This is a genomic window from Wolbachia endosymbiont of Tetranychus urticae (assembly GCF_046529255.1).
Taxonomy (GTDB): domain Bacteria; phylum Pseudomonadota; class Alphaproteobacteria; order Rickettsiales; family Anaplasmataceae; genus Wolbachia.
Genome location: NZ_CP114181.1, coordinates 865,073 through 1,326,445 on the forward strand (window position 1 = coordinate 865,073; position 461,373 = coordinate 1,326,445).

The 461,373-nt window shown below is 33.9% G+C and carries 354 protein-coding genes, 13 tRNA genes, 2 other RNA genes and 95 pseudogenes (2 of these 464 only partly in view); 218 read left to right on the forward strand and 246 right to left on the reverse strand.

Annotation, left to right across the window (positions count from 1 at the left end; genetic code table 11):
• Positions 1-6,099, forward strand: partial view of a tetratricopeptide repeat protein gene (locus O1Q06_RS04590; RefSeq protein WP_410542226.1) — the 3' portion only. Its footprint begins 1,647 nt before the window's first position; the window shows 6,099 of its 7,746 coding nt (coding positions 1,648-7,746); its start codon lies beyond the left edge, outside the window; it ends in the stop codon at positions 6,097-6,099.
• Between the two features lie 110 nt (positions 6,100-6,209).
• On the opposite strand, the gene O1Q06_RS04595 is transcribed toward O1Q06_RS04590, so the two are convergent.
• A complete protein-coding gene (locus O1Q06_RS04595; protein WP_410542227.1) occupies positions 6,210-7,133 on the reverse strand; it encodes an Rpn family recombination-promoting nuclease/putative transposase in 924 nt (307 codons plus the stop codon).
• Positions 7,134-7,222: 89 nt separating this feature from the next.
• On the opposite strand from O1Q06_RS04595, the gene O1Q06_RS04600 reads away from it, so the two are divergent.
• The 3 genes and pseudogenes from O1Q06_RS04600 to O1Q06_RS04610 all read left to right on the forward strand — a co-directional run.
• Positions 7,223-8,143: a helix-turn-helix domain-containing protein gene (locus O1Q06_RS04600; protein WP_410542228.1), complete on the forward strand. Its 921-nt coding sequence runs from the start codon at positions 7,223-7,225 to the stop codon at positions 8,141-8,143.
• A gap of 187 nt (positions 8,144-8,330) precedes the next feature.
• Positions 8,331-8,927, forward strand: a complete 597-nt coding sequence (locus O1Q06_RS04605) for a JAB domain-containing protein (RefSeq protein ID WP_410542229.1) — start codon at positions 8,331-8,333, stop codon at positions 8,925-8,927.
• A gap of 19 nt (positions 8,928-8,946) precedes the next feature.
• A pseudogene (locus tag O1Q06_RS04610) lies at positions 8,947-9,084 on the forward strand (IS630 family transposase); the annotation flags it as partial.
• Positions 9,085-9,093: 9 nt separating this feature from the next.
• On the opposite strand, the gene O1Q06_RS04615 reads toward O1Q06_RS04610, so the two are convergent.
• Complete coding sequence (locus tag O1Q06_RS04615) at positions 9,094-9,963, reverse strand: IS982 family transposase (RefSeq protein ID WP_410542230.1); 870 nt, start codon at positions 9,961-9,963, stop codon at positions 9,094-9,096.
• Positions 9,964-10,044: 81 nt separating this feature from the next.
• Between O1Q06_RS04615 and O1Q06_RS04620 the strand changes: the two are divergent.
• Positions 10,045-10,923: pseudogene (locus O1Q06_RS04620) on the forward strand (IS630-like element ISWpi10 family transposase); the annotation flags it as partial.
• 211 nt (positions 10,924-11,134) lie between these two features.
• Positions 11,135-11,335 (forward strand): hypothetical protein, encoded by a 201-nt coding sequence (locus tag O1Q06_RS04625; protein ID WP_410542231.1) that lies wholly within the window; start codon positions 11,135-11,137, stop codon positions 11,333-11,335.
• Positions 11,336-11,521: 186 nt separating this feature from the next.
• On the opposite strand, the gene O1Q06_RS04630 is transcribed toward O1Q06_RS04625, so the two are convergent.
• The 3 genes from O1Q06_RS04630 to O1Q06_RS04640 form a co-directional block, all read right to left on the reverse strand.
• On the reverse strand, positions 11,522-12,958 hold the full coding sequence (locus O1Q06_RS04630; RefSeq protein WP_410542232.1) for an ankyrin repeat domain-containing protein: 1,437 nt from the start codon (positions 12,956-12,958) through the stop codon (positions 11,522-11,524).
• 42 nt (positions 12,959-13,000) lie between these two features.
• Positions 13,001-18,358, reverse strand: coding sequence for an FxSxx-COOH system tetratricopeptide repeat protein (gene fxsT, locus O1Q06_RS04635; protein ID WP_410542233.1), 5,358 nt, complete (start codon positions 18,356-18,358; stop codon positions 13,001-13,003).
• Between the two features lie 726 nt (positions 18,359-19,084).
• Positions 19,085-20,090 (reverse strand): IS630 family transposase gene (locus O1Q06_RS04640; protein ID WP_410542234.1). Its coding sequence is split into 2 segments (ribosomal slippage): positions 19,085-19,630 and positions 19,632-20,090, totalling 1,005 coding nucleotides; the frame shifts between segments, so codons are not numbered across the junction.
• Between the two features lie 115 nt (positions 20,091-20,205).
• On the opposite strand from O1Q06_RS04640, the gene O1Q06_RS04645 reads away from it, so the two are divergent.
• From O1Q06_RS04645 to O1Q06_RS04655, 3 genes are all read left to right on the forward strand, one after another.
• Positions 20,206-22,053, forward strand: coding sequence for an ankyrin repeat domain-containing protein (locus O1Q06_RS04645; protein WP_410542235.1), 1,848 nt, complete (start codon positions 20,206-20,208; stop codon positions 22,051-22,053).
• A gap of 43 nt (positions 22,054-22,096) precedes the next feature.
• Entirely contained in the window at positions 22,097-23,101 is a 1,005-nt protein-coding gene (locus O1Q06_RS04650) for an IS630 family transposase (RefSeq protein ID WP_410542236.1), read from the forward strand.
• Positions 23,102-23,326: 225 nt separating this feature from the next.
• A complete protein-coding gene (locus tag O1Q06_RS04655; RefSeq protein WP_410542237.1) occupies positions 23,327-24,274 on the forward strand; it encodes an Rpn family recombination-promoting nuclease/putative transposase in 948 nt (315 codons plus the stop codon).
• A gap of 5 nt (positions 24,275-24,279) precedes the next feature.
• Here the strand turns inward: O1Q06_RS04655 and O1Q06_RS04660 are convergent, their stop codons facing one another.
• The gene (locus O1Q06_RS04660; protein WP_410542238.1) at positions 24,280-24,921 is read right to left on the reverse strand and encodes a latrotoxin-related protein; all 642 of its coding nucleotides are present in this window, start codon (positions 24,919-24,921) and stop codon (positions 24,280-24,282) included.
• Between O1Q06_RS04660 and O1Q06_RS04665 the strand changes: the two are divergent.
• Positions 24,915-25,919, forward strand: a pseudogene (locus O1Q06_RS04665) (IS630 family transposase). The gene O1Q06_RS04660 and the pseudogene O1Q06_RS04665 overlap by 7 nt on opposite strands.
• Positions 25,920-25,921: 2 nt before the next feature.
• Positions 25,922-27,466, forward strand: a complete 1,545-nt coding sequence (locus O1Q06_RS04670; RefSeq protein ID WP_410542239.1) for an ankyrin repeat domain-containing protein — start codon at positions 25,922-25,924, stop codon at positions 27,464-27,466.
• Here O1Q06_RS04670 and O1Q06_RS04675 read toward each other — a convergent pair.
• Positions 27,463-28,464: pseudogene (locus O1Q06_RS04675) on the reverse strand (IS630-like element ISWpi10 family transposase). The gene O1Q06_RS04670 and the pseudogene O1Q06_RS04675 sit on opposite strands and share 4 nt — an antisense overlap.
• Between O1Q06_RS04675 and O1Q06_RS04680 the strand changes: the two are divergent.
• The 3 genes from O1Q06_RS04680 (at position 28,458) to O1Q06_RS04690 (ending at position 34,365) form a co-directional block, all read left to right on the forward strand.
• A complete protein-coding gene (locus O1Q06_RS04680; protein ID WP_410542240.1) occupies positions 28,458-28,916 on the forward strand; it encodes a hypothetical protein in 459 nt (152 codons plus the stop codon). The pseudogene O1Q06_RS04675 and the gene O1Q06_RS04680 overlap by 7 nt on opposite strands.
• A gap of 50 nt (positions 28,917-28,966) precedes the next feature.
• Positions 28,967-29,972, forward strand: a protein-coding gene (locus O1Q06_RS04685) for an IS630 family transposase (RefSeq protein WP_410542215.1) whose coding sequence is annotated in 2 segments (ribosomal slippage) — positions 28,967-29,425 and positions 29,427-29,972 — 1,005 coding nt in all. Because the reading frame shifts where the segments join, the coding sequence is not laid out codon by codon here.
• Between the two features lie 49 nt (positions 29,973-30,021).
• Positions 30,022-34,365 carry a latrotoxin-related protein gene (locus O1Q06_RS04690; RefSeq protein WP_410542241.1) on the forward strand — a complete coding sequence of 1,448 codons (4,344 nt, stop codon included), beginning with the start codon at positions 30,022-30,024 and terminating at the stop codon, positions 34,363-34,365.
• 5 nt (positions 34,366-34,370) lie between these two features.
• Here O1Q06_RS04690 and O1Q06_RS04695 read toward each other — a convergent pair whose 3' ends face one another.
• Positions 34,371-35,270: an Rpn family recombination-promoting nuclease/putative transposase gene (locus tag O1Q06_RS04695; RefSeq protein WP_410542242.1), complete on the reverse strand. Its 900-nt coding sequence runs from the start codon at positions 35,268-35,270 to the stop codon at positions 34,371-34,373.
• A 68-nt stretch (positions 35,271-35,338) separates the two neighbouring features.
• Here O1Q06_RS04695 and O1Q06_RS04700 point away from each other — a divergent pair, with 68 nt between their 5' ends.
• The 6 genes and pseudogenes from O1Q06_RS04700 (at position 35,339) to O1Q06_RS04725 (ending at position 39,676) form a co-directional block, all read left to right on the forward strand.
• Complete coding sequence (locus O1Q06_RS04700) at positions 35,339-35,695, forward strand: helix-turn-helix domain-containing protein (protein WP_410542243.1); 357 nt, start codon at positions 35,339-35,341, stop codon at positions 35,693-35,695.
• A 213-nt stretch (positions 35,696-35,908) separates the two neighbouring features.
• A pseudogene (locus tag O1Q06_RS04705) lies at positions 35,909-37,254 on the forward strand (IS110 family transposase).
• 220 nt (positions 37,255-37,474) lie between these two features.
• Positions 37,475-37,732, forward strand: a complete 258-nt coding sequence (locus O1Q06_RS04710) for a transposase (RefSeq protein ID WP_410542244.1) — start codon at positions 37,475-37,477, stop codon at positions 37,730-37,732.
• A 46-nt stretch (positions 37,733-37,778) separates the two neighbouring features.
• Positions 37,779-38,090, forward strand: a complete 312-nt coding sequence (locus O1Q06_RS04715; RefSeq protein WP_410542245.1) for a hypothetical protein — start codon at positions 37,779-37,781, stop codon at positions 38,088-38,090.
• Between the two features lie 498 nt (positions 38,091-38,588).
• Positions 38,589-38,726 (forward strand): annotated as a pseudogene (locus tag O1Q06_RS04720) (IS630 family transposase); the annotation flags it as partial.
• An 82-nt stretch (positions 38,727-38,808) separates the two neighbouring features.
• Positions 38,809-39,676, forward strand: a pseudogene (locus tag O1Q06_RS04725) (IS982 family transposase).
• Positions 39,677-39,736: 60 nt separating this feature from the next.
• On the opposite strand, the pseudogene O1Q06_RS04730 reads toward O1Q06_RS04725, so the two are convergent.
• The 3 genes and pseudogenes from O1Q06_RS04730 to O1Q06_RS04740 form a co-directional block, all read right to left on the reverse strand.
• Positions 39,737-40,738, reverse strand: a pseudogene (locus O1Q06_RS04730) (IS630-like element ISWpi10 family transposase).
• A 131-nt stretch (positions 40,739-40,869) separates the two neighbouring features.
• Entirely contained in the window at positions 40,870-41,049 is a 180-nt protein-coding gene (locus tag O1Q06_RS04735) for an IS630 transposase-related protein (protein WP_319606739.1), read from the reverse strand.
• Positions 41,037-41,216 (reverse strand): IS630 transposase-related protein, encoded by a 180-nt coding sequence (locus O1Q06_RS04740; RefSeq protein ID WP_410542246.1) that lies wholly within the window; start codon positions 41,214-41,216, stop codon positions 41,037-41,039. The genes O1Q06_RS04735 and O1Q06_RS04740 overlap by 13 nt, the downstream gene beginning before the upstream one ends.
• Before the next feature lie 400 nt (positions 41,217-41,616).
• On the opposite strand from O1Q06_RS04740, the gene lipB reads away from it, so the two are divergent.
• Both lipB and O1Q06_RS04750 read left to right on the forward strand, forming a co-directional pair.
• The gene (gene lipB, locus O1Q06_RS04745) at positions 41,617-42,234 is read left to right on the forward strand and encodes a lipoyl(octanoyl) transferase LipB (RefSeq protein WP_410542247.1); all 618 of its coding nucleotides are present in this window, start codon (positions 41,617-41,619) and stop codon (positions 42,232-42,234) included.
• Positions 42,234-43,193 (forward strand): LD-carboxypeptidase, encoded by a 960-nt coding sequence (locus tag O1Q06_RS04750; protein WP_410542248.1) that lies wholly within the window; start codon positions 42,234-42,236, stop codon positions 43,191-43,193. The genes lipB and O1Q06_RS04750 overlap by 1 nt, the downstream gene beginning before the upstream one ends.
• 110 nt (positions 43,194-43,303) lie before the next feature.
• Here O1Q06_RS04750 and O1Q06_RS04755 read toward each other — a convergent pair whose 3' ends face one another.
• The 3 genes from O1Q06_RS04755 to O1Q06_RS04765 form a co-directional block, all read right to left on the reverse strand.
• On the reverse strand, positions 43,304-43,570 hold the full coding sequence (locus tag O1Q06_RS04755) for a hypothetical protein (protein WP_410542249.1): 267 nt from the start codon (positions 43,568-43,570) through the stop codon (positions 43,304-43,306).
• Positions 43,571-43,683: 113 nt separating this feature from the next.
• Complete coding sequence (locus O1Q06_RS04760) at positions 43,684-44,226, reverse strand: ankyrin repeat domain-containing protein (protein WP_410542250.1); 543 nt, start codon at positions 44,224-44,226, stop codon at positions 43,684-43,686.
• 90 nt (positions 44,227-44,316) lie between these two features.
• Positions 44,317-45,322 (reverse strand): IS630 family transposase gene (locus tag O1Q06_RS04765; protein ID WP_410542251.1). Its coding sequence is split into 2 segments (ribosomal slippage): positions 44,317-44,862 and positions 44,864-45,322, totalling 1,005 coding nucleotides; the frame shifts between segments, so codons are not numbered across the junction.
• A 209-nt stretch (positions 45,323-45,531) separates the two neighbouring features.
• On the opposite strand from O1Q06_RS04765, the gene dnaE reads away from it, so the two are divergent.
• From dnaE to O1Q06_RS04795, 6 genes are all read left to right on the forward strand, one after another.
• Positions 45,532-48,861 carry a DNA polymerase III subunit alpha gene (gene dnaE, locus O1Q06_RS04770; protein ID WP_410542252.1) on the forward strand — a complete coding sequence of 1,110 codons (3,330 nt, stop codon included), beginning with the start codon at positions 45,532-45,534 and terminating at the stop codon, positions 48,859-48,861.
• A gap of 49 nt (positions 48,862-48,910) precedes the next feature.
• The gene (gene rpsF, locus O1Q06_RS04775) at positions 48,911-49,684 is read left to right on the forward strand and encodes a 30S ribosomal protein S6 (RefSeq protein WP_410543157.1); all 774 of its coding nucleotides are present in this window, start codon (positions 48,911-48,913) and stop codon (positions 49,682-49,684) included.
• Positions 49,684-49,962: a 30S ribosomal protein S18 gene (gene rpsR, locus O1Q06_RS04780; RefSeq protein ID WP_015587948.1), complete on the forward strand. Its 279-nt coding sequence runs from the start codon at positions 49,684-49,686 to the stop codon at positions 49,960-49,962. Before rpsF ends, rpsR begins: the two co-directional genes overlap by 1 nt.
• Positions 49,963-49,965: 3 nt before the next feature.
• Complete coding sequence (gene rplI / locus O1Q06_RS04785; RefSeq protein WP_410542253.1) at positions 49,966-50,520, forward strand: 50S ribosomal protein L9; 555 nt, start codon at positions 49,966-49,968, stop codon at positions 50,518-50,520.
• A gap of 130 nt (positions 50,521-50,650) precedes the next feature.
• On the forward strand, positions 50,651-51,952 hold the full coding sequence (gene purB / locus O1Q06_RS04790; RefSeq protein ID WP_410542254.1) for an adenylosuccinate lyase: 1,302 nt from the start codon (positions 50,651-50,653) through the stop codon (positions 51,950-51,952).
• Positions 51,943-52,014: transfer RNA gene (locus O1Q06_RS04795), tRNA-Met, on the forward strand. The genes purB and O1Q06_RS04795 overlap by 10 nt, the downstream gene beginning before the upstream one ends.
• A 184-nt stretch (positions 52,015-52,198) precedes the next feature.
• Here the strand turns inward: O1Q06_RS04795 and O1Q06_RS04800 are convergent.
• From O1Q06_RS04800 to O1Q06_RS04810, 3 genes and pseudogenes are all read right to left on the reverse strand, one after another.
• Positions 52,199-52,753, reverse strand: a pseudogene (locus O1Q06_RS04800) (IS982 family transposase); the annotation flags it as partial.
• Between the two features lie 15 nt (positions 52,754-52,768).
• Positions 52,769-53,774, reverse strand: a protein-coding gene (locus tag O1Q06_RS04805; protein WP_410542255.1) for an IS630 family transposase whose coding sequence is annotated in 2 segments (ribosomal slippage) — positions 52,769-53,311 and positions 53,313-53,774 — 1,005 coding nt in all. Because the reading frame shifts where the segments join, the coding sequence is not laid out codon by codon here.
• Between the two features lie 226 nt (positions 53,775-54,000).
• Positions 54,001-55,002: pseudogene (locus O1Q06_RS04810) on the reverse strand (IS630-like element ISWpi10 family transposase).
• Positions 55,003-55,156: 154 nt separating this feature from the next.
• Here O1Q06_RS04810 and O1Q06_RS04815 point away from each other — a divergent pair.
• Together O1Q06_RS04815 and O1Q06_RS04820 are read left to right on the forward strand one after the other, a co-directional pair.
• Positions 55,157-55,693, forward strand: a complete 537-nt coding sequence (locus O1Q06_RS04815; protein ID WP_410542256.1) for an ankyrin repeat domain-containing protein — start codon at positions 55,157-55,159, stop codon at positions 55,691-55,693.
• Between the two features lie 54 nt (positions 55,694-55,747).
• Positions 55,748-55,966 carry a hypothetical protein gene (locus O1Q06_RS04820; RefSeq protein WP_265016876.1) on the forward strand — a complete coding sequence of 73 codons (219 nt, stop codon included), beginning with the start codon at positions 55,748-55,750 and terminating at the stop codon, positions 55,964-55,966.
• Here O1Q06_RS04820 and O1Q06_RS04825 read toward each other — a convergent pair.
• A pseudogene (locus tag O1Q06_RS04825) lies at positions 55,957-56,463 on the reverse strand (phospholipase D family protein); the annotation flags it as partial. The gene O1Q06_RS04820 and the pseudogene O1Q06_RS04825 sit on opposite strands and share 10 nt — an antisense overlap.
• On the opposite strand from O1Q06_RS04825, the pseudogene O1Q06_RS04830 reads away from it, so the two are divergent.
• A pseudogene (locus O1Q06_RS04830) lies at positions 56,462-57,472 on the forward strand (patatin-like phospholipase family protein). The pseudogenes O1Q06_RS04825 and O1Q06_RS04830 overlap by 2 nt on opposite strands.
• 66 nt (positions 57,473-57,538) lie before the next feature.
• Here O1Q06_RS04830 and O1Q06_RS04835 read toward each other — a convergent pair.
• From O1Q06_RS04835 to O1Q06_RS04860, 6 genes are all read right to left on the reverse strand, one after another.
• A complete protein-coding gene (locus O1Q06_RS04835; RefSeq protein ID WP_410542257.1) occupies positions 57,539-58,471 on the reverse strand; it encodes a helix-turn-helix domain-containing protein in 933 nt (310 codons plus the stop codon).
• Between the two features lie 117 nt (positions 58,472-58,588).
• Positions 58,589-58,750: a hypothetical protein gene (locus tag O1Q06_RS04840; protein ID WP_410542258.1), complete on the reverse strand. Its 162-nt coding sequence runs from the start codon at positions 58,748-58,750 to the stop codon at positions 58,589-58,591.
• The gene (locus O1Q06_RS04845; RefSeq protein ID WP_410542259.1) at positions 58,729-59,232 is read right to left on the reverse strand and encodes a hypothetical protein; all 504 of its coding nucleotides are present in this window, start codon (positions 59,230-59,232) and stop codon (positions 58,729-58,731) included. Before O1Q06_RS04845 ends, O1Q06_RS04840 begins: the two co-directional genes overlap by 22 nt.
• Positions 59,233-59,325: 93 nt before the next feature.
• Positions 59,326-59,829, reverse strand: coding sequence for a hypothetical protein (locus O1Q06_RS04850; protein ID WP_410542260.1), 504 nt, complete (start codon positions 59,827-59,829; stop codon positions 59,326-59,328).
• Between the two features lie 279 nt (positions 59,830-60,108).
• On the reverse strand, positions 60,109-60,777 hold the full coding sequence (locus O1Q06_RS04855; RefSeq protein ID WP_410542261.1) for a JAB domain-containing protein: 669 nt from the start codon (positions 60,775-60,777) through the stop codon (positions 60,109-60,111).
• Between the two features lie 187 nt (positions 60,778-60,964).
• Complete coding sequence (locus tag O1Q06_RS04860) at positions 60,965-61,885, reverse strand: helix-turn-helix domain-containing protein (RefSeq protein WP_410542228.1); 921 nt, start codon at positions 61,883-61,885, stop codon at positions 60,965-60,967.
• An 89-nt stretch (positions 61,886-61,974) separates the two neighbouring features.
• Between O1Q06_RS04860 and O1Q06_RS04865 the strand changes: the two genes are divergently transcribed.
• A complete protein-coding gene (locus O1Q06_RS04865) occupies positions 61,975-62,898 on the forward strand; it encodes an Rpn family recombination-promoting nuclease/putative transposase (RefSeq protein ID WP_410542262.1) in 924 nt (307 codons plus the stop codon).
• 5 nt (positions 62,899-62,903) lie between these two features.
• On the opposite strand, the gene O1Q06_RS04870 is transcribed toward O1Q06_RS04865, so the two are convergent.
• Positions 62,904-75,935 (reverse strand): ankyrin repeat domain-containing protein, encoded by a 13,032-nt coding sequence (locus O1Q06_RS04870; RefSeq protein WP_410542263.1) that lies wholly within the window; start codon positions 75,933-75,935, stop codon positions 62,904-62,906.
• A gap of 705 nt (positions 75,936-76,640) precedes the next feature.
• Here O1Q06_RS04870 and O1Q06_RS04875 point away from each other — a divergent pair.
• Together O1Q06_RS04875 and O1Q06_RS04880 are read left to right on the forward strand one after the other, a co-directional pair.
• Complete coding sequence (locus tag O1Q06_RS04875) at positions 76,641-79,814, forward strand: tetratricopeptide repeat protein (protein WP_410542264.1); 3,174 nt, start codon at positions 76,641-76,643, stop codon at positions 79,812-79,814.
• Positions 79,805-80,716 (forward strand): annotated as a pseudogene (locus O1Q06_RS04880) (ankyrin repeat domain-containing protein); the annotation flags it as partial. The gene O1Q06_RS04875 and the pseudogene O1Q06_RS04880, both read left to right, overlap by 10 nt.
• Positions 80,717-81,010: 294 nt before the next feature.
• Here the strand turns inward: O1Q06_RS04880 and O1Q06_RS04885 are convergent.
• From O1Q06_RS04885 to O1Q06_RS04900, 4 genes and pseudogenes are all read right to left on the reverse strand, one after another.
• Positions 81,011-81,879, reverse strand: a pseudogene (locus O1Q06_RS04885) (IS982 family transposase).
• A gap of 437 nt (positions 81,880-82,316) precedes the next feature.
• Positions 82,317-82,796 (reverse strand): disulfide bond formation protein B, encoded by a 480-nt coding sequence (locus O1Q06_RS04890; protein WP_410542265.1) that lies wholly within the window; start codon positions 82,794-82,796, stop codon positions 82,317-82,319.
• A gap of 98 nt (positions 82,797-82,894) precedes the next feature.
• Positions 82,895-83,191: a hypothetical protein gene (locus O1Q06_RS04895; protein ID WP_410542266.1), complete on the reverse strand. Its 297-nt coding sequence runs from the start codon at positions 83,189-83,191 to the stop codon at positions 82,895-82,897.
• A 48-nt stretch (positions 83,192-83,239) separates the two neighbouring features.
• On the reverse strand, positions 83,240-83,485 hold the full coding sequence (locus tag O1Q06_RS04900; protein WP_410542267.1) for a hypothetical protein: 246 nt from the start codon (positions 83,483-83,485) through the stop codon (positions 83,240-83,242).
• A gap of 94 nt (positions 83,486-83,579) precedes the next feature.
• Between O1Q06_RS04900 and O1Q06_RS04905 the strand changes: the two genes are divergently transcribed.
• The 3 genes and pseudogenes from O1Q06_RS04905 (at position 83,580) to O1Q06_RS04915 (ending at position 87,335) form a co-directional block, all read left to right on the forward strand.
• Positions 83,580-84,585, forward strand: a protein-coding gene (locus O1Q06_RS04905) for an IS630 family transposase (RefSeq protein WP_410542255.1) whose coding sequence is annotated in 2 segments (ribosomal slippage) — positions 83,580-84,041 and positions 84,043-84,585 — 1,005 coding nt in all. Because the reading frame shifts where the segments join, the coding sequence is not laid out codon by codon here.
• Positions 84,586-84,910: 325 nt separating this feature from the next.
• A pseudogene (locus tag O1Q06_RS04910) lies at positions 84,911-85,778 on the forward strand (IS982 family transposase).
• A gap of 120 nt (positions 85,779-85,898) precedes the next feature.
• Positions 85,899-87,335 (forward strand): ankyrin repeat domain-containing protein, encoded by a 1,437-nt coding sequence (locus O1Q06_RS04915; RefSeq protein ID WP_410542232.1) that lies wholly within the window; start codon positions 85,899-85,901, stop codon positions 87,333-87,335.
• 186 nt (positions 87,336-87,521) lie between these two features.
• On the opposite strand, the gene O1Q06_RS04920 is transcribed toward O1Q06_RS04915, so the two are convergent.
• From O1Q06_RS04920 to O1Q06_RS04930, 3 genes and pseudogenes are all read right to left on the reverse strand, one after another.
• Complete coding sequence (locus tag O1Q06_RS04920; protein ID WP_410542231.1) at positions 87,522-87,722, reverse strand: hypothetical protein; 201 nt, start codon at positions 87,720-87,722, stop codon at positions 87,522-87,524.
• Between the two features lie 211 nt (positions 87,723-87,933).
• Positions 87,934-88,935, reverse strand: a pseudogene (locus O1Q06_RS04925) (IS630-like element ISWpi10 family transposase).
• Positions 88,936-89,483: 548 nt separating this feature from the next.
• The gene (locus O1Q06_RS04930) at positions 89,484-89,822 is read right to left on the reverse strand and encodes a TrbC/VirB2 family protein (protein ID WP_410542268.1); all 339 of its coding nucleotides are present in this window, start codon (positions 89,820-89,822) and stop codon (positions 89,484-89,486) included.
• Positions 89,823-89,950: 128 nt separating this feature from the next.
• Here O1Q06_RS04930 and O1Q06_RS04935 point away from each other — a divergent pair, with 128 nt between their 5' ends.
• The 5 genes and pseudogenes from O1Q06_RS04935 to O1Q06_RS04955 form a co-directional block, all read left to right on the forward strand.
• Positions 89,951-90,766: a YihY/virulence factor BrkB family protein gene (locus O1Q06_RS04935; protein ID WP_410542269.1), complete on the forward strand. Its 816-nt coding sequence runs from the start codon at positions 89,951-89,953 to the stop codon at positions 90,764-90,766.
• Positions 90,753-91,517 (forward strand): SDR family NAD(P)-dependent oxidoreductase, encoded by a 765-nt coding sequence (locus tag O1Q06_RS04940; RefSeq protein WP_410542270.1) that lies wholly within the window; start codon positions 90,753-90,755, stop codon positions 91,515-91,517. The genes O1Q06_RS04935 and O1Q06_RS04940 overlap by 14 nt, the downstream gene beginning before the upstream one ends.
• Before the next feature lie 158 nt (positions 91,518-91,675).
• Positions 91,676-92,544 (forward strand): annotated as a pseudogene (locus tag O1Q06_RS04945) (IS982 family transposase).
• A gap of 376 nt (positions 92,545-92,920) precedes the next feature.
• Positions 92,921-96,196 carry a carbamoyl-phosphate synthase large subunit gene (carB, locus tag O1Q06_RS04950; protein WP_410542271.1) on the forward strand — a complete coding sequence of 1,092 codons (3,276 nt, stop codon included), beginning with the start codon at positions 92,921-92,923 and terminating at the stop codon, positions 96,194-96,196.
• A gap of 165 nt (positions 96,197-96,361) precedes the next feature.
• Positions 96,362-96,959, forward strand: a pseudogene (locus O1Q06_RS04955) (IS630 transposase-related protein); the annotation flags it as partial.
• A 14-nt stretch (positions 96,960-96,973) separates the two neighbouring features.
• Here the strand turns inward: O1Q06_RS04955 and O1Q06_RS04960 are convergent.
• Positions 96,974-97,842 (reverse strand): annotated as a pseudogene (locus O1Q06_RS04960) (IS982 family transposase).
• 152 nt (positions 97,843-97,994) lie between these two features.
• On the opposite strand from O1Q06_RS04960, the pseudogene O1Q06_RS04965 reads away from it, so the two are divergent.
• From O1Q06_RS04965 to O1Q06_RS04985, 5 genes and pseudogenes are all read left to right on the forward strand, one after another.
• Positions 97,995-98,276 (forward strand): annotated as a pseudogene (locus O1Q06_RS04965) (IS630 family transposase); the annotation flags it as partial.
• A gap of 81 nt (positions 98,277-98,357) precedes the next feature.
• Positions 98,358-99,203 (forward strand): annotated as a pseudogene (locus O1Q06_RS04970) (IS630-like element ISWpi10 family transposase); the annotation flags it as partial.
• Between the two features lie 65 nt (positions 99,204-99,268).
• Complete coding sequence (locus tag O1Q06_RS04975; RefSeq protein WP_410542272.1) at positions 99,269-100,723, forward strand: IS4 family transposase; 1,455 nt, start codon at positions 99,269-99,271, stop codon at positions 100,721-100,723.
• A 6-nt stretch (positions 100,724-100,729) separates the two neighbouring features.
• A pseudogene (locus O1Q06_RS04980) lies at positions 100,730-100,897 on the forward strand (IS630 family transposase); the annotation flags it as partial.
• Between the two features lie 16 nt (positions 100,898-100,913).
• Positions 100,914-101,640, forward strand: a pseudogene (locus O1Q06_RS04985) (IS630 family transposase); the annotation flags it as partial.
• A 734-nt stretch (positions 101,641-102,374) separates the two neighbouring features.
• Here O1Q06_RS04985 and O1Q06_RS04990 read toward each other — a convergent pair.
• Together O1Q06_RS04990 and O1Q06_RS04995 are read right to left on the reverse strand one after the other, a co-directional pair.
• The gene (locus tag O1Q06_RS04990; RefSeq protein WP_264336389.1) at positions 102,375-102,674 is read right to left on the reverse strand and encodes an ETC complex I subunit; all 300 of its coding nucleotides are present in this window, start codon (positions 102,672-102,674) and stop codon (positions 102,375-102,377) included.
• A 23-nt stretch (positions 102,675-102,697) separates the two neighbouring features.
• Positions 102,698-103,699, reverse strand: a pseudogene (locus O1Q06_RS04995) (IS630-like element ISWpi10 family transposase).
• A 219-nt stretch (positions 103,700-103,918) separates the two neighbouring features.
• On the opposite strand from O1Q06_RS04995, the gene O1Q06_RS05000 reads away from it, so the two are divergent.
• From O1Q06_RS05000 to O1Q06_RS05010, 3 genes and pseudogenes are all read left to right on the forward strand, one after another.
• Complete coding sequence (locus tag O1Q06_RS05000; RefSeq protein WP_410542273.1) at positions 103,919-104,530, forward strand: 50S ribosomal protein L25/general stress protein Ctc; 612 nt, start codon at positions 103,919-103,921, stop codon at positions 104,528-104,530.
• Positions 104,530-105,084 (forward strand): aminoacyl-tRNA hydrolase, encoded by a 555-nt coding sequence (gene pth, locus O1Q06_RS05005; RefSeq protein ID WP_410542274.1) that lies wholly within the window; start codon positions 104,530-104,532, stop codon positions 105,082-105,084. The genes O1Q06_RS05000 and pth overlap by 1 nt, the downstream gene beginning before the upstream one ends.
• A gap of 288 nt (positions 105,085-105,372) precedes the next feature.
• Positions 105,373-106,230, forward strand: a pseudogene (locus O1Q06_RS05010) (IS630 family transposase).
• A 66-nt stretch (positions 106,231-106,296) separates the two neighbouring features.
• On the opposite strand, the gene O1Q06_RS05015 reads toward O1Q06_RS05010, so the two are convergent.
• A protein-coding gene (locus O1Q06_RS05015; protein WP_410542275.1) for an IS630-like element ISWpi10 family transposase occupies positions 106,297-107,299 on the reverse strand; the annotation gives its coding sequence in 2 pieces (ribosomal slippage) (positions 106,297-106,788 and positions 106,790-107,299; 1,002 coding nt in all).
• A 213-nt stretch (positions 107,300-107,512) separates the two neighbouring features.
• Positions 107,513-108,580 (reverse strand): recombinase RecA, encoded by a 1,068-nt coding sequence (gene recA, locus O1Q06_RS05020; protein WP_410542276.1) that lies wholly within the window; start codon positions 108,578-108,580, stop codon positions 107,513-107,515.
• A gap of 119 nt (positions 108,581-108,699) precedes the next feature.
• On the opposite strand from recA, the gene truA reads away from it, so the two are divergent.
• Positions 108,700-109,437, forward strand: a complete 738-nt coding sequence (gene truA / locus O1Q06_RS05025) for a tRNA pseudouridine(38-40) synthase TruA (protein ID WP_410542277.1) — start codon at positions 108,700-108,702, stop codon at positions 109,435-109,437.
• A gap of 1 nt (position 109,438) precedes the next feature.
• On the opposite strand, the gene dnaN is transcribed toward truA, so the two are convergent.
• From dnaN to ffs, 7 genes are all read right to left on the reverse strand, one after another.
• Entirely contained in the window at positions 109,439-110,590 is a 1,152-nt protein-coding gene (gene dnaN / locus O1Q06_RS05030; protein ID WP_410542278.1) for a DNA polymerase III subunit beta, read from the reverse strand.
• Between the two features lie 111 nt (positions 110,591-110,701).
• On the reverse strand, positions 110,702-111,199 hold the full coding sequence (locus O1Q06_RS05035) for an invasion associated locus B family protein (RefSeq protein WP_410542279.1): 498 nt from the start codon (positions 111,197-111,199) through the stop codon (positions 110,702-110,704).
• On the reverse strand, positions 111,192-112,085 hold the full coding sequence (locus O1Q06_RS05040; protein WP_410542280.1) for an RNA polymerase factor sigma-32: 894 nt from the start codon (positions 112,083-112,085) through the stop codon (positions 111,192-111,194). The genes O1Q06_RS05035 and O1Q06_RS05040 overlap by 8 nt, the downstream gene beginning before the upstream one ends.
• Before the next feature lie 283 nt (positions 112,086-112,368).
• A complete protein-coding gene (locus O1Q06_RS05045; protein ID WP_410542281.1) occupies positions 112,369-113,049 on the reverse strand; it encodes a P44/Msp2 family outer membrane protein in 681 nt (226 codons plus the stop codon).
• A 337-nt stretch (positions 113,050-113,386) separates the two neighbouring features.
• A complete protein-coding gene (locus tag O1Q06_RS05050) occupies positions 113,387-113,701 on the reverse strand; it encodes a YbaB/EbfC family nucleoid-associated protein (protein WP_410542282.1) in 315 nt (104 codons plus the stop codon).
• Positions 113,702-113,722: 21 nt separating this feature from the next.
• Positions 113,723-115,306 (reverse strand): DNA polymerase III subunit gamma/tau, encoded by a 1,584-nt coding sequence (gene dnaX / locus O1Q06_RS05055; RefSeq protein WP_410542283.1) that lies wholly within the window; start codon positions 115,304-115,306, stop codon positions 113,723-113,725.
• A gap of 16 nt (positions 115,307-115,322) precedes the next feature.
• Positions 115,323-115,421, reverse strand: an RNA gene (gene ffs, locus O1Q06_RS05060) — signal recognition particle sRNA small type.
• Between the two features lie 118 nt (positions 115,422-115,539).
• Here ffs and O1Q06_RS05065 point away from each other — a divergent pair.
• Positions 115,540-115,653: pseudogene (locus O1Q06_RS05065) on the forward strand (WPE palindromic element domain-containing protein); the annotation flags it as partial.
• Positions 115,654-115,856: 203 nt separating this feature from the next.
• Positions 115,857-116,510, forward strand: coding sequence for a glutathione S-transferase family protein (locus O1Q06_RS05070; RefSeq protein ID WP_019236837.1), 654 nt, complete (start codon positions 115,857-115,859; stop codon positions 116,508-116,510).
• On the opposite strand, the gene O1Q06_RS05075 is transcribed toward O1Q06_RS05070, so the two are convergent.
• Positions 116,482-117,159 carry an O-methyltransferase gene (locus O1Q06_RS05075; RefSeq protein ID WP_410542284.1) on the reverse strand — a complete coding sequence of 226 codons (678 nt, stop codon included), beginning with the start codon at positions 117,157-117,159 and terminating at the stop codon, positions 116,482-116,484. The genes O1Q06_RS05070 and O1Q06_RS05075 overlap by 29 nt on opposite strands.
• Positions 117,160-117,409: 250 nt before the next feature.
• Between O1Q06_RS05075 and O1Q06_RS05080 the strand changes: the two genes are divergently transcribed.
• A complete protein-coding gene (locus tag O1Q06_RS05080) occupies positions 117,410-117,688 on the forward strand; it encodes a DUF2671 domain-containing protein (RefSeq protein ID WP_007302334.1) in 279 nt (92 codons plus the stop codon).
• Positions 117,689-117,716: 28 nt separating this feature from the next.
• Here the strand turns inward: O1Q06_RS05080 and O1Q06_RS05085 are convergent, their stop codons facing one another.
• The 3 genes from O1Q06_RS05085 to ssrS all read right to left on the reverse strand — a co-directional run bounded on the left by O1Q06_RS05085 (position 117,717) and on the right by ssrS (position 119,103).
• On the reverse strand, positions 117,717-118,409 hold the full coding sequence (locus O1Q06_RS05085) for a thioredoxin domain-containing protein (protein ID WP_015588150.1): 693 nt from the start codon (positions 118,407-118,409) through the stop codon (positions 117,717-117,719).
• 53 nt (positions 118,410-118,462) lie between these two features.
• A complete protein-coding gene (locus O1Q06_RS05090; protein ID WP_410542285.1) occupies positions 118,463-118,924 on the reverse strand; it encodes a type II toxin-antitoxin system RatA family toxin in 462 nt (153 codons plus the stop codon).
• 17 nt (positions 118,925-118,941) lie between these two features.
• A non-coding RNA gene (ssrS, locus tag O1Q06_RS05095) (6S RNA) lies at positions 118,942-119,103 on the reverse strand.
• Positions 119,104-119,218: 115 nt separating this feature from the next.
• Here ssrS and O1Q06_RS05100 point away from each other — a divergent pair.
• The gene (locus O1Q06_RS05100) at positions 119,219-119,803 is read left to right on the forward strand and encodes a phospholipid-binding protein MlaC (RefSeq protein WP_410542286.1); all 585 of its coding nucleotides are present in this window, start codon (positions 119,219-119,221) and stop codon (positions 119,801-119,803) included.
• On the forward strand, positions 119,800-121,098 hold the full coding sequence (locus tag O1Q06_RS05105; protein WP_410542287.1) for a bifunctional folylpolyglutamate synthase/dihydrofolate synthase: 1,299 nt from the start codon (positions 119,800-119,802) through the stop codon (positions 121,096-121,098). The genes O1Q06_RS05100 and O1Q06_RS05105 overlap by 4 nt, the downstream gene beginning before the upstream one ends.
• 83 nt (positions 121,099-121,181) lie before the next feature.
• Here the strand turns inward: O1Q06_RS05105 and O1Q06_RS05110 are convergent, their stop codons facing one another.
• Positions 121,182-122,051, reverse strand: coding sequence for an IS982 family transposase (locus O1Q06_RS05110; protein WP_410542288.1), 870 nt, complete (start codon positions 122,049-122,051; stop codon positions 121,182-121,184).
• Between the two features lie 52 nt (positions 122,052-122,103).
• Between O1Q06_RS05110 and O1Q06_RS05115 the strand changes: the two are divergent.
• A pseudogene (locus O1Q06_RS05115) lies at positions 122,104-122,373 on the forward strand (transposase); the annotation flags it as partial.
• Here the strand turns inward: O1Q06_RS05115 and O1Q06_RS05120 are convergent.
• Genes O1Q06_RS05120 through O1Q06_RS05130 form a run of 3 tightly spaced genes read right to left on the reverse strand, consistent with a single transcriptional unit; the run spans position 122,370 to position 123,745 of the window.
• Complete coding sequence (locus O1Q06_RS05120) at positions 122,370-122,951, reverse strand: transposase DNA-binding-containing protein (RefSeq protein WP_410542289.1); 582 nt, start codon at positions 122,949-122,951, stop codon at positions 122,370-122,372. The pseudogene O1Q06_RS05115 and the gene O1Q06_RS05120 overlap by 4 nt on opposite strands.
• Before the next feature lie 44 nt (positions 122,952-122,995).
• A complete protein-coding gene (locus tag O1Q06_RS05125; RefSeq protein ID WP_410542290.1) occupies positions 122,996-123,340 on the reverse strand; it encodes a transposase in 345 nt (114 codons plus the stop codon).
• A 24-nt stretch (positions 123,341-123,364) separates the two neighbouring features.
• Positions 123,365-123,745, reverse strand: coding sequence for an IS630 transposase-related protein (locus O1Q06_RS05130; protein WP_410542291.1), 381 nt, complete (start codon positions 123,743-123,745; stop codon positions 123,365-123,367).
• A gap of 292 nt (positions 123,746-124,037) precedes the next feature.
• Between O1Q06_RS05130 and O1Q06_RS05135 the strand changes: the two are divergent.
• Both O1Q06_RS05135 and prmC read left to right on the forward strand, forming a co-directional pair.
• Positions 124,038-124,905: pseudogene (locus tag O1Q06_RS05135) on the forward strand (IS982 family transposase).
• Positions 124,906-125,097: 192 nt separating this feature from the next.
• Positions 125,098-125,949 (forward strand): peptide chain release factor N(5)-glutamine methyltransferase, encoded by an 852-nt coding sequence (gene prmC / locus O1Q06_RS05140; protein ID WP_410542292.1) that lies wholly within the window; start codon positions 125,098-125,100, stop codon positions 125,947-125,949.
• Positions 125,950-126,373: 424 nt separating this feature from the next.
• Here prmC and O1Q06_RS05145 read toward each other — a convergent pair whose 3' ends face one another.
• From O1Q06_RS05145 to O1Q06_RS05155, 3 genes and pseudogenes are all read right to left on the reverse strand, one after another.
• Positions 126,374-127,243, reverse strand: a complete 870-nt coding sequence (locus O1Q06_RS05145) for an IS982 family transposase (RefSeq protein WP_410542293.1) — start codon at positions 127,241-127,243, stop codon at positions 126,374-126,376.
• 789 nt (positions 127,244-128,032) lie between these two features.
• Positions 128,033-128,523 (reverse strand): annotated as a pseudogene (locus tag O1Q06_RS05150) (hypothetical protein).
• A 61-nt stretch (positions 128,524-128,584) separates the two neighbouring features.
• Positions 128,585-128,669: transfer RNA gene (locus O1Q06_RS05155), tRNA-Leu, on the reverse strand.
• Between the two features lie 62 nt (positions 128,670-128,731).
• On the opposite strand from O1Q06_RS05155, the pseudogene O1Q06_RS05160 reads away from it, so the two are divergent.
• Together O1Q06_RS05160 and O1Q06_RS05165 are read left to right on the forward strand one after the other, a co-directional pair.
• Positions 128,732-129,046: pseudogene (locus tag O1Q06_RS05160) on the forward strand (PmbA/TldA family metallopeptidase); the annotation flags it as partial.
• 69 nt (positions 129,047-129,115) lie between these two features.
• Positions 129,116-129,983, forward strand: a pseudogene (locus tag O1Q06_RS05165) (IS982 family transposase).
• 227 nt (positions 129,984-130,210) lie between these two features.
• On the opposite strand, the gene petA reads toward O1Q06_RS05165, so the two are convergent.
• From petA to O1Q06_RS05195, 6 genes are all read right to left on the reverse strand, one after another.
• Positions 130,211-130,810 (reverse strand): ubiquinol-cytochrome c reductase iron-sulfur subunit, encoded by a 600-nt coding sequence (gene petA / locus O1Q06_RS05170; RefSeq protein ID WP_006014178.1) that lies wholly within the window; start codon positions 130,808-130,810, stop codon positions 130,211-130,213.
• 94 nt (positions 130,811-130,904) lie between these two features.
• Positions 130,905-133,607 (reverse strand): DNA topoisomerase (ATP-hydrolyzing) subunit A, encoded by a 2,703-nt coding sequence (gyrA, locus tag O1Q06_RS05175; protein WP_410542294.1) that lies wholly within the window; start codon positions 133,605-133,607, stop codon positions 130,905-130,907.
• Positions 133,608-133,658: 51 nt separating this feature from the next.
• Positions 133,659-133,731: transfer RNA gene (locus O1Q06_RS05180), tRNA-Val, on the reverse strand.
• 64 nt (positions 133,732-133,795) lie between these two features.
• Complete coding sequence (locus O1Q06_RS05185) at positions 133,796-134,662, reverse strand: tetratricopeptide repeat protein (protein WP_410542295.1); 867 nt, start codon at positions 134,660-134,662, stop codon at positions 133,796-133,798.
• A 68-nt stretch (positions 134,663-134,730) separates the two neighbouring features.
• Positions 134,731-135,129 (reverse strand): DUF1284 domain-containing protein, encoded by a 399-nt coding sequence (locus tag O1Q06_RS05190; protein ID WP_410542296.1) that lies wholly within the window; start codon positions 135,127-135,129, stop codon positions 134,731-134,733.
• Entirely contained in the window at positions 135,126-135,653 is a 528-nt protein-coding gene (locus tag O1Q06_RS05195; RefSeq protein WP_410542297.1) for a biotin transporter BioY, read from the reverse strand. The genes O1Q06_RS05190 and O1Q06_RS05195 overlap by 4 nt, the downstream gene beginning before the upstream one ends.
• A gap of 96 nt (positions 135,654-135,749) precedes the next feature.
• Here O1Q06_RS05195 and O1Q06_RS05200 point away from each other — a divergent pair, with 96 nt between their 5' ends.
• On the forward strand, positions 135,750-136,322 hold the full coding sequence (locus O1Q06_RS05200; protein ID WP_052264977.1) for a nitroreductase family protein: 573 nt from the start codon (positions 135,750-135,752) through the stop codon (positions 136,320-136,322).
• Positions 136,323-136,358: 36 nt separating this feature from the next.
• Here O1Q06_RS05200 and O1Q06_RS05205 read toward each other — a convergent pair whose 3' ends face one another.
• On the reverse strand, positions 136,359-137,444 hold the full coding sequence (locus tag O1Q06_RS05205) for a glycoside hydrolase family 5 protein (RefSeq protein ID WP_410542298.1): 1,086 nt from the start codon (positions 137,442-137,444) through the stop codon (positions 136,359-136,361).
• A gap of 72 nt (positions 137,445-137,516) precedes the next feature.
• Here O1Q06_RS05205 and dapF point away from each other — a divergent pair, with 72 nt between their 5' ends.
• Positions 137,517-138,311 (forward strand): diaminopimelate epimerase, encoded by a 795-nt coding sequence (gene dapF, locus O1Q06_RS05210; protein WP_410542299.1) that lies wholly within the window; start codon positions 137,517-137,519, stop codon positions 138,309-138,311.
• 6 nt (positions 138,312-138,317) lie between these two features.
• On the opposite strand, the gene sucD is transcribed toward dapF, so the two are convergent.
• The 9 genes and pseudogenes from sucD to O1Q06_RS05255 all read right to left on the reverse strand — a co-directional run bounded on the left by sucD (position 138,318) and on the right by O1Q06_RS05255 (position 143,318).
• Positions 138,318-139,199, reverse strand: coding sequence for a succinate--CoA ligase subunit alpha (sucD, locus tag O1Q06_RS05215; RefSeq protein WP_410542300.1), 882 nt, complete (start codon positions 139,197-139,199; stop codon positions 138,318-138,320).
• Positions 139,200-139,202: 3 nt separating this feature from the next.
• On the reverse strand, positions 139,203-140,363 hold the full coding sequence (gene sucC / locus O1Q06_RS05220) for an ADP-forming succinate--CoA ligase subunit beta (RefSeq protein ID WP_410542301.1): 1,161 nt from the start codon (positions 140,361-140,363) through the stop codon (positions 139,203-139,205).
• A gap of 30 nt (positions 140,364-140,393) precedes the next feature.
• Entirely contained in the window at positions 140,394-140,594 is a 201-nt protein-coding gene (gene rpsU, locus O1Q06_RS05225) for a 30S ribosomal protein S21 (protein WP_007302350.1), read from the reverse strand.
• Positions 140,595-140,792: 198 nt separating this feature from the next.
• Positions 140,793-140,866 (reverse strand) — tRNA-Pro (locus O1Q06_RS05230).
• Between the two features lie 122 nt (positions 140,867-140,988).
• Complete coding sequence (locus tag O1Q06_RS05235) at positions 140,989-141,684, reverse strand: 16S rRNA (uracil(1498)-N(3))-methyltransferase (protein ID WP_007302351.1); 696 nt, start codon at positions 141,682-141,684, stop codon at positions 140,989-140,991.
• A 32-nt stretch (positions 141,685-141,716) separates the two neighbouring features.
• Positions 141,717-141,788, reverse strand: a tRNA-Glu gene (locus O1Q06_RS05240).
• 161 nt (positions 141,789-141,949) lie between these two features.
• Complete coding sequence (locus O1Q06_RS05245) at positions 141,950-142,111, reverse strand: hypothetical protein (protein ID WP_410542302.1); 162 nt, start codon at positions 142,109-142,111, stop codon at positions 141,950-141,952.
• A gap of 15 nt (positions 142,112-142,126) precedes the next feature.
• A pseudogene (locus O1Q06_RS05250) lies at positions 142,127-142,300 on the reverse strand (transposase); the annotation flags it as partial.
• A 16-nt stretch (positions 142,301-142,316) separates the two neighbouring features.
• Positions 142,317-143,318: pseudogene (locus O1Q06_RS05255) on the reverse strand (IS630-like element ISWpi10 family transposase).
• Positions 143,319-143,488: 170 nt separating this feature from the next.
• On the opposite strand from O1Q06_RS05255, the pseudogene O1Q06_RS05260 reads away from it, so the two are divergent.
• Positions 143,489-144,122, forward strand: a pseudogene (locus O1Q06_RS05260) (IS630 family transposase); the annotation flags it as partial.
• Positions 144,123-144,131: 9 nt separating this feature from the next.
• Here the strand turns inward: O1Q06_RS05260 and O1Q06_RS05265 are convergent.
• A pseudogene (locus tag O1Q06_RS05265) lies at positions 144,132-145,000 on the reverse strand (IS982 family transposase).
• An 84-nt stretch (positions 145,001-145,084) separates the two neighbouring features.
• Between O1Q06_RS05265 and O1Q06_RS05270 the strand changes: the two are divergent.
• Positions 145,085-145,468, forward strand: a pseudogene (locus O1Q06_RS05270) (IS630 family transposase); the annotation flags it as partial.
• On the opposite strand, the gene O1Q06_RS05275 reads toward O1Q06_RS05270, so the two are convergent.
• Positions 145,431-145,904 carry a hypothetical protein gene (locus tag O1Q06_RS05275; RefSeq protein WP_410542303.1) on the reverse strand — a complete coding sequence of 158 codons (474 nt, stop codon included), beginning with the start codon at positions 145,902-145,904 and terminating at the stop codon, positions 145,431-145,433. The pseudogene O1Q06_RS05270 and the gene O1Q06_RS05275 sit on opposite strands and share 38 nt — an antisense overlap.
• Positions 145,905-146,026: 122 nt before the next feature.
• Complete coding sequence (gene der, locus O1Q06_RS05280; protein WP_064085773.1) at positions 146,027-147,352, reverse strand: ribosome biogenesis GTPase Der; 1,326 nt, start codon at positions 147,350-147,352, stop codon at positions 146,027-146,029.
• Positions 147,353-147,487: 135 nt separating this feature from the next.
• Between der and O1Q06_RS05285 the strand changes: the two genes are divergently transcribed.
• From O1Q06_RS05285 to O1Q06_RS05300, 4 genes and pseudogenes are all read left to right on the forward strand, one after another.
• Complete coding sequence (locus O1Q06_RS05285; protein WP_410542304.1) at positions 147,488-147,871, forward strand: hypothetical protein; 384 nt, start codon at positions 147,488-147,490, stop codon at positions 147,869-147,871.
• A 79-nt stretch (positions 147,872-147,950) separates the two neighbouring features.
• Positions 147,951-148,819: pseudogene (locus tag O1Q06_RS05290) on the forward strand (IS982 family transposase).
• 77 nt (positions 148,820-148,896) lie between these two features.
• The gene (locus O1Q06_RS05295) at positions 148,897-149,145 is read left to right on the forward strand and encodes a hypothetical protein (RefSeq protein WP_410542305.1); all 249 of its coding nucleotides are present in this window, start codon (positions 148,897-148,899) and stop codon (positions 149,143-149,145) included.
• A gap of 264 nt (positions 149,146-149,409) precedes the next feature.
• On the forward strand, positions 149,410-150,936 hold the full coding sequence (locus O1Q06_RS05300) for an acyl-CoA carboxylase subunit beta (RefSeq protein ID WP_410542306.1): 1,527 nt from the start codon (positions 149,410-149,412) through the stop codon (positions 150,934-150,936).
• A gap of 156 nt (positions 150,937-151,092) precedes the next feature.
• On the opposite strand, the gene O1Q06_RS05305 is transcribed toward O1Q06_RS05300, so the two are convergent.
• A protein-coding gene (locus O1Q06_RS05305) for an IS630 family transposase (RefSeq protein WP_410542307.1) occupies positions 151,093-152,098 on the reverse strand; the annotation gives its coding sequence in 2 pieces (ribosomal slippage) (positions 151,093-151,635 and positions 151,637-152,098; 1,005 coding nt in all).
• A gap of 170 nt (positions 152,099-152,268) precedes the next feature.
• Here O1Q06_RS05305 and O1Q06_RS05310 point away from each other — a divergent pair.
• Together O1Q06_RS05310 and O1Q06_RS05315 are read left to right on the forward strand one after the other, a co-directional pair.
• Positions 152,269-153,270, forward strand: a pseudogene (locus O1Q06_RS05310) (IS630-like element ISWpi10 family transposase).
• Positions 153,271-153,272: 2 nt separating this feature from the next.
• Complete coding sequence (locus O1Q06_RS05315) at positions 153,273-153,539, forward strand: transposase (protein ID WP_410542308.1); 267 nt, start codon at positions 153,273-153,275, stop codon at positions 153,537-153,539.
• Here O1Q06_RS05315 and O1Q06_RS05320 read toward each other — a convergent pair.
• From O1Q06_RS05320 to rimM, 7 genes and pseudogenes are all read right to left on the reverse strand, one after another.
• Positions 153,524-154,978: an IS4 family transposase gene (locus O1Q06_RS05320; protein WP_410542309.1), complete on the reverse strand. Its 1,455-nt coding sequence runs from the start codon at positions 154,976-154,978 to the stop codon at positions 153,524-153,526. The two genes, O1Q06_RS05315 and O1Q06_RS05320, sit on opposite strands and share 16 nt — an antisense overlap.
• A 141-nt stretch (positions 154,979-155,119) precedes the next feature.
• Positions 155,120-155,988 (reverse strand): annotated as a pseudogene (locus O1Q06_RS05325) (IS982 family transposase).
• Positions 155,989-156,056: 68 nt separating this feature from the next.
• Positions 156,057-156,329 (reverse strand): hypothetical protein, encoded by a 273-nt coding sequence (locus O1Q06_RS05330; RefSeq protein ID WP_410542310.1) that lies wholly within the window; start codon positions 156,327-156,329, stop codon positions 156,057-156,059.
• 68 nt (positions 156,330-156,397) lie between these two features.
• A complete protein-coding gene (locus O1Q06_RS05335) occupies positions 156,398-156,745 on the reverse strand; it encodes an IS630 transposase-related protein (RefSeq protein WP_410542311.1) in 348 nt (115 codons plus the stop codon).
• Positions 156,746-156,914: 169 nt separating this feature from the next.
• Positions 156,915-157,607: an inositol monophosphatase family protein gene (locus O1Q06_RS05340; RefSeq protein WP_007302192.1), complete on the reverse strand. Its 693-nt coding sequence runs from the start codon at positions 157,605-157,607 to the stop codon at positions 156,915-156,917.
• Positions 157,608-158,174, reverse strand: coding sequence for an elongation factor P (gene efp, locus O1Q06_RS05345; protein ID WP_410542312.1), 567 nt, complete (start codon positions 158,172-158,174; stop codon positions 157,608-157,610). It lies immediately after the preceding gene.
• A gap of 59 nt (positions 158,175-158,233) precedes the next feature.
• Entirely contained in the window at positions 158,234-158,734 is a 501-nt protein-coding gene (rimM, locus tag O1Q06_RS05350; protein WP_410543158.1) for a ribosome maturation factor RimM, read from the reverse strand.
• A 97-nt stretch (positions 158,735-158,831) separates the two neighbouring features.
• Between rimM and O1Q06_RS05355 the strand changes: the two genes are divergently transcribed.
• Positions 158,832-162,500: a DEAD/DEAH box helicase gene (locus O1Q06_RS05355; protein ID WP_410542313.1), complete on the forward strand. Its 3,669-nt coding sequence runs from the start codon at positions 158,832-158,834 to the stop codon at positions 162,498-162,500.
• Here O1Q06_RS05355 and O1Q06_RS05360 read toward each other — a convergent pair.
• A complete protein-coding gene (locus O1Q06_RS05360) occupies positions 162,497-163,666 on the reverse strand; it encodes an aspartate aminotransferase family protein (RefSeq protein ID WP_410542314.1) in 1,170 nt (389 codons plus the stop codon). The two genes, O1Q06_RS05355 and O1Q06_RS05360, sit on opposite strands and share 4 nt — an antisense overlap.
• Positions 163,667-163,730: 64 nt before the next feature.
• Between O1Q06_RS05360 and O1Q06_RS05365 the strand changes: the two genes are divergently transcribed.
• From O1Q06_RS05365 to O1Q06_RS05395, 7 genes and pseudogenes are all read left to right on the forward strand, one after another.
• A complete protein-coding gene (locus O1Q06_RS05365) occupies positions 163,731-165,158 on the forward strand; it encodes a sensor histidine kinase (RefSeq protein WP_410542315.1) in 1,428 nt (475 codons plus the stop codon).
• 176 nt (positions 165,159-165,334) lie between these two features.
• Positions 165,335-166,072: a hypothetical protein gene (locus O1Q06_RS05370; protein ID WP_410542316.1), complete on the forward strand. Its 738-nt coding sequence runs from the start codon at positions 165,335-165,337 to the stop codon at positions 166,070-166,072.
• 72 nt (positions 166,073-166,144) lie between these two features.
• Positions 166,145-167,203: a tRNA (adenosine(37)-N6)-threonylcarbamoyltransferase complex transferase subunit TsaD gene (gene tsaD, locus O1Q06_RS05375; protein WP_410542317.1), complete on the forward strand. Its 1,059-nt coding sequence runs from the start codon at positions 166,145-166,147 to the stop codon at positions 167,201-167,203.
• 14 nt (positions 167,204-167,217) lie between these two features.
• The gene (locus tag O1Q06_RS05380; protein WP_410542318.1) at positions 167,218-168,276 is read left to right on the forward strand and encodes an ankyrin repeat domain-containing protein; all 1,059 of its coding nucleotides are present in this window, start codon (positions 167,218-167,220) and stop codon (positions 168,274-168,276) included.
• A gap of 68 nt (positions 168,277-168,344) precedes the next feature.
• Positions 168,345-169,212 (forward strand): annotated as a pseudogene (locus O1Q06_RS05385) (IS982 family transposase).
• A gap of 40 nt (positions 169,213-169,252) precedes the next feature.
• The gene (locus tag O1Q06_RS05390) at positions 169,253-171,070 is read left to right on the forward strand and encodes an ankyrin repeat domain-containing protein (protein ID WP_410542319.1); all 1,818 of its coding nucleotides are present in this window, start codon (positions 169,253-169,255) and stop codon (positions 171,068-171,070) included.
• A 284-nt stretch (positions 171,071-171,354) separates the two neighbouring features.
• A complete protein-coding gene (locus O1Q06_RS05395) occupies positions 171,355-173,100 on the forward strand; it encodes a type I secretion system permease/ATPase (RefSeq protein ID WP_410542320.1) in 1,746 nt (581 codons plus the stop codon).
• Between the two features lie 239 nt (positions 173,101-173,339).
• On the opposite strand, the gene O1Q06_RS05400 is transcribed toward O1Q06_RS05395, so the two are convergent.
• From O1Q06_RS05400 to O1Q06_RS05415, 4 genes and pseudogenes are all read right to left on the reverse strand, one after another.
• Positions 173,340-173,963 carry a hypothetical protein gene (locus tag O1Q06_RS05400; RefSeq protein ID WP_410542321.1) on the reverse strand — a complete coding sequence of 208 codons (624 nt, stop codon included), beginning with the start codon at positions 173,961-173,963 and terminating at the stop codon, positions 173,340-173,342.
• 57 nt (positions 173,964-174,020) lie between these two features.
• Positions 174,021-175,283 carry a pyruvate dehydrogenase complex dihydrolipoamide acetyltransferase gene (locus tag O1Q06_RS05405; RefSeq protein WP_410542322.1) on the reverse strand — a complete coding sequence of 421 codons (1,263 nt, stop codon included), beginning with the start codon at positions 175,281-175,283 and terminating at the stop codon, positions 174,021-174,023.
• Between the two features lie 284 nt (positions 175,284-175,567).
• Positions 175,568-176,062, reverse strand: coding sequence for a hypothetical protein (locus O1Q06_RS05410; RefSeq protein WP_410542323.1), 495 nt, complete (start codon positions 176,060-176,062; stop codon positions 175,568-175,570).
• A gap of 118 nt (positions 176,063-176,180) precedes the next feature.
• Positions 176,181-176,318, reverse strand: a pseudogene (locus tag O1Q06_RS05415) (IS630 family transposase); the annotation flags it as partial.
• A gap of 89 nt (positions 176,319-176,407) precedes the next feature.
• On the opposite strand from O1Q06_RS05415, the pseudogene O1Q06_RS05420 reads away from it, so the two are divergent.
• Positions 176,408-177,276 (forward strand): annotated as a pseudogene (locus tag O1Q06_RS05420) (IS982 family transposase).
• A 21-nt stretch (positions 177,277-177,297) separates the two neighbouring features.
• Here O1Q06_RS05420 and O1Q06_RS05425 read toward each other — a convergent pair.
• Positions 177,298-178,255: pseudogene (locus O1Q06_RS05425) on the reverse strand (IS630 family transposase); the annotation flags it as partial.
• Positions 178,256-178,352: 97 nt separating this feature from the next.
• On the opposite strand from O1Q06_RS05425, the gene O1Q06_RS05430 reads away from it, so the two are divergent.
• Complete coding sequence (locus O1Q06_RS05430) at positions 178,353-183,170, forward strand: ankyrin repeat domain-containing protein (RefSeq protein ID WP_410542324.1); 4,818 nt, start codon at positions 178,353-178,355, stop codon at positions 183,168-183,170.
• A 67-nt stretch (positions 183,171-183,237) separates the two neighbouring features.
• Here O1Q06_RS05430 and O1Q06_RS05435 read toward each other — a convergent pair whose 3' ends face one another.
• Positions 183,238-183,663, reverse strand: coding sequence for an XRE family transcriptional regulator (locus O1Q06_RS05435; RefSeq protein WP_410542325.1), 426 nt, complete (start codon positions 183,661-183,663; stop codon positions 183,238-183,240).
• Positions 183,664-183,878: 215 nt separating this feature from the next.
• Positions 183,879-184,757 carry an Rpn family recombination-promoting nuclease/putative transposase gene (locus tag O1Q06_RS05440; RefSeq protein ID WP_410542326.1) on the reverse strand — a complete coding sequence of 293 codons (879 nt, stop codon included), beginning with the start codon at positions 184,755-184,757 and terminating at the stop codon, positions 183,879-183,881.
• Between the two features lie 65 nt (positions 184,758-184,822).
• Here O1Q06_RS05440 and O1Q06_RS05445 point away from each other — a divergent pair, with 65 nt between their 5' ends.
• Positions 184,823-185,182 carry a helix-turn-helix domain-containing protein gene (locus tag O1Q06_RS05445; RefSeq protein ID WP_410542327.1) on the forward strand — a complete coding sequence of 120 codons (360 nt, stop codon included), beginning with the start codon at positions 184,823-184,825 and terminating at the stop codon, positions 185,180-185,182.
• A gap of 148 nt (positions 185,183-185,330) precedes the next feature.
• On the opposite strand, the gene O1Q06_RS05450 is transcribed toward O1Q06_RS05445, so the two are convergent.
• Positions 185,331-186,107, reverse strand: a complete 777-nt coding sequence (locus tag O1Q06_RS05450) for a hypothetical protein (RefSeq protein ID WP_410542328.1) — start codon at positions 186,105-186,107, stop codon at positions 185,331-185,333.
• A 259-nt stretch (positions 186,108-186,366) separates the two neighbouring features.
• Between O1Q06_RS05450 and O1Q06_RS05455 the strand changes: the two genes are divergently transcribed.
• The 5 genes from O1Q06_RS05455 to O1Q06_RS05475 all read left to right on the forward strand — a co-directional run bounded on the left by O1Q06_RS05455 (position 186,367) and on the right by O1Q06_RS05475 (position 190,007).
• The gene (locus O1Q06_RS05455; RefSeq protein ID WP_410542329.1) at positions 186,367-186,558 is read left to right on the forward strand and encodes a hypothetical protein; all 192 of its coding nucleotides are present in this window, start codon (positions 186,367-186,369) and stop codon (positions 186,556-186,558) included.
• Positions 186,559-186,563: 5 nt separating this feature from the next.
• The gene (locus tag O1Q06_RS05460; protein WP_410542330.1) at positions 186,564-187,016 is read left to right on the forward strand and encodes a JAB domain-containing protein; all 453 of its coding nucleotides are present in this window, start codon (positions 186,564-186,566) and stop codon (positions 187,014-187,016) included.
• A 59-nt stretch (positions 187,017-187,075) separates the two neighbouring features.
• A complete protein-coding gene (locus O1Q06_RS05465; protein WP_410542331.1) occupies positions 187,076-187,930 on the forward strand; it encodes a hypothetical protein in 855 nt (284 codons plus the stop codon).
• Positions 187,921-189,771, forward strand: a complete 1,851-nt coding sequence (gene mutL / locus O1Q06_RS05470) for a DNA mismatch repair endonuclease MutL (protein WP_410542332.1) — start codon at positions 187,921-187,923, stop codon at positions 189,769-189,771. Before O1Q06_RS05465 ends, mutL begins: the two co-directional genes overlap by 10 nt.
• A gap of 98 nt (positions 189,772-189,869) precedes the next feature.
• On the forward strand, positions 189,870-190,007 hold the full coding sequence (locus tag O1Q06_RS05475; protein WP_410542333.1) for a hypothetical protein: 138 nt from the start codon (positions 189,870-189,872) through the stop codon (positions 190,005-190,007).
• A 25-nt stretch (positions 190,008-190,032) separates the two neighbouring features.
• On the opposite strand, the gene O1Q06_RS05480 is transcribed toward O1Q06_RS05475, so the two are convergent.
• From O1Q06_RS05480 to O1Q06_RS05490, 3 genes are all read right to left on the reverse strand, one after another.
• Entirely contained in the window at positions 190,033-190,548 is a 516-nt protein-coding gene (locus O1Q06_RS05480) for a hypothetical protein (protein WP_410542334.1), read from the reverse strand.
• Between the two features lie 339 nt (positions 190,549-190,887).
• Positions 190,888-191,583 carry a hypothetical protein gene (locus tag O1Q06_RS05485; protein ID WP_410542335.1) on the reverse strand — a complete coding sequence of 232 codons (696 nt, stop codon included), beginning with the start codon at positions 191,581-191,583 and terminating at the stop codon, positions 190,888-190,890.
• A complete protein-coding gene (locus O1Q06_RS05490) occupies positions 191,573-192,520 on the reverse strand; it encodes a patatin-like phospholipase family protein (protein WP_410542336.1) in 948 nt (315 codons plus the stop codon). The genes O1Q06_RS05485 and O1Q06_RS05490 overlap by 11 nt, the downstream gene beginning before the upstream one ends.
• Here O1Q06_RS05490 and O1Q06_RS05495 point away from each other — a divergent pair.
• Positions 192,519-193,030, forward strand: a pseudogene (locus tag O1Q06_RS05495) (phospholipase D family protein). The gene O1Q06_RS05490 and the pseudogene O1Q06_RS05495 overlap by 2 nt on opposite strands.
• Before the next feature lie 59 nt (positions 193,031-193,089).
• On the opposite strand, the gene O1Q06_RS05500 reads toward O1Q06_RS05495, so the two are convergent.
• The 15 genes and pseudogenes from O1Q06_RS05500 to O1Q06_RS05570 all read right to left on the reverse strand — a co-directional run bounded on the left by O1Q06_RS05500 (position 193,090) and on the right by O1Q06_RS05570 (position 205,660).
• Positions 193,090-195,063: an ankyrin repeat domain-containing protein gene (locus O1Q06_RS05500; protein WP_410542337.1), complete on the reverse strand. Its 1,974-nt coding sequence runs from the start codon at positions 195,061-195,063 to the stop codon at positions 193,090-193,092.
• A gap of 218 nt (positions 195,064-195,281) precedes the next feature.
• Positions 195,282-195,629, reverse strand: a pseudogene (locus O1Q06_RS05505) (transposase); the annotation flags it as partial.
• A 16-nt stretch (positions 195,630-195,645) separates the two neighbouring features.
• Positions 195,646-196,514 (reverse strand): annotated as a pseudogene (locus tag O1Q06_RS05510) (IS982 family transposase).
• A 301-nt stretch (positions 196,515-196,815) separates the two neighbouring features.
• Positions 196,816-197,292 (reverse strand): ankyrin repeat domain-containing protein, encoded by a 477-nt coding sequence (locus O1Q06_RS05515; protein ID WP_410542338.1) that lies wholly within the window; start codon positions 197,290-197,292, stop codon positions 196,816-196,818.
• A 46-nt stretch (positions 197,293-197,338) separates the two neighbouring features.
• Complete coding sequence (locus O1Q06_RS05520; protein ID WP_410542339.1) at positions 197,339-198,289, reverse strand: phage late control D family protein; 951 nt, start codon at positions 198,287-198,289, stop codon at positions 197,339-197,341.
• A 1-nt stretch (position 198,290) separates the two neighbouring features.
• Positions 198,291-198,500, reverse strand: coding sequence for a tail protein X (locus tag O1Q06_RS05525; RefSeq protein WP_410542340.1), 210 nt, complete (start codon positions 198,498-198,500; stop codon positions 198,291-198,293).
• A complete protein-coding gene (locus O1Q06_RS05530) occupies positions 198,497-198,835 on the reverse strand; it encodes a phage tail protein (RefSeq protein ID WP_410542341.1) in 339 nt (112 codons plus the stop codon). Before O1Q06_RS05530 ends, O1Q06_RS05525 begins: the two co-directional genes overlap by 4 nt.
• A pseudogene (locus O1Q06_RS05535) lies at positions 198,835-200,106 on the reverse strand (phage tail tape measure protein); the annotation flags it as partial. The gene O1Q06_RS05530 and the pseudogene O1Q06_RS05535, both read right to left, overlap by 1 nt.
• Positions 200,107-200,120: 14 nt before the next feature.
• Positions 200,121-201,126, reverse strand: a protein-coding gene (locus O1Q06_RS05540) for an IS630 family transposase (protein ID WP_410542255.1) whose coding sequence is annotated in 2 segments (ribosomal slippage) — positions 200,121-200,663 and positions 200,665-201,126 — 1,005 coding nt in all. Because the reading frame shifts where the segments join, the coding sequence is not laid out codon by codon here.
• A gap of 61 nt (positions 201,127-201,187) precedes the next feature.
• Positions 201,188-202,279 (reverse strand): annotated as a pseudogene (locus O1Q06_RS05545) (phage tail tape measure protein); the annotation flags it as partial.
• Between the two features lie 109 nt (positions 202,280-202,388).
• Positions 202,389-202,646: a phage tail assembly protein gene (locus O1Q06_RS05550; protein ID WP_410542342.1), complete on the reverse strand. Its 258-nt coding sequence runs from the start codon at positions 202,644-202,646 to the stop codon at positions 202,389-202,391.
• A 46-nt stretch (positions 202,647-202,692) separates the two neighbouring features.
• Positions 202,693-203,199, reverse strand: a complete 507-nt coding sequence (locus O1Q06_RS05555; protein ID WP_410542343.1) for a phage major tail tube protein — start codon at positions 203,197-203,199, stop codon at positions 202,693-202,695.
• A 5-nt stretch (positions 203,200-203,204) separates the two neighbouring features.
• The gene (locus tag O1Q06_RS05560; protein WP_410542344.1) at positions 203,205-204,368 is read right to left on the reverse strand and encodes a phage tail sheath subtilisin-like domain-containing protein; all 1,164 of its coding nucleotides are present in this window, start codon (positions 204,366-204,368) and stop codon (positions 203,205-203,207) included.
• A gap of 8 nt (positions 204,369-204,376) precedes the next feature.
• Positions 204,377-204,928 carry a hypothetical protein gene (locus O1Q06_RS05565; protein WP_410542345.1) on the reverse strand — a complete coding sequence of 184 codons (552 nt, stop codon included), beginning with the start codon at positions 204,926-204,928 and terminating at the stop codon, positions 204,377-204,379.
• A gap of 3 nt (positions 204,929-204,931) precedes the next feature.
• Positions 204,932-205,660: a hypothetical protein gene (locus O1Q06_RS05570; protein ID WP_410542346.1), complete on the reverse strand. Its 729-nt coding sequence runs from the start codon at positions 205,658-205,660 to the stop codon at positions 204,932-204,934.
• 118 nt (positions 205,661-205,778) lie between these two features.
• Here O1Q06_RS05570 and O1Q06_RS05575 point away from each other — a divergent pair, with 118 nt between their 5' ends.
• Positions 205,779-206,648, forward strand: coding sequence for an IS982 family transposase (locus O1Q06_RS05575; RefSeq protein WP_410542347.1), 870 nt, complete (start codon positions 205,779-205,781; stop codon positions 206,646-206,648).
• Between the two features lie 132 nt (positions 206,649-206,780).
• Here O1Q06_RS05575 and O1Q06_RS05580 read toward each other — a convergent pair.
• Together O1Q06_RS05580 and O1Q06_RS05585 are read right to left on the reverse strand one after the other, a co-directional pair.
• Positions 206,781-206,975: pseudogene (locus O1Q06_RS05580) on the reverse strand (hypothetical protein); the annotation flags it as partial.
• Between the two features lie 89 nt (positions 206,976-207,064).
• A complete protein-coding gene (locus O1Q06_RS05585) occupies positions 207,065-207,343 on the reverse strand; it encodes a J domain-containing protein (RefSeq protein ID WP_231834391.1) in 279 nt (92 codons plus the stop codon).
• Positions 207,344-207,485: 142 nt separating this feature from the next.
• Here O1Q06_RS05585 and O1Q06_RS05590 point away from each other — a divergent pair, with 142 nt between their 5' ends.
• The gene (locus O1Q06_RS05590; protein ID WP_410543159.1) at positions 207,486-208,058 is read left to right on the forward strand and encodes a NifU family protein; all 573 of its coding nucleotides are present in this window, start codon (positions 207,486-207,488) and stop codon (positions 208,056-208,058) included.
• Positions 208,055-209,278, forward strand: a complete 1,224-nt coding sequence (gene hisS / locus O1Q06_RS05595) for a histidine--tRNA ligase (protein ID WP_410542348.1) — start codon at positions 208,055-208,057, stop codon at positions 209,276-209,278. The genes O1Q06_RS05590 and hisS overlap by 4 nt, the downstream gene beginning before the upstream one ends.
• On the opposite strand, the gene surE is transcribed toward hisS, so the two are convergent.
• From surE to O1Q06_RS05610, 3 genes are all read right to left on the reverse strand, one after another.
• Positions 209,275-210,045, reverse strand: coding sequence for a 5'/3'-nucleotidase SurE (gene surE, locus O1Q06_RS05600; protein ID WP_410542349.1), 771 nt, complete (start codon positions 210,043-210,045; stop codon positions 209,275-209,277). The two genes, hisS and surE, sit on opposite strands and share 4 nt — an antisense overlap.
• A gap of 292 nt (positions 210,046-210,337) precedes the next feature.
• Positions 210,338-210,949, reverse strand: a complete 612-nt coding sequence (locus tag O1Q06_RS05605; protein ID WP_410542350.1) for a hypothetical protein — start codon at positions 210,947-210,949, stop codon at positions 210,338-210,340.
• Positions 210,950-210,954: 5 nt separating this feature from the next.
• Entirely contained in the window at positions 210,955-211,677 is a 723-nt protein-coding gene (locus tag O1Q06_RS05610) for a hypothetical protein (protein ID WP_410542351.1), read from the reverse strand.
• 144 nt (positions 211,678-211,821) lie between these two features.
• Between O1Q06_RS05610 and O1Q06_RS05615 the strand changes: the two genes are divergently transcribed.
• On the forward strand, positions 211,822-213,096 hold the full coding sequence (locus O1Q06_RS05615) for an APC family permease (RefSeq protein WP_410542352.1): 1,275 nt from the start codon (positions 211,822-211,824) through the stop codon (positions 213,094-213,096).
• A gap of 70 nt (positions 213,097-213,166) precedes the next feature.
• Complete coding sequence (locus O1Q06_RS05620; RefSeq protein ID WP_410542353.1) at positions 213,167-214,453, forward strand: APC family permease; 1,287 nt, start codon at positions 213,167-213,169, stop codon at positions 214,451-214,453.
• A gap of 28 nt (positions 214,454-214,481) precedes the next feature.
• Here O1Q06_RS05620 and O1Q06_RS05625 read toward each other — a convergent pair whose 3' ends face one another.
• On the reverse strand, positions 214,482-214,907 hold the full coding sequence (locus O1Q06_RS05625; RefSeq protein WP_410542354.1) for a hypothetical protein: 426 nt from the start codon (positions 214,905-214,907) through the stop codon (positions 214,482-214,484).
• Positions 214,908-215,045: 138 nt separating this feature from the next.
• Here O1Q06_RS05625 and O1Q06_RS05630 point away from each other — a divergent pair, with 138 nt between their 5' ends.
• Positions 215,046-216,068 (forward strand): aspartate-semialdehyde dehydrogenase, encoded by a 1,023-nt coding sequence (locus tag O1Q06_RS05630; protein ID WP_410542355.1) that lies wholly within the window; start codon positions 215,046-215,048, stop codon positions 216,066-216,068.
• Position 216,069: 1 nt separating this feature from the next.
• Here the strand turns inward: O1Q06_RS05630 and O1Q06_RS05635 are convergent, their stop codons facing one another.
• Complete coding sequence (locus tag O1Q06_RS05635; RefSeq protein ID WP_017532205.1) at positions 216,070-217,146, reverse strand: 5-(carboxyamino)imidazole ribonucleotide synthase; 1,077 nt, start codon at positions 217,144-217,146, stop codon at positions 216,070-216,072.
• Positions 217,147-217,252: 106 nt separating this feature from the next.
• Here O1Q06_RS05635 and apaG point away from each other — a divergent pair, with 106 nt between their 5' ends.
• Both apaG and O1Q06_RS05645 read left to right on the forward strand, forming a co-directional pair.
• A complete protein-coding gene (apaG, locus tag O1Q06_RS05640; protein ID WP_012481895.1) occupies positions 217,253-217,657 on the forward strand; it encodes a Co2+/Mg2+ efflux protein ApaG in 405 nt (134 codons plus the stop codon).
• Positions 217,658-218,057: 400 nt separating this feature from the next.
• Positions 218,058-219,512: an IS4 family transposase gene (locus O1Q06_RS05645; RefSeq protein ID WP_410542309.1), complete on the forward strand. Its 1,455-nt coding sequence runs from the start codon at positions 218,058-218,060 to the stop codon at positions 219,510-219,512.
• Here the strand turns inward: O1Q06_RS05645 and O1Q06_RS05650 are convergent.
• From O1Q06_RS05650 to O1Q06_RS05665, 4 genes are all read right to left on the reverse strand, one after another.
• Positions 219,497-219,835 carry a transposase gene (locus O1Q06_RS05650; RefSeq protein WP_410542356.1) on the reverse strand — a complete coding sequence of 113 codons (339 nt, stop codon included), beginning with the start codon at positions 219,833-219,835 and terminating at the stop codon, positions 219,497-219,499. The two genes, O1Q06_RS05645 and O1Q06_RS05650, sit on opposite strands and share 16 nt — an antisense overlap.
• Positions 219,836-219,837: 2 nt before the next feature.
• Positions 219,838-220,843, reverse strand: a protein-coding gene (locus O1Q06_RS05655; protein ID WP_410542357.1) for an IS630 family transposase whose coding sequence is annotated in 2 segments (ribosomal slippage) — positions 219,838-220,380 and positions 220,382-220,843 — 1,005 coding nt in all. Because the reading frame shifts where the segments join, the coding sequence is not laid out codon by codon here.
• Positions 220,844-220,974: 131 nt separating this feature from the next.
• Positions 220,975-221,322, reverse strand: a complete 348-nt coding sequence (locus tag O1Q06_RS05660) for an IS630 transposase-related protein (protein ID WP_410542358.1) — start codon at positions 221,320-221,322, stop codon at positions 220,975-220,977.
• Positions 221,323-221,377: 55 nt separating this feature from the next.
• Positions 221,378-222,976 (reverse strand): ABC transporter permease, encoded by a 1,599-nt coding sequence (locus tag O1Q06_RS05665; protein WP_410542359.1) that lies wholly within the window; start codon positions 222,974-222,976, stop codon positions 221,378-221,380.
• A 130-nt stretch (positions 222,977-223,106) separates the two neighbouring features.
• Between O1Q06_RS05665 and O1Q06_RS05670 the strand changes: the two genes are divergently transcribed.
• Entirely contained in the window at positions 223,107-223,952 is an 846-nt protein-coding gene (locus tag O1Q06_RS05670; protein WP_010402888.1) for a rhodanese-related sulfurtransferase, read from the forward strand.
• On the opposite strand, the gene O1Q06_RS05675 is transcribed toward O1Q06_RS05670, so the two are convergent.
• The 7 genes and pseudogenes from O1Q06_RS05675 to O1Q06_RS05705 all read right to left on the reverse strand — a co-directional run bounded on the left by O1Q06_RS05675 (position 223,949) and on the right by O1Q06_RS05705 (position 228,427).
• Positions 223,949-224,329, reverse strand: coding sequence for a hypothetical protein (locus O1Q06_RS05675; protein ID WP_410542360.1), 381 nt, complete (start codon positions 224,327-224,329; stop codon positions 223,949-223,951). The genes O1Q06_RS05670 and O1Q06_RS05675 overlap by 4 nt on opposite strands.
• A 269-nt stretch (positions 224,330-224,598) precedes the next feature.
• Positions 224,599-225,466: pseudogene (locus O1Q06_RS05680) on the reverse strand (IS982 family transposase).
• 420 nt (positions 225,467-225,886) lie between these two features.
• Positions 225,887-226,171, reverse strand: coding sequence for a type II toxin-antitoxin system RelE family toxin (locus O1Q06_RS05685; RefSeq protein WP_410542361.1), 285 nt, complete (start codon positions 226,169-226,171; stop codon positions 225,887-225,889).
• Positions 226,152-226,361, reverse strand: a complete 210-nt coding sequence (locus O1Q06_RS05690) for a hypothetical protein (protein ID WP_410542362.1) — start codon at positions 226,359-226,361, stop codon at positions 226,152-226,154. The genes O1Q06_RS05685 and O1Q06_RS05690 overlap by 20 nt, the downstream gene beginning before the upstream one ends.
• 840 nt (positions 226,362-227,201) lie before the next feature.
• Positions 227,202-227,288 (reverse strand) — tRNA-Ser (locus O1Q06_RS05695).
• A 31-nt stretch (positions 227,289-227,319) separates the two neighbouring features.
• Positions 227,320-227,544, reverse strand: a pseudogene (locus O1Q06_RS05700) (phage BR0599 family protein); the annotation flags it as partial.
• A gap of 14 nt (positions 227,545-227,558) precedes the next feature.
• Positions 227,559-228,427 (reverse strand): annotated as a pseudogene (locus O1Q06_RS05705) (IS982 family transposase).
• 86 nt (positions 228,428-228,513) lie between these two features.
• Here O1Q06_RS05705 and O1Q06_RS05710 point away from each other — a divergent pair.
• Positions 228,514-228,642 (forward strand): annotated as a pseudogene (locus O1Q06_RS05710) (IS256 family transposase); the annotation flags it as partial.
• A 10-nt stretch (positions 228,643-228,652) separates the two neighbouring features.
• On the opposite strand, the pseudogene O1Q06_RS05715 reads toward O1Q06_RS05710, so the two are convergent.
• From O1Q06_RS05715 to priA, 6 genes and pseudogenes are all read right to left on the reverse strand, one after another.
• A pseudogene (locus O1Q06_RS05715) lies at positions 228,653-229,653 on the reverse strand (IS630-like element ISWpi10 family transposase).
• A 163-nt stretch (positions 229,654-229,816) separates the two neighbouring features.
• Positions 229,817-230,822, reverse strand: a protein-coding gene (locus tag O1Q06_RS05720; RefSeq protein ID WP_410542357.1) for an IS630 family transposase whose coding sequence is annotated in 2 segments (ribosomal slippage) — positions 229,817-230,359 and positions 230,361-230,822 — 1,005 coding nt in all. Because the reading frame shifts where the segments join, the coding sequence is not laid out codon by codon here.
• A gap of 131 nt (positions 230,823-230,953) precedes the next feature.
• Positions 230,954-231,301, reverse strand: a complete 348-nt coding sequence (locus tag O1Q06_RS05725; protein ID WP_410542358.1) for an IS630 transposase-related protein — start codon at positions 231,299-231,301, stop codon at positions 230,954-230,956.
• A gap of 239 nt (positions 231,302-231,540) precedes the next feature.
• On the reverse strand, positions 231,541-231,840 hold the full coding sequence (locus O1Q06_RS05730) for a hypothetical protein (protein ID WP_410542363.1): 300 nt from the start codon (positions 231,838-231,840) through the stop codon (positions 231,541-231,543).
• Positions 231,824-232,078 carry an ankyrin repeat domain-containing protein gene (locus O1Q06_RS05735; protein WP_410543160.1) on the reverse strand — a complete coding sequence of 85 codons (255 nt, stop codon included), beginning with the start codon at positions 232,076-232,078 and terminating at the stop codon, positions 231,824-231,826. The genes O1Q06_RS05730 and O1Q06_RS05735 overlap by 17 nt, the downstream gene beginning before the upstream one ends.
• A gap of 377 nt (positions 232,079-232,455) precedes the next feature.
• Positions 232,456-234,420: a primosomal protein N' gene (gene priA / locus O1Q06_RS05740; protein ID WP_410542364.1), complete on the reverse strand. Its 1,965-nt coding sequence runs from the start codon at positions 234,418-234,420 to the stop codon at positions 232,456-232,458.
• Between the two features lie 97 nt (positions 234,421-234,517).
• Here priA and O1Q06_RS05745 point away from each other — a divergent pair, with 97 nt between their 5' ends.
• Positions 234,518-235,486, forward strand: a complete 969-nt coding sequence (locus O1Q06_RS05745) for a hypothetical protein (RefSeq protein ID WP_410542365.1) — start codon at positions 234,518-234,520, stop codon at positions 235,484-235,486.
• Between the two features lie 9 nt (positions 235,487-235,495).
• Entirely contained in the window at positions 235,496-238,951 is a 3,456-nt protein-coding gene (locus O1Q06_RS05750) for an ankyrin repeat domain-containing protein (RefSeq protein WP_410542366.1), read from the forward strand.
• A 421-nt stretch (positions 238,952-239,372) separates the two neighbouring features.
• On the opposite strand, the gene thyX is transcribed toward O1Q06_RS05750, so the two are convergent.
• The 4 genes from thyX to acpP all read right to left on the reverse strand — a co-directional run bounded on the left by thyX (position 239,373) and on the right by acpP (position 243,252).
• The gene (gene thyX, locus O1Q06_RS05755; RefSeq protein WP_410542367.1) at positions 239,373-240,206 is read right to left on the reverse strand and encodes an FAD-dependent thymidylate synthase; all 834 of its coding nucleotides are present in this window, start codon (positions 240,204-240,206) and stop codon (positions 239,373-239,375) included.
• Positions 240,199-241,485, reverse strand: a complete 1,287-nt coding sequence (gene murA, locus O1Q06_RS05760) for a UDP-N-acetylglucosamine 1-carboxyvinyltransferase (protein ID WP_410542368.1) — start codon at positions 241,483-241,485, stop codon at positions 240,199-240,201. Before murA ends, thyX begins: the two co-directional genes overlap by 8 nt.
• Positions 241,486-241,713: 228 nt before the next feature.
• Positions 241,714-242,985, reverse strand: coding sequence for a beta-ketoacyl-ACP synthase II (gene fabF, locus O1Q06_RS05765; protein WP_410542369.1), 1,272 nt, complete (start codon positions 242,983-242,985; stop codon positions 241,714-241,716).
• A gap of 6 nt (positions 242,986-242,991) precedes the next feature.
• Positions 242,992-243,252, reverse strand: a complete 261-nt coding sequence (acpP, locus tag O1Q06_RS05770; protein ID WP_010406451.1) for an acyl carrier protein — start codon at positions 243,250-243,252, stop codon at positions 242,992-242,994.
• 127 nt (positions 243,253-243,379) lie between these two features.
• Here acpP and O1Q06_RS05775 point away from each other — a divergent pair, with 127 nt between their 5' ends.
• Both O1Q06_RS05775 and O1Q06_RS05780 read left to right on the forward strand, forming a co-directional pair.
• On the forward strand, positions 243,380-244,162 hold the full coding sequence (locus O1Q06_RS05775) for a polyprenyl synthetase family protein (RefSeq protein ID WP_410542370.1): 783 nt from the start codon (positions 243,380-243,382) through the stop codon (positions 244,160-244,162).
• A complete protein-coding gene (locus O1Q06_RS05780) occupies positions 244,155-245,036 on the forward strand; it encodes an FKBP-type peptidyl-prolyl cis-trans isomerase (RefSeq protein WP_410542371.1) in 882 nt (293 codons plus the stop codon). The genes O1Q06_RS05775 and O1Q06_RS05780 overlap by 8 nt, the downstream gene beginning before the upstream one ends.
• A gap of 70 nt (positions 245,037-245,106) precedes the next feature.
• Here the strand turns inward: O1Q06_RS05780 and hslU are convergent, their stop codons facing one another.
• The gene (gene hslU, locus O1Q06_RS05785; protein ID WP_410542372.1) at positions 245,107-246,558 is read right to left on the reverse strand and encodes an ATP-dependent protease ATPase subunit HslU; all 1,452 of its coding nucleotides are present in this window, start codon (positions 246,556-246,558) and stop codon (positions 245,107-245,109) included.
• 1 nt (position 246,559) lies between these two features.
• Positions 246,560-247,114, reverse strand: a complete 555-nt coding sequence (hslV, locus tag O1Q06_RS05790; RefSeq protein ID WP_410542373.1) for an ATP-dependent protease subunit HslV — start codon at positions 247,112-247,114, stop codon at positions 246,560-246,562.
• Between the two features lie 83 nt (positions 247,115-247,197).
• Between hslV and gshA the strand changes: the two genes are divergently transcribed.
• Positions 247,198-248,352, forward strand: coding sequence for a glutamate--cysteine ligase (gene gshA, locus O1Q06_RS05795; protein WP_410542374.1), 1,155 nt, complete (start codon positions 247,198-247,200; stop codon positions 248,350-248,352).
• Between the two features lie 3 nt (positions 248,353-248,355).
• On the opposite strand, the gene O1Q06_RS05800 is transcribed toward gshA, so the two are convergent.
• From O1Q06_RS05800 to O1Q06_RS05810, 3 genes are all read right to left on the reverse strand, one after another.
• Positions 248,356-249,207: a hypothetical protein gene (locus tag O1Q06_RS05800; protein WP_410542375.1), complete on the reverse strand. Its 852-nt coding sequence runs from the start codon at positions 249,205-249,207 to the stop codon at positions 248,356-248,358.
• A gap of 61 nt (positions 249,208-249,268) precedes the next feature.
• Entirely contained in the window at positions 249,269-250,222 is a 954-nt protein-coding gene (gene hemH / locus O1Q06_RS05805; RefSeq protein ID WP_410542376.1) for a ferrochelatase, read from the reverse strand.
• The gene (locus O1Q06_RS05810) at positions 250,219-250,980 is read right to left on the reverse strand and encodes a hypothetical protein (RefSeq protein WP_410542377.1); all 762 of its coding nucleotides are present in this window, start codon (positions 250,978-250,980) and stop codon (positions 250,219-250,221) included. The genes hemH and O1Q06_RS05810 overlap by 4 nt, the downstream gene beginning before the upstream one ends.
• A 105-nt stretch (positions 250,981-251,085) precedes the next feature.
• Between O1Q06_RS05810 and ndk the strand changes: the two genes are divergently transcribed.
• From ndk to folD, 6 genes are all read left to right on the forward strand, one after another.
• Positions 251,086-251,505, forward strand: coding sequence for a nucleoside-diphosphate kinase (gene ndk, locus O1Q06_RS05815; protein ID WP_410542378.1), 420 nt, complete (start codon positions 251,086-251,088; stop codon positions 251,503-251,505).
• 122 nt (positions 251,506-251,627) lie between these two features.
• A complete protein-coding gene (locus O1Q06_RS05820; RefSeq protein WP_410542379.1) occupies positions 251,628-252,806 on the forward strand; it encodes an aspartate aminotransferase family protein in 1,179 nt (392 codons plus the stop codon).
• Positions 252,807-252,874: 68 nt separating this feature from the next.
• On the forward strand, positions 252,875-254,152 hold the full coding sequence (locus O1Q06_RS05825; protein WP_410542380.1) for an HlyC/CorC family transporter: 1,278 nt from the start codon (positions 252,875-252,877) through the stop codon (positions 254,150-254,152).
• 9 nt (positions 254,153-254,161) lie between these two features.
• Positions 254,162-254,419 (forward strand): DUF2312 domain-containing protein, encoded by a 258-nt coding sequence (locus tag O1Q06_RS05830; RefSeq protein WP_007302162.1) that lies wholly within the window; start codon positions 254,162-254,164, stop codon positions 254,417-254,419.
• On the forward strand, positions 254,412-254,987 hold the full coding sequence (locus tag O1Q06_RS05835) for a UbiX family flavin prenyltransferase (RefSeq protein ID WP_410542381.1): 576 nt from the start codon (positions 254,412-254,414) through the stop codon (positions 254,985-254,987). Before O1Q06_RS05830 ends, O1Q06_RS05835 begins: the two co-directional genes overlap by 8 nt.
• On the forward strand, positions 254,971-255,858 hold the full coding sequence (gene folD / locus O1Q06_RS05840) for a bifunctional methylenetetrahydrofolate dehydrogenase/methenyltetrahydrofolate cyclohydrolase FolD (protein ID WP_410542382.1): 888 nt from the start codon (positions 254,971-254,973) through the stop codon (positions 255,856-255,858). The genes O1Q06_RS05835 and folD overlap by 17 nt, the downstream gene beginning before the upstream one ends.
• A gap of 99 nt (positions 255,859-255,957) precedes the next feature.
• On the opposite strand, the pseudogene O1Q06_RS05845 reads toward folD, so the two are convergent.
• The 13 genes and pseudogenes from O1Q06_RS05845 to elbB all read right to left on the reverse strand — a co-directional run.
• Positions 255,958-256,107 (reverse strand): annotated as a pseudogene (locus O1Q06_RS05845) (cell envelope biogenesis protein OmpA); the annotation flags it as partial.
• 14 nt (positions 256,108-256,121) lie between these two features.
• Positions 256,122-256,990: pseudogene (locus O1Q06_RS05850) on the reverse strand (IS982 family transposase).
• Positions 256,991-257,058: 68 nt separating this feature from the next.
• On the reverse strand, positions 257,059-257,343 hold the full coding sequence (locus tag O1Q06_RS05855) for a hypothetical protein (RefSeq protein WP_410542383.1): 285 nt from the start codon (positions 257,341-257,343) through the stop codon (positions 257,059-257,061).
• A 56-nt stretch (positions 257,344-257,399) separates the two neighbouring features.
• On the reverse strand, positions 257,400-257,747 hold the full coding sequence (locus tag O1Q06_RS05860; RefSeq protein WP_410542384.1) for an IS630 transposase-related protein: 348 nt from the start codon (positions 257,745-257,747) through the stop codon (positions 257,400-257,402).
• A gap of 48 nt (positions 257,748-257,795) precedes the next feature.
• Positions 257,796-258,671, reverse strand: a complete 876-nt coding sequence (dapA, locus tag O1Q06_RS05865; RefSeq protein ID WP_410542385.1) for a 4-hydroxy-tetrahydrodipicolinate synthase — start codon at positions 258,669-258,671, stop codon at positions 257,796-257,798.
• A gap of 9 nt (positions 258,672-258,680) precedes the next feature.
• Positions 258,681-259,163, reverse strand: a complete 483-nt coding sequence (ssb, locus tag O1Q06_RS05870; protein ID WP_410542386.1) for a single-stranded DNA-binding protein — start codon at positions 259,161-259,163, stop codon at positions 258,681-258,683.
• Positions 259,164-259,231: 68 nt separating this feature from the next.
• Positions 259,232-259,305: transfer RNA gene (locus tag O1Q06_RS05875), tRNA-Arg, on the reverse strand.
• A 12-nt stretch (positions 259,306-259,317) separates the two neighbouring features.
• Positions 259,318-260,106 carry a hypothetical protein gene (locus tag O1Q06_RS05880; protein ID WP_410542387.1) on the reverse strand — a complete coding sequence of 263 codons (789 nt, stop codon included), beginning with the start codon at positions 260,104-260,106 and terminating at the stop codon, positions 259,318-259,320.
• Complete coding sequence (locus O1Q06_RS05885; protein ID WP_410543161.1) at positions 260,103-260,711, reverse strand: hypothetical protein; 609 nt, start codon at positions 260,709-260,711, stop codon at positions 260,103-260,105. The genes O1Q06_RS05880 and O1Q06_RS05885 overlap by 4 nt, the downstream gene beginning before the upstream one ends.
• A gap of 4 nt (positions 260,712-260,715) precedes the next feature.
• A complete protein-coding gene (locus O1Q06_RS05890; RefSeq protein WP_410542388.1) occupies positions 260,716-262,155 on the reverse strand; it encodes a hypothetical protein in 1,440 nt (479 codons plus the stop codon).
• Between the two features lie 280 nt (positions 262,156-262,435).
• Entirely contained in the window at positions 262,436-263,362 is a 927-nt protein-coding gene (gene ispH, locus O1Q06_RS05895) for a 4-hydroxy-3-methylbut-2-enyl diphosphate reductase (protein ID WP_410542389.1), read from the reverse strand.
• Between the two features lie 46 nt (positions 263,363-263,408).
• Positions 263,409-263,729: a hypothetical protein gene (locus O1Q06_RS05900; protein ID WP_410542390.1), complete on the reverse strand. Its 321-nt coding sequence runs from the start codon at positions 263,727-263,729 to the stop codon at positions 263,409-263,411.
• A 138-nt stretch (positions 263,730-263,867) separates the two neighbouring features.
• Entirely contained in the window at positions 263,868-264,566 is a 699-nt protein-coding gene (elbB, locus tag O1Q06_RS05905) for an isoprenoid biosynthesis glyoxalase ElbB (protein WP_410542391.1), read from the reverse strand.
• Positions 264,567-264,707: 141 nt separating this feature from the next.
• Here elbB and O1Q06_RS05910 point away from each other — a divergent pair, with 141 nt between their 5' ends.
• The 4 genes and pseudogenes from O1Q06_RS05910 (at position 264,708) to O1Q06_RS05925 (ending at position 267,704) form a co-directional block, all read left to right on the forward strand.
• Positions 264,708-265,076: a hypothetical protein gene (locus O1Q06_RS05910; protein ID WP_410542392.1), complete on the forward strand. Its 369-nt coding sequence runs from the start codon at positions 264,708-264,710 to the stop codon at positions 265,074-265,076.
• A gap of 198 nt (positions 265,077-265,274) precedes the next feature.
• Positions 265,275-266,546, forward strand: a complete 1,272-nt coding sequence (locus tag O1Q06_RS05915; RefSeq protein WP_410542393.1) for an IS4 family transposase — start codon at positions 265,275-265,277, stop codon at positions 266,544-266,546.
• 69 nt (positions 266,547-266,615) lie between these two features.
• Positions 266,616-267,484: pseudogene (locus O1Q06_RS05920) on the forward strand (IS982 family transposase).
• A gap of 43 nt (positions 267,485-267,527) precedes the next feature.
• The gene (locus O1Q06_RS05925; RefSeq protein WP_410542394.1) at positions 267,528-267,704 is read left to right on the forward strand and encodes a hypothetical protein; all 177 of its coding nucleotides are present in this window, start codon (positions 267,528-267,530) and stop codon (positions 267,702-267,704) included.
• A 321-nt stretch (positions 267,705-268,025) separates the two neighbouring features.
• Here the strand turns inward: O1Q06_RS05925 and hemA are convergent, their stop codons facing one another.
• From hemA to O1Q06_RS05945, 4 genes are all read right to left on the reverse strand, one after another.
• Positions 268,026-269,222, reverse strand: coding sequence for a 5-aminolevulinate synthase (gene hemA / locus O1Q06_RS05930; RefSeq protein WP_410543162.1), 1,197 nt, complete (start codon positions 269,220-269,222; stop codon positions 268,026-268,028).
• Between the two features lie 64 nt (positions 269,223-269,286).
• Positions 269,287-269,469 carry a hypothetical protein gene (locus tag O1Q06_RS05935; protein WP_410542395.1) on the reverse strand — a complete coding sequence of 61 codons (183 nt, stop codon included), beginning with the start codon at positions 269,467-269,469 and terminating at the stop codon, positions 269,287-269,289.
• A gap of 17 nt (positions 269,470-269,486) precedes the next feature.
• Positions 269,487-269,864 carry a hypothetical protein gene (locus O1Q06_RS05940; protein WP_410542396.1) on the reverse strand — a complete coding sequence of 126 codons (378 nt, stop codon included), beginning with the start codon at positions 269,862-269,864 and terminating at the stop codon, positions 269,487-269,489.
• On the reverse strand, positions 269,855-270,430 hold the full coding sequence (locus O1Q06_RS05945) for an ankyrin repeat domain-containing protein (protein ID WP_410543163.1): 576 nt from the start codon (positions 270,428-270,430) through the stop codon (positions 269,855-269,857). The genes O1Q06_RS05940 and O1Q06_RS05945 overlap by 10 nt, the downstream gene beginning before the upstream one ends.
• Positions 270,431-270,447: 17 nt before the next feature.
• Here O1Q06_RS05945 and O1Q06_RS05950 point away from each other — a divergent pair, with 17 nt between their 5' ends.
• From O1Q06_RS05950 to O1Q06_RS05965, 4 genes and pseudogenes are all read left to right on the forward strand, one after another.
• The gene (locus tag O1Q06_RS05950; protein WP_410542384.1) at positions 270,448-270,795 is read left to right on the forward strand and encodes an IS630 transposase-related protein; all 348 of its coding nucleotides are present in this window, start codon (positions 270,448-270,450) and stop codon (positions 270,793-270,795) included.
• A gap of 56 nt (positions 270,796-270,851) precedes the next feature.
• The gene (locus O1Q06_RS05955; protein WP_410542383.1) at positions 270,852-271,136 is read left to right on the forward strand and encodes a hypothetical protein; all 285 of its coding nucleotides are present in this window, start codon (positions 270,852-270,854) and stop codon (positions 271,134-271,136) included.
• 68 nt (positions 271,137-271,204) lie between these two features.
• Complete coding sequence (locus O1Q06_RS05960; RefSeq protein WP_410542397.1) at positions 271,205-271,345, forward strand: hypothetical protein; 141 nt, start codon at positions 271,205-271,207, stop codon at positions 271,343-271,345.
• Positions 271,309-271,971: pseudogene (locus O1Q06_RS05965) on the forward strand (IS982 family transposase); the annotation flags it as partial. The gene O1Q06_RS05960 and the pseudogene O1Q06_RS05965, both read left to right, overlap by 37 nt.
• Here the strand turns inward: O1Q06_RS05965 and O1Q06_RS05970 are convergent.
• The 5 genes and pseudogenes from O1Q06_RS05970 to O1Q06_RS05990 form a co-directional block, all read right to left on the reverse strand.
• Positions 271,879-275,214, reverse strand: a complete 3,336-nt coding sequence (locus O1Q06_RS05970) for an ankyrin repeat domain-containing protein (protein ID WP_410542398.1) — start codon at positions 275,212-275,214, stop codon at positions 271,879-271,881. The pseudogene O1Q06_RS05965 and the gene O1Q06_RS05970 sit on opposite strands and share 93 nt — an antisense overlap.
• 38 nt (positions 275,215-275,252) lie before the next feature.
• Positions 275,253-277,157 (reverse strand): molecular chaperone HtpG, encoded by a 1,905-nt coding sequence (gene htpG, locus O1Q06_RS05975; protein WP_410542399.1) that lies wholly within the window; start codon positions 277,155-277,157, stop codon positions 275,253-275,255.
• A 158-nt stretch (positions 277,158-277,315) separates the two neighbouring features.
• Positions 277,316-278,536: a P-loop NTPase fold protein gene (locus tag O1Q06_RS05980; RefSeq protein WP_410542400.1), complete on the reverse strand. Its 1,221-nt coding sequence runs from the start codon at positions 278,534-278,536 to the stop codon at positions 277,316-277,318.
• 14 nt (positions 278,537-278,550) lie between these two features.
• Positions 278,551-279,138 (reverse strand): recombination mediator RecR, encoded by a 588-nt coding sequence (recR, locus tag O1Q06_RS05985; RefSeq protein ID WP_180708353.1) that lies wholly within the window; start codon positions 279,136-279,138, stop codon positions 278,551-278,553.
• A gap of 215 nt (positions 279,139-279,353) precedes the next feature.
• A pseudogene (locus O1Q06_RS05990) lies at positions 279,354-280,359 on the reverse strand (IS630 family transposase).
• Positions 280,360-280,576: 217 nt separating this feature from the next.
• On the opposite strand from O1Q06_RS05990, the gene O1Q06_RS05995 reads away from it, so the two are divergent.
• Positions 280,577-281,446 (forward strand): hypothetical protein, encoded by an 870-nt coding sequence (locus O1Q06_RS05995; protein ID WP_410542401.1) that lies wholly within the window; start codon positions 280,577-280,579, stop codon positions 281,444-281,446.
• Positions 281,447-281,571: 125 nt separating this feature from the next.
• Here O1Q06_RS05995 and ftsH read toward each other — a convergent pair whose 3' ends face one another.
• The 5 genes and pseudogenes from ftsH to O1Q06_RS06020 form a co-directional block, all read right to left on the reverse strand.
• The gene (gene ftsH / locus O1Q06_RS06000; protein WP_410542402.1) at positions 281,572-283,401 is read right to left on the reverse strand and encodes an ATP-dependent zinc metalloprotease FtsH; all 1,830 of its coding nucleotides are present in this window, start codon (positions 283,399-283,401) and stop codon (positions 281,572-281,574) included.
• Between the two features lie 12 nt (positions 283,402-283,413).
• A pseudogene (locus tag O1Q06_RS06005) lies at positions 283,414-283,563 on the reverse strand (tRNA(Ile)-lysidine synthetase); the annotation flags it as partial.
• A gap of 57 nt (positions 283,564-283,620) precedes the next feature.
• Positions 283,621-284,751 (reverse strand): ATP-binding protein, encoded by a 1,131-nt coding sequence (locus O1Q06_RS06010; RefSeq protein WP_410542403.1) that lies wholly within the window; start codon positions 284,749-284,751, stop codon positions 283,621-283,623.
• Between the two features lie 12 nt (positions 284,752-284,763).
• Positions 284,764-286,059: a tRNA lysidine(34) synthetase TilS gene (gene tilS, locus O1Q06_RS06015; protein ID WP_410542404.1), complete on the reverse strand. Its 1,296-nt coding sequence runs from the start codon at positions 286,057-286,059 to the stop codon at positions 284,764-284,766.
• Between the two features lie 139 nt (positions 286,060-286,198).
• Entirely contained in the window at positions 286,199-286,678 is a 480-nt protein-coding gene (locus O1Q06_RS06020) for an OmpA family protein (protein ID WP_264330627.1), read from the reverse strand.
• A 274-nt stretch (positions 286,679-286,952) separates the two neighbouring features.
• Here O1Q06_RS06020 and O1Q06_RS06025 point away from each other — a divergent pair, with 274 nt between their 5' ends.
• The 12 genes and pseudogenes from O1Q06_RS06025 to O1Q06_RS06080 all read left to right on the forward strand — a co-directional run bounded on the left by O1Q06_RS06025 (position 286,953) and on the right by O1Q06_RS06080 (position 297,930).
• Positions 286,953-288,371, forward strand: coding sequence for a carboxypeptidase (locus O1Q06_RS06025; protein ID WP_410542405.1), 1,419 nt, complete (start codon positions 286,953-286,955; stop codon positions 288,369-288,371).
• Positions 288,372-288,391: 20 nt separating this feature from the next.
• Positions 288,392-289,459, forward strand: coding sequence for a rod shape-determining protein (locus O1Q06_RS06030; protein ID WP_410542406.1), 1,068 nt, complete (start codon positions 288,392-288,394; stop codon positions 289,457-289,459).
• A gap of 226 nt (positions 289,460-289,685) precedes the next feature.
• On the forward strand, positions 289,686-290,792 hold the full coding sequence (mnmA, locus tag O1Q06_RS06035) for a tRNA 2-thiouridine(34) synthase MnmA (protein WP_410543164.1): 1,107 nt from the start codon (positions 289,686-289,688) through the stop codon (positions 290,790-290,792).
• A 112-nt stretch (positions 290,793-290,904) separates the two neighbouring features.
• On the forward strand, positions 290,905-291,870 hold the full coding sequence (locus O1Q06_RS06040; protein WP_410542407.1) for a hypothetical protein: 966 nt from the start codon (positions 290,905-290,907) through the stop codon (positions 291,868-291,870).
• A gap of 412 nt (positions 291,871-292,282) precedes the next feature.
• Complete coding sequence (gene ppa / locus O1Q06_RS06045; protein WP_410542408.1) at positions 292,283-292,789, forward strand: inorganic diphosphatase; 507 nt, start codon at positions 292,283-292,285, stop codon at positions 292,787-292,789.
• Between the two features lie 147 nt (positions 292,790-292,936).
• Positions 292,937-293,284: pseudogene (locus O1Q06_RS06050) on the forward strand (IS630 transposase-related protein).
• A 131-nt stretch (positions 293,285-293,415) separates the two neighbouring features.
• Complete coding sequence (locus O1Q06_RS06055) at positions 293,416-294,408, forward strand: IS630 family transposase (RefSeq protein ID WP_410542409.1); 993 nt, start codon at positions 293,416-293,418, stop codon at positions 294,406-294,408.
• A gap of 57 nt (positions 294,409-294,465) precedes the next feature.
• Positions 294,466-295,333: pseudogene (locus O1Q06_RS06060) on the forward strand (IS982 family transposase).
• Positions 295,334-295,396: 63 nt separating this feature from the next.
• A tRNA-Ser gene (locus O1Q06_RS06065) sits at positions 295,397-295,487 on the forward strand.
• A 118-nt stretch (positions 295,488-295,605) separates the two neighbouring features.
• Positions 295,606-296,733, forward strand: a complete 1,128-nt coding sequence (locus tag O1Q06_RS06070; protein ID WP_410542410.1) for a SurA N-terminal domain-containing protein — start codon at positions 295,606-295,608, stop codon at positions 296,731-296,733.
• A gap of 41 nt (positions 296,734-296,774) precedes the next feature.
• On the forward strand, positions 296,775-297,395 hold the full coding sequence (locus O1Q06_RS06075; protein WP_135353046.1) for an oxidoreductase: 621 nt from the start codon (positions 296,775-296,777) through the stop codon (positions 297,393-297,395).
• Positions 297,379-297,930, forward strand: coding sequence for a 5-formyltetrahydrofolate cyclo-ligase (locus O1Q06_RS06080; protein ID WP_410542411.1), 552 nt, complete (start codon positions 297,379-297,381; stop codon positions 297,928-297,930). Before O1Q06_RS06075 ends, O1Q06_RS06080 begins: the two co-directional genes overlap by 17 nt.
• 221 nt (positions 297,931-298,151) lie before the next feature.
• On the opposite strand, the gene O1Q06_RS06085 is transcribed toward O1Q06_RS06080, so the two are convergent.
• The 6 genes from O1Q06_RS06085 to O1Q06_RS06110 form a co-directional block, all read right to left on the reverse strand.
• A protein-coding gene (locus O1Q06_RS06085) for an IS630-like element ISWpi10 family transposase (protein ID WP_410542412.1) occupies positions 298,152-299,154 on the reverse strand; the annotation gives its coding sequence in 2 pieces (ribosomal slippage) (positions 298,152-298,643 and positions 298,645-299,154; 1,002 coding nt in all).
• A 131-nt stretch (positions 299,155-299,285) separates the two neighbouring features.
• On the reverse strand, positions 299,286-299,633 hold the full coding sequence (locus O1Q06_RS06090) for a transposase (protein WP_264336399.1): 348 nt from the start codon (positions 299,631-299,633) through the stop codon (positions 299,286-299,288).
• The gene (locus tag O1Q06_RS06095) at positions 299,623-299,856 is read right to left on the reverse strand and encodes a hypothetical protein (protein ID WP_410542413.1); all 234 of its coding nucleotides are present in this window, start codon (positions 299,854-299,856) and stop codon (positions 299,623-299,625) included. Before O1Q06_RS06095 ends, O1Q06_RS06090 begins: the two co-directional genes overlap by 11 nt.
• Positions 299,857-300,336: 480 nt before the next feature.
• Positions 300,337-300,413: transfer RNA gene (locus O1Q06_RS06100), tRNA-Ile, on the reverse strand.
• A 39-nt stretch (positions 300,414-300,452) separates the two neighbouring features.
• Positions 300,453-300,779 (reverse strand): thioredoxin, encoded by a 327-nt coding sequence (gene trxA, locus O1Q06_RS06105; protein WP_410542414.1) that lies wholly within the window; start codon positions 300,777-300,779, stop codon positions 300,453-300,455.
• Between the two features lie 79 nt (positions 300,780-300,858).
• Positions 300,859-301,479 carry a ribonuclease D gene (locus O1Q06_RS06110; protein ID WP_410542415.1) on the reverse strand — a complete coding sequence of 207 codons (621 nt, stop codon included), beginning with the start codon at positions 301,477-301,479 and terminating at the stop codon, positions 300,859-300,861.
• A gap of 159 nt (positions 301,480-301,638) precedes the next feature.
• Here O1Q06_RS06110 and O1Q06_RS06115 point away from each other — a divergent pair.
• The 4 genes from O1Q06_RS06115 to O1Q06_RS06130 all read left to right on the forward strand — a co-directional run bounded on the left by O1Q06_RS06115 (position 301,639) and on the right by O1Q06_RS06130 (position 304,043).
• Positions 301,639-301,711, forward strand: a tRNA-Gly gene (locus tag O1Q06_RS06115).
• A gap of 105 nt (positions 301,712-301,816) precedes the next feature.
• Positions 301,817-302,287 carry a hypothetical protein gene (locus O1Q06_RS06120; protein ID WP_410542416.1) on the forward strand — a complete coding sequence of 157 codons (471 nt, stop codon included), beginning with the start codon at positions 301,817-301,819 and terminating at the stop codon, positions 302,285-302,287.
• Positions 302,288-302,338: 51 nt separating this feature from the next.
• On the forward strand, positions 302,339-303,223 hold the full coding sequence (era, locus tag O1Q06_RS06125; RefSeq protein WP_410542417.1) for a GTPase Era: 885 nt from the start codon (positions 302,339-302,341) through the stop codon (positions 303,221-303,223).
• Positions 303,216-304,043 (forward strand): 3'-5' exonuclease, encoded by an 828-nt coding sequence (locus O1Q06_RS06130; RefSeq protein WP_410542418.1) that lies wholly within the window; start codon positions 303,216-303,218, stop codon positions 304,041-304,043. The genes era and O1Q06_RS06130 overlap by 8 nt, the downstream gene beginning before the upstream one ends.
• A 170-nt stretch (positions 304,044-304,213) precedes the next feature.
• Here O1Q06_RS06130 and O1Q06_RS06135 read toward each other — a convergent pair whose 3' ends face one another.
• On the reverse strand, positions 304,214-304,714 hold the full coding sequence (locus O1Q06_RS06135) for a lipase family protein (RefSeq protein ID WP_410543165.1): 501 nt from the start codon (positions 304,712-304,714) through the stop codon (positions 304,214-304,216).
• Positions 304,671-304,988 (reverse strand): hypothetical protein, encoded by a 318-nt coding sequence (locus O1Q06_RS06140; protein ID WP_410542419.1) that lies wholly within the window; start codon positions 304,986-304,988, stop codon positions 304,671-304,673. Before O1Q06_RS06140 ends, O1Q06_RS06135 begins: the two co-directional genes overlap by 44 nt.
• Between O1Q06_RS06140 and O1Q06_RS06145 the strand changes: the two are divergent.
• A pseudogene (locus O1Q06_RS06145) lies at positions 304,982-305,982 on the forward strand (IS630-like element ISWpi10 family transposase). The gene O1Q06_RS06140 and the pseudogene O1Q06_RS06145 overlap by 7 nt on opposite strands.
• Here the strand turns inward: O1Q06_RS06145 and O1Q06_RS06150 are convergent.
• Positions 305,979-306,329: a hypothetical protein gene (locus O1Q06_RS06150; protein ID WP_410542420.1), complete on the reverse strand. Its 351-nt coding sequence runs from the start codon at positions 306,327-306,329 to the stop codon at positions 305,979-305,981. The pseudogene O1Q06_RS06145 and the gene O1Q06_RS06150 overlap by 4 nt on opposite strands.
• Before the next feature lie 309 nt (positions 306,330-306,638).
• On the opposite strand from O1Q06_RS06150, the gene O1Q06_RS06155 reads away from it, so the two are divergent.
• Positions 306,639-308,705, forward strand: coding sequence for a porin (locus O1Q06_RS06155; protein ID WP_410542421.1), 2,067 nt, complete (start codon positions 306,639-306,641; stop codon positions 308,703-308,705).
• 277 nt (positions 308,706-308,982) lie between these two features.
• Here the strand turns inward: O1Q06_RS06155 and O1Q06_RS06160 are convergent.
• Positions 308,983-309,675 (reverse strand): annotated as a pseudogene (locus O1Q06_RS06160) (IS630 family transposase); the annotation flags it as partial.
• Positions 309,676-309,762: 87 nt separating this feature from the next.
• Here O1Q06_RS06160 and O1Q06_RS06165 point away from each other — a divergent pair.
• The 6 genes and pseudogenes from O1Q06_RS06165 to O1Q06_RS06190 form a co-directional block, all read left to right on the forward strand.
• Positions 309,763-310,631 (forward strand): annotated as a pseudogene (locus O1Q06_RS06165) (IS982 family transposase).
• A gap of 18 nt (positions 310,632-310,649) precedes the next feature.
• Positions 310,650-311,015, forward strand: a pseudogene (locus tag O1Q06_RS06170) (transposase); the annotation flags it as partial.
• A gap of 123 nt (positions 311,016-311,138) precedes the next feature.
• Positions 311,139-311,396, forward strand: coding sequence for a transposase (locus O1Q06_RS06175; protein ID WP_410542244.1), 258 nt, complete (start codon positions 311,139-311,141; stop codon positions 311,394-311,396).
• 46 nt (positions 311,397-311,442) lie between these two features.
• Entirely contained in the window at positions 311,443-311,754 is a 312-nt protein-coding gene (locus O1Q06_RS06180) for a hypothetical protein (protein WP_410542245.1), read from the forward strand.
• 467 nt (positions 311,755-312,221) lie between these two features.
• Positions 312,222-312,938, forward strand: a complete 717-nt coding sequence (locus O1Q06_RS06185) for an LssY C-terminal domain-containing protein (protein WP_410542422.1) — start codon at positions 312,222-312,224, stop codon at positions 312,936-312,938.
• Positions 312,939-313,028: 90 nt separating this feature from the next.
• Positions 313,029-313,234: pseudogene (locus tag O1Q06_RS06190) on the forward strand (hypothetical protein); the annotation flags it as partial.
• A 61-nt stretch (positions 313,235-313,295) separates the two neighbouring features.
• Here the strand turns inward: O1Q06_RS06190 and O1Q06_RS06195 are convergent.
• A pseudogene (locus O1Q06_RS06195) lies at positions 313,296-314,276 on the reverse strand (IS481 family transposase).
• A gap of 193 nt (positions 314,277-314,469) precedes the next feature.
• Positions 314,470-315,924, reverse strand: a complete 1,455-nt coding sequence (locus O1Q06_RS06200; protein ID WP_410542423.1) for an IS4 family transposase — start codon at positions 315,922-315,924, stop codon at positions 314,470-314,472.
• Between the two features lie 266 nt (positions 315,925-316,190).
• Here O1Q06_RS06200 and rpe point away from each other — a divergent pair, with 266 nt between their 5' ends.
• Positions 316,191-316,865 carry a ribulose-phosphate 3-epimerase gene (gene rpe / locus O1Q06_RS06205; protein WP_410542424.1) on the forward strand — a complete coding sequence of 225 codons (675 nt, stop codon included), beginning with the start codon at positions 316,191-316,193 and terminating at the stop codon, positions 316,863-316,865.
• Positions 316,866-316,965: 100 nt separating this feature from the next.
• Here rpe and pnp read toward each other — a convergent pair whose 3' ends face one another.
• The 5 genes and pseudogenes from pnp to O1Q06_RS06230 all read right to left on the reverse strand — a co-directional run bounded on the left by pnp (position 316,966) and on the right by O1Q06_RS06230 (position 322,969).
• On the reverse strand, positions 316,966-319,236 hold the full coding sequence (gene pnp, locus O1Q06_RS06210; protein WP_410542425.1) for a polyribonucleotide nucleotidyltransferase: 2,271 nt from the start codon (positions 319,234-319,236) through the stop codon (positions 316,966-316,968).
• A 14-nt stretch (positions 319,237-319,250) separates the two neighbouring features.
• Entirely contained in the window at positions 319,251-319,523 is a 273-nt protein-coding gene (rpsO, locus tag O1Q06_RS06215) for a 30S ribosomal protein S15 (protein ID WP_010403478.1), read from the reverse strand.
• Positions 319,524-319,530: 7 nt separating this feature from the next.
• Positions 319,531-320,685 (reverse strand): tRNA pseudouridine(55) synthase TruB, encoded by a 1,155-nt coding sequence (gene truB, locus O1Q06_RS06220; protein WP_410543166.1) that lies wholly within the window; start codon positions 320,683-320,685, stop codon positions 319,531-319,533.
• A gap of 136 nt (positions 320,686-320,821) precedes the next feature.
• Positions 320,822-321,690: pseudogene (locus tag O1Q06_RS06225) on the reverse strand (IS982 family transposase).
• 410 nt (positions 321,691-322,100) lie between these two features.
• Positions 322,101-322,969, reverse strand: a pseudogene (locus O1Q06_RS06230) (IS982 family transposase).
• A 153-nt stretch (positions 322,970-323,122) separates the two neighbouring features.
• On the opposite strand from O1Q06_RS06230, the gene O1Q06_RS06235 reads away from it, so the two are divergent.
• Positions 323,123-323,272 carry a hypothetical protein gene (locus O1Q06_RS06235; RefSeq protein WP_410542426.1) on the forward strand — a complete coding sequence of 50 codons (150 nt, stop codon included), beginning with the start codon at positions 323,123-323,125 and terminating at the stop codon, positions 323,270-323,272.
• 60 nt (positions 323,273-323,332) lie between these two features.
• Here O1Q06_RS06235 and ribD read toward each other — a convergent pair whose 3' ends face one another.
• Together ribD and O1Q06_RS06245 are read right to left on the reverse strand one after the other, a co-directional pair.
• A complete protein-coding gene (ribD, locus tag O1Q06_RS06240) occupies positions 323,333-324,571 on the reverse strand; it encodes a bifunctional diaminohydroxyphosphoribosylaminopyrimidine deaminase/5-amino-6-(5-phosphoribosylamino)uracil reductase RibD (protein ID WP_410542427.1) in 1,239 nt (412 codons plus the stop codon).
• Positions 324,571-325,752, reverse strand: coding sequence for a deoxyguanosinetriphosphate triphosphohydrolase (locus tag O1Q06_RS06245; RefSeq protein ID WP_410542428.1), 1,182 nt, complete (start codon positions 325,750-325,752; stop codon positions 324,571-324,573). Before O1Q06_RS06245 ends, ribD begins: the two co-directional genes overlap by 1 nt.
• A 47-nt stretch (positions 325,753-325,799) precedes the next feature.
• Between O1Q06_RS06245 and O1Q06_RS06250 the strand changes: the two genes are divergently transcribed.
• Positions 325,800-326,246: a HesB/IscA family protein gene (locus tag O1Q06_RS06250; protein WP_007302232.1), complete on the forward strand. Its 447-nt coding sequence runs from the start codon at positions 325,800-325,802 to the stop codon at positions 326,244-326,246.
• Positions 326,247-326,272: 26 nt separating this feature from the next.
• Positions 326,273-326,947, forward strand: coding sequence for an ABC transporter ATP-binding protein (locus tag O1Q06_RS06255; RefSeq protein ID WP_410542429.1), 675 nt, complete (start codon positions 326,273-326,275; stop codon positions 326,945-326,947).
• Between the two features lie 246 nt (positions 326,948-327,193).
• Here the strand turns inward: O1Q06_RS06255 and O1Q06_RS06260 are convergent, their stop codons facing one another.
• Entirely contained in the window at positions 327,194-327,892 is a 699-nt protein-coding gene (locus O1Q06_RS06260) for an alpha/beta hydrolase (RefSeq protein WP_410542430.1), read from the reverse strand.
• A gap of 134 nt (positions 327,893-328,026) precedes the next feature.
• On the opposite strand from O1Q06_RS06260, the gene O1Q06_RS06265 reads away from it, so the two are divergent.
• From O1Q06_RS06265 to O1Q06_RS06275, 3 genes are all read left to right on the forward strand, one after another.
• The gene (locus O1Q06_RS06265; RefSeq protein WP_410542431.1) at positions 328,027-329,214 is read left to right on the forward strand and encodes a cysteine desulfurase family protein; all 1,188 of its coding nucleotides are present in this window, start codon (positions 328,027-328,029) and stop codon (positions 329,212-329,214) included.
• A 201-nt stretch (positions 329,215-329,415) separates the two neighbouring features.
• Complete coding sequence (locus O1Q06_RS06270; RefSeq protein ID WP_410542432.1) at positions 329,416-330,138, forward strand: Bax inhibitor-1/YccA family protein; 723 nt, start codon at positions 329,416-329,418, stop codon at positions 330,136-330,138.
• The gene (locus tag O1Q06_RS06275; RefSeq protein WP_410542433.1) at positions 330,139-330,675 is read left to right on the forward strand and encodes a cytochrome c oxidase assembly protein; all 537 of its coding nucleotides are present in this window, start codon (positions 330,139-330,141) and stop codon (positions 330,673-330,675) included.
• 44 nt (positions 330,676-330,719) lie between these two features.
• On the opposite strand, the gene O1Q06_RS06280 is transcribed toward O1Q06_RS06275, so the two are convergent.
• Together O1Q06_RS06280 and O1Q06_RS06285 are read right to left on the reverse strand one after the other, a co-directional pair.
• Positions 330,720-331,301 carry a hypothetical protein gene (locus tag O1Q06_RS06280; protein ID WP_410542434.1) on the reverse strand — a complete coding sequence of 194 codons (582 nt, stop codon included), beginning with the start codon at positions 331,299-331,301 and terminating at the stop codon, positions 330,720-330,722.
• 1 nt (position 331,302) lies between these two features.
• Complete coding sequence (locus O1Q06_RS06285) at positions 331,303-331,476, reverse strand: hypothetical protein (RefSeq protein WP_410542435.1); 174 nt, start codon at positions 331,474-331,476, stop codon at positions 331,303-331,305.
• A gap of 56 nt (positions 331,477-331,532) precedes the next feature.
• Between O1Q06_RS06285 and O1Q06_RS06290 the strand changes: the two genes are divergently transcribed.
• A complete protein-coding gene (locus O1Q06_RS06290; RefSeq protein WP_410542436.1) occupies positions 331,533-332,510 on the forward strand; it encodes a quinone oxidoreductase family protein in 978 nt (325 codons plus the stop codon).
• Positions 332,511-332,775: 265 nt separating this feature from the next.
• Positions 332,776-333,534: pseudogene (locus tag O1Q06_RS06295) on the forward strand (IS630 family transposase); the annotation flags it as partial.
• Between the two features lie 8 nt (positions 333,535-333,542).
• Here the strand turns inward: O1Q06_RS06295 and O1Q06_RS06300 are convergent.
• Both O1Q06_RS06300 and O1Q06_RS06305 read right to left on the reverse strand, forming a co-directional pair.
• On the reverse strand, positions 333,543-334,997 hold the full coding sequence (locus O1Q06_RS06300; protein WP_410542423.1) for an IS4 family transposase: 1,455 nt from the start codon (positions 334,995-334,997) through the stop codon (positions 333,543-333,545).
• Positions 334,998-335,418: 421 nt separating this feature from the next.
• Positions 335,419-336,286, reverse strand: a pseudogene (locus O1Q06_RS06305) (IS982 family transposase).
• A gap of 172 nt (positions 336,287-336,458) precedes the next feature.
• On the opposite strand from O1Q06_RS06305, the gene O1Q06_RS06310 reads away from it, so the two are divergent.
• The 5 genes from O1Q06_RS06310 to O1Q06_RS06330 all read left to right on the forward strand — a co-directional run bounded on the left by O1Q06_RS06310 (position 336,459) and on the right by O1Q06_RS06330 (position 344,785).
• Positions 336,459-337,664, forward strand: coding sequence for a hypothetical protein (locus tag O1Q06_RS06310; protein WP_410542437.1), 1,206 nt, complete (start codon positions 336,459-336,461; stop codon positions 337,662-337,664).
• Positions 337,665-337,732: 68 nt separating this feature from the next.
• Positions 337,733-338,602 (forward strand): IS982 family transposase, encoded by an 870-nt coding sequence (locus O1Q06_RS06315; protein WP_410542438.1) that lies wholly within the window; start codon positions 337,733-337,735, stop codon positions 338,600-338,602.
• Between the two features lie 13 nt (positions 338,603-338,615).
• Complete coding sequence (locus O1Q06_RS06320) at positions 338,616-338,873, forward strand: hypothetical protein (protein WP_410542439.1); 258 nt, start codon at positions 338,616-338,618, stop codon at positions 338,871-338,873.
• A 4-nt stretch (positions 338,874-338,877) separates the two neighbouring features.
• A complete protein-coding gene (locus O1Q06_RS06325; RefSeq protein ID WP_410542440.1) occupies positions 338,878-339,612 on the forward strand; it encodes a hypothetical protein in 735 nt (244 codons plus the stop codon).
• 154 nt (positions 339,613-339,766) lie between these two features.
• Positions 339,767-344,785 carry an ankyrin repeat domain-containing protein gene (locus O1Q06_RS06330; protein ID WP_410542441.1) on the forward strand — a complete coding sequence of 1,673 codons (5,019 nt, stop codon included), beginning with the start codon at positions 339,767-339,769 and terminating at the stop codon, positions 344,783-344,785.
• Here the strand turns inward: O1Q06_RS06330 and O1Q06_RS06335 are convergent.
• Positions 344,782-345,786: pseudogene (locus O1Q06_RS06335) on the reverse strand (IS630 family transposase). The gene O1Q06_RS06330 and the pseudogene O1Q06_RS06335 overlap by 4 nt on opposite strands.
• Here O1Q06_RS06335 and O1Q06_RS06340 point away from each other — a divergent pair.
• Positions 345,780-346,421, forward strand: a complete 642-nt coding sequence (locus O1Q06_RS06340; RefSeq protein ID WP_410542238.1) for a latrotoxin-related protein — start codon at positions 345,780-345,782, stop codon at positions 346,419-346,421. The pseudogene O1Q06_RS06335 and the gene O1Q06_RS06340 sit on opposite strands and share 7 nt — an antisense overlap.
• A 5-nt stretch (positions 346,422-346,426) precedes the next feature.
• Here the strand turns inward: O1Q06_RS06340 and O1Q06_RS06345 are convergent, their stop codons facing one another.
• Positions 346,427-347,374, reverse strand: a complete 948-nt coding sequence (locus tag O1Q06_RS06345) for an Rpn family recombination-promoting nuclease/putative transposase (protein WP_410542237.1) — start codon at positions 347,372-347,374, stop codon at positions 346,427-346,429.
• A 225-nt stretch (positions 347,375-347,599) separates the two neighbouring features.
• Complete coding sequence (locus O1Q06_RS06350; protein WP_410542236.1) at positions 347,600-348,604, reverse strand: IS630 family transposase; 1,005 nt, start codon at positions 348,602-348,604, stop codon at positions 347,600-347,602.
• Here O1Q06_RS06350 and O1Q06_RS06355 point away from each other — a divergent pair.
• The gene (locus O1Q06_RS06355; RefSeq protein ID WP_410542442.1) at positions 348,598-349,488 is read left to right on the forward strand and encodes a helix-turn-helix domain-containing protein; all 891 of its coding nucleotides are present in this window, start codon (positions 348,598-348,600) and stop codon (positions 349,486-349,488) included. The two genes, O1Q06_RS06350 and O1Q06_RS06355, sit on opposite strands and share 7 nt — an antisense overlap.
• 301 nt (positions 349,489-349,789) lie before the next feature.
• Here the strand turns inward: O1Q06_RS06355 and O1Q06_RS06360 are convergent.
• The 4 genes and pseudogenes from O1Q06_RS06360 to O1Q06_RS06375 all read right to left on the reverse strand — a co-directional run bounded on the left by O1Q06_RS06360 (position 349,790) and on the right by O1Q06_RS06375 (position 352,089).
• Positions 349,790-350,658: pseudogene (locus O1Q06_RS06360) on the reverse strand (IS982 family transposase).
• 84 nt (positions 350,659-350,742) lie between these two features.
• A pseudogene (locus O1Q06_RS06365) lies at positions 350,743-351,087 on the reverse strand (transposase); the annotation flags it as partial.
• 238 nt (positions 351,088-351,325) lie between these two features.
• Positions 351,326-351,781 carry an outer membrane lipid asymmetry maintenance protein MlaD gene (locus O1Q06_RS06370; RefSeq protein WP_410542443.1) on the reverse strand — a complete coding sequence of 152 codons (456 nt, stop codon included), beginning with the start codon at positions 351,779-351,781 and terminating at the stop codon, positions 351,326-351,328.
• Between the two features lie 2 nt (positions 351,782-351,783).
• Positions 351,784-352,089 (reverse strand): NADH-ubiquinone oxidoreductase subunit NDUFA12 family protein, encoded by a 306-nt coding sequence (locus O1Q06_RS06375; RefSeq protein WP_410542444.1) that lies wholly within the window; start codon positions 352,087-352,089, stop codon positions 351,784-351,786.
• Positions 352,090-352,153: 64 nt separating this feature from the next.
• On the opposite strand from O1Q06_RS06375, the gene O1Q06_RS06380 reads away from it, so the two are divergent.
• Together O1Q06_RS06380 and rodA are read left to right on the forward strand one after the other, a co-directional pair.
• Positions 352,154-353,602, forward strand: a complete 1,449-nt coding sequence (locus O1Q06_RS06380; RefSeq protein ID WP_410542445.1) for a proton-conducting transporter membrane subunit — start codon at positions 352,154-352,156, stop codon at positions 353,600-353,602.
• Positions 353,603-353,647: 45 nt separating this feature from the next.
• The gene (rodA, locus tag O1Q06_RS06385) at positions 353,648-354,724 is read left to right on the forward strand and encodes a rod shape-determining protein RodA (RefSeq protein WP_410542446.1); all 1,077 of its coding nucleotides are present in this window, start codon (positions 353,648-353,650) and stop codon (positions 354,722-354,724) included.
• On the opposite strand, the pseudogene O1Q06_RS06390 reads toward rodA, so the two are convergent.
• Both O1Q06_RS06390 and O1Q06_RS06395 read right to left on the reverse strand, forming a co-directional pair.
• A pseudogene (locus tag O1Q06_RS06390) lies at positions 354,692-355,051 on the reverse strand (transposase); the annotation flags it as partial. The gene rodA and the pseudogene O1Q06_RS06390 sit on opposite strands and share 33 nt — an antisense overlap.
• Positions 355,052-355,067: 16 nt before the next feature.
• Positions 355,068-355,271, reverse strand: a pseudogene (locus tag O1Q06_RS06395) (transposase); the annotation flags it as partial.
• 90 nt (positions 355,272-355,361) lie between these two features.
• Here O1Q06_RS06395 and O1Q06_RS06400 point away from each other — a divergent pair.
• A pseudogene (locus O1Q06_RS06400) lies at positions 355,362-356,230 on the forward strand (IS982 family transposase).
• Between the two features lie 15 nt (positions 356,231-356,245).
• Here the strand turns inward: O1Q06_RS06400 and O1Q06_RS06405 are convergent.
• The 3 genes and pseudogenes from O1Q06_RS06405 to O1Q06_RS06415 form a co-directional block, all read right to left on the reverse strand.
• Positions 356,246-356,746, reverse strand: a pseudogene (locus O1Q06_RS06405) (IS630-like element ISWpi10 family transposase); the annotation flags it as partial.
• 131 nt (positions 356,747-356,877) lie between these two features.
• The gene (locus tag O1Q06_RS06410; protein ID WP_410543167.1) at positions 356,878-357,057 is read right to left on the reverse strand and encodes an IS630 transposase-related protein; all 180 of its coding nucleotides are present in this window, start codon (positions 357,055-357,057) and stop codon (positions 356,878-356,880) included.
• Entirely contained in the window at positions 357,045-357,224 is a 180-nt protein-coding gene (locus O1Q06_RS06415) for an IS630 transposase-related protein (protein WP_410542447.1), read from the reverse strand. The genes O1Q06_RS06410 and O1Q06_RS06415 overlap by 13 nt, the downstream gene beginning before the upstream one ends.
• Positions 357,225-357,270: 46 nt before the next feature.
• Here O1Q06_RS06415 and O1Q06_RS06420 point away from each other — a divergent pair.
• Positions 357,271-357,450 (forward strand): annotated as a pseudogene (locus O1Q06_RS06420) (hypothetical protein); the annotation flags it as partial.
• A gap of 197 nt (positions 357,451-357,647) precedes the next feature.
• Here O1Q06_RS06420 and O1Q06_RS06425 read toward each other — a convergent pair.
• Positions 357,648-358,466 carry a transporter associated domain-containing protein gene (locus O1Q06_RS06425; RefSeq protein WP_410542448.1) on the reverse strand — a complete coding sequence of 273 codons (819 nt, stop codon included), beginning with the start codon at positions 358,464-358,466 and terminating at the stop codon, positions 357,648-357,650.
• 404 nt (positions 358,467-358,870) lie between these two features.
• Here O1Q06_RS06425 and hemE point away from each other — a divergent pair, with 404 nt between their 5' ends.
• The 3 genes from hemE to O1Q06_RS06440 all read left to right on the forward strand — a co-directional run bounded on the left by hemE (position 358,871) and on the right by O1Q06_RS06440 (position 361,885).
• Positions 358,871-359,887, forward strand: a complete 1,017-nt coding sequence (hemE, locus tag O1Q06_RS06430) for a uroporphyrinogen decarboxylase (protein WP_410542449.1) — start codon at positions 358,871-358,873, stop codon at positions 359,885-359,887.
• Between the two features lie 438 nt (positions 359,888-360,325).
• A complete protein-coding gene (locus tag O1Q06_RS06435; RefSeq protein WP_017531947.1) occupies positions 360,326-361,519 on the forward strand; it encodes a pyridoxal phosphate-dependent aminotransferase in 1,194 nt (397 codons plus the stop codon).
• A gap of 48 nt (positions 361,520-361,567) precedes the next feature.
• On the forward strand, positions 361,568-361,885 hold the full coding sequence (locus O1Q06_RS06440; protein ID WP_010403511.1) for a DMT family transporter: 318 nt from the start codon (positions 361,568-361,570) through the stop codon (positions 361,883-361,885).
• Between the two features lie 16 nt (positions 361,886-361,901).
• Here the strand turns inward: O1Q06_RS06440 and O1Q06_RS06445 are convergent.
• Both O1Q06_RS06445 and O1Q06_RS06450 read right to left on the reverse strand, forming a co-directional pair.
• Positions 361,902-362,282 (reverse strand): annotated as a pseudogene (locus O1Q06_RS06445) (hypothetical protein); the annotation flags it as partial.
• An 8-nt stretch (positions 362,283-362,290) separates the two neighbouring features.
• Positions 362,291-363,342 (reverse strand): annotated as a pseudogene (locus O1Q06_RS06450) (IS630 family transposase).
• Between the two features lie 366 nt (positions 363,343-363,708).
• On the opposite strand from O1Q06_RS06450, the gene O1Q06_RS06455 reads away from it, so the two are divergent.
• The 5 genes and pseudogenes from O1Q06_RS06455 to O1Q06_RS06475 form a co-directional block, all read left to right on the forward strand.
• A complete protein-coding gene (locus tag O1Q06_RS06455) occupies positions 363,709-364,944 on the forward strand; it encodes an MFS transporter (RefSeq protein WP_410542450.1) in 1,236 nt (411 codons plus the stop codon).
• On the forward strand, positions 364,916-366,193 hold the full coding sequence (gene glyA / locus O1Q06_RS06460) for a serine hydroxymethyltransferase (RefSeq protein WP_410542451.1): 1,278 nt from the start codon (positions 364,916-364,918) through the stop codon (positions 366,191-366,193). Before O1Q06_RS06455 ends, glyA begins: the two co-directional genes overlap by 29 nt.
• Positions 366,194-366,269: 76 nt before the next feature.
• The gene (locus O1Q06_RS06465) at positions 366,270-367,460 is read left to right on the forward strand and encodes a phosphoglycerate kinase (RefSeq protein ID WP_410542452.1); all 1,191 of its coding nucleotides are present in this window, start codon (positions 366,270-366,272) and stop codon (positions 367,458-367,460) included.
• Between the two features lie 49 nt (positions 367,461-367,509).
• The gene (locus O1Q06_RS06470) at positions 367,510-368,337 is read left to right on the forward strand and encodes an EndoU domain-containing protein (RefSeq protein ID WP_410542453.1); all 828 of its coding nucleotides are present in this window, start codon (positions 367,510-367,512) and stop codon (positions 368,335-368,337) included.
• Positions 368,338-368,500: 163 nt separating this feature from the next.
• A pseudogene (locus O1Q06_RS06475) lies at positions 368,501-368,737 on the forward strand (IS630 transposase-related protein); the annotation flags it as partial.
• 45 nt (positions 368,738-368,782) lie between these two features.
• On the opposite strand, the pseudogene O1Q06_RS06480 reads toward O1Q06_RS06475, so the two are convergent.
• A pseudogene (locus O1Q06_RS06480) lies at positions 368,783-369,651 on the reverse strand (IS982 family transposase).
• A 57-nt stretch (positions 369,652-369,708) separates the two neighbouring features.
• A complete protein-coding gene (locus tag O1Q06_RS06485) occupies positions 369,709-370,044 on the reverse strand; it encodes an IS630 transposase-related protein (protein ID WP_410542454.1) in 336 nt (111 codons plus the stop codon).
• A 196-nt stretch (positions 370,045-370,240) separates the two neighbouring features.
• On the opposite strand from O1Q06_RS06485, the gene O1Q06_RS06490 reads away from it, so the two are divergent.
• From O1Q06_RS06490 to O1Q06_RS06500, 3 genes and pseudogenes are all read left to right on the forward strand, one after another.
• Entirely contained in the window at positions 370,241-371,131 is an 891-nt protein-coding gene (locus O1Q06_RS06490) for an ankyrin repeat domain-containing protein (RefSeq protein WP_410542455.1), read from the forward strand.
• Positions 371,132-371,302: 171 nt separating this feature from the next.
• Positions 371,303-372,544, forward strand: coding sequence for an IscS subfamily cysteine desulfurase (locus O1Q06_RS06495; RefSeq protein ID WP_410542456.1), 1,242 nt, complete (start codon positions 371,303-371,305; stop codon positions 372,542-372,544).
• 173 nt (positions 372,545-372,717) lie between these two features.
• Positions 372,718-373,226: pseudogene (locus tag O1Q06_RS06500) on the forward strand (transposase); the annotation flags it as partial.
• On the opposite strand, the pseudogene O1Q06_RS06505 reads toward O1Q06_RS06500, so the two are convergent.
• A pseudogene (locus tag O1Q06_RS06505) lies at positions 373,227-374,095 on the reverse strand (IS982 family transposase). It lies immediately after the preceding pseudogene.
• A gap of 78 nt (positions 374,096-374,173) precedes the next feature.
• Here O1Q06_RS06505 and O1Q06_RS06510 point away from each other — a divergent pair.
• The 7 genes and pseudogenes from O1Q06_RS06510 to O1Q06_RS06540 all read left to right on the forward strand — a co-directional run.
• Positions 374,174-374,560, forward strand: a pseudogene (locus tag O1Q06_RS06510) (transposase); the annotation flags it as partial.
• A gap of 484 nt (positions 374,561-375,044) precedes the next feature.
• Complete coding sequence (locus tag O1Q06_RS06515) at positions 375,045-375,692, forward strand: hypothetical protein (RefSeq protein ID WP_410542457.1); 648 nt, start codon at positions 375,045-375,047, stop codon at positions 375,690-375,692.
• Positions 375,693-375,817: 125 nt separating this feature from the next.
• Positions 375,818-376,072 carry a hypothetical protein gene (locus tag O1Q06_RS06520; RefSeq protein ID WP_410542458.1) on the forward strand — a complete coding sequence of 85 codons (255 nt, stop codon included), beginning with the start codon at positions 375,818-375,820 and terminating at the stop codon, positions 376,070-376,072.
• 14 nt (positions 376,073-376,086) lie between these two features.
• Positions 376,087-377,514 carry an ankyrin repeat domain-containing protein gene (locus O1Q06_RS06525; protein ID WP_410542459.1) on the forward strand — a complete coding sequence of 476 codons (1,428 nt, stop codon included), beginning with the start codon at positions 376,087-376,089 and terminating at the stop codon, positions 377,512-377,514.
• 43 nt (positions 377,515-377,557) lie between these two features.
• Positions 377,558-378,562, forward strand: a complete 1,005-nt coding sequence (locus O1Q06_RS06530; protein WP_410542460.1) for an IS630 family transposase — start codon at positions 377,558-377,560, stop codon at positions 378,560-378,562.
• Positions 378,563-378,564: 2 nt separating this feature from the next.
• Positions 378,565-379,347: a hypothetical protein gene (locus O1Q06_RS06535; protein ID WP_410542461.1), complete on the forward strand. Its 783-nt coding sequence runs from the start codon at positions 378,565-378,567 to the stop codon at positions 379,345-379,347.
• A gap of 75 nt (positions 379,348-379,422) precedes the next feature.
• The gene (locus O1Q06_RS06540; protein ID WP_410542462.1) at positions 379,423-379,566 is read left to right on the forward strand and encodes a hypothetical protein; all 144 of its coding nucleotides are present in this window, start codon (positions 379,423-379,425) and stop codon (positions 379,564-379,566) included.
• A gap of 130 nt (positions 379,567-379,696) precedes the next feature.
• Here O1Q06_RS06540 and O1Q06_RS06545 read toward each other — a convergent pair whose 3' ends face one another.
• Positions 379,697-380,638: an Rpn family recombination-promoting nuclease/putative transposase gene (locus O1Q06_RS06545; protein ID WP_410542463.1), complete on the reverse strand. Its 942-nt coding sequence runs from the start codon at positions 380,636-380,638 to the stop codon at positions 379,697-379,699.
• Between the two features lie 89 nt (positions 380,639-380,727).
• On the opposite strand from O1Q06_RS06545, the gene O1Q06_RS06550 reads away from it, so the two are divergent.
• From O1Q06_RS06550 to O1Q06_RS06595, 10 genes and pseudogenes are all read left to right on the forward strand, one after another.
• Entirely contained in the window at positions 380,728-381,648 is a 921-nt protein-coding gene (locus tag O1Q06_RS06550; RefSeq protein WP_410542228.1) for a helix-turn-helix domain-containing protein, read from the forward strand.
• 187 nt (positions 381,649-381,835) lie between these two features.
• On the forward strand, positions 381,836-382,504 hold the full coding sequence (locus O1Q06_RS06555) for a JAB domain-containing protein (protein WP_410542261.1): 669 nt from the start codon (positions 381,836-381,838) through the stop codon (positions 382,502-382,504).
• Between the two features lie 279 nt (positions 382,505-382,783).
• A complete protein-coding gene (locus tag O1Q06_RS06560; protein WP_410542464.1) occupies positions 382,784-384,034 on the forward strand; it encodes a hypothetical protein in 1,251 nt (416 codons plus the stop codon).
• Between the two features lie 84 nt (positions 384,035-384,118).
• Positions 384,119-384,394 (forward strand): helix-turn-helix domain-containing protein, encoded by a 276-nt coding sequence (locus tag O1Q06_RS06565; RefSeq protein ID WP_410542465.1) that lies wholly within the window; start codon positions 384,119-384,121, stop codon positions 384,392-384,394.
• Positions 384,384-384,563 carry an IS630 transposase-related protein gene (locus O1Q06_RS06570; protein ID WP_410542246.1) on the forward strand — a complete coding sequence of 60 codons (180 nt, stop codon included), beginning with the start codon at positions 384,384-384,386 and terminating at the stop codon, positions 384,561-384,563. The genes O1Q06_RS06565 and O1Q06_RS06570 overlap by 11 nt, the downstream gene beginning before the upstream one ends.
• A gap of 47 nt (positions 384,564-384,610) precedes the next feature.
• Positions 384,611-384,730 (forward strand): hypothetical protein, encoded by a 120-nt coding sequence (locus O1Q06_RS06575; RefSeq protein ID WP_264330464.1) that lies wholly within the window; start codon positions 384,611-384,613, stop codon positions 384,728-384,730.
• Between the two features lie 131 nt (positions 384,731-384,861).
• A protein-coding gene (locus O1Q06_RS06580) for an IS630 family transposase (RefSeq protein ID WP_410542466.1) occupies positions 384,862-385,855 on the forward strand; the annotation gives its coding sequence in 2 pieces (ribosomal slippage) (positions 384,862-385,323 and positions 385,325-385,855; 993 coding nt in all).
• Positions 385,856-385,912: 57 nt separating this feature from the next.
• Positions 385,913-386,780 (forward strand): annotated as a pseudogene (locus O1Q06_RS06585) (IS982 family transposase).
• A 368-nt stretch (positions 386,781-387,148) separates the two neighbouring features.
• A complete protein-coding gene (locus O1Q06_RS06590) occupies positions 387,149-387,331 on the forward strand; it encodes a hypothetical protein (protein WP_213863843.1) in 183 nt (60 codons plus the stop codon).
• A gap of 29 nt (positions 387,332-387,360) precedes the next feature.
• Positions 387,361-388,803 carry a hypothetical protein gene (locus O1Q06_RS06595; RefSeq protein WP_410542467.1) on the forward strand — a complete coding sequence of 481 codons (1,443 nt, stop codon included), beginning with the start codon at positions 387,361-387,363 and terminating at the stop codon, positions 388,801-388,803.
• A gap of 44 nt (positions 388,804-388,847) precedes the next feature.
• Here O1Q06_RS06595 and O1Q06_RS06600 read toward each other — a convergent pair whose 3' ends face one another.
• The 12 genes from O1Q06_RS06600 to ruvA all read right to left on the reverse strand — a co-directional run bounded on the left by O1Q06_RS06600 (position 388,848) and on the right by ruvA (position 399,944).
• Positions 388,848-390,089, reverse strand: a complete 1,242-nt coding sequence (locus O1Q06_RS06600; protein ID WP_410543168.1) for a citrate synthase — start codon at positions 390,087-390,089, stop codon at positions 388,848-388,850.
• 79 nt (positions 390,090-390,168) lie between these two features.
• Positions 390,169-390,438, reverse strand: a complete 270-nt coding sequence (gene rpsT, locus O1Q06_RS06605; RefSeq protein WP_410542468.1) for a 30S ribosomal protein S20 — start codon at positions 390,436-390,438, stop codon at positions 390,169-390,171.
• 50 nt (positions 390,439-390,488) lie between these two features.
• Entirely contained in the window at positions 390,489-391,214 is a 726-nt protein-coding gene (locus O1Q06_RS06610; protein WP_410542469.1) for a lysophospholipid acyltransferase family protein, read from the reverse strand.
• Positions 391,215-391,270: 56 nt separating this feature from the next.
• A complete protein-coding gene (locus O1Q06_RS06615; protein ID WP_410542470.1) occupies positions 391,271-392,257 on the reverse strand; it encodes a site-specific tyrosine recombinase in 987 nt (328 codons plus the stop codon).
• A gap of 371 nt (positions 392,258-392,628) precedes the next feature.
• Positions 392,629-393,264: a DnaA ATPase domain-containing protein gene (locus tag O1Q06_RS06620; RefSeq protein WP_410542471.1), complete on the reverse strand. Its 636-nt coding sequence runs from the start codon at positions 393,262-393,264 to the stop codon at positions 392,629-392,631.
• 101 nt (positions 393,265-393,365) lie between these two features.
• Positions 393,366-394,439, reverse strand: a complete 1,074-nt coding sequence (locus O1Q06_RS06625; protein ID WP_410542472.1) for an AI-2E family transporter — start codon at positions 394,437-394,439, stop codon at positions 393,366-393,368.
• Between the two features lie 49 nt (positions 394,440-394,488).
• Entirely contained in the window at positions 394,489-394,752 is a 264-nt protein-coding gene (locus tag O1Q06_RS06630; protein ID WP_410542473.1) for a hypothetical protein, read from the reverse strand.
• Positions 394,753-394,814: 62 nt separating this feature from the next.
• On the reverse strand, positions 394,815-395,684 hold the full coding sequence (locus O1Q06_RS06635) for an IS982 family transposase (RefSeq protein WP_410542474.1): 870 nt from the start codon (positions 395,682-395,684) through the stop codon (positions 394,815-394,817).
• 56 nt (positions 395,685-395,740) lie between these two features.
• Entirely contained in the window at positions 395,741-396,733 is a 993-nt protein-coding gene (locus tag O1Q06_RS06640; protein ID WP_410542475.1) for an IS630 family transposase, read from the reverse strand.
• 172 nt (positions 396,734-396,905) lie between these two features.
• Complete coding sequence (locus tag O1Q06_RS06645) at positions 396,906-398,117, reverse strand: hypothetical protein (RefSeq protein WP_410542476.1); 1,212 nt, start codon at positions 398,115-398,117, stop codon at positions 396,906-396,908.
• Between the two features lie 268 nt (positions 398,118-398,385).
• On the reverse strand, positions 398,386-399,375 hold the full coding sequence (gene ruvB / locus O1Q06_RS06650; protein WP_410542477.1) for a Holliday junction branch migration DNA helicase RuvB: 990 nt from the start codon (positions 399,373-399,375) through the stop codon (positions 398,386-398,388).
• Positions 399,372-399,944: a Holliday junction branch migration protein RuvA gene (ruvA, locus tag O1Q06_RS06655; RefSeq protein ID WP_007302375.1), complete on the reverse strand. Its 573-nt coding sequence runs from the start codon at positions 399,942-399,944 to the stop codon at positions 399,372-399,374. Before ruvA ends, ruvB begins: the two co-directional genes overlap by 4 nt.
• A 299-nt stretch (positions 399,945-400,243) precedes the next feature.
• On the opposite strand from ruvA, the gene O1Q06_RS06660 reads away from it, so the two are divergent.
• Complete coding sequence (locus tag O1Q06_RS06660) at positions 400,244-400,768, forward strand: c-type cytochrome (protein ID WP_007302376.1); 525 nt, start codon at positions 400,244-400,246, stop codon at positions 400,766-400,768.
• 1 nt (position 400,769) lies between these two features.
• A complete protein-coding gene (locus tag O1Q06_RS06665; protein ID WP_410543169.1) occupies positions 400,770-401,525 on the forward strand; it encodes an alpha/beta hydrolase in 756 nt (251 codons plus the stop codon).
• Between the two features lie 42 nt (positions 401,526-401,567).
• Here O1Q06_RS06665 and O1Q06_RS06670 read toward each other — a convergent pair whose 3' ends face one another.
• Together O1Q06_RS06670 and O1Q06_RS06675 are read right to left on the reverse strand one after the other, a co-directional pair.
• Positions 401,568-403,481, reverse strand: coding sequence for an ATP-dependent helicase (locus O1Q06_RS06670; RefSeq protein WP_410542478.1), 1,914 nt, complete (start codon positions 403,479-403,481; stop codon positions 401,568-401,570).
• 113 nt (positions 403,482-403,594) lie between these two features.
• Positions 403,595-404,020, reverse strand: coding sequence for a hypothetical protein (locus O1Q06_RS06675; RefSeq protein WP_052265004.1), 426 nt, complete (start codon positions 404,018-404,020; stop codon positions 403,595-403,597).
• 186 nt (positions 404,021-404,206) lie between these two features.
• On the opposite strand from O1Q06_RS06675, the gene O1Q06_RS06680 reads away from it, so the two are divergent.
• The 9 genes from O1Q06_RS06680 (at position 404,207) to ccmE (ending at position 412,440) form a co-directional block, all read left to right on the forward strand.
• Entirely contained in the window at positions 404,207-404,794 is a 588-nt protein-coding gene (locus O1Q06_RS06680; protein ID WP_006279581.1) for an NADH-quinone oxidoreductase subunit J, read from the forward strand.
• Positions 404,785-405,093 (forward strand): NADH-quinone oxidoreductase subunit NuoK, encoded by a 309-nt coding sequence (gene nuoK / locus O1Q06_RS06685; RefSeq protein ID WP_006012916.1) that lies wholly within the window; start codon positions 404,785-404,787, stop codon positions 405,091-405,093. The genes O1Q06_RS06680 and nuoK overlap by 10 nt, the downstream gene beginning before the upstream one ends.
• A gap of 4 nt (positions 405,094-405,097) precedes the next feature.
• Positions 405,098-406,945 carry an NADH-quinone oxidoreductase subunit L gene (gene nuoL / locus O1Q06_RS06690; protein ID WP_410542479.1) on the forward strand — a complete coding sequence of 616 codons (1,848 nt, stop codon included), beginning with the start codon at positions 405,098-405,100 and terminating at the stop codon, positions 406,943-406,945.
• Positions 406,946-406,948: 3 nt separating this feature from the next.
• Entirely contained in the window at positions 406,949-408,391 is a 1,443-nt protein-coding gene (locus O1Q06_RS06695) for a complex I subunit 4 family protein (protein ID WP_410542480.1), read from the forward strand.
• Positions 408,388-409,776 (forward strand): NADH-quinone oxidoreductase subunit N, encoded by a 1,389-nt coding sequence (locus O1Q06_RS06700; protein ID WP_410542481.1) that lies wholly within the window; start codon positions 408,388-408,390, stop codon positions 409,774-409,776. Before O1Q06_RS06695 ends, O1Q06_RS06700 begins: the two co-directional genes overlap by 4 nt.
• Positions 409,777-409,824: 48 nt before the next feature.
• A complete protein-coding gene (locus O1Q06_RS06705; RefSeq protein WP_410542482.1) occupies positions 409,825-410,724 on the forward strand; it encodes a hypothetical protein in 900 nt (299 codons plus the stop codon).
• 64 nt (positions 410,725-410,788) lie between these two features.
• Positions 410,789-411,058: a hypothetical protein gene (locus O1Q06_RS06710; protein ID WP_410542483.1), complete on the forward strand. Its 270-nt coding sequence runs from the start codon at positions 410,789-410,791 to the stop codon at positions 411,056-411,058.
• Between the two features lie 26 nt (positions 411,059-411,084).
• Positions 411,085-411,930: a biotin--[acetyl-CoA-carboxylase] ligase gene (locus tag O1Q06_RS06715; RefSeq protein WP_410542484.1), complete on the forward strand. Its 846-nt coding sequence runs from the start codon at positions 411,085-411,087 to the stop codon at positions 411,928-411,930.
• Between the two features lie 117 nt (positions 411,931-412,047).
• Positions 412,048-412,440, forward strand: a complete 393-nt coding sequence (gene ccmE, locus O1Q06_RS06720) for a cytochrome c maturation protein CcmE (RefSeq protein WP_012481969.1) — start codon at positions 412,048-412,050, stop codon at positions 412,438-412,440.
• A gap of 219 nt (positions 412,441-412,659) precedes the next feature.
• Here ccmE and O1Q06_RS06725 read toward each other — a convergent pair whose 3' ends face one another.
• A complete protein-coding gene (locus O1Q06_RS06725) occupies positions 412,660-414,114 on the reverse strand; it encodes an IS4 family transposase (protein ID WP_410542309.1) in 1,455 nt (484 codons plus the stop codon).
• Positions 414,115-414,537: 423 nt separating this feature from the next.
• The gene (gene rsmH / locus O1Q06_RS06730; RefSeq protein ID WP_410542485.1) at positions 414,538-415,422 is read right to left on the reverse strand and encodes a 16S rRNA (cytosine(1402)-N(4))-methyltransferase RsmH; all 885 of its coding nucleotides are present in this window, start codon (positions 415,420-415,422) and stop codon (positions 414,538-414,540) included.
• Positions 415,423-415,627: 205 nt separating this feature from the next.
• Between rsmH and O1Q06_RS06735 the strand changes: the two genes are divergently transcribed.
• The gene (locus O1Q06_RS06735; RefSeq protein WP_012481950.1) at positions 415,628-416,839 is read left to right on the forward strand and encodes an MFS transporter; all 1,212 of its coding nucleotides are present in this window, start codon (positions 415,628-415,630) and stop codon (positions 416,837-416,839) included.
• Between the two features lie 30 nt (positions 416,840-416,869).
• On the opposite strand, the gene map is transcribed toward O1Q06_RS06735, so the two are convergent.
• The gene (map, locus tag O1Q06_RS06740; RefSeq protein ID WP_410542486.1) at positions 416,870-417,652 is read right to left on the reverse strand and encodes a type I methionyl aminopeptidase; all 783 of its coding nucleotides are present in this window, start codon (positions 417,650-417,652) and stop codon (positions 416,870-416,872) included.
• A gap of 117 nt (positions 417,653-417,769) precedes the next feature.
• On the reverse strand, positions 417,770-419,008 hold the full coding sequence (gene ftsA / locus O1Q06_RS06745; RefSeq protein WP_410542487.1) for a cell division protein FtsA: 1,239 nt from the start codon (positions 419,006-419,008) through the stop codon (positions 417,770-417,772).
• 137 nt (positions 419,009-419,145) lie between these two features.
• On the opposite strand from ftsA, the gene def reads away from it, so the two are divergent.
• From def to purF, 6 genes and pseudogenes are all read left to right on the forward strand, one after another.
• Positions 419,146-419,685: a peptide deformylase gene (gene def, locus O1Q06_RS06750; RefSeq protein ID WP_264376708.1), complete on the forward strand. Its 540-nt coding sequence runs from the start codon at positions 419,146-419,148 to the stop codon at positions 419,683-419,685.
• Positions 419,675-420,448 carry a uracil-DNA glycosylase family protein gene (locus O1Q06_RS06755; RefSeq protein WP_010403847.1) on the forward strand — a complete coding sequence of 258 codons (774 nt, stop codon included), beginning with the start codon at positions 419,675-419,677 and terminating at the stop codon, positions 420,446-420,448. The genes def and O1Q06_RS06755 overlap by 11 nt, the downstream gene beginning before the upstream one ends.
• A 445-nt stretch (positions 420,449-420,893) precedes the next feature.
• Positions 420,894-421,421, forward strand: a complete 528-nt coding sequence (locus O1Q06_RS06760) for a demethoxyubiquinone hydroxylase family protein (protein WP_410542488.1) — start codon at positions 420,894-420,896, stop codon at positions 421,419-421,421.
• A gap of 236 nt (positions 421,422-421,657) precedes the next feature.
• Positions 421,658-422,526: pseudogene (locus O1Q06_RS06765) on the forward strand (IS982 family transposase).
• A 15-nt stretch (positions 422,527-422,541) separates the two neighbouring features.
• Positions 422,542-423,235, forward strand: a pseudogene (locus tag O1Q06_RS06770) (IS630 family transposase); the annotation flags it as partial.
• Between the two features lie 272 nt (positions 423,236-423,507).
• Positions 423,508-424,893: an amidophosphoribosyltransferase gene (gene purF / locus O1Q06_RS06775; protein WP_410542489.1), complete on the forward strand. Its 1,386-nt coding sequence runs from the start codon at positions 423,508-423,510 to the stop codon at positions 424,891-424,893.
• A 328-nt stretch (positions 424,894-425,221) separates the two neighbouring features.
• Here purF and O1Q06_RS06780 read toward each other — a convergent pair.
• A pseudogene (locus O1Q06_RS06780) lies at positions 425,222-426,079 on the reverse strand (IS630 family transposase).
• 302 nt (positions 426,080-426,381) lie between these two features.
• Here O1Q06_RS06780 and O1Q06_RS06785 point away from each other — a divergent pair.
• A pseudogene (locus tag O1Q06_RS06785) lies at positions 426,382-427,386 on the forward strand (IS630 family transposase).
• Positions 427,387-427,845: 459 nt separating this feature from the next.
• On the opposite strand, the gene O1Q06_RS06790 reads toward O1Q06_RS06785, so the two are convergent.
• From O1Q06_RS06790 to mnmE, 3 genes are all read right to left on the reverse strand, one after another.
• Positions 427,846-428,850: an NAD(P)/FAD-dependent oxidoreductase gene (locus tag O1Q06_RS06790; RefSeq protein ID WP_410542490.1), complete on the reverse strand. Its 1,005-nt coding sequence runs from the start codon at positions 428,848-428,850 to the stop codon at positions 427,846-427,848.
• Positions 428,851-429,018: 168 nt separating this feature from the next.
• Positions 429,019-429,106 (reverse strand) — tRNA-Ser (locus O1Q06_RS06795).
• 47 nt (positions 429,107-429,153) lie between these two features.
• Entirely contained in the window at positions 429,154-430,482 is a 1,329-nt protein-coding gene (gene mnmE, locus O1Q06_RS06800) for a tRNA uridine-5-carboxymethylaminomethyl(34) synthesis GTPase MnmE (RefSeq protein WP_410542491.1), read from the reverse strand.
• A 197-nt stretch (positions 430,483-430,679) separates the two neighbouring features.
• Between mnmE and nuoI the strand changes: the two genes are divergently transcribed.
• From nuoI to infC, 3 genes are all read left to right on the forward strand, one after another.
• A complete protein-coding gene (gene nuoI, locus O1Q06_RS06805) occupies positions 430,680-431,162 on the forward strand; it encodes an NADH-quinone oxidoreductase subunit NuoI (RefSeq protein ID WP_012481971.1) in 483 nt (160 codons plus the stop codon).
• A gap of 185 nt (positions 431,163-431,347) precedes the next feature.
• Entirely contained in the window at positions 431,348-433,249 is a 1,902-nt protein-coding gene (gene thrS, locus O1Q06_RS06810; RefSeq protein ID WP_410542492.1) for a threonine--tRNA ligase, read from the forward strand.
• Positions 433,250-433,261: 12 nt separating this feature from the next.
• Positions 433,262-433,780, forward strand: a complete 519-nt coding sequence (gene infC, locus O1Q06_RS06815) for a translation initiation factor IF-3 (RefSeq protein ID WP_410542493.1) — start codon at positions 433,262-433,264, stop codon at positions 433,778-433,780.
• Positions 433,781-433,802: 22 nt separating this feature from the next.
• Here infC and nuoF read toward each other — a convergent pair whose 3' ends face one another.
• Positions 433,803-435,056 carry an NADH-quinone oxidoreductase subunit NuoF gene (gene nuoF, locus O1Q06_RS06820; protein WP_410542494.1) on the reverse strand — a complete coding sequence of 418 codons (1,254 nt, stop codon included), beginning with the start codon at positions 435,054-435,056 and terminating at the stop codon, positions 433,803-433,805.
• Positions 435,057-435,073: 17 nt separating this feature from the next.
• Positions 435,074-435,146: transfer RNA gene (locus tag O1Q06_RS06825), tRNA-Lys, on the reverse strand.
• A 299-nt stretch (positions 435,147-435,445) separates the two neighbouring features.
• On the opposite strand from O1Q06_RS06825, the gene O1Q06_RS06830 reads away from it, so the two are divergent.
• Positions 435,446-435,521: transfer RNA gene (locus O1Q06_RS06830), tRNA-Ala, on the forward strand.
• Positions 435,522-435,947: 426 nt separating this feature from the next.
• Entirely contained in the window at positions 435,948-438,341 is a 2,394-nt protein-coding gene (locus O1Q06_RS06835; RefSeq protein ID WP_410542495.1) for an ankyrin repeat domain-containing protein, read from the forward strand.
• Here the strand turns inward: O1Q06_RS06835 and O1Q06_RS06840 are convergent.
• From O1Q06_RS06840 to O1Q06_RS06850, 3 genes are all read right to left on the reverse strand, one after another.
• Entirely contained in the window at positions 438,293-438,880 is a 588-nt protein-coding gene (locus O1Q06_RS06840; protein ID WP_410542496.1) for a JAB domain-containing protein, read from the reverse strand. The two genes, O1Q06_RS06835 and O1Q06_RS06840, sit on opposite strands and share 49 nt — an antisense overlap.
• 317 nt (positions 438,881-439,197) lie before the next feature.
• Positions 439,198-439,374, reverse strand: a complete 177-nt coding sequence (locus tag O1Q06_RS06845) for a hypothetical protein (RefSeq protein ID WP_410542497.1) — start codon at positions 439,372-439,374, stop codon at positions 439,198-439,200.
• Between the two features lie 132 nt (positions 439,375-439,506).
• Complete coding sequence (locus O1Q06_RS06850) at positions 439,507-439,719, reverse strand: hypothetical protein (protein ID WP_410542498.1); 213 nt, start codon at positions 439,717-439,719, stop codon at positions 439,507-439,509.
• Between the two features lie 301 nt (positions 439,720-440,020).
• Here O1Q06_RS06850 and O1Q06_RS06855 point away from each other — a divergent pair, with 301 nt between their 5' ends.
• On the forward strand, positions 440,021-440,914 hold the full coding sequence (locus O1Q06_RS06855) for an Rpn family recombination-promoting nuclease/putative transposase (protein ID WP_410542499.1): 894 nt from the start codon (positions 440,021-440,023) through the stop codon (positions 440,912-440,914).
• An 82-nt stretch (positions 440,915-440,996) separates the two neighbouring features.
• On the opposite strand, the gene O1Q06_RS06860 is transcribed toward O1Q06_RS06855, so the two are convergent.
• The gene (locus O1Q06_RS06860; protein WP_410542500.1) at positions 440,997-442,100 is read right to left on the reverse strand and encodes a hypothetical protein; all 1,104 of its coding nucleotides are present in this window, start codon (positions 442,098-442,100) and stop codon (positions 440,997-440,999) included.
• 116 nt (positions 442,101-442,216) lie between these two features.
• On the opposite strand from O1Q06_RS06860, the pseudogene O1Q06_RS06865 reads away from it, so the two are divergent.
• Positions 442,217-442,417, forward strand: a pseudogene (locus O1Q06_RS06865) (transposase); the annotation flags it as partial.
• Positions 442,418-442,749: 332 nt separating this feature from the next.
• On the opposite strand, the gene O1Q06_RS06870 reads toward O1Q06_RS06865, so the two are convergent.
• The 3 genes from O1Q06_RS06870 to O1Q06_RS06880 all read right to left on the reverse strand — a co-directional run bounded on the left by O1Q06_RS06870 (position 442,750) and on the right by O1Q06_RS06880 (position 455,087).
• A complete protein-coding gene (locus tag O1Q06_RS06870; RefSeq protein ID WP_410542501.1) occupies positions 442,750-450,261 on the reverse strand; it encodes a latrotoxin-related protein in 7,512 nt (2,503 codons plus the stop codon).
• 10 nt (positions 450,262-450,271) lie between these two features.
• Positions 450,272-451,792 (reverse strand): hypothetical protein, encoded by a 1,521-nt coding sequence (locus tag O1Q06_RS06875; protein WP_410542502.1) that lies wholly within the window; start codon positions 451,790-451,792, stop codon positions 450,272-450,274.
• A 460-nt stretch (positions 451,793-452,252) separates the two neighbouring features.
• A complete protein-coding gene (locus tag O1Q06_RS06880) occupies positions 452,253-455,087 on the reverse strand; it encodes an ankyrin repeat domain-containing protein (protein WP_410542503.1) in 2,835 nt (944 codons plus the stop codon).
• A gap of 1,048 nt (positions 455,088-456,135) precedes the next feature.
• On the opposite strand from O1Q06_RS06880, the gene O1Q06_RS06885 reads away from it, so the two are divergent.
• Positions 456,136-458,037 carry an ankyrin repeat domain-containing protein gene (locus O1Q06_RS06885; protein WP_410542504.1) on the forward strand — a complete coding sequence of 634 codons (1,902 nt, stop codon included), beginning with the start codon at positions 456,136-456,138 and terminating at the stop codon, positions 458,035-458,037.
• Between the two features lie 281 nt (positions 458,038-458,318).
• Here O1Q06_RS06885 and O1Q06_RS06890 read toward each other — a convergent pair whose 3' ends face one another.
• The 3 genes and pseudogenes from O1Q06_RS06890 to O1Q06_RS06900 form a co-directional block, all read right to left on the reverse strand.
• A complete protein-coding gene (locus O1Q06_RS06890; RefSeq protein ID WP_410542505.1) occupies positions 458,319-459,713 on the reverse strand; it encodes a recombinase family protein in 1,395 nt (464 codons plus the stop codon).
• Positions 459,697-460,128 (reverse strand): DUF2924 domain-containing protein, encoded by a 432-nt coding sequence (locus O1Q06_RS06895; RefSeq protein WP_410542506.1) that lies wholly within the window; start codon positions 460,126-460,128, stop codon positions 459,697-459,699. Before O1Q06_RS06895 ends, O1Q06_RS06890 begins: the two co-directional genes overlap by 17 nt.
• Positions 460,061-460,516: pseudogene (locus O1Q06_RS06900) on the reverse strand (ankyrin repeat domain-containing protein). The gene O1Q06_RS06895 and the pseudogene O1Q06_RS06900 overlap by 68 nt, the downstream one beginning before the upstream one ends.
• A gap of 178 nt (positions 460,517-460,694) precedes the next feature.
• Here O1Q06_RS06900 and O1Q06_RS06905 point away from each other — a divergent pair.
• Positions 460,695-461,373, forward strand: a pseudogene (locus O1Q06_RS06905) (IS982 family transposase); it runs 189 nt beyond the window's last position.

The following is a 461,373-nucleotide window of genomic DNA, read 5'->3' on the forward strand; positions in this document are numbered from 1 at the left end:
GTGATGGAGTATAGTGAAGAGAAGCCTCCTAGAGAAGAGTATAGGTATGTTTTAAAGTCAGATGCAGGAAAATGGCAAGGTGAATTATTGGACGAGCTTAATAAGCAAGATCCTAAGTTATTCGAAGAGAGGTTGCTAAGCAATTTCAAAGAAGAAATGAGACGGCAAATTGAGGAAAACTCAAATGAATTAGAGGATTATATAGATAAAAACTTTAATGAGCTATCAAGTTATATAGTGCGCTCTATTGCAGAAGAAGGAAGAAAAAGTAGAGAAAGTTTCGAGAAAGAATATAAAAAGCTTGATGGAATACATAGTTTCATTATAGCAACAGAGGAAAATAAACAAGTAAGAGAGCCAATATGGTTTGATGTAAAAAAGCCAGTAAGTTTGTTTACTGGGAGAAAAGAGGAATTAGCTGACCTACATCGAAAGATACACCGTGGTTCAAAAAAGGCAACGTTAATATCACAAATAACCTCAATTAGCGGTTTAGGGGGAATAGGGAAAACACAGCTAGCTAGAGAATATATTCAAGAATATAGTAAAGATTATTATAATATTATATGGATTAATGCTGAGAGCGAAATGTCTATTGTTGAATCATTTAATCGATTAGCTAAGGATGAGCTAAAAATTAATACAAAAGATGCAGATGGAAAAGAAAAGGACATGAAATCTATCGTGAAAGAGGTTTATAAATTTTTCAGTAATAGCGAAAGCTTATTTATTTTCGATGATGCCGAGAAAAGTAATGATTTGAATAAGTTTTTACCAATTCATTCATTACCGGGTGGTAATGGACCTTGTATTTTAATTACTTCTCGTAATCGAGAGTGGGAAAGGGGGATAGAAGTTATTGATCTAAACGAATTAAAGCCAGGAGAAGCGATAGAATTTGTAAAAAAGGGCTTTAATATAGAAGAAGATGAATCTCAAAATGAAAAGATAAAAGCTTTAGTAGAAAAGTTACAATACTTTCCTTTAGCTATACAACAAGCAGTAGCATATATTGAAGATCAAAGAATTACTAGGGAATTTGATATAGATGATTATCTGAATGAATATAAAAAGAAGACGAAAGATTTGCTTGATTCCAAGGTATTCGAGGGAATTGATAACGATTACGCTAAAACAACTTTTACAACCTGGAAGATTACAATAGATAAAATAGCAGGCGACAAAGTACACGGAGAGTTAGCTTTAAGGATTCTTAACATTATCTCTTATCTTTCATCTGAGAAGATTAGTAGAGAAGTGTTTTTAAGTTTAACAGGGGGTAGTGAGGAGAAATTAAGGTCAGCTGTTCGTTTGCTCATAAAGTATTCTATAGTGAATGGTGAACAAAATCAAAGTGTGTTGAGTACTCATAAATTAGTTCAAGAATTTACAAGAATAGTGTTAGAAGAAGAGGGTAAAAGCGAAGAAGTTATGAAAAAGACTCTCGAGCTATTCAGAGCAAGTTTTCCTTATCTTAGTAATAGATTAGAAGACCATTTAAAAAAGCGACAATTATTACCGCACTTAGAGGAATTTTTATCACATATAGATAATTGGTTGGAAAGGAACCCGGAAAATAAAGCAAAAATAGAGAATGGTTACCTTAAGAATTTGTTGATGTGGATGAGTTACGGCTATTATAGCTTGTTTAACTCTGAAAGACACAGAGAATTGTTAGAAAGGACATTAATTCTTTTAGAGGAACATTATAGAGAAGATAATTTCGAAATAGCTAAAATTCTACTAATCCTGGGTCTCAATAATGGAGATTTGGGTGATTATGAGGAAGCACAAGATTTGCTAGAAAGAGCATTGCCTATTTTCGAGAGTCATTATAGAGGAGATGATTTGAGATTAGGAATAATTCGAGAAGAATTAGCCAAGGTTTATTTAATTTTAGGTGATTATGAGGAAGCAAAAGATTTGCTAGAAAGAGCATTGCCTATTTTAGAGAGTCATTATGGAAAAAATACTCCTAAAGTAGCTAAAACACTAGACACCCTTGGTGTCGCTTATCGAACTCTAGGTGATTATCAAAGAGCAAGAGAGTTAGCAGAAAGGGCTTTGTCTATTTTAGAAAATCATTTCGAAAAAAATAACCTTGAAGTAGCTATAGTCTTAGAAAATTTAGCTACTGCGAATAGAGATTTATATAATACTCAGAGAGCAAGAGAGTTAATGTACAGGGCTCATGAAATATATCAAAGAGGTAGAGTTGAAGAATGTTTACGAAGTACAAGTTTAGGAAGGAACAAAAGAGAAGCGAAGATTGGGGAGTGTGAATTTTCTTGGGAAGACGTAGATGAATTTAATGAAGAAACAGATGAAAAAAGAGATTTAAGTAAAATTAGAATAGATAGTCAAAAGTTTATTGATTACATTAAAGATTTGCCAGAAAGAAAGCAGAGTCAGCTAGTACAGCTAGCAGGTCAAATTAAAGTTACAGGGAAATCTCAAGGTTTAGTTAATAAGCTTATCAGCAATCAAAAGTTCATAAATCATTTGAGTAAAGTTGGAATGATTTCTGGCATAACTATGAAAGGCATGATGGCTAAAAATGTTTTAGCTGATGTTGTTAATGGCAATTATCAAGGTCTAGCTATCAATCTAGGTTTTATTGCTCTACCATTTGGTGTTAAAGCTGGAGAAAATGCTGCTCTTGAAGTTTTACACGTAGCTTCTAAGGCCGCATATGCTAAAGGATTTAAACTAGCTCCACTTGTAGAGTCATCTCTTGCTCAGTCCTTCAAACTATCATCTTCTTTCCTTGCTCGTAGTACATCAGTTTTTATTGCCTATGATTTATATAATGAGGTACAAGAGTATAAAAAAGGTAACAAAGATGCTCTTGTTGGTGTTGTAGGAGATAGCGTTTATTTAGGAGTTGATGCTGCGGAACTTGGTATAGAAGTTGCTGAAGGGTTTGGAGTATTAGAGGGAGTTTCATCAGTTACAGGTCCTATAGGTGCTACAATTGGTGCTATTATATTTGTTGGTATTGATATTTATCAAGCTGTAAAAAGGGTAGAAAATATCGATAGATTGATACATCTAACAGAACAGGAAAGGTTTACTGAAGGAATACGTGCATTTATAGGTATGAGACCAGAAAGTTATATAGAAGAATTAATTGAAGAAACACAGTTATATAATCAACTTGTTACGCAAGCCCTTGAGTATTTAGAACGGCATAGTGATATTCAAAGATATGTTTTCCCAACAGGAAAAAAGGCGATAATAGGGTGTGAAGTACACTATATTAAATTGCCAAGGATACCTGCTGTATCTTATGGAGATTATAAAATAAGAGAGGAAATATGTAAAACAGTATTTCAAGAAGATTTAGACAATACAATAATACTGTCTGATCAAGATAAATATAATAACTTTTGTAGCTTAAATAACAGCGTTTTAAACTCAAATGGAATATTATGTTCACCAGCAAAGAGTTTACTTCCTGTAGAAGATGATATGTTTATTAGAAATTTTTATCCCAACAAAGAAACAAGATTTATTAAGTACATATCTCGGCATGATCAAAATTATACTAGTAAGATCGCATCAATCCAGAAATATAATCAAAGCGAGTGTGGTTCGTATCTAACATCCACTCCTAATGTAATGTCTATGGTGATTAATACGTTCACTCTGTTTGAGCTAAAAAAAGGTTACGAATACATGGATAAGAAGCCTTCTTATCTTTGTCATAATGCTATTGGTGTCGAATATAAACATAATAGAAAAGAAAATTGTACTCTTATTCAACTGGGAGACGGGAATGATATTGCTATAGGATTTAGAGAAAGTCGAAATATCTTTATAAGTAAGAACGGGAATAAAGCAATTACAGGTGGTGATAAAGATGATGTATTTATTTTTATGGGAAATTATAATACAGGGAGCATTAATGGAATGGATGGAGAAAATACGTTAGACCTTAGTCAATTTGCATTACAAGAAAATATTATTTGGTTAAATGTGAACAATATTCAGTCTGGTAATATTTCAATTGCAATACGAAATATCAATAACATTCTTGGAAGAAAGGGTAAAGCAGACTATATACATTGTACATGTGATATGAGTTATGTAAATGGACAGGGTGGACAAGATATTATGATTATAAAAGATAATGGCTGCTTTTACCGGCTAGATATAGTTGTAAAAGAAAGTAACATAGTTCTTAATGAAGGTAAAGGTAACTTTCATTATTTTATAGCATCCAGCACACGGCGGGGGAGATCAGTAATTAGTTTGCCATTACATTCTGAAAGCAATAATACAATTTCTTTGAATTATACACTTTCAGATATTGATCGCATAGATGTACAAAGTACAAACCATACAAAGTTTTCTATTTCATTGTTTGATGTAACTATTAGGAATACAAAAAATCCTACTAAATATCTACTTAGTGATAAAAGTATACTAGAAATATATAATGAAAATAGTATATATGTCTTTCATAAGGTTAGCAAAGCACTTGAAGAAGTGGTAGCTCACTATTCAGATATTGCAAGTAAGTTAGGAGGTCATATCTTTATTCAGTCTCAGCTAAATAATGAAACTGCTTTGATAGGACACGGAAATCATGATGTTCTTTACAGTGATCCTTATCACAAAAGCCATTTAGTTGGTAACGGTGGTGAGAACATATTTGTGGTTACATCTGATAAACTACCTATACCAGAAATAGTACTTTATGATCTTGATCAAGAAAATAAAATAGACACTCTAGATTTACGTCAAGTAAGAAAACAAGTAGAAAGTGATTTAAATGTAAAGCTTAAAGCAAGAATTATTACAAGTGACAAAGATTTAATAATATGGCTCTTTTATGAAAAAGATCACGAAGTATCAAAAGGTACCATAGTAGAAGGTACTGTAGTACAAGTAAGATTAAAGAATGGTCTATTAACAAATTGGTATGAAAGACTACATGTAATTATGAATCACGTACCAATGAAAATAGAGGAATTTAAGTTAAGACCACTACCTTTAGTATTCGATAATAACGAGGAAATAATTAGAATAGCAGCGGAAGATGTAGATAAAAATAATAAGATCATTATATCACAGAAAATTGAAGATTATACTTTCAGTAAATTAGAAAACGATCTAATAATGACCTTTAATAACAATGCAAGTTTGATACTCAGTGAATTTTATAAAAACAAAGAAATGGAAACACTAACTATTAGATTTGCAAATAAAGAAGTAACAATAAAGGATGAGTTAAATAATGTAAGAAGTTTTGATGATTTAAAAGAAGAGTATAGAAACAATACTGCTAATATTATCAATAGTTTCAACAATTCTACTGAGGCAACTGAGGCAAGTAATTCGACTGAGACAAGTGTGAAATCCTTCATAAGGAATAGAAGAAATATAGAAAGTAATGTAAAAAGTGCAGCTAATAGACCAACTTCATTTATAAATACTATAGCAAGTACTTTCACTAATGCTGTAATAGGTACTTTACAAGGTATTACTCAATTTATTTCAGCTAGAACTTCTGCATCAGGGTATTCAACTCAATGTCATATAGATGATAAGCCTAGTAATTATAAAAGCTCTTTTAATGGATATAAACCTGAGAGTTCAATATCACAAGTTAATGTACAAACGGATATAAATAGTACAATACTATTACTTGACTTACTGATTAGAAGGGTTACAGGTCAAAAATATAATTCTACAGCAGAGCAGTCTATATCTCCACCAGAAGCAAGAGATTATGCCTTAAGTATTACAGACAGCTTCGAAAAGGTATTAGCTAAAAGCTCTGGATGTGAAATATCAAAGTTGGACTTCGATTGGTTTAATAAGTTGTTTAGGTCTATAGAAGGTAGTATGATTAGCGGTCAGTACTCTAAAGTGCCAAGAATATTGCATGAATCTGCTAAGAATATTTGTAGTAATCCAAGTGAAAAGTTTTTTAGCGATGTAGAAAGAAATATTAAAAGAATGCTTAATGATATGGTGAAAGAGAATTCTTTAAATGTAGAGAAAAGATCGACTATAAACAATAATACACCTTTGTCTTCACTCAGCAAGATTGATATAGAACCTGTTAGGAGGAGAAGAGCTATAGGTTGAGCAGTGGTTTAGCATTACTTTGCTTTCTAAGGGTATGTATCCATTTGTAGAATATTCAAGTGCTTTATATTCTGGAAGAAGTATAATTAATAAGATGGCAACTAAAAATATTACTTTTGAAGTTTTTTTATTTCATCTATAGAAAGTCCGGTTGTTTCAGCTATAACATCTATAGACATACCAGCTTTAAGTGATTTTTTTGCCACTGCTACTTTAGCTTTCATTTCACCCTCTTCTCTACCTCTTTCCTCGCCGATTAGGATACCTTCTTGTCTACCTTCTTGTCTACCTTCATGTTTAGCATCATCAAGTTTTTGAGCAAGGACAGCCTGTTCATCACGAATACGCTTGATCTCTTGTTCATAGGCAATAAATTCTTTTTCTGACCAGTTGAACCTATTGAGTTCTTCATATGCTCTTTTAATTATTAGATCACTTCCTATTATTCTTTCTAACTCTTCTTCACTAGTTTCATCTGCATATCTAAAAAAGTAGACCCATTTTTCAACTATACTTGAAAGCTGATCTTCTTTGGTTTTTGGAAATTTAGGCAGCTCAATAAATACAAAATAAAAATCTTTTAGATCATGTTCATTAGTATCTTCATCCCGAATGGTGTGTTTTGATTTATACTCAGCCTTATCCGGAAATAGTATACAATCTGCTATAGCAATAAAGATAATTTCCTTAAGGTCATGGTATTGATCACCTTTATCCGCTTGTCTTGAGTAAGCTTTAGCTGCGTAGTATTGGGCACGTTTTTCAAAGCCTTTGGTTTTAGCGACCTGCATCTCAATTATCCATTGCACTCCTGTAGAATCTCTACATAGCACATCAACAATACTTTGCTTTTTAGATGCAATATCAGGATCTTGAATAGTACTTAAAAACTCTATATCCTGTATTGCATTTTTGCCAGTAAAGCTCAAAATATCATTTAGAAAGTGAATGAGGATATCTTTATTCTTTTCAGTACCAAAGATACGCCGAAACGCAACATCATTTTTTGGATCGAGAAACTTAGAAAGAGCCATGAGAAAGTAAGATAAAAAGCATTAATAATTATACGCAATTCTGAAGAAATATTCAACAATTAAACGTAATGTTAACCCGTATAATATTTATGACAAACATCTCGATAAGGTATCAGATAGAACACAAAGTAAGAAGCTGGAGGTTAAAGAGAAAATATACTCTGAAAGATTTAGCAGGCAAAGTAAACATAAACTATCATACGCTGCTAAGATATGAGCAAGGAGCATGTGGCATTCCAATTGGGAAGTTAAAAATATTAGCAGATGCATTATCAGTTCCTATTAGAAATCTATTTCCCAAACGAAAGGTGCTAAGAGAAAATAGCTGTTTTGATAAAGCTAAGGAACAAGCAATGTATAATCTAATGCAAAGATACATACAAATAGGAGAGCGAGAACTACGCAAGGTGGTTTATGCTTTGACCCAATCTATTCAAGCTGAAAAGGAAAGTAATATCAAAGCAGCAAGAATAAGAATTGCAAAGAATCTAGTTAAGGCAGAGTTTGATAATGACATTATCTATCGAGCAACGGGCTTATCAACTGAAGAATATGCTGATAAAGATAGTATCGGCTGTACAAGTCAAAATGGAGGACAAGAGATCAAGAAGTGGAGAATAATCAGAGGCTATACACAAGAAGAATTAGCAAAAAAGCTAGATGTAGGTCCCTCACAGATACATCATTATGAGCAAGGTAGTGTTACTCTTTTAAGTGAAAGGTTGTGGGAGATAGCAAGAGAATTATCAGTGAATGCTGAAGATCTGATAAAGGAAGAAGATAATTATGAAGATGGTGAAGCAGAAAATGATTTATTAAGTTGGGCGAGGGAATATAGAAAAATTGACAATCAAGAATCACGAGATGAGCTAAATATATGGGCAGAATTTTTCTTGCAAAGAAAGCAAATTTACAAAGAAAAGATTTACAAAATAGAGGAAATGAAAGTTGCAAATAATTTACTTCAGTTAGGTTTTTCTACTGATGTTATTTCTAAAATAATTGATTAACAACAACCTTTTTACATAACTTGAAAACAAATATATATTAATATCTTTACCTATCCATGAAAAAATAAGTAAAAAAGATTGAAAAATTGATTTGACTTCACTCAAAAGCTATGGCTCTATGCCAATGCTGATAAAAAACAGCAGTAAATAATTAAAAATAATTTGTTATTAACGAGGAGTATATTTTATGAATAATAGTGAAAAACTTACAGAAGAAATAGAAAGAGTACTACAAAGCGGAGGAGGAGGTGCTCTATTTGATCGTGAGATAGTGTCAGTGCTTCTAGGAGCAGTTCACGACAGAAAGCAAGCACAAGATGTTACTAAAACTCTAATGGATAATTGTCCAGGAATAGGAGAAATTTTGGGACGAGAAATCGATGATCTGAAAATGATAGAAGGAATGACCGAACATGCAGCTGCAGCAATTGAATGTGTTAAAGAAGCTTATAAAAGAGCACTCAGAGAAGGATTAAAGAGAGGCCCAGTAATGGATAGCCAAGAAAAGCTGATAGAGTATGTAAGGGTAAACATAGGCTTTTCAGCAAAAGAAGCTGTCCAGATAATATACTTGGATAAACAGAACCGTTTGATAAGAGATGAAGTGTATTTTGGTACAATAGATGAAGTACACCTATCTGAAAGGAAAGTGGTAAAAAAGGCGTTATCAATGGAAGCAGCGTCAATAATATTAGCTCATAACCATCCAGGAGGGAGTTTATACCAATTCCCACTATGTAAAGAACAGATAGACAATAATGGGAAAGAAGTGATACTAGAGTAGATAAAATAGCGAGGTTTAGATGGCATTAAGGTCAAAACTGTTAGACGAAAAAGTTGTAAATTTGGCGAAAGAAATGTTAAAAAAGGTCAGAAATAACGCATGTGTTTCAAAAAAGTTACAAGCGGTGATAGCAGGAAAAGAAAGTAGTATAAACGCTAATTCTGGATTAAGGAAGGAAGAAAGTATAGGAAATGGAAGGCTTTTTGGATTTCAAGGAATAGGAAATGAGAGTAGAAAAGATGTGAACCAAGAAATTAACGGGAGATCTATGGCGAGTATGTTCAATTTCAAGTCTATTTTTGAGGTAGCCAAAAATCGTCTCAATGATCGACCTTTTTCTCAGCAAAATCTTTTCATGTAGTGAAATTAATGCGTTTTTCATCCCCTTTTTCACCTTGGTAACAAGTTTCAAACCGCGGTTAAACAACTCTTGGAAAAGCTCTTTTTTAATATAGCCTTTATCACCAAACAAAAGACCGGTTAATTTCTTAGTTAGGTTTGCTACAGGCTCTCTATCGTCAACATTACCTCTTGTAAGCGTAAAAGCTTGAATTTCACCTTTCTCGTTAATTATCAAATGTAGTTTAAAGCCGAAAAACCAGCCATATGTACTCTTGCTTAATTTTGCAATTCCAGCAAAAACCTTATTTCTTGATATTCTTTTTGCATGGCAAACTGCAATAGGAGTTGTATCTATGTATGAGATTCCAGTAAGTTCTGACCATCCGCAAAGGCACTGTAATAGCATGGCTAAATGCCACAAAACCCTGGGCTTTAGAGCAACAAACCTAGTGTATGAAGGCAACTTCGAAAACTCTGATTTGTAGAGCAATGTTAGGTAATGCAGGTAGAAAGCCTTAAAATTTTCACAGGGAGATTGCTGATACAGGAGGATTATTGTGATAATTTCCGAATGTGTAATTTCTGGCACTCTTGTGGGTTTTTTACCGTTTGGCAGTAGTTTATCTGCAAAATTTTTCTCTATATCTCTGCAAAAATCATCGACCAGACAAAACAGTTTTGTTATATCTTCCATGGGTAACCTCATCTATTTTTTTCTATTTGTTGAGTTTACCCTACTCTCCTGACTTTTCTATTCTCTTTTTAATCCAGAATTAGCGTTATAAGCGCTGTGGCAAGAATATGTAAAATTTCAAGGACTGCTTTGACTGAATGGATAAAGCACATAAAATTTGGTAGAGTAGAAAAATTATTTTCCCCTTCTCAGCGGCGAAGAAAAAGCAAATTAAACAAAAATCAACGTGAGCAAATTGAAATATGGGTAGAAAGAAATCCAAATATTACTATTAAGGAAGTGCAAATAAAAATCTCAGAGGAATTTGGCCTAAACATTAGCAAATCAACAGTGCATCGTGAGATACAAAGGATGAAGTTTTCTTATATAACACCGAGGCCAATTCACCATAAACAAGATAAAAACAAGCAAGAAGAGTTTAAAAAATACTTCAATAAAATAGTCAATTCCCACCCTGAAAAGGAGGTATTTTTTTGATGAATCACGATTTGGAACTCATTCAAAAATCGGACACGGATGGTTTAAAAAAGGGGTCAGAACGCAGGTTAAATGAAAATTGGTAGACAAAATTTCTATATCTACAGTGCGGTAAATCCAAGAAGTGGTAAGAAAATTAGCCTACTTGCTCCATATGTAAACACTGATTGTATGAATATATTTCTGGAGCAGATGTCGAAAGATTTAGGCACGAAAAAAGCCTTTCTTGTAATGGATTGTGCAGGCTGGCATAGATCAAAAAGTTTGAAAATTCAGAAAAACATTACCATTATATACTTGCCTCCTTATTCACCAGAACTGAATCCTGTTGAGAGGTTGTGGCAATATATCAAACACAATACTTTACGCAACAGAGTCTACGATACCATAGGCTTACTTGAAGATGTTCTGTGTAATTTTATTGTCAGTATTTCCAGTGCTACTATTAAACGAGTTTGTAATGTTTCTTATTTGTTCGATTAGTAATGGAATTTGGTATTAGATAGGAAAGAGTGAAGAGCTCGATAAACAAATAGATAATATAGAAGAAAGTAGAAAAGCTGAAGAAGGAAATTTTAATTTTGAACCTGTCAGATTTCCTAATAAGTTAGGAAATATTAAAACACTTGATTCACAAAATAATTATAGTCCAAAAAGTAAGAAAGATAGTATTTCATCAAATCAAAAAGTATTTTTGTTTACTATTATAGTAGCTTCTGTGTTAACAACTATTATTATAGCAGTTTATTATTCAACATTAGCAGCAGCAATAGCTTTACTTGGTTGTATGTGGCTAGTATATAATGATGTGTTTAAAAAAACAAATGGCCCTAATTCTACATTAGAGGAACCAAGAGAAGAAAAGATACCCATTCAGGTAATGGAATCAATTTAAACTCCATTCAAATTAATATAAAAAATAGCAAAATACGGGGTAGCACAACAACACCATGAACGGCTAAAGCTACTGGATATACTTATTAATAACTAAAAATAAGAAGCTAATTTGATAACTATTATAATCTAGATATGACTCCGCGAATATAACTACCTGCCTTATAAAACTCTTTAAATAACTAACCTAAGCCCTATAATAATGAAAGCTTCTACTTGGACCTGCTACATTTACACTTTCCATACTACTAGATGGTGGTGCTCTCCGTAGTAACATTTCCTTAATATCTTCGTTTGCATACTGCAGAGGAGTTATGCCTCTTTTATCAGGAAGATTAAGGTTAGCACCATTTTCTACAAGAAACCTCACTATCTCCAAGTGACCATTTTTAGTAGCATAATGTAAAGGTGTTAAGCCAGTACCGTTTTTGGGATTAAGATTAGCACGGTTACTTACAAGTAATTTTACCATATCTAAATCTCCTCTCATAGTAGCCTTGTGTAAAGGGGTATTACCGTATTTATCACTAGCATTTATCACAGCTCCTTTTCTGATAAGAAATTCTGTTATCCCTAGATATCCTTTAGATGTAGCTTCATGTAAAGTAGTCCAACGATTATCAATCCTTCTAGTGTTTATATACTGTGTGATACCCTTTTCTTCTACAAGGTACTTTACCATATCTAAATTACCACTGCTAACAGCTAAATGAAGAGTAGTTCTACCTCCTATATCTTTATCATCAAGACTCATTGCTCTCTCTTCTATAAGGTATTTTGCTACATTTAGATGTCCTTTTTCCAAAGCTGGAAATAGGATAGTATGATAATTTTCATCTTTGGTATTAACATCAGCACCTTTTTCCTCTATAAGATATTTTACTACGTCTAATTTACCGCTACAGCTAGCACCTTGGAGTGGAGATCTACCTTTATCGGTAATAATATTAATATTTGCATCTTTATCTACAAAATATTCTACCATATCTAATTTACCTTGATTAAGTGTAGCAAGGTATAAGGGAGTCCATCCACTTTGATTAGGAGTAATAAAATCTACACTTTTCTCATCTACCAGATATTTTACTGTATCTAATTTGCCAGCTGCAGCAGCACAATATAAAGGAGTCCATCCATCATGATCAGGAGTAATAAAATCCATATTTTTCTCATCTATCAGATATTTTACTGTATCTAAATGACCACCTCCACAGGCATAGTGTAAGGCAGTACGACCTTCATTATCTACCACATTATTATCGGCTCCCTTATCTATAAGAGCTTTTATTATTTCTGTTTGACCATTTTGAGCTGCAACAAGTAAAGGAGTCCTCCTATATTGATTTGCTTTATTAACATCAACATCTTTATTTATTAGAGCTTTTACTATATCTGCATAACCACTCTTAGCAACTAAACCTAGCAATGTTTGGTAATCATTGATATGACCATAATTAACCTTAAATAAGTAATTTATATCAAAGGATGCTTCTCTCCACTCTGCATATATGCTTGAATCTGCTATTCTTAACTTATCTTTTATTTTTTCAATGACATTATTTGAATTTAACTCATTATCAGCATTCATTACATTTAATATTTCTAACCATTTTTCGTATTTCATAATTTTTACTCCAAATTTTTATAGTAATTCAATATAAGTATCTTATAAAGGAAGATTTCCATAGCTCCTACTTGGACTTGCTACATTTACACTTTCCATACTGCTAGAGGGCGCAAGGTTTTTCAGCATTTTTGACAACTCAGTTGCAATATCTCTGTGTTTATTAGCTATAGCAACTTGTAGCAATGTATGGCCTTGATCATTACGAGCATTGGTAACTGCTATGAAATCATCTGCTTTCAAACTACGTAGCTTGCTAATAATTTGAAGATTACCTTTTTTTACACCTTCAAAAAGCTCATTAGTGAAACTTAGTAACTTTCTAATGTCATCATTTTTAGCAAGATCAAGAGGTGTTTTACCTTCCTTATTTTTGATGTTATAAACTGCACCATATTGCAACAGAGATCTAGTAACTTCTATATTAGAGGCAATATGCAATGCTGAGGTTTCACCTGCAGTTGTTTGTGTATTAATAAATTGACCTAACTTATCGGAATATTTATTTTTTACGTGAGCTAATAAAATCTTAACGGCTTTTGTGTTTCCTTTATTTGAAGCGATATGTAAAGGTGTATTGCCGTTATTGCTAGTTTTAGTGATATCAGCTCCTTTTTCTAGTAAGAAATCCACAATATTTACATGACCGCTATAAGCAGCGTGACATAGTGGCATAGTACCATTAGCATCTTGGGCATTAATATCTGAACCATTTTGAACTAAAGACTTAACCTCTTCTAAGTTACCACTTTGCACTGCTTGCAATAATGGGACTAAACTCTTATCGTGGTTACTTAGCGTGTTTAATATTGCTTTTACTTGAGAAACAACAGGGTGATTATTTTTTTCAAGAATAGGTAGGGCACGCTCAAGCAACTCCTTTTTTTCATGATGATCACCTAAAGACCCATAAGCGTTACCTAAGTTTAATAATATTATAGCTACTATAACATGATCGGTGCCATAGTGTTTTTCAAGAATACCTAAAGCCCGCTCAAGCAACTCCTTTTTTTCATGATGATCACCTAAAGACCCATAAGCGTTACCTAAGTTTAATAATATTATAGCTACTATAACATGATCGGTGCCATAGTGTTTTTCAAGAATACCTAAAGCCCGCTCAAGCAACTCCTTTTTTTCATGATGATCACCTAAAGACCCATAAGCACTACCTAAATTTCCTAATGTTTTAGCTACTTCAAAATGATCTCTGCCATAGTGTTTTTCAAGAATACCTAAAGCCCTCTCAAGCAACTCCTTTTTTTTATGATGATCACCTAAATCCCCACAAGCGTTACCTAAGTTTACTAATGTTTTAGCTACTTCAACATGATCACTGCCATAGTGTTTTTCAAGAATACCTAAAGCCCGCTCAAGCAACTCCTTTTTTTCATGATGATCACCTGAATCCCCACAAGCGTTACCTAAGTTTACTAATGTTCTAGCGATTTCAATATGATCGTTGCCATAATCTCTTTCTTTAATATCTAAAGCCCTCTCAAGCAACTCTTTTGCTTTATTAGGATTACCTAAATCCCTATAAGTGGCACCTAAGTTTGTTAATGTTCCAGCTACTTCAACATGATCGTTGCCATAATCTCTCTCTTTAATATCTAAAGCCCTCTCAAGTAACTCTTTTGCTTTACTATAATCACCTAAATCCCCATAAGCGTTACCTAAGTTTACTAATGTTCTAGCTACTTCAACATGATCGCTGCCATAACATCTCTCTTGAATATCTAAAGTCCTCTCAAGCAACTCCTTTTGTTTGTTAGGATCACCTAAATCTCCATAAGTATTACTTAAGTTTCCTAATGTTTTAGCTACTTCAACATGATTGCTGCTATAACGTTTCTCAAAAATAGGTAAAGCCTTCTCAAGCAACTCTTTTTGCCTTTTATAGTTTCCTAAGTCATAATACCCATCACGCATCAATTCTATTAGTTGTTCGACGTAATCTTCTACTTTTTGTTTATCTTCAGTTTTTTTCATCAACCAATTATCAAGATATGATAAGAGAGCTTCGCAATGTGGTAGCAATTCACGCTTCTTTGCCGAGTCTTCTGATCTATCACTACAATAAGGAAAATTTCCCTTTAATAAATTAAAAGCTTGATCTATAGTCTCTTCTGCCTTACCTTGCTCGTCCAAGTACAATCTTGTTACCTGCTGTACTAACCTATGAACACTTAATACTACTTGCTCTTGTTCTACATTAACAATTGAATATTGCTTTAATAATCCAATTGCAGATCCCAACTCTTCTTTATTGCTTCGTAGACTTAAAAACATTTTTGTAGAAATATTTTCAGGTGCAAGATAAGCTATCACATTAATAATCTCTATGGCTTTATTTCCATTCTCCCTTTTTTCTACAGCATCTAACTGTACCTTCAAAGCTGTAAAAGTTGCTTTAGTATAGTTGTCATCACTATCTTCTGGAAATGGAAAATTAAGCAATTCTCTTGTTTTACCTTCATATCTCTGTAGGTAATCATTAATCGTAAATTCCAAACCTACATTTCTTAATTCCTTTTTCTTTTCTCTTATGTACGCTACTACTTGTTGTAATGCTAAAGGAAAATATTGAAGCGTTTCTGCTAATTTTATTATATCTTCATCTTGTTTACTATTTTCCATCCTTAAAGCTTTTTTAATAAACTCTATCGATTCTGCTTTAGTAAATGTATTCAATGAACATATCTTTACATGTTTTGGCCATTTTGTATTACGAGACGTTACCAAAATATGTGGTTTATTCATATTCTCTGGTAAAGAAGGTAAAAACTTATCTATTCCATCATCATCTTCTCTTTGACTTCTATATTTCTCAGCATTATCAAAAATAAAAAGACTCTTTCCCTTAGAAAAGAACCTATATACATCTTCAACTATAGACTTTATATCTTTTTCTTTTCCATCTCTATTTTTTAGACTAATTCCTAACTTATCACATGCCAATCTACGAAAAGACTCTGAAAGAGTGTTATGATTTTCAGCATTTATCCATATAACCTTGTTATCATAATCTCGGCTGTACTCTCTAATGTATTTCCTCGCTAACTCGCTTTTTCCTACTCCACCAAGACCACTTATTGAAACAGATTGTGATACTATAGCACGGCCACCATTCATCATTGCTTTATGTAAATTATCTAGCTGTTCAATTCTTCCGGTAAAAGAACTTACTGGATCTCTGACGTTAAATAAGATAGGCAGTCCTCTTTTTGCTTCTTCAAAAAATTCTTTTCCTTCTTCATATGATAAAAACCTTCCTCTTTCCTTTTCCTGTAGCCACCTTAACATTGTTATAAAGAATTTATTATATGTATTCTCTGTTGTAACTAAATCTAAGTCTTCACCTATTTCGCTTTTGATAATTTTGCCTAGCTCTTCTTCGTTAGGTTGATTTACTGCAAATACTAAGTGGCTTAAGAAGTCTTTTACTTCTACATCAGTAATAACGTTATTTGGCCAGTTTGAATTCCCTCCTTTACCAAAATTCTTTGATAAAATCAAACCAACTTTTTTATCCTCAAGTGCTTGATTTAGGCATTCAATGTTTACTTCCTCTTTAGATTTTTTTCTAAGTTCACTTATAAAAGTTCGTCTAAATTTTTCAGTTATTCCACTTATATTGTCACCCCTGATAAATTTATCATAAAACTTCTTAGTTTTAGCATCAATTACCTCGTTTGCTATAACTTCATGATAGAAGTAAAAAATGTCACTTTGTTGATGATGTTTTATAGGATTCTTTTTAAGAAGACATTCAACTAGCCTTCTTGCTAATCTAGTAAGATTGTAATCCTCAAGAATGGGTTTTAACTTTGGAATAAGTTCTTCACCAAACTCATATTTCGCACTTGATCTACCATCATTCATCTCAAGAATATTATCAAAACTCTCTATCTTTTTAACTCTTACTTCATTTTTTTTTAGGTCCTTATAATCTAAATCAATGTTAGTAGAAATTATTACGTCTTTTATTACACCATCTTTAAATAATTTTTCTTTTTTAGCATCCCTATAAGAGTAAAAGTACTTTACTAAACTGTAGTCATTGTCATCTTCTGTAAGTAAATTAGATGATTTAATCTTATCAGAGTCATCCAACCTGTGTTTTGCCTGCAGTAAGCGGTATTTTGTTTCACCACCTTCAGTATACTGAAATACTAGATCATCAAATTTTTTAGCTTCTTCTATTTCTGTACCTAACTGAAAGGAATATTGATTGGAAGTACCACGATAAAGAAATAGCATTAATAACTTTAACTGATAGATGTTACCATGAACTGGATCAGGTCTTTTCTTTCTATCTTTTTTGTCTGTGTTTTTGAACTTTTGTTTTTGGTTAGGTTGTTCTGATTGTTCTTTAGAAAAAGGTTTTTGCGCAAAATTTCCCAGTACACTTGATACGTGTTCTTTTTTTACTCTAGATTGTGTTAAGATATCAACAACATCTTGCTTGTCATTACGCATTGCAATATCTAATGGAGTTCTACCTCTACCATTTTTAACATTGATATCTGCTTTATTTTCGATAAGTAATCTAATAACTTTTAGTTCCTGTCTACGAACAGCGATGTGTAAAGGTGTATCATTACTACGGTTATAATCTTGAAAATTTATGTTAACACCCCTTTGAATTAAGACATTAATTTTCTCTAACTTTTTATCTTCTGTATCCAAATTGCTTCGCAAGAGATTCATCAACTCTTCTTCAAGTGTTATTTGATTATCATCAGATTCAGAAGAATGTCTGTAAAACTGTTTTTCCTGAATTCTGAGTACTGGATCAAAATGCCCTATAGCTCTGTTTATTATGTGTATTGTGTTTAATTCATTATAATTTGCATTATCTACAGATTTAGAACCTAACTCATCTACAATTTGATGTAACCACCCTGCAATAGGTTGTTTTTCAATGACATGCAACTTTACATGATATTTTTTACAAATCATCTTACCCTCAATATCAGGCCTGCCCCAGATAGGCGTTTTCAAAGTACTCCCGTACCTTAAATCAGTGAGTGATTGATGTAGGCTAGGATTATCAACACGCATTTTTTCTATTTCTTCATAGGCATACTCAATACTAGCTAAATAAGCATTCCAAAGTTCATCATCACTAATATCAGTAGTTGGAAGAGTTACAGTTGGATCATAAGCATTTCTAGCATCTCTTATAACTTTATCTCTTATTTCATCTTTCAAACGGTCAGTTAAAACAAACTCTTTACACACCTTACGTAGAGACTTTACATCGCAGTTCACATCGTGCTTTATTTGTTTTAAACCTTTTGCAATTGCATCAAAAAAACAATCTCCATCACCAATTGCTTCTCCTATTTTGAAATTTTCTGGTAGGTTTAGATTGTCATCTTCTGAGTAATTCAAAAACATATAGAAACATCATTACAAATATGGCAAGTATGAAGAATAAAAAATAATAGAGCAAGAACTGTATGTTTATAAACGCACAACTTTCTATTTACACCTAAATATCAAAAAAATCACCTTCTTTAGTGTCAAAGATAATTTAATTGTTTACTTCTGCTTTTCTTTAAATTATTGAAAAATACCCTATATTGTAGAGAAATAGAGAGCTTTATTAATAGATTATGTAAAAATATGTAGTTTCTATGGGTAAACATTTGAAGTTAAATACCGCATTTATTTGAGCAGTATTTAGTGTATTTTTGTATTTTAAATTTTGGCTAAAAACTCTCTATTAGTGGGCGATGACAGGCTCGAATTGCCGACCTCCTCGGTGTAAACGAGATGCTCTACCAACTGAGCTAACCTCCCTTTTTCTCTGTTTGGTTTGGTGGAGGCAAGTGTACTTTTCGAACTTGTTCTCCGTTCATTTATGTAAAATAGTGAAAAACACCTAAATCATACACCTTTTTGGTAACTTTACTCAACATAAAAATCCCTATGTGTTTGAGAATTTGAGAGAAATTCAAGATAAAAAGGATTACTAAAGTGAGTAAAGTAAATAAAAGATCCTCCACTTCTACTGTAGTAGATAAAAATTCTAGAAAATTTATAAAAATATCTTGTATTCCTAATTTCCCTGATTATACTACAGCAGTCTTATTATAGTAATACCAATTCTCATTATTAATGAACCAAATAAGAAGCATAGCAGAGTTGTTTAACCGTGGAAGGGGAAAGAGAGGTAATAAATTTACACAAAGCGCATTCAAGCAGAACAATTGTATTGTAGATTTTATTGCGTAAAATGTTCTGTTTTATATATAACCAAAACCTCTCAACAGGATTGAGTTCAGGTGAGTATGGTGGTAGGTATATAATTTCGATATTTTTAGGTGCCTTTAAATTTTTTGACTTATGCCAACTAGCGCAATCCATCAAGAGAAAAGCCTTTCGTATTCCTAAATATTGCGACATCTGTTCAAGGAATATATTTATACAATCAGTGTTGACGTTTGGTGCAAATAAGCTAAAATTCTCTCCATTTCTGGGATTAACTGTACTATAGAGATAAAAATTTTCCCTACCTAATTTTACCTTAACCTGTGTCCTACTGCCTTTTTTAAACCACCCATGTCCAACTTTTGAATGTGTACCAAACCGTGATTCATCGAAGAAAAATAGCTCTTTTTCAGAATGCATGACAATAGTTTCATTGAGGTTTTTTTTAAAACTCCTCTTGCTTGTTTTTATCTTGTCCACTATGAACTGGTCTTGGTGTGATATATGAGAATTTCATTCTTTGCATATTACGATGTATTGCGGATTTGCTGATATTCAAACCAAATCTTTCTTGGATTCTTATTCTCATTTCTCTAATAGTAATATTGGGGTTTTCCTCTATCCACAACTCAATTCGTTCAAGTTGACTTTGGTTCAATATAGTTTTTCTACGGCGTTGAGGTGGAGCAAATAATTTTTCTTCTCTTCCAAATTTTATGTGCTTTATCCATGTAGTAATTGCCTTTCTCGAAATGCAACATATTTTTGCTACAGCTGTTATACTGTGCTTTTTTGCTGCAATTACAGCATTTAGTTTTTTTGCAACATACGCATTATTTCTTACTCTCTTCAGCATCTCTTTTGCTGATTTCACCACTTTTTCATCCAATAATTTTGATCTTAATGCCATCTAAACCTCGCTATTTTACTTACTTCAGTATGGCTTTTTTCCATTATTTTCTATTCGTTGCTTGTATAGCGGGAATTGGTATAAGCTTAACACAAAATTAATAATACGCAATCTTATGACAATAATACTACATACCAAAGAAGAAATTTATCCACACGATAATAAGCCATCAGAACAAGAACAGTTAAACCAAGAATTTAGCTTGAAGCGCTTTAAACGTTTCAACGATATACCAGAATTACCACAGGGTTTTAGAATAGGTGAAGCAATTGGAGATGGTGATTGTTTTTTTGATGCAGTTGCGCAAGGTCTAAAACAATCAAGGCCTGAAATGGTCTTTACTGCTAAATCTTTAAGAAAAATTTGTCAGGAATTTGCGCAAACTGAGTTAGAAAAAGATCAATCTTGGCTTAGAGAAGCTTTAGAAAGAGAAGTTGAACCAATTGAGCAATATATCCCACGCATTGAATTGACTGCAGATGACATTAATCAAGGATCTGAATTAGCAAGAATATTAGGATTGAATTCTCCTATATGGGGTAGAAGCGAAATAGAAGGAAGGATAATTTGTCAAAAGTACAATGTAAAGTTACATATCATTGAAAAATATGATGTTGATGGAAAAGAAATATGGACTGATCAAATTGTAGATAAATCAAGCTCCAGGTCTGTAGGTGATAACGATGTTGATTATAATGATGCCAATACAATACATGTAATAAATAGTGGTAAGGGGCATTTTGAACCTATTATTCGAACTCAGGAAATTCAGCCTGTAAAATCGATGGAACAGCAGACAGATTTATCAAGAAGCAATTTAGAAAGAACTAATAATGAGCCTCAACCAGAGTCTTCAAATGCTAATCGAAGGAATCAGCAACATAATACTCAACCTAGAAGGTTCATTGATAAAAAGAAGCTTCCAAAGTTAGTAGATGCAATGAATAAAGGAGACTTCAATCTGTTTAAGAGTCTTTTGCGAGGTAAAGTAGATTTGAATGCTAGAGTTAATATTAATAATAACGTTAATGATAACACACTTCTCCACTATGCTGCCCGAAATGGTGTGGAATTAGTGATGCAAGAAATATTACAGCTGGAGCAGAAAATAGATGTTAATATTCGGAACAAACAAGGTGATACTCCCTTACACGCTGCTGTTCTATCTAGTAAAAGAAAGGTAGTGAGCCTGTTATTGAATTCTAAATTGGGAGTAGATGTTAATGCTCGGAATAATCAAGGTGATACTCCGCTACATGTTGCTGCTAAAAATGGCAAAGTAGGAATAGTGAGGGAGTTATTAGAGTCTCAACTAGAGATAAATGTTAATGCTCAGAACGAACAAGGTGACACTCCACTGCATGTTGCTGTTAGAGAAAATAAAGAACAAGTAGTTCAGAGACTACTAAAGACTAAGTTTAAAAAAGTAGATGTTAATGCTCAGAACAAACAAGGTGATTCTCCTTTGCACGTTGCTGTCAGAGAGAACAGAAAAGAAATATTCCAAGAACTGTTGAAGCCTGAGTCGAAAGTAGATGTTAATGCTCAGAACAAACAAGGTGATTCTCCTTTGCACGTTGCTGTCAGAGAGAACAGAAAAGAAATATTCCAAGAACTGTTGAAGCCTGAGTCGAAAGTAGATGTTAATGCTCAGAACAAACAAGGTGATTCTCCTTTGCACGTTGCTGTCAGAGAGAACAGAAAAGAAATATTCCAAGAACTGTTGAAGCCTGAGTCGAAAGTAGATGTTAATGCTCAGAACAAACAAGGTGATTCTCCTTTGCACGTTGCTGTCAGAGAGAACAGAAAAGAGATAGTCCAGGAAATGTTGAAGCTTGAGTCGAAAGTAGATGTTAATGCTCAGAACAAACAAGGTAGAACTATACTGCACGTTGCCGCTGAATATAGCAACGTACAAATAGTAATACCAATTCCCGCTATACAAGCAACGAATAGAAAATAATGGAAAAAAGCCATACTGAAGTAAGTAAAATAGCGAGGTTTAGATGGCATTAAGATCAAAATTATTGGATGAAAAAGTGGTGAAATCAGCAAAAGAGATGCTGAAGAGAGTAAGAAATAATGCGTATGTTGCAAAAAAACTAAATGCTGTAATTGCAGCAAAAAAGCACAGTATAACAGCTGTAGCAAAAATATGTTGCATTTCGAGAAAGGCAATTACTACATGGATAAAGCACATAAAATTTGGAAGAGAAGAAAAATTATTTGCTCCACCTCAACGCCGTAGAAAAACTATATTGAACCAAAGTCAACTTGAACGAATTGAGTTGTGGATAGAGGAAAACCCCAATATTACTATTAGAGAAATGAGAATAAGAATCCAAGAAAGATTTGGTTTGAATATCAGCAAATCCGCAATACATCGTAATATGCAAAGAATGAAATTCTCATATATCACACCAAGACCAGTTCATAGTGGACAAGATAAAAACAAGCAAGAGGAGTTTAAAAAAAAACTCAATGAAACTATTGTCATGCATTCTGAAAAAGAGCTATTTTTCTTCGATGAATCACGGTTTGGTACACATTCGAAAGTTGGACATGGGTGGTTTAAAAAAGGCAGTAGGACACAGGTTAAGGTAAAATTAGGTAGGGAAAATTTTTATCTCTATAGTGCAGTTAATCCCAGAAATGGAGAGAATTTTAGCTTATTTGCACCAAACGTCAACACTGATTGTATAAATATATTCCTTGAACAGATGTCGCAATATTTAGGAATACGAAAGGCTTTTCTCTTGATGGATTGCGCTAGTTGGCATAAGTCAAAAAATTTAAAGGCACCTAAAAATATCGAAATTATATACCTACCACCATACTCACCTGAACTCAATCCTGTTGAGAGGTTTTGGTTATATATAAAACAGAACATTTTACGCAATAAAATCTACGATACAATTGTTCTGCTTGAATGCGCTTTGTGTAAATTTATTACCTCTCTTTCCCCTTCCACGGTTAAACAACTCTGCTATGCTTCTTATTTGGTTCATTAATAATGAGAATTGGTATAAGCAGCGTATGATAGTTTATGTTTACTTTGCCTGCTAAATCTTTCAGAGTATATTTTCTCTTTAACCTCCAGCTTCTTACTTTGTGTTCTATCTGATACCTTATCGAGATGTTTGTCATAAATATTATACGGGTTAACATTACGTTTAATTGTTGAATATTTCTTCAGAATTGCGTATAATTATTAATGCTTTTTATCTTACTTTCTCATGGCTCTTTCTAAGTTTCTCGATCCAAAACTGGACCTGACCTTTAAGAAGATTTTTGGTACTGAAAAAAATAAGAATATCCTTATCCACTTTTTGAATGATATCTTAGGCTTTACTGGAGTCAATGCTATTCAAGATGTTGAGTTCCTCAGCACCATTATGGACCCTGAAATTGCCTCTGATAAGCAGAGTATTGTTGATGTTCTTTGCAGAGATTCCACTGGTGCCAGATACGTGATTGAAATGCAACTCGCTCGTGATAAAGGCTTCGAAAAACGGGCTCAATTATATGCTGCTAAGGCTTACTCAAGGCAGGCTGATAAAGGTGGTAAGTACATCGATTTAAAGAAGGTTTTCTTTATTGCTATTTCCAATTGTAATTTATTTCCTGATAAGCCTGATTATATATCTAGCCATACCATAAGAGATGAAAAAACTAACGAGCATGACTTAAAAGATTTTCAATTTATCTTCATTGAGCTGCCAAAGTTTCCTAAGAGCAGAGAAGAGCAGCTAGAAAATGTAGTAGATCGTTGGCTGTTTTTTTTTAAATACGCAGAAGAAACAACTGATGAAGATTTGAGAAAAATAGCAGAAAAATCACCAATAATAAAATTAGCATATGATGAGTTAGATAAGTTTCACTGGAATGAGAAGGATCTTGTAGCTTATGAAGAAAGGGTCATGGATTTACAAAAAGAAGCTGCTATCTTAGAACAGAAACTTGATGATGCTACTCAAAAAGGTAGACAAGAAGGTATTCAAATCGGCGAGGAAAGAGGTATTCAAATCGGCGAGGAAAGAGGTAAAATTGAAGGTAAAATTGAAGGTAAAATTGAAGTTGCAAAAAATTTACTTAAAGCTGGCATCTCTATTGACGTTGTATCGCAAACTACAGGTCTTTCTTTCGATAAGATCAAACAGTTACAGGCAGAAAAGACCTCATAGTTCCCTCAATTTATCCCTCTGCTTATTCCTTTAACTACTGATGTTCCATTTAAGAATGTATCAGGCTTTTTAGATAACTCTACTTTACTTGAAACTTCCTGACTCAAGTCTTTGTAAGGCTTTTCTACTTTCTGTTGTAGCACTTTTTCCCCTTCTAATTGACTTCTTAAGTGAACTAGAAACTTATCAGTTTGTTTGAATTCTGGACATGCTTCTTTTGCAAATGAATATAGGGTTTTTGCTATTTCAGAAAATCTTCCATTTATTATTTTTCTAACTATAGCTGATTGCACTGCCACAGGATCTAAGTTTAGGTTTGTCAGTGATATTCCTGACTTAATAGCAGTTTTATTTAGCACTTTCTCAAATCTATTTGTAATATTGAGTGCATAGCCCTGTGCTTCTAGTAGAGATATAGACTGACCTACTGTAGAAACATACTTTTGACCTGTAAATTTTCTAATGAGCATGTCAAGTAATAGTATTGTACCATTTATATCCGTTTGTGCATCAACTTGTGAGATTATACTTGAAGTGCTTGGCGTTTCCCTATATTTATACCAATTCCCGCTATACAAGCAACGAATAGAAAATAATGGAAAAAAAGCCATACTGAAGTAAGTAAAATAGCGAGGTTTAGATGGCATTAAGATCAAAATTATTGGATGAAAAAGTGGTGAAATCAGCAAAAGAGATGCTGAAGAGAGTAAGAAATAATGCGTATGTTGCAAAAAAACTAAATGCTGTAATTGCAGCAAAAAAGCACAGTATAACAGCTGTAGCAAAAATATGTTGCATTTCGAGAAAGGCAATTACTACATGGATAAAGCACATAAAATTTGGAAGAGAAGAAAAATTATTTGCTCCACCTCAACGCCGTAGAAAAACTATATTGAACCAAAGTCAACTTGAACGAATTGAGTTGTGGATAGAGGAAAACCCCAATATTACTATTAGAGAAATGAGAATAAGAATCCAAGAAAGATTTGGTTTGAATATCAGAAAATCCGCAATACATCGTAATATGCAAAGAATGAAATTCTCATATATCACACCAAGACCAGTTCATAGTGGACAAGATAAAAACAAGCAAGAGGAGTTTAAAAAAAAACCTCAATGAAACTATTGTCATGCATTCTGAAAAGAGCTATTTTTCTTCGATGAATCACGGTTTGGTACACATTCGAAAGTTGGACATGGGTGGTTTAAAAAAGGCAGTAGGACACAGGTTAAGGTAAAATTAGGTAGGGAAAATTTTTATCTCTATAGTGCAGTTAATCCCAGAAATGGAGAGAATTTTAGCTTATTTGCACCAAACGTCAACACTGATTGTATAAATATATTCCTTGAACAGATGTCGCAATATTTAGGAATACGAAAGGCTTTTCTCTTGATGGATTGCGCTAGTTGGCATAAGTCAAAAAATTTAAAGGCACCTAAAAATATCGAAATTATATACCTACCACCATACTCACCTGAACTCAATCCTGTTGAGAGGTTTTGGTTATATATAAAACAGAACATTTTACGCAATAAAATCTACGATACAATCGTTCTGCTTGAATGCGCTTTGTGTAAATTTATTACCTCTCTTTCCCCTTCCACGGTTAAACAACTCTGCTATGCTTCTTATTTGGTTCATTAATAATGAGAATTGGTATAAGAAAGTTATTGGAGACTAAGTGGGAAATAGATGTTAGTGCTAGGGACAAGGAAGGTGATACTCCACTGCACCTTGCTATTGTGAATGATAGAATAAGAATAGTTGAGGAGTTATTAGGGCCTAAGTGGGGAACAAATGTTAATGCTCAGAACAAACAAGGTGATACTCCTTTGCATTTTGCTATTAGAGAGAGTAAACAACGATCAAGAGGCAAAACAATAGTTAAAAAATTATTAAATTTGGATTCGATAATAAATATTAATATTCTGAACAAAGAAGATGGTACTCCTTTGCACCTTGCTGTCTCGTTGGGAGATTTAGCAATAGTACAAATGCTCTTAGATCCAAAATTAGAAGCAGATGTTAATTCCAAAAATTTTCAAGGTCAGACTCCGTTAGATATTGCTAATGAATTCAGTCGGACGTTGATAATAAATGCATTGTCAAATGCAAAACGCATAACTAATAAATCTGGTATTAATGACGCAGAGAATAACTTCGCTGACAGCGCTGACTCTACCTTTAAACATCAGTACTTTGATGCTTCTCCAACAGATGTGGGCGTCAAGGATGCAAATCATACAGATATTGATAAGTTAAATCGTGCCATACAAAAGGGTAATTTTAATCTATTCAAGAGTTGTTTGACAAGAGTAGTGAACATAAATACCAAAAACGCACAAGACCATAACAATACACCTCTGCATTACGCTGTTAATAGTGATAATAAGCGAATAATAGCTGAGTTGTTAGACCCGGAGAGGGAGGTGAATGTCAATGCTATAAATGACGAGGGCAATACTCCGTTGCACCTTGCTGTCAAATTGAAAAAATATCAGGCCCTAGAACTTTTATTAGGATTGGGATCAAGGTTAAATGTCAATGCTCAGAACAAAGAAGGTAATACGCCGTTACATATTGCAGTGATTCAAAAAGACGATCTAATAGTAAAAGATATTTTAGCTTTAAAAGGAAGAACATTAGATTTGTACGCTACAAATATGAAAGGCGAGACTGTTTTGGAAATTGCTCGTAGAGATCAAGATTCTTTAATATACAATATGTTCTCAGGTTCACAATCAGGGGCCCTTCAAAGTGATATTCCTTCAATACTGAGTTCATCTGATCATCAACATTTAATTCAGGATAGAATTAACGCTATCAGCAAATCAGATCATGGAAGCCTAGCATTGGAAATTTTGAATTCCGTGTCCTATTTTGCAAATACGCGTATACGCGGAACTATCTTTGTAGGTTTAGTAGATAATAACGATGAAAAATTGAGTTCGGTACTTAGTTTACTTATAGACGGGTCTTTAATAAGTGAAGTAAGTAGAAAACCAGAATATTTTCTAAGAATAAAGAAAGCAACTCAGGAAGCAATCAGAAAGCAGTTGGCACAGGAAAATAAAGAAGAAAAGGTTCTAGAAAAGGCTCTCGGGGTGTTCAAGAATGGTGTTGATCTACTTGATGTAAGACACGCTATTTCTGTTTGGGATTATGCAAGTAATACCAAATTCCATTACTAATCGAACAAATAAGAAACATTACAAACTCGTTTAATAGTAGCACTGGAAATACTGACAATAAAATTACACAGAACATCTTCAAGTAAGCCTATGGTATCGTAGACTCTGTTGCGTAAAGTATTGTGTTTGATATATTGCCACAACCTCTCAACAGGATTCAGTTCTGGTGAATAAGGAGGCAAGTATATAATGGTAATGTTTTTCTGAATTTTCAAACTTTTTGATCTATGCCAGCCTGCACAATCCATTACAAGAAAGGCTTTTTTCGTGCCTAAATCTTTCGACATCTGCTCCAGAAATATATTCATACAATCAGTGTTTACATATGGAGCAAGTAGGCTAATTTTCTTACCACTTCTTGGATTTACCGCACTGTAGATATAGAAATTTTGTCTACCAATTTTCATTTAACCTGCGTTCTGACCCCTTTTTTAAACCATCCGTGTCCGATTTTTGAATGAGTTCCAAATCGTGATTCATCAAAAAAATACCTCCTTTTCAGGGTGGGAATTGACTATTTTATTGAAGTATTTTTTAAACTCTTCTTGCTTGTTTTTATCTTGTTTATGGTGAATTGGCCTCGGTGTTATATAAGAAAACTTCATCCTTTGTATCTCACGATGCACTGTTGATTTGCTAATGTTTAGGCCAAATTCCTCTGAGATTTTTATTTGCACTTCCTTAATAGTAATATTTGGATTTCTTTCTACCCATATTTCAATTTGCTCACGTTGATTTTTGTTTAATTTGCTTTTTCTTCGCCGCTGAGAAGGGGAAAATAATTTTTCTACTCTACCAAATTTTAGATGCTTTATCCATTCAGTCAAAGCAGTCCTTGAAATTTTACATATTCTTGCCACAGCGCTTATACTACTTTCTTTTCCTGCTATCACCGCTTGTAACTTTTTTGAAACATATGCGTTATTTCTGACCTTTTTTAACATTTCTTTCGCCAAATTTACAACTTTTTCGTCTAACAGTTTTGACCTTAATGCCATTTATACCTCTCTATTTTATCTACTCTAGTATCACTTCTTTCCCATTATTGTCTATCTGTTCTTTACATAGTGGGAATTGGTATAAGTATGATAAATTGGTAAAAGAATTTAATGAGATACCAATGCACATTCTTGATCTATTCCCTCAATCTCTGATAGAAAACGGAGAATTATATAAGTTTGCGAAAAGAGCATGTACTGCACTACAAAATGCTCTTGGTTCTGATGATTCTTACACTTTACTTTTAAAGCTAAAGCTATTTTCTGTATTGCAAAAAACATTCGAGAGTGACCGATCTCGAGGCATTACTACTAATGATGATACTGCAATAATAAAAGAAGATTTTTGGGAATTCAATCTATTGCGCAAACAAGGAAGACTTATATTTCAAAACACTAAATACGAATACTTAAAGGCTAATACCAATTCCCGCTATACAAGCAACGAATAGAAAATAATGGAAAAAAGCCATACTAGAGTAGATAAAATAGCGAGGTTTAGATGGCATTAAGATCAAAATTATTGGATGAAAAAGTGGTGAAATCAGCAAAAGAGATGCTGAAGAGAGTAAGAAATAATGCGTATGTTGCAAAAAAACTAAATGCTGTAATTGCAGCAAAAAAGCACAGTATAACAGCTGTAGCAAAAATATGTTGCATTTCGAGAAAGGCAATTACTACATGGATAAAGCACATAAAATTTGGAAGAGAAGAAAAATTATTTGCTCCACCTCAACGCCGTAGAAAAACTATATTGAACCAAAGTCAACTTGAACGAATTGAGTTGTGGATAGAGGAAAACCCCAATATTACTATTAGAGAAATGAGAATAAGAATCCAAGAAAGATTTGGTTTGAATATCAGCAAATCCGCAATACATCGTAATATGCAAAGAATGAAATTCTCATATATCACACCAAGACCAGTTCATAGTGGACAAGATAAAAACAAGCAAGAGGAGTTTTAAAAAAAACCTCAATGAAACTATTGTCATGCATTCTGAAAAAGAGCTATTTTTCTTCGATGAATCACGGTTTGGTACACATTCAAAAGTTGGACATGGGTGGTTTAAAAAAGGCAGTAGGACACAGGTTAAGGTAAAATTAGGTAGGGAAAATTTTTATCTCTATAGTACAGTTAATCCCAGAAATGGAGAGAATTTTAGCTTATTTGCACCAAACGTCAACACTGATTGTATAAATATATTCCTTGAACAGATGTCGCAATATTTAGGAATACGAAAGGCTTTTCTCTTGATGGATTGCGCTAGTTGGCATAAGTCAAAAAATTTAAAGGCACCTAAAAATATCGAAATTATATACCTACCACCATACTCACCTGAACTCAATCCTGTTGAGAGGTTTTGGTTATATATAAAACAGAACATTTTACGCAATAAAATCTACGATACAATTGTTCTGCTTGAATGCGCTTTGTGTAAATTTATTACCTCTCTTTCCCCTTCCACGGTTAAACAACTCTGCTATGCTTCTTATTTGGTTCATTAATAATGAGAATTGGTATAAGTTTACGAATCAGTGTATTGAGGTGTCCACGATGTTCCTGAAACTATATAAAGAGGCGGCTGATAGACTTGGTATAACTGAACTACACACTCATGCTCTCAATCTGGATGAAGAAGGTATTAGGGGTGCATTGATGAGAGGAGAATATTATGATGCTCTTGGTTTCGGAGGAAAAACCGCAAAGGAAATAGTTGAACATGTAAGGTATAAAAATGAAAAGGCGAGCTCTAATATTATAAAGCTCATTGGATCAATTGAGAAGTTATTCAATAACGTTAGGAACAATAACGAAAAAGGAGTTCGTGATCTCTTAAACACAAAGGATGCTAAGACACGCAAGGTGCTGCTACATACTCGCAATAGTGGTGGCAAGACTGCATTAGACGTAGCTAGGTCACTTATTAGTGATCTAATAGATAAAATAAAGGATGCTGAGAAACGCAATAGTGATGGCCAGACTGCATTAGACGTAGCTGGGTTACTTGTTCTGGAGCAGAGGAGGGAAGGATACGAAAGAATTGCTGAACTCCTCGCAAAAAATTTGGAATTTATCCCTAACTTAGTAGGTCTTCAATCCTTACCAGGGTGTTCTTCGACTACAACTTTAGGTAGAAGAAGGAGAAGAGCTAACACATGTGAGTGGATATCGTCAAACGATATAAGTAAGATCCTTGAGGAAAATACCAATGTTATTGACCAGACTATGACTATCAATAGCGACTTATTTCTAAAATATATTCAGGATGAATCACTATCAGAAAATAAGCGTTTTCAACTCATTCAATTAGCAGGAAAAGAGCGGCTTACAGGTGAATCTTCTAGTTTAGCAAACAAACTAATCAGCAATCAAAGGGTAATGAGTCATCTTGATAGAATAGGAAAAGTATCGGGAGCTGCTATGCAAGGCATGATGGCTAAGAATATTTTAGCTGATGCTGTTAATGGTGATTATCAAGGTCTAGCTATCAATCTAGGGTTTACTGCTCTACCATCTGGAGTTAAAGCTGCAGAAAATGCTGCTCTTGAAGGTTTAAACGCAGCTTCGCAGGCCTCATATGCTCGAGGATTTAAACTAGCTCCACTTGTAGAGTCATCTCTTGCTCAGTCCTTCAAATTATCATCTTCTTTCCTTGCTCGTGGTACATCAGGTTTTATTGCATATGATTTATATAATGAGGTAAAAGAGTATAAAAAAGGTAACAAAGATGCTCTTGTTGGTGTTGTAGGAGATAGCGTCTATTTAGGAGTTGATGCTGCGGAACTTGGTATAGAAGTTGCTGAAGGGTTCGGAATATTAGAGGGAGTTTCATCAGTTACAGGTCCTATAGGTGCTACAATTGGTGCTGTTGTGTTTGTTGGTACTGATATTTATCAAGCTGTAAAAAAAGTAGAAAACATTGATAGACTAGTACATCTAACAGAAAAGGAAAGGTTTATTGAAGGAATACGTGCATTTTTGCATGTGAGCCCTGAGCCTTATATAGAAGAATTGCTTCGTGAACAATTATTTGCCAGCCAATATATCTATAAAGCTGTTGATTACTTAAAGCATCATACTGATGTTAGAAAGTATGTTTTCCCGACTATGAAATCAGAAAGAAATTGTCAGTTTGTAAAAACACTTGCGTACCCATGTACTGCAATTTCGGACTCATGCGGCTTAACGTACCTACCAAAATGCGTGACTAAATATATAACATCAGGAAGTCATACAGCTGCATTTTTACATAAGATGTCGGATATCAGATCAAGTAGGGCAATTCCTGAAAGGGTACATGGTGGAGAATTATTTTGTTTACCCACTGCTTTTCCTATGTTTAAAGGTGATTATCCTGCTTCAAGCGAGGATGCCTATATCTGTGAAAACGCAATTGGGTTAGAGTATCCTTATGATAGGACAGCAAACTATACATATATCTCCCTAGGTACTGGTTATGATAAGATAATCGGTTTTCCACATGATAATCATGTGGTTGTTCTTGAGGACGGAGAGAAAATTGTTCGTCTAAATACAGGAGATGATACTATTATTTTAAAAGGTGACAAAATTACAGGTAGTATTGCTGGAGGTTCTGGTATCAACACTTTAGATCTGAGAGATTTTTCTAAGCAAAAGCATATATTAATCGATCAAAATATATATATTACTGGTGAATATGGGACAAAATTAGAACTCTATAAAATACATAACTTTCTATTAAGAGAAGATATTATTGATTCCCTAGTGATCAATGATTGTGAAACTAGATATATAGATGGTAGAGGAGGAAGGAATGAGGAGAACATGGACGATATTATTGTATATAAGAGTAGCAATAGTTGTTCACATGATATCAAGTTTGTTATCAGGACTTATACGAAAATTACCAACTATTCTCAAGGTGATTTCACCTATATGGTGCCCTTTGCAACAAGTAAAGGCAAAGCTTTCATTAACCTAAAACAAGTTCCAGGTACACACACATTTGTATTTAACTACACTCTATATGATATAGATAGCATTTATGTTGAAGACACTACTGTAAAATTTAACTTTAAAACTGATGCTGGTGACAGAAAAGTTACTCCAGAATTAACAAGAATAAATCTAGGTAACCACAACTATAAATCAGAGGGCACTACTTTTAGTATAACAATACATGGTCATAATTCCCCAATATATCACTTAGGGGACAATTCTGAGATAAGAATAATAAAGGGAGAACTATTTTTGTTACAAAACAGCAACAAATCAGTTGATGAAATAATTAATAGTTACTCTAGAGTAGCGAATAATTTGAAAATGTCTATCTTTGTCCACTCATTACTAAACAACGAATCTATTGTAGTTGGGCATGGAAAACATGATGTTATAGAGAATAATCCTAAGTACAAGAGTCATCTAGTTGGTAACGGTGGTGAGAACATATTTGTGGTTACATCTGATAAACTACCTATACCAGAAATAGTACTTTATGATCTTGATCAAGAAAATAAAATAGACACTCTAGATTTACGTCAAGTAAGAAAACAAGTAGAAAGTGATTTAAATGTAAAGCTTAAAGCAAGAATTATTACAAGTGACAAAGATTTAATAATATGGCTCTTTTATGAAAAAGATCACGAAGTATCAAAAGGTACCATAGTAGAAGGTACTGTAGTACAAGTAAGATTAAAGAATGGTCTATTAACAAATTGGTATGAAAGACTACATGTAATTATGAATCACGTACCAATGAAAATAGAGGAATTTAAGTTAAGACCACTACCTTTAGTATTCGATAATAACGAGGAAATAATTAGAATAGCAGCGGAAGATGTAGATAAAAATAATAAGATCATTATATCACAGAAAATTGAAGATTATACTTTCAGTAAATTAGAAAACGATCTAATAATGACCTTTAATAACAATGCAAGTTTGATACTCAGTGAATTTTATAAAAACAAAGAAATGGAAACACTAACTATTAGATTTGCAAATAAAGAAGTAACAATAAAGGATGAGTTAAATAATGTAAGAAGTTTTGATGATTTAAAAGAAGAGTATAGAAACAATACTGCTAATATTATCAATAGTTTCAACAATTCTACTGAGGCAACTGAGGCAAGTAATTCGACTGAGACAAGTGTGAAATCCTTCATAAGGAATAGAAGAAATATAGAAAGTAATGTAAAAAGTGCAGCTAATAGACCAACTTCATTTATAAATACTATAGCAAGTACTTTCACTAATGCTGTAATAGGTACTTTACAAGGTATTACTCAATTTATTTCAGCTAGAACTTCTGCATCAGGGTATTCAACTCAATGTCATATAGATGATAAGCCTAGTAATTATAAAAGCTCTTTTAATGGATATAAACCTGAGAGTTCAATATCACAAGTTAATGTACAAACGGATATAAATAGTACAATACTATTACTTGACTTACTGATTAGAAGGGTTACAGGTCAAAAATATAATTCTACAGCAGAGCAGTCTATATCTCCACCAGAAGCACAGGGCTATGCACTCAATATTACAAATAGATTTGAGAAAGTGCTAAATAAAACTGCTATTAAGTCAGGAATATCACTGACAAACCTAAACTTAGATCCTGTGGCAGTGCAATCAGCTATAGTTAGAAGAATAATAAATGGAAGACTTTCTGAAATAGCAAAAACCCTATATTCATTTGCAAAAGAAGCATGTCCAGAATTCAAACAAACTGATAAGTTTCTAGTTCACTTAAGAAGTCAATTAGAAGGGGAAAAAGTGCTACAACAGAAAGTAGAAAAGCCTTACAAAGACTTGAGTCAGGAAGTTTCAAGTAAAGTAGAGTTATCTAAAAAGCCTGATACATTCTTAAATGGAACATCAGTAGTTAAAGGAATAAGCAGAGGGATAAATTGAGGGAGCTATGAGGTCTTTTCTGCCTGTAACTGTTTGATCTCATCGAAAGAAAGACCTGTAGTTTGCGATACAACGTCAATAGAGATGCCAGCTTTAAGTAAATTTTTTGCAACTTCAATTTTACCTTTTTCTTCGCCGATTAGGATACCTTCTTCTTTGCCTATGAGGATGCCTTCATGAAGTTTTTCTTCAAGGGTAGATAAATAATCATCGGTACGTTTCTTAGCTTGATCATAAGCAAGACGTTCTTCTTTACTCCAGTTATATTGGTTTAACTCATCATAAGCCCTACCAATAATTACATCACTACCTATTATTTTTTTTAGATCCTCTTCGCTCGTTTCATCTGCGTGCTTAAAAAAATAGATCCATTTTTCAACAATATTTTCTAATTGATCTTCTTTTGTTTTATTAAACTTTGGTAGCTCTATAAAAGTGAAACTAAAGTCTTTAAGATCATGTTCAAAGGTCATCTTATCAAAAGTCACGTGATCAGACTTATAAGCTAGCTTGTTAGGAAATAAGATGAAATCAGCAATAGCAATAAAGATAACCCCTTTAAGATCATGATACTGATCACCTACATCAGCTTGACTTGAATAAGCTTTGGCAGCGTAATATTGGGCACGTTTTTCAAAGCCCCTTGTTTTAGCGACTTGCATCTCAATGATGGTTTTGACCCCTGTAGAATCAACACAGAGAACATCAACAATACTTTGCTTTTGAGAGGCAATTACAGGGTCTTGAATGGGACTGAGAAAGGAGACATCTTTAATCTTATTGTCATCGGTAAGACCTAGTATATCATTGAGAAAGTGAATAAGAATATCTTTATTTTTTTCGGTACCAAAGATACGGCGAAAAGCTATATCATTGCGAGCATCAAGAAACTTAGAAAGAGCCATGAGAAAGTAAGATAAAAAGCATTAATAATTATACGCAATTCTGAAGAAATATTCAACAATTAAACGTAATGTTAACCTGTATAATATTTATGACAAACATCTCGATAAGGTATCAGATAGAACACAAAGTAAGAAGCTGGAGGTTAAAGAGAAAATATACTCTGAAAGATTTAGCAGGCAAAGCAAACATAAACTATCATACACTGCTAAGATATGAACAAGGAACATGTGGCATTCCAATTGAAAAGTTAAAAATATTAGCAGGGGAATTATCAATTCCTGTTGGAAATCTCTTTCCAGGACGAAAAGTGCTAAAAGAAAGTAGTTGTTTCGACAAAGCTAAGACCCAGGAAATGTATAATTTCATAGCACCGAACAGAAAAATCTGTCAAACCAGGAAGAAACTCTCCAATTTAAGTTTTTAGCAGTTTTTAAGTACAATTGTACAGGAGGCGCTTTTGCAGTTATAATCGAATTTTTCACTGGTGCCATAAGTGCCCGTTTCATAGCATGGTTTTGGGAGGAACGCTCGAACCATTGATGGAGCCATATTTTATGACTACCTCGTTTAGGAGATTGTATAATCTTAACCATTCCCAAGCTGAAGGACCTCGTTATTACAAATTATAGGAGCTACCATGAAAAAAGCAAAAAGTAAATTAGAGATAATGAATCCTAACGCAGCAGGAATAGATATCGGTTCATCTGTGCATTATGTATGTATACCTGAAGAAAGAGATGAACAACGTGTACAAAAGTTTAGCTGCTTCACAGAAGATCTTCACAATATAGCAAAGTAGTTAAAGAAGTGTAAAGTTACTACAGTAGCTATGGAGTCAACAGGAGTATATTGGATTCCTTTGTTCCAAGTACTTGAATCGTATGGATTCGAAGTAAAACTGGCAAATGCAAGGCATGTAAAAAATGTACCTGGGAGAAAATCAGACGTCCAGGATTGCCAATGGCTACAACAACTACACAGTTATGGGTTAATCCAAGGATCGTTTAGGCCAGATGATCAAATGTGCATATTGCTTAGTTATGTTCGGCAACGTAAAAATCTTACAGAAAGTGCGACTACACATATTAATAGGACGCAAAAGGCGTTAGTACAAATGAATATTCAGTTACATAAAGTAATAAGCCATATAACAGGTGTCACTGGAATGCAAATTATTAAGGCTATAATCGAAGGTGAAAGAAATCCTAATAAATTAGCTGAATTAAGGGATATGCGAATAAAGAGTGATAAATCGGCTATTGCCAAAGCACTAACAGGTGACTACAGAGAGGAACATTTATTTGCATTACAGCAGGAATTTGAACTATACAATGTTTATCAGGAAAAAATAGCAGAGTGTGACAAAAATATTGAAAACCACTATAAGACATTTGAAGCGAAATCTGACGAGAGTAAAGAGCTAAGCAAGGAAAGAAGTAAGTATCGAAAAGATAAGCCAAACTTTGCCTTGCGTGAAGAATTGTATCGAGTAACCGGTATAGATTTTACTAAAATTCCTGGATTTGATGTACTAACTGTACAAGCTATTATTTCGGAAATTGGTATTAACTACAGTAAATGGCGATCAGAAAAGCATTTTACTTCATGGTTAGGGCTAAGTCCTGCTAATAAGATTACAGGGGAAAAAGTATTTAGGACAAGAACTCGTGAGGTTATCAATCGTGCTGCAAATGCCTTTCGAATGGCTGCTTATGCCGTGGGAAAAAGTAAGAGTGCATTGGTGCATATTATAGAAGATTAAAAAAGCAACTAGGATCCCCAAAAGCAATTACTGCTACAGCAAGGAAATTAGCGTGTATCTTCTATCAAATGTTGAGATACGGACAAAAGTATGTAGAAAAAGGAATGAACTATTACGAAACACGTTACCAAGAGAGAGTCGTGAAAAATTTGATCAAAAAGGCACGGGATTTTGGTTATATCTTGGTGCAACAGGAAGAGCTAATTGAGGGAGTTTCTTAGGAGAAAAATACAAAAAAAAACAAGAGGACGTAAAGCAATTTATGCATTAACCAAATCTATCCTAGCTGAGGAAGAAAGTAATATAAAAGCAGCAAGAATAAGAATGGCTTTGTTGCATAGCTAGTGTTGGTTGAGGTTATTGTAAGAAGAAAAGCTTTTTAATATATGGCTACTGACGCATTTTGTTGTAAAATAGGCGTTTTTCAAACAAGTACAACTTATGCCACAAAAAATGAGAGTCAGTAACCAAAGAGAATATAACGAGTTTCTCAAAAAAAGAGGAAATGTTTTTCATTTTGTTAATCAAGCCATAGAAAATTGGTATGAAAACAGTCCAAAAGTTGCAGGTGGTAATAACATTTATAGTGATAAAGTTGTAATTTTAATACACATAATAGTTCATCTTTTTAGAATTGTCCTGAGACAAGCTGTAGGTTTTGTAAAAGGTTATATGATACAAATAGGCAAAAAAACTTAAGATTATCAGCTATACACAAGCTTCCAGAAGATTTAAAAAGCTTAATTTGAAGATTGATGACCATAGAAGCAATAAAGATGATTTGGAAAATATTGAAATTGCCGTAGATAGCACTAGAGTTAGTATCTACAATAATAACGGTGGGCATAGTAAGCTTAATATTCGAAAAAGAAAATACAGTGGCTATGGTCAAGTAAGAAAATTACATGTTGTTTTAAACATAAATGATAAGAAAGCAATAAGCATGAACTACACTAGTGGTGTTGCTGTAGACTATTTGCCGGTCTGCGATATGTTAGAAGAAGTCAGTGATAAATATAACATTTATTCTATTGAGCAGATGCAGCTTATGATATAAAAAGTGTGTATAAAGAATGCAGAAAATACAATATTGTGCCTATTATTCGCCCTAGCTAAAATTTGTTTAGCTGACTACTTATCAGAAAGAAACAAGTATATTAGTAGAATTAGGTCATATGAGAATTATGAAAATGAATGGAAGAAAAAAGTTAAGTATGGAGCACGGTCTTATATTGAAGTCTTTTTCTATAGGTTGAAGCAAATATTTGGGTTTGGCTTGAAAAATAAATCAGAGGTAAATCGTGAAAAAGAGCTGTTAATTAAGTGCTACTTATTGAACAAATTTACTGATATAGGTACGGCTAAATTTGAATGAGCTGCATAAATTTACTGTGATTTACATCCCTATCAGTGCTATGCAACAAAGCCAATAAGAATTGCAAAGAATCTAGTTAAGGCAGGGTTTGATACTGATACCAATTCCCACTATGTAAAGAACAGATAGACAATAATGGGAAAGAAGTGATACTAGAGTAGATAAAATAGAGAGGTATAAATGGCATTAAGGTCAAAACTGTTAGACGAAAAAGTTGTAAATTTGGCGAAAGAAATGTTAAAAAAGGTCAGAAATAACGCATATGTTTCAAAAAAGTTACAAGCGGTGATAGCAGGAAAAGAAAGTAGTATAAACGCTAATTCTGGATTAAAAAGAGAATAGAAAAGTCAGGACAGTAGGGTAAACTCAACAAATAGAAAAAAAATAGATGAGGTTACCCATGGAAGATATAACAAAACTGTTTTGTCTGGTCGATGATTTTTGCAGAGATATAGAGAAAAATTTTGCAGATAAACTACTGCCAAACGGTAAAAACCCACAAGAGTGCCAGAAATTACACATTCGGAAATTATCACAATAATCCTCCTGTATCAGCAATCTCCCTGTGAAAATTTTAAGGCTTTCTACCTGCATTACCTAACATTGCTCTACAAACAGAGTTTTCGAAGTTGCCTTCATACACTAGGTTTGTTGCTCTAAAGCCCAGGGTTTTGTGGCATTTAGCCATGCTATTACAGTGCCTTTGCGGATGGTCAGAACTTACTGGAATCTCATACATAGATACAACTCCTATTGCAGTTTGCCATGCAAAAAGAATATCAAGAAATAAGGTTTTTGCTGGAATTGCAAAATTAAGCAAGAGTACATATGGCTGGTTTTTCGGCTTTAAACTACATTTGATAATTAACGAGAAAGGTGAAATTCAAGCTTTTACGCTTACAAGAGGTAATGTTGACGATAGAGAGCCTGTAGCAAACCTAACTAAGAAATTAACCGGTCTTTTGTTTGGTGATAAAGGCTATATTAAAAAAGAGCTTTTCCAAGAGTTGTTTAACCGCGGTTTGAAACTTGTTACCAAGGTGAAAAAGGGGATGAAAAACGCATTAATTTCACTACATGAAAAGATTTTGCTGAGAAAAAGGTCGATCATTGAGACGATTTTTGGCTACCTCAAAAATAGACTTGAAATTGAACATACTCGCCATAGATCTCCCGTTAATTTCTTGGTTCACATCTTTTCTACTCTCATTTCCTATTCCTTGAAATCCAAAAAGCCTTCCATTTCCTATACTTTCTTCCTTCCTTAATCCAGAATTAGCGTTCCAAATGTACAAGGAGGATTCTTCGTGTTATACCAAATTCCATTACTAATCGAACAAATAAGAAACATTACAAACTCGTTTAATAGTAGCACTGGAAATACTGACAATAAAATTACACAGAACATCTTCAAGTAAGCCTATGGTATCGTAGACTCTGTTGCGTAAAGTATTGTGTTTGATATATTGCCACAACCTCTCAACAGGATTCAGTTCTGGTGAATAAGGAGGCGAGTATATAATGGTAATGTTTTTCTGAATTTTCAAACTTTTTGATCTATGCCAGCCTGCACAATCCATTACAAGAAAGGCTTTTTTCGTGCCTAAATCTTTCGACATCTGCTCCAGAAATATATTCATACAATCAGTGTTTACATATGGAGCAAGTAGGCTAATTTTCTTACCACTTCTTGGATTTACCGCACTGTAGATATAGAAATTTTGTCTACCAATTTTCATTTAACCTGCGTTCTGACCCCTTTTTTAAACCATCCGTGTCCGATTTTTGAATGAGTTCCAAATCGTGATTCATCAAAAAAATACCTCCTTTTCAGGGTGGGAATTGACTATTTTATTGAAGTATTTTTTAAACTCTTCTTGCTTGTTTTTATCTTGTTTATGGTGAATTGGCCTCGGTGTTATATAAGAAAACTTCATCCTTTGTATCTCACGATGCACTGTTGATTTGCTAATGTTTAGGCCAAATTCCTCTGAGATTTTTATTTGCACTTCCTTAATAGTAATATTTGGATTTCTTTCTACCCATATTTCAATTTGCTCACGTTGATTTTTGTTTAATTTGCTTTTTCTTCGCCGCTGAGAAGGGGAAAATAATTTTTCTTCTCTTCCAAATTTTAGATGCTTTATCCATTCAGTCAAAGCAGTCCTTGAAATTTTACATATTCTTGCCACAGCGCTTATACTACTTTCTTTTCCTGCTATCACCGCTTGTAACTTTTTTGAAACATATGCGTTATTTCTGACCTTTTTTAACATTTCTTTCGCCAAATTTACAACTTTTTCGTCTAACAGTTTTGACCTTAATGCCATTTATACCTCTCTATTTTATCTACTCTAGTATCACTTCTTTCCCATTATTGTCTATCTGTTCTTTACATAGTGGGAATTGGTATAAGATGCTGGAATGGTCTATTTTTGAGATTTTATCAATAAATTGCTGCCTATCTTCTTGATTGCGCTCTTGATATAGTGTGACTTTTTTTTAAAGTAATTTTTAGCTGTTTTAGTCTATACCAAATTGAATTTATTCCAAATCCAAGATTTTGTTTCATCTCTGCCAGAGTATGATCTGGATTCTTTGTAACATATTCTTCGAGTATTTTTGGGTCTATTTTTCGAATAAAGCTACCGTTTTAGATGGCTTTAGGCTTTCACCAGCAGCTTTCTTTTTTAACCAGCGGTACAGCGTTGCTATTCCTATCTCCATGAGCTCTGCTATCTCAACCTTTGCCTTCCCTTTTTCTATCATCAATACTGCCTTTTCCCTTAAATCCACACTATATGCCATTATAACTCAAATACTTTATTATACCTTTATCATTTACTTTAGGAAATACTATACTTCTAAATCTTCCTTTTCCTTTTTAATCAAGTCTTTTACGAATTGATCCCATTGTTCTTGATTAAACTGACTCAATTCATTTTGATTTTCTTGTGTTGTACCTAATATAAAATTCCCCTATAAAATTAACCAAAATATTTTAATTTAACATGAATATTAAGTATTTATTAAAAATATTAGCGTATCTAGCAACATATGTCAAATTCTTCATCATTAGGCGATAGCTTCCCTTTTTTGTTACAAAGCCTTATATAGCTTTATATGGAACGCTTTAAAAGCTTACCAAAAGCCTAAACTTGCTTAAAAAGCAAGTAAGTATTATAAAATTAAATAAAAGAAATTGAATATGACAGAATGGCTAATCTCTAACCAATTTACTGATTGTAACCATTCTGTGAAATTCATGGAAGCAAAAATTCAACAAATTCACAATAATTTATCTGATGAGTTAGTATGGCTACTCCAGCACCCTCCACTTTATACTGCAGGAATCGGTGCAACAGATGATGACATTATTGAAAAATTATTTCCCATATACAAAACAGGCAGGGGCGGTAAATATACATATCACGGTCCAGGGCAGCGCATTATATACTTAATGCTAAACCTCAAAAAAAGAAACAAATGTGACATCAAGCTGTATATCAGGGACCTAAGTAATTGGATCATAAATGTTTTAAAGCACTTTAATATACTCGGAGAATTCAAAGAAGATAGAATAGGTATCTGGGTGAATAATAATGGAGTAGAAGAAAAAATAGCAGCTTTTGGCATTCGCTTGAGAAAATGGGTAACTTATCATGGCATAGCACTTAATGTCTCTCCAAACCTTTCCCACTATAAGGGTATTATTCCTTGTGGACTAAAAGATTACGGCGTTACATCAATGGAAAAACTAGGAGTAAAAGTTTCTCTTTGCGAATTAGATGATATATTAAAGCAAGAGTTTCATAAGATATTTTAATGTATTCCTTTATTCTTTATTTTCTATGCCTTTTACTCACTAATCCTGCAAATCAAGTTGATATTATTGCTCCTTCTTCGAAAGGAAAAGAATCAGATCTGCCTACTATAAGGGAATACGTAAAAACTTTGGATTTTAATCCCCATATTTCGGAGAAAATATACAGTAATGACAACCCATTTTATTCTAACTCCGATGAGTTTAGAGCGAATGATTTGGTTAATGCGCTCACTGATGATAGCAAAATAATTTGGTGTATCAGAGGAGGAGAAGGGGCTTCTCGGCTAATTCCTTACCTAGAAAAGCTGCCCAATGATAAAAAAGAAAGAATTGCTCAAAACAAAAAAATTCTTATAGGCTATAGTGATATCACTGCTTTACATATTTATCTGCAAGTTAAATATGACTGGCAAACTCTTCACGGTACCATGTTGGAAATGATAGTAAATAACTCTGTTGCTGAAAGCTCTGTTAAAAAATTAAAAGAATTAATTCTTAACCAACGCAACTCTATCAGATTTGACAACTTAAAGATGATAAATAATGGAGTTAGACTAAAAAATGGCAGATTAGAGTCTAAAATCATCGGTGGTAATATGACTTTGGTTGAAAATAGCATAGGAACTACTTGGCAAATAAACGCAAAAAACAAAATTCTATTTTTAGAAGACATAAAAGTTTATCCATATTCAATTGAGCGCAGTCTAGATCACCTAAAACAAGCTCATATTTTTGATGGAGTAGATGCAGTAATATTCGGTGACTTTGTTAACTGTTATAATGATAATCTTGTTGAAATTGTAAAAGAAAGGTTTGCAAAAAGTGTCAACTTTCCAGTATTTACAATGAAAGGAGTAGGTCATGGACATATAAATGACCCTTTACCTTTCAACACTCACACTATCATCAGCATTCAAAACGAGAAGGAGTTTATGGATGTGCAACAGTTATACAAGTAGCTTTATCTAATACTCCTTTCATTCCAGTACCTTCGTTGTCATCCTAGTATCCCCCCTTGTCATCCCAGTGCCCAGACACTGGGATCCAGGAACCTGCGTCACGTGCTCTACTATGAAGGAATGCTAGTAACTCCCTGCTGTCCATTTATTAAGGCAGCAGATGGTTTCTCTGCTCCATCAACTTTAGTACTAGGCTTTAGTAATTCATATGTAGCACAACCAACTACCAGTGCTGCTGCTGTAACTGCAACCACTGCTATAACGATAGGTATCAACTGAGCTGTAATTGTTCCAGTTGTAAAAAGTGCCACTGCTATAGCAGTGCCTAATAATGTAGTTACTCTACCAGCAATCATTGCCTTATTACGTGCTTTCACAAAAGAACCTCCTCCTGCGTCTAATAGAGCTTTTACTACGTCTTGACTCTTAGCATAATCTAAAGGGGTCTCTCCATATTGATTTGCTGCGTTAACATCTGCTCCTTCTTGGATTAAACCTCTACTGTCTTTTTGTGAACAATAAAAGCAGCGAAATGCAAAGGAGTCATATCGTGGTAACCTTTCTCATTAACATTTGCTCCTTTTGCTAGTAAAAACTCTACTGTCTTTTCGTGACCATTCTCAGCAGCTAAATGCAAAGGAGTAATATCAACCAAATTTTTCCGATTAACATCTGCTCCTTTTTCGAGTAAAACCTTTACTACATCTACGTGACCATTCTCAGCAGCTAAATGCAAAGGAGTCATATCACACCAATTTTTCCGATTAACATCTGCTCTTTTTTCTAGTAAAACATTTACTATATTTGTGTAACCATTCTCAGCAGCTATCGTTAATAACGTACACTCAATACAGAAGGAGAGAGAAAATACATAATTTACATCAAATTTACCTTCCTCCCAATCTTTATATAGACCTTGATCCTGTTCCTCTAGTTCTGTTTTTATTTTCTCAATTATATTATCTTGATTTAAATCTTTCTTAACCTCAATCTTACCCAGTACTGTTTCCAGTGATTCATATTCTCCTGCCATGATTTTACCTTCAATATCAAACGATATGTTTAATTATTACATGATTATGATAAAAAGTCAATTAAAACAAGCTAATACCAATTCTCATTATTAATGAACCAAATAAGAAGCATAGCAGAGTTGTTTAACCGTGGAAGGGGAAAGAGAGGTAATAAATTTACACAAAGCGCATTCAAGCAGAACAATTGTATCGTAGATTTTATTGCGTAAAATGTTCTGTTTTATATATAACCAAAACCTCTCAACAGGATTGAGTTCAGGTGAGTATGGTGGTAGGTATATAATTTCGATATTTTTAGGTGCCTTTAAACTTTTTGACTTATGCCAACTAGCGCAATCCATCAAGAGAAAAGCCTTTCGTATTCCTAAATATTGCGACATCTGTTCAAGGAATATATTTATACAATCAGTGTTGACGTTTGGTGCAAATAAGCTAAAATTCTCTCCATTTCTAGGATTAACTGCACTATAGAGATAAAAATTTTCCCTACCTAATTTTACCTTAACCTGTGTCCTACTGCCTTTTTTAAACCACCCATGTCCAACTTTCGAATGTGTACCAAACCGTGATTCATCGAAGAAAAATAGCTCTTTTTCAGAATGCATGACAATAGTTTCATTGAGGTTTTTTTTAAAACTCCTCTTGCTTGTTTTTATCTTGTCCACTATGAACTGGTCTTGGTGTGATATATGAGAATTTCATTCTTTGCATATTACGATGTATTGCGGATTTGCTGATATTCAAACCAAATCTTTCTTGGATTCTTATTCTCATTTCTCTAATAGTAATATTGGGGTTTTCCTCTATCCACAACTCAATTCGTTCAAGTTGACTTTGGTTCAATATAGTTTTTCTACGGCGTTGAGGTGGAGCAAATAATTTTTCTTCTCTTCCAAATTTTATGTGCTTTATCCATGTAGTAATTGCCTTTCTCGAAATGCAACATATTTTTGCTACAGCTGTTATACTGTGCTTTTTTGCTGCAATTACAGCATTTAGTTTTTTTGCAACATACGCATTATTTCTTACTCTCTTCAGCATCTCTTTTGCTGATTTCACCACTTTTTCATCCAATAATTTTGATCTTAATGCCATCTAAACCTCGCTATTTTACTTACTTCAGTATGGCTTTTTTCCATTATTTTCTATTCGTTGCTTGTATAGCGGGAATTGGTATAATAACCGGGATTGTGAATAGTAAATTAGATTCAAATAGCCTCTTTGGTGTTATTTCAGTGTTAGACCTTTTCATATCCCTACGAGCAAATTAATGTTATCCTTTTATTGCTAATCTAAAGTTTTTTATGTTCATACACTTGCGTGTTCATAGCGTTTATTCTCTGCTTGAGAGTTCGGTTAAAATTGAGGAGCTGATTGGTCTTTGTTTGCAGAACAAAATGCCGGCAGTTGCAGTTACTGACTCAGGTAACTTATTTGGCTCACTTGAATTTGCAGAATATGCAGCAAGTAGGGGAATACAGCTAATAATAGGATGCAATATTATCGTTCGACACTTAGAACAAAATTTATCAATACTCCTACTTGCAAAAAATGAACAAGGGTACACTAATTTAGTCACCTTGGTGAGTGAGTCTTTTAAAAAGCGCAAGAATAACAGCGATATTCCTTACGTTGATTTTGATGAGCTATTAAATTTAAGTTCAGGCCTAATCGCCTTAACTGGTGGATATGACGGCATATTGGCTCAACTGTTATTGAAGCAAGATAAAGAAACGATAAAAAGACTGCTCTCAGCATTCGATGGTCATTTATATGTTGAATTGCAGCGTCATGGGCTGAATAAAGAGCTAGAGCTTGAAGAAGCTTTAATAGATTTTGCTTATCAGCGCAATATACCACTAGTTGCAACGAATGATGTGTTTTTTTCAAATAGATCTGATTATGAAGCTTATGATATATTAACGTGCATATCGGAGGGCAGTTATGCCCTGGAGAATAACAGAAAGAAGTTAACTACCGAGCATTACTTCAAATCTGTAGCAGAAATGGAGGAACTGTTCAGCGACATTCCCGAAGCAATTCATAACACTTCAGTGATAGCTAAGCGGTGCTCTTATATGCCAAGAAGCAGGCAGCCTATCTTGCCTAAATTTCCTTGTCGAGAAAATAAAACTGAGAATGAAGAACTGAGGGAGCAGGCAATTGCAGGATTAGAATTCCGCATTGCAAATGAAACGGACATAGACCTTAAACAATACTACGATCGGCTGAATTACGAACTAAGCGTAATAACTTCGATGAACTACGCTGGCTACTTTTTGATAGTTTCTGATTTCATTCGTTGGAGCAAAGCAAATGGCATTCCAGTTGGACCGGGAAGAGGTTCTGGTGCTGGATCGATTGTTGCTTGGAGCTTACAAATTACAGATCTTGATCCAATAAAGTTTGGTCTGATCTTTGAAAGATTTTTAAATCCTGATCGTGTATCGATGCCTGACTTTGATATCGATTTCTGCCAAGAGAAAAGGGACCTGGTTATTGATTATGTTCAGAAAAAGTACGGTTATGTTGCTCAAATAATCACTTTTGGAAAATTGCAAGCAAGGGCAGTATTGCGTGATGTTGGTAGAGTATTGCAAATGCCTTACTCTCAAGTGGATAAAATATCTAAAATGGTTCCATTTAATCCAGTAAATCCTGTAACTTTATCGCAAGCGATAGAGTTTGATCAAAATCTTCAGAAAGAAAGGGATAGTGATGAAGTAATTGCCAAACTTCTTGATATATCTCTAAAGCTCGAAGGAATATATCGTCACGTTTCAACTCATGCTGCTGGAATTGTAATATGCGATCAAAAATTAGAAAATTTTGTTCCCGTCTATTATGATCCAAATTCGGCTCTGCCAATCACTCAATACAGCATGAAATATGTAGAGAAAGCTGGGTTAATAAAATTTGATTTTCTTGGACTTGGTACGCTAACACTAATAGATCATGTATGTCGTTTAATTAATCGTGATGAAAAAAAATTTGATATTTCCTCGGTTTCTTTGATTGATCAAAGAACCTATGAAATGCTCTCAAGAGGTGATTCAATCGGAGTGTTTCAGCTTGAAAGTTCGGGAATGAGAGAAGCTTTAATCAAACTAAAGCCAGACTGCATTGAAGATATCATCGCTTTAATTTCTCTTTATCGCCCAGGGCCTATGGATAACATTCCAACTTATGTTGCAAGAAAGCATGGACTTGAAAAGCCGGATTACATTCATCCATTGCTTGAGGAGGTGTTAAAAGAAACATTCGGAGTAATAATCTACCAAGAACAGGTAATGGAAATAGCGCGTATTCTCTCTGGATATAGCTTAGCAGAGGCGGATTTACTCAGACGCGCCATGGGTAAGAAAATTAAGGCAGAGATGGATAAACAACGTGAACTTTTTGTTCAAGGAGCAACAAAAAACGGTGTTGATTACGACAGGGCAAGTTATATTTTTGATCTTGTTGCAAAATTTGCTGGTTATGGATTTAATAAATCCCACGCTGCAGCATATGCGATTATATCTTACCAAACAGCTTACCTTAAGGCTAACTACCCGCTAGAATTTTTTACGGCCTTGATGAATCTCAACATTGATGATAGAGACAAACTGAATTTGTTTTATCATGCTGCAAAATTCAGTGGAGTTGCTGTTCTTTCGCCTGATATCAGCAAATCTAAGGCTGAATTTTCAATAGAGGGTGAGCACATACACTACGGAATTGCTGCTTTGCGTAATGTTGGTTTTGCTATAGCAGAAGGAATAGTAAATGCACGCTCAAGTTCTTATAAGGACATATGGGAATTCATTCAAAATTTGGGGCATATAATAAATAAAAGGGCATTAGAAAGTTTAATTAAATCTGGAACATTCGATAGTGTGCACAAAAATAGAAAGCAGTTATACGAGTCAATAGACACATTGATTTACTTTGCAAATAAAAATAGGCAGTCAAATCAAGCTGCTTTATTTGGTAATCTTGATATTCTGAAGCCAAAACTTGAGAACGTGGAAGATTTTAATGAAGAGGAAAAATTAGAGCATGAGTTATTTTCATTGGGATTTTACTTAACTAATCATCCACTTGAAAAGTTTAGAACTCTCTTGAAAAAATTAAATATTGGGTTTATCGGAGAGAGTAAAACGATAAAAACTGCTGGTGTAATATTAAATGTGCGTATGAGAACCTCAGAACGTGGAAGATTTGTTATCCTAACACTTTCTGATCCCCACAATGTTTCTGAAATAGCATTCTACAATAATGAAATAATAGAAGAAAAAAGGAATCTATTTTCACCTGGAGCATTTGTGATAATTGATCTTGAAATTTCAGAAAACACAACGAGACTATCAGGAAAGGACATATCTGAATTTACAGAAAAGGTTACTTCTCTAATGAAAGGATTAGTTTTAACTGCTGTATGTTCAGACTCGCAAAAAGTTGCTGAGGAGTTGAATGCAGTGTTGAAAAATGGAGGCAAAACCAAAATAATGCTAAAGTTTCTTCTCGAAAAACATAAAGTCAGCATCTTGTTGCCAGGTACATATTCAATCACCCCCAAAGCTATTTATGAAATATCTCACTTAAGTTGGATTGAAGACGTAGAAATTAATACAAACAACTTGCTTATATAAAAAAGTTTTATATAATTAAAGTGTTTAATTGATATTAAAGGAAGATATAGTGAATCTCTATGAATTTACTTTTATAGCACAACCGAACTTATTGCAGCAAGAAGTAGAAGAAATGGTCCAAGAATTGGCTATTTTGTTGAAAAATATTAAAGCAGATGTTATTTCTCAGGAGGTTAAAGGTCTCATAGAAAGAGAACATAGCACAGTTACAAAACGAGAGCTAGAGGCAAGTACCGAAAGCGTTAAAAAAAGTCTGATTGTTTACTCTGATTTTTTGGAAACTCTGACAAAAATTTTGTGGGTTGAATTGGAAGAAGATTTTTCAAATTTAAAAGAAATAAAGTCAAGAATCGATAAAGAATTGAAAAATGAACTAAGTGATACGGGAATAAAACAAAATTTTATGGACCTTCCAGGAGCTAACACTAAAAGTGCATTTATCTATAATGTAGTAAATGCTTTCAAGGAAAATATTTCACAACATCTAATAAAGCCCCTTCAAGAGGTTTTAAAAAGTTTTAAAATAGTAGACTCAAATCAATTGAATAAAACGCTGGAAGTGCTTTTGAAAAATATTGAAGCTTCAGGATTGATAAAATATGAATATTGGGGTCTATTAGATTTTGCATACCCAATAAATAAGATGAAAAGTGGTCATTACTGTATGATGTGTATAAGTTTTACTTCAAGCATTATGGATGAATTTGAGCGTAGAGTAAAACTGAATGAGAATATTATTCGCCACTTGTCTGTACGGGTTAATGAGTTTTTTAAAGGTAAATCTTACATGATGGATAAACAAATTGAGGAGAAAAGTGCATAATGATGAAAAGACGAAATAGTTTTAATAATTCTTACGTGTCTGTAAATAACAGAACTGGCTTTAGGCGTCCTAAGGTCTGTCCTCTTGCTGCATCTAAAGATGAGGACATAGACTATAAGAATATAGATTTATTGTCCAAATTCACCTCTGACTATGGTAGAATATTACCTAGAAGGTTAACAGGTGTGTGCGCAAGAAAACAAAGAAAGTTGCGCTTAGCAATTATAAGAGCACGCTTTTTAGCTCTTGCTCCTTACTGTACTAAAAAAGTTAGGTAATTTATGTTAATAATTTTAAAGGAAAATATAACAACTTTAGGTAAGCTTGGTGAAGTTGTCAAAGTTAAGCCAGGTTATGCACGTAATTTTCTTTTTCCACAAAAAAAGGCGATGAAAGCCACTAAGGAAAATTTAATAAAGTTAGAGGAACAGCGTTTATTATTGGAAGAAGAAAATACCAAAAAATTAAATGCAGCAAAAGTGCTTGCATCATCACTGCATGATATATTTATTATATTAATAAAGCAAGCTTCAGAGGATGGAAAGATTTTTGGCTCTGTAACCACACGTGAAATTGCAAGAACTTTATTACAAGAAGGATATGATATAAGTCATCATAGTTTATCTTTGGGTGGAATAAGCATCAAAAATTTGGGCGAGTATCAAGTGAATATAGAATTACATAGTAAAGTGATAGTGCCAATTACTATATACGTTGTCAGATCTGAGAAAGATGCACATGAATCAAGGCAAGCAAAGTTGCAAAATCAGAAATCTGAGCAACAAGAGGCAGAGCAAGATGCGAGTAAAGAAGCTACTGATGGTGATGATAGCTGATCAAAGATGGTTCCTTGTTATAGTCGTAAAGAAATGTCTTCCATTGCTAAGCTGGTATCATCCCAGTGCTCCCCTCGTGTCATTCCAGTGCATGACACTGGAATGACACCATTATTGGAATAAATCAAAAATGATTCCACGCTATAGCCGCAAAGAAATCTCTTCTATTTGGGAAGAAAAAAATAAGTTCAACATGTGGCTCAAAATAGAAAAATTAGCATGTGAAGCTCAAGCAAAATTAAAAGTTATTCCAAATGATGTTGCTGAAAAGCTCTCTGGTGCTATTGAATTTGATATTGAGCGTATTAACGAAATTGAATCCATTGTAAAACATGATGTTATAGCCTTTTTGACATATATTGCTGAAAAAGCGGGAGTTGATGTTCGTTATCTCCATTACGGAATGACAAGTTCTGATGTTTTAGATACATGCTTTGCAGTGCAGTTGAAAGAGTCATGTGATATTTTACTCAAGAATCTAAAAAATTTACTTATAGTATTGAAAAAAAAAGCTGAGGACTATAAAGATATTGTTTGTGTTGGGCGCAGTCATGGAATGCATGCAGAACCAATAACTCTTGGATTAAAATTTGCTAGATTTTATGCTGAATTTAAACGCAATTATCAGAGATTAATTAGCGCGCAAAAAGAGATCTCAATTTGTAAAATATCAGGTGCAGTAGGTAATTTTACAAATATTAATCCATTTGTTGAAGAGTATATAGCGAAAGAAATGGGACTCATACCTGAAACCATATCGTCTCAAGTCATCCCTCGTGATAGACATGCCATGTTCTTTTCAATTTTGGGAGTAATTGCAAGCTCAATAGAAAATATTGCAATTGAGATTCGTCATTTGCAAAGAACTGAAGTCGGCGAAATCTCTGAATATTTTTCCACTGGACAGAAGGGAAGTTCTGCTATGCCGCATAAGTGTAATCCTATTTTAAGTGAGAATTTGACTGGGCTCTCACGCTTAGTACGCAGCTACGTTTTTCCTGCATTAGAAAATGTTGCATTATGGCACGAACGAGATATATCGCACTCGTCTGTGGAAAGGTGCATTGCTCCTGATGCTTGTATAGCAATGGATTTTGCTTTAGTACGATTAACAGATTTGATAGATAAATTGGTGATCAATAAGGAAAATATTGAAAAGAACTTAAATTCTTCAAAAGGCTTGGTTTTTTCACAACGAGTATTACTCGAGTTGGTAAATAGTGGTTTGGCGAGGGAAGAGGCGTATAAAATTGTTCAGAGCAATGCAATGAAAGTGAAACGAAACAATAGTGATTTTCTGGCCGAACTGAAACAAGATAAATCCTTACTTGAAGTTATTAACTCTAAAAAACTTGAATCTTTGTTTGATTTGAAGTATTATACGAAGCATGTAGATCATATATATAGCAAGGTTTTTAATGAGGCTGAGTAGCTCAGTGGTAGAGCAGGAGGATCATAATCTCTTGGTCGGGGGTTCAAATCCCTCCTCAGCCACTCAAGCTAGGCTATGGTCTGGCGATAGCAGCGCATTTGACAAAATAATGTGATTCATTGTCAATTAACTGAAGTCTTTTTTTTTAGTTGTTCATATAGTATATGGAATAATGTATGTGAAGTGATAAAGATACAACATTTGTTGTATCTATTCAGGGGAATGGCTAATGACGCTAATTCTGGATTAAGGAAGGAAGAAAGTATAGGAAATGGAAGGCTTTTTGGATTTCAAGGAATAGGAAATGAGAGTAGAAAAGATGTGAACCAAGAAATTAACGGGAGATCTATGGCGAGTATGTTCAATTTCAAGTCTATTTTTGAGGTAGCCAAAAATCGTCTCAATGATCGACCTTTTTCTCAGCAAAATCTTTTCATGTAGTGAAATTAATGCGTTTTTCATCCCCTTTTTCACCTTGGTAACAAGTTTCAAACCGCGGTTAAACAACTCTTGGAAAAGCTCTTTTTTAATATAGCCTTTATCACCAAACAAAAGACCGGTTAATTTCTTAGTTAGGTTTGCTACAGGCTCTCTATCGTCAACATTACCTCTTGTAAGCGTAAAAGCTTGAATTTCACCTTTCTCGTTAATTATCAAATGTAGTTTAAAGCCGAAAAACCAGCCATATGTACTCTTGCTTAATTTTGCAATTCCAGCAAAAACCTTATTTCTTGATATTCTTTTTGCATGGCAAACTGCAATAGGAGTTGTATCTATGTATGAGATTCCAGTAAGTTCTGATACCAATTCTCATTATTAATGAACCAAATAAGAAGCATAGCAGAGTTGTTTAACCGTGGAAGGGGAAAGAGAGGTAATAAATTTACACAAAGCGCATTCAAGCAGAACGATTGTATCGTAGATTTTATTGCGTAAAATGTTCTGTTTTATATATAACCAAAACCTCTCAACAGGATTGAGTTCAGGTGAGTATGGTGGTAGGTATATAATTTCGATATTTTTAGGTGCCTTTAAATTTTTTGACTTATGCCAACTAGCGCAATCCATCAAGAGAAAAGCCTTTCGTATTCCTAAATATTGCGACATCTGTTCAAGGAATATATTTATACAATCAGTGTTGACGTTTGGTGCAAATAAGCTAAAATTCTCTCCATTTCTAGGATTAACTGCACTATAGAGATAAAAATTTTCCCTACCTAATTTTACCTTAACCTGTGTCCTACTGCCTTTTTTAAACCACCCATGTCCAACTTTCGAATGTGTACCAAACCGTGATTCATCGAAGAAAAATAGCTCTTTTTCAGAATGCATGACAATAGTTTCATTGAGGTTTTTTTTTAAACTCCTCTTGCTTGTTTTTATCTTGTCCACTATGAACTGGTCTTGGTGTGATATATGAGAATTTCATTCTTTGCATATTACGATGTATTGCGGATTTGCTGATATTCAAACCAAATCTTTCTTGGATTCTTATTCTCATTTCTCTAATAGTAATATTGGGGTTTTCCTCTATCCACAACTCAATTCGTTCAAGTTGACTTTGGTTCAATATAGTTTTTCTACGGCGTTGAGGTGGAGCAAATAATTTTTCTTCTCTTCCAAATTTTATGTGCTTTATCCATGTAGTAATTGCCTTTCTCGAAATGCAACATATTTTTGCTACAGCTGTTATACTGTGCTTTTTTGCTGCAATTACAGCATTTAGTTTTTTTGCAACATACGCATTATTTCTTACTCTCTTCAGCATCTCTTTTGCTGATTTCACCACTTTTTCATCCAATAATTTTGATCTTAATGCCATCTAAACCTCGCTATTTTACTTACTTCAGTATGGCTTTTTTCCATTATTTTCTATTCGTTGCTTGTATAGCGGGAATTGGTATCAATATGCTTATTTGTAGTAAAGATTTCAGCATCAAGTGCTGGCCTGAAGCTTTAGCTATAAATATTAATAAATTTACTAAGTAAAAAAAGGCAAAAGAATCCCTATATAGCGAGTTTTAATAATGTAATACCAAATTCCATTACTAATCGAACAAATAAGAAACATTACAAACTCGTTTAATAGTAGCACTGGAAATACTGACAATAAAACTACACAGAACATCTTCAAGTAAGCCTATGGTATCGTAGACTCTGTTGCGTAAAGTATTGTGTTTGATATATTGCCACAACCTCTCAACAGGATTCAGTTCTGGTGAATAAGGAGGCAAGTATATAATGGTAATGTTTTTCTGAATTTTCAAACTTTTTGATCTATGCCAGCCTGCACAATCCATTACAAGAAAGGCTTTTTTCGTGCCTAAATCTTTCGACATCTGCTCCAGAAATATATTCATACAATCAGTGTTTACATATGGAGCAAGTAGGCTAATTTTCTTACCACTTCTTGGATTTACCGCACTGTAGATATAGAAATTTTGTCTACCAATTTTCATTTAACCTGCGTTCTGACCCCTTTTTTAAACCATCCGTGTCCGATTTTTGAATGAGTTCCAAATCGTGATTCATCAAAAAAATACCTCCTTTTCAGGGTGGGAATTGATTATTTTATTGAAGTATTTTTTAAACTCTTCTTGCTTGTTTTTATCTTGTTTATGGTGAATTGGCCTCGGTGTTATATAAGAAAACTTCATCCTTTGTATCTCACGATGCACTGTTGATTTGCTAATGTTTAGGCCAAATTCCTCTGAGATTTTTATTTGCACTTCCTTAATAGTAATATTTGGATTTCTTTCTACCCATATTTCAATTTGCTCACGTTGATTTTTGTTTAATTTGCTTTTTCTTCGCCGCTGAGAAGGGGAAAATAATTTTTCTTCTCTACCAAATTTTAGATGCTTTATCCATTCAGTCAAAGCAGTCCTTGAAATTTTACATATTCTTGCCACAGCGCTTATACTACTTTCTTTTCCTGCTATCACCGCTTGTAACTTTTTTGAAACATATGCGTTATTTCTGACCTTTTTTAACATTTCTTTCGCCAAATTTACAACTTTTTCGTCTAACAGTTTTGACCTTAATGCCATTTATACCTCTCTATTTTATCTACTCTAGTATCACTTCTTTCCCATTATTGTCTATCTGTTCTTTACATAGTGGGAATTGGTATAAGATGGTTCAGGTTATCGCACTGTATTATCAGCATCAACGTTAAGAGAAAATAAGTAAAACAAATATTTAATGTTGAAAAAAGTATTAAATATGAATAGAGACTCAAGAAATAAGATACATTTTTGGTGGTATATAACAATGATAATATGTGTTGTTATTACCTATTGCTACATGAAGGCAAAAGCTACAGACAATTATAAAACAATATTGCGGATTGCTTCTAAGAACTGTAGCCTAGAAGTAGTAAAATTTTCAGCAAATAATCTATTAGATATTAATACACAGATTCCCGAATTAACAGCATTACATTATGCATCAGGTGCAGGATGTTTGGAAGTTGTTAAATTTCTAATAGAGGAAGGAGCTGATATAAACACAGCAAAATATGAAAAATGGACAGCATTACATGCAGCTTCATACAAAGGTAACTTAGAGATAATTAAACTTTTGTTAGAAAAAGGCGCAAACCCTAACATTAGAGACACAGATGGGAAAAACCCAAGAGATGTAGCTGTACTAAGATCACGGCATAACAAAGATAAACCGTACGATGAAATTATACACTTGCTCTATAATGCTGAAAAGAAACACGATTCTGAGCGGTAATATTTCGTAACCGGAAACAAGAAGTAGTTGAAGGATTACACAGTTAGGAGAAACATGCAAAATCAAAAAATCCCAATTACAGTAATTATCACGTTATTAATACAAACAGTAGCATTTATATGGTGGTTATCCAAGTTAGACTCAAGGGTACAATTTCACGATAAACTTATTGAATATGGTTTAATGGAAAAAGTGTTAGTACTTGAGGAAAGGGTGAAAAATCTTTCTGAGGAATTAGATGAATTCAAAGATAACTTAAAGTCTGGTGTATAATGCTTAGACTGCGATTGGCGATTTTTCCAATTTTTGACGTATTGTTCAACTAGTGGAGAATCTCCTGTTATGATCAGTAGGTTTTCAGCATTTCTTTGCTGAGCGGCATCTGAAAAGTTAAATGATCCGGTTATGATTTTTTGCTCATCAATAATAATTACCTTACTATGAGCAATAGCGGGTTTAAAGTCAATCCATATCGGGATTTTGTGCTCAAATAATTCGTTAATTACACTATGTTTTGAACTAGTTTGTGATTCATCTAGAATAACCTTAATATCAACTCCACGCTTTTTAGCTTGAACTAAGGATTCAGCAATAGGCTTTGAGGTAAATTGGTATGCCTGAACCAACACGGATTTTTTAGCATGACCCACGGAATCAATTATTAGGTTGGTGCAATTTTCTCCAGGCGTGAAGCAGACTGTGGCTTTTGGGCAGGAAACACATCCCGATAAAAGCGAACAAGTTAATAAAATCAATAAATACCTAACCATGGCAAAATACATCCTTTCAGTTGACGGCGGAGGTATAAGAGGCATCATACCAGCTATTATACTAGCAGAAATAGAAAAAAGAACAAGAAAGAGGGTAGCTGAAATCTTTGATTTAGTGGCAGGAACCTCAACCGGTGGAATTGTTATAGCAGGGTTATGTAAAAAAGATAAACAAGGAAACCCTCAATATTCAGCTAGTGATTTAGTCGAGCTTTACCAAGAATACGGGTCATATATTTTTAAATCTTCATTTTTGAGAAGATCAATATTTTCTTGGCTTAATTGCGCACAATACCCACATAAAAATATTGAATTTGTACTGGATAAATATTTTGGAGAGGATATTCTAAAAAATACATTAAGTAAGGTACTGATAATAAGTTACGATTCAGAGTTCTTCCCTTCTCCACCTAATGCTTAAGCTTAAAACACTAGATGCTTTTTACAAGATATAAGTTATGATATTAACAACAACTATCCTTTCTTTTTTAAGAGCTGAAGAGAAGACAGAAATTTTATCAGGCTAAAAGATGCACTCAGAGCTGCAACGGCTGCATCTACTTATTTCATACCAAAACATCTAAAAATTGATCAGATAGACAGAGTATTAGTGGATGGCGGGGTATTTGCCAATAATCCAGCGGCTTGTGCATATGCAAGTGGTAAGAGGTTATTTCCAAATGATGATATTCTACTGTTATCGATAGGTACTGGAAGAACAGACAGAAGCATAGAGTATGCCAATTCAAAGAGATTTGGAAAAATAAGCTGGATAAAACCTTTGTTAAATGTGATGTTTGCCTCTGGATTGGACTGCGTAAATTATCAGATGAATCAAGTAATAGGCAATAGATACGTAAGAATACAATCGCAATTGAAGCTAGCATCGGCTGACATGGATAACATTACATCAAAAAATATCAAATTTCTGCAGGAGGAGGTAAATGCAATGATAGAGGATAATCAGAAAGTGATAGAGAAATTCTGTATAGAAATATTAAATATATAACTATTCTCTCTAATATTTTAATATATTATTTATGAGTCAGTAAACTACTGAGGTTTTTAATCCAGGTTAAATTTTGAAAGCATAATTTTCAAGCTCCTCAATAGATAAATCTGTTATTTTAGAAATAGCATCAATAGAAACGTCCAACATACGTAAATTATTCGCAACTTTTATTGCCTCTGCTTTGTAAATCTTTTCTTTATAAACTTGCTTTCTTTGCGATAAAAATTCTACCCATATGTCCAGTTCATCTCGTGATTCTTGATTGTCAATCTTTTTAGACTCTCTCACCCAACTTAATAGCTCGTTTTCTGCTTTATAATTATCTTCTTCATATTTCTTCATCAGATCTTCAGCATTCACTGATAACTTTTCTGCTATTTCCCATAATCTTTCACTTAAAATAGTAACATTCCCTTGCTCGTAGTGATGTATCTGTGAGGGTCCTATATCTAGCTCTCTTGCTAAATCCTCTTGAGTATACCCCCTTATTATTCTCCATTTTTTTATCTCTTGTCCTTCGTTTGAATGCTCAGAGCCTTTTTCCTCATCATATTCATCAGTTGATAAACCAGTTGCCCGATAGATAATATCAGTATCAAACCCTACTTTCGCTAAGTTCTTGGCCATGCTTACCCTTGCAGCTTTTACATTATTTTCCTCTTCAGCTTGAATAAACCCAGTTAAGTCGCGAATCAACTTGCATGACTCTTGTCCCTTTATTTTTTCTATGAAGTTGTACATCCATTCTTTGTTAAAAGAACAATTTTCTCTCAGTACTTTTTGTCTAGGAAATAAGCTGCCAACATGAACTGATAATGCTTCCGCTATTACTTTTAATTTTTTAGTTGGAATGCCACATGTCCCTTGCTCATATCTTAGCAATGTATGATATTTTATGCCGGTTTTATCTACTAAATCTTTTAGGTTATACTTTTGTTTTAGCCTCCAGCTTCTTACTTTTTGTGCTATTTTGTATCTTATAGAGATATTTACCATATCGTAACAATTTTACCGAAATAAACATCTGTTATTTTGCTACAACCTAAGTTTAGCTTATAAAGATTTTGTAATTTTATGATTTTGGTTAAAGAAGGGAAGAAAACCTCCCTTCGTTTAAAGTTTCCGAGAGGTCTCTTTACTACCTTCATATATCCTATTAACCCATGATAATGTTTCATTATTACTAATCGCCCTTATTTCTTCTTTTGCCTTTTCTTTACTCCACTTACCACTCCTAGGGAAACTTCCTTTTTCTACTGCTTCTGCAACTGCCATTCCCCAAAAAAACATCCTTTCCCTATAGTTTCCCCTCTTTTTTGCAGTTCAGACCACATTTCCTTGTTTTCTACTCTGATCTCTACTTGATGGTCATTTTCTGCATTATGATAGACTACAATTTTTAGGCTACCAATACTTGTAGAAAATGTTATTTCAAAAGCACTATTATCAGACACATCAATGTAATTCCTCTCACCTTCTTTTTCACTTCTAACCTCAACCTTACTATTTCCTATTTCTATAACATCACCTCCTAATTTTACCTCTCCTGTGGTTAACCCTAAATTTTTTGTACCTTCCAATACTCTTGCAACATCTACCTTGCTATTTTCAGAAAATTTCATAAAAAACGTCTGATTGTCTATTTCCACATCTTCTATGATTCCTTCATTTTCAATAGCACTTTCACCGATTTCTCTCAATTCTTTAAGCCACTCATCTATCTGTGGACGAATCTCTTGATAGAGTTTGTTATGCATTTTACTTATTCCCTTATCCTACAATAGATCGTAACTGAATATTGCTCCATTTAGCATCAATTCACATATTACGTCTTCCTTCTCGTTTTCTTTTCATTTGATCGAAGATACTTTCGATATTACTGTATCAGCAAAACTCTTCTGTCCTTCGCTATACGCATTTATCCTTATTCCAGTACTTAGTGCTTGATCTATAGTTTTGTTCAGTTCGTCTACGCTTTTTGCCTTTACTACTCTACTTTTAAACCACCTCAATTCTGCATTTTCACTTGCACTTGGCTCTATCTTACTTAAAGATGGAATAAACGGATTTTGACGATTTGAAGATTTTTTGTTATAAACCTCACGTCCTTCTCCAAGATTGATTGATTTTTCAGAAACATCGCTAGGGGAAGGCACACCTTCAGGCTTCTCAAACCTGCTTTTATCATCAAATATTTTCGGATCAGTCTTGTCTATAAATACAGACTCTTGAGTTTTCTTTCCAGTACGCCTAATAGCACTATATAGTCCTTTTGGTAACTTTTTAGAATCAATGATTAACTCATAAGTATTTCCATCTGTATCATCAAATGATACTGTTTTTTTAGTAGTCATATAGCCTCCTATTAAGCATGTTATTCAAGTCTAAAGAGCAATTTATTGCTTTATAATTAACTTAATACGCAAATTATAAAAAGATCTTGTATATTTTGCAACTATTTCTAATAAAATAATAGCTTTATCAGGACTTTTATTCTTTAACTACAACTTAATATACAAACTATACAAAGATCTTTTATATTTTGTAATTCTCCAATATCTCTCTCCAGATTCTTGACTTAGTTTTCTTGCTACTGTGTGGTAGCCAAACTTCTCAAGCAATTGAAATTTGATTTATAACAACTCTCTTTCCTTAAAGCTGCAATATCCTTTGTCTGTCATAATAATGTGATCCTCTAACTCAATTCCCACTCCTTGACATGCTGACACTAATTCTCTAGTCATTACTTTATCATCTTCTGATGGTTCTAAACTCCCTCCTGGATGGTTATGAGCTAATATTATTGACGCTGCTTCCATTGATAACGCCTTTTTTACCACTTTCCTTTCAGATAGGTGTACTTCATCTATTGTACCAAAATACACTTCATCTCTTATCAAACGGTTCTGTTTATCCAAGTATATTATCTGGACAGCTTCTTTTGCTGAAAAGCCTATGTTTACCCTTACATACTCTATCAGCTTTTCTTGGCTATCCATTACTGGGCCTCTCTTTAATCCTTCTCTGAGTGCTCTTTTATAAGCTTCTTTAACACATTCAATTGCTGCAGCTGCATGTTCGGTCATTCCTTCTATCATTTTCAGATCATCGATTTCTCGTCCCAAAATTTCTCCTATTCCTGGACAATTATCCATTAGAGTTTTAGTAACATCTTGTGCTTGCTTTCTGTCGTGAACTGCTCCTAGAAGCACTGACACTATCTCACGATCAAATAGAGCACCTCCTCCTCCGCTTTGTAGTACTCTTTCTATTTCTTCTGTAAGTTTTTCACTATTATTCATAAAATATACTCCTCGTTAATAACAAATTATTTTTAATTATTTACTGCTGTTTTTTATCAGCATTGGCATAGAGCCATAGCTTTTGAGTGAAGTCAAATCAATTTTTCAATCTTTTTTACTTATTTTTTCATGGATAGGTAAAGATATTAATATATATTTGTTTTCAAGTTATGTAAAAAGGTTGTTGTTAATCAATTATTTTAGAAATAACATCAGTAGAAAAACCTAACTGAAGTAAATTATTTGCAACTTTCATTTCCTCTATTTTGTAAATCTTTTCTTTGTAAATTTGCTTTCTTTGCAAGAAAAATTCTGCCCATATATTTAGCTCATCTCGTGATTCTTGATTGTCAATTTTTCTATATTCCCTCGCCCAACTTAATAAATCATTTTCTGCTTCACCATCTTCATAATTATCTTCTTCCTTTATCAGATCTTCAGCATTCACTGATAATTCTCTTGCTATCTCCCACAACCTTTCACTTAAAAGAGTAACACTACCTTGCTCATAATGATGTATCTGTGAGGGACCTACATCTAGCTTTTTTGCTAATTCTTCTTGTGTATAGCCTCTGATTATTCTCCACTTCTTGATCTCTTGTCCTCCATTTTGACTTGTACAGCCGATACTATCTTTATCAGCATATTCTTCAGTTGATAAGCCCGTTGCTCGATAGATAATGTCATTATCAAACTCTGCCTTAACTAGATTCTTTGCAATTCTTATTCTTGCTGCTTTGATATTACTTTCCTTTTCAGCTTGAATAGATTGGGTCAAAGCATAAACCACCTTGCGTAGTTCTCGCTCTCCTATTTGTATGTATCTTTGCATTAGATTATACATTGCTTGTTCCTTAGCTTTATCAAAACAGCTATTTTCTCTTAGCACCTTTCGTTTGGGAAATAGATTTCTAATAGGAACTGATAATGCATCTGCTAATATTTTTAACTTCCCAATTGGAATGCCACATGCTCCTTGCTCATATCTTAGCAGCGTATGATAGTTTATGTTTACTTTGCCTGCTAAATCTTTCAGAGTATATTTTCTCTTTAACCTCCAGCTTCTTACTTTGTGTTCTATCTGATACCTTATCGAGATGTTTGTCATAAATATTATACGGGTTAACATTACGTTTAATTGTTGAATATTTCTTCAGAATTGCGTATAATTATTAATGCTTTTTATCTTACTTTCTCATGGCTCTTTCTAAGTTTCTCGATCCAAAAAATGATGTTGCGTTTCGGCGTATCTTTGGTACTGAAAAGAATAAAGATATCCTCATTCACTTTCTAAATGATATTTTGAGCTTTACTGGCAAAAATGCAATACAGGATATAGAGTTTTTAAGTACTATTCAAGATCCTGATATTGCATCTAAAAAGCAAAGTATTGTTGATGTGCTATGTAGAGATTCTACAGGAGTGCAATGGATAATTGAGATGCAGGTCGCTAAAACCAAAGGCTTTGAAAAACGTGCCCAATACTACGCAGCTAAAGCTTACTCAAGACAAGCGGATAAAGGTGATCAATACCATGACCTTAAGGAAATTATCTTTATTGCTATAGCAGATTGTATACTATTTCCGGATAAGGCTGAGTATAAATCAAAACACACCATTCGGGATGAAGATACTAATGAACATGATCTAAAAGATTTTTATTTTGTATTTATTGAGCTGCCTAAATTTCCAAAAACCAAAGAAGATCAGCTTTCAAGTATAGTTGAAAAATGGGTCTACTTTTTTAGATATGCAGATGAAACTAGTGAAGAAGAGTTAGAAAGAATAATAGGAAGTGATCTAATAATTAAAAGAGCATATGAAGAACTCAATAGGTTCAACTGGTCAGAAAAAGAATTTATTGCCTATGAACAAGAGATCAAGCGTATTCGTGATGAACAGGCTGTCCTTGCTCAAAAACTTGATGATGCTAAACATGAAGGTAGACAAGAAGGTAGACAAGAAGGTATCCTAATCGGCGAAGAAAAAGGTAAAATTGAAGGTAAAATTGAAGTTGCAAAAAATTTACTTAAAGCTGGCATCTCTATTGACGTTGTATCGCAAACTACAGGTCTTTCTTTCGATGAGATCAAACAGTTACAGGCAGAAAAGACCTCATAGCTCCCTCAATTTATCCCTCTGCTTATTCCTTTAACTACTGATGTTCCATTTAAGAATGTATCAGGCTTTTTAGATAACTCTACTTTACTTGAAACTTCCTGACTCAAGTCTTTGTAAGGCTTTTCTACTTTCTGTTGTAGCACTTTTTCCCCTTCTAATTGACTTCTTAAGTGAACTAGAAACTTATCAGTTTGTTTGAATTCTGGACATGCTTCTTTTGCAAATGAATATAGGGTTTTTGCTATTTCAGAAAGTCTTCCATTTATTATTCTTCTAACTATAGCTGATTGCACTGCCACAGGATCTAAGTTTAGGTTTGTCAGTGATATTCCTGACTTAATAGCAGTTTTATTTAGCACTTTCTCAAATCTATTTGTAATATTGAGTGCATAGCCCTGTGCTTCTGGTGGAGATATAGACTGCTCTGCTGTAGAATTATATTTTTGACCTGTAACCCTTCTAATCAGTAAGTCAAGTAATAGTATTGTACTATTTATATCCGTTTGTACATTAACTTGTGATATTGAACTCTCAGGTTTATATCCATTAAAAGAGCTTTTATAATTACTAGGCTTATCATCTATATGACATTGAGTTGAATACCCTGATGCAGAAGTTCTAGCTGAAATAATACCTTGTACAGTACCTATTATAACGTTAGTAAAAGCATTCACTATGGTATTTACAAATGAAGTTGGGCTACTAGCTGAACTCTTTACATTACCTTGTACAGCTCTTCTATTCCTTTTTAATGGTTCTACTCTTGTCTCACTTGCCTCAGTGGAATTGAAACCTGCTATTGCTTCAGTAGTATTGAAACTATTAATAATATTAGCAGTGCTGTTTTTGTATTCTTCTTTTAAATCATCAAAACTTCTTACATTATTTAACTCATCCTTTATTGTTACTTCTTTATTTGCAAATCTAATAGTTAGTGTTTCCATTTCTTTGTTTTTATAAAATTCACTGAGTATCAAACTTGCATTGTGATTAAAGGTCATTATTAGATCGTTTCCTAATTTACTGAAAGTATAATCTTCAATTTTCTGTGATATAATAATCTTATTATTCTTACCTACATCTTCTACTGCTATTCTAATGATTTCCTCGTTGTTATCGAATACTAAAGGTAGTGGTCTTAACTCAAACTCCTCTATTTTCATTGGTACGTGATTCATAATTACATGTAATCTGTCATACCAATTTGTTAATAGACCATTCTTTAATCTTACTTGTACTATATTACTTTCTGAGACCTCGTTATCCTTTTCATAAAACAGCTGTATTATTAAATCTTTGTCACTTGTTATAATTCTTGTTTTAACTTTTACATTTAAATCACTTTCTACTTGTTTTCTTATTTTACGTAAATCTAGAGTGTCTATTTTGTTTTCTTGATCAACATCATAAAGTACTATTTCTGGTATAGGCAGCTTATCAGATGTAACTACAAATATATTCTCACCACCATTACCTATTAGATGACTCTTGTACTCAGGATTATTCTCTATAACATCATGTTTTCCATGCCCAACTACGATAGATTCGTTGTTTAGTAATGAGTGTACAAAGATAGACATTTTTAAATTATTCGCTACTCTAGAGTAACTATTGATTATTTCATCAACTGATTTGTTGCTATTTTGTAATGCATATAGGTTACCTTCTTTACTCACACTAATTACTATACCATCTTTTAATGTAAATGAGATATTCTGTACTCTATAAGAAATAAGCGTTTCAGTGTTATGTGGTGAAAAAACAAACTTTACAGTTCTTACATCATTACTATTGAAATTTATAGCTTTAATGTCTTCGAGAGTATTATTAAATATAAACTCATTTTTACTTGTGCTTAAGATATCTACAGATGCTTTTCCTTTCTTCTGATCAACAAAGTAACTAAAATTTCCCTTTGACGCACGATTATTTACTACAGTGTAATCCCTTAACATTATTTGCACTTTAGGAATAAATTTTCCACTTAAGTAATCTCCGCTATTAACAGTTATAATATCCTGTTCTTTCTCATTTTTTCCACCACGACCATCGATATATTTTAGACTAACGTCACACGAGATAATGTCCTCTTTATTTTCTCTTGTTATTACTTTGCTTATTTGATCGATCAGACCTTTTGAAAGAGGTAAATTTGAAAGAGGTAAATGAGAACCACGAAAGTTTAAGGATAAAGATTTACTTTGCGGTGAAAATTTACTTAGGTCTAAAGTATTTGCTCCATTTCTACCAAAGATTTGACCTTCAAAGCTATCACCTTGTAAAATAAAAGTATCATCTTTTTCTCCTCCATGAATAGTCTTGTATCCATTACCTATGAGAAATATATTACTATTGTTATTAAATCCTATTCCAAGGTCAGTACCATCTCCTAAGTCAATGAAAGTGTAATTATTTGTTCTATTGCTAGAATACTCAACACCAATTGCATTGTTACAGCTGTAAGCTAACCCTGGTGCTAAATCGCCATGACCTTGCGTTATACAGAAGAGATTTCCTTCAGGTGAATTATCAGGTCTTATCTCACTCCACTTAATACCAGGCTTCTGTTCATCTAGAATCACCATGTTATTTGAGTCTGGTTTAAATTTAGTTATGCATTCCTCTCTTTCTTTTAGAATGAAGAGATTACCATTTTTATCCTTGTGGCAAGCGTTTCTTATTCCAAGCCCAGTGGGTTCACCTGGCATAACCATTAGATCAGAGTGTATATCAAGAGAAGGACATTGTTCTTTGTATTGAACCATACTACAAGTATCTTGAACTAATTTACCAGTAGGAAAAACATATCTTTGAATATCATTGTGCTGTTTAAGATACTCAAGAGCTTGTCTAACAAGTTGATTATATAACTGTTTTTCTTCAATTAATTCTTCTATGTGCTTTTCTGTTCCTATGCCTATAAACGCACGTATGCCTTCAAGAAATCTTTCTTCTGCTGTTAGATGTACTAGTCTATCAATATTTTCTACTTTTTTTACAGCTTGATAAACATCAGTACCAACAAACACAACAGCACCAATTGTAGCACCTATAGGACCTGTAACTGATGAAACTCCCTCTAATACTCCAAATCCTTCAGCAACTTCTATACCAAGTTCTGCAGCATCACCTCCTAAATAGACGCTATCTCCTACAACACCAACTACTGTACCGTTTCTAAGTTCTTTTACTAAATCATAGGCAATAAAAGCTGATGTACTACGAGCAAGGAAAGAAGATGATACTTTGAAAGCCTGAGCAAGAGATGACTCTACAAGTGGAGCTAGTTTAAATCCTCGAGCATAAGCAATCTCTGAAGCAGAGTGTAACCCTTTAAGAGCAGCATTTTCTCCAGCTTTAACACCAAATGGAAGAGCAATAAACCCTAAATTGATAGCTAGACCTTGATAATTGTCATTAACAGCATCAGCTAAAACATTTTTAGCCATCATGCCTTGCATAGTAATACCAGAAATCATCCCAACTTTACCCAAATGGTTTATGAATTTTTGATTGTTGATCAGCTTGTTAACTAAACCTTCAGATTTTCCTGTAACTGGAACTTGACCTGCTAGCTGTATTAATTGAGTATGTTTATTTTCTGATATTGACTTGATATAATCGATAAACTTGTCGCTATTAATCTTAAGATTACTTAAACTCCTTATATTTTCTTTTCCCTCGCGAATCTTTTCTATGTCGGTGTTCCATGATAGTTCACACTTACCGATTTCTCTTCTACGTCTTCCATTTGGTAGACATTCTGAAGCTTCAATTATTTGCCTTTCTCTTATATACTCCTCCCAAGATTCTTGGAGTTTTTGTTCAAGCATCTGTTTAATTTTCTCATAAGCATATCTACCTGCTTGTTCTGTGCTACTATTTAATTTGGTGTTGGCTAAGTTGAGATAATCAGAATTAACTTGAATCTTTTTATTGTCCAACAAAGTCTTAACAACTCCTTCATTACACTTTTCGATTGCCAAGAGCAAAGGTGTTTGATTTTGACTGTTCTTAGCATTAGGGTCTGCTCCATAATCTAGAAGTAGTTTTACAATTTCAAAGTTTCCCTTTTTAACTACAATGTGAAGAGCAGTATTTTTTTCATTAGTGCCAGCATTAATAAAATCTGCTAATCTATCACTATGTTTTTCTTGTATATGCTTTAATAAAAGCTCAACAAGTTCTTTATGGCCTTTAGAAGAAGCAATGTGTAGCGACGTATTTTGTTTATTATCTCTGTCACTAGTAACCTGAAAAACATTGACTCCAGAATATAAAAGGATTGTTACAATATTTTTATAGTTTTTATGAATAGCCCAATGTAGAGGAGTCATACCAGCACTATCTTTAGCATTAACAGTTACCTTTTCCTCTTTGATTATTCTATCAACTTCTTGCTTGTTCTCTTGTTCCACAGCTTGAAAAAGATTTCCTACTAATTCAAGTAGAGATTTAATATTACTATCTTTGGTGAGCTGCAATGGTGTATGTTGAGACTGAGTTTTAGCATTATAAATTGCACCATTATTCAATAAAACCTCAACAACTTCCTTGTGACCAACGTATGATGCTACGTGTAATGGTGTAGTCTTCTCACTGTCAGCAGCATTAACATTAGCACCTTTATTTAATAAGGTATCAACAATTTCCTTGTGACCATTTTGAGCAGCCCAGTGCAGAGAAGTCCTGCCATAATTATCTTTAGTTTCAACATTAACACTCTTTTCATCTATCAGATATTTAACTACGTTCAAGTAACCATACGTAGCAGCCCATTTTAGAGGATCCAGGCTAACCTTTTTTAACAGTAACTCAACAATTTCCATATAACTTCTACTAGCAGCTAAGTGTAACGGTGTCATATTATGATTATTATGAAGATTAACTTCTGCTTCATTATCTAATAAAACTTCAACCACATTTTTATGGCCGATTGTAGCTGCGTAGTGTAGTGGTGTACTCCCCTCACTGTCAGCAGCATTAATATTAGCACCATTGTGCAATAGAATCTCAACAATCCTATCGTGACCACCTAGAGCTGCAGAGTGTAATGGTGTAACTCCTTTTTTAGTTCCAATATCAACATTAGCCTTATTATTCAACAAAACATTAACAACTTCTACATTACCCCTATCAGCAGCTAAGTTTAGTGATGTTCTGCCAAGTTTATCGGCAGCATTAACATTAGCAGCACGATTGTGCAATAGAATCTCAACAATCCTATTGTGACCACCTAGAGCTGCAAGGTGTAATGGTGTAACCCCTTTGCCAGTTTCAGCATTAACATTAGCACCATTGTGCAATAGAATCTCAACAATCCTATCGTGACCACCTCGAGCTGCAAGGTGTAATGGTGTTGCACCTTGTTCTTCTGTTTTAGCGTTAACTTCAATCTTAGAATTCCTTAATAATAAATCAACAACATCCTTGTGACCATTTTCGGCTGCTAGATGTAATGGTGTTGCACCTTGTTCTTCTGTTTTAGCGTTAACTTCAATCTTGGAATGCCTTAATAATAAATCAACAACGTCCTTGTGACCATTTTCGGCTGCTAGATGTAATGGTGTAACCCCTTTGCCAGTTTCAGCATTAACATTAGCACCATTTTGCAATAAAATCTCAACAGTATTCTTGTAACCGTTGTATGCAGCTTCATGTAATGGTGTAACTCCTTCGTAATCAGCATTAACACTAGCACCATTTTGCAATAAAATCTCAACAATCCTATCGTAACCACCTTTAGCTGCATAGTGTAATGGTCTAACTCTTTCATTAGTTTCAGCATTAACATTAGCACCTTTCCGCACAAAAAGCTTAGTAACACCTAAATTACCATTAGAAGCAGCAAAGTGTAGAGGGGTCATACCATATTTATCAGGAACACTTAAATCAGCGTTATTTTCTAATAAAACTTCAGCTATATTCTTGTAACCGTTGTATGCAGCTGCATGTAATGGTGTCCTATTATTCTTGTCAGGAACATTAACTACGATATTAATATCAGCATCGTTTTCTATAAGCAGTTTAACAATACCTAAGTTACCATAATAAGCTGCTAAATATATAGGAGTTTTTCCATATTTGTCAGGAGTATTAACACCAATGCTTTGAAAATTATCTGCTAATTTTTTTAGCAAAATACTTACAACCTTAGTATTACCTTCTTCAGCAGCCCAATGTAGAGGAGTTCTATCATCTTTATCAGGAACATTTAATAAACCTGTATCTTTTCCCAGAAGATACTCTACTATTTCTAGACCTGAAACCAATTTAGAATGCTGAGTATAAGTGGCGCAAATTAATGGCGTTCTACCAAGATTATTTTTACTATTAACCTTGGCATCATTTTCATCCACAAGATATTTTACCATATCTAAGTTTCCATTCAAAACAGCTATGTGTAGAGGGGTATTTCCATAACCACTTTCGATATTAGCATCGGCACCTTTACTTAATAAAGCTTCAGCAGTAGTTTTATACCCACCTTCTGCTGCAAAATGTAATGGTGTAACACCTTGATCATTTTTATTATCAACAAGTTCTACAAGTTTAGTAGGAAGTTTTCTGTCTATATAATTCAGTAAAGCTATAACAACATCTGCGTGACCATTTTGCGCTGCATAGTGTAACGGTATATTACCGCCCTTGTCAGGCATACTAACTACATCATTATCTACAAGAAGCTCGATAATACCTACGTTGCCATATTGAGCGGCGAAGTGTAAAGAAGTTTTACCATCATAATCAGGAATATTAATATTAGCCTTTCCTTCTTGAGTAAGAGTTGTAACAACATCTAAGGCACCAAATGACGCAACTACGTGTAAAGGTGTCCAACCATAGCCATTTTGAATATCAACTTCTGCATCTCCTTCTAGTAATATCTTAATAACTCTATTATGCCCACCTTGAGCTGCATAGTGTAATGGTGTACATCCTATTTTATCTTTATCATTAACAATATCTTTATTATTCTTTAAGAGAACTTCAACAATTTGCTCATGACCTCTACTAGCAGCACAGTGTAGAGGAGTCCACTCATCATTATCTTTAATATTAATTTTTGCACCATTGCTTAATAAAACTTCGACGTTAGCAATAACTCCTTTGTAACCAGCAGCAAGATGTAGAGGAGTTATGCTATTCTTAGCTTTAGCATCAATCTTTGCACCTTTTTCAAGTAAATATTTGATAGTTTCAACATTATATAATGATAAAGCTGCCCAATGTAATAGAGATAAACCACCCTTATCAAAAACATCAACATTAAAATCTTCTTCTGCAAAAAGTTTGATGATGTTCAAGCTACCACTAAACACAGCATTATATACCGGCGTCCGATCATTATTGTCCCTAGCATTAACATCTGCCCCGTGCTTTAATAAAATTTCAGTAGCTATCTTATGACTACGTAGCGCTGTATAATGCAATGGTGTATCTTTCTTACTATTAATAGAGTTAGCTTGAGCTCCATTCTTTAATAAAGTTTCAACAACAAGATGATGTCCATAATATGCAGCTAAGTGTAATGCTGTATGACCATCTTTATTAACAGCATCAATCTGAGCTCTATTGTTTAATAAAATCTTAACAATCTCATTATAGCCCTTATATGAAGCAACATGTAATAGTGTCCATGACTTACCACTCCTAATATTAATATCCCCTCCAGTTTTAAGGAAGTTTTCAATCGCTTGCTTGTCACTTTGTTTTACAGCATCAAACAATTCATCTTGATAAGCAAACAACTTTAAATTTTGATTATAACTATCAGCCACATCAGATTTAACGACAAGAATATTACCTTGCCTATTATTTAACATATTTGTTAGATAATCTATCCAATGATCTGATTGTTGTAGTGCAGTTATAGATCCTTTATGTTGTTGTAAGTTAGTAGGAAGTCCTTCTTTACTTAATTTATCTATTAGGTTATTACTAACTTTGTTGATAAGGTATTTCTTCATTTCACTATCTTTAACAAGCTTATTGAGCGCAATTATTGATTCACCTTCTTTAACAAATATTATGGCATTAGAAATAACTGCTATTATTGGATCACAGTATAATGAGTCAATTAAAGCATCTCCATGCGCTAAATAATGACGTAATGAAATACCTGTTAGAATTGGAAATTGTCCGTCCAAGAATAGAAAACTTTCTTCTACATTCTTTGATGAAAACTGAGCTATATTTGAAAATATTTTACCTAAATTAAGCAAAAGGATTTCCACTTCTGCTTGCAATTTTTTGTCCTGTTTATAGTGTGATATCAATTCATGCCTTGAACCATAACCCACATTCTCCAATCTCTCTTTCAGAGAGTTCAATCTATCACTAAAATAATCTTCAAGAATTTTAATTTTTTTTTCTGTAAAAATCTTCTTTAATAATTCTTGGCTGTCAGATTCTAATTGAAGTGTTTTAGAAAACTTGATAAAAGAACTTAAAATCTCATCTATATTTACTTCTTTTTTCGTAACAGCTTTGATAAAAGCTCCATAATTATCAGTTAATGTTTTCACTTCATGAATAGCTTTGCTCACAGGACTATAGAGCTCCTTTAGTTCTTTTTTGTTTATAGATGTTGTATCTAATCTATCAACTAATTGCCCATATTCTCCTTCTTCTAGCGCACTATTATTTTCAAAAAAATCAATTAATTTTTGTTGTGCCTTATGAGCATCTTTTTTCTTTTCTAGTTCTTTTATTAATTCCTCATACTCTTCATTTGTTAATAGAACTTTAATATCATCAAGAACATTGTGTAACAGTGATTCATTAGTACAACCTTGAAGTAAGCCTTTTTTTTCATCAAAAATACTTTTCAATAATTTTTCGTGATTAGGTAACTTAAGTGACTTAAGAAGTTTATTAAAGTCTTTTTTACCATCTAAGAAATCCCCGTAGTGATCATGTGCTTTTTTCATCAAATTTTTTCTTTTGTCATAACTTTTTTTTAATTCATAATAACCAGATAGTTTTTTCTTTTTGTCTACTGATTCATTTAATTTGGCAACTAACTTATTATATTCTTGTTGTGTTAGCTTGATTTTGTCTTCAAAGTGACCAATTAGTTCTAATTTTGTCCTATAAGTTTGCTTTTGATTTTCTAATTTTGATACTAGCTCTTGATACTTTTTGTCATTTTTTATTTCACTTCTAAATATATCAATAACATCATCTAGCTCAGCTTCTACCTTACTAGAAATATCAACTTCTGGAGGATCCAACTTTTCTTTAAATACATTAATTCCTCTAATCTTGGAATTTTCTAAATTAATAATATAATTGATTTCAGAAGCTAAGCTTACAATTTCCTTGTACTTGTTATGTCCTTTATTGTTTTTAGAAATTTTATCAATCAAGTCATTGATTTTTTTTAGCTCATCATCCATTGTTCCTCTTTCTCTTCCTGTCATTATTACTTCAAGAGTTTTTTGGGCTCTTTTTTTGAAATCACTGTTATCGTTTCTGATCAAGCTTTCCCTAACTTCACGGATCAAACTGTCAACAATCTCTACAACTTTATAATGGTTGATCTCTATTTCTTGTATCTTATTTTTTTTTGACTCGATAATATTACTAATCTCAGTAAAAAGTTTTTTATTCTCCTCCTCCATTGTCAAGATTTGAGTATAAAGAGGTTCAATAGTTTGATCTTCATTATCTGTTTTTAAGTCAGTAATTTGACGTATTTTTTCAATTAAATCCTCGATTTTTTTTAACCCACCTGTATTACGCATTGTAATTTCTTTTGATTCATATCCTTTACGATTGATATAATCACTAAACTCATCGGCTAGTTCTTTAGCTTTTTCAGGGTTATTGTTACTAATAATTTTTTTGCACCAATCTCTAATCCTCACAATTTTAATATTATAAAGAAGCTGGATAAATATTGCTTGAACTCTCCTTAAATCATTTTGGACATTAGTAAAAATGTCTACCTCTTTTTCAATACATTTCTTTGCAATCAATATATTGATCCACTCAGGATGAGACAACCTGTCCCGTAAAGATGGAGCTATTTCATTTATTATACTTTCACCCATTAAAACCAAAGTCCTTTCTGTATTTTCTGATAAATGAGGTGATGATGGAGTATTCTTGATATATTCACCAATTACCTGCAAAGCCCTTTGAATAATCAATTGACCTGATATTTCCTCTGTATTCACTGACAGCGCTAATTCTATGTACTGAAGCATTCGATTTAAAGAATATGCATCTTTTAATAATTCATAATTAGTGTATAGAGATTCAAGGCCAGAAATTTTTACACGATTTCTGTATTCTTCTTTGTTAATATAACTTTTTATATTATTCTTTATGTTATTAACGTCATTATCCTTGAGGCTATTACTATAACCAAAAGTGCTCTTAAGCTTATCAGCAAATTCAATCATATAACCTTGAAGATTTTCTCTTTGTATACTATCAAGAGAAGCAAAGCGAGATAAATAAAACTCAATTTCTTCCCATTGAATTTTTTCATAAGTTGATTTTAACTGTCGTTTTAATATACGAATATTTTGAGCAATGAATCGTGCAATAAATAAAACCTTTGATGAATTTATACCTATCTCATCCACATTTCTTATTGTCTTGTTAAAATCATCTATAGCAGTAAGAATAATGTTTATTTGTTGATAAGCGTTATCAACTTTTTCAGAAGGAACACCCTGAATATTTTTACTAACTATTAAATTCGCCGTATTAGCTGTAATACTAAAAAAACGCTCACGTATTAATAAATCTTCAACAAAAATTTGTATTACTTCGGATATTTCTACATTTCTTAATTTTAATTCTTTATAGCTTCTAGATAAAAAATCACCTAATTTTGTTGAGCGTAAACTATAGAAAAAATTATTTGGCCACTTAATCAGTACTTCAAGAAGCTCAACATTGCCTGAACGGATAGCATAATAAAACGCATTATGATTTTCCCCATCTGTATCAGTTGGGTTTATCGTGGGCTTATTAATATAATCAGATAAATTCTTTAGAAGATCACTTCCTTCTATACTAAGTAGATACTTAAGAATTTCAGGCTGATTGTGCTTACAAGCTAAGATGATCAAATTAGTATCCTTGATAGGATTATCTTCTTTATTAAAGATAGTTTCTAGAAGAGTCTTTTTTTCTATTTTGGTTATACTAGCAATGAGAATACTCAAGTTTTTAAGTCTATCTACATCTCCCCTTTCTATTAAGCCTTTTACTTCAGAGAGAACATTGAGGTAAAGACTTGTTACTTTTTTATAATTAACGTCTTTTCTTTCTATATAAACTTTTCCAGACTCATCAACAGGTTTACTTTGATTAGAATAAAGTTTTCTATATTTGTCCTTAAATTCCTCTTCAGGTAAAAGAAGCGAAAGCAACAAAAATTTATCTAAGTCTACACCATTCTGATAAACAAATTTGTTTACATATTGTATTAGTATTTCCTTCTTATCAAAGGATTGTTGATACTCCTTAATATCTGATATTCTATTCAACAAACATATAGCAACTTCCAGATTATCATTAACTTCATTTGGCACTATTTCCGGAAGAAGAGAAAGAGCAACCTGTAAAGGTGTTTTCTTGAGCTTACTTTCAATATTTATCTTTGCTTTGTTATCTAGAAGCAACTTAACAACTTCTAACTTACCACCCTCGACTGCATAATGTAGAGCCGTCTTTCTTTCTTGATCTTGAAAATTAATATCTGCTTGTTCTGTTATAAGTTGCTCTACTTTTTTATAATCACCACTTTCTGATGCAATTAATAACCCTTTGCTAATACTTATTTTTCTATTTCTTATTCTATCTTCTATACCGGTATCAGCGCGACTAACTTGACTAGAGGTTTCCGGCCGTTGAGTTGATCCAGACTGATGACTATCAGTTTGACTACTTCCTTGATTAGCATATTGACTATCAGATCTCTCAATTCTACTTCCTGACTGTTGTTGATCTGATTTAGGTGGATCCAAAGGTTTTTCTCTGTTTTTGTATTGTCTTAAGGTATTGCTTGATTGTTGTTTACTTGATGCAGATCTTGCTTCAACTTTCAGAAGATTTATGATTTCTTGATGATCTCGGAAAAATTGTTGATCATGCTTCTCTATATGCTTTTTTAAATTTTCCTTTTCATCATCGCTAAGATTTTGAATGACATCATTACTGACTCCAATCTTTACAGCAAATGAAGCAATTCTTATGTAATCTTTCTCAACAGCCCTACGGAACAATTGACCCAGTTCTTGACTATTTTTTAAGTTTGATTGACTTGGCTGATTAATATCACTATCACTTATTTCTCTAATATCTATATTATGACCTAATGCAAAATCTCTTATATTAGTTTTAAGTCTTTCAGAATCTTTCTTTAATTCCTCTGAAAAAGACCTACGCATACCCACCAAAAAATCACTAGAACTTTCCATTCCTCTTATAGCACTATCTACCTCGTAGAAAGGCTTATTATCTTTTAATAATTCATTAATCTTATTAGCATTTAACAATGAGAATATTCCACAATTATGACCATCCACCTGTTGCTCGATTTTTAAATCAAATATGTTAACGTTAGCACTAATTTTGTTCCTCAGGACTGATTCAACATTTTCCTGAATCTTATGTCCTAATGAGTCAGAATAATATGCGTAGTAATGACCTAGTTTATTTTGAACAATTAATGTAACCCAATGTCCTGCCCCCAAATTGATAATTAAAGTTAGAGGCCTCTGCTCGTCATTATCTACGTAACCCTTAAATTGTGCTAGTTGATTATTTAAGGTATTTAAATCACAGATTTCAAATATGGTTTCACTTTGAGTTTGTCTACCTTGCTTATCGTATCCCTGGTCATACTGATATGAAGTCCTTGCAATATCAGCAATATCACGCTGTTGTAACCAGTACTGATAATTTCCTTTTTCAGTTTCATCTTCTAGATTTTGCCAGGTATATCGGTTATCATAGTCGTTAGAACGTCTAAAACGCTTTATCCTGGTTTCTTGAAAGATTTGGTTGAACATAGAACCCCATTGTTAAGTTTTTGATAGATAGCGTAATGCCAATTTCGGTAAAGATAGCTTAAATGTTTTTTAATGCAACACAAATGTGAATGGAAGTATCAAAGAAAAATCATTTATTGACTCACTTTACCAACTTTTTCTCTCAAATTCTCAAACACATAGGGATTTTTATGTTGAGTAAAGTTACCAAGAATGTGTACAATTTAGGTGTTTTTAACTATTTTACATAAATGAATGGAGAGCAAGTTCGAAAAGTACGGTAAGGTCCACCAATCCACCACAACAAACCACTTACCATCTCCAACATAAAATTAAGAAAATCCCTCAAAAATAGAGAACTTTAAGTCAAAACAAATAGAGAATTCTACTTCAATTATTTTTCATAAAAACTCTCTACTTTTACATAATTTATTAATTAATCTCTCTATTTCTCTACAATATAGGGTATTTTTCAATAATTTAGAGATAATCATAGAGTAAACAAGTCAATAAAAGGATTTAATTTGACAGTAGAGATAGGTATATTTTGAAATATTTTAGTTTCAATATTATTGATAATCAAATTATATTCCTTAAAAGCTATAAATTTTGTTGCGCTGGAAAGTGTTCTGTGTAATATCACATTATCTTATGATTTAGTATGGTCAAGTAAACCTACTAATTTTCTGAACAATTAGAGTTATTATAAAACAAAGGATACAAAACATGCTTACTAAACAACAATTCCAAGAAACAAGTAAAAGACTTAATCCAGTACACGGTAACATTTATCAGTTAAAGTTGTTAATGCTCTTTCTTTACCGTGGTGTTTCTAATCAATATTCCTTTCGTTTAGCTACAGAAGTAAAAGAAGCTGAAAAGTTTGATGATCTGGTATTTCAATACGTTGAAGATGGTAAAATAAAGTATCGTCTATTGCAGGCGAAACATAAGTTAGATCAATCTAAGAAGATTACATTAGATGATTTACTTGGAAGAAATGATAATAACTACAATTTAGTCAAATATTTCTTTTCTTACAGAGATGCTAAGAAGAGTAAGTTATTTCAAGATGGTATAATAGAAGACGTAATAATATGTACTAACATTGGTTTGGATTTGCCAGACCTAAAAAGAAATGGAATAGAGGTTAAAAATATAGAAGGTCTTGATTGTATTCTTGATATTAAGAATAGCGCAAGTAAAAGATATGGCTTTAATCAAGGACTTATTTCAAAGTTAAAGCCAATACTGGACACAAACTTGAAACATGGTAATCTAATTAGTGACGAAGAAATACAAGACTTCCTCAACCACTTAGTATTTGCAGTAAATCAACCTAACGAAGAAGAGCTAGGCAAAATTATCAAAAGCGAAATAGGTGAAGACTTAGATTTAGTTACAACAGAGAATACATATAATAAATTCTTTATAACAATGTTAAGGTGGCTACAGGAAAAGGAAAGAGGAAGGTTTTTATCATATGAAGAAGGAAAAGAATTTTTTGAAGAAGCAAAAAGAGGACTGCCTATCTTATTTAACGTCAGAGATCCAGTAAGTTCTTTTACCGGAAGAATTGAACAGCTAGATAATTTACATAAAGCAATGATGAATGGTGGCCGTGCTATAGTATCACAATCTGTTTCAATAAGTGGTCTTGGTGGAGTAGGAAAAAGCGAGTTAGCGAGGAAATACATTAGAGAGTACAGCCGAGATTATGATAACAAGGTTATATGGATAAATGCTGAAAATCATAACACTCTTTCAGAGTCTTTTCGTAGATTGGCATGTGATAAGTTAGGAATTAGTCTAAAAAATAGAGATGGAAAAGAAAAAGATATAAAGTCTATAGTTGAAGATGTATATAGGTTCTTTTCTAAGGGAAAGAGTCTTTTTATTTTTGATAATGCTGAGAAATATAGAAGTCAAAGAGAAGATGATGATGGAATAGATAAGTTTTTACCTTCTTTACCAGAGAATATGAATAAACCACATATTTTGGTAACGTCTCGTAATACAAAATGGCCAAAACATGTAAAGATATGTTCATTGAATACATTTACTAAAGCAGAATCGATAGAGTTTATTAAAAAAGCTTTAAGGATGGAAAATAGTAAACAAGATGAAGATATAATAAAATTAGCAGAAACGCTTCAATATTTTCCTTTAGCATTACAACAAGTAGTAGCGTACATAAGAGAAAAGAAAAAGGAATTAAGAAATGTAGGTTTGGAATTTACGATTAATGATTACCTACAGAGATATGAAGGTAAAACAAGAGAATTGCTTAATTTTCCATTTCCAGAAGATAGTGATGACAACTATACTAAAGCAACTTTTACAGCTTTGAAGGTACAGTTAGATGCTGTAGAAAAAAGGGAGAATGGAAATAAAGCCATAGAGATTATTAATGTGATAGCTTATCTTGCACCTGAAAATATTTCTACAAAAATGTTTTTAAGTCTACGAAGCAATAAAGAAGAGTTGGGATCTGCAATTGGATTATTAAAGCAATATTCAATTGTTAATGTAGAACAAGAGCAAGTAGTATTAAGTGTTCATAGGTTAGTACAGCAGGTAACAAGATTGTACTTGGACGAGCAAGGTAAGGCAGAAGAGACTATAGATCAAGCTTTTAATTTATTAAAGGGAAATTTTCCTTATTGTAGTGATAGATCAGAAGACTCGGCAAAGAAGCGTGAATTGCTACCACATTGCGAAGCTCTCTTATCATATCTTGATAATTGGTTGATGAAAAAAACTGAAGATAAACAAAAAGTAGAAGATTACGTCGAACAACTAATAGAATTGATGCGTGATGGGTATTATGACTTAGGAAACTATAAAAGGCAAAAAGAGTTGCTTGAGAAGGCTTTACCTATTTTTGAGAAACGTTATAGCAGCAATCATGTTGAAGTAGCTAAAACATTAGGAAACTTAAGTAATACTTATGGAGATTTAGGTGATCCTAACAAACAAAAGGAGTTGCTTGAGAGGACTTTAGATATTCAAGAGAGATGTTATGGCAGCGATCATGTTGAAGTAGCTAGAACATTAGTAAACTTAGGTAACGCTTATGGGGATTTAGGTGATTATAGTAAAGCAAAAGAGTTACTTGAGAGGGCTTTAGATATTAAAGAGAGAGATTATGGCAACGATCATGTTGAAGTAGCTGGAACATTAACAAACTTAGGTGCCACTTATAGGGATTTAGGTAATCCTAATAAAGCAAAAGAGTTGCTTGAGAGGGCTTTAGATATTAAAGAAAGAGATTATGGCAACGATCATATTGAAATCGCTAGAACATTAGTAAACTTAGGTAACGCTTGTGGGGATTCAGGTGATCATCATGAAAAAAAGGAGTTGCTTGAGCGGGCTTTAGGTATTCTTGAAAAACACTATGGCAGTGATCATGTTGAAGTAGCTAAAACATTAGTAAACTTAGGTAACGCTTGTGGGGATTTAGGTGATCATCATAAAAAAAAGGAGTTGCTTGAGAGGGCTTTAGGTATTCTTGAAAAACACTATGGCAGAGATCATTTTGAAGTAGCTAAAACATTAGGAAATTTAGGTAGTGCTTATGGGTCTTTAGGTGATCATAACAAAGCTAAGGAGTTGCTTGAAAGGGCTCTTTCTATTTTAAACAATCATTCCACTAGTCATCCTAGTCTCGATGTAATACTAGAAAATCTATATCTAGTCTCAAAGGCAAATTGTGAACAAAATAAGGAAACAGAAGTGAGTCCTCTCTATAGGGATAGGGATGAACTTTTATACCGCGCCGTTGTAAGTGGTGAGGAAGAGTATGTTAGAGGTTTACTAGATAGTGGAGCAGATGTTAACTATCAAGTTAAAGAAAATGGTTTTACACTACTTCACATAGCAGCAATATTTTACTAAAAAATGGTGCCGATGTTAATGCCAAAGGCAATGAAGATAATTGGACACCATTACATTTTGCAGCATTTAAAGGTTATTCCAAAGTCATTACTTCTTTGTTGAGAAATGGAGCAACTATTGATGCTGTCACTCGAGATAATGCAACTCCACTACACCTAGCTGCAGAGGAAGGTCACTTAGAAAGCGTTAAGGTTTTATTAGCAAATCAAGCTAACATTGATTCCCTAACTAATGGTAAGAATACCCCATTGTACTTTGCAATTCGAAACAGTCACATTAGTGTAGCTAATATTTTGCTGAGTAGTGGAGCAGCTGTTAATATAGAAAATAAACAAGGTGAAACTCTACTGCACTTGGCTATTAAAATGGGGAAGCTGGAAATAATTAAAGCTTTATTGTATAGGGGTACGTTATTTAACGTTGTTCCGAAGTTACCTGACTACAAACAGCTTACACAACTAAAGCCTGTTCTAGATAATGAGATTAGAAACCTACTTAATTTAGTAGAAAAACTATTTGAAGCTGTAAAACAAGGAAAGAGTATAGAAGCTGAACAATGTCTTAAAAAGGAAAAAGCAATTGTCAATGCTAGGGATAATAACGGCGGAACTCCTCTATACTGGGCTATTTCTAAGGGTTACTTAGATACTGCGAATATCCTTTTAAATAATGATGCTGATCCTACTTTAGTTACTAACAAAGGTAACACACCTTTACATATGACCTCAAATAAAGGAAACACAAAAGCCGTTAAGATTTTATTAGCTCACGTAAAAAATAAATATTCCGATAAGTTAGGTCAATTTATTAATACACAAACAACTGCAGGTGAAACCTCAGCATTGCATATTGCCTCTAATATAGAAGTTACTAGATCTCTGTTGCAATATGGTGCAGTTTATAACATCAAAAATAAGGAAGGTAAAACACCTCTTGATCTTGCTAAAAATGATGACATTAGAAAGTTACTAAGTTTCACTAATGAGCTTTTTGAAGGTGTAAAAAAAGGTAATCTTCAAATTATTAGCAAGCTACGTAGTTTGAAAGCAGATGATTTCATAGCAGTTACCAATGCTCGTAATGATCAAGGCCATACATTGCTACAAGTTGCTATAGCTAATAAACACAGAGATATTGCAACTGAGTTGTCAAAAATGCTGAAAAACCTTGCGCCCTCTAGCAACGCTAATTCTGGATTAAGGAAGGAAGAAAGTATAGGAAATGGAAGGCTTTTTGGATTTCAAGGAATAGGAAATGAGAGTAGAAAAGATGTGAACCAAGAAATTAACGGGAGATCTATGGCGAGTATGTTCAATTTCAAGTCTATTTTTGAGGTAGCCAAAAATCGTCTCAATGATCGACCTTTTTCTCAGCAAAATCTTTTCATGTAGTGAAATTAATGCGTTTTTCATCCCCTTTTTCACCTTGGTAACAAGTTTCAAACCGCGGTTAAACAACTCTTGGAAAAGCTCTTTTTTAATATAGCCTTTATCACCAAACAAAAGACCGGTTAATTTCTTAGTTAGGTTTGCTACAGGCTCTCTATCGTCAACATTACCTCTTGTAAGCGTAAAAGCTTGAATTTCACCTTTCTCGTTAATTATCAAATGTAGTTTAAAGCCGAAAAACCAGCCATATGTACTCTTGCTTAATTTTGCAATTCCAGCAAAAACCTTATTTCTTGATATTCTTTTTGCATGGCAAACTGCAATAGGAGTTGTATCTATGTATGAGATTCCAGTAAGTTCTGACCATCCGCAAAGGCACTGTAATAGCATGGCTAAATGCCACAAAACCCTGGGCTTTAGAGCAACAAACCTAGTGTATGAAGGCAACTTCGAAAACTCTGATTTGTAGAGCAATGTTAGGTAATGCAGGTAGAAAGCCTTAAAATTTTCACAGGGAGATTGCTGATACAGGAGGATTATTGTGATAATTTCCGAATGTGTAATTTCTGGCACTCTTGTGGGTTTTTACCGTTTGGCAGTAGTTTATCTGCAAAATTTTTCTCTATATCTCTGCAAAAATCATCGACCAGACAAAACAGTTTTGTTATATCTTCCATGGGTAACCTCATCTATTTTTTTCTATTTGTTGAGTTTACCCTACTCTCCTGACTTTTCTATTCTCTTTTTAATCCAGAATTAGCGTTTCCACGGTTAAACAACTCTGCTATGCTTCTTATTTGGTTCATTAATAATGAGAATTGGTATGAGCACAAAATTATGCTAAAATACAACGTTTTTGGTGAGACTATGGACAAACTGAATCCCAGTATCTGGGCGCTGGGATGACAAGAAATAGGCTGCTTTCATAAGAATGAAAGGTTATTTGGATGATAGCTGCACTTCCAGTTTCAGCTACTCGGATGACAAGAAAGAGGGCACTGGCATGCTGAACCATAATGTTCGTACAGCTGTGCAAGAATCAGTGGGTGTGACTTGCCAAATTTTTAAATTACGGACAGCACCAAGTAACGCACAAGTACAGCGTCTATACCAGTTACTGTTGTACCTTATTTCTTTCTCCACAATACATTTTACCTGATAAGAATAGAGCTACTATAAGATAAATAAGATTCCATGTTGCTAACGAAACACCAAAAATATAATGAGGTCTGTCACAAGACGGAGAGTAGTTAGGGTTTAATAGATTATTTCTTAGCTCTTCTATGCTAACCTTACCACTTGCTTGCTCTGTACAGCCTAAAACATCATGAAATAAGTGGAGTTCAAGACCTACATGATAAAAAGATATTATTGCACCAATGAGATAGCTGCAAAACATCGCATAGATTAGGATTTTGTTGTCTTTGAACATGTACGCAACTGCAAGTAGCCCTGTAACATAGTAAACTACTCGCTCGTATATGCATAACTTGCATGGTAGCATATTGAAGAAATACTCTAGCACATATGCAAAAATCAGAGCAGCGGCACTTGACAGCAAAAAGATTGTAGAACTGTTATTTATATCTGACATAATTAACGGATTACCACAACAACCGAAAAAGTCAACTTTTGTTTAATAATGTTCTATATAATTATAAAGCGACACATATCACTCTATAACTTTTTTATCTAGCCTCTATGCATGTATTCACAGCTAGATACTGATTTAGTTTGCATACTAGTTACAACCCTAGTATCACTATCTATTCTTGCAATCTCTTCTTTAGTATACAATTCATCCTTGTTTTTCGTCCAGCTATTGTCATATTGAATATCAACTTCTCCTCCATTGGTTTTAAACCCAAATGTTTCTTTTATAAGCAATCTTTTCTCTTCTTGTAATCTATTAAGATGTTCGCTAAGACTTGTATAATCAGAAGTAGGAAGAACCTCATTAATAGGACTGTTATATTCAATATTTTCCATTAGTGCATAAATGTGATGCGGTGATGATCGGAGAGTAGGATAATGCTTTTAAAATCTATGCTTTATCTCATTATAAAATTCCGTAACCTTTACTTTACCAGCATCACTTACAGCAACTATAGCATTCTCAATATTTGTTGTACCGTCATAGTCGCGACCTGTCTTGTCATTTTCAGCAACCAAAAAGCCCTGGCTAGTCTGAATCTCACCAAGTTTTTTGTCTTCCTTAGGTAAAATATCAAAATCAAAATAGATCATAGGAGATTTCAATACCAACAACATAAATATACGCATACTGTCTATCTCATACCAATTCCCGCTATACAAGCAACGAATAGAAAATAATGGAAAAAAGCCATACTGAAGTAAGTAAAATAGCGAGGTTTAGATGGCATTAAGATCAAAATTATTGGATGAAAAAGTGGTGAAATCAGCAAAAGAGATGCTGAAGAGAGTAAGAAATAATGCGTATGTTGCAAAAAAACTAAATGCTGTAATTGCAGCAAAAAAGCACAGTATAACAGCTGTAGCAAAAATATGTTGCATTTCGAGAAAGGCAATTACTACATGGATAAAGCACATAAAATTTGGAAGAGAAGAAAAATTATTTGCTCCACCTCAACGCCGTAGAAAAACTATATTGAACCAAAGTCAACTTGAACGAATTGAGTTGTGGATAGAGGAAAACCCCAATATTACTATTAGAGAAATGAGAATAAGAATCCAAGAAAGATTTGGTTTGAATATCAGCAAATCCGCAATACATCGTAATATGCAAAGAATGAAATTCTCATATATCACACCAAGACCAGTTCATAGTGGACAAGATAAAAACAAGCAAGAGGAGTTTAAAAAAAAACCTCAATGAAACTATTGTCATGCATTCTGAAAAAGAGCTATTTTTCTTCGATGAATCACGGTTTGGTACACATTCGAAAGTTGGACATGGGTGGTTTAAAAAAGGCAGTAGGACACAGGTTAAGGTAAAATTAGGTAGGGAAAATTTTTATCTCTATAGTGCAGTTAATCCTAGAAATGGAGAGAATTTTAGCTTATTTGCACCAAACGTCAACACTGATTGTATAAATATATTCCTTGAACAGATGTCGCAATATTTAGGAATACGAAAGGCTTTTCTCTTGATGGATTGCGCTAGTTGGCATAAGTCAAAAAATTTAAAGGCACCTAAAAATATCGAAATTATATACCTACCACCATACTCACCTGAACTCAATCCTGTTGAGAGGTTTTGGTTATATATAAAACAGAACATTTTACGCAATAAAATCTACGATACAATCGTTCTGCTTGAATGCGCTTTGTGTAAATTTATTACCTCTCTTTCCCCTTCCACGGTTAAACAACTCTGCTATGCTTCTTATTTGGTTCATTAATAATGAGAATTGCTATAAGTTATATACATAACAATCTGTGCAATGAAAAATATAACTTGATATTGTGGTTCCCTGTTTTTCAGTGTGCAGGAATTTTAACCTATTTCTCATTAAATTTTGAACCAAGCTGTGCTTTCACTATATCTATTTTTCTCTTGCTTTCACCTATACTAATTCTGATTGCAATATTATACAGGAAATACGCAATATTATGCATTTCTTTAATTGCAGTGCTCATAACGCTAATTCTGGATTAAAAAGAGAATAGAAAAGTCAGGAGAGTAGGGTAAACTCAACAAATAGAAAAAAATAGATGAGGTTACCCATGGAAGATATAACAAAACTGTTTTGTCTGGTCGATGATTTTTGCAGAGATATAGAGAAAAATTTTGCAGATAAACTACTACCAAACGGTAAAAACCCACAAGAGTGCCAGAAATTACACATTCGGAAATTATCACAATAATCCTCCTGTATCAGCAATCTCCCTGTGAAAATTTTAAGGCTTTCTACCTGCATTACCCAACATTGCTCTACAAACAGAGTTTTCGAAGTTGCCTTCATACACTAGGTTTGTTGCTCTAAAGCCCAGGGTTTTGTGGCATTTAGCCATGCTATTACAGTGCCTTTGCGGATGGTCAGAACTTACTGGAATCTCATACATAGATACAACTCCTATTGCAGTTTGCCATGCAAAAAGAATATCAAGAAATAAGGTTTTTGCTGGAATTGCAAAATTAAGCAAGAGTACATATGGCTGGTTTTTCGGCTTTAAACTACATTTGATAATTAACGAGAAAGGTGAAATTCAAGCTTTTACGCTTACAAGAGGTAATGTTGACGATAGAGAGCCTGTAGCAAACCTAACTAAGAAATTAACCGGTCTTTTGTTTGGTGATAAAGGCTATATTAAAAAAGAGCTTTTCCAAGAGTTGTTTAACCGCGGTTTGAAACTTGTTACCAAGGTGAAAAAGGGGATGAAAAACGCATTAATTTCACTACATGAAAAGATTTTGCTGAGAAAAAGGTCGATCATTGAGACGATTTTTGGCTACCTCAAAAATAGACTTGAAATTGAACATACTCGCCATAGATCTCCCGTTAATTTCTTGGTTCACATCTTTTCTACTCTCATTTCCTATTCCTTGAAATCCAAAAAGCCTTCCATTTCCTATACTTTCTTCCTTCCTTAATCCAGAATTAGCGTTAGCAGTATGGAAAGTGTAAATGTAGCAAGTCCAAGTAGGAGCTATGGAAATCTTCCTTTATAAGATACTTATATTGAATTACTATAAAAATTTGGAGTAAAAATTATGAAATACGAAAAATGGTTAGAAATATTAAATGTAATGAATGCTGATAATGAGTTAAATTCAAATAATGTCATTGAAAAAATAAAAGATAAGTTAAGAATAGCAGATTCAAGCATATATGCAGAGTGGAGAGAAGCATCCTTTGATATAAATTACTTATTTAAGGTTAATTATGGTCATATCAATGATTACCAAACATTGCTAGGTTTAGTTGCTAAGAGTGGTTATGCAGATATAGTAAAAGCTCTAATAAATAAAGATGTTGATGTTAATAAAGCAAATCAATATAGGAGGACTCCTTTACTTGTTGCAGCTCAAAATGGTCAAACAGAAATAATAAAAGCTCTTATAGATAAGGGAGCCGATAATAATGTGGTAGATAATGAAGGTCGTACTGCCTTACACTATGCCTGTGGAGGTGGTCATTTAGATACAGTAAAATATCTGATAGATGAGAAAAATATGGATTTTATTACTCCTGATCATGATGGATGGACTCCTTTATATTGTGCTGCTGCAGCTGGCAAATTAGATACAGTAAAATATCTGGTAGATGAGAAAAGTGTAGATTTTATTACTCCTAATCAAAGTGGATGGACTCCCTTATACCTTGCTACACTTAATCAAGGTAAATTAGATATGGTAGAATATTTTGTAGATAAAGATGCAAATATTAATATTATTACCGATAAAGGTAGATCTCCACTCCAAGGTGCTAGCTGTAGCGGTAAATTAGACGTAGTAAAATATCTTATAGAGGAAAAAGGTGCTGATGTTAATACCAAAGATGAAAATTATCATACTATCCTATTTCCAGCTTTGGAAAAAGGACATCTAAATGTAGCAAAATACCTTATAGAAGAGAGAGCAATGAGTCTTGATGATAAAGATATAGGAGGTAGAACTACTCTTCATTTAGCTGTTAGCAGTGGTAATTTAGATATGGTAAAGTACCTTGTAGAAGAAAAGGGTATCACACAGTATATAAACACTAGAAGGATTGATAATCGTTGGACTACTTTACATGAAGCTACATCTAAAGGATATCTAGGGATAACAGAATTTCTTATCAGAAAAGGAGCTGTGATAAATGCTAGTGATAAATACGGTAATACCCCTTTACACAAGGCTACTATGAGAGGAGATTTAGATATGGTAAAATTACTTGTAAGTAACCGTGCTAATCTTAATCCCAAAAACGGTACTGGCTTAACACCTTTACATTATGCTACTAAAAATGGTCACTTGGAGATAGTGAGGTTTCTTGTAGAAAATGGTGCTAACCTTAATCTTCCTGATAAAAGAGGCATAACTCCTCTGCAGTATGCAAACGAAGATATTAAGGAAATGTTACTACGGAGAGCACCACCATCTAGTAGTATGGAAAGTGTAAATGTAGCAGGTCCAAGTAGAAGCTTTCATTATTATAGGGCTTAGGTTAGTTATTTAAAGAGTTTTATAAGGCAGGTAGTTATATTCGCGGAGTCATATCTAGATTATAATAGTTATCAAATTAGCTTCTTATTTTTAGTTATTAATAAGTATATCCAGTAGCTTTAGCCGTTCATGGTGTTGTTGTGCTACCCCGTATTTTGCTATTTTTTATATTAATTTGAATGGAGTTTAAATTGATTCCATTACCTGAATGGGTATCTTTTCTTCTCTTGGTTCCTCTAATGTAGAATTAGGGCCATTTGTTTTTTTAAACACATCATTATATACTAGCCACATACAACCAAGTAAAGCTATTGCTGCTGCTAATGTTGAATAATAAACTGCTATAATAATAGTTGTTAACACAGAAGCTACTATAATAGTAAACAAAAATACTTTTTGATTTGATGAAATACTATCTTTCTTACTTTTTGGACTATAATTATTTTGTGAATCAAGTGTTTTAATATTTCCTAACTTATTAGGAAATCTGACAGGTTCAAAATTAAAATTTCCTTCTTCAGCTTTTCTACTTTCTTCTATATTATCTATTTGTTTATCGAGCTCTTCACTCTTTCCTATCTAATACCAAATTCCATTACTAATCGAACAAATAAGAAACATTACAAACTCGTTTAATAGTAGCACTGGAAATACTGACAATAAAATTACACAGAACATCTTCAAGTAAGCCTATGGTATCGTAGACTCTGTTGCGTAAAGTATTGTGTTTGATATATTGCCACAACCTCTCAACAGGATTCAGTTCTGGTGAATAAGGAGGCAAGTATATAATGGTAATGTTTTTCTGAATTTTCAAACTTTTTGATCTATGCCAGCCTGCACAATCCATTACAAGAAAGGCTTTTTTCGTGCCTAAATCTTTCGACATCTGCTCCAGAAATATATTCATACAATCAGTGTTTACATATGGAGCAAGTAGGCTAATTTTCTTACCACTTCTTGGATTTACCGCACTGTAGATATAGAAATTTTGTCTACCAATTTTCATTTAACCTGCGTTCTGACCCCTTTTTTAAACCATCCGTGTCCGATTTTTGAATGAGTTCCAAATCGTGATTCATCAAAAAAATACCTCCTTTTCAGGGTGGGAATTGACTATTTTATTGAAGTATTTTTTAAACTCTTCTTGCTTGTTTTTATCTTGTTTATGGTGAATTGGCCTCGGTGTTATATAAGAAAACTTCATCCTTTGTATCTCACGATGCACTGTTGATTTGCTAATGTTTAGGCCAAATTCCTCTGAGATTTTTATTTGCACTTCCTTAATAGTAATATTTGGATTTCTTTCTACCCATATTTCAATTTGCTCACGTTGATTTTTGTTTAATTTGCTTTTTCTTCGCCGCTGAGAAGGGGAAAATAATTTTTCTACTCTACCAAATTTTATGTGCTTTATCCATTCAGTCAAAGCAGTCCTTGAAATTTTACATATTCTTGCCACAGCGCTTATACTACTTTCTTTTCCTGCTATCACCGCTTGTAACTTTTTTGAAACACATGCGTTATTTCTGACCTTTTTTAACATTTCTTTCGCCAAATTTACAACTTTTTCGTCTAACAGTTTTGACCTTAATGCCATCTAAACCTCGCTATTTTATCTACTCTAGTATCACTTCTTTCCCATTATTGTCTATCTGTTCTTTACATAGTGGGAATTGGTATTACTCTTTTTGGACTATTATGGGAAGGGCTATAAATTATTAAAACTCGTTACACGGGGACTTTTTTGCTTTTTTTGCTTGGTAAATTTTTTAATATTTGTAGCTAAAGTAATTTTCGAGAGGTGTTATGTAAGTAGCTGACACACAGCTGTACGAGCATTCATTTTTGAAAGTAAATTGCGTAGCAAATGGTGTCATCCGAGTAGCTGACACTGGGATCCATCTCTTAATACAGCCTCATCAAAAATGTTGTGTTTTAACATAAAATTAGCTACTTCTATGCTCATAAACTTAATATCCAATCAAATTTCCTGGATCACAGTGTCAAGCACTGGGATGACACCGTCACAAAGTAAACCAGTACTTGGATGAACTGGCAAAAATTGCTCTCAAATCACAAGTTCGTGCAATGATGGTGCTCCTTAAAGAAGCACCATTTGCTAATGTTTTTCTGAAATTTTAGTGCCTAGCGGCATCTATTTGATGCTGCATCCCATGTTTGACCACTAGGGCAAGTTGGGGTTGTACTACTAGTTGTACATGCATCTTTTCCTGTTATTGCTTTCACAACTGCAGGAGCACCAAAAAACACAGCAGTAAATGCACCAAGTGCAAAAAGTGCTGGCCACGGCATTCTGCCAAATATTGCAAGCAATGCTGCACCTATTATCACTATCGTGATCATTGGTCCACCCAAACTGTGAGTATAGCTCACTATTTTACATATCACTGCTGATGTTTCATCAGCATGTACATCAAACGCAAAGGAAAGAATTAAAGCTACAAGTAGAAGAAAGTTTTTCATTATGCCTCCGTATTCAACGCTGGATTATTCTTCACTTTGATTAAATTTAAGTAAACGGTGAGGATTTTTTGCTTAAAAGTATGCTTTATTTCATTTAGAATACTTTTCTTAGTTTATTTATATTACAAGTGCTACAGCAATTTTATAGTATCGTTTATTGCCTTTATCGTGCTTTAATTGACACAATTTATAATGATGGAGTGGAGCATGCAGGGTATCTATCATTTTTAATCCTGTTATCAATATTTCCTTTTCTTATTGTTTTAATAGCCATGGCATCAACGTTCGCAAATTTCTTAGATCAATACAATGTCGGCTGGGCATTTATTATTGATAACATGCCACAGGATATTTTATCATCTTTGATGCCACGTATTAGGGAGATAATATCAGGCCCTCCGCAAAGCTTATTAACCTTGGCAATTGTAGGCGCTGTTTGGACTGCCTCATCGACAATTGAAGGATTTAGAACGATATTGAATAAGGCCTATAAAGTTCCGGTTTCATCGCCTTATATATGGAGAAGGGTGCTCAGTATATTACAATTTTTAGTAATTACGCTTGTTACAACTCTGACTGTAGTATTTTTTACATTAGTGCCAATGTTAATTGATTTTTCTTACCAAGGGCTAAGTTATACTAGATATTTACTTATTGAGTTTGTGCTTTTTACTATAGTATCTTGGCTATATTTCACATTGCCAAACATAAAACAAAACTTATCGGACGTATTTCCCGGATCTTGTGTGGCTGTTATTCTTTGGACGATCTCTGCTTCAGCTTTCAAGCAATACTTAAAAGCTTCCTTTGACCAACTGAATTTGATATATGGAAGCTTAGGTGGTGTGGTAGTATCGTTACTATTTTTTTATGTGCTAAGTTTGATTTTTATATATGGAGCAAAATTTAATTTTCAGCTAAAATATTTCAATGGATCTTGCTAAGGAGAAAGAAATGGGTGACTTAGAAGGTAAAATAGCTTTAATTACCGGAGCTTCAGGTGGAATAGGCTCTTCTGTTGCAAAAAGATTTGTAAAAGAAGGTGCATGTGTAATTCTGATTTCCAGATCTCTTGATAATCTCAAGCCATTGTATAACGAAATTGAAGAGCTTAAAGAAGGCTCTGTGAAACTAATTCAGCTTGATCTTTTAGACTTTGAAAACGTAGAAAAACTGGCAAATATGATAGAAAGCCCAAAATTATCAGAATCTGGAACACTTGATATACTGATTACATGCACTGAAATTTTAGGTAAGTTGAGCTCTGTTCATGATTGTGAGCTTGAAGATCTACAGAACGTAATGAATACAAATTTTACTGCCAGTTGGTACTTGCTAAAAAATTTGGGTCCGATACTAAAAAAGTCTAATGCTGGAAGAGCGATATTCATGACCTCAGAGATAACACTTTCTCCTTCCTCTTATCCATATTGGGTACCATATGCTGCAAGTAAGGCTGCACTAGAAGTAATGGTGAAGATATATGCATCTGAGACAAAGCATACGAACTTATGCATAAATGCCGTGTATTCGGAAGGGCCTATCGATAGTGAAATGTATAAGCAAGCATTTTCGGGAAAAGATATATCTGAATTAGTATCGCCTGAGAAGTTAACAAATAAATTCGTAGAGTTGGCTTCTGATGACTGCAGTATATCAGGACAAATCTTGCCATTAAGTAAATCTCCCGAATAAATTACCATAGTATCTGCAAAGATACCGTTAAGCCCACAACTGTATGAACATTGTGATTTGAGTCCACTAGGAACGCTAATTCTGGATTAAAAAGAGAATAGAAAAGTCAGGAGAGTAGGGTAAACTCAACAAATAGAAAAAAATAGATGAGGTTACCCATGGAAGATATAACAAAACTGTTTTGTCTGGTCGATGATTTTTGCAGAGATATAGAGAAAAATTTTGCAGATAAACTACTGCCAAACGGTAAAAAACCCACAAGAGTGCCAAAAATTACACATTCGGAAATTATCACAATAATCCTCCTGTATCAGCAATCTCCCTGTGAAAATTTTAAGGCTTTCTACCTGCATTACCTAACATTGCTCTACAAACAGAGTTTTCGAAGTTGCCTTCATACACTAGGTTTGTTGCTCTAAAGTCCAGGGTTTTGTGGCATTTAGCCATGCTATTACAGTGCCTTTGCGGATGGTCAGAACTTACTGGAATCTCATACATAGATACAACTCCTATTGCAGTTTGCCATGCAAAAAGAATATCAAGAAATAAGGTTTTTGCTGGAATTGCAAAATTAAGCAAGAGTACATATGGCTGGTTTTTCGGCTTTAAACTACATTTGATAATTAACGAGAAAGGTGAAATTCAAGCTTTTACGCTTACAAGAGGTAATGTTGACGATAGAGAGCCTGTAGCAAACCTAACTAAGAAATTAACCGGTCTTTTGTTTGGTGATAAAGGCTATATTAAAAAAGAGCTTTTCCAAGAGTTGTTTAACCGCGGTTTGAAACTTGTTACCAAGGTGAAAAAGGGGATGAAAAACGCATTAATTTCACTACATGAAAAGATTTTGCTGAGAAAAAGGTCGATCATTGAGACGATTTTTGGCTACCTCAAAAATAGACTTGAAATTGAACATACTCGCCATAGATCTCCCGTTAATTTCTTGGTTCACATCTTTTCTACTCTCATTTCCTATTCCTTGAAATCCAAAAAGCCTTCCATTTCCTATACTTTCTTCCTTCCTTAATCCAGAATTAGCGTTAGGAAGGATGTCATCCCAGTGCCTCTATGGTGTCATTCCAGTCTGGAATCTAGTCTTTATTGTGCGGCCACTTATTTAAAGTTAAGTTTTCTGGATCCCAGACTGGGATGACACCTCTGGGCACTGCCGTCATAAAGGAACCAGTGTCAGCTACTTGAATGACATCATTTGCTGTGCAATTTACCTTCAAAAATGAATGTTTGTACAGCTGTGTGTCAAGCACTGGAATCTGCCACGCAAATTGCAATTTTCGTACAGTGATGCGTCAAGCCTAAAAGTAGTTAGCTAATAGGTTTAATAAAAATTCACATATACAGGAAAGATTGGTAACATTATTTGAGACGAAACTATTATTGTAATTATGCCAAAACGCACAGATATAGAATCTATATTAGTAATAGGAGCAGGTCCAATAGTTATAGGTCAGGCATGCGAGTTTGATTATTCCGGAACGCAAAGCTGTAAAGTATTAAAAAGTGAAGGTTATAAAGTCATTTTGGTTAACTCCAATCCTGCAACTATAATGACAGATCCTGAATTCTCTGATGCAACTTATATTGAGCCGGTACTGCCTGAAATCATAGAGAAAATTATAATCAAGGAGATGCCAGATGCAATATTGCCAACAATGGGCGGGCAAACAGCACTCAATTGCGCAATAAAACTTGCAGATGATGGAGTGTTAGACAAATACAACGTAGAATTAATAGGGGTAAATAGAGAAGCAATAAAAAAAGCAGAGGATAGAGAGTTATTCCGCCAATCCATGGATAGAATAGGACTGAAATACCCCAAAAGTATCATTATAAAAAATCAAGAACAAATAAAAGAGGCTTTGGACTACATTGGATTACCAGCAATCATCCGCTCATCATTCACCCTTGGTGGTGCAGGTAGCGGCATAGCATACAATAAAGAGGAGTTTTTCAATATTGCAGAAAGTGCTCTAAAAATTTCACCAATAAATGAAGTTCAGATAGATGAATCAATTATGGGCTGGAAGGAATATGAAATGGAAGTTATCCGTGATTGCAAGGATAACTGTATAATAGTGTGTTCAATAGAAAATATTGATCCAATGGGAGTGCACACCGGAGATAGTATCACAGTTGCTCCTGCTTTGACTCTGCGTGATGCTGAATATCAACAAATGAGAAATGCATCTATAGCAGTGCTAAGAGAAATTGATGTTAGCGCCGGTGGTGCAAATGTTCAGTTTGCAGTGAATCCTAAAGAAGATGGAAGCCTCGTTGTAATTGAAATGAATCCAAGGGTTTCTCGCTCCTCTGCACTTGCTTCGAAAGCAACAGGCTATCCTATTGCAAAAGTTGTAACTAAACTTGCTATTGGCTATTCGCTCGATGAAATATGTAATGACTGTGCTCCAGTTATACCTGCTGCATTCGAACCAGTGATTGATTATATCGTCACTAAAATTCCTCGATTTGAGTTTGAGAAATTTAAGGGGACGAATTGTGAACTATCAACCTCCATGAAATCAGTGGGAGAAGTAATGTCTATAGGCCGCACTTTTAATGAGTCACTACAGAAAGCTTTTCGCTCACTTGAAACAGGGCTCACGGGACTTGATGAAGTGTTTTCTGAAGACACGGATGTTAAATCTCAATTAGCAAAATTGCTGCCAAACAGATTACTGATTGCTGCTGACGCAATGCGTCACGGAATTAGCATAGAAGAAATAAATTCGATTACAGGATATGACTTATGGTTTTTGCAGAATATACAGCAAATTATATTAGCTGAACAAAAAATAAAGGAAAACGGCCTTCCTGAGACTGCATATGAAATGTTAGAGCTGAAAAAAATGGGGTTTTCAGATGCAAGATTGGCAAAATTAAGCAATAAGAAAGTAGAGCAAATTGAAGAAATAAGAAAAAAATTTGGCATTAAACAAGTTTATAAGCGTGTAGACACCTGTGCAGCTGAATTTGAATCGAGCACTGCTTATATGTATGGCTGTTATGAGAGTAACACAATCCAGCGTGTGACTAGAGATAAGGAAGAATGGATCCCAGTGTCAGCTACTCGGATGACAGAGGGAATGGAGTGCGAAGCAGATGTTTCTGACCGAGAAAAGGTTGTCATTTTAGGAAGTGGTCCAAATCGCATTGGTCAAGGTATTGAGTTTGATTATGCATGCGTACATGCAGCTTCTGCCGCCAAAGAAATGGGGTATGAAACAATAATGATTAACTGTAATCCAGAAACCGTTTCAACTGATTATGATACCGCTGATCGTTTATATTTCGCCCCACTGATTGCAGAGGATGTGCTTGAAATACTAAGCAAAGAGCAAGAAAATGGCACACTGGTTGGTGTAATAGTTCAAATAGGTGGTCAAACACCTTTAAAGTTAGCCAAAGTGCTTAACGAGAGAGGTTTCAAAATTCTGGGAACTTCGTTTGATTCTATTGACCTTGCAGAAGATCGCATGAGGTTTAAAAACCTTGCTTTGCAACTTAATTTAAAACAACCTGAAAGTTCTATCTGCCATTCAGTAGAAGAAGCGTTAACCAACGCAGAAAAGGTGGGGTTTCCACTAGTAGTTAGGCCATCATATGTCCTCGGCGGTCAGTCTATGTCGATTAGACATGATACTCAGAGCTTTAAAGAGTATGTCTTGAATCAAACCAAAATTTTTGAACACGGATCGCTTCTTCTTGATAAATTTTTAGTCAATGCAGTTGAGGTTGACGTTGATGCTGTGTGTGATGGGGAAAAAGTTTTCATTGCAGCGGTCATGGAGCATATTGAAGAAGCTGGTATCCACTCTGGCGATTCAACATGCTCAATACCGACAAACACATTGAGTGACGAAGTAATAAAAGAGATCGAGCTCCAAACTGAAAGAATAGCTCTTGCACTAGAAGCGAAAGGTCTGATAAACATTCAGTTTGCTGTTCAAGAGAGTGATGTATGCATACTTGAAGTAAATTTACGAGCTAGTCGAACCGTTCCTTTTATTTCCAAGGTAATCAATATTCCTATTGCAAAGCTTGCCACTCAGGTTATTTTGGATAAAATTTTGAATCAGGAAAACAAGCCTTTCAATCATTTTGCAGTTAAAGCTGCTGTTTTTCCATTTACCCGCTTTGCAGGAGTTGATACTTTACTTGGTCCTGAAATGAAATCAACAGGAGAAGTGATGGGAATTGACTCATCTTTCGAAGCTGCACTTGCAAAAGTGCACATGGCTGCAGGATACAAGTTACCAACAGAAGGAACAGCTCTGATTTCAGTAAAAGATGATGATAAAGAGTATATATTGACTGTTGCACGAATGTTGAAAGAACTGAGTTTTGAAATATATGCCACCAAAGGCACAGCTTCGTATCTGAACAATAACGGCATTGCTGCAAAAGCTGTAAATAAAGTGAGAGAAGGCAGACCCCACATAGTTGATATGCTCAAAGATGGAAAAATAAATCTAGTAATCAATACCTCAAAAGGTGTGAAATCAGTTTCAGATAGCAAAGATATCAGGAGAACTGCTATTTTGCAAAATATAGCTTATAGCACCACAGCTTCTGGGAGTAAAGCGTTAGCGCTTGCAATTCAATATGTAAAGAATAGCAAATTGGAAGTGAAATCATTACAGCAGATACAAAATGTTTAAATATCAAGACTATAATAAATTATTACTTATTTCAAAATGAGGATCGTGTAAGCTAAGGCGAGAGAAATTTAATTAAAGGATTTTTGTGTCAGTATCAATATATATAGCACTTCTCATAATAGTCCAAAAAAGGTAAGATATGGATTTATAGTAGTGATGGTAAGCATGCCAGCAGCATATAGTTATGACTTAAGGAAAAAGGTAATGGAAGCATTGGATGAAGGAGAGAGTGGAGAAACTGTTGCCAAGAGATTTAAGATTGGAAAAACAACTTTATATGAGTGGAAGAAAAGATGTGAGAAAACGGGAGATTTTCAATCAAAAAAGCCTGGAAGCGTGGGCTATAACCATAAAATTACCGACTGGAATGCATTTACTGAATTTGCAAATGAGCAAGGTGGTAAAACTCAGTCAGAGATGGCTAAGCTTTGGGGCAATATTAGTAGACAAACGATTCATCGAGCACTTAAAAATATAGGATTCACAAGAAAAAAAAGACCTACGGGTATAAAGAAAGAAATGAGGAAAAGCGAGCTCAATTTGCAAGGGTTATAGCGACAAAAGAACCTGAAAACTTAGTGTATATAGATGAGTCTGGCATTGATAACACTGAACCTATGGGTATTGCCAGAAAGGACAGCGGTTTTATGCCCTAAAATCTGGAAAGAAAACTCAACGAATCAGTATGGTTGCAGCCTTAAGTAGAAGAAAGATAGTTGCTCCATTAACCTTTGAAGGCCACTGTAATATGGATGTTTTTAATACGCTAATTCTGGATTAAGGAAGGAAGAAAGTATAAGAAATGGAAGGCTTTTTGGATTTCAAGGAATAGGAAATGAGAGTAGAAAAGATGTGAACCAAGAAATTAACGGGAGATCTATGGCGAGTATGTTCAATTTCAAGTCTATTTTTGAGGTAGCCAAAAATCGTCTCAATGATCGACCTTTTTCTCAGCAAAATCTTTTCATGTAGTGAAATTAATGTGTTTTTCATCCCCTTTTTCACCTTGGTAACAAGTTTCAAACCGCGGTTAAACAACTCTTGGAAAAGCTCTTTTTTAATATAGCCTTTATCACCAAACAAAAGACCGGTTAATTTCTTAGTTAGGTTTGCTACAGGCTCTCTATCGTCAACATTACCTCTTGTAAGCGTAAAAGCTTGAATTTCACCTTTCTCGTTAATTATCAAATGTAGTTTAAAGCCGAAAAACCAGCCATATGTACTCTTGCTTAATTTTGCAATTCCAGCAAAAACCTTATTTCTTGATATTCTTTTTGCATGGCAAACTGCAATAGGAGTTGTATCTATGTATGAGATTCCAGTAAGTTCTGACCATCCGCAAAGGCACTGTAATAGCATGGCTAAATGCCACAAAACCCTGGGCTTTAGAGCAACAAACCTAGTGTATGAAGGCAACTTCGAAAACTCTGATTTGTAGAGCAATGTTAGGTAATGCAGGTAGAAAGCCTTAAAATTTTCACAGGGAGATTGCTGATACAGGAGGATTATTGTGATAATTTCCGAATGTGTAATTTCTGGCACTCTTGTGGGTTTTTACCGTTTGGCAGTAGTTTATCTGCAAAATTTTTCTCTATATCTCTGCAAAAATCATCGACCAGACAAAACAGTTTTGTTATATCTTCCATGGGTAACCTCATCTATTTTTTTCTATTTGTTGAGTTTACCCTACTCTCCTGACTTTTCTATTCTCTTTTTAATCCAGAATTAGCGTTTCAAGCAACGAATAGAAAATAATGGAAAAAAGCCATACTGAAGTAAGTAAAATAGCGAGGTTTAGATGGCATTAAGATCAAAATTATTGGATGAAAAAGTGGTGAAATCAGCAAAAGAGATGCTGAAGAGAGTAAGAAATAATGCGTATGTTGCAAAAAAACTAAATGCTGTAATTGCAGCAAAAAAGCACAGTATAACAGCTGTAGCAAAAATATGTTGCATTTCGAGAAAGGCAATTACTACATGGATAAAGCACATAAAATTTGGAAGAGAAGAAAAATTATTTGCTCCACCTCAACGCTGTAGAAAAACTATATTGAACCAAAGTCAACTTGAACGAATTGATACCAATTCCCACTATGTAAAGAACAGATAGACAATAATGGGAAAGAAGTGATACTAGAGTAGATAAAATAGAGAGGTATAAATGGCATTAAGGTCAAAACTGTTAGACGAAAAAGTTGTAAATTTGGCGAAAGAAATGTTAAAAAAGGTCAGAAATAACGCATATGTTTCAAAAAAGTTACAAGCGGTGATAGCAGGAAAAGAAAGTAGTATAAGCGCTGTGGCAAGAATATGTAAAATTTCAAGGACTGCTTTGACTGAATGGATAAAGCATCTAAAATTTGGAAGAGAAGAAAAATTATTTTCCCCTTCTCAGCGGCGAAGAAAAAGCAAATTAAACAAAAATCAACGTGAGCAAATTGAAATATGGGTAGAAAGAAATCCAAATATTACTATTAAGGAAGTGCAAATAAAAATCTCAGAGGAATTTGGCCTAAACATTAGCAAATCAACAGTGCATCGTGAGATACAAAGGATGAAGTTTTCTTATATAACACCGAGGCCAATTCACCATAAACAAGATAAAAACAAGCAAGAAGAGTTTAAAAAATACTTCAATAAAATAGTCAATTCCCACCCTGAAAAGGAGGTATTTTTTTGATGAATCACGATTTGGAACTCATTCAAAAATCGGACACGGATGGTTTAAAAAAGGGGTCAGAACGCAGGTTAAATGAAAATTGGTAGACAAAATTTCTATATCTACAGTGCGGTAAATCCAAGAAGTGGTAAGAAAATTAGCCTACTTGCTCCATATGTAAACACTGATTGTATGAATATATTTCTGGAGCAGATGTCGAAAGATTTAGGCACGAAAAAAGCCTTTCTTGTAATGGATTGTGCAGGCTGGCATAGATCAAAAAGTTTGAAAATTCAGAAAAACATTACCATTATATACTTGCCTCCTTATTCACCAGAACTGAATCCTCACTTTTACCCACAAGTATAAAAAGCAAGTAAGATAGAGAAAAATATACTTAAGATGAGGTAAAAATGTGTGAAGTAAATAGAAATGTACAATGTGCTGATGGCTTAGGAGATAAATGGCTAGAAAAAGAGTTGAGACATGTTAATCTGGGAGATGTAAGGCTTAATACAAGACTTATTAAAACAAGCTATTTAATAGAGAATAAGGCGTCTGGGTCAATTAGTCAAAGCTGTGTAGGATGGAAAGAAGCTAAAGGTGCATACAGATTATTTAGCAATGAGAAGCTTGAAGCTAAGGAAATTTATTCTTCCCATTATAAAGAAACTATGGAAAGGATAAAAGGAAATGAGCTGGTATTTTCAGTTCAAGATACAAGTTATTTGGATTTTGACTCTCATATAAAGACTAAGGGTCTAGGTAGTATTTCTAAAGCCTATACAAAATATAAAAAGGGTTTGTTATTGCACAGTAACTTAATGGTTAACAAAGACGGATTACCTTTAGGGCTATCTTCTCAACAGTGTTGGGCACGTTCTATCAGGGAAGAAACAGCCCAAGAAAAAGCAAACAGGAAATACCGTACTGCTATAAAGGAGAAAGAAAGCTATAAGTGGATAGCGGCACTAAAAGAAACCCTAAATAACCTCGCAGAAGGTGTACAGCTTGTTACTATTGGTGATAGGGAAGCAGATATTTTTAAGTTTTTATGGACTGTTGAATCATTGGACAGTTTTTATGTAATCCGCAACCGAACTAATAGGAAATTCATCTGTATTGAAGGGGGAAAAACGGATTTGCAAACACGTATAACTCAACTGCCTGTAAAAAAGGAAATTGTCTTGAATGTTGCTGAAAATAAATACCAGATCTCAAGAAAAGCTAACATTGAAGTCAGGTATATGAAAGGCTATATACCTATCAGATCTCCTTACATTTATGGATCGAAAGATACAGAGCATAAAATAAGTGATAAAATCGCTATATATGTAGTAAGTGCCAAAGAAACAAATCCTCCTGAAAGAGTAGAAGCTATTGATTGGACTTTGCTGACTAATGTACCAGTTAATAGCACTTTAGATGCTATAGAAAGGATAAATTGGTATAAGCTAAGATGGAAAATCGAGGAGTATTTTAGGATTTTAAAATCAGGATGTAAGGTAGAAAGCTCTCGTTTAGCTACAAAAGAAAGATTAGAGAAATTAATCGCTATAAAGAGCATTATTGCATTTAATATTTTATATTTAACAAAAATCGCTTTATCGAATCCTATGGAGGTTTGTACTAAGGTTTTAAGTAATGAAGAGTGGAAAACCCTTTACATACGTGAGCATAAAGTAGCCAAATTGCCAGAAGAACCTCCAAACATAAAACAAGCTATTATTTGGTTAGGAAAATTAGGTGGATTTATGAATAGAAAAAGTGATAATTTACCAGGAACTATGACTCTATGGCGTGGTTATGAAAACCTCAGGGAAAGCATGGTTATGCCTCGCATAATGACCTCTCAAAGTTGTGGGTAAAAGTGAGAACTGAATCCTGTTGAGAGGTTGTGGCAATATATCAAACACAATACTTTACGCAACAGAGTCTACGATACCATAGGCTTACTTGAAGATGTTCTGTGTAATTTTATTGTCAGTATTTCCAGTGCTACTATTAAACGAGTTTGTAATGTTTCTTATTTGTTCGATTAGTAATGGAATTTGGTATGAGTTGTGGATAGAGGAAAACCCCAATATTACTATTAGAGAAATGAGAATAAGAATCCAAGAAAGATTTGGTTTGAATATCAGCAAATCCGCAATACATCGTAATATGCAAAGAATGAAATTCTCATATATCACACCAAGACCAGTTCATAGTGGACAAGATAAAAACAAGCAAGAGGAGTTTAAAAAAAAACCTCAATGAAACTATTGTCATGCATTCTGAAAAAGAGCTATTTTTCTTCGATGAATCACGGTTTGGTACACATTCGAAAGTTGGACATGGGTGGTTTAAAAAAGGCAGTAGGACACAGGTTAAGGTAAAATTAGGTAGGGAAAATTTTTATCTCTATAGTGCAGTTAATCCTAGAAATGGAGAGAATTTTAGCTTATTTGCACCAAACGTCAACACTGATTGTATAAATATATTCCTTGAACAGATGTCGCAATATTTAGGAATACGAAAGGCTTTTCTCTTGATGGATTGCGCTAGTTGGCATAAGTCAAAAAATTTAAAGGCACCTAAAAATATCGAAATTATATACCTACCACCATACTCACCTGAACTCAATCCTGTTGAGAGGTTTTGGTTATATATAAAACAGAACATTTTACGCAATAAAATCTACGATACAATTGTTCTGCTTGAATGCGCTTTGTGTAAATTTATTACCTCTCTTTCCCCTTCCACGGTTAAACAACTCTGCTATGCTTCTTATTTGGTTCATTAATAATGAGAATTGGTATTAAAACCCAGAATAACAATTAGAACCTATCTTGAAAGGGAAAAAATAAGATGAGGTAAGCAAAAAATAGTAGGGTAACGAGTGATGTCAGTGACAAGGCCAAATGTTGCACAAGGGAAGATAACAATTATTAATGCAATAAAATATATAATGAGGGAGTGGTAACCTTTAATATAGTTATGCAAGAGGCCTAATTTGAAATATTAACATGAAAAATTGCTTGCGCATATTTCAAATCTGATTCTAATTACAGTTAGAGATATTTTAAGAGCTCAAAATCTATCTTTGTCTGCAGACTTTTTCTATTAAACAATCAAACTCATTAATGTAGTGTGTCTTCTTCAGTGTATACACGTATACTTAATCTCTGTCGTATGTCCACTGCATTTTTTCTAATCTTTTTTACACAGGAGGATTTTATGTCCAGAATTCCAGATATTTGACTTTTACTTTAGCTAAAAACCAATAGGCGCCTATTGTTTAACGCTAATTAAAATAAAAATTTTTCTAATATATAGAAGAATCACTGTTTACTGAAAATGGGATACGATTGCCAAGAAAGCTGCGAATGTCAAAGAATTTTAGGTAAACATTATTTGCTTGACGTATGAGCGTGCTCTCCTTACTGCAAGAACTCTTTAATATATGCTTAACCACTTAAGTCCTTTCAAGATATGTTCTTAGATTTAAGCTTTTAGGTAAACATACTACAATAAAATTTACTTTAGTATAAAATTATTTGCATAAGATTTTGGCAGTCTTTTAACATCTTTTGGCATTTCAATTGTGTACTTTGTGTTGTGTTTCTTTGCGTAAGATATTGCTTTTTCAAGAGAATCAAACTTTAATACAATCTGTTTTTGGGGATCTTTTGAGCCAACCCATCCCATCAAAGGTTCAATATAGTAAGAACAAGGCTCAATTTTTAGGTACCAGAATTTTGTATTACCTAAGCCAGATTGTGTTGCAGTTTTTGTTGGCTTATAAATCTTAAAAACTACTTGATCGTCAATACTCATAGTTCTTATACCAAATTACATTACTAATCGAACAAATAAGAAACATTACAAACTCGTTTAATAGTAGCACTGGAAATACTGACAATAAAATTACACAGAACATCTTCAAGTAAGCCTATGGTATCGTAGACTCTGTTGCGTAAAGTATTGTGTTTGATATATTGCCACAACCTCTCAACAGGATTCAGTTCTGGTGAATAAGGAGGCAAGTATATAATGGTAATGTTTTTCTGAATTTTCAAACTTTTTGATCTATGCCAGCCTGCACAATCCATTACAAGAAAGGCTTTTTTCGTGCCTAAATCTTTCGACATCTGCTCCAGAAATATATTCATACAATCAGTGTTTACATATGGAGCAAGTAGGCTAATTTTCTTACCACTTCTTGGATTTACCGCACTGTAGATATAGAAATTTTGTCTACCAATTTTCATTTAACCTGCGTTCTGACCCCTTTTTTAAACCATCCGTGTCCGATTTTTGAATGAGTTCCAAATCGTGATTCATCAAAAAAATACCTCCTTTTCAGGGTGGGAATTGACTATTTTATTGAAGTATTTTTTAAACTCTTCTTGCTTGTTTTTATCTTGTTTATGGTGAATTGGCCTCGGTGTTATATAAGAAAACTTCATCCTTTGTATCTCACGATGCACTGTTGATTTGCTAATGTTTAGGCCAAATTCCTCTGAGATTTTTATTTGCACTTCCTTAATAGTAATATTTGGATTTCTTTCTACCCATATTTCAATTTGCTCACGTTGATTTTTGTTTAATTTGCTTTTTCTTCGCCGCTGAGAAGGGGAAAATAATTTTTCTACTCTACCAAATTTTAGATGCTTTATCCATTCAGTCAAAGCAGTCCTTGAAATTTTACATATTCTTGCCACAGCGCTTATACTACTTTCTTTTCCTGCTATCACCGCTTGTAACTTTTTTGAAACATATGCGTTATTTCTGACCTTTTTTAACATTTCTTTCGCCAAATTTACAACTTTTTCGTCTAACAGTTTTGACCTTAATGACATTTATACCTCTCTATTTTATCTACTCTAGTATCACTTCTTTCCCATTATTGTCTATCTGTTCTTTACATAGTGGGAATTGGTATTACTACGTAATCTTAAGTATATATCTAAATAAATTTTTCCACAAAGAATTAGTGTGAAAGAATGAAGTTTGAAATAAATATTTTTATGTTATATTATTAAATTATATAAAAAGGATTAGCTGAATAGGAGTAATCGATGGCACAGCAAGAAATGGTAACAATTAATGCAGAGTTACGTGATGTAAAAAAAAAGAAAGCGATGCAGGCTCTGAGGGAGAAGGGAAGTATACCTGCAGTTATATATGGTAAAGGGCATGATAACGTAAATTTGACATTGTCTGCAAAGGAATTTACTAAACGATATAAATCAGGTGCTCTTTCTGCACATTTAATAGAACTAGATATTTCAGGGAAAAAAGAATATGCTCTTGTTCGTGATGTTCAATGGCATGTAGTAAAGGATACTGTGCAACATGTTGATTTTCAGTTTGTTGATAAAGGTAGTGAAATTAAAATAGATATACCTTTATCATTCATCAATGAAAGTAAATCACCAGGAATCAAATTAGGTGGAGTGCTTAATGTTTTGTGTCGTTCTATTACTGTCAAATGCTCTCCTGAGAAAATACCTCAAGTCATAGAAATTGATTTGTCTGGCAAAATGATCGGTCAGTCTATACATATCAATGATATAAAATTACCAGAAGGTGTTAAGTTTGTAGCTCATGAGGAAGAAAATTTCACCATTGTGACAATTTCTGCTGCTGATAGTGATGTTGAAGAGTCTCAAACAAAAACAGAGGAGTAGTGCATTTAATAGCTGGGCTTGGTAATCCTGGTAGTAAATATGAATTAACTCATCATAATATTGGCTTCATAGTTATTGATGCAATTTGCAAGTATTGGAATTTTCAGTCATTTTCTAAGAAAGCTGATTACTTGATAACCTCAGGCATAATTAATAATAATAAAACCATACTGATAAAGCCTTATTCGTTTATGAATAATTCAGGCATTCCTGTTGCAAAAATAAAAAATTTTTACAAATTATCGTTAGATAACATTTTTGTTATACATGATGATGCTGACTTAAAATTTGGAAGAATAAAAGTAAAAAAAGGTGGTAGCTCTGCTGGACATAATGGACTGAAGTCTATAGATAGCTTTATTGGTAACGATTATTGGCGTTTAAGATTTGGAGTAGGCAGGCCCGAAGGTCAGAAAAGCTTAGCAGATTATGTATTATCAAAATTTGAAAATTTTGATAATGTTATCCTCTTAGTGGAAAAAATAGCAAAAAATATACACCTAATACTACAAGGAGATATCGCAGCTTTTATCAACTCAGTTGGGAGAGTGTGAAATATAGCAATTGAACAGGACATCCTATTCAATATAAAACTTGTATCCGTTCAGCAGGGTAGCAAAATAAGATAGACAAAAATATAGGAACAAATAGTCAGTGTGCAAACACACAGCTATACGAACATTGTGACAATTTACGTAACAAATGGTGTCATCCCAGTGCTTGACACTGGGATCCAATTTTTCATTTAAGCTCATTAATTTAGCATAAGCTTACCGAATTATAGCCCTTCCCATAATAGTCCAAAAAGAGTAAGATATAGATTTATAGTAGTGAAGGTAAGGATGCCAGTAGCATATAGTTATGACTTAAGGAAAAGGGTAATGGAAGCGTTGGATGAAGGAGAGAGTGGAGAAACTGTTGCCAAGAGATTTAAGATCGGAAAAACAACTTTATATGAGTGGAAGAAAAGACGTGAGAAAACGTGAGATTTTCAGTCAAAAAAGCCTGGAAGCATGGGCTATAACCATAAAATTACCGACTGGAATGCATTTGCCGAATTTGCAAATGAGCAAGGTGGCAAAACTCAGTCAGAGATGGCTAGGCTTTGGGGCAATATTAGTAGACAAACAATTCATCGAGCACTTAAAATATAGGATTCACAAGAAAAAAAGACCTATGGATACAAAGAAAGAAATGAGGAAAAGCGATCTCAATTTGCAAAGGTTATAGCGACAAAAGAACTTAAAGAATTAGTGTATATAGATGAGTCTGGCATTGATAGCAGTGAAGACTACCCTTATGGATATTGTCAGAAAGGACAGCGGTTTTATGCCCTAAAATCTGGCAAGAAAACTCAGCGAATCAGCATGGTTGCAGCCTTAAGTGGAAGAAAAATAATTGCTCCGTTAACCTTTGAAGGCCACTGCAATATGGATATCTTTAATAAATGGTTTGAGCAGTTTCTGACACCGATTTTGAAACCTGGACAAACTGTTATCCTTGATAATGCTACTTTTCATAAGTCTAATAAGATTACTGAACTTGCTAAAGGAGTTGGTGCAGAAATTTTATATCTACCTCCTTATTCTCCAGATTTTAACAAAATTGAGCATAATTGGTTTGCTATAAAAAACAGAATTAGGAAAAACATTCCTCTATTCACATCTTTTCGTCATGCTGTCGATTCTTCCTTCTTATGATTTTTTTGGACTATTATGGGAAGGGCTATAGTTTGCCTGTGAATTTTCTTATACCAAATTCCATTACTAATCGAACAAATAAGAAACATTACAAACTCGTTTAATAGTAGCACTGGAAATACTGACAATAAAATTACACAGAACATCTTCAAGTAAGCCTATGGTATCGTAGACTCTGTTGCGTAAAGTATTGTGTTTGATATATTGCCACAACCTCTCAACAGGATTCAGTTCTGGTGAATAAGGAGGCAAGTATATAATGGTAATGTTTTTCTGAATTTTCAAACTTTTTGATCTATGCCAGCCTGCACAATCCATTACAAGAAAGGCTTTTTTCGTGCCTAAATCTTTCGACATCTGCTCCAGAAATATATTCATACAATTAGTGTTTACATATGGAGCAAGTAGGCTAATTTTCTTACCACTTCTTGGATTTACCGCACTGTAGATATAGAAATTTTGTCTACCAATTTTCATTTTAACCTGCGTTCTGACCCCTTTTTTAAACCATCCGTGTCCGATTTTTGAATGAGTTCCAAATCGTGATTCATCAAAAAAATACCTCCTTTTCAGGGTGGGAATTGACTATTTTATTGAAGTATTTTTTAAACTCTTCTTGCTTGTTTTTATCTTGTTTATGGTGAATTGGCCTCGGTGTTATATAAGAAAACTTCATCCTTTGTATCTCACGATGCACTGTTGATTTGCTAATGTTTAGGCCAAATTCCTCTGAGATTTTTATTTGCACTTCCTTAATAGTAATATTTGGATTTCTTTCTACCCATATTTCAATTTGCTCACGTTGATTTTTGTTTAATTTGCTTTTTCTTCGCCGCTGAGAAGGGGAAAATAATTTTTCTACTCTACCAAATTTTAGATGCTTTATCCATTCAGTCAAAGCAGTCCTTGAAATTTTACATATTCTTGCCACAGCGCTTATACTACTTTCTTTTCCTGCTATCACCGCTTGTAACTTTTTTGAAACATGTGCGTTATTTCTGACCTTTTTTAACATTTCTTTCGCCAAATTTACAACTTTTTCGTCTAACAGTTTTGACCTTAATGCCATTATACCTCTCTATTTTATCTACTCTAGTATCACTTCTTTCCCATTATTGTCTATCTGTTCTTTACATAGTGGGAATTGGTATTAGATCCCAGTGTCAAGCACTGGGATGACACCAAAAGGGCTACTTAGGCGACAAGAAAAGAAGCACTGATTTCAACATTTGCACATTGGCCATGCATCTGAATGGATACTAAAACTTCACCCTAATCTAGATTAGAATACTGATTCTTCTAGAAGTTGTTCGCGTTCCTCTTCTATTGCAATAGAATCATCGTGATTTTTAAATAAATCTCTGATTTTTGTTTCTATTTCATTTGCAATTTCTTTATTTGCCTTGAGGTAGCTTTTTACATTTTCTCTTCCTTGTCCAAGACGTGTATTGTTATATGAATAATAAGCACCTGCCTTTTCAAGCACACCAAGTTTTGTTCCTATATCTATTATTTCTCCAAGCTTTGATATGCCTTCATTGTACATTATATCGAATTTTGCTTCTCTAAATGGAGGAGCAACTTTATTTTTTACAACTTTAACTCTCGTTTCATTACCCGTAATATTCTCCTTATCCTTTATCGCACCAACTTTTCTTATATCAAGTCTTATAGAAGTATAGAATTTTAACGCATTCCCACCAGTGGTAGTTTCAGGATTTCCATATACTACTCCTATTTTCATACGAATTTGGTTAATAAATATCAATATACAGTTTGCTTTTGAAACTGCAGAGGTGAGCTTTCGTAGCCCATGACTTAGAAGTCTTGCTTGTAGTCCCATGTGCTGGTCGCCCATATCTCCTTCAATTTCAGCTCTTGGAGTTAGTGCTGCAACAGAGTCAATAACTATTACATCAACTGCACCAGAACATACTAAATACTCAACGATATGTAACGCTTGTTCCCCAGTGTCTGGTTGTGAAATCACCAAATCATCGGTGTTTACTCCAAGTTTACGAGCATATATAACATCCAGTGCGTGCTCCGCATCGATAAATGCACATAATCCTCCTTTTTTCTGTGCTTCAGCAATTACATGCAAAGCAAGGGTAGTTTTACCAGAACTCTCAGGGCCAAATATCTCAATTATACGTCCCTTTGGCAATCCCCCAACACCCAGAGCTGAATCAAGTGCAATCGACCCTGTGGATATCGTGTCTATTTTTTCTACAGGATTTTGCTTTAGTTTCATTATTGCACCTTTACCGAATGCTTTTTCAATTTGGCTTATTGCATTATCTAGTGCTTTTTGCTTATCATTATTTCTTTCTTCTGAGTTGTTTGCCATGGATCGTTTATTAACTTATATAACTTCCATGGTAATTGAACGTAAACAATCTGCCAAGGGTTTTTTAATAACGAAGAACGTTAGTGACCTAAATTATATTAAGATAGATAGACTTTGTAGTGCGATACAAAATAACGATAGAATATAATGGTAGTAGTTTTTTTGGCTGGCAGAAACAACAACACTCTGCTAACTCAATTCAAGAGACTATAGAAAACGCTATATTTAACTTCAGTGGCGAGAGAGTCTCTTTGCATTGTGGTGGCAGAACTGACACAGGAGTTCATGCTTTAGGGCAAGTTGCTCATTTCAATATGGAAAGGCAATTTGAGCTTTACAGAATAAGAAATGGAATAAACTATCACTTAAAAGCGATTCCTATAGTTGTGCTTAGTGCAGAAGCCGTAGATGATGCATTTCATGCGCGATTTTCAGCAAAAAAAAGATATTATGAATATAGAATAATTAATCGCTACGCTCCTGCAGCTCTGGAAATCGGTTATGTATGGCAAGTATTTAACCCACTTGACGTAAACATCATGCGTGAAGCTGCTAGACACCTGCTTGGAAAACATAATCTTTCAAGCTTCCGCTCAAAAGATTGTCAAGCTACAAATCCGGTCAGAACAATCGATGATATTGATATAGTACAAAACGGAAGTCACATATACATCAAAATATCTGCGATTTCCTTTTTACATAACCAAGTGAGGATTATTGTTGGTACTTTAGTTGAATTTGGAAAAAACAAAACTAATCCACAAAAAATGCTAAATATATTAAGTCAATGTAAAAGAAACGCTGCTGGAATCACTGCACCGCCTCACGGCTTATACTTAGTAAAGATAGATTACTAGCTTAAGTCCTCATTGGCATTACTATATATAGTGCACTTGGATCATCTTCATCAGTGATAATTGTAGCACTATTACCATCTGATAAGCTGACCTTACATTTGTTTTTTATACAAGATAAAGCATCAAGCAAATAACGAGAATTAAATCCTACTTCCATAAGAGCTCCATCGTAATCCACCTCTATAGATTCAGTTGCATCACTGCACTCTTGGGAATTTGAATGTAGAGTTAATAAATTCTCTTGCAATGAAAATTTAATTGATTTTATTTTATCGGACACAACAACGGAAACTCGGTCTATAACACTAGCAAGTTTGCTACTCTCAACAATCATTTGTTTATCTTGAGACGTTGGAATAACGGCTTTGTAATCTGGAAAAGTTCCATCTATCAATTTTGATATTAGAATATACTCACCACATGTAAATTTGATTTTTCTATCTGAAAGTTTTATATTTATCTCATTACAATCATCCAATACTTTCAACAGTTCCATGATAGTTTTACGTGGAATGATCACCCCAAATTCTCCGTTGATATCTTCAGGTTTAGGCCTTTTTATACATGATAAACGGTGGCCATCAGTTGCAACGCAGTACAGAAATTGCTCATCTGTATGCAGATATATCCCATTCAAATTATACCTTGTATCATCTAGCGACACAGCAAACTTCGTTTTAGTCAACAAGTCTACCAAATCTGCACTTAGTAGAGTGAAATCGTATTGATGATCACCTTCTTCAAGAACAGGGAAGTTATTTGAAACTACGTTCGGTAAAGAAAAATTTGCATTTCCACAGGATATCAATAATTTTCCTTGATTATTCATTTCGAAACTGACATCCAAATTAGTTGGCAATTTTTTCACTATGTCATGTAAAGTATGTGCTGAGATTTTCACTTCTCCTTCTGCTGATACATTTGCAGTAAGTGAGGCAAATATTGAAATGTCAAGATCAGTAGCCTTCAATTTTATGCTACCATATTGTGCTTTGATATTTATACACGCTAAAACATCTATCGCGTTGCGCCTTTCAACCACTCCACTTACCCTGGATAGCGTATTTAAAAGGCTTGCACGACTTACACTAAAACGCATTTGTTCACACACAGAACTTTGTTCTTTGATTCCTATATCTACAATTTTTGACATATTAATTCTCAAAAATATATTTTAAATGATATTCATATTCTATGTAAAGTGATATCCATATTTTTGTCTGAGAGACAAAACAGCCTATCTTATACTTTAGTGATCAATAATTTACTTTGTATGGCATAAGTCATGCATTTTTTGGTACGCTTTTTGAAAGCCAAGCAAGGAATAAGTATCATCAACATTTGCTGTTTTTACTTTTCCATTAACTACCATTGATAATCCCTGCTTCATTTTTAGAATCAAATCTTGGTCTATTTTTGTATCATCTGTCCACGCAAGACTTCCCTGTATTATTGGCAATTGATATTTAATTTTTTTATCGATATTGAGAACTACAGGCTCATTATTATACTGAAAGCCAGAAGTGACGCTCACCTCATCTGCTTTTTTATCAACGTAACTGACCATTACATACGGCTTGCGGTCGGCTGTATAATGTTCACTTTTTTTCTTAGGATGAGATACAATGTAACACACTTTTTCACCATCTTCCAATGCAGTGTACACAAACCAATCTTTATATTTTTCGCTCAGTTGTACGTTATTAACCGATGCAAGAGCACCTGCTGAGAGAAATATTAGAAGTACGAAAAGACTACGCATGTAACCCAAGTTTCAAACTCTCTGATTTTATGTATTGTTTTACCTTACTCATCGCTTGCTCAGCCAGCTGTCTTATTCTTTCTCTTGAAACACAATATTTTTTGCTAAGCTCATCCAAAGTCTGAGCATTCTCAGACAAATATCTGCTAATGAAAATGTCTCTTGATCTTTCATTAAGACTTGCCAGCGCATTGCTTAAAATTGTTTCTTTTAATGCCTTTTCTTCATGATTCTGGTAAGCTAGTTCTTGATTGACTAAATTACACGGAATCATATCTTGTAACTCCTTTTTAGAGTCATCACCTATTTTTATACAATTATTTAACGACTGATCCTTACAAGCCAAACGATAGTTCATCTGTACAACATCTTCTTCAGATACAGAAAGCTCGTTTGATATTGCTTTTATTTCTTCGTTACTCAAAGTTTCTCTGTTTGTGTATTGCAAAATTCTTTTTTTTATTTTACGTAAACTAAAAAACAATCTCCTTTGTGCTTGCGTTGTACCTATTTTTACAAGCGACCAAGATTTTAATATAAAGTCTTTCATTGAAGCTTCAATCCACCATACTGCATAAGTTGAAAAACGAAACCCTAAATCGGGATTGAACTTTTTCACTGCATGCATTAAACCCATATTCCCTTCCATGACCAGGTCCATCAACAATAGCCCGTAATTCTTAAATTTCATTGCAATTTTTACTACCAAATTCAAATGGCTAGTAATCAACCTGTGAGCAGAAGAAATATCTTGGTATTCTTGCCAATTTTTTGCTAATCGCACTTCCTCTTCTTGGGAAAGCATAGGAAATTTTCGCACTTCAGCAATATATTGCATGAGATTAGTGCTACTGTTAACAGATAAATTCGCTACTGAGGTCAACATAATAACTTAAATTAAAACTCCATGTATATAATATATTGATTTTCAGCAAAAAATTCAAGCTTTAATTAAAAAAGCATAACTTTATATTTAGTTGAGATCTTAACAACAGCCACCTAAATGTAGCATTAAAACTGCTAGCGTGTAATGATAAAAACTACATTAAATAAATAATGTGTCATTCCAGTGCTCAAACACTGGAATCCACATTTCTTTTTTCTAGATCCCAGTGTCATGCTACTTGAATGACAAGAAAAACCCACTGGGATAATAAGACAAAGATAGACTAGAAATTAAATGCTACTCCAGCTTCTGCACCAACAGTGCTGTAAAGAACTTTGATTCCGCCATCATCTTTAGCTGTCTTACCAAAATTAGCACCATAAGAACCAAAACAACGAGCACCAGCATAAAGCTTGATTTCTGGAGTTACATCATAACTAACACCAGCTTTTGCTTGATAAGCAAAACCAAATCCAGATTTTTTATCACCAGTAACCTCTGTTACTAAAGGATTGCTTACATACGCTGCACCAACACCAACACCAACATATGGAGTGATAGGCATATCTTCAATTGCTATATCGTAATAAACATTAACTAGTCCTGAAAATGCTGTTAAACTTTCTACAACTGCTGGAGAAGTATCTACTACATCTGCATCTTTACTCAATTGTGAGTAAAGTCCTTCAACATCAACCCTGATATCATCCATTTTATAACCAAATGCACCACCTCCAGCTAGAAAAGATGCTTTTAAGGGACTATTGTTGTCCTTACCTGATTTATATGTAACACCATCAATCTTTGTTTTAAAAGGTAAAACTTCACCATTATATTGCAAACGAACATAGTAGCTAGTTTCTTCATCACTTATTGGACCAATAGGGTCTGATGAAAAAGCAGAGTTTGATAGGCTTAGCAACGTCACTAAAGCAGCTGCCGAAAAAAACTTTTTATAATGCATAATTGCCCTCGTTAAAAAAATTAAAATTCCACTTTAGCAGTCTAAATAATAACTAAAGTTAAGTCAAGTGCTAACTTAATAACATAAAACCTTCTGTATCTTAACTAACTTTTAGGAAAATACAAAGATTTTATTAATTAATAAATAGAGTTACTCTACTTTTTTTTACTCTTGATCTTCTGACACCTATTTCACTAATGTCTTTTTATCTTCTGATCTGCATTCATCATTGTGAATTGCTGCATATTCATGCAGTAATATGAATGTACTTCATGGAAGTACTAGTATAAAAGGAAAACACTTAGTTACTGCATTAAGGCAAACTTCAGTAGTAAATTTAAAAAGGAAGTTTAAATCCAGGTGGTAACCCCATCATACCTGCAAGATCAGAGGTTGCATTTGCCATATCTTCTTCTGCTTTTTTGATGGCATCATTAAACGCTGCTGTCACTAAATCTTCTACTATGTCTTTTTCTTCATTTCTCATAAGCTCTAAGTCTATGTTTACCTTTTTAGCTTTATAGCCACCTATTTTTATAACTTCCACTAATACAGAAACTTTGCCACCACCAGAAACACCTTGAAATTCTTTTCCAATGTATTTTTCTTGGGCTTCCGCAAGCTTTTTTTGCATTTCTTGCGCTTGCTTCATTATTTGACTGAAATCCACAACCTACTCCTTATTTTCTATATTAATTATCTTTGCACCTTTAAACGTATTTAATATATCCTTAACTACAGGTGCATAATTTAAATTACTCACTTCCCTATTCATATAACTCGTATCAACTACAATAACCCACTCCTGATTAGTAGCTTGATTTAAGTAACTTTTCAAGTCATTACAAAAATTACTGTTCAAGTTAGATACAGCTTTTAATTTTAAACACCCAAATTTACAATCTATTAATTTTAGATTACTACATAGTTGTTTGTAAAGATAAATTTGGTTACTCCGCCTTAATAGTTGCAAAATCTTATCAAAATCGTAATTTTGTTGTTTATTTTTCACATGGATCCCAGTGTCACGCACTGGGATGACAGAGTGGGGGTTTTCCACATATTTTTTTGGATCCGAGTAGTCAGCTACTTGGATGACAGAGGGGGAAGGTGCAACAGGTCTGCCCTGTCTATTTCCTTGCTCTACATTCTGTGAAAGAATTTTTTTGATCACCTGTTCCGGAGAAGGCAAATCAGAAAGATAACAAAGGCTAATTAATATCATTTCAGCGGCAATTTCATTGCATGTTGAAACCTTTATATCTTGAATACCCTTAAGCAGCACCTTCCACAATCTCGAAAAAAATATTAAAGACTTTTTTGTACTCAAATCTTTTACTCTGCTCTTCTCATATTCTGTATCAATCTCTTTTGTAATTAAAAAACGGCATATTAACTGGATTGTTTGCAGTAGATCTTCAAAAATATTGAGCGGATTTGCTGTTTTTACCACATTGTCGAATACTAACAAAGCCTTCTGTAAATCACTATCTAATACTGCTTCCAGTAGATCAAATATAACGTTTCTATCTACTAGACCAAGTATGTCTTTAACACTTTGAGTGGATATTGTACCATCTTTGCTATATAGCACTGCTTGATTCATCAAAAATAAAGCGTTACGCATTGAATTGCTACAGTGGTGCGCAATTAATTCCGATGCTTCTTTTTCAATAAAATAATTTTCTTTTTGTGCAATATCATTTAAATGCTCCATTATCTTAACTGAAGGAATGTTATGTAAGTCAAACCTTTGACAACGCGCAATAACAGTTATTGGTATCTTTTTTATTTCTGTAGTTGCTAGAATAAACTTTACGCTAGATGGTGGTTCTTCTAGAGTTTTAAGTAATGCATTAAATGCATTACTGGATAACATGTGTACTTCATCTATAATGTAAACTTTAAATTTAGAACTTATTGGTAAATAGCAAATATCTCCCAAGATCGCTCTAACATCCTCAACACTAGTGTGACTTGCCGCATCGATTTCAACCACATCTGGATGGCTTGAATTTTTTATTGCCAGACAACTTGTACATGATCCACAAGGTTCAAAAGTTGGCCCCAATGAGCAGTTCAAGCATAAAGCTATTATTCTTGCAGTGGTGGTTTTACCAATTCCACTGCTACCAGAAAGCAGTATAGATTGTGGAATTTTGTTGAGAGTAAAAGCATTTTCTAGTATACGCACCAATATATCTTGACCTACTAAATCTTTAAAGCTATTAGGACGATATTTTAATGCTATGTTCATAGCCTAGAATAAAACAAATAGTACAAATAGGTATGCAACCCAAAAAGATCCTGATATGGTTGCTTCATTTCTGACCTGACCAAGTTACAGAATTTTTGCCTGCATACCTTATAAAAGGTTATACTCTTTTTTTTTTTTAGCAAGGTATATTCTATATTAGCCTTATAATTTATATGTTAGACCTTTTGCAACATTACTTTGGAGTAAACAGCTGTTACCTAAAATACTCTTCTTCTGTCATCCCAGTGCCCAGACACTGGGATCCAGAAAACTTAATTTTAAATGAATACATTAGGCTGTTGTATAATAAGAACTGGATTCCAGTGTCAATCACTGAAATGACACCCTTCCGGTGGGGATTGCTCTCAAACTACAATGTTCGTACAGTTGCACTGGGATTTAAGTATAAAAATATTTGGAAATTATACAATGGACAATGGATTCTAGGAATATATGTTAAAAGTAATGTCCATGATGAAATAAGCTGGATTCCAATGTCACGTACTGGAATGACAACATATAGGTATTGGAATAACAAAAGAGGAATATTATGATTTTATATCATTTTCCTCTTTGTCCATTTTCACGAAAAGTTAGAGCTCTTCTCAAGGAAAAAAAGCTGAGTTGTGATTTGGTATATGAAAATCCATGGGAAAAGCGGAATGAATTCATGGAGATCAATCCAATCGGACAAGTACCAGTATTAATAGATAATAACTTTGTAATAGCGGATAGTAATGCCATTTGTGAATATATAGAAGAGATTTACAATAGTGACGTCAAATTACTTGGTTCATCAACTATTATTAAGTCTAAAATACGCGCTTTAATCAATTGGTTCGATAGCAAATTTTACAATGAAGTTACTAAGTATATTATGAATGAAAAAGTAATTACTAACCGCAGCCCTGACTCTAGATTTCTTCATGCAGCTCAGCATAACCTGCCTTACCATATGGAATACATCGAACACTTAATTAACAAGAACGTTTGGCTTGCAACCGATAAGTTCACTTTAGCCGATATTACTTTAGCATCACATATTTCTATAATAGACTACGTAAATAGTTTTCCCTGGGAAAAAAGTAAGATTTTAAAAGAATGGTACTCCATTGTTAAATCAAGGCCTTGTTTTCGCGAAATATTATTAGAGAGAGTTTTTGGCTTAACTCCCCCTAGACATTACGCTGACCTTGATTTTTAACTTGCGTTAGTTTTAAAGCTACAGTCATTCCTTCGTCAGTAGGAATCAATATGGAAAAATATTTTTTTTCATCTGACAATCTATCGTTAAACTCTCTCATAGCATGCCATGACTTTTCTGATACTTCTTTTGGAGGAGATTCTAAAAATACTGTATCAAATAATAGAGTGTTATCTGCAACGATTAGCCCATCTTGTTTAATGTATGACTCTGCCCAATCTAAATACTTAGGATAACTACTTTTGTCAGCATCGATGAATATCATGTCAAATGGTGCCTTTGCTGATAATTCATTAATTTTTTCCAGTGCATCACCTTCTATTAGAGTAATTTTATCACTTAGATTAAAAGCACTAAAATTTTTTTTTGCTATTCTTGAGTGTTGAGGATTATTTTCTATTGTATATATATGACCATCTTTCGGTAAAGCTTTTACCATACAAATTGACGAATAACCATATAAAGTGCCAATTTCAACTATGCTTTTAACTTTATGGATTTTGATAAATAAATTTAATAATTTTCCTTCTTCAGGAGTGATTTGAATACGTTGTTTCTTATCAAGAGTACAATGTACTTCTATTTTTTTATACTCTTTTGCAAATAAGCTTCTTATGTACAACGATTTTCTGCTAAAGTTATGACGCATTAAGTTTTATAATATAAACTAAGGAGGTTTAATCTATATAAGATTTATAGATATAACAATAAAGTTAAGAATAATAAAATTTTTTATTTTAAGTTGTTATTTTATAAAGTAAAATTTTAAGTGACAAAGGTTATTATATATTTTACTATGGCTAACTGGTATAATAACCAATTGTTATGCTAGAATTAAGGGATCGTTTATTTACATCTCTCTTAAAATGTAATTTTTATAATCAATTAGAGGTGGTTATATGTCTTATAACATTGCTAACGAAGTTGAAACGTTAAGCAAGAAATCTAATAATAATGAAGGAGTGAAATTACTGCACAATCCAGCTTATCGCGAGAAGTACAAAGAACGCTTTAACGAAGCTCAGAAAAAAGTTATGGATATGGTCCAATTTTATGATGGAACGATAGTATTAATAGAGAATAAAATTGCCATGTATTATTATGCTTGGCACAGTAAAAAAAGAGAGTTTGAGCGTAAAAAGCAACAAACAGTATCAAAAAATAATGATTCAGCATAGGGTTTTTATATGGTAAGCTACAGTGTTATTACTTCACTATAGCTTTTCCATATAACTCATCTATTACATTAGTGAAGTATTCCAGCTCTCTATATCCTTCATGTTTGATTTTACCATTCTCTACATATGATTTGTCATCGTTAAGCTTGATGATGAATACAGGAGTAGCTGTGATATCAAGTTTATTAATTGCAAGTGATTTATCATTTATAATTTTGTCCATCATCTTTTTATCATTAATGCATTTGTTAAATACATCTTGCTTCAAATTGCTTAGTGCAGCAATTTTTTGTAGTATAGTTAAATCACTAAAATTAGAGTAGTTCCATGAGTCTATTGCATTAAACACAGCTTTGTTAAAATTAAAATAGTCTTCTTCTTTTTCATAGCAATAACTTAGCATTGCAGCTTTTAATCCTCTGTAATCTAGAGGAAAATGACGGAATATGTATAACATCTTACCTGTATCTATGTACTTCTCTTTGATTTTAGGAAAAACTTTCTTATGAAAAAGAGAACAGTGATAACAAGTGAGCGAGGCGTATTCTATCACTAAAATTGGCGCTTTTCGATCTCCTAATAATTTATCATCAGGCAATAGGGACAGTAGTTCTTTTGGTGTTATTTCATCAGTTTTTTGAGTGTTGGGTAAGTTTTGTTCAATAGCTGCATAAGAACTAACACTTATAAAAATAAGTAAGAACAATAATCTAAAAATCATTACAATGAAAATACTTAACTTATTAAAGAATCTATGCATTTATATAAATGATGTCAAGATAACTTTTGCTTAGCAAGGCTTTCTAGTCTGTCTTCGAATGCAGTAATTATTTTATTTTGTGCATATTTATACACCGAGTTTAATAAAGTAGAAAACAAATTGGATTTAAACTCAAACTCTATATAGAACTCTACCATAGTTTTATTTTTGCTCATAGGAGTGAATTTCCATTCGTTGTATAAATGTTTAAATATTCCATTTGAGGAGACAGCTTTTATCCAACTTTCACTTATTCCACTTGGAGCAAGGGAGGTCACTTCTGATGTGTAACTTCCTTTAATGCCATAAAAAGCTGCAAGGAGATCTACAATCATTTGGCTATCAGTTTTTTCTTTTATATAAACAGCTTTGCACCAAGGAACAAAATCAGGATACTTCTCAACGTCAATTGCAACTTGAAATATCTCACGAGATGAACAAAAAAAAACACCTTGTTCTTTATATTGGTGTAACATAAATCTGAATAATAAAAATGGGATCCACATCTACCGTCAGTCTTAGTAGATTCCTGAGACCTAAAGTTAAGGTGGGTATCACATACTAATTTCAATGAAATTAACAGAGGCAATCCCCTTGATCAGAAATTATCGCTCGGAAAATTTAACTTAACTCATAACGTATAGCATAGACCCCTATTAATTATAGGTTATTTATATAGAGTATGTCTATAGGTATGTTAGAGCTAGCGACTATTATTTTGCCTTTGTTAAATTTTGCATTTTAAGTATCATAGCTAATAAATACATCTTATGAATGTTATTAAGCTCTTAACTATTTTTATTTTAATATCCTCAAGTGCTTACGCGAGTTGTGTAGGTCACAGAACTTTTGTGCTTGCCATGAAGCAGCAAGTAGATAATACGTCTATGAAAGGGAATAGAAAAAATTCAGAACATATACACGAAAAGCTTCGGAAGATCATTCAGAATAATGTTAACCTCAAAGAAATATCTCGATTTGTAGTAGGGAAATATTGGAATTTATCTACTCAGAAAGAAAAAGAAGAGTTTCTAAAAGAATATGAAGTATATCTCGCGCGTTTGTGCGCTAAAATTTTGTATAAATACATAAATAATAGTGAAATGATCATAATGAATACAAGAGCAGTTGACGATGAAACTTGTCTGATGAGAACAAGATTTTCTTATGGTGATGAGGAATTTACAAATATTGACTTTAAAGTTACTAAAAGTGACAGTTCTTTCTTAATAAACGATGTTGTGATGAGTGGAATAAGTATTGCTATTAATCAACGTTCTCAATTTAGTGAAAAGATCGACACGAATGGCATGGCAAGTGTAATAGATGAATTAAAACGTAACAATAATTTATGATATACATGCCTCATTGGCCTAAGCCGATTGGCAGTAGGCCAAAGGATTTTTCTCTTGATCGCATAAAAAGTTTTCTAAATAAATTGGGTAATCCCGAGAAAAGAATACCGCCAATAATTCACATAGCTGGCACTAATGGCAAAGGATCAACACTATCATTTATAAGATATATAATGCAAGCAGCAGGGTATAAAGTTCATACGTACACTTCTCCACATTTAGTGAATTTTAATGAGAGAATAGTTGTTGCAGGCAATGATGTCGATGATAGTGAATTACATAACTCACTGGAAGAATGCCGTATAGCAGTTGCGGAACAACCTATCACTCTATTTGAGGCCACAACAATTGCAGCTTTCTTAGCTTTTGCTCGTCATAAAGCGGATATTACTTTAGTTGAGGTAGGTATGGGTGGAAGGCTTGATGCAACAAATGTTATAGATAATCCGATCCTAACGATCATCACTTCCATTGCACTTGACCATACAGAATATCTTGGTCCTACCGTAGAAACCATAGCAGTTGAAAAGGCTGGAATAATGAAACCTAATGTTCCTTGCGTAATAGCACCACAAGAAAAATCTATAACGAACACATTAGAACATCATGCAATAAATAAGAAATCTCCTCTGTATAGAGGAGGACTTGAATGGAATTGCGAAAAACAGAATAACAGGATGGTCTTTCAATCGACTATTCAATCAATAGAATTTTCTTTGCCATCTTTAAAAGGAGATCATCAAATAATCAATTCAGGAAACGCAATTGCAGCATGTAGCATTTTGAGTGGGAAGTATGGATTTAATATTGGAGAAGAGGACATTGCTTCAGGTTTACAGAGCACTTATTGGCCTGCGCGGCTAGAGTCTATAAAAGAAGGTAATTTAATTTCTTTATTACCAAAAGATTGGCAATTATTTCTAGATGGCGCACACAACAATGATGGTGCCAAAGTGTTAGCTAAGTGGGTAAGAGACAATTTTGCTGAAGGTATCTATATGATCTTTGGTGTTACTCGTAACAGAAACGTCGCAGAGTTCTTAGAGCACTTAAAGCCATACATCAAACTACTATGCGCCGTTTGTGTTAAATCTGAACCTAAAGCAACAAGTACAGATTTAATCAGAGAAGGAGCTCATAATATAGGAATCAATGCTATCGAATGTGAATCAATCAGTGATGCAATATCAAATTACATATTGAAAGCCTCTATTCAAAACGTCAAAACCATACTAATTTGTGGCTCGTTATTTTTAGCCAGAGATTTGAGTATGGAGAATAATCAACCTACTTGATGAGCCGAGACGTTAAAAGCACCATCAGGATTTACAATGCTGCTTGGCTTTTCGGTTGATGCTCCTATAACGCTAATTCTGGATTAAGGAAGGAAGAAAGTATAGGAAATGGAAGGCTTTTTGGATTTCAAGGAATAGGAAATGAGAGTAGAAAAGATGTGAACCAAGAAATTAACGGGAGATCTATGGCGAGTATGTTCAATTTCAAGTCTACTTTTGAGGTAGCCAAAAATCGTCTCAATGATCGACCTTTTTCTCAGCAAAATCTTTTCATGTAGTGAAATTAATGCGTTTTTCATCCCCTTTTTCACCTTGGTAACAAGTTTCAAACCGCGGTTAAACAACTCTTGGAAAAGCTCTTTTTTAATATAGCCTTTATCACCAAACAAAAGACCGGTTAATTTCTTAGTTAGGTTTGCTACAGGCTCTCTATCGTCAACATTACCTCTTGTAAGCGTAAAAGCTTGAATTTCACCTTTCTCATTAATTATCAAATGTAGTTTAAAGCCGAAAAACCAGCCATATGTACTCTTGCTTAATTTTGCAATTCCAGCAAAAACCTTATTTCTTGATATTCTTTTTGCATGGCAAACTGCAATAGGAGTTGTATCTATGTATGAGATTCCAGTAAGTTCTGACCATCCGCAAAGGCACTGTAATAGCATGGCTAAATGCCACAAAACCCTGGGCTTTAGAGCAACAAACCTAGTGTATGAAGGCAACTTCGAAAACTCTGATTTGTAGAGCAATGTTAGGTAATGCAGGTAGAAAGCCTTAAAATTTTCACAGGGAGATTGCTGATACAGGAGGATTATTGTGATAATTTCCGAATGTGTAATTTCTGGTACTCTTGTGGGTTTTTTACCGTTTGGCAGTAGTTTATCTGCAAAATTTTTCTCTATATCTCTGCAAAAATCATCGACCAGACAAAACAGTTTTGTTATATCTTCCATGGGTAACCTCATCTATTTTTTTCTATTTGTTGAGTTTACCCTACTCTCCTGACTTTTCTATTCTCTTTTTAATCCAGAATTAGCGTTTACCAAGGTGAAAAAGGGGATGAAAAACGCATTAATTTCACTACATGAAAAGATTTTGCTGAGAAAAAGGTCGATCATTGAGACGATTTTTGGCTACCTCAAAAGTAGACTTGAAATTGAACATACTCGCCATAGATCTCCCGTTAATTTCTTGGTTCACATCTTTTCTACTCTCATTTCCTATTCCTTGAAATCCAAAAAGCCTTCCATTTCCTATACTTTCTTCCTTCCTTAATCCAGAATTAGCGTTTTTAGTGCCGCTATCCACTTATAGCTTTCTTTCTCCTTTATAGCAGTACGGTATTTCCTGTTTGCTTTTTCTTGGGCTGTTTCTTCCCTGATAGAACGTACCCAACACTGTTGAGAAGATAGCCCTAAAGGTAATCCGTCTTTGTTAACCATTAAGTTACTGTGCAATAACAAACCCTTTTTATATTTTGTATAGGCTTTAGAAATACTACCTAGACCCTTAGTCTTTATATGAGAGTCAAAATCCAAATAACTTGTATCTTGAACTGAAAATACCAGCTCATTTCCTTTTATCCTTTCCATAGTTTCTTTATAATGGGAAGAATAAATTTCCTTAGCTTCAAGCTTCTCATTGCTAAATAATCTGTATGCACCTTTAGCTTCTTTCCATCCTACACAGCTTTGACTAATTGACCCAGACGCCTTATTCTCTATTAAATAGCTTGTTTTAATAAGTCTTGTATTAAGCCTTACATCTCCCAGATTAACATGTCTCAACTCTTTTTCTAGCCATTTATCTCCTAAGCCATCAGCACATTGTACATTTCTATTTACTTCACACATTTTTACCTCATCTTAAGTATATTTTTCTCTATCTTACTTGCTTTTTATACTTGTGGGTAAAAGTGAGGATTCAAATCTGGTGAATATGTTGGAAGATACAGCACATGACAGCCAAAAGACTCTATTAATGATTTTGTTTTAGTGGTCTTATGAAATGTAGCATTATCCATAACTATGGTTGTGCCAAGTGGCAATTTAGGTTTCTCCAACCATATATTGAATACCTCTTTGTCACACCCACCTTTGAAAGTCATTGGTGCAATAAATCTCATTCCAATCCACCCGGCTACTATACCGATTCTCTCTCGCTGGAATATCTGCATAAATTTTCTTTCCTCTTGGAGCACGTCCATATTCTCGGTATAACTTATTATCAACTCCTGCTTCATCTATATATAAGATGCTGGAATGGTCTATTTTTGAGATTTTATCAATAAATTGCTGCCTATCTTCTTGATTGCGCTCTTGATATAGTGTGACTTTTTTTTAAAAGTAATTTTTAGCTGTTTTAGTCTATACCAAATTGAATTTATTCCAAATCCAAGATTTTGTTTCATCTCTGCCAGAGTATGATCTGGATTCTTTGTAACATATTCTTCGAGTATTTTTGGGTCTATTTTTCGAATAAAGCTACCGTTTTTAGATGGCTTTAGGCTTTCACCAGCAGCTTTCTTTTTTAACCAGCGGTACAGCGTTGCTATTCCTATCTCCATGAGCTCTGCTATCTCAACCTTTGCCTTCCCTTTTTCTATCATCAATACTTCCTTTTCCCTTAAATCCACACTATATGCCATTATAACTCAAATACTTTATTATACCTTTATCATTTACTTTAGGAAATACTATAGATTGATACTGTAACACCAAACCTGCTACTAATAAAATAGAAGGAAGATAATTTGAAATTTGGGAAGTAAGAATTAGATATTTAAATGCTTTACTTTTGGATATTTCATCTTTTAGCTCTTCTTGATCTAAATTTTCACCTTGTTCCCGTTGAACGCTAATTCTGGATTAAAAAGAGAATAGAAAAGTCAGGAGAGTAGGGTAAACTCAACAAATAGAAAAAAATAGATGAGGTTACCCATGGAAGATATAACAAAACTGTTTTGTCTGGTCGATGATTTTTGCAGAGATATAGAGAAAAATTTTGCAGATAAACTACTGCCAAACGGTAAAAACCCACAAGAGTGCCAGAAATTACACATTCGGAAATTATCACAATAATCCTCCTGTATCAGCAATCTCCCTGTGAAAATTTTAAGGCTTTCTACCTGCATTACCTAACATTGCTCTACAAACAGAGTTTTCGAAGTTGCCTTCATACACTAGGTTTGTTGCTCTAAAGCCCAGGGTTTTGTGGCATTTAGCCATGCTATTACAGTGCCTTTGCGGATGGTCAGAACTTACTGGAATCTCATACATAGATACAACTCCTATTGCAGTTTGCCATGCAAAAAGAATATCAAGAAATAAGGTTTTTGCTGGAATTGCAAAATTAAGCAAGAGTACATATGGCTGGTTTTTCGGCTTTAAACTACATTTGATAATTAACGAGAAAGGTGAAATTCAAGCTTTTACGCTTACAAGAGGTAATGTTGACGATAGAGAGCCTGTAGCAAACCTAACTAAGAAATTAACCGGTCTTTTGTTTGGTGATAAAGGCTATATTAAAAAAGAGCTTTTCCAAGAGTTGTTTAACCGCGGTTTGAAACTTGTTACCAAGGTGAAAAAGGGGATGAAAAACACATTAATTTCACTACATGAAAAGATTTTGCTGAGAAAAAGGTCGATCATTGAGACGATTTTTGGCTACCTCAAAAGTAGACTTGAAATTGAACATACTCGCCATAGATCTCCCGTTAATTTCTTGGTTCACATCTTTTCTACTCTCATTTCCTATTCCTTGAAATCCAAAAAGCCTTCCATTTCCTATACTTTCTTCCTTCCTTAATCCAGAATTAGCGTTTATAATAGAGCCAAGAGTTTCTAACATTAATCCAAAAATACTAACCGAATTACCAGTAAAGCCAGATGATTTTTACAATCCTACTCTTGACACTTAGATTTAATGCAGCTACCCTAAGTTCAAAATTCTATACTCAATTTTGCTGTTCTTGCATACAAGGAACACGTTTTTAGAATAATGAAAACAATCAGCGCTTTAATTAAAGAAGGGTCAAAGCTACTGTCATCACATAGAATTGAATCACCACATTTGGATTGTGAAATCATCATGCAGTACGTACTTGGAGTAGAAAGATCATTCACAATCATGAATCACACCAATCAGGTACCAAGAAACAAAGAGCTTCTATTCTGGAAATTAACAAAAAAAAGAGCAGAAAGATATCCAATATCGCAAATAATAGGTAATCGTGAATTCTGGAGTAAAAATTTTATAGTTAACCAACATGTTCTAGATCCAAGACCAGATAGTGAGACAGTAATTTCAATAGTGTTAAAATATTACCAAAATAAGAAGCAAAAAATAAAAATTGCAGATTTTGGCACAGGCACAGGCTGTTTGTTGATCTCCATACTTAGTGAGTATGAATATGCTATTGGAGTTGGTTTTGAAAAAAGCCTGGAAGCATACAAAATTACCTGCCAGAACACAAAGAAACATAATCTTCTCAACAGAGCTAAAATATTTCCAAATTCGTGGACAGAATGTAGAGATTTATTTGATCTTATAATAAGCAATCCTCCATATATTAAAAGAAGTAAGTTAAAAAATCTGCAAGCTGAAGTGCAAAAAGAGCCAAGAATTGCTCTTGATGGTGGTATCGATGGATTGAGCTGTTACCTGAGTATTTTTCCAATATTGAAAAAGTGCCTTAAAAAAGATGGGTTTGCGATACTGGAAATAGGCGAAGATCAAAGCAATATTGACAAAATAATACCCTTATATGGACTGGCTTTTCAGGAATACGTATACGACTTGGCTGGAATGAAAAGATGCATTGTTGTAAAGCAAGATAAAGAACATGACTAGTAGAACGCTAGCTTTCTCAGAACCTGTTCATAATATCAAGAAAGGCATAAAGTAAGAAATAGAGTGTATAAATTAGGATATATGAGGAGTGTATACCCAAGTGACATAAGTCGAGAGAAGTTTGAGATTATTTCACCAGATCTGGAGTCTTGTGAAAAAAACAAAACCAAGAAAACTTGATTTGTATGAATATATTTTGCGGAGTGTTGTACGCCCTAAAAACGCTAATTCTGGATTAAAAAGAGAATAGAAAAGTCAGGAGAGTAGGGTAAACTCAACAAATAGAAAAAAATAGATGAGGTTACCCATGGAAGATATAACAAAACTGTTTTGTCTGGTCGATGATTTTTGCAGAGATATAGAGAAAAATTTTGCAGATAAACTACTGCCAAACGGTAAAAAACCTACAAACGCTAATTCTGGATTAAGGAAGGAAGAAAGTATAGGAAATGGAAGGCTTTTTGGATTTCAAGGAATAGGAAATGAGAGTAGAAAAGATGTGAACCAAGAAATTAACGGGAGATCTATGGCGAGTATGTTCAATTTCAAGTCTATTTTTGAGGTAGCCAAAAATCGTCTCAATGATCGACCTTTTTCTCAGCAAAATCTTTTCATGTAGTGAAATTAATGCGTTTTTCATCCCCTTTTTCACCTTGGTAACAAGTTTCAAACCGCGGTTAAACAACTCTTGGAAAAGCTCTTTTTTAATATAGCCTTTATCACCAAACAAAAGACCGGTTAATTTCTTAGTTAGGTTTGCTACAGGCTCTCTATCGTCAACATTACCTCTTGTAAGCGTAAAAGCTTGAATTTCACCTTTCTCGTTAATTATCAAATGTAGTTTAAAGCCGAAAAACCAGCCATATGTACTCTTGCTTAATTTTGCAATTCCAGCAAAAACCTTATTTCTTGATATTCTTTTTGCATGGCAAACTGCAATAGGAGTTGTATCTATGTATGAGATTCCAGTAAGTTCTGACCATCCGCAAAGGCACTGTAATAGCATGGCTAAATGCCACAAAACCCTGGGCTTTAGAGCAACAAACCTAGTGTATGAAGGCAACTTCGAAAACTCTGATTTGTAGAGCAATGTTAGGTAATGCAGGTAGAAAGCCTTAAAATTTTCACAGGGAGATTGCTGATACAGGAGGATTATTGTGATAATTTCCGAATGTGTAATTTCTGGCACTCTTGTGGGTTTTTTACCGTTTGGCAGTAGTTTATCTGCAAAATTTTTCTCTATATCTCTGCAAAAATCATCGACCAGACAAAACAGTTTTGTTATATCTTGCATGGGTAACCTCATCTATTTTTTTCTATTTGTTGAGTTTACCCTACTCTCCTGACTTTTCTATTCTCTTTTTAATCCAGAATTAGCGTTTATATATAAAACAGAACATTTTACGCAATAAAATCTACAATACAATTGTTCTGCTTGAATGCGCTTTGTGTAAATTTATTACCTCTCTTTCCCCTTCCACGGTTAAACAACTCTGCTATGCTTCTTATTTGGTTCATTAATAATGAGAATTGGTATTATCACTTAAGTAGCCCTTTTTGTGTAATCCCAGTACCCTCTCTTTGATGTCATCCAAGTAGCTGACACTGGGATCCAGTTAAATTTACGAGTATAAAAGTAATCAATGTTTTGATGATTATGAAAAAGCTGGATTCCAGTGACCATCTACTATATAAATAGTACCTTCAAAAACAAACGTTAGTGCGGTTGTGTGTCCCACGCTGAATTACTTTAGCTACAAATATTAAGAAATTTACTAAGTAAAAAAAAGACAAAAGAACCCCCGTATAGCGAGTTTCGACCCTATAATAATTTAAATTGGCGTTGTAATAATGTGCTAACGCTTATTTTAAGCGCGATTTGGCTGAATGTAGAAAAAATTTTTAAAAGACATGCAGCCGCTATAATTTTTATGTAATTTGCCAATAAATACCTGAGTTTTTTACTGAATTTTGCTGTTAAATCCGTGGAGATTAAAAACAAGGATAAATACTCTTGCTATCACAGTAAGGGGGATGGCGTAATTTGTCAAGTTAAATAAGCTAACTTATTAACATGTAATAATCAGGGAGCTATTGCAGATTTAATGTTCACTAGCTTTGAGGTTTTAGTTTCATCTATTTGCGACTGACTAATCATAGTTCGAATGAAATTAGTTGCCATAAAGGTACAACCTAGAATAAAAAAAGCAACGGAAATAAGGGGATAATAGGAAATTCAAGAGGTAATATAGGTGTAATTCCTCCTATTAAAAATGAAACGTTAGATGCAATGTCGAGGCAGATCTTCATTAATTTCTCTTGCCGAGAGGTATCGAGTTGCTTATTAAGGCCACACTGCCTAAAATGATCAGTTAATGACCATATATTTAAAGCAAGCGAAAGTGCACTTAGTATAGTGCTGACAATAGCAAAATACAAGCTTAAGGAAGGAATATTTAGGGCTAATGCTGCTATGTACCCACTCAAAGAAGCAATAGATAGTGCAGTAACCAAGCGTTTTGAATAAGTTCGTATTTTTTTCCTGTAAATAAGCCTCTCTTTCTCATAACTCATAAACTTAGCAGTAAATGCATATTATATCATAACATTAATTGATTTAAAAATCAATACAGAGTGCCCGGGAGAAGACTTGAACTTCCACAACTTGAAAAGTTACTAGCACCTGAAGCTAGCGCGTCTACCAATTCCGCCACCCGGGCTTTTTGTGATTTACTATGTTAAAATAAAATAATATACTCAAGTAGTTTTTAGCTCAAAGGTAATGCCAAATCTAGATCAAATATTTTTTGCTCAGAACAATGTTAATATTAATAATGTATATAAAATAGTCAACAACGCTTTGAGCAATAGTGATGGTGGCGAGCTATTTTTAGAGTTTTGCCAATCAGAATCCCTGATTTTTGATGATAATATATTAAAACATATGGATTTAAATATCAGAAGAGGATTTGGTCTCAGGTCTTTTTGTGAAGATAGTACGTCTTTTGTTTGCTCTTCTGAGATTAGCGAAAAAGAAATTAGTAAAGCTGCTTCTATGGTAAAAAGTTCAGCATCTTTAAACGCTAATTCTGGATTAAAAAGAGAATAGAAAAGTCAGGAGAGTAGGGTAAACTCAACAAATAGAAAAAAATAGATGAGGTTACCCATGGAAGATATAACAAAACTGTTTTGTCTGGTCGATGATTTTTGCAGAGATATAGAGAAAAATTTTGCAGATAAACTACTGCCAAACGGTAAAAACCCACAAGAGTGCCAGAAATTACACATTCGGAAATTATCACAATAATCCTCCTGTATCAGCAATCTCCCTGTGAAAATTTTAAGGCTTTCTACCTGCATTACCTAACATTGCTCTACAAACAGAGTTTTCGAAGTTGCCTTCATACACTAGGTTTGTTGCTCTAAAGCCCAGGGTTTTGTGGCATTTAGCCATGCTATTACAGTGCCTTTGCGGATGGTCAGAACTTACTGGAATCTCATACATAGATACAACTCCTATTGCAGTTTGCCATGCAAAAAGAATATCAAGAAATAAGGTTTTTGCTGGAATTGCAAAATTAAGCAAGAGTACATATGGCTGGTTTTTCGGCTTTAAACTACATTTGATAATTAACGAGAAAGGTGAAATTCAAGCTTTTACGCTTACAAGAGGTAATGTTGACGATAGAGAGCCTGTAGCAAACCTAACTAAGAAATTAACCGGTCTTTTGTTTGGTGATAAAGGCTATATTAAAAAAGAGCTTTTCCAAGAGTTGTTTAACCGCGGTTTGAAACTTGTTACCAAGGTGAAAAAGGGGATGAAAAACGCATTAATTTCACTACATGAAAAGATTTTGCTGAGAAAAAGGTCGATCATTGAGACGATTTTTGGCTACCTCAAAAATAGACTTGAAATTGAACATACTCGCCATAGATCTCCCGTTAATTTCTTGGTTCACATCTTTTCTACTCTCATTTCCTATTCCTTGAAATCCAAAAAGCCTTCCATTTCCTATACTTTCTTCCTTCCTTAATCCAGAATTAGCGTTTTAAGCAAGTTAGTCAGAATTTTTCTGACGCAAAGGAACAAGTTTTAAATTTAGCTGTCAACTCTGAAAATTTGGCAGGCAAGTTTCTTAATTATCACCCGAATATGTGCATAGTATAAAATTAGCTTGATAGACTTCAAGAGCTTTGCCTATGAAGTCAGTGTGCTTCTTGAAATGCAATATACTTTTATTACTTTAATTATGAAAATCCGTTAAGCCTTCTTGCCAATTACTACAATATTTTCACTTGGAAAAAAGTAGTCAGGTATAGCCATGTTCTTTGGTGCAGGACCGCCAATTACTCGGCCTGATGTGTCATAATATGAACCGTGACAAGGGCAGAACCAACCGTTGCCGTCTTTTGTAGCGTGATCAACTGGTACACATCCAAGATGGGTGCATATTCCAATCATAATTAACCATTCATCTTTTCCTTTGTATACTCTTTTTTCATCTGATTCAGGATCTCTCAAATTTTCTGCATTTATGGCTCTTGCAGCCTCAATCTCTTGCTTTGTGCGCTTGCGGATAAATACTGGCTTACCTTGCCATTTTACCTTTTTTCCTTGTCCTTCTTGAATATCAGATAGATTAACTTCAACCGTAGACATCGCTAAAACCTCAGCAGAAGGATTCATAGACTTAACCAATGGCCAAAGACCGCTTGCAGCTCCTATACCTGCCATGGCACACGTAGTTAATGTGATAAAATCTCTTCTACTCTTATTTTTGGCAAAATCTTTAACAAGAGATGTTTTTTTATTCTTCTCATTCGTCAATGATTTTTTATTTTTAGTTAACTTCTTATCCATCAATCTCTACTTGAACATAGACATATATTTTAATTTAAATATTATAGATTAATCAATAGAAATTTGCACTATTTGTTTAACCTTTGCTATACAGTTAAGAAGAAACAGAGTTGTCAATTTCGGAAATACTATCTTCAGTGGAATCGGGATCCTCAATTTTCGCTACTGACACCACCTTTTCTCTACTCTCCGTTTTAAACAGAGTGACTCCTTGAGTGCTACGTCCTGCAATTCTGATATCATTTACTGAAATACGAATTAACTTTCCTTTATCTGTAATAAGCATGATATTATCACCCTGTTCAACTGGAAAGCTAGCAACAACATTACCGTTTCTGTCGGTAGTCAGGATATTTGTAATACCAACACCACCTCTATTTGTTACCCTATACTCGTAGGCAGAAGTTCTTTTACCAAAGCCATTTTCAGTAATAGTTAATATGAACTCCTCATTCATTGCAAGTTTTAAGAACAGTTTGTTATCTATTCCTAAATCATTCAAAGTCTTTTCCAATTTAGAATCAATGAGGTTATTAATTGCAGTCCCCAGTCTTTTTGCAAGTGGAACTTTTAAGTAAAGTTCTTTTGTTTCTGTTGCTACACCTATCCCATTTAATATGGTCATAGATATCACGCTGTCATTCTTTGCAAGTTTGATACCTCTTACACCATCTGAATTGCGACTTTTAAATTGACGCACATCACTTACAACAAATCTGATACTTTTGCCGAATCTTGTTGAAAGAAAAACATGATCAATTTCATTGCATACTTTAACTGATATTAACTTATCTCCTTCATCGAGCTTGATTGCTATTTTTCCATTGCTTGGAATATAGTGAAAATCTGCTAAAGAGTTGCGCCTTATGTTCCCATGAGCAGTAGCAAAAACTATGTTTTGATTTTCGTCATTTTCACTTGGTAATGGCATTATATTAGTTATAGTTTCACCATCGTTAAGCGGGAATATATTAACAAGTGCTCTTCCACGTGCAGTTGGCTCTGCAATAGGTAACTTATAAACTTTTAATCTATAAACTCGGCCAATATTAGAAAAGAATAAAAGGCTAGTGTGGGTATTCCCAACAAATAATTTTGTGGTTACATCCTCTTCTTTTAATCCTTGTCCTAGCTTTCCTTTTCCACCACGACGCTGAGTTCTATAATGAGAAAGCTTCACACGCTTGATATAACCATTCATAGTTACGGTTATCACCATATCCTCTTGTGGAATTAGATCTTCAGCTTCAATGTCCGTATCTGATTCCTCTATTGAAGTTTTTCGCGGCACAGTAAATCTGTTCTTTATTTCTTGTAGATTGTTTTTTATTTCTTGCATCAATTTCTCTTCTGAGCCAAGAAAAGAGATATATTCTTTTATCAGGCTAAGCATTGAATTTAACTCATTTTCTAATTTGCCTTTTTCAAGGCCTGTTAAACGTTGCAATTTCATGTCAAGAATAGCTTTTGTTTGCAGCTCAGTTAATCTATACACTCCATCTTTCAAAAAGCTCATACTGTCTGAGATTAATTCAATAATCGTGTTTATTTCAGCTGAGGTTTTCCATTCCTTGTTTAAAAGCTCTCTGCTTGCTTCTTCAGGATCTTTTGCGCCACGGATGATTTTTATCACTTCATCTATGCTGAGAACCGCAATGTAGAGTCCTATGTATATATGAGCTTTTTCCCTCGTTTTTCTTAGACGAAACTCTGTTCTCCTGATTAATACTTCTTTTCTAAAATCAATAAAAGCAGCTATAATTTCTTTCAACGACATCAAAGCAGGCCTGTTGTTGTTGAGGACTAAGGTATTAACACTAAAACTACTTCTTAGTGGAGTTAGTCCCAATATTTGATTAAGTATAAAACTTGCTTCAGCATTTCTTCTGAGGTCAATTACTACCCTAATACCAGACTTATCAGATTCATCCCTAATTTCTGTTATGCCATCAATTCTTTTTTCTTTTACAAGCTCACCTATCTTCTCAATTAATTTTACTTTATTTACCTGGTAAGGTATTTCATCAATCACTATTGCTTGCCTATCTTGTGGCAGGTCTTCCATGTGAGTCTTGCCTTGCACAACAATTGATCCACGACCCGTTGCAAATGCTGATCTTATTCCAGACCTTCCAAGAATTGTTCCCCCAGTTGGGAAATCCGGTCCTGGCATCACTTCAAGTAACTCATCCAAAGTAACTTCAGGATTATCTATATATAACATACAAGCATCTATTATTTCTCCAAGGTTGTGAGAAGGAATATTGGTTGCCATACCAACTGCAACACCGCTTGCACCATTTACCAATAGATTCGGAAATTCTGCAGGCAGTACAACAGGCTCTGTTTCATTTCCATCATAGTTTGGCCTAAAATCAACTGTATCTTCGCCAATATCATTTAGTAAAAAATGCGACGCTCTGTGGAGCCTTGCTTCTGTATATCGCATTGAAGCTGGCGGATCTCCATCTATCGAACCAAAGTTACCTTGCCCATCAATAAGTGGTAAAAGAAGAGAAAAATCTTGAGCCATCCTGACCAAAGAATCATAGATAGCCATGTCACCATGTGGGTGATATTTTCCCATTACATCCCCGACTATACGAGCTGCTTTTTTATACGGTTTACCAGCATCGAACCCAGCCCTCAACATTGCGTATAATATGCGCCTATGAACAGGTTTAAATCCATCTCGCACATCAGGTATAGCTCGACTTATGATCACACTCATTGCGTAGGAGAGATAAGAATCCTCTAGCTCTTTCACTATTGAAACTGGTACTATGTTGTCTTGCATTTTCTATACTTTGATTGAAATAATTGTAATATTAATATTCAACTAGGCTAATGGGCAATGACAGACTTGAACTGCCGACCTCCTCGGTGTAAACGAGATGCTCTACCAGCTGAGCTAATTGCCCCTCTAGATATAATTCTATAGTTCAATGTTGTTGTTGTAAACAAAAATAGCGATACAAGCAACTCTTATGGAATCGCTGGGTGCGCACTATGGAGTTGTATAAATTTTAGTCTTGCTGCTACCTTGTATAAAGGTATTCTTTCACTTGCATTTTTTGACATGTTCAACAACTTTGAATAACATGCTGTGGCATTTTTAAAATCTGAGAGCTTATCTAGAAGAACAGCTAAATTATAGGTATAAAAAATATTGTTTTGATCTAAAGAAATTGCTGCTTTCATATATTCTTTAGCTTTTACGTAATCCCCTTTTTTCATATAGATCAAACCTAAATTTGCTGATAAAGGGGCGCTATTTCTGAGTGTATCATACAATTTCAACATTTCACTCAATGCTAAATTAGGATCATATTGTGAGATTATCGTCAGAAAATTCTTTAATACATAAGGGTTGCTAGGATATTCTTTTAACAGTCTTGTGTAAATCTCTACAGCTTTTTTAAATTCTTTGTTAGCGTAATAGATATTCCCTAGTCCAATTAAAGCACTTTCATGATAAGGAAATCTTGCAATAATCTGATTGAGGAGAGAAGTAGCTGTTTCACTATCTCCTAACTCAAAGGAATCTTTTGCTTTTTTTAAAATAGAGTATATGTCAAAATTCTTGCCAGAATTCTGCGAAATTTTGATATTAAATTTGTCACTTTTTCTCTCGAGAACATCAAGATCTTTATATTTTTTATCAGCTTTTATATGCTTGACAACACTATCAAAGACCTCCTGTATCTCCAAATTTTCACTAGCATAGGTAACAGAAGACCTCCATAAAATCACAACGCAAATTAACATGCAGACAAACATAGATCCTAGTGTTGTGGCATTGGCTGCAGCGCGTAACCAGTAAATCTTATTTCTTTGAACTATACGCAACACATTACAAATTCATAAATGCTAAATTACTTATCTAATATAATAATAAAGATATTATTAATTGGCAGATACTATTTAGAATGAGTTAAAAGAGCACTTCTACACATTCCATATGGTTGCCAATTACACTCCTCACATGCGTAGTCAAATTTCTCTAAAGACATTTTCTTTCTAATTCTTTTTACTGCTTCACTCCAGGTCAAAATCTCGCCAATTTTTATTCCTAAAATTTCCATATGCCTTCTATCTAGCTCTAAAACTTTAGCTTGTGTAGTACATTCACCTTGTTTAGTCTGGTTTGGGCAAACACCACAAATAGTGTCAAGATTATCGACTACTTCGATTTTAGTATTAGGATCACTAATTACTTTACTTGCTATCTTTTCATAATTTTCTACAAAGCTCTGAGAATATCCATACCCTTGAAATGCAAGAGTGCACATAAAATGATGAGGACGAAACCTTATCACTTTTTCAAATACTGCAAAGCTGCTACAAGTAGAAAAATTTTTACCAAACCAGGAAGGATGAATGGTAAAACACCTACCATTATTGCTTGTTTCAGACTCACGTAAATAGTAAGCCAACTAATACCACAAATAAAGATTACGACTGTACCCGCCAGACAACTTAAAGAATTACACATAAATGATTTATATTTAGAGTTCAGTAATTCATTTACTCTGCTCATTACTACAACAGCAACTAAACAGCCAATCAAATATCCACCTGTTGGCCCGAGAAAAATATGATGACCACCAGAAAAATTCGCAAAAACAGGAAATCCTGCTGAACCAAGTGATAGATATGTAAGCACAGAATAGAATGCTGTTCTGCGGTTAAATTTAAGCCCAACAAGCATTAATCCTAAAGTTTGCAATGTGATAGGCACAGGCTGCAATGGTATGCTTATTTGAGCCATCAAGAATAAAAGTAAAACACAAGACAATATTTCAGCAAGTGTTGACCTACTGCTTGATTGTGTTATAAACATATCTTCCCAATAAAAATAACTTACTAAATGTAATATATGTGTATAAGAGGTTTTGCAATTTAAATTTTGCTTATATTGCGCTACAATGAATTATTTATGCACTATTTAAAAATGATGAGTAAACAAGATCTATTATCGTTGATGAAAGAAAGACACAGCGGACGTTCATACGATCCTACAAGAGCAATATTTCAGAAAGAAATGGATATTTTAATAGAAGCTGTAAGGCTAACACCCTCGTGTTTTGGTGATGAACCTTGGCGATATGTGATATGCAACAAACAGAACAATCAAAGCGCATGGAAAAAATTGCTCGGTTGCCTTGATGAATCTAATCAAAAGTGGGCAAAAGATGCACAAATACTAATTATATCTCTAAGCGCTAAGAACTTCCGTAAACAAGGTAAAGGAGAAAATCTTTGGGCTAAACATGATACTGGTGCAGCAAATTATGCACTTATGCTGCAGGCTGCAGCTATGAACTTAATGGCTCATCAAATGGGTGGATTTGATAGAGATAAAATAGTTAAGAGATTCAATATACCTGATGATTTTAATGTAATGTCAGTGATAGCAGTTGGTTACGAAAAAGAGGGTGCTGAAGTCAAAGAAAAACAAAGAAGATCAATAAAAGAAATATTCTTTTATGACGAATGGCCAGCAAGCTGACTTGACCATTCTTCTCTTAATATCTTAAAAACTGAATTATTTGGCAAATAATTTTTTTTTCATCCTACCCTCTTCAATTGCTTGCCAGTCTTTCCATGAAAGCTTCTCGTTTCCAAGTTCATAGTCCATACCATCCCATATATCTTCTCGAAAGCCATAAACAGCAAAATGCCAATTATATTCATTAAAAATAGAAGTAAGATCTCGAAAATAGTGCTCTAATCCTTTTGAGCAGCGGTGCCCGCCAAACTCTCCAGCAAGGATCTTATAATCTGGTATATTATACCTCTTTTGGAAAATTTTTACAGGTTCTATATATGATTTTAACTTATCTTTATTCCAATACTCTACTTTTTTTGCATCAAAAGATTGAACATGTCCAGGGTAGGCGAAGTTACCTTGGTTTAATTTTAAGTTTGTATAAGCAAAGGGCTCATATATATGAAATGAATAAAGAACATTTTTATCACTAACTGGTTCAAATTTGTTAAAAGTATTAGAGTCAGCATAACTGCTGCTATCAAGTATTATTGGGGTCTCTGAATCAACTTGGCGGATACTGTTTACCACGCTGCTATAAAAGCCAAATAGATTCTTCTGAACTTTGCTTTGTTCTACTTTATAAATAGCCGAGTCTGCAGTATTATAAAGCTTTTCTGGATGTGGTTCATTTAAGATATTATATCCAACAATGGCAGGATGGTCCTTAAGTTCTCTTGCAAGATCTTGCCAAAATTTTGCTGCTTGTTTTTGAAAAGCTTGATCTGACCATAAACGTAAATCATCTTTATCGTTATTATTTTGCTTCCATCTAGATCCAGGTAAGCTAAGCATCGTTAACACTACTGGTATTTTTTGTTGATGAAAAGCATCTAAAACATCTTTCAGAACTTTCAGGTCTTTGGAAATCAGGCCCGGATAATTGTCTGCATTGCCTAAGAGGAAGTCACGTTGCGTAGTTTCAAATTTGTCAGGAGCAAGACGAATAAAACCAATTTTGCATTCCTTTGCTGCTTTGATTAAGTCACTATCAACTTTTCTATTGAAAACATTTGCTCCCTTTCTAACTCCAGTTTGCCAAAAGAGCATTTTGCTGTTCTCCGGTATTGACTTAGCACTCACATTACAGAAAACTATAGAATACAAAACAGCTGTAATTAGAAGAAAAATTTTCACTTATATAATTTTGCTATAATGGTAAGTAACCTAACGGACAAGATCCCGTTTGTAAAGATGCATGGTACTGGCAATAGTTTTGTTATCATAGACTCACGTTCAGCAAATAATTTAGACTGGAATTATAGACAAATTGCTGATCAAGGCAGTTGTGATCAAGTGATAATTATAACAATGTCTAATGCTGCAAACTGCTTTATGCATATCTACAATGCTGACGGTAGTCGAGCTGAAATGTGTGGAAACGCAGCACGCTGTGTTGGATATTTGATAATGTTAGAAAAAGGTACTGAATATATCACTATTGAGCTGATAAATAATCGTATCTTAGAATGTTTTAAAGTAGGTGATAAATCAATAAAGGTCAATATGGGTAAACCACTGCTTAAATGGAATGAAATTCCTCTTTCTTGTGAATGTGATCCCCTTTATCTACCTATAGAGCTTGAAATGCTGAAAGAGCCAGTTGCAGTAAATATTGGTAACCCTCATATAGTTTTTTTTGTTGATAACATAAGCAAAATACCATTGCAGAATTTAGGACCAAAGCTAGAAAATCACGAATTATTTCCTCAGAAAACAAATGTTAGTATTGCACAAATAGAAAAATCTGGAGAAATAAACTTAAGAGTTTGGGAAAGAGGAACAGGTATTACTGCTTCATGTGGTAGTGCGGCTTGTGCAGCATTTGTTGCATCTATACTTCGTAAGTGTTTGGCTACTAAACAAACTTCAGTGCATTTACCAGGAGGTCAGTTACTGATTGAGTGGTCAAAAAATATACTGATGACTGGGGATATAGGGTTTTTATGACCTAGGCTAGGCACTGACACTCATTACTTCTAACACCTTTTTACCAATCACAGCAGGGGTTTCTGCAATCGCAATCCCAGCACTGCGCATAACCTCTAACTTTGCACCAGCACTTCCGCCACTAGAGGAGATAATAGCCCCAGCGTGCCCCATACGTCTTCCTGGAGGTGCTGTTTGACCTGCTACAAAACCAACGATTGGCTTTTTAGTTTTTTCTGTTTTCACAAAATGTGATACATCCTCTTCTTCGTTTCCACCTATTTCACCAATAACTATAATACCATGAGTATCGTCATCTTTTAAAAAGAGCTCCATACAGTCAACAAACGTCATACCATGAACAGGATCCCCTCCAATTCCTATACATGTTGACTGACCAAGACCAACAGCGGTTGTTTGTGCTACCGCTTCATAGGTTAAAGTTCCAGAACGAGACATAATTCCTATATGTCCACGTCTGTGAATATGTCCTGGCATAATTCCTATTTTGCATTCTTCGGGTGTAATAACCCCTGGACAGTTTGGGCCAATCAATCGACTGTTTGAACCAGCAAGAGCGTGCTTTACCTTTACCATGTCAAGTATAGGAATGCCCTCTGTGATGCAAACTATTAATTCTATCTCTGCATCTATTGCCTCAAGTATTGCATCAGCTGCGAATTTAGCAGGTACATATATCACAGTAGCATTCACATCAGTTTTTTCTTTAGCTTCTGCTACGGTATTAAAAACTGGTAAATTAAGGTGAGTGCTTCCACCCTTGCTAGGAGTTACACCGCCAACCATTTTGGTTCCATAGCTAATTGCTTGTTCTGAATGAAATGTACCTTGTGCACCAGTAAAGCCCTGGCATATTAATCTTGTATCTTTATTTACTAAAACAGACATACTCTACTTCACCTCTTGTACTATTTTCTGTGCAGCCTCGTCAAGTTCGTCTGCAGCAATAATATTTAGCCCTGACTCTTCTAAAATTCTTTTTCCTTCTTTAAAGTTAGTGCCTGATAATCTAACCACTAAAGGGACCTTAATATCTATTTCTTTTGCAGCTTCAACTATTCCATTTGCAATGATATCACAACGCATTATACCGCCAAATATATTAACCAAAATTCCTTGTACATTACTATCAGATAATATAATTTTAAATGCTTCAGTGACAGTTTCCTTACTTGCTCCACCACCAACATCTAGAAAGTTAGCAGGCTCTGCTCCATAGTACTTTATTATATCCATTGTTGCCATAGCAAGACCTGCACCGTTCACCATGCAACCAATATTGCCATCCATTTTGATGTAACTAAGTCCATGTTTTGAAGCTTCTATCTCTTCTTTAACTTCTTCATCATAATCACGAAGCTGCACGATTTCTGGATGACGATATAAAGCGTTGTCATCAAAATTAATTTTAGCATCAAGTGAAACAAAATCCCCGGAATTTGTTTCAACTAGTGGGTTAATTTCTATTTGGCTTGCATCAGTTGTAATAAACGCATTATATATATTTTTTGCAATATTTGTTATTCTTTCTATTTGTTCTGAATTCAAATTAAAATTATTGGCAAGTTTACTGTTATCAAGATTTGTAAAACCAGTAGCGGGGTCAATATCAAATTTCACAATTTTTGTAGGAGAATTTTTTGCTACCTCTTCAATATCCATACCACCTTCTGAGGAAAATATAAATACTAACCTACTGAGCTTTGGATCAACTACTAGACTCAAATAGTACTCTTTTTTAATGCTTGAACCTTCCTCAATGTATACTCTTCTTACCTGCTGTCCACTAGGCCCTGTTTGATGAGTAACTAAAGTTATGCCAAGCATGTTCTTTACAAACTGTTGAGCTTCTTCAACTGACTTTGCTAGCTTTACACCACCAGCCTTACCCCTACCACCTGCATGAATCTGAGCTTTAACCACAAACACGTCAGATTTTAGTTGATTTATTTGAGTTTCTACTCCTTCTGCAGATGTAGCAACAAAACCCTTTGGTGCCGGGACATTAAACTTGTGTAAAATTTCCTTTGCTTGATATTCATGAATATTCATAAGATAACTAATTATTAATCTTAGTAAAAACTACCAACCATAACGCTGTCTTCTGCATTCTTGCTGATACCTCTTTTTCCTTGCTTCAGCTTTTTTTTTAGCTGTTTTCTCTGATTTCTTTTCGTGATATTTTTTTTTCATTTTGAGCCCTCTTCCTTCCTTTTGAATTATTTTTCTCAACACTGGAAGAGCTCTATCTACATCACCATAATGGACTGATACTTCAATCAAACTCTATACCTCCTTCGGTAATCACTTCAAAATCCATTTATAAATTAGAAAATTAACATTGTCAATTATTTTATAAACTTGAGCGATAGAATATGATATTCAGTGATTTATATGAAAAAAGCTTCATTCTGCTGTCAATCATTTACTTGCTGATAAAAATTGCTCTTAGGTTACAGTGCTCTTTTAATTTTTCTAATCTCGGGGCGGAGAGATTTGAACTCCCGACCCTTTGGTCCCAAACCAAATGCGCTACCAGGCTGCGCTACGCCCCGACTTCTTTACTAAGAGTATCGATAGTTCGGAAAAATGCAAGTTTCATTTATTTCTTTTAGGAAAAATATAATGCAGATTTCTTTACATAGAGTGTCAAGTTGCACTAGCCATATTAAAAAATCTAGCTATACCAATTGGTGAAGGTTAATGCAGCAACTACAGCAGTATCAACTCTCAAAATTCTTTTTCCTAGACTCAGTTTCTGACAAAATTTATTGGCAGAATCAAGTTCGCAAGATGAAAAACCACCTTCGGGGCCAACAATAATAGCAACGTTTTTCTTGCCTTTTAGAACTTTATTAGGAGGTTGTCCTTCACCTGTTTCATCACACAAAACAAAATTTTTATTCTGGGAATCGGATAATTCACAAAAATTAATAGGAAGAAAAATCTGTGGTATACTTGTCCTACCGGATTGTTCCGCAGCTTCAATTGCCTGTAATTTCGCTCTACTTAGGTTAATGTTTTTTACTACTGTACGTTCTGTTGAAATAAATTGAATGCAGGTTACTCCCATTTCAGTTGCTTGTCTTACTATGTTGCTTAAGGCGCCGCTTTTTACCAGAGCACAATACAAATATAGATTTTTTTCATGTTGTTGTTGTTTAGTGCGTTCTTTTATTATAATTTTTGTCGATTTACTTGATATATTCACCACTTCTCCTAACCATTCTCCATCCTTTCCATTAAAAAGATAGATGTTATCATGCTTCTTAAGCCGCATTACATTGTAAATATAGTGACTTTGTCGTGGATGAAGCGCCAAACTTACATTTTGTGATAAAGCTTCTTCAACATAAAGCCTAATTTTTTTCATTCAAAACTTTAGTTATTTGCATTCTGTTTGAGTGACTCTTACGGGATTTGAACCCGTGTTACCACCGTGAAAGGGTGGTGTCCTAACCACTAGACGAAAGAGTCGACTTGAATCTAACTGAGTTATATCGATTATACATATAAAGTCAATTCAATTATTTTGAATCACACAGTTAGAGTAGTGATTTTATATCGACAGCCTCCTATTACCCCATGTTCAATGCTTACTGAACCTATCTCAGATTTAGGAGCTTTAGATCCTAATTCTAATTTTGTTCAACTTTTGTATCTGAATCATAGCCAGAATCGTATCCAGAATCTCTACGCTCAAAATTTTGCCTTATTTCTTTTACGTTAAAGCCAGCCTTGGTCTTGATTTGCTGACTCGCTGGCTTATTAGCACTTTGCTCATTTATAGCATTTCTCATAATAGTCCGAACAGGTCATGGGAAGGCAGAATCAACAGCACGACGAAAGGATTCGAATAGAGGAATGTTTTTCCTGGCTCTGTTTTTTATAGCAAACCAATAATGCTCAATTTTGTTGAAATCTGGAGAATATGGAGGCAGATACAAAATTTCTGCACCAACTCCTTTAGCAAGCTCGATAATCTTATCATACCAAATTCCATTACTAATCGAACAAATAAGAAACATTACAAACTCGTTTAATAGTAGCACTGGAAATACTGACAATAAAATTACACAGAACATCTTCAAGTAAGCCTATGGTATCGTAGACTCTGTTGCGTAAAGTATTGTGTTTGATATATTGCCACAACCTCTCAACAGGATTCAGTTCTGGTGAATAAGGAGGCAAGTATATAATGGTAATGTTTTTCTGAATTTTCAAACTTTTTGATCTATGCCAGCCTGCACAATCCATTACAAGAAAGGCTTTTTTCGTGCCTAAATCTTTCGACATCTGCTCCAGAAATATATTCATACAATCAGTGTTTACATATGGAGCAAGTAGGCTAATTTTCTTACCACTTCTTGGATTTACCGCACTGTAGATATAGAAATTTTGTCTACCAATTTTCATTTAACCTGCGTTCTGACCCCTTTTTTAAACCATCCGTGTCCGATTTTTGAATGAGTTCCAAATCGTGATTCATCAAAAAAATACCTCCTTTTCAGGGTGGGAATTGACTATTTTATTGAAGTATTTTTTAAACTCTTCTTGCTTGTTTTTATCTTGTTTATGGTGAATTGGCCTCGGTGTTATATAAGAAAACTTCATCCTTTGTATCTCACGATGCACTGTTGATTTGCTAATGTTTAGGCCAAATTCCTCTGAGATTTTTATTTGCACTTCCTTAATAGTAATATTTGGATTTCTTTCTACCCATATTTCAATTTGCTCACGTTGATTTTTGTTTAATTTGCTTTTTCTTCGCCGCTGAGAAGGGGAAAATAATTTTTCTACTCTACCAAATTTTAGATGCTTTATCCATTCAGTCAAAGCAGTCCTTGAAATTTTACATATTCTTGCCACAGCGCTTATACTACTTTCTTTTCCTGCTATCACCGCTTGTAACTTTTTTGAAACATATGCGTTATTTCTGACCTTTTTTAACATTTCTTTCGCCAAATTTACAACTTTTTCGTCTAACAGTTTTGATCTTAATGCCATCTAAACCTCGCTATTTTATCTACTCTAGTATCACTTCTTTCCCATTATTGTCTATCTGTTCTTTACATAGTGGGAATTGGTATAAGTAATACCAATTCCCACTATACAAGCAACGAATAGAAAATAATGGAAAAAAGCCATACTGAAGTAAGTAAAATAGCGAGGTTTAGATGGCATTAAGATCAAAATTATTGGATGAAAAAGTGGTGAAATCAGCAAAAGAGATGCTGAAGAGAGTAAGAAATAATGCGTATGTTGCAAAAAAACTAAATGCTGTAATTGCAGCAAAAAAGCACAGTATAACAGCTGTAGCAAAAATATGTTGCATTTCGAGAAAGGCAATTACTACATGGATAAAGCACATAAAATTTGGAAGAGAAGAAAAATTATTTGCTCCACCTCAACGCCGTAGAAAAACTATATTGAACCAAAGTCAACTTGAACGAATTGAGTTGTGGATAGAGGAAAACCCCAATATTACTATTAGAGAAATGAGAATAAGAATCCAAGAAAGATTTGGTTTGAATATCAGCAAATCCGCAATACATCGTAATATGCAAAGAATGAAATTCTCATATATCACACCAAGACCAGTTCATAGTGGACAAGATAAAAACAAGCAAGAGGAGTTTAAAAAAAAACCTCAATGAAACTATTGTCATGCATTCTGAAAAAGAGCTATTTTTCTTCGATGAATTACGGTTTGGTACACATTCAAAAGTTGGACATGGGTGGTTTAAAAAAGGCAGTAGGACACAGGTTAAGGTAAAATTAGGTAGGGAAAATTTTTATCTCTATAACGCTAATTCTGGATTAAGGAAGGAAGAAAGTATAGGAAATGGAAGGCTTTTTGGATTTCAAGGAATAGGAAATGAGAGTAGAAAAGATGTGAACCAAGAAATTAACGGGAGATCTATGGCGAGTATGTTCAATTTCAAGTCTATTTTTGAGGTAGCCAAAAATCGTCTCAATGATCGACCTTTTTCTCAGCAAAATCTTTTCATGTAGTGAAATTAATGCGTTTTTCATCCCCTTTTTCACCTTGGTAACAAGTTTCAAACCGCGGTTAAACAACTCTTGGAAAAGCTCTTTTTTAATATAGCCTTTATCACCAAACAAAAGACCGGTTAATTTCTTAGTTAGGTTTGCTACAGGCTCTCTATCGTCAACATTACCTCTTGTAAGCGTAAAAGCTTGAATTTCACCTTTCTCGTTAATTATCAAATGTAGTTTAAAGCCGAAAAACCAGCCATATGTACTCTTGCTTAATTTTGCAATTCCAGCAAAAACCTTATTTCTTGATATTCTTTTTGCATGGCAAACTGCAATAGGAGTTGTATCTATGTATGAGATTCCAGTAAGTTCTGACCATCCGCAAAGGCACTGTAATAGCATGGCTAAATGCCACAAAACCCTGGACTTTAGAGCAACAAACCTAGTGTATGAAGGCAACTTCGAAAACTCTGTTTGTAGAGCAATGTTAGGTAATGCAGGTAGAAAGCCTTAAAATTTTCACAGGGAGATTGCTGATACAGGAGGATTATTGTGATAATTTCCGAATGTGTAATTTCTGGCACTCTTGTGGGTTTTTTACCGTTTGGCAGTAGTTTATCTGCAAAATTTTTCTCTATATCTCTGCAAAAATCATCGACCAGACAAAACAGTTTTGTTATATCTTCCATGGGTAACCTCATCTATTTTTTTCTATTTGTTGAGTTTACCCTACTCTCCTGACTTTTCTATTCTCTTTTTAATCCAGAATTAGCGTCTATAGTACAGTTAATCCCAGAAATGGAGAGAATTTTAGCTTATTTGCACCAAACGTCAACACTGATTGTATAAATATATTCCTTGAACAGATGTCGTAATATTTAGGAATACGAAAGGCTTTTCTCTTGATGGATTGCGCTAGTTGGCATAAGTCAAAAAATTTAAAGGCACCTAAAAATATCGAAATTATATACCTACCACCATACTCACCTGAACTCAATCCTGTTGAGAGGTTTTGGTTATATATAAAACAGAACATTTTACGCAATAAAATCTACGATACAATTGTTCTGCTTGAATGCGCTTTGTGTAAATTTATTACCTCTCTTTCCCCTTCCACGGTTAAACAACTCTGCTATGCTTCTTATTTGGTTCATTAATAATGAGAATTGGTATCAACACCAAAATTTTACTTTCTGGAATAGAGTATAGATCTTTGAAATATTGAGATACAGTGTATAAAGGACATTTAGATAGTTCTGTTTTCTTATCTGTTTGTAAGTGAAAGCTAAATTCATACTCTCCTAAATCCAGCTCATTAAAGTCTATAAGCTCTATGTTTTTGTTTGGGTTAAACTCTCTGTTTGATATTTTATTCTCCAACTCTTTACGTTGCGTAGGAGTAAAACCAGATCCATTTATTACTAACTTCACTACACGCGTATCTTCTCTTTTTGCCCATTCGCTCAATCTCTCCAAATATTTTTCTGGGATCGGATATCCATATCGCCTTGGAAGCCACTGAAATACTAAAGGTGTATCAACCGTGAAAGTATGTGGAGATCCAGGCCTTAAATCTTGTCCTTTATAATTCATAGCAAAAGCACTAAATAAGTTAATATTTTACTATATAATATTAACTTATTTAAGTAATATTATTTATTTGTTAACAATATTAATAAGATAAAAAAACTATATTGTTAATAAAACAAGATTACCTACTTTACATAGGGATTCTTATTCTTTTTCAAAAGCAATCTGACTGGTACGCCTTCAACAAAGAAGTTTTTTCTAAGACCATTAGTCAAATAACGTTTATAACTCTCATCAACACTTTCCGGGACGTTGCATACCAAAGAAAAAGCTGGAGGTTTGGTGCCAATTTGAGCAATATACTTCATTTTAATTGCTCTACCTTTTATAAGTGGGTGAGAATGTTTTTCCACAGCATCTATTAGCCAATTATTCAGTTTTGCAGTGCTGATCTTCTTGTTTAAGGATTCACTCACTTCAAGACACTTATCTATCACATCACCACAGCGCATACCTTTCAATGCAGAAATTGTTACAGTTGGCACTTCCAAAAATAACCGAGTCACTTCCTGTTGTTTGACAAATTTTATTAACTTACTTCTGTCATCCTTACCTATTAAATCCCACTTATTTAAAACAATGATAATTCCCTTCCCCCCTTTAATTGCAGCTTCAGCAATTGATAAATCCTGCTGCTCAACGCCAAGCAAGGAATCTAGCATTAAAATCACTACATGAGAGCGCTTTATTGACTCTATACTTTTTTCAACAAATCTTGATTCTAAGTTATCAACAACATTTGCCTTTCTGCGGATTCCCGCAGTATCGATGAGAGTGATTAATTTCCCATTATGGTCGTATGAAATATCCACAGAGTCACGCGTGGTACCAGGTTTTGAGCTTACTATTAGTCTATTTTCTGCAAGTAAACTGTTTAAAAAAGTTGATTTTCCAACGTTTGGGCGACCGATGATTGCAATCCTCAGTCTAATGGACTCACTTTCAGGCAGCTCAGTTTTTTTGTTAAAATCTTCAATAACACCAGCTAATACATCATAAAGATCAATCATACCAAGATTATGTTCGGCTGAGATATACACCGGACCTATGAAGTTGAAGAACTGCAAATAATCAACATTTTCCGATTTATGACTTTCGCATTTGTTTGCTATTAGTATTACAGGTTTGTTCGTTTTTCTCTTCAGCCACTTTGCAAACTCTTTGTTCTGCTCGTTTTGCACTTTTGCATCAACAAGAAAAAAAATTACATCTGCGCTTAATAAAGAAAACTCTATTTGTTCAATAACTTGTAGTGAAAAACTGGTTTGGTCATTCCATCCTCCTGTATCTATAACTTTAAACTCTAAATCACTAATTCTTCCAATTCCTTCACGCCTATCTCTCGTTACTCCTGGAATGTCACTAACTACCGCTGCTTTTCTTCTTACTAGCCTATTAAATAGAGTTGACTTGCCTGCATTTGGAAGGCCTATTATGACTATTTTCAGCATAGTTTAAGAGCGTATTTTATACATAGTAAATTATAATCAAAATTTTTTAGTTTAACTATTGACTTGATAGATTATACACCTATCCTAAAATTAGGATATTTTATCTTAAGTTTATTATGTAGAATTGGAGGCGCTATGCACAATGCAAATGAAACTTTAATAATGAATTTCGATCAAGTTGCTCAATTAACTCCTCAAATTTATAAATTAGGGACACCTTATAACAACAGGACACGTATATATAACTATATAACTTTAGCTAAAGCATTGGAGAATCTCAATGATCCATCCCGGTCACATGCAAATAAGGAGCTTTTTTTGAGTGACAATGATGAAGAAACTAAGAAATTTCTGAGTGTAATTCGAAAAGGAATTGCTGAATATACAGGTAATGATTCTATAGATGTGAGGTTGAGAGGAAAAGAAGATAAATCATTTACTGCATGGGTATCGTTAAAAGAAGGCAGGGGTGAGTTAAAATTTGATAACTCATTTCCTGGTAAAGTCTTAAAACGCTAATTCTGGATTAAAAAGAGAATAGAAAAGTCAGGAGAGTAGGGTAAACTCAACAAATAGAAAAAAATAGATGAGGTTACCCATGGAAGATATAACAAAACTGTTTTGTCTGGTCGATGATTTTTGCAGAGATATAGAGAAAAATTTTGCAGATAAACTACTGCCAAACGGTAAAAACCCACAAGAGTGCCAGAAATTACACATTCGGAAATTATCACAATAATCCTCCTGTATCAGCAATCTCCCTGTGAAAATTTTAAGGCTTTCTACCTGCATTACCTAACATTGCTCTACAAATCAGAGTTTTCGAAGTTGCCTTCATACACTAGGTTTGTTGCTCTAAAGCCCAGGGTTTTGTGGCATTTAGCCATGCTATTACAGTGCCTTTGCGGATGGTCAGAACTTACTGGAATCTCATACATAGATACAACTCCTATTGCAGTTTGCCATGCAAAAAGAATATCAAGAAATAAGGTTTTTGCTGGAATTGCAAAATTAAGCAAGAGTACATATGGCTGGTTTTTCGGCTTTAAACTACATTTGATAATTAACGAGAAAGGTGAAATTCAAGCTTTTACGCTTACAAGAGGTAATGTTGACGATAGAGAGCCTGTAGCAAACCTAACTAAGAAATTAACCGGTCTTTTGTTTGGTGATAAAGGCTATATTAAAAAAGAGCTTTTCCAAGAGTTGTTTAACCGCGGTTTGAAACTTGTTACCAAGGTGAAAAAGGGGATGAAAAACGCATTAATTTCACTACATGAAAAGATTTTGCTGAGAAAAAGGTCGATCATTGAGACGATTTTTGGCTACCTCAAAAATAGACTTGAAATTGAACATACTCGCCATAGATCTCCCGTTAATTTCTTGGTTCACATCTTTTCTACTCTCATTTCCTATTCCTTGAAATCCAAAAAGCCTTCCATTTCCTATACTTTCTTCCTTCCTTAATCCAGAATTAGCGTTTAAAGGATAGTAATCCAAAAATTGGAGCTTTTACATTGGTATCTCCAGAAGATAAAAGGTTGGTGCGTGTTTCACAAAGTGATGATGGTGTAAGGCTTTATCAAATACTAAATGAGTCTTGTATAATTAAATTTAACTGGAAAGTGGGTGATAGAGATTGCAGTATTGCTTTAAATATTAGTGAAAATGGTAACGTATTTTGTACTGATTTAAGTGATAATATAAGTCCTGAGGACTTCGAGGAAAACAAAGCTGTAAAAATAAAATTGGCTATTATGAGAATAAGAAGATGGATAAATATAATGACATGACTCTAGCAAAATTGGTCTCATTGGCTTCAAACTTACAAGGAATTGAAAGAGAAGTTATAACAATTAATCCATCAACAGGTGTAACAAGTGCAAGTGCACAGAATGTTAGTGAGTCTCAGCATTCTCAAAATATTAAATAGAAATTGCTAGCGCATTAATTATCGTACACATATACCGTTGCATGCAGCAACGGTATATGTGTATAATCAATAGGATTTGTAAGCTCAATAAAGTTTACAACCAATTTGAAAGTTATTTTACTACATGCAAGACTATGAAATACTAGAAACTCTAAAGATCAAAACATTAGAAGCCGAAAAAGGAGGAGGTCCTGATAGAGTTAACAAGCAACATGAAAAAGGAAAGCTAACCGCTAGAGAAAGGCTGAGTATATTGCTCGATGAAAATTCATTTCAAGAGTATGATAAGTTTGTGAAGCATCACGCAACTGATTTTGGCATGCAAAATGCTGATTTTTTAGGTGATGGAGTTGTAATTGGCCATGGTACTATTTATGGCAGAAAAGTTTTTGTTTATTCTCAGGATTTCACTGTCTTTGGTGGATCACTTGGTGCATCACATGCAAAAAAAATATGCAAAATTATGGATATGGCAATTAATGCCAGGATTCCAATTATCGGACTAAACGACTCTGGTGGAGCTAGAATTCAAGAGGGAGTAAATTCCCTTGCTGGTTACGGAGAAATTTTTCAAAGGAATGTAAATGCATCAGGCGTTATACCACAAATCTCTCTAATCATGGGCCCATGTGCTGGCGGTGCAGTTTACTCTCCAGCGCTAACCGATTTTATTTTCATGGTAAAAAATAGCTCATACATGTTTATAACCGGACCAGATGTAGTGAAAAAAGTTACATACGAGAACGTAAGCCACGAAGATCTCGGTGGAGCAAAAATTCATACGAGCAAAACAGGAGTAGCAGATTTTGCATTCAATAATGAAGTTGAAATGCTACTAGAAATGCGAAAATTCTTCACCTTTTTGTCAGCAAATAATCAAGAGTTGCCAAAAACTGTACCAATTTGCGACTTAATTGATGATGTTGATGAATCTTTGAACACTCTAGTGCCTAGTAATCCTAATACTCCTTATGATATGTATGAACTCATTGAAAAGGTGTGTGATGAAAGGAAATTTTTTGAACTAAAACCCGATTTTGCTCGTAACATCATAATTGGCTTTGGCAGAATTGGAGGAAATACTATTGGTGTTGTTGCAAATCAACCTATGCACCTTGCAGGATGCTTGGATATTGACTCTTCAAGAAAAGCTGCAAGGTTTGTAAGATTTTGTGACGCATTTAACATTCCCATCATCACACTTATTGATGTTCCAGGGTTTTTACCTGGCACGAATCAAGAATACAATAATATAATACAACACGGAGCGAAACTGCTTTACGCTTACGCTGAAGCGACCGTACCGAAAATTAGCCTTATCACTAGAAAAGCGTATGGTGGTGCATATATTGTTATGAACTCAAAGCATTTAAAAGGTGATATAAATTATGCTTGGCCAACCGCTGAGATAGCTGTAATGGGCCCTGAAAGTGCAGTTGAAATTATATTTAGGCATGAAAAAGAACAGCAAACGTTAATCAAAGAATATAAAGAGAAATTTGCTAATCCATTTTTTGCTGCATCACATGGATACATTGATGACATTATAGTGCCAAGTAAAACAAGGCATCACTTTCACAAAGCATTAGAGCTACTTAAAAACAAGAAAGTAGAAAGAATATGGAAGAAGCATGATAATCTTCCTTTGTAACTTTCCTCTCAGTCTTTATTGTAAGGTCTACAGTGCCGTTACACCAAGACTAGCGCTTGGATTACCAATAACGCTAACTTTTGGGTTCCTTTTTTCTATAATATATTCTTATAGCTAAAAAATTACTTCCGCATATTCTAATACTAATTCTCATTATTAATGAACCAAATAAGAAGCATAGCAGAGTTGTTTAACCGTGGAAGGGGAAAGAGAGGTAATAAATTTACACAAAGCGCATTCAAGCAGAACAATTGTATTGTAGATTTTATTGCGTAAAATGTTCTGTTTTATATATAACCAAAACCTCTCAACAGGATTGAGTTCAGGTGAGTATGGTGGTAGGTATATAATTTCGATATTTTTAGGTGCCTTTAAATTTTTTGACTTATGCCAACTAGCGCAATCCATCAAGAGAAAAGCCTTTCGTATTCCTAAATATTGCGACATCTGTTCAAGGAATATATTTATACAATCAGTGTTGACGTTTGGTGCAAATAAGCTAAAATTCTCTCCATTTCTAGGATTAACTGCACTATAGAGATAAAAATTTTCCCTACCTAATTTTACCTTAACCTGTGTCCTACTGCCTTTTTTAAACCACCCATGTCCAACTTTCGAATGTGTACCAAACCGTGATTCATCGAAGAAAAATAGCTCTTTTTCAGAATGCATGACAATAGTTTCATTGAGGTTTTTTTTTAAACTCCTCTTGCTTGTTTTTATCTTGTCCACTATGAACTGGTCTTGGTGTGATATATGAGAATTTCATTCTTTGCATATTACGATGTATTGCGGATTTGCTGATATTCAAACCAAATCTTTCTTGGATTCTTATTCTCATTTCTCTAATAGTAATATTGGGGTTTTCCTCTATCCACAACTCAATTCGTTCAAGTTGACTTTGGTTCAATATAGTTTTTCTACGGCGTTGAGGTGGAGCAAATAATTTTTCTTCTCTTCCAAATTTTATGTGCTTTATCCATGTAGTAATTGCCTTTCTCGAAATGCAACATATTTTTGCTACAGCTGTTATACTGTGCTTTTTTGCTGCAATTACAGCATTTAGTTTTTTTGCAACATACGCATTATTTCTTACTCTCTTCAGCATCTCTTTTGCTGATTTCACCACTTTTTCATCCAATAATTTTGATCTTAATGCCATCTAAACCTCGCTATTTTACTTACTTCAGTATGGCTTTTTTCCATTATTTTCTATTCGTTGCTTGTATAGTGGGAATTGGTATTACTTATACCAATTCCCACTATGTAAAGAACAGATAGACAATAATGGGAAAGAAGTGATACTAGAGTAGATAAAATAGCGAGGTTTAGATGGCATTAAGATCAAAACTGTTAGACGAAAAAGTTGTAAATTTGGCGAAAGAAATGTTAAAAAAGGTCAGAAATAACGCATATGTTTCAAAAAAGTTACAAGCGGTGATAGCAGGAAAAGAAAGTAGTATAAGCGCTGTGGCAAGAATATGTAAAATTTCAAGGACTGCTTTGACTGAATGGATAAAGCATCTAAAATTTGGTAGAGTAGAAAAATTATTTTCCCCTTCTCAGCGGCGAAGAAAAAGCAAATTAAACAAAAATCAACGTGAGCAAATTGAAATATGGGTAGAAAGAAATCCAAATATTACTATTAAGGAAGTGCAAATAAAAATCTCAGAGGAATTTGGCCTAAACATTAGCAAATCAACAGTGCATCGTGAGATACAAAGGATGAAGTTTTCTTATATAACACCGAGGCCAATTCACCATAAACAAGATAAAAACAAGCAAGAAGAGTTTAAAAAATACTTCAATAAAATAGTCAATTCCCACCCTGAAAAGGAGGTATTTTTTTGATGAATCACGATTTGGAACTCATTCAAAAATCGGACACGGATGGTTTAAAAAAGGGGTCAGAACGCAGGTTAAATGAAAATTGGTAGACAAAATTTCTATATCTACAGTGCGGTAAATCCAAGAAGTGGTAAGAAAATTAGCCTACTTGCTCCATATGTAAACACTGATTGTATGAATATATTTCTGGAGCAGATGTCGAAAGATTTAGGCACGAAAAAAGCCTTTCTTGTAATGGATTGTGCAGGCTGGCATAGATCAAAAAGTTTGAAAATTCAGAAAAACATTACCATTATATACTTGCCTCCTTATTCACCAGAACTGAATCCTGTTGAGAGGTTGTGGCAATATATCAAACACAATACTTTACGCAACAGAGTCTACGATACCATAGGCTTACTTGAAGATGTTCTGTGTAATTTTATTGTCAGTATTTCCAGTGCTACTATTAAACGAGTTTGTAATGTTTCTTATTTGTTCGATTAGTAATGGAATTTGGTATCAGTATAGTAGCCGGGTGGATTGGAATGAGATTTATTGCACCAATGACTTTCAAAGGTGGGTGTGACAAAGAGGTATTCAATATATGGTTGGAGAAACCTAAATTGCCACTTGGCACAACCATAGTTATGGATAATGCTACATTTCATAAGACCACTAAAACAAAATCATTAATAGAGTCTTTTGGCTGTCATGTGCTGTATCTTCCAACATATTCACCAGATTTGAATCCTCACTTTTACCCACAACTTTGAGAGGTCATTATGCGAAGCATAACCATGCTTTCCCTGAGGTTTTCATAACCACGCCATAGAGTCATAGTTCCTGGTAAATTATCACTTTTTCTATTCATAAATCCACCTAATTTTCCTAACCAAATAATAGCTTGTTTTATGTTTGGAGGTTCTTCTGGCAATTTGGCTACTTTATGCTCACGTATGTAAAGGGTTTTCCACTCTTCATTACTTAAAACCTTAGTACAAACCTCCATAGGATTCGATAAAGCGATTTTTGTTAAATATAAAATATTAAATGCAATAATGCTCTTTATAGCGATTAATTTCTCTAATCTTTCTTTTGTAGCTAAACGAGAGCTTTCTACCTTACATCCTGATTTTAAAATCCTAAAATACTCCTCGATTTTCCATCTTAGCTTATACCAATTTATCCTTTCTATAGCATCTAAAGTGCTATTAACTGGTATATTAGTCAGCAAAGTCCAATCAATAGCTTCTACTCTTTCAGGAGGATTTGTTTCTTTGGCACTTACTACATATATAGCGATTTTATCACTTATTTTATGCTCTGTATCTTTCGATCCATAAATGTAAGGAGATCTGATAGGTATATAGCCTTTCATATACCTGACTTCAATGTTAGCTTTTCTTGAGATCTGGTATTTATTTTCAGCAACATTCAAGACAATTTCCTTTTTTACAGGCAGTTGAGTTATACGTGTTTGCAAATCCGTTTTTCCCCCTTCAATACAGATGAATTTCCTATTAGTTCGGTTGCGGATTACATAAAAACTGTCCAATGATTCAACAGTCCATAAAAACTTAAAAATATCTGCTTCCCTATCACCAATAGTAACAAGCTGTACACCTTCTGCGAGGTTATTTAGGGTTTCTTTTAGTGCCGCTATCCACTTATAGCTTTCTTTCTCCTTTATAGCAGTACGGTATTTCCTGTTTGCTTTTTCTTGGGCTGTTTCTTCCCTGATAGAACGTGCCCAACACTGTTGAGAAGATAGCCCTAAAGGTAATCCGTCTTTGTTAACCATTAAGTTACTGTGCAATAACAAACCCTTTTTATATTTTGTATAGGCTTTAGAAATACTACCTAGACCCTTAGTCTTTATATGAGAGTCAAAATCCAAATAACTTGTATCTTGAACTGAAAATACCAGCTCATTTCCTTTTATCCTTTCCATAGTTTCTTTATAATGGGAAGAATAAATTTCCTTAGCTTCAAGCTTCTCATTGCTAAATAATCTGTATGCACCTTTAGCTTCTTTCCATCCTACACAGCTTTGACTAATTGACCCAGACGCCTTATTCTCTATTAAATAGCTTGTTTTAATAAGTCTTGTATTAAGCCTTACATCTCCCAGATTAACATGTCTCAACTCTTTTTCTAGCCATTTATCTCCTAAGCCATCAGCACATTGTACATTTCTATTTACTTCACACATTTTTACCTCATCTTAAGTATATTTTTCTCTATCTTACTTGCTTTTTATACTTGTGGGTAAAAGTGAGGATTCAAATCTGGTGAATATGTTGGAAGATACAGTACATGACAGCCAAAAGGCTCTATTAATGCTAATTCTGGATTAAGGAAGGAAGAAAGTATAGGAAATGGAAGGCTTTTTGGATTTCAAGGAATAGGAAATGAGAGTAGAAAAGATGTGAACCAAGAAATTAACGGGAGATCTATGGCGAGTATGTTCAATTTCAAGTCTATTTTTGAGGTAGCCAAAAATCGTCTCAATGATCGACCTTTTTCTCAGCAAAATCTTTTCATGTAGTGAAATTAATGTGTTTTTCATCCCCTTTTTCACCTTGGTAACAAGTTTCAAACCGCGGTTAAACAACTCTTGGAAAAGCTCTTTTTTAATATAGCCTTTATCACCAAACAAAAGACCGGTTAATTTCTTAGTTAGGTTTGCTACAGGCTCTCTATCGTCAACATTACCTCTTGTAAGCGTAAAAGCTTGAATTTCACCTTTCTCGTTAATTATCAAATGTAGTTTAAAGCCGAAAAACCAGCCATATGTACTCTTGCTTAATTTTGCAATTCCAGCAAAAACCTTATTTCTTGATATTCTTTTTGCATGGCAAACTGCAATAGGAGTTGTATCTATGTATGAGATTCCAGTAAGTTCTGACCATCCGCAAAGGCACTGTAATAGCATGGCTAAATGCCACAAAACCCTGGGCTTTAGAGCAACAAACCTAGTGTATGAAGGCAACTTCGAAAACTCTGATTTGTAGAGCAATGTTAGGTAATGCAGGTAGAAAGCCTTAAAATTTTCACAGGGAGATTGCTGATACAGGAGGATTATTGTGATAATTTCCGAATGTGTAATTTCTGGCACTCTTGTGGGTTTTTACCGTTTGGCAGTAGTTTATCTGCAAAATTTTTCTCTATATCTCTGCAAAAATCATCGACCAGACAAAACAGTTTTGTTATATCTTCCATGGGTAACCTCATCTATTTTTTTCTATTTGTTGAGTTTACCCTACTCTCCTGACTTTTCTATTCTCTTTTTAATCCAGAATTAGCGTTATTAATGATTTTGTTTTAGTGGTCTTATGAAATGTAGCATTATCCATAACTATGGTTGTGCCAAGTGGCAATTTAGGTTTCTCCAACCATATATTGAATACCTCTTTGTCACACCCACCTTTGAAAGTCATTGGTGCAATAAATCTCATTCCAATCCACCCGGCTACTATACTGATTCTCTCTCGCTGGAATATCTGCATAAATTTTCTTTCCTCTTGGAGCACGTCCATATTCTCGGTATAACTTATTATCAACTCCTGCTTAATCTATATATAAGATGCTGGAATGGTCTATTTTTGAGATTTTATCAATAAATTGCTGCCTATCTTCTTGATTGCGCTCTTGATATAGTGTGACTTTTTTTTAAAGTAATTTTTAGCTGTTTTAGTCTATACCAAATTGAATTTATTCCAAATCCAAGATTTTGTTTCATCTCTGCCAGAGTATGATCTGGATTCTTTGTAACATATTCTTCGAGTATTTTTGGGTCTATTTTTCGAATAAAGCTACCGTTTTTAGATGGCTTTAGGCTTTCACCAGCAGCTTTCTTTTTTAACCAGCGGTACAGCGTTGCTATTCCTATCTCCATGAGCTCTGCTATCTCAACCTTTGCCTTCCCTTTTTCTATCATCAATACTTCCTTTTCCCTTAAATCCACACTATATGCCATTATAACTCAAATACTTTATTATACCTTTATCATTTACTTTAGGAAATACTATATTTGTTCCTATAGTTGTCTTTTCTCGTCTATCTTATTTTGCTACCCTGCTGCAATGAGGGGTAGGTAAGACCATTTATTATTTTCACTACGTGACTTTTGCTCTTTTGAATGAACTTTAGTTTATATCTCCAGCAATGACAAGCGCGTTATCTTCCCTTAATCTTCCACCGCTTTCTTGCAGAAAAAGCCTACCGAGTGAAGTTTTATATTTATTAATTCCAGAGTAAATTATTCCATTGTATCTTCCGGCAGCAAGATATGCAAAACCTAGTACCGTTGAGCCAAGGGAGCGTAGATTATTATTGTCAAGTGGTAATTTATTTAACAAATTACCACTTATGTCTATTATTCCCCCTTCACGAGCTTTCATCCGCATTTTTACATGGCGAGATTTGAAATCTTCAAGAAAAGCTCCTTTCTTTTCCTCTGCCCAGAAAGTTTCTCTAAGGGCTGGAGCATCAATCACAGCTGCTACAACTCTGTTTTTATGAATGAGACAAACTGATACTGCAAAATAAACCATACAACTAAAAAGGTTTTCCTTGCCTTCTATAGGCATAATAAACCAAGTATAACCGCCGTCTTTTAGATCTTGGCCCACATCGTCTTCAAAAATAAAGTCATAGTTCTGGTTGTAGTTTTTCAAGCAATCGTATATAAGTTGCTTGGATTTTGAATAAGTTTTATTGATAAAGTCTGCTGACTTAACGCTTGAAATTTGCAATTCATTAAAATCACGTATAAGCTGCTTGGAGGCACTGCGTACAGAATCAAGCATCACATTGATTCGTGGTGATGAAATGGCCATTTACTCTTTTACCCTTTCGTAATAGCTGTTATCAGGAGTATGTAATACAATTTTATCCCCTTCTTTTATAAATTGAGGCACGTTAACACGTATTCCGTTTTCCAAAATTGCAGGCTTATAAGAAGCAGTAACAGTCTGACCTTTGATAACAGACTCTGTCTCTTTTACAGTTAGTGTAACGTGATCAGGCACATGTGCAGAAATTATTTTATCTTGATAAGTTACTACTTTAATTTTCGTATTATCTTGCAAATAAGCCTTCTTTTCCCCTAATAAGTCTAAATTTATAACAATCTGCTCGTAACTACTTGGATGCATAAGATTTACGATATTCCCTTCAGTAAAGAGATAAACATATTCCTCTTCATCTAAAATTGCCCTTCTGATTGTTGCATCAGAGCGAAATCTCTCATAGTACTTTGCTCCTGTTTGGATATTTTTCATTTCAGCTTGTATATATGCACCACCCTTACCAGGTTGAGTATGCATAATACTTATAACCGAAAATAAACCACCGTTATGTTCTAGTACCTGACCTGGCCTGATATCGTTAGCCCTTTCTGCCATAATTACACTTTTAATTTGGTCTGATTATTATAAATAACTTTATACAAATATCAAAATTTTTATTGGCCAATGAATTCTGGCATGTTGATTACTATATACCTTTCCTTCATGTTGATGTATGGAAATACTTCTTTAGTAAAAGATAACATAATGTCTTTTTTTGTGCTGATAACCAAAATTTCTAATATATCCCCTGAGCCGAAATTATTCACAGACTTCACATAGCCATATAATTCATTACTCTCTAGTCTTACTTCCATATTCACAAGATCATCTTGGTAAAATTCATCCTCATCATTTAACTGTGGTAGCTTATCTCTTTCTATATATAACTTTTTATTTCTTAAAAGCTCTGCTTCATTACGGGAATTCACACCGCTAATTGTTGCTATTACTAAATTATTACTGACAACAGACACCAAGCTTATTTTATAATTTTCACTTCCGATTATTAGTTCACCATATAGGAAAATATTTTCGGGCTTTTCAGTAAAGGTTTTTATTTTGACAGCTCCTTTGATTCCATGGGGAGAAGTAATTATTCCGAGGCATATATTCATATTAATATGATAGTTGAAATCAGCTTTTTGTCCATAGAATTGACAATTTACTGAATTAACATACAATTAATATTGTAATAATTATAGCGGGTAATGTGTGAGTTCTATCAGTAATCAAGAAAGGCAAAGTATTATAAGTAGCTTAGAAAAAATCAACTGCAAGCTAAAAGGTGAATCTATAAAACTTGATGATACAAAGGAATCTATAATAGTAGCACGTCGTAAATCTGTTGTTAAAGGGATATTGGAACATCTCAAAAACCCTTCCATTGCTAACTGTAATGTTATGATCGATGCAGAAACTGGATTTGGTAAGACTTACGACATTGGAATACTGAGTCATGTACTAGCCCAAGCAGGATTTCATCATCTGGTTGCAGTACCAAGCAGTGATCTAGTAAACCAAGCTAAAAAAATGATGAGTAGTGCATTTACTGTAAACATTAGGACACCTAAAACTGCTGAGGAAATTAAAAATGCACTGAAGGCAACTAAACCTACAACAATTATAGTGACACATGACCTGTTATTACAGCAAGAAAATGATCGGAAATTAAAAGACCAAAATACCAGGTTGTGGACTAGTGTTGATGAAGCAGACAGTATTAATAAGCAGCAGGATTTTGAGAACATGTGCAAGCTTGATGAGAAATATCCTACGACTTACCTCACTGCAACACCAAAGAGAAGGATTTTAAATAGATGCGGAAAAGTTATCAGCCCGACAAGATTGAGTAGACGTTGTATTGCAAACGCCATCGACACAGCAAGTGTTATTGCAAAAACCAATAGGAGAACAAATTTCACTCTAGCATTTGTAGTGAATATTGCTGTTACTATAATACCTATGATTACATTATTTCCTGTTATAAACAGTAATGTTGCTGCTGTAATTGGTCTAACTTCAGATTATTGGCTGTATTCTGCTTTGATTGGAAACTTATATTATACAATTTCTATGTTTATATTTGGTATAGTAATGTTGCCAATTTGGTGGGTACTAACTAAAGCAACTGGTGTAGAGTCAAAAGAACTGCTTTCTAGATTTCTTGCTAACGTGCGTAGCTTATTTACTAGAGAAAAATCGAGCCCAGCTCATGAATATGTTGAAGAGAGCGAAGAAGTTTTTAATTACAATAAGCTTATTGATACCGATGATTTATTAACTTCTATAAGATGGAATGTGCAAAGCCCAATTGGAGAAAGTGCTCTGCTTTTAGCTGATGATGTAAATAGTATAGTTAATCTTAACTTTGCGTTGCAGGGTAGAGATAATTTAGTATATGAAGGTAGTACACGTTATGAAGTGTATAATAAATTTCAGCCTGAAGGGATGTCTTATCAAGACTATAGGCTCAAGTTACGCGAAGCGAACTTTATAAGCTGCGTTAAAAAGCAACATCCTAGTCTGACAGAAGAGCAGATATCTGAATTAAAAGAAAAGGTGGATTTCAGTAGTACTGCTGAATATCTAAAATATAGAGTAATGCATTCAATGATCGATCTTACTCTCTCATATTTAATGAAGTGTGATAATATTACTTTAGATAAAAAAAGAAGAGAAGGTTTGAGTGAATTGATAGAAGATGTTAAAAAGAATGTTAGCACCACTAATGATAACAATATTATAAGCTACCTAGAGAGAAAAGGCTTTAGTGAGCAATTTGCTAGAGATGAGCTCTTACTGCAAATAAAGACAGTAATTGAAGCACTGAGTAAAAGTGATAATGAGCAATGCAGCTTAATAGTTGATAATTGGCGCTTAAGCAAAGAGCTCCATGACCTCATGGAAAGAGAGGAAGGTATACTACATAGTCTCATTGATTTCTGCAAACAAAATAAATGTATCTTTGCAGGAATTGGGAAAAATGATCTTGATATTGGAGAAAACAGACTCTTTTCAGCGATAATACGTAATCAGATAGGTGGATATCGAACTCTTTATTGTGATTATGAAAAAAGAGATTTTGATTCATTGGCTAAATATGCGTTGACAACGGTTATAGATGGATCGAAAGGTCGTGGATTTGATAGTGAATATAATCATGTTGCATCAATATTTGCAGATTCGGTTAGTCAGTTCAATAATCCATCTGAAGCCCTACAGAATCTTGGAAGAAATAGAGAACGTAATGAGAGCAGACAATCATGGTTTTTCGCTGCTGCAGGTGAAGAAGTTGAGCTATTTGTGAATAAGATCTTAGCAAATTTTAAAAAGGAACCACAGAAATTTTGTCAGAAAGTTTTGTTTCCAGCTACTAATAAATACAATAAGTTGCTAAAAAATAGAATGGGAGAAGAACTTGGAAGAAAAATAGAAATCTATATTAGTAAAAATATTGATGCATTAGGAAATATTGATGATTCAGCTCTGAAGAAGTTTTCTAGTGATTTGATAAAAGAAACGTATGAAAAAGTTCATGATATAAATGATTTTGATGTCAAAAAGACAGAACAAGATTTACATAGGATTTTAAAAAGTACAGAGGCATACCTTCGTTCATATGAGAACAGAATTAAAAACAATGGTAAATTATCTTGCACACGCTCAGCTTTATTTTCTGTGGGGAGTGCTATAACAAAGGTAATGTATTATCTTTGGGCAGGGTTTGACTATTTAGTCTTTTTGGCTAAAGCGTACAATATAGATAAATCTGGAGATACCAGTGCAAGAGCATATGTACACATAATAAGAAACTGTCACTGTGAAAGTAGTGTGAAGGCGCAAAATGTATTGGTCCATGCATTAGAAATTGCCAAAGAACATGACAGCAGTTTCAAAAGAAATAGTTTGTACGAAGGCAATGAGGATAGATGTAAAGAAAAAATCATCTCATATTTTCAATCCAAGCAATATATACGTGCATTAGATAGAACAATTGCTCAAATTGAAAATGAACACTTAGCAGCAATTTTGAAAGCTGTAGGCTACAGAGGTGATACTGATAAAATGGCACAAGAAATTAAAGATTTTTTATCTGATTTAAAGAAATTAGACTGTGTGAAATTTAGAGAAAAGTATTATCAAGGAGATTTATATCAAGAAAGCAAATTATGCAAAATCAATGATCAAATTAGTATGATAATTGATGAAGTTGTAAGGTGCCATAAGTGGCGTCATGGAATAGAGAACTTGGAGCTCAAATTAAAAAATGGCCATAATATTTTTGACGTAAGAGTCAATAATGATTTTTCTAAGTTACGTGAGAAAAACTTTAACAAACGCTCTAAAGAAAGGACATATCTAGGTAGAGCTATGTTACTTATTGGGTTTATAATTTCAATGGAGCTTATAGGTAGAATATCATCAGGTCAGACCATTCCATTGCCTTTACTTTGTCCATTGCCTTTACTTTGCGGTTTTATAGTATTTGGACCACTGGCACTCTTGTGTGGTGCATTGTTATATGAAATAACGACCTATTTAGCGAGAGGAGCATTTTTTATTTTTGGAGTGCCAATTCTTTTAGGAGAACTGTCTAAATGTGTTTTGAGAAACGGCTCAATGAAAAGTTTGTTAGATATGACATTATCGCTTGGTAACTCGGCTTTTCTCAATATTCCGAAAGACATCGTGCAATCGTTTATATTTGAGGATATAACAAAATTTGACTCACTAAGTGATATAAATGAGCTTACACTGATAAGAGAACAGGAAAAGGCAAAGTGTACAAATGAAGTAGCTGATAAAGTTGTAGCTACTGCTTTATCTGCAATTTTGATACAGCCAACAACTAGTGAGCAGGAAGGTTTAGTTTTTAACTAGAACTTTTCAGATAAATACTGAGTGAGAATTTCAATGCCTTCATCAATCTCTTTTTCAGTGATAATGAGTGGAGGCAAGATCCTTAGAACATTATCTGATGTTACTCCAACAGTAAGTAAACCACGGTGACTTAGCTCTTCTGCAAATTTTTGGTTATTCATTTTTACTTTTATTCCTAGCATCAACCCTTTTCCTCTCACTTCTTCTATCATTGGAAACTTGCTTGCTAAGTCCTCTAGTTTGTTTTTTAAAGACTTACCTCTAACTTCAACATTTTCTAAGAAGCCAGGGCTGAGCAATTCATCCAATACAGCATTACCTACTGAAGTTGCAAGTGGATTACCACCAAAAGTAGAACCATGCATACCGACCGCCATGTACTTAGCAACCTTTTCAGTTGCAAGACAAGCCCCCAGAGGGAAACCTCCTCCTATTCCTTTTGCAAGAGCACATATGTCAGGCTTAATTCCTATGTGTTCATATGCAAATAACTTTCCTGTCCTGCCAGCACCGCACTGAACGCAATCAAAAAATAGCAGTATGTCGTTTTCGTTACATAGTTCTCTTAGCTCTTTCATGAAGACTTCACTCATTACTTTAATACCACCTTGTCCCTGTATTGGTTCTATTAATATAACACCTATTCCATTAGAAATTGCTTTCTTTACACTCTCAATATTGGGCTCTATGTTATCACACCAGTCAATATAAGGATTCAGTAATTCAGAAAATTTCTGTCTATCGCTTGTTGCACAAGTTAAAAATGTCCTTCCATGAAATGCACCATGAAATGTTAGAATTCTATAGCGATTTTTATTACCTTTTCCATTTTGATAGGCCCTAGCGATTTTAAGTCCACATTCCACTGCTTCTGATCCAGAATTTGCAAAAAATACAGTATTAGCAAAGCTGTTGTTTATTAAATTTTCTGCAAATTTGTTGGCAGTAGATATACTATAGGTATTTGATATATGCCATAGTTTTTCTCCTTGTAATTTTAGGACATCAGTTAATCGTGGGTTGGCATGACCTAAACTGCTAACAGCTATTCCAGAGTGAAAATCTATATAGCGCTTATTATCGATATCATACAAGTAAATACCTTTGCCATAAGAAAAATTTATGTTAACAGGAGAATAAACTGGCAAGATAGGAGAAATTGTCATAAAAGTATGATATGCTAATTTTTTATTAATACCATAAAAGACGTTATTTCACAATGAGAAGAATATGTATAAATTAAGTAAATTAATGTTTACTACACTAAAAACAAATAGATATACAAAAATTATCTCGCTATTCTTATTAATTTTTGTGGTTTTATTGGGCACAATATACCGCAATTACTCATTAAAGAATAATTTTCTTTCTTTTTACCGTAATTCAAATGCAAACTTAAAAGATCTATTGGAAAATAGTATAATAAAAAAATATCATTATTTACTAATAGAAAAACATCATATTGAATATAACAGTTTTGATTACATAAACCAGTTGGTAAAATTGCGTGCTGAATTGTTACAATCAGTAAGCAAAGTAAGAAATTTTAGCTTAATACTGTATGATCAAAATGCCAGAGTAATTTTCAGTAATTTTAATACTCAAGGTCATGACTATGAGCAGTTGCTTACAAATGATGAAATTGATAAATTGCTAAGCAATCAAGAAATATTTTACGCTACAGGAAATACATTAACTTCTACTTTCCCTATATTTCATGAAGATGACATTAAGCCTTCATTTTTTTTGAAGATCATTCAAAGCTATAATGACTCTTATATTATGGTATATAGTCTATTTTCAATATTAATGGGCTTATTACTGGTTATCTTAATACTAATAATGCTTTATTTGCACTTTTCCAATACCCAAATGCTAGCCAAGCAGCATAAAACTAATATTGAATTACAAAGGGTTAAAGAGGCATTAGAGCAAGAAAATGCAAATAAGATAAAATTTTTTGCAAGTGTTACACATGAGTTGCGTACACCTCTTAATGCTATTATTGGATTTGCAAAGTTGATCAAAAATGAAACTTTAGGTTCGGTAGATCACTCTAAATACAAGGAATACGTAGACGATATATATAATGCTGGTACACATTTACTTGCTTTGATTAATGATGTGCTCGATTTTTCTAAAGCTGAATCAAGTAGTTTAACAGTAGAGAAAGTGAAGTTTAATCTGAATAAGATAATAGATTCGTGCTTAAAAATGTTATCACCTAAACTAAAAGAAACAGGAATTAGTTTAAAGAAAGAGATATCTGATAAACAATTATTAGTTATCGCCGATCCCAAAAGAATGAAGCAAGTTATAATAAATTTGTTATCAAATGCAATCAAGTTCTCTCCTCAAGGTGGTTTAATAAGAATGGTTGTTAAAGAGAATATAGAAAAAAATTTATTAACTATTGAGTTTCATGATAATGGAATAGGGATAATGCAGCAGGACATATATAAAGTTATGTCCGTTTTTGGCCAAGCAGATTCGGGATATAGAAACGAAGGCACAGGTATCGGATTACCTCTAAGCAAGAAATTAGTAGAGTTAATGGGTGGGACTTTCAACATTCAAAGTGAAGCAAAACTTGGTACTACGATAACATTGAGCTTCTTTTATGAAGAGCAAACATGTGAAAAGTTGATTGATTTTTAGTAAAATATATTTGATATTGCACTTTTATATCTAGTACATTCCTAAGTCATACTGATGTGATACCTCTTGGCTAATAATAAGTAGCGGAATGTAAGTAAATTAAACTTTTTTAGCTATACTTCCTGAAAACACTTTATAATTCTTGAGCATAAAGAAAATTCCTTTAATAATGAAGCATGCTAATCAGGAACTTAATAAAACAAGCAACTCAAGTAGGAAGTAGTGAAAACGTAATACAATATGTCAAATATCTCTATCAATTTGAGAAGTTTAGAAATACATTAAACCTCACTTTGTCACTAATAAAGCAAACTAGACTCTCGTTTGAAATATATCAAGAAGGATTAGTGGATATGGAAGAGGGAGTGTGTAAGACAATTCGTTCTTCTGGTTTAAATAAGTATGTTATTGTGCTGAGAAGGTCAAATCCTTACATCATAGTACATGAACTTTCACATATGGTTGAAAATGAACTGAACTTAAGCTTAGAGCAAGAATTTCTCTATAAAGTTTATCAGGATATTGAGCAGAACTTAAAGCAGTCAAATATTCTGGTACAAAAAATTATTGGTCAAATTATATTTAAGGAGATACAAGTTTACCAAACTCCAAAATCACGTGCGTCTGAGTTACTCGCACGCTATTTTGAGCTGTTTGCTTGGGCTCAGGAAGTTTATCCTAAAGATAAAGAATATCTAATTCGCACTCAAGATTTAAACAGAGTATTTCTTGCTACTAACCAATGGAAAAAGAGCCACCTGGATCTACAAATAATGGAGAGAATAGATAAAGAAGTAAAGGAATATAGCGATAAAACTGCTTTTAAAGATATAAACAAAGTACAAAGCAGTTGGACTAATAAATTTTCTCCTGGAAGCAAAAAAATTGGTTCTATATTTGAAGATGATAATTAGCTCAGCAGAACAAAGTTCACTTCTTCAACATTTCAAGTTATAGTTCTCGCAATTTAAAGAGTTCAAATATATATGAAAACCATTTTAGCGATTGAAACAAGTTGCGATGAAACTGCAGTTGCGATTGTAAATAGTGATAAGCAAGTGCTTGCTAACGAAATTCTTTCTCAGGTAGAGCACAAAAAGTGCGGTGGAGTGATTCCTGAAATAGCATCACGTGCTCATATGAAGCATTTAAGTAGTTTAATAAAAAGTGCTATGGAAAAATCTAACCTTAACTTTTGTGATCTAGATGCAATTGCAGCAACATCAGGACCAGGACTCATAGGTGGATTAATAATTGGTACAATGATGGCTAAAGCAATTGCACACGTAACACAAAAACCGTTTATTGCAGTTAATCACTTAGAAGCACATGCGTTAGTTGTTAGGTTACTATATGAGGTTGAATTTCCGTTTTTAGTCCTGCTGATATCAGGTGGTCACTGCCAATTTTTAATTGCACAGGATGTAGGTAAATACATCAAACTTGGAGAAACGCTTGATGACTCATTAGGAGAAGCATTTGACAAAGTCGCTAAAACGCTGGGTCTAAGCTATCCGGGAGGTCCATTAATTGAAGAGTTAGCTAAAAAAGGTGATGGTATGAGATTTAAGCTGCCAAGAGCAATGATAAAACGTTCTGGATGTGACCTTTCATTTTCTGGAATTAAAACAGCGGTAAAAAACTTAGCACGAGAATTTGTAATGAGTGAACAGGATGTGTGTGATATGTGTGCTTCGTTTCAAGAGTGTATTAGCGACATATTACTCGATAGAGTCAGAAATGCTATTGGTATCGCTGTATCTTTAAATATTAAAATCAATGATTTTGTAATTACTGGTGGAGTTGCAGCAAATAATTTCCTGAAAGAGAGATTAAAAAAGCATATAGACTTGAACGTGCTTTCTCCTCCAAGCAATTTATGTACAGACAATGCAGTGATGGTTGGATGGATAGGAATTGAAAGGTTACAGAGAAGCTATGTAGACTCTCTTGACTTTGCACCAAGGCCAAAGTGGGAATTAGAAAATATTACTAGCACAAAAAATTATCTACTATATAATGCGGCCGCTGGTGAATTTTTGTAGGCTTAAAAATTACAGTGGTATCTACTAAAGCCTTACCGGCATTATTATTTATGAGGTACAGTATATTCAAAAATAAATTTGACACAGTTATTAGTGTTTTCAAAGCTAAATCTAGTACAAGCGCAAAGACACTCAGTTCAGGTTTATTTGTTGCGGGAAACGTTGTTATGGCCAGAGCAATTAGTGAGATAGACCTCTCTTCATTACAAGGCAATTCAGAAGATAAAGTCAATAAGCAAGACCTAATAATCATATATGGTTATATTAATAAAGTGACTCAAGAAGAAAACTATAATATATGTACTAATAATCTTGATTGTATAAAAAGCAGGATTTTAGCAGAAAATATAAGTGATTCATTAGCTGAAAAATTTCCTCAAGATGGATGGAATATAATAAGTAATGATGGTTCTTCGCTATTAACAGTGGCTATTGAAAGAATTAGGAAAGAACAAAAGAAAAATAGGAATTATGATATTCATGTTGAAATAGCTGTATCTCTAATTCTTAGTACGGGCAGAGAATTGATTATAAAATTGGAGAATTTTGCAGATAGTAATGATAAAACACTTCTGCATTATTTAGCTGAGTCGGGTAAAGAAGATATTTTATGTTTTGTGATAGAAAATTCTAATTTTGACATTAAAGAAGCAGTAAGGAATAAAGATAGAGATGGTAAAACACCACTACACTATGCGGCTAAATCTGGCAATAAAGAATGCTTGAAAATTCTCATAGAAAATGAAGCAGATTTTAGTTGCACTACCAATAATAAAACCGAGTTACACTATGCTGCCAGAAGCGGAAGTCCTAACCTCCTAGAATATTTAAAAGAAATATTGACAGCAAAAGGAATTTTTGATAGGGAGAAAATTAAAACAGATAAATATGGAAATAACGCATTACACTATGCTGTGCAATCTGGAAATGCTGAGTGCATAAAATTCTTCATTGATAATCAAGTACAATTTTTAAAAAATAAATATAATGAGAATCCTTTTCGTAAGATTGTAGGTAACTCAGAAACTCAAGAAAATGCCATAAATTTTCTTATAACGCTAATTCTGGATTAAAAAGAGAATAGAAAAGTCAGGAGAGTAGGGTAAACTCAACAAATAGAAAAAAATAGATGAGGTTACCCATGGAAGATATAACAAAACTGTTTTGTCTGGTCGATGATTTTTGCAGAGATATAGAGAAAAATTTTGCAGATAAACTACTGCCAAACGGTAAAAACCCACAAGAGTGCCAGAAATTACACATTCGGAAATTATCACAATAATCCTCCTGTATCAGCAATCTCCCTGTGAAAATTTTAAGGCTTTCTACCTGCATTACCTAACATTGCTCTACAAACAGAGTTTTCGAAGTTGCCTTCATACACTAGGTTTGTTGCTCTAAAGCCCAGGGTTTTGTGGCATTTAGCCATGCTATTACAGTGCCTTTGCGGATGGTCAGAACTTACTGGAATCTCATACATAGATACAACTCCTATTGCAGTTTGCCATGCAAAAAGAATATCAAGAAATAAGGTTTTTGCTGGAATTGCAAAATTAAGCAAGAGTACATATGGCTGGTTTTTCGGCTTTAAACTACATTTGATAATTAACGAGAAAGGTGAAATTCAAGCTTTTACGCTTACAAGAGGTAATGTTGACGATAGAGAGCCTGTAGCAAACCTAACTAAGAAATTAACCGGTCTTTTGTTTGGTGATAAAGGCTATATTAAAAAAGAGCTTTTCCAAGAGTTGTTTAACCGCGGTTTGAAACTTGTTACCAAGGTGAAAAAGGGGATGAAAAACGCATTAATTTCACTACATGAAAAGATTTTGCTGAGAAAAAGGTCGATCATTGAGACGATTTTTGGCTACCTCAAAAATAGACTTGAAATTGAACATACTCGCCATAGATCTCCCGTTAATTTCTTGGTTCACATCTTTTCTACTCTCATTTCCTATTCCTTGAAATCCAAAAAGCCTTCCATTTCCTATACTTTCTTCCTTCCTTAATCCAGAATTAGCGTTTTTAGAACAAAATACACAAAAAAAGTTGTTATTTGCAGCTATTTTGAGCGGCAATAAGGAATGTCTTGAATTTGTGTCAAAAGAACTTGTAGGTAAAAAGGTGGCTGCTAGCATCAAAGTGTTATATGATGAAAATGACAATACACCGTTACACATGGCTGCTCTTGCCAACGACATAGAATTCTCTCAGTATGTTATTGAAAGTATTGCTAAGTCAACTATTAGGAACACAGTACCACTTTTTAACACAAACAGTCAAGGGCTTATACCTCTACATTTAGCTGCCATGAGCCTTAATGCTGAGTTAATAAAATATTTTATGAAAGATAATCATTACCACTATAATAAGAAAATGTTAAATGTTGTATCTAAATCTGGAAGAACAGCATTACACTATCTTGTAATGAGTGATAATGATTTTGAAAAAACTATAAATGAGGATTTTAAGCAAGGTCAATTTTTGAAAAAGTTAGTTTTAGAAAAGCGTAAACAAAATGAGCACTTAAGGGAAAAAGCTATTAAAGCCTTATTCTACCTAACAATCAGCACCGGAGAGAAAACTTTAAATGAAAAGATAAACTTTGATGTAAAGGATAATGCAAAAAAAACAGCTTTAGATTATGCTTTTAAACATGGTGACACAAATATCTTGAGGTTATTTTTAGATTTCTTTTATGAAATAAGGGAAAACAAAAAAAGGAAATATGATAAACTTAATATGGAAGATCAAGAAAGAAGCAAAAAGCTTCTAGACTACTATAATCTGGCCATGTCAATATCAAGTGTGATTATTTCTGTTTGCATTAAGTATAATAATGCAGAATCTGAAAAGGAAGAAATTCCTACCTGGATTTCCATTGCATTTTCTTCGATATCATTTTTACTTATCTTATACAACTTAGTGATTGGCCTTCAAAAAGAACCTGTTAAACGTAAGATAGAAAACTATACTGAAAAAATGAACAGAATTGAAGAGGCTACAGGAAAGTTAGCTAAGACAAAAGTAGGGGATCATGATTTGGAGGAATACAACTCAATATTGGAACTATTAATAAAGAATGCAGAAGATATTTCACGATTGGAAAATGAACTTTACAAGTTTACGCATGAAACTAGATTAGAGAGTAAAGACAAACTCAATATTTCTCCTCAGAAAATGAGTAGGGGTGGTAGTGCACTACTATGTTCGAATAAGTCTTTAGAAGGTAGAAAAAGTTCACCTGTTTTGAATGATTTAACAGCAAAACTTAGTCTGTGTTCAAGACGCAACAGTAGAGTACAAAATACAATGGACAAGTTAGATAATCCATCATGTGTAATTACTATAAATGAGAATTCAGAAATTAAACCAAAAGCTCCGAAAAACAAATTCAAGAATGTTGCAACTAAGCTAAAAATAGGCAATATCTTTAGTAAGAAAAAAGAAGATCTTATCGCTTCATCAAGCTTATCAGAAGGTGCTAATCACGAGAATATTACAAAAATGAATGAAGAAAACTGTGGGTTGATAAAACGATTTGGTGATACCAATGGGTATTCAATATTTTCGACTCCTTTTAATCCAAGAAGTTCAACCTCAAGAGAAGAGTGTGGTAACAATCATAGTGCAGCGCGTTATGTGAGTTATGGTAGTGCAAATAATCCTGTGAGTGATAAGGAAGTTAGTAAATCTCCATCTCTAATACTTTCTAACTTTGAGGAGGGGATTACTGTTGACTGTTTTAAATTCGAAAGATATAGACCAAGGGTATATTCAAGTCCATCTTGTGTGAGAAAAAGAGCAATTACAGCTAGATCATTGGAATATGTAATACTTCCTGATCATATAGAAAGAGGAAAATAGATGCAGATTGTAGTCACTGACTCTGATAGCATCAACTTTCAGAGGAGTGATAGTAAGAACTGTCATTGAGTAGTAGATAAGAAAAACGTAGAACAATTGGCAAGGCTATCGTATAAGGTTATAGTAGAGAAGAAATTAGATAGCCTTGCTAAATTTCCATGAAAAAGTTTATATTCGCATATCATTAATATTTTATTACATTAATGATATGGTAAGGCAATAACTGTTAATACTTTTGAAATAAAAACTATATATGATACATATAGTTAAATAAAAGGAAGATTGTGGAAATCACTCCGTCAATAAAAAAGGAATTAAAGCAAAGTATACTATATACTTGTCTAGAGAAGTGCAAGAGTGCGTTTTGGTTCATTTTCTGGTTTAGCTCAGGGATTAATGCGTTAATGTTATTTTTGCCACTTTATACCTCTCAGGTACTTGATCGAGTGATATCGAGCGAGAGTGTGTCAACACTAGTTATGCTGACGATTATTACTTTATCTGCGTTTGCATGTTCTGCAATGCTTGAAACTTGTCGATATTTAGCTATGGCTAAAATTGGTGATTGGATTGATAAAACTGCAACACCAGATCTAATAGTAAGGTCAATCAGGTTAACATCAGTACAAAGCTCAACTTCAAGTGGTGAAGCAATACGAGATCTTGGAGTAATAAAAAATTTCATTACAGGAAATGGTATATTTTCACTGTTCGATACTCCATGGTCGCTAATTTACCTTGTTGTGATCTTTATGATACATACCTCTACAGGGTTTATAGCTATTGCCGGGATCATTATATTAGTTTCAATGGCAGTATGGAATGAACTTGCCACTAAGCGTATATTGCGAGAAACCAATGAAGAAACTATACGCAATATTAATGCTATAGATGTTGCAACAAGAAACGCAGAGGTGGTTGAAGCTATGGGCATGTCAGAATTTATAGTTTCTGATTGGTGTAAACGGAATGATCAAAATCGTGCAATGCAAGTTACAGCGCAGAATCGTTCTAATGTAATTACTGGTATTACTAAATTTTTACGTTCAACTCTCCAAATTTCAGTAATTGGAACAGGTGCATTACTTGCAATCACAGCTCACAAAACTGCCGGTAGCATTATTGCTGCCTCGATTTTGATGGGTAGAGTATTGGCTCCATTTGATGCAGCAGTTCATACTTGGAAATTTTTAAATCAAGCCAAGATGTCATATGGCAGGCTGCAAAGACTTATCCTAACATCCCCAAAAAGAGAGCAAACTATGGCTCTACCAGAGCCTGAAGGGAAGTTGGAATTTGATAGGGTATTTTTTACTCCTTATGGGAGCAATAAGCCAACAGTAAAAGGAATCTCATTTGTAATAGAACCAGGGGATGTTGTTGGTGTTATTGGTGCAAGTGCTTCTGGTAAGTCGACCATTGCAAAACTAACCGTTGGTGTTTGGAAACCCATATCAGGTGTAGTCAGACTAGATGGCGCTGATGTATATACTTGGAATCGAGAGAACTTTGGTAATTATGTTGGTTACTTACCTCAAGATATTGAGTTATTTAACACGAGCGTTAAAGCTAATATTGCCCGCATGAGACCAGATCCAAATCCTGAAGAAATAATCAAAGCAGCAAAAATTGCAGGAATACATGAATTAATACTGAGCTTACAAAATGGGTATGATACAACAATAGGAGGACCTGGAGGAGTAATACTCTCTGGTGGCCAAAAACAGCTTCTTGGACTTGCAAGGGCTTTCTATGGTAATACTAAGCTTTTAGTTCTTGATGAACCGAATGCTAACTTAGACAGTAATGGAGAGGCGCGCTTGATTAATGCAATCAATGTTGCAAGAGAGCAAAATACTACCACTGTTATCATCACTCATAAGCTACAGCTACTATCTGTAGTCAATACAGTGATCGTCATGTCAGATGGGGTGATTTATGCTATGGGACCAAAAGATGAGATTTTGAGTAGATTAGTTGCTCCATCACCAGATGCCACAGAAGATAAACGTTCTTCAGCAAGTGGTTAAGAAAGAGAGAAGTTGTCACACTTCTCTTTCTCTTATAGAGTACTATATGCACAGTTTATAAAATCTTAAGCAATTGTTATTCGAAAAATCCAATAATGATTAGCCACGGAACCTATTTGCTAATTCTCTCACATTAACCTTAGACATTTCTGATGTAGGCTCTTGTGTATATGAGACATCAGATTTAACGCCTTTTTTGTCATGACCTTTAGTAATAGAACATACTACAGTATCAGCCTTTACATGCTTAACACTTGGATCTGATTGAGAAACCCATGCTTTCTTTCCATTTGTGCTTCAAGCTTACTGCTATCATGTGTAACCCTACACCTTTCTAGATTACGGTCACGTTTGTCAGGAGCTACATATCCATCTATATCACTACATAAGAACGGACGCACTTTGAACCTGTCTGAACTAACAACATTTTCAACACTTGCAGAATTATGAGCTTTTCTATTATTGCGCATTTTATCTACAGCTTCCTTTATTTTTTCTTTTGATGGTTTTGGCAGCAGTGCTGGCTTATATGCACATGCTGGTAGTTCTGGAAATGAGTCTTCCTGAGACAGCAAATGACTTTGGTTTCTCTTACTATCTGATTCTTCAATATTCTTTATTGATGTCTTAAAAGAGTTTTCGTTTTTCTTTTTTAGATCTAACTCGTTTAATCCGCTTCCAACATTATTTTTTCTTGTTGTAGTGTGAATAACACCTAGAAGTTTCACTTCATACTTAAATTTTTTATCAATGGTATCCATTGACTCATTAGACGAGGAATCTATTTGAAACCTATCATTTGAAAATTTTGATTTTGCAGCATCAAAAAATATACTACGTTTTTCTATCTTTTTATTAGTCATATTTTACCTCTAAACCTATTAATTAATAAAAGTATAAATTAAGAGGTATTAATTTTATTATAATAATAAAGGCTCAAGAAGCATCACCGTAGGGTTTTCTATATAGTACTTAAAGGCATTTAAAAATTTTGCTCCGAGTGCTCCATCAACTGCTCTGTGGTCAACAGAGAGAGTAACTGTCATTATCTCTGCTATCTCTACTTTTTCACCTATGACAACCGGCTGTTTTTTAGATTCACCAACAGCCATAATGCAAGATTGCGGTGGATTGATTATAGCGCTGAAAGTTTTTATACCAAACATGCCTAAGTTGGAGATAGTAAATCCTCCTCCTTGAAATTCTTCAGGCTTTAGTTTTCCAGATCTTGCCCTACTTACTAAATCTTTCACTTCTTTTGATATAGATAAAACACTTTTTTCATCAGCATTTTTTACTATAGGAGTAATCAGTCCATCCTCAAGCGCTACAGCAATTGAGATATCTATATTTGAGTATCTTACTATTTTAGTATCTATCCACGATGAGTTTATATCAGGAAATTTTTTCATGCTGAAAGCCACAGCTTTTATAATTAAGTCATTAATTGTTACTTTATTGTTTTCATTTGCTGAATTAACCTCATTTTTGAGCGATATTAGCTTATCAACGTGGCAGTCTACAGTTAAATAAAAGTGTGGAATATTTTGCTTAGATTCAACTAGGCGCTGCGCTATCACTTGGCGCATATTGCTTACTTCAACTGTTGTATTTTCCTCAAATCTCTCATAGCTTTTAGTTTGATCTAAAAATTCTAATACATCAGCTTTGATGATACGACCATATGGACCTGTACCTTTTAATCGCTTTATATCAACACCTTCATTTTGAGCTATTTTTTTAGCTAAGGGGCTTACTTTTATTCTATTTTCTGTTGCTCTATCCTCTTTTTTAGATCCCAGTGTCACACACTGGGATGACATTGAAGAGCTAGATGAAATCGAAGGGTTGGATGATACTGAAAAATCGGCTTCAACCTCCTTCTCAACCTTGGTATTGATGGCAGAAGCTAAATCAAGTGCGCTTTTATCTTCCCCTTCCTCTAACATTAGAGCTATCAGTTGATTTACAGGCACACCACTTGTTCCTTCCGACACTAAAATTTTTGCTAAAACTCCTTCATCGACAGATTCAAACTCCATTATGGCTTTATCAGTCTCAATTTCAGCGATTACATCACCTATTTCAACTTTATCTTGTTCTTTTTTACACCACTTTACAATTTTCCCTCCAGTTTTACTCATTGTTGGGGAAAGAGCGGGCATCAATATTTCTATAGGCATTTATTCTGCATTAAAAGATCTATTTAATTTTTAATTTACTCTTTACCCTATGTCAATCTAATCGTAAATCATGATACTTATATCATCCTAGTACGTGATGCTGGAATCTTGGTTGACTACTGTTATCCTACTATTTCTATTGCTTAGTCCTAGACAGAGTACAAATAGTAAGATCATCATGAAAATAGACGAATCTGTTATAATGGAAATAGAAAAATGTAGTGCTTACTATCCTCTCACAAACATATAGCTTGGGTACAGAAAAAATTTATATGAGGAGCTGGTTAAATTGATAAAAGATCAGAATTAATAGTAGTTTCCGAATCTTCTGTAGCAGGCTCTTCATGTGAAGCAGAGGACAGACTAACTTCTTTATCCTCTGTTCTCTGTATAGAACTACCACAAAAACTCCTTAACATCTCTTCAGCAGATGAATTTAAAATCTGTATAATAGACTTTTCACTTTGTTCTCTCAGCGATTGATCCATCTTAGAAATCAACTCGGAAAATTCGCTACCTTCTTTTCTAGCTTCACTTTCTATCTTATTTTTTATGCTTTCTATATTACTTTGGTTAATTTCTTCTTTCGTTATGTTAAATGAATTAGCAATACCTTGATACTTAATCTCACAATCGCCACAGCCAACTATGCAAAGAGCAATAGAATCGGATATTTCACCTGCAGCCGAATTATGGATAGTGTAAGCTAAGCAATTGTCATGATATTTAATGCCAAGCTGTTGCTCTATCAATTCAGAAATTTCATTTTTTAAAGACATAAAGTACCTCCTTCTTACATTACTGTACCTTCTGATTAAAGTACAACAGCTGCTCCTAAATAGCAATCCATATATGGTTTACTTTAATAAATTATTAAAGTAATACCAATTCTCATTATTAATGAACCAAATAAGAAGCATAGCAGAGTTGTTTAACCGTGGAAGGGGAAAGAGAGGTAATAAATTTACACAAAGCGCATTCAAGCAGAACAATTGTATCGTAGATTTTATTGCGTAAAATGTTCTGTTTTATATATAAACGCTAATTCTGGATTAAAAAGAGAATAGAAAAGTCAGGAGAGTAGGGTAAACTCAACAAATAGAAAAAAATAGATGAGGTTACCCATGGAAGATATAACAAAACTGTTTTGTCTGGTCGATGATTTTTGCAGAGATATAGAGAAAAATTTTGCAGATAAACTACTGCCAAACGGTAAAAACCCACAAGAGTGCCAGAAATTACACATTCGGAAATTATCACAATAATCCTCCTGTATCAGCAATCTCCCTGTGAAAATTTTAAGGCTTTCTACCTGCATTACCTAACATTGCTCTACAAATCAGAGTTTTCGAAGTTGCCTTCATACACTAGGTTTGTTGCTCTAAAGCCCAGGGTTTTGTGGCATTTAGCCATGCTATTACAGTGCCTTTGCGGATGGTCAGAACTTACTGGAATCTCATACATAGATACAACTCCTATTGCAGTTTGCCATGCAAAAAGAATATCAAGAAATAAGGTTTTTGCTGGAATTGCAAAATTAAGCAAGAGTACATATGGCTGGTTTTTCGGCTTTAAACTACATTTGATAATTAACGAGAAAGGTGAAATTCAAGCTTTTACGCTTACAAGAGGTAATGTTGACGATAGAGAGCCTGTAGCAAACCTAACTAAGAAATTAACCGGTCTTTTGTTTGGTGATAAAGGCTATATTAAAAAAGAGCTTTTCCAAGAGTTGTTTAACCGCGGTTTGAAACTTGTTACCAAGGTGAAAAAGGGGATGAAAAACGCATTAATTTCACTACATGAAAAGATTTTGCTGAGAAAAAGGTCGATCATTGAGACGATTTTTGGCTACCTCAAAAATAGACTTGAAATTGAACATACTCGCCATAGATCTCCCGTTAATTTCTTGGTTCACATCTTTTCTACTCTCATTTTCTATTCCTTGAAATCCAAAAAGCCTTCCATTTCCTATACTTTCTTCCTTCCTTAATCCAGAATTAGCGTTGGAAGGGGAAAGAGAGGTAATAAATTTACACAAAGCGCATTCAAGCAGAACAATTGTATTGTAGATTTTATTGCGTAAAATGTTCTGTTTTATATATAACCAAAACCTCTCAACAGGATTGAGTTCAGGTGAGTATGGTGGTAGGTATATAATTTCGATATTTTTAGGTGCCTTTAAATTTTTTGACTTATGCCAACTAGCTCAATCCATCACGAGAAAAGCCTTTCGTATTCCTAAATATTACGACATCTGTTCAAGGAATATATTTATACAATCAGTGTTGACGTTTGGTGCAAATAAGCTAAAATTCTCTCCATTTCTGGGATTAACTGTACTATAGAGATAAAAATTTTCCCTACCTAATTTTACCTTAACCTGTGTCCTACTGCCTTTTTTAAACCACCCATGTCCAACTTTTGAATGTGTACCAAACCGTAATTCATCGAAGAAAAATAGCTCTTTTTCAGAATGCATGACAATAGTTTCATTGAGGTTTTTTTTTAAACTCCTCTTGCTTGTTTTTATCTTGTCCACTATGAACTGGTCTTGGTGTGATATATGAGAATTTCATTCTTTGCATATTACGATGTATTGCGGATTTGCTGATATTCAAACCAAATCTTTCTTGGATTCTTATTCTCATTTCTCTAATAGTAATATTGGGGTTTTCCTCTATCCACAACTCAATTCGTTCAAGTTGACTTTGGTTCAATATAGTTTTTCTACGGCGTTGAGGTGGAGCAAATAATTTTTCTTCTCTTCCAAATTTTATGTGCTTTATCCATGTAGTAATTGCCTTTCTCGAAATGCAACATATTTTTGCTACAGCTGTTATACTGTGCTTTTTTGCTGCAATTACAGCATTTAGTTTTTTTGCAACATACGCATTATTTCTTACTCTCTTCAGCATCTCTTTTGCTGATTTCACCACTTTTTCATCCAATAATTTTGATCTTAATGCCATCTAAACCTCGCTATTTTACTTACTTCAGTATGGCTTTTTTCCATTATTTTCTATTCGTTGCTTGTATAGCGGGAATTGGTATAAGATAGAATTTAAAATGATGACCATATACGAATTAGTAGCGATGAACCGTTTTAATCAAGATGAGAAAGTAAGAGAGAAGTATGAGTCACGTATTTCTGTACCTTCTGAGATTATTTTAAAATCAACTCAGGAATTGTTTTCCACTATAAAAAGTGAAGAATTAGATGAAGACCAAAAAATTAGGAAGCTTAAAGATTTAATAAAAAATGGTGGTATTGTTGGTGCCACCTATAATGGTAATACGCTATTACATTTTGCTGCTTTTAAAGGTTATGCAAGTATTATTAATGAATTAATATCGGAGTATACAAAACAAAATAATCCTGAGTTGAGTAACTTTATTAATGCTGAAGTAAATACTCTAAGTAATAAAGCAACAGCACTCCATCTAGCAGCATTCTTTGGTCATAAAGAGGTTGTTCAAATTTTATTGGAAAATGGTGCTAATGTTAATGCTAAGGACAGTCAAGGTCACACACCTATCGATCTCTGTTACAAATTACGACTCTTAGGAAGAGCTGATAGAAATGATCATTCTAAGATTATCAGCTTACTTTTAGAGGGTTACTATGATGATGAGAAGATTATGGCACTAAGTTTAGATCCCAGAGATACAGATGATTTTATCAGATTAATTTACAATAGACGCTCTGAAAGGGAGAGTAACTATAAAGAAGTTTTAAAGCTTTGTGAAGAAGATGTGAGAAAAATTCTGTTTTTAGTAGAAGATTTAGATATTGATTTAAACCTAGAAAAAATACTTAACTTCCTTACGCAACTGTTACAGAAGGCTAGTAGAAATGATTATTCTAATATTATCAGTTCACTTCTTAGTTATAATGCTGACATTGATCCAAACTTAGATGGAATATCTAGTCTATTTGAACAGAAGAGTAAATATCAAGAAGTTTTAGAGTTGTTTGAAACAACAAAGGTTTTAGTACAAGATTTAAATAGTGAATCTAACAACCTTTATAATCGTGCAGAAAAACTTTTTAATAAGGGTGAGTATGGAAGTTCATTATTGATGATGTTGGAGTTTTCTTTTCAAATTGACAAAAAGAGTAAACAGGTTGAACATTTTCGCAAGAATGTAGAAAATATTATTGACAACTTGCGTATTCTTAGTGACTTACCCGAGACCTGTCCTCGAAGTCCAATTAGTGGAACAAGTGGTAGCAGAAGAAAAAGAGAAATTATTGAATGTGAATTATCATGGGATGAGGATATAAAGAAGATTCGTGAAGATGAGGAAGATGTAAAAGATATCAGTAATCTTAAAATTAATAGTGATAAGTTTATCGATTATATCAAGTCAATATCAGAAAATAAACATACTCAATTAATACAGCTAGCAGGTCAAGTTCCAGTTACAGGAAAATCTGAAGGTTTAGTTAACAAGCTGATCAACAATCAAAAATTCATAAACCATTTGGGTAAAGTTGGGATGATTTCTGGTATTACTATGCAAGGCATGATGGCTAAAAATGTTTTAGCTGATGCTGTTAATGACAATTATCAAGGTCTAGCTATCAATTTAGGGTTTATTGCTCTTCCATTTGGTGTTAAAGCTGGAGAAAATGCTGCTCTTAAAGGGTTACACTCTGCTTCAGAGATTGCTTATGCTCGAGGATTTAAACTAGCTCCACTTGTAGAGTCATCTCTTGCTCAGGCTTTCAAAGTATCATCTTCTTTCCTTGCTCGTAGTACATCAGCTTTTATTGCCTATGATTTAGTAAAAGAACTTAGAAACGGTACAGTAGTTGGTGTTGTAGGAGATAGCGTCTATTTAGGAGGTGATGCTGCAGAACTTGGTATAGAAGTTGCTGAAGGATTTGGAGTATTAGAGGGAGTTTCATCAGTTACAGGTCCTATAGGTGCTACAATTGGTGCTGTTGTGTTTGTTGGTACTGATGTTTATCAAGCTGTAAAAAAAGTAGAAAATATTGATAGACTAGTACATCTAACAGCAGAAGAAAGATTTCTTGAAGGCATACGTGCGTTTATAGGCATAGGAACAGAAAAGCACATAGAAGAATTAATTGAAGAAAAACAGTTATATAATCAACTTGTTAGACAAGCTCTTGAGTATCTTAAACAGCACAATGATATTCAAAGATATGTTTTTCCTACTGGTAAATTAGTTCAAGATACTTGTAGTATGGTTCAATACAAAGAACAATGTCCTTCTCTTGATATACACTCTGATCTAATGGTTATGCCAGGTGAACCCACTGGGCTTGGAATAAGAAACGCTTGCCACAAGGATAAAAATGGTAATCTCTTCATTCTAAAAGAAAGAGAGGAATGCATAACTAAATTTAAACCAGACTCAAATAACATGGTGATTCTAGATGAACAGAAGCCTGGTATTAAGTGGAGTGAGATAAGACCTGATAATTCACCTGAAGGAAATCTCTTCTGTATAACGCAAGGTCATGGCGATTTAGCACCAGGGTTAGCTTACAGCTGTAACAATGCAATTGGTGTTGAGTATTCTAGCAATAGAACAAATAATTACACTTTCATTGACTTAGGAGATGGTACTGACCTTGGAATAGGATTTAATAACAATAGTAATATATTTCTCATAGGTAATGGATACAAGACTATTCATGGAGGAGAAAAAGATGATACTTTTATTTTACAAGGTGATAGCTTTGAAGGTCAAATCTTTGGTAGAAATGGAGCAAATACTTTAGACCTAAGTAAATTTTCACCGCAAAGTAAATCTTTATCCTTAAACTTTCGTGGTTCTCATTTACCTCTTTCAAATTTACCTCTTTCAAAAGGTCTGATCGATCAAATAAGCAAAGTAATAACAAGAGAAAATAAAGAGGACATTATCTCGTGTGACGTTAGTCTAAAATATATCGATGGTCGTGGTGGAAAAAATGAGAAAGAACAGGATATTATAACTGTTAATAGCGGAGATTACTTAAGTGGAAAATTTATTCCTAAAGTGCAAATAATGTTAAGGGATTACACTGTAGTAAATAATCGTGCGTCAAAGGGAAATTTTAGTTACTTTGTTGATCAGAAGAAAGGAAAAGCATCTGTAGATATCTTAAGCACAAGTAAAAATGAGTTTATATTTAATAATACTCTCGAAGACATTAAAGCTATAAATTTCAATAGTAATGATGTAAGAACTGTAAAGTTTGTTTTTTCACCACATAACACTGAAACGCTTATTTCTTATAGAGTACAGAATATCTCATTTACATTAAAAGATGGTATAGTAATTAGTGTGAGTAAAGAAGGTAACCTATATGCATTACAAAATAGCAACAAATCAGTTGATGAAATAATCAATAGTTACTCTAGAGTAGCGAATAATTTAAAAATGTCTATCTTTGTACACTCATTACTAAACAACGAATCTATCGTAGTTGGGCATGGAAAACATGATGTTATAGAGAATAATCCTGAGTACAAGAGTCATCTAATAGGTAATGGTGGTGAGAATATATTTGTAGTTACATCTGATAAGCTGCCTATACCAGAAATAGTACTTTATGATGTTGATCAAGAAAACAAAATAGACACTCTAGATTTACGTAAAATAAGAAAACAAGTAGAAAGTGATTTAAATGTAAAAGTTAAAACAAGAATTATAACAAGTGACAAAGATTTAATAATACAGCTGTTTTATGAAAAGGATAACGAGGTCTCAGAAAGTAATATAGTACAAGTAAGATTAAAGAATGGTCTATTAACAAATTGGTATGACAGATTACATGTAATTATGAATCACGTACCAATGAAAATAGAGGAGTTTGAGTTAAGACCACTACCTTTAGTATTCGATAACAACGAGGAAATCATTAGAATAGCAGTAGAAGATGTAGGTAAGAATAATAAGATTATTATATCACAGAAAATTGAAGATTATACTTTCAGTAAATTAGGAAACGATCTAATAATGACCTTTAATCACAATGCAAGTTTGATACTCAGTGAATTTTATAAAAACAAAGAAATGGAAACACTAACTATTAGATTTGCAAATAAAGAAGTAACAATAAAGGATGAGTTAAATAATGTAAGAAGTTTTGATGATTTAAAAGAAGAATACAAAAACAGCACTGCTAATATTATTAATAGTTTCAATACTACTGAAGCAATAGCAGGTTTCAATTCCACTGAGGCAAGTGAGACAAGAGTAGAACCATTAAAAAGGAATAGAAGAGCTGTACAAGGTAATGTAAAGAGTTCAGCTAGTAGCCCAACTTCATTTATCAACACTATAGCAAGTACTTTTACTAATACAGTGATGGGTGTTATACAAGGTGTTTCTCGGTTTATTTCAGCTGAAAAGCATTCAAGCGCTCACATGTCTTCTCAACCCGTTCAAATAAGTGATACAAATAGTACATTACTGTTGTTAGACGTATTTATAAGAAAAATTACCGGAGAGAAGTATGTTTCATTAGCAGAGCAGTCTATTTCTCCATCGCAAGCAAGAGCTTATGCCTTAAGTATTATAAGCAGCTTCGAAAAGGTATTAGCTAAAAGCTCCGAATGTGCAATATCAAAGATGGACTTTTATTGGTTTAATAAGTTATTTAGGTCTATAGAAGGTAGTATGATTAGTGGTCAGTACTCTAAAGTGCCAAGAATACTGTATGAATCTGCTGAAAGTGTTTGCACTAATCCAAGTAAAAAGTTTTTTAGTGATGTAGAAAGAAATATTGAAAGAATGCTTAATGACATAGTGAAAGAAAATTCTATGAGTTTAGAGAGATCTACTATAAACAGTAGTATACCTTTGGCTTCACTCAGCAACATTGCTATAGAACCTGCGAATAGAAGAAGAGCTATAGGTTGAGAAAAGCTTTATTACTGGATGAGGAAGGTTGTTTTTGTTTCTGTTGGTTAGTGTGGTTTTTTCGTAATTATGAGGCTGACTTTGTTACAACAAATTCAATCTTACAACCCATTCTAACTAACAGGGTTAAAAGAAGTTCTAAAGAAATGAGATCAGTTCTGAGTCTATTGATACGCGATACTTTAGGTTGATCAATTTGCATAAGTGTGGCAGCCTTGTTCTGAGATAAACTATGCTTAGCTATAATGTCTTTAATAAGATGTATAAGCTCTAATTTTGTGTTAGAATCTACCTTTATTGTCGTAAGGTTGTTAACTTCCAAATCTGTATCATATTCAAGTTTTAGTAAAAAGCTAAGAAGACGGGGCAAAGAAAAGCCAAAGGTATGTAAGTTTTTTATACACGATACTTTTGGTTGATCTACACCCAAGATTTTTGCTATTTCTGTTTGTGTACAAGATTTTTCTTTCAATATAATATTAATAATCTTCATTAATTCTGTTTTAATATTCTGTGAATCAAATTGAATTATATAACTATTTTCTAAAGAAACAGGATATTCAGTGACAGCAATGCTTATCTTATTTACCTCATTTATCTTACTCTACTTACAGTAAGGCATCTATTTTCAGACTATTCAAGTGCTTTATATTCTGGAGAAAGTAGGGTTAATAATATTTTAAGATAGTGACTATAACAATGAAAATATTATTTTTGTAGCTTTTTTATTTCATCTATAGATAAGCCAGTAGACTGTGAGACAATATCAACTGAAACTCCAGCTTTAAGTAGGTTTTTTGCTATTTCTAACTTATTTCTTTCCTCGCCGATTTGAATACCTTCTTGTCTACCTTTTTCAGTAGCATCATCAAGTTTTTGGATGAGAATGGCTTGCTCTTTCTGCACATTCATAATTCTCTCTTCGTATGCAGCTAAGTCTTTCTCATTCCAGTGAAATTTATCCAGTTCATCATAGGCTAACTTTATTACTGGTTCTTGCTGTGCAATCTTTTTTAGATCTTCATCTGTTGTCTCTTCTGCATATTTAAAAAAGTAACACCAACGCTCCGTATTATTTTCTAGCTCGTCTACTCTATTTTTAGGAAACTTAGGCAGTTCAATGAAAACAAACTGAAAGTCTTTTAAATAATGTCCATTAGTTTTTATATCACGTATATTATGGGTTGAAATATAGTGAACGTCTTTAGGAAATAGATTACAATTAGAAATGGCGATAAAGTAGACCTTTTGCAAATCAAAGTAATGACAAGATTGTCTAGAATAGGCCTTAGCAGCATAAAGTTGAGCACGCTTTTCAAACCCTTTATCTCTGGCAACCTGCATCTCGACCACAAATTTTCTGCCTACTGAATCTTTACAAAGAATATCGACAATGCTTTGTTTATCGGAAGCAATTTCAGGGTCCATGATTGTACTGAGAAATTCAACTTCTTGTATTGCATTTTCACCTGTAAACTCTAGAATATCATTTAGAAAGTGTATAAGGATGTTTTTATTTTTTTCACTGCCAAATATTCGCTTGAAGGTTAAGTCATTTTTAGGGTCTAAGAACTTGGAAAAAGGCATACCAGTAGAATATAAAATTGCTTAATCATACATTATTAACTACGAAACTTCAATGTAAAAAAAACATGAATTCGAATGATGTACCGGACCTTATTAATATAATTATAGGTAAGAAAATAAAACTATGGAGACAAGCACGCGGTCTAACTAAAACTGCATTAGGAGAAAAGCTAGGTATTTCCTATAGTCAAATAATGAAGTATGAGAACGCCTCACACCGAATTTCAGCTAGTAGACTATATGAATTAGCAAAAATTTTATCAGTTGATGTATCGGACTTTTTCACTGATTTATCTGAAGATCTACATGAAGATTATGAAATAGAAGGTAAAGATGTACTTGAGCTGATCTCGGACTATAGAAAGATAAAAAAAGAACTCCAAGGATCAGCTCGTTTAGTAATTAAGTCTTTTCCAAAGGATTAACGTTCTATAGATGGGGTTTTATCGCTTTTTATTTTATTAACCCAAGTTTCATTCTGTGTAACAGGTTTTACAGTTTCAGTAGACTTATTCAAACTAGCAAAGCTACCAGACCTAACAAAGTATCCCTTTTCTATTGCATCATTTACAGTCATTCGCCAAATAGACATTGATTTCCTATTTTTTCTCCTTTTTCTTGAAGCTTGTGCCATAATTCCTTATTTTCTGGTTCAATTTTTACTTGATTGTAGCTTTGATATACTTTGATATGAAACTCTCCCAGACTAGTACTGAATGTAACTGTAAAAGCACTATTGTTAGAGATATCAACATAATCTCGTTCACCATTTTTTCCTGTTTTGACTTCCACTTCCCCATCACCTATTTTAACTATATTGCCGCCAATGTTGAGATCTCCTCTATCAAAACCAAGACTCTTTGTACCTTCTATAACCTTTTTCATGTCTACTGTGCTATCTCTTGAAAACTCAATATAGAATCTGCAATTGTCAAATTCGACGTCTTTAACGGTTCCTGATATAGTTGCTCTTTCTGCTGCTTCTCTTAACTTTACGCGACGGTTGTGTAATTGTGGTTGAACTTGTTTCTTTACCTTATTATAAAATTCTTCATTATTGAAATCTGCACCATATAGAGCTAATTTTTTAATCAAATCGTCTCCTTTAAATTTACTGTGTTGCATCTTAAGTACAACTACTTGTGAAAAACTAAAACCATTTTTATTAGGTGCATTTATCCTTATGCCAAAGTCTAATGCTTCATTTACTGTTTTGTTCAGCTCATTTATATTTTTAGCAGAAACAATTCTTTTCAAAAATTCATTTAATTTCAAGATCTCATATTCACTCAACTTAATTTTACTCAATGCTGGTTGAAAAGGATCAAGTTCAGTTGGATAAATACTCATTTTAGCCTCCATGCTTTTCTGACAGTGTATAGAATCAGTTACAAATTAATTATTAACTTTACATGCTCTACAAGATTAGTCAAGTCTTTTTAAGACTAATATAAGGCAATATATTCACTAATATCACTAATAAATAAAACACTAAAAAATTTGCAGAAATGACTTGCTTTACTGAAAAATCGATGGCTTCATGACCACCACTGCAAAAATGCAGAGTAAATAATGTAAAAAGTTTAATCACTAATTAGAGAGGTATTTTATGAATAATAGAAAAACAGAATTAGAAACTAGAGTATTATCAAGTAAAGGCAGATCTCTGTTCGACCATGAATTAATTGAGTTGATTTTATACCGAAATGTTGAAGATAATAAAGTTTCAGAAAAATTAATGAAGCTGTTCAAAAGTGTTGGTAAGGTTATTAATGCTGATTTCATGAACTTAAAAGTGTGACTGGTATGAATGATTCAGCAATTGCAACAATATTTAGTGTCAGGGAACCATTACAAAGAATGCTGAAGGAGGATTTAAATGAGCTACCAGTGATAGAAAATCAAAAGAAATTAATAGAATACTTAAAAGTAACAATAGCACAATCAACCGTAGAAAGCTTTCTTGTAATTTATCTAAACAAAAGATCTCGCATTATTGATGAATACCTTCAAGAAGGAACAATAAATAAATCACCACTATATCCAAGGGAGATAATTAAAAGAGGATTACTAGTAGGAGCGACAGCAATGATTATAGCGCATAACCATCCTGGGGGAAATGTAAAACCGTCACAACACGATATAAGTGTAACCAAAACTTTGTCACTGGCATGCAGTAGTATGGATATAGAACTTATTGATCATTTAATTGTGACAGAAAAAAACTACTTCAGTTTTCTTGAAAATAGGATACTTTAATTAAACACTAAAATCATAATACTATGGCATTCTCAATATCTAAACAAAATTACAAGAATTTGAGTGATCAAGAAAGACAGGAGCTCTATAGAAACTTGATAAAAGAAGTACAGTGTGCAGCTGAAAGTAACGATATTGAGCAGCTAAAAAAGTTAAGTGAAATAGCAGTAGCCATAGAGGAAGCAAGCAGTACAAACCTGATCACACCTTTTGACGCTGAAAATCCACTGAGGGAAGCAAATATTATAGTAGAGAATAATGGTAAAACTAACTATTTGTTTAGCCTTGGTGGATCATCAAAACTTTATGATTTAATGGAGAATACAAACGAAGCAATACTTCAGGCAATCAAATCCAATGATGTTGAGTTGGTAAAACACTTATTGCTAACTCTATTGTCTGACGATCCTAATAAAATAATAAATGAAAAACTAACACAGCTAAAAGAAGTGATACAATTATTATCAGGTGTATATAAGGAAAAACTTTCAAAAGATATACAAAATTATCTTGAGAAGAAAATAAGGTTTTATAGCTTTTTATGTGATTTTAAGGTAAACGAAAATCCTGTAGAGTGGTTTGTAAATCGTTCTGAGCTTGATTGTGAGATAGATATATTCTTACTGTGTTTGATTAGAAGAGAAATAAAAGAAGAGGTCTTGCTTTCTGAAATAGATAACATGATTGAACTTCTGAAGAAACATGAAGAATTTTATGAATTAGAATACAAGATAAGAAGGCTTAAATCAGAACTTGAAAGTAGCAAAAGTAAATATACGGCTGCGGTAATACAAGCAAGTATTGAAGAACGTAAAAAGGAAATGTATAATATCGAAGAGAAGTACATAAGGTCAAGAGACTTAATTAATGAAAAGAAGAGATTAATTTCTTATCTCCAAACTCCATGGGAATAGTTCTTTTAAATGCAAAAACTATAAATAAGATAGCAGCAGGTGAAGTAATAGAAAGACCAGCAAGTGTAGTTAAAGAGCTAGTCGAAAATGCAATTGATGCAAAAAGTACAAAGATAGAGATAAAAATAGAAGCTGGTGGACGTAACTTTATTTCAATTACTGATAATGGAGTTGGTATAGAAAAGGATGAGATAGAGCTTGCATTTATGCGTCATGCAACATCAAAGTTAAGTGATACAAATTTGATAGAAATAAAACATTTAGGGTTTAGAGGAGAAGCTCTACCATCAATTGCAGCAGTTAGCAGAGTTAAGCTTTCAACAAAAGAAAAATGTTCAGAAGAAGCTTGGTCAATACAGTATGAAGGAGGAGAAAAAATAGAAGGTTTAACACCAAGTAATCTTTTTTCTGGAACAACAATTGAAGTTAGAGACTTATTTTTCGTGACGCCAAATAGGTTGAAGTTTTTAAAATCAGAACGTTCTGAGATTCAGTATATTATTGGTATAGTAAACAATCTAGCAATTATTAATCCTAATGTGGAATTTTCTGTTGAGACGGAAAACAAAAAGTGTATCAGGTACAACATGCAAACTTCATTACTTGGTAGACTGTGTGAGATAGAAAAAGAGTTTGAAAATAATTCACTTGAGATACATGAAGAAGAAGCTGATCTAAAACTTTCAGGTTATATATGCAAGCCCACAGTAAACAGAGGTAATGCTTCAATGATCTATACTTTTGTCAATAAGAGGCCAATAAAAGATAATTTGCTCATAGGTGCAATTAAATATTCGTATCATGACTTAATACCAAGTGGTAGATATCCATTTGTGGTATTACATCTTGAAGTACCGTATGATCAAGTAGATGTAAATGTGCATCCAAATAAATCTGAGGTTAGATTTCAGAATAAGAGACTGATATATGAATTGGTAAGCAGAAGTTTGATTAAAGCACTATCAGGAAGAATGAGTGTTGCCCTAGAAGCAGGTGAAACTTCAGAGGTAAGTAAAACAAACATAGAAAGTTTAAATGAGAGTTACAACATTACAAAAGCATCTCCTTCCGAGGAAAGAAAGAACAAATACGAATTTTATGAAAAAAGACCAACTCCTTTGGAAAATAAGCTTACAAGAGAGTTTCTATCACCTGAAACATCTGAATATCAAAAACCAGAGCCTCCAAGTAATAAAGATGAATATCGAATATCAGAGTTAAAGAATTCACAAGTTCAACTCACTGAGGAACATCCGTTGGGATTTGCATGTTGTCAGGTTTATAATACTTATATTATTGCGCAAGCTAAGGACAAATTAATTATAGTTGATCAGCATGCTGCACATGAAAGGCTCGTATATGAACATCTAAAACAGAAATCGAATATCAAAAAACAAACATTACTTATTACTGAAGTAGTGGAAATTAAAAGTGAAGCTGAAATGGAGATGCTAGAAAAATACAGGGATAAATTATTTGAGCTAGGTTTTAACATTGAAGTGCAACCAGATAATAAGATTACAGTCAAGGAAATACCTGCAATTTTAGGTGATATAAATGCAAGAGAGATGATAGAAGATATAGTCTGTAGATTGCTAGAAATTGAAGATACACTACCTATTGAAGAGAGAATAAACAAGATACTAGCTACTATAGCCTGTCACCACTCAATCAGAGCTGGAAGGAAAATGAAAATAGAAGAAATGAATGAGCTACTTAGAAAGATGGAAGAAACACCATTTTCTGGACAATGTAATCATGGAAGGCCAACTTATATAGAGATGAAACTAAGTGATATTGAAAAACTCTTCGAAAAAAATTTCAGGGTCAAGCATAATTAATATTCTCTTTATAGTTGTAATATTATACTTAATTTCTAATAATAAGAACGCTTAGTATAAATATTGACCTTTTTAAATGACCGTAGAAAGGTTTTTTTATGTTAGGAGGTAGTAAAACATATCATGATACAATTGCCTCTATAACTGCCATTAAAGCGCTATTACATGATTTCCGTTTAAACTTAAAAATTTTCAAGCTATATAACAAAAAAGCTAAGCAAGGAAATTTGGCCTAATATTTATGTTATTTTATTTTTCAAATTACTTATATTTGGTTGATTCAACTGAAATATTTTCTGATTTTACTGATTCAGCTAAAGTTTTGCTACGTTGTTTAATAACTTTCTTTAACGTCTTCACAGCTATAAAATTGATCATGAAAATACATACAGAAGTTACAGCTAATGCTGACAGGGGGGACAAATTGAACATCGGTAAAATTGCCATAATCGTGCAAGATGTCAGTAAAAGTGCCAACTTTTTGCTTTCTATTATCTTGTTTTTCTGTGGATTTAATTTTTCCTTTAGCTTTTTGAAGACTTTTTTGAACATGCGCCTCTTTTCAGCTCTTTTTCTATGGGCTTTATTTTCAAGCTTTTGTCCACTTTTTTTGATATTTTTTACCTGAGAGATTTTAACCTTCGTAGGTTTTATCATAATTTCAGAACTTAGCAGTTTTGGCTTATTAATAGCTTCTTGAACTTTTTTATGTTTTTTAGGCGAAATTATATTCTTTAAGCCCTTCTTTGCTTTTTTATATAATTTTTTGCTTGGCATTTTATCTATTAATTACTGATTGTCCTCTATCTTGCTTCCTGCTGAAGAGAAATGATATTTTATTTCAAGAAATGCATTCCATGCCTTAAACCGAATAAACTTAACGCATAAAAACAAACTACGTTTTAATACTAAATGCGAGTATAAAGAGATGAAATAGCATAAAACTAGTGAAAGACCTTATTTTACAGTTCAGCATGCAAAAAATTAAGAGGCTGCTAGAAAAGCAAGGAAGATCACTCTAATATATATCATCATTATAGTGAATTTCTTCGTTTTCAATGATAGAGCGTATATTGACTATTTCATCTTTGTCAGTCGTAGAAAACCAGCCTGATATTACAGAAACAATCGACTCCCATAGGCTTTTAATCCGTCTAAAAGAGAACTTATGGGAGACTTAGTTTCTTCAGTGTTATTATTAACTATTTCTGATTTTGAGTTATCTTTATGTAAAGTTACAGCAGCTTCTGATTGTAAATTATTGCCTTCATCTTGTTGAACGGAGGTTTTCTGTTCTAAGCTTGTATTTATGACTTGAGTAACAGACTGTTTCTTAACATTTGGTATTATAGGAATAAGGTACTCAAACTGCCTGATTACTTCAGCTTCGATTGGTTCATTACATTTTTCACATAACCATTTAGAATAGTCACTATATTCCCGATAATTATCAAAATTAGGTATCACGTAAAAGTTATTCTTGAGGTTTAAATCACTGCTTCTATTCATTACAAAAAATAGATCATTAAACTCATTATCATTAATAGTAACATAAACCTTTTCGGGTTCGTTGTATTGAGAATGGATAAAGTATAAGCACTCTGTTTCTAATACATAATCATTAGACGGGTACGTTAAAACATCTTTTGCAATGTAAAATTTCGTTGCATCTATAATAATGTCTGTATTTGTATTAATAGATCGCAAAATAACTGATGATCGTTCATTGTCAATCTTTTCGCCTTTTACTACTTTGAATAACAGAATTTCATTATTTTTGATCAGTTCTTTAAATTTTTCATTATCTTTCATTGATTACACCTCTTTCTATAGAATCACAAACAGCTAGATTACAGAATTTTTCTATTACATTTTGATTATATTCTATCATTGCTTGTGCCTCTTGTTTTAGATCTTTAATATTTTTTAACGTGGTATCGTCCATTTTTGATGATGCTATGGTAAGTTTAGATTGTAGCCTAAAATACTTGTCATTCATAACTTCCTCCATCTGGTAGTTCACATAATCAAGTCCTGAATCAAACATAACATTTATAAGTGGCTTAACCCAAGATACCTTGCCAAGTCTTTTGGATTCTTTATATTGAATTGAATTTGATACTCTTCCAGTGCCAATAGAAAGTATTACGAGATCATCATAGGGAAATAGTCTTCTACCACTTGCATAAGCACAAGCCGCTGGATTGTTAGCAAACACACCACCATCAACTAAAACCCTTTCTATATTATTGATTTTCATGCACTTTGGTAAAAAATATGTTGGTGCAGCTGTTGTTGCTCTTAGTGCATCTTGTAATTTGATAAAGTTTCTATCCTCTTTCCAGCTTTTAAAGAAGAAGGGAGCACTGTTCTTAATATCGTAGCTTATAATCATTAAATTATTTGTTGCATCTGCAAGAGTAGAATCACCAAAATATCTATTCAGAACGCATTCAATATTTTTGTATGAATACTGTGCACAGTTTAACCAAGAAAATATTGATCTTCTGAAAAATGAAGACTTAAAGATATGTGGCCCGTCTTTCTGATAGAGATCAACTAAGTCTAGAGCAGAGTATTGTTTGTTACACAACCCGGCAACGATAATACCACCTGTAGAAGTTCCTACCATTAAGTCAAATATTTGAGAGATTGGCTTTTTTGTTCTATACTCTATTTCAGCTAGAATAATAGCAGGTATAATACCTCTAATTCCTCCGCCATCAATTGAAAGGATGTATTTAGTCATGAGTAGATATTTATTAGTTTTATTAACTTGGTCACTTTTATCAGGATGTGTTTCTTGTCCAAAAACTACAGTTTGCTTCACACCTAGAGAAAATTGTGCCGAACAAATAACCAATGCTATAGATCAAGCTCAAAAGTCCATATTAGTTCAAGCATACACGTTTACTTCAAAGCCAATTGCACAATCTTTAATTAGAGCAAAAAAACGTGGTTTGATATTAAGGTTATTCTAGATGAATCACAGATCAGCTCAAAATACAGTGTCATCAATGAATTATTCTATCAAGAGATACCGATATATATAGACTATAAACCTGCAATTTCACATAGCAAAATTATGATCATTGATAATCAAAAAATCATTACGGGTTCGTTCAATTTCTCTGGCGCTGCCCAGAAAAAGAATGCTGAAAATCTACTGATCATAACTAAAAATTATCCGCTAGTTGAGCAATACATCGAAAATTGGGAAGATCGCAAATCGCATTCCAAGCCTTATATGCTAGAATAGTTACTTTGAGTTGGCTTTGAATTCATCCAATTCCTCAGAAAGTTTTCTATTAACAAGCATTACATTAGAATGTGATCATTTTGAATTTCTTCTATATTTAAAATAGTACTTTTATCTATTTTTGAGAACTCAGTATCTACATATTGATCAATTTGAGTTTCTGTTTCTTGATTGCCTGTAAACCAATTAGCTATGCTACCGAAAAAGCTATTTATAATATTTTTTACAGTCTTAAAAAGGCTCCAACTACTATCTTCTATTAATACATTTTCTACTTGATGTTTTTCTTGTAAATCCCTTTCTTCTCTCTTTAAAGCTATAGGTTCTTGATTCTCGTTAAGTTGTGTATTACCAACTGTTTCAAGACAGATTTCCAGATTATCTAAAATTTGTTCTTCAATCTCTGTTGCTATTATTTGTTCTTCAATCCACTCTTCAAACTCTGAATTATACTCTTTTAAATTCTGCATAAAATCTTTAACCAATCTATTTCCAGTAGATCTACTTATTCCTTGTTCAGAAAGAGCTTTTAATAAATCATCAATTAAATCAGGATGTTTATCTTCACAAAATTTTATTACTTGTTCTGCTTCTGAATAATAATGTTCTCCACGATAATTATTACTTAGTATTTCATCTGCTTTTAGGTTTTTTGTCTTGATAGAGTAAAGAGCTTCAATGTCTTTATCATCGTTTACATGAATGTTATTTTTTAACCCTGCAACATAATTAGCAATAGCTTCATGCATTGCCTTGGGTAAAATATTGCTTAATCCAAGGTTTGTAAAATGCATAGCATGTCCTATTTCATGCTCCAGTATGTGCTGGTTTAAATTTCCTCTACTATCAAGGTATACATATATATCAGCTCCATCACCTTTCTTTACATTTGTCAGTTGTGTAAGACCAACAACATCTTTATCTATATTTTTTTTAACTTTGGTTAGATAATTTTCATAGTCATCTCTGTTATTAAAAACATAAACATTGATTTTTCTCTCATGGTCAGAAGTAACATTAAAAGTATTTTTAAACTCCTCTATCGAGTTTTTAATGCTTGTTTCTATTGTATCTAGCTTGTCGGCTGCTAGGTTATACTTTATGGTGATATCAGTGTTGCCAATAGATGTAACTTTACTATGAGAAAGGTTTGAGATTATACTATCAATATACTCTACTATCTCTGTTTCTCCATGGATTTTAGCAAAGGCAAGGGGTGTTTCACCACAATTATTATAGATTTCAAGTTTAGCACCATTGCTTATTAGAAGTTTTATTATGTCTAAATTTTTGCTCAAAATAGCTTTATGTAGAGGTGAGTATCCATCTTTCATCTGAGTATTTAAATCTGCACCTGCTTCTATTAGATATTTGACTGTATCTACATCCCCTTTTTCTACTGCAGAAATTAATGGTGTACGATCTATAATATTTTTGCTATCAGGTTCAGCACCATGTTCTATCAATAGCTTTACCATACCGTGATCAGCAGCTTTGTGTAGAGGTGTATCTCCGATCTTATCCTTGCAATTTATATCTGCACCTTTTGTAATTAAGTATTTCATCAGTTCTATATTGTTAGAACCACTAGCAACATGTAGTACTCTATTAAAAATAGCGCCTTTATCTACCAAAAGCTTAGCGATTTCTATGTTTTTTATAAATCCAGCAAAGTCTAAAGGTAAATTACCATACTTATCACTGAAGTTAATATCTGCACCTGCTTGTATAAGACATTCAACCGCTCTCAAATTATTGTTTATAATAGCTGCTATCAATGGAGTACTACGTGTAATACTATCTATAGTATTAATTGCTATGCCATTATTTATAAATAGTTTTATCATATTGAGGTTTCCCACTTCAGACGCAACATATAAAGGTGAAATTCCGTTAAAAGTTCCATCTGGACCACACTGCTTAACAAGCTTTATTGCCTCATCGATATTTTCCCGATAAACAGCGTTATACAAGGAATTTAACCATTTAGCAGAATTTTGCTGCTCTATAACATTTGAAGTAAGTGCGTTCATAAGTAGCCTCATAGAAAGTGCTTGTTATCAATGTAATGACGTAATGTGAATAATATATTAAATTTATTATAGGTTAGATCAAGTAGCTTATGAATAAAGTTGGCACAACAAAAGCTGATTAGACAAAAACAATCTACTTTCTAATACTTTCTTTAAACTCATCTAACTCTTCAGAGAGATTTTTTACCCTTTCCTCAAGTACAAACGCTAATTCTGGATTAAGGAAGGAAGAAAGTATAGGAAATGGAAGGCTTTTTGGATTTCAAGGAATAGGAAATGAGAGTAGAAAAGATGTGAACCAAGAAATTAACGGGAGATCTATGGCGAGTATGTTCAATTTCAAGTCTACTTTTGAGGTAGCCAAAAATCGTCTCAATGATCGACCTTTTTCTCAGCAAAATCTTTTCATGTAGTGAAATTAATGTGTTTTTCATCCCCTTTTTCACCTTGGTAACAAGTTTCAAACCGCGGTTAAACAACTCTTGGAAAAGCTCTTTTTTAATATAGCCTTTATCACCAAACAAAAGACCGGTTAATTTCTTAGTTAGGTTTGCTACAGGCTCTCTATACGCTAATTCTGGATTAAGGAAGGAAGAAAGTATAGGAAATGGAAGGCTTTTTGGATTTCAAGGAATAGGAAATGAGAGTAGAAAAGATGTGAACCAAGAAATTAACGGGAGATCTATGGCGAGTATGTTCAATTTCAAGTCTATTTTTGAGGTAGCCAAAAATCGTCTCAATGATCGACCTTTTTCTCAGCAAAATCTTTTCATGTAGTGAAATTAATGCGTTTTTCATCCCCTTTTTCACCTTGGTAACAAGTTTCAAACCGCGGTTAAACAACTCTTGGAAAAGCTCTTTTTTAATATAGCCTTTATCACCAAACAAAAGACCGGTTAATTTCTTAGTTAGGTTTGCTACAGGCTCTCTATCGTCAACATTACCTCTTGTAAGCGTAAAAGCTTGAATTTCACCTTTCTCGTTAATTATCAAATGTAGTTTAAAGCCGAAAAACCAGCCATATGTACTCTTGCTTAATTTTGCAATTCCAGCAAAAACCTTATTTCTTGATATTCTTTTTGCATGGCAAACTGCAATAGGAGTTGTATCTATGTATGAGATTCCAGTAAGTTCTGACCATCCGCAAAGGCACTGTAATAGCATGGCTAAATGCCACAAAACCCTGGACTTTAGAGCAACAAACCTAGTGTATGAAGGCAACTTCGAAAACTCTGATTTGTAGAGCAATGTTAGGTAATGCAGGTAGAAAGCCTTAAAATTTTCACAGGGAGATTGCTGATACAGGAGGATTATTGTGATAATTTCCGAATGTGTAATTTCTGGCACTCTTGTGGGTTTTTACCGTTTGGCAGTAGTTTATCTGCAAAATTTTTCTCTATATCTCTGCAAAAATCATCGACCAGACAAAACAGTTTTGTTATATCTTCCATGGGTAACCTCATCTATTTTTTCTATTTGTTGAGTTTACCCTACTCTCCTGACTTTTCTATTCTCTTTTTAATCCAGAATTAGCGTTACAAGAACCTTTTCCATTAAACCATATTCTACTAGCTTATCGTGAAGTTGTACCCTTGAGTCTAACTTGGATAACCACCATATGATTGCTACGGTTTGGATTAATATGGTAACAATTACCGTAATTGGGATTTTTTGGTTCTGCATAACGATTTAATTTATTATGAAAGCTTTTGTTTCAAACTGTAGAAATGAATTAGTCGTTACTTTTCTGTTTTATAATTTTTTTTCTGCCTCAGAAAGTAGGTCTACGATTTCTCTATAAGACTTCTTATTTCCACTATAAGATGACCTCTTCATTGCTATAGTTTTTGCAGTTCTTCCTTTCCAGTCTACAACATGAGGGTTAGCTCCTCTCTCCAACAAAAGTTTTACAATCTCTAACTGACCACCTTCAGCAGCATCAAGTAATGCTAAACTAATAGTATTTATATCCATCCCCTCGTCTAACAAAAATGTAACAATTTCTAAGCATCCTTTCTCTGAAGCATAATATAATGCCTTTTTGCTAATACTTGAATCATCTCTACTTTTTTTTACTAATGATTTCACAGTTTCTAAGTCACAGTTCTTAGCTGACATTTCTAACATTTTCTGATACTCTTCAGCGACCTTGGATTTTTGATAGTAATATGTAATAACAACACATACTATTACCAGTATAGACCACAATGTAGCTTGTTTCTTGCTCATGTTCGGCATTTTTTTTGCATTAAATCAACAATGTACTTATTTTCTCTTAAACATAATTACTTAAAGACGCTGATAATGTAGTACGATATCCTGAGCTATTTAAAATATGTTCTGCTCTATCAATTACCCATTCACCATCTATATCCTGATTGAACCCTACAAGATTAAGTTTTGCCTCTGCACATAACTCTGGATTACCTGGTATTGTCATCTCTAGATTCTCATTGTTACGCTGTAGTTGTTTAAATTTGGCATTTGCTCCACTTAATGCTGATTCTGCATTTGAATAAATTGTTTGTATAGCGTAACTTGGTTCGCCGCTACCTACTCTTTCCGATATGGTCTCTCCCTTTTCATAGCTATGCCATTTCGCTATCACTGAGTTGTACTTATTACGCACAGTAAAATGCACTTTCCAATTGATTGTATCTTGAGGTCTAATAGTTGTCGTTCCTAAAGCTTTTCCCGTTGCTGACTTTGCTGCACCTTTTGGAATAAACAATATATACCCTCCTGCCAGTTTTGCCATGGCTTCTCGCTCTATCGCTATTCTAGTCAACAAACTTATATCGCTCTCTTCAGTTTGGTCAATATGCAGTATTAATATGTCTTTAAATTCCTCAGCAACTTTGTATCTATATCCATGTTTATTTGCTATTTCCTTGACTAAATTACTTAACGTAATCTGGTGCCATTCTCTTGATACTTTTTCCTTTAGCGATATCATCAAATTTTTTGCATGAGCTTTGATTATTAAGGTTTTTGGTGGACTTTGTACTGTAATTTCATTGACTCTATATATACCTATGGGTAGTACCTCTGTTTCTCTATATCCCAAAGCAATCTTTAGCTCTTTTGGAACTTTTATGTTATCATCCCTGTAATCGACACATATTTCAGCTATATCTTCTATAGTCCCTGATTCATCAGTAACATGCATTGACACCAAGCGATCTTTTGCTAATTCATACCCTTCAATGATAAACTCTGGTTGCATCTTACCCCCAAATCTTCAAGATTGATTTCTGTAGAGGTTTCTCAATTATAGGCAGCTTAATTTTCAGTCCTGCCGGTAAAAAACTTCCATATTCCGAAAGTCCAGGGTTTTCTTCTAATACTATTTCTACTGCTCCTGAAGTAAATCCATAGTGCTTCCAGCAAATATAGTCTAATATATCATTTTCTTTTGCTAAGTAGTATATAGTCATGAATAACGCTTCAAACTTAAATTAAATTCAATTTTTTTCGGCAATCCACAAGGGAAAAATGATGTTTGCTTTTCTTCAAAGCGAGTAATTACAAATTGCCCCAAAACATTTCCTATACTATCAACTAAAGTGTAAGGTTCTTCTACTTCTTTTATATTCTTTAACTGATCTAATCCATTATGAAGATAAATTACTCCTTCTAAATCTATATTTTCTGCTCCCTGGCCAATATTCTGTAGCAATTGCTTACCAATACACTCGATCACACTCCAGCGCTTCTCTTTGCTATACTTTAAACTTGTTGGAGAAAATTTATATGGACCAAAAGACAACATCAGTAAATGGGATCTACCGTATCGAACATAACATCTCGTGATTTTTCTCTTATCCTTTTTATTACTTCATCTGCAAGACTACGAACATCTTGATTAGGCTCTGCTTTAATGCTGATAGTGTAATTATTAGTGATGTTCTGAGTTTTGTTTTGTTCTTTATTTTTAAACTTACTCCTTGCAAAATCTGCAAATATCTTATCATTATCGCTCTCTGTAAACTTTTTCTTCTCAATAAGGCTTTTGATTCTGAAGCTATTCTGATTTCTATTGGAAAATTTTTTAATTATACTGTTATCTAGCAAAGGATTTCCACTGTTGAGAATATTACTCTTTAAGGGAGTATGGACTGCTTTTACTTCAGTAACAATACTTTTCCTTTTTTCAAACTCTTTCAGTGGACTATTCTCAGAGATTTTTCCAAACACACTGCTAATAGTATTTCCTGTCCATGAAAAAGCTTCTTCTATGGGTTTTATTATCGATTTCCAAAAGCTAGAAAAAAAGTCTTTCACCTTTTGCCAGTTAGTTATAACAAGAGCTGCACCAGTAACAAGACCTGCTATCAAAAATCCAATTGGGTTACTCATTACAGCAAGTGTTATTGCTCTTAGTCCTGTTATTACTGCTGGAATAGCATACGTTGATAATGATATTAATGCTGGCTTCAGTATTCCATGCAAAAAAACCGAGAAAGCAAGCATTCCACCTCTAATTAAATTCCATGCATAACCACCGCTTACTACTAGAACTTTAAGACCTATTAGTGCTGTTATGATACTCATTATTCCTGTAGTAATAACTGGAAATTTTTCTGCAAATCGAGCTATGGGGTTAGTTATCTCTCTTAAAAGACTACTTACCGATTTTAAAGGAGGTAGCATTACTGAGCCCAAATTCATTCCTACTTCTGCTATTGCATTTCTCAGTAATCGTAAATTATTTGCTGTAGTTGCTGCGCGATTGTTAAACTCTTCTTGCATAGACTTTTCGAATTTTTTCTCGTCAGCTAAATGATTTATGGCATCTTGATAATTCTTTAAGCTTCCAACTAGTAATGCAATATCATCCTGATATTCTTGACCGAAGAGGTTGAGAAGAATTTGCGAACGTTCCTGTTTATCTACTTTCTCCAGGGTTTCAAAAAAATAAAGTAGTGCGTCTTGACCATTTTCACCAATCCTTTGTACCATTTCTTCTGTAGCTATTCCCATGTCTTCTAATGCTGTTTTGAACTCTTTGCTCTGTCCCTCAGCAGTCTGGAGTTTACTAATACCAATTCTCATTATTAATGAACCAAATAAGAAGCATAGCAGAGTTGTTTAACCGTGGAAGGGGAAAGAGAGGTAATAAATTTACACAAAGCGCATTCAAGCAGAACGATTGTATCGTAGATTTTATTGCGTAAAATGTTCTGTTTTATATATAACCAAAACCTCTCAACAGGATTGAGTTCAGGTGAGTATGGTGGTAGGTATATAATTTCGATATTTTTAGGTGCCTTTAAATTTTTTGACTTATGCCAACTAGCGCAATCCATCAAGAGAAAAGCCTTTCGTATTCCTAAATATTGCGACATCTGTTCAAGGAATATATTTATACAATCAGTGTTGACGTTTGGTGCAAATAAGCTAAAATTCTCTCCATTTCTGGGATTAACTGCACTATAGAGATAAAAATTTTCCCTACCTAATTTTACCTTAACCTGTGTCCTACTGCCTTTTTTAAACCACCCATGTCCAACTTTCGAATGTGTACCAAACCGTGATTCATCGAAGAAAAATAGCTCTTTTTCAGAATGCATGACAATAGTTTCATTGAGGTTTTTTTTTAAACTCCTCTTGCTTGTTTTTATCTTGTCCACTATGAACTGGTCTTGGTGTGATATATGAGAATTTCATTCTTTGCATATTACGATGTATTGCGGATTTGCTGATATTCAAACCAAATCTTTCTTGGATTCTTATTCTCATTTCTCTAATAGTAATATTGGGGTTTTCCTCTATCCACAACTCAATTCGTTCAAGTTGACTTTGGTTCAATATAGTTTTTCTACGGCGTTGAGGTGGAGCAAATAATTTTTCTTCTCTTCCAAATTTTATGTGCTTTATCCATGTAGTAATTGCCTTTCTCGAAATGCAACATATTTTTGCTACAGCTGTTATACTGTGCTTTTTTGCTGCAATTACAGCATTTAGTTTTTTTGCAACATACGCATTATTTCTTACTCTCTTCAGCATCTCTTTTGCTGATTTCACCACTTTTTCATCCAATAATTTTGATCTTAATGCCATCTAAACCTCGCTATTTTACTTACTTCAGTATGGCTTTTTTCCATTATTTTCTATTCGTTGCTTGTATAGTGGGAATTGGTATAAGTAGAGCATTTATTGCAGTTGCTGCTTTTGCTGGTTGTTTACCTAAACTAATAAAGGCATTTACTAAACTACTTGTTTCCTTGATATCAAGACCAAACTGTTTTGCAGTACCACCAACTATAGCAAGCGCTTGTACCATATCCTTTGCTTTAGCAGCACTATTATCTGAAAGGTGGTTTATAATATTACCTACTCTTTCCATACCTGCTACTTTAATCCCATAAACATTGGCAAGCTTAGCTATGGAATCACCTGCTTCTTCTGCAGACATATCGAATGCTGTGGACATTTTTGCTACTGTTGTTGTGAATCCAATTAAATCATCTTTTGGAACACCAAGTTGTCCACCACTTGCAGCAATTTGAGCTAACTCAGCGGCTGACAGTGGTATTGTACGGGACAATTCCTTTAATGTCTGACCAAATTCTACGGCTCCTTGATTGTGAGCTGCCTCATCCTTAGCAAATCTTACAACTTTCTTAACATCAGCCATAGCACTTTCAAAGTCAATCGCAACTTTAACTGGAGCTGCAAGCGTTAGCCCTAGCCCAATAGTCTCTATAATTTGTGACTTAAAATGTGATTTGCTTGCTAAAAAACTTTGGTGACTACGTATTGCAGACCCAAGCTTACCATACTTACCTTTTAGCACTTCAATAGAAGAACCAAGTTTATATTGATCACTTACTAATGACTTAATATTTCTTCCACTTTTCCTTATTTCTTCATTGAATGAATGCAAAGCATCTCTCTTTTTCAAATATGCTTCTTTTGCTTTGATTGCGGAGGTTTTGGCCTTGTCAAATTCTGCTTTTAAAGTTTTGCTCGGTTTCTCTATTGCCTTCATTTGTTTAGCTAAAGATTTTACTTGATCTTCAAAGCCTCTCCAAGATTTCTTAGCAGTAAAAACATCATGACTCAATTGTTTAAATTTTGATACTGATTTTAAAGATGAGTCAAGCTTTCTTATATTCTCACCAAGATGAGTCAGTTGACTACTACTTCCTTTTATTACAGTATTAAAACTGCCATCTAAAACTGCTCCGATTTTTATAGATAATGTTGACATTCTACTTTCCTCGCTGCTTCATACCATAGGATAAATTCATTAATTTCCATTTCAAGTATTTGTTCAACCCCGCCTCCTACAACAGAGCTGAACATTAATACTTCTGACCTCAAGTCCTTTGTATAATTGGTGAAAAAAAATCCTTTAATACCTCTTGTACTTTTACATAGTCAGCAATATCCAACTCTTCAATTGCTTCTTTTGTGGTTGATGTTAAGTTTGCAGTTAAAGTTATTTCCTTACTTAGATCACTGCCATCAGTACGTTCCATTGCCAAGTAATCCCTTACTTTTGGACGTCTAACGTTCAGTTCCGAAACAGAAATGCCATCAACTGTTATTGGATTATCAAGTTTTACTGTTGTCATACTTTCTCCTAAAAAATAAAATTCTAAAATCTTTTTAAAATTAAACCTAAATACCTAAAACCGTTTGAAGCAAGGCCAACTGATCAACACCATTTATCTTTCTAATCATATTTTCAGCATCGATTTCTATTAATTCATTGCCACTAATGGTAAGTTTATAGTAATGGGCAGCTACGGTGCATTTTAGAGTAGCTTTTTCTGCGGGCTTCCAGCTACCAAAATCAAATTCTCTAAATATTCCCCTGAGGTTTATGATTACTGCTTCTATATTGTTACTGCCACTGCCTTGCATACCACCCCGAAGAGTTAAAGATACTGAATTTCCATTTATCAACCCAAATAGCCGAAATAGCTCTGTATCATATTCAGAAAAAGTAAACTCAGCTTCAAGTTTCTCCATGCCCATATCAATATTTATTGGAATATCCATACCACCAGCTCTATATTCCTCGGTTTTGATGGTAAGCTTAGGAAGAGTAATTTCCTCAATTTTTCCGGCATAACCACGACCATCAACAAATACGTTAAAGTTTCTGAGTATTTTAGGTAGCATAGTTTTTATAAAATTTCATTATTTATAAGATGAGAACGAAAAGTTATTTGTTCGGCAGGATACGGTGGTGTAAATTCAAAGTCAAAACATACTTTTCCACTTGCAATGTTTGCTGGTGTGTTTAATTCTGAAGTTACGTAACATTTTCCACTGATAATTGCTCCTTGAGCTTTTAAACTTGCTAGGTAGGAATTTACCCCCTCAATCACATCATCTATATAAGTTTTAGTAATATTACGATCAACTGCCCATAAGTGAGCACGAAGGAGACTGTCGTTAATTAAATCAGCAGTACGTCTAACAGACAAAAATGCCCACTTTGAATCACTTGAACATGTTCTATTTCCCCAGAGTCTATAGCCATTTTGATGAATTATTGTTGAAACTTCATTTTCATTTAAACGATTAGCACGGCAATTTGCATCACCTAGAGTAAAATCAACAGGACGACTAGTTCCAACAATACCATTTATCTCTTGATTTGAAGGTGAGTGCCAAAACCCATGCTCATTGTCAACTTTTGCAATTAATCCTGCAATAAACGGACTTGGAGGCAAAATTTCTTCTTTTCCTTCAATAAATACCTTAACCCATGGATCAACTACATAAACTCTGCTACTACCAACACTTTTTCTCCATTTGATTGCTTCTTCATCAACAGTATTTGGTCCATCTGCAACTATTATTGCTCTTAACTTTTCTGCTATAGGTATTAATGCTGCTACTACTGGATTTTTTGATTGTTCAGCTTGTGGTAATTGATGAGTAAAGCAAGGTGCGATTAAAATTCTTGGAGCAACGTGTACTATACTTTCACTGCTGAGGAATGCCTCTATTCCTTTATACTCTCCTGTTTCTTGGTCAATTCCGCCAATTATATTTTGCAGTGTTTCATCTTGAGTTTTACTTTCTTCAACACGAATAACTACTACTGTTGCACCAATTTGGGAAAATACTCCATTTACTGCTGAAAAAAGAGTCCCCTTTTTACCAAGTTTTGCTGCTAAACTTCCTGCAATTAATACCGGTTTGTTAAGGGGAAATATTCTCTCATCAGCATCAGGAGCGGTACCAACAATTCCAATTACCGATGATTTACTTGTTTTAATTTTCCTTGAGCCAGAGGTTATTTCAATAACATTAACGCCATGTAGAAACTGTTCTGTCATTATTTTAATTATAAATTGGTTTTTATTTGTTGTTCAAAATTGTTCAAAAAGGTTTGTAATTCTGTCTGAATTTTCGCTTCTTTTATGCTTTTTTTAGCTGAATCTTCTATTTCTTCACATTTTGCTATTGCTTTAACTGCTTTTTCTGCCTTTTCTTGAATGATCTTTGCCATTTCAATTACTGTAATACCACGCACTTTTGCTAAAGGTTCTATAATTTGTGTATCTTGTTCATTCAATTTACTTGGCTCTGCAGCTAAAATATTCTCCGCTGCTTTTGCTTGAATCTCATATGACTTGGCTTTTTGATGAGAATATCCTGCATACCGGCTAGTATGATTACTAAAATAAATATGCAGATTAGTAAGTGCATCACGCTTTGCATTGTCAAGTAACTCCTTTTCAATGTTCTCTTCAACAATTTTTCCTGCCTTTAAACAGTAACTTTTTTGCCAGCTGAAGTCTTTTGGGGCTTGATGCCAATTTTTACCTTCAGGTTTATTTTCTAAAGTAGTGGTTTCAACTTGTCTTTGATTTTCAAATCTAATATATATAGGCATTACTTACCTCCAAATTTCAAATGTATTTGCTAACCCTGGACACTGCCAAGCTTTGAGTGTTCTTTCTATATCAACTTCTAGCCCATCGGTTAAAAAGTTACTTCGGAAATTATATATTCCCCACTGCATATATTGGCTATAGTAGTTGTAATTGTTATAGTGTTGATAAGGTGTAGTATATAGTATAATTGATACCGTTTTATTTGCCGGTATTTGTATACTACCTGAAGCAGTAAAGTAGTTATTAGAGCTTGAATAGTTATATATATTACTCCATTTTATCTCTGAAATCTCTGATTTTTCATTATCAGTATGGCTTGGAATTCCTACAAATAGACCAACTCCTTCATATCCTGAACTCCAATGTGATGTAGCTGCAAAATTTAGTGTTCTTGTTATATTACTATTTGTTTTGTTTTTTACGAAGATTACTCCAAGCAGTGCATAAGGATACTGATATTGATTGCTGCTATATGCATATCTTAAATATAACTCATTATAAATGAAAGTACCGTTTTTCCCTTGTAAAAAGTATAGTTGTGGTGGTCTATAAAACGCTACATAGCTAGTATTATAGTTATGACTTCCTGTAAGAAGTTGCAGCATATTATCGGTTTTAGAAGTGTCACTATACCATTTTCCTAACTCACTTGTAAAATTGCCATAAGACAAATAGTTGTTGCATCTAGATAAGACTCCAAACAAAAATGGTAACGATTTCGAATCAACCATGATATGACGTTGTACTTTTGTTAATGCTTGAAACGCTAATTCTGGATTAAAAAGAGAATAGAAAAGTCAGGAGAGTAGGGTAAACTCAACAAATAGAAAAAAATAGATGAGGTTACCCATGGAAGATATAACAAAACTGTTTTGTCTGGTCGATGATTTTTGCAGAGATATAGAGAAAAATTTTGCAGATAAACTACTGCCAAACGGTAAAAAACCCACAAGAGTGCCAAAAATTACACATTCGGAAATTATCACAATAATCCTCCTGTATCAGCAATCTCCCTGTGAAAATTTTAAGGCTTTCTACCTGCATTACCTAACATTGCTCTACAAATCAGAGTTTTCGAAGTTGCCTTCATACACTAGGTTTGTTGCTCTAAAGCCCAGGGTTTTGTGGCATTTAGCCATGCTATTACAGTGCCTTTGCGGATGGTCAGAACTTACTGGAATCTCATACATAGATACAACTCCTATTGCAGTTTGCCATGCAAAAAGAATATCAAGAAATAAGGTTTTTGCTGGAATTGCAAAATTAAGCAAGAGTACATATGGCTGGTTTTTCGGCTTTAAACTACATTTGATAATTAACGAGAAAGGTGAAATTCAAGCTTTTACGCTTACAAGAGGTAATGTTGACGATAGAGAGCCTGTAGCAAACCTAACTAAGAAATTAACCGGTCTTTTGTTTGGTGATAAAGGCTATATTAAAAAAGAGCTTTTCCAAGAGTTGTTTAACCGCGGTTTGAAACTTGTTACCAAGGTGAAAAAGGGGATGAAAAACGCATTAATTTCACTACATGAAAAGATTTTGCTGAGAAAAAGGTCGATCATTGAGACGATTTTTGGCTACCTCAAAAATAGACTTGAAATTGAACATACTCGCCATAGATCTCCCGTTAATTTCTTGGTTCACATCTTTTCTACTCTCATTTCCTATTCCTTGAAATCCAAAAAGCCTTCCATTTCCTATACTTTCTTCCTTCCTTAATCCAGAATTAGCGTTACTAGTACAATGATATATCATTTCTTTTATTTCTGCTTTTCTATTCATGGCAGTAACGTACGAGTAAGGAACAAGACATCCATCACTAACAGCATTAATATTAGCATTATTTTTAAGCAAAAACCGCACTATCTCTAAGCTACCTCTATAAACAGCAAGATGTATAGGTGCCATACCATCTTTTTTACCATTAATAATCTCTTTTTCTTTATTTATATATCTTGCCTTTTTAACATATCTTTTAACTTTATTAATATTAAGCTCATCTATAGCCGCAAATAAATTCTTTCTCAATCTCTCAAGTTTTTTCATCAATACCTCCTAAAGAATAATGTTTCCGGTTTTATATCATGCAACTTAATATGTACAAGTAAAATTTACAGAGAAAACAATAGTTAAAATTAGGTCTTCATCAACCTATCACGTGCTGCGTTTAACTTTTGTGCAAAATATTCCGAGCCTCCCTTGTCTGGATGGACCAGTTTCATTAAATTTTGGTATGCCTTATTGATTTCATTTTGGCTTGCCTCGGAATTCAGCCCCAGTATTTTTAATGCTTCATCTTTGGACATATTATCACCAGTGTAATTTTTGGTGTAACTTTTACTGCTGTTAAATTCGTTCAAAAACTTACTTAATATAGAGTGCATCATAAAACTTATGTTATTTCTCTTTGCCAAAAAGAGAAAAAATACAACAACGCTAGGTAAAACAAACGTGATTATTGTGAATATCAAAAAAAGGAAGAAGATGAATGACATGTATATTTTTTTATCATTTTATGATTAAATAGTAACAATTATAATTGTCATGGTAAATAACATGTTTATCCAGATTGAAGAAACACCAAACCCAAACACGCTGAAATTTCTTCCTGGTTTTGAAATTCTGAGCGAAGGAGAAACAGCTGATTTTTCAAATGTAGATGAAATAAAGAACTCCAAACTAGCAGTAAATCTTTTTCAAATAGAACATGTTGTAAGAGTATTTTTTGGTCATGATTTTATTTCGGTAACAAAATCAGATAGAATGAATTGGGATATAGTAAAGGTGGAAATTTTAACTACAATTATGGATCACTTTACTTCTGGTGGAAAAGCATTTGATAAAGAAGGAGTAAGTGATAATAAAATGCTAGAGGAAGAATTCTTTAATGAAAATGATATAGAAATTGTAAATAGAATAAAAGAATTGATGGAAAGTTATATTAAACCTGCAGTTGCTCAAGATGGTGGTGATATCAAGTTCCGTGGCTATAAAGACGGAATAGTTTACGTTGAACTGCAAGGAGCTTGCTCTGGGTGCCCAAGTGCTGCAATTACCTTAAAACAAGGAGTGCAGAATATGCTAAGCTATCACATACCAGAAGTTTCAGGTATAGAGACTATGCTATGACTAATCAAACAGTTAGAGGAACAAAAGATCTCCTGTTTGATGAATGGTACAAGTTTAAACACATAGAGCAAACAGCAAGCAGAATCTCAAGTTTATACGGCTTTTTACCTGTTCAAACTCCGATATTTGAATACACAGAAGTCTTTACAAAGACTTTAGGTGATAGCTCAGATATTATCACTAAAGAGATGTATACTTTTATTGATAAAGGGGGAAAGAGCATAACTCTGCGTCCTGAGTTCACTGCAGCTATTGTTAGGTTACTCATTGAAAAAAAACTACAAGCGCCGATAAAATTATTTTCAATAGGGCCTGCATTTCGCTATGAAAGACCGCAAAAGGGAAGACAAAGGCAATTTCATCAGATAAATTTTGAGGTTTTTGGCATAGAAGATCCAAAAGCTGATATTGAATTGATATCACTCGCTCAGCACTTACTAACTGAATTTGGCATCAATAAAAATGTAAAGCTGGAAATCAACTCTCTGGGTGATAGTGAAACAATAACTCAGTATAGAGAAGCTTTGATATCGTATTTAAAAAAGTTTCAAAATGACCTATCAGAAGATAGTCAAAATAGATTGATTAAAAACCCACTCAGAATATTAGACTCTAAGGATAAGACAGATAAAGAAATAATCTCTGACGCACCAAAAATCAGTGATTATTATACAAAAGAATCTTCATATTTCTTTGACCAGGTGTTAAATGGACTGCAAGCTCTTGGCATACCTTGCACTGTAAATAGCAAATTAGTTCGAGGTCTAGACTATTATTGTCACACAGTATTTGAATTTGTCACACAAGATTTAGGTGCACAAGGAGCAGTTTTTGCCGGTGGAAGATACGATAATCTAGTATCTTCAGTAGGTGGAAAACACACTCCAGCAATAGGATTTGCAGGGGGGATTGAGCGTATAATGGAATTAATCAACTATGCTGAAAAAAAAGAGAGGCCTATTTATATAATTCCAATCGGTGGAGAAGCTGAAGAACATGCTCTAACACTTGCAAGTGAATTACGCAGAAATGGTTTATATGTGATTTACGAATATAGTGGAACTCTAAAAACCCGAATGAAAAAAGCAAATCAAGCAAATGCAAAGGTTGTATTAATCTTTGGTGATGAAGAGCTAAGCAGTAAAACTTTAAAAATTAAAAATATGGACACGGGCGAAGAAAAAATGATTGCTCGCGATAAAACCGTAGAAAATATCTAATCAGAAGCAATAGAAGTGTTAGCTATAGAAGAAAATTCCTCTGCACAAGAATTTTTCATAGCATTTAATATATCATAATCTGTAAAATCTAATTTTATCGGTGTAATAGTAATAAAACCTCCTTTTATTTTATCTACACTACCACTGCCTGAGTGTTCCCGAGACCAATTTAAGCTCAAAGAACCATTTAAGTTTTCAGTAAAAGTTAAATCACCATCAATGTTATATTCACCTTGTTCAGCAAATTCGACCCCTTTCACTTTTTCTGTAGCAGGAAAATTTATACTCATCACTATATCTTTAGGCCAACCAACTTTCATTAGCTTGGCAATAACCTTTGGTGCAAAAATCTTTGTATTGTTCCAGTCTATTTTATCATGATAAACTTGGCTCAGCGCAATAGAAGGTATAGATCTTGCAGCACCTTCCATTGCAGCACCGATTGTGCCTGAATAACAAATATCATCGCCGACATTTGATCCAATATTTACTCCAGACAATATTAAGTCTGGTTTTTTATTCATAACTTTATTTAACGCGATAATGACACAATCTGCGGGAGTACCAGACACACTAAACTCCCTTTCACTATGTTGACTTATTTTAATAAATTGCTTTACTGGATAGTCAAGAGACCTTGCAGATCCACTCCTATCAGTATCTGGTGCCACTATCCATACTTCCGATGCAAAATTGTGTGCAATTTCTTTAAGTAATCTTATTCCTTCACTCTCAAAACCATCATCATTTGTTATCAATATTATCATATATAATACTCACCTATCAAAGTATACTGATGAGGTTTCTTTTCATAACCATAGCAAAGAACCTGCTACGAATCAATAAGGAAAAATTAGAGGGTGACCAGGTTGCCATCGTTTAGTTTGCTGTGAGTTAATCGTAAATACCAATTTTTAGCTTCACACCTAACTCACAATCAAAGTTTAGTAAACTCTAGAGGCGTGCTAAGCAGCAGAAAACCTTGCTATATTTCCCAAAAATGCTTTCACTCTTTCAAGGCAAGTGGATGGTTCTGCAGGTATTGCTACTTCATCTATCTTATATTGCTGCATCTACGACTTCACCTGTTATTAATTCCCTTAGCTTTTGTTTTATCTGTCCTCTACGAATATGTTCTCCATAGTCATTATAAAACTTCACATATAACTCTTTAAATACAAATTCTTTTATAGCACTTCTCATATGAGAAATTCCATCCTTTACTTCATCATTTGCATTGCTCAAATCCACTTCAGAACCTAGCGAATATAAATCATCAAAATTTTCTTTTAAAATTTTTATTTTAAAGTAGTGCTTATCTACAGATCTCTCAAGAAATCTTTTAGTAGCATTACCGACCAATTCTCCTATTATCTGAGGCTCTAGTTGAGCTGCAAAATTATTTTCTGCTTCAAGGCCACTTAACGCATAAATGATACGATTAAGCATTCCAGGACCACATTGGCGATTACTTTCCTCAAAACGAACCAGCAATATGGATTTCAACAGCTCTACATCTGCATTTTGCTTTGTTGCTGCAATTAAAACTAGATTTATGGCCTGTGTTAATGTCAGTCCGGTTTTGGAATCTACCCACCTTACCCATTCTCCTTCTCTATAATTATCTACCTTCAAATAAGGCGCTATCAGTTCTTTCTGCTGATTTGTCAAACCGCCTATATAGTTTTAAACTCTTCATCCAGCTCATTTGACGGAGTCCCATATTCTTCCTTTAATTTTTTGGCACACTCAATAACACTTTGCTCAAAACTTCTAGTATGAACATTCTGATTACCAGTACCTACATCACTTACATTAAACAAAAAGCTCATTTGCTTTACACTTAAACCCAGAGGCGAGAAGAGCTTTATTAATGGATACTTTATTAACTCAAGAAGTGCTACTGGGATCAATAATATAGTATTAATAAGCACTAAATATATTCTAAGACCCAACGCTCTACTATTTGATAATGTTCTGCTAAGCTCTGATATCTTCGATGAACAATACAAAAATGGTAATTGGATACAATATATTGAGTATATAGAAAAAAACAAAATCTTATCTTTCAACCCTATTGTCGGGTCATTATATACTTCAGAAAAAATGTTATCATCACTATTTTCATTTTTGAAAGATTGATAGCTACTTGTAATCTTTTCTATAAAAATAGAACAGAGCTTATGCAGTCCGTAGCACAAAACACAAGTGGCAAGTAAAACTGCAAGTGTTCCAAAAACAGCTAACACCTCACTTGAAGTTTTGGCAAGAAGGAATGCATAAAGCGCATCAATAAAGATCTCAAGTAAGTAGTCAAATAAAAAAATTGCTCCAATAGCAGCACCAACTAATAGAACATACCCACAAACAACCAAAAATGTTTTTAACCTCGGATTCATAAACCACTTCTTAATAACCTATTAATATACTTCTCATTATATGCTTAAATTAAAAAATGCAAATTTTTATACAAAAAAGATCAATTGAAATTTTCGAGCTTCAGCTATATTGTTAATATATTCAGATAAAAATTAAACATTGTCGTGTCAAATAAAATAGGCTTTTTGGCTATTTTCGCCTTGGTGATCAGTAGCCAAATCGGCTCTGGAATTTTTATGCTCCCAATTAGCCTTGCACCATACGGCGCTTATAGCCTCATAAGCTGGGTTATATCAGGATTTGGTGCTATATCTCTTGCTTTAGTTTTTGCTTCACTCTGCGCAAAATTTCCAGAAACGGGCGGTCCTCATATTTATGTGAAACATGCTTTTGGTTCTACAGCAGCTTTTTTTGTTGGTTGGACATATTGGGTAAGTTCGTGGGTTAGCTCAACTGCTGTAACGATTGCAAGTATCGGTTATTTAGCCCCGCTTTTTCATAATGATATACAAGATATACGTTTGCTTTTAGAAATAACATTAATTTTAGCTATTATGCTAATAAACTTAAGGGGAGTAACTACTGCTGGGCATGTTGAGCTTCTGCTGACCATTGTTAAAATTATTGCACTTCTCGCAATACCTATCGCAGGGTTGTTTTTCTTTGATAAAAATAATTTTATTGTAAGCGAGGAAGTATCAAACTTTACAATATCACAAACTCTTGCTCGTTCTACACTCCTTACTCTATGGTGTTTTATTGGACTTGAATCAGCAACGGCACCTGCAGGATATGTCAATAATCCAGCTAAGACAATACCAAGAGCTATAGTGCTTGGAACAGTCTGTGTTGCTGTGATATATTTCATCAATAGTCTTTCAATTATGGGATTGATAAGTGGTAATGAACTAGCTAGTTCAAAAGCACCATATGTTGATGCGATAAAAATTATGTTTCCAGGTAATTGGCATTTAATTATTTCTGTTGTTGCCTTTATCGTTTCTGTAAGTAATTTAAATGCTTGGTTTTTAGCTGATGGACAGGTCACCTTAGGCCTTGCAAAAGACAAGTTAATGCCGCAATTTTTTGGCAAAAAAAATAAGCATGATGCTCCATTGTGGGGAATAATACTCAGTACTTTGGGGGTGTTAGGTTTACTTATCCTAACGTCAAACAAAAGTTTTGCTGAGCAAGTAACTTCAATAATTGATGTCTCTGTGGTGTCATTTTTGTTTATCTACTTAGCATGTAGCCTTGCTTTTCTCAAAGTTAATATACAAGACAAAAGCTACTGCAAATTTTTAATTGGAGGTGTGGCTGTATCTTTTTGCTGTTGGGTAATATACGAGACTTCTATAAAAACATTGTTAATATCAAGTCTATTCCCTTTAAGCGGAACACTTATTTATCTACTTTGGTATCATAAACTAAAAACTTAACTTAAATTTTTTATTTGCTAAAATTCTTAAGCTATACTACTGGCTTACATTAATAGAATTAAGAGGTATTGTGTCAAATAAAATAGGTTTTTGGGCTGTTTTTGCTTTAGTCATTAGTAGTCAGATCGGCTCTGGGGTTTTTATGCTTCCAATCAGCCTTGCTCCATATGGCGCTTATAGCCTTATAAGTTGGATGATATCAGGAGCTGGTGCTGTGTCTCTTGCGCTAGTTTTTGCTACGCTATGTGCAAAGTTTCCAGAAACAGGAGGTCCTCACGTTTATGTGAAACATACTTTTGGTCCTGCTGCAGCGTTCTTTGTTGGTTGGACATATTGGGTAATCTCATGGGTTAGTACAACAGCTTTAATAGTTGTGGGTGTTGGCTATCTTACACCATTTTTCCATGAAGATATCAAAAGTATGCGTTTATTTTTAGAGCTGTTGTTATTTACAATCATTACATTAATAAATTTAAGGGGAATAGCTACTGCAGGGCACGTTGAGTTTCTGCTCACGGTTGTGAAGGTTGCTGTATTGCTTGCAATACCTGTAGCAGCGTTGTTTTTTTTCGATAGAAATAATTTTATCATAAGTGAAGAAATATTAAGTCTTACAACATCGCAAATTCTTGCCCGCTCTACACTCCTTACTTTATGGTGTTTTATTGGACTTGAATTGGCAACAGCACCTGCAGGGTCAGTTGATAATCCAGCTAAAACTATACCAAAAGCTGTGGTGCTTGGCACAGTTTGTGTTGCTGTTATATATTTTATCAACAATTTTGCAATTATGGGATTGATCAATGGCAACAATTTAGCAAGTTCAAGAGCACCATATGTTGATGCGATAAAAATTATGTTTTCTGGTAATTGGCATTTAATTGTTTCTATAGTTGCATTCATTTTTTGTCTTGGCAGTCTAAACGCTTGGGTTTTATCTAGTGGACAAGTTGCTTTTGGTCTTGCAGAAGATAGACTAATGCCAAAATTCTTTGCTAAAAGGAACAAGCATGGCTCTCCTTTTTGGGGAATAACAGTTAGTTCAATTGGAACTGCAATTTTACTAATTCTCACTTCAAACAACAATTTTGCCCAGCAGATTACGTCGATTATTGACTTTTCTGTAATTTCATTTTTATTTGTCTATCTTGCATGCAGTCTTGCCTTTCTAAAGGTTATTATACAGGAGAGGAGTTGTTATAAGCTTTTAATTGGTAGCATAGCAACAACCTTTTGTTGTTGGGTGATATTAGAAACCCCTGTAGGTACTCTGCTGATTTCGAGCCTGTTCACTGTAAGTGGCATACCAATTTATTTATTTTGGTACTGCAAAACTTCTGTGCAACAAATTCAGTAGTGAGAGATACACTTTAAATGGTTAATATTTATGGGCCAAGATTTTTTTTCTCTTTATCTACTTGTTCAATATTACCATTCTCAAGTTTGCTACCTACTTCTTCTGTGCGTTTATTATCTATGTAGATCTCATTTTTTGCTTTATTAGAAAGACCTATTTGCGATTGCAGTTTTTTATACTCTTCTTTTTCAGGCGTGAAAATTTTCACTAAAAATCTTCCTATTATTGGTATTGAACTTAAAAAATCTCTTAATCCAAAAGATTCTTGCTTCTTGTTTGAAAGATGCTGGTCTATCTTAGAAACTTTCACACCATACTTTTTATCATCAAAATTTGTCGCTGGCTTGCTTTTTTTCGAAAGAACATTTTGAATCTCTAATCTATTGACTTTTTCAGGCTTTTGAAATTCAGATACTGTAGGTTTGACCTTAGTGTCATCATGTTTTTTACTCATTTCATTCTACCATGCAATATTACTAGTATCTTATAATTATAACTAAATTATGGTTAATTGCAAGGTAAAAATATTAAAGTAATTGTAAATTTTATCAGTAAAAATATAATATAGCTTTAAAGTCAGAGGTTTATCTATATGGGATATAAAATTGCTGTTATTGGAGCAACAGGAAGAGTAGGGCGTGAGGTATTAAGCGCGCTTGCCGAGTTTCAAGACGAAGGAAAAATTTCAATAGATTCTGTTGTTGCTTTTGCATCGAAAAAATCAAAGGGAAAAAAGGTAAGTTTCGGCGATGAAGAATTAACTGTCTTAGACCTTGAGAACTACGATTTTGTTGGAATTAATATAGCAATTTTCTGTGCTGGGTCTCATGTTTCCGAGAGATACGTACCGATTGCAACTGAAGCTGGATGTATTGTCGTAGATAATACCTCTCGTTTTAGGATGAAAGAAGGCGTGCCACTAGTTATTCCAGAGATCAACAAAGATAAAATTACGGAGTATAAAAACCATAACATAATATCTAATCCAAACTGTACTACAATACAAATGTTGCTGGCATTACATTTATTACACCAAAAAGCAAAAATAAAGAGAATCGTTGCTTCAACTTATCAATCAACTTCTGGTGTAGGTAAAGCAGCAATGGATGAGCTTTACAATCAGACAAAAAAAATCTTTATGAATGAAGCTAAAAAACCTGAAATATTTCCTAAGCAAATAGCATTTAATTGCATTCCTCATATAGGAGAGTTCATGGAAGATGGTTCTACAAAAGAGGAGTGGAAAATGCAAGAGGAGGCAAAAAAAATTTTAGAAGAGGATATAAAAGTAACTGCAACTTGTGTCCGAGTGCCTGTTCTTGTTGGTCATGCTATAGCAGTAAATGTAGAATTTGATCAGCATATAACTGAAGAAGAAGCTCGTGAAATGCTCAGTGAAGACGATGGAGTTTTAGTGCAAGATAAGCGCGAAGATGGTGGATATATGACTCAGATTGATGTTGTGCAAGAGAATGCCGTATACATATCGCGTATTAGACAAGACGATACCGTTAAACACGGATTAAATATGTGGATAGTAGCTGATAATCTACGCAAAGGTGCAGCACTAAATATAGTGCAGATCTTGGAGATCTTGATCAAAGAGCATTTATAGCTCAATAGCTTAAATCTATATTGACATGTCCCATTTTACGCTTGTCCCTAACCTCTTTTTTCCCATATATGGTTAAACTAGCTTTTTCGTTGCTCAAATATTTGTGAGAATTATATATATCATTACCTATTATATTTTTTGTCATGCAAGGAAAGCGTAATACTACTTCCTGCATAGATAGCCCGCATATTATCCTAACTAGCTGCTCGAATTGACTAACGTTGCATGCATCCAAGCTCCAGTGGCAAGAATTGTGGGGTCTTGGGGCCAGTTCATTAACTAGTAATTCATGATTTTGAGTGATGAAAAATTCAATAGCTAGAATTCCTACTACATCAAGTGCAGTTGCTATTTTCTCTGCAGTTTTTTGTACCTCTTGGGCTAATTTATTATCTATTTTAGCTGGTGCTATTGAAGTATTAAGTATTCCGTCAACGTGGTGATTCTCTGCTATAGGAAAAAAAGCTACTTTACCGTTTTTATCTCTTGCAACGACTATTGAAACCTCTTTCAGTAAATCAACACTTGCTTCAAGAATGTACTCTTTATTCCAATCGAAGGAAGCAAATTGCTTCAGTTCAGAATCATTTTCAATCACATATTGTCCTTTTCCATCATAACCCATTTCTGTTGTTTTTAGCCTCACTGGATAGCTAAAAGTTTCACTACTTTCTAGTAGCTGATTATAATTTTGTATACTTTTGTAATCAGCAGTTTTTATGCTTAAATCTCTAATAAAATCTTTCTCTCTCAGCCTATTTTGCGAAATGTGTAACGCCTTTTTACCTGGATAAAAATCTGTATGCTGCGACACAATATCAATTGCACTACATGGAATATTTTCAGACTCAATAGTGACTAAATCCACACTCTGTGCAAAAGATTCAAGTGCCCTCTTATCACAGAAGTCTGCTATTGTTAAATCATCAGCAACAGAACAAGCTGGGTCGTTTTTAGTACTGGCAAAAATATGCGTTTTGTGCCCAAGTTTTATTGCAGCGATAGCAGTCATTTTACCTAATTGCCCACTTCCTATTATTCCTATCACTTTTTTATCCAGTGGATCTGTTTTGTTCATCATGTAGATTAATATTTTCTAGTTAGAGTACGATAACATGCTTGGAAAATCTATGAAAAAAGTGTATAATTGAAGTGTGTTAAACTTTTATCATGAACACTTTACGATGACCATGAAATACACACTTATTACTAATTCTGTTGAAGTTACAGTTTTGCCAATTTACATTGAAGAGCAATCCATTCCTTATGAAAATTGTTACGTATGGATGTATAATGTTAAGATAAAAAACAAAAGCTCATCAACCATTCAATTATTAAGTCGCTATTGGCAAATAATAGATCATAAGGGGAAAATAAATGAAATTGCTGGAGTTGGTGTTATTGGAGAACAACCTGTAATAAAATCTGGAGAGGTATTCAAATATACAAGTGGAACATACTTAAATACACCATCAGGAATAATGCAGGGTAAATATGAATTTCTGAACGAAGAGAGCATAAAAACCTTTGATGTTATGGTACCACCCTTTTCCTTAGATAGTCCATACGTTAACACTAGACCTCATTGATCATCAAGATAGTGATTTGTTTAAGTGCATCTGAAACCAGCGCTTCTTGTTTTGTCATTTGAGCTTCCATAATGTCATCCGAGTAGCTGATACTGAGATCCAACTAAGTTGATAAACACGAAAGCGCTGACCATTTGCTTCTATAGTTGTCTTTTTTTGTCTATCTTATTTTGTTACTCTGCTGAACAGATGCAAAATATAGTATTTTCTAAAATGAATGATAAATTACCATTATGGTATTACCAACCAAAAGTTGTAAGTCTGTACATTTATACATCAGAGGTCTGAGGCGGCTTTTGATGGTATGCCAACAGTGTTCTATGGGATTCAAATCTCACTTTTACCCACAAGTATAAAAAGCAAGTAAGATAGAGAAAAATATACTTAAGATGAGGTAAAAATGTGTGAAGTAAATAGAAATGTACAATGTGCTGATGGCTTAGGAGATAAATGGCTAGAAAAAGAGTTGAGACATGTTAATCTGGGAGATGTAAGGCTTAATACAAGACTTATTAAAACAAGCTATTTAATAGAGAATAAGGCGTCTGGGTCAATTAGTCAAAGCTGTGTAGGATGGAAAGAAGCTAAAGGTGCATACAGATTATTTAGCAATGAGAAGCTTGAAGCTAAGGAAATTTATTCTTCCCATTATAAAGAAACTATGGAAAGGATAAAAGGAAATGAGCTGGTATTTTCAGTTCAAGATACAAGTTATTTGGATTTTGACTCTCATATAAAGACTAAGGGTCTAGGTAGTATTTCTAAAGCCTATACAAAATATAAAAAGGGTTTGTTATTGCACAGTAACTTAATGGTTAACAAAGACGGATTACCTTTAGGGCTATCTTCTCAACAGTGTTGGGCACGTTCTATCAGGGAAGAAACAGCCCAAGAAAAAGCAAACAGGAAATACCGTACTGCTATAAAGGAGAAAGAAAGCTATAAGTGGATAGCGGCACTAAAAGAAACCCTAAATAACCTCGCAGAAGGTGTACAGCTTGTTACTATTGGTGATAGGGAAGCAGATATTTTTAAGTTTTTATGGACTGTTGAATCATTGGACAGTTTTTATGTAATCCGCAACCGAACTAATAGGAAATTCATCTGTATTGAAGGGGGAAAAACGGATTTGCAAACACGTATAACTCAACTGCCTGTAAAAAAGGAAATTGTCTTGAATGTTGCTGAAAATAAATACCAGATCTCAAGAAAAGCTAACATTGAAGTCAGGTATATGAAAGGCTATATACCTATCAGATCTCCTTACATTTATGGATCGAAAGATACAGAGCATAAAATAAGTGATAAAATCGCTATATATGTAGTAAGTGCCAAAGAAACAAATCCTCCTGAAAGAGTAGAAGCTATTGATTGGACTTTGCTGACTAATATACCAGTTAATAGCACTTTAGATGCTATAGAAAGGATAAATTGGTATAAGCTAAGATGGAAAATCGAGGAGTATTTTAGGATTTTAAAATCAGGATGTAAGGTAGAAAGCTCTCGTTTAGCTACAAAAGAAAGATTAGAGAAATTAATCGCTATAAAGAGCATTATTGCATTTAATATTTTATATTTAACAAAAATCGCTTTATCGAATCCTATGGAGGTTTGTACTAAGGTTTTAAGTAATGAAGAGTGGAAAACCCTTTACATACGTGAGCATAAAGTAGCCAAATTGCCAGAAGAACCTCCAAACATAAAACAAGCTATTATTTGGTTAGGAAAATTAGGTGGATTTATGAATAGAAAAAGTGATAATTTACCAGGAACTATGACTCTATGGCGTGGTTACGAAAACCTCAGGGAAAGCATGGTTATGCTTCGCATAATGACCTCTCAAAGTTGTGGGTAAAAGTGAGGATTCAAATCTGGTGAATATGTTGGAAGATACAGCACATGACAGCCAAAAGACTCTATTAATGATTTTGTTTTAGTGGTCTTATGAAATGTAGCATTATCCATAACTATGGTTGTGCCAAGTGGCAATTTAGGTTTCTCCAACCATATATTGAATACCTCTTTGTCACACCCACCTTTGAAAGTCATTGGTGCAATAAATCTCATTCCAATCCACCCGGCTACTATACTGATTCTCTCTCGCTGGAATATCTGCATAAATTTTCTTTCCTCTTGGAGCACGTCCATATTCTCGGTATAACTTATACCAATTCTCATTATTAATGAACCAAATAAGAAGCATAGCAGAGTTGTTTAACCGTGGAAGGGGAAAGAGAGGTAATAAATTTACACAAAGCGCATTCAAGCAGAACGATTGTATCGTAGATTTTATTGCGTAAAATGTTCTGTTTTATATATAACCAAAACCTCTCAACAGGATTGAGTTCAGGTGAGTATGGTGGTAGGTATATAATTTCGATATTTTTAGGTGCCTTTAAATTTTTTGACTTATGCCAACTAGCGCAATCCATCAAGAGAAAAGCCTTTCGTATTCCTAAATATTGCGACATCTGTTCAAGGAATATATTTATACAATCAGTGTTGACGTTTGGTGCAAATAAGCTAAAATTCTCTCCATTTCTGGGATTAACTGCACTATAGAGATAAAAATTTTCCCTACCTAATTTTACCTTAACCTGTGTCCTACTGCCTTTTTTAAACCACCCATGTCCAACTTTCGAATGTGTACCAAACCGTGATTCATCGAAGAAAAATAGCTCTTTTTCAGAATGCATGACAATAGTTTCATTGAGGTTTTTTTTTAAACTCCTCTTGCTTGTTTTTATCTTGTCCACTATGAACTGGTCTTGGTGTGATATATGAGAATTTCATTCTTTGCATATTACGATGTATTGCGGATTTTCTGATATTCAAACCAAATCTTTCTTGGATTCTTATTCTCATTTCTCTAATAGTAATATTGGGGTTTTCCTCTATCCACAACTCAATTCGTTCAAGTTGACTTTGGTTCAATATAGTTTTTCTACGGCGTTGAGGTGGAGCAAATAATTTTTCTTCTCTTCCAAATTTTATGTGCTTTATCCATGTAGTAATTGCCTTTCTCGAAATGCAACATATTTTTGCTACAGCTGTTATACTGTGCTTTTTTGCTGCAATTACAGCATTTAGTTTTTTTGCAACATACGCATTATTTCTTACTCTCTTCAGCATCTCTTTTGCTGATTTCACCACTTTTTCATCCAATAATTTTGATCTTAATGCCATCTAAACCTCGCTATTTTACTTACTTCAGTATGGCTTTTTTTCCATTATTTTCTATTCGTTGCTTGTATAGCGGGAATTGGTATTAGATGCTGGAATGGTCTATTTTTGAGATTTTATCAATAAATTGCTGCCTATCTTCTTGATTGCGCTCTTGATATAGTGTGACTTTTTTTTAAAGTAATTTTTACCTGTTTTAGTCTATACCAAATTGAATTTATTCCAAATCCAAGATTTTGTTTCATCTCTGCCAGAGTATGATCTGGATTCTTTGTAACATATTCTTCGAGTATTTTTGGGTCTATTTTTCGAATAAAGCTACCGTTTTTAGATGGCTTTAGGCTTTCACCAGCAGCTTTCTTTTTTAACCAGCGGTACAGCGTTGCTATTCCTATCTCCATGAGCTCTGCTATCTCAACCTTTGTCTTCCCTTTTTCTATCATCAATACTGCCTTTTCCCTTAAATCCACACTATATGCCATTATAATTCAAATACTTTATTATACCTTTATCATTTACTTTAGGAAATACTATAGTTTATTTTTGATTCTTATCATCAAGTGTGAATAAGATTATTGTAGAGGTTAAACCTATAATAACTATCATTAACGAAAATGGGGCAGCTTCTCTGTAACGCTCATCGCTGACAAGTTCATATACTCTAGTTGATATAGTTTCAAAATTAAATGGTCTGATAATTAGTGTTGCCGTGAGTTCTTTTACCGTATCCATAAACACGAGCAGAAATCCCGATAGTATACTTTTCTTGATAAGGGGAATATGAATATTCAGGCACGTGGAAATAGGCCCATGACCCATAGTATATGCAGTCCATTCAATTTCATTTGGTGTTTTTTTGAGTCCCGACTCTATCGCCTTGAAAGATATAGCAAAAAAACGAAATAAATATGAGTAAACTAATGCGCCAATAGTTCCTACCAAGCTAATTTCTACAATATATTGAGTAATGAAAGAAGATATTCTGCTTAAAAACATTATTATGCTAATTGCAATAATTGCATTTGGAATTGCATATCCAAGAGAAATGAGACGTGCTATATTGCTTATTACCTTATTTTTACGTGCTGTATATCCAATAATTATTGCAATGCTGATCGAGATTAGCGCGGTAATAAATGATAAACTAATACTGTTTGTTATTATATTGTAAAATCTTGCTTCGTATATGAAAAAGCCTTTCTCTATGCACCAATATATAAGTGGAATCATTGGTAAAATAAAGCCTATTAATATCGGCAATAAACACATAAGATAAGAAAAGATCAACGATATAGAACCGTTTATACTACGTTTATTGTGATAATCTGCATTAGTATTGATTGAAGAGTAAGATATTTCTCTTTTTTGTAGTTTTTTCTCGATAACTATTAGTGTTGCAACGAAAATCAGTTCTGCAACTGCCAAAACAGTAGTTGAATATTTGTCATGCAATAAAAACCAAGTACGGTATATTCCTGTCGTGAAAGTATCGATAGCAAGAAACTGTGGTGTGCCGAAATCTGTAATTACTTCCATTAGTACCAAGGATAACCCAGCTATAATTGATGGACGTATGGAGGGTATGATGACAGAAAACAGACTCTGTAATGAGGAGAACCCAAGTGTTGATGCAATAGTGACTGAGTTACTAACGCTCTTTAGACTTGAGCGGACCAACATATAAACGTATGGATATAGACTAAATCCCATTACTAATATTCCACCACCTAGGGATTTGATCTCGGGAAACCAATAGTCACCTTTGCCCAATTGAAAAGTATCTCTTAACAAGCTCTGAATCGGACCTGAAAACTCTAGCGTATTTACATAAACAAACGATACTATATATCCAGGAATTGATATCGGAAAGAATAAGGCAATCTCAAAAATTCTACTTCCGGGAAACGAAAAAAATGTAGTAAGCCAAGCTGGAATTACTCCAAATATAAAGGATATTAACCCTACTCCTACCATCAAAATCAACGTATTGAGTATATATTCAGGAAAAAGTCTACTAATTACCCATCCAGAGTTTGCTGATTCTGTAAATAGAATCGATATTAACGATAGTATAGGGCAGACAAATAATACACTTACTAAAAACAAGAATATATTTTTAAATACTCTCAGAAACATTAATTTGAATCTATATTTGATATTAAAATGTTATATGCAAAAACTAAAGATATCCAGTAATTAACAGCCGTCCTATTGAATATCTTCATAATTTTATATATTATGTTTTAAATCGATAAACTAATTAATTATGAGTTTTGTCATTGCAACTTTCTATCATTTTGTAAAACTCTCTAATTATTATGACATGAAAGATGAAATAAAAGTTGCATGCGACAATGTCGAATTAAAGGGTACTATACTCCTTGCAGAAGAGGGTATTAATGCAACCGTATCTGGTGAAAGAAACGCGATTGATAAAATATTCGATTTTCTACGTTCTGATTATAGACTAAGGGACCTTACATGGAAAGAGAGTGCAGCAGAATATCAACCATTTAGTAAGATGAAAGTGAGATTAAAAAGAGAAATTGTGAATCTTGGTGTAAGTAATCTCGATACTTCCGTTAGAGGTCAGTACATTGATCCAGATTATTGGGATGATTTTATCTCTCAACCTGATGTTTTAGTGATAGACACACGAAATGATTACGAAGTAAAACTAGGCAAGTTTAAAAATGCAATCAATCCACATACTCAGCGTTTTCGAGATTTTCCTCAGTGGGCAGAGTCTTTCTCTGAGAGTAAAGATCTGAAAGTGGCTATGTACTGCACTGGTGGAATCAGATGCGAGAAATCTACAGCATATATGAAAAGCCTTGGATTTAACGATGTTTATCACCTTAAAGGCGGTATTCTTTCCTACCTTGAAAAAACTCACAACAAAAGTGGTAATTGGGAAGGCGAGTGTTTTGTTTTTGATGATAGAATTGCTGTTGATCATTCACTCGCCCCAAGTGATAAAATAAAATGCATATTCTGCTCAAGTAAAGTTTCAACCGATGAGCTGAAATCAGTTTCACGTGGCCAGGTAGTTTGCTCTGATTGTAAATCTTTAAGTATTGAAAGAAATTCAGAATACAACACGAACCTTTAACGACTTATTTCTCTTTGCATATTTGTAACCTTAATTTTATCAAGACATTTACCTACTACATAGCTCGCTCCAGCTCCAAGTAACGCACCAACTATAGCAAATGCAATCAACACTACACCAGAACCGCCAATAAGAGCTAAAGTTTCTTGCCATAAACAACATGCTGCAACTAGACCAGCAACTAAACCAATTCCTGCACCTCTGCACCTAAGTTTCATGTTATTAACACTAGTATAATGACCTCCAAAACCAAATTCTTTGATATCTTTTCTTTCTTGTATAAAATTGATAAGCTCATGTATTTCTTTGTTATTTGTGTTACCACGCAAATCATATAAATTTATAACACCATCCTTTACATATTTTTCAAAATTCATTTTATTTTTCCATACTATTAGAATATATTTTTATTACACTTAATGTCTTAATAGTTGGTAAATTCCCATATAAGAATAAGTAGATAATATTACCACTATAGGTGGGACTAAAGCGCGATAAGATTAAATTCCTGAAAAATGTTGGTAAGAAGAGCTTTTCCAAAAACAATAAAGTTAAGAGTTGAAGAGATAGTAAAAGAGCGACTTACAGTTAATCCAATTGATTTTGGTGAATCGTTTTGTTACAAACTCGAAACGCTAATTCTGGATTAAGGAAGGAAGAAAGTATAGGAAATGGAAGGCTTTTTGGATTTCAAGGAATAGGAAATGAGAGTAGAAAAGATGTGAACCAAGAAATTAACGGGAGATCTATGGCGAGTATGTTCAATTTCAAGTCTATTTTTGAGGTAGCCAAAAATCGTCTCAATGATCGACCTTTTTCTCAGCAAAATCTTTTCATGTAGTGAAATTAATGCGTTTTTCATCCCCTTTTTCACCTTGGTAACAAGTTTCAAACCGCGGTTAAACAACTCTTGGAAAAGCTCTTTTTTAATATAGCCTTTATCACCAAACAAAAGACCGGTTAATTTCTTAGTTAGGTTTGCTACAGGCTCTCTATCGTCAACATTACCTCTTGTAAGCGTAAAAGCTTGAATTTCACCTTTCTCGTTAATTATCAAATGTAGTTTAAAGCCGAAAAACCAGCCATATGTACTCTTGCTTAATTTTGCAATTCCAGCAAAAACCTTATTTCTTGATATTCTTTTTGCATGGCAAACTGCAATAGGAGTTGTATCTATGTATGAGATTCCAGTAAGTTCTGACCATCCGCAAAGGCACTGTAATAGCATGGCTAAATGCCACAAAACCCTGGGCTTTAGAGCAACAAACCTAGTGTATGAAGGCAACTTCGAAAACTCTGTTTGTAGAGCAATGTTAGGTAATGCAGGTAGAAAGCCTTAAAATTTTCACAGGGAGATTGCTGATACAGGAGGATTATTGTGATAATTTCCGAATGTGTAATTTCTGGCACTCTTGTGGGTTTTTACCGTTTGGCAGTAGTTTATCTGCAAAATTTTTCTCTATATCTCTGCAAAAATCATCGACCAGACAAAACAGTTTTGTTATATCTTCCATGGGTAACCTCATCTATTTTTTTCTATTTGTTGAGTTTACCCTACTCTCCTGACTTTTCTATTCTCTTTTTAATCCAGAATTAGCGTTCAAAGGATACAGAAGATTGAGAACTGGCGATTATCGTATCATGTAAATGCTGCAAAGTATGAAGTGTTTCAATAAAACACAGAAAAGACATTTATGAATCCTAGATTAATATCCTTCCAGTATTAACTTACTGTAACCTTTCCGGTTGATCCACTGCGATTCTTTGCAACGTTTATCTCTAATCCGTTATTAGCATCGATTTTATAGTCTGTAGAATAGTAAAATTATAGGGGTATAGTCAAAAAATGAGTTATTTTTGAGCTGAGCAAAGCCACCTAAGGTGAAGAGGAAAGAGGGCTGTATAATGAAATATACAATGCTTATAGGAAGGTTCTAACTTTTATAGATGTATTCTCTATGCTCTATTGCAGTAATTATTACTGTACGTTCTAATTTACTTATCCTATAAACCAAACGATAATCACCAGATCTTATTCTACGATGTCCTTTGAACTCACCGAGCAAGGGATCTCCTGCCTTCTCAGGAGAAAGTGTAAGACGCTCTTTTACGATTTCTTTTACCCTTGAACATATTGTCTTTGGAAGATTTGGAATGTCTTTGTGAACTACATTTTCCTCATAGCAGATTAAATACTTATCACCAGTTGATGTCTTCATGCCTGATGAATTTTGCATTTCGAGTGTCACGTTGAATAGCAAGTTTGGCTATTGCCATATCTTCTTCATTTTCAATTGCTTCTTGTATAAACTGCTCTGCTAGCTCTTGAGCTGATTGATTCCTTACTTTAGCTAAACGAGTAAGGTTTTTTAAAACTTTTTCACTAATGTTAATACTTGAATCAGCCATAAGTTTTATCAAAATCTACTGATAATTATACAACATTTTTCTAAAATTTTCAATAAAGAAAGCGAAGTAATTATACCAGTATTAATACTATGTTAATACTGGTATGTTAATATTATGTTAATTTTTTAATTAAGGAGAATGTTGTGAATCGAAGTCTTAGAGTTTTTAGAGATAAGTTCGATGTTTCAGAGGAGTCAGATGATCAACCAATACAACATGGAGTAAAACGGGTACATCTGGGAGAAGTACTGAACCATGATCCGTACGATGGACATTACTGGTGTCATAGAGAGTGTGAAAAGAACTACACTAAATGGTACGAAGAACTCGATAAATCTATGTGCAAGGACAGATGCAATAGACAATATCAAGCTCCAGAGAAATCTCAGAGTTCTGAATATTCTTCACAAGCTAATGACATAAAGAGTACATTAGAAAATATTGGAGATAGTTTCTATACTCTCGCAGATTCATTTTCTGTTCTGTAGAAGGTACAGGTGTGAGGCTTCTTTATTTTTTCCTAAAATTTTCAATAAAGAATTGTATTGACGTATTATGGTAGATTGAGTATATACTAGTATTAGCTTTTAGGGAGAAATGACACAGACGTATTGCAAGACATCATTAGGAATAAGGAAGGTATGCTGGCTACTGGATGTATTTCTATGATAACAACTACTCTTCATCATCAAAAATCAAGAAGGCTCTGCAACTTGATGAACATCAACTCTATTCTTTTATTGACGTAGATGACTCTGAAAAATTGCGGAGCTGAAGTGCTATGGTTATTACGGTTTAAGAACAAAACGGAAAATCCTATGTTACACTAGAAATAATGTGCGGAAAAGGGGGGATTCGAACCCCCGACATATTTTCATATGTGCACGCTTTCCAAGCGTGTGCTTTAGACCGCTCAGCCACCTTTCCATACTTATTCATAATATTAAAAATTATGCTGCTAAACAACTGGTATATATGGTTCGCCACGGAAATTTACAGTATTGTTAAACTTGTTTTTGCACGTTAAAAACGCTTTATCACAACCTACAAGTATCGAATATTTATCTCCGGTAGAAATTTGATATGGAGGAGAAGCAAATAATGTAACTACTTTATTTTTGTATTCTTTAACTACAACTTCAAATGTTGCTGAACTAAAGAATTTTACCACTCCGTGCTTATAACGCTAATTCTGGATTAAGGAAGGAAGAAAGTATAGGAAATGGAAGGCTTTTTGGATTTCAAGGAATAGGAAATGAGAGTAGAAAAGATGTGAACCAAGAAATTAACGGGAGATCTATGGCGAGTATGTTCAATTTCAAGTCTATTTTTGAGGTAGCCAAAAATCGTCTCAATGATCGACCTTTTTCTCAGCAAAATCTTTTCATGTAGTGAAATTAATGCGTTTTTCATCCCCTTTTTCACCTTGGTAACAAGTTTCAAACCGCGGTTAAACAACTCTTGGAAAAGCTCTTTTTTAATATAGCCTTTATCACCAAACAAAAGACCGGTTAATTTCTTAGTTAGGTTTGCTACAGGCTCTCTATCGTCAACATTACCTCTTGTAAGCGTAAAAGCTTGAATTTCACCTTTCTCGTTAATTATCAAATGTAGTTTAAAGCCGAAAAACCAGCCATATGTACTCTTGCTTAATTTTGCAATTCCAGCAAAAACCTTATTTCTTGATATTCTTTTTGCATGGCAAACTGCAATAGGAGTTGCATCTATGTATGAGATTCCAGTAAGTTCTGACCATCCGCAAAGGCACTGTAATAGCATGGCTAAATGCCACAAAACCCTGGACTTTAGAGCAACAAACCTAGTGTATGAAGGCAACTTCGAAAACTCTGATTTGTAGAGCGATGTTAGGTAATGCAGGTAGAAAGCCTTAAAATTTTCACAGGGAGATTGCTGATACAGGAGGATTATTGTGATAATTTCCGAATGTGTAATTTCTGGCACTCTTGTGGGTTTTTACCGTTTGGCAGTAGTTTATCTGCAAAATTTTTCTCTATATCTCTGCAAAAATCATCGACCAGACAAAACAGTTTTGTTATATCTTCCATGGGTAACCTCATCTATTTTTTTCTATTTGTTGAGTTTACCCTACTCTCCTGACTTTTCTATTCTCTTTTTAATCCAGAATTAGCGTTTAGAGGCAAGCTTGGAAGGTGAAATAGAAAATCACTTATCAAATGAAGATGAAGGAAATAATCGAAGAAATGGTAGGAGTGGAAAAACTTTGCGAACAAGTGCAGGCTCATTTGAGCTTCTAATACCAAATTCCATTACTAATCGAACAAATAAGAAACATTACAAACTCGTTTAATAGTAGCACTGGAAATACTGACAATAAAATACACAGAACATCTTCAAGTAAGCCTATGGTATCGTAGACTCTGTTGCGTAAAGTATTGTGTTTGATATATTGCCACAACCTCTCAACAGGATTCAGTTCTGGTGAATAAGGAGGCAAGTATATAATGGTAATGTTTTTCTGAATTTTCAAACTTTTTGATCTATGCCAGCCTGCACAATCCATTACAAGAAAGGCTTTTTTCGTGCCTAAATCTTTCGACATCTGCTCCAGAAATATATTCATACAATCAGTGTTTACATATGGAGCAAGTAGGCTAATTTTCTTACCACTTCTTGGATTTACCGCACTGTAGATATAGAAATTTTGTCTACCAATTTTCATTTAACCTGCGTTCTGACCCCTTTTTTAAACCATCCGTGTCCGATTTTTGAATGAGTTCCAAATCGTGATTCATCAAAAAAATACCTCCTTTTCAGGGTGGGAATTGATTATTTTATTGAAGTATTTTTTAAACTCTTCTTGCTTGTTTTTATCTTGTTTATGGTGAATTGGCCTCGGTGTTATATAAGAAAACTTCATCCTTTGTATCTCACGATGCACTGTTGATTTGCTAATGTTTAGGCCAAATTCCTCTGAGATTTTTATTTGCACTTCCTTAATAGTAATATTTGGATTTCTTTCTACCCATATTTCAATTTGCTCACGTTGATTTTTGTTTAATTTGCTTTTTCTTCGCCGCTGAGAAGGGGAAAATAATTTTTCTACTCTACCAAATTTTAGATGCTTTATCCATTCAGTCAAAGCAGTCCTTGAAATTTTACATATTCTTGCCACAGCGCTTATACTACTTTCTTTTCCTGCTATCACCGCTTGTAACTTTTTTGAAACATATGCGTTATTTCTGACCTTTTTTAACATTTCTTTCGCCAAATTTACAACTTTTTCGTCTAACAGTTTTGACCTTAATGCCATTTATACCTCTCTATTTTATCTACTCTAGTATCACTTCTTTCCCATTATTGTCTATCTGTTCTTTACATAGTGGGAATTGGTATTAGCTTGCTAATAACTTGACGATTACCATTTTTGATACCTTCAAAAAGCTCATTAGTGAAACTTATACCAATTCTCATTATTAATGAACCAAATAAGAAGCATAGCAGAGTTGTTTAACCGTGGAAGGGGAAAGAGAGGTAATAAATTTACACAAAGCGCATTCAAGCAGAACGATTGTATCGTAGATTTTATTGCGTAAAATGTTCTGTTTTATATATAACCAAAACCTCTCAACAGGATTGAGTTCAGGTGAGTATGGTGGTAGGTATATAATTTCGATATTTTTAGGTGCCTTTAAATTTTTTGACTTATGCCAACTAGCGCAATCCATCAAGAGAAAAGCCTTTCGTATTCCTAAATATTGCGACATCTGTTCAAGGAATATATTTATACAATCAGTGTTGACGTTTGGTGCAAATAAGCTAAAATTCTCTCCATTTCTGGGATTAACTGCACTATAGAGATAAAAATTTTCCCTACCTAATTTTACCTTAACCTGTGTCCTACTGCCTTTTTTAAACCACCCATGTCCAACTTTCGAATGTGTACCAAACCGTGATTCATCGAAGAAAAATAGCTCTTTTTCAGAATGCATGACAATAGTTTCATTGAGGTTTTTTTTTAAACTCCTCTTGCTTGTTTTTATCTTGTCCACTATGAACTGGTCTTGGTGTGATATATGAGAATTTCATTCTTTGCATATTACGATGTATTGCGGATTTTCTGATATTCAAACCAAATCTTTCTTGGATTCTTATTCTCATTTCTCTAATAGTAATATTGGGGTTTTCCTCTATCCACAACTCAATTCGTTCAAGTTGACTTTGGTTCAATATAGTTTTTCTACGGCGTTGAGGTGGAGCAAATAATTTTTCTTCTCTTCCAAATTTTATGTGCTTTATCCATGTAGTAATTGCCTTTCTCGAAATGCAACATATTTTTGCTACAGCTGTTATACTGTGCTTTTTTGCTGCAATTACAGCATTTAGTTTTTTTGCAACATACGCATTATTTCTTACTCTCTTCAGCATCTCTTTTGCTGATTTCACCACTTTTTCATCCAATAATTTTGATCTTAATGCCATCTAAACCTCGCTATTTTACTTACTTCAGTATGGCTTTTTTTCCATTATTTTCTATTCGTTGCTTGTATAGCGGGAATTGGTATTAGATGCTGGAATGGTCTATTTTTGAGATTTTATCAATAAATTGCTGCCTATCTTCTTGATTGCGCTCTTGATATAGTGTGACTTTTTTTTAAAGTAATTTTTACCTGTTTTAGTCTATACCAAATTGAATTTATTCCAAATCCAAGATTTTGTTTCATCTCTGCCAGAGTATGATCTGGATTCTTTGTAACATATTCTTCGAGTATTTTTGGGTCTATTTTTCGAATAAAGCTACCGTTTTTAGATGGCTTTAGGCTTTCACCAGCAGCTTTCTTTTTTAACCAGCGGTACAGCGTTGCTATTCCTATCTCCATGAGCTCTGCTATCTCAACCTTTGTCTTCCCTTTTTCTATCATCAATACTGCCTTTTCCCTTAAATCCACACTATATGCCATTATAATTCAAATACTTTATTATACCTTTATCATTTACTTTAGGAAATACTATAGCTAATAAAAACCAACTGGTACCTGCGGTTTTTATAGCTACGTTTTCTCAAATAAGTTTTAAATGAATAGATTTCTTGCATAATAAGATGTCATCCCAGTGCTTGACACTGGGATCCAATAAGAAAAATGCGCTGGAACTTTCGAATTCCAGTTATGCAAGAAATCTAATGTTAAAAAACTCACAGTTATCCTAGTACTGCTTTATTATCTGCAGTCTTTTCATGCTCGACAGAAGAGAGTTGAGGATTAACAGCTTCTTCTATTGATTTAGCCTGTTTATAGTCTTGACTTAGGAAATATATAGCCACTCCAACTGCTATTCCAGCAACAAGAGCAGATACTGCGAGTGTGCATAATATAATAGTCATTGAAGGGACTAAAGCACTACCAACACCGAGTCCAATGCCAAGAAAAACGCCAGGTATAATGTCAATCAAACTATTACATCTAGCACTTTCTTTTTTCGATTTAGCTTGGTCTTTCATACATTCGATGAGTACTTTTTTTTGTATCTCCTTGAGCTAAATCTAGTGGAATTTGCTCATTTTTATCCTTTATCAAAGGATCCGAACCATATTTCAAAAGGGCTTTTATTGCATCAGTGTTATTGATTATAACAGCTTGGTGTAATAATGTATTTCCACTTTGATCTTGAAAATTGATCAATTTGTAGAAATACTGGGGAGTAACAAATCTATTCACCGCTTCATCTAAAATCTTCATCACGTTTTGAAATGATAATCTCTCTCTTTTCTCAGACCTTGCACTATCGTGTTCAATACAGTGGTGCAAAATAAGGTACACTGGCTTTTTCGCTCATTGATAACAGTTTCATTTACAATATTTCTTGTAATAGCTAGTCCAAATAACTCCCAGTTAATCACAATTTCGCTGTTATCATTAAGATAATTTTGCAACTCTATAATTTTTTTGTCATAATCCTCGTCTAGATTATTAATGATTTTAAGTAAAGCAGTCATATTATCTACCTATTATTATACTAATAATGTAATAAATTCTAATAAAAGTCAAATTTTTAATTAAAAAATTAATATAACTTATTAGCAATTCCTACAAATGTCAAATAAATTCAAATAACATCAAAAAAAACTCACAGGGTCAACATCTATTGTTACTTCAATATTTGAACTCAAGTTACAGCAATGTTTCAGCTTTTTCTTTATGAATAGACTATGGTTATTGTATATTTTTAGTAACACTCTATAACGATATTTATTGTTTAAAAAATTTATTGCTGCTGGTGATGGGCCAAAAATTTCAAATTCTTTCAGTGTCAAGTGCTGAGAGGTAGTTGAAAATTGATTATGCAAAAAGTTTGTTATCTCATTTGCTGCTTTTCGTGTTGCAAATTGATCCTTACCGCAAACTATAAGCGCTATTAATCTACTAAATGGTGGCATTTTAGCTTTGCGTCTTGACTCAAGTTCAGTTTCATAAAATAAATCCCTTTTTTGCTGCTGCAATGCTTTTATTATCAAACTTTCAGGATTATTAGTTTGCACTATTACCGTTCCTTTTTCGTTGAATCTTCCCGATCTTCCTGCAACTTGATGCAATAATTGATACGTCTTTTCTGCTGCCCTGAGGTCAGAGTTTTCAAGGCCTAAATCTGCATTTATCACTCCAACTAAAGTTAATTTAGGGAAATTATGCCCTTTAGCAATCACTTGTGTACCGATTATAATATTCACTTCTTCTTTGAGCACTGAGTCAATTACGTTACCAAGCGACTTCTGATCGCTGCTGATAATTGCAGTTTTTGCATTTGGTATTAATTTCACTATTTCTTCAACTAACCTTTCAATTCCCACACCATAAAGGAGCAATGACTGCTCACTTTGACAATTGGAGCATTTTTCTGGAAGTTTTAATTGATAAGAACAGTGATGGCATAAAAGGACATTCTTTTTCTTGTGGTACGTAAGCCATACAGTGCAATTTGAGCAGGAAATTTTATATCCACATTTTTTACAAACTGCAAGTTGCGCATACCCCCTGCGGTTTAGAAAGAGCATAACTTGCTGTTTTTTCTCTATGGTTTGTTTTATCCCTTCGAAAAGCTCATTTGAAATCCATTGTTTATTATTCACTACTTTTATGTGCGGCAACTCTGCACCACCGAATCGTTCGGTTAGCTTTACATGGTTGTAATTCCCTTTTTTAACATGATAAATTGTTTCAAGCAGCGGAGTAGCAGATGATAAAATAATCGGAATATTTTCGAATTTGGCTAAGATAATTGCCATATCTCGAGCATTATATATAATCCCCTGTTCTTGTTTAAAGGATGAGTCATGCTCTTCATCGACGATGATTAATTTTAGGTTTTTATAAGGTAAAAAAAGTGCTGACCGTGCCCCAATAATTATCTGCGCACTTCCATTTGCGATACTGAGCCAATTATTTCGGCGAGCTTTGGGAGTGAGTCCTGAATGCCACTCAGCTATATTTCCAGATATCTGACTGTGAACACGATTTACTAATTGTGAAGTTAGGACAATTTCTGGCAGAAGGATCAGGACTTGTGCATCGTTTACGATTTCAATTAACCTTGCAATCACAGAGAGATAAACTTCCGTTTTTCCAGACCCGGTTTCACCGTCAAGCAAAGTCACTGAATACTCATTCAAATTACTTATTATCTTATCGCGAGCTGCTTGCTGCTCAGGGCTTAATTGGTAATCTATTTCACTTATTTCTTGCTTTTGCTTAGTGCAAACTAACTTATCTATTTGATTTACCTTTAACACTCCTCCCATTATCACTTTTGCAAGCATACCAATAGGTATTACATTATACTGCGCAACCCACTCTGCAAATTCGATCAGTTTTGGTCTGATGCTCGGTAAATCGACCTTTTGTTCAATACATTTTAATTCTCGATCGCTTTTGCTACTTTCTCTCCAAACTATTCCAATCAAACGCTTTCTGCCAAACGGCACCACTACGTAATCTCCAATTGAAGTTTCAGTATCTTTCTCAATTGCATATGAAAATAGCTGATCAATTGGAAGTGGTAGTAATACGTCAACTATTCTTGTCATAAGTTAGCGCTGTTTTTAGATACATAAAGAAGCCTTAATGCTTTTTTCATAGTACACATTTATAATCATAAATATTGGAAATGTGAGGAAATTCTGTATGTTTAGCGATAAAATAGTCCTAGACTTTGAAATAGAAAAAGGTGACCGAATAGATCGGTGTTACTTCTCTACACGCATCAAACTTACAGATAAGAGCAAGAGTTTTCTATGTGAAAAGCTTGGTAAACCTAACAATTTAGATGATTACTTTAATCTTAATCCTGAGAATTTTTATATTTATTACAACAAATATAGTGGTCACTATGGTATAAATGAGCTATATATCAGAGATGATAATGATAGATATTTAGCTACTAAACTTCCACTTGATCAGAGCGGATTTTCGATAGAGTTATCACCTGGTGAGACAAATTATGGCTTTTATCCTCTCTATGCAATCTATAACCCTAATCAATATGACAAAAAGCAGGAAAAGAGCTTTGAAGATAATGGTGAATTGCAGCCGTTTGTGTCAATTGTATTGGATTACTTTCTAAATGGCTTAACCATTCAAGATATGTTTTTGCAAATACAAAATGAGCTTGTTGAAAAAGAAATAAAATTAGAAGAAGACAGAAGAAAAGCAGAGGAAGAATTAAATCAAAAGAATGAAAAGTTAAGAGAACTCATAGAAAATGATGAGATTAAAGTACTTAAAGTAATAAAAGGCCATAGTATTGGGAATGGACGTTCAGCGGCAATTTTGCAGCTTGATGGTGATCTTGATGCAAGTAAGTACTACATAGCAGAGTATGAAGGCAATGAATACTTACATTGCACGAGCTCTGGTTATGACATACTGCTTGACCAGAGCGATTTATTTTTTGTTCTCAATAGCAGCTCTTATCTTGAACTTGAAAGCGGTTTCTACTCAATACCTGCTGGCAACTATGCTAAATATCTCGATACTAAGAATCTGCTTTTTCGCGATGATCAACTATCTAAGCAGTTGTGTAAAAACAAGGTAAAGGCTGAATCTACAGTTAACGCATTTTTCTCAAGACTTATTTATAGTGAAAATTTTTAAGAGGTGAATATGAAATTTAAAACAAATTCTGAATATGATAAATCACAAACTTTGATTAAAAAATTATTTCCAAATAAAGAAAGTATAGTAATAAACGATCAGCTTACAATAGAAGTAAAATATGGGGGATTAGCTAGTTATACCCCTGAGTATATAAAACAAACTGTAAAAGATGCTTACGGAGCCTGGTCTGATAATTTCTATTCACAAAAAAGCGTTCATTCTGGTCCAGTAAAATTGCAGCTTTATGTGCTGAAAAATTACGATGATTACAAAGCTCACATCAAGGAACTTTCAGGTGGTAAGGACCATAGAGAATTATGGGGTGGTGGAACGGTCAGAGCACACGAAGCTGACGGCACGATAGCAAAGACTTTTATTGTTGGAGATGTAAATGGTTTACTTTGCGCAAAATCTAAAATTTTAATGGAGAAAATGAGCGATGCATTTCTTGAGTACTCTACCGGTAATATGGATACAGTACCTGAAGTTTTACGTACCGGTATGAAGCTTTTCATGTGGAGCTATGATGCAGCTAAAAAAGAAAGCACTCGCGATATGCATTATACAAAAGAAGCATACAATAAAATGCATGAATCTGGGCATGATACACCATATAAAATAGCAAGTATGTCTAACGACTATAGAATATCAGATTGCTTAGTGACATTCCTACAAGAAAAACATCCTCAATTCATAAAGCAATTGCTTACTGAAATGTCCTTCGATAGAGTACAAGCGATATCAAAATTCAAACATCTTTTGAATAACTCAGAAGTTGAAAAAGAATTTAAGCAGTGGATGGATGTAAAAAGTGGCGATAAAATCGTGGCAGATCTTGTGCCAGATAGTGAAGTTATGACTTTTGGCGAACACAAGCTTAAAATAAATATAAAATATGATGATGAGGAATTAACTCAGAGCAAATTGAGTAGTGTAAAAAATGCCATCGAGAGTACTATAAAAGATTTTGATTCAGCATTTGGCATTAATAATTCTCAGCCTTGGCACAACATACCAAATAAAGTTAATGTTTTCGTATTTAATACAAAGAGTGACTACGAAAATTATCTTAAGGAGTTGAACGTTCACTATAAAGACGCTTCTGGCTTAACAGTTCAAGGGCGTGGCTCAGAAATTCATGTTTATTTTTATTTGCAGGACCAATTTGATGACTCGTGTAAAACTTTGAAACACGAATTGGGGCACGCCTTAACTATCATTAATTCCTATTATGGTACAGGTGATGTCTTATCTAAGGCCATGCATGAAGGGGTTGCTAACTATATGGCAAGTTTAGAAGATGGTCGGCATGTCAATGACCACGGAGATAAAGAGGCCTTGATTGCAATAAGAAATAAAGATCTCAAACCAGATGAAATATTGCGCAATAATATTTGGAGTAATAAAGGGGAACATTATCATTCGGATGCTGAACAAGTGATCAAATTTCTTGAAGATAAACACCCAGATATGATTGATAATTTGCTCAAGGGCCTTTCTACACATCGTGCAGATAGATCTCAAGGTAATAAATTATTTGAGGATTTTTTGACTGAGCTAAAAGGTTATACTCAGGAATTTAAACATTGGGTCAAAGCTGAGCTGAGTGGTGAACAACATATGGAATATAATGTTGTTGAATCTAACAGTGTTGAAAGTTCAACAAGCCAACAAAGTGCAGGCAAGGGTCTATATGGTTATAGCCCAGTACATAATGTAAGTGGTGATAAAACCAAGATAGAAAGTGTCAGTAGAGAAGATTCTATGCAACCTGCTAAAAAAGCGAGTGAAGACGAACAAGGAAAAGCTGTTACAACAAAAGTTATGAAGTATAATAAACAGCCTTTCTTAAAGGTGAATATTGATGACAATAATGTAGAAAACACTATAGGAAAAGTAAACGAGATAAATAAGGTAACAGGTGCGACGAGTTTACATTCTGCTGCTTCATTGGGAGATTTAAGCAAAGTAGCAACGCTACTGAAACACAATTCATATATTGATACAAGAGACCATAACGGACAAACGCCACTACATTACTCTATTCGGTCAGGAAATACGGAAGTAGCAAAATATCTCATTGATAATGGTGCAAATCTTAATATCCAGGACAATCCTTATCGTCAAACTGCTAAATATGCTTATTCCAAAACACCTTTACACTATGCTATTGAATCTGGCAATACAGAGATAGTTAAATATCTAATAGATCGTGGTGCAAATCCTAATATTCAAGATGCTTATTCCGAAACGCCATTATACAGTGCTATTTATTCAGGTAATACAGAAATAGTGAAGTATCTATTAGATCATAACGCAGATCCTAACAGTAAGGGTTTTTATACTTTTCCATTGCTTGCTGCTATTAAGCTAGGGCATGCGGAAATAGTTAAGAGTTTAGTTGAGCATGGCGCAGATCTTGGTATCAAGAACACGTCAGCTCAAACACTGCTGCACTATGCAATTGAGCTAAAACATACGGAAATTGCTAAATACTTAATAGATCGTGCTATAGATGTTGATACCCGTGATATTAGCTCTGGTAAATCTCCACTACATTTTGCCATGCACATGAAAAATATGGAAGTAGTTAAATATCTCATAGAGCATAATGCGGATATTGATATTCAGAATAGCTATGGCTTAACACCTTTGCATCTTGCTGTTGATCTTGGGAATAAGAAGATGATAGAGCAGTTAGTTGAAAAAGGTGCAAACATTAATGCTCAGGATAATGATGGCTGGACACCTTTAGTTCATGCAGTGAGGAGTGGGCAGTTAGATGCAGTGAAGCATCTGATAGAAAGCGGTGCTGATATTAATGTTGTAGGTAAAGAAGGAGATAGATTACTTGATCATATCACGTTTTGTATGAAAGATGCAAAACTACACAAAGATGTAGCAGAAAGTAAAAAATATGACGATAACGATTCTCATTATCAAAAGCTTTCAAAAAAAGCTGCAATTTTGGAGGAGACTGGAGAGTATATGCTTAGCTACCTTAAAAAAATTACTCTGCAAGAGAACAATATAGATCAAACGCCAGCAGATCAACCTGCAAGTGAAGAAAGGAATAAAAGGTCGCTAGTAGAAGATGAAGAGAAGCAAGAGGGAATAACTGTTATAGATAATGTGAAAGAAGAATCACAACATCCTTTAAAAATCAAAGTAGGTGAAGCTATTGGAGATGGTAAATATAAGGCGGTGCTGCAAGCTCAAAATCAAGACATAGATAATTTTTATCAGAACTTAAGCAGTCAGTATACTGCTGGGAAATACAATTATAATCAAATGATAGCTCTGTATAATAAAGTTTATGTGCAAGATTCCAATCTTGATGGAAAGCCGATCACTCTTTCTGAAGCTTATGTTACAAATGATCATCTATTTATTAAAAATCAAGATTTTGGAATTTTGAATGATTTTAATGAGATGTTCTATAAGAGTGATGAGTTTATGTAACATAAAAGGTGGATGAGAATTAATTGATATAAGGAATTAGATCTTCCACTGTCATCCCAGTGTTTCTTTCTCCTGCCATTCCGGCATTTCCTTCTCCTGTCATCCCAGTGCCCCGACACTGGGATCCAGTGTTCATATAATCTCATCACAAACGTTTATTTTAATTTAAGACCAATACCCAATTTAGAATCAAAATTCCTGGATTCCAGTGTCAAGCACTGGAATGACAGGAGAAAGAAACACTGGCATTCAGAAAACTTAACTGTAAATGAGTACGCCTGGTGGTTGCATAATAAGAACTGGAATGACATCATCTACTATGCAAATTACCAAAATGTCCGTACAGCTGTGACTGGTTTGGGTTTTGTGCAGCTATCCTGCAAACGCTATGTAAATAACAACTATACATTTATCTTCAAGATTATTTACCAAGTATAGACATCAGCTCATCCCATTCTCTTTTACCAATGCCACTTTCTTCTCTAGTAATATTTTCTCCTTTAATTAGCTTGCGAATTATTTCAAGACCAGTTTTTGAAATACAGGCTGATTTTAAGGAGTATTCAACAAAAGCATTATAGGCCAGCGGAACCCATTTTTTCACTATGTCCAACATAATTTCTGCATAGACTCTAATTTCATATTGGGCGTGCTTATCAGCTCTGAGCTTTAGAAAATGAAGAAGATTGTGTAGATCAATTTTCCAATAAAATTGGGTATAGTAATTAAGTGTTAGATTAGTTCGGGCAATTTCCCTTGCAAGGCCCTGTTCAATAAATTTCTCATAATGAGAATATACTAAATTAGAATCATTTATTAGAGAATCTATTATTTCTTTTGAAGTACTTGAGTCAAAAGCTTCACCGCTGCCTTGTTTATTATTATCAGATTGTTTTGCAACCTGTTCTGGTATATAAAATTCATTATCAAGTATCGAATACCTTCCAGAATATTCATTCACATTTGCAGTTCTGTGTCTTATCCACTGTCTTGCAACAAAAATTGGAAGTTTCACGTGAAACTTAATTTCACACATTTCAAATGGAGTTGTATGATGATGCCTCATCAAATACTTTATAAGCGCTTCATCTTGATTTATCTGTTTCGTTCCTTTTCCATAAGAAACGCGAGCAGCTTGAACTATGGCGCTATCAGAGCCCATATAATCAATTACTCGAACAAATCCATGATCTAACACCTTATGTTCTTCGTATAGAATTTCATCTATCTCTTTTACTGTAGTTCGCTTATTCATAACATGTCCTCAAGGAAATATCGGCTCCACACGAATTGAGTTTTTCGTCCATCGCTTCATAGCCTCTCCATAAATGATGTGAGTTATTTATTGTAGTTTCTCCTTTAGCTACCAAAGAAGCGAGAATTAAAGCTGCTGTTGACCTTAAGTCATTAGCATGCAGATTAGCTCCAGATAGGCTCTTTGTTCCACTTATAGTAGCTTTACTTTTTTCAATGCTAATGTTAGCACCTAATTTTCTTAACTCATTTGCATGTGCAAATCTACTTTCAAAAACGTTCTCTTCAATGATTGATATTCCATCTGCAATGCACATAGCGGACATTAGTTGTGGTTGCATATCACTGGGAAAGTTAGGATATGGATTTGTTGCAACATGAGCAGATGTAATAGGGCCATTTTTTCTAGAAATAATAATACCATCATCATGTAACTCAACTCTGGCTCCTATAGTCTTTAATTCATTTGCAATGCATTCTATATCAGACAAACTTACTCCTTCTAACTTTAGCTCGCCGTCGGTAATGACAGCAGCCAAAGCATAAGTACCGCCCTCTATGCGATCTGGTATTATTTTATGCTCACACCCATTTAATGCTTCAACACCTTCTATTGTGATTTTTGTATTATTAACTTCAATATTGGCACCCATACTCTTCAGAAATTCTATTAAATCAAGAACTTCCGGCTCGATTGCAGAATTGTTTATTATTGTTACTCCCTCTGCAAGTGTTGCTGCCATTATTATATTTTCTGTTGCACCAACACTCACTTTTTCAAATGTTATTTCTTTGCCTTGCAATTTCCCCTTTGTTGTTGCAGTTATATTACAGCTATCAATTTCAATTTTAGCTCCCATTGCTTCAAGTGCCTTGATATGAATGTCAACAGGACGTTTTCCAATATTACATCCACCAGGAAATACTGTTGAAACTCTACCAAATCTGCTGAGCATTGGACCTAGCATTAAAAAAGATGCTCGCAGTCTGCTTGCAATTTTATGTGATATTAAATGGTTATTGATATTGCTACAGTCAATTTCCAAAGTATGATTTGCTTTATAGTCTTTATTGCATATAAAATTTACTTCTGCACCAAGACTCTTAAGCAGCTCAGACATCAAATGCACGTCAATTAAATCAGGTACGTTATGCAAAGTTATTGAAGAATTACTAAACAAGCTTGCCGCCATTATTGGCAAGACGGCATTCTTTGAACCATTAATCTTGATTTTTCCAGTCAAGGGCTTATGGTTACTTCTTACTAATATTTTATGCATTTAATCAAGCGATAGAACTTATCAAGTAAGTATAATAGGTTAGCCGTAAAAGGCAAAATTTTGCTTTTTCTTCTTCTGTCATTCGAGTAGCTGACACTGGGATCCATTTCTTCATCATCATCAAAATGTTATCTTTCAACATTACTTTTATGCTGACCAATTTAACTGGATTCCAGTTTCAGCTACTTGAATAACATTTTTGTAGTCGATTCAAAATAGCATAATTAACTACACCTTTCCAAAGATGAGAGACGCGTTGGTACCACCAAAACCAAATGAATTAGAAAGCGCATATTGAATTTTATGCTCTTGAGCTTTAAGTGGTACAAAATTTAAATCACACCCTTCTGAAGGTTTGTGTAGGTTTAAAGTTGGTGGAACAATTCCATTGTTTAATGCAAGGATACTAAATATTGCTTCAACACTTCCTGCGGCACCAAGTAAATGTCCTATAGAAGATTTAGTCGAGGAAACAGGTATTTTATAGGCATAGTCACCGAATAACTGCTTCATTGCTATTACTTCAACTTTATCCCCAAGTGTTGTTGAAGTTCCATGTGCATTGATATACCCAATTTGACTTGGGCTTACTTGTGCACTCCTTAAAGCAAGTTCCATTGCCTTAAGTGCGCCTCTTCCTTCTGGATGTGGTGCTGTGATGTGGTGCGCATCTCCTGTTAACCCATATCCAGTGAGTTCTGCATATATTTTTGCTTCCCTTTTTTTTGCATGTTCATATTCTTCCAGAACTAATATACCTGCCCCTTCGCCCATGACAAATCCATCGCGTTCTTCGTCCCATGGCCTTGAGGCCTCTTCAGGCTTATCGTTGAATTTAGTTGATAGCGCCTTCATCGATGCAAAACCTGCAATTCCAACTCTGCATAACGCACTTTCTGCTCCGCCTGCAATCATAATGTCAGCTTCACCGAGTTTTATAGCTCTTGCTGAGTTTATAATCGCATGCGCACCTGTTGCACATGCAGTTACCGCTGAGTCATTTGGACCTCTAAATTCGTATTTAATAGAAATATGACCAGATATCAAATTTATTAGACTTGCAGGAACAAAAAATGGGCTAACACGTCTAGGTCCCTTCTCCTGCATGGTAATTACATTTTCCTGAATTGACGGAAGACCACCTATACCAGAACCAATAGCTACACCTATTCGCTCTTTATTAATATTTTTATTTTCCAAAATTAGTGAATCTTCTACTGCCTGAACAGCTGCTGCAATTCCGTAGTGAATAAAACGATCTGTTCTTTTTAGGTCTTTTTCAGAAATATAATCTGGTGGATTAAAATAATGCTCAATGTTATCGGATTGCATAGGCACCTGCCCTGCAACCTGACAAGCAAGATCAGAAGAGTCGAACCTATCTGTATTGATTGCTTTGATGCCAGATTTACCTTCTTTCAGCTTTGACCAGGTGTTATTAACATCTTCTGCTAGTGGAGTAATTAAGCCAACACCGGTAACTACTACTCTTCTGCTCATTCAACATCAATTGTTTGCTTTGTTTACTACATATTCAACTATCTGTTCCATAGTTTCCATTTTTTGCGCATCTTCATCAGGAATCTCTATACCAAATTCTTCTTCAGCTGCCATGATTATTTCAACTGCATCTAAACTATCTGTGCCATGGTCTGAAAGCTTTGAAGAACTACCAAATCCCTCTACATCCTTACTGATGTGCTCTAGTATAATCTTCTTTACTTTTTCTTCTATATCTTCCCTAGTGCTTTTTGCCAATTCGCTCATTTCTTACTAAAAAATAACCTATTCTCTGATGTTATAAGAAATTTTGATGTTTGCAATAGCTTTTATGATTATATAAACTATTAAAAACTTCCTATCTCTTAGCACTCGATAGTTAATAAATTTAAAAATGCTAGACGAAACAACAAAAAATTTGCTTGTTGTAGAAGTGAATAAGCTCTTACCTGAAAATAGCGAGAATAAACTTATATCAGCTATGCGTTATGTGCTTCTTGCTCCTGCAAAACATATACGTTCTTTTTTAGTTATAGCATCTTCGTCGATATTCAACATAAAGGTTGAAAAAGCAATAACAGCAGCAGCAGCAATTGAATTTATTCATGCTTACTCCCTCATTCACGATGATCTGCCATGTATGGATAACAGTGACACCCGCAGAGGCCAGCCAAGCTGCCACAAAAAATTTGGTGAAGCAACAGCAGTACTGGCCGGAGATGCATTACTTACCCTAGCTTTTGAGATATTATCTGTGTTAAATTGTGAGATCATAAAAGTGCTCTCTCAAGCAATAGGAATGAAGGGAATGGTGGGAGGGCAGATTTTAGATATAGGTGCAGATTTTGACAAAATAAAAGAAATTCATTTGATGAAAACTGCAAAACTATTTGCAGCTTCATGTGAAATAGGGGCTATAATAGGCGGCGCTACAGACAAGGAGCGGGAAGCATTATATAACTATGGAATAAATCTAGGGCTTATTTTTCAAGCCAAGGATGATATCGAAGATTATGAGCAAGATAAAACAAACAATTTAATGTCCGTGCTTGGAAAAAATGAAATGGAAAACTATATAGATAGTCTCTTTAAACAGGCCTCAGATAATTTAAGTACGCTTTCAGGGAATACTAGTGACTTATATGATTTATTGAATCAAGTAAAAAAAGATGGTTAGAAAAATTATATTACAAATGTTTATCTCTGTAGTAATGATTCTCACTTTAGCTTCTGCTTTTATAATTACGATTGTTTATATAAACAAAGATAAACCAGAGAAAAGGGAAAAGCTTTACGAAATAAATGCTACACATGGTGGTTTGACACAGATGATAGCAAGTTATTTGGTCAGGCCGATACTTGAATCAGCTCTTGATCGTTATATTGAAAAGCATGGGTTAGCAGAATATTTAGAAGAAATAACACAGCAAAAAGAAGAAGAGATGATAAACTTTTATGAAATTACTGAAGGCAGTGGCAGTAAAGTTTTCTGTGGCCAAGAAGTTCTGCTACAAATGTACAAAGTCTCCAACAACCTAGCAACGCTACTTCCGACTGATGTCAATTTGAAAATAGGTCGGGATTACTTAAAAGAAGTGAGTTTAGGGGTAATAGGTATGAAAGAAGGTGGAGAGCGTGTAGTTACTATTGCCGCTGATGACAACAAAATGAGTTTTAACTCTTATTACATCAAACTGATTGAAGTAAAAGATAAATATCCCGATTCAGCAAATAACCTGATGATTTTTAATGACTTAATTAACAAAACTGGAAAACGAGTAAAATGTGGCGATGAGATATCAGTTCAATATAGCATAAAGAAACATAATGGTGAGTATATAATCAAAGATCAAATAGTGCAGTTTAAGGTTGGTGACAAAAAAATACCACTTGCTATAGAACTTGGAGTTGTGGGAATGAGAGCTGGTAATAAAAGAACAGTTCTTTCTCCACCTGATCTTTTAACTGGTATATTAATAAAAGAAATAGATTTTGATGAAGAAAATATCTCAATAATTGATTTAAGCTTGAATTCTACTATTGAAAAATAGCTTAAAGAATTACGAAGTAAGAAAAAATAAAACCTCTTGAATGCTCTATATTACTTAAAGTAGGCTTCCTCTAAAGTATAAATTTAGATAAATCAAGCTGCTTTGAAATTGACTCTAGTTTATCTCTTACATATTTGCTATCTATAACAAATTTTTCACTATTTTTTTCAGAAGCGATAAAACTTATTTCATCCAAAAGCTTCTCCATGACAGTATGAAGTCTTCTTGCACCTATATTTTCCACTTCTCTATTAACTGTAAATGCTATTTCAGCTATAGTCTCTATACCATCATCAGTAAACTCAAGTGTTACATTTTCCGTTTTCATTAACGCTATATACTGTTTTAACAAACTAGATTCTGGTTCCTTTAATATTTTTATTAGATCCTCTTGAGTAAGCGCCTTAAGTTCCACTCTAATTGGCAATCTACCCTGTAATTCTGGTAAAAGATCAGATGGCTTAGATAAATGAAAAGCACCAGATGCAATAAATAATATATAGTCTGTTTTTACGGGGCCATACTTAGTTGAAACAGTTGTTCCCTCAAGTAATGGTAACAGATCGCGCTGCACTCCTTCTCTGTTGACTTCACCTTTTATTTCTGTACGTGCTGCAATTTTATCTATTTCATCTAAAAACACTATGCCTTCATTGCTAACAAGATCAATCGCTTTTTTGATTATCTTGTCTTCATCCATTAACCTTTCGCTTTCTTCATTAATCAATATTTCACGCGCTTCTTTCACTTTAACTGTAATAGTTTTTGTTTTTTTGTTCCCATTAAACATCTTACCCACTATTTCTGTTACGTTCATCACGCCAATTTGCCCACCTGGCATACCAGGTATATCAAAAGTGGGTAGCATACCCTTGCTCTCCCTGACGTTAATAGAAACTTCTCCATCTTCAAATTCCTTATTTCTCAGTCTTTCTCTGAAAACTTTTTTGCTTTCCTCGGTTGCATCTTCACCAACCATGGAGTTGACTATTATCTTTTCAGCCAAACCTAAAGCTTTTTTAGTTAAGGCTTTACGTGCTTTTTCCTTAACTAAAACTATTGCTGCATCAACTAAATCACGTATTATCGAGTCAACATCACGTCCAACATATCCTATTTCAGTAAATTTCGTTGCTTCAACTTTTATAAAAGGTGCACTAGCAAGCTTTGCTAAACGGCGAGCTATTTCAGTTTTACCAACTCCCGTATGGCCTATCATGAGTATATTCTTAGGTATAATCTCTTCACGTAGTGGAAGTGGTACTTTATTTCGACGCCAACGATTTCTGAGTGCAATAGCAACAGCACGCTTTGCGTCATTTTGCCCGATTATAAATCTATCCAACTCTTTAACTATCTTCTGTGGTGGTAGATCATCTAATAAAGCTTGTGAGCTTTGGATGCTGCTACTTTCTGTACCTTCATTTTCATAGAGGCCGTTTTTTTTATTGCAGTCATCATTATTATCAGATTGACCTACTACAGGTTGACCAGAAGAATTGGTACACAAAGTTCTTGACATATTACTCCTTTATTTTTTCAATAACTAGATTATGGTTTGTATAAACACATATATCGGCAGCTATCTTCATAGCCTTTTTTGCAATCTCCTCTATTGATATTCCTTCAACGTCAATCAAAGCTTTTGCTGCAGATAAAGCAAAATTTCCTCCAGAGCCAATGGCTGCAATGCCATCTTCAGGTTCAAGAACATCACCCGTTCCTGTAATGACCAGTGAAATGGACTTGTCTGCCACGATCATCATAGCTTCTAATTTTCTCAGATATTTATCCATTCTCCAGTCTTTTGCAAGTTCAACACATGCCCTCATTAACTGTCCTGGGTGCTTATCAAGTTTAGATTCTAGCCTTTCGAAGAGAGTAAATGCATCAGCTGTTGCTCCAGCAAAACCGGCAATTACGGAATCACCAGAAAGACGCCTAACTTTTTTTGCTCCAGATTTTATAACGGTATGGCCTAGCGAGACTTGCCCATCACCTATTACTACTACATTTTTGTCTCTTCTAATTGACAGTATAGTAGTACCATACATTTTACTGCTGTCATGATGAATCATTTTTTTTGTTATTTTAATTCGTTATATTATATTAAGATTATAACTTACAATATAGTACTTTTCTTATAACATTTAAAGTGTAGATGCAAAACATAATTCATCCAAATCTGGAAAAAGATATAAATAATTGGTTCAAAACAAAATTTAATGGTTTTACATTACCATTTTATAGCTCCATAGATCTTAGGAATTCAGGCTACAAAATTGCTCCAGTAGACGCCAATTTATTTCCTGCAGGGTTTAATAACCTAAGTGAAGTATCAAAAGTGATAGCAGCAAAATTGATAAAAAGCTACTTCGAAACAAAACAATATAAAAAGGCCCTTATAATACCGGAGAATTACACACGAAATAAAATGTATATAGAAAACGTATTTGTTATAGAGAAAGTACTGCAACTCGCAGGTTTTGAAACTAGAATTGGCCTCTTTCATAATGAAACGTACAATTTAATAGAACAGTATGAAACTGTTGTGAAAGAAAACTCTTTGCTGAAGACAACTTCAGGATTTGTGCCTGATGTTATTATACTGAACCGTGATATGACGAGCCACATTCCAGACACGCTAGAAAACGTAAAACAAGAGATAGTGCCAAGTCCATTATATGGCTGGCACAGTAGGCAGAAATTTCAATATTTTGAAATCTATCAAAAATTAGTGTCCGAATTTTGTGGCGAATTTAAAATGGACCCATGGCTTATTTCTGTGCTTACAGAAAGCTGTAATGGAGTTGACTTTAATGATGATTCATCACTAGGAGCAGTAGCGACTAAAATTGACCAAATATTATCTCTAGTGCAAAAAAAATATGAGGAATATGAAATAAAAACACAACCTTACGTTTTTATCAAAGCAAGCAATGGCACATATGGAATGGGCATTATAACAGCAACAAGTGGAAAGGAAATATTAAATCTCAATAAAAAAAAGCGTCATAAAATGAAAAAGATAAAAGAAGGAATAGCAATCAATAGTGTTATTATACAAGAAGGTGTACCAACTATTGACATATTTAAAAGTAGTTCTGCAGAACCGCTAATATACTATATAGGAGATGCTCCAACATGTTACTTATACCGATGTAATAGCAGGAAAGATGTATATTCTAGCTTGAATTCCACTTACTGTGAATTTTATGACATCAGCCAAGAAAATAAAACTCTGCCACTTTGGAACATTGTTAGCAAATTAGCAGTATTAGCATTGGCAGTAGAAATAAAATCTTTTCATCTCTAATTATTAAATTTCTACAATGCTGCCATTATGTTGAGTATGGTGAGCGTCATCAAGTCCAGTAGAAGGATCAGTACCATTATTAGGTTGATTGACAAACTTATCGATGTTTGATACTAGGTATGCTATGCTTGGTATCAAACTGACCGTAACAGTTAAGTTGAAATTATAGATTATGCCACCACCCAAGTCTATTGGTATGGTTGGAAGTTCCATTCTTTTTAATATGAAGCTTAACAAGCCCAATGACAAAGTGAATGTGCTAAAAATAACGTTCTTCTTGCATTTAGCAAGCTCAGCTTCACATTTCGTAAGTTCGTCATCACCCTTTTTGTATTTTTTACATGCTTCTTGATATTTTTTATGCACTTCCTTATATTCCTCGCACTTATAATAACAGCTTACGAATTCTGAAAATAGAAACAGGACTGCTGATGTTAAGCTAATATAACTTATTATATTTGTGTTGTTTCCAGCTAGGGAATGAATGATTTTTGCCTGCATCAATATTCCTATGATACAGCTTGCCAAGTACGCTGAGTTACCTACAACCTGTATTGTTTTTTCAGGTTTATTTTCCTCTTCACCATTCGCAGGTTTCTTAGATTTATATCCAGCTAGATTTAGCCCAAGATGAAGAGCAAATATTATTGATGTTGGTAATTTTATGAACTTGGCAATATCTAATATAGTACAAATATTGGATCTGTTGTTATCAATAAACTCGCAACAAAATTGCAATGAAATTTTACATAATATACCTGTTAAACCTGTTGCAATACAATACATCTTTCTAATATCATGATTGTGAACATCATGTATACTTTGTATAAATGTATTTGGTTTACCTTTTGGCATAAGTAGATAATAAAATAATAACTTTTTAATGTTATACTATAAAAATCTAAAAAGAAAAGTGCTATAAATCAGTACTTTGAGAGTGATCTAAACATAAATCGGCCAAGCACTTGATAAATAAGAGATCAGTACTGAGAGTTGGTACGCGAAAGTAATATCCGTCTTTGATAATTGCTTTATACTCTATATCAAGTTCAACCAGTGTTTCAGAATGCTCAGAAACAAAAGATATAGGTGATAAAACTACAGGTATATTATCTTCTTTCGCGCGTGATAGCTCACTTTCAGTGCTAGGCTCCAACCATTTTACAGGGCCAACCTTACTCTGATAACATATTCCCCAATCAAGATCTTCAATATTCAATTTTTTTACTATTAATTTTACTGTTTTTTCTATCTGTGAAGCGTAAGGGTCGCCTTTTTTAATAATACTAAGAGGTAAGCTATGAGCCGAGAATAGGACTCTTGGCTTACCGATTTTGCTAGCTAATTTATAATATTTAGACGTCAGATTAACATGAGCTTCAATAAAGTCTTCATTGTCATAATAATGGTGAATTGTTTTTGTGTTACATTCCAGTTTGGCATTTTTTTGCCAATTCTCGATGGATGATAGAGTTGTGGTGGTTGAATATTGCGGATATAGTGGTAGTAGAATGACTTCGTCAGGGTCGAATTGCTTTACGTTTTTAATAACTTCATCAGCAAATGGATGCCAATAACGCATGCAGATGAATATCTTATATACATGGTTTCCATTTTCATTTAATTTTAGTTCTAAAGCATCAGCTTGTGCTTTCGTATTCTCCAAGATTGGCGATTTACCTCCAATGTGCTCGTATATTTCTTGTGCAGTGCTTTCTCGCCTTTTGGAGATAAACTTTGCTAAAAGAAAGCGGAAAGGATTGGGTAGATTGACTATTCTTCTATCATAAAATAGATTAAACAAGAAAGGACGTACTGCACTTAGTGAATCAGGCCCACCAAGGTTAAATAAGATTACTGCCTTCTTCACTGACAGCACCTTTCTTCAGGTTTGCCTATAAAATCAGCTACACACTCATCAAGTTTAGTTACAGGCACTAAATTTCTCACACTAGCATACAATAGATGACCAGATCTCTTCACGTTACTCTGTGTAGATACAAAGTTTCTATCAAAAACCACATCAACACAAAAACTTGGCACTGCTTCAAAAAGTTCAACAGCAGCCAAAGATATCATTATGCAGCTTTGTAGAGCCTTCAGAAAAATCGTAAGGGGAAAAAGTAAAACCTTAACAAAGAGAGAGGGAGGACTTTCATTCATTAATTGTGCTGGATTAGGAGAATTATACTCAATATGCTGTCTATTTTTATTAAAAATAGGAAATTTTATAGTGTCTTTCTTAAATTCCTGCTCTATTTGTTTCTCGGTATAATTTTCATTATTAGTCATTTTTTTTAATAACTTTTCACGCAAGTGAAAGGTTATTACAACAAAACATGTTGCAACCATCAGTGCAGCACATATAAGTGCGCACTCGATAAGGCTTATGTTGCCTACCATAGCTGGTAATACAAAGCAAAAAAACAGCGGTATGGCAATCATTTCACCAAATGGAACAACGCTCCTTTTCATCGCAAAAGCGGCACCTTCTTTTAATTTTGTATTATTGTGTAAGCTATACTCTAAATAACTTAAAAATGCCAAATTAAAGGTTAAAAAACCTTTTGTTCCGCAAAAAATTGATGATTTAAGATTATTCACTAGTTTCTTACGACAGTAAACCATAAACTACCTCTTGATATTTTATTCTTGACTATAAATAAAAAATCTCTTTGATGGAACAAAAATTCACAATAAAATAAATATACGATCTTAATATAAGGGAATGATATGGCAATTGAGAGAACACTTTCGATATTAAAACCTGATGCAGTAAAAAATAATATTACAGGCAGTATAAATTCTTACATTGAAAAATCTGGACTAAAAATTATAGCACAAAGAATGATGATGCTGACAAAAAAACAAGCAGAGCTGTTTTATGAAATTCATAAGAATAGGCCTTTTTTTGGAGAGTTGGTGGAATTTATGACTTCTGGGTCTGTGATAGTTCAAGTTTTAATCGGTGAAAATGCAGTCAGTAAATACAGACAAATCATGGGTGCTACAGATCCAAAGCAGGCAGATAAGGGTACAATTAGGGGTGATTTTGCTGATGATATTAGTGAAAATAGAGTGCATGGTTCTGATAGTCTAGAGAATGCTCATAGAGAAATAGCTTTCTTTTTTGCTGAATGTGAATTGGTGTAGTTTTACTTTTTTACATATTAAATTTCTGAATTTTATGTTGAACTGTATAATATTAGCCCAATTTTTAGTTTAAGCAATATTAAGGGAAAGCTTTTTCATGCACAGTATAGATAATATTTAAAATGGATCATGTTGTTAACGCTTATAATAGATCTGAAGCTTCTATAGTTAGAGGAGAAGGAGTATATCTCTTCGATAAGGATGGTAAAAAATATTTAGACTTTGCTGCAGGAATTTCTACAACCTCTCTAGGGCATTGTCATCCATACATTACAGATAAACTGAAGGAGCAACTGGATTCATTATGGCACTGCTCTAATATTTTTACTATTCCTCAGCAGGAAAGGCTTGCTCAGCGTTTAACAGAACTTACCTTTGCCGATAAAGTTTTTTTCTGCTCAAGTGGACTTGAAGCAACAGAAGCTGCAATTAAATTTATTCGCCGCTATTTCTACTTAAATGGACAAGAAAAGCGCAGTCACATCATTACAATTGAAGGAGGTTTTCACGGCCGCAGTATTGCTGCAATTTCAGCTGGGGGAAATGAAAAATCACGCGAAGGTTTTGCTCCACTCCTTTCTGGTTTTGATAAAGTTCCAAGAAATAACATTGAAGCATTAGAAAAGAAAATCAATAGCGAAACAGCTGCCATATTTTTAGAGCCCATACAAAGTGAAGGCGGAGTACATCCATTGGACGTAGAGTATCTTAAAAAAGTAAGAGAGATAACAAAAGCTCAAGGAATAATTTTATGCTTTGATGAAGTGCAATGCGGATATGGACGGATTGGCTCTCTATTTTACTATCAAAATATAGGAGTTGAACCTGATATCCTCACTTGTGCGAAGGCTATGGGTAATGGATTTCCTCTGGCTGCATGTTTAGTAAAAGGTTATATAGCAGAAGCAATCACTCCAGGAACTCATGGGTCAACTTATGGAGGTAATCCACTTGCCATGACTGTTGGTAATGCAGTACTCGATGTAATGCTAAAGGAAGGCTTTTTTGACCATGTTAAGAAGGTCAGTAAATATCTAAAAGAAAAGTTGTTGCCTTTGACTGAAGAATTTCCGAAGATCGTTTCAGAAGTTCGTGGGGAGGGTTTATTGATAGGGATAGAGCTTAGAGTACCTTTGGCTGATAAAATTGTTAAACAATCTCTTGACAAAGGCTTAATAATGACTAAAATTTTAAATAATAGGGTAATAAGAATAACTCCTCCACTTGTTGTTGAGAATATGCATGTGAATGCAGTGTGTGATATATTTCATGACTTATTTTTTTATATTAAAGATATATAGACTTGCAAATGCTTCTTACAACATATAAAATCAACTCTGTTTCTATATCGCAATAACATCATACTTTAATGGATTGGTTATTGATTTCAGTATTGTCAGCAATTTTTTTCTTATTGATTTTATCGTTTTTGTTCTCAGGAGCAGAAATAGGGTTAACCTCAATTAGCCGATCCCGAGTGAATAAACTAAAGCTAGAAGGTAACAAAAAAGCCAAGATAATAGAGCTTTTGTTAGGTAAAAAAGAATTAACAATAGGAACAATATTACTGTGTAATACAATTATTAACATTACTTGCTCTGCTTTATTTACAGTAATATTTATAAATTCTTTTGGGAGTGAGGGCATATTTCTTTCAACATTCATGATGACGTTTTGTATTTTGCTATTTTGTGAAGTTTTACCAAAAACTTACGCCATGCAAAATCCTGAAAAATTTACATTACTTTCTGCTTATTTTATGCTGTTTTTTGTCAAGGTTCTTTCTCCATTGACATTAGGCATTCAGTTTATTGTCAATATCATTCTGAAGTTATGTGGGCTTCATAAGAATAGGGAGGTAATATCTGCAGCAGATGCAATGCGTAATATGATTACTCTTCACCGCAGTGAGGGCACTATGTTACAACAGGATTTAGATATGCTAAATAGTATACTTGATTTGGCTGAGACAGAAATATCACAAATTATGACCCACAGGAGAAACTTATTTTCTCTTGACATAGATCGAAACAAAGAAGAGTTAATAAGAGAGATTTTAACCAGTAGCCATAGCAGAGTACCTTTATGGCAAAAAGAACCAGATAATATTGTTGGAGTGGTTCACGTGAAAAATCTAATAAATGCCTTGCGTGAAAAGGATAATAAAATAGAGATTGCCAAAGTTATGTCAAAGCCTTGGTTTATACCAGAAAGTACGCCACTCAGTGTACAACTTCACAACTTCCGTAAAAACAGGAAACACCTTGCATTTGTTATTGATGAGTATGGAGCACTACAGGGAATCGTAACTCTTGAGGATATACTGGAAGAAATAGTTGGAGAAATTTCAGATGAACATGATTTGATCACAGAGAATTTTATAAAAAAGATATCCGATAATATGTATCACATAGAAGGAAAATCTACTATTAGGGATATTAATAGACAGTTACATTGGGATCTTCCTGATGAAGAAGCTACAACTCTAGCAGGTATGATTGTAAACGAGATAGAGCGCATTCCTGAAGAAAATGAAGAGTTTTCCATGTACGGTTTTTACTTTAAGATTTTAAAAAAAGATAAAAATATTATTACTATGATTGAAGTACAAGTAAAAACTGCTAATACTGTAGTAGCAATTAATTAGTTGGGTTCTATGGAAGATACATTAAAAATAACGGCTGAAGATTTGAAGAACTATATAGAGAGAATAGAAAAACTTGAACAAGAAAAGAGGGATGTGCAAGATCACATTCGTGATGTATATGCAAAAGCTGCAGATGAAGGTTGGGATATAAAAGTGATGAAACAGATTATTAGGCTAAGAAAGATGGATGATGATGACAGGGAGGAACAGGAAATATTACTTGATACCTACAAACGTGCATTGGGAATGAATTACGAAGGTGAATAGTAGGATTGTAATTGGAATAAGTGGAGCATCTGGTTCTATTTACGGTGTACGGATTCTAGAGGCACTAAAAAATACCAATCATGAAACTCATTTAGTGATCAGCAGTGCTGGAAAAATAACTATAGCTCATGAGATTAAAGAAAAACTTGAAGATATTATATCGCTTGCAGATTTTTACTATTCTGAGGAAAAAATAGGAGAAAAAATAGCAAGCGGCTCGTTTAAAACCTCAGGTATGGTTATTGCTCCATGTTCTATGAAAACAATGTCTGAAATAGCATCGGGGGTAACTTCCAATCTATTAACAAGGGCTGCAGATGTAACTCTAAAAGAAAGAAGAAAATTAGTTCTTATGGTGCGAGAATCTCCACTACATCTTGGACATCTACGAAATATCTTAAAACTAACGGAGATGGGAGCAATTATTGCTCCGCCGATGCCTGCTTTTTATATTAAACCAAAATCTTTGGATGATATTGTAAATCATTCTGTTGGTAAAGTATTGAATTTATTTGATATCGCATTACCTGACTTCGAGGAGTGGCAAGGAAATGTCAATTATTATTAACGGTAAAAAAACAGCAAATGATCTCTGTGAGGAGCTATCACAAAAAATTGATATTTTAAAGAAAGAGTATAATGTTTTTCCTTGTCTTAAAGTAATTCTCGTGGGTAGCAATCCAGCAAGTCAGGTCTACGTTCGTAATAAACAAAGAAAAGCAGAATCAATAGGCATAAGTTCTGAAACTATTGTTTTACCTGATAGTACCTCAGAAGATGAATTGATTGAAAAAGTTAATACATTAAATGAAGATCGATCTGTGCATGGAATTTTAGTTCAGTTGCCTTTGCCAAAGCACATCAGTGCAAGCAGAATAATTAATACAGTAAGTGTTGGAAAAGATGTAGATGGCTTTCATGATGAGAATGTTGGCAGGTTAGTTAAAGGTGAAAAAAATTGTCTGATACCTTGTACTCCCAAAGGTTCTTTGCATTTAATTAAGTCAGTTGAAAATAATCTGTCCGGTAAAAATGCGGTAATCGTTGGCAGATCAAATATTGTGGGTAAGCCAATGTTTCACCTATTATTGCAAGAAAATTGCACTGTTACCATCTTGCATTCACAAAGTAGGGATTTAGCTGATTATTGCTCTAAGGCGGATATAGTAGTTGCAGCAGTTGGAAAGCCAAATTTTGTTCAACCAGATTGGATAAAAAAAGGTGCAATAGTGATTGATGTTGGCATAAATAGCATTAACATAGGAAATCAAAGTAAGCTTGTGGGTGATGTTGACTTTGAGGGAGTAAAAGAAAAAGTCAAAGCTATTACTCCAGTGCCTGGTGGAGTTGGCCCGATGACAATAGCATTTCTTATGATAAACACTGTAGTTGCTGCTTGCTTACAGCGGGAAGTTGATCCTTCTGATTTTATTGCTTAAGGTTTAGATTAATGTTAGCATAAACAGAATACCTTTGCAAATAGCACATATATAGCACCGAGCATACAACTGTGTATAAGGATTCAAAGTGTTCATAGCTTAAAAATTATAACGTATACCTATTTCTATGATTGCATCTGGTTTTTTCATCGGTGGTTTAAAGCCACTTAATTGACCACTTGCAGCAATAGCAACTGTGCCAACTATCTGCGGAATAATTTCACAATCAACACCTAACTTTACTTTATAACGCTAATTCTGGATTAAGGAAGGAAGAAAGTATAGGAAATGGAAGGCTTTTTGGATTTCAAGGAATAGGAAATGAGAGTAGAAAAGATGTGAACCAAGAAATTAACGGGAGATCTATGGCGAGTATGTTCAATTTCAAGTCTATTTTTGAGGTAGCCAAAAATCGTCTCAATGATCGACCTTTTTCTCAGCAAAATCTTTTCATGTAGTGAAATTAATGCGTTTTTCATCCCCTTTTTCACCTTGGTAACAAGTTTCAAACCGCGGTTAAACAACTCTTGGAAAAGCTCTTTTTTAATATAGCCTTTATCACCAAACAAAAGACCGGTTAATTTCTTAGTTAGGTTTGCTACAGGCTCTCTATCGTCAACATTACCTCTTGTAAGCGTAAAAGCTTGAATTTCACCTTTCTCGTTAATTATCAAATGTAGTTTAAAGCCGAAAAACCAGCCATATGTACTCTTGCTTAATTTTGCAATTCCAGCAAAAACCTTATTTCTTGATATTCTTTTTGCATGGCAAACTGCAATAGGAGTTGTATCTATGTATGAGATTCCAGTAAGTTCTGACCATCCGCAAAGGCACTGTAATAGCATGGCTAAATGCCACAAAACCCTGGGCTTTAGAGCAACAAACCTAGTGTATGAAGGCAACTTCGAAAACTCTGATTTGTAGAGCAATGTTAGGTAATGCAGGTAGAAAGCCTTAAAATTTTCACAGGGAGATTGCTGATACAGGAGGATTATTGTGATAATTTCCGAATGTGTAATTTCTGGCACTCTTGTGGGTTTTTACCGTTTGGCAGTAGTTTATCTGCAAAATTTTTCTCTATATCTCTGCAAAAATCATCGACCAGACAAAACAGTTTTGTTATATCTTCCATGGGTAACCTCATCTATTTTTTTCTATTTGTTGAGTTTACCCTACTCTCCTGACTTTTCTATTCTCTTTTTAATCCAGAATTAGCGTTATTAATGATTTTGTTTTAGTGGTCTTATGAAATGTAGCATTATCCATAACTATGGTTGTGCCAAGTGGCAATTTAGGTTTCTCCAACCATATATTGAATACCTCTTTGTCACACCCACCTTTGAAAGTCATTGGTGCAATAAATCTCATTCCAATCCACCCGGCTACTATACTGATTCTCTCTCGCTGGAATATCTGCATAAATTTTCTTTCCTCTTGGAGCACGTCCATATTCTCGGTATAACTTATTATCAACTCCTGCTTCATCTATATATAAGATGCTGGAATGGTCTATTTTTGAGATTTTATCAATAAATTGCTGCCTATCTTCTTGATTGCGCTCTTGATATAGTGTGACTTTTTTTTAAAGTAATTTTTACCTGTTTTAGTCTATACCAAATTGAATTTATTCCAAATCCAAGATTTTGTTTCATCTCTGCCAGAGTATGATCTGGATTCTTTGTAACATATTCTTCGAGTATTTTTGGGTCTATTTTTCGAATAAAGCTACCGTTTTTAGATGGCTTTAGGCTTTCACCAGCAGCTTTCTTTTTTAACCAGCGGTACAGCGTTGCTATTCCTATCTCCATGAGCTCTGCTATCTCAACCTTTGCCTTCCCTTTTTCTATCATCAATACTTCCTTTTCCCTTAAATCCACACTATATGCCATTATAACTCAAATACTTTATTATACCTTTATCATTTACTTTAGGAAATACTATAGTTGATTTTTCCATCCAAGAATCATTTTATTAGCTTGCCTCAATGTTTCAATAGAAGGCAAGTCTTCTGTGCTTAGTGGTAGACGAACAGTTTTGTGTTCTATAAGCCCAATGTCATGCAAGAGTGCTTTAGTAGGTATTGGGTTACTGGCGGTAAATAGAGCTTTGCAAGCTTGTTGCCAACTGTCTGCTTGAGGGTTCTTGCCACTCATGCATTGCTTAACATATTTATGTACTACACTTGGCCAAACATTGGCAGCCACAGAAACCAGACCAGCCGCACCCTTAGCAGACATATCAAATATCATATTATCGTCCCCACAAAACACCTCAATATTTGGTGCAACTTTCTTATACTGAGTTAAAGTATCAACGGTGCCACTTGAATCTTTGATAGCCCAAAATTTTTCATGGCTGGATAAGTTGTGTACAATTTCAACGTGAAGACTCACTCCTGCTCTTGATGGAATATTGTAAAGCATTGCTGGCACATGTGCTTTTTCAAGCAGCTTTTCAAACCATAAAATCTGCCCCATGATTCCAGGCTTTGTGTAAATGGGAGTTGTCATTAAATAACCATAAATAGGCATATCCTTGCAAAAATCAAGCCATTCAAGAGTCTGATATAGATTCACTCCTGGTACACCAATTATAATTTTCGTATTGGATTTTAGCTCACATACAAATTCAACTAATGTGCGCTTTTCAGAATCAGTAAGTGATAAGCTTTCACCGGTGCTACCTAGCAACACTACACCATTTTCAGCTTCAGCTTGCATTGTTAGTAAACGCTGCAAGCTTTGATAATCTATACTACCCCCATTGTAATCAAAGGGAGTAACACAAGCAGTCCATAAAAATGTAGATTTCAATTTAAATTGTTAAAATGGTATTTCATCGTCGATTAGTTCGTCTTTTATATCGTTGTCAAAACTTCCGTGTTTATCTTTTTGTTCTGTTTCATTTTGTTTGTATTCACTTGGCTTGTAATCAGAGTTTGATATACTGTTTCGTGAATCTAAAAGGGTAAGGGCACTATTAAAGTTATATAGCACCACCTCTGTCGTATACCTTTCGCTACCATTTTGGTCAGTCCATTTTCTAGTTCTCAGAGAACCTTCAACGTAAACTTTACTACCTTTCCGTGCAAAGTCTTTAACAATTTTTACTAGTCCTTCACTAAAAATTACAATATTATGCCATTCTGTCTTTTCAGAGCGAGTACCAGAAAATTTGTCAGTCCAACTTTCAGACGTGGCTATTGAAAAACTTGCCATCTCTTTTCCATTTTGTGTAGTCCTAATTTCAGGATCTTTTCCTAAATTACCAACTAATATGACTTTATTTATAGTACCACTAGACATAATTATGCTTTAAAATAAATCTCTTTATTATCTTATGTGAGAGTATTATTGTCAAATTTAATTAAAAACGCGCTTGGAGGGGTTCGAACCCGCGACCTTTGCCTCCGGAGGGCAACGCTCTATCCAACTGAGCTACAAGCGCAGATGTATTAGATTATTTAATAGATAAACTATCTAAATCAAATTTTTGTTCTGCATAAAGCGTAAACATAATACCTCCATGTCCAAAATGTACATTTTTAGAATTGCTTATCCGTTCTTTTGTTATCTTTTGGTTTACAGCCCATGAAAAAGTTACATAATTCTCAGTTACTGAGTGCACTTTTAAATCCTTAGTATTTATAAACAACTTTCCATTTACCCATATTTTCCATGTATCGGGGGAAAAGTATAAAATTGAATCTAAACTGACTACTTTACAATTGAAATTTTCTTCCTCTGTAACTCCTGAAGACTGTAAGTTAAACTTTTCCATCTCACTAACTATTCTATTAACCTGCTCTTCATCAAAAAAAATGCTTTTTATGCTACCATATTGCGATAAAGTACTCTCTGCTGCCTCTTTTATTATATCATCTCGATCTATATAATAATTGTTGATAAAAAAACACTCTTTCGCACGCAAATTTGCTATATCAATGAAGTCATTTATTTCTTGATTTCCAACTTTTAAAATACTTTTTAAGTACTTCTTTTCTATAATCATTCCATCATTAGAATGATGACAGACCATTTCATCATTGCCCTGTCTTTCTATATATACACATAAATTTTCACTATTTAACCCTAATATTTTATGCTCAATAAAATCTTCATTACTAATATGCTGTTGGCAAGAATATTTTTTACAAATCCCTATATTTTCTACAAGATCTTCGCAATTGCAATATGCACTAACATTCAAAAATAGCAGCGTAAAAATAAAAAACAACTTTATATTCATCTACTTAATATGGTATACCAATCAAAAACTATACTAGCTCTCACTATCTCTATCATATTACCACTTAAAATCTGGTTTATAACTTTAGCATCTATATTTCTCTGCTTATTCAAGGTAAGAGATCTGATCATAACATAACCAGGAAGATTTGGAATAGACTGTAGAAATAAAAAAATATGCTTATCGCTAATTGAGCTTAAACTTAGAACCACTTCACTTCTTATTACTTTTGTATGTTCACTTTTATTGTGGAGTTCAGCTTCTTCAGGTATAGAAATTGATATTTCAGGTTCTAACATGTAGTGTTTTTTATATAGCTTGTTAAGCTCAAAATTTAAATTTGTAATGTATCTGCTACTATGTAAGTTTGAAGAAGCAATTCTTTTCCATAAATCTAGGTTTTTATTTAGAACGACTTCTTTCTTTTGAATTTCAATGATCTGTAAATTAATAGAGCGTATTTCCTCAGCTGCAGTTTGATTTTTATTATAAACCTTTTTGTTATAGATAATAAAACACGTTGATAACCCTATTAATACAATAGATAACAATAAGTAATATATGCACTGAATTGTAGCTTTTCTTTTTAGTTGAGAGATAGTCATCAATCTACATTGCCTCTCCTATTTCAACATCAATAGATAGATTTTTCTCTTTAGTATTAGGTAAGCTAGAAATACTAATATCATGAGTACGGAAATTATCGTTTAAATTTTTCTGTAGTTTCTCGTATTGATAAGAAATGTCTTTACCAGATTGAAAATTAAACCTTAAAGTTGTGGTAATATAACTTTTTGCCTCATTATAATTCCACTCAAATAATTGAAGCTCTACATCTGGTACTTTTAACTTTTCTGCATACTTAATTTGTGTAAGGGGAGAGTACTCTATTTTTGATAAAATATTATTTATATTAATAAAATCGTAAACTTCATCTATCTTTTTTACATTATAGCTTTGGCTAAGTTTTATTAGTTTGTTATTTAAAGCACTCCGCGTTGCAGATAAATTATCAGCAACATTAAAATTTGAATACAAATTTTGCAAACAAAAGGTGTTAATTACAATTAAAGTCAAAAGGAGGTATAGAAAAATCCGAGGAGAGTTTAAATAAAGGTAATTGAACAGATAAAATTCTTTAGTTTCTTTTGTATTAAAAACATCTGTTGGCTTATTCTTAAAGCTATGGAACAAAATTGTAGTATCACAAAAGCTATCTTTTTCGCATATAGCTAATTCTGCTACCAATAGTTTACCTAGCTCATATGGAGTCAATATGTTCACACTATTCTCTGAAAAATTTATAACTGATAAACTAGATTTAATAGCTTCTGATACTATGATGCAAAGGTCGATAGGGTCATTTTTTTCAAATCCAAACTTAGTTAAAGATTGAATTGTATTTTTCACTTCCTGATATATTTCACCAGCAATGATTCCTGGTAAATTATCATTAGTAAATGGTATTAAACGTGTAAATATCATTTTGTCCTCTTTAAGAACCACTTGTCTATAGCCACCTGTTTTAGTTGCAGCAACTATAATTTTCCAGTTACTAGGATCTTTGTGTAGAATCTTTTTTGCTATACTGACTAGTTCTATAGGAAACATTAATATTCCTTTAAAGTTAGAGCCTATTTCAACAAACACGTCCAACCAATATTCTATTAAATGATTTGCTTTTGATGAAACAAATAGATACCACCAGTTTTGATTAAATTTATTCGGCTTTTCGACCAAGAGAATAGAATTTATATCGTTATTATGAGCAAAATGCTCTACTTTTGTTTTTGCTGATAGATAAGCACTAATCCTATTTACTCTTGGGATAGACTGTAGCAAATAGTTCTGATCAGTGTGATTGAGAACCAGATATAAGGGTGCTTTTTTATCTGATGAGAGACATGAAATTAAGTCAGAAACAGCTTTATTATTTTTGTCCTTAGCAAGATATCTTTTATTTAAAGTATCATTTTTAAAATATAGTAACATTGTGCCTTCTTTTCCTATAGAAAGCATAAACTTACTTTTGGGTTTTGACCCAAACATATTAACAAAGTGTATACTCATCTAGAATTAAAAAGGTAATTTATTGAAATTCATTAAACATTAGATGACAATATTACTTATATTATAAGTTTTTGATAAAACTAGTAGTAATATTAACCCTTTTGTATGATGAAGGTTTTTTATATTTTAATGTTTCTGTGCTAGACACAACTTAACCTGAAAAACGAGGATTAATCATATCTCAGCTTGATATTTTATTCTCCAACAGACTGAAAATTGAATTGAGCTAAAGACTTGATTTGACGCACGTTGTTGCACATTACCATTTAGTATACTTGAACTGAACATTTTCAGTGAATCCATCTGGCATGACTGAAACTTTTGTATTCATATTTATTTTTAAGTAATTTACTAGCTCATCAACTAATATATCAGGAGCAGAAGCACCTGCAGTAATCCCTATTTTTTCTGCGCCCTGCAACCAATTTTTGTTCATACATTTATAATTATCAATCAAATAGGCTCTTTTTCCTCTGGAAATACACAGGTCTAATAAACGGTTTGAATTTGAACTGTTTTTGCTTCCTACAATTAACACTACGTCTGTAATTTTAGCCAATTTTTTAACAGCGTTCTGCCTATTTTGTGTTGCATAGCATATATCTTTTAAGTCGGGGCCTGTAATGCTTGGAAATCTGAGCTTCAGTGTAGCAATAATTTCTTTGGTATCGTCAATACTTAACGTGGTTTGTGTTACATAAGATAAATTATCTGGATCTTTGATTTGTAAATTGTATACGTCTTCCATAGTTTGCACTAGAGCTATAGGATTATTTACTCTTCCTATAATTCCTTTAACTTCTGGATGATTTTCATGTCCAATTAGAATTAATTCTTTACCACTATCCTCATACCTTTTTGCCTCTTTATGCACTTTGCTAACTAGGGGACATGTTGCATCAATAATTTGAATACCCTTTCTTTTTGCCTCATCCTCTATACTTTTTGACACTCCATGTGCACTGAAGATCAATATTCCTCCATTGTCTTTAATGTCTTCTATGCTGCTTACAAAAACCACTCCTTGTTTCTTGAAGTCCTCTACTATATACTTATTATGAACGATTTCGTGTAGTACATAAACTTGGCGTTCATTTTTGTATTTCTCTAAAGTAATTGCTAATATGTCTACAGCTCTTTTAACCCCTGCACAGAAACCGCGTGGTTCAGCTAAGATAATCTCCATCTTTTAAGTAAGTATGTAAACATTGCTAAAAAGCAAGCTCCGCTCACTATGTTTCATATAATGACTGCTTTACTATAATTTCAAATTTATCATTACCAAGATTCTTATTAATATACCAGGAACCCTCATCTTTAATTACAAATTCAGGACCCTTGAGGTCTCTTGTTATTGTCCTTCCATCTTGGTCATCCATGGCAATATGGATATCGAATGTAACGATGTCTAGATTTATTATAGCTTTTTTCCCACTGTATGAATTTAGACTAAACTTGCCCAACATGACATCATTAATACTCACTTCTCCTGCATAAGTATCACACTGACCATCTACACAACACTCACTTTCAATATAAAAAAGGTCTGACATATTTACATCTATAAAAAAAAAGAACTAAACTTACATACTAAATATAGCTTACCCTTAATAAGCAATTACAGATTACTTTGGCTACAACAATAATGCAACTGGAAGTATAACATAATTAATTGTATAAGAAACTACACTTTAGAGAAATGGTTGTTTGGTTTTTTTATTAATTTTTTTCACCATACTGTCAATCATGTGTTTTATTCCTTGATATACAGAGTGTGTACTTTCATCACTACGCATATAAGCAGAGCAGGAAAATATATTATGCTTTTCGTCTTCTATTGATAGCTTTGTATCGCATGTTATATGTTCGCCGCCGAGCTTCTCTATCAACTGGTCTTTGTCGTCTCCGATAGTTACCTTAATCTTACTTTCTTCTTTACCTATCTTGCTACTTAAAATTAAAACAATAATGGCTGGAGATATACATATAGTTCCTATTGGCTTTTTTGCAACAAAGAACTCTGAGACTAATCTTTCAAACTCAGGCATTACTGTTTTATTTTCAGCTAAGTCAGATAAATTTTTCGCAACTCCATATCCACCAGGTACGACTAGCATGTCAAAATTTTCAGCTTTAGCTTCTCTTAAATCATCTATCTCACCTCTTGCAATTCTTGCTGCTTCTACAAGTACATTCCTTTTTTCTTTTACTGCTTCTTTTGTTTTGTGATTCATAACTTGTGTGATATCAACATCAGGAGCAAAGCACTTGACTTCAACTTCCTGCTGATCAAGCACAAGCAAACTTAAAACCGCTTCTCTCACCTCTGTGCCGTCGAGGTGGCCGCATCCTGATAAAACCACAGCAGCTCTTAATTTTTTCTCACCCATAAAATACCTTGATTTCATATAATCTAGGTATTGTAATACAAATTCCATATTTGGAAAGGAGTAATTGTTTTATGTCAATAATAATATAATTAATAATTAGTATATATAATTAGGCATATTTATAATTGATAGGAATTGAATATGGTACAAGGTGGTGAAGTAGATACTGGCAACAGTGAGTATCTTACACAAGGTGTACTTGAAATTATTCAGGGAAGTAAAAAGTTACAAGAAGAAACAAAAAATTTTCTGGATAAAAATAAAGATTTAAAAGATCTAGATTTAACTGAAGAGGGAAACGTAATTCTTTTATTAAGTAGTAGGAAAAGCGAAGAATTTTTGGCAGCTATGTCAAAAGGATTATCAGAAGAAGAGAAATTCAAAAAACTAGCTGAGCAAGTTGGTAAAAATCGAGTAATGGAGGAAAAGCTTGAAGCTTTAGGTAACCAACTGTTAGCTCAGGGGGTAATAAGTGGAGCAGCAGTTACAACACTAACAGGTGCACTATAGTATTTTCTAAAATGAATGATAAATTACCATTATGGTATTACCAACCAAAAGTTGTAAGTCTGTACATTTATACATCAGAGGTCTGAGGCGGCTTTTGATGGTATGCCAACAGTGTTCTATGGGATTCAAATCTCACTTTTACCCACAAGTATAAAAAGCAAGTAAGATAGAGAAAAATATACTTAAGATGAGGTAAAAATGTGTGAAGTAAATAGAAATGTACAATGTGCTGATGGCTTAGGAGATAAATGGCTAGAAAAAGAGTTGAGACATGTTAATCTGGGAGATGTAAGGCTTAATACAAGACTTATTAAAACAAGCTATTTAATAGAGAATAAGGCGTCTGGGTCAATTAGTCAAAGCTGTGTAGGATGGAAAGAAGCTAAAGGTGCATACAGATTATTTAGCAATGAGAAGCTTGAAGCTAAGGAAATTTATTCTTCCCATTATAAAGAAACTATGGAAAGGATAAAAGGAAATGAGCTGGTATTTTCAGTTCAAGATACAAGTTATTTGGATTTTGACTCTCATATAAAGACTAAGGGTCTAGGTAGTATTTCTAAAGCCTATACAAAATATAAAAAGGGTTTGTTATTGCACAGTAACTTAATGGTTAACAAAGACGGATTACCTTTAGGGCTATCTTCTCAACAGTGTTGGGCACGTTCTATCAGGGAAGAAACAGCCCAAGAAAAAGCAAACAGGAAATACCGTACTGCTATAAAGGAGAAAGAAAGCTATAAGTGGATAGCGGCACTAAAAGAAACCCTAAATAACCTCGCAGAAGGTGTACAGCTTGTTACTATTGGTGATAGGGAAGCAGATATTTTTAAGTTTTTATGGACTGTTGAATCATTGGACAGTTTTTATGTAATCCGCAACCGAACTAATAGGAAATTCATCTGTATTGAAGGGGGAAAAACGGATTTGCAAACACGTATAACTCAACTGCCTGTAAAAAAGGAAATTGTCTTGAATGTTGCTGAAAATAAATACCAGATCTCAAGAAAAGCTAACATTGAAGTCAGGTATATGAAAGGCTATATACCTATCAGATCTCCTTACATTTATGGATCGAAAGATACAGAGCATAAAATAAGTGATAAAATCGCTATATATGTAGTAAGTGCCAAAGAAACAAATCCTCCTGAAAGAGTAGAAGCTATTGATTGGACTTTGCTGACTAATATACCAGTTAATAGCACTTTAGATGCTATAGAAAGGATAAATTGGTATAAGCTAAGATGGAAAATCGAGGAGTATTTTAGGATTTTAAAATCAGGATGTAAGGTAGAAAGCTCTCGTTTAGCTACAAAAGAAAGATTAGAGAAATTAATCGCTATAAAGAGCATTATTGCATTTAATATTTTATATTTAACAAAAATCGCTTTATCGAATCCTATGGAGGTTTGTACTAAGGTTTTAAGTAATGAAGAGTGGAAAACCCTTTACACGCTAATTCTGGATTAAAAAGAGAATAGAAAAGTCAGGAGAGTAGGGTAAACTCAACAAATAGAAAAAAAATAGATGAGGTTACCCATGGAAGATATAACAAAACTGTTTTGTCTGGTCGATGATTTTTGCAGAGATATAGAGAAAAATTTTGCAGATAAACTACTGCCAAACGGTAAAAACCCACAAGAGTGCCAGAAATTACACATTCGGAAATTATCACAATAATCCTCCTGTATCAGCAATCTCCCTGTGAAAATTTTAAGGCTTTCTACCTGCATTACCTAACATCGCTCTACAAATCAGAGTTTTCGAAGTTGCCTTCATACACTAGGTTTGTTGCTCTAAAGTCCAGGGTTTTGTGGCATTTAGCCATGCTATTACAGTGCCTTTGCGGATGGTCAGAACTTACTGGAATCTCATACATAGATGCAACTCCTATTGCAGTTTGCCATGCAAAAAGAATATCAAGAAATAAGGTTTTTGCTGGAATTGCAAAATTAAGCAAGAGTACATATGGCTGGTTTTTCGGCTTTAAACTACATTTGATAATTAACGAGAAAGGTGAAATTCAAGCTTTTACGCTTACAAGAGGTAATGTTGACGATAGAGAGCCTGTAGCAAACCTAACTAAGAAATTAACCGGTCTTTTGTTTGGTGATAAAGGCTATATTAAAAAAGAGCTTTTCCAAGAGTTGTTTAACCGCGGTTTGAAACTTGTTACCAAGGTGAAAAAGGGGATGAAAAACGCATTAATTTCACTACATGAAAAGATTTTGCTGAGAAAAAGGTCGATCATTGAGACGATTTTTGGCTACCTCAAAAATAGACTTGAAAGTGAACATACTCGCCATAGATCTCCCGTTAATTTCTTGGTTCACATCTTTTCTACTCTCATTTCCTATTCCTTGAAATCCAAAAAGCCTTCCATTTCCTATACTTTCTTCCTTCCTTAATCCAGAATTAGCGTTTTACATACGTGAGCATAAAGTAGCCAAATTGCCAGAAGAACCTCCAAACATAAAACAAGCTATTATTTGGTTAGGAAAATTAGGTGGATTTATGAATAGAAAAAGTGATAATTTACCAGGAACTATGACTCTATGGCGTGGTTATGAAAACCTCAGGGAAAGCATGGTTATGCTTCGCATAATGACCTCTCAAAGTTGTGGGTAAAAGTGAGATTTGAATCCCATAGAACACTGTTGGCATACCATCAAAAGCCGCCTCAGACCTCTAATGTATAAATGTACAGACTTACAACTTTTGGTTGGTAATACCATAATGGAAATTTATCATTCATTTTAGAAAATACTATAGAATCCAGATTGTTTAGACTGGATCCTATGGTCAAGCCATAGGATGACAAAAGAGTAAACTTTACCTGTGTGAGCTATAGATCCCAGTGTTAACTACTTTCATGACAAGAAATAAAGCACTGATTTTGTACATTAACCATGCTTTTAAATAGATACCTTATTCTTGGCAACTTTAAACTCAACAACAGACACAAACAGACAATTTCTCAAAAACTTTTACAAGAGATTTTGTTAAATGCTCTATCATTTCATTTGTATGGTAAGGCGTAGGAGTAATACGGAAGCGCTCAGTCCCCTTTGAAACTGTTGGGTAATTTATATGTTGTACATATATTCCATACTTATCAAATAACAATTTTGATGCTTTTTTGGACAACTCAGGATCGCCAATTATGATTGGAATTATATGAGTTTCTGTCTGCATAAAATTCACTCCTGCGTTTCTCAGTGAGTCTTTTACCTTTTCAACAGACTGCTTTTGCTTCCCTCTTTCAACATTGCTCGATTTTAAATGCTCAACGCTTGCCTTTGCTGCTGCTGCTAAAACGGGCGACATAGCAGTAGTAAAAATAAATCCTGGGGCTGAACTTCTTATTACATCCACCAAGCTCTTTGAAGACGCTATATATCCACCCATCACTCCAAAAGCCTTTGATAATGTACCCTGAATAACAGTTATTCTATCCATCAAACCTTCTCTTTCTGCAATTCCGCCACCGCGCGGTCCATACATGCCAACTGCGTGTACCTCATCCAAATAGGTAATTGCATTATACTGATCTGCTAGATCACATATCGCTTCAAGCGGTGCTACATCACCATCCATTGAGTATACAGATTCAAGCGCTATTATTTTCGGTGTTTTTATATCTATAGATCTTAGCAATTGCTCTAAGTGATCAGTGTCATTATGCCTAAATATGTGCTTCGGTCTTTTGCCTGACTTTATACCTTCTATCATTGAAGAGTGATTTTTCTCATCTGAAAAAATTACCACACCCGGAATAACAGACGATAAAGTACTAAGTGTAGTTTGGTTGGCAAGATAGCCACAAGCAAAAGTTAAAGCAGCTTCTTTTTGATGCAAGTCAGCCAAAGACTTCTCGAGCTCAACAACTTCCTTTGTTGTACCTGATATATTTCTTGTTCCTCCAGCACCAACAGATGAATTTTGAATAGCAGCAATGACACTATCGTTTTGTGACATTCCCAGATAATTATTACTGCACCAGACAATAACCTCTCTATTTCTTTCATAATCCATAATATAGGGAAGTTTGCCAGGTAATGACGCAAAATGCGTAAATTCACGATAGCGCCCTTCTTCTTTTATATCTTTGATTTTATTTAAGAATATTTCTTCGTAGTCTACCAAGTTTTTATCTATTAACAACCAATATAATTATAATAAATTATTAAATGATAGACTACTATATTTATTACTTAGACTGACATTCTTCTATCTGCATAACCTTTTTGACCTGATTATCCTCAACTAAGCTTTTAGGCCTATAGCAGTACGTAATTGTAGCTGCAATAAGACAACAAACTGCAACTGCTATTCCTATTGCTAACATTTCCAAGTAAACTGCAACTGCTGCTCCTAAGGCAATACCAGTCATTGCAAGCGCAGAAGCAGCTACGACATACTTTTTGTGTTTTGTGGATCATTCTTTGAATTGCTTGGTACGGTTGCTGAATGACCCCAAGATTCCATAAGTTCCAAAAATCCCTTATTTCCTCGTTTTTTTGCCATATCTAAAGAGCCTCCTTTCAAAAGAGTATCTAATGGTGTATTAATAATTGGATTATTTTCTAAATACGGGCTTGCACCATTGTCTAGTAGCAATTTTGCAGATTTTTTATGCCCTTCATTTATTTTTCGATTATAAGCTATAACATGCAACGCAGTACCAATATTATTGCTTTGCATATTAACATACCTTCCTTTATCTTCTGCTGCACTTATTAAGATGGCAATTACATCAGAATGACCATTATCAGCAGCTAAGTGCAATGCAGTTTCACCATTATGATGTTGTAAATAAAGATCTGCCTTTTTTTTAAAAGTAATTCCACCATTGCCGAATTACCTTCTGCAGAAGCATACATCAAAGGAGTAAGATTATATCGTTCTTTAGCATCAACTGTTGCACCACGCTCTATTAGCAATTCCGCAACATCTAAATGTCCACTATATGCTGCTTCATGTAAAGGAGTTACTCTGCTGCCTGTACTGCTCACTGAGTTAACATTTGCACCGCTATCAAGTAAAAGCTTCACAAAATCTTTATGACCATTTCTAGCAGCTAAATGAAGTGCAGTGTCACCACCTACTTTTGTTTTTGATTTAATCTCAATATTTGCACCACATTCTAGTAAACGCCTGCCAAGCTCAACATCACCTTTTCGTGCTGCAACGTGTAAACGAATAAATCCATCATTATCATAATCTGTGAAACGTTCATTAATATCGTCTAGTAAACTTTCCCTACCAGCTTTTAATTCCTCAGGAATGATAAGTGTTACTTTACCATTTTCATACTCTATAGTATTTCCTAAAGTAAATGATAAAGGTATAATAAAGTATTTGAGTTATAATGGCATATAGTGTGGATTTAAGGGAAAAGGAAGTATTGATGATAGAAAAAGGGAAGGCAAAGGTTGAGATAGCAGAGCTCATGGAGATAGGAATAGCAACGCTGTACCGCTGGTTAAAAAAGAAAGCTGCTGGTGAAAGCCTAAAGCCATCTAAAAACGGTAGCTTTATTCGAAAAATAGACCCAAAAATACTCGAAGAATATGTTACAAAGAATCCAGATCATACTCTGGCAGAGATGAAACAAAATCTTGGATTTGGAATAAATTCAATTTGGTATAGACTAAAACAGGTAAAAATTACTTTAAAAAAAAGTCACACTATATCAAGAGCGCAATCAAGAAGATAGGCAGCAATTTATTGATAAAATCTCAAAAATAGACCATTCCAGCATCTTATATATAGATGAAGCAGGAGTTGATAATAAGTTATACCGAGAATATGGACGTGCTCCAAGAGGAAAGAAAATTTATGCAGATATTCCAGCGAGAGAGAATCAGTATAGTAGCCGGGTGGATTGGAATGAGATTTATTGCACCAATGACTTTCAAAGGTGGGTGTGACAAAGAGGTATTCAATATATGGTTGGAGAAACCTAAATTGCCACTTGGCACAACCATAGTTATGGATAATGCTACATTTCATAAGACCACTAAAACAAAATCATTAATAACGCTAATTCTGGATTAAAAAGAGAATAGAAAAGTCAGGAGAGTAGGGTAAACTCAACAAATAGAAAAAAATAGATGAGGTTACCCATGGAAGATATAACAAAACTGTTTTGTCTGGTCGATGATTTTTGCAGAGATATAGAGAAAAATTTTGCAGATAAACTACTGCCAAACGGTAAAAACCCACAAGAGTGCCAGAAATTACACATTCGGAAATTATCACAATAATCCTCCTGTATCAGCAATCTCCCTGTGAAAATTTTAAGGCTTTCTACCTGCATTACCTAACATTGCTCTACAAATCAGAGTTTTCGAAGTTGCCTTCATACACTAGGTTTGTTGCTCTAAAGCCCAGGGTTTTGTGGCATTTAGCCATGCTATTACAGTGCCTTTGCGGATGGTCAGAACTTACTGGAATCTCATACATAGATACAACTCCTATTGCAGTTTGCCATGCAAAAAGAATATCAAGAAATAAGGTTTTTGCTGGAATTGCAAAATTAAGCAAGAGTACATATGGCTGGTTTTTCGGCTTTAAACTACATTTGATAATTAACGAGAAAGGTGAAATTCAAGCTTTTACGCTTACAAGAGGTAATGTTGACGATAGAGAGCCTGTAGCAAACCTAACTAAGAAATTAACCGGTCTTTTGTTTGGTGATAAAGGCTATATTAAAAAAGAGCTTTTCCAAGAGTTGTTTAACCGCGGTTTGAAACTTGTTACCAAGGTGAAAAAGGGGATGAAAAACGCATTAATTTCACTACATGAAAAGATTTTGCTGAGAAAAAGGTCGATCATTGAGACGATTTTTGGCTACCTCAAAAATAGACTTGAAATTGAACATACTCGCCATAGATCTCCCGTTAATTTCTTGGTTCACATCTTTTCTACTCTCATTTCCTATTCCTTGAAATCCAAAAAGCCTTCCATTTCCTATACTTTCTTCCTTCCTTAATCCAGAATTAGCGTTTTTAGGTCTACAGCAGTATGTAACTGTAGCTGCAATAAGACAACAAGCTGCAACTGCTATTCCTACCGCTAACATTTCCAAGTAAACTGCAACAGCCACCCCTGAAACAATACCGGCTATTGCAAGCGCAGAAGCAGCTACAACATACTTCTTTGTACTTTGTGGATTTTTTTTGAGGCCACTTTTGCTGCTTTGCTCATTAATTCTTGGCAATTCTGTTTTTGGCTGTCCATTTCCGTTAGCAACTTGTTCTACATGCTCAGTAGGTTGATTAACGTTAATATCATTATTAACATCTTCAATTTTAATCGAAAGAAGTTCATCTTCATCATCACTTGTTAATTCTACTCTTAAAGTACAAGGAACAGAATTACTAGAAACAGTACCATTAGCTGTTGCTTCAGCTTCCACTGTGTCAATTACAGATATTCTTGTTTCATGACCTTCTTTACTAATTTTTTCAAATGGAGAATTACTATTAGAGTCTGAGGAAGTTCCGGCAGAGCAATCACTTTTATTACCTTCAAGTTTAGAAAAATCATCATCTTCAGAACTCAGTGATGGTGAATCCGATTCACGTTCTTTAACCTTTTCCACAGGAATTTGTTGACCACTTGCAGTAGCTTCGACATCATTGCCTACTGATGATGCATCAATGTGCTCGAGCTCGTTTTTAAGCAATGCTATTATTTGTGCAAGATCCTCTTTCTGCTTACCCTCTCCCAAGCTTGTCATCTTGTCATTTGCTTGACTCAAGAGCTTCTGTAAAGTGGATTTACATACACTACCATCTAATTTCTTTGATAAATCTATCATAGTATCACGATTGATTCTATCGACAGGATCAGACAATTTTTCTCCTATAATGTTTTCATTTCCAGGCATTTTACCCTCCTCACAATTATTACCTATAGCTTCTTCTATTGAAGCCTCTTCATTATTCATAACATTCTCTACTTTATCAACAATGTTTCTTTGCGGCTGTTGATTATCAATATTTTTGGATTCTAGATCTTTTTTAATATTTAAATGCAAAGGTGTTTTATCATCTAAACCTTCAAGAAATTTTGTGATTTTTGATTCACTAGAAGATTTTTCCCTGTTTTCTTCCCTTACCAAATATAAACTTTTCGTTCCTACCAGATCTAAAGCTGTTTTGCCATCTCTATCTTGAATGTTCCAATCAGCTCCCTTGTTTACAAGTAATTTTACTATTTCAAATTTATCATGGTAAGCAGCCCAATGTAAAGCTGTTCTGCCATGCCTCTCATCTTGAATATCAATTTCAGCGCCATTTCCAATAAGCAAGCCCATTAATTCTAAATTATTACGTGCCACAGCCCAATGCAAAGGTGCATGCCCTGAATTGTCTATACTATTAATATCAGCAATTTTATGATTAATAATAGTCTTTGCTACATCTATAAAATCTTGTTGTATAGCATAGTGCAAAAATTTTTCTGACATATCAGAAACTCTAGACCTGGCTTCAGTATCTTTAAATTTATCTAATACCGCTTTCACGCATTCTTGATTACGAATAGACAACGCCCTTCGAAGTTTTTCACATATGCTATGCCAAGGTAGAATAGTACTTCGATTTTTTTCCAAATCTTCTAATAAAAGCTTAGTATAGCGCTGTCCACCAACACCAATAAGTAGCCTATCAAGACCTTCATCTTGCGTAAATAATATACTTTTATGCGTTTTTGCATATCTTTCCACAAGCATATCATTAGCTGCAATGGCTAGTAGTGAAAGCTCTTTTACTGAATAATTATAATAACCATTTGTTTCATCATAACTATTATTCAACAGCACATTGTGCATATGATCAGTCAAATTAAGCTGTTGAGAGCAAAAATCCTTCAAATTACCACAATTTAAATCAGTAATAAATCTATCACTTTCCTCTATATTATTTATAGTTTTATCTAAACCTGCGTAATCACCATAATTTTTTGCTTTATTTATAACGTCTATTAATCCATCAAAGGTTAAATTTTTAGGGATAATGGTAAATTCTTCTTCATTATGCCTTGGTTCTATATTAACCTGATCTTGAGGCCAAAATAACTCTGTTGCTACAACTGCTGTAACTTCTGCAACACCTACCAATACATTCGCAACATTACCTAAAATGCCTGGATCAGTAACTACTTTGTTTGCTACTTCACTCCTATCAGATGAACTCTCAGTAATAGACAAGTCTTCAGCAGCAAATGACTTAGGTCCTTCATTCATATTTTTCTCAAGAGTCTCTGTAATTCTATTGTCCTCATCTTCGAAATGCCTATTTATTTCATCTAACAAACTTTTGCCATCAGCTTTGTAATTCTCTAATTGTTCAGGAATGGCAAGTGTTACTTTGCCGTTTTCATACTCTACCTTACTATCTCGAAACTTAAGGGTGAACTCTAAAACAGCATCAACCCTGCATATTTCCTTATTCGTATCAAGTTCTCTAACAGGCATACTTGGACAATACTGAATATTGAGAGAACCTTGGCTATCATATACAATACTTATCTTTCTATCGTTGGCATGAGGCAAGCTTAGTTTATGCTTAGAGAATATATGAGAGAGCTGCATTAACAAAGAGCCATCATACCCAGCCTGATTGCAATTAGTAATTAACTCTTCTAATATATTGTCATTTGGAGTTTCTGCCTTAGCATATTTAAACATTTCTGTGAAAACTTGCTTAGCAAACAGGCGGTAATTTGCATTTTCACTCGAAATTAAGTGATTGTGCTGGCAATATGACTCGTGAACATACGCTTTGCTTATTGTTTGCCCATTAATTACAAAATCCATTCTTTCCAAATCAAGTTGTGCTTGCTTGCCAGAATTTGCATTCCTATTATTCTCACCTGCCTTTACTTGACTTAGCAAAGATTGTGTTAGCTGAAATTCCAATTCAATTGCTCTGTTAGTATTTTGTCCTTCCTCAACCTCTGAACAATTGCCTGAATCTCCAGAATGACGATGCTCCTTAATTTCTTCTTGTTCTAAAACTTCGAATTCTTCTTCAGCACCTGAATCTCTGGAATGGCGACGCTCCCTTTCTTCTGCAGTATCTACTGCTGGCGGCATGAGCCCACCAAGCAAATTCCAACCACCCATGATTTACCCCCTGACCATTAGCTAAGTTAATTATAGCATTAAACAGAAATTTTGCCAAGCAAATTATTGAGTCTTTTAGCAAACAGACTTACGTCTTCCATTTCTTCACCTTCCACTATACAAGCTTGATAGAACAATAAGTAAATTATATCTCCAAGTGTTGGATTTTCACCATTTTCAGCGTGAGATTCCATTATGTTTCTTATCAAAGGATGCTTAATGTTAATTTCAAGTACTTTTGGCGTGCGGTAATTTAGCTGCTTCTGTTCACGTAAAAAACGCTCCATACGGAGATCCATAGTTCCTTCATCAACTGCTAGACACACAGGACTATCGGTTAATTTCTTAGAGATCTTTACACTTTTTACTAAGCTTCCAAGAACCTTGGTGAAGTATTCGAGTATAGAATCCGCGTTTTCTTCGCTTTTGTTTTCATCTGATTTATTTTCTTCATCTTTCTTACCTTCTTCTGAAGAGAATTTTTCTAAATCAACATCAGCGCGAGTTACAGACTTAAATTTTTGATCTTTATATTCATGAATTACGCTAGTCCAGAAATCATCAACTGGATCAACAAATAGAAGCACTTCCAATCCTTTGCTGACGAATCCTTCAAGTTGTGGACTGTTTTTTACTGAATCGAGACTATTTCCTGTGAGATAGTAGATATGTTCCTGTTCAGGCTTCATTCTGCTTATATAATCATCAATGCTAACTAGCTTACCATCACTGGTGCTATGAAATCTGCAAATGGAAAGCAATGCTTCTCTTTCATCAGTTGGCATAGCTTCGCAAAGACCTTCTTTTAACACCGCACCAAAATTGCCCCAGAATTTTGTATATTCCTCTAAATTCTCTTTTGCTTTTTTGCCGAGCTCTGATATTATGCGCTTAGTTAAAGATTTCCTAATCTGCTCAACTACACGGTTATTTTGCAGTGTTTCTCTGCTGATATTGAGAGGCAAATCCGGTGAATCAACCACACCTTTCAAAAAACGCAAGTACTGCGGTATAATCTGCACATTATCTTCAGTGATAAACACTTTATTTACATACAATTTTACAGAGCAGCGTCTATCTGGATGAAATAAATCAAAAGGCTTGATAGAAGGAACATAAAGCAAGTTCGTATACTCTATTGCACCTTCATTTTTATTATGAAATATCATCCAAGGCTCACCGCCCACATGTGCAACACCACGGAAGAAGTCGTTGTGCTCTTCTGGAGTAACGTCATTTTTTGGCTTAGTCCAAATTGCAGCTTTGCTATTTAATTTTTCACTTTTTCCTTCTTCATTTACAAACTCAACGGGAAAATTTATGTGGTCAGAGTAAGTAGTAACGATGTTTTCAATACGGAATTTGTCTAAAAATTCGCTTTCTTCAGGACGCATGATGAGCGTAATTTTTGTGCCACGAGAGATTTGACCATCTAATTTGCTGATTGAATACTCTCCATCTCCTTTAGATTTCCACACCCAAGACTCTTCTTCTCCGGCTTTCCTTGATTCTACTATAACTTCTGAAGCAACCATGAAGCTTGAATAAAAACCAACACCAAACTTTCCAATCAGCTCTACAGCTTGGCTCGAATCTTTATTATTCTTAATTGCATCCAAGAATTTTTGCGTACCAGAACTTGCAATCGTGCCAAGATTATCTATTAAATCTTGCCTGTTCATGCCAATTCCATTGTCGGTTATATACAGCTCATTCTTATCTTTACTGGAGCTAATAGTAATCTTCAACTCATCACTTGAATCTAACAAATCAGCATTTAATTGTGATTCATAGCGCAATTTATCACATGCATCTGATGCATTTGATATTAACTCACGCAAGAAAATATCCTTATTAGTATAAAGTGAATGAATTACTATATTTAGTACTTTGCCTACTTCAGCGTCAAATTTTAAACTTTCAGTTTCTTGTATGTTGTGCATTTTGAGCTCCATTATTAGCCTACTACTCTAATGATTTAAGTATTGCACTGCGATCTTTCAAGGTCACACATGCTAAAATTTATGTGGGCCAACTTATGGTTCCAATGCTAAACTGGAATAAGTACAACCATTGTGTCATGCAAATTAAGAAGAAAGTGCTAGAATATAATATCTCTTATTTGCTTCAAAGCTTTGTTAGTCTTTGATTCTTTTTTTTTAAAAGTAGTCTCAAGAGAGATTTTAAGCTTTTTCCATTCTTCTTGACCATTTGGCATTAAATCACTCTCAATCTTCTCCAGTACTTTCTGAGGTGATGAATATAATTCCTCGTACAAATCAGTGTTTACTGACTGTAGTATTACTAAAAATGTAAATAAATTCGGATCAAGTAATTCTTCTTTTGCATGGTTCAAAAAACATAGCTTTATTCTCCTTATACAGTATTGTATTGCCTGCAGTGATAATGAGAAGCTTTCTGCATAAAATATAAAGCTATCTATAATTAAGCTCTTTGATTTTTTCGGTAATTCAGAACTTTCAAACAGTTTTCTTATAAACTGCTCTGTTGGCTGTTTTGGCAAATGCAAAGAGAGATCAGTAAAAGATTTTAGGCTAAAATTTGGTCCAAGTATTGTGCTAATTGCTCTTTGCACATTACTCTTATCTTGGCTAACAGAGATAATGAAAACCAGTCCCTCAACATCAAGCATGTACTTTATGGATTCTAAAAAATCGACAATGAATTTAGGGCGACATATATCAAGATCATCCACCATTATATAAATGTTTTTGTCTTTCCTGATTTTATTAACCACATCTGCTAGTTGTATTTTAAAATCTCTAATGTTCTCTTTTCTCCTTTGGAGAAGATTTAACTCACCCAAGACAAAACCAATGTCTTTCTTATCAGCCTCTTTTGCAGCATCGAGAAATACTGAAAGCATAGCAAGTGGAGATTTACTGATCAGCTTTCCTAATGTATTGAGAGAAAATAGTTCTTGGTTTATGTTTTTGAACTGCTGTATAACACTCCTTTTTACTTTGTATGATGCGAATAGATCCTCAAACAAGAAATGCAAAAAAGAAGGCAATGGTTGATCTAGCGCACTAATATCCCATGCGCTGTAATAAGCTGCAATTTCATTTTGCTGCTCTAGATCCTTTACCCATTCTTTCAAAAAAAATGTCTTACCCCACTTATCATATCCTTCTAAGGATACGATCGAAAAAAACTGATCAATTGTCTTAATTATATTACTAAATCTACTTGCAACTTGTTTATAGCCTAAGCAATCATTCTCCCAAGTTGTTACCTTAGGCAATTTCTCCTCTTCTTTTTTTTTAAATGTTATTAGCGATATAAGTTTTTTTAAGCACATACCTTCTTTTGTATTTACTCATACTCTTGTCTTGAAGTAAGCGCTATCTTCAGAGTCCCTTCATCTAGGTAGTCAATTTCTCCACCTATCGGTATACCACAAGCAAGGCGCGATATTTTTACATTCGAATTCTTTAGCAATTCAATTATATATTGCGCAGTAACTTGGCCTTCTAATGTCGGATTGATTGCAATAATGACCTCTTCAATTTTAAATTCTGTAACTCTTTTGGGAATGTTATCAAGATTCAGTTCTTTTGGACCTATGCCATTTATTGCTGATAGCCTTCCACCCAAAACATGATACATACCTGAATATATATTCCCTTTTTCAAATGCCCATAGATCACCCAATTCTTCTACTACACACATTAACTTGGTGTCACGCTTTGGGTTAGTACAAATAGAACACGGCGATTTAGTATCTAGGTTTCCACAAATTTTGCACTCTATTATAAGATCCGCTAGCTCTCTAATCAAAGATGCAAGCGGTAGCATGACTTTCTCTTTATTTTGGAGCAAATGTATAACTAACCTTCGTGATGATGATGGACCTAAACTTGGCAATTTAGAAAAAGCATGAACTAAATTCTTTATATTAATGTTCATTTAACAAATTCAGGATATAGTTTATAAAATGATAACATCAAACCTTTCGTAAAGAAAGCTTAGTTTGATTGGCTATGAAAAAGATTTCCCACTTTTTTTAGAACTGTCTTGAAAAAATTAATGTAATCACAATCTACTGTAACCTAACTCTGATTCAGGTATAACTGAAATTATCTCACACATTTGCGTAGTTATACCAATTCTCATTATTAATGAACCAAATAAGAAGCATAGCAGAGTTGTTTAACCGTGGAAGGGGAAAGAGAGGTAATAAATTTACACAAAGCGCATTCAAGCAGAACAATTGTATCGTAGATTTTATTGCGTAAAATGTTCTGTTTTATATATAACCAAAACCTCTCAACAGGATTGAGTTCAGGTGAGTATGGTGGTAGGTATATAATTTCGATATTTTTAGGTGCCTTTAAATTTTTTGACTTATGCCAACTAGCGCAATCCATCAAGAGAAAAGCCTTTCGTATTCCTAAATATTACGACATCTGTTCAAGGAATATATTTATACAATCAGTGTTGACGTTTGGTGCAAATAAGCTAAAATTCTCTCCATTTCTGGGATTAACTGTACTATAGAGATAAAAATTTTCCCTACCTAATTTTACCTTAACCTGTGTCCTACTGCCTTTTTTAAACCACCCATGTCCAACTTTCGAATGTGTACCAAACCGTGATTCATCGAAGAAAAATAGCTCTTTTTCAGAATGCATGACAATAGTTTCATTGAGGTTTTTTTTAAAACTCCTCTTGCTTGTTTTTATCTTGTCCACTATGAACTGGTCTTGGTGTGATATATGAGAATTTCATTCTTTGCATATTACGATGTATTGCGGATTTGCTGATATTCAAACCAAATCTTTCTTGGATTCTTATTCTCATTTCTCTAATAGTAATATTGGGGTTTTCCTCTATCCACAACTCAATTCGTTCAAGTTGACTTTGGTTCAATATAGTTTTTCTACGGCGTTGAGGTGGAGCAAATAATTTTTCTTCTCTTCCAAATTTTATGTGCTTTATCCATGTAGTAATTGCCTTTCTCGAAATGCAACATATTTTTGCTACAGCTGTTATACTGTGCTTTTTTGCTGCAATTACAGCATTTAGTTTTTTTGCAACATACGCATTATTTCTTACTCTCTTCAGCATCTCTTTTGCTGATTTCACCACTTTTTCATCCAATAATTTTGATCTTAATGCCATCTAAACCTCGCTATTTTACTTACTTCAGTATGGCTTTTTTCCATTATTTTCTATTCGTTGCTTGTATAGCGGGAATTGGTATAAGAAGCTTTTACATCCTAAAACATAACTGAGATAAGCCAATGTAAAAAAACTTTTAAACGAGAATTATTGTATATATATTACTTATTTGGTAAAATTATTTTGGCAAAATAGCATATAAAAGTTGAGGCTAATTATGAATATTAAAGAACGAAAGGATTTACAACAGGAGTTATTAGGAATTGTTTTCAATATACTCATAGAAAGTGAAGATAGCGCCATAGAAGCTATGGAAACAAGAGCCGTAGAGATAATTAAAAAACTAAAGGAACACATTAATTATTATATAGAGTATGGTGGTCAAAAAAAGCCAATTTTAGATTGGGTTATTGTTTGTGATTCTCTGAATAATGTCAGACTAAATAACAAGTCGCTATTAAAATTTGAGAAGGCAATTAAGGATATTGGAGGAAGAGCACCGCTAAATGAAATAAAAAGTACAATAAGGTTATTAGTAGAACAAGCACAGCTAAATCATGTTAGAATTAGAGGTGAGAGAGAAGTACCACTAAACCTCTTTGAGGAAAACATAATAATGAGAGAGCGAAGAAGGGCAAGAGAACAACAAATGCGGCCAAATTTTATTAGAGAAAGAGAAGCGTCATTGAATCTCTTTGGAAACAGGGATGAAAATGTAATAATGAGAGGACAAATGAGGTCGCGCTATATTAGGCGTATTAGACGTGAAAGAGAAGTACCACTTAGTTCAAAAATAGGACAATTAATTGGTGTAGTTTCATCCATAATTGTAGGTGCTTTCATTGGTATAATGGTTGGTATGGCCATTGCTGGTTTATGTATTGAGCTTTGTGTGATCACCACTGCAGAACCGATTCTTCTCATCATGGGTGCTACTGCTGTTATAGGAGCTATTGTAGCAGGAACTGCTCCTTTATTAAAGCTAATAGAGATGTTTAAAGGTCAAGAACCTAATCTTTCTCCTAGTAGCGGTCCGGAAAGCTCTAATACTGAACATACTTATTTAAATAGGCAAAGAGTTATTTAGAAAAAAAATTGGAAGAATGTTCAAAAAAGTCCATTTATAAAATACATCGGCTTAACTATGATCTTATAACTTAAGCTAATTAATTAAAAATTTTTGTTTTAGCGGTTAAATAAAGCCAGATCTTATTAGAGAGAGGATCTTCTTATCTCTTCTTTACCTTCATTTTCATTTCTAACAATTTTTTTTCCACTTAATATGTCTCTTATTTCATCTCCTGTTAAAGTTTCAAACTCCAGTAGATTTTCAGCAATGAGCTCCAAGTCTTTCCTACGCTTGGTTAAAATGTCTTTTGCTTTTTCATAGCAAGAAAATACGACTTTCTTTACTTCTTCATCTATAAGTCTTAACGTATCTTCAGAAATTGTCTCAGAATCATGTGTGATTTGTTCGCGATTATGATAGATCGGACCTATTTTGTCGCTCATTCCCCATTTTGTCACCATAGAACGTGATAAATCTGATGCTAGTTTTATATCTGAAGATGCACCGCTTGTGACTTTATCATAGCCAAAAATTAGCTCTTCTGCCACACGTCCACCCATTGCAACAGTTATATCTGCTAGCATCTTTTCTCTTGTGAGGGACACTCTATCTGTTTCTGGTAGTCTCATAACTAAACCGAGTGCTCTACCACGTGGAATAATTGTTGCTTTGTGTATAGGATCAGAAGCAGGCATATTAACTGAAACTACTGCATGACCAGCTTCATGGTAAGCAGTAAGCCTTTTTTCTTCTTCTGTAATGACTAAGGACCTTCTTTCCATGCCCATCATCACTTTATCACGTGCATACTCAAAATCATCCATGGTAACAATTTTCTTATTTCTTCTTGCAGCAATAAGCGCAGACTCATTCACTAAATTTGCTAGATCAGCCCCTGAAAAACCTGGCGTTCCCCTCGCAACTGTTTTTACGTTTACATCTGGTGCTATCGATATTTTCTTTATATGCGTATTTAATATTCTCTCACGCCCATTTATATCAGGTAAAGAAATAGTAATCTGTCGGTCAAAACGACCAGGTCTAAGTAGTGCTGGATCTAGGACGTCTGGACGGTTAGTTGCAGCAACTATTATCACACCTTCATTAGACTCGAAACCATCCATCTCAACCAGTAACTGGTTTAATGTTTGTTCCCTTTCGTCGTTACCGCCACCAAGACCAATGCCGCGATGCCTACCTACTGCATCTATTTCGTCTATGAAAATTATACAAGGAGCATTTTTCTTGCCTTGATCAAACATATCCCGGACACGGCTTGCACCAACACCGACAAACATTTCAACGAAATCAGATCCAGAAATACTAAAAAACGGTACATTAGCTTCACCTGCAATTGCACGAGCAAGTAGAGTTTTACCAGTTCCAGGGGAACCAATTAAAAGACATCCTTTTGGTATCTTCCCACCTAACACTTGAAATTTTTGCCTTTGTTTAAGAAAATCAACAATTTCAACCAACTCTTCTTTTGCTTCATCAATCCCAGCAACATCATCAAATGTCACTTTTTTTCCAGTAGTCATAAGCCTAGCTTTTGATTTGCCAAAGCTTATAGTTCTATTACCTCCTGCTTGCATTTGTTTAAAAAGGAAAAGTAATAAACCGATAAAGATAAGCGTCGGAACCCATTGAATAAGTAATCCACCAATTATACCTATTGCAGAGTCTCCAATTGAAAAGGAGAACTTCACTTTCCTATCATGCAAACTTTTTATTAAGTCACTATATATAACACCACTTGAGTTAAAGGCTGACCCGTCCCTAAACTTCCCTTCGATGCTTTGGTTTCTTATTGTAATATTTTCTATATCATTATCTTCTAGTCTAGTTAAAAATTCTGAAAAAGGTATGGTTGTTTTACTCTTACCTATACTTCCGCTAAATTGAATATAAGCAACTGAAATAAGAACAATAATCACTAACCAGATCAATAAGCCTTCTAAAAATTTTTTCATTTACATTTCTAATTAAATACTAATCGAGCTTACCAAATTTTGTTCTATCGTGCTATTAATAATGCATCGAATCTTATCATCACCGTATTTTTCCGTTGTAATTTACATCAGGATAAGCAACCACCTTTCCATTTTTTTCACTGTTGGAAAAGAGTAGTAAACTTTAGAAAAATAATTACAAATTTAAAAAATTGTTTTTCACTGCAATAAGTATATGTGTTATGTAGTGGTAAGATGCTGCTGCATATAATTTTCTACAGCAGGTTGTAGTAATGCACTTATTACATTATTACCTGTATTGCTCGCTTTTCTATTCTTGAATTTTTTATGTGTACTATTAAACTCTTCAAGTGCTTTTGTAAAATTACCCATGCTAACAACAGGTTCTTCCATTTTTCGCTCTTGAGTACGCCTTACAGTATTATGCTTGGCCTCATTTACTAAATTAGATAACTCAGCACCTGAATAGCCTTCAGTTTTTTCTGCAATTTCTTTAAGGTTTAGATCTGATCCAACTGGCACATTCTTCATATAAAGATCTAATATCTTTTCTCGTGAGCCCAATTCTGGTAGGGGAATATAGATATGCTTAGAAAAACGGCCAGGCCTAAGAAGCGCTTCATCTAAAACTTCACGACGATTAGTTGCAGCAACTACTATTACACCCTTGCTAACATTAAAACCATCCATTTCAATCAATAATTGGTTTAAAGTTTTGTTATGGTCCTCGTTTATAGCTCTATTAGATTGGCTCCTAGAGTCAATACGTTCTGAACCAATAGAATCTATCTCATCTATAAAAATTACACAAGGAGCCTTTTTTCTTGCTGTGTGAAAAAGTTCTTGTATATCGTGCGCACCTTGATTAACAAATTGACCAGCAATAATAGCTCCGGAAGTGAAAAAAAACGGAAGCTTAGCTTCACCTGCAACAGCGCGAGCAAGAAGTGTTTTACCATTTCCTGGTGGACCGTGTAAAAGGTAACCTTGTGGTGGCTTAAAGCCAACTTTTTCAAACATTATTTTTGTCTCTTGTGATATAATATCACAAATCATTCGTAACTCTTCTTTTACTTCATCTGATACTATAACATCGTTAAACGTTACTTCTTGCTTACTTTGCTCAACTTCTATTACTTTAGATGGTTTCATTAAATAGATAACAAAACCTAATACAGCTGCAGTGCATATTACTGAACATGTCACTACAGCAGATGTTATAATAATAGGCATGAAGGATATAGTGGCCGCAGCAGCTTTAATTTTAAAAAAAAGAACATACATAAGATAAATAAAAGCAGCGATTGTTAGACATAATAAAACAAATTTAAAAAACCTTGCCCCACTCATTGTAATCCTTAATTAAACATCAATTAACTTTAGCAAATTTTCCTTTATTACGCTAGTGATAAAATATTTAATCTCATCATCACCAATATGCTTGCTATCATGTTTTATACATGGATAAGCAAGCATCTTTCCATCTTTTTGTACTGTAGGCAAAGAATAGTAAACTTCAGAGCAATAATCATAATTTTTTAGAAATTCAGGGATTTTTTGTGTTTTCTTTAGCGGAGCAATAGTTACTGAACACTCCTGATCTCCAAATATTGTGCAGCTAAACCTGTTATCCCATTCAATAGAACAATTTAATGGTAAGTGTACAGTAATTTCCTGTATATTTGACGATTCTCTCATTATCAAAATACTTTCTCCATATTTTCTTATTTTGCATCCATAGAGTGTGCAATTAACATCACTATTTTGTTGCAATATTCTATTAAATATTGCGATAAGGCTACGGTACCTTGGTTTATAGTGCTTGTTGACAATTGCCATTATAGAATAAAGAAGAAGCCTTAAAGCTATTTCCTCTGGCAGTTTATAAAGTTCATCTAGTTTAATTTCAATATAACCAAGATCATGAATATTAACGCAGTCATTAAGTGCAAGGCGTGTGTAGTGCATCAACGCTTTTGCAGCTCTTTTCATATGAAGTGCTGTAAGGCATATTCGCTCTGTTAGAACATCTTGATTATCACTTGCTTTAAGTAAGTTACGGTATAAAGTTCGTCTGTATTTTAAGTCATAATTGCTTCTATCTTCGATCCATCTTAATTGGTGAAGTTTAGCATACTTTTCTATTTCACTACGACTAAAATTTAACAACGGCCTAAATACATAAATACCATTTAAGAAATACTTATAGTCCATTGATGATAATCCATCTACGCCACTACCCCGCTCTAATCTCAACAAGAACGTTTCTGCTTGATCATTTTTGTGGTGAGCAACAAATAAATATTTAACATTATTATTTTTACACCATTTTGTTAATAAGTTATACCGTGCTTTTCGTGCCTGCAACTGAATATTGCCTTTAATATTTTTCTTCTCCCAATTTAATATGAACGATTCCTTTGCCCCAAGTTCTTTTGCATAGCTTACAGCAAAATCAGCTTCTTTTTGAGATTCTAAACGTAACCCGTGATTTACTGTTAATGCTGTAGGAAGTGAAGGTTTATTTTTTTTTGCCCAATTAATCATTAAGTGCAATAAAACTACACTGTCTACACCACCTGATACTGCAATCGCAACTCGATTATCATGAAAAGCAAACTTATTAACTATATTTTGAAATGACAGCTCCAATCGCATTATGTTTCTTGACGGTCAGGTAGTTTATGTCTCTCTACATTATATCGCTACGGAACTTCAATACAAGCAAACTAACAATCTGTGCAAAGGATTTGTACACTGTATCATCCCAGTGCTCAGCACTGGGATGCGGAGAAGATTAACTTTTGATCCCAGAGAATGAAAATTCTACTCTACGATTTTTAGCATGCTCTCTCTCATACTTGGAATTTCTAGAATCATCTTTTACATTAACCAAAGGCTCAGTTTCACCTTTAGAAGCAGTTTTGATTCTATTTTCTAGGTAAGGCGTACAGCTGACCATAAATTTTTTAGCTGCATCTGCTCTTCTAGCTCCTAGTGCAAGATTATACTCGTGAGAACCACGATTGTCAGTATGACCAGTTAAAGTGACCTTTGCGTCAGGATTATTTTGTAACACCTCCATCACGTCAAGTAATGCATCTGCACTCACTTCACTGATACTAGATTCATCATAACCAAAGAAAACTCTTTTATCACCTATCTGCTTAACAACAGCATTCATTTTATTTGTCGTATTTACTCCTTTTTTAGGGCAAGAACTTACACCAGTAAGCAGTAAACAAAAACAACACATTATAATCAGTCTACTCCACATCACTAAACCTCCATAAATTTAAAATATAGTGCGTAATTTTAATTTTAGTACCAATAATCCCTCTATACTAGAATAGAGTCAAGGGAAATAAAATACTAAATGTTTTCTTTACAATCTTATTATTAATTTTCTGATAAGGCGCTCAATTCTCAGCAATGAAGTACAATAAAAGAATAAAAATACAATTTTTTATTGTACTTTAAGCAAATATACTTTTAACTTTATTATTAATCTATTACGATATTAAGCAAATGTTTCAAAGCAATGAATAAAAATGAGATCTTGTAAGTTTTTAGACGAAGTATTACATAAGGTAAGGAATATCGAAAACATACTAAAACTACTAAGCAAAAGCCAATTGAATGTAGAGGACAAAGTTGAACAAATGTGTCTTCTAGAGGAAATCAGACATGAAATTATCTCTCATGATGCAATAAAGGAATCATTAGCGAATGCTCTTAGGAATAAAAAGAGTGCTAATATTCAGCAGCTAAAGTTAATAGAGGGGATACACAAAAGCAGCAGTGCTATTCCTGTTGATTTAGTAAAATCTTTGTCCAAAGCTAAGATTGAATGCCAAAACTTATGGAGGCTAACTAATTCTGAAATTAGTAACTTAGAAAAGCTGAAAGAATGCTTTACTAACCTAATTAAGCTTACTCGTGAAGCAGCTTCTATAAAATCGCAGCAATTAAAGCGCTCAAACTATGAGTCATTGCTTGCTGACTATGACTCTAATATCACAGAAAAGAACATAAAGGAAATATTTCCTAAGCTAGGTAAATTTTTTAGTGAAAATGTAGAGAAAGTAACTCAAAAGCAGAAGAAGGATAAGGTTGCTAATATACAAAAAGTTACGGTTCAGAGACAGATTGAACTTGGTTCCTTATTCTTACAGCAAATGAGTGTTACACCAAATGAGATTTCCATTTCTTATTACGATCCTATCGATTATGATGAATCTGACCTTTGTTATGGTTTATTTTTACTTTTACGGCATACTGGTTATGCAATTCATCAAAAATGTTTAGCGCAAAATTCTATAAAGAGCTCAATTACAAAACATATTATGTATGAAACTCAAGGGTTATTCATGGAAAGGATCATTGGGACATCGAGAGAATTTATTGAGTTCATTCAACCACACGTAAAGGACAAACTTTCTACAAAAGGCAAAATTAATAGTAGTGTTGAAAATTTGTATTTGATTTTCAATAAAGTAAATCTTTCATCTTTTTTGAAGAATGCGGATGAATTTAGTTTATTGGCTCACATTATGCTAAGAACTAAATTAGAACAAGATCTAATAAATGGTACGTTAGAAGTTAAAGATCTACACGATAAATGGCTGGAAGGTATGAAGCATTACAAGATTTCAGTAAAAGCTAAAAATGAGCTAGACACTTATTTTCAAGATGAGTATTGGATAAGTGGTGTTATAGGCTACTTTCCTATTAAAGTCATAGCGTTAATCGCTGCTGTGCAGTTTTTTTCTTTCATTAAGAAAAATCATTACGAATTTTTAGATTCTATAGTAAAAGGAGATTTCAGTTTACTTATCGATTGGTTCTCTAAAAATGTATATAGTGCAAATTATGGCTTTTTGGAACAGCTAAAAAAGGTAACAGGTAGGGATTTAGATATTGAGTCCTACACTAGCTACTTATCTGAAAAGTATAATTTGTCTCAATAAATGGTTTTCTTGAGTTGTGTATGAGTTTTGTTCAGAATTTAATCAGAAATTTTTTTACTTTCAAAGGTTTATTTGCTAGCGATATTGCTATAGATCTTGGTACTGCAAATACTTTAGTTTATCAGAAAAGTCAGGGGATAGTGCTTGATGAACCCTCAGTTGTAGCAAGAGTAAAAGAAAAAGGAAGTTACGTTCCTTATGCTTTTGGCAAAAAAGCTAAGATGATGCTCGGAAAAACACCCGGAGAAATAGAAGCGATAAGACCCTTGAAAGACGGAGTTATTGCTGATTTTAAAAGCGCGGAAGAAATGTTAAAATATTTTATACGCAGCGCAAACACAAGATTCACTGTTAATAAGCCTAGTATTATCATATGTGTTCCATCTGGATCTACCCCAGTTGAAAGGCGTGCTATACAAGATGCAGCAGAAAGTGCTGGTGCAAATGAAGTATTCTTAATTGAAGAACCAATGGCTGCAGCAATTGGGGCTGGACTTCCAGTTACCGAACCTGAAGGTTCTATGATTGTTGACATAGGAGGTGGTACAACTGAAGTTGCAATTATTTCTTTAGGTGGAATTGTTTATTCACGTTCTGCCAGAGTAGGTGGTGATGTTATGGATGAGGCAATAAAGTCATACATTCGTGAAAATCATAAGTTATTGATTGGCGAAACAACTGCTGAAAAAATTAAGAAAAACGTCGGTTCAGCCAGTCTGCCAGTTGAAAACAACAAAGAGGGAATGATAATTAAAGGCAGGGATTTAGTGAGTGGTATGCCAAAAGAAATGCTTTTATCAGAATATCAAGTTGCAGAGAGCCTAATAGAGCCTGTACATCAGATAATTTCTGCTATTAGAACTGCACTGGAGAGTACTCCACCCGAACTTTCTTCTGATATAGTTGATAGAGGAATAATTTTATCTGGTGGAGGTGGGTTATTGCGCAACTTGAGTAAAGTTATTAGTGAAACAACAAAATTACCAGTTCGTGTTGCAGATGATCCACTTTGTTGTGTTGCCCTGGGTAGCGGAAAAGTACTTGAAAACATGGACTATTTTGGCCATGTTTTATTCAAGCAAGATTAAATTGTTTTTGAAGGCAGTTTATCGAATTGTTTTGATGGAATTATGTAATATAAATGAGATCCCAGTGTCACGCACCAAGTAATTTAAAGGCAACTTCCAGCAGGAAGGGGTGTCATCCCAGCGCTTGACACTGGAACTTGACTACAAATAAGTATGCTGTTTCGATGAAATTGTGTAATAGAAACTGGATTCCAGTGCTTGACACAGGTTTGTGTTTATAAATTATATGCTAAAAGAATTTGAAATTGAACCTTTATTAAAAGATAAAGCTCCGCATCAAACTAAGGCTATTGTTGCAATGTCCGGGGGAGTTGATAGCTCCGTTGCTGCAGCACTGCTGTATAACCTTGGGTACGAAGTGATAGGTGTGACTCTTCAGCTCTATGGCAGTGATGGTAATGCGAGAAAGGGTGCATGCTGCGCTGGACAGGATATTTATGATGCCAAATACGTGGCTGAAAGTGTTGGCTTTCCCCACTATATTTTAAACTACGAGGAAATATTCAAAAAGGAAGTAATAGAGGATTTTGCAAATACCTATATGCGTGGAGAAACTCCCATACCGTGCGTAAGGTGTAACCAAACAGTAAAATTTCGCGATCTATTGCAAGTTACAAAAAATCTTGGTGCGGATGTGCTCGTAACAGGACATTACGTAAGAAGATTAGAAGAAAATGGTGAGGTAAAATTGTGTAGAAGCATCGATAAAAGTAAAGATCAAAGTTATTTTTTGTTTGCAACTACTGAGGAGCAGTTAAAGCTTTTGCGATTTCCATTAGGTGGGTTCTATAAAAGTGATATAAGAAAATTAGCAAAGTATTTTGGCTTACAAATTTCTGAAAAGCCGGATAGTCAAGATATATGCTTTGTTTCCGAAAGCTATAGTAAAATAATAGCTAAATTAGCTCCACAATCTGTACAGAAAGGTAAAATAGTAGATATTCATGGAAAAGTGCTAGGTGAGCACAGCGGCATAGTAAATTTTACAGTGGGACAGAGAAGAGGCCTCTGCATCGCACACAATGAGCCTCTTTACGTGATAAAAATTAATACAGAAAATAATGAAGTTGTAGTAGGCCCGATCAATGCTCTAATGCAAAAAAAGATATTGGTCAAAGAGTTAAATTGGTTAGAACAACCAAAAGAAGGCATGGAAGTAACTGTGAAGCTTAGGTCATCACATGCAGGAAGCTTAGCGACAATATATTCAACTGACGAAAAGAACAAAGCCTGTGTAATTTTAAACGACGATTACTTTGGCATCAGTCCAGGTCAAGCCTGTGTAGCATATACGGGCGAACAAGTTATAGGTGGAGGTTGGATATGCTCCTAACTTGGTGGTTTAATTTTTTAATGCAGAATGTAAACATACAATAAAATTTATTGCTGTTTTATCCTATATTCTTTATACTATAAAGATAATTATTATATTGTGGACTAGAGGGATGGTTAAAGAAGTTGAAGAGTTAATAAAAATTGTTGGTAAGGGCAATTTACTAGAGGCCGCATTTATTCGTTTGGGCAGTTTTCAACATGCTGACTTACATCATTGCATGGATTGCAGAAATCATATAGGTCTATCCGAATTCATTAATAAAAAAGAACAAGAGCCATTAGATAAATATTTTAACTTAAAATTTAGTCTACAAGGATTGTTTTTAATTTATGTTCAAGCTTATAGAGTTCTTGCAGAAAATGCTCAGTTCAATACTCAAGAAGTAATTGATAAAATATATGCTGCAATTGAAAGTAAAAAAATACCTACTCTTTGTGACACTTCGAAGAAACTGCCAAGGAAAATTGTAGATCAAGTAGAATTGACAGAAGATCAAAAAAAACTAAAGCTTTTTAATATTCTAGCAAATCCGAAAGGTGAAGCTCTATTTAACAATAATGATGACTTTGAGAAACAAGTACTCAATAATGTTAAAAAGTTACTCAAAATAAGCTATGCAAATGAATTTGATAAAGAGTTTAGCTTATGTAAAGAGATAATAAATCATTATTACTCGATTCACAGTATAAAAATAGATAAAGACATAGCATTACTATTTTCTAGTTATGGTATATTTTCTACATGTACTGGAAATGGAGATATTTTATCACTCAATCAATATATTAATGAGAAAGCTAGAGTAATCAACACACCACTGTATTACAGTTACATCTTACAGTTAATAAACGTATTAAGAAAAATTGAGTTACCGTATAGAAATGGATTCACCAAGTATACACTTAATTATAGAGGTATAAGTGAATTGAACGGGACATTTACAGCTGCAAGAGAGCAAGACAGTCAAGATTCTCTATATCCTAAAAATATCAAACGTACTCTAGAGCAACTACTAAAAAACCAAAATAGTGATGCATTTGAACAATTAGTAACAAACCCTGAGAATACGTATTACTAAGTGCCAAAAAGTGAATGCAGACTAAACTCTACTATCAGTAACAAAAAAAACAAAATCATAAAAACACATTTTATAAATTAGCTTTAGGTATGTTTATATTGTCTATTGGATTATATACTGCTGATTATTTCTTTATGGAGCAAAAGTTATTCAACTCAATAACAAATATTTTGCCACAAAATAATCTCATCAATTTCATAGTTGCTACAGTACTTACTATCGTAATAGTATATGCTTTATTTCAACTACTAAAATCACCTCAAGAACCGCCACATTCAACGATCAATGATACAACTATTAACAGTTTTGCAAATGGTCCTATGCAATCATGAATCTCTACTTATGAATGATAAATGTAGCACTTTTAAAGTGTATGCTATATAATATCTTCTCTTGAATAATGAGGTAATCCATGGATTTAAGCAAAGTAACAACAAAACCAGATGAAATAAATGTAGTAATTGAAATAGGCGCAAATGCTGAACCCGTAAAGTATGAATTTAATAAAGAGCTCGAATTATTACAAGTTGACAGATTTTTGTCTACTTCAATGACTTATCCTTGCAATTATGGATTTGTACCAAATACATGTGCAGGTGATGGTGATCCTGTGGATGTTTTGGTGCTCACTCAATTTCCTTTAGCGTCTGGAGTTTTGATATCAGTGCGTCCAGTAGGTGCATTACTTACCAAAGACGAGAAAGGAGAGGATGAAAAAATATTAGCCGTACCTATCTCTAGTGTTGATAGCTATTATGACAATATAAACAACTATTCTGACCTACCTAAAAGCTTACTAGATAAAATAGCTCATTTCTTTTCTCATTATAAAGATTTAGAAAAGGGAAAAACGGTGACAGTTGGAGAATGGGCGGATGTAGAAGAAGCAAAAAAAATCATTGAAAAAAGTAGAAATTAGTTTGCGTTGATTTAGCCTTAAATTACAGTTATTCGGAAAAATATTGTTGTTTTTAATGGGTAAATATTGGTATCCGTTCAGGATAGCGGCAAGGTATAGTATTTCCCAAAGTAAATAATAAAGGTATAATAAAGTATTTGAGTTATAATGGCATATAGTGTGGATTTAAGGGAAAAGGCAGTATTGATGATAGAAAAAGGGAAGGCAAAGGTTGAGATAGCAGAGCTCATGGAGATAGGAATAGCAACGCTGTACCGCTGGTTAAAAAAGAAAGCTGCTGGTGAAAGCCTAAAGCCATCTAAAAACGGTAGCTTTATTTGAAAAATAGACCCAAAAATACTCGAAGAATATGTTACAAAGAATCCAGATCATACTCTGGCAGAGATGAAACAAAATCTTGGATTTGGAATAAATTCAATTTGGTATAGACTAAAACAGCTAAAAATTACTTTAAAAAAAAGTCACACTATATCAAGAGCGCAATCAAGAAGATAGGCAGCAATCTATTGATAAAATCTCAAAAATAGACCATTCCAGCATCTTATACCAATTCCCACTATGTAAAGAACAGATAGACAATAATGGGAAAGAAGTGATACTAGAGTAGATAAAATAGAGAGGTATAAATGGCATTAAGGTCAAAACTGTTAGACGAAAAAGTTGTAAATTTGGCGAAAGAAATGTTAAAAAAGGTCAGAAATAACGCATATGTTTCAAAAAAGTTACAAGCGGTGATAGCAGGAAAAGAAAGTAGTATAAGCGCTGTGGCAAGAATATGTAAAATTTCAAGGACTGCTTTGACTGAATGGATAAAGCATCTAAAATTTGGTAGAGTAGAAAAATTATTTGCTCCACCTCAACGCCGTAGAAAAACTATATTGAACCAAAGTCAACTTGAACGAATTGAGTTGTGGATAGAGGAAAACCCCAATATTACTATTAGAGAAATGAGAATAAGAATCCAAGAAAGATTTGGTTTGAATATCAGAAAATCCGCAATACATCGTAATATGCAAAGAATGAAATTCTCATATATCACACCAAGACCAGTTCATAGTGGACAAGATAAAAACAAGCAAGAGGAGTTTAAAAAAAAACTCAATGAAACTATTGTCATGCATTCTGAAAAAGAGCTATTTTTCTTCGATGAATCACGGTTTGGTACACATTCGAAAGTTGGACATGGGTGGTTTAAAAAAGGCAGTAGGACACAGGTTAAGGTAAAATTAGGTAGGGAAAATTTTTATCTCTATAGTGCAGTTAATCCCAGAAATGGAGAGAATTTTAGCTTATTTGCACCAAACGTCAACACTGATTGTATAAATATATTCCTTGAACAGATGTCGCAATATTTAGGAATACGAAAGGCTTTTCTCTTGATGGATTGCGCTAGTTGGCATAAGTCAAAAAATTTAAAGGCACCTAAAAATATCGAAATTATATACCTACCACCATACTCACCTGAACTCAATCCTGTTGAGAGGTTTTGGTTATATATAAAACAGAACATTTTACGCAATAAAATCTACGATACAATCGTTCTGCTTGAATGCGCTTTGTGTAAATTTATTACCTCTCTTTCCCCTTCCAACGCTAATTCTGGATTAAAAAGAGAATAGAAAAGTCAGGAGAGTAGGGTAAACTCAACAAATAGAAAAAAATAGATGAGGTTACCCATGGAAGATATAACAAAACTGTTTTGTCTGGTCGATGATTTTTGCAGAGATATAGAGAAAAATTTTGCAGATAAACTACTACCAAACGGTAAAAACCCACAAGAGTGCCAGAAATTACACATTCGGAAATTATCACAATAATCCTCCTGTATCAGCAATCTCCCTGTGAAAATTTTAAGGCTTTCTACCTGCATTACCCAACATTGCTCTACAAACAGAGTTTTCGAAGTTGCCTTCATACACTAGGTTTGTTGCTCTAAAGCCCAGGGTTTTGTGGCATTTAGCCATGCTATTACAGTGCCTTTGCGGATGGTCAGAACTTACTGGAATCTCATACATAGATGCAACTCCTATTGCAGTTTGCCATGCAAAAAGAATATCAAGAAATAAGGTTTTTGCTGGAATTGCAAAATTAAGCAAGAGTACATATGGCTGGTTTTTCGGCTTTAAACTACATTTGATAATTAACGAGAAAGGTGAAATTCAAGCTTTTACGCTTACAAGAGGTAATGTTGACGATAGAGAGCCTGTAGCAAACCTAACTAAGAAATTAACCGGTCTTTTGTTTGGTGATAAAGGCTATATTAAAAAAGAGCTTTTCCAAGAGTTGTTTAACCGCGGTTTGAAACTTGTTACCAAGGTGAAAAAGGGGATGAAAAACGCATTAATTTCACTACATGAAAAGATTTTGCTGAGAAAAAGGTCGATCATTGAGACGATTTTTGGCTACCTCAAAAATAGACTTGAAATTGAACATACTCGCCATAGATCTCCCGTTAATTTCTTGGTTCACATCTTTTCTACTCTCATTTCCTATTCCTTGAAATCCAAAAAGCCTTCCATTTCCTATACTTTCTTCCTTCCTTAATCCAGAATTAGCGTTAAAAGCATTAGACAGGCAGTAAAGGTCTTGATATTATAGTAATAATTTGGAAGGGTGGCCGAGCGGCTGAAGGCGGCGGTTTGCTAAACCGTTATACGATTGAAAAGTCGTATCGAGGGTTCGAATCCCTCTCCTTCCGTATATTATTGTTTAGGTATTCATTACAGTAATTTCACCCTCTTTTTTAATTATTAAAAAGTTAGCTAGCGTTTATTCAGTATTTATTATAGAATTAGTTATTAGCTAAATAATTTTATATGCATAAAATACTAATTTTGATATTAATAATGCTGCCGCTTAGGTTACTTGCAACTGAGATTGAAATTGTTGCAGATGTAAATGGTGAGCCAATTTCAAATTTAGATATCGAAAGACGTATAAACTTCATAAATTCATTGCTTGGCACTCAGAAGATTAATCAAAAAGAGGTAAAATCTCAAATTCTAAGACAGTTAATAGACGAAATTATCATTGTCAGCGAAGCACAGAAGATGAATATAGAATTGAGTAACGAGGAGTTAAATAATGCTGTCACGTTATTCTTAACTCAAAGTTTAAAACTTAAGGCTGATGAAGTTGATCAATACGTAAAAAAGCATAATATAGATCTCAATACCCTAAAAAAACAAATAAAGTGTCAGCTGCTGTGGAACAAGATTATTGAAGTAGGAATTGTACCGCTTATCAATATAAGCGATAAAGAAATGGATGACATAAGAAAACAAAAAGAGAAGCCTGATTACCTTACTACGTTTCAGGAATTTGTAATTCCTGATCAAAAAATGGCTGAAGATTTAGTAAAAAAATTACGTAGCAGTAATAATCCAGAATCTTCAATAAAGATGCGCAAAGCAACCGTTAATTTAAGTCAGCTAAAAGGTACTCTAAAGGACGTTTTGGAAAGATTAGAAATCAATGACGTAGCAGGTCCGATTAGTTTAAGCGAAGGTTACTCTATTATAAAAGTCATAGATAAGGTACAGCTCGATCATACACTGCTGGAAAGTATTTTAAAAGTAAAACAAGTTGTAGTTAAAGATTCAGAAAATTTACTCTCTAATTTTAAGGAGCAAAAGGTCAGTTGTCTAAATTTTGACAAATTAGCAGACGATTTCAAATTGCCAAGCGCAAAAGAATTTAAAATAAAAATGCGAGATTTAAATCCTGATTTACAGATTTTATTTAGTAAAACAAGTACGAATGAAATAGTAGAATTAAGAGAAAATAGCACTGCAAAGCTAATGATGTTATGTGATATCAAGAGTAATCCAATGAATATAGAAGCAATCAAACAGGAAATGTATCAACAAAAGATTATTATACAAAGCAACCTGTTATTGGATAATATGCGTAAAAATGCAGCTGTGAGTTATCGATTTAATTGAAGCTAGAGAATATTTTTCGTTTTTTACTCTATAAAAAGTTTATGAAGAATATAATGCTGATTGGTGGCGGAGTTGGAAATGCAGTATTATTTTCGATAGGAAAAGCTTGTCTTGAAAACAATCATAAGGTTTTATATTTCGCTGGCTATAAAAAATTAAGTGATGTATTTAAACGAGCGCTGATAGAACGTGCATCAAACGTGACAATTTGGGCATGTGAAGAAGGATTGATAGAAACAAGCAGAGAACAGGATAAATCCTTTCATGGTAATATAATTGATGCAATAGTTTCTTATCAACGAGAAAAGGTAGATATTAATTTGAACACTATAGATAAAATCATCACTATTGGTTCTGATAAAATGATGAAAGCTATAAATGAAGCTAGAAAAACAATTTTAAAGCCATATCTAAAACCAAAACACATAGCAATATCATCAGTTAACTCTCCTATGCAGTGCATGATGAAAGAAATCTGCGCTCAATGTATTCAGCAACACATAAATAAGGAAACAGGAGAAATAAGTTTTGTTTATAGTTGCAGTAATCAAGACCAGGATATGGAGCTTGTTGACTTTGATTTTTTAAGTGAGCGCTTGAAGCAAAATAGTTTACAAGAAAAGCTCACTGCAAAATGGATAGAACATGTTCAAAGACACTAAACAGCACAAAGAGGAACTAAGGAAGCAATATAGAACCATAAGAAAAGATGTTGATGAAAGTTATTCTAGTTATGCAGCAAATTCTCTTATTAATCTCTTTAACAAAAACTTAAGTTGCGTTAAAGGTAAAACAATAGCAGCTTACATTCCAACAGACGGGGAAATTAATGTTGTGCCTTTGATGCATCATTTACTCGATTTAGATTATAAAGTAGCAGTCCCTAATAAAAACAAGTTATTAAAATTCGAAGAATTGAATAAAGCAGATGAAGATATAATCCCCGATACAATCATTACTCCTGTTATTGCTTTTGATGATCATTTTAATAGGTTAGGTTTTGGCGGTGGTTGGTATGATGAAATGATAAAAAAATTACGGCCACTTGGAAAAATATTTATAGGTGTAGCCTATGAGAAGCAATATTGTAAAAATTTACCTGTGGAAAAACACGATCAAAAATTGGATATTATAATTACTGAGATGTGTGTTAGACTTGAAAGCAGGTTGCTCAAGAAAACGGATAGAAAGGAGTAGCATAGTCTACCTCTTTCTGATAGTATAGCTTTTTCACAATAATCCGAACGTATCGTAATACGCTACTAGCCTACTGTCGACATAAATACATATCTTATCACGTTCGAACTATTATAAGAAAGGCTATAATTGCTTATCTGTTTAGATGCATGCAAATATTGAAACCCGTCTTGTCATCAGAGTAGCTGACACTGGGATCCAACTAATACCAAATTCCATTACTAATCGAACAAATAAGAAACATTACAAACTCGTTTAATAGTAGCACTGGAAATACTGACAATAAAACTACACAGAACATCTTCAAGTAAGCCTATGGTATCGTAGACTCTGTTGCGTAAAGTATTGTGTTTGATATATTGCCACAACCTCTCAACAGGATTCAGTTCTGGTGAATAAGGAGGCGAGTATATAATGGTAATGTTTTTCTGAATTTTCAAACTTTTTGATCTATGCCAGCCTGCACAATCCATTACAAGAAAGGCTTTTTTCGTGCCTAAATCTTTCGACATCTGCTCCAGAAATATATTCATACAATCAGTGTTTACATATGGAGCAAGTAGGCTAATTTTCTTACCACTTCTTGGATTTACCGCACTGTAGATATAGAAATTTTGTCTACCAATTTTCATTTTAACCTGCGTTCTGACCCCTTTTTTAAACCATCCGTGTCCGATTTTTGAATGAGTTCCAAATCGTGATTCATCAAAAAAATACCTCCTTTTCAGGGTGGGAATTGACTATTTTATTGAAGTATTTTTTAAACTCTTCTTGCTTGTTTTTATCTTGTTTATGGTGAATTGGCCTCGGTGTTATATAAGAAAACTTCATCCTTTGTATCTCACGATGCACTGTTGATTTGCTAATGTTTAGGCCAAATTCCTCTGAGATTTTTATTTGCACTTCCTTAATAGTAATATTTGGATTTCTTTCTACCCATATTTCAATTTGCTCACGTTGATTTTTGTTTAATTTGCTTTTTCTTCGCCGCTGAGAAGGGGAAAATAATTTTTCTACTCTACCAAATTTTAGATGCTTTATCCATTCAGTCAAAGCAGTCCTTGAAATTTTACATATTCTTGCCACAGCGCTTATACTACTTTCTTTTCCTGCTATCACCGCTTGTAACTTTTTTGAAACATATGCGTTATTTCTGACCTTTTTTAACATTTCTTTCGCCAAATTTACAACTTTTTCGTCTAACAGTTTTGACCTTAATGCCATTTATACCTCTCTATTTTATCTACTCTAGTATCACTTCTTTCCCATTATTGTCTATCTGTTCTTTACATAGTGGGAATTGGTATAAGATGCTGGAATGGTCTATTTTTGAGATTTTATCAATAAATTGCTGCCTATCTTCTTGATTGCGCTCTTGATATAGTGTGACTTTTTTTTAAAGTAATTTTTAGCTGTTTTAGTCTATACCAAATTGAATTTATTCCAAATCCAAGATTTTGTTTCATCTCTGCCAGAGTATGATCTGGATTCTTTGTAACATATTCTTCGAGTATTTTTGGGTCTATTTTTCGAATAAAGCTACCGTTTTTAGATGGCTTTAGGCTTTCACCAGCAGCTTTCTTTTTTAACCAGCGGTACAGCGTTGCTATTCCTATCTCCATGAGCTCTGCTATCTCAACCTTTGTCTTCCCTTTTTCTATCATCAATACTGCCTTTTCCCTTAAATCCACACTATATGCCATTATAACTCAAATACTTTATTATACCTTTATCATTTACTTTAGGAAAAACTATAGCTAATAATTTCTCACTAATTTGTGGATAAAGTTTAGAAACGTACTTCTCATAGCATTTATCTAGGCATTCTTGGTCTGTCCGTTTTGTTTTGTAGTAATGGCATTTCTGCTTACATTGATTATATCTAAATTCAATCCCTTTCTCTTTGTTTGATGCTTGTTGTTCCATAATATTCTTCAATTTAAATAATATTAATATTAGCATATAAATATGAACATTATGTCAATATCATTACTTTTTAGGTATACATGGCAAATTTATGCCTGGAAACAGTTTTTCCTACACTTTCTTTATAAAAATCACAGGCGCCTGTGATTAGCTAAAGTAAAGGTCAAGTATCTGGAATTCTGGACATAAAATCCTCCTGTATAAAAAGATTTGGTAGCGCACATACGACAGAAATGAAGTATGTGTGTGCACCTACATACACTGAAAAAGATACGCTACGTTTTTTATTGAAAAGTTAATTGAAAATCTGCAGACAAAGATAAATTTTTGAGCTCTTAAAAATATCTCTAACTGTAATTATAATTAGATTGAAAGTATGCGGAAGTAATTTTAATGAAATTTTACAAACACTAACAACCAAGTACTTTAATAAGGCAAAAAGCTTATCTAAGAGAGTAGGCCTTGCAATTGTATCAATAGTGGTGGGATTGGTAGGACTCGAACCTACGACCAATTCGTTATGAGCGAACTGCTCTAACCGACTGAGCTACAATCCCTTTTACCAACACCTATAATACACACAAAAGGAAATTTGTCTACTCGCTTATTTCACTATCAACCCAACTGTGTAAATCATTTATTGCGCCAATTTTGCGTGCAATTTCCTTACCATCTTGAAATATGATTAAAGTAGGTATAGATTGAACTCCATACTTACTTGGCACCTCAGTTTCTCCATCTATGTCGAACTTGCAGATCTTGATCTTGCCTTTTCTATCCTCAGCCAATTGCTCGATACGTGGCATCAGACTTTTGCATGGTCCACACCATTCTGCCCAAAAATCTACCAGCACAAATCCTTTGTGGTCAGCAACTTCAGATTCGAAATTTTGATCATTTACCGCTTTAATATCATCACTCATAAAATACCTAAATTTTTATAAATATAGCGTATCAATTAACAGCTGATCAACTAAATTTTTCTGGATTCAAGTGAAGTGATTACACATGATGATTAAAGATATCTACACTCCCCCAACCCATTGAATCTAGCTCAATACGAGTAGAAAGAAATTCAAAGCACTTTTCGGCTAATTCTTTTCTATTTTCACGTTCTAGCATTAAATCTAGCTTTTCCTTTATTTTATGGAGATATAAAACATCAGATGCAGCATAACTTTTTTGCTTGTCTGTTAAATTTTCATTTCCCCAATCAGAAGATTGTTGTTGCTTATTTAATTTTATATCAAGTAGTTCTAAGCACAACTCTTTTAAGCTATGATTATCTGTATAGGTGCGAACTAAACGTGAGGCTATTTTCGTGCAATAGCAAGGCAGTGCCCAAGTTTGCAGGTAGTAATGTATTATACTCACATCAAATCGTGCAAAGTGAAATATTTTGGTTATATTTTTATCCTCTAATATTTTTCTCAAATTTGGAGCTGTATAATCGTTTTTGAATTGAACTAAGTGAGCGTTGCCATCATTGAAAGAGAGCTGAACAAGGCATAATCTATCTCTGCTATGCAGTAGCCCCATTGCCTCTGTATCAACAGCTATAGATTTTATATCATTCGGTATTGCACTGGCTGGCAGGTCGTCCTTATATATAAATATTCTCATAAATTTAATATATTTTATGACACATACAATAATCAAAAATGAGTTTTAAGTATACGAAAAGATCATAGAAAATTGGCTCTCATGATTTTCATGCATGTAGGGTTTACAAATTGTAATATGTACCTATAATTAGAAGTAGAATCTAAGCAGAATTTAACTGCGGGAGTAGCTCAGTTGGTAGAGCGCAACCTTGCCAAGGTTGAGGTCGAGGGTTCGAACCCCTTCTCCCGCTCTTTGAGTTTTAATCACACTTAATCATAAAAAAATTAATTGATTTATCTAAGAAATTTAGCTATACTAGAAAAGTTTTTTAGAAATTTATATTTAAGGAGATTATATGAATGATGATACTAAAAAAATATTACTTGCTTTAGGTGTAGCTACAACAATAGGAGCACTTACAGGCTTAGTGCTCAGTTTTACAGCTCTGTCACCTTTGGTGATGGGTGGAATTGTTGCTTCTGTTCTGCCAGCCTTATTTACATGCATAATGATTTATAATAAAAATTTTTCCAAAAAAAGTTTTTTTATTAGTGCTTGTTTTTGTGCTGCAAGCTTTGCAATTGGAGTTGGTCTTGCCGCAGCTACAATGGCTATTTTTCCTGGTGCAACGCTTGGAATGGGATCGGCAGCTTTAGCAGGTGCGGTGATAGCACCCATAGCAGTAATCGCAGGGTTATTTGTAACAGTTCGTGTTATTGAACCAATAGCTAAAAAAGTGAATGATTATATTATATCACCTATAGTTGAAAAAGTTGGAAAATGTTTTTCTTCAAAAGAGGAAGAAAACGGGCTAGTTAAAGAATAATTAAAAAAAGTTGTTTGACGTTAACGTTTAGTTTTCTTTATAACTTCCTTTGTGAAAGAAGAAAAATGCTTATTTGTAACGATAGCTGGTTTGCCAAATGCTGGAAAGTCAACGCTAATTAACAGCATCGTAGGCAAGAAAATTGCAATTGTCACCCCTAAAGTGCAGACAACAAGGACACAGGTAAGGGGTGTTGCTATATGCAACAATGCGCAAATTGTTTTTACTGACTCTCCGGGAGTGTTTTCAGCAGAAACAAATCTTGAAAAAGCTTTGGTCAAATCTGCATGGGAAGCAGTTAAGGATAGTGACATTACTTTATTGCTTGTTGATGTAAACAATTACCTAAAAAATATAGAAAGAATAAAAACGATATTTGCACGATTGGAGCGCACAAAAGGCAGATGCATTTTGGTTATCAATAAAACTGATTTAGTAAAGAAATCAGAGCTCAAGATGGCACATGAGCACCTAAATTTGCTTTATAAGTTTGAAAAAATTTTTACGATCTCGGCACTGAAGAATGATGGACTTTCTGATCTGACTAGTTACTTGTCTAAAATTGCACCGATAGGCCCTTGGTTTTATGAAAAAGATCAAATAACTGATTCCTCAGCTGATTTTTTATCAGCGGAAATTACGAGAGAAAAGTTATTCTTGAACCTACGTGAAGAATTGCCATACTCTACAGCTGTTATAACTGAACAACTTGAGGAAAAAAAAGATAAGAGTTTAGTCATAAAACAAATCATATTTGTATTGAAAGATAATCATAAGAAAATAGTGCTAGGAAAAGACGGCAGTAGCATAAAAAAAATTAATATTGAGGCACGTACAGAATTGGAAAAGTTATTTGAGTGTAAAGTTCATCTCTTTTTGTTCGTAAAAGTGCGACCTTGGACTGATCGCCCTGAGGAATATATAAGTAATGCTTAATTCTTTGTTAGTATTTGATATTGAAACTATACCAGATGTAAATTCCTGCAAGAATTTACTAAATATTAGTGATGATAGCAGTGCAGAAGAAAAGAGGAACGCATTAACAAAATATCATCTTGAAATAACAAACGGGCAAAACTCTTTTCTGCGTCAGCCCTTCCACCTTGTTGTAGTCATTAGTTTTTTACTTTGTAATATAACACGCCAGAGCGGTTATGAAATGTTCACACTACAAGAAATAAGATCTGGAGGCACAGTAAACTCCAATGAAAAAGAGCTAGTAAAGGGATTTTTTAACTACACATCAGAGAAAAAGCCAAGACTAGTTTCGTTCAATGGACGCACTTTTGATATACCGGTACTGAAGTACCGTGCTATGGTTCATGGCATTCAAGCAGAATATTTTCACAAAGCTGGCGATAAGTGGAATAGTTACAATCAGAGGTACAGTAGTGATTGGCATTGTGATTTGCTTGAATCTCTCTCTGATTTTGGAGCTTCTGCAAGAATGAAGATGAACGAAGTTTGCGCAGCATTTAATCTTCCCGGTAAGATTGGAGTTGATGGTTCACAAGTTATGGACTTATATGATAGTGGCAAAATACAAGAGATTCGCGATTATTGTGAAACAGATGTGATTAACACTTATTTGATTTATTTGAGGTTTATGCATCATCAAGGAAGAATTACTACAGAAAGCTATAATAAGAGCATAGAAGAACTGCTTTTAGAATGCGAAAAAAAAGAACACCTAAAGAAATTTAAAGAAGAATGGAAAATAACTTCTGGTGAAAATTTTTATATTGAATTTAAGTGAATAGATGCTACAGAGCAATCTAATGATTGCTCTGTATAGTAGTTATAAACTCCTTGAAACGCTAATTCTGGATTAAAAAGAGAATAGAAAAGTCAGGAGAGTAGAGTAACCTCATCTATTTTTTCTATTTGTTGAGTTTACTCTACTCTCCTGACTTTTCTATTCTCTTTTTAATCCAGAATTAGCGTTTCAGGTACTGATATTCTCAATTGTGCACCTACATGAGCATAACCACAAATACCAGGTGATACCGCTGGTACTGGGTCTTGTCTATGTTGAGTTACTCTAATGGTTTTTTCTTGAAGAACATCATTATAAAATTCACTAGCAGTAAGATCAAAAACTCGTGGATCACCAAAAGTTGCAACATGAACATCTTCAGCTCCTTCTGTTTTATTGAGGCATAAAGCAGCTATCTTAGAAATAGCTCCTCCCATACTGTGACCTGTGAGATTAATTTTAAAATCCTTGATTTCTGATCCCTGTTTTTCAGCATGAGATTTCAAAATGCCATACAGACTAGGCAATGAATCCATAAATGAATTATAGAAACCACAATGAATTCTTCCACCTTCAGGTAAAAATTCCGAAGTAGCAAAAAGTACATTTATATCAGTAATTCCATCATTAAAACTCTGGCTCAGACGAGTACCATGGTAGGCTATTGTTATTTTCTTTACCTTTTATAAAAACGTGACCAGCATCTTTTTCAAAGCTATTACCAAATGGAATAATTTCATAACCTTCGCTGATGAGTTCAGCTCTAGTTTTATACATTTTTTCAGTAGATGGAACAATTTCAAAATCTTCTACAATTTCAAATTCAGTTTTGTATACTCTTTGAGCTAGGTTGTTATACCAGTTCCCACTATGTAAAGAACAGATAGACAATAATGGGAAAGAAGTGATACTAGAGTAGATAAAATAGAGAGGTATAAATGGCATTAAGGTCAAAACTGTTAGACGAAAAAGTTGTAAATTTGGCGAAAGAAATGTTAAAAAAGGTCAGAAATAACGCATGTGTTTCAAAAAAGTTACAAGCGGTGATAGCAGGAAAAGAAAGTAGTATAAGCGCTGTGGCAAGAATATGTAAAATTTCAAGGACTGCTTTGACTGAATGGATAAAGCATCTAAAATTTGGTAGAGTAGAAAAATTATTTTCCCCTTCTCAGCGGCGAAGAAAAAGCAAATTAAACAAAAATCAACGTGAGCAAATTGAAATATGGGTAGAAAGAAATCCAAATATTACTATTAAGGAAGTGCAAATAAAAATCTCAGAGGAATTTGGCCTAAACATTAGCAAATCAACAGTGCATCGTGAGATACAAAGGATGAAGTTTTCTTATATAACACCGAGGCCAATTCACCGTAAACAAGATAAAAACAAGCAAGAAGAGTTTAAAAAATACTTCAATAAAATAGTCAATTCCCACCCTGAAAAGGAGGTATTTTTTTGATGAATCACGATTTGGAACTCATTCAAAATCGGACACGGATGGTTTAAAAAAGGGGTCAGAACGCAGGTTAAATGAAAATTGGTAGACAAAATTTCTATATCTACAGTGCGGTAAATCCAAGAAGTGGTAAGAAAATTAGCCTACTTGCTCCATATGTAAACACTGATTGTATGAATATATTTCTGGAGCAGATGTCGAAAGATTTAGGCACGAAAAAAGCCTTTCTTGTAATGGATTGTGCAGGCTGGCATAGATCAAAAAGTTTGAAAATTCAGAAAAACATTACCATTATATACTTGCCTCCTTATTCACCAGAACTGAATCCTGTTGAGAGGTTGTGGCAATATATCAAACACAATACTTTACGCAACAGAGTCTACGATACCATAGGCTTACTTGAAGATGTTCTGTGTAATTTTATTGTCAGTATTTCCAGTGCTACTATTAAACGAGTTTGTAATGTTTCTTATTTGTTCGATTAGTAATGGAATTTGGTATTACATCTTTTTTTACTTAATTTACCATCATCATCGCCATAGCTTATCTTGCAGAAATTACCCATTTCTAATAATTTCTCTCTATCAAATCCTGCAATTTTTACAATACTTTCATCTATTTTATAGTCAGAAGGTAAAGAACATGGCTCATTTGGATCAGCACGATTTATAAATTCATAATCTTCAATGATCTCAAATTCATCGTCATATTCTTTGATCTCGTATTTGCCATCATCTACTGAAATAGAGTCTGGCTGTTCAGTATTACCTGGCTCTGAGCCTGTAGCAGCACCTGTAGTGCTAAACCAATTGCGTAAAAAACTAAAATCCATAAGTACCCTAATCTACCAACTATAATACAAATTAATATTATTGTCAACAATTTATATTAATAATTTAATCTTTTTATGCTTTTACTTTGAGTAAATTTTACTTCCATAGAATAAGTATAGGGTTATAATACACTAACAAGCAAACCTCTGTACTAAATTTTGGTTAATATAAACGTTGAGCGTATTAAGAAAGTTGCTTTTAAAGTGTTGCATTTTGCTTTTATTTTCGCTATAAGGTTGCTTTAAGTTGGATTTTCAACACCTTTATGCTATTTATGTTATGATTTTAAAATTTTTTGGGGGCACTTCATGAAAAAATCTATTTATACTAGAACTGCTCTAGCTTCTCTATTGACTTTATGTTCTTTCAGTGGCTTTGCTGCTGACTTTTCTGACGAGAGTATGAAGGAAGTAAAAAAGCAAGAGAGTAACGAGTCAATCAAAACTTCTGGAAAGATGGAAGTGATGAAGACGTCAAATAAGAAACTAAAAGAAAAAATGGACAGGATATGTAATGCTGATCCAAGAAAAAAAGCCGAGGAGCTTAAGAAAAAAGAAGAACTAAGATTAGCAGCTGAGCAGAAGAAAAAAGAGGAGTTAAAATTAGCAGCTGAACAAAAGAAGAAAAAAGAAGAGTTAAAATTAGTAGCAAAACAAAAGAAAAAAGATGAAATTAGGCTAGCAAAAGAGAAAAAAGCAAAGCTTATAGAGGATTCAAAGGCGAAAGCTCTAAGCACTAAAAATTCTAATGTAGAAAAGTCAAAAATTAAAGGTTCTAAAACTAAGAATGCTAAAATTGAAGCTAAAGATATAAAAAAGGATGTAAAAGTTGTTAACAGCAATAAAGAGGAAAAAGGTAAGGCAAGTCCTGTTGTTTCAGTTGGTGGGGTTGATATTATCAATACCAATCAAGGGGATAGTTTAAGAATAACTTTCGGTGGTGTTGTTGATTCTCAAGGTTATGGTAACCATGGGCTAAGTGGCTATAACCATTATAATGTTATGCCAGGTAAATCTACAGATTATTTTAACAATACTCCAGATAGTATAAAAGGAGCAAATCCAATATTTCCTAAAGGGATAGGGAATATTGGTGATTACAGTGAAAACATGGGCATGATTTCAGATGCAATATTGCACTTAAGAGCTGAAAATAAAAATGAGGATATTGGTCTTCGTTATGGTGCCGATGTACAATTCCATGTTCCAGTTACTGAAGGTAAAGGAGCTTCACAAGGCGTGAATGCTGCAAGAGGTAGAAGTGCACATGTGTTTTTGAATTCAAAATATGGTAATCTGAAACTTGGCTATCAGTTTGGTCCTGAGTCTCTGATGAGACTGGATGCAACAAGAATTGCAACTGTTGATGGAGCTGCAGATAGTGACTGGTTCAGAAAAGTAAACTTAGAAGGAAGTGCTGCAAACTTTCCATTTTACGTAACACCACGTCTTTACACTGAAAGCTTCTCGAGCGAGAGCGAAAAACTCTCCTTCCGTATGGCAGGAAAGTATAACAAAGAGGTTATGACCACATTGCCGTTTAGAGCTGCTTACTACTCACCAAATTATATGGGTGCAAGATTTGGTCTTAGCTACTCACCTCGCTACGATAGTGGTTTATCCGTTGTAAGAGAAATAGCTCCAGATTTCCTCAAAGATTCAAGTAATAAGGTAACAGGGGTAAGGAATGAGGAAACGTTAAGACATGTTGGACCAAATTACCAGCATATAATAAGTGCTGGTGCGTCATATGAATATGACTTTAGCAAACATAATATAAAAGTTAAAACTTCCGTAGTTGGTGAGTTTGGCTTGGCAAAAGAGCCAAGTAAAGATAAGCACCTTTATAATGAGTTCATAGAATACAATGACCTAGCAGGTATGAATTTAGGTGCAAGCGCTGATTATAAGATTGATGAAGATCAAAGTGTAAAATTTGCTGCCTCTTTTGCATACTTAGGCAAGTCAGGGCAACCTAAGGGTATTAAAACGCTGATAAAAGGTACTGGTACTAACCCTGATGAGTATAAATCTCTTCCTGATACTGATAAGAGAGTAATAGGGCTGAAAGCTCAGTTTGATGGGGATGATAAAAACACTATGTATTGGACTGCAGGTGCTGGTTATCAATATGATAACATCTACACAAGCTTGACATACTTTGGTAGCAGAATGAGCGACAAAGATATGCTTCATGATGTTGCACTTGGTGTTCAGTATGATCTATCTTCTTGCAATAAGAGCAAATTTGTTCCTTATGCAGCCTTACATTATTTTATGACTGATGAAAAAGATGCACTGAAAGATAAAAATAATACTGATGTACCTTCTAACAAAGGAGTTCTTCTTCTCACTGGTGTGAAGTTTTCTTTCTAGTTATTTAACAACACAACACACACCACAGTTTGAATGTGGTGTGTGTTTTCTCTGTTTAGTGTCCTATAAACATTTATTTTAATTTACATAACAAGTAATGTCATCCCAGTGTCACTACTCGAATGACACCACTTACTACGCAAATTGCCTACAATGTTCGTACAGTTATGCATCGCGTGCTGGTATGACCATCATAAAGATCAGTGTCAGCTACTTTAATGACGCCCTATGGTTACCGGAATGACACCTTATTAGCTACTTATACCAATTCTCATTATTAATGAACCAAATAAGAAGCATAGCAGAGTTGTTTAACCGTGGAAGGGGAAAGAGAGGTAATAAATTTACACAAAGCGCATTCAAGCAGAACAATTGTATCGTAGATTTTATTGCGTAAAATGTTCTGTTTTATATATAACCAAAACCTCTCAACAGGATTGAGTTCAGGTGAGTATGGTGGTAGGTATATAATTTCGATATTTTTAGGTGCCTTTAAATTTTTTGACTTATGCCAACTAGCGCAATCCATCAAGAGAAAAGCCTTTCGTATTCCTAAATATTGCGACATCTGTTCAAGGAATATATTTATACAATCAGTGTTGACGTTTGGTGCAAATAAGCTAAAATTCTCTCCATTTCTGGGATTAACTGCACTATAGAGATAAAAATTTTCCCTACCTAATTTTACCTTAACCTGTGTCCTACTGCCTTTTTTAAACCACCCATGTCCAACTTTTGAATGTGTACCAAACCGTGATTCATCGAAGAAAAATAGCTCTTTTTCAGAATGCATGACAATAGTTTCATTGAGGTTTTTTTTTAACTCCTCTTGCTTGTTTTTATCTTGTCCACTATGAACTGGTCTTGGTGTGATATATGAGAATTTCATTCTTTGCATATTACGATGTATTGCGGATTTGCTGATATTCAAACCAAATCTTTCTTGGATTCTTATTCTCATTTCTCTAATAACGCTAATTCTGGATTAAAAAGAGAATAGAAAAGTCAGGAGAGTAGGGTAAACTCAACAAATAGAAAAAAATAGATGAGGTTACCCATGGAAGATATAACAAAACTGTTTTGTCTGGTCGATGATTTTTGCAGAGATATAGAGAAAAATTTTGCAGATAAACTACTGCCAAACGGTAAAAACCCACAAGAGTGCCAGAAATTACACATTCGGAAATTATCACAATAATCCTCCTGTATCAGCAATCTCCCTGTGAAAATTTTAAGGCTTTCTACCTGCATTACCTAACATTGCTCTACAAATCAGAGTTTTCGAAGTTGCCTTCATACACTAGGTTTGTTGCTCTAAAGCCCAGGGTTTTGTGGCATTTAGCCATGCTATTACAGTGCCTTTGCGGATGGTCAGAACTTACTGGAATCTCATACATAGATACAACTCCTATTGCAGTTTGCCATGCAAAAAGAATATCAAGAAATAAGGTTTTTGCTGGAATTGCAAAATTAAGCAAGAGTACATATGGCTGGTTTTTCGGCTTTAAACTACATTTGATAATTAACGAGAAAGGTGAAATTCAAGCTTTTACGCTTACAAGAGGTAATGTTGACGATAGAGAGCCTGTAGCAAACCTAACTAAGAAATTAACCGGTCTTTTGTTTGGTGATAAAGGCTATATTAAAAAAGAGCTTTTCCAAGAGTTGTTTAACCGCGGTTTGAAACTTGTTACCAAGGTGAAAAAGGGGATGAAAAACGCATTAATTTCACTACATGAAAAGATTTTGCTGAGAAAAAGGTCGATCATTGAGACGATTTTTGGCTACCTCAAAAATAGACTTGAAATTGAACATACTCGCCATAGGTCTCCCGTTAATTTCTTGGTTCACATCTTTTCTACTCTCATTTCCTATTCCTTGAAATCCAAAAAGCCTTCCATTTCCTATACTTTCTTCCTTCCTTAATCCAGAATTAGCGTTCCAAGAGGTAATGTTGACGATAGAGAGCCTGTAGCAAACCTAACTAAGAAATTAACCGGTCTTTTGTTTGGTGATAAAGGCTATATTAAAAAAGAGCTTTTCCAAGAGTTGTTTAACCGCGGTTTGAAACTTGTTACCAAGGTGAAAAAGGGGATGAAAAACACATTAATTTCACTACATGAAAAGATTTTGCTGAGAAAAAGGTCGATCATTGAGACGATTTTTGGCTACCTCAAAAATAGACTTGAAATTGAACATACTCGCCATAGATCTCCCGTTAATTTCTTGGTTCACATCTTTTCTACTCTCATTTCCTATTCCTTGAAATCCAAAAAGCCTTCCATTTCCTATACTTTCTTCCTTCCTTAATCCAGAATGGCTTTGTTGCATAGCTAGTGTTGGTTGAGGTTATTGTAAGAAGAAAAGCTTTTTAATATATGGCTACTGACGCATTTTGTTGTAAAATAGGCGTTTTTCAAACAAGTACGACTTATGCCACAAAAAATGAGAGTCAGTAACCAAAGAGAATATAACGAGTTTCTCAAAAAAAGAGGAAATGTTTTTCATTTTGTTAATCAAGCCATAGAAAATTGGTATGAAAACAGTCCAAAAGTTGCAGGTGGTAATAACATTTATAGTGATAAAGTTGTAATTTTAATACACATAATAGTTCATCTTTTTAGAATTGTCCTGAGACAAGCTGTAGGTTTTGTAAAAGGTTATATGATACAAATAGGCAAAAAAACTTAAGATTATCAGCTATACACAAGCTTCCAGAAGATTTAAAAAGCTTAATTTGAAGATTGATGACCATAGAAGCAATAAAGATGATTTGGAAAATATTGAAATTGCCGTAGATAGCACTAGAGTTAGTATCTACAATAATAACGGTGGGCATAGTAAGCTTAATATTCGAAAAAGAAAATACAGTGGCTATGGTCAAGTAAGAAAATTACATGTTGTTTTAAACATAAATGATAAGAAAGCAATAAGCATGAACTACACTAGTGGTGTTGCTGTAGACTATTTGCCGGTCTGCGATATGTTAGAAGAAGTCAGTGATAAATATAACATTTATTCTATTGAGCAGATGCAGCTTATGATATAAAAAGTGTGTATAAAGAATGCAGAAAATACAATATTGTGCCTATTATTCGCCCTAGCTAAAATTTGTTTAGCTGACTACTTATCAGAAAGAAACAAGTATATTAGTAGAATTAGGTCATATGAGAATTATGAAAATGAATGGAAGAAAAAAGTTAAGTATGGAGCACGGTCTTATATTGAAGTCTTTTTCTATAGGTTGAAGCAAATATTTGGGTTTGGCTTGAAAAATAAATCAGAGGTAAATCGTGAAAAAGAGCTGTTAATTAAGTGCTACTTATTGAACAAATTTACTGATATAGGTACGGCTAAATTTGAATGAGCTGCATAAATTTACTGTGATTTACATCCCTATCAGTGCTATGCAACAAAGCCATCCGTAACTGGGGTTTTTAGGTCCAAAATACAGATCTGTTCAAATAACTTTAATACAAATTACTTAGCATAAACAAGCATTGACAGATATTCAAAATGTTCAGATTATTTTGTTGTTATATTGTAACCATAATTCTATTATCTTGTTTTCCACTTCAAAGTTGGACGTCAAATATAGAACATTATTCTATATCTCAAATATCAACAAGAACTATGAAGAATAGTAAAAATGCTGGTGATCCAATCAATATAATTATAGCTGGAACTAAAGAGATTATTCATAAAACGTTCACTAACGCTGGGTGGAATATTGCAGATAAACTTACTCTTCCAAAGAAAATAAGAATCGCACTTGATTGTATTTTCAATCTTTCATATCGTAAAGCTCCAATCAGTAAATTATACTATCTAAATAGACCACAAGATATTTCATATCAGCTTCAATATGAAGGTAGCCCACGCAAGCGCCATCATGTTAGATTTTGGAGAATGCCAGGATACAGTAAGGAAGTCTGGGTTGGAGCTGCATCATTTGATGAAAAAGTGAAGTTTAACCGAGTGACTAAAAAATTCACACATAAAATTAGTCCCCATGTAGATAATGAAAGAGACCTGATAGTAGAAATTTTTCAAAAATATGGATTCAAATTAATAGTAATAGATAAATTTCATGCTGAGTTGAACGGAGTAAATGGAGAAGGTGATCGTTATTATACTGACGGTAAACTTTCTTTGTTAGAGTATGATGTCCAAAATAGAATCCAGAAAAAATGCACCTACTTGCCTTATCTGTTCAGGGAAGTAGAGAAATAGATAAACGAAGGAGTGATAAAAGATAGCCATAGGGTAAATGTGAGCCAATATGGTTAGTATTTTAGATGTATGGCCCCGGAGTGTGATGGTATGATAAAATATGAGGAAAAATACCCTCAAAGGAGGAGTTGTGTTTACATCAGAACAATAGAGGCAATTCGTAGAGCAATACAAGGCAGTATAGCAAAGCTTTCCAAGACCTCAACCCTAAAACTCTTATCAAATGGAGAAAACGCTCATTTACCAAAGATGCAGATATGGGTCCAAATCATCCGAGATCGACTGTCTTAAAACTGTGTGATTCATAGAGGTTATTGCAACTAATTTGTCAGATCAAGTCTGAACTTGAAATACCTGTTAAGAGGTTTTGTATTTTTGAAGTGACTTTAACTCTTGGTTATGTTTGTAATTTTGCATGACAAATGTTTCTTTTGATGAAGTATAATTTTTTTGTATTTCACTTAGACAAGGAATTGTTTTTTCCAGTTCTTTATATTTTTCCCAAGGAGTCTTTCCCTGAAGAGAGCTATGAGGACGTTGTTTATTATAATATTCTTCCCAATCCCTAAGCTTGACTTGCAATTCATAATCCTTAATGTTAACGCTACTATAAAATTCATCTAAATCTGTACGCTGCGCTCTTTCTACTTTACCATTTCAATGTGGGGAAAACGGCTTAATTGGACGGAATTTTATTTTCCATTCTTTTAGACACTCTTGCACTTCGTAAGTAAAAAATTCTTGTCCTCTATCGGTTTGAATCCTTTGACAATGAAATGGAGCCCTTTCCCTTAATTGTTTTAAGAAATCCAGAGTATTTTTTGAAGTACGCCTTGAGTATAATGCGATAACTTTATAACGCGTACAATCATCTATAGCAGTATATTGATAAAGCCCCGAGGATATTTTGCAAACATCCATTTGTACACGCTCTCCTGGCACTTTGCAGTTATAACGCTTAATCTGCTTGCGATAGTGGCGTTTAATACGTAAAAGACTTACATCGTGTTTCTTCAAAATTTTGTGTATAGTAGCCAATGCAAAAGAGATATCATGTAAACGCTTCAATTCAGCTTGAATACGTCTTGCTCCTAATTTTCTAGCTTTTCTCAGATGAAGAATGAGCTGCTCATTTGACTCGTTGATTTTTTGTAAGGGTAAAGTTTTAGGCCTGCTACTAAGGTTTGACAATCCCTGTGCACCTAGCTTTTCATAACGTTTGTACCATTTTCGTAAGGTAAAGCGTGAAATGTTATAGTGTTGACACACTTTACCTGCATGACCTAATTTTTTGTATAATTCTATCCAATTCAAACGCAACTTAACTTTGGTATCCATTTACTGATTGCCTCTTGTTGATGAATTTATTCATATTGTTGTAATAAGGTATTTAAACTATCACAAGTCAAAGTTTTTATTTTATCTTACATTTTTGCTGTAATAACCTCTATGAATCACACACATTAATAGAGTCTTTTGGCTGTCATGTGCTGTATCTTCCAACATATTCACCAGATTTGAATCCTCACTTTTACCCACAACTTTGAGAGGTCATTATGCGAAGCATAACCATGCTTTCCCTGAGGTTTTCATAACCACGCCATAGAGTCATAGTTCCTGGTAAATTATCACTTTTTCTATTCATAAATCCACCTAATTTTCCTAACCAAATAATAGCTTGTTTTATGTTTGGAGGTTCTTCTGGCAATTTGGCTACTTTATGCTCACGTATGTAAAGGGTTTTCCACTCTTCATTACTTAAAACCTTAGTACAAACCTCCATAGGATTCGATAAAGCGATTTTTGTTAAATATAAAATATTAAATGCAATAATGCTCTTTATAGCGATTAATTTCTCTAATCTTTCTTTTGTAGCTAAACGAGAGCTTTCTACCTTACATCCTGATTTTAAAATCCTAAAATACTCCTCGATTTTCCATCTTAGCTTATACCAATTTATCCTTTCTATAGCATCTAAAGTGCTATTAACTGGTACATTAGTCAGCAAAGTCCAATCAATAGCTTCTACTCTTTCAGGAGGATTTGTTTCTTTGGCACTTACTACATATATAGCGATTTTATCACTTATTTTATGCTCTGTATCTTTCGATCCATAAATGTAAGGAGATCTGATAGGTATATAGCCTTTCATATACCTGACTTCAATGTTAGCTTTTCTTGAGATCTGGTATTTATTTTCAGCAACATTCAAGACAATTTCCTTTTTTACAGGCAGTTGAGTTATACGTGTTTGCAAATCCGTTTTTCCCCCTTCAATACAGATGAATTTCCTATTAGTTCGGTTGCGGATTACATAAAAACTGTCCAATGATTCAACAGTCCATAAAAACTTAAAAATATCTGCTTCCCTATCACCAATAGTAACAAGCTGTACACCTTCTGCGAGGTTATTTAGGGTTTCTTTTAGTGCCGCTATCCACTTATAGCTTTCTTTCTCCTTTATAGCAGTACGGTATTTCCTGTTTGCTTTTTCTTGGGCTGTTTCTTCCCTGATAGAACGTGCCCAACACTGTTGAGAAGATAGCCCTAAAGGTAATCCGTCTTTGTTAACCATTAAGTTACTGTGCAATAACAAACCCTTTTTATATTTTGTATAGGCTTTAGAAATACTACCTAGACCCTTAGTCTTTATATGAGAGTCAAAATCCAAATAACTTGTATCTTGAACTGAAAATACCAGCTCATTTCCTTTTATCCTTTCCATAGTTTCTTTATAATGGGAAGAATAAATTTCCTTAGCTTCAAGCTTCTCATTGCTAAATAATCTGTATGCACCTTTAGCTTCTTTCCATCCTACACAGCTTTGACTAATTGACCCAGACGCCTTATTCTCTATTAAATAGCTTGTTTTAATAAGTCTTGTATTAAGCCTTACATCTCCCAGATTAACATGTCTCAACTCTTTTTCTAGCCATTTATCTCCTAAGCCATCAGCACATTGTACATTTCTATTTACTTCACACATTTTTACCTCATCTTAAGTATATTTTTCTCTATCTTACTTGCTTTTTATACTTGTGGGTAAAAGTGAGATTTGAATCCCATAGAACACTGTTGGCATACCATCAAAAGCCGCCTCAGACCTCTAATGTATAAATGTACAGACTTACAACTTTTGGTTGGTAATACCATAATGGTAATTTATCATTCATTTTAGAAAATACTATAGTATTGGGATGACAGAGTTTAAAAAATAAGTTACTTTTTTTTATTTTTGGTAAAAAGTAGTCTATGGGTATTAAAATTGCACCTTCTATACTTTCAGCAGACTTTGCAAAATTAGGGGAGGAAGTAAAAAGAATTAGCGACTTGAATGTAGATTATATACACATAGACGTTATGGATGGAAATTTTGTTCCAAATATTACAATAGGTCCGAATGTTATCTATGCGATACGTAAATATAGCAACCTTCCTTTTGATGTGCACTTAATGATTAAATCTCCTGGTGACCATATTGAAAGTTTTATAAATGCTGGTGCTGATATTATCACTATACATGCAGAAGCAGAGATACATCTTGAGAGGCTAGTAAGAAAGATAAAATCATATAAAAACAATACAAAAAAAATAATACAAGTTGGAGCTTCAATTGTTCCTTCAACTTCTCCAAGCGTGCTTGAGTATATAATAGATGAGCTAGATATTGTGCTAATTATGACAGTCAATCCTGGATTTGGAGGACAGGAGTTTATTCATTCGCAGTTGAGTAAGATATCCACTGTGAGGAAAATGATACAGGACCGTAATCTTAAAACACAAGTTTCAGTAGATGGTGGAGTTAACTTTTCTAACGCAGCTGATATAATAAAAGCAGGTGCAAATATATTAGTTGCTGGATCAGCAATATTTAAAGCTGAAGACATGAAAAAAGCTATAAACGATCTTAAAAATCTTTCGTTATAACCCTATAGATAACACAAACCATTTTTGTTATCTTGTCAGTTTTAAAAATTCCTATTATCCCAGTGCTTCGACACTGAGATAATAGAAAGTAAGTTCAACCTCAATAGAAACCTGATGATGAGTCATTATTACCAAATTTTGGTCTGTTTCTATTATTAAAACCAGGACGAGTAGGTCTATTACTATGATAATTATCTCCAGGTTTTTTATTAAACGAGTTGTTATAATAATTATCCCTATTATTTAAACCATCTCTCCTTTCTTCATTGTAAAGCTTACCTTCAAAAAATTCACCTGTTTCTTGATCAACACGACGTCTTGATAATTTTGGACATCCACCTTTTTCAAAGTCAATTATCAAAGCTTTGAAGGTATCACCCTGTTTAAGTATATCCTCAATGGACTCTACATGTTGATTAGCTACCTCGCTTATATGCATTTTTCCTTTTCTTCCATTAAGAAGTTCTAGCTCTACAATAGACTTCTCTATCTTTACAACTTTAGCGTCAATTATAGAACCTTGTTCTAGCTCTGTTATTGAATCAATCATCATATTCTTTGCAGCTTCAGCTTCAGTACTACTAATGGCAAAAACAGAAACTTTACCGTCATCCCCTATTTCAATTTTTGCATTACTTCTTTCACATACACTGCGTATATTTTTTCCTTTAGCACCAATAGCTGCAGAAATTTTATCTTTATCTATATAGAACGATAACACTCTTGGTACATGACCTTTTATATCCTTACGATGTTCTGAAATTACTGCATTCATTTTTTCTAAGATATGTAATCTTCCGAATTTTGCTTGTTCTAAAGATTTTTCAACAATTTCAAAGCTTATACCAGGAATTTTCATATCCATCTGCAGTGCTGTAATCCCTTCGCTAGTTCCTGCTACTTTGAAGTCCATATCACCAAGATAGTCTTCATCGCCCAGTATATCAGAAAGTATTATATGCTCATTTTTGTCTTTGATGAGACCCATAGCAATTCCTGCAACGGGAGCCTTTATTGGCACACCCGTATCCATTAATGCAATGGAAGTTCCACAAACTGTTGCCATAGAAGAAGAACCATCAGATTCCATAATCTCAGATACTACCCTTATTGTATAAGGAAATTCAGATTTATCAGGTAAAACAGGATGAATTGCTTTCCAAGCAAGTTTACCATGACCAATTTCTCTCCTTCCTGGTGCGCGTATAGCAGAAGCCTCTCCAACGGCAAATGGAGGAAAATTATAATGCAACATAAAATGTTCACGTCTATCCCCTTCAATGTCATCCACAATTTGCTCATCTTGTGTAGTACCAAGAGCAGTAACAACTAGTGCCTGAGTGGTACCCCTTGTAAATAGTGCAGAACCGTGAGTCTTGGGTAGAATGTCAGCCTCAATTTCTATCTGGCGTATTTCATCATACTTACGGCTGTCTATTCTCACACTTTTCCTTCTAATCATTTCACGCACTAAAGATCTTTCAAAGCTTTTTACTGCATAAGTAATTAACTTTTCGTCTTTTCCAGCCTCTTTAAGAGTATTCAATATATTATTCCTGACTACTTCTAGAGCTTGAACTCGCTCTTGTTTTACTGTTTTTGAATATGCTTCTTCAAAGTCTTTTCGATATTTTTCAAGTTCTTGAGTTATATCTGATATATCAACAGGAGCAAAGGTTTCAGGTTTATTGCCTACTGTATCAGCAAATTCTTTTATAAGCTTAATAACAGGTTGAAGATGTTCATGGCCGAATTTTATTGCACTCAAAACATTTTCTTCAGAGAGCTCTTTGACTTCCGATTCGACCATTAAGATCGAATTTTCATCACCAGACAAAAACAGATCCAAGTTGCTTGCTTTCATCTCTTGAACGGAAGGATTGAGTATATAATTGTTATTTTCATCACAACCGACCATAACTCCAGCTATAGTAAAGTGGAAAGGAACACCAGAAATCGCAAGAGCTGCGACGGTACCTATCAATGCTGGTACTTCAGGAGAATTGACCGTATCGTAAGTTAACAGATTACATACTACACTAATTTCATCATGAAAACCTTCAGGAAATAACGGCCTTATACTTCTATCTATTACTCTTGAAATTAAAGTTTCTCTATCAGATGGTTTTCCTTCTCTTTTAAAAAAACCACCAGGAATCTTACCCATGGCATAACTTTTTGCAATAAACTGCACATTTAAAGGGAGAAAATCAACACTTTCTTCCTTCTTTTTTCGTACAACAGTGACTAAGATAGAAGTATCTCCATAATTTACAACTACTGAACCATCAGCTTGACGTGCTATTTTCCCAGTTTCTAAAGATAAGGTACGCCCCTCCCAATCTATAGATTTTTTTATAATTTCAAACATACAAAATTCCTCGATTATTTTCTAATGCCTAACTTCTCTATTAACTCTTGATAGGCTTCATTACCAAATTTACGTTTTATATAATTTAAGTGCTTGCGCCTTCTACCTATCAATACAAGTAAACCGCGCTTAGAATTATGGTCATGCTTATGCGTTTTAAAATGCTCAGTTAAATTACTGATCCTCTCGGTTAAAATTGCACACTGTACAAAAGATGAACCTGTATCATCTTCTTTAATTGCATATGTACTAATCAAACTTTTTTTCTTTTGGGATGTTATTGACATCTAAACCTCATTTCAAAATATTAAAAACACGAATAGGCTTCACATAACCATGAGTAAAACTGCAAATTGCAATAGGTACATTACCCACTATCGTACAAAAAATATCATAATTCTTTAAACCACGCAAGTTATTTAATATAATTCCTTGACCTTTTCTGATTTTCTCCGCCTCCTCTAGGGAAATTTCAATTTTGAGCATTGATTCTAAGACTGATGCAATAGGGATAATCGGACTTTTTGCATCATATTCAATGCAACTCTTCGGTGTCATTCCAGCGCTCTGGTACACATCTGTACAAACATTTGTTTTGCCAGAGTAATTTGCACAACGGGTGGTGTCATTCCAGTACTTGACACTGGAATCTAGGGAAGTTTGCTTGCAAGCAAGCAAACTTGTTTGGTGATCATGGAAAGTAGCTAATAGACGCTTTTGATTGAGGTTACATAGAAAACTAGATCCCAGTGCCCAGACACTGTGATGACATCCTACTGGTGAGTCCGAATTGCAATGTTTATGCAATTGTACAGTTTGCTCGATTGTTACTGATTCATCTTCCTTGAAATTACCTACCATCGTTCTTCTTAGTTGTGTAATATGTCCAAAACAATTTAATTCAATTCCAAGATCTCTTGCAATTGATCTTACATATACGCCGCTACCGCAGATCATAGAAAAGTCAGCACTATTATTTATAGTGTCCAAGAATATCAGCTTCAGTTCATGTATTTTGACTTGCCGGGGCTTTATATTTACCTTTTGCCCACTTCTTGCTAATTTATATGCTCTTGCTCCCTTGATTTTCACTGCTGAAAATTGAGGAGGAGTTTGTGTTATCTCACCAATAAAATCCTTAATCGCACAGTTTATTTGGTTATATTCGGGTTTTATATCGCTAGTTCTAATGATATCACCACCCAAATCATCCGTAGTTGTTTGTTTTCCCCATTTTATTGTGAAATTGTATGCCTTTAAGTCACAAGATAAATACGGTATAGTTTTTGTTGCTTCACCAAGAGCGATCGGTAATATACCTGAAGCCAAAGGATCAAGTGTTCCCAAATGTCCGGCTTTTTTTATTCCAAAAATCCTTTTAATTTGAGTTACAGCTTGCGCAGAACTCATTCCTGTTGGTTTATCAAGATTCAGCCAACCATGTTTCATACGTTTAATTATATACAACTGATAACATTTTAGCTTGAAATATATACTTTATGGGAAAAGTAGCTTGACCAACATGCATTATTAATACACACTACTCAATCTTTTTATTAGCCTTATTATAAACGCTAATTCTGGATTAAGGAAGGAAGAAAGTATAGGAAATGGAAGACTTTTTGGATTTCAAGGAATAGGAAATGAGAGTAGAAAAGATGTGAACCAAGAAATTAACGGGAGATCTATGGCGAGTATGTTCAATTTCAAGTCTATTTTTGAGGTAGCCAAAAATCGTCTCAATGATCGACCTTTTTCTCAGCAAAATCTTTTCATGTAGTGAAATTAATGCGTTTTTCATCCCCTTTTTCACCTTGGTAACAAGTTTCAAACCGCGGTTAAACAACTCTTGGAAAAGCTCTTTTTTAATATAGCCTTTATCACCAAACAAAAGACCGGTTAATTTCTTAGTTAGGTTTGCTACAGGCTCTCTATCGTCAACATTACCTCTTGTAAGCGTAAAAGCTTGAATTTCACCTTTCTCGTTAATTATCAAATGTAGTTTAAAGCCGAAAAACCAGCCATATGTACTCTTGCTTAATTTTGCAATTCCAGCAAAAACCTTATTTCTTGATATTCTTTTTGCATGGCAAACTGCAATAGGAGTTGTATCTATGTATGAGATTCCAGTAAGTTCTGACCATCCGCAAAGGCACTGTAATAGCATGGCTAAATGCCACAAAACCCTGGGCTTTAGAGCAACAAACCTAGTGTATGAAGGCAACTTCGAAAACTCTGATTTGTAGAGCAATGTTAGGTAATGCAGGTAGAAAGCCTTAAAATTTTCACAGGGAGATTGCTGATACAGGAGGATTATTGTGATAATTTCCGAATGTGTAATTTCTGGCACTCTTGTGGGTTTTTACCGTTTGGCAGTAGTTTATCTGCAAAATTTTTCTCTATATCTCTGCAAAAATCATCGACCAGACAAAACAGTTTTGTTATATCTTCCATGGGTAACCTCATCTATTTTTTTCTATTTGTTGAGTTTACCCTACTCTCCTGACTTTTCTATTCTCTTTTTAATCCAGAATTAGCGTTATTATAAGGGGACTATTATGACTATAAAAAACGTATTGAAGTGGGAAAACACTTCACATATAACAAAAATGAGTATTGAAAGTACAGTTGCAACTGCATCTTTAGCAGCAGCAATAACAACAGTATTGATTGCTACTAAAGTAATTGCTGGACCTGCGTCTTTAGCACTTATTGCTAGCCCTGCTGGAATTGCAGTTCTATTTATTGCCGCTGTATATTTTGCCGCAGCAGCTTATGCTTCATATCAGCAAATGCATAAGAATGAAGAAATAAGTGAAGCTAAAGCAGACACTGAAACAGCAGCTAGTAACGCTAATTCTGGATTAAGGAAGGAAGAAAGTATAGGAAATGGAAGGCTTTTTGGATTTCAAGGAATAGGAAATGAGAGTAGAAAAGATGTGAACCAAGAAATTAACGGGAGATCTATGGCGAGTATGTTCAATTTCAAGTCTATTTTTGAGGTAGCCAAAAATCGTCTCAATGATCGACCTTTTTCTCAGCAAAATCTTTTCATGTAGTGAAATTAATGCGTTTTTCATCCCCTTTTTCACCTTGGTAACAAGTTTCAAACCGCGGTTAAACAACTCTTGGAAAAGCTCTTTTTTAATATAGCCTTTATCACCAAACAAAAGACCGGTTAATTTCTTAGTTAGGTTTGCTACAGGCTCTCTATCGTCAACATTACCTCTTGTAAGCGTAAAAGCTTGAATTTCACCTTTCTCGTTAATTATCAAATGTAGTTTAAAGCCGAAAAACCAGCCATATGTACTCTTGCTTAATTTTGCAATTCCAGCAAAAACCTTATTTCTTGATATTCTTTTTGCATGGCAAACTGCAATAGGAGTTGTATCTATGTATGAGATTCCAGTAAGTTCTGACCATCCGCAAAGGCACTGTAATAGCATGGCTAAATGCCACAAAACCCTGGGCTTTAGAGCAACAAACCTAGTGTATGAAGGCAACTTCGAAAACTCTGTTTGTAGAGCAATGTTAGGTAATGCAGGTAGAAAGCCTTAAAATTTTCACAGGGAGATTGCTGATACAGGAGGATTATTGTGATAATTTCCGAATGTGTAATTTCTGGCACTCTTGTGGGTTTTTTACCGTTTGGCAGTAGTTTATCTGCAAAATTTTTCTCTATATCTCTGCAAAAATCATCGACCAGACAAAACAGTTTTGTTATATCTTCCATGGGTAACCTCATCTATTTTTTTCTATTTGTTGAGTTTACCCTACTCTCCTGACTTTTCTATTCTCTTTTTAATCCAGAATTAGCGTTAGTAAAGCTGAAGCAGCTAAAACAGAAGTTGAAGGAAAAATTAAAGATTTAGCTACTAAAGATGAGTTGAATAGAAAAGCTGACAAGTCTGAAGTTGATACGAAATTGGCTGCAAAACTGGATTCAAGCAAATTTAATGAAACACTTAAGAGTTCGTTAGAAGATGCTACAGTTTTTGAAGCATTCGAAAGCAAAATATCTCAAAAAAGCTCATAAGCTAAATGGTACAGAGGTACAGATGATTCTGCCTCTTTTTTTCATTTGAGCATGTAAAGGTTATGATAATCTATCCCACATCTCAACTACATCCTTACTAAACTCTATTATCTCTGCTTTTTTGAACTGATAACATTCATTGATGGATTGAATTCCTAAATCTCCTACAAAAGGAGTGGCATCATTACCTAAAATCTTGCCACTACGGCAGATTATCAACCTGTCGATTAAATTGTGCTTTAATAATTCTGTAATCAACACTCCTCCACCTTCAACTAATAACCTTGTTATACCAATTTCTGAAACAAGTTTTGATGCCATGTCTTTTAGGCAGACTTTTCGATCTGATGTCATTCCAGTGCTTGACACTGGAATCCAGTTTTCACTACGCAATTGCTTGAAGTTTTCTGGATCCCAGTGTCTGGGCACTGGGATGACAGGAGAAGGCATTGGAATGACAGGAGAGTGTGTTGGGGTAACATGTCGAATAACAGGAGGTTTGTGATTTGAATTGACTATCAAATAATTAATGTTTTTTATTTTTCTCTCTATTTCTCTGTTTGTAATCACCCAAGTTGTTATTTTGTCTGCAGTTTTTGCAATATTATGCTCTTCCTTCAATTTCCCTTGGCTATCGATAATTAGCCTTATTGGCGACCTTTCTTCGAGTCCTGGTAATCTGCAAGTTAAGAGTGGATCGTCATTGATAAGGGTACTACTGCCAATCATAATTGCATCATATTTTGCTCTGAGCTCATGTACCCAATTTCTCGTATCTTCACTTGTTATCCATTTGCTATCACCTGTAAATGTTGCGATTTTTCCGTCAAGAGTTGTTGCGATTTTGCAAGCTATAAATGGTCTATGGAGTTTCTTAGTGGTAAAAAAGCCAACATTTAGTTTCTCTGCTTCTTTCTGCATAATCCCTTGTTTTACTTCAATTCCTGCATCTGCTAAAGCTTTTATCCCTCTACCTGAAACCCTACTATCTGGATCAATTGTTGCAATCACCACCATTTTTATTCCAGATCTTACGATTTCCGTAGTGCAAGGTTCTGTAACTCCAAAGTGGCAACATGGCTCAAGAGTGACGTACATAGTTGCACCATGAGTGAAGTCTTGAGCATTTTGCAAAGCAACTACTTCTGCATGTGGACGTCCACCGATTCCTGTGTAGCCTTCACCAATTAACATACCGTCTTTTACAATGACACACCCAACAGCAGGGTTTGGTGCAACACCTCCAAGACTTTTTTCTGCAAGTTTTAATGCGATCGACATGAAATAATCATCGGTCATTAGAAAGAAGTCATTTCGTATGAGGTATCAAAAATTCTTCTGTGCTCGTGTATGGCAAATCTATCTGTCATACCTGAGATATAATCACATATTATTACTGAACGCTGAGATTCACAAGCAAGCTTGTTCCACTCTGTGGGTAATAACCTTGGGTTTTCATAAAAACATTGAAAAAGCTCCTGTACTATACGTTTTGCTTTGTTCATTGTTCTGGTCAGTTTATAACTTCTGTATATTTTTTCCATGTTAAATTTTTTCATCTCTTTTGTGGCATTTGCAATTTCTGGTGAAAATGTGACTAGCATTGTATTTAGACCTCTTACATCTTCTACGCTTTTTATTTTGTAGTCTTTAATATTTCTTTCAGTCTGAAAAACGACATCATTTATCATAATTCCTATAGTTCTACTCAGTGATTCATGTATGAGTTTGCTTTGAGCCAATTCTGAATATTCGCTTTTTACTTCTTTGAACATTTTGCCAATTAAAGGAACATCGAGCAAATCTTCGGTTATTACTAAATTTGCCCTGAGTGCATCATTAAGATCATGAACACTATAAGCAATGTCATCAGCAATCGAAGCAACTTGTGCTTCAAGACTTGAAAATTCTTCAAGCTTTAGATCATATTTTTCATTGTATTCTAATAGTAGCTGATTATTTGTGTGGGATACCGTATTTTGACCGAGTAAAGGACCGTTATGCTTTGCAACGCCTTCAATCACTTCCCAACTTAGATTCATACCATTAAAGTCAGCATGTTTTTGTTCAAGATAAGTTAAAATCCTTATAGCTTGAACGTTATGATCAAACTTATACTTCTCGTTATCAATTTGAACTAGAGCATTCTCACCTGTGTGACCAAATGGAGGATGACCAAGGTCATGTGCAAGCGCTATGCATTCGGTGATGTCCTCATCTAATCTGAGCCTGCGTGCGATGGATCTTGCAATTTGTGCAACTTCAAGGCTATGAGTTAGCCGAGTACGATAGTAATCATGCTCATAATTGATAAAAACTTGTGTTTTGTATCCTAGTTTCCTAAACGCATTAGAGTGAATAATGCGGTCCCTATCACGCTGAAAACAGCTGCGATTTTTGTCTTCTGGCTCTTTGAAATTTCTTCCTTTTGTTTTATTTGGAAAGCACGCGTAACTTAATAGAAAATTATTGTTTGACATGTAAAATTTCTACTATAATAGGTTATCAATAATGAATGGTGGTTGTTATGTCAACAGATTACAATATTAGCTTAACTGACAATGCATTAAGGAAAATCCACTCCCTTGTAGAACAGGAAGGAGATGAGAGTTCTATTTTGCGGGTTGCAGTTTCAGGTGGTGGATGCTCTGGCTTCAAGTATAATTTTCTTATGGATCAAATAAATAAGAAGATGTCTTTGGATGACGATTTTGACGATGATGAAGACGACGATTTTGACGATGACGAAGATAGCGAGGATTATAGAAGCCACTCCAGTTTTAGTGAAAAAGGTAAAGATATAGTAATTAATGATGAGAATGGAAACCCTGTATTAATGGTTGATAATTGTTCAGCGAAATTTTTAAATAACTCAACTATAGATTATACTGAAGATCTAAGTGGTTCTGGTTTTCAAATCAAGAATGCTCTCGCTAAGTCTCGATGTGGTTGTGGTAACAGTTTCTCGGTCTAATTCTCCCTCCTGGATCTTTTTATAATATGGGTAGTTGTGTAACACTAGAGCTAGCTTCTGTAAGTAAGAGCTTCAAAGAAAGTCCTGCTATTGTAGAAGATATCAATCTGAGTCTTGCAAGAGGGCAAGTAGTTGCATTGATTGGTAGTTCGGGATCAGGAAAAACAACTATACTACAAATTGCAGGTCTATTGGATAAGCCAACTTTAGGTGTAGTGACAGTAGATGGAGTAAATTGTACGCAAGCCAGCAATAAATATAAAACTCATGTAAGAAGAAATTTTCTTAGCTTTGTTTATCAATTTCACTATTTATTACAAGAGTTATCGGTGTTGGAAAACGTTATGCTTCCTCAGCTTATTGCGAGAAAAAGCAAAACTGAAGCAAAAAAAAAATCGCAAGCAATATTAGAGAAATTTGGTCTGGAGAGTAAAGCAAGTAGTATGTTATCTGAAATTTCTGGTGGAGAAAGGCAGAGGGTTGCAATTGCAAGGAGCATTGTAAACTCTCCAAAGCTTTTACTTGCAGATGAGCCAACGGGAAATTTAGACCCAACAAATTCTTTGAATGTATTTTTGCTGTTACATTCATATGTAAAGGAAAATAACAGCTCTATGCTTATAGTAACACACAACTATATTCTTGCAGAAAAAGCAGATCACATTTTTCAGCTAAAAAACCGATCATTAGTAAAGCTGTGAATGGAAGAAACAGTACAATACAAAGCTACCTATAACTTGTACTTATTTAACCAATGATCATTAACGGAGTATAATTCGCACGAAACACTTTCATTGCTTTTTATACACGGACTCTTTAATTTACGCTGTTTACTTAGGAAGCATCCTGACAGCATAAACATCGCTAAAACGAGAAATAATAATTGCCTAAACATAACAAGACTTTTTTTATTTATATTAATACATTCATTTCTCTCATTTGTAAAGTTAGGCATATTCTTTTACCCTTATCTCTTTTTTTACTTTTCTGGAGGAAGTGGCTGCACTGTTTAAGCGTAGTTTTATATAATTATCTATAATTTGAGCTACTTCCTCTTCTTTATTCCTTAAAAAGTGGTTAGTATCGTCTAGTATATGGTATTCCATATGGTTATTTTTTACCGAATTCATTAACCTTTGTGCTAATTCTGTTACATCGCTTTCTTCTGAAATTGTATCATTATTACTTTGTACTATAAGTCCAGGAACTGGGCAAGGAGAGAGAAAAGAGAAATCGTATTTAGTTGCTGGAAGAGAAAGGGCAACAAAACTTACTATCTCTGGACGGCGCATTGTCAACTGCATAGCTACCCATGCTCCAAAAGAAAAACCGACTATCCAAATTGGAACGTTGTTAGAGTTATGCTCCTGAAGCCAATCAATAGCTACTGCAGCATCAGTTAATTCTCCTATACCCTTATCAAAAGTTCCGGTAGATTTTCCGACGCCACGAAAATTAATTGTCAATGCAGAAAAGTTATTATCGATAAAAGATTCACATATATTATGTATAATCTTACTATCCATACTACCACCATATTGGGGATGGTGATGTAAAATTAGCACAACCGGTGCATTGGTATCTTTGCTTTGATGGTATCTACCTTCTATCTTTTTTGTTGAATTATTTAAAAAGACTTCTACCATGATGACTCCTAATAAAAACCTGTTTTGACAGGGGTTGATAATGTAATTTGTTTATTAATTATGTATTAATTTTGCTGTTTTTGCAATAAATTTTTATTGTGTTAAAGTTAACATACATAATTGGTTGATGGTAAGTGACAAATAAGCCTGTGAGTTTATTCTCCCTGGAAGATAGTAGTTACGTGTATGCTGATTATAATGCAACTGCTCCAGTGAGTAAAAATGTAAAAAAAAGTATACTTGAGATTTTGTCAAAACAAACACTAAATCCATCATCCCTGCATAAAAGAGGACAAGAAGCGAGGAAGATTCTTAAAGAGGCAAGAGATAACGTACGTGATGCTCTTAGCATTCCAGATGATAAAGAAATAGTTTTTACGTCTGGTGCAACTGAAGCAAACAACCTCGTCATGAGAGGAATAAAAGGCTACCTGCATGTAATTTCAGCTACAGAGCATCCTTCAATTCTTAATTCTGCATATAATCCACATATAATACCCGTTAATCAAGAGGGTATTGTTGACTTTTTAGAGCTAGAAAAAATTCTAAGCGAACTTGAAGGGAATAAAGTAATAATTTCAGTGATGATGTCTAATAACGAAACTGGAGTTATCCAGCCTGTTAAGGAAATAGCTAAAATGGCACATAAATTCGGGGCAATCTGTCACACTGACGCTGCTCAAAGTGTTGGGAAAATCGAATTAAATATGGAAGATTTAGAAGTGGATTTACTTACTTTATCTGCTCACAAATTTGGTGGTATAGCAGGTAGTGGAGTTTTAATATTTGACAAAAAGCTTGTAATAGAACCTACTATAATAGGTGGTGGGCAAGAAAAAGGATTGCGTGGTGGTACAGAAAATATTATTGCAATAGTAGGTCTTTCTGCTGCATTGCAAAACATTCCAGATCTTCTATCAAAGATGGATGAAGTAGAGAAGCTGCGTGATCAATTGGAGTGTGGGTTATTAAGTCTTGTCAGTGATGTCAAGATCTTTGGCAGAAATTCTAAAAGATTGCCAAATACAAGTTTCATTTATATGCCGAGAGTGAAGAATGATCTGCAGCTCATGCACTTTGACTTAAATAATATTGCAGTCAGCAATGGTTCTGCATGTTCTTCTGGAAAAGTTGGACCTTCTCATGTTTTGCTTGCAATGGGAGCAACAAAAGAGCAAGCAGAATGTTCAATTAGAATCAGTATAGGTCCAGAGGTTAAACCGCGAGACATAGAAAAAATAGTGGATTGTTGGTATAGTGTCTATAAGAAGAATGCTTTAGTAAATGCAAAAACTACTTTCACCATTCCCCTTAAATCATGATAGAGGGAATGATGAAAGTAGTTTCTATTGCCAGAGGTTGTTATAATAGTTACATGCTGCTGAAACCCGATTTGCTTATAGTTATGGAAGAAAGTCTCTAATTGCATATCACACCATTCAATTGTAGTATGTCATTTTATACTTGATAAAAGCGCTGTATTGTATTATAATATATCATCAAGAGATAATAAGGAGTTACATATGTCTTATATGAAAAACGAACAGGATATTCGCTCTCAGGGCGTTTATTATAGTGCTGGACTCAGGAGTTACCTAACTAAAGTATACAATTATATGGCTTTAGCTTTAGGTGTTACAGGGCTTGTTGCGTTTTTAACAGTGTTTTCTGGTCTTTTCCAGGTGATTTATTCCAATCCTGTTCTATCGTTTGTGGTAATGCTATCTCCAGTTGCATTGGTGTTTTATATGTCTTTTAGGCTTCAACACCTAAGTGCTCAGTCAACACTTACTGTATTTTTTCTATTCTCAGTTTTAATGGGAATTTCTTTATCTCATATTTTTATAATTTATACTGCAGAAAATATAGCGAGAGCATTTTTCATTACATCGATCATGTTTGGTTCTATGGCTTTATATGGTAATACTACAAAAAAAGATCTGACCAGTATGGGTTCTTTTTTGATTATGGGAATCTGGGGATTAATCATTGCATCTATAGTTAATCTGTTCCTTGGGAGTAGTCCACTCTATTTTGCAATATCATTTGTGTCAGTAATAGTGTTTACTTTAATGACCGCGTACGATGCTCAGAGAATTAAAGATGTTTATTATAGATATAATGATGGTTCAGAAGTCGCAATGACTAAACTAGCTGTACTTGGTGCAACTAACCTTTATTTTGACTTTATCAACATATTCCTCAATTTACTCAGGTTACTTAACTTGTTCAACAATAAGGATTAGATGATTTCCTTTTTAAGGGGAAACAATAAAAGTTCTATAGTTTTCCTCCTAATATCTTTAGTGGTATTGATGCTGTGTCTTGCATATGCTTCAGTACCGTTGTATAGCATCTTTTGTAAAGCTACTGGATATGGTGGCACAACGAGAAAAGTAGCTAATGCAACAATAAATGCAACTGACCAAAAAATCAGGGTTCACCTTAATGCTGATATAATATCAGGTCTGCCTTGGGAATTTAAATCAGAAACTAACTACATCGATACAAATATAGGGCAACAAAGTTTAGTATTTTATTATGCAAAAAATTTATCTGATCAGCCTTCTTTTGGAATGGCAGTGTATAATGTCACACCTTTTAAAGCAGGTAAATATTTCAATAAAGTTGCATGCTTTTGTTTTGAAGAGCAAATGCTGCTACCAAAACAAAAAGCGGCTATGCCCGTATCCTTTTACGTAGACCCTGAAATAATGCGTGACAATAGTACAAAAGATTTAAGTGAAATAACACTATCATATACGTTTTTTAAGCTTAAATAACAAACCTTTTCCTATTGTAATCCGAACAAGGTTGTACGATACATCTATTGAATTGAGCAGGAGCTCTTATTTGCTTTTTGCACACTGACTACTTGTGTTTCAGTGTTCGTTGTTGCTAATTCCCATCCTTCATTATTTGCTTCACAAGCATTCCAACATTGAGCCAACTCCTTATTATTTTTTACAGAATCTGGTATTTCTATGTTGGGATTTTTTTCTAATGTATGCTTAATTAGAATCTCACAGCAATTTTTGCGTTCAATTGACTTATCCTTACAATATAATTCAGCAACACACTCTAAAGCAGTGTTTCCATTGTAGTTTTCATCTGGGCTATCATTCACTCCCGCTTTTATGAGAGCCTTTAATATGTCCGGAGAATGGGTCAAAACACAGGTATGTAAATATCCTTTTTCGTTTTGCACATTAGCTCCTGCTTTTATTAAAACTTGCGCTAGATTTGTTAAAGTGTACGGTTTATAGTTAATGGCGATGGAAAAAAGACTATCTATTGGAAAGCCATCATAATCTTTCAAGTCAAATCTGTGATTAATATCAAATCCTTTTTTTTCCCAAGAAGTATATAAATATTTACAATAGTCTCCTTTTTTATCTGATTTTTGCATTTTACATTTTAACCTTTCTTTTATTTTTATTATTGGTATCTAAATCGTCATCTTCATCCACTTCACACAACACATTGAATAAAACACCATAAAGCCAAGTTTCCCTGTTTGTCATAATTTGTGCCTCAAAACTATTAACAATACGCTTATGTAGTGTATAAACACTAAATAACATTTTGCAAAATATTAATTGCTAGATAACATAATTAAAGTTTTTGTCTTACATTTATCATGGTTAGAGCTATACAAATTAAAAAAACTGGGGGGCCAGAAGTATTAGAATTTGTAGATAAGAGCATAGGTGAGCCAAAAGATGAGGAAGTCTTAATACGTCATACAACTATCGGCTTAAATCGTTATGATTTAGAACATAGAAAAGGTATACGCAAAATTAAAGATCTGCCATCAGTACTTGGAGTAGAGGCAGTAGGAGTTGTTGAAAAGCTTGGTAAAAAAATTAGTGATGGACTTAAGATTGGAGATAGAGTTGGATATTGCACAGCTCTTCCAGGGGCATATTGTGAAAAGCGCATTGTACACCAGAAATATTTGATAAAAATTCCGAATGATATACCTGATGAAGTTGCTGCTGCAGTATTGTTTAAAGGTATGACAGCTCACTATTTAGTTAATCAATCTTATAAAATCAGGCCTGGTGCTTTTGTACTAGTTCATGGAGCTAATGGTGGTTTGGGGCAAATAATATGCCAATGGGCAAAGGATAAAAAAGGTATAGTGATAGGTTCTATAAGCTCTGACGAAAAAATGAAGATAGCTTTACAAAATGGCTGCACATACGCAATAAACTACAATGATAAAGATTTCGTTTCTAAAATCATGGAGATTACGAAAAATAGAGGAGTAGGTGCAGTGTATGACCCTATAGGTTACGCTACAAGCAAGCTCTCTTTTGAATCTTTGGGTAAGTTTGGCATATATGTTTCCTATGGGCAGATATCAGGTAATGCTCCTATTAATTTCTCTTTACTTAGTTCGCGTTCGTTATTTGCAGCTGGAACTTCGATATATCACTATAAGTATGATAAATTTACATTAGTGCTTACTGCAATGGAAATATTCGAGATGATAAGAAAAAAACTTTTAATCGTACGAATTAATAAAAAATATAAATTTGATGAAATAATAGGGGCTCATCGTGACATGGAAAATAGAAAAATAAGTGGGCTAAATATCATCAAAGTTTCTTAAAATAAATTAGTAACCTAAAATAATTATTCATTAAGTCATATCAACAAGAATTTCATATGGTTAATTCTCTTTTTGGGAAAGTTAAAAGCATACAGCTGAACTGACTGAGATTTTTACCGGACTAGTTTGAAAAGCTTGTCATTCTGCTACTCGTTAGTGGCGTGGTAATGCGATGTTTTATCTATAGATATTATGTTCACAGTATAGCCCTTCCCATAATAGTCCAAAAAGAGTAAGATATAGATTTATAGTAGTGAAGGTAAGGATGCCAGTAGCATATAGTTATGACTTAAGGAAAAGGGTAATGGAAGCGTTGGATGAAGGAGAGAGTGGAGAAACTGTTGCCAAGAGATTTAAGATCGGAAAAACAACTTTATATGAGTGGAAGAAAAGACGTGAGAAAACGTGAGATTTTCAGTCAAAAAAGCCTGGAAGCATGGGCTATAACCATAAAATTACCGACTGGAATGCATTTGCCGAATTTGCAAATGAGCAAGGTGGCAAAACTCAGTCAGAGATGGCTAGGCTTTGGGGCAATATTAGTAGACAAACAATTCATCGAGCACTTAAAATATAGGATTCACAAGAAAAAAAGACCTATGGATACAAAGAAAGAAATGAGGAAAAGCGATCTCAATTTGCAAAGGTTATAGCGACAAAAGAACTTAAAGAATTAGTGTATATAGATGAGTCTGGCATTGATAGCAGTGAAGACTACCCTTATGGATATTGTCAGAAAGGACAGCGGTTTTATGCCCTAAAATCTGGCAAGAAAACTCAGCGAATCAGCATGGTTGCAGCCTTAAGTGGAAGAAAAATAATTGCTCCGTTAACCTTTGAAGGCCACTGCAATATGGATATCTTTAATAAATGGTTTGAGCAGTTTCTGACACCGATTTTGAAACCTGGACAAACTGTTATCCTTGATAATGCTACTTTTCATAAGTCTAATAAGATTACTGAACTTGCTAAAGGAGTTGGTGCAGAAATTTTATATCTACCTCCTTATTCTCCAGATTTTAACACTCACTTTTACCCACAACTTTGAGAGGTCATTATGCGAAGCATAACCATGCTTTCCCTGAGGTTTTCATAACCACGCCATAGAGTCATAGTTCCTGGTAAATTATCACTTTTTCTATTCATAAATCCACCTAATTTTCCTAACCAAATAATAGCTTGTTTTATGTTTGGAGGTTCTTCTGGCAATTTGGCTACTTTATGCTCACGTATGTAAAGGGTTTTCCACTCTTCATTACTTAAAACCTTAGTACAAACCTCCATAGGATTCGATAAAGCGATTTTTGTTAAATATAAAATATTAAATGCAATAATGCTCTTTATAGCGATTAATTTCTCTAATCTTTCTTTTGTAGCTAAACGAGAGCTTTCTACCTTACATCCTGATTTTAAAATCCTAAAATACTCCTCGATTTTCCATCTTAGCTTATACCAATTTATCCTTTCTATAGCATCTAAAGTGCTATTAACTGGTACATTAGTCAGCAAAGTCCAATCAATAGCTTCTACTCTTTCAGGAGGATTTGTTTCTTTGGCACTTACTACATATATAGCGATTTTATCACTTATTTTATGCTCTGTATCTTTCGATCCATAAATGTAAGGAGATCTGATAGGTATATAGCCTTTCATATACCTGACTTCAATGTTAGCTTTTCTTGAGATCTGGTATTTATTTTCAGCAACATTCAAGACAATTTCCTTTTTTACAGGCAGTTGAGTTATACGTGTTTGCAAATCCGTTTTTCCCCCTTCAATACAGATGAATTTCCTATTAGTTCGGTTGCGGATTACATAAAAACTGTCCAATGATTCAACAGTCCATAAAAACTTAAAAATATCTGCTTCCCTATCACCAATAGTAACAAGCTGTACACCTTCTGCGAGGTTATTTAGGGTTTCTTTTAGTGCCGCTATCCACTTATAGCTTTCTTTCTCCTTTATAGCAGTACGGTATTTCCTGTTTGCTTTTTCTTGGGCTGTTTCTTCCCTGATAGAACGTGCCCAACACTGTTGAGAAGATAGCCCTAAAGGTAATCCGTCTTTGTTAACCATTAAGTTACTGTGCAATAACAAACCCTTTTTATATTTTGTATAGGCTTTAGAAATACTACCTAGACCCTTAGTCTTTATATGAGAGTCAAAATCCAAATAACTTGTATCTTGAACTGAAAATACCAGCTCATTTCCTTTTATCCTTTCCATAGTTTCTTTATAATGGGAAGAATAAATTTCCTTAGCTTCAAGCTTCTCATTGCTAAATAATCTGTATGCACCTTTAGCTTCTTTCCATCCTACACAGCTTTGACTAATTGACCCAGACGCCTTATTCTCTATTAAATAGCTTGTTTTAATAAGTCTTGTATTAAGCCTTACATCTCCCAGATTAACATGTCTCAACTCTTTTTCTAGCCATTTATCTCCTAAGCCATCAGCACATTGTACATTTCTATTTACTTCACACATTTTTACCTCATCTTAAGTATATTTTTCTCTATCTTACTTGCTTTTTATACTTGTGGGTAAAAGTGAGATTTGAATCCCATAGAACACTGTTGGCATACCATCAAAAGCCGCCTCAGACCTCTAATGTATAAATGTACAGACTTACAACTTTTGGTTGGTAATACCATAATGGTAATTTATCATTCATTTTAGAAAATACTACAAATGGTATTTTAGATCAAACGTTCTGTATGAGCCATGTTTGTACTCCATACTAAAGTGTTCGCCTGAAGGTGAGGATGTTAAGCTACCCACCTAACTGCATGAAAATTCTAGAAGATATATATATTGCATTACTATCAGTCATATATTAATACTGAATTTTAGAATTTTAAATTGATATGAATAAAGAATTAGCAACACTACTAACGCTAATTCTGGATTAAGGAAGGAAGAAAGTATAGGAAATGGAAGGCTTTTTGGATTTCAAGGAATAGGAAATGAGAGTAGAAAAGATGTGAACCAAGAAATTAACGGGAGATCTATGGCGAGTATGTTCACTTTCAAGTCTATTTTTGAGGTAGCCAAAAATCGTCTCAATGATCGACCTTTTTCTCAGCAAAATCTTTTCATGTAGTGAAATTAATGTGTTTTTCATCCCCTTTTTCACCTTGGTAACAAGTTTCAAACCGCGGTTAAACAACTCTTGGAAAAGCTCTTTTTTAATATAGCCTTTATCACCAAACAAAAGACCGGTTAATTTCTTAGTTAGGTTTGCTACAGGCTCTCTATCGTCAACATTACCTCTTGTAAGCGTAAAAGCTTGAATTTCACCTTTCTCGTTAATTATCAAATGTAGTTTAAAGCCGAAAAACCAGCCATATGTACTCTTGCTTAATTTTGCAATTCCAGCAAAAACCTTATTTCTTGATATTCTTTTTGCATGGCAAACTGCAATAGGAGTTGTATCTATGTATGAGATTCCAGTAAGTTCTGACCATCCGCAAAGGCACTGTAATAGCATGGCTAAATGCCACAAAACCCTGGGCTTTAGAGCAACAAACCTAGTGTATGAAGGCAACTTCGAAAACTCTGTTTGTAGAGCAATGTTAGGTAATGCAGGTAGAAAGCCTTAAAATTTTCACAGGGAGATTGCTTATACAGGAGGATTATTGTGATAATTTCCGAATGTGTAATTTCTGGCACTCTTGTGGGTTTTTACCGTTTGGCAGTAGTTTATCTGCAAAATTTTTCTCTATATCTCTGCAAAAATCATCGACCAGACAAAACAGTTTTGTTATATCTTCCATGGGTAACCTCATCTATTTTTTTCTATTTGTTGAGTTTACCCTACTCTCCTGACTTTTCTATTCTCTTTTTAATCCAGAATTAGCGTTACTAGATGTAGTTCCTGAAAATGACAATAATTATCACTTAAAGCTAGCAGAAGTTGCACGTTGGTATAAGGTTTATGGTCAGAAAATGTTCTATCACATAGATAAAGAAAGTATCGATAAGGTTATTAATGTATTGAATATTCTGATGATTGATAATCGCTTTTGGAATCATAACATTAGGTTAAATAATTTGATTCTTGGAAAAGAGCTTATAAAGAGAATAAATATTGAACAAATAGATCATAGTTGTTTGACAACACAATTGTATGATTTTGCTTGTCTCCTTTGTTCAGAGGAACATATACGTGAACTATTTTTTAGATCAGATAATTACAACGAGAGTTGGACAACAGAAAAGTTTGTCTCTGACATACTCAATAGAAATGGTGAGGGTCCGCTGATAAAGTTTTGGTCACATTACATAAACATTGTAGGTATAGAAAATCCGAATCCTGTAATTTTCTCAAGCTTTAAGGAGTTGTTATCAAAATATAGTGAGGACTTTGATATTGATAATATCAATGATATATGGAAGTGTGGTTTTGAATGTGCTAAAGAACAAGGAAGTAGAGAAGCACTAGAATTCTTTTGGAGCAAGATAAAACATCAATATGAAGAAAAGGAGAGAGAGGATATTCTAGTCAATTTGGGGATTAATGCTTATTCCCTGTGTTGTTTTAATAGAGAAAACAACTTTAACCTTATAGAATTCTCTCTTGACCATCTTGGAAGTGCGAAATACAAATACTTTGTCGAAGAATCTTGTAAATTCGAAAATTACTTTGGTACTATATTTAGTTTAATCGATAATTATTTGTATAACGAAGCTAAAGAACTAATATCTGTTCTAGACTTCAATGTCATTGATTGTGAGAGATATGGAGACAGTTTAATTTGTGGTACTCTTCAGAAGGTGCATAACGCTCCTTATAAGCTAAAAAAACAAAGCTTTGATTTTTTCTCCTGGATATGGACATTTGAGCAACTTGAAGAACATAGACGATATTGTTTGAGTGACCTGTACTATATTTTTGATGCACTCAAAGACTCAGACGAGTTGGAGGTGCTTGTAGATCCTTTAAAGCTAGTATTAAACTCTGCATCTCCAGAACAGATAAAAAGAGGCTTTCTCACTTATCCAGGGTCAAGCATATGCAGTACTTTGTATATCAAAGATGAAAGAGCACTATTGCAGAATGAGGTTCTCAAATTCTTTCAAGATGGAGATAAATTTATAGATTATGTAGATAATCTAGTATTAAATACTCTGACAACGCTAATTCTGGATTAAAAAGAGAATAGAAAAGTCAGGAGAGTAGGGTAAACTCAACAAATAGAAAAAAATAGATGAGGTTACCCATGGAAGATATAACAAAACTGTTTTGTCTGGTCGATGATTTTTGCAGAGATATAGAGAAAAATTTTGCAGATAAACTACTGCCAAACGGTAAAAAACCCACAAGAGTGCCAGAAATTACACATTCGGAAATTATCACAATAATCCTCCTGTATCAGCAATCTCCCTGTGAAAATTTTAAGGCTTTCTACCTGCATTACCTAACATTGCTCTACAAATCAGAGTTTTCGAAGTTGCCTTCATACACTAGGTTTGTTGCTCTAAAGTCCAGGGTTTTGTGGCATTTAGCCATGCTATTACAGTGCCTTTGCGGATGGTCAGAACTTACTGGAATCTCATACATAGATACAACTCCTATTGCAGTTTGCCATGCAAAAAGAATATCAAGAAATAAGGTTTTTGCTGGAATTGCAAAATTAAGCAAGAGTACATATGGCTGGTTTTTCGGCTTTAAACTACATTTGATAATTAACGAGAAAGGTGAAATTCAAGCTTTTACGCTTACAAGAGGTAATGTTGACGATAGAGAGCCTGTAGCAAACCTAACTAAGAAATTAACCGGTCTTTTGTTTGGTGATAAAGGCTATATTAAAAAAGAGCTTTTCCAAGAGTTGTTTAACCGCGGTTTGAAACTTGTTACCAAGGTGAAAAAGGGGATGAAAAACGCATTAATTTCACTACATGAAAAGATTTTGCTGAGAAAAAGGTCGATCATTGAGACGATTTTTGGCTACCTCAAAAATAGACTTGAAATTGAACATACTCGCCATAGATCTCCCGTTAATTTCTTGGTTCACATCTTTTCTACTCTCATTTCCTATTCCTTGAAATCCAAAAAGTCTTCCATTTCCTATACTTTCTTCCTTCCTTAATCCAGAATTAGCGTTGACAGAGTGTGAGGAGTTAAAAGGTCTAGATATTAATGAGATTTTTAATTTTTATAGGCAAGGAAAGACAAGAGAGTTTATGGAGTCTATCGAGGAAAGAGTGGACAATTCCCAATGGTTTTTCTACTGGCTTAAAGAAGTCACTGGTGACGCGTTCTATAAGATGATAGAGGGTAAAGTGAAGTTTGAACAGAGTGTTTCATCGTGCATTGGTGGTGTAAGATGTGATTCTTTGGTGAGTGGTATAAGTAGGTAAGAAAATGACAAATATACAAAAAGAGTTAATAGAGCTTCTGATAGAAGATAAATTTCCGGAATTTATAGAGAGAGCTCAGTCTTTTATAGATCAGATGCCAAAGTCTAAGGGTGCTTCTTCAGCTCCAGGAAAAGAGGAATTTGTCACTGGTCAGTATCTTGGAATGTTTGCTAGCCTTAAGGATACAGAAATTTATGATAATCTGAATGTTAATAAAATAAGTTTTAAGCTTGATGATAGAAAAAATTTAAATGTTGTATTAAGTCACGGTAAAGAGAGTAAACAACAGAAGATATTTGTCTTTACGCAAAATAAGGAAACAGAGATAAATGAAGTGTTAAACACTTACAAGCAAAAGTACAATGGTAACGTATGCGTAGTAAATGTGCATGATCAACAGATTAGACTAGACGGTTCTCCATTGAATAATAATTACCAAGTTCCAAGCAGTTTCATAGATATTTCTCGAACTGAGGGAGGCAGTGCTAATAAGAAATTAGAAAAGTATATCTCGGATATACAAGGTTTGAATATCAACAATGATTCAAGAGCTGAACCTGTAAACAGGCTATTTAATTATTCTAGTGACCTTTATAAAAAGATAAGAGATTTATTATCAGAGAAACTGAGGGAATTATTTAATGTAGAAGCATTGCAACATGGATTTATAACAGGTGAATTGATGAACTTCCGTTACCGTAGTAATTTGAAAACAAATTTAGAGCTTATTTCAGGGTAAGGTTATGTTGATATGTTTCTTGTAATAAGGAAGGGATCGCTCTCAATCAGCAGTACCAATTATTGTTGAGTTAAAGAGATCAGGCATTAGGGATACGCTAGCTAAAGCACGTGAAGAGGCGGAATGGTATGCAAAGGGAATGCATTCGAACAAAATGCGTGTAATCACAAATTCTGAAGATATTGTCTATGTTGGTTTAGACTTAAATGGTCGAGGACCTGCATTATCTATAAAAAAAATAAAAACTCCAAAACAACCATTTCTCCAAACCTTGCTCGGATTAACATATGATAAAAAAAGCAAAGAAATTCAAGACCTACTGAGTGAGGTACACTATTCATTTCCTTCTACAGAGAGTATGTATGGTTATCTGAGTAAGTTTATACTAGGCCAATCTCTCATTATTGATAAAGTGAACAAGAAAGATGTGAAGAGTAAAGGAGTTTTTAAGCATGAAAACAATAAGGATCTAGATACTTTTTTCTTTCAAGTTGAAGAGAACTTGCTTGTCTTCAATATAAATTATAAGGACGAAAATCGAGCGCAAACAAGACGAAAAAGTGCAAATGAAGGGATTTTACCTATAGATCAGATTAAGAAGCAAGGTACAGAGATTAAAAATGTAGTTGAAGTAAACGTAAGTGGAGCATATGGTAGCAAGGCACAGTTTTCACCTGGGCAACATTTTCATAGCGAAGGAAAAGTTAAAGTTCAATCCTATGCATTACAGGAATATTTATCTAAAAAAGTGAATGCTAAAGGTCATCAATATAATATAAACTCTGATGTAGACAATCTCAAAGAAAAGTTCAAGATTGCGGTTAACTATCAGCACAAAAAATTAGGAAAGCTTATCGGTGGTAATTCCCCAGGTGTGAAAGAAGTTGATATGGGAGAATATAAGAGATTGTTCAATGCTATCTCTGAAGCAATCTACAATAATAGAGTGTACTTTTTTGATGCTCTGAAAGGAAAGGAATATCAGGATAAAGCATTATTCGATGGAATACTAACCGGGCTAAGCGATATTAATTCTGACGAGTTAAGGGTTCTTGTACCTACAGAGTTTCAAGTTGGTAAAGGGAAAAGAGTGGATTTAGCAATTCAGACTATAGGTAAAGATGCAAAACAGGGCATACCTATCCTTGTTGAATTAAAAAAGGACATCAAGAAGGGTAGCAAAGACTTTTTAGATGCAGAAAAGCAACTAACTGAGTATTTAAAGTCACCGAATATAAAGTCAATCACTGATGGAAAACAAGCTGCTGGTTTTGTAGTTGCTTTGAGTACAAAACTCAAAGGTGTGAACGCAGAAAACACGATTCAAATAAGTGATAAATTGACTGTATCTCCTGTTATGCATAGTTCAATAATTGACTCTCACATACCTTCTTCCTCAAAGTCTAGTAGTAGTCAAAAATTGTGCTTTAGTGGTAAGAATTCAAGAGGAAAGAGAGAAGCATCATTTCGTAACTGTATATCAATTTCATTAACAAAAAAAGAGATACAAGAAATCAGTAAAGGAAAGGGGATAAGATTTAATATTGATGGTGCAGATATAGAAATAGATAGGGAAAAGTTTGAGGTAGATAGCGAAGAGTTTATTAAGCTTTTTGAGGGTCCTATACGAGATGAAAAATATGAAGACATGATTAAGCTATCTAATAATGTAGAGATTACTGGTAATTTTAAGAATCAGGTAAAGGGTTTAATAACTAAGCAAAAGATAATTAATGGACTCGAGAAGATAGGAAAAACTGCTGGTATAGGGAATTATGTAATATTAGGTAAAGACGTGTTATCAAATATTGCAAATGGTAATTATGACCGCGTGGTAGTAAGTGCTGGAATGCTTGCTGGTCAGCATGGTCTAGGTAAGTTATCCAAACATGTTGCTGCAAAAGGAGCAAAGTTAATAAAATCTGGGAGCAAGATATTAGGCACATCTATCACACTCTCTTCTAGTTTTATTCCTAATGCGTTTACTATGCCACTTGATATCAAAAATTTAATAGATAGTATAGAAGGTTGCGAAAAAGGTGACCATGATTCATGTGTAGGAGTAGCAGAAAACTCTATCTATATAGCAGAGGGTGTTGTTGAAACCGGAGTTATGGTGGGAATAGCAACGGGAGCTATATCATCTAGTGGAACGGTGGCATCTATAGTCTTTCCAGTTGGCACTGCAGTGGTGGTAGTTACTGCTATAGGATCACAAGTTTATATTGCTGTACACAGAGCAAATGAAATTGATAAAGTAATGCCTTTGACAACAGGGGAATGGTGGAATGAGGCTTGGCGTTCATTTACTTTTAGGGAGGTAAGTGAGGATGTAACCAAGTTAATGAGAGAAAAAGAATTTAATAATCAGGTGGTAGCTGATGTTGTGGAATGGTTAAAGAGCAATAAGAACTTTCAGAGTATTGTTGTTCCTAGTATGGGTGTTCGCATAGACCGAAAGGAAGTGTTTCAAGGGTGTGATTTTATAGAAAAAGTATTTTTTAATTCTCTTTTTTATCCTAATGCTGGTTGTAAATCACTAGCTAATAACCCTGGGTATTATAAAAGGATAGAACGTATTGTTTATGTACCTGAAATAAAACAAGATAATAGTGCATCTTTTGACCAAAAGGTAAAGGTGATGTGGAGCAGAACGGCGCCTGATTTTCCAACTGAAGGAAGTGTTATGTGTGCACCAGAAGGTGAAGGTGGTCGTGTATTAGATGAAGGTTATCGTTGTAAAGATGCAATTGCGGTGGAATATACTCATTCTAGGACAGGAGATGATGCTATCTTTAAATTACTTGATGGTAATGATGAGACAAGTGGGTTTAGAGATCGTAAAAATGTATTTATAATCAACAATGGTCATAAAACTATTACTGGTGGAAACAACAGTGATGACTTTGTTTTTCTTGGAAGTAGTACAACCGGTATCATTAGAGGTCTTAATGGAGATAATGCTGTCTTTATGGAAGGTTTTATTTCTGGAAATGAAAGGTTATTTGCTTATTTTGAAGAAGAAAAATCGAACCTGCTTTATTCGTCTCCAAATGTACAAAATCCAAGACTAGAGGTTGAGATGTATAACATCAATAGGTTTTATGGGAGAAGTGATAGGCCGGATAGAGCTATTATCGTATGTAGAAACAACATAAATACTATTGATCTCTTGGGAGGTGGTAGAAAAGACGTGATGTTAAATACAAGTTCTTCGGAATTGTGGGATGAAATATATATAGCAGAAAATAGCAATAAAGTGTGCTCTTATAAGCTCAATTTAGCTATACATCGTTACACTTCGGTTATCAGCAAAACATCAGGAGGTGAGTTTTTTTATTTAGTGAAACCAATAGATAAGCATCGCTCATATGGTGGTGTGTCTCGTATGGAATTACATGGTTCATCTGTTCACAACATATTTTTTGAAGAAAGTCGATTGTTTGATATCGATGTAATTAGTTTTGATAGATCTGGTGGGATATATAATATTACAGTAAAGTTTTATGTGATGAGTAGAAGTAAAGGAGACGTAATATATAGGCACACTAACCATACTATCAATAACTGGTCTGAATGTGAAGTTGGTCACTTCTGCTTAAATATTCAATCACAAAGTATAGAAAATTTAAAGCTTATGTTAAGTGATGGAACTTCTTTGAATTTAGAAGAAAAAAGGTTGTATATCACATACCCAATTGAAATACGTGATGTTACTAGTAAATACTCTAGAGTAGCGAGAGAATTGGGTTGGTCAGTGTTCGCAAAGTCAAACACAAATAGATGTGTATCAATAGGTAATGGCGATAACAACTTATTATACAATAAAGTGGAAGGTTGTGTTAATTACCTTGTAGGCAACGGTGGTAATAATACTTATGTTATAATTTCTGGTTACAATAAACTAAATCCTGATACAAAGATACCTAATATAATAATTGATAGAGTTGATTCGGGTGAGCAAACTTTAATTTTGTCTGATTTAATAAGCCAAATTCGCAAAGATCTTCATACAAAAGTTATAAGTTTGATCCATAAAGATAATGATGATTTACTTTTTAAAATCAGGCTTAGTGGATATCACTTCGATCTACTGGAAATTAGGATGCAGGGTGCTTTGATTAATGATTCCTACAAAAGATGGAAAGTTGTACTAAATGATATACCAATGAAGCTGATAAGATATGGTAATGTTGCAAGATTAGGTATACTACCTTTAGTTTATACCAATCATGACAGTGATATTGTAGATATATTGAAAAATGCTAAAAAAATCTACTCAGAAGATCTGCAAGATACTAAAGAGTTAAATGTATCTGATAGGGGTATCGGTAATTACGGTTTTGTACGTAATGGTAATGATCTTATACTTAGTAATTTATTTAACTCTAAAGAAGGTCAGAATTATGCTATTGTGTTTGTCAATTTTTATCTTTTAGAAGAACAATTTATAGATGCGACAATAGTATTCAGTGATGGTAAAAGTATATCTATTCAAGATAGAGTATCTGAGGTACATGATGCAAGAAATATAATTAAACAATTAAAAGATAGTTCATATAATGGATTCTCTTTACATCAGGCTAGTAAAGAGAATGATTTAGATGAAGTAACATTCTTGTTAGGAGAAGGAGCTAGTGTTGATTTTAGAGATGATAATGGTCTAACTCCATTACACTATGCTGCAGCTTTAGGTAATTTAGCAGTAGTAAAAAAATTGGTAGAGAAAGGAGCTGATTTCAATGCTCAATACTTTACTGAGCGTAGAACTCCACTGCATGAGGCTGCTTACTACAATAAAATGGACATAGTGAAGTTCCTTGTGAGTGCTGGTGCTGATGTCAACATTCAAGACAAGCATGGTATAACACCTTTAAGGATAGCTGCAGCAGAGGGAAATTACGGTATTGTGGAGTACTTACGACAAGAGGTTGGCGTAGATTTAAAAAGCCCTAATACAGTAGAAAAACCTCTACAACGCAAGCACCGTCATCATCATGGAGATCACGATTATCATCATATTCACTTATCCCGTAAACCTCTTAGTATAGAACAACCTGAAGTAGTAGCAAGTAGTGGAACAAGACCATCTTCATGGATAAATGGTTTGTTTGGTTGGATAACAAGCTCTATAGGTGGGTTATTAGGTTCTAATACCAATTCTCATTATTAATGAACCAAATAAGAAGCATAGCAGAGTTGTTTAACCGTGGAAGGGGAAAGAGAGGTAATAAATTTACACAAAGCGCATTCAAGCAGAACAATTGTATCGTAGATTTTATTGCGTAAAATGTTCTGTTTTATATATAACCAAAACCTCTCAACAGGATTGAGTTCAGGTGAGTATGGTGGTAGGTATATAATTTCGATATTTTTAGGTGCCTTTAAATTTTTTGACTTATGCCAACTAGCGCAATCCATCAAGAGAAAAGCCTTTCGTATTCCTAAATATTGCGACATCTGTTCAAGGAATATATTTATACAATCAGTGTTGACGTTTGGTGCAAATAAGCTAAAATTCTCTCCATTTCTGGGATTAACTGCACTATAGAGATAAAAATTTTCCCTACCTAATTTTACCTTAACCTGTGTCCTACTGCCTTTTTTAAACCACCCATGTCCAACTTTCGAATGTGTACCAAACCGTGATTCATCGAAGAAAAATAGCTCTTTTCAGAATGCATGACAATAGTTTCATTGAGGTTTTTTTTTAAACTCCTCTTGCTTGTTTTTATCTTGTCCACTATGAACTGGTCTTGGTGTGATATATGAGAATTTCATTCTTTGCATATTACGATGTATTGCGGATTTTCTGATATTCAAACCAAATCTTTCTTGGATTCTTATTCTCATTTCTCTAATAGTAATATTGGGGTTTTCCTCTATCCACAACTCAATTCGTTCAAGTTGACTTTGGTTCAATATAGTTTTTCTACGGCGTTGAGGTGGAGCAAATAATTTTTCTTCTCTTCCAAATTTTATGTGCTTTATCCATGTAGTAATTGCCTTTCTCGAAATGCAACATATTTTTGCTACAGCTGTTATACTGTGCTTTTTTGCTGCAATTACAGCATTTAGTTTTTTTGCAACATACGCATTATTTCTTACTCTCTTCAGCATCTCTTTTGCTGATTTCACCACTTTTTCATCCAATAATTTTGATCTTAATGCCATCTAAACCTCGCTATTTTACTTACTTCAGTATGGCTTTTTTTCCATTATTTTCTATTCGTTGCTTGTATAGCGGGAATTGGTATAAATATAGGGAAACGCCAAGCACTTCAAGTATAATCTCACAAGTTGATGCACAAACGGATATAAATGGTACAATACTATTACTTGACATGCTCATTAGAAAATTTACAGGTCAAAAGTATGTTTCTACAGTAGGTCAGTCTATATCTCTACTAGAAGCACAGGGCTATGCACTCAATATTACAAATAGATTTGAGAAAGTGCTAAATAAAACTGCTATTAAGTCAGGAATATCACTGACAAACCTAAACTTAGATCCTGTGGCAGTGCAATCAGCTATAGTTAGAAAAATAATAAATGGAAGATTTTCTGAAATAGCAAAAACCCTATATTCATTTGCAAAAGAAGCATGTCCAGAATTCAAACAAACTGATAAGTTTCTAGTTCACTTAAGAAGTCAATTAGAAGGGGAAAAAGTGCTACAACAGAAAGTAGAAAAGCCTTACAAAGACTTGAGTCAGGAAGTTTCAAGTAAAGTAGAGTTATCTAAAAAGCCTGATACATTCTTAAATGGAACATCAGTAGTTAAAGGAATAAGCAGAGGGATAAATTGAGGGAACTATGAGGTCTTTTCTGCCTGTAACTGTTTGATCTTATCGAAAGAAAGACCTGTAGTTTGCGATACAACGTCAATAGAGATGCCAGCTTTAAGTAAATTTTTTGCAACTTCAATTTTACCTTCAATTTTACCTTCAATTTTACCTCTTTCCTCGCCGATTTGAATACCTCTTTCCTCGCCGATTTGAATACCTTCTTGTCTACCTTTTTGAGTAGCATCATCAAGTTTCTGTTCTAAGATAGCAGCTTCTTTTTGTAAATCCATGACCCTTTCTTCATAAGCTACAAGATCCTTCTCATTCCAGTGAAACTTATCTAACTCATCATATGCTAATTTTATTATTGGTGATTTTTCTGCTATTTTTCTCAAATCTTCATCAGTTGTTTCTTCTGCGTATTTAAAAAAAAACAGCCAACGATCTACTACATTTTCTAGCTGCTCTTCTCTGCTCTTAGGAAACTTTGGCAGCTCAATGAAGATAAATTGAAAATCTTTTAAGTCATGCTCGTTAGTTTTTTCATCTCTTATGGTATGGCTAGATATATAATCAGGCTTATCAGGAAATAAATTACAATTGGAAATAGCAATAAAGAAAACCTTCTTTAAATCGATGTACTTACCACCTTTATCAGCCTGCCTTGAGTAAGCCTTAGCAGCATATAATTGAGCCCGTTTTTCGAAGCCTTTATCACGAGCGAGTTGCATTTCAATCACGTATCTGGCACCAGTGGAATCTCTGCAAAGAACATCAACAATACTCTGCTTATCAGAGGCAATTTCAGGGTCCATAATGGTGCTGAGGAACTCAACATCTTGAATAGCATTGACTCCAGTAAAGCCTAAGATATCATTCAAAAAGTGGATAAGGATATTCTTATTTTTTTCAGTACCAAAAATCTTCTTAAAGGTCAGGTCCAGTTTTGGATCGAGAAACTTAGAAAGAGCCATGAGAAAGTAAGATAAAAAGCATTAATAATTATACGCAATTCTGAAGAAATATTCAACAATTAAACGTAATGTTAACCCGTATAATATTTATGACAAACATCTCGATAAGGTATCAGATAGAACACAAAGTAAGAAGCTGGAGGTTAAAGAGAAAATATACTCTGAAAGATTTAGCAGGCAAAGTAAACATAAACTATCATACGCTGCTTATACCAATTCTCATTATTAATGAACCAAATAAGAAGCATAGCAGAGTTGTTTAACCGTGGAAGGGGAAAGAGAGGTAATAAATTTACACAAAGCGCATTCAAGCAGAACAATTGTATCGTAGATTTTATTGCGTAAAATGTTCTGTTTTATATATAACCAAAACCTCTCAACAGGATTGAGTTCAGGTGAGTATGGTGGTAGGTATATAATTTCGATATTTTTAGGTGCCTTTAAATTTTTTGACTTATGCCAACTAGCGCAATCCATCAAGAGAAAAGCCTTTCGTATTCCTAAATATTGCGACATCTGTTCAAGGAATATATTTATACAATCAGTGTTGACGTTTGGTGCAAATAAGCTAAAATTCTCTCCATTTCTGGGATTAACTGCACTATAGAGATAAAAATTTTCCCTACCTAATTTTACCTTAACCTGTGTCCTACTGCCTTTTTTAAACCACCCATGTCCAACTTTCGAATGTGTACCAAACCGTGATTCATCGAAGAAAAATAGCTCTTTTTCAGAATGCATGACAATAGTTTCATTGAGTTTTTTTTTAAACTCCTCTTGCTTGTTTTTATCTTGTCCACTATGAACTGGTCTTGGTGTGATATATGAGAATTTCATTCTTTGCATATTACGATGTATTGCGGATTTGCTGATATTCAAACCAAATCTTTCTTGGATTCTTATTCTCATTTCTCTAATAGTAATATTGGGGTTTTCCTCTATCCACAACTCAATTCGTTCAAGTTGACTTTGGTTCAATATAGTTTTTCTACGGCGTTGAGGTGGAGCAAATAATTTTTCTTCTCTTCCAAATTTTATGTGCTTTATCCATGTAGTAATTGCCTTTCTCGAAATGCAACATATTTTTGCTACAGCTGTTATACTGTGCTTTTTTGCTGCAATTACAGCATTTAGTTTTTTTGCAACATACGCATTATTTCTTACTCTCTTCAGCATCTCTTTTGCTGATTTCACCACTTTTTCATCCAATAATTTTGATCTTAATGCCATCTAAACCTCGCTATTTTACTTACTTCAGTATGGCTTTTTTCCATTATTTTCTATTCGTTGCTTGTATAGCGGGAATTGGTATTAGATATGAGCAAGGAGCATGTGGCATTCCAATTGGGAAGTTAAAAATATTAGCAGATGCATTATCAGTTCCTATTAGAAATCTATTTCCCAAACGAAAGGTGCTAAGAGAAAATAGCTGTTTTGATAAAGCTAAGGAACAAGCAATGTATAATCTAATGCAAAGATACATACAAATAGGAGAGCGAGAACTACGCAAGGTGGTTTATGCTTTGACCCAATCTATTCAAGCTGAAAAGGAAAGTAATATCAAAGCAGCAAGAATAAGAATTGCAAAGAATCTAGTTAAGGCAGAGTTTGATAATGACATTATCTATCGAGCAACGGGCTTATCAACTGAAGAATATGCTGATAAAGATAGTATCGGCTGTACAAGTCAAAATGGAGGACAAGAGATCAAGAAGTGGAGAATAATCAGAGGCTATACACAAGAAGAATTAGCAAAAAAGCTAGATGTAGGTCCCTCACAGATACATCATTATGAGCAAGGTAGTGTTACTCTTTTAAGTGAAAGGTTGTGGGAGATAGCAAGAGAATTATCAGTGAATGCTGAAGATCTGATAAAGGAAGAAGATAATTATGAAGATGGTGAAGCAGAAAATGATTTATTAAGTTGGGCGAGGGAATATAGAAAAATTGACAATCAAGAATCACGAGATGAGCTAAATATATGGGCAGAATTTTTCTTGCAAAGAAAGCAAATTTACAAAGAAAAGATTTACAAAATAGAGGAAATGAAAGTTGCAAATAATTTACTTCAGTTAGGTTTTTCTACTGATGTTATTTCTAAAATAATTGATTAACAACAACCTTTTTACATAACTTGAAAACAAATATATATTAATATCTTTACCTATCCATGAAAAAATAAGTAAAAAAGATTGAAAAATTGATTTGACTTCACTCAAAAGCTATGGCTCTATGCCAATGCTGATAAAAAACAGCAGTAAATAATTAAAAATAATTTGTTATTAACGAGGAGTATATTTTATGAATAATAGTGAAAAACTTACAGAAGAAATTAGAAAGAGTACTACAAAGCGGAGGAGGAGGTGCTCTATTTGATCGTGAGATAGTGTCAGTGCTTATAACGCTAATTCTGGATTAAGGAAGGAAGAAAGTATAGGAAATGGAAGGCTTTTTGGATTTCAAGGAATAGGAAATGAGAGTAGAAAAGATGTGAACCAAGAAATTAACGGGAGACCTATGGCGAGTATGTTCAATTTCAAGTCTATTTTTGAGGTAGCCAAAAATCGTCTCAATGATCGACCTTTTTCTCAGCAAAATCTTTTCATGTAGTGAAATTAATGCGTTTTTCATCCCCTTTTTCACCTTGGTAACAAGTTTCAAACCGCGGTTAAACAACTCTTGGAAAAGCTCTTTTTTAATATAGCCTTTATCACCAAACAAAAGACCGGTTAATTTCTTAGTTAGGTTTGCTACAGGCTCTCTATCGTCAACATTACCTCTTGTAAGCGTAAAAGCTTGAATTTCACCTTTCTCGTTAATTATCAAATGTAGTTTAAAGCCGAAAAACCAGCCATATGTACTCTTGCTTAATTTTGCAATTCCAGCAAAAACCTTATTTCTTGATATTCTTTTTGCATGACAAACTGCAATAGGAGTTGTATCTATGTATGAGATTCCAGTAAGTTCTGACCATCCGCAAAGGCACTGTAATAGCATGGCTAAATGCCACAAAACCCTGGGCTTTAGAGCAACAAACCTAGTGTATGAAGGCAACTTCGAAAACTCTGATTTGTAGAGCGATGTTAGGTAATGCAGGTAGAAAGCCTTAAAATTTTCACAGGGAGATTGCTGATACAGGAGGATTATTGTGATAATTTCCGAATGTGTAATTTCTGGCACTCTTGTGGGTTTTTACCGTTTGGCAGTAGTTTATCTGCAAAATTTTTCTCTATATCTCTGCAAAAATCATCGACCAGACAAAACAGTTTTGTTATATCTTCCATGGGTAACCTCATCTATTTTTTTCTATTTGTTGAGTTTACCCTACTCTCCTGACTTTTCTATTCTCTTTTTAATCCAGAATTAGCGTTTAAAACCTTTGCTTCAAGTTCGGTTGTTTGCCTTTTTCTGACTACTTGTGGCTCACAGCTTCCTTCCCTATCCCTTGGTGTCAATAACTCAAATGAACCTACACTTGTCCGTAAAGTCTTTGAATTTCTTCAATTTCTTCGGTTATTTTCTTCGCTTTTAGCCGACAAGTGATTTTTTATTTCACCTTCCAGACTCGATTCCAGTAGCCTTTTTACAAACGGTGTTAATGCACCATCTCTTTCCGTCAATGGTCTTCCTTCTCGTATAGACGATAAGATATTTGTTTCTAATTCTTTATAGTCTACCAAACCGGTAGTTCTGTTTGCTTGACTCACTGTCAAACCTCCATTTTTTGTTTCTATTTTATTATTACTTCTCGGTTTGATACAGTTTATTTAACACTTCCCTAAGTACGTAAAAAAAACACTCCTATACTGAAAGTACAAGCATTTGTTGAGATTATTAGGAATGTAAAACCTAGCAGAAATCTTGATAATTCAAACGCTGAACAACTTCAAGCTATTGATAGAAAAATCCCTTAATTGTACATAGGCCAAGTTGGCTTATGTGTTCTTATTCTCACTTTGTAAACATGCCAATAATTTTATCCACTATTCCACCCATATTTGCTTCAGCTTGAGTATGCGCTATTTTACCACCGTGTGAAATTGATTTAGGATCTGCACCAGGTAATATATTAACAAATTTACTACCAACAACTCCACTACTAGCGATTAGAGCTGAGCTATCAATTGGCAACTTTATGTCTCTGCTTATGCACATATCGATTCGTGCTATGTAGGTAGCTTTGTCAAGCGATACACCAGTTATGCTTCCGATTTCCACACCAGAGATCTTGACACTATCACCAACCCCTACACCGTTAGCATCAGTAAAAAGGCCATGTATTTTATAGCAATCCTTATAGTTTCTCTTTATGTAAGATAGCTTATTAATAGAGAAGAAGACAAGAAAAATAGTGAAAATTAATACAAATGATCCAGCAATCATTTCAAGTATATTTGACCTTCGCATCTTTAATTATTAGGATTCCAGCTTTCATAGTAGTTTTTCACCTTTTGATTTGGGTAGTATGCACCTTTCGTACCTGTTAAATTAGGAGTTTTTCTTTTGTTATTATTAACTGGTACTTCATTATTAGTATAATGCAGCCATATATGCCATTCTGGAGGAATTGTTGTGGGCTCAGAAACATTACCATATATTACCCATCTTTTCCCTTTACTTGACTCATAGTAAGAATTTACGTTTTCATCCCTACCTATAAGTTTACCTTTTATCCTTAATAAGTTTGTTACTGCATTATAAATTTTAGACAACATAAAGGTATTAAAACAAAAAGTATTATATATACTAATACTTTAACGATGTATTAACAACAGTTTAATGCAATTACCAATTCTACAAGTTATTATACCAATAATTGCATCGATGTTCTGCTTTCTTACCAGGAAACATAAGGTGTCCTGGTTTATCTCTTTTTTTACAACGGCAGCTACTTTCTTTATTTCATTAATGTTGCTAGTGAAAACATACAATGGTGAAATTATAACTTATTATCTTGGAGATTGGGCTCCTCCATACGGAATAGAGTTGAGAATCGACATATTGAACTCCTTGATTCTAACTTTGGTGAATTTTATAGCGCTGATTAGTGTGCTTTATAGCTTTCATATTAATGAAAAAGAGATTAGCAAAAACAAAATCATTGGTTTTTATTCTCTATTTTTACTGTGCTTGAGTGGATTACTTGGAATTTTAGTAACAAACGATATATTCAACCTTTATGTCTTTTTAGAAATTTCATCTCTTTCTTCTTATGTTTTAGTTTCAATGGGAAGGGATAAGAAAGCTTTAGTTGCAGCATTTGAATACCTCATTAGTGGTACTGTAGGAGCAACATTTTACTTGTTTGGCATCGGCCTTTTATATTCTATGACCGGAACGCTCAACATGTCTGACATGGCTGAAAGAATAGTACCATTATACGATAATAACATCATAAGACTTGGTACATTATTCATTTTTGTTGGTCTCTCAATCAAAATGGCACTGTTTCCACTCAGCAGATGGCTGGTTAACGCATATAGTGAAGCACCTAGCTTCATTAGCATATTTTTTTCAGGTACAGTAACCAAAGTGATGATATATGTTTTTATTAGAATCTTTTACACTGTTTTTCAGCAAAATTTTTTCTTACCACTAAGCAACGTGATGATCATCCTTGCGCTTTGTGCTGTTGTATTTGGATCAATATCTGCAATGATCGAAAAAGATATAAAAAGACTTTTTGCTCACTCCAGTATCAGTCATATTGGCTATATAATTTTAATGCTGGGTTTAAATTCAAAAGCAGGTTTGTTTTCAGCAGTTCTTCACATAGTAAATCATAGCATGATAAAAACGTCTTTATTCATGACTGCAGGGTGTATTTCTTATAAGTTTGGTATGACAAAAATAGAAAATTTATCAGGACTAAAAAAGTCAATGCCCTATACAACACTTGCATTTACTCTACTTAGTTTCGCATTAATCGGTGTACCTTTGACAAATGGCTTTGTAAGTAAGTGGTATATGATGAAAGCAATTATCGAATCTCATTCATGGATTTCCCTTGCAGTTTTTGCTGCTTGCTCTTTTCTTGCACTAATATATATGTGGAGTGTGGTAGAGAAAATGTATTTTGAAAATAGCGCAGCATCAAACGCTGGAATGACACTTAATGAGGTACCATTACTTATGCTCTTTTGTCTATTATTTATGGCAATTTTAACGGTAATAACTGGGATATATAGTAGTCCAATTCGGTTGGTAATTAATAAATTTGCTTTTTGATTTTCTTATGTTTTATTGTATCTAAAAGTCTGTAAAGTTTTCGCTATGGATAAGCTGAAGGAGATTCACTTATTATTAGTCATTAACGTAATAGCTCTGTTTTGCGTTGGCATTGTTGTTCAATATTCTTCTGCTGGAGGAAAGTGGGCTCCATTTGCAATTCACCAATTGGTCATATTCTCTTTTTTCCTTTTGCTTGCTATAGCTATGTCATTTATAGAGCTAGATTTTTATTTGAAGCACGCTTATTTTTTTTACATAGCAGCAGTAATTGCGCTGTTAGCAGTAAATTTTTTTGGCTCGCATATAATGGGTGCAACGAGATGGATAAGAATTGGGTCAATTAGTTTACAACCATCAGAATTTGTAAAAGTGGGCTTAATACTTGCACTTGCTCGTTATTTTAATAAACAAAGTGTGTATAAAATGATGAAATTTCAAAGTTTATTTAAGCCACTTATAATTATATTCTTACCTGTATTCCTTGTATTGAAGCAACCTAATTTAGGAACAGCTGTAATAATATTGTTTATAGGAGCATCAATTATATTCACAGCAATAATGGAAAGACCTCATTTAATAATTTTTGGAGCGCTTGGCGTTTTCGCAATACCAGTTATTTGGCCTTTTTTGCGCCCTTATCACAAGCAAAGGATATTATCATTTTTGGATTCATCAGTAGATCCACTTGGAATAGGTTATAATGCGCAGCAATCTCAAATAGCTATTGGTTCAGGAGGTTTATTTGGTAAGGGATTTGTTAATGGGAGTCAAACTCAACTTGGATTTTTGCCAGAGAAACGCACAGATTTTGCTTTTGCGGTACTGAGTGAGGAATGGGGTTTTTTAGGCAGCATAACTTTGATTTTACTCTATACCACATTGCTTGCTATAATATTCTCCATTGCTTACAGGTCAAAAAATTACTTTTCTAAGTTAATATCTATCGGGGTTTTTGCCTTTTTTAGTGCTCATTTCTTTATAAACATTGGAATGACAATAGGCTTCTTACCTATAATAGGTGACCCACTTCCATTTCTATCCTATGGCGGAAGCACAACTGCTGCGAGTTTAATATGTATAGGATTGCTACTTAGTTCCGTGACATCTACAAAACGCTAATTCTGGATTAAGGAAGGAAGTATAGGAAATGGAAGGCTTTTTGGATTTCAAGGAATAGGAAATGAGAGTAGAAAAGATGTGAACCAAGAAATTAACGGGAGATCTATGGCGAGTATGTTCAATTTCAAGTCTATTTTTGAGGTAGCCAAAAATCGTCTCAATGATCGACCTTTTTCTCAGCAAAATCTTTTCATGTAGTGAAATTAATGCGTTTTTCATCCCCTTTTTCACCTTGGTAACAAGTTTCAAACCGCGGTTAAACAACTCTTGGAAAAGCTCTTTTTTAATATAGCCTTTATCACCAAACAAAAGACCGGTTAATTTCTTATACTAATTCTCATTATTAATGAACCAAATAAGAAGCATAGCAGAGTTGTTTAACCGTGGAAGGGGAAAGAGAGGTAATAAATTTACACAAAGCGCATTCAAGCAGAACAATTGTATCGTAGATTTTATTGCGTAAAATGTTCTGTTTTATATATAACCAAAACCTCTCAACAGGATTGAGTTCAAGTGAGTATGGTGGTAGGTATATAATTTCGATATTTTAAACGCTAATTCTGGATTAAAAAGAGAATAGAAAAGTCAGGAGAGTAGGGTAAACTCAACAAATAGAAAAGAATAGATGAGGTTACCCATGGAAGATATAACAAAACTGTTTTGTCTGGTCGATGATTTTTGCAGAGATATAGAGAAAAATTTTGCAGATAAACTACTGCCAAACGGTAAAAAACCCACAAGAGTGCCAGAAATTACACATTCGGAAATTATCACAATAATCCTCCTGTATCAGCAATCTCCCTGTGAAAATTTTAAGGCTTTCTACCTGCATTACCTAACATTGCTCTACAAACAGAGTTTTCGAAGTTGCCTTCATACACTAGGTTTGTTGCTCTAAAGTCCAGGGTTTTGTGGCATTTAGCCATGCTATTACAGTGCCTTTGCGGATGGTCAGAACTTACTGGAATCTCATACATAGATACAACTCCTATTGCAGTTTGCCATGCAAAAAGAATATCAAGAAATAAGGTTTTTGCTGGAATTGCAAAATTAAGCAAGAGTACATATGGCTGGTTTTTCGGCTTTAAACTACATTTGATAATTAACGAGAAAGGTGAAATTCAAGCTTTTACGCTTACAAGAGGTAATGTTGACGATAGAGAGCCTGTAGCAAACCTAACTAAGAAATTAACCGGTCTTTTGTTTGGTGATAAAGGCTATATTAAAAAAGAGCTTTTCCAAGAGTTGTTTAACCGCGGTTTGAAACTTGTTACCAAGGTGAAAAAGGGGATGAAAAACGCATTAATTTCACTACATGAAAAGATTTTGCTGAGAAAAAGGTCGATCATTGAGACGATTTTTGGCTACCTCAAAAATAGACTTGAAATTGAACATACTCGCCATAGATCTCCCGTTAATTTCTTGGTTCACATCTTTTCTACTCTCATTTCCTATTCCTTGAAATCCAAAAAGCCTTCCATTTCCTATACTTTCTTCCTTCCTTAATCCAGAATTAGCGTTTTCAGGGTGGGAATTGACTATTTTATTGAAGTATTTTTTAAACTCTTCTTGCTTGTTTTTATCTTGTTTATGGTGAATTGGCCTCGGTGTTATATAAGAAAACTTCATCCTTTGTATCTCACGATGCACTGTTGATTTGCTAATGTTTAGGCCAAATTCCTCTGAGATTTTTATTTGCACTTCCTTAATAGTAATATTTGGATTTCTTTCTACCCATATTTCAATTTGCTCACGTTGATTTTTGTTTAATTTGCTTTTTCTTCGCCGCTGAGAAGGGGAAAATAATTTTTCTTCTCTACCAAATTTTAGATGCTTTATCCATTCAGTCAAAGCAGTCCTTGAAATTTTACATATTCTTGCCACAGCGCTTATACTACTTTCTTTTCCTGCTATCACCGCTTGTAACTTTTTTGAAACATATGCGTTATTTCTGACCTTTTTTAACATTTCTTTCGCCAAATTTACAACTTTTTCGTCTAACAGTTTTGACCTTAATGCCATTTATACCTCTCTATTTTATCTACTCTAGTATCACTTCTTTCCCATTATTGTCTATCTGTTCTTTACATAGTGGGAACTGGTATAAGATGCTGGAATGGTCTATTTTTGAGATTTTATCAATAAATTGCTGCCTATCTTCTTGATTGCGCTCTTGATATAGTGTGACTTTTTTTTAAAGTAATTTTTACCTGTTTTAGTCTATACCAAATTGAATTTATTCCAAATCCAAGATTTTGTTTCATCTCTGCCAGAGTATGATCTGGATTCTTTGTAACATATTCTTCGAGTATTTTTGGGTCTATTTTTCGAATAAAGCTACCGTTTTAGATGGCTTTAGGCTTTCACCAGCAGCTTTCTTTTTTAACCAGCGGTACAGCGTTGCTATTCCTATCTCCATGAGCTCTGCTATCTCAACCTTTGTCTTCCCTTTTTCTATCATCAATACTGCCTTTTCCCTTAAATCCACACTATATGCCATTATAACTCAAATACTTTATTATACCTTTATCATTTACTTTAGGAAATACTATAGCACAAATGCCTTCTATGAACAGGTATATTGTGCTATAAAAAAGTTAGGAGAAAAATGGGCTATGCCTATACATGATTGGGCTTTGACTATGTCTCAACTTGATATCTTTTTTTCTTGTAGAGTTGAATTAAAAATGCGGTTTGACACAGTTTATTTAACACTCCCTTTTTGAAAGTTACAGATCGCTAAAAATATTTAAACAACTAATTTTTATAACTTTATACTAAAAAAACTATTCCACCTTAATTATCAAACAGTAACGTATAGAACTACAAACTTTTGTATATTAAGAAATTGTTTAAATTGCATACCTGGCTACTATGTCTCCTACTTCCAAGATAAAGTACCTTTCACTAAAAAATATTGAATTTAATTTTTGTAATCACTTAAGTCTAGTATTATTTTGTTAATGTATCGTTCATTTGCATCCTTGATGATAAATTTTATACCATTTTTATATCTTATAACTTCATCTACAGAAGGTACCTTACCAGCAATTGAAAGAACCAAACCACTAAGTGTGGCATAATGCTCTTCAGAGTCACACAACTCTATTTTTAGATTTTCCTCTATATCCTTTATAAGGGCCCTTGCCGATATTTCAAACTTATTTTGAGATAATTCAGTAATGGTGTATTCTGAATTTACCTCATTCTCGTTATCAATATTTGGTATCAATTCTTCTATAAGATCATTTATCGAAATTAAACCATCAGTTCCGCCATATTCATCCAGTACAATAGCTAAATATGACTTGGAAGATTTCATTCTAACAAAAAGATTTGTTGCTTTCATTGAGGCTGGGACAAATATTACATTTTGTATAATATTTCTCAGATTAAAATCTTTATTCTTATTGAAAATGATATCTTTTACGTAAAAAAAGCCTATTACGTTGTCAAAGTTATTCTTATAAGTTGGTATCTTAGCATGGTAAGTGTTTTTCACCTTCTTTATTACCTCATCCTTGCTCGATTCAATGTCTATTGCACATATCTCCTTACGTGGAGTCATTATATCCATGATACTACAATCACGGAATTTTAATAGACTATTAAGTATGTCAAGACCTGACAGATCACCCATTAATGCCTCAGTCGCACATTTTTTTAACACAGAAGTTTTGTTGAAGAGAAAGAAAAAAATTTTGTATGCTATTTTTTCTACTAAAGTTCTTTTCTTATTCAATTTATTCCCTTTAATGGTGAAAATATCTTTAGATAAGGTCTATCAAGAAAACTGTTATTAAATGTTTAATAAGCATGTGAATAATGTCAAATTAATTTGTGAATTATTTGTTGAAATAAAATACTAACAATTGATCAACAATTTTTTCAATGACATATACATAATTATATAACAATCCATGATAGTAAAGATTTTTTCCATAAAAGAAAATTACTAACATTTTAGACATCTTACTTGTACACATAAATCATAAAGGAAAATCAATAGTATAGAGAAGTTATTAACATATTTATCCACAAGCTAAGTAATACTAATTTTTACTGAATTTTAAGTTAATAACAATTTATTGATAGAACTACTACTACTGTTATACTTTAGTTTAGATAAAAAGTAGATAAAGTAGATTGAAAAGAAGTAAAGCAAAAATAGCAAGAATCATCAGCCAGAACGAGTCAAATGAAAAGGTCCCTATTTGGTTAATGCGTCAGGCTGGTAGGTCTCTTCCTGAGTATCGGAAGGCAGTGGAAAACATGAATAATTTCATGGAGATATGTTATAGCACAAATTTGGTAACAGAGTTAACGTTACAACCAATAACAAGGTTCGACATGGATGCAGCGATAATTTTTTCTGATATTTTGATAATAGCTGACATTTTAGGTTGTAATGTAAATTTTATTAGAGGTGTGGGTCCAATAATAAAACCTATAGAAAGTGCTAAAGAATTGAAGAGTCTACAAGGAATTGAATCTAACACATTACCAATCCTAAATGCTATAAAAGAAGTAAGAAGCAAGTTGCCAGAAGAAAAATCGCTTATAGGCTTTTCTGGAGGGCCGTGGACGGTAGTTTCATACATCATAGAGGGCGGTGGTAGTAAAACTTTTTCCAAGGTGCTAAATTTCTGTCCATTGGCACTAGAGGAAATAATAAAAAAAATAACAGAAGCGACAATTATTTATCTAATCAAACAGATAGAGTTTGGAGCAGATGTCATTCAGTTATTCGACAGCAATGCTGGTATATTGCAGGGAGAACTGTTTGAAAGGTATGTAATCAAGCCAACAAAGGAAATTGTTTCAGCAATAAAGAATAAGTTTCCTGATTTTCCTATAATAGGTTTTCCACGCTCTGCTGGAAATCTTTATAAGGATTACTATGAGAAAACAGATGTATCTGCAGTAAGTATAGATTATAATGTTCCAATAGAATGGGCGAAAGCAAATCTAAAAATTCCTCTGCAAGGGAACCTTAATCCTAGTCTTTTGGCCTACAATAAGGCAGAAGCAATTGAAGAAGCAAAGCGTATAATAGATTGTTTTAGAGGGTTACCTTTTATATTTAATCTTGGACATGGAGTGCTTCCTGATACTCCGGTTGAAAATATTGCTGCATTAGTGGACCTAGTAAGAAACTACTAAAACTCTTGTATGAAAAGCCTTTATGAGGGTGGAATGAAGACCTTACTTGACAAATCTTTACACTTTCCTTATTATAGCAATAAGAGTATTTATTCTTGTTTTTGGGCTCAACGACAAGATTCAGTAAAAAAACTCAGATATCTATTGGCAGGTTACAAAAAATTATAGCGGCTGCATGTCTTTTTTATTTTTTCTACATTCAGCCAAATCGCGCTTATTTTAAGCGTTAGCACATTATTACAATGCCAATTTACATTATTATAGGGTCAAAACTCGCTATACGGGGATTTATTTGCCTTTTTAAATTTATTAAGCTTTTTAATATCTATAGTTAATATATTTAAGAGTACAAAAATACCAACCTTTATGTAAAATAATAAAACTTCTAGCTTTTTTGTTGTGTAGAGTTTATCATTTTTATTTAACTTTAGTGAGATTATGTCAGACCTTGCAAAGAGGATGTCTCTGATAAAACCATCGCCTACAATCGCTGTGACCGATAAGGCAAACAGATTAAAAAGCGAAGGAAAGAAAATTTGCGTTTTAGCTGCGGGAGAGCCGGATTTTGACACTCCAGATCATATAAAAAAGGCAGCTATTCAATCAATAAATGAAGGCAAAACTAAATATACTGCTGTTGATGGAACGCGTGAGCTTAAAGAGGCGATAATCAATAAGTTAAAAAGGGATAACATTCTAGAATACACACTTAGCCAAATCTGTGTTGGTGCTGGTGCTAAGCAGGTGTTATTCAATTTGTTCATGGCAACAATTAACCCTGGGGATGAAGCTATAATACCAGCTCCTTATTGGGTTTCATATGTTGATATGGTAAGTCTTTTTGGCGGACTGCCAGTTGTTGTAGAGTGCAAACAAAACTTTAAGCTGATACCGGAGTTACTGGAAAGCAATATAACTGAGAAAACTAAGTGGTTAATTCTCAACTCACCAAATAATCCAGCAGGAATTGTCTATACATATGATGAATTGAAAAGCATAGCGCAAGTATTGCTTAAACATCCACATGTGAATGTTGTTACAGATGATATTTATGAGCACATAGTATACGACGAAAAGTTTTTTACCATTGCTCAGGTTGAGCCAAAACTTTATGATAGAGTTTTTGTGGTCAATGGGGTATCAAAAGCCTATGCAATGACTGGCTGGAGAATAGGCTATATTGCAGGCAGGAGTGATGTGATAAAAGCTATTTCTACACTGCAGTCTCAAAGTACTTCTAACCCAAACTCGATAGCACAAGCAGCAGCAGTTGAAGCGTTAAACGGTGATCATAGTTTTTTGAAAGAAAGAACAAAAATCTTTAAGGATCGTAGAGATTTTGTAGTAAAAAAGCTAAATTCTGCTTCAGGATTGTCAGCATCTATTCCACAAGGTGCATTCTATTTGTTTGTCGCATGTGAAGGTTTATTGGGTAAGAGCACGAAAAGTGGTAAAGTAATAAATAGTGATCTTGATTTTGCTGAATATTTGTTGGAAGACCATTTAGTTGCTGTTGTTCCAGGAATTGCGTTTGGTCTGAAAAATTTTATCAGAATTTCTTATGCAACCTCTCAGGAACAATTAGAAATTGGATGTAATAGTATTATTAAAGCATGTGAAATGCTAAGTTAACTTTTTAATATTCTTATGTATAATACTTCAGTAAGATAGAGTTGATTTATGGCGTGGGTATATTTGCTATTAGCTGGTTTGGTTGAAATAATATGGACCACAGCACTGAAATATAGCAATGGCTTTACTCGTGTTATACCTGTAGTAATTATTTTAGTTAGCGGTTCTGTAAGTCTTTACTGGCTATCGTTAGCAATGAAGTCTATTCCCCTTGGTACATCTTATGCAGTTTGGACTGGTATAGGTTCTATAGGTGCAGCGATAATAGGAATAATGTTTTTTAATGACCCAGTAAATTTTGGGCGTTTATTTTCCCTTGCTTTGGTAGTGCTGGGTATTATAGGATTAAAAGTATTTTCCAATTAGGAAAAGTTAAGTACGTCTATTTTACCATCTCAGGACTTTCTACTAAAGTTGCCTTGGATTTTTCGGTTCTTGAAGAGGGCATTCCTATTGATTTAGCAAGTACCTTTCTGATGTTCAATGTTTCATTTTTCTCATTTTGTTGAATTAAGTTAATATCGTTTATTTTATTCATTAAATCTTTTCCTTCCTTTAAAATTTTTAAATCGCTTTCGTTGATATGATGTTCATTTTTAAATTCTGCAACGATTTCTTTCTTCTTTTGATGAGTATTCAGAAATTCTAATATCTGGTGTTTAGCAACAGCTTGAATAAATTTCTTATCGTGAAATATTGAATTGTTATGTAGTTCCTCTAGGATTTCATCATATTGTTTTGCTTCATTTACAGTAATACCAATTCTCATTATTAATGAACCAAATAAGAAGCATAGCAGAGTTGTTTAACCGTGGAAGGGGAAAGAGAGGTAATAAATTTACACAAAGCGCATTCAAGCAGAACGATTGTATCGTAGATTTTATTGCGTAAAATGTTCTGTTTTATATATAACCAAAACCTCTCAACAGGATTGAGTTCAGGTGAGTATGGTGGTAGGTATATAATTTCGATATTTTTAGGTGCCTTTAAATTTTTTGACTTATGCCAACTAGCGCAATCCATCAAGAGAAAAGCCTTTCGTATTCCTAAATATTGCGACATCTGTTCAAGGAATATATTTATACAATCAGTGTTGACGTTTGGTGCAAATAAGCTAAAATTCTCTCCATTTCTAGGATTAACTGCACTATAGAGATAAAAATTTTCCCTACCTAATTTTACCTTAACCTGTGTCCTACTGCCTTTTTTAAACCACCCATGTCCAACTTTCGAATGTGTACCAAACCGTGATTCATCGAAGAAAAATAGCTCTTTTTCAGAATGCATGACAATAGTTTCATTGAGGTTTTTTTTTAAACTCCTCTTGCTTGTTTTTATCTTGTCCACTATGAACTGGTCTTGGTGTGATATATGAGAATTTCATTCTTTGCATATTACGATGTATTGCGGATTTGCTGATATTCAAACCAAATCTTTCTTGGATTCTTATTCTCATTTCTCTAATAGTAATATTGGGGTTTTCCTCTATCCACAACTCAATTCGTTCAAGTTGACTTTGGTTCAATATAGTTTTTCTACGGCGTTGAGGTGGAGCAAATAATTTTTCTTCTCTTCCAAATTTTATGTGCTTTATCCATGTAGTAATTGCCTTTCTCGAAATGCAACATATTTTTGCTACAGCTGTTATACTGTGCTTTTTTGCTGCAATTACAGCATTTAGTTTTTTTTGCAACATACGCATTATTTCTTACTCTCTTCAGCATCTCTTTTGCTGATTTCACCACTTTTTCATCCAATAATTTTGATCTTAATGCCCATCTAAACCTCGCTATTTTACTTACTTCAGTATGGCTTTTTTCCATTATTTTCTATTCGTTGCTTGTATAGTGGGAATTGGTATTAGACGTCTCTAAAGCCAAGTTTTACTAAAAATTATATTATTTAAAATATAATTGTTATCACGAAATAAAAGCGTAAGTAAAATGAATTTTGTAACAAAACTAAAACTTATAGTAAAAAAAATAAAGCTTAAGATGAACAAGGGTAAAATTATAAAAATCCTTATCATCTGTGGTATAATTTTTTTCATATACCTTATCCATGAACCAGTTATAGATATGCTAAAAGGTCTCTTTTAAGAAAGATACTCGGATTAGAGTATCTATTTACAAAAGTGTTGCTCCTTGCTGATAAAATACCTATAATTCCGTTTTTAGGTAATATTAGCATTGCAGAGAAATTTTTTCATATGGTTGCTAGCATCACTATTTTATGCATACCAGTATATATTGCGTGTAACTCCAAATATAATCGCGCCTGAATTAATAACAAAATTTAACATAAGTATTACAGATGTTGGTCAATTTGGTGGGCTATATTATATAGGCTATACGCTTGCTCACATACCTGTTGGTCTTGCCCTTGATAGATTTGGGCCAAAGTTTGTTTTACCTGCGTGTATTGTCTTAACATTTGCTGGAACATTGCCGCTAATATGCTTTGATCAGTGGTATTACTCAATACTTGGTAGAATGATTGTCGGAATTGGATCGTCTGCTTCAGCAATTGGACTTTTCAAAGTTGCAAGCATGTATTTTTCACAAGAAAAATCAGCAAGGATGGCTAGCTTATCTATAATAATAGGGTTATTAGGAGCTATTTATGGTGGATTACCTCTAGACTTCTTGCTCAATAAATTTGGTTGGAATTATGTTATATACACTTTCTCAGCATTTGGTTGTTTACTTGCTCTGCTGTTGCTTTTAATAACGCCAAACTCTAACATAGAAGAGAGTAGAAATGATAACATATTTCAAGATTTAAAAACTGTACTTTTCAACAAACATATCATTCTGATTAGCTTTTTTGGTGGCTTAATGGTTGGACCACTAGAAGGTTTTGCTGATGGTTGGGCGAAAGCGTTCTTATGTGAAGCATATCAAATGAACGGAGATTTGGCATCTTCACTTTCCTCTCTCATGTTTATAGGTATGGGAGCTGGATCATTCTTTCTCGCTTATTTACTGGAGAAGTATCCAGACAAACATTACGAAGTGATTATTGCGTGTTCTTTTGCAATGATCGCTAGCTTCCTCTTGCTTTTTACACAAGTTGGCAGTTTATATATTGCATTACCTACACTTCTTGTTATCGGCTTTGCATCTGGGTATCAGGTAATTACTATTTACAAGGCAATAAGTTATGTAAACAATAACTTGGTAGGCTTAGCCACAGCTGTATCAAACATGATAGTTATGGTTTTTGGCTATTTTTTTCATACTGGGATTGCAAAGATAATAGACTTATGTTGGAATGGAACGATAATACAAGGAAATCCTATATATGGTACTGAATTGCTCGTAAAAGCGATATCAATTATTCCTGTATGTCTGCTTTTGGCTATTTTTGGATTTATGTGGTTAAAGAAAGGATCTTATGACAATTGCTCCAGAAAGGATTTGTAACTCTGAAAATAATTTAAAGTCTTTTGATAATGAAATTTATCAATCTATAGAGAAAGAACTGCAGCGCCAAAAATCGCAGTTACAACTAATTGCATCAGAAAATTTTGTAAGTAAAGCAGTAATGGAAGCGCAGGGTTCTTTTCTGACTAATAAATATGCAGAAGGTTATCCTGGTAAAAGATATTACTGTGGCTGTGAGTATGTAGATGAAGTTGAAAATCTGGCTATAGAAAGGCTTTGTAAGCTGTTTAATGTTAAATTTGCAAATGTTCAACCTCACTCTGGTTCTCAGGCAAATCAAGCAGTGTTTGCTTCACTACTTACTCCGGGTGATACAATACTTGGATTGTCACTGAATTGTGGTGGACATTTAACTCATGGTGCAGCACCAAACCTTTCTGGTAAGTGGTTTAAGTCGATCCAGTATACAGTTAATAGAGACACTTACCTGCTTGATATGGATGAGGTGGAAAGGCTAGCGCTAGAGCATAAACCGAAGCTAATCATTGCTGGTGCTTCTGCTTATCCAAGAGAAATAGATTTCGAGCGCTTTCGTGAAATTGCGAATAAAGTTGGTGCATATTTGCTTGCAGATATTGCGCACTATTCAGGGCTTATTGCTGCAGGTTGTTACCCATCACCTGCTGAATATGCGCATGTTATGACTTCTACAACTCACAAAACTCTACGTGGTCCTCGTGGCGGAGTGGTAATGACAAATGATGAAGCATTACATAAAAAAATTCGGTCTGCGGTTTTTCCAGGGTTGCAAGGTGGGCCCCTTATGCATGTGATAGCTGCAAAAGCTGTTGCATTTAAGGAAGCATTAGCGCCAGAGTTTAAAACTTATAGTAAAAAAGTTGTGGAAAATGCGAAAGTGTTAGCTCAAGCGCTGCAAGGGCATGGGCTGAACATTATAACCGGTGGCACTGACTCTCATATAGTGCTAGTTGATTTAAGATCACAGAAGTTGACGGGAAAAGACGTTGTAAATAGCCTTGAGAGAGCTGGCATTACCTGCAATAAAAACTCTGTGCCATTTGACACGGAAAAGCCAACGATTACTTCAGGGCTCCGTTTTGGTACTGCTGCTGAAACAACACGCGGACTTGAGAAAAAAGATTTTAAAGAGATAGCTGATCTAATAAATGAAATAATTCAGGGATTAATTGATGGAAATAGCCTTGATATTGAAAGAGCAGTAAAAACTAAAGTTGAAAGGATTTGTAGTAATTTTCCTATTTATTAATTTATTTGGCATTCAAATTTCCTTTCTTTACTTTGGATTAAACTATTGTATAGTTATTTCATAGCTCTTTAATTTTATGACAAATGTACTTAGCATAGAGAGTTGTGATTTTCACAATAAAAATGTTCTACTCAGGGTTGACTTCAATGTTCCTATAAAAAATGAAAGAATTTGTGATACCACTCGTATTTTGAGAGCTCTACCTACCATTCAATATTTAGCAAATGGAGGTGCAAAAGTTATTATTATCTCACATTTTGGGCGTCCAAAACCAAAAGACAATAACCTATCGCTAAAAAAAGTAGTTGAAACTTTATCGCAGCTGCTAAGCAAAGAAGTGAGATTTATTGATGATTGTATTGGTGAGGAAGTACAAAGAGCAGTAAATTTGATGAATGGAGGAGATATAATATTACTAGAGAATCTGAGGTTTTATAAAGAAGAAGAGCAGAATGACTCAAATTTTGCTAAAAAATTAGCATCTCTAGCAGATATATATATAAATGATGCGTTTTCTTGCTCTCACAGAGCTCACGCTTCTATTTCACGCATTACGGAATTTTTACCTTCTTATGCAGGATTTTGCTTACAAGATGAGCTAAAGTATCTTGAGCAAGCTATATCGTTTGACGCTAAACCTATTACTGCGATAGTTGGTGGAGCTAAAATATCAACTAAAATAAAAATGCTTATAAAGCTAGCAGAAAAGGTTGATTACCTTATTCTGGGTGGCGCAATTGCTAATAATTTTTTGTTATTTAATAAAGTTAATATAGGCAAGTCTTTTTTTCAAAATGGTGTTGATGATCTTCTGCACAATATTGTTGAGAAGGCAAATAAAAACAATTGCAAAATAGTTGTGCCAGAAGACGTTTTGGTTGCAGTAAATTCTGATTATAGCACTGGTATTTTAAGAAAAACCGAATCCGTTTTGGATGATGATATAATTTTAGATATCGGACCTCAGACTTTAAGCACAATAAGCAATGTAGTAGCAAGCAGTAAAACTCTACTATGGAACGGGCCTATTGGTGTTTTTGAACATTCAGCTTTTGCAAATGGTACAGTAGAGATGATGAGAGTAGTAAGTAATTTGACACACGAAGGAAAATTAACCAGCGTAATAGGAGGAGGAGATAGTCTATCTGCAATAAATACTGCAGGTCTTACTGATAAAGATTTTACATATGTTTCAACTGGTGGGGGAGCGTTTTTAAGTTGGCTAAGTGGTGATGAGATGCCAGGACTGCGATCGACATTAGATTAAAACTTTTTTAAGTTGTTACTTATACCCTAGCTTTTTTATGAATGTGATTATGTCGAAAATAGCTAAGTTAATCTTGTACTTGATAATACCAGCAATCGGATTTGTTTTTTACATTAAGGAGCATTATCTCAACGATACAAATTCACAAATTAGCTTTGAGCCGTTTTTCAAAACAGATTCTTCAGGTCCAGACTACGCTCCACCACTTCCAGAGTTGACTGATTTTGATAGAGGAGTGTTAAGGGTTTGTGGAGATTGGGGAACACAGCCTGATGAAGAAGATTTCAGAATTTTGCTTGATTGTCCGCAGCATCAAGAAGTGGTGAAAAGGATATACGATAAGCTTGATCATCAGGTGATTACACCTAGTGCAGACTTGGGGTTGTTTAAAGATGAATTGACTAAGATTTGGTTTACAAATAGCGGAACTGAAAAAGAAACTATAGGGTTTGGGCATATTTTTTGTGGTGAACCAGATAGATTGGGGCTAGGTGGTATGCATTTTGTAGGTAGATATGTTGAGGCTCAAGAAAATAAGTGGGCGGGTGCGATTTGGGATAATGAATCTCTGTGCAATAAATTAGATATTAAGCCACCTGTTTACACATTTGGAATGAAATATCTAGGTAAGGATGGAGAAGTGAAAGTTAAGTGCCCAAGTGGGTACGCGTATAACCTTCATGCTGATGATATTTTAGTTTCTGCAACTAAGGCGTTTAAGGAGCTGGGAAAAGATGGAATGTGTCTGTATAAAATGGAAGATGACAATTATCAATCAGTGTTTGTGAGAAAGAAAGACGCTATACTCACATTCTATCCTGACTTAACACCAAAATGTAATGATAAGAGTATTAATTGTAGCTGTAGCAAGTCTTGATTGGCTGAAAAAAAGTAAACATTTTATGTGTGTTATACTAATTTAGTTATATTAAGGGCAATTTGTAGAGCCATAGTATTTCCTAAAGTAAATGATAAAGGTATAATAAAGTATTTGAGTTATAATGGCATATAGTGTGGATTTAAGGGAAAAGGAAGTATTGATGATAGAAAAAGGGAAGGCAAAGGTTGAGATAGCAGAGCTCATGGAGATAGGAATAGCAACGCTGTACCGCTGGTTAAAAAAGAAAGCTGCTGGTGAAAGCCTAAAGCCATCTAAAAACGGTAGCTTTATTTGAAAAATAGACCCAAAAATACTCGAAGAATATGTTACAAAGAATCCAGATCATACTCTGGCAGAGATGAAACAAAATCTTGGATTTGGAATAAATTCAATTTGGTATAGACTAAAACAGCTAAAAATTACTTTAAACGCTAATTCTGGATTAAGGAAGGAAGAAAGTATAGGAAATGGAAGGCTTTTTGGATTTCAAGGAATAGGAAATGAGAGTAGAAAAGATGTGAACCAAGAAATTAACGGGAGATCTATGGCGAGTATGTTCAATTTCAAGTCTATTTTTGAGGTAGCCAAAAATCGTCTCAATGATCGACCTTTTTCTCAGCAAAATCTTTTCATGTAGTGAAATTAATGCGTTTTTCATCCCCTTTTTCACCTTGGTAACAAGTTTCAAACCGCGGTTAAACAACTCTTGGAAAAGCTCTTTTTTAATATAGCCTTTATCACCAAACAAAAGACCGGTTAATTTCTTAGTTAGGTTTGCTACAGGCTCTCTATCGTCAACATTACCTCTTGTAAGCGTAAAAGCTTGAATTTCACCTTTCTCGTTAATTATCAAATGTAGTTTAAAGCCGAAAAACCAGCCATATGTACTCTTGCTTAATTTTGCAATTCCAGCAAAAACCTTATTTCTTGATATTCTTTTTGCATGGCAAACTGCAATAGGAGTTGTATCTATGTATGAGATTCCAGTAAGTTCTGACCATCCGCAAAGGCACTGTAATAGCATGGCTAAATGCCACAAAACCCTGGGCTTTAGAGCAACAAACCTAGTGTATGAAGGCAACTTCGAAAACTCTGATTTGTAGAGCAATGTTAGGTAATGCAGGTAGAAAGCCTTAAAATTTTCACAGGGAGATTGCTGATACAGGAGGATTATTGTGATAATTTCCGAATGTGTAATTTCTGGCACTCTTGTGGGTTTTTACCGTTTGGCAGTAGTTTATCTGCAAAATTTTTCTCTATATCTCTGCAAAAATCATCGACCAGACAAAACAGTTTTGTTATATCTTCCATGGGTAACCTCATCTATTTTTTTCTATTTGTTGAGTTTACCCTACTCTCCTGACTTTTCTATTCTCTTTTTAATCCAGAATTAGCGTTTAAAGTAATTTTTAGCTGTTTTAGTCTATACCAAATTGAATTTATTCCAAATCCAAGATTTTGTTTCATCTCTGCCAGAGTATGATCTGGATTCTTTGTAACATATTCTTCGAGTATTTTTGGGTCTATTTTTCGAATAAAGCTACCGTTTTTAGATGGCTTTAGGCTTTCACCAGCAGCTTTCTTTTTTAACCAGCGGTACAGTGTTGCTATTCCTATCTCCATGAGCTCTGCTATCTCAACCTTTGCCTTCCCTTTTTCTATCATCAATACTTCCTTTTCCCTTAAATCCACACTATATGCCATTATAACTCAAATACTTTATTATACCTTTATCATTTACTTTAGGAAATACTATGGCTTCAGGGTTGCAGCTATACGAACATTGTGATTCAATTTGCTACCCACAATTTCGATTATAAGCTCATTTAAAATAAATATTGATTTCTTATTTTAATTATTTAAAAATTAAAATAAATTATTTAAGATTAGGGTAAAAATTATGACAATAAATTATCAGCAGTGGCGGGAAATATTAAGTACGGTTAATAGTGATAATAAATTAGATAAGAGGAACGTAATTGAAAAAGTAAAAGAAGAGCTAAAGGCAAGCAATGAAGAGGTATTTAAACAGTGGGAAGAGAGTAATTTTTATGTAAATTATAAATTTGAAGTTGGAGATAATGAATTCACATTATTACATTTAACTGCTAAGTTAGGCTATACGAGCTTGACAAAGGCTTTAATAGTAACAAAAGGGATAGATGTTAATATAAAAGATAAAAATAAAAAGACACCTTTACATTTAGCTGCTGAAAATGGTTATAAAGAGGTAGTAGATGCTCTGTTAGAAAAAGATGAAATCAGGATTAATGAACAAGAAGATAAGGAGGGATGGACTCCTTTACATTTAGCTCTTATAATTGGCCATGTAGACGTGGTAAACTCTCTCATAGAAAACGGTGCGAATGTTAATATAAAAGATAACTATGGAGTGACACCTTCATCTTTGGCTGTTCAAAGAGGTTATGTATTTACTCCGCCAAAAAAACGTGAAGGCTCCTATGTTAATGTGAAAAATCATGCTAGAACTGCTTCTAGGAATTTAGCTAAAGAGGAAAAACAACGTACATCAGCAATTGCGAAAGGTTTTTTTGCCGGTAGTGCAACTGCATTATCAGGTGTTTTAATAGCGAAAGCACTTTCTGCAACTGGAATAGTTACAGCTGAGTCAAAACCCTCTACACCAATAGCAGTGGTTGCAGTTATAGCAACAGGACTAGCAGTTGGTGGTGCTACATATATGATGTTAAAGCCCAGTACTAAAGTTGATGGAGTAGCAGTCTTAATGGATGGGAGTCAAGAAGCTGATAGCACTAGTAGGGTTACCTAGCTCGTATTCGACCTAGCTGCATAAACTACTGATCATAGAAAATGACATTACAGGGACACTGGAATAACGTAGGAGAGAGCGCTGACAACTTTCGTTTAGGCAAGATTATATCTTGAAAAAATTAAGCTTTAGTGCTACTAAATATTGTAACTTCTATGCTGAAACCTGACTATGAATATGGAAAAAATACGCAATGCTAAAATAAAATTACCAATATTTCTCGATTATCAATCTACTACTAAAGTAGATCCTCGTGTTTTGGAGGTGATGATACCTTATTTTGGTGAGTTTAGTAATGCACACTCTCGTAGTCATTCATTTGGTTGGACAGCTGAGGAAGCAGTAGAAAAAGCAAGGAAGCACATTGCTGATTTAGTGAATGCAGACAGCAAAGAAATCGTCTTTACCTCGGGTGCAACCGAATCAAATAACATGGCTATCAAAGGTGTTGCTCATTTTTATAAGAATAAGGGAAATCATATAATAACTGTCTGCACGGAGCATAAGTGCGTTTTAGATTCTTGTCGACATCTGGAAAATGAAGGCTTTAAAGTTACATATTTGTCCGTTAGGCAAAACGGAATTATAGATTTGTTGAAACTTGAGGAGGCAATCACTGATAAAACAATTCTGATTTCAGTGATGATGGCAAATAATGAGATCGGAGTAATGCAACCTGTCAAAGAAATTGGTGCAATGTGTAGAAAGCATAATATATTTTTTCATACAGACGCTGCTCAAAGCTTTGGAAAAGTTCCAATAGACGTAAATGAAATGAACATTGATCTTATGAGCCTTTCTAGCCATAAAATTTATGGACCTATGGGAATAGGTGCATTATATGTCCGTAGAAAAAATCCTCGTGTTAGGTTGACGCCACTAATTAGTGGTGGTGGACAGGAGAGAGGCATGCGCTCTGGAACAGTTCCTACTCCCCTTGCAGTTGGTTTTGGTGAAGCGGCACGTATCGCTAAAGAAGAAATGGAAATAGAAGCAAGCAAATTAGAAGAGTTGAGAGATATTTTGTACAACAAAATAAAAGAGGCATTTCCTGATGTTGTTTTAAATGGTGACTACGAAAATAGGATTCCAGGTAACCTTAACTTAAGTTTTCCTTATGTTGAGGGTGAGTCTCTTATCATGGCAATCAAGGATTTAGCAGTAAGCTCTGGTTCTGCATGCACATCCGCATCTCTTGAACCTTCTTATGTCATAAGATCACTAAACAATGGCCACGATCTTGAGCATTCATCAATTAGATTTGGCCTTGGCCGATTTACAACTAAAGATGAAGTTCTATATGCAGCAGATCTTGTTACTAAAAATGTTGGACGGCTAAGAGAGATGAGCCCACTTTTGGAAATGGTACAAGAGGGAATAGATTTAAGCACCGTAAAATGGGATTCTCATTGAAGAATAAGACGTTAGCCATTAGCAGAGTGATGGTTGTCTAAGCTCTTTCTATGGGTGAAATCGGAAACTTAGCTTTAAGTCCTTTGAACGCTAATTCTGGATTAAAAAGAGAATAGAAAAGTCAGGAGAGTAGGGTAAACTCAACAAATAGAAAAAAATAGATGAGGTTACCCATGGAAGATATAACAAAACTGTTTTGTCTGGTCGATGATTTTTGCAGAGATATAGAGAAAAATTTTGCAGATAAACTACTGCCAAACGGTAAAAACCCACAAGAGTGCCAGAAATTACACATTCGGAAATTATCACAATAATCCTCCTGTATCAGCAATCTCCCTGTGAAAATTTTAAGGCTTTCTACCTGCATTACCTAACATTGCTCTACAAATCAGAGTTTTCGAAGTTGCCTTCATACACTAGGTTTGTTGCTCTAAAGCCCAGGGTTTTGTGGCATTTAGCCATGCTATTACAGTGCCTTTGCGGATGGTCAGAACTTACTGGAATCTCATACATAGATACAACTCCTATTGCAGTTTGCCATGCAAAAAGAATATCAAGAAATAAGGTTTTTGCTGGAATTGCAAAATTAAGCAAGAGTACATATGGCTGGTTTTTCGGCTTTAAACTACATTTGATAATTAACGAGAAAGGTGAAATTCAAGCTTTTAACGCTAATTCTGGATTAAGGAAGGAAGAAAGTATAGGAAATGGAAGACTTTTTGGATTTCAAGGAATAGGAAATGAGAGTAGAAAAGATGTGAACCAAGAAATTAACGGGAGATCTATGGCGAGTATGTTCAATTTCAAGTCTATTTTTGAGGTAGCCAAAAATCGTCTCAATGATCGACCTTTTTCTCAGCAAAATCTTTTCATGTAGTGAAATTAATGCGTTTTTCATCCCCTTTTTCACCTTGGTAACAAGTTTCAAACCGCGGTTAAACAACTCTTGGAAAAGCTCTTTTTTAATATAGCCTTTATCACCAAACAAAAGACCGGTTAATTTCTTAGTTAGGTTTGCTACAGGCTCTCTATCGTCAACATTACCTCTTGTAAGCGTAAAAGCTTGAATTTCACCTTTCTCGTTAATTATCAAATGTAGTTTAAAGCCGAAAAACCAGCCATATGTACTCTTGCTTAATTTTGCAATTCCAGCAAAAACCTTATTTCTTGATATTCTTTTTGCATGGCAAACTGCAATAGGAGTTGTATCTATGTATGAGATTCCAGTAAGTTCTGACCATCCGCAAAGGCACTGTAATAGCATGGCTAAATGCCACAAAACCCTGGGCTTTAGAGCAACAAACCTAGTGTATGAAGGCAACTTCGAAAACTCTGATTTGTAGAGCAATGTTAGGTAATGCAGGTAGAAAGCCTTAAAATTTTCACAGGGAGATTGCTGATACAGGAGGATTATTGTGATAATTTCCGAATGTGTAATTTCTGGCACTCTTGTGGGTTTTTACCGTTTGGCAGTAGTTTATCTGCAAAATTTTTCTCTATATCTCTGCAAAAATCATCGACCAGACAAAACAGTTTTGTTATATCTTCCATGGGTAACCTCATCTATTTTTTTCTATTTGTTGAGTTTACCCTACTCTCCTGACTTTTCTATTCTCTTTTTAATCCAGAATTAGCGTTTTTACGCTTACAAGAGGTAATGTTGACGATAGAGAGCCTGTAGCAAACCTAACTAAGAAATTAACCGGTCTTTTGTTTGGTGATAAAGGCTATATTAAAAAAGAGCTTTTCCAAGAGTTGTTTAACCGCGGTTTGAAACTTGTTACCAAGGTGAAAAAGGGGATGAAAAACGCATTAATTTCACTACATGAAAAGATTTTGCTGAGAAAAAGGTCGATCATTGAGACGATTTTTGGCTACCTCAAAAATAGACTTGAAATTGAACATACTCGCCATAGATCTCCCGTTAATTTCTTGGTTCACATCTTTTCTACTCTCATTTCCTATTCCTTGAAATCCAAAAAGCCTTCCATTTCTTATACTTTCTTCCTTCCTTAATCCAGAATTAGCGTTTCAAGGGGAGTCAATAAGTTTAGATAAATTAATAAATGATGAGTCAAAACATCTAATAGATTCTGATGATGAAGTATTTTCAAAACTGGTTGATAATGAAAAAATAGAGATAGGAAAAGGACTAACAGATGAGAAGTATGATGATGTTAAGGATTATTATATTCTCAGGAAATTTTATAGTCATATAAGGATTAAAAAAGATTTTAGGGATCCTGATCCTAAGAAGGAAAGGTCTAAATTTTTTGTTACTAATAATGACCAGGTTAGCGAATCAGATCTTCAACAAAATCAAGATATAGTGTTGGTTTCTGATATAGAAGATAATTTTAGTAAGCTATGCAACAAGTAAGGAGGACGTAATATTCATTGGCTCAAGAAAAATGAAATAGATAATTTTATATGGCAGAAATCTCACGGTTCTTTATCTAAGCTACGGAAGTTTATAGATATAAGTAGCGAGCCATCCAAGTTGACACCAGAAAAAATTACAGGTTTCAATGATAAAATAGTAATTATTGCTGCGGAGCCTGGTATGGGTAAATCCACTGTACTGACTCATTTAGCAGTGAAGACAAAAGAAATTAACCCTTCTTCTTTATGGATTGTTAGAGTTAATTTATTAGATCATCAGGGTATATTGAGGAAGTTGAAGGAAAATGAAATAGACATCAATGAAGTAGAAGCTGTGAAATTCATTTATAGATCTGCAGGATTTAAACTCTTTGAAAAAAAAGAACAACAGAATGATGAGGATCGTAATCAAATGATAGATAAAGTTCTTAGCCTAATAGGCATAGATGAAGAAGGTAAAATACATCTAAAAGACTCTGAAGAAAAGGTGAAGAATTTAAATTTATTAGAAGTAGAGTTATTTAATCACTTCTATAATCAAAGAAAAATTGCTTTGATGTTTGATGGATTTGATGAGATTAGTCCTGATTATAAGGATAAAGTTATTAAATTACTGGAAACTGTGAAAAGCACTAAAAAAGTGGAAAAGCTATTGATAACCACTCGCCGCTATCCTTATATACAGAGTGAACTAGAAGATAAATTGAATATATTTTCTTATGCAATAGAGGATTTTTCTAAAGAAAATCAAAAAAAAAGTTTTTAAAGCGATTTTGGGAAAAAAAATTAAAGCTAAAGATTGATAGATTAGATGACGAACGTTTCAACCTTTTTACGGATGAACTAATAGAGAAATTTTCTGAATCTACAAGAGATAGAGAAGAGAAGTTTATGGGTATAGCTTTACATACAATGATGATTGCTCAGGTTTTCCAGGACACATTTAAAGAATTTTATCATTCTGGTTCCAAAGAACTTTCCAGTGAATATAAACAAAAACTCAGCGAAAAGCTAAATTTAGCCACTCTATATGAGCTCTTTGTTAAGATTAAATTTGATGAAATTCGCTTTGGAGAAAAAAAGCCTAATATGAATACTTATGATGTAGATATGAGAAATGTCATTAAGAAAGAGAAGAATTTATAGAAAATCACAAAATATTGGCTTTATATACTTTATTCAAAGTAGAAGAACTAAAAAAATTATTTTCCGAATCAGAAGAAGGTATTTTAGAAAAAGTGAATCACTTAGTAGAAATGATAAAGAACGCTAATGAAAAGAATGGAATTATTGATAGGATTTCTGATGATAACAAACCTATTTTCGTTCACCGCACATTTGCAGAATATTTTGCTGCAAAGAAATTAGCTAATTTGGCAGTTAATCTACCTGAATCAGAAGATGTAAGAAAGCAGGCAATACGTGATTTTCTGCTTAAGTATATATTTAACAGGGAAAATGAAGTAATAAGGCATTTCTTTGATCTTATGTTGGCTAAAGATAAAGAAGGAGAAAATAAGTATACAATACATAATGCAGTCTTAAGTAATGATGAAGAAAAAGTTAAAAATTTATTAGAACAAGACAGCAGTATTATTAACACCACTGATAGAGGAGGAAGAACACCACTTCATTTAGCTGCTGCTTATGGTTATTATGGTATTGTCAAAATTCTATTAGAAAATAAAGATGTAGTAGATGTTAGTGCTACTGATAACATTTTTGGTTGGAGACCTTTAAGTTACGCTGATGAGACTAATGAATGGAAGATAGCTGAATTGCTTTTAGAAAAAGGAGCAAATGGTGATGATATGTTTAAAGCTATAGAAAGTATTAATAATGGGAATAAAAATACAGTATTGCATATAGCAGCCAAGGAAGGTTTTGATAAAATAGCCGAGGTTTTATTAAACAGTAGAGAAGAAAATTTAAACGATCTGATTAGAACCATTAATACTTTAGATCAAGAAGGTAATTTACCATTATGTTTAGCAATTGAAAACGATAACACAAATATAATTGAACTTTTACTCAAGTACGTAAAAGATAAAGAGCTCAGTAGATTGATTGAAATTATTAATCCAGACAATATTGGAAAACACGGGTCTCCTTTATTCTTGGCAATAAATGATAATCCAGGAACAGTTGATATTTTACTTGAAGACATGACTAACGATCAGATCATGAATATTATAGGTGAAGCACGCAGTAGCTCTGATTATTACCAACCTTACCTAGTACAACTTGCTGCTTCTGAAAATAAAGATTTATTAGACCCTTTACTCGAATATATAGAAAAGTTGGATCCTGATCAACAAGTTGGGATTTTTGAAAGATTGGATTGGAATGATGTTCATCCTGATTTTATTTTTTATTTAGAGGACAATTTGAAACGAGCATTTCCTAAAATTCTTAGAAGTAATTTAGAGGAAATAAAAGAAGCTTTAACGGGGATGCGTAATAGTCCTGATCCAGAGTGGTTTCGACTTGAAATTTTAGCAGAAGAGTGCTTATCAGATTCATCTAGTGAGCGAAAAAGAAGAGAAGTTATACCAATTCCCGCTATACAAGCAACGAATAGAAAATAATGGAAAAAAGCCATACTGAAGTAAGTAAAATAGCGAGGTTTAGATGGCATTAAGATCAAAATTATTGGATGAAAAAGTGGTGAAATCAGCAAAAGAGATGCTGAAGAGAGTAAGAAATAATGCGTATGTTGCAAAAAAACTAAATGCTGTAATTGCAGCAAAAAAGCACAGTATAACAGCTGTAGCAAAAATATGTTGCATTTCGAGAAAGGCAATTACTACATGGATAAAGCACATAAAATTTGGAAGAGAAGAAAAATTATTTGCTCCACCTCAACGCCGTAGAAAAACTATATTGAACCAAAGTCAACTTGAACGAATTGAGTTGTGGATAGAGGAAAACCCCAATATTACTATTAGAGAAATGAGAATAAGAATCCAAGAAAGATTTGGTTTGAATATCAGAAAATCCGCAATACATCGTAATATGCAAAGAATGAAATTCTCATATATCACACCAAGACCAGTTCATAGTGGACAAGATAAAAACAAGCAAGAGGAGTTTAAAAAAAAACTCAATGAAACTATTGTCATGCATTCTGAAAAAGAGCTATTTTTCTTCGATGAATCACGGTTTGGTACACATTCGAAAGTTGGACATGGGTGGTTTAAAAAAGGCAGTAGGACACAGGTTAAGGTAAAATTAGGTAGGGAAAATTTTTATCTCTATAGTGCAGTTAATCCCAGAAATGGAGAGAATTTTAGCTTATTTGCACCAAACGTCAACACTGATTGTATAAATATATTCCTTGAACAGATGTCGCAATATTTAGGAATACGAAAGGCTTTTCTCTTGATGGATTGCGCTAGTTGGCATAAGTCAAAAAATTTAAAGGCACCTAAAAATATCGAAATTATATACCTACCACCATACTCACCTGAACTCAATCCTGTTGAGAGGTTTTGGTTATATATAAAACAGAACATTTTACGCAATAAAATCTACGATACAATTGTTCTGCTTGAATGCGCTTTGTGTAAATTTATTACCTCTCTTTCCCCTTCCACGGTTAAACAACTCTGCTATGCTTCTTATTTGGTTCATTAATAATGAGAATTGGTATAAGATTAAAGAATGGTCTATTACCAAATTGGTATGACAGATTACATGTAATTATGAATCACGTACCAATGAAAATAGAGGAATTTAAGTTAAGACCACTACCTTTAGTATTCGATCACAACGAGGAAATCATTAGAATAGCGGCAGAAAACGTAGATAAGAATAATAAGGTTATTATATCACAGAAAATTGAAGATTATACTTTCAGTAAATTAGAAAACGATCTAATAATGACCTTTAATAACAATGCAAGTTTGATACTCAGTGAATTTTATAAAAACAAAGAAATGGAAACACTAACTATTAGATTTGCAAATAAAGAAGTAACAATAAAGGATGAGTTAAATAATGTAAGAAGTTTTGATGATTTAAAAGAAGAGTATAGAAACAATACTGCTAATATTATCAATAGTTTCAACAATTCTACTGAGGCAACTGAGGCAAGTAATTCGACTGAGACAAGTGTGAAATCCTTCATAAGGAATAGAAGAGATATAGAAGGTAATGTAAAGAGTGCAGCTAGCAGACCAACTTCATTTATAAACAACTTGATTGGTTGGGTGAGAAATTCTATAGGTAAATGGTTTGAGGCACAACAATCTAATAAAATTTATCCTCAAGATGATGAAGCTAAGCCTGTAATTCAGAATCAGTTTTATGATCAAAATAATTTCAGTTACAGCATGCCTACAGTAGATAATCAAGGCGAAAATCGAAATATAGCACTACCAGAGATAAATAGTGACATAGTAAATAGTACTGTAATGTGAGCTGATCTTGCTATTAGACTATACACCAAGGAAAAGCAAAGATACTCAGTAGATTTATTGTCCAAGGATAAAATTATGAAGGAAAGGATAGATACTATCCACTCAACTGTTGAGAAAGCAATAACAAAAGGTAATATTCTTTATGGAGATGGCGAACCTAATACAAATTTGAGTTCTGTTTCTACAGAAAGTGCTGTGGGTTATAAAGGAAGAGGATAACTAAATTCTTTTACCTTATACCACTCACAGTAAGGCATCTATTTGTAGACCATTCAAGTGCTTTCTATTCTGGAAAAAGTATAGTTAATACTATTTTAAGATAGTGACCATAACAATGAAAATATTACTTTTAAAGTTTTTTTATTTCATCTATAGATAAGCCAGTAGACTGTGAGATAATATCAACTGAAACTCCAGCTTTAAGTAGGTTCTGTGCCACTGCTATTTTAGCTTTCATTTCACCTTCTTCTCTACCTCTTTCTTCGCCGATTTGAATACCCCTTTCCTCGCCGATTTGAATACCTTCTTGTCTACCTTCTTGTCTACCTTCATGTTTAGCATCATCAAGTTTTTGAGCAAGGACAGCCTGTTCATCACGAATACGCTTGATCTCTTGTTCATAGGCAATAAATTCTTTTTCTGACCAGTTGAACCTATTGAGTTCTTCATATGCTCTTTTAATTATTAGATCACTTCCTATTATTCTTTCTAACTCTTCTTCACTAGTTTCATCTGCATATCTAAAAAAGTAGACCCATTTTTCAACTATACTTGAAAGCTGATCTTCTTTGGTTTTTGGAAATTTAGGCAGCTCAATAAATACAAAATAAAAATCTTTTAGATCATGTTCATTAGTATCTTCATCCCGAATGGTGTGTTTTGATTTATACTCAGCCTTATCCGGAAATAGTATACAATCTGCTATAGCAATAAAGATAATTTCCTTAAGGTCATGGTATTGATCACCTTTATCCGCTTGTCTTGAGTAAGCTTTAGCTGCGTAGTATTGGGCACGTTTTTCAAAGCCTTTGGTTTTAGCGACCTGCATCTCAATTATCCATTGCACTCCTGTAGAATCTCTACATAGCACATCAACAATACTTTGCTTTTTAGATGCAATATCAGGATCTTGAATAGTACTTAAAAACTCTATATCCTGTATTGCATTTTTGCCAGTAAAGCTCAAAATATCATTTAGAAAGTGAATGAGGATATCTTTATTCTTTTCAGTACCAAAGATACGCCGAAACGCAACATCATTTTTTGGATCGAGAAACTTAGAAAGAGCCATGAGAAAGTAAGATAAAAAGCATTAATAATTATACGCAATTCTGAAGAAATATTCAACAATTAAACGTAATGTTAACCCGTATAATATTTATGACAAACATCTCGATAAGGTATCAGATAGAACACAAAGTAAGAAGCTGGAGGTTAAAGAGAAAATATACTCTGAAAGATTTAGCAGGCAAAGTAAACATAAACTATCATACGCTGCTAAGATATGAGCAAGGAGCATGTGGCATTCCAATTGGGAAGTTAAAAATATTAGCAGATGCATTATCAGTTCCTATTAGAAATCTATTTCCCAAACGAAAGGTGCTAAGAGAAAATAGCTGTTTTGATAAAGCTAAGGAACAAGCAATGTATAATCTAATGCAAAGATACATACAAATAGGAGAGCGAGAACTACGCAAGGTGGTTTATGCTTTGACCCAATCTATTCAAGCTGAAAAGGAAAGTAATATCAAAGCAGCAAGAATAAGAATTGCAAAGAATCTAGTTAAGGCAGAGTTTGATAATGACATTATCTATCGAGCAACGGGCTTATCAACTGAAGAATATGCTGATAAAGATAGTATCGGCTGTACAAGTCAAAATGGAGGACAAGAGATCAAGAAGTGGAGAATAATCAGAGGCTATACACAAGAAGAATTAGCAAAAAAGCTAGATGTAGGTCCCTCACAGATACATCATTATGAGCAAGGTAGTGTTACTCTTTTAAGTGAAAGGTTGTGGGAGATAGCAAGAGAATTATCAGTGAATGCTGAAGATCTGATAAAGGAAGAAGATAATTATGAAGATGGTGAAGCAGAAAATGATTTATTAAGTTGGGCGAGGGAATATAGAAAAATTGACAATCAAGAATCACGAGATGAGCTAAATATATGGGCAGAATTTTTCTTGCAAAGAAAGCAAATTTACAAAGAAAAGATTTACAAAATAGAGGAAATGAAAGTTGCAAATAATTTACTTCAGTTAGGTTTTTCTACTGATGTTATTTCTAAAATAATTGATTAACAACAACCTTTTTACATAACTTGAAAACAAATATATATTAATATCTTTACCTATCCATGAAAAAATAAGTAAAAAAGATTGAAAAATTGATTTGACTTCACTCAAAAGCTATGGCTCTATGCCAATGCTGATAAAAAACAGCAGTAAATAATTAAAAATAATTTGTTATTAACGAGGAGTATATTTTATGAATAATAGTGAAAAACTTACAGAAGAAATAGAAAGAGTACTACAAAGCGGAGGAGGAGGTGCTCTATTTGATCGTGAGATAGTGTCAGTGCTTCTAGGAGCAGTTCACGACAGAAAGCAAGCACAAGATGTTACTAAAACTCTAATGGATAATTGTCCAGGAATAGGAGAAATTTTGGGACGAGAAATCGATGATCTGAAAATGATAGAAGGAATGACCGAACATGCAGCTGCAGCAATTGAATGTGTTAAAGAAGCTTATAAAAGAGCACTCAGAGAAGGATTAAAGAGAGGCCCAGTAATGGATAGCCAAGAAAAGCTGATAGAGTATGTAAGGGTAAACATAGGCTTTTCAGCAAAAGAAGCTGTCCAGATAATATACTTGGATAAACAGAACCGTTTGATAAGAGATGAAGTGTATTTTGGTACAATAGATGAAGTACACCTATCTGAAAGGAAAGTGGTAAAAAAGGCGTTATCAATGGAAGCAGCGTCAATAATATTAGCTCATAACCATCCAGGAGGGAGTTTAGAACCATCAGAAGATGATAAAGTAATGACTAGAGAATTAGTGTCAGCATGTCAAGGAGTGGGAATTGAGTTAGAGGATCACATTATTATGACAGACAAAGGATATTGCAGCTTTAAGGAAAGAGAGTTGTTATAAATCAAATTTCAATTGCTTGAGAAGTTTGGCTACCACACAGTAGCAAGAAAACTAAGTCAAGAATCTGGAGAGAGATATTGGAGAATTACAAAATATAAAAGATCTTTGTATAGTTTGTATATTAAGTTGTAGTTAAAGAATAAAAGTCCTGATAAAGCTATTATTTTATTAGAAATAGTTGCAAAATATACAAGATCTTTTTATAATTTGCGTATTAAGTTAATTATAAAGCAATAAATTGCTCTTTAGACTTGAATAACATGCTTAATAGGAGGCTATATGACTACTAAAAAAACAGTATCATTTGATGATACAGATGGAAATACTTATGAGTTAATCATTGATTCTAAAAAGTTACCAAAAGGACTATATAGTGCTATTGAAGGTATAAGGCGTACTGGCAAAAAAAATCAGCAGCCTGTATTTGTAGACGAGATTGATCCGAAAATATTTGATGATAAAAGCAGGTTTGAGAATCCTGAAGGTGTGCCTTCCCCTAGCGATGCTTCTGAAAAATCAATCAATCTTGGAGAAGGACGTAAGATTTATAACACAAAATCTTCAAATCGTCAAAATCCGTTTATTCCAACCTTAAGCAAGATAGAGCTAAGTGCAAGTGAAAATGCAGAATTAAGATGGTTTAAAAGTAGAGTAGTAAAGGCAAAAAGCGTAGATGAACTGAACAAAGTGATAGACCAGGCACTAAGCGCTGGAATAAGGATAAATGCGCATAGCGAAGGACAGAAGAGTTTTGCTGATACGGTGATATCGAAAATGTCTTTGATCAAATGCAAAGAAAATGAGAAGGAAGATATAATATGTGAATTAATGCTAAATGGAGCGATATTCAGTTACGATCTATTGCAGGATAAGGGAATAATTGAAATGCATAACAAACTCTATCAAGAGATTCGTCCACAGATAGATGAGTTGCTAAAAGAACTGAGAGAAATTGGTGAAAGTGCTATTGAAAATGAAGGAATCATAGAAGACGTGGAAATAGATAATCAGACGTTTTTTATGAAATTTTCTGAGAGTAGTAAGGTAAATATTGCAAGAATATTGGAAGGTACAAAAAATTTAGGATTAACCACAGGAGAGGTAAAATTAGGAGGTGATGTTATAGAAATTGGGAATAGTAAGGTTGAGGTTAAAAGTGGAAAAGAAGGTGAAAGGAATTATGTTGATGTGTCTGACAATAGTGCTTTTGAGGTAGCATTTCCCACAAGTATTGGTAGCCTAAAAATTGTAATATGCCATAATGCAAGAAATGATCGTCAAGTAGAGATTAGAGTAGCAGATAAAGAAATGTGGTCTGAACTACAAAAAAAAGGGGAAACTATAGGAAAAGGGTGTTTTTTTGGAGGAATGACAGTCACAGAAGCAGTAGAAAAAGGAAGTTTCCCTAGGAGTGGTAAGTGGAGTAAAGAAAAGGTAAAAGAAGAAATAAAGGCGATTAGTAATAATGAAGCATTATCATGGGTTAATAGGGTGTGTGGAGGTAGTAAAGAAACCTCTCGAAAGCTTTAAACAATCGGAAACTTTTCCTCAATAAAGTTAAGCTATAGCAAAAAATTTTCTAGCAGGGTATATATGTTTATTTCCGTAAAAATAGTGAACAATAATACAAAGAACATTAGCCCTGCAAGATACAAAATAGCACAAAAAATAAGAAGCTGGAGGCTAAAACAAAAGTATACCCTAAAAGATTTAGTAGAGAAAACAGGTATAAAGTATCATATGTTGCTAAGATACGAGCAAGGAACATGTGGCATTCCAACTAAAAAATTAAAAGTTATAGCGGAAGCATTATCAGTTCATGTTGGTATAGTATTTCCTAAAGTAAATGATAAAGGTATAATAAAGTATTTGAGTTATAATGGCATATAGTGTGGATTTAAGGGAAAAGGCAGTATTGATGATAGAAAAAGGGAAGGCAAAGGTTGAGATAGCAGAGCTCATGGAGATAGGAATAGCAACGCTGTACCGCTGGTTAAAAAAGAAAGCTGCTGGTGAAAGCCTAAAGCCATCTAAAACGGTAGCTTTATTCGAAAAATAGACCCAAAAATACTCGAAGAATATGTTACAAAGAATCCAGATCATACTCTGGCAGAGATGAAACAAAATCTTGGATTTGGAATAAATTCAATTTGGTATAGACTAAAACAGCTAAAAATTACTTTAAAAAAAAGTCACACTATATCAAGAGCGCAATCAAGAAGATAGGCAGCAATCTATTGATAAAATCTCAAAAATAGACCATTCCAGCATCTTATACCAGTTCCCACTATGTAAAGAACAGATAGACAATAATGGGAAAGAAGTGATACTAGAGTAGATAAAATAGAGAGGTATAAATGGCATTAAGGTCAAAACTGTTAGACGAAAAAGTTGTAAATTTGGCGAAAGAAATGTTAAAAAAGGTCAGAAATAACGCATATGTTTCAAAAAAGTTACAAGCGGTGATAGCAGGAAAAGAAAGTAGTATAAGCGCTGTGGCAAGAATATGTAAAATTTCAAGGACTGCTTTGACTGAATGGATAAAGCATCTAAAATTTGGAAGAGAAGAAAAATTATTTGCTCCACCTCAACGCCGTAGAAAAACTATATTGAACCAAAGTCAACTTGAACGAATTGAGTTGTGGATAGAGGAAAACCCCAATATTACTATTAGAGAAATGAGAATAAGAATCCAAGAAAGATTTGGTTTGAATATCAGAAAATCCGCAATACATCGTAATATGCAAAGAATGAAATTCTCATATATCACACCAAGACCAGTTCATAGTGGACAAGATAAAAACAAGCAAGAGGAGTTTAAAAAAAAACCTCAATGAAACTATTGTCATGCATTCTGAAAAAGAGCTATTTTTCTTCGATGAATCACGGTTTGGTACACATTCGAAAGTTGGACATGGGTGGTTTAAAAAAGGCAGTAGGACACAGGTTAAGGTAAAATTAGGTAGGGAAAATTTTTATCTCTATAGTGCAGTTAATCCCAGAAATGGAGAGAATTTTAGCTTATTTGCACCAAACGTCAACACTGATTGTATAAATATATTCCTTGAACAGATGTCGCAATATTTAGGAATACGAAAGGCTTTTCTCTTGATGGATTGCGCTAGTTGGCATAAGTCAAAAAATTTAAAGGCACCTAAAAATATCGAAATTATATACCTACCACCATACTCACCTGAACTCAATCCTGTTGAGAGGTTTTGGTTATATATAAAACAGAACATTTTACGCAATAAAATCTACGATACAATCGTTCTGCTTGAATGCGCTTTGTGTAAATTTATTACCTCTCTTTCCCCTTCCAACGCTAATTCTGGATTAAAAAGAGAATAGAAAAGTCAGGAGAGTAGGGTAAACTCAACAAATAGAAAAAAATAGATGAGGTTACCCATGGAAGATATAACAAAACTGTTTTGTCTGGTCGATGATTTTTGCAGAGATATAGAGAAAAATTTTGCAGATAAACTACTACCAAACGGTAAAAACCCACAAGAGTGCCAGAAATTACACATTCGGAAATTATCACAATAATCCTCCTGTATCAGCAATCTCCCTGTGAAAATTTTAAGGCTTTCTACCTGCATTACCCAACATTGCTCTACAAACAGAGTTTTCGAAGTTGCCTTCATACACTAGGTTTGTTGCTCTAAAGCCCAGGGTTTTGTGGCATTTAGCCATGCTATTACAGTGCCTTTGCGGATGGTCAGAACTTACTGGAATCTCATACATAGATGCAACTCCTATTGCAGTTTGCCATGCAAAAAGAATATCAAGAAATAAGGTTTTTGCTGGAATTGCAAAATTAAGCAAGAGTACATATGGCTGGTTTTTCGGCTTTAAACTACATTTGATAATTAACGAGAAAGGTGAAATTCAAGCTTTTACGCTTACAAGAGGTAATGTTGACGATAGAGAGCCTGTAGCAAACCTAACTAAGAAATTAACCGGTCTTTTGTTTGGTGATAAAGGCTATATTAAAAAAGAGCTTTTCCAAGAGTTGTTTAACCGCGGTTTGAAACTTGTTACCAAGGTGAAAAAGGGGATGAAAAACGCATTAATTTCACTACATGAAAAGATTTTGCTGAGAAAAAGGTCGATCATTGAGACGATTTTTGGCTACCTCAAAAATAGACTTGAAATTGAACATACTCGCCATAGATCTCCCGTTAATTTCTTGGTTCACATCTTTTCTACTCTCATTTCCTATTCCTTGAAATCCAAAAAGCCTTCCATTTCCTATACTTTCTTCCTTCCTTAATCCAGAATTAGCGTTAAAAGGAGCTACTTGATGACACCAAAGAGGCTACTTGAATGACAAGAGAGGAAGTGCTGGAATGACATTGTCTTGAGTGCATAATGCACCAAAGGTTGTGTACCAAAAAGGTGTCATACCAATTTTAAAAGGCTGTCATGCAAGTGGCCCCTCCGTTGTCATCCAAGTAGCTGACACTGGGATCCAGAAAACTTAATTTAAAAAGTTGTTATTCCAGCACTTCTTCTCTTGTCATCCCAGTCTGGAATCCAGGAGTATAAAAATGGTGAATAAAATTTATGTTAAAAAACTGCTTGTGCTAATAATTGATTCTTAATATACTCATTACATAATAATTTAATTTAGAGGTTGATATGCATGGTAACAATGGTTCAGGCAAAAGAGTATTTGATAATACTGCTCCAGGAGGAGGAAGGGTTGATCTGAGCAAAATAGATCCAAAGAAAATAGATGATTTTAGAGACATGATTAGACGTGAAGAGGAAAGAAAGAAAAATCAATCTAGTGGTCAGGGCACCAGTAGGAGTGGTAAGTAATTATGTTGATTAATTAGAGAGGTGGCGTTATGCCCAATAAAAGTAAAATAAATCGAGAATTAGTAAAAGCGTTTAATAGTGTTCTTCTTTCTGATAATACTGCTATTACTAATCTCACTATAGAAAAAGATCATGTTGTTCTCTCATTTGATAAAGATATGAATATTGGTCAGCGCAAAGACTACTTGAAAAATATGAGAGAGAGTATAGTAGGAAAGTTTTGTGGAGATAATGAAGATGAGGATGAAAAAGTTTTTGTCGAAAAGGCTGCCAATGATCTTTTTTATACAGACTCTTTTCCTTTTAACTTCAATCAAGGAAAATGGACTACAGATAATAGCAGACATAGGTTTTCAGTGCCAATTGAAAAAGAGGTAGTTTGTAATCTAAAATATTTGCTAGCTAATGAACTTATAAGATTCACAATAGAGAGTATTATAGACGATCATCCTAAAGGTCCAGATTATGTGGAAAACAATTTATACGATGTGAGTTTTGACAGAAAATATTATTTATACTGTAAGGGCTTTGATGATCAAGAATTAAAAGACTCTTTTGTAAAATCATTCTCATCGAGAATGGAAAGTTATGAAAATAGTCCTAAAAGATTTAAGGGTTTTTTAGAAGAGAAGGGGCATTATGTATATTTAAAGAAAGGCGTTTTTGATGATCTTAAGTTTGTTCAAGACATAGTAAAACATAGAGCATCCTTGATATGTCGTTGTTTTGATGCTCCAAAAGGCGAGATTGGAGTTATTGACATGCTGAAATTTGCAGTGGTTGATTTGCTTCGTAAAGCAAACATACAAGTTGATTTTATGGTGCGTAACTCTTACTTAGGGGGTGATGAAGATTCAGTTTTAATTCCTATTATAAGTGGTAGTAATGGTAATAGATATTTAACAAAAGAGGAAGTGAATCACGTTAATAATATGTTTGGTATGGATGTATTAAATAATGTTGAAGCTTATACTTCGCAGAAGTCTCTATTGAATAGTGATAGTAAAGGATTGTACGGAATAGATTTTGCTAACCCAGACATTTCTTACTGTGTGATGAATAAGATCACAGAGAGCTCTGTAATCAATAAGGATTATAAACTGTCCATTAATCCTGCGCGTGTGCCAGATATGAAACCACAAATTCTTGTCCCTCCTGAAAAAGTAGGGACGGATGGACCAAGTGCAGATACAAGTGCAGATAGTGGTTTTGGTGATTCACCTAAGAATTCAGTTATAGGTAAATCACATGCTAAAAACTCAAGCAAATTCCTTAGGCCCGACTACTATGGTGAAGGTAAAGGTGGGGATGATGCTTCGGCTAAAGATAGTGGCTTTGGCCTTTCTTCAGCACGACCTTCTTTTAATAAGCCCAAAACAACATTTAACCAACCTTCTATATCACAGCCTGACCAATGTTCTGCAAAAAAGCAGACATCAACTAATAAAAAACCAATTTGTCGTATTTTATAGCTAAAGGAAATTAGGCTATTCAAAGATGAATTGTGAATGAAAGTTTATTTGCCAAGGTAGAGCTGCCTTGGCCTACAAATCTTGGTTTCTTTATCGTTTACCATTTCGTACCACTGGGCAACCCAACCAGTGGTTCTTGCAAGTGCAAAAATGAGTGTAAACATACTTGAAGGGATACCAATAGCATTCATTATTATACCTGAATAAAAATCAACATTTGGATACAACTTACGTGTAATAAAATACTCATCCTTTAAAACTATTTCTTCAAGTTTTTTTGCAATTTCAAGTAATTCATTGTTTTGCTCTAGTTTGCTTAAAATCTCATGACAAGCATCCTTTAATATAAGCGCGCGCGGATCATAGTTTTTATAAACACGATGTCCAAATCCCATTAGCTTAAATGGATCTTTATCATTTTTAGCTTTCTGAATGAATCTATCTACACCTCCACTTTGCTCTATCTCTTTGAGCATATTTATAACTGCCTCATTAGCTCCACCGTGTGCTGGACCCCAAAGTGTAGCAACTCCTACAGACAGGCTTGCAAATAGATTAGAACCAGCTGACCCTACCAATCTGACAGCTGCTGTAGAAGCATTCTGTTCATGATCAGCATGGAGAGTAAATATTTTATCCAGAGCTTTTACAAAAAGGGTATTATTAACAGCACTGCCAAATATCATATTTAAGAAATTCTCACTATAACTTAATTTATTATTAGCATTTGTGAATTCCTGATTGTTGATATGTCTATAAATCATTGCAACAATTGCAGGAACTTGTGCTATTGCAGAAATTCCAAAATCTAAATCTTCACCATTGACATTGTTGCCATGTGTTTCATGGTAAGATGCTGACAAATTTGCAAAACATGCAACTAAAATCGACATAGGATGAGCAGTCTTTGGAAATGCTTTAATTACATTTGTAACTTGCTCTGATACTTTGGATGATTCTTGTATTTTGAGAAGAAATTTTTTGTGTTGCTCTGAACTGGGTAGTTCACCATAGAGCAATAAATAAATCACAGCAGTAAAACTATTATTCTCTGCCAAATCAGCTATATCATGTCCCCTATACTTAAGAACTCCTTCATCTCCATCAATGAATGTAATTGTGGAAGAGCATGAAGCTGTGGAAACAAACCCCGGATCATAAGTGAATAATCCCGTCGTCTTATATAAATCCTTAATATTTAACACGTCAGGACCTACTGTTCCACTTAATACGGGCAGATCAATCTTTGACCCATTACTTAGTTCCAATAATGCTTTTTTATCCATCACTTGAGCTACTTAATTTTATACAGAATATACAAACTAAAAAGTATATATTAATACAGTTAACTTTACATTAACCGTATTAAGCGGTCATCAATGCTTTTACTTTTGCATTTAAGCGACTTATTTTACGTGCAGCAGTATTCCTATGAATAACACCTTTATTCACACACTTGTGTAAATTAGATTCAGCATTACGAAATGCCAGAACAACATTTTCTTTGTCGCCAGACTTGATTATATCAACCAATTTTCTAATAGCGGTGCGAGTTTTACTTTTCCGCATCTTATTCATCAAAGTGCGCTTTGCTATTACCTTTACCATTTTTTTAGCACTCTTATGATTTGCCATATGTTAATACCTAAAATACTGTACTTTTTTTTAATTATAAAGTTTTTTTGTTAATTTGCAATATCAGTTTTTTCTATGGTTAATCTACTGCTTCTCTCTTCAATAATTTTTTCTAGACTTTGCAAGAATTCATTTTTGTTTAACCCAGGATATATTGGGGGCAATATTTCTATTACTGCCTTTCCGGGATTCTTTCTCAGAGAAAGTATGCTTTTTGGCCAAAACAAACCAGTGTTTAAAGCAACCGGTAACACAGGAACAGATAATACGCTATATAAAGCAGCAATACCCGATTGATATTTTATATTTTGGTTTATAGTCGTTCTTGTGCCTTCAGGAAATATTATTATGCTTCTATTTTCTTTTATATGCATTTTTGCTAGTTTAATTATATGGCGTATAGAACTGATACCATCTGAACGGTTAATAAAAATCATTTTCAGCGCTATAAGATGTAAACCAATGAATGGAATCCATTTCAATTCACGTTTTAAAATAAAAACTGCTTTTCTAAAGAGTAGTATAAAAATAAATGTTTCAAATGGAGATTGGTGTTTAGATGCAATTATAAAAGGTTGCTTAGGAATGTTTTCCATTCCCCTCACTTCATATTTAATGCCACATAATAAACGCAACATGAATAATACAACTCTCACCGAGCAAACAAGGAAAATGGTTATTACACACTCAGGAAAGAAAATTACAGGGAGAGTAATTAAAGTATAGAATACTTCCCATAATATAAGGAGTAAATTAAATAATAAACTTGCAATCACAAACACACGTAAACTTATTTGAATTTAACTTTACTACAAAACTAAAAGCAATAAGTTTAATTATTGATCATCTGAGTAATAGGATGAGAATCAGCTAATTTGTCCTTTAACTTTTCGTTAGCAATATGAGTATATATTTGTGTTGTAGAAAGATTAGTATGGCCAAGAATTTTTTGTATCAGCACAATATTTGCTCCGCTATTCAGTAGATGGGTAGCAAGAGAATGCCTAATCACATGTGGAGAGATTTTATTTTCATCAATATCGCACTTTCTTGCTAATTCCTTTATTAATTGACCAACTCTTTGCCTTGTAATGGGTTTATTAGGTTTATCACCTGGGAATAGCCAATCAGATTTTTTGTTGTTAGGAAGTAGATTGTCACGAATTGATAAATAATTTTTAAGACTTTGCAATGCTTGCTCATTAAAAAGGATTTGCCTTTCTCTGCTACTTTTTCCCTTTATTATTATATAGCCTTCTTTACCATTACCGTTTACTAAATGTAATACTTCACATAACTTCATATTAATTAGTTCAGAAACACGCATCCCGGAAGAGTAAAGAATATCTAAAATTGCACATAGCCTTTTACTGCTTATCTCTTTATTCGATCCGCTTGCTGATTTTTTTACTGTTTCTATGAGCAAAAATATTTCTTGAACACTTAAATACTTAGGCAAAGGACGGGAAACCTTTGGATTTCTTAATTCATTATCATTAGCCGGTGCTGGATTAAAATCTATTATTCCATCATTAAATAGGCACTTATAGAAATTTTTGATAGCAGATATTTTTCTTGATATAGAGCTAGTTTTATATTTCTTTTGTGTACGTAAAAAGTTTACATAATCTTTAATATTAGCTTTACTTGCACCAACTAAGGTAGTGCCTCCTTCTAGTAAGAATTTTTCAAGTTGGTGTAAATCTGAACGATAACTTTCCAAAGTATTTTGTGTAGAGGATTTTTCGGAAACCAAAGCATCTATGTAATACGTGATGTAAAGATTCTCTTTTTTATTTTGTGGTTGTTTATTTTTCATTATCAGCTCCTATATTTATTTCTTTGACTATAATTTGATTGAAAGTATTTTTTGTGTTTTTTATAAGAAAATATGAGATAAACAAAGCATTTATCAATAAAGTAAGTACTACAAACCTTTGTTTTAACCTTTTTTTTAAATTTGATCTTATTTTTACCATATTTCAATTATCACATTGAGTCTATAAAAAACATCCTGTAAAGTAAGTTTTACTATCGTATAAAATTTCCCTTAGCTATGTCTGTTTATTTTTATTATATCATAGTATTTATTATAATTTTAACATAAAGAAATAGTGATTTCAACTTCATTATTGTATGGGTATTAATAAATTTTTAATATATGTAATAAATACTTTACAAAAAAAGGAATCAATTGGCACTTTTTTTTAATAAAGTGTTAATAAAAGGAATGGTTACATTTGATCCTATAGATTCATTATCTATTTTTTCTATAACTTTATTAATGCTGTGGAAAGAACGTTCTATTCTTGCTAGAATATAATCAATTACCTTTAGATCAATTTTTAACTGTTTATCTGAAAATTGTTTTATTAGCATAATTCTTAATAATTCTTCGCTTGCAGGTAAAATTTTTACGCTGATAGTTGATAATATTCGCGAGCTTAAATCTTTTAGTTTGAAGTTAAGCTTTTTCGGTAAAATCGAAGAAGTAATTAGCAGTCTCTTATCATTTTCTTTCATGTAATTATAACAATGTAACAACATTTCCTCATCTTTAATGTTTTGTACATCTTCTAAAATAAACGCATCGCTGTACCTCATTTCGCTTACAAAATTATTTACATCAATGAAAATAGCATCGTTTTTTGATTGCCAGATATGAGCAAGGTGAGTTTTCCCAGAGCTGTTAGGTCCAAAAAGAATCAGGCATTTCCAAGATGAATCATTAACTATTGAGTTATATACGTGCTTATTTTCATCTAAGGTGATATAATTTTGCCAACAATAATCAACTTGATTATTGTTAAATAAATTTAATTGCACGTAAAGCCTCTTACATTACTACTTTTTGATAATAATTTTTGCATAAAAATTTACTTGCATCTCTCAAATGTATCAGAGATCCTTTTTTTATCGTGAACTAATTAGCCATTTTTATAAAGCTCACTTTCAAAATATTTATTGACTGCATATTCTACTAATACACTGAACATTGCTATTATTGGAATAAAAAATAATATACCCATAAACCCAAAATATGAGGTGCATATGACAACTCCTAAAATAATGATAGTTGGATGTATATGAACTTTTTTTCCTATTAATAAAGGCACTAATATGCTTGAATCTATTAATTGACCAACACTAAATAATAGCAAGACAGCAGCACTTTCAAACCATCCACTAAATTGAGTAATGGCGCTCAAAAATCCGATAATAGTGTATAATAATGGCCCTATATAGGGTATAAATGTTAATATTCCTGATAAAATTCCAATAGCTACAGAATGCTTCAGCCCAATCATGCTAAGGCCCACGGAGTAAAAGATCACCATGATTATACATACGTTTAACTGTCCCCTTAGGTAATTAGATATAATGAAATCTACTTTGGAACAATAACCTGCAGCTTTTTCTCTGTAAAGAATGGGAATTAGTTTATTAGCCTTTTCTACAATTGCAGGCCAATCACGTAATACATAAAAAAACACCACAAGCGTAATAGCTATTAATGATACCATGTAAATCAAATTAAAGCTTGAATTTAGCACTTGAATTATAAGATTACTGCCCATGCTAAGAGCATTTATAAAATAAGATATATAATCACTGTAATTTTCTACTAGATTTTTAGACAAATGATCAAATAAACCATCTTCAGTTTTTATATTAAGAAATTCTAGCACAGAAGGAATCACTTTAAGCTTTAATGAAGGTATCTTATTTACTAAGAAATTTAATATTAAAGTAATTTGAAAATATATAATAGGTAAAACAAATGTAATAACTAATATAAAAGCTATCAATAAGGCAAGTGTTATAAAAACTACAGAACATGAACGCGGTATTCTGTATTTTTCAAACTTGGTTACTAGAGGGTTAAACAAATGTGCAACAAAAACGGATATTAGACACGGAACAATCATAGGACGCATCAAAAATAATGCCCCTATTATAAAAAGTATTACACAACAAATAGTTATATTACGTTTTTGCATATGTTTAACATAGTCGATTTACCAAAAAATATACAGTTTTTTGTAAATACTATCTATTCATTGTTTTATTAAGTATTAGATCAGCTAAATTTTCATCCAATTCCCAACCAGATAAAACTCCGTTGTGCGGGTCATATTCAAAGCTTTTCAAATTAACGATTTTGGTCAAATTTCTATTTAACGATTGATTATCTTCTAGTCCTTTTGCTAATTGTGCAGGATATGGTATTAAGGTGTCTCTTTCATGATTAATGACCACTGTTGATATATTATCATTTTGTAGCTTTTGTATATTGCTTATACCAATTCTCATTATTAATGAACCAAATAAGAAGCATAGCAGAGTTGTTTAACCGTGGAAACGCTAATTCTGGATTAAGGAAGGAAGAAAGTATAGGAAATGGAAGGCTTTTTGGATTTCAAGGAATAGGAAATGAGAGTAGAAAAGATGTGAACCAAGAAATTAACGGGAGATCTATGGCGAGTATGTTCAATTTCAAGTCTATTTTTGAGGTAGCCAAAAATCGTCTCAATGATCGACCTTTTTCTCAGCAAAATCTTTTCATGTAGTGAAATTAATGCGTTTTTCATCCCCTTTTTCACCTTGGTAACAAGTTTCAAACCGCGGTTAAACAACTCTTGGAAAAGCTCTTTTTTAATATAGCCTTTATCACCAAACAAAAGACCGGTTAATTTCTTAGTTAGGTTTGCTACAGGCTCTCTATCGTCAACATTACCTCTTGTAAGCGTAAAAGCTTGAATTTCACCTTTCTCGTTAATTATCAAATGTAGTTTAAAGCCGAAAAACCAGCCATATGTACTCTTGCTTAATTTTGCAATTCCAGCAAAAACCTTATTTCTTGATATTCTTTTTGCATGGCAAACTGCAATAGGAGTTGTATCTATGTATGAGATTCCAGTAAGTTCTGACCATCCGCAAAGGCACTGTAATAGCATGGCTAAATGCCACAAAACCCTGGGCTTTAGAGCAACAAACCTAGTGTATGAAGGCAACTTCGAAAACTCTGATTTGTAGAGCGATGTTAGGTAATGCAGGTAGAAAGCCTTAAAATTTTCACAGGGAGATTGCTGATACAGGAGGATTATTGTGATAATTTCCGAATGTGTAATTTTTGGCACTCTTGTGGGTTTTTTACCGTTTGGCAGTAGTTTATCTGCAAAATTTTTCTCTATATCTCTGCAAAAATCATCGACCAGACAAAACAGTTTTGTTATATCTTCCATGGGTAACCTCATCTATTTTTTCTATTTGTTGAGTTTACCCTACTCTCCTGACTTTTCTATTCTCTTTTTAATCCAGAATTAGCGTTGGAAGGGGAAAGAGAGGTAATAAATTTACACAAAGCGCATTCAAGCAGAACAATTGTATCGTAGATTTTATTGCGTAAAATGTTCTGTTTTATATATAACCAAAACCTCTCAACAGGATTGAGTTCAGGTGAGTATGGTGGTAGGTATATAATTTCGATATTTTTAGGTGCCTTTAAATTTTTTGACTTATGCCAACTAGCGCAATCCATCAAGAGAAAAGCCTTTCGTATTCCTAAATATTGCGACATCTGTTCAAGGAATATATTTATACAATCAGTGTTGACGTTTGGTGCAAATAAGCTAAAATTCTCTCCATTTCTGGGATTAACTGCACTATAGAGATAAAAATTTTCCCTACCTAATTTTACCTTAACCTGTGTCCTACTGCCTTTTTTAAACCACCCATGTCCAACTTTCGAATGTGTACCAAACCGTGATTCATCGAAGAAAAATAGCTCTTTTTCAGAATGCATGACAATAGTTTCATTGAGTTTTTTTTTAAACTCCTCTTGCTTGTTTTTATCTTGTCCACTATGAACTGGTCTTGGTGTGATATATGAGAATTTCATTCTTTGCATATTACGATGTATTGCGGATTTTCTGATATTCAAACCAAATCTTTCTTGGATTCTTATTCTCATTTCTCTAATAGTAATATTGGGGTTTTCCTCTATCCACAACTCAATTCGTTCAAGTTGACTTTGGTTCAATATAGTTTTTCTACGGCGTTGAGGTGGAGCAAATAATTTTTCTTCTCTTCCAAATTTTATGTGCTTTATCCATGTAGTAATTGCCTTTCTCGAAATGCAACATATTTTTGCTACAGCTGTTATACTGTGCTTTTTTGCTGCAATTACAGCATTTAGTTTTTTTGCAACATACGCATTATTTCTTACTCTCTTCAGCATCTCTTTTGCTGATTTCACCACTTTTTCATCCAATAATTTTGATCTTAATGCCATCTAAACCTCGCTATTTTACTTACTTCAGTATGGCTTTTTTCCATTATTTTCTATTCGTTGCTTGTATAGCGGGAATTGGTATTAGATGATATTCCGCCATGTCATTCCAGCACTTGATGATGGAATCCAGATAAAAAACCAGTCTGGAATGAAAAAAAGAGAGAGAGAACCTTTACACACCTCTCTCTTTGACTGAAGAAGCGTGGTTTTCAACTCTTACACCATCAGTTAATCCTCCTGGCAGTTCCATAGAAGCATTAGACTTTTGCTTACTACCATTAGAAGATTCTTTTCTTTTAAGCCTCATCCCATTAGCATTCTTCGATGTGTTGTTTCTTCTAACTCTCCTGTGTTCCTTTTGCTCTGGAGCAGGTGGACAGACAGCTAGCTTTGGTTTTTCAGTTTTCTCTTCTTTCTTTTCTTTATTCATTTTTTCCAGTTTTTGTACTTCACTATTTTTGTGACTTATAACAGGTTTAGGTAGAGTGTCTACTAATTTTTCTATAGGCTTTGGTAAAATAGCACGTTCTTGCTTGTCTAGAACAATTGGCATTGGAACTTGAGATGAAAAATTAAATAGGGAAATTGGTGTGATTTCATTCACTTTTGTTTCTATTTCTTGACGAACTTCTTTTGATTCTGTTTTTTCTGCTTTTTTGTCTCTTTTTTCCTCAGTTATATCTTGCTCTACTACTGCTGCTAAATCAACTGCAAAAATTTCTGCAAACATTGCAATGACTGAGCCCACGAGAAAAGTTTGAAGCTTCAATTTTAAATTTTGCAACGCTTGCAAACGTTCGAGTATTGCTATTTCCTCTTCCGGAGATAACCCACCACTGAGTAATTTCTCCTGCAATTCTTTTATCTCTTTGTCTAGCCTTTTATCCCAACTTAACTCTAAATCTTTTTTGAAGATCTTTTTAACTAATGCCTTAAGCTTATCACGCAAAAACTTAACTATCGAAAGAAGCAGATTTTTCTCTTTCTTCTCCTTGAGCATTTTGTAGACTTTCGGATCTACATTTACTTCAAAAAGATTAAAGAGGGATTCAAAGAAATTTACGAATACCCCTTGATTATTATCAGTAAAGTAATCCTCATTATCTTGTATCTTTAGCTCTACTTGAGATATTGTTTCATCAATGCAACTCGCAGCCTGACGCTCAAGCTCTATTCTCTTGAGCTCAGCTTTCCTAGCAAGCTCCTCCATGAATCCTTTTAATTCATTGAGCTTCTGCTCTGCAGAGAGATCTTGCTCCCTGACTCGATTAATGAAGATTGAGCTACCGTCCTCTTCGTTGTTATTGATTAAAAAATTTTTCATTGCTTTTTCTCCATTAATTGAATTACTGTTTCTATAATTGTTTAGAAAGCTTTTTACCATTTTATCTTAAGTATATAAAATACAATAACTCAATCTTACAATATGAAGTATTTAATAAGTATTAATCTTAAAAAATATCAATAAATTATTGATATTTTTACATTCATACTATATACAAACTAGCATATATTACGTAATTTTTCAAGAACATATTCACTATAACAGAAGACTTTCTTATTTGCCTCTAAAACACCTGCAAATCATATAATAAGGGAATATTATAATGTTTAGTGTAATACTATACAATGTGATAAAATATAGTATAATACTAGCATGCCACTGAATTAATACTGAGATATTCCTTTGCTTGATCAGTTAAAACACGTCCTCTTGGTGTGCGTTTTACGAAGCTGATTTTAATTAAATAAGGTTCTACTGTTTCCTCAATATTGCCAACATCTTCAGATAGTGCAATAGATATGGTGTCAATTCCAACAGGTCCTGAGGTGTTAAACAAAAATCTCAGATAATCCATATCTAATTTATTTAGTCCCATTTTATCTATACCCAATTTTGATAGTGCAGAACCGGCAATTTCACAGGTAATTTTTTTATCATCTTTTATTTCAACAAAATCTCTTATTCTTCTGAGTAATCTCAAAGCAATTCTTGGAGTACCACGGGCGCGGCAGGCAATTTCCTGCACAGCATCCTTTTCGATTTCAGCACAAAGAACTCTTGCACCTCTTTTTATAATATCAACCAGTTCCTCAAAAGAATAAAACTCAAGATGCAGGGGAATACCAAAACGATCCCTCAGCGGTGCAGAAAGCAGTCCAAGCCGTGTTGTTGCCCCAATCAGTGTAAATGGTGGTAAATCTATTCTTAAAGTTCTGGTAGATGGGCCCTCACCTACTAGTATATCTAGGCAAAAATCTTCCATAGCAGTATATAAAACTTCCTCAATGCTACGATTTAATCTATGGATCTCATCGATAAATAGAACATCTTTTGCATTTAAAGTAGTGAGCACTGCAGCTAAGTCCCCAGCTTTACTAAGCAATGGACCAGAAGTTGCACGAAAGCTAACCCTTAATTCCTTAGAGACAATTTGTGCTAAAGTTGTTTTACCAAGCCCTGGAGGACCATAGAGCAATACGTGATCCAAAGCTTCAGCTCTCGTCTGTGCAGCATTTATAAACACTTTTAAATTTTGTATTAAGTCTTTTTGCCCGACAAAATCATCAAGTTGCTCAGGCCGGATATTTAAATTACGTACATCTTCAGAGTATTCCTTACTACATGATATTGACTTCATATTGTTTTAAGCGCCATACGAATAATATCTTTAGTGTCCAAGTTTGGTGATTCATCTTCTATTTTTTTTATTGTATCATAAGCTTTTGTTCTTTCATATCCAAGATTGATCAAAGCTGAAAGAGCATCTTCACTAATTGAGTGAAAATGATTGTTATTTATCTCTAATTTACTTACTTTGCCATTCAGCTCAGTAATAATTCGATTTATGAGTTTCAGGCCAAGTCCACTCACCTTAAGTGCTAGTTTATCCTCATTTATAATTGCCAAAAACAGTTGCTCTGGAGTTAATTTGCTCAAAATTGACATTGCGGTTTTATAGCTGACACCGCTCACTTTAACTAATAAACGCAGACACTGCTGTTCTTCTTTACTTATAAAGCCATATAGCTGAGTAACGTTTTCTCTGCTATTTGCATAAGTGTCGATAAGTAATTTTACTCTACTTCCAATCGAACAAGCACTTAAAGTTTTGGCTGAAAGATATACTATGTAGCCAACATCATTCACATTCAGGATTATGTGATCGCTACACACCTCATCAACTATTCCTCTTAGATTTCCTATCATTTCTAGTACTTTATAAAATTCAGTTTAAATGCTCCTGAATCTTAGGTCAAGCAAACGAACATTATAGAAGTAGTTCCAGTTTCAATCATTGCAGACAAGTTTGCAGGAAATCTATTTTAATATGTTATTCCAGATCATTATGTAATTGAACCACAAGTTACTCCGATAGAAATAGAATTGCAGTCTCCTAACTTAGCTAAGTAATAGAAATTTCTATCTTTGGTGAAATAAAGGTAATTGTTTACTGTTTGCGAAAATATTTGCATAATTTAAGTAACATTACTTGATAAGAATTAACTATGGAGCTTAATAAGATTGCAGCATCGATTTTACTTTCTGGATTAATAATTATGATAGTTAGTAATGTAGTTGATATGCTCTACAACCCAGAGGATTATAAAATTGAACACCAAACAATAGTAGCAGCCAGCAATGAGCCTCAACAAAAGATTGAACAAGTGGCACTTGATATTGGAGAGCTCATGCAGAATGCTAGCTTTGAAAAAGGCAAGTCAGCAGCAAAAAAATGTATAGCTTGTCATAGTTTTGAGAAAGGTGGAATGAATAAAGTGGGGCCAAACTTATGGAACGTGGTTGGAAATAAAAAGGCCCATCTTGGCAGCTCATTCAATTACTCAAAAGCACTACTTGAAAAAGGTGGGAAATGGGAGTATGAGGAGTTATTTGCTTTTTTAAAAAATCCAAAAGCCTACATAAAAGGTACACGTATGGCATTTGCAGGCATTTCCAATCCACAAGAGATTGCAGATCTAGTCAGCTATTTGCGTTCGATGAGCGATAGTCCGGTTGCCTTGCCAAAGTAGTATGAATTATTGTAAATTACTCGATGGAAGTAATGGCCATATAGCATATCGAAAGCTACAAGGAAAGAAGGCTTCTATAGTTTTTTTTAGTGGTTTTGCATCCAATATGGATGGAACTAAAGCAACTGCCGTTTACAAATTTTGCCAAGAAAATGATATAGCACTTGTGCTCTTTGATTATTTTGGCCATGGTAATTCAAGCGGTGATTTTGCTGATTATACAATAAGTGATTGGCAAAAAAATTGTGCTAAAGTGATAAGTGAATTAACTAGCAATAAACAAATAATTATAGGTTCAAGTATGGGAGGATGGCTGATGCTGCTCACTGCTCTTCAATTTCCAGAAAAAACTGCAGCATTAATCGGCATATCGTCTGCTCCTGATTTTACTGAAGATTTGATATTCAAGCAATTGTCAGGCAAGCAAAAAGAAGAACTAGGTTCTAAAGGTGTAATAGATTTTACTTCGGAGCATTGTGCATACAAAATAACTAAAAATCTGATCGAAGACGGTAGAAAGAACCTTCTTTTAAACAGAGAAGCAATAGATATAAACTGTCCTGTGCGCTTATTGCATAGCATTAATGATAAAGATGTTCCTTATCAAACTTCATTGAATTTAGCTGAAAAAATTAAGTCAACAGACGTTGAAGTACACTTAATAAAATTAGCAGAACACAACATGTCTGATAATCATTCACTGAAAATTTTATTTAAGACCATCAGAGAATTTTTGCCAGGAGAAATATATAATTGAAGTAATTCAGATGTGTTTGTCGTAAGAGCTGCAGTTATAGCTTCAACAGTAGGCACTATTCTTGATCACCTCAACATTTTCTCTTGGCAATTCTTTAATAAATCGAGAAGTGCTCATTGGTTGCCACTGATTATTAATTTCCCTCCTATCTGCACATGAAATGATCAACCTTTCTTTTGCTCTAGTTATGCCAACATATGCAAGTCTTCTCTCTTCCTCCAAAGCTTTACCACTTTTATCTTCAAAAGATCTTTGATGAGGAAATAATCCTTCTTCCCAACCAGGTAAAAACACGCACGGGAATTCAAGCCCTTTAGCCGCATGAAGAGTCATAACATATACAGTGTCATCGCTATTCATATTATCCACTTCCATCACCAAACTAATATGCTCCAAGAAGGTTATAGTGCTGTCAAAATTCTTCAAAGATGAAATGAGCTCTTTAACATTTTCTATTCGCGCTAAACCCGTCACTCCTTCATTCTCAAGCATTTCCATATATCCTGATTGATTTGCTACGATTTTAACAAATTCATGCAGTGGTTTTACGCTTACTATTTCTTCCCAAGCTTTAACTTTATTTAAAAAATCATTTAGTGAGAGTTTAATTCTTTCGGTTACTTGATCACTATTAACCAATATTTTTGCTGCCTCAAAAAAAGAAATTTTGTTATCCTGAGCAGTCGTGTATATTTTCTTTAGAGTTGTAGCTCCTATGCTTCTTTTTGGACGATTTACGATCCTTTCAAAAGCGAGATCATCATTATTATTTGTAACAAGCCTCAAATATGCAATTATATCCCTTACTTCTTGACGTTCGTAGAATTTTACGCCACTTATAATCTTATAGGGAATTGAATATTTTATAAAATACTCTTCGAGAACTCTAGTTTGAAAAGTAGCCCTGACGAGCACTGCAATATCACTAAATCTGTATTTATTGAGTTTTAATATCTGTTCGCTTATGAACCTTGCTTCAGCCTTTCCGTCCCACAATTTGATTAGATTTACCTTTTCGCCTTCAATGTTTGTTGTCCACAATTTTTTTTCTAAGCGAGTCTTATTGTGATTGATCACATATGATGCAGTTGCAATTATGTGGGATGTTGACCTGTAGTTACACTCCAGTTTAACGGTTTTTGCATTTTTAAAATCATCGGAAAATTTCAAAATATTTTCAACTTCTGCACCACGCCAACTGTATATCGACTGGTCATCATCTCCTACACAGCAAATATTTGAATGCTCTTTTGCAAGGTATTTTAGCCAAAGATATTGTATTGCATTTGTATCTTGATACTCATCTACCATGACATACTTAAACTTGTTTTGGTAGTAGGACAGAACCTCGGTCTTTTTATTAAAAAGTTGTATGTTATATAACAATAAGTCACCAAAATCAACAGAGTTAAGGAATTTTAACCTTTCCTGATACTGGTAATAGACTTTAAGTGCAGTTACGTAAACTGGCCTAAATGATTGAACATCTTCCACTTCAGACGGCAATAAGCACTTCTCTTTCCATTGCTGAATAATATTCATAATGGTCTTATATTTTTCTGATAGGTAATCAGGATTTATTTCATTGATAATATTTTTTATTACCTGTAATTGGTCATCCACACCAATGATTGTAAAATTGGGGTTTAAGCCCACAATTTCTGCGTGCATGCGCAAAATTTTTGCTGCAATTGCATGGAAAGTGCCAAGCCATGGTATGTTTGTGCCCGTTAGCTCAAGTGCCCTTGATACCATCTCATTTGCTGCTTTATTTGTAAATGTAACTGCTAATATCTCATCAGAATAAGCGTGACCGTTTCTAATTATGTGTGCTATTCTTGAAGTAATCGTTCTTGTTTTTCCGGTTCCTGCTCCTGCCAGTATCAAAACTGGCCCATTTATGTTAGTTACAGCTAATTGCTGTTCTGGATTTAACAGTGAGAGATAATCGTTCATTGAAGCTCTATAGATTATAACTTTATAAAGTTAAACCTATGATCCAAATATTGTAAAGGTCTTATTGAACATAACATTCAACTCATTCAAGTACTAGATATTTAAGCGTAGATCTATCTTGTTGGGGTAGCTTCAAGTGTATGGTGAGTAACAACAACTTGATTTGAGATATTGGCATCAAAACTTCTGCTTGTTTGATGAATAGGTGGAGTTTGAAATGGCTTAGGCTTACGATTCAGTTCCTTCATCTTTATTTCCTCAGCTTTAATAGGAAGTTTTTCTGGAACATAGAAGTTATGAATTTCAGCTCGTTCAGTGAAATTTTCATATGTTGCTTTCAACCAAGCTCCAATATCATATATAAAACCATATGCTTTTTCTTTAAATTCTATCAATGATCTACTGAAACTTGCTAATGTGTTATTAAAGTAAATTGTCATATAATCTCTTGTGGTGTATTGATAACCTTCTCCATTTAATCTGCTATTTTGTGCGTTAGAACTATTGTTGCTTTTGAAGTAACCAAATATGTTGTACATTTTGAGCTACCGCTGACTATTAATATACATACATTATATATTAATAAATCAAGATTGTCAAGATTGTTTATTGCATTACTGAGGAGTTGAAGCTTGTAGTACGATATTTTCAAATCTTTAATATAGTATTGACTTTACAGCAACAATTACCTTAAGTTAGTAACTATTGTTGCAGTTAAAGTATCGATGCCTTTTTTCTTTTATTTTTTTGCAATTCTCAGCATTTTATCTGCTGTATGCGTAATTAGTGTAAGAAATCCTGTGCATGCAGTATTATTTTTAATTTTCACCTTCGTTAACTCTGCAGTTCTTTTCATTCTCCTTGGAGCTGAGTTCATTGCTATGATGGTGATGATAGTATACATCGGTGCGGTTGCGGTGTTGTTCCTCTTTGTAGTTATGATGCTCGATATTGACTACATAAGGTTGCGCCAGGGTTTTGCAAAGCATTGCACTCTTGGTGCTATGTTGTGTGTTGTGTTTTTTCTAGTCATCAGCTTTGTAATCCGCAGCTCAGCACCGAATATAAGCAATGTTATAAACTATAATACCAATAATGTGAAAGCTATTGGTAATTTGCTGTATACCGACTACATGTACGCTTTTCATCTTTCTGGTATTCTGCTGCTTGTTGCAATTGTCGGTGCAATTGCTCTTACTTTGCAGGACAAGAAAAAAGGAGTTAAAAAACAGAATGTATTAAAGCAATTGACACAATCTTCATCTGTAAAATTGATTAAGGCTAAATTTGGAAAAGGAGTAGAATGGAAATAGGATTAAATCACTTTTTGATAGTTGCTGCTGTTTTGTTCACTATTGGAGTGTGCGGTATTTTCATCAACCGTAAGAGCATAATCAATATATTGTTATCAATAGAAATATTATTGCTGGCAATTAATATCAACTTAGTTGCTTTTTCTGCCTTTATGAATGATATAGTTGGGCAAATTTTTGTGATGTTTGTGTTGACTGTTGCAGCAGCAGAGTCAGGAGTTGGGCTTGCAATATTGGTTGTATATTATAGAAGCCGTGGCAATATAGATGTTGAACAAGCAAATTTAATGAAAGAATGAAAGTATGATGGATATACTGAAATTAATAGTATTTTTGCCACTTTTTGGTTCGCTATTTGCAGCACTTTTTAGAAAAAGTCAGTTAGTTACAACGGCAGGGGTTGGAATATCTGCAGTTTTATCTTGGTATGTTTTTCTCACCTTCTCTGAAAATTATCACTTGAGTTTATTTCCTTTGTTTTCATTGAGCATCTTAAAAGTAAATTGGGCAATTAGTGTGGATGCTCTCTCATCCTTAATGCTTATTGTTATTACCACCGTTTCACTGGTAGTACATCTCTACTCTATCGGTTATATGGAGCATGATAAGGGGAAGTCGAGGTTTTTTTCTTACCTATCGCTATTTACGTTTTGCATGATTGTGCTGGTTGTAAGCGATAATTTCGTGCAGCTTTTTTTTGGCTGGGAAGGGGTTGGCCTATGTTCTTATTTACTCATAGGATTTTGGTTCCAAAAATATTCTGCAAATAATGCAGCAATTAAAGCATTTGTTGTGAATAGGGTAGGAGACTTTGCACTATTGATTGGAACCTTTCTTATTTATTATACATTTCACTCTTTGAATTTTACTGAAGTTTTTGACACAACTGATCTTCTTGGCACGCAGAACATTAGGGCATTCTGCTGTGAATTCAAAGTAACTCATATAATATGCATATTACTTTTTATTGGCTGTATGGGTAAGTCTGCACAGCTTGGTTTACATGTTTGGTTGCCAGATGCAATGGAAGGGCCAACTCCTGTTTCTGCACTTATTCACGCAGCAACGATGGTAACAGCAGGTATATTTTTAGTAGCAAAGTGTTCTCCATTGTTTGAGTTATCAAATGTGGCACGAGAATTAATAGTTATCGTTGGAGCACTCACTGCTTTTTTTGCAGCCACCGTTGCAATTACTCAGAACGATATAAAGAAAATAATTGCTTATTCAACCTGCAGTCAACTTGGTTATATGTTCATGGCATGTGGGCTTTCTGCTTACAATGTTGCTATTTTTCATTTAATGACACACGCTTTTTTTAAAGCTCTACTATTTCTTGGTGCTGGCAATGTAATTCATGCAATGCATCATGAGCAAAGCATTCAGAAAATGGGAAATTGCTGGAAGAAAATCCCTTGCACTTACACTCTCATGTGGATTGGGTCTCTTGCGCTTTCTGGAATATTTCCATTTGCAGGTTTTTACTCAAAGGATCTGATAATTGAACATGCTTATAGCACGGATAGCTTTGCTTTTGTAATAAGCTTAGTTGTTGCATTCTTTACGGCATTCTACTCTTGGAGGTTGTTGCTTCTTGTGTTCCATAGCCAAAAACAAAGTAAAATTAATATACATGAAGCACCAAAGATTATGCTTATACCATTACTGATACTTGCTTTTGGATCGGTATTTTCTGGAGTGTGGGGAGCAAATATTTTGAACATAACTAGTAATGCGTTTTGGAAATCAAGTTTAATGGTGATTGATGAGCATGGAGTTCATAATTTCTTTATAAAACTGCTGCCAACCTTAGCAAGCCTAAGTGGAATAGCACTTGCGTACCTAATTTACCAATATCAAGTAATTAGGCAAATTAAGAGTAAATTTTTACTTAAGTTTTTGCAGAATAAATGGTACTTTGATGAGGTGTATGAGTTTGTTATAATTACACCGATAAGGTTTATATCTAGGCTTCTATGGAAGTTTGATGTTAAGGCTATTGATTCATTTGGACCAAATGGTGTTGTAAGGTTGGTTAATGAATGTTCAAAAAGTTCTATAAAGTTACAAACTGGTTATATATTTGATTATGCATTTATTATGTTTGTTACTTTAATAATCGGTGCTTTATATATTATTGGAATTAAATAGAAGGTGTTGTTACTTAGTATATTCTTGCTTCCACTGATAGGAGCGTTGATTTTATCCTCGATCAGGATTAATCATCAATCTATACACCTAAAATTCCTTGCCCTATTTTTTGCTATACTTCCATTTTTGCTTAGCATTGTAGCTTGTATAGAATTTGATTATAACAATGCGGACTTTCAGTTTGTCAGCTATCCAATCAAGAATGTAGGAATAGGGATAGATGGTATATCGTTGCTTTTCCTTCTGCTTACAACTTTCTTGTTTGTAATTTGTATACTCTATAACTGCAAAATGAGTTATACGACCCTAAAAGCCTATATGGCATTATTTCTACTGCTTGAGAGTTTTGTAGTCGGTTTTTTCGTTTCACTGAATGCTATAAGCTTTTATGTGTTTTTTGAAGCTGTTTTAATACCAATGTTCTTTATTATTGGCATTTGGGGAGGGAAGCAAAGGATATATGCGACGTTTAAGTTATTTCTTTATACATTAACTGGCTCATTATTATTTCTGCTTGGCTTGGTGTATATCTATAGTACTTTTGGGACGTTTAATATACAAAAATTAGCTACATTAGTGCCAAGCCTTGATCTTGAAGTGCAGTCATTGCTGTGGATTACATTTTTTATTTCTTTTGCAATAAAAGTACCTATGTTTCCATTTCACACTTGGCTTCCTGATGCGCATGTGCAATCACCAACTTCTGGATCTGTGATTTTAGCTGGCTTGCTTATTAAAATGGGGGGATATGGATTTTTAAGGTTTTCTATTCCAATGCTTCCTCAGGCAAGTTTGTATTTTTCAAATTTCGTTGTTGTGCTGAGCATTATTGCGGTGATATATGCTTCTCTAGTTGCGTTTGCTCAAGATGATATAAAGAAGTTAATAGCTTATTCTTCAATAGCACATATGGGGATCGTTACTGCTGGCCTCTTTTCATTTTGTGAGGAAGGAGTACTGGGTAGCATATTTCAAATGATTAGTCATGGCCTTATTTCTGCTGCTTTATTTTTGTGTGCTGGAATGCTATATACTCGAACTGGGACTTTGGAGATTGCAAAATATTTTGGCATAGTAAACACAATGCCAAAATTTGGTTTTATGTTCATTTTATTTTCAATGGCTTCAATAGGGCTACCTGGAACATCTGGGTTCGCAGGTGAGTTTTTGGCTATGGTTGGGATGTTTAAGAGCATAGGGTTTTTTACAGGATTTATCGCACTTGGCACTATTTTAAGCGCAGTTTATATGCTGAATTTATGTAAGCAAATAATATGGGGGGTTAGCTATTCTAAATTATTAAGTAACCGTTTGGATAGCATAGAATTTTCTGTCTTAATTCTGCTCGCAGTGTTTGTTATTTTGCTTGGATTCTACCCAACCCTTGCACTGAATTATTTGAAGCCATGTATGGCAAATTTGTTAGTCAAATATAATGCGCTATGAATTATATACAGATATTGCCGGAAACGTTCTCTATTATCTCCTCGTTAGTGTTGCTGCTGCTTGGGATTATATTTAACCGCAGAACTATCAACTTATTAGCATTTGGCTGCACAGTGGTAATTTTGATTATTTTAATTATTTCGGCAGAAAACAATGAAATTTTTCTCTTTAATTCGTTGTTAAAACTCAATTTATACATCAGGTCAGCACAAGGGTTAATTCTCAGCACAGGAATTTTAATACTTTTGATGCTGAATTTATCAAAATATGACTATAAATATGAATTTTCAATACTGATTCTTTTTGCGCTATTTGGCATGATAACTTTGGTTTCAGCAAATAGTCTGATTTCTTTTTATTTAGCTTTTGAGTTGATGAGTATATCTTTATATGTTCTTTCGAGCTTTAATAAAGATTCAGCTTATTCATGTGAAGCAGGAGTGAAATATTTTACACTTAGTGCACTATCTTCCTGCATTATGCTGTATGGTATGTCGCTGCTTTATGGATATACAGGACAAGTTAATTTCTCTGAGCTCGGTTCATTCTTGCAAAACCATCAGATAACTTATGGAATAGTTTTTGGGTTAGTTTTTATCCTTATTGGTTTGTGTTTCAAGCTTGCTATTGCTCCTTTTCATATGTGGGCTCCAGATGTCTATCAAGGCGCACCTACCATAGTAACTGCTTTTTTTTCTACAGCTCCAAAAGCTGCACTTGTAACATTTTTAATTCGATTGATGAATGAAGAGTTAGTAAATGTAAAAAGTTATGTTCAGCCTATTTTCTTATACGTTTCAGCATTGTCTGTGCTTATCTCAGCTTTTGGGGCCTTGCGTCAGCAAAACTTAAAAAGGCTGCTTGCTTACAGTTCAATTGGTCACATTGGTTTTATATTTGCTTCACTTTCTATTTTTACACAAGCAGGAACAGATAGTGCCTTAATGTATTTGGTGATATATATCATCACAAGCATAGGGCTATTCTCATATCTTATACAAATTGACGATGACGATTGTGATATTGCAAACTTGTCTGGTATAGGGAAGAAACGCCCAATTGTAGCATTTCATCTTTCTGTGCTGTTACTCTCGATGTCGGGAATACCTCCACTTGCGGGTTTTATCGCTAAATTTTTTATATTCAAAAGTTTAATAAATTCTGGCTTTATCAGCCTGTCTTTGATCCTTGTAATAGCGAGTGTGATATCATGCTACTATTATTTAAATATCATGAAAGTTATGTATTTCGATAAAGCAAGTGGTAATAAGGTTGCTTATTCTAAGGGTCTATTCATTATCACTTCAGTGGCTTCACTGATCAATCTTATTCTTTTCTTGTACGCAGAAGATCTTTACTCATTGATTAATTCATTGACAAATTAACAATTTAGTGTTTATAATTAGTGATTAATTAATATTTTGTGGTGAAAAATGAGTAAAAGAAAAACTGTTTTGAAATTTTCGATTGCCGCTCTCTTGCTAGGAGGATCGAGCACTGTAGCTGTTTTATATTTCCCTTATGTTGCTTTAGCAATTAAATTTGGTATTGTAATTTCTACAGCTCCTCTGGCAATTTTTGCCATTTCTGTAGTTGCTGCATTAGCTTCAGTAATTACATTAGCAGCATTTACTATTTCTGCCATACGCAGTAAGGGTAAATCTAATAAGGTTAGTAGCGAACCAAGAAGTAAAAATGAAGAAAAAGGACAAAGTCTAGTACAAGAAAAAGATGCACCTACTCCTACGTCACCGTTGCTTTCGCAAGAGCCTGAAAAGTCGGTTATTCATATTCCACAACAACCACCAGTTGATGATCCAGTGAAAAAAACAGAAACACCGCAACCTGGAAACGTTATTGCTAATGGTGCTGATCAGCAAGCTAACCAAACAGAGGAATCGTTGCCATCATATCCAGAAACTAACTTGCCTCTGAATAGCATGAATCAATTTGAACCATTTCCTAGCTTGCCATCGATAATCATGGGTGCGCACAACAATTTGGAAGATGGTAGTAATTCCATCAAAAATTATCAAGAAAATATGTCACTTCCACCGAATCTGCCAGAGCAATCTCTAACTTCACAGCAACTTTCCCTAGCGCTTAGAGCTATATTAGATGATTCGAATTCGCTCTTGAAATTTAAGGCTGCATTTGAGGAATTTCAAAAAACAAGACAGAATAATTTACGTAGATCCAAATCACTTCCAAATCTGAATGTGATATTACGGATGAGTTTAAGTGAGATGAAATCGAAGTGGAGAGAAACACAAGCTAGGTGGAGAGAAACACAAGCTAGTATGACAGATAGTTATATTTCTTGGGGGCAGTGACTTTGAGAGCTCAATACGAGAACCAGATAGGCTACAAGAAAGTTTAGGAAGTGACAATTCATCAGTGCAGTCCTTTCAATCAAAGAAGAAGCTTTTATATGATGTAAATAAAAAAAATTTTGATAGCGTTGGTTATCAAGTAAATTCTAGACCTTCTGAGCATGCAGAGGAAGCTCCTAATTACAAACGGGAATTTCCACTTACTGAAACAAATGTTAACAGCGGTCCTGAAGCAATGCCCTATGACGTAAATGAAAATAGGCCTTCATATAGCAGTATGCAATCACCTGTGTTATCAAGTTCTGCTAGCCGTGGCAACAGTTTTTCTGGATAAGAGAGTTTTTTGATAGAATTAAGAAAATGATCCCTGAAACATTTGAGGGCTTTCATATTCATCATTACAAAGAAGTTCCAAGTACTAATAAAGAAGCATTGGGTTTAATTGAGAAAGGGATATCAAATGAAACTGTCATTATTGCTGATAAACAAACAGAAGGCAGGGGACGCACTGGAAAAAGCTGGATTTCTCCAGAGGGTAATCTCTATGCGAGTTTGATAATTAACCAAGAAAAGGATGTCAGCAAATTGACAGAATTGACTTTTGTGACTGCTCTTGCTGTTGGAAATACTTTATTATCGTTAAATTTCTTGAATAATCAAACCCACTGCGGTGTTATTCCAGTGCGTGACACTGGAATCCATACTTTTTCTTCTGGATCCCAGTGTCAAAGCACTGGGATGACAAGAGATCCATTCATAAACGATCTCAATCTTCAATATAAATGGCCAAATGATGTTCTAATCGATGGCAAGAAAATAAGCGGAATATTGCTTGAAAAAAAATCCAATTCAAATTGGCTCATTATAGGAATTGGAATTAATGTCAATCATGCGCCACTTCCAGGCACAACGTGCATTAGCAATTACGGTGAATCTGTGTCTAACATGGATCTATTAAAGGAATTAATAATAAATTTTAATAAGCTAAGAAAGCAATGGCTATTTGATGGGTTTTATGCTATAAGAGAAATGTGGTTAAAAAAAGCATTCAAAATGAATGAGCAAATCAGTGTAAAGTTAGCTGACAAATTGTATGAAGGAATTTTTGCTGATATAGATAAAAGTGGTAAATTGGTATTGCAGCAAAAGGATGGAAGCTTAATTTATTTTGATGCAGGTGAGTTATTTATTGGCAGTGCATTATGAATACATATGTAATTTTTGCTTACCTTATTAGTTTCATACTGATTGGTGGAAATTTGATTTTTACCGTTTCTTGCTATATAAAAAGTAAAAAAAACTTAGAAAGTCTTAAAAGCAACAATGAAGAAGAAACATAAGCGATTACTTATAACTTCAGGAATTTTCTGCTTTTTAAGTTGTGCAGTTTTTTTTATTTTAACAACGCTCAAAGAAAATATCTCATTTTTCTATACAGTAAGTGAGGCAATAGTTTTACCAAATAATCAAAAGCCAATCCGTGTTGGTGGAATGATTGTTGAAAATAGCGTGATACGGAGCGAAAGCGAAGTAATTTTTCAGATGACAGATTTTAATAAGAGCGTTATGGTGAAATATCAGGGAATACTTCCACCAATGTTTTCAGAAAAAAGTGGTGTTGTTGTACAAGGTAAAATGTTTGATAATGGTACCTTTCTTGCAGATACGGTGTTTGCAAAACATGATGAGAACTATAAGCCGAAAGTCCTAAAATAGATTTCCTAATTCAGTTGTATTGAAATGGTATGTGAAAGAAAGCAACAGCCTGCTAGCAAGCTGTTACTTTCCTAACTATAGTATTTTCTAAAATGAATGATAAATTTCCATTATGGTATTACCAACCAAAAGTTGTAAGTCTGTACATTTATACATTAGAGGTCTGAGGCGGCTTTTGATGGTATGCCAACAGTGTTCTATGGGATTCAAATCTCACTTTTACCCACAACTTTGAGAGGTCATTATGCGAAGCATAACCATGCTTTCCCTGAGGTTTTCATAACCACGCCATAGAGTCATAGTTCCTGGTAAATTATCACTTTTTCTATTCATAAATCCACCTAATTTTCCTAACCAAATAATAGCTTGTTTTATGTTTGGAGGTTCTTCTGGCAATTTGGCTACTTTATGCTCACGTATGTAAAGGGTTTTCCACTCTTCATTACTTAAAACCTTAGTACAAACCTCCATAGGATTCGATAAAGCGATTTTTGTTAAATATAAAATATTAAATGCAATAATGCTCTTTATAGCGATTAATTTCTCTAATCTTTCTTTTGTAGCTAAACGAGAGCTTTCTACCTTACATCCTGATTTTAAAATCCTAAAATACTCCTCGATTTTCCATCTTAGCTTATACCAATTTATCCTTTCTATAGCATCTAAAGTGCTATTAACTGGTATATTAGTCAGCAAAGTCCAATCAATAGCTTCTACTCTTTCAGGAGGATTTGTTTCTTTGGCACTTACTACATATATAGCGATTTTATCACTTATTTTATGCTCTGTATCTTTCGATCCATAAATGTAAGGAGATCTGATAGGTATATAGCCTTTCATATACCTGACTTCAATGTTAGCTTTTCTTGAGATCTGGTATTTATTTTCAGCAACATTCAAGACAATTTCCTTTTTTACAGGCAGTTGAGTTATACGTGTTTGCAAATCCGTTTTTCCCCCTTCAATACAGATGAATTTCCTATTAGTTCGGTTGCGGATTACATAAAAACTGTCCAATGATTCAACAGTCCATAAAAACTTAAAAATATCTGCTTCCCTATCACCAATAGTAACAAGCTGTACACCTTCTGCGAGGTTATTTAGGGTTTCTTTTAGTGCCGCTATCCACTTATAGCTTTCTTTCTCCTTTATAGCAGTACGGTATTTCCTGTTTGCTTTTTCTTGGGCTGTTTCTTCCCTGATAGAACGTGCCCAACACTGTTGAGAAGATAGCCCTAAAGGTAATCCGTCTTTGTTAACCATTAAGTTACTGTGCAATAACAAACCCTTTTTATATTTTGTATAGGCTTTAGAAATACTACCTAGACCCTTAGTCTTTATATGAGAGTCAAAATCCAAATAACTTGTATCTTGAACTGAAAATACCAGCTCATTTCCTTTTATCCTTTCCATAGTTTCTTTATAATGGGAAGAATAAATTTCCTTAGCTTCAAGCTTCTCATTGCTAAATAATCTGTATGCACCTTTAGCTTCTTTCCATCCTACACAGCTTTGACTAATTGACCCAGACGCCTTATTCTCTATTAAATAGCTTGTTTTAATAAGTCTTGTATTAAGCCTTACATCTCCCAGATTAACATGTCTCAACTCTTTTTCTAGCCATTTATCTCCTAAGCCATCAGCACATTGTACATTTCTATTTACTTCACACATTTTTACCTCATCTTAAGTATATTTTTCTCTATCTTACTTGCTTTTTATACTTGTGGGTAAAAGTGAGATTTGAATCCCATAGAACACTGTTGGCATACCATCAAAAGCCGCCTCAGACCTCTAATGTATAAATGTACAGACTTACAACTTTTGGTTGGTAATACCATAATGGTAATTTATTATTCATTTTAGAAAATACTATAGTATCAAAGGGTTATTTTTTAGGTATTTCTCCGTAAGACTGCAAGTTTTTTTAGATTACTCAAATAACTCCATTCTGCTTGTAGAACTTTTATGTTGCTTTGTACTAAATCAATTTTACGTTTTGTTTGTGTTAGTTTCTCTATTTAATATGTAATTTTACTTAAAATAGTCCTACAATACTAAGAAAAAACACAATTATTGAAATGATACAGAAGGTCCTCATGATAGCCTTTGTATAGCTCTGAGTTTTGCTGAACGCGCGCGTGGATTTACATTTATTTCTTCTGAACTTGCTTTGATCACTTTTTTATTTAAAAGGGAGAATGTTTTAGTAGATCCTGGTTCACATAAATCTTTAAAAACAGTTTTGACTATACGATCTTCTAAAGAATGAAAAGTAACTACAATTAATTTGCCGTTCTCACTTAAAATCTCAGATGCAGCTTTAATACCCTTTTCAAGCTCTCCTAGCTCATCATTTACCCATATTCTGATTGCCTGAAATGTCCTAGTTGCAGGGTCAATCTTGCTTTTTCTACGAAACACTACAGAACGTACAATATCCGCAAGTTCAAATGTAGTTTTGATAATTTTCTTCTTCCGCGCATTTACTATCGCTCTTGCGATTCTGCGGGAATGACGCTCACCCCCATAATTATATATAGTGTTCGCAATCTCTTCTTCACGTAAAGCGTTAACAAACGTCGAAGCATTCATACGAGAATAGTTATCCATGCTCATGTTAAGTGGGCCATCACGTAGAAATGAGAATCCTCTATCTCCATTATCAAGCTGCATAGATGAAACTCCAACGTCGAAAACTATTCCATTGATACCTTTAATATTATTACTATCTAACAAATTTTTAATATTACTAAATTTCTCAATAAATAGATTTATTCTATCAGGGTATTTAACGTTCAGATCATCATAAAATTTGGTAACTGTTTCATCCCTATCAATTGCATACACTTTGCAATCAGCGGATTCCAATATTGCTTTGCTATATCCTCCAGCTCCAAACGTGGCATCCACATATATACCACCACTTTGTGGTGCTAATTGAAATAGCATCTCTTTTAACAAAACTGGAGTATGTGTCATATCAAGAGACTTTGTGCACTTAAATTAAAATAACTTTCTCGCCAAAAAATATATGGAAATATATAGGTATAGTATAAGAATATTTAAATATAATCAACGATATAAAAATTTAATAAGATAGTATTATTAATATAATATTTACATAATTCACGTTTGAAAAAGTAAGTAATATTACTATAATATCAAACAAATTACGGAAGATTTCGTGCAACAAATAACAAAAGTAATACTATCAAGTTTAATTTGTAACACTTTGTTGTGGTATGATCACATGCTTTTCAGCCATCTAATAAGCATAATCGGAGATGTATTTTTTCCATCAGACGACAAATTAGTCAGCATACTTAAAGCTTTTGGAGTGTTTGCAGTGGGTTTCTTAATAAGACCAATTGGTGCTGCTATATTTGGCCACATTGGAGATAAATATGGAAGAAGGATTGCTCTATTTCTCTCTATCATATTGATGACTCTATCAACCGTACTTATTGCATTTGTTCCAGGCTATCAGAACATTGGGGTACTCGCATCAGTACTGGTGGTATGTTTAAGATTATTGCAGGGTATATCTCTTGGAGGAGAGGCAGGAAATGCCCCATTTTTAATAGAGCATGCTCCTAAAAATAAAAGAGGATTCTTTGGCAGTATTGAAGTATTGAGCGCAATTCTTGGCTCAATATTAAGTCTTATAGTGGTGCTTATATGCAAAAAAGTATCCGATTTTGAATCTTGGGGATGGAGATTGCCTTTTATTTTCAGTTTTGTAATAGGATTAATCAGTATATATATGAGATATATACTCGATGAAAGCCCAGAATATAAAAAGCAGGAAAAGCCACATGAATTACCGTTAAAAGAACTGTTAAATGGCTATAAAAAACCTTTTCTAATATCAATTGGAGTTGACATAGTTGAGAATGCATCTCTTTACATATATTTAGTGTTTTTTAATCTACTTGCATCAACAATAAACACTCACTTTAATCACGCAGTAGAAATATTGAATCAGGTTGCACTTGGAGGATTGACTATACTATTTGCAATACTTTCTGATAAGGTAGGGAGAGAAAGAGTCATGAAATTTGCATTTGTGACTTTTATAGTAGTAAGTTATCCAGTTTTTTCAATGATACTAAGTGGTAATAATTTGCTCACCATAATGGCGCACGTTCTTTTTATAATCCCAATAGCTGCTTCTCTTGGTCCTGTTAGCGCGTTTATGTGTGAATTATTCCCAATAAAGGTACGATACAGTGGATTTGGTTTATCAAGAAATATAGCTTCGGGATTTTTTGGTGGTCTTGCACCATTTATATGCACAACTATTATCAAAGTTACAGGACAAGGAACTTTAGCAAGTTTTTACATGATTTTCTGTGCACTAATTGGGTTAGTTGCTATATCACAAGTTAAGAGTTAGATTTTTTCAAAAACCAAGTGTTTAAAAAATCTAATCATAGGGTGGAAAATGCCAATTTTTAGGTGATAGTGTAAATATTTCAACTCCATCTTTTGTGACTCCAAGCGTATGCTCAAACTGTGCAGAAAGTGAAAGATCACGTGTTGTCACTGTCCAGCCATCTAGCTTGCTGAGCAGAGTTTCATGTTTTCCAGCATTGATCATTGGTTCTACCGTAAAAAACATGCCTTCTTTTAAGATAAGATCCTCACCTTCATCATAAAAATGTACTACATTTGGTGGTGCATGAAAGGTTTTTCCTATGCCATGTCCACAATAATTGCGTACGATAGAATATCCAAAATCTTCAATATATTTTTCTATAGTAAGTCCTATTTCATTTAACTTATTGCCTGGCCTGACTTGTTTTATTGCTTCCATTAGCGCATTATAAGTAGCATTACACAAACGCTTTGCTTTTATTGAGGGTTTACCAGTCCAAAACATGCGACTTGTATCACCATACCAGCCATTTAAAATCACTGTAACGTCAATATTTAAAATATCTCCATCTTTAAGAGGTTTATCATCAGGAATACCATGACATACAACAGCATTTTTCGAAGTACAAATTGATTTCGGATATCCCTTATAATTCAGTGGTGCTGGAATTGCACCTGCATTGATTATAAAATCATGACATAGATCATTTAATTCATTAGTTGTTACGCCTACTTTGACGTGTGGTGCAATAAAATCAAGGGTTTCAGCTGCAAGCCTGCCAGCTTTACGCATAAAGTCAAAATCTTCTTGTGAATGTATAGTTATGTTCATGTTTCTTACGTTTTATTGTAATTTTCTGCTTCTCTTACGGATACATCAGTGTAATAATACTATAAAAATAAGCTCCTAGATCAAGCCATTTGTATATTAAGAGATAAAGACAAAAATCTAGACTGTGACTTTTGATTTAACCCAATGGTATAACTTACTTATTTTGCCATCGTGACCAAGCATTCCAGAATTATTTCTATAAAAGGTGTCAACTATTAGCTTTATAGAGCCTAAAGCAGCAGAAAATACAGGATTTTTGTCGTATTCGCCATCAAGACCGCTACAAGATTCAGGGCATCCGATACGGACTTGTTTATTGAATATATAGCTTGCAATTTCTTTCATGCTTGTGAGTTGACTGGTTCCACCTGTGATCACTACTTTATTAATTGGATCTTTCTGTTCTTGAAATTGTTCTCTTATCAGCTCAAGTATTTCCTCAACCCTTGGTCTTATGATGTTAACAAGTTCAGACTTAAACACTTGAGTTGGTTCATCGCTTTCATTACTTTGCACTGCAATACATTCATTCTCATCTATTGAAGTTACAATAGTGCTACCGTATAGTATTTTTATGCGTTCAGCATGCTCTATACTTGTGCATAGTCCATAAGCTATATCTCGGGTAATGTGAATGCCACCAATTGGAATGCTGCTTGTGTACACAAGTTTTCCTCTCTTAAAAATTCCAATTGCAGTGCATCCACCTCCTATGTCAACAACGGCAGTTCCTAGCTCTTTTTCATCTTTACTTAGACAGGCAAGGCCTGCAGAATATGCAGAAGCAACACAACCAGCCATACTTATCCCACTATTGTTAGTTATACAATTTTCGATATTGGTAAGCGCTGGACGCGAAGCAGTGACAACATTAACATCAGCAGATAATCTTTTTCCATATAATCCACTGACTTCCTTTATGTCAGTCATATCATCTAAGTGATATTTCAGTGGTATATTGTGAATGATGACATTTTCTTCGATATATTTCTCAAATGTCTGAAAGACTACACGTTTTATGTCTCGTTCTGAAATTTCGTGATTAGCTGCAATAATTTCGTTATATACGTTAAAAGATGAGACTCCACATCCGGCTACATTCACATATATCTGGTCTATAGTCTCTTCTGATACTTGCTCAGCTAAACCTATAGTTGATGAAATAGAGTAACTTGCATGCTTTGCATCAGTTATTGATCCACCGCTTATACCTTCTGCACTTTTATAACCCGTTCCTATTATTTTATAGCTGAAGTTGCTATTGATCTTAACAATGAGACAGATAATTTTTGTTGTACCTACGTCTAAAACGGCAAAAACATTTCGCTTTGGTTTTATTATTACTGCAGAGTACATTAGTTGACCTTATGACACAATTCCACTCAAATTGTAGCTTCCTTTAATAATTTATATTTCTATTAAAAATACAGCAACATTTTAATATACCCAAAATACTGTACAAAGGAAAAAATAAAACATAAAATTTTAATTTTATGTCTAAATTGCCAATTGTAATTGCCCCTGATGAAAGGTTAACTACACGTGCCAGTGAAGTAATAGATATAACCGATAAAATTAAAGAATTAGTAAATGACATGTTCGAAACTATGTACCATGAAGATGGTCTTGGCCTTGCTGCAGTGCAAATTGGAGTGATGAAGAGAGTTTTTGTCATGGACGTTCAGCCAGAGAAGGCTGAAGATGGGCCAGCAGGATATGAATCAACTGGCAAATTTTGCATGATTAATCCTGAAATTACAGAATTATCGGGTGAACAAGTAATTCTCAAAGAAGGGTGCCTTTCAATTCCAGAGCAAAGCCATGAAATTAAGCGTCCAAAATATTTAACTGTGAAATATAAAAATTTAAATAACGAAGAACAGACGCTAAAAGCTAGTGGTTGGCTTGCAAGGTGTATTCAGCATGAGTTAGATCATTTAAATGGTATATTATACGTTAGACATTTGTCTAAATTGAAGTACGATATGGCTATGAAAAAAGCTCAAAAGGTTAAGAGGCACTATGAACAATGAAGATCTAGAATTGTTGAAGTTCTATCATGAAGTGGGTGTTGACTGCACGCTAACTGAAGGTGAAGAGGAAAAAAAAGTGGAAAATGAGAGAGCTGCACAGTCTTCTGTCATCGAGCAGAAAAAAGCCATGTTCCCAAGTGACTGGATCATTGAAGCAAGGAAGCTTGCAAGTGAATGTGGTAGTGTAGATGAACTAAGAAGCGCAGTTAAGTCATTTGAGGGTTGTGAAATAAAAAAAACTGCAACTAATACTGTTTTTTCCGATGGTAATCCAAATGCAAAAATCATGCTTGTTGGTGAAGCACCAGGAGCAAATGAAGACCTGAAAGGCATACCATTTTGTGGTGCAAGCGGAATGCTGCTCGATAAGATGCTCGGTGCAATTAATCTGGACCGCACTAAGGTATATATAAGCAACACCGTGTTTTGGCGTCCACCAGGTAATAGAAAACCAACTGATCTAGAGCTTGATATGTGCAGACCATTTGTTGAGAAGCATATTGCTCTTGTTTTACCGCAGATTCTGATTTTTGTTGGAGGAATCGCATGTTATAGCCTTCTTGATAACACAAAGACTATATCGAACTTGCGTGGCAAATTTCATACTTATACTAACCAATATTTATCTCATGCAATTACCACAGCCGCTATATTTCATCCAGCCTATCTACTTCGTCAACCAGCACAAAAACGCTTAGCTTGGGAAGATTTAAAGAAGATTAGAGAATATCTTGATAATACCAATAACCACACGGACGTTTAGCTCACTACTCGTTGTCATCCCAGTGCCGGCTAATTGCATTAAATATTGAAAAATTTACTAAACAGAGAAAAAGGCAAAAGAAAATCTATCAGCTACTACCTTTTTTTTAATTGGCGTTTTTCATTGTATTAAATGCTTTGATAAGCGCATTTTAGCTTATGTGGGTAAAAGTTTTATAAAGACATAGAGTGCACATAGTGCAAAAAATTAAACATCAAGTATATTGAGCTTTTTGTCCTTTTATCTGCACAGACTGAAGATAAATAATATATCTTCACCCTTATTTTAAGGAGAATGGCGGAGTCCGTCAAGTAACTCTTGCCGTTGCTATAGCTGCTTGAGTTCCTGTAATCACAATGTTGGTGCAATGCACGCATGGAATTTTATTTACTCTATAATATATTGGTTTATAGTAGTACTAATGCAGAAATAAAGGGAGGAGACATTGGAAAGCAATATAAAAAAATTGAAAGGAAATTTTTTAGAACAAGCAATTAGAGTAAATCATGCTGGCGAATATGGAGCCATTTGCATTTATTCCGGTCAAAAATTTATTCTTAAAAAATCTTCCATAATTGACAAAATAATTGAAATGGAGGAGCAGGAAAAAAAACATTTCCACTATTTTGATGAGAAAATCAAGGAGCAAAGAGTTCGTCCTACTGTTTTGTTGCCAGTTTGGGGTGCTTTAGGGGTATCACTTGGTGTTGTAACTGCCATGATGGGTAAAAAAGCCGCTATGGCTTGCACTGCTGCAGTTGAAGAAGTGATCGGAGAGCACTACAAGGAGCAAGTCTTACATTTAGAAGATGGAGAATTAAGAGAAACTATAAGTAAATTTCGCGATGAGGAATTAGAGCACAGAGATATTGCAATTCAGCACAATGCCGAAAGCGCACTTGGCTACAACGTTTTATCTTTGTTCATAAAAACAAGCTGCAAAGCTGCTATTTACCTCTCTAAGTTGATTTAATCAATCACTATTTGACAACCAACCACATTTGCCTTTAGTTCTTGTGCTAATTGCTGCCCCATATCCTCTACTACAATCGAATGCGTATGAATGTTTATAATTAATTTCTTAATTATTATCCTAAAAATACATTAATTTAATTCCCTATTAACGCTAATTCTGGATTAAAAAGAGAATAGAAAAGTCAGGAGAGTAGGGTAAACTCAACAAATAGAAAAAAATAGATGAGGTTACCCATGGAAGATATAACAAAACTGTTTTGTCTGGTCGATGATTTTTGCAGAGATATAGAGAAAAATTTTGCAGATAAACTACTGCCAAACGGTAAAAACCCACAAGAGTGCCAGAAATTACACATTCGGAAATTATCACAATAATCCTCCTGTATCAGCAATCTCCCTGTGAAAATTTTAAGGCTTTCTACCTGCATTACCTAACATTGCTCTACAAATCAGAGTTTTCGAAGTTGCCTTCATACACTAGGTTTGTTGCTCTAAAGCCCAGGGTTTTGTGGCATTTAGCCATGCTATTACAGTGCCTTTGCGGATGGTCAGAACTTACTGGAATCTCATACATAGATACAACTCCTATTGCAGTTTGCCATGCAAAAAGAATATCAAGAAATAAGGTTTTTGCTGGAATTGCAAAATTAAGCAAGAGTACATATGGCTGGTTTTTCGGCTTTAAACTACATTTGATAATTAACGAGAAAGGTGAAATTCAAGCTTTTACGCTTACAAGAGGTAATGTTGACGATAGAGAGCCTGTAGCAAACCTAACTAAGAAATTAACCGGTCTTTTGTTTGGTGATAAAGGCTATATTAAAAAAGAGCTTTTCCAAGAGTTGTTTAACCGCGGTTTGAAACTTGTTACCAAGGTGAAAAAGGGGATGAAAAACGCATTAATTTCACTACATGAAAAGATTTTGCTGAGAAAAAGGTCGATCATTGAGACGATTTTTGGCTACCTCAAAAATAGACTTGAAATTGAACATACTCGCCATAGGTCTCCCGTTAATTTCTTGGTTCACATCTTTTCTACTCTCATTTCCTATTCCTTGAAATCCAAAAAGCCTTCCATTTCCTATACTTTCTTCCTTCCTTAATCCAGAATTAGCGTTATTAGAGAAATGAGAATAAGAATCCAAGAAAGATTTGGTTTGAATATCAGAAAATCCGCAATACATCGTAATATGCAAAGAATGAAATTCTCATATATCACACCAAGACCAGTTCATAGTGGACAAGATAAAAACAAGCAAGAGGAGTTTTAAAAAAAACCTCAATGAAACTATTGTCATGCATTCTGAAAAAGAGCTATTTTTCTTCGATGAATCACGGTTTGGTACACATTCGAAAGTTGGGCATGGGTGGTTTAAAAAAGGCAGTAGGACACAGGTTAAGGTAAAATTAGGTAGGGAAAATTTTTATCTCTATAGTGCAGTTAATCCCAGAAATGGAGAGAATTTTAGCTTATTTGCACCAAACGTCAACACTGATTGTATAAATATATTCCTTGAACAGATGTCGCAATATTTAGGAATACGAAAGGCTTTTCTCTTGATGGATTGCGCTAGTTGGCATAAGTCAAAAAATTTAAAGGCACCTAAAAATATCGAAATTATATACCTACCACCATACTCACCTGAACTCAATCCTGTTGAGAGGTTTTGGTTATATATAAAACAGAACATTTTACGCAATAAAATCTACGATACAATTGTTCTGCTTGAATGCGCTTTGTGTAAATTTATTACCTCTCTTTCCCCTTCCACGGTTAAACAACTCTGCTATGCTTCTTATTTGGTTCATTAATAATGAGAATTGGTATTAGACATATTATATACCATAACCAATAAAACTTTTTAGTGATTACTTCAATACATAGATAAGTCAATAAAAATATCTTTTTCTCTTCAGTGCTAAAAAATTGTCAAAAATCTCAAAATTGGTTAATTGCATATAACCTACTTTCTGGTATACATCAAAACTACCGTAGAAAGCTTCAACTTTGAAAGGGATTAACAAATAAAATTCTTGTACTTTGCCTCTACTAAAGTACAATCAGGCTTTATTTAATATTTTTCATGCTTGATGAAGTACATGAGGAGTGCGGGGTATTTGGCATAAGTTATAACCAAAGTGCTGCTTTTAACTCTATACTTGCTCTCCACGCTTTGCAGCATAGAGGTCAAGAGTCTTTTGGCGTAGTAACCAGTAACAACGATAAGCTGCACTCTTATCACTTTCAGGGTCAAGTGAGCAGTGTATTTGATGATATAGATGAAATAAAGAAATCCTTACCTGGAGATTGTGCAATAGGTCATGTTCGATATTCAACAAGTGGTAGTAAATTTGGAGTGCAGCCCATGTTTGGCAAAAGTGGCAAATTTGGGGATTTTGCCATAGCACATAATGGTAATTTAATTAATATTTCTCCGATACGCGAACAATTAATTAAACAAGAGTGCGTTTTTCAGTCAGATATTGATACAGAAGTAGTAGTGCATCTGACAGCAAGCGGTGAAAAAGATAGCTTTTTAGAGAGTTTTATATATGCATTAAAGCAAATACAAGGTGCTTATTCTTTTGTGGTAATCAATCAAGAAGTAGTTATTGGAGTACGTGATCCATCTGGAATCAGGCCTCTTGTTTTAGGAAAGTTAAACGGTTCTTACGTTCTTGCATCTGAAACTTGTGCTCTTGATATAATAAATGCAGAGTTTATTAGAGAAATAGAACCAGGCGAATTAGTTACCATCAGTTCGGCTAGTAAGCTAGCCTCAATGTTTCCTTTCCCACAGCAAAAATCAAGTTTTTGTATTTTTGAATACGTTTACTTCTCGAGACCAGACAGCATAATGGAGAAGAGGTCCATATATGATATAAGAAAAGAAATAGGAAGAATACTTGCAGAAGAGAGCCCACCAAAAAACAATGTAGATATGGTTGTACCAATACCTGATTCTGGAATACCTGCAGCTATTGGATATGCAAAGCATTCAGGATTACCTATGGAACTGGGGATAATTCGTAATCATTACATAGGAAGAACTTTTATACAACCAACTGCTGAAGTACGTAAAGTTAGAATAAAATTAAAATTCAATGCTAATAAGCACGCTTTGAAAGGTAAAAACATAATTTTAATAGATGATAGTATAGTGCGTGGTAGTACGTTAACAAACATAATAGTTATGCTAAAGGATGCAGGAGTAAAAGAGATTCACCTCAAAATTTCAAGTCCACCAATTAAGCACTCTTGTTTTTATGGAATAGATACACCAGATTGCAAAGATTTAATTGCTGCGACTCAATCTATAGAAGAGATAAAGGAAAGTATAGGAGTAGATAGCTTAGCCTTTTTGAGTATTGATGGGCTATACAGAGCTGTTAAAGCAGAAAAACGTAACAATGCTACACCGCAATATTGTGATGCTTGTTTCACTGGTGACTACCCAATTGGTAAGTAATCTATTATTAATGAAGGTGAGGTTTTTTCTATGTTATATTAACAGTTTTAAAAATAGATTTTTTGCATAACCATATAGTTTTTGCCTGGGCGTCATTTGAGTGAAAACTACTTTACAAATTTTGTCATTCCCTTTACTATGATACTAAGAGTGTTTATCCTTATTTTTGACCTGCAGGCTCAATCAAAAAGTCAGTAAAAAACTCAAATATTTATTGGCAAATTACATAAAAATTGTAGTGGCTTTTTAAATTTTTTCTACATTCAGCCAAATCACGCTTGTTAGCACATTATCAATTTGTAGCCCTTCCCATAATAGTCCAAAAAAATCATAAGAAGGAAGAATCGACAGCATGACGAAAAGATGTGAATAGAGGAATGTTTTTCCTAATTCTGTTTTTTATAGCAAACCAATTATGCTCAATTTTGTTAAAATCTGGAGAATAAGGAGGTAGATATAAAATTTCTGCACCAACTCCTTTAGCAAGTTCAGTAATCTTATTAGACTTATGAAAAGTAGCATTATCAAGGATAACAGTTTGTCCAGGTTTCAAAATCGGTGTCAGAAACTGCTCAAACCATTTATTAAAGATATCCATATTGCAGTGGCCTTCAAAGGTTAACGGAGCAATTATTTTTCTTCCACTTAAGGCTGCAACCATGCTGATTCGCTGAGTTTTCTTGCCAGATTTTAGGGCATAAAACCGCTGTCCTTTCTGACAATATCCATAAGGGTAGTCTTCACTGCTATCAATGCCAGACTCATCTATATACACTAATTCTTTAAGTTCTTTTGTCGCTATAACCTTTGCAAATTGAGATCGCTTTTCCTCATTTCTTTCTTTGTATCCATAGGTCTTTTTTTCTTGTGAATCCTATATTTTAAGTGCTCGATGAATTGTTTGTCTACTAATATTGCCCCAAAGCCTAGCCATCTCTGACTGAGTTTTGCCACCTTGCTCATTTGCAAATTCGGCAAATGCATTCCAGTCGGTAATTTTATGGTTATAGCCCATGCTTCCAGGCTTTTTTGACTGAAAATCTCACGTTTTCTCACGTCTTTTCTTCCACTCATATAAAGTTGTTTTTCCGATCTTAAATCTCTTGGCAACAGTTTCTCCACTCTCTCCTTCATCCAACGCTTCCATTACCCTTTTCCTTAAGTCATAACTATATGCTACTGGCATCCTTACCTTCACTACTATAAATCTATATCTTACTCTTTTTAGACTATTATGGGAAGGGCTATAGTATCCAATTTTAATGATGGTGTTATTCAAGTAGCCCCTCTCTTGTCATTCGAGTAGCTGACACTGGAATCTAGTTTCACCTTATGACGGTGTCATTCAAGTAGCCTCTATCCAAGTGCCCCTTTGGTGTCATCCAAGTAGCTGACACTGGTTTCTTATACCAATTCCCGCTATACAAGCAACGAATAGAAAATAATGGAAAAAAGCCATACTGAAGTAAGTAAAATAGCGAGGTTTAGATGGCATTAAGATCAAAATTATTGGATGAAAAAGTGGTGAAATCAGCAAAAGAGATGCTGAAGAGAGTAAGAAATAATGCGTATGTTGCAAAAAAACTAAATGCTGTAATTGCAGCAAAAAAGCACAGTATAACAGCTGTAGCAAAAATATGTTGCATTTCGAGAAAGGCAATTACTACATGGATAAAGCACATAAAATTTGGAAGAGAAGAAAAATTATTTGCTCCACCTCAACGCCGTAGAAAAACTATATTGAACCAAAGTCAACTTGAACGAATTGAGTTGTGGATAGAGGAAAACCCCAATATTACTATTAGAGAAATGAGAATAAGAATCCAAGAAAGATTTGGTTTGAATATCAGAAAATCCGCAATACATCGTAATATGCAAAGAATGAAATTCTCATATATCACACCAAGACCAGTTCATAGTGGACAAGATAAAAACAAGCAAGAGGAGTTTAAAAAAAAACCTCAATGAAACTATTGTCATGCATTCTGAAAAGAGCTATTTTTCTTCGATGAATCACGGTTTGGTACACATTCGAAAGTTGGACATGGGTGGTTTAAAAAAGGCAGTAGGACACAGGTTAAGGTAAAATTAGGTAGGGAAAATTTTTATCTCTATAGTGCAGTTAATCCCAGAAATGGAGAGAATTTTAGCTTATTTGCACCAAACGTCAACACTGATTGTATAAATATATTCCTTGAACAGATGTCGCAATATTTAGGAATACGAAAGGCTTTTCTCTTGATGGATTGCGCTAGTTGGCATAAGTCAAAAAATTTAAAGGCACCTAAAAATATCGAAATTATATACCTACCACCATACTCACCTGAACTCAATCCTGTTGAGAGGTTTTGGTTATATATAAAACAGAACATTTTGCGCAATAAAATCTACGATACAATTGTTCTGCTTGAATGCGCTTTGTGTAAATTTATTACCTCTCTTTCCCCTTCCACGGTTAAACAACTCTGCTATGCTTCTTATTTGGTTCATTAATAATGAGAATTGGTATTACCAACAAAAACCTAGCGTAACTTTTGTGCTCAAAAGATTTCTGGATTCCAGCATCAAGTGCTGGCCTGAAGCTTTAGTTACAAGTATTAAGAAATTTACCAAATGAAAAAAAAGGCAAAAGAATCCCCGTGTAACGAGTTTTGACCCTATAATAATGTAAATTGGCATTGTAACAATGTGCTAACGCTCATTTAAAGCGCGTTTTGGCTGAATGTAGAAAAAATAAAAAAGACATGCAGCCGCTATAATTTTTGTGTAATTTGCCAATAAATATCTGAGTTTTTTACTGAATTTTGTAATTGAGCCTGCACGTCAAAAACAAGGATAAATACTCTTATTGTCATGATAAGGGAGTTGGGGAAATTTGTAAAGTAATCTTTTTCGTTTGTATTCCCTTATGCTTGAGATAACTGCATACAGGTTCATGGATCTCTTTACTCTTTAATTTCGATGAATTCCCTTTGAAGTTGAATATTGAAAATTAACTGGAGAATTGTGAATTACTTTGTATATGTGATAACAAGCCATGGCGCTCTCAGCAAAACCATTTAGTATCAATTTTAGTTTGCCTGGATAAGTAGCTATATCTCCGATTGCATATATTCTATCTCTACTGGTTCTAAGTGTAGCTGGGTCGACAATTATGCGGCCATGTTCTAACTCTATACCCCAATTGTTTATTGGACCAAGATTCATTGATAATCCAAAAAATGGCAGCAAAAAATCAGCGGATATTTCTCTTTCTTCCTTAGAGGCAATGTTTTTTACTATCACTGCTCTCAACTGCCCATTACCTCCTGCTAGTTCGTGTAATTGATATGGCACTACCAGTTCTATCTTTCCGTCATTTTCAAGTGATTCTAATTTATTTCTAGTTTCAGGAGTGCAGCGAAATTCCTTTCTCCTATGTATCACATAAATTTTCTTCGCAACTTTAGAAAGTTCTACAGTCCAATCAGCCGCAGAATCACCCCCCCCTGCAATGACTATAGTTTTGTCCTGAAAATCAGAAATTTTATTTACACTATAAAATACAGATTTATTTTCATATTCTAATATACCACTTAAGGGTGGACGGTTAGGTTCAAACATTCCGTTACCTGCAGCAATGATAACGGCTTTGCATTTTACCTCTGTACCTATGTTCGTTATGATAGTAAAGTTTTCACCTTCGTTATTTGAAATCTTTTCCACTTTTTGACTTAAATGGTAAACAGGCTCAAATGGTGAAGCTTGCTCCATTAGTCGCTCAATTAATTTTCGGGCAGTAATTACAGGATAACCAGGTATATCATATATTGGCTTTTTTGGGTAAAGAGCTGTGCATTGTCCTCCTGCTTGATCAAAAACATCTATTATATGACATCTCATATCAAGCATTCCCGCTTGAAAAGCAGTGAATATTCCAACAGGCCCTGCACCTATTATTACGATATCGGTTTCCATATTCAGATGGTGATCTATTTATAGATATTAGCTTTCTTTGCTAACAAGGTCAATTTACAAAGGGATGTATTTTTAAAAGATGTGGCTAGATTAGATAAGATTTCCAGCGTTATGAACCACATAGTCCAAATAAGCCCTAAAAATCAGCTATCATAGCGAGATGCTGTGCGGACGGAATGGGATTCGAACCCATGGTACGCTAATCACGTACGTCAGTTTTCAAGACTGGTGCCTTAAACCGCTCGGCCATCCGTCCATTTCTTTTCTATCACAATATTTGATTTTAAGCAATCTATAAAAGCTTTACTTGCCCACGCAAAAGTTGCTAAATATACTGTCCAATATTTTCTCAACATTAATAATTCCAATCACTGCACCAAGTTCAAATGCAGCAAGCCTCAAGTCTTCAGATATCAACTCAATTGGATTATCGATATTAAAACGTTGTAAATGTTCCAGTGCTTTCTGCATGTGACTCCTATGTCTTTGCCGAGTAATCACAGGAGTGTCTCTATCATGCCCAAATTTTTCCTCTGCCTTCTTTTTTATGAGAGAGATCAACTTGTTTGTACCTATTCCCTTTAAAATAGAAATAGGTAGAAAATCTACACCGCCAATCAGTATATTTCTGTCATTAATTGCATCGTCAGCTTTGCTCAATACATAAATAGTATCGCTATTTACAACGTTGCAATTGATATTATGACGCTGTTCAAAAGGAAATAGTTCTATTCTTAAATCAGCTTCAAAAGACCTTTTTTTCGCTCGACTTATACCTTCTGATTCTATTGGATCTGAACTCTCACGAATTCCAGCAGTATCAGAGAGAATGATTGGGTATCCGCCAATGTCAATATGAGCTTCAAGTATATCTCTTGTTGTGCCTGCATATTCAGAAACAATAGCAATATCACGCTTGGCTAAGAAATTAAACAGAGTTGATTTACCGACATTTGGTTCACCAGTTATTACAATATGTAAACCCTCACGCAACCTTTCGCCCCGTCTATTATCATTTAAATGCTCTTGTATCAACTGCACGAGAGATTGCACTTCATTATTAATTTTTTCCAATTCACTTTTTTCTGCCCAAATGTCCTCTGGAAAGTCTATATATGCTTCGATTTTGGATTGTATCGTTATTAATCTTTGCCTCCAATTGCTGTATAGTCTCTCCAATTCTCCTGATATCTGCTTAATCGCTTGTTTAGCTTGCATTTTCGTTTCAGCATCAATTAAGTCTGCAATTCCTTCTATTTGCGTTAAGTCAAATTTACCATTTAGAAAAGCCCTAAGTGAGAATTCTCCAGGCCTGGCCATAACGAAAATTTTTGATAATTTCTCCAAGATGATTTTTATGACGGCCTTGCTTCCATGCACTTGTAACTCTATAACATCCTCGCCAGTGAAACTGTTTGGAGCAGGGAAATAGATGATTATTCCATTATCTATCAATTGATTGGAATCATCATATAGATCAACTAAAGTAGCAAATCTTGGTTTGATTTTTTTCTTAATATGAAAATGATTTAAAGCTTTAAGGGTGTAGTTGCCTGAAATTCTGATTACTGCAACTCCTGACTTACCAAATACGGTCGACAAAGCAAAAATAGTTTCATTTGTGTTTGTCATTATTTATATAAACTACTTAGCAATTTAAGAAATCGAAATACCTAATCTAAAAAATTTTTGCTTATATTATTTATTCATATTAATGCAGTATTAGTAAATATATTGTATAGAAAAACTACAAAAGTCATCCAGATGAAAATATTTATTTTGAAAACTGATAATATGATTTATAATGACTGACACAAGTTTTAAATATTATGCTCAAGAAATTAGCTTGGTATTGGTCTTCTGTAGAGTTAATTAAAGGGTTTGTTATTACATTAAAATATATGTTTAAACCAAAGGTTACTTTGAGGTATCCTATGGAGAAGGGCCCTTTAAGTCCAAGGTTTCGTGGTGAGCATGCGCTGCGTAGGTATCCAAATGGTGAAGAACGATGCATAGCTTGTAAGTTATGCGAAGTTATCTGCCCTGCTCAAGCAATAGTTATTGAAGCAGAGGAAAGAGAAGACGGTAGTCGCCGCACCACACGCTATGATATTGACATGACAAAATGCATATATTGCGGACTTTGCCAAGAAGCATGTCCAGTTGATGCAATTGTGGAGGGTCCTAACTTTGAATTTGCTACTGAAACAAGAGAGGAGCTAATGTACAATAAAGAAAAGCTATTGCGTAATGGTGAAGTTTGGGAAGAAGCAATTGCACTCAGGTTAAAAAAGAATAGGCCGTATTATTAACTAGGTATGTCAACAATTAAAATTTCTTACAGCAAGCATGTAATAGATCTCTTGTACAACTGTTATTTAACTGAAAGATCAGTAGCTCACCTTTTGGTGTCATTCCAGCGCGTGGCGCTGGAATCTAGAAAAGAAAGAAACATGGATCCCAGTGTCAAGCACTGGGATGATAAAAGGTCTAATGAATGATAAAAGTTACCTTTTTAGCCGAACAGAAAGTAAAAGAATACAGTGGTAGAGTCACTGGCTTTGATATATTACAACCGGATGCTTTGAGAGAAGCAATTGCCTTTAAGGTAAATGGTGAGTTGTATGATCTCTCACGTGAAATTGAATCTGATACAGAGATAGAGGTAATACAACTGAGTGACGAAGCGGGTTTAGATATAATAAGGCATGATGCTGCCCATATAATGGCGCAGGCAGTAAAAGAGCTCTTTCCTAATACTCAGATTACTATCGGGCCAACAATTCAAGATGGTTTCTACTATGATTTTGCTACAGATCGTACCTTTACCACGGACGATCTTGCTGCAATAGAAAAAAAAATGAAGGAAATTATAAAAAGTAACCACAGATTCGTCCGAGAAGTTTGGACTCGTAAGCAGGCAATTGATTTCTTTAGTGATGTAGGTGAAAGATACAAGGTTGATATTGTCTCATCAATACCAGAAAACGAAAACCTAACTGTTTATAAACAAGGCAACTTTGTAGACCTATGTCGTGGTCCGCACTCACCATCAACTGGCAGAGTTAAAGCGTTTAAACTTATGAAAGTAGCAGGTGCATACTGGCGTGGCGATTCTAAGGGCCCAATGTTGCAAAGAATATATGGCACCGCGTGGAGAAATAAGGATGAATTAAATACTTATCTTAAACGTCTGGAGGAAGCAGAAAAACGCGACCACCGCAAAATTGCTAAGGATATGGACTTATTTCACATTCAAGAGGAAGCTGTTGGGCAGATTTTTTGGCATGAACAGGGATATACTTTATATAATGTTCTTGAGTCTTACATCAGAAAAAAGTTAATGAACAATGGCTACTTTGAGGTGAAAACCCCTATTTTAGTAAGCAAAGAGCTGTGGGAAAAATCGGGACATTGGGATAAGTTTCGTGAAAATATGTTCATTATTGATGAATCTGAAAGTAAAAAGCTAGCAATAAAACCCATGAATTGCCCTTGTCATGTGCAGATTTTTAATTCTCACATCAGAAGCTATCGTGATTTACCGATACGTATGGCAGAGTTTGGCACATGCCATAGAAATGAAAGCTCAGGCTCATTGCATGGACTGATGCGAGTGCGTGGTTTTACGCAAGACGATGCACATATTTTTTGTATGGAAAAACAAGTGAATTCTGAAACTGTAAAGTTTTGTGACCTTTTAAAAGAAGTATATTCAGAACTTGGGTTCAATGAAATTTCTGTGAAATTTTCAGACCGTCCAGATACTAGATCAGGTAATGATGAAGTGTGGGATAGAGCTGAAAGAGCACTGCTTGAAGCAGTTAAAGAAGCAGGGCTTAGTTATGAACTTAATCCTGGTGAAGGTGCATTTTATGGTCCAAAGTTAGAGTTTATTTTGAAAGATGCAATAGGTAGAAATTGGCAATGTGGAACGTTGCAAGTTGATTTTATTTTACCGGATCGGCTTGGAGCTTTTTATATAGGAACAGACGGGCACAAGCATCACCCTGTCATGTTACATAGGGCAATTCTTGGAACTTTTGAGCGTTTTATTGGAATTTTAATAGAAAATTATGCAGGAAAATTTCCAGTTTGGCTTGCTCCAACACAGCTTGCTATTCTGACCATTACAAATGAGTCTGACGGTTATGCTACAGAAATCAGCAACGTTTTAAAAGAACAAGGTGTGAGAATCAAAACTGATTTGACCAATGAAAAAATTAGCTATAAGATACGTTTGCATAGTTCAAGTAAGGTACCTATATTATGGATCATAGGCAAAAATGAAGTTACAAATAAAACTGTGTCAGTGAGAAATTTAGGATCGGAAAAACAGGAGTCTTTTTCTTTGGAGAATGCTACTGAATTGCTGTTAAAAATTATTAATTTGAATTAATGGAGCTAAAATTTGCAAGTCAAAAAGAACAATAAAAACAGAATTAATGAACTCATCACAGCTAAGGAGGTACGCTTAGTTGATCATAGTGGTGAAATGGTCGGAATTGTTCCAATAGAAAAAGCTTTGGAAGTTGCACAAAGTGTTAATTTAGACTTGGTAGAAATCGCACCTGATTCAACTCCTCCAGTATGTAAAATTCTGGACTATAGCAAACAAAAGTATGATATAAAAAAGAAGGCAAGTGAAGCAAAAAAGAAACAAAAAACATTAACTATAAAAGAAATTAAACTGGGTCCTAATATTGGTGATCACGACTACGAAACAAAATTGCGTCAAGCAAGGGATTTTCTTGTGCATGGACATAGAATTAAAGTCACAATGAGATTTAGAGGGAGAGAGCTTATAAACACTGAAGTTGGACTGAAAAAATTAGAACGGCTAATTAGAGACGCTGAAGATATTGCAAAAGTAGAATTAGCACCTAAAAGGGAAGGAAATCAATATTCTTTAACTTTAGCTGCTAAGTAGTAAAATCATTTAAAAGTATAAGTTAAGTTACTATCCTCTCTTCAATTATATGACGAAAATGTCTGATTAATCCTTGAACTGGCCAAGCTGCAGCATCGCCAAGTGCACAAATTGTATGCCCTTCTATTTGAGTTGTAAGGTCAAGTAGCTTATCTACTTCACCAGGTTTAATATTTCCTGCTACCATTCTTCTCATAATCCTCCACATCCATCCAGTGCCTTCACGGCATGGTGTACATTGTCCGCAGGACTCATGCATATAGAAATGTGATAATCTTTCTATTGCAGCTATTATGTCAGTTGATTTATCCATCACTATTACAGCAGCAGTACCAAGCCCTGATTGTGCAGCCCTTAATGAATCAAAATCCATTTCAATAGTATCACATATAGATTTTGGAATTAGTGGGACTGAAGACCCACCAGGTATTACAGCAAGTAAATTATCCCAACCTCCTCTCACTCCACCTGCGTATTTTTCAATTAATTCACGCAGTGAAATTCCGAGCTCTTCTTCAACATTACATGGATTATTTACATGCCCTGAAATGCAAAAGACCTTAGTGCCAGTATTATTTGGTTTACCCAGAGATGCAAACCACTCTCCTCCGCGATTTAGAATATCTGGAACCATGGCTATAGTTTCAACGTTGTTTATTGTGGTTGGGTAGCCAAAAAGTCCAACACCTGCAGGGAATGGAGGTTTCATGCGAGGAAAGCCTTTTTTTCCTTCAATTGATTCAAGTTGAGCTGTTTCTTCTCCACATATATAAGCTCCTGCACCTCTGTGAATGAATACATCAAGATCATAACCTGATTTGCAGGCATTTTTTCCAATTAAGTTTTCTTTATAGGCTTCCTCAAGTGCCTTTTTTAGAACTAAATATTCATTATAAAATTCACCCCTGATATAAATATATGCAACTGATGCGCTGATCGCTCTGCCAGCTAGAAGAATTCCCTCAAGTAACTTATGTGGCTCATATCGTAATATATCTCTATCTTTACACGTACCAGGTTCTGACTCATCTGCATTGACTACTAAATACGCTTTTGAAGTATTTTTAGGCATAAAGCTCCACTTAAGGCCAGTAGAAAATCCTGCACCCCCTCGACCTCTCAAGCCAGATTTCTTTACTTCCTCAATGATTTTTTCTGATCCTAAATCCAGTAATTCCTTTGTTTTTTGCCAACTACCACGTTTTTTTGCACCCTCAAGTAGTGGTGTTTCTTTACCATTTAAGTTTGTGAATATTTTGTCCTGTTCTTTTAGCATGCTTTTAAGATTCTAAGTGATCCCGACGCGATTCGAACGCGTGACCCACTGATTAAAAGTCAGTTGCTCTACCGGCTGAGCTACGGGATCATTTTATTTTTCAGCTGTACTAAACAGTAATATAGTTTTTATCTGTTTTAATCAAACTAAAATTTTCATGCGTGGTTAAATAAATTATATAATGTGCTGTATTAGTGATAATTTAATTAAAAATTTTTGAAGGAAAATTTCTTGTTAATTAATAGGTTTATTTGACAAAGCTGAGATACAACTCTAAAAAGATAGAGAATTATACATAAATGCAGAATTTGTGCACTATTTAGCAATAGCCTCACAAATAAATATTTCTTGCATTTCAGCCTGAGTGATTTATGCTTTAAGCAAAAGTTGGGGGCATAGCTCAGCTGGTAGAGCATCTGTTTTGCACGCAGAAGGTCAGCGGTTCGATCCCGCTTGCCTCCACCAAACCACCACAACAAACCACTTACCATCTTCAATACATAATCAAGAAAATCCCTCAAAAACAGAGAACTTTAAGCCGAAACAAATAGAGAATTCTACTTAAATTATTTTTCATAAAAATTCTATATTATTACATAATCTATTAAGAACACTCTCTATTTCTCTACAATATAGGGTATTTTCCAACAATTTATATAGAGTAAACAAGTTAATAAAAGAATTTAATTTGACAGTGGAGAGAGGTATGTTTTGAAAAATTGTGTCTTTTTGAAGTACCAACCTAATTGCAGATTAAAAACTTAAAGTGGAAGCAAAAAAAACATTTCTTTAAAATTATTTCTGAAAAAATCATAAATTTTATTGCATAAACAAGTACTTGGTGGTAGTAAGTTATCTCTGATCTAGTATGTCTAAACTTAAGGAGTCTTTATGCTTGATAATCAATCCCCCGAAGCATCTACTGCAAACACTAGTCAAATGAATGAAAATCAATTCTACTTTGCCATACGCTCAAGTAACCTCAAACTTATAAAAACACTTGTCGCTCAATGTAAATCCTCAAATAAGCTAGATGAGTCATTGTCACAAGCTTATGATGAATTAAGACTAAAGAACGTTCCAATATCAGATGAGATTAGAATCTTTGTTGAAAGTACACTAATAGACCTGCGGTTTTTTTCTAATACTTCTACTAAGCAGGCTCAAATCAATAAAAATAGCATTAGAGAACGAATTCAATTAGTGCTTGAGAACATTAACCTCCTAAAAACAGAGTACTCAAATATAAAAGCAGTAGATGAAAAATTTCTATTTATAGCAAAATTTGTTGTGCAAAATATTCACATACTAAAGCGGCAGTTAAAATCAACCTATGATAGGTTACCCTGGGAAGAAGTAGAATTTTGTTTGGTAAGTTTTATTTCTTCGTATATGAAACGGCAAGAAATCAATCTATTTTATCAAGCATCTCTGAACAAATTCAAAATTTTGAATTATCTAGAAACCTTTGGAGCAAGGCTTGAAGAAGAAATAGAAGGTGTAAATATTGACAAACTCTCTGACCTTCCAAAGTTAAAACGTGAGGAAGTTATTTCAGAAATAATTAGCAGTAGTCCTGAATTTGAAGAGTTGTATAGTGACTACCAACAAATTAGAGATATTCATTCTCTAAAAAAGATAAGTAATTATATAAACTTGGCATTATCAGCTGATCCTAAACAAAAGGAGGGACAACTCGTTATTACACGAACCTTACAAGTTATAGGTGAATGTTTAAAGAATACCTTGGATTCTCCTAAATTATCAAGTACTACAAGTGGGCTCTTGTTACTATCATTACCACAGAATACAAGGAAAATTCTCATAGATCTACGTAACTCACTTTCACATGCTTATTCACTGTCTAAAAGAATGGATATTGAAGAAAACGCAGATATTAATTTTTTTGTCGGCATTCAAAACAACATAAGAAAAATTGGTGATGTAGTTACTGGCATCCTTTTCAATAGCAAGATGAAAACAGTCAGAATGCTGCTAAAGAAAATCATCAATAGTAAAAATTTAGATGAAATTAAAGAAGTTGCTGCAGTACTTGATAATGTTAAGTTAGAAATAGGTAGTCTAGTAAGTTCTAAAATGACGGAGGACGAAAAGCTTGAAAAGCTTGTTAAAGAACTAAGTGATATTATCACTGATAAAACAAATGATGAGCAAGAGTTATTTGATAAGATTAACAATATAATAAGTTCTATAAAAGCTAAATCAAAAAACATCAAAACTGACTATGTTATGGGGTTTGCATTATTAGAATCACTAAGTAGTCAATTCAATGATAATAAAGTTGATAAGAATGTTATTAGGGGAATAAAGTTCCGTGCCAATAAAATATTAGAAAATATCTCTCCAAAAATAGACTCTGAGAGTCTTAAAGAAATTGCTATTCTATCGACAAGAGTTTCCCATACTGTTAGATCAAGAATGACAGGTAAAGGACTTGATGAAGTAAATAGATTAATTTATGAAATTTTTTGTATTGCTGAATTTGGAGTAGATGATAATAAGTCTATCAGAAAACTAAGGGAAAAATTAAAGGGTAATACAACTTTCGAAGACAAAAAAAGTAAGGGTTATGATATATCAGAGAAGAAGCATAATAAACAGCTCGAGTTAAAACTATTTCAATTGAAGGAAATTTTAAACGACAATAAACTTGTTGATAACTTTACCGAAAAATTTTCTTCTTATGATAGTGATAAAAAACTGCAAGCAGCAATAGAGATGCTTGTTCTAGATATAATGTCAATTCTAGAAAGAGAAAATCGCTTAGTAAATAATCTTCTTTTTCTGGACGATAATACTCCATTGTTAACAGGAAAGTATTTACGTGATCACTTAGCACACGATAATCTACTCGTAACTACACTATTACCAGATCCATCAATAGCAGTTTTTCTTAACGCTAGGAAACTTACAGTAGAAGGTATGCTACAAAACAAAAAAAAGATTGGTAAGTTGTTAAAGAACGATCCTGACAAAGTAAAAGAAAAGTATAATCAAGATTTTACTACAATTGATAATCAGCAAAAAATGTTCATTGCTTTGGAAGAGGGAGATTTAGAAACCTTCAAGTATTGTCTAGAAAAAGGTGCAGACATCGGTGCTAGAGACATTAATCTATGGACTACATTACATTTTGCTATCAAGGGTTCTAATCTTGAAACTATAAAATATATTCTTGATCATAGTGTCAATGCAAGTGCTAAAGATATCGATGGTCAAAGCCCATTGCACATTGCTGCTGCTAAGCTCTTCGTTACTTCTTGATCTTCTTCTGACGGCTTTAAGCTCCCTCCTGGGTGATTATGTGACATTATTATTGATGTTGCATTTTTTATTAATGCTTTTCTTATAATTTCCTTTATGTATACTGGTGCTTTTTCCATTTCACCAATATAGGATTCTTCTCCGATTAATTGGCTCCTTTTATTCAAGTACAGTATTTTTACACATTCCCTTTCTGAGTGGCCTATACTTACGTTCAAGTACTCTACTAGCCCTTGCAAGTCCATTATTGGCTTACTCTTAAGCTTTTCTCTCAGTACCCTTTCTAGTGTTTCCTTAACACACATAATCATTGCTACTGCAGAATCAGTTACTCCTTCTATGACTTTCAGGTCATCCATTTCTCTACCTAAAATCCTTCCTACTCCCGTATAGCTATTCACCAGATTTTTAGCAATTTCTTGAGCTTGCGGCCTTTCATGTACTGCACTTAAAAATGTTTCCATTATTTCACGATCAAGTAGTGCTTTACCTTTGCTTTCTAATATTCTGAATTCGATTTCTTCTTTACTTTTATTCATATAATTTACCCTTCACTAACAACAAACTTTTTTTAAATATTTACTGCTGTTTTTTTATCAGCATTGGCATAGCTTTCGAGTGAAGTCAAATCAATTTTTCAATCTTTTTTACTTATTTTTTCATGGATAGGTAAAGATATTAATGCATATTTATTTTCAAGTTATGTAAAAAGGTTGTTGTTAATCAATTATTTTAGAAATAACATCAGTAGAAAAACCTAACTGAAGTAAATTATTTGCAACTTTCATTCCCTCTATTTTGTAAATCTTTTCTTTGTAAATTTGCTTTCTTTGCAAGAAAAATTCTGCCCATATATTCAGTTCATCTCGTGATTCTTGATTGTCAATTTTTCTATTGCCAAACTTAATAATTCATTTTCTCCTTCACCATCTTTGCAATCATTTTCTTTATATTCCTTTATCAAATCTTCAACATCCACTGATAATTCTTTTGCTATTTCCCATAATCTTTCACTTAAAAGAGTCTTGTTCATAGTGATGTATCTGTGAGGGCCCTACATTAAGCTTTTTTGCTTTGTGTATATCCTTTTATTATTCTCCACTTCTTGATCTCTTGTCCTTCATTTGAATGCTCAGAACCTTTTTCCTCCTTATTATCATATTCTTCAGTCTGTTGCCCGATAGATAATCTCAGTAGCAAACCCCGCCTTAACTAGATTCCTTGCAATTCTTATTCTTGCTGCTTTTATATTACTTTCTTCCTCAGCTCGGACAGATTTGGTTAACATATAAATTGCTTTGCGTCCTTCTATTTTTTCTATAAAATTATACATTTCCTGGCTTCTAGCTTCATCAAAACAACAGCTCTCTTTTAGCACTTTTCGTCCTGGAAAGAGATTTCTAATAGGAATTGATAACGCCTCTGCTAATATTTTTAACTTTTCAGTTGGAATGCCACATGTTCCTTGCTTATCAGTGTATGATAGTTTATGCCTGTTTTGCCTACTAAATCCTTCAGGGTATATTTTCTCTTTAACCTCCAGCTCCTTACTTTTTGTGCTATCTGATACCTTATCGAGATGTTTGTCATAAATATTATACAGGTTAACATTACGTTTAATTGTTGAATATTTCTTCAGAATTGTGTATAATTATTAATGCTTTTTATCTTACTTTCTCATGGCTCTTTCTAAGTTTCTCGATCCAAAAAATGATGTTGCGTTTCGGCGTATCTTTGGTACTGAAAAGAATAAAGATATCCTCATTCACTTTCTAAATGATATTTTGAGCTTTACTGGCAAAAATGCAATACAGGATATAGAGTTTTTAAGTACTATTCAAGATCCTGATATTGCATCTAAAAAGCAAAGTATTGTTGATGTGCTATGTAGAGATTCTACAGGAGTGCAATGGATAATTGAGATGCAGGTCGCTAAAACCAAAGGCTTTGAAAAACGTGCCCAATACTACGCAGCTAAAGCTTACTCAAGACAAGCGGATAAAGGTGATCAATACCATGACCTTAAGGAAATTATCTTTATTGCTATAGCAGATTGTATACTATTTCCGGATAAGGCTGAGTATAAATCAAAACACACCATTCGGGATGAAGATACTAATGAACATGATCTAAAAGATTTTTATTTTGTATTTATTGAGCTGCCTAAATTTCCAAAAACCAAAGAAGATCAGCTTTCAAGTATAGTTGAAAAATGGGTCTACTTTTTTAGATATGCAGATGAAACTAGTGAAGAAGAGTTAGAAAGAATAATAGGAAGTGATCTAATAATTAAAAGAGCATATGAAGAACTCAATAGGTTCAACTGGTCAGAAAAAGAATTTATTGCCTATGAACAAGAGATCAAGCGTATTCGTGATGAACAGGCTGTCCTCGCTCAAAAACTCGATGATGCTAAACATGAAGGTAGACAAGAAGGTAGACAAGAAGGTGAAATGAAAGCTAAAATTGCAGTGGCAAAAGCAATGCTTGCTGATAATATCGATGTTAATAATATTGCTAAGTTTACTGGATTACCAGTTTCTGATGTAGAAAAGCTTAAGCATAACAATTAAAAAAAATCCACTGATATTTTCTATACTAAATACTGTGTGCTGGCTCAGGAGAACATAAATATACATTCCCCTGAAGTAAATGTTAATTCAAACTATGACCACAATTAGAACACTTAAATGCACGAACTGCTTCCATGACACTAAACGGCTCACTTTTTTCACCATTTTTCTCTTTTATGAAACTTTTAGCTCTATTAACAATTCTCTCTAGACGTGGTACCTTCTCTAACTCATGAAAGTGTTTTGAAAAAATTTCACAATTCCTATCATCCATATAAACCATGATTGTACCAAAATTTAGGGCATTGTTTTCAGGTTCATCAGCTTTTTTAGAAGATAAAATCATTGTAAGTTCTTCATTACCTACCTTAAAAGACATTGTTACTCTACCTTTCATATCATGATATTGTCCTTTATGTATACGAATTACATTATCACCTTCCCCCACTCGTAACGCACCATACTCCAGACTCTTAAATTCCGGGGAACTCATAAACTTCGCAGGTGATATAACACTTCCCTCTGGGCATTTTACACAATAAAACTCGTTATCTCTTTCTATTATCACGCCTTCCTTTGAACCATTTTCAATGCTATTCTGGACAGCTTTTTCTAAACTCAATAGATATCCATTACGTTTTTCCTCTATAGATGAGTCTATCGGTATACTAGTGCGATACAAATCAAGTACCTCTTTATTCACATATGTTCCTGTTGAAATTAAAGCAGATATTTTTGAAGTAAGAGAATCCAGCATATCTTGTTCATTTTTTTCAAGATTCAAGTTTTCTTTCTTGATGAGAGCTACGCTTCTTATTAAGTGACTTATCAACGATATTTCCTTCACTGCCTTTCTTTTTTCTTCCTCAGATAGCATTCCATGTACTAATCCATATGGCATACCAAACATAACTTTTTCCTTATCTGCAAGCTTTACAATTTCTGACAACTCACATAGAAATTTTCCTACATTGGTAACATCAAAAGGATTGGTATATTTTTTTTCTATTTCTTCTACTTGTTTTAAAATCTTTTTTCGTTTTTCTCTCTCGATTTGTTTATATATTGTCATGCTCAGTTGATATTCATTTGTATCTTCTGGAAATTCTATGTTTGTATATAAACGTTTCTTCTGCTCTTGATTTTTTGATTCCCTACTATCTATAGCTTGTACTTGTTCTAACATAACAGACCTCCTATTTTATTTTATATAATAAAGTAAATTATTATTGACTGAGCATACCTATGTAGCTTATAAAATCAACAACTATATGAAGAGAAAATTCAAATATACAGATACAAGCCATTCTTCTCCAAAAACTTGATGATGCTACTGAAAAAGGTAGACAAGAAGGTATCCTAATCGGCGAAGAAAAAGGTAAAATTGAAGGTAAAATTGAAGTTGCAAAAAATTTACTTAAAGCTGGTATCCCGATTGATGTTATTTCCCAGACAACTGGCCTCTCTCATTCTGAAATTTCACAACTCAAAGAAAAAACATAATATTTCCTACTTATTAACTCCAACATTTATGAAAACCTTTCCTAAGTCGAACATACCCCCAATTAAGAATCTAATGAACTGTCTAAAATGGCTATGAAGATTGCACATAGAATTATATAAATTAATATCATAACGTTACCCAAACTTCTATATCAAAGCTACGTGCTGTAAGTTCAATATGGAAAACACATTAACCACTTAGCATTTTATGTCTACTTCATCCATTTGAGTATTAAGACTACCAAACTTGCTAATGGTTGTTTCCCTAATTATTTTTGCTACCCTCACTTGAAATTTTCTACTACTTGGCATATGACCCCTTACGTTATAACCTACCTATTAAGATTACCTCCAAGCTTAGTTATTCCTATCTCAGAAAGACAAGTTGATACTTCTGAATGGCTGTGAACTGAAGCATTACTTAAATAACTTTGAGGCTCTAAACTCATTTGTTTTGCACCATCAACTTCTAATCTATCATCTCCGTTGTGTAATATCTGCTCTATTGATTGATTTAATGTCACATCTAGCCCCTTATTAAATTTAATCATAAACTCATTAAACCTTTTCTCGCTTAATTTACCAGGGTATCCTGCTTCTCTACCAGGTAACGCTTTCTCTACATATGAGCTTAAAATCCCTGAAACCTCATCAAATTTACCACTCATGACTTTTCTAGTAATCTCTTTTTGCATTCCCATATAATCAATATTTAATCGATGTATTGATACACCACTTTTTAATCCAGCTTGCTCTACTACTTTCTCAAATCCCTTTGTAATATTGAGCGCATAGCCCTGTGCTTCTAGTGGAGATATAGACTGATCTACTGTAGAAATATATTTCCGACCTGTAACTTTTCTAATGAGCATGTCAAGTAATAGTATTGTACCATTTATATCCTTTTGTGCATCAACTTGTAAGATGATACTTGAAGTGCTTGGCGTTTCCCTATATTTAGAACCTAATAACCCACCTATAGAGCTTGTTATCCAACCAAACAAATCATTTATCCATGAAGATGGTCTAGCTCCACTACTTGCTACTACTTCAGGTTGTTCTATACTAAGAAGTTTACGGGATAAGTGAGTTTTATTGATATCACTATAATATCTAGACCGTTCTTCCCTGTCTACTTTTAAAGAGTGTTTGTATAGTTTATCTCCTATAACTACTTCATCAAAAATTTTACTACCATTATTTGTATTTTGATTTACAGCATATCTCTTTACTCTCCTTACTTGAGGTCGACAATCTTCAATTTTCCATACATCGCGTTCTTCTTTAATCCCGCTATGTGGTCCCCAAGTAAATATGCTACGCCTATCTCCATTCAATTCATGAAGATGCTTGTAGTTAAAATGATCCACACTAGCATATAAATGCTCGTTGTATTGATAATTAACTATAAATACGTCATTACCGACGGTAGTAATCTCCCATTTAAACTTTCTATCTTCACCTTTAGGAACGAACTCCGTGTTTTTCCACGTGAATACTCTTCTCCTATTGTTGTCGTACTTAAAATCATCAATTGGAGAGTATAGATATTCCCCATACTTGACACTTTTTATGTGGTATACGTTATCATATACAAATTCAAAATTCCATACAAATTTCTCATCTTTTTCATCTCTAGGAATCCAAGTAAATACGTTTCTCCTACTTCCATCATGCTGGTAATAATCACTTGGAGAGTAAAGATACTCATTATAACGAACGTTTTTTATACATACATGTGAAGAAAAAACTATGTTCTTAAGCGAATATGGTAATTGACCCTTAAAATATTCTATACTGTGTTTTACTCTTGGAGAAAAATCCTTATCATTGTAGCTGCTTATCATATCCTTAGCAGTATAAGCAACATCGAATATCAGAGCTCTTCGGTAATGCTGCATATGTTGTTTGATCTCCTTTAATTTTTCGCTTTGATAAGAGATTTTTTCATCGAGTTCACGGTATTTTGGATTAAGTAGGTATGGTACTTGACCTTGGAAATGAGGTTCTTTATTCAACACACAGGTTCTAACACTTTTAGATAGAACAAAGTCGTTAACATCAAACCTTCTTTCTACACAGTCTTGATATAACCTCAGCTCAGATAAAGTACGATATTCTTTCCTTGTTTTCTTTAGTTGCTTTATAATTCCCTGTGTGCTACAACTAGAATAAAAACATTTCTCATCATAAACGATTGCTCCTCCACCGAAAAGAAATGCTACATTCCTTATAGATTTACTCTTACTCCAGTCCTCTATTTTTACAAAATTATTACCTTGATACTGTAGTACTAAGGTGTTGTTCATGAGTTTCATCTTAAAATCTACTACAGATTTATCTCTTAAATCTAGTACGCCAATATTGTTTTCACTATTGCGGTAAATTTGCAATCCTTCTTCACTAGGTTTATAGTGTTTCAAATAAATAGGATAACTGATAGAAGGTGTTGATGTTGGTTCAAGTTTCATAGTATCGATATTGACCATGTAATGCACTTCATCCTTTTTTATCTGCATATTATCAAAGTTTTCTATATAAATTATGATGTTATTTTTGCCAAGTTTAACAGCTAAGGTATAAAGATCATTTCTTATAGACCTGCCTACACGTACCTTACCTCCCTGTGGTATAGTTATTATGTCTATACTTTTCTTATTTGGTATTCTTTGACCACGAGGCATATTTAGAATTTTTGCATTGTGACTATTATCATCAACAATAAAATGTGTGAGCTTGACACCCCTCCAATGAATATTATTCCCGCTCACTTTCCTAATCTCATAGTCTACATCAGAGCAGCTATCACGATAGTTCTGAATGATATGACTATCTCCTATACTATTAACACTTACATACCTTGTTTTACAATCAGTAAAAATGCGAATATTACCTTGAACATTAGCTATTATGTTGTATATGTTCTCAAGCTTTATCTCGCTTGGACCGTACATTATATTTCCACGATCAAGGAATACTACCGTATTTCCTAAATTATTTTTATTACTGATATCAATGACAATAGTATTATCCTTGCTTGAAGCACCAACAAGTTTTCCAGATGAGTAATCACTAACAACAAAAGTTGTCCTATAATTTCTTGAACCTACTTGTTCAACTTCTCCACTAGGTACAACTACAATTGCTGGATAATTCTTAGCTGCTATAAACTGATTAGGTACAGATGAGTAATATAGTGCTCCAGACATTTCTCTCGTATTATTTGCAAGAATAAGAGGTTCAGATGAAAAAGTTAAATTCTTACATGTTGTACGATTGTTGCAATCTGGGGATATAAAAGGTACAACAGATTTAGCGTAATCCATGAAGCTTTTATCCGTACAATCTTGTATTGAGAAGCTTTTTGGTACACTCACAATTCTTAGTCCTTGATCGTATTCGCTCTTACTAAGATGAGGAACGTGAAGTATACCCTTATCAAGATATACTTCTTTTCCATCCAAGTTACTTAACTCAAATTTCAAGGTACCTTTTTGTATATTTAATGAAGATATATTACCTTTTTCATTTAAATAATTAGAGAAAGATACTCCTCCACATCTTTCATTAAGACCTTTCACATATTCTACTATAGCTAAAATTCCAGTGTCATGAGAGATAATTTGAACTTGACGTTCTGTTATCGAGCTCAAATAGTTTTTAACTTCTACGATTTTATCATATTTCTTACTTGGATCTTTATTCACAAATAATCCTTCTATTTTTTCTTCTAGCTCTCCTAGTAGCGTCTTACTAGCACCCAGCTTAATTTGTTGAATAGTTGTTAGTGGAATGTTCTTTGATATATACTTAGTATATTCTACCGCTTGACTTATGTCAAGATATACAGCGATAGTGATATCAACAACCGCAGTAATAGTTGATACCTTGCTCAAAACACTAGCTGCAGTACTCAGCGTTCTCATAGCTAGACCATTAGAAACGATTCGTCCAGCTATAAAATTAACTCCCATTGAGGTTAATTTAACACCACTACTGGCTGCCCAGTAGTAATTCAAAGGATGGTGATTGCCATTAGCTATCTCTTCTATGCTATAACCGAATTGATATGAGATAGTTGCGAATGTAATTGCTTGCACCACAGGGTTGTCAATAATTCTAACAAAATTATTGCGTACAGAATCAGGAAGCTTGTGAACTAGTTTACCCAACAAGGTATTATCAGGAATTTCTACTCGTACTGTACTACCATCTATAAAAACGGTGCTTAAGCTCTCTCTTACATCATTCATAGAGTCTAATATTCCATTTATACCAAAAACTTTCTTTAGAAAATTACTATCATACCTTCCAACAGTTGGAAGATCGCGTATACTATCAAGAAGGTCATATATGGCCATCATAGCAAATAACTTGGGACCTTTTATTGCTTGTGTTTTTACCAAATCAAATTTATTGGTATCAAAATCAATATTGTATTTAGTAAGCTCGTTCTCCAGGTGTTGAATGTCATCTACTAAAACCTTTGTGTTCAATTGTTTAATGCCCTCTTTCAATTTATTAAAATGTTCTTCTTTTACCCCTTTCACAAGTAGATCTTGCTTAAGTTGATTTATAGCGTTATCATAATCGCGGTCTGCAATTTTGTGATCAGCTATGCTTTCGATCGCTCTCTTCTTTGCTAACAATTCCAAGGTATACAATCTGTCGTTAATAACTTGCTTTGCTTCATTATCGAAACCTCTAATCAAGTCATCAAAGTTTACTCTATATCCACCAGGTAGATCAACTTCACGGTTAGTATGTATCTGTTCTTCCTTGCCATGTAGCACTTCTACTAAGGTATACTCCTCACCATCTATTTTTAGCTTGATGTCATGAGTAGTTTCATCAAATACATAACTTTTTGGATTGCGTAATTGCTCAACGTTCCCTACTGTTATCTCTTCACCATCAATCCCTACCTTGACATAGACATTAACTTCATTGTTGAATATTTGTATAGGGCTTATTGTAATAACTTCCTCATTGTAAGCCTTGATCTCTTCTAAAAGAGATTTCATATTTTCTTCACTAAAAATAGTTGCTAAGTATTCTGTAGAAAGTCTACCATTAGCAGCATGTGGTTCTCCTTCTTGAGTGACCTTATTATTGTAAAAGCCTTGTGCTACACGAAGTAACTCATTATTTTCTATTCTTTTTTGAAACTCATTTAAACGATCTTTAGAATCAAGATTCTTAATATGCTCCCTATGATCATATAAAAGCCTTCCCAAATCAACTAAAGCGTTAGAGTATGCTTTATGTTGTAACTCTTCAGTTATTATTTTACTTTTTTCCTTTTTTGATAGCAGTAGTGCCTGTACAGCTGATTTAAAGGTATCTTCTTGTAGATCATTCCTATTTGTATTCTTACTGTAAAAATCAATATCAAGTCTCTGATCATACTTATTTACCACATCGTTTTTTAAATTTTGTAAATTAATTTTTTCTATGACCTCAGTACCAACTAATTCCTGAATATATTCTTTCTCTGCTATAATTTCTTCTGTGTTGCTTAAGTCTACACATGGCATTACTATGCCGCGCTTTCTTCTCTTGCTACAACCAGGAGCATTCAAGTTGTCTTCATTATTAGTCAACGAACTATGTACAACATTTTCAACAACAAACTTACCAGAACTAGATATTGACGAATCTTCTTCATTAAAGGTTAGTGAAGTAAAAGCTATTTTATCACTTGTGACTGATTTTATATTAGGCGAATTTGCATATTGCTCTATCTGACGACTCGCTTTCTGTCCTGGAACTTTTTCCTTTTTTACAGAATATTTAAGTTCAATTCCTGTTGCTATAGAGTCTGCACCTCTAGGCTGTACGATAATATCAGCTCTACCACCACCACCAACTTGAAACTCTGGTAATACTGAAATTACTTGGCCCTCGCCCATACCATTCAACAGATCACTTAGACCAGTGAATGTACCATCTAAATAAGCTTTTAACCTACTTTCATTTGTTATGTAATTTCTTATTCTTACAGTATCTTTTTGATTGTTAATTACTCTATCGTTTAGTAAGTTAACAAAACTGCCAAATTCACCTAGTCCAACCTCATTCTTTCCTTGACTACCTGGAGTCCTATGTATTTCATCAATTTTTCCTCTTAATCCATCAGGCTTTTGCTGATAATCTATAGCCTTCTTAAATTGCTCAACAAGCTCAGCTTTTAAACTATCGACACTTTGCACTTCTCCTCTAAACTTATCTTTTCTAAACTTATCTTTCAGCCTGCTCGATCTCGTTCTTCCGCCTTCGTTGACACTACCTTGAAAATATTCATCAACAGTTTTTTCTTTTACTTTCACTCGATCTCGACTATTTTCGTAATAGGCAGCAGGAGATGGTGCTGATTGAATAGGACCTTTCTCTTCATAGCCACGTAAAAATACCTCATTTACTTTACTAACCGATTCTCTTGTTACACCAATTTCTTTTAACACATCTTGAGTAAAAGAATATTTATCAGAAAGACTACTACCACCTTCCTGTAGGTGAAAGACAAATATTTTGTCCTTATTGTTACTTTCTTTGGTCACAAAAATGAAAGTAGAAAACTTGTCTTTAATTCCTTCTTCTGAATGATTAAAGACATAACCTTTTATATCCTTTGCTTCTCCAGGTTCACTTATCAAACTCACCTGTCCGAGTAAAAAACGACTCAGATAGTCTTGGGTATATTGTTCAGAAGGAAACGTATAATACACTTTTAGTAGATCTTTTAATCCTTTTTCCATGTTTTCTATATCGTTACCATTGTGTACTATATTCACAAATGATTGTAATATCGGCTCTTTTCTACTTAATATTTCGATTGGTTGGGAAATCTCGTAAAACTTTTTATCATCACGATTTAGATCAACACCAATGCAGACTGCTTGTTCAGGAATTACTGAGGTAGGAATTTTATTTGTCGGTAACCCTTTTATGTAACTAGTCGCTTCATTTCTTGCAGTTACCAGTCCATCTGGAAGCTTTGAGTTAGATGATTTTATTTTACTATCTGCTTTAAACTCAATTACATAGATTGTAGGCTTCTGATTAGAATTTTCACCTCTCACGATAAATGCGAGATCACTATATCCCCTACCTGTAAGCAACTCTAATTTCAATTCTACATTGAGACGACGACGAAAGTTTGCTAGTATACCAGTCACGAAAGCATGTTGCGCTGCTTCCTTATTACTATTTTTTATGAGTCCTTTTTCCTTAAGTTGAGAGTAAAGTGCTTTTGAGCGAACAAGAATTGCTTCAACATTAGCATTATGATTTGCTTTGTCCTCTCCTAATTTACGAACTTGCTTCCCAAGATCAATACCTTGAATATTTGAAAGTTTTTCAAAGCTTTCATCAAGAATTGGAGCATCACTCCCCTGATGATCGACAAGGATTGTATGTTTCCATTTTGTCTTATTAGGATCTATTTTTTCTCTTCCTATAAGAACTTTAGTAACCTTTGATTCTATTGATCGACCTACATTACTTTTTATCTCTGATTCCAAATCACCTTTAGACTTTAAAATGCTACTTTCTTTGAAAATAAATAATTCTTTGTTACCTTTTTTCTTCTCGGCCATGATATGGAGTTCATCCCCAACGTATTTAAAATGTACGTCCTTTATACCAAGGCTATCTAAACTCGAGTCTTTTACACCAGAAAACATACCAGTAAAGAAATTCAAGAAAAACGATTCCTTTGAAATTGCAGAAGATGCTCCTTGTGGCTTTGGCATTTGATCTAAGAACGACTGAAACCTCTCTTGGAAGTTTTTATCTGTATTACTTGAATCAAAAAGTAGTTCTATTAGTTCTTTTTTTGACATATCATTCCCCTTACCTAGATTGATTGTTTGAGATTAAGTGATCAAGTGTTAGATCATTTAAAGTATACAAGACATCAATATCTTGATATAATACTTCGTCTTTGTTAAGTTTTCTGTCTATTACATCATTAACACTTAGACTATCTAACAATTCATTATTGAAAAATACACTCTCGATTTCCTCCACACTTCCACTCTCATATGCAGCATGTAGTTCATTTTTTAAATCAGGATGTTGATTCATCAATTCGTCCATTCCTTCAAAAAACTTCTTGCTACGTTCATTGCTAACAAAAATCTTACTTAATACTTCATATCTGCCCTGAATATACAAGGAGCAACATACTGTTATTCTTTCTTCAAACAATTTTACTATTTTTCTTAGCTTTTTTCCCTCAACATAATCTAGTATTTTTGCAAATGGTTCAACTTCACCTAACATAATCAGTGCTGATAATATACGGATAACCCAAGGATTATTATCATTTATTTCCTTGAGAAATGAGTTCTTATGCCTCAAAAAATTGTCCTCATTCAGCATCCACATTAGAAAGTTAACTCCTTTTTGTCTCAATTCTTTACCAGATTCACGACCAACCTGATCGATTACTCTGTAAATAGTACCACTATAAAAAGTATGTGAAAGATTACTAGATCCGCGGCAATTGATTAACTCTTGTTCGTATCCGAATAAATATGCTTCTTCTAATCTAGCTAGTACGTGATCAATACGCTCTCTACACATCAACATTTCATGCTCTTCCCGCCGCAAGTTATCAAGACAAAAGCTTATGACCTCCGCATTGCTGTGAATCAAGGTAGAATATGTTTTTGATGATGCATATAAGGCTGTATTCACTAGAATTGCATCAAGCTCACCTTCATCAATCTTTGATTCCTTTAGTTTTCTAAAGAAGAACTCAAGAGCTTCTATACAACCCTCCTCCTTTGCACATTCAAACCCATACTTCCATATATCAATCTTATTGTTGAAATCTAATTCATATTTTCTCATCAACTCACAAAGGTTACTTGAAATCTCAGGGTTAGTAGTATATTCACCATCTTTATCTATAACATGAATATAATGAGACCAGAAAGTCTTTATTCTAGAACACCCACTTAGTCTTTCTGTAATAAATTTGCCTTCAGAATGTGAATCTTTCTTATATTTCTCTAGAAACGGGAAAACCTCTCTTATGTTTCTTTCCAAGCAAAGCCAGCAAACAGACTGATATCGGTAGTAATCACTTATTAAATATTCATTTTTGTTGTCGAGAGCTTTCAGAGTAAGGATCCTTCTGATAACTTCAGTTCTATTCAAAAACACATCACCATTTTCATTATGTATCCAATATTTATCATGAGAAATGGTACCAAAACTTTGAGCAATATCAGAGAGCTTTTTACCCGTAAAAACCTCCCTACCAAAGAACTTATACCACTCTTCAAAGCGCATACGTTTTATTGCGTAATTTGAGTCACCTGCTGGAATAAGAGAGCTTATAAACTCATTTTCATTTTTATACATATATATTCTACTTACACTATATTCCAATACAATAATATTGTGCTCTCGCTGTCAAGTGTTTATTTTATATATAGCTTGGTAATGATATAGAACGCCGAGTTTCCTTTTCCTAATTGATAGTTGGGCTTACTAAGCAGCTTCTCAGATCAAAAAGTCTGACCTGTAATTAAGTAATATTCGGATATTTTACTCAAGGAGAAACGAGCTTAAAATAGAGATAAAAGTATAATATAGACATTCTTCATGTACAATCCAAGCTTACTTTTGAAATAAAAGTGACATGGTCTCTAATCAAACTTTTCTTGCTGCCGCTAGCACTGTAAATCTAGAATAGATTTCAGACCACTTAAATATAGAAAATATATTGCTTTTCACAAAAATATCAGTAGCCTCAAAATTCTGATTTTAGTTCTCCTTGGTCAATTCGTCTCTATTACATTAAACTGATATAATAGAACTATCAAATGAGCTCGTCATTTTGTAGAATATTTAAGTTTGTATCCGCAACGGGTGAATACGTAATAGATCGTTGGTCTAGGTCTTGATTCAATGATATCTTATTAGTTTGAGCTTTTTGATCATTCATCTCACCTATTAAGTATTCATTTTGATTATATGGATTAACTTTATTTATTAGATTGATTGAATTTGAAAACAACTCGTTTTCTATACTTTCTGCTTTTACAATAGTATTGTTTGTTTTATCTAAAATAACCAACTTATAACTATTTTCTGATCTCATTATTTTTATATCTACTATATCCTTTGATATTGGAACACACTTGCCATGTTCGTTATCGCTAATACAAAACTTATCTTTTAAAAAGTAATATTTTTCCTGCGGTAAAGAACATAGAACATGTTTTTGTTTATGTAGTTTAGTCTCTAGAGATTCGATATCACGTTTTTCTTCTCCTTCCGCACGTTTGTGAAGTGATTTAAGATCATAATGATCTATCATTATATTTGCCTTTTGTTTTCCTTCATGATTATATTCTTCATCATTAACGACTTTTAAAATAGTATCTGCCAATTTTACAGATTCATTCGAACGTATATTATCTTGTTGTAGAAGATATAAATTTTTACTTTCATCTATATTAATATTTCTTTCTTCTGTAACATTAGGTATAGAATTTATTTCTTCAGAAGTAGAAAACCAACCTGATACTGTAGAAAAAATAGACCCAAATAAGTTTTGTATTCCGTTCAAAATAGAACTTAAAAAACTCTGTGCGATTTCATGATTATGTTCAACTATCTCTGCTACTATAGGTTCATCTGGCTGATCTTTGTTTGATAGTATAGCTTGTTCTTGTTTATCTATAACTTGAACGGGTTTTTCCTGACTTACTGCCTGATCTTGCATCTCATTTGGGTAATTAACTTCTACGTACTTATGTTGTATACTTTTTAGCTCATTCGTGACCCATTCTTTAAACTCCTGATCATATCCTTTTAACTTAGTTAAAAAATCTTCAACTAAATTTTTAGCTCGAAAAATTGTATAATCTATATCTTTACCATAATAAACAGGATGGGTAGAAAGGCTCTTTAGTAGATCATCAATTACTCCCGGATATTTATTCTCAAGAAACTTCACCACCTGCTCTGCTTCTGAGTAGTAGTGATTTCCTGGATAATTATTATTTAGTATCTCATTTGGCTTAAGATCTTTGTTTTTTATTGTAATCAAAGCTTCTTTATCTCCGTAATCATTGATATGTTTACCATTTTCTAAACCAGCAACATAGTTAGCAATAGCTTCATGCATTGCTTTTGGTAACCCCTCCACTAGACCAAGATTTGCAAGGTTCATTGCATGACCTATCTCATGCTTTAGCGTATCTTGATCTACATTTCCCTGACTATCCAGATAAACATGAACTTCAGCAGCATTCACCTTCATATCAATCTTCTTCGCGTAACCGAGTATACTGTCACTAACATTACTACCATTTTTTTTAGAGTACTCCTTGAAATCGTTATGATTATTGAATACGTATACGTTAATTTTTATATCGCGCTCAGAGCTATTAAAAGCATCTTTAAAGTTATCTACAGCATCTTTAACACTTTTTTCTATTATATTCATCTGATCACCAGCCAGGTCATACTTAATTTTTATATTAGTTTTGTTAAAAGATATATCTTTGCTACATGAAAGATTTGAAGCTATGTTATCAATATCATCTACTATTTCTGTTTTTCCTTCATATTTAGCAAGATAAAGAGGAGTATGACCACAATTATTATAAATTTCGAGTTTAGCACCCTTATCTATTAAGAGCTTTATGATATCTAAATTACCATTAATAACAGCTTTGTGTAAAGGTGAATACCCGTCTCGCGTCTGAATATTTATATCTGCACCTTCTTCTATTAAGTATTTGATTATATCTGTATCTCCTATTGAAACTGCATTTATTAATGGAGTACGACCCGCAATGTTTTTACAGTTAAGTACGGCTCCTTGTTCCAGCAAATATTGTACTGTTTCCACATTACTACAAGAAACAGCATGATGTAATGGTGTATCTCCAATGTTATCCTTGAAGTTTACATCTGCACCTCTCTCTACTAGATATCTTGTAAAATCTATATTATCAGTAGCAGCTAAAAGTACCTTGCTCTTGGTAAGATCATTAGCACTATTGTCTATCAGATCCTTTGCTATCTCTAAGTACCCAAGTCTGATAGCTTCTGTTAGGTTTTGTGGAGCTATATTAATATCCGCGCCTCCATCAATCAAGTATTTGATTGATATAATATTTCCATTTGACATTGCGAATGATAAAGGCGTAAGACCTCCTAGATCCGGAATATTAACATCTGCTCCCTCCTCTATTAAAAGTTTGATCATTTCAGAATAATCATTTATAGCAGCAAAATGCAAGGCTGTATGACCATGAGTGTTTTGGAGATTTAAATCTGCTCCTACATTAATTAAGTATTTAGCTACCGTAATATCTCCATGACGGGAACATGTTTCAAATAGTGGTGTATCGCCTGCTATATTTCTAATATTAACATCTGCACCTCCTTTTATTAGAACTTTCAGTATTTCCACATCATTCTTTTGAGCAGCAGAGTGCAATAGAGTGTTACCGTGATCATCTATAGCATTTAAATTTACTTTATTATCTACAAGGTGTTTTACCATTTCTATATTGCCTTCCCAAATTGCATCATCGAGTTGTTTATGATCGTTTGAGTCTATACTTGCACCATACTCAGTAAGTTTTATTACTCTATTCACATTATTGTTTTTATTTGTAGTTAAGTTGTTATTCATTTTTGTGCCTTTCTATTAACATACTTGACAAGTTGCATAAACCTATTTTTTATTTACCCATTGTAGGTTACATACTATGAAAAATATATTAAAAGCTAAGATTTTTATGTACGACAATGGTAGGAATTTAGTATAGATTGCATTATAGTTAACCTAGTAACTTACATCGCTAACAACCTAAATAATCTAACTAGCTTCAACATCCAGAAACGTGAGAACAAGTTTTTTTGGGATGGGTTGGTCTAGCAAATGTTCTATACGATTTTTTTTTGCATAGTAGCCTTATAATACTGCAAACCACTTATAAGTGCTTACTTTGTGTTCCTTTTGAAATTCTTTTTACTTTATTTATCTTATTGACTCACTTTACCAACTCTTTTTCTCTCAAATTCTCAAACACATAGGGCTTTTTATGTTAAGTAGAGTTACTGAAAATGTGTCTAATTTAGATGTTTTTTACTGTTTTACATAAATACACAGAGAATAAGTTCGAAAAGTACGCTTGCCTCCACCAATACACCACAACAAACCACTTACCATCTTCAATACATAATCAAGAAAACCCCTCAAAAACAGAGAACTTTAAGCCGAAACAAATAGAGGATTCTACTTCAATTATTTTTCATAAAAACTCTCTGCTTTTACATAATTTATTAATTAATCTCTCTATTTCTCTACAATATAGGGTATTTTTCAACAATTGAGAGAGATTTACAGAGTAAACAAGTAAATAAAAGAATTTAATTTGACAGTAGAGAGAGGTTTGTTTTGAAAAATTGTGTCTTCTTACAGTATATTCCTCTGAAAGTACGCAATTTCAAAAGTTATTATCTTCCCATTACTCTGACCAAGTAACACTCATACATACCATCTTTTCCTGTTTTGTACTCCACCTTTTCCCTCACTTAAAACACACGTCTTTTTATACTTTATCTTTTTAGTTTCGCAAAATACTTAATTAAATTATCTTTGACCATTGAAAAATGCTTTTTTTCATGTATATATTATATTATAATATAACATATTTATTACGCGTTCTAGCCATATTATGTATCGTTATACAAGAAGTGACATAACTAAAGATGATATCTCTACTTACATTAACGGAGACCTATTAACAGGTAATAGAACAGAAAATGATCTTGCTAGATACTTCGCCCAGCTTCCATTTTGCGATCAGGTAGATATTGCTATGAACACGAGGAGTAATTATGGAGCTATTAAAAGATTACGAGATTTGTTTGATTGCTATGAAATCTGTAATGCGATGGAACGTTCTCGCTTGATCTTTGCCGAGGTCTTTAGAAGAAGTATAAATAGAAATGACCTTTACCTATCACATTTTATTAATATATTCAACCCTGCTTATACTCTTGAAGGTAAGTACTTTTGTATTGATCTTTTATTAGAGATTGCAAGGATATCATATCATGAAGAAGATACAAATTATAAAACAAAACTTTTTGAGATTTTACTTTGTCGTAACACATTTTATAAAAATTCATCAGAACTTTACAACTATTGTGTTACTAAGCCAGAACCATTAGTTATAAAGTTGCTGGCTGATATAGTAGTAGCTATTGATACAGAAGTCACGGAATATACAGAGAAGGGAGATCAAGAAAAAGAACTTAAGCATCTATATTCATTAACTGCCCATTTATTTGCTGCTATCCTTGGTAGTCCAAGTCCTCAACTCATACTCAATACTATGAGAGGTTCTAATGTCAACTGTTTTACTAGCGTACACAATCTAGTAGCATTAGGTAATGAAGTGCAATTTCGTTTACTTGGTTCATGCTCTGATGATTTCAAAGGAATTCTTGCACGTATCAAAGGACTTCTTGTAGCTTGTAAAAGTGGATACGGTTCTACTCCAAGTTATATTTCGTCTAATCCTTCCGACTATTCTCATGAGTATGTTATGAAACAAAATACCCACGCAATAAATTATATATTGACCTACCTCAATGATTATGATCCTACGCAAAGAGATCATCGTGACGGTAGCACAGCGTTACATGCACTATTAACAACTGAAGAGTTGAAAGGAGATATAAAGCTTAAAATTGCTCATCTTCTATTAAACCGGGTTAGACTTCAACATCCTCCTAACCAATTTGAGAAATTTGTTAATTGTGCCTGTGAGTCAGGAGAGACTGCTCTACAATTGGCATGTCAGGAACTAGATGTTGATATGGTAGAACTTCTTGTAAGCAATGGAGCGAATTTTAGTTCTGTAGAATTGTCATATCTTAAGGTACAAAGGGGAAGAGTTTCCTATGATAGTGAAGAATACAAGACTATAAATGCTATTATAGATATAATGGAAAAAGCTAGGATGGTAGAAGGACAACTAGGTTCGATTCTAGGCTATAATGGCGACACTATACATTATGGTCATTGGCATGAATCTCGCTCGGGAGCTGAAACATTTCTTGAATACTATAATCAGGTTCCCAATGATCACTCCGGCTTAGTAAAAATATCTGAATCTCAAGTAAATGCTAAAATTACTGCACGACATGAACAACAGCCACGTTACTCACATAGTTCTTCATTCTTACCTAATTCAACACAGCCAAAATACCCTACAAGTAGTGCAACCAGTGTTCAAGCTCAAAGTCAAAATTTTGGTAGCCTTCATTATTTAAAGCCTGTTACCCTTTCTGAAGCACAAGAAAGTTTAAATGAGATGATTAGAAAGAATACTTCTTCCATTGAGGATAGGGAACATCTTATACTATCATGTAATCGCCTAGTATCAGGAGGGTTGTGCAGATATGAAGATATTCTCAATAGAGTAGAAAGATGTAAAACTAAAGAAAGGTTTGTGGAAGAGTTAAAAAAAGTGATTCAAGAAATAACTGTTCGCGAGATACCATCTAGTAATATGGAAAGTGTAGACTTAGCAGGTCCAAGTAGTAAGAGTTTTGATAGATTTCATTAAATACTTTTAATTTTTTTGAGAATAAGATTTCTTTGTTAAGAGGAAATATAACTATGTTCTTGTTTATAAAATACGTTCAACTGTTCCTCCCAAAGCAAGCTCATTTTTGTGCCAAGGAAATTATTGAGTCTGCGATGAGCTGGCTGTTTTCCCTCCAATATTGCTTCTTTTATCTCTGGTGTAAGAAAGTTGAGCTGTAAAATTGAACTGACATATTTCGGACACGCTATGTTGTTTACAGTGCATATTTCTTTGATGTTTGTATACTTTCCTTCATTTAACTACTGTTGCCACAAATTTGCTCTGATTAAAGATTTTAAAAGTATACTATTTGTTTTTTTGTGGGTTTTTCCTTCTTGCACTAAAACCATACTTTTTCCACTGCACTTCTTTAACTCATATTCAATAAAAACTTCAATATCTTTTCCTTTAGCTTCTATTTTCTCATTACCTGCTTTGTACTTTTCTACTAAACTTTTCAGTCCTTCTTTACTTATTTCTATTTTAAACCCATTTTCTTTGAACCAGATATTTTTCACTAATAAATGAATAATATTGCGCTGCTCTCCTGGAAATATATTCTCCCACATTTCTGTTATTCCTTTCAATGTTTCAGCACCCTCTTTGCTAAATGCTTTTCCCATATTGCTAATTATTAAAGGTATTTGCTCCATTACTACCTGTTCTATTTCTCCTGCTGAAATTGTATGCTCTTTTCCACTACACTCTCTTCCTTTTAAATGTTTTCCACACACATAGTATCTGTATTCTCTAGTTTTCCTCTGAGCATAGGTTGGTTGCATCGAAGCATCACATCCATAGCAACGAACTAATCCTTTTAATAACGCTGGTTCTCTTTTAGTAGCTACATATCTTCTGGTTTCAATATTTTCTTTTGCTTTATTCCATAGTTCATCAGTAATTATTGCTTCATGTTGTCCTTTATATAATCTTCCTTTGTGTTTTACAAAACCTATGTACGTTGCATTAGTGAAAATTCCTCTTATTGTTCCTTTTTTAAACTCTTTTCCTTCTTTTGTTCTATAACCTTCTTTATTAAACTTTTTAGTTATAGCAGTAATAGACTTCAACTCTACAAAACTTGCAAAAATGTGCTTTACAAGTTTAGCTTCTTTTTCATTGATTACTAATTTCTTTTCTTTTACATCATATCCAAGTGGCACTCTACTTCCCATCCACAGTGCCTTCTTTCTTGATGCTGCAACCTTGTCTCTTATTCTTTCACTTGCAAGTTCTCTTTCATATTGGGCAAAGCTTAGTATGATATTGAGCATCAACCTTCCCACTGAATCTGCGGTATTAAAGGATTCTGTTACTGATACAAATGTTACTTTATGCTTATCAAAAAAGTCCACTATTTTGGCAAAATCCAGCAGTGATCTTGATAATCGATCGATTTTATACACTACTACTAAATCTATTTTTCCTGCTTCTATATCTTGAAATAACTCTTTGAGTCCTGGTCTTTCTAAATTTCCTCCACTGTATCCACCATCATCATATTTCTTTTCTATTGCTACCCATCCTTTAAGTTGTTGACTTGATACATAGCTTTCTCCAGCAATTCTCTGGGCATCAAGACTATTAAACTTTTGCTCTAGTCCCTCTTCACACGACTTCCTTGTATAGATTGCACATCTAATTTGCTCTGACATTTTTCAACCCAAAGAACGCTAATCCATTCCACCTGGTACCGGTAATTTCATTTGCTATTGCAGATAGTGACTTATATGGCTTTCCTCTATAAATAAACGAATTATAACCTTTTACGATCACCTCATGTTCTTCTCCATGATACTTTTTAACTATTCTTGTGCCTGCAATTAGTAAAGAATTTTCACTTACTATCTTTCTTCCTCTTCTCATTTCTTCTGTTAAATAATCCAATTGTTTTGTAGATTTTTCTGATAATCCTCCATATACTTTCTCTTGCATTCTATATGCCAACCACTTGATAAAGTATTCTCTTCTATAAGGTGGTGCTTTTGAGCCAGTTTCAGTTTCATACATCTTTCTCAACTCTTTTGATGTTTTCTTTGTTAAAGATAGAATTTCTTGCCTTATATTCATGTTTCCCCCTTATACCTGGCCTTAAATCTGATAACTTATAGTCCAGCACTTCTGTTTTTGCATAATCTATTGCTGTCATTCCAAATTTATCTTCTTGCTCTATTTCAGCCCCTGCTTCCACTAGCTCTTTCACTATTTCCACTTTCTCCACCATGCACGCAAGGTGTAGAGGTATGCATTTATTTCCATATTCCTCAGCATTCCTCAGCATTTACTTCTGCTCCTGATTTTATCAATTCTCTCACGATTTCTAGACGTTTCTCCGTTACTGCTAGGTGCAGTGCTCTCCTACATCTGCTGCATTCACATTCACTCCTTTTTCAACTAATAACTTCACTGTTTTTGCGTCTACCGCATAATGCAGAGCTATTCTGTCTCTTACATAAATATTTTTATATGAGTTCTCTAATAGTGACTCCTCTTTTCCTTTTTACTCATGACCTACCTCACCTTTTCTCTGAATTTAAACCCCTTCTTTAAACGCTAATTCTGGATTAAAAAGAGAATAGAAAAGTCAGGAGAGTAGGGTAAACTCAACAAATAGAAAAAAATAGATGAGGTTACCCATGGAAGATATAACAAAACTGTTTTGTCTGGTCGATGATTTTTGCAGAGATATAGAGAAAAATTTTGCAGATAAACTACTGCCAAACGGTAAAAACCCACAAGAGTGCCAGAAATTACACATTCGGAAATTATCACAATAATCCTCCTGTATCAGCAATCTCCCTGTGAAAATTTTAAGGCTTTCTACCTGCATTACCTAACATTGCTCTACAAACAGAGTTTTCGAAGTTGCCTTCATACACTAGGTTTGTTGCTCTAAAGCCCAGGGTTTTGTGGCATTTAGCCATGCTATTACAGTGCCTTTGCGGATGGTCAGAACTTACTGGAATCTCATACATAGATACAACTCCTATTGCAGTTTGCCATGCAAAAAGAATATCAAGAAATAAGGTTTTTGCTGGAATTGCAAAATTAAGCAAGAGTACATATGGCTGGTTTTTCGGCTTTAAACTACATTTGATAATTAACGAGAAAGGTGAAATTCAAGCTTTTACGCTTACAAGAGGTAATGTTGACGATAGAGAGCCTGTAGCAAACCTAACTAAGAAATTAACCGGTCTTTTGTTTGGTGATAAAGGCTATATTAAAAAAGAGCTTTTCCAAGAGTTGTTTAACCGCGGTTTGAAACTTGTTACCAAGGTGAAAAAGGGGATGAAAAACGCATTAATTTCACTACAT

What these genes read in the sequence shown, in the direction of transcription:
- O1Q06_RS04870 (WP_410542263.1), bottom strand. Translation starts at nt 75,935, where the DNA reads ATGTTCAACCAAATCTTTCAAGAAACCAGGATAAAGCGTTTTAGACGT.
- O1Q06_RS06075 (WP_135353046.1), top strand. Translation starts at nt 296,775, where the DNA reads ATGAAGAATATAATGCTGATTGGTGGCGGAGTTGGAAATGCAGTATTA.
- O1Q06_RS05520 (WP_410542339.1), bottom strand. Translation starts at nt 198,289, where the DNA reads ATGCAACCAGAGTTTATCATTGAAGGGTATGAATTAGCAAAAGATCGC.
- O1Q06_RS05315 (WP_410542308.1), top strand. Translation starts at nt 153,273, where the DNA reads ATGGAATTTGGTATCAGTATAGTAGCCGGGTGGATTGGAATGAGATTT.
- O1Q06_RS05195 (WP_410542297.1), bottom strand. Translation starts at nt 135,653, where the DNA reads ATGTTTATAACACAATCAAGCAGTAGGTCAACACTTGCTGAAATATTG.
- priA (WP_410542364.1), bottom strand. Translation starts at nt 234,420, where the DNA reads ATGACAAGAATAGTTGACGTATTACTACCACTTCCAATTGATCAGCTA.
- thyX (WP_410542367.1), bottom strand. Translation starts at nt 240,206, where the DNA reads ATGAATAAGCGAACTACAGTAAAAGAGATAGATGAAATTCTATACGAA.
- O1Q06_RS04740 (WP_410542246.1), bottom strand. Translation starts at nt 41,216, where the DNA reads ATGGCATATAGTGTGGATTTAAGGGAAAAGGCAGTATTGATGATAGAA.
- O1Q06_RS05675 (WP_410542360.1), bottom strand. Translation starts at nt 224,329, where the DNA reads ATGAATTTTGAAAAATATGTAAAGGATGGTGTTATAAATTTATATGAT.
- sucD (WP_410542300.1), bottom strand. Translation starts at nt 139,199, where the DNA reads ATGTCTGTTTTAGTAAATAAAGATACAAGATTAATATGCCAGGGCTTT.
- thrS (WP_410542492.1), top strand. Translation starts at nt 431,348, where the DNA reads ATGATAAAAGTTACCTTTTTAGCCGAACAGAAAGTAAAAGAATACAGT.
- O1Q06_RS05665 (WP_410542359.1), bottom strand. Translation starts at nt 222,976, where the DNA reads ATGTTTCTGAGAGTATTTAAAAATATATTCTTGTTTTTAGTAAGTGTA.
- O1Q06_RS06860 (WP_410542500.1), bottom strand. Translation starts at nt 442,100, where the DNA reads ATGTTAGAACAAGTACAAGCTATAGATAGTAGGGAATCAAAAAATCAA.
- O1Q06_RS05820 (WP_410542379.1), top strand. Translation starts at nt 251,628, where the DNA reads ATGGATCATGTTGTTAACGCTTATAATAGATCTGAAGCTTCTATAGTT.
- O1Q06_RS06885 (WP_410542504.1), top strand. Translation starts at nt 456,136, where the DNA reads ATGTATCGTTATACAAGAAGTGACATAACTAAAGATGATATCTCTACT.
- O1Q06_RS06715 (WP_410542484.1), top strand. Translation starts at nt 411,085, where the DNA reads ATGATCCCTGAAACATTTGAGGGCTTTCATATTCATCATTACAAAGAA.
- O1Q06_RS05110 (WP_410542288.1), bottom strand. Translation starts at nt 122,051, where the DNA reads ATGGAAGATATAACAAAACTGTTTTGTCTGGTCGATGATTTTTGCAGA.
- O1Q06_RS05650 (WP_410542356.1), bottom strand. Translation starts at nt 219,835, where the DNA reads ATGAGAATTGGTATAAGTTATACCGAGAATATGGACGTGCTCCAAGAG.
- O1Q06_RS04865 (WP_410542262.1), top strand. Translation starts at nt 61,975, where the DNA reads ATGGCTCTTTCTAAGTTTCTCGATCCAAAAAATGATGTTGCGTTTCGG.
- O1Q06_RS05670 (WP_010402888.1), top strand. Translation starts at nt 223,107, where the DNA reads ATGAGTTTTGTCATTGCAACTTTCTATCATTTTGTAAAACTCTCTAAT.
- O1Q06_RS05070 (WP_019236837.1), top strand. Translation starts at nt 115,857, where the DNA reads ATGATTTTATATCATTTTCCTCTTTGTCCATTTTCACGAAAAGTTAGA.
- O1Q06_RS04835 (WP_410542257.1), bottom strand. Translation starts at nt 58,471, where the DNA reads ATGGTAAATATCTCTATAAGATACAAAATAGCACAAAAAGTAAGAAGC.
- murA (WP_410542368.1), bottom strand. Translation starts at nt 241,485, where the DNA reads ATGCATAAAATATTAGTAAGAAGTAACCATAAGCCCTTGACTGGAAAA.
- O1Q06_RS06615 (WP_410542470.1), bottom strand. Translation starts at nt 392,257, where the DNA reads ATGAAAAATAAACAACCACAAAATAAAAAAGAGAATCTTTACATCACG.
- O1Q06_RS05750 (WP_410542366.1), top strand. Translation starts at nt 235,496, where the DNA reads ATGAAATTTAAAACAAATTCTGAATATGATAAATCACAAACTTTGATT.
- O1Q06_RS05560 (WP_410542344.1), bottom strand. Translation starts at nt 204,368, where the DNA reads ATGACAGAACAGTTTCTACATGGCGTTAATGTTATTGAAATAACCTCT.
- O1Q06_RS05045 (WP_410542281.1), bottom strand. Translation starts at nt 113,049, where the DNA reads ATGCATTATAAAAAGTTTTTTTCGGCAGCTGCTTTAGTGACGTTGCTA.
- O1Q06_RS05300 (WP_410542306.1), top strand. Translation starts at nt 149,410, where the DNA reads ATGCAAGACTATGAAATACTAGAAACTCTAAAGATCAAAACATTAGAA.
- O1Q06_RS06895 (WP_410542506.1), bottom strand. Translation starts at nt 460,128, where the DNA reads ATGAATATAAGGCAAGAAATTCTATCTTTAACAAAGAAAACATCAAAA.
- gyrA (WP_410542294.1), bottom strand. Translation starts at nt 133,607, where the DNA reads ATGCAAGACAACATAGTACCAGTTTCAATAGTGAAAGAGCTAGAGGAT.
- O1Q06_RS05335 (WP_410542311.1), bottom strand. Translation starts at nt 156,745, where the DNA reads ATGGCATATAGTGTGGATTTAAGGGAAAAGGAAGTATTGATGATAGAA.
- O1Q06_RS05960 (WP_410542397.1), top strand. Translation starts at nt 271,205, where the DNA reads ATGGAAGATATAACAAAACTGTTTTGTCTGGTCGATGATTTTTGCAGA.
- trxA (WP_410542414.1), bottom strand. Translation starts at nt 300,779, where the DNA reads ATGAGTGATGATATTAAAGCGGTAAATGATCAAAATTTCGAATCTGAA.
- O1Q06_RS04890 (WP_410542265.1), bottom strand. Translation starts at nt 82,796, where the DNA reads ATGTCAGATATAAATAACAGTTCTACAATCTTTTTGCTGTCAAGTGCC.
- O1Q06_RS06630 (WP_410542473.1), bottom strand. Translation starts at nt 394,752, where the DNA reads ATGAGAATTGGTATAAGCAATATACAAAAGCTACAAAATGATAATATA.
- O1Q06_RS05130 (WP_410542291.1), bottom strand. Translation starts at nt 123,745, where the DNA reads ATGGCATATAGTGTGGATTTAAGGGAAAAGGAAGTATTGATGATAGAA.
- O1Q06_RS04940 (WP_410542270.1), top strand. Translation starts at nt 90,753, where the DNA reads ATGGATCTTGCTAAGGAGAAAGAAATGGGTGACTTAGAAGGTAAAATA.
- rpsR (WP_015587948.1), top strand. Translation starts at nt 49,684, where the DNA reads ATGATGAAAAGACGAAATAGTTTTAATAATTCTTACGTGTCTGTAAAT.
- O1Q06_RS04750 (WP_410542248.1), top strand. Translation starts at nt 42,234, where the DNA reads ATGTATTCCTTTATTCTTTATTTTCTATGCCTTTTACTCACTAATCCT.
- O1Q06_RS05475 (WP_410542333.1), top strand. Translation starts at nt 189,870, where the DNA reads ATGTTAGGAGGTAGTAAAACATATCATGATACAATTGCCTCTATAACT.
- O1Q06_RS06705 (WP_410542482.1), top strand. Translation starts at nt 409,825, where the DNA reads ATGAGTAAAAGAAAAACTGTTTTGAAATTTTCGATTGCCGCTCTCTTG.
- O1Q06_RS06200 (WP_410542423.1), bottom strand. Translation starts at nt 315,924, where the DNA reads ATGTGTGAAGTAAATAGAAATGTACAATGTGCTGATGGCTTAGGAGAT.
- O1Q06_RS04820 (WP_265016876.1), top strand. Translation starts at nt 55,748, where the DNA reads ATGCAAAATCAAAAAATCCCAATTACAGTAATTATCACGTTATTAATA.
- O1Q06_RS05455 (WP_410542329.1), top strand. Translation starts at nt 186,367, where the DNA reads ATGAATAATAGAAAAACAGAATTAGAAACTAGAGTATTATCAAGTAAA.
- purB (WP_410542254.1), top strand. Translation starts at nt 50,651, where the DNA reads ATGATTCCACGCTATAGCCGCAAAGAAATCTCTTCTATTTGGGAAGAA.
- O1Q06_RS05430 (WP_410542324.1), top strand. Translation starts at nt 178,353, where the DNA reads ATGATGACCATATACGAATTAGTAGCGATGAACCGTTTTAATCAAGAT.
- O1Q06_RS06840 (WP_410542496.1), bottom strand. Translation starts at nt 438,880, where the DNA reads ATGAATAAAAGTAAAGAAGAAATCGAATTCAGAATATTAGAAAGCAAA.
- O1Q06_RS04600 (WP_410542228.1), top strand. Translation starts at nt 7,223, where the DNA reads ATGACAAACATCTCGATAAGGTATCAGATAGAACACAAAGTAAGAAGC.
- O1Q06_RS04915 (WP_410542232.1), top strand. Translation starts at nt 85,899, where the DNA reads ATGAAATACGAAAAATGGTTAGAAATATTAAATGTAATGAATGCTGAT.
- O1Q06_RS05745 (WP_410542365.1), top strand. Translation starts at nt 234,518, where the DNA reads ATGTTTAGCGATAAAATAGTCCTAGACTTTGAAATAGAAAAAGGTGAC.
- O1Q06_RS04840 (WP_410542258.1), bottom strand. Translation starts at nt 58,750, where the DNA reads ATGGCAGTTGCAGAAGCAGTAGAAAAAGGAAGTTTCCCTAGGAGTGGT.
- O1Q06_RS06300 (WP_410542423.1), bottom strand. Translation starts at nt 334,997, where the DNA reads ATGTGTGAAGTAAATAGAAATGTACAATGTGCTGATGGCTTAGGAGAT.
- tsaD (WP_410542317.1), top strand. Translation starts at nt 166,145, where the DNA reads ATGAAAACCATTTTAGCGATTGAAACAAGTTGCGATGAAACTGCAGTT.
- O1Q06_RS05570 (WP_410542346.1), bottom strand. Translation starts at nt 205,660, where the DNA reads ATGGTTGATTCGAAATCGTTACCATTTTTGTTTGGAGTCTTATCTAGA.
- O1Q06_RS06790 (WP_410542490.1), bottom strand. Translation starts at nt 428,850, where the DNA reads ATGGAAACCGATATCGTAATAATAGGTGCAGGGCCTGTTGGAATATTC.
- nuoF (WP_410542494.1), bottom strand. Translation starts at nt 435,056, where the DNA reads ATGCTAAAAGAACAGGACAAAATATTCACAAACTTAAATGGTAAAGAA.
- carB (WP_410542271.1), top strand. Translation starts at nt 92,921, where the DNA reads ATGCCAAAACGCACAGATATAGAATCTATATTAGTAATAGGAGCAGGT.
- O1Q06_RS06635 (WP_410542474.1), bottom strand. Translation starts at nt 395,684, where the DNA reads ATGGAAGATATAACAAAACTGTTTTGTCTGGTCGATGATTTTTGCAGA.
- O1Q06_RS06640 (WP_410542475.1), bottom strand. Translation starts at nt 396,733, where the DNA reads ATGGCATTAAGATCAAAATTATTGGATGAAAAAGTGGTGAAATCAGCA.
- O1Q06_RS05480 (WP_410542334.1), bottom strand. Translation starts at nt 190,548, where the DNA reads ATGCCAAGCAAAAAATTATATAAAAAAGCAAAGAAGGGCTTAAAGAAT.
- O1Q06_RS06725 (WP_410542309.1), bottom strand. Translation starts at nt 414,114, where the DNA reads ATGTGTGAAGTAAATAGAAATGTACAATGTGCTGATGGCTTAGGAGAT.
- O1Q06_RS05040 (WP_410542280.1), bottom strand. Translation starts at nt 112,085, where the DNA reads ATGTTGACCTCAGTAGCGAATTTATCTGTTAACAGTAGCACTAATCTC.
- O1Q06_RS05035 (WP_410542279.1), bottom strand. Translation starts at nt 111,199, where the DNA reads ATGCGTAGTCTTTTCGTACTTCTAATATTTCTCTCAGCAGGTGCTCTT.
- O1Q06_RS06345 (WP_410542237.1), bottom strand. Translation starts at nt 347,374, where the DNA reads ATGGCTCTTTCTAAGTTTCTCGATCCAAAACTGGACCTGACCTTTAAG.
- O1Q06_RS05440 (WP_410542326.1), bottom strand. Translation starts at nt 184,757, where the DNA reads ATGCCTTTTTCCAAGTTCTTAGACCCTAAAAATGACTTAACCTTCAAG.
- ssb (WP_410542386.1), bottom strand. Translation starts at nt 259,163, where the DNA reads ATGTCTAGTGGTACTATAAATAAAGTCATATTAGTTGGTAATTTAGGA.
- O1Q06_RS06325 (WP_410542440.1), top strand. Translation starts at nt 338,878, where the DNA reads ATGACAAATATACAAAAAGAGTTAATAGAGCTTCTGATAGAAGATAAA.
- O1Q06_RS06255 (WP_410542429.1), top strand. Translation starts at nt 326,273, where the DNA reads ATGGGTAGTTGTGTAACACTAGAGCTAGCTTCTGTAAGTAAGAGCTTC.
- O1Q06_RS05970 (WP_410542398.1), bottom strand. Translation starts at nt 275,214, where the DNA reads ATGGGTGGTTGGAATTTGCTTGGTGGGCTCATGCCGCCAGCAGTAGAT.
- O1Q06_RS04975 (WP_410542272.1), top strand. Translation starts at nt 99,269, where the DNA reads ATGTGTGAAGTAAATAGAAATGTACAATGTGCTGATGGCTTAGGAGAT.
- O1Q06_RS06535 (WP_410542461.1), top strand. Translation starts at nt 378,565, where the DNA reads ATGAGAATTGGTATAAGATTAAAGAATGGTCTATTACCAAATTGGTAT.
- O1Q06_RS04595 (WP_410542227.1), bottom strand. Translation starts at nt 7,133, where the DNA reads ATGGCTCTTTCTAAGTTTCTCGATCCAAAAAATGATGTTGCGTTTCGG.
- O1Q06_RS05955 (WP_410542383.1), top strand. Translation starts at nt 270,852, where the DNA reads ATGAAGCAGGAGTTGATAATAAGTTATACCGAGAATATGGACGTGCTC.
- O1Q06_RS04860 (WP_410542228.1), bottom strand. Translation starts at nt 61,885, where the DNA reads ATGACAAACATCTCGATAAGGTATCAGATAGAACACAAAGTAAGAAGC.
- O1Q06_RS06280 (WP_410542434.1), bottom strand. Translation starts at nt 331,301, where the DNA reads ATGCAAAAATCAGATAAAAAAGGAGACTATTGTAAATATTTATATACT.
- hslV (WP_410542373.1), bottom strand. Translation starts at nt 247,114, where the DNA reads ATGATTCATCATGACAGCAGTAAAATGTATGGTACTACTATACTGTCA.
- htpG (WP_410542399.1), bottom strand. Translation starts at nt 277,157, where the DNA reads ATGCACAACATACAAGAAACTGAAAGTTTAAAATTTGACGCTGAAGTA.
- O1Q06_RS04900 (WP_410542267.1), bottom strand. Translation starts at nt 83,485, where the DNA reads ATGCGTATATTTATGTTGTTGGTATTGAAATCTCCTATGATCTATTTT.
- O1Q06_RS06485 (WP_410542454.1), bottom strand. Translation starts at nt 370,044, where the DNA reads ATGGCATATAGTGTGGATTTAAGGGAAAAGGAAGTATTGATGATAGAA.
- O1Q06_RS04700 (WP_410542243.1), top strand. Translation starts at nt 35,339, where the DNA reads ATGTTAACCTGTATAATATTTATGACAAACATCTCGATAAGGTATCAG.
- O1Q06_RS04655 (WP_410542237.1), top strand. Translation starts at nt 23,327, where the DNA reads ATGGCTCTTTCTAAGTTTCTCGATCCAAAACTGGACCTGACCTTTAAG.
- O1Q06_RS06415 (WP_410542447.1), bottom strand. Translation starts at nt 357,224, where the DNA reads ATGGCATATAGTGTGGATTTAAGGGAAAAGGCAGTATTGATGATAGAA.
- O1Q06_RS06560 (WP_410542464.1), top strand. Translation starts at nt 382,784, where the DNA reads ATGACTACTAAAAAAACAGTATCATTTGATGATACAGATGGAAATACT.
- petA (WP_006014178.1), bottom strand. Translation starts at nt 130,810, where the DNA reads ATGGATAAGAAGTTAACTAAAAATAAAAAATCATTGACGAATGAGAAG.
- O1Q06_RS06570 (WP_410542246.1), top strand. Translation starts at nt 384,384, where the DNA reads ATGGCATATAGTGTGGATTTAAGGGAAAAGGCAGTATTGATGATAGAA.
- O1Q06_RS05910 (WP_410542392.1), top strand. Translation starts at nt 264,708, where the DNA reads ATGGTACAAGGTGGTGAAGTAGATACTGGCAACAGTGAGTATCTTACA.
- O1Q06_RS05410 (WP_410542323.1), bottom strand. Translation starts at nt 176,062, where the DNA reads ATGTCTTTAAAAAATGAAATTTCTGAATTGATAGAGCAACAGCTTGGC.
- ispH (WP_410542389.1), bottom strand. Translation starts at nt 263,362, where the DNA reads ATGGAGATTATCTTAGCTGAACCACGCGGTTTCTGTGCAGGGGTTAAA.
- O1Q06_RS06030 (WP_410542406.1), top strand. Translation starts at nt 288,392, where the DNA reads ATGAGTTTTGTTCAGAATTTAATCAGAAATTTTTTTACTTTCAAAGGT.
- O1Q06_RS04760 (WP_410542250.1), bottom strand. Translation starts at nt 44,226, where the DNA reads ATGGCAGGAGAATATGAATCACTGGAAACAGTACTGGGTAAGATTGAG.
- O1Q06_RS06315 (WP_410542438.1), top strand. Translation starts at nt 337,733, where the DNA reads ATGGAAGATATAACAAAACTGTTTTGTCTGGTCGATGATTTTTGCAGA.
- O1Q06_RS05050 (WP_410542282.1), bottom strand. Translation starts at nt 113,701, where the DNA reads ATGAAGCAAGCGCAAGAAATGCAAAAAAAGCTTGCGGAAGCCCAAGAA.
- rpsT (WP_410542468.1), bottom strand. Translation starts at nt 390,438, where the DNA reads ATGGCAAATCATAAGAGTGCTAAAAAAATGGTAAAGGTAATAGCAAAG.
- O1Q06_RS05645 (WP_410542309.1), top strand. Translation starts at nt 218,058, where the DNA reads ATGTGTGAAGTAAATAGAAATGTACAATGTGCTGATGGCTTAGGAGAT.
- O1Q06_RS05630 (WP_410542355.1), top strand. Translation starts at nt 215,046, where the DNA reads ATGGGATATAAAATTGCTGTTATTGGAGCAACAGGAAGAGTAGGGCGT.
- tilS (WP_410542404.1), bottom strand. Translation starts at nt 286,059, where the DNA reads ATGCGATTGGAGCTGTCATTTCAAAATATAGTTAATAAGTTTGCTTTT.
- O1Q06_RS06025 (WP_410542405.1), top strand. Translation starts at nt 286,953, where the DNA reads ATGAGATCTTGTAAGTTTTTAGACGAAGTATTACATAAGGTAAGGAAT.
- O1Q06_RS06260 (WP_410542430.1), bottom strand. Translation starts at nt 327,892, where the DNA reads ATGGTAGAAGTCTTTTTAAATAATTCAACAAAAAAGATAGAAGGTAGA.
- O1Q06_RS05120 (WP_410542289.1), bottom strand. Translation starts at nt 122,951, where the DNA reads ATGTGTGAAGTAAATAGAAATGTACAATGTGCTGATGGCTTAGGAGAT.
- efp (WP_410542312.1), bottom strand. Translation starts at nt 158,174, where the DNA reads ATGGCAGAAAGGGCTAACGATATCAGGCCAGGTCAGGTACTAGAACAT.
- O1Q06_RS06555 (WP_410542261.1), top strand. Translation starts at nt 381,836, where the DNA reads ATGAATAATAGTGAAAAACTTACAGAAGAAATAGAAAGAGTACTACAA.
- O1Q06_RS04695 (WP_410542242.1), bottom strand. Translation starts at nt 35,270, where the DNA reads ATGGCTCTTTCTAAGTTTCTTGATGCTCGCAATGATATAGCTTTTCGC.
- O1Q06_RS05435 (WP_410542325.1), bottom strand. Translation starts at nt 183,663, where the DNA reads ATGAAGATTATTAATATTATATTGAAAGAAAAATCTTGTACACAAACA.
- O1Q06_RS06095 (WP_410542413.1), bottom strand. Translation starts at nt 299,856, where the DNA reads ATGGAACAACAAGCATCAAACAAAGAGAAAGGGATTGAATTTAGATAT.
- O1Q06_RS05075 (WP_410542284.1), bottom strand. Translation starts at nt 117,159, where the DNA reads ATGCGTCATAACTTTAGCAGAAAATCGTTGTACATAAGAAGCTTATTT.
- O1Q06_RS05900 (WP_410542390.1), bottom strand. Translation starts at nt 263,729, where the DNA reads ATGTCAGACCTTTTTTATATTGAAAGTGAGTGTTGTGTAGATGGTCAG.
- ndk (WP_410542378.1), top strand. Translation starts at nt 251,086, where the DNA reads ATGGCAATTGAGAGAACACTTTCGATATTAAAACCTGATGCAGTAAAA.
- mutL (WP_410542332.1), top strand. Translation starts at nt 187,921, where the DNA reads ATGGGAATAGTTCTTTTAAATGCAAAAACTATAAATAAGATAGCAGCA.
- der (WP_064085773.1), bottom strand. Translation starts at nt 147,352, where the DNA reads ATGCTGAAAATAGTCATAATAGGCCTTCCAAATGCAGGCAAGTCAACT.
- elbB (WP_410542391.1), bottom strand. Translation starts at nt 264,566, where the DNA reads ATGGGTGAGAAAAAATTAAGAGCTGCTGTGGTTTTATCAGGATGCGGC.
- O1Q06_RS05825 (WP_410542380.1), top strand. Translation starts at nt 252,875, where the DNA reads ATGGATTGGTTATTGATTTCAGTATTGTCAGCAATTTTTTTCTTATTG.
- O1Q06_RS06540 (WP_410542462.1), top strand. Translation starts at nt 379,423, where the DNA reads ATGAAGGAAAGGATAGATACTATCCACTCAACTGTTGAGAAAGCAATA.
- rpe (WP_410542424.1), top strand. Translation starts at nt 316,191, where the DNA reads ATGGGTATTAAAATTGCACCTTCTATACTTTCAGCAGACTTTGCAAAA.
- prmC (WP_410542292.1), top strand. Translation starts at nt 125,098, where the DNA reads ATGAAAACAATCAGCGCTTTAATTAAAGAAGGGTCAAAGCTACTGTCA.
- O1Q06_RS04650 (WP_410542236.1), top strand. Translation starts at nt 22,097, where the DNA reads ATGGCATTAAGATCAAAATTATTGGATGAAAAAGTGGTGAAATCAGCA.
- O1Q06_RS05100 (WP_410542286.1), top strand. Translation starts at nt 119,219, where the DNA reads ATGAATGTTATTAAGCTCTTAACTATTTTTATTTTAATATCCTCAAGT.
- O1Q06_RS04660 (WP_410542238.1), bottom strand. Translation starts at nt 24,921, where the DNA reads ATGCCATCTAAACCTCGCTATTTTACTTACTTCAGTATGGCTTTTTTT.
- O1Q06_RS05405 (WP_410542322.1), bottom strand. Translation starts at nt 175,283, where the DNA reads ATGCCTATAGAAATATTGATGCCCGCTCTTTCCCCAACAATGAGTAAA.
- O1Q06_RS06080 (WP_410542411.1), top strand. Translation starts at nt 297,379, where the DNA reads ATGTTCAAAGACACTAAACAGCACAAAGAGGAACTAAGGAAGCAATAT.
- O1Q06_RS05340 (WP_007302192.1), bottom strand. Translation starts at nt 157,607, where the DNA reads ATGGCCATTTCATCACCACGAATCAATGTGATGCTTGATTCTGTACGC.
- ftsA (WP_410542487.1), bottom strand. Translation starts at nt 419,008, where the DNA reads ATGTACTCTGCAGTAATAATAAAACCAAAGCGAAATGTTTTTGCCGTT.
- O1Q06_RS04845 (WP_410542259.1), bottom strand. Translation starts at nt 59,232, where the DNA reads ATGCATAACAAACTCTATCAAGAGATTCGTCCACAGATAGATGAGTGG.
- O1Q06_RS05635 (WP_017532205.1), bottom strand. Translation starts at nt 217,146, where the DNA reads ATGAACAAAACAGATCCACTGGATAAAAAAGTGATAGGAATAATAGGA.
- O1Q06_RS06245 (WP_410542428.1), bottom strand. Translation starts at nt 325,752, where the DNA reads ATGTCAAACAATAATTTTCTATTAAGTTACGCGTGCTTTCCAAATAAA.
- O1Q06_RS05370 (WP_410542316.1), top strand. Translation starts at nt 165,335, where the DNA reads ATGCTAATCAGGAACTTAATAAAACAAGCAACTCAAGTAGGAAGTAGT.
- O1Q06_RS05550 (WP_410542342.1), bottom strand. Translation starts at nt 202,646, where the DNA reads ATGACAACAGTAAAACTTGATAATCCAATAACAGTTGATGGCATTTCT.
- mnmA (WP_410543164.1), top strand. Translation starts at nt 289,686, where the DNA reads ATGCTAAAAGAATTTGAAATTGAACCTTTATTAAAAGATAAAGCTCCG.
- O1Q06_RS05235 (WP_007302351.1), bottom strand. Translation starts at nt 141,684, where the DNA reads ATGAAAAAAATTAGGCTTTATGTTGAAGAAGCTTTATCACAAAATGTA.
- O1Q06_RS04990 (WP_264336389.1), bottom strand. Translation starts at nt 102,674, where the DNA reads ATGAGTATTGACGATCAAGTAGTTTTTAAGATTTATAAGCCAACAAAA.
- O1Q06_RS05105 (WP_410542287.1), top strand. Translation starts at nt 119,800, where the DNA reads ATGATATACATGCCTCATTGGCCTAAGCCGATTGGCAGTAGGCCAAAG.
- ribD (WP_410542427.1), bottom strand. Translation starts at nt 324,571, where the DNA reads ATGACCGATGATTATTTCATGTCGATCGCATTAAAACTTGCAGAAAAA.
- O1Q06_RS05400 (WP_410542321.1), bottom strand. Translation starts at nt 173,963, where the DNA reads ATGACTAATAAAAAGATAGAAAAACGTAGTATATTTTTTGATGCTGCA.
- def (WP_264376708.1), top strand. Translation starts at nt 419,146, where the DNA reads ATGTCTAAATTGCCAATTGTAATTGCCCCTGATGAAAGGTTAACTACA.
- O1Q06_RS05915 (WP_410542393.1), top strand. Translation starts at nt 265,275, where the DNA reads ATGTGTGAAGTAAATAGAAATGTACAATGTGCTGATGGCTTAGGAGAT.
- O1Q06_RS04875 (WP_410542264.1), top strand. Translation starts at nt 76,641, where the DNA reads ATGCTTACTAAACAACAATTCCAAGAAACAAGTAAAAGACTTAATCCA.
- O1Q06_RS05935 (WP_410542395.1), bottom strand. Translation starts at nt 269,469, where the DNA reads ATGACTGGTATTGCCTTAGGAGCAGCAGTTGCAGTTTACTTGGAAATG.
- O1Q06_RS04690 (WP_410542241.1), top strand. Translation starts at nt 30,022, where the DNA reads ATGTTCCTGAAACTATATAAAGAGGCGGCTGATAGACTTGGTATAACT.
- acpP (WP_010406451.1), bottom strand. Translation starts at nt 243,252, where the DNA reads ATGAGCGAATTGGCAAAAAGCACTAGGGAAGATATAGAAGAAAAAGTA.
- apaG (WP_012481895.1), top strand. Translation starts at nt 217,253, where the DNA reads ATGACCATGAAATACACACTTATTACTAATTCTGTTGAAGTTACAGTT.
- O1Q06_RS06040 (WP_410542407.1), top strand. Translation starts at nt 290,905, where the DNA reads ATGGTTAAAGAAGTTGAAGAGTTAATAAAAATTGTTGGTAAGGGCAAT.
- O1Q06_RS05660 (WP_410542358.1), bottom strand. Translation starts at nt 221,322, where the DNA reads ATGGCATATAGTGTGGATTTAAGGGAAAAGGCAGTATTGATGATAGAA.
- O1Q06_RS04680 (WP_410542240.1), top strand. Translation starts at nt 28,458, where the DNA reads ATGCCATTTATACCTCTCTATTTTATCTACTCTAGTATCACTTCTTTC.
- O1Q06_RS05000 (WP_410542273.1), top strand. Translation starts at nt 103,919, where the DNA reads ATGGCACAGCAAGAAATGGTAACAATTAATGCAGAGTTACGTGATGTA.
- O1Q06_RS05590 (WP_410543159.1), top strand. Translation starts at nt 207,486, where the DNA reads ATGTTTATCCAGATTGAAGAAACACCAAACCCAAACACGCTGAAATTT.
- O1Q06_RS05460 (WP_410542330.1), top strand. Translation starts at nt 186,564, where the DNA reads ATGAATGATTCAGCAATTGCAACAATATTTAGTGTCAGGGAACCATTA.
- O1Q06_RS06700 (WP_410542481.1), top strand. Translation starts at nt 408,388, where the DNA reads ATGAATTATATACAGATATTGCCGGAAACGTTCTCTATTATCTCCTCG.
- O1Q06_RS06550 (WP_410542228.1), top strand. Translation starts at nt 380,728, where the DNA reads ATGACAAACATCTCGATAAGGTATCAGATAGAACACAAAGTAAGAAGC.
- O1Q06_RS05625 (WP_410542354.1), bottom strand. Translation starts at nt 214,907, where the DNA reads ATGAGTAAAAAACATGATGACACTAAGGTCAAACCTACAGTATCTGAA.
- nuoK (WP_006012916.1), top strand. Translation starts at nt 404,785, where the DNA reads ATGGAAATAGGATTAAATCACTTTTTGATAGTTGCTGCTGTTTTGTTC.
- O1Q06_RS06490 (WP_410542455.1), top strand. Translation starts at nt 370,241, where the DNA reads ATGACAATAAATTATCAGCAGTGGCGGGAAATATTAAGTACGGTTAAT.
- O1Q06_RS05450 (WP_410542328.1), bottom strand. Translation starts at nt 186,107, where the DNA reads ATGAGTATTTATCCAACTGAACTTGATCCTTTTCAACCAGCATTGAGT.
- O1Q06_RS04670 (WP_410542239.1), top strand. Translation starts at nt 25,922, where the DNA reads ATGAGAATTGGTATAAGAAAGTTATTGGAGACTAAGTGGGAAATAGAT.
- O1Q06_RS06020 (WP_264330627.1), bottom strand. Translation starts at nt 286,678, where the DNA reads ATGTGGAGTAGACTGATTATAATGTGTTGTTTTTGTTTACTGCTTACT.
- O1Q06_RS04855 (WP_410542261.1), bottom strand. Translation starts at nt 60,777, where the DNA reads ATGAATAATAGTGAAAAACTTACAGAAGAAATAGAAAGAGTACTACAA.
- O1Q06_RS06370 (WP_410542443.1), bottom strand. Translation starts at nt 351,781, where the DNA reads ATGCGAAGGTCAAATATACTTGAAATGATTGCTGGATCATTTGTATTA.
- fabF (WP_410542369.1), bottom strand. Translation starts at nt 242,985, where the DNA reads ATGAGCAGAAGAGTAGTAGTTACCGGTGTTGGCTTAATTACTCCACTA.
- O1Q06_RS04630 (WP_410542232.1), bottom strand. Translation starts at nt 12,958, where the DNA reads ATGAAATACGAAAAATGGTTAGAAATATTAAATGTAATGAATGCTGAT.
- dnaN (WP_410542278.1), bottom strand. Translation starts at nt 110,590, where the DNA reads ATGTCAAAAATTGTAGATATAGGAATCAAAGAACAAAGTTCTGTGTGT.
- O1Q06_RS06355 (WP_410542442.1), top strand. Translation starts at nt 348,598, where the DNA reads ATGCCATCTAAACCTCGCTATTTTACTTACTTCAGTATGGCTTTTTTC.
- O1Q06_RS06380 (WP_410542445.1), top strand. Translation starts at nt 352,154, where the DNA reads ATGCAATTACCAATTCTACAAGTTATTATACCAATAATTGCATCGATG.
- truB (WP_410543166.1), bottom strand. Translation starts at nt 320,685, where the DNA reads ATGAAACATGGTTGGCTGAATCTTGATAAACCAACAGGAATGAGTTCT.
- O1Q06_RS05145 (WP_410542293.1), bottom strand. Translation starts at nt 127,243, where the DNA reads ATGCAAGATATAACAAAACTGTTTTGTCTGGTCGATGATTTTTGCAGA.
- O1Q06_RS05485 (WP_410542335.1), bottom strand. Translation starts at nt 191,583, where the DNA reads ATGAAAGATAATGAAAAATTTAAAGAACTGATCAAAAATAATGAAATT.
- rodA (WP_410542446.1), top strand. Translation starts at nt 353,648, where the DNA reads ATGGATAAGCTGAAGGAGATTCACTTATTATTAGTCATTAACGTAATA.
- O1Q06_RS06275 (WP_410542433.1), top strand. Translation starts at nt 330,139, where the DNA reads ATGATTTCCTTTTTAAGGGGAAACAATAAAAGTTCTATAGTTTTCCTC.
- O1Q06_RS06270 (WP_410542432.1), top strand. Translation starts at nt 329,416, where the DNA reads ATGTCTTATATGAAAAACGAACAGGATATTCGCTCTCAGGGCGTTTAT.
- ftsH (WP_410542402.1), bottom strand. Translation starts at nt 283,401, where the DNA reads ATGAAAAAATTTTTAGAAGGCTTATTGATCTGGTTAGTGATTATTGTT.
- O1Q06_RS05125 (WP_410542290.1), bottom strand. Translation starts at nt 123,340, where the DNA reads ATGAAGCAGGAGTTGATAATAAGTTATACCGAGAATATGGACGTGCTC.
- O1Q06_RS05830 (WP_007302162.1), top strand. Translation starts at nt 254,162, where the DNA reads ATGGAAGATACATTAAAAATAACGGCTGAAGATTTGAAGAACTATATA.
- nuoL (WP_410542479.1), top strand. Translation starts at nt 405,098, where the DNA reads ATGATGGATATACTGAAATTAATAGTATTTTTGCCACTTTTTGGTTCG.
- O1Q06_RS06120 (WP_410542416.1), top strand. Translation starts at nt 301,817, where the DNA reads ATGAATGATGATACTAAAAAAATATTACTTGCTTTAGGTGTAGCTACA.
- O1Q06_RS05530 (WP_410542341.1), bottom strand. Translation starts at nt 198,835, where the DNA reads ATGTTGTCTTTTGGTCCATATAAATTTTCTCCAACAAGTTTAAAGTAT.
- O1Q06_RS06285 (WP_410542435.1), bottom strand. Translation starts at nt 331,476, where the DNA reads ATGTTATTTAGTGTTTATACACTACATAAGCGTATTGTTAATAGTTTT.
- O1Q06_RS04815 (WP_410542256.1), top strand. Translation starts at nt 55,157, where the DNA reads ATGTTGAAAAAAGTATTAAATATGAATAGAGACTCAAGAAATAAGATA.
- O1Q06_RS06070 (WP_410542410.1), top strand. Translation starts at nt 295,606, where the DNA reads ATGCATAAAATACTAATTTTGATATTAATAATGCTGCCGCTTAGGTTA.
- O1Q06_RS05800 (WP_410542375.1), bottom strand. Translation starts at nt 249,207, where the DNA reads ATGCCAAAAGGTAAACCAAATACATTTATACAAAGTATACATGATGTT.
- O1Q06_RS05860 (WP_410542384.1), bottom strand. Translation starts at nt 257,747, where the DNA reads ATGGCATATAGTGTGGATTTAAGGGAAAAGGAAGTATTGATGATAGAA.
- O1Q06_RS05725 (WP_410542358.1), bottom strand. Translation starts at nt 231,301, where the DNA reads ATGGCATATAGTGTGGATTTAAGGGAAAAGGCAGTATTGATGATAGAA.
- O1Q06_RS06250 (WP_007302232.1), top strand. Translation starts at nt 325,800, where the DNA reads ATGTCAACAGATTACAATATTAGCTTAACTGACAATGCATTAAGGAAA.
- O1Q06_RS06375 (WP_410542444.1), bottom strand. Translation starts at nt 352,089, where the DNA reads ATGTTGTCTAAAATTTATAATGCAGTAACAAACTTATTAAGGATAAAA.
- O1Q06_RS06680 (WP_006279581.1), top strand. Translation starts at nt 404,207, where the DNA reads ATGCCTTTTTTCTTTTATTTTTTTGCAATTCTCAGCATTTTATCTGCT.
- O1Q06_RS05575 (WP_410542347.1), top strand. Translation starts at nt 205,779, where the DNA reads ATGGAAGATATAACAAAACTGTTTTGTCTGGTCGATGATTTTTGCAGA.
- O1Q06_RS06625 (WP_410542472.1), bottom strand. Translation starts at nt 394,439, where the DNA reads ATGCAAAAACGTAATATAACTATTTGTTGTGTAATACTTTTTATAATA.
- O1Q06_RS05275 (WP_410542303.1), bottom strand. Translation starts at nt 145,904, where the DNA reads ATGAATTATAAAGGACAAGATTTAAGGCCTGGATCTCCACATACTTTC.
- O1Q06_RS05445 (WP_410542327.1), top strand. Translation starts at nt 184,823, where the DNA reads ATGAATTCGAATGATGTACCGGACCTTATTAATATAATTATAGGTAAG.
- O1Q06_RS06055 (WP_410542409.1), top strand. Translation starts at nt 293,416, where the DNA reads ATGGCATTAAGGTCAAAACTGTTAGACGAAAAAGTTGTAAATTTGGCG.
- O1Q06_RS06870 (WP_410542501.1), bottom strand. Translation starts at nt 450,261, where the DNA reads ATGTCAAAAAAAGAACTAATAGAACTACTTTTTGATTCAAGTAATACA.
- O1Q06_RS05730 (WP_410542363.1), bottom strand. Translation starts at nt 231,840, where the DNA reads ATGAAAGACCAAGCTAAATCGAAAAAAGAAAGTGCTAGATGTAATAGT.
- O1Q06_RS06495 (WP_410542456.1), top strand. Translation starts at nt 371,303, where the DNA reads ATGAATATGGAAAAAATACGCAATGCTAAAATAAAATTACCAATATTT.
- O1Q06_RS06520 (WP_410542458.1), top strand. Translation starts at nt 375,818, where the DNA reads ATGGGTATAGCTTTACATACAATGATGATTGCTCAGGTTTTCCAGGAC.
- O1Q06_RS05285 (WP_410542304.1), top strand. Translation starts at nt 147,488, where the DNA reads ATGCACAATGCAAATGAAACTTTAATAATGAATTTCGATCAAGTTGCT.
- O1Q06_RS05090 (WP_410542285.1), bottom strand. Translation starts at nt 118,924, where the DNA reads ATGTTACACCAATATAAAGAACAAGGTGTTTTTTTTTGTTCATCTCGT.
- O1Q06_RS06435 (WP_017531947.1), top strand. Translation starts at nt 360,326, where the DNA reads ATGTCAGACCTTGCAAAGAGGATGTCTCTGATAAAACCATCGCCTACA.
- dnaX (WP_410542283.1), bottom strand. Translation starts at nt 115,306, where the DNA reads ATGAACATAGCATTAAAATATCGTCCTAATAGCTTTAAAGATTTAGTA.
- O1Q06_RS04895 (WP_410542266.1), bottom strand. Translation starts at nt 83,191, where the DNA reads ATGGAAAATATTGAATATAACAGTCCTATTAATGAGGTTCTTCCTACT.
- O1Q06_RS06645 (WP_410542476.1), bottom strand. Translation starts at nt 398,117, where the DNA reads ATGGTAAAAAGCTTTCTAAACAATTATAGAAACAGTAATTCAATTAAT.
- O1Q06_RS04605 (WP_410542229.1), top strand. Translation starts at nt 8,331, where the DNA reads ATGAATAATAGTGAAAAACTTACAGAAGAAATAGAAAGAGTACTACAA.
- O1Q06_RS06545 (WP_410542463.1), bottom strand. Translation starts at nt 380,638, where the DNA reads ATGGCTCTTTCTAAGTTTCTCGATCCAAAAAATGATGTTGCGTTTCGG.
- O1Q06_RS06855 (WP_410542499.1), top strand. Translation starts at nt 440,021, where the DNA reads ATGGCTCTTTCTAAGTTTCTCGATCCAAAAAATGATGTTGCGTTTCGG.
- O1Q06_RS05360 (WP_410542314.1), bottom strand. Translation starts at nt 163,666, where the DNA reads ATGACAATTTCTCCTATCTTGCCAGTTTATTCTCCTGTTAACATAAAT.
- O1Q06_RS06350 (WP_410542236.1), bottom strand. Translation starts at nt 348,604, where the DNA reads ATGGCATTAAGATCAAAATTATTGGATGAAAAAGTGGTGAAATCAGCA.
- O1Q06_RS04710 (WP_410542244.1), top strand. Translation starts at nt 37,475, where the DNA reads ATGCCACAAAAAATGAGAGTCAGTAACCAAAGAGAATATAACGAGTTT.
- lipB (WP_410542247.1), top strand. Translation starts at nt 41,617, where the DNA reads ATGACAGAATGGCTAATCTCTAACCAATTTACTGATTGTAACCATTCT.
- hslU (WP_410542372.1), bottom strand. Translation starts at nt 246,558, where the DNA reads ATGTCAAGAACTTTGTGTACCAATTCTTCTGGTCAACCTGTAGTAGGT.
- O1Q06_RS05490 (WP_410542336.1), bottom strand. Translation starts at nt 192,520, where the DNA reads ATGACTAAATACATCCTTTCAATTGATGGCGGAGGAATTAGAGGTATT.
- O1Q06_RS06880 (WP_410542503.1), bottom strand. Translation starts at nt 455,087, where the DNA reads ATGAATAACAACTTAACTACAAATAAAAACAATAATGTGAATAGAGTA.
- purF (WP_410542489.1), top strand. Translation starts at nt 423,508, where the DNA reads ATGCTTGATGAAGTACATGAGGAGTGCGGGGTATTTGGCATAAGTTAT.
- hisS (WP_410542348.1), top strand. Translation starts at nt 208,055, where the DNA reads ATGACTAATCAAACAGTTAGAGGAACAAAAGATCTCCTGTTTGATGAA.
- map (WP_410542486.1), bottom strand. Translation starts at nt 417,652, where the DNA reads ATGAACATAACTATACATTCACAAGAAGATTTTGACTTTATGCGTAAA.
- O1Q06_RS05890 (WP_410542388.1), bottom strand. Translation starts at nt 262,155, where the DNA reads ATGTTTGGGTCAAAACCCAAAAGTAAGTTTATGCTTTCTATAGGAAAA.
- O1Q06_RS06140 (WP_410542419.1), bottom strand. Translation starts at nt 304,988, where the DNA reads ATGCCATTTATACCTCTCTATTTTATCTACTCTAGTATCACTTCTTTC.
- O1Q06_RS05780 (WP_410542371.1), top strand. Translation starts at nt 244,155, where the DNA reads ATGGTTAGAAAAATTATATTACAAATGTTTATCTCTGTAGTAATGATT.
- folD (WP_410542382.1), top strand. Translation starts at nt 254,971, where the DNA reads ATGTCAATTATTATTAACGGTAAAAAAACAGCAAATGATCTCTGTGAG.
- O1Q06_RS06465 (WP_410542452.1), top strand. Translation starts at nt 366,270, where the DNA reads ATGACAAATGTACTTAGCATAGAGAGTTGTGATTTTCACAATAAAAAT.
- ccmE (WP_012481969.1), top strand. Translation starts at nt 412,048, where the DNA reads ATGAAGAAGAAACATAAGCGATTACTTATAACTTCAGGAATTTTCTGC.
- O1Q06_RS06130 (WP_410542418.1), top strand. Translation starts at nt 303,216, where the DNA reads ATGCTTAATTCTTTGTTAGTATTTGATATTGAAACTATACCAGATGTA.
- O1Q06_RS06590 (WP_213863843.1), top strand. Translation starts at nt 387,149, where the DNA reads ATGCATGGTAACAATGGTTCAGGCAAAAGAGTATTTGATAATACTGCT.
- O1Q06_RS05885 (WP_410543161.1), bottom strand. Translation starts at nt 260,711, where the DNA reads ATGACTATCTCTCAACTAAAAAGAAAAGCTACAATTCAGTGCATATAT.
- O1Q06_RS06090 (WP_264336399.1), bottom strand. Translation starts at nt 299,633, where the DNA reads ATGGCATATAGTGTGGATTTAAGGGAAAAGGCAGTATTGATGATAGAA.
- O1Q06_RS05245 (WP_410542302.1), bottom strand. Translation starts at nt 142,111, where the DNA reads ATGAGAAATGCTATAAATGAGCAAAGTGCTAATAAGCCAGCGAGTCAG.
- O1Q06_RS06175 (WP_410542244.1), top strand. Translation starts at nt 311,139, where the DNA reads ATGCCACAAAAAATGAGAGTCAGTAACCAAAGAGAATATAACGAGTTT.
- O1Q06_RS06290 (WP_410542436.1), top strand. Translation starts at nt 331,533, where the DNA reads ATGGTTAGAGCTATACAAATTAAAAAAACTGGGGGGCCAGAAGTATTA.
- O1Q06_RS05995 (WP_410542401.1), top strand. Translation starts at nt 280,577, where the DNA reads ATGAATATTAAAGAACGAAAGGATTTACAACAGGAGTTATTAGGAATT.
- O1Q06_RS05500 (WP_410542337.1), bottom strand. Translation starts at nt 195,063, where the DNA reads ATGAACGCACTTACTTCAAATGTTATAGAGCAGCAAAATTCTGCTAAA.
- O1Q06_RS05735 (WP_410543160.1), bottom strand. Translation starts at nt 232,078, where the DNA reads ATGAAGATTTTAGATGAAGCGGTGAATAGATTTGTTACTCCCCAGTAT.
- O1Q06_RS05685 (WP_410542361.1), bottom strand. Translation starts at nt 226,171, where the DNA reads ATGAAGACATCAACTGGTGATAAGTATTTAATCTGCTATGAGGAAAAT.
- recA (WP_410542276.1), bottom strand. Translation starts at nt 108,580, where the DNA reads ATGGCAAACAACTCAGAAGAAAGAAATAATGATAAGCAAAAAGCACTA.
- rsmH (WP_410542485.1), bottom strand. Translation starts at nt 415,422, where the DNA reads ATGACACATACTCCAGTTTTGTTAAAAGAGATGCTATTTCAATTAGCA.
- gshA (WP_410542374.1), top strand. Translation starts at nt 247,198, where the DNA reads ATGCAAAACATAATTCATCCAAATCTGGAAAAAGATATAAATAATTGG.
- pnp (WP_410542425.1), bottom strand. Translation starts at nt 319,236, where the DNA reads ATGTTTGAAATTATAAAAAAATCTATAGATTGGGAGGGGCGTACCTTA.
- O1Q06_RS06340 (WP_410542238.1), top strand. Translation starts at nt 345,780, where the DNA reads ATGCCATCTAAACCTCGCTATTTTACTTACTTCAGTATGGCTTTTTTT.
- O1Q06_RS05515 (WP_410542338.1), bottom strand. Translation starts at nt 197,292, where the DNA reads ATGAGCAAGAAACAAGCTACATTGTGGTCTATACTGGTAATAGTATGT.
- O1Q06_RS06670 (WP_410542478.1), bottom strand. Translation starts at nt 403,481, where the DNA reads ATGAACGATTATCTCTCACTGTTAAATCCAGAACAGCAATTAGCTGTA.
- O1Q06_RS06155 (WP_410542421.1), top strand. Translation starts at nt 306,639, where the DNA reads ATGAAAAAATCTATTTATACTAGAACTGCTCTAGCTTCTCTATTGACT.
- rpsO (WP_010403478.1), bottom strand. Translation starts at nt 319,523, where the DNA reads ATGTCAATAACATCCCAAAAGAAAAAAAGTTTGATTAGTACATATGCA.
- rplI (WP_410542253.1), top strand. Translation starts at nt 49,966, where the DNA reads ATGTTAATAATTTTAAAGGAAAATATAACAACTTTAGGTAAGCTTGGT.
- glyA (WP_410542451.1), top strand. Translation starts at nt 364,916, where the DNA reads ATGACAATTGCTCCAGAAAGGATTTGTAACTCTGAAAATAATTTAAAG.
- O1Q06_RS05555 (WP_410542343.1), bottom strand. Translation starts at nt 203,199, where the DNA reads ATGCTACCTAAAATACTCAGAAACTTTAACGTATTTGTTGATGGTCGT.
- O1Q06_RS04850 (WP_410542260.1), bottom strand. Translation starts at nt 59,829, where the DNA reads ATGACTACTAAAAAAACAGTATCATTTGATGATACAGATGGAAATACT.
- O1Q06_RS05565 (WP_410542345.1), bottom strand. Translation starts at nt 204,928, where the DNA reads ATGCCTATATATATTAGATTTGAAAATCAAAGACAAGTTGAAACCACT.
- O1Q06_RS06845 (WP_410542497.1), bottom strand. Translation starts at nt 439,374, where the DNA reads ATGAACAAGACTCTTTTAAGTGAAAGATTATGGGAAATAGCAAAAGAA.
- O1Q06_RS06150 (WP_410542420.1), bottom strand. Translation starts at nt 306,329, where the DNA reads ATGGATTTTAGTTTTTTACGCAATTGGTTTAGCACTACAGGTGCTGCT.
- O1Q06_RS05610 (WP_410542351.1), bottom strand. Translation starts at nt 211,677, where the DNA reads ATGAATCCGAGGTTAAAAACATTTTTGGTTGTTTGTGGGTATGTTCTA.
- O1Q06_RS06185 (WP_410542422.1), top strand. Translation starts at nt 312,222, where the DNA reads ATGTTCAGATTATTTTGTTGTTATATTGTAACCATAATTCTATTATCT.
- O1Q06_RS06010 (WP_410542403.1), bottom strand. Translation starts at nt 284,751, where the DNA reads ATGAGTGGGGCAAGGTTTTTTAAATTTGTTTTATTATGTCTAACAATC.
- O1Q06_RS06310 (WP_410542437.1), top strand. Translation starts at nt 336,459, where the DNA reads ATGTTCTATCACATAGATAAAGAAAGTATCGATAAGGTTATTAATGTA.
- O1Q06_RS06440 (WP_010403511.1), top strand. Translation starts at nt 361,568, where the DNA reads ATGGCGTGGGTATATTTGCTATTAGCTGGTTTGGTTGAAATAATATGG.
- rimM (WP_410543158.1), bottom strand. Translation starts at nt 158,734, where the DNA reads ATGAATATATGCCTCGGAATAATTACTTCTCCCCATGGAATCAAAGGA.
- mnmE (WP_410542491.1), bottom strand. Translation starts at nt 430,482, where the DNA reads ATGACAAACACAAATGAAACTATTTTTGCTTTGTCGACCGTATTTGGT.
- O1Q06_RS05320 (WP_410542309.1), bottom strand. Translation starts at nt 154,978, where the DNA reads ATGTGTGAAGTAAATAGAAATGTACAATGTGCTGATGGCTTAGGAGAT.
- O1Q06_RS06110 (WP_410542415.1), bottom strand. Translation starts at nt 301,479, where the DNA reads ATGAGAATATTTATATATAAGGACGACCTGCCAGCCAGTGCAATACCG.
- dapF (WP_410542299.1), top strand. Translation starts at nt 137,517, where the DNA reads ATGGTAAGTAACCTAACGGACAAGATCCCGTTTGTAAAGATGCATGGT.
- O1Q06_RS06600 (WP_410543168.1), bottom strand. Translation starts at nt 390,089, where the DNA reads ATGGATAAAAAAGCATTATTGGAACTAAGTAATGGGTCAAAGATTGAT.
- O1Q06_RS05690 (WP_410542362.1), bottom strand. Translation starts at nt 226,361, where the DNA reads ATGGCTGATTCAAGTATTAACATTAGTGAAAAAGTTTTAAAAAACCTT.
- O1Q06_RS06665 (WP_410543169.1), top strand. Translation starts at nt 400,770, where the DNA reads ATGAATTATTGTAAATTACTCGATGGAAGTAATGGCCATATAGCATAT.
- ppa (WP_410542408.1), top strand. Translation starts at nt 292,283, where the DNA reads ATGGATTTAAGCAAAGTAACAACAAAACCAGATGAAATAAATGTAGTA.
- O1Q06_RS05880 (WP_410542387.1), bottom strand. Translation starts at nt 260,106, where the DNA reads ATGAATATAAAGTTGTTTTTTATTTTTACGCTGCTATTTTTGAATGTT.
- O1Q06_RS06755 (WP_010403847.1), top strand. Translation starts at nt 419,675, where the DNA reads ATGAACAATGAAGATCTAGAATTGTTGAAGTTCTATCATGAAGTGGGT.
- O1Q06_RS04615 (WP_410542230.1), bottom strand. Translation starts at nt 9,963, where the DNA reads ATGGAAGATATAACAAAACTGTTTTGTCTGGTCGATGATTTTTGCAGA.
- O1Q06_RS05810 (WP_410542377.1), bottom strand. Translation starts at nt 250,980, where the DNA reads ATGGTTTACTGTCGTAAGAAACTAGTGAATAATCTTAAATCATCAATT.
- O1Q06_RS06530 (WP_410542460.1), top strand. Translation starts at nt 377,558, where the DNA reads ATGGCATTAAGATCAAAATTATTGGATGAAAAAGTGGTGAAATCAGCA.
- O1Q06_RS05980 (WP_410542400.1), bottom strand. Translation starts at nt 278,536, where the DNA reads ATGTGCTTAAAAAAACTTATATCGCTAATAACATTTAAAAAAAAAGAA.
- O1Q06_RS06330 (WP_410542441.1), top strand. Translation starts at nt 339,767, where the DNA reads ATGCGTGTAATCACAAATTCTGAAGATATTGTCTATGTTGGTTTAGAC.
- nuoI (WP_012481971.1), top strand. Translation starts at nt 430,680, where the DNA reads ATGCTCAAGAAATTAGCTTGGTATTGGTCTTCTGTAGAGTTAATTAAA.
- O1Q06_RS05525 (WP_410542340.1), bottom strand. Translation starts at nt 198,500, where the DNA reads ATGACTATATACTACTTAGCAAAAGAAAATGATATATTAGACTATATT.
- O1Q06_RS06675 (WP_052265004.1), bottom strand. Translation starts at nt 404,020, where the DNA reads ATGTACAACATATTTGGTTACTTCAAAAGCAACAATAGTTCTAACGCA.
- O1Q06_RS05080 (WP_007302334.1), top strand. Translation starts at nt 117,410, where the DNA reads ATGTCTTATAACATTGCTAACGAAGTTGAAACGTTAAGCAAGAAATCT.
- ruvA (WP_007302375.1), bottom strand. Translation starts at nt 399,944, where the DNA reads ATGATAGGAAATCTAAGAGGAATAGTTGATGAGGTGTGTAGCGATCAC.
- O1Q06_RS06890 (WP_410542505.1), bottom strand. Translation starts at nt 459,713, where the DNA reads ATGTCAGAGCAAATTAGATGTGCAATCTATACAAGGAAGTCGTGTGAA.
- O1Q06_RS05200 (WP_052264977.1), top strand. Translation starts at nt 135,750, where the DNA reads ATGCACTATTTAAAAATGATGAGTAAACAAGATCTATTATCGTTGATG.
- O1Q06_RS06470 (WP_410542453.1), top strand. Translation starts at nt 367,510, where the DNA reads ATGTCGAAAATAGCTAAGTTAATCTTGTACTTGATAATACCAGCAATC.
- O1Q06_RS05775 (WP_410542370.1), top strand. Translation starts at nt 243,380, where the DNA reads ATGCTAGACGAAACAACAAAAAATTTGCTTGTTGTAGAAGTGAATAAG.
- O1Q06_RS05365 (WP_410542315.1), top strand. Translation starts at nt 163,731, where the DNA reads ATGTATAAATTAAGTAAATTAATGTTTACTACACTAAAAACAAATAGA.
- O1Q06_RS04930 (WP_410542268.1), bottom strand. Translation starts at nt 89,822, where the DNA reads ATGAAAAACTTTCTTCTACTTGTAGCTTTAATTCTTTCCTTTGCGTTT.
- O1Q06_RS06835 (WP_410542495.1), top strand. Translation starts at nt 435,948, where the DNA reads ATGCTTGATAATCAATCCCCCGAAGCATCTACTGCAAACACTAGTCAA.
- sucC (WP_410542301.1), bottom strand. Translation starts at nt 140,363, where the DNA reads ATGAATATTCATGAATATCAAGCAAAGGAAATTTTACACAAGTTTAAT.
- dnaE (WP_410542252.1), top strand. Translation starts at nt 45,532, where the DNA reads ATGTTCATACACTTGCGTGTTCATAGCGTTTATTCTCTGCTTGAGAGT.
- O1Q06_RS05855 (WP_410542383.1), bottom strand. Translation starts at nt 257,343, where the DNA reads ATGAAGCAGGAGTTGATAATAAGTTATACCGAGAATATGGACGTGCTC.
- ruvB (WP_410542477.1), bottom strand. Translation starts at nt 399,375, where the DNA reads ATGAAGTCAATATCATGTAGTAAGGAATACTCTGAAGATGTACGTAAT.
- O1Q06_RS05085 (WP_015588150.1), bottom strand. Translation starts at nt 118,409, where the DNA reads ATGATTTTTAGATTATTGTTCTTACTTATTTTTATAAGTGTTAGTTCT.
- O1Q06_RS06595 (WP_410542467.1), top strand. Translation starts at nt 387,361, where the DNA reads ATGCCCAATAAAAGTAAAATAAATCGAGAATTAGTAAAAGCGTTTAAT.
- O1Q06_RS04645 (WP_410542235.1), top strand. Translation starts at nt 20,206, where the DNA reads ATGACAATAATACTACATACCAAAGAAGAAATTTATCCACACGATAAT.
- O1Q06_RS06875 (WP_410542502.1), bottom strand. Translation starts at nt 451,792, where the DNA reads ATGTATAAAAATGAAAATGAGTTTATAAGCTCTCTTATTCCAGCAGGT.
- O1Q06_RS05950 (WP_410542384.1), top strand. Translation starts at nt 270,448, where the DNA reads ATGGCATATAGTGTGGATTTAAGGGAAAAGGAAGTATTGATGATAGAA.
- surE (WP_410542349.1), bottom strand. Translation starts at nt 210,045, where the DNA reads ATGATAATATTGATAACAAATGATGATGGTTTTGAGAGTGAAGGAATA.
- O1Q06_RS06660 (WP_007302376.1), top strand. Translation starts at nt 400,244, where the DNA reads ATGGAGCTTAATAAGATTGCAGCATCGATTTTACTTTCTGGATTAATA.